Source organism: Rathayibacter sp. VKM Ac-2929 (genome assembly GCF_022815495.1).
In the GTDB taxonomy this organism is placed as follows: domain Bacteria; phylum Actinomycetota; class Actinomycetes; order Actinomycetales; family Microbacteriaceae; genus Rathayibacter; species Rathayibacter festucae.
The window spans coordinates 1-455,321 of the sequence record NZ_JALGRV010000004.1; the positions used below are offsets into that span (position 1 = coordinate 1).

Genomic DNA, 455,321 nt, shown 5'->3' on the forward strand with positions numbered 1-455,321 from the left:
GAATACGGGCTCCATACCGCGGGTCGTGTTCGCAAAGACACGACCTGCACACCGCACCCGACACTGCTCGGGGCGGATAACAGAACACACGCATGACGTGTGACCCAGATTTGACCACCACCACGCCGTAAGGCTGGCGGTTGCGTCTAGAAGGGTTACGGCGGCCATAGCGAGAGGGAAACGCCCGGTCACATTCCGAACCCGGAAGCTAAGACTCTCAGCGCCGATGGTACTGCAGGGGGGACCCTGTGGGAGAGTAGGACACCGCCGGACACCAATTCACGATGGCCACCCAGAAATGGGTGGCCATCGCTGTTTAACCAGAGGTTCTCCAGGAGAGCCGCTAGCCGCTCGACGCGGCGCCGTGAGGAGTGACGATGTCCGAGGACCGCACGTCCGGAAGCGAGAGCGTCGAGCTCGGCGATCGTCTCGACGACATCGAGCAGTCGCCCTTGGCATCGCGAGCAGCCGCCTACGCGGAACTGCAGGAGCAGCTTCGGATCCGGCTCGAGGGTGGTGACTCCGCTCGATGACCGACTCCGAGGACCAGCGGCTCGATACCGCACTCGCCACGCGAGGCATCGCCCGCTCCCGAGTGCATGCTGCGCGCATGATCGCCGACGGCGTCGTCACTGTGGACGGTGCGCCGGCGCTCAAACCGTCGATCCGAGTGCGGCCCGAGCAGGAGGTCGCCGTCGCCTCGCTGGACCACTACGTCAGCCGGGCGGCCCACAAGCTCATCGCCGCCCTGGACGCCTTCCCCACTGTGCGAGTCGACGGCGCGAATGCCCTGGATGTCGGCGCCTCCACGGGCGGGTTCTCCCAGGTCCTCCTGGAGCGTGGAGTCGCGACGGTGATCGCGCTCGATGTCGGACACGGGCAGCTGGCTCCTCGGATCCGCTCCGAGGAGCGAGTGCGCGTCGTCGAGGGCTTCAACGCTCGGGAGATGACGGCGACCTCGCTCGCAGCGGCCTCCGGAACGGATGTCGTGCCGGACCTCGTCGTCGCGGACGTCTCCTTCATCTCCCTGTCGATGGTGCTGCCGGCCGTCGCCGCGTCCGTCACGCCGACCGCCGATTTCGTCGTGCTGGTCAAGCCGCAGTTCGAGGTGGGCCGCCTCGGCATCAAGGAGGGGATCGTCCGCGATCCGGAGCTCCGGCGCGAGGCACTCTCCGACGTGCTCTGGTCCGCCTGGGACGCGGGACTCGGAGTGGGCGGTCTGATCGCCTCGCCGCTCCCGGGTGGCGCTGGGAATCAGGAGTATCTGGTGCACCTCCACCGCGACCGCGGAACGATTCCGACAGAATGGAGGGACGCGGTCACCGCGCTCACCCTCGGGTGACGCGATCGTGTCCGCCGCCGTCGATCGACCCGAAGGACACCCACTCGATGCAGTCCCCTCCTGGCGAGCGCAACATCCTCGTCATCGCCCACACCGGACGGGCGGACTCCCTCGAAGCGGCGATCCTCGTGGTCGGACGCCTCCGCGGGTCCGGAGCCCGGCCCGTGCTCTGCGCCGACGACAAGGGCGACATCGTCCGCACCGCGCCCGAGCTCAGCGACGTGGCCGTCCTCGGTACCGACGTCACGCTGGAAGAGATCGAGCTGGTCTTCGTGCTCGGCGGGGACGGCACCATCCTGCGCGCGGCCGAGATCGTCCGGACCGGCACGGCTCCGCTGCTCGGAGTGAACCTCGGCCATGTCGGCTTCCTCGCCGAGAGCGAGCGCGACGACCTCGACGACGCGGTCGCGCGCGCGCTCGACGGCGACTACGCCGTGGAGGAGCGGATGACGCTGCAGGTGCGCGTCAAGATCGACGACGCCGTCGTCTACGAGACCTGGGCTCTCAACGAGGCGACCGTCGAGAAGGGCAGCCGCGAGCGGATGCTCGAGGTGATGGTCGGGGTCGACGGTCGTCCCCTCTCCAGCTTCGGCTGCGACGGCATCGTCGTCTCGACGCCCACCGGCTCGACCGCCTACGCCTTCTCCGGCGGCGGTCCCGTCGTCTGGCCCACGCTCGAGGCGATGCTGCTCGTGCCGCTCAGCGCGCACGCCCTGTTCGCCCGCCCGCTCGTCGTGGGGCCGGACTCCAGCCTCGCCGTCGAGGTGAAGGAGCGCACCGAAGGCGTCGGCGTGCTCTGGGCCGACGGCCGGCGCACCTACGAGCTGCCGCCCGGGGCGCGGGTGGTCTACCGCCGCTCGCCCGTGCCGGTGCGCTTCGCGCGCCTGCACGACGCCCCGTTCACCGATCGCCTCGTGCAGAAGTTCGGTCTCCCCATCCGCGGATGGCGGGGGTCGGCGGAGACGGAGTAGCCGCATGCTCGAGGAGTTGCAGATCCGCGACCTCGGTGTCATCGCCGAGGCGACCCTCCCGCTCGGACCGGGATTCACCGCCGTCACCGGTGAGACCGGTGCCGGCAAGACCATGGTCGTGACCGCCCTGGGCCTCGTGCTCGGCGCGCGCTCCGACGCGTCCGCCGTCCGCTCCGGCAGCAAGCAGGCCTGGGTGTCGGGTCGCTGGCTGGTGCCCGAGGAGGGTGCGGTCGCGGACCGCGTCCACGACGCAGGTGGCGACCTCGACGGCCCCGAGCTGCTGCTCGCCCGCTCGGTCTCGGCCGAGGGGCGCGGCCGCGCCGTCGTCGGCGGCCGCAGTGCCCCGGTCAGCGTGCTCAGCGAGCTCGCCGATCAGCTCGTCGTGGTGCACGGGCAGTCGGACCAGATCCGGCTCCGCTCGGCGGCCGCGCAGCGCGACGCGCTCGACCGCTTCGGCGGACCCGAGCTGGGGGAGGCCCTGCGCGACTACGCGAGCGCCTTCGAGCGCTGGCGGGCCAACCGCGAGGAGCTCGACGAGCTGACCACGGCGCGCGAGTCGCGGGCACGCGAGGCGGAGCGACTCCGCAGCGCCCTCGCCGAGATCGAGGTGGTCGCCCCCCAGCGCGGCGAGGACGTCGAGCTCTCGACGCAGTCCGAGCGGCTCGGCAGCATCGAGCAGCTGCGCATCGCCGCGGGGGAGGCCCGCGAGGCCGTGTCCTCGGAGGAGCTCGATGGCCGCGACGCCCTCGGTCTCGTCGAGATCGCCCGCCGGGTGCTCGAGCGCGCGGCGGAGCACGACGCGGCGCTCGAGCCGCTGACCCAGACCCTCGGCGAGGCGTCGGTCCTGCTCGGCGACGTCGCGGCCGGCCTCTCCTCCTACCTCGCCGAGCTCGACCTCGACGGCGCGCACGACCTCGAGCTGATCGAGAACCGCCGGGCGGAGCTCTCCGCGCTCGCGCGCACCTACGGACCGACTCTCGACGACGTGCTCGACCTCGTCGACTCCTCCGGGCTGCGGCTGCTCGAGCTCGACGGCGACGACGAGCGGATCGCAGCCCTCGAGGCCGACACCGCCGCCGACGCCGATCTGGTCGAGCGGCTCGCCGACCGGCTGACCGAGCTGCGCACCGCGGCCGCCGCCGAGCTGGGCGCGCGGGTGAGCGACGAGCTGACCGCGCTGGCCATGGCCGACGCGCGCCTGCACGTGCAGGTCGGCAGCGCGAGCGAGCCGACGGTGCACGGGCGCGACACGGTCGAGATGCTGCTGCAGCCGCACACCGGCGCCACTCCGCGCGCGCTCGCGAAGGGCGCCTCCGGGGGAGAGCTCTCGCGGGTGATGCTCGCGATCGAGGTGGTCGTGGCGGCGAACGATCCGGTGCCGACGTTCGTCTTCGACGAGGTCGATGCGGGCGTCGGCGGTGCGGCGGCGATCGAGATCGGGCGCCGGCTGGCGCGCCTGGCAGAGACCTCGCAGGTCATCGTGGTGACGCACCTGGCCCAGGTCGCGGCCTTCGCGACCAACCACCTCCGGGTCGAGAAGGGCTCGGACGGCTCGGTCACCTCGAGTGCGGTGACCCAGCTGGACGCGGAGGAGCGGGTGTCCGAGATGGCGCGCCTGCTGTCCGGGCTGACCGACTCCGAGAACGCGCTGGCGCACGCGCGCGAGCTGCTCGAGTCGAGCCGGCGGCGCTGACGACGCGCGGTGCGCCGCCCCCCGACCGGTGCGAAATCGGCGGGGGCGGCGCCCGGACCCGGTTCTGCTGTTACGGTGGAACCCCGTGGTGGACAATTCGAACTCGGGCCTTTCCTCTTCCTCTTCCGACACTTCTGCGGCCGGGCGCGACACCGCCCCCGCGAAGGTCACGAAGCACATCTTCGTCACGGGCGGGGTCGTCTCCTCGCTCGGCAAGGGCCTGACGGCCGCCAGCCTCGGCAACCTGCTCACCGCGCGCGGACTGCGCGTCGTGATGCAGAAGCTCGACCCGTACCTCAACGTGGATCCCGGGACGATGAACCCGTTCCAGCACGGCGAGGTCTTCGTGACCGACGACGGCGCCGAGACCGACCTCGACATCGGGCACTACGAGCGCTTCCTCGACATCAACCTCAACCAGGCGGCGAACGTCACCACCGGTCAGATCTACTCCCGGGTGATCGCCCGCGAGCGGGCCGGCGAGTACCTCGGCGACACGGTCCAGGTCATCCCGCACATCACCGACGAGATCAAGCGCCGCATGCGCCTGCAGGCCGAGGACGACCCGCAGCCCGACGTGATCATCACCGAGATCGGCGGCACCGTCGGCGACATCGAGTCGCAGCCCTTCATCGAGTCGGCCCGCCAGGTGCGCCACGAGCTCGGCCGCCGCAACGTCTTCTTCGTGCACGTCTCGCTCGTGCCGTTCATGGGCGCCTCCGGCGAGCAGAAGACCAAGCCGACCCAGCACTCCGTCGCCGCGCTGCGCTCGATCGGCATCCAGCCGGACGCGCTCGTGCTGCGCAGCGACCGGCCGGTGTCGGAGTCGAACAAGCGCAAGATCGCGCTGATGTGCGACGTGGACGAGCAGGCCGTCGTCAACGCGAAGGACGTCGCCTCGATCTACGAGATCCCCTCGATGCTCAACGAGCAGGGGCTCGACTCGTACATCATCGACCAGCTCGACCTGTCGGCCGGCGAGGTCGTCTGGGACGGCTGGTCGCAGCTGCTCGAGGCCGTGCACGAGCCCAAGCACGAGGTGACCATCGGCCTGGTCGGCAAGTACATCGACCTGCCGGACGCGTACCTCTCGGTCACCGAGGCGCTGCGCGCCGGCGGCTTCGCGCAGCAGACCAAGGTCGTCCTGCGCTGGATCGCGTCCGACGGACTCGAGGACCCGGAGGCGGCCGCGAAGGCGCTCTCCGAGCTCGACGGCATCTGCGTCCCCGGCGGCTTCGGCATCCGCGGCATCGAGGGCAAGCTCGGCGCGCTGCGCTTCGCCCGCGAGAACGGCATCCCCACCCTGGGCCTGTGCCTGGGGCTCCAGTGCATGGTGATCGAGTACGCACGCAACGAGGCCGGACTCGAGGGCGCGTCGTCCTCCGAGTTCGACCCGGAGACCGAGTTCCCCGTCATCGCGACGATGGCCGAGCAGGTCGAGATCCTCGCCGCCGGCGACATGGGCGGCACGATGCGCCTGGGCCTCTACACGGCGGACCTCGCCGAGGGCTCGATCGTCGCAGAGGTCTACGGAGCGCCGCAGGCGGCGGAGCGCCACCGCCACCGCTACGAGGTGAACAACGGCTACCGCGACCGGATCGCCGAGGCCGGCCTGTGGTTCTCGGGGACGTCCCCGGACGGCAGCCTCGTCGAGTACGTCGAGCTGCCGCGCGAGAAGCACCCGTTCTACGTGGGCACGCAGGCGCACCCCGAGCTGCGCTCGCGGCCGAACAACGCGCACCCGCTCTTCAAGGGGCTCGTGACCGCGGCGCTCGAGCGCCAGGAGGCGTCGCGGCTGTTCCCGGCGTCGGAGGCCGGCTCCGATGACTGACGCGACCGACTCCGTGCCCTCGGACGCGCCGGCCTCCGACTTCCTGCTCTCGGACGAGCTCGTCGAGCCCGAGATCCTCACCAGCGAGCGCGTCTTCGACGGCATGGTCTGGGGCGTCCGCGCCGAGACCTTCCGCTACGGCGACGGCGAGCTGCGCCGCGAGTTCCTCGACCACACCGGCGCCGTCGCGGTGCTCGCGCTGGACGACGAGGACCGCGTCGCGCTGATCAAGCAGTACCGCCACCCCGTGCGCACCCGCGAGTGGGAGATCCCGGCGGGCCTCCTCGACATCGAGGGGGAGGACGCCCTCCTCGCCGCGCAGCGCGAGCTGGGGGAGGAGACCGACCTGCGGGCCGGCCGCTGGGACCTGCTCTCGGAGTTCGCGACCTCGCCCGGCGGCAGCGACGAGGTGATCCGCATCTACCTGGCGCGCGATCTCTCCGCCACCGACGCCGCCTTCGAGCGCGAGGCGGAGGAGGCCGACATGGAGCTGCGCTGGGTCGCGCTCGACGAGGCGGTCGACGCCGTGCTCGCACGGCGGGTGCAGAACCCGTCGCTGTGCCTCGCGGTGCTCGCGGCGCACGCCTTCCGCGCGCGCGGCTGGGCCGGGCTGGGCGACGCCTCCTCGCCGTGGACGCGGCACCCGCGGGTCCGCCGGGGGTGACTCCGCCCGCGATCGCCGACGCCTTCCTCCGGCAGGCGAGCGTCGAGCGCGGACTCTCGGCGCACACGATCGCGGCGTACCGGCGCGATCTGGGGCTGTACCTCGGCTGGCTCGAGGAGCGCGGCGTCACCGATCTCGCAACGCTCCGGCGCTCGGACGTGGGGGACTTCGCCTCCTGGCTCGCGGCGCGGGCCGAGCGGCCGCTTGCGGCGAGCTCGCGGGCGCGCATCCTCTCGAGCGTGCGCGGGCTGCACCGCTTCGCGCTGGAGGAGGGGCACGTCGCCGACGACGTCGCCCACGATGTGCTGCCGCCGAAGCTGCCGATGACGCTGCCCAAGGCGATCACGGTCGAGCAGATGGCGTCGCTGCTCGAGGCGGCCCGGGGTGAGGAGCTGTCGGAGCTGCGCGACCGGGCGCTGCTGGAGCTGCTCTACGCCACCGGGGCGCGCATCTCGGAGGCGGTGGACCTGAGTGTCGACGACGTCTTCGACTCGGAGGTCGTGCGGCTGACCGGCAAGGGCTCGAAGCAGCGGATGGTGCCGCTCGGGAGCTTCGCGCGCGAGGCGGTGCAGGACTACCTGGTGCGGGCGCGGCCCGAGCTGTCGCGGCGCGGGCGGGCGACGCCGGCGCTGTTCCTCGGCGTGCGCGGGAGCCGGCTGTCGCGGCAGAGCGCGTGGCTGGTGATCCGCGCGGTCGCCGAGAAGGCGGGGCTGGATCGCGAGATCTCGCCGCACACGTTCCGGCACTCCTTCGCGACGCACCTGCTCGCGGGCGGGGCGGACGTGCGGGTGGTGCAGGAGCTGCTGGGGCACGCCTCGGTGGCGACGACGCAGATCTACACGCTGGTGACGGCGGACACGCTGCGCGACGTGTACACGACGGCGCACCCGCGGGCGCGGCGCTGAGGGGGCGGGGCGCATCATGCTGATCGAGTAGTCCGCGGAGCGGGCGTATCGAGATCCGGCTGCTCCGGAACGGTGGGGCCGAGGGGCCGGCGTGTTCACGACGGCGGGTCTCGATACGCCGCTTCGCGGCTGCTCGACCAGCACGGGTCGGGAGCGGTCTCCTCGAGATCGGCGGACGCCGGGGCGGCGGCGGGGACGACGACGAGGTCGCCGGTACACTCGACGGAGGCCGCGCGGGAGCGCACGCCGACACGGGAAGCGAGGCGACGCAGGTGACACGCAAGACGGACGACAAGGCCGAGCTCACCGGTCTCGAAGCCCCGACGCTCGGCCCGACCGGCCGGCCCCTGCGCGACTTCCCGCTCCCGGTCGAGCTGACCGGGCACGGGCCCGCGCGCATCATCTCGCTCTGCAACCAGAAGGGCGGCGTCGGCAAGACGACGACGACCATCAACCTGGGCGCGACGCTCGCCGAGTACGGGCGCCGCGTGCTGGCCATCGACTTCGACCCGCAGGGCGCGCTGTCCGCCGGTCTCGGCGTCGCCACCTACGACGCGATCACGATCTACGACCTGCTGCTCGGCACCGTCAAGGACCCGAGCGAGGCGATCCGCCCGACCCGCGTCCCCGGCCTCGACATCATCCCCGCGAACATCGACCTGTCGGCCGCGGAGGTGCACCTCGTCAACGAGGTCGCCCGCGAGACGATCCTCGCCCGCGTGCTGCGCAAGGTCAGCGCCGAGTACGACGTGATCCTGATCGACTGCCAGCCGTCGCTGGGCCTGCTCACCGTGAACGCGCTCACCGCGAGCCACGGCGTGCTCATCCCGCTCGAGTGCGAGTTCTTCGCCCTGCGCGGCGTCGCGCTGCTGATCGAGACGATCGACAAGGTCCGCGACCGGCTGAACCCGGTCATCGAGCTCGACGGCATCCTGCCGACCATGTACGACTCGCGCACGCTGCACTCGCGCGAGGTGCTCGACCGGGTGGTCGACGCCTTCGGCGACAGCGTGCTCGAGACCGTGATCGGGCGCACGGTGAAGTTCCCCGACGCGAGCGTGTCGGGGGTGCCGATCACCACGTTCGCGCCGGAGCACAACGCGGCGAAGGCGTACCGCAAGCTCGCCAGGGAGCTGATCTCGCGTGGCGCGGTCGCCTGAGGCGCTCCTGCTCGACCAGGAGGCGGACACCGCCCCCGTCTCCCGCGGCTTCACCGTCGCGCTGTCGAACTTCGAGGGGCCCTTCGACCTCCTGCTGAGCCTGATCGCGAAGCAGCAGGTCGACATCACCGAGATCGCGCTGAGCGCGGTGACGGACGAGTTCCTCTCCTACCTGCACGGCATCGACACGGCCGAGGGGCTCGACCGCGCCTCCGAGTTCCTGGTCGTCGCGGCGACCCTGCTCGATCTCAAGATCGCCGGGCTCCTGCCGCAGGGCGAGCTGGTCGACGCGGAGGACGCGGCGATGCTCGAGGCGCGCGACCTGCTCTTCGCCCGGCTCCTGCAGTACCGCGCCTTCAAGCAGGTGTCGGCGTGGTTCGCCGAGCGGATCGACGCCGAGACCGGCCGGCACGTGCGCCAGGTGCCGCTCGAGGAGGAGTTCCGCGCGAAGAAGCCGGAGCTGGTCTGGACGCTCTCGCCCGAGGACTTCGCGGCGCTGGCCGACTTCGCGCTCGCGCCGCGCGAGATCCCGACCGTCGGGCTCGACCACCTGCACGCGCCGCTGATCAGCATCCGCGAGCAGGCCGCGTACATCGTGGCCGTGCTGCGCGAGCGGACGACGGCGACCTTCCGCGAGCTCGTCGCCGATGCGGACGAGAAGGGCGTGATCGTGGCGCGCTTCATCGCCGTGCTCGAGCTCTACCGGCACGCCGCGATCGCGTTCGAGCAGCCGGAGCCGCTCGGCGAGCTGACCCTGCAGTGGGTGGCCGAGAACTGGTCGGACGCGAGCCTCGCGCACCTGGGGGCCGACTATGACCAGTGAGCCCACGAGCACCGACTCCGCGGCCGTCGCCGGTCCCGGGACCGTTGCGTTCGAGATCGACCGCGCCGTCGAGGCGATCCTGATGATCGCGGACGAGCCGCAGTCGCTCGCCGCGCTCGCCACGGCGCTCTCGCGGCCGATCCCGGTCGTCCGGCAGTCGGTCGAGCGGCTCGCCGCGGACTTCGACGGCACGGACGGCGGCATCCGCCGCGGCTTCGAGCTGCGCGAGGTCGGCGGGGGCTGGCGGGTCTACGTGCGCCGCGAGTACGACTCCGTCGTCTCGGACTTCGTGCTGACCCAGAACCCGACCAAGCTGTCGCAGGCGGCCCTCGAGACGCTCGCGGTCATCGCCTACAAGCAGCCGATCTCCCGCGGCCAGGTCGCGCAGATCCGCGCGGTCAACGTCGACTCCGTCGCGCGCACCCTCCTCGGCCGCGGCCTGATCGCGGAGGTCGGCAGCGACCCCGAGACCGGCGCGGTCCTCTACGGCACCACCGAGCAGCTGCTCGTCCATCTCGGCCTCGCCTCGCTCGACGAGCTGCCGAAGATCTCCCCCCTACTGAGCGACGGACGGAACGGATTCGATGAGCGCGGCTGACTTGCCCGAGGGCGAACGACTGCAGAAGGTCCTCGCGGCCGCGGGGGTCGCCTCCCGCCGCGTCGTCGAGGAAATGATCGTCGCGCGGCGGATCCGCGTGAACGGCGAGGTGGCGAGCGAGCTCGGCCGCCGCATCGACCCGGAGAACGACCGGATCGAGGTGGACGGCGTCGCCGTGCAGCTGGACACCTCGCGCCGCTACGTGATGCTGAACAAGCCGGTCGGCGTGGTCAGCTCGCTCTCCGACGAGAACGGCCGGCCCGACCTCCGGACCTACACGCAGAACTTCGAGGAGCGGCTGTTCAACGTCGGCCGTCTCGACTCCGAGACCTCGGGGCTCCTGGTGCTGACCAACGACGGCGAGCTGGCGCACGTGCTCGCGCATCCGTCGTTCGGGGTGACGAAGACCTACATCGCGAAGGTGCACGGGCAGGTGCTGCCGCAGACGATCGCGGCGCTGACCGCCGGCGTCGAGCTGGAGGACGGCACGGTCGCGGCCGACAAGGCGCGGCTGCTCGGCCGGCCGGAGGGGCGCTCGAACGCGTCGCTCGTCGAGATCACGCTGCACTCCGGGCGCAACCGCGTCGTCCGGCGGATGATGGCGGCCGTCGGGCACCCGGTGCTCGAGCTGGTGCGCCGGCAGTTCGGCCCGCTGCACCTGGGCTCGCTGCGGTCCGGCGACCTACGCGACCTGACCCGCGACGAGCTGGGTGCGCTGCTGACCATCTCGCGCCAGGGCGGCGAGGCGCCGGTGGCGAAGCCGGAGCCGACACGCCAGGCGAGCGCGGGCGCGCGGCGGCCGCGGCCGCAGACCGCGGACGACCGGGGGACCGAGGGGCGCGGAGAGCGGCGGACCGAGGAGCGCTCGGTGCGGCGCTCGGAGGAGCGGCCCGTGCGGCGGTCCGAGGAGCGGCCGGAGCGCCGGTCGGAGGACCGCCCCGTGCGCCGGTCGAACGAACGGCCCGAGCGCCGTTCGGACGATCGCCCGGTCCGTCGCTCCGAGGAGCGGCCCGAGCGTCGCGCCGACGACCGCGGCGAGCGTCGCTCGGACGAGCGCCGTCGCGACGAGCGGCCGCGCGAGCGCCCCTCCGATGCGCTGCGCGCCGACGACCGCGCGACGCCGCCGCAGGACCGGCGACGCCCCTCCGCGAACGGTGCCGAGCGGCCCGACTCCGGTGTGCGGCGCAGCGGCCAGGACAAGCGGCGTCGGCCTGATCGGTAGGCTGTCGGGGTGAACGAGCTCCTGCACCCCGCCCCGCCCGCGATGCGGACGACGGGGACGGTGCGGGTGGTCGGCTCCGGCCTGCTCGGCGCGTCGATCGGCCTGGGCCTCGCCTCGCGCGGGGTCGACGTCGTCCTCGACGACGCCTCGCCCGCCAGCCTCTCGCTCGCCATCGACTACGGGGCCGGCCGCGCCGCCTCCGCGGGCGACCGGCCCGTGCTGATCGTGGTCTGCGTGCCGCCGGACGTCGTCGCCGGCGTCGTCGAGCGCGAGCTCGCCGCGTTCCCCGAGGCGGTCGTCACCGACGTGGCGAGCGTCAAGATGCAGCCGCTGCGCGAGCTGCGCGCCCGCGGCCTCGACCTCAGCCGCTACATCGGCTCGCACCCGATGGCCGGTCGCGAGCGCGGCGGCCCGGTCGCGGCCCGCGGCGACCTCTTCGTCGGACGGCCCTGGGTGATCTGCCGCGACGGCGAGACGCCCGCGGACGCACTCGCCCGCGTCGAGGCGCTCGCGCTGGACCTCGGCGGCTCGATCATCGAGATGGGCCCGGAGGAGCACGACCGCTCGGTCGGCCTCGTCTCGCACGCGCCCCAGGTGATCTCCTCCCTGCTCGGGCAGCGGCTCGTCGACGCGCCGAACGACGCCCTGCGGCTCGCGGGCCAGGGAGTCCGTGACGTCTCGCGGCTCGCCGCCTCCGCCCCGGAGCTGTGGGTGCAGATCCTCGGCGCGAACCGCGAGCACGTGGTCGCCGTGCTCGACGCCTTCCGTGACGACGTCGCCGCGGTCGCCGACGCCCTGCGCGACCTCGACGCCCCGGGTGCCCGCCGCCTGCTCGCCGAGCACCTCGCCGCGGGCAACGCCGGCGTCGCCCGCCTGCCCGGCAAGCACGGCCAGGACCAGCGCTTCTCCACCCTGATCGTCCTCGTCGACGACACCCCGGGCACTCTCGCCCGGCTGTTCGTCGAGATCGGCGAGGCCGGGGTCAACCTGGAGGACGTGCGCCTCGAGCATGCGGAGGGGCGCCGCGTGGGCCTCGCCGAGATCTCGGTGGTGCCGGAGGCCGTCGGCCCGCTGACCGAGGAACTGACCGCACGCGGCTGGAGGATCGCCGGATGAGCACGGAGCAGAACAGGCAGGAGGGCGGTCTGAACCGGATGACGCCCGCCCGCCGCGCGCAGCAGAGCATCCCGGAGGACGGGGGAGCGGCGCCCGAGCGCGCGAGCGGCTCGCACACCGACGACGTGCCCGACTTCGGCGACGCGGTCGTCGTCGCGATCGACGGACCGGCCGGCAGCGGCAAGTCGAGCGTCTCGCGCGAGGCGGCCCGACGGCTCGACTTCGAGTTCCTCGACACCGGCGCCGCGTACCGCGCGCTCGCCTGGCACGGCCTCGACACCGGGCTCGACTTCGCCGACGAGAACGCGATCGTCGACGCGCTCGACGGCTTCGACTACTCCATCGGCACCGACCCCGAGTCCTACTCGGTCTGGGTCGGCCGGACCGAGGTCACGGCCGCGATCCGGGAGCCCCGGGTGACCGGTCAGGTCTCGGCCGTGGCGAAGGTCCCGGAGGTGCGCCGGCGGATCACGCTGCTGTTCCGCCGCATCATCGGCGAGACCCGGAAGGCCGGCATCATCGTCGAGGGGCGCGACATCACGACGGTCGTGGCGCCGACCGCCGGGGTGCGGATCCTCCTGACGGCGAGCGAAGAGGCTAGGATGGCGAGGCGTTCGCGCGAAGTCACCACGCAATCCGCTGAAGCGACGGGTCAGGCACTGCGGTCCAGGGACCGCGCCGACTCCCAGGTGGTGGACTTCATGAACGCCGCAGACGGAGTCACTCTTCTCGACTCCACTCACCTCGACTTCGAGCAGACCGTCGATGCGGTCATCGCCGAGGTCCGAACTTCGAGAGCAAGGGCCGGTCATGGCACAGGACACGCACGTCGGTGACGACGAGCTGAACTTCGGAGACGACGACCTCGTCGAGCGCCTCGGCGACCTCGACGAGCAGCTCGCCTCCTCGCGCGCCCAGGCGCTGCGCAGCGGACTCGAGGACTACGACCTCGACGAGGAGGACCGCGACCTCCTCGAGTACGCCAGCGAGGACCCCGACGAGATCCGCTACCTCCCGGCGCTGCCGGTCGTGGCGATCGTCGGCCGGCCCAACGTGGGCAAGTCGGCGCTGGTCAACCGCATCCTCGGCCGCCGCGAGGCCGTCGTCGAGGACACCCCCGGCGTCACCCGCGACCGCGTCTCGTACAAGGCCGACTGGCTCGACCGCCAGTTCACCGTCGTCGACACCGGCGGCTGGGAGCCCGACGCCCGCGGCATCGACGCCTCCGTCGCGATGCAGGCTGAGATCGCGATCGACCTTGCCGACGCCGTCATCTTCGTGGTCGACGCGAACGTCGGCGCGACCGCGACCGACGAGCACGTCGTGAAGCTGCTCCGCAAGACCAGGAAGCCCGTGTTCCTCGCGGCCAACAAGGTCGACGACGTGCGCCAGGAGCCGAACGCCGCCTCACTGTGGTCGCTCGGCCTCGGTGAGCCCCACCCCGTCTCGGCCGTGCACGGCCGCGGCGTCGCCGACCTGCTCGAGACGGTGCTGGAGAAGCTGCCGCTCGAGTCGCTCGTCGCCAAGCGCGAGGTCGGCGGCCCGCGCCGCGTCGCCATCCTCGGCCGCCCGAACGTCGGCAAGTCCAGCCTGCTGAACAAGGCCGCGGGGGAGGAGCGGGTCGTCGTCAACGAGCTGGCCGGCACCACCCGTGACCCGGTCGACGAGCAGGTCGAGATCGCCGGCAAGATCTGGCGCTTCGTCGACACGGCGGGCATCCGCCGCCGCGTGCACCTGCAGCAGGGCGCCGACTTCTACGCGTCGCTGCGCACCTCGACCGCGCTCGAGAAGGCGGAGGTCGCGGTCGTCGTGATCGACGTCTCCGAGCCGATCTCGGAGCAGGACGTCCGCATCATCGACCTGGTGCTCGAGTCGGGCCGCGCGCTCGTGCTCGCCTTCAACAAGTGGGACCTCCTCGACGACGAGCGCCGCCGCTACCTCGAGCGCGAGATCGAGAAGGACCTCGCGCACGTGGCGTGGGCTCCGCGCGTGAACATCTCGGCGAAGACCGGGCGTCACCTCGAGAAGCTGGTGCCCGCGCTCGAGCTCGCCCTCGAGTCCTGGGACACCCGCATCCCGACCGGCAAGTTCAACGCGTTCCTCGCCGAGCTCACCGCGGCGCACCCGCACCCCCTGCGCGGCGGCAAGCAGCCCCGCGTGCTGTTCGGCACCCAGGCGTCCTCGCGCCCGCCGACATTCGTGCTGTTCACCACCGGCTTCCTCGACCCGGGCTACCGGCGCTACATCGCGCGCCGCCTGCGCGAGATCTACGGCTTCCAGGGCTCGCCGGTGAACGTCAACATGCGCGTGCGGGAGAAGCGCGCGCGCTGACACGTTCTGTCGCGGCGGCTCCGGCTCGTCGTTCTGCGTGCCGGAGCATGCTGATCGAGTAGTCCGCGGAGCGGGCGTATCGAGATCCACCCCCGCCCGCGCATCCGGCGATCGATCGGTCAGGAACGGTCGTGCTCCGCGCGCCGACCCGACCACTCGTGACGGATCGATGCCCGCGGGCGTCAGTCCTGCGTGGCGAACGGCCACCAGGACGGCAGCAGCCGCCGGTACGCCGCGAGGTAGGTCTCGGGAGTGCGCGGCTCGGGGAGCCGCAGCCACGCCTCCATCAGGCCGGTCGAACCGGCGGCGAGGAAGGAGGCGGTGCCGTCCGCGAGGAACGCGGTGATGTCGTCGCCGTCGGGCAGCTGCAGCGTCCCGGTCTCGAGCGTCGCGAGGACGGCCGCGCGGAAGTGCAGCGCGAGCATCGCCCGGACACCCGAGTCGCCGCCGGGAGCATCGAACGCCCGCAGGTAGAGGTCGCGGCGCGTCTCGAGGTGAGCGAGGATCCGCGCGGTGCCCTGGCGGATGGTCGCGTCGGTCGCCGCGCCGGTGCGGAGGGTGGAGAGATACTCGTCGCGGATCGCGTCGAGCTCGTCGGCGAGTGCCGCACAGAGCAGCTCGGCGGCCGAGGTCGCGTGCGCGTAGAAGGTGGAGCGATTGACGCCGGCACGATCGGTGATCTCGGAGACCGTGAGGCTGGAGACGTCCCTGGCAGTCGCCAGATCGATGATGGCTCGGTGCAGGGCCACCTGCGATCGCTTCTGCCGCGCGTCCACTGCTGCTGCCTCCTGTAGGGCGCGCGCTCCGGTCCGCCCGGCGCGCACCGCCTCAGCGATTCTACGGGCGCCGAGCGTCGGTCGTTTTCACTCTCGGCCCCGCGATCCGCTAAGGTAGTCGAGTTGCCCGGGCCTCGGTCCGGACTGCCACGGGCTGTGGCGCAGCTTGGTAGCGCACTTGACTGGGGGTCAAGGGGTCGCAGGTTCAAATCCTGTCAGCCCGACAGAAAGCCCTGATGGGATGTCCGATCGCGGACAGCACTCGTCAGGGCTTCGTCGTTTCTGGCGCCGCTGTGCGCGCGTGCCGAGCCGCTCAGCGCAGCAGCTCCGCGACCTCCGCGAAGGCCGCCTCGCGGCGAGCCACCCGCGCCGCCCGCTCGATCGGGTCCTTCGTGAAGAGGGCCTGCTGCGAGGGGTGGAACGTGCGCACAACGGCCAGGCCGCGCTCGCGCTCGATGCCCGGGTGCAGCCGGAGCAGGCGGCGCCAGCCGTGGTCGGCGTCGGCGCCCTGCAGCAGGACGACGTCGATGCTCGGTGCGAGGTCGAGCAGGTGCAGGACGGTCGGGATCCCCGCGTCGAGCTGCTCCGCGGTCGGCGCCTTGCCGATGTACCAGGGGTAGGCGTTCCAGGGCAGGAGATCGAACGGCGACAGTCCGACGTCCATGAGGAGGCGCGACATCTGCTCGGCGGAGCCGTCGTCGTTCTCCGTGCAGAGGAACCCGCTGCCCGCGCCGTCCCGAGTGCCGGGGCCCGGGTCGCGGAGGATGCTCAGCACCCGCGCCTCGGTGCCGCCGTGCAGGGTAGCGACGTAGGGGAGCCAGCCGCGGTCGTACGGATTCCGCAGCTCGTCGATCCAGCGGTTGATCGGGGCGACGTGGGGCGCGTAGCGCTGCTCCCACTGCTGCCGGCGGAAGTCGAGGTCGGCCATGGCACGGGGCATGACTGCACCCTAGACCCCGGGTGCGCGTGACGATCGGGCAGGTCTGGCGGACTCGAGGACGGCCCAGGCAAGACCGGAGGAGAGTAGGCAGGAGATCAGCAGTGCGGCGGAGAGAGTCACCAGGACACGGAGTGCGTCGTTCTCCTGGCCGTGGAGCGCAAGGCTGGAGGCGGCGCCGGCCACCGGCAGCATGGTGAGCGCGACCGCCGCGACCACCCGACCGAGAAGCAGATCCGAGAAGGCGCGTGATCCGATCCCCGCGAGCGCAGCGCTCGTGCAGCAGAGCGCGAGAGGAAGGACTGCGAGCAGACCCCAGCCGATCCCGTGCAAGTACACCGAGGCCCAGAGAACGACGGCGGGCAGCGACACGGCCGACGAGAGGAGGGCGTGAAGCCCGACACCGGCGAATCCGGCTCGGGCGATCGAGACGTCGGAGAGCGGAAGGTGCTGGTGGTCGAGGTCCTGCGCGGTCGCCTGAGACGGACCCGGAAGCGCGAGGATCAGCACGAGGAGAAGTCCGCCCAGCGGCATCGGCACGCTGTCCCGCAGCAGGCTGGAGAGCACCGCCACGGCGAGGAGGGCGAGCGCAGTGCGGGGCTCCTGCCAGCGCCGGCGCCGAGTCTGTGCCAGGTGGCACACGAGGACCGCGCCGACCGCGGAGTCGGGCCATCGCGTCCATGAGGGACGGCCGACGGCGTAGCCCCGGCCGGAAAGAGTCCGGTTCGACTCGCCGGAGAGGACTCGGGTGAGCTGGTTCGCGAGGATGCTCTCCTCGACCGCGGGTTCGACGAAGATTCCGGCTCGCCGGACGAGCAGAACGACGGCGATGCTCGACAGCAGGAGGACGCCGATGGTGGCGGAGGCGTGCGCGAGTCCGCTCGCCTCGGGCGCGAGGATCACCTCGAAGAAGAGCCCGGCGGCGCTCATCGCGGCCGACCCGATGGAGTCCTCGCCCACGAGCAGCGACTGCACCCCGAGGGCGATCCAGACCGCGCCTGCGGCGAGGACGCAGGTCAGCGCGTAACGGCGCCGATCAGGCCGGATGATTCTTCCGAGGAGGTGGCTGGTCAGGGACGTCGCCCGAACCAGGAGGAGGACGGCCGTCATCGCGCACCCCGAGAGCACGCCCCACGCGACCGGCTCGCCACGGAGAAGCAGCGCCGTCGCCGACGCCGCGGAGGTACTGGCGAACGCGATCGCCGCGGTCGCGACCGCATGCACCACCACGACGATGCGCGGACCACTCGGGCTCTGCAGCACCCAGGACACGTCCGCGGGCTGCAACCGCAGCGGCGAACCCCGCTGCGCTGTCAGTGACACCACGATCAGAGAGAGACCGAGGACGAATCCCGCGATCCGCGTGGGGGGCGACTCCGTCGGAGAGCCGCCGGCCCCACCCCGAACCAGGAGCCAGACGCCGCTCGACGCAGCGATCACGAGGACGACGATCGCGAGGGGATTCGTCACGAGGGCCGTGGTGCTGCGGATGCGGATGCGCAGGTAGGCCCGGGAGAGAGCGAGCGCTCCTGCAAGGGGAAGACGCCGCGTTCGTTCAGTGGTCGTCATCGCGAAGAGCTCCCACAACACGGAGATAGACGTCCTCCAGAGGCGGCTGCCCCTCGAGATCGTCGCGCCCGAGACGCGCAATGTGCGCGATCCTCCCGGCGTGCAGGATCACCGCTCGATCGGCGATGCGCTCCAGCTCGGTCAACCCGTGCATGGAGAGCAGCACGCCGCAGCCTTCCTCGGCCAGCCGCCGGACCTCGTTCCGGAGCTCGCGCACCGAGACGGCATCGAGGCCGTTGAACGGCTCGTCCAGCAGGAGGAGCCCGGCGCCCTTCAGCAGCGCAAGAACGAGAGCGAGCTTGCGGCGCATCCCCTGCGAGAGCTGATGGGGGAGGAGGTCCTGCTTGTCGCTCAGTCCGTAGCGCTCCAGGAGCGACGGTCCGAGCGACTCGTTCCGGGGTGAGCCGCTCAGCCGCTCGATCAGCCGGACGTGCTCCACAACGCTCAGACCCGGGTACAGGTCCGGCTCCTCCGGCATGAGGCTGAGGGCTCGTCGAGCCCCCGTCGTGCCGATTGCGTGACCGAGGACGAGCGCACTGCCCCGCGAGGGCTCGTACAGTCCGGCGAGGGTGCGCATGAGGGTGGTCTTCCCGGCGCCGTTGGGTCCGACGAGTCCGACCACCTCGCCGGCGTCGATCGTGAAGGAGACGTCGCGGAGCACGTCCACCGCGCCCATCGTCTTGCCGAGCCCCTGGACCTCGAGGATCGTGCGATGTGTGCCGCCGTCAGTCATCAGCGGCCAGCCATTGCCCGAGGTCGCCGCCGGAACGTTCGACCGGCTCACGCAGCGGGTCGAGCCCTCCCTCCGCCAGAATCGACCGGAGCATCGACCGGATGTCCGGCGATCCGCTCGCTGCGGCCTTTTCGACGGCCCGGCGGACAGCGTCGTCGTAGTGCACCCGCCGACGAGGGAGGAGCCGATCGCGGACGGGTCGCCGTACCGCCGCTGCTCCCCAGCCGCGTGCGTTGCCGAAGGCCTGCACCGCGAGGGCGGTGCTGTTTTGGATCCCGGTCGTCGTCGCCGCGGCGAACGCCACGTGCACCACAGACACAGCCACTCCCTCCTGCTGCGCTGCTCCCTCGGCGACAGCCATCACTGCCCGGAACTCTGCGATGCGATCCATTCGCTTCACCTTTCATGATCTGTGGACGGATTCCTGCCGGCGGTCAGCTCTCTATTGGACGTGCGGGGCCACGGCGCAGACGCGGCGAGGACGCGATACATCCGCTCGACCGGGCCGCTCAGACCGCGCCTAGCGAGGACCTGACAGGCGAGGACGAGTGTCCCGTGGGTCACCAGAGCGATGACCATCGACAGGGCGAAAGGCACACGCGAGTAAAGGGCCAGCCCGTACGCCAGCCCCGCGCAGAGGACGCTCGTCGAGAAGTAGATCGAGAGCGAGTATCGGCCCGCGACCGCGAACCACGTCAAGGTACGGATACGCGCCAGCCGGCTTTCGTTGCGCGAGAGGAGAAGGTAGATCACGACGGCGAGAGCAGGAGGCGCGGCGACCTGACAGCAGGCTGCAAGAGCGCTCAGCAGCCCCGTGTCCGTGGGGAGGAAGAGCTGGATGGAGAGCTGAAAGGCGTAGGCCCCCAGGGCGATGGCGCTGCTCAGGCCGAGAGCGGCCCGCGCGAAGCGGCCGTGAAGGCCGTCTTCTCTGCGCAATCGGGCGAGGGCGATGCCCACGAGGAAGAGTCCGGCGAGTTGAACTCCGCCGATCAGCGCGAAATCCTCCGCGTACGTCACCCAATCGACGAGGCGTTGCCCGCTGACGGCGTCGAAGTCCTGCGAGGTGTAGGCCGAGAGGGCTCGGTCGCCCAGAGACTCGTACATCGAGGCGGCGCTGCTCAGCGCATCGGTAATCTCAGGTCGAACGACGCCTCCGCGGGCGAAGGCGTCGGCGACAGTCAGGATGAGTGGAAGCAGCGTGATGGAGATTCCGATCGCCAACTGTGCTCGCGGTGGCCGGTGCCGGAACTGCAGCGCGACCAAGCCGGCCAGCAGGTAGTAGAAGAGCACGTCGCCCCACCAGACGAGCAGGCCGTGCAGGAGACCCAGCATGCCGAGCACGACGAGCCGTCGCGCCGTGCGCCGATGGCCGCCGGGTCTCTGCAGGAGATCCGCCAGGCCCGGTCCCATAGCGAGCACGAACATCCCCATCCCCGTCATCGTCGGCACGGCGAGGAAGACCGCGACGGCGAGATCATCCGTGAGGTCTCCGGTGAAGGGGGTCCGTCCGGCGACGAGCTGGTAGCGGATCGGAGTGAGGATCAGCGGAACGTTCGTGAGGACGACGAGGAGGGTGCCGAATCCACGCAGCAGGTCGGGCGTCAGCAGCCGCTCCGCCTGCTCGCCGCGAGAATCGATTTCCCGGTCAGTCATGATCGCGCTGGACGCTCGCGAGTCGACCCAGTTGGACGATCAGTCTGCGAAGCCCGTGCTTGCTGACGCCGGATTGAGCGCGGCCCGTGAGGTCGGTGGCGGCGACCGGCTCCTCCGACACGAAGACGAAACCGTCTGAATCGAGGAGGGTGACGCACCGCCGAATCGCCGGTCTCGCCAGCATGTCCTCGTTGAGTGCCGGCACGAGACCGACGGGCGCGTTCACGTTCGCGAGTGTGAGCGTCAGCAGAGTTCCGGTGGAGCCATGGGCCAGTGCGCTCAGGGTGTTGGCGGTCGCCGGTGCGACGAGGGCGGCATCGCAGTGCGAAGCGAGCCATCGGTGCGCGGGCTCTCCGCGAGTGAGGGCGAACGTTTCGACGAACACCTCGGCGTGGAGGAGCGATCCGACCGTCGTCGGTGACACCAGGAGGCAAGCCGACGGAGTCATCACCACGCTGTAGCTGCCGACGAGCGAGCCTCGCGCGGCCGCCAGCACAGGCAGGACCGAGAGGACCGCCGGAGAACCTGACACGCCGAGCAGCAGGCGGTCGACGCTAGCCATGGCGACCCTCCCGAAGAAGGAGATGCGGATGATCCGGGTCGAAGCCTCGTCGGGAGAACTCCGAGCGGAGTGCCTCACGCAGCGCGGCCTCGCCGACGTCGGGGTGCGCGTGCAGTGCCGTCGCCGCGCAGGCGGCACGGGATTCGCCTGCGCTGACACCCGCAGCTCCTTCCATCCAGGCGCTCCCACCCGGACCGGCCTCGGCGAAGAGGGACCGTCGACACGATCTGTCGGTGTAACGGTCGAACTCACAGTCCGCGATCATCCGAAGAGCCGGATCTCGATCGCTGTCCGCGAGGAAGATCGTGAACGAGTCCGGCCGCGGGTACTCGCCCCGCTCCGCGAGGACTTTGACGACATAGCCAGAGGAGACCGCTGGTAGTCGAGACGCCAGAATCCTGCCCACGGTGTGCACGTGCTCCTCGGCGATCGCCAGATAGATACGAGTTCCCGTCCTCGGCGGGTCGTTCTCGCTCAGGAGGGCTGCAAATCCAGGGGTGTAACTGTCCCGCACGGCAGGAAGCCTCAGCGAGCCGTCTCGCTGGACCTGCTCGAGTCCGATGGAGAGTTGCAGTCCGTTGCGGACGAAGACCGGTGCCTCGCGCTCCGGAGCGGGGAGGCGAACCCAGCCGGGCTCGCGCCGCGTGACCATTCCAAACACCGCTTCCGAGGCGAAGGTGGGACCGGTGTCCGAGGGGGACTCGAACCGTTGACGTCGCCTGAGGTGCACCAGCTGGTAGATGGACTCCGTCAGGCGGGACTCCTCATGGATCGGGAGATGTGCGCGATTCTGCAGCAGCTCGGACACGAGATGGTCAATCACGGGTCCGCTCCCGATTCCGCTGCCAGAGGTACGACGCGTCCAGACCGAGCGGACGCAGAAGCGTCGACGGGTTCATGAGGATCATGCAGCCGAGAAGGGCGTAGAGGCGGCCCTGACGGGTCTCGCCGTGAAGCAGCTGGGCCAGCGCTCCCGATCGGTGGAGGAGGTGTACGCCCGCATGACTGGCCAGGAGCGAGAGATGCTCCTCCGGGTCTCGTATCGGGCTCCCGGAGAGCCGGGCAGTCGCTCTGTACCCGGCTACGACTGCTTGCACCTGGTCCGAGCAAGAGGAGGCGGCTCTCTCGATGAGCTGCGATGCACGCTCGTCGTCCTCCTGCGGCCGTGCTGAGGCAGCTCGCTCGATCATCGAGCCGACCAGCGTGCCGAGGTCGAAGAGCGGATCGCCGATCCTGGCCAATTCGAAGTCGATCAGCCTGGGCCTGCCTGGCGGGTCGAGTAGGACGTTGTCCAGACGGAGATCCCCGTGGATCAGGCAGCTCGGCGGCGTCGATGCCAATTCTTCCAGGCGCACACCGACCTGTTCGTCCGCCTGGATGAGGCTCATCGTCCGGAGCTGACCGGGCGTCGCTCGAACGAGCTCCCGCGGAGTGATGGGCTCGGCGCTCGGAATCAGATCGCGGTACTCGCCGAGAAGGCGTCCGGCCCAGGCGGGCCAGATGCTCGAGCTGAGATGCAGATGAGCGAGGGTCGAGCCCACTCGAGCCCACTCCTGGGGCTCCTCCGAGACCTGTTGCCACCCCTCGCGGGCGGTCTTCCCCGGCAGGTGTTCGAGGACCAGCACGTCGTGCTCCCGATCATGAAGGATGCACCGGGGAGCGATGTCGGCGACTCCCAGCTCCTTCAGCAGCTGGTAGGTCAGACCTTCGGAGAGGAGCGCGCCGTCTCCTGCCTCCGTTCTCTTCCGTCCCCGCTTGAGAACCAGTTCGCGCCCGCCGGGTACACGGGCGAGAACCAGGTCGTTCCGCTGCTGGGCGAGCGGGGTCGAAGGAGCGCCGTCGGCACCGATACCGGCGAGGTACTCCGCCCACGAGAACGGCGATCCTTCGACCACGGGTCTTCCTCTCTCTGACTGCGCTTCGACTACGGGTGACTTGCGGCGGCGGTCTCGGTGAGGGCCTTCAGCACTTGAGCAGCCACGTCGCGCACTTCAGAACCACGGTGGTGCGGATGATGATTCCGCCCATCTCCGGCGCGATGTAGTCGTCGCCGAGCATCGCCTCGATCCGGGCCTCGAACGCGTCGACATCGTCGCTCAGGGATCGACCGTGCTCCGCGACGGCCACATCGGCGGCACGCCGAATGAAGTCGAGGTAGTCGCGCTCCTCAGGAGCGAGGGAGTCACGGAACTCATGGAACGAGGCGGTGAATCGCGCGAGACGGCTGCTCTCGGGATCACAGAGCACTTGCAGCTCTGCTTCGAGGTCGATCGTGTCGAGTACTGCGGACATGGGCTTCTCCTTCTTCGAGCCGGTACACGTAGCGGTCGGCTACGTCACGGGAAGAGTAGAAGCGCTGCCTCGGCCTGAAAAGAGGTTTGCTCGCCTTGGCGCGTGATGATCGCTTTCCACGCCGGTCGGGCGCGGCACGTCGCGTCGGGTCGGCGCGGAACCCCTTCGAAGAGGAGTCCAGGCCTAGCGCCCGAGCTTCGCGTGGGAGCGGGAGTAGGCGAAGTAGATCGCGAAGCCGATGGCCAGCCAGATCAGGAAGCGCAGCCAGGTCTCGATGGAGAGGTTGAGCATCAGGTAGGTGCAGATCAGGGCGGAGAGGCCGGGGAGCCAGGGGTTGAGCGGGACGCGGAAGCCGCGCTTGAGCTCGGGGCGCTTGCGGCGGAGGACGATGACGCCGACGGAGACCAGGACGAAGGCGGAGAGGGTGCCGATGTTGACCATCTCCTCGAGGACACCGATCGGGGTGAGGCCGGCCAGCAGGGCGACGATGATCGTGACGACGACGGAGGTGACCCACGGGGTGCGCAGGCGCGGGTGCACCTTCGCGAGGCGCTGGGGGAGCAGGCCGTCGCGCGACATCGCGAAGATGATGCGGGTGGCTCCGATGAGCAGGGTCAGCACGACGGTGGTGAGCCCGGCGACGGCGCCGGCGGAGATGACGGTCGCCATCCAGGTCTGGCCGTGGTACGCGAAGGCGTTCGCCAGGGCGGCGGACGGGTCGAGCTCGCGGTAGGGGACCATGCCGGTGACGACGAGGGCGACGGCGCAGTAGAGCACCGTGCAGATGATCAGCGAGGCGATGATGCCGATGGGCATGTCGCGCTGCGGGTTGCGGGTCTCCTCGGCGGTGGTCGCGACGACGTCGAAGCCGATGTAGGCGAAGAAGACCAGCGAGGCGCCGGCGATGATGCCGCCGACTCCGAAGGTCGCCGGCTCGATGCCGGAGAGGAACTGCAGCAGCGGCTGGGCGAGGCCGGACGCGGCCTGCGACGCCTCCGCGGGCGGGATGAACGGCGAGTAGTTGCCGACGTTGATGAACTGCAGCCCGGCGATGATGACGAACAGCACGATGAAGAGCTTCACGGCGACCAGCACCAGATTGACGCGCAGCGACTCCTTGATGCCGAAGGTCATCAGGGCGCCCAGCACGAGCACGAGCAGGATCGCGGGGACGTCGACGACGCCGCCGTAGGAGATCGCCTCCGGCAGGACGATGCCGAGCTGCCCGAGGAAGGAGCCGAGATAGGCGCTCCAGCCCTGGGCGACCACGCTCGCGCCGAGGAACAGCTCGAGGATGAGGTCCCAGCCGATGATCCAGGCGAAGAGCTCGCCGAGCGAGGCGTAGGAGAACGTGTAGGCGGAGCCGGAGACCGGCACCGTGGAGGCGAACTCCGCGTAGCACATGGCCGCGAGCGCGCAGGCGAAGGCGGCGACGACGAAGCTCAGCACGATCGCGGGGCCGGCGATGTCGTGCGCGGCGCGGCCGGTGAGCGTGAAGATGCCGGCGCCGATCACGACGCCGACGCCGAAGACGGTGAGGTCGAGGGCGCTCAGCGACTTCTTGAGGCGGGTCTCGGGCTCGTCGGTGTCGGCGATGGACTGCTCGACGGACTTGGTGCGGAGGAGGCTCACGGTGGTTCTCTCTGGTGAGGTGACGCGGTGTGCAGCGATTCGCGACGCGACGGCACTCCGGGAGGATAGCGGCGCGGCGGACATCGGCGGCGCGGCGTGCCGATCGCTGAGGCCGCGGACCTGGAGGGACGGCCGCCGCGAGGGCTACCCTTCGACGCATGCACCGGATCTTCACGACGAGCGTCGCCTCCGTGTACCCGCACTACGTGGCGAAGGCCGAGCGGAAGGGGCGGACGAGGGCCGAGGTCGACGAGGTGATCGTGTGGCTGACCGGCTTCTCGGACGAGGAGCTGCACCGCCACGTCGAGGCTGGGACGACCTTCGAGGACTTCTTCGCCGCGGCGCCCATGAATCCGAGCGCGGTTCTGATCACAGGGGTCGTCTGCGGCGTGCGCGTCGAGAGCGTCGAGGATCCGCTGATGCAGCGGATCCGCTGGCTGGACAAGCTGGTCGACGAGCTGGCGAAGGGCAAGGCGATGACGAAGGTGCTGCGCGGCTGACGTCGCCGCTGCTCGCGGCGCGGTCACTCTCCGGCGGCCCGGCTCCTGCCACTGCCCGCACTCTCGACCGTGCTTCCGTCGGCGCCCTTGCTCCGATCGGGGCCCGGCCGACCCGACGTCGGCGCGCCGGTGGGCGGCCCGCGACGACGGCGGACGGCCACCACCAGGAGCGCGACCACGGCGACGACGGCGAGCCAGGGCAGGAGGAAGCCGAGGCCGATGAGGGCGCCGTTCGCGGCGACGACCAGACCGTTCCAGCCCGCGAGGAGGCCGTCGAGGAAGCCGGTGGGCTCGGCGGTGACGGGCGACGACCCCGGAAGGACGGTGACCGCGAGGGTCGCCAGCGACACCTGGCCCTCGAGGGCGGCGAGCTGCTCCTGGGAGGACTCGAGCGAGGCCTGGCGATCGGCGAGGGCGGACTCCGCGGCGAGGAGGTCCGCGAGGCTGCCGGCCTGGGCGATCAGCTCGGTCAGCCGGTCGACGGAGGCCTGGGCGGCGTCGACCCGCGCGCGGAGGTCGATCGCCTGGGTGGTCACGTCGCGCCGGTCGATCGACGAGCCGGTCACCGTGCCGAGGGCCGCCAGCGACTCTCGAGCGTCGGCGAGCCGGTCGGCGGGGACCCGGATCGAGACGCTCCCCGCGCCCTCCGGCAGGGGCGCGTACTGCGACGGGTCGAGCGCGGGATCGGTTCCGGCCGCCGATTCGAGGGTGCTGGAGCTGATGCTGGAGCTCTCGACGTAGCCGCCGAGCTCGGCGGCGGTCGCGCTGAGCGCCGCGATCGCATCGGCGACGGAGTCTGCCTCGAGCGTCGCGTTCGCCGTGGACACGACCTCCCGGCCGGTCCCCTCCGCGGACGCGTCGCCGGGCGCTTCCGCCGCGCCCGGTGCCGAGCCGTCGACGAACTGCGGTGCGGACTCCGCTCCCGACTGCCCGAAGTCGAGACCGCCTGCCTCGCTCGAGGACCCTGCCGCGCTCGAAGCGGACCCCACTCCGGCACCGCCTCCAACCAGGGGGCCGACGACGACGGCGATCACGAGGAGGCCCGCGGCGACACTCCCGATCGCGGCGACGCGTCGGCGACGGGTTCCCCGCTCGCGGCGGGCGGCTGCGACGGCGCGGAAGACGCGCGCCTCGAGTGCCGACACGCGGTCGTCGTCGAGATCGTCGAGATCGTCGAGCTCGGGCGCCGGCGGATCGGAGGGTCGGCGCTCGGGGGCCGGGAGCTCGTCGCTGCGCACTTCGGTGGGTTCGGTCATGACGTCTCGGCTCCTCGGAAGTCGTCGACCACGAGTCGGAGGCGTCGACGGACACGCGACAGGCGGTTGCGGACGGTGGCGTGCGAGACGCCCAGGGTGACGGCGGCCTCCTCGTACCCGCGCCCCTCGGTGGCGCAGAGGCGGAAGATCGCGCGGTCGAGCTCGGCGAGCCCGGCCGTCTCGCGGAGGATCGCCTCGGCGAGTGCGGCGGTGACGATCTGCTGCTCGAGGTCGTGCGGCGAGGGCGTCTGGTCGTCGGCCTCGACGGTCCGCTCCCGGTCGCGGAGGCGGGAGCGGAGGCGGTTGGCCGCCTGGAAGCGGCAGATCGTCGCGAGCCAGGGGAGGAGGGAATCGCTCACCAGCTCGAGCCCGCCGAGTCGACTCCAGGCGAGGACGAAGGTCTCCTGCGCGACGTCCTCGGCGTCCCGGGGGTCGCGGAGGATCCCGTGCGCGAGCCAGTAGACCGGGCGGACGTAGGCGCGATAGAGCGAGCGGAAGGCGAGCTCGCTGCCGGCCGCCGCGCGGCGGACGAGTTCCGCGTCGGTCTCCTCCGGCGGCAGCTCCGACGGCGGCTCTCGCGGCGGCTCGGACGGCCTCGCCGACTTCTGCGCGGCCGTCGTTCCCCCGACAGACGTGCTCTCCTGAGTGGGCGTCATTCGCGGACCTCCTCTCCCTCTCACTCTGACAGTGTCGGGCGGGCGCGGATCGTCTCAGAATCCGATCCGGCCGCCGAGGAGAGCGCCGCCGCTACGACAGATCCGGGATCACGATCTGCTGCAGTGCCCAGGTGTTGCCGTCGGGATCGGCGAAGTACACGAACTCGCCCCAGGGCTGCGAGTCGACCTCGGACACCTCCGCGCCACGAGCCAGCAGCTCCTCCCGGGCCTTCGCCGCGTCCGCGACGACCATCTGCAGGCCCTTCTGCGAGCCGGGCACCATCTCGGTGATGCCGATGCCGAGAACGATGGAACAGGCAGACTCGGGAGGCGTCAGCTGCACGAAGCGCAGCCCCTCGTGCACGGTGTGGTCGTGATCGGCGACGAAGCCGATCCGCTCGACGTAGAACCGCTTGGCGCGATCGACGTCGGTCACCGGAACGGCGACGAGCTCGAGCTTCATGTCCATGGTGTCTCTCCTGCTCCGTGTCCTTCGAGCGCCCGGCTGAGCTCTCGGGGTCGACGCTAGAGCGGCATCAGGTCGGTTCACGTCCTGATGGAGGAGCAGGATGTCGGCATGGCCGCGACCACCTCCCGCGCACTCGCTCTGCTCGCCCTGCTGCAGACCCATCGGCAGTGGTCGGGGCCGGTTCTCGCGGCGCGCCTCGGCGTGACGGAGCGGACTCTGCGCCGTGACATCGAGCAGCTGCGCGAGCTGGGCTATGCCGTGGCGGCGACCCGCGGCGCACTCGGCGGCTACCGGCTCGAGCCGGGCAGCCGCGTCCCCCCGCTGCTCCTCAGCGACGACGAGGCCGTGGCCGTGGCGGTCGGGCTCCGGCTCGCGGCCGACGAGGGGCTCGCCGACGGCGAGCGGACGACGCTGAGCGCCCTCGCGAAGTTCGAGCAGGTGCTGCCGAGTGCTGTGCGGGAGCGCGTCAGCGCGGTCGGCGGGGTGCTCCGGTCCGCCAGGCCGCGCGCCGCGTCGATCCCGCCGGAGATCCTCGGCCGGATGGCACTGGCCTGCCGCGACCACGAACGGCTCCGCTTCCACTACGTCGCGGCGGACGGGGCCGAGAGCGACCGCGTCGTCGAGCCGCACGCGGTGGTGTCCACGCATCGCTCCTGGGTGCTGGTCGGCTGGGACCGGCAGCGCGAGGACTGGCGGACGTTCCGGCTCGACCGGGTGAGCCGGCTCCTCGAGACCCGCGTGCACTTCGAGCCGCGGCGGCTCCCCGAGGACGACGCCGCGGCGTTCGTGGCGTCGTCCGGGCGGACGGCGCGGTACGAGCTGGTCGTCGATCTGGCGATGCCGATCGACGAGGTGGTGCGGGTCTTCGGGCGGTGGTCGGCGGGATCCGTCGCGCTCGGCGCTCGGTGGACGCGCTGGCCGGTGGAGGCGGAGACGGTGGCCGGTCTGCTCGCGGCACTGGTCTGGATCCCGGTGGGGGTGGAGCATCGGGTGGACGGAGATCCGGGCACGCTCTCGGCGGTGCGCGCGGCTCTCGAGCGGATGCACGCCGCTGCGTCGAGGTGAGGTGTCCCTCCACAGGGGATGAGGTGCGGCGGCTCTCCACGGATCGGCCGATCGGCTCCCACGGCGGGCGGGGAGACGACGACCGTAGCCGCATGACTCCTACCGATCGCCTCGCCACCGCCCGCCACAGCCCCTCCCGGGAGCCGGAGCTCCTCCGCGTGAGCGGGCTGCCCGACCTGCTCGCCGCCGTCCCCTCGATGATCGGCCTCCATCCGGAGGACGCCCTCGTCGTCGTCCCGTTCCTCGGGAACCGGGCGGGAGGCGGTTTCCGCTTCCCGATCCCTCACCGACTGCGCCGAGCGGAGATCGACCAGCTGGCGGGCCGGTGCGAGCGCTTCACGGCGTCGATCTCCCGGGCGACCGCGGTGCTGGCCATCGTCTACACGCGGCAGAGGTACGAGACCGCGCGCGGTATCCCGCTGCTCGACCTCGGCCGCACCGTCCTCCGGCGGCTCGAACGGACCGACCTCGGGATCGTCGGCGTGGCCTGCGTCGCCGCCGACGGCTGGGGGCGCTACACCTCGATCGAGGAGACGCGCGAGCCGCGCCCGCTCGCCGAGATCGAGGAGAGCCCGACCGGCGTCCTCGCGCGCGCGGCGGCTCCCGAGCCGCTCGACGTGACGGCGCTCGCCGCACTGCCGACGGTCTCGGACTCCGATCGTGCGACGGTCGAGGCGATCGTGCGTCATCCTGCCTCGGGGGCGCACGACGTGATCGGCCTGGTCGAGCGCTGGCTGCACGGCCCGCCGGCACCGAGGCAGGAGGCCACGCTCATCCGGGTGCTGCAGTCCCCGGCGCTGCGCGATCAGGCGACCCTGCAGATCGCGCTCGGCTGCGAGACGGCGATCGAGGAGCGGCGGCGTCAGAAGCGGCTCGAGGGGGAGCAGGCGCGCACCGGCCGCCCGATGGACGAGCTCGTCGAGGGCGACGCCGACGCGGGACTCGAGGACGCGCACGACCTGCTCTCCGCGTCGCTGATGATGGGGACGGGGCCCGGCCCGGACCTCGAGCGGACCGAGCGAGCGACAGGTCGGCTCGCTCGGGCGGCAGCGCTCGCGCCCGCCGAGGCGCGGCCGCCGGTACTGACCGTCCTCGCCTGGTGCTGGTGGGCGCTCGGCGTCTCCTCGATCGCCACCCGGCATCTCGAGGAGGCGCTCCGGATCGACCCGCACTACTCGCTGGCGAGGCTCCACCGGTCGGTGCTCGAGATCCGCGCCGTGCCCGACTGGGTGCTCGACTCCGCGACGCGTTCCCTGGACCGGGCGGCGGCGCACGTGTGACCGGCGCGGAGAGCACGGGGTGACGAGGTGCCGAGGGCGGCTCTTGCCTCCTCGGACGAGCGAGAGTAACGTGCAACCAAATGGTTGTACAAATTGAGGACGAGAGCGACGTCGACCGGCTGTTCCAGGCGCTGGCCGACAAAACGCGGCGCGACATCGTCGCACGGGTGCTGGAAGCGGAGCAGTCCGTGACAGTGCTCGCGGCACGCTACGAGATGTCCTTCGCCGCGGTGCAGAAGCACGTCGCGGTGCTGGAGCGGGCGGAGCTTGTCCGCAAGCGCCGCAGCGGGAGGGAGCAGCTCGTGAGCGGAGAGGTCGCCTCGCTCAGGAGGGCGGCGCGACTGCTCGAGGCCTACGAGCTGCTCTGGCGCGATCGCGTCGACCGCATCGCCGACGTCCTCGCCGAGGACGAGGTGCGACCACCGGAGGAACGAAGGAAGGGACGTGCAGGATGACCGTCGTGGAGTCCGTCAAGGACATCGAGAACCTGACCATGACCATCACCGCCGAGTTCGAGGCGCCCGTCGAGCGGGTGTGGCGGATCTGGGTGGATCCGCGGCGGCTCGAGCGCTGGTGGGGACCGCCGACCTGGCCGGCGACCTTCGAGACGCACGAGGCGGTGGAGGGCTCGCGGAGCCGGTACTTCATGACGGGGCCGGACGGGGAGAAGGCCCGCGGCTACTGGGTGGTGACGAAGGTCGAGGAGCCGACGCGGCTCGAGTTCGACGACGGCTTCGCCGACGAGGAGGGGCACCCGGACGACTCGATGGGGGTCACCCATGCGGTGGTCACCCTCGCCGAGGTGGACGGACGCACCCGGATGACCGTCCGCTCCTCCTTCGAGACCCTCGAGCAGCTCGAGCAGATGGTGCAGATGGGCATGGAGGAGGGGATGAACCAGGCGATGGGTCAGATCGACGCGCTGCTCGCGGAGTAGGCAGGGCCGAGGACCCGCGGCGGTGGGCGCGCCGTCCGGCGACCGGCCGTCTCAGGTCTGCGGCGCCGAGTCGGTGAGGTCGGCGGCGTACGCGGCGACCGATCGGCGATAGCGCGGCAACGTCGGGGCGAGCGCCTCGAGGGCGGTGCGCAGCGCCTCGTCGGTGCGACCGGCGCTGTGCAGAGCGAGCGCGAGGAAGACCTCGCGCGCCGCACCGATCGACGGGTGCTGCTGGGCGGAGGAGAGGAGGACGATCGCCTCGTCGGTCCGGCCGAGGTTCCGGAGGGTCGATGCGTACTGGATGCTCAGCCGGGCGAGCCGCTCGTCGTCGAGGCCTGCGGCGACGGCGCGCTCGTACTCCGCGGCCGCCTCCGCCTCGTGGCCTGCGCTGTCCAGGGCACCGCCGAGCTCGAAGTGCGCGACTCCGTCGCTGCCCGGGTAGCGCGCGGCGAGCACTCGCATCCGCTCGACGACACCGTCCGGATCCTCGAGGCCGTCGAGCCGGTCGACGGCGCGCTGCCAGACGAGGAGCTCGTCGTCCGCGCCGTCCTCGGACGCCGCTTCGAGCTCCTCGAACAGCGTCAGCTGCAGGCCGTCGGGGGAGCGCAGGCGGGAGTTCAGCGAGCGCCACGGCGTCTCCCGCGGGGAGGCGACGAGCGCGGCGCCCGCGGCGGCGAGGGCCGCGGTCGCGGCGGCGGCGTCGTCGACCTCGAAGGCGACGCGGAGGAGGTCGCTCGTGTCGCCGTCCGTCTCGAGGCCGTCGATCATCCGGACCTGCGCGGGGTTCGCCAGCTCGAGGGTGGCGATGCCGGCCTCGAGGATCGCGACGCGCGCGTCGCCGTCGCCCTCGAAGGCGGCGCGCTCGGTCAGACCGAGGGTGTCGCGGTAGAAGCGGAGCGCCGCGTCGAGGTCGTCCACCTGGACGACGAGGCGCAGCTGGCGGACGGCGGGGGGAGTGGAGGCGGTCATGTGCCGACGCTAGCGGGTCTCGTTACGCCGTCCTGCGGACGGCTGCTCGACCAGCAGGGGATCCCTGGCCGAGCCCCGCCGATCGGACGCCGTTCACGCCGCGTATCGGCCCGCTCATGGTGGTCGAGCGGCCCTGCAGTGGCGTATCGAGACCCGGGGCCATGCTGCGGGTCGGCGCGCACATGCTGGTCGAGTAGTCCGCAGGGCGAATCGAGACCCGGCGCCTCCAGAGGGGCGGGTCTGCAGACCACCCTTCGGAGGGCGGTGGATCTCGATACGCCCGCTCCGCGGGCTACTCGATCAGCATGGCCGAGCTCATGCGGAAGCCTCGATCAGCATGGGTCCGCTCAGGACGCGGTGTCGCCCGACGCAGTGGGGGAGTCGGGCGCGGTGAGGGTCTCGCTGCCGGTGCCCTCGACGTCGGCGGCCTTGGCGCGGCGTCCGGCCTCGATCACGGCGGTGGAGGCGGCGGCGCCGGCGACCAGGGCGAAGAGCGCCCAGCCGGCGCCCCACTTCCGCTTCCCGACGAGGCCGTCGAAGGAGAGCGCGCCGGGGCCGTCGGCCACGATCGCGGTCGCGGCGGCCGCGAGCAGGCCGTTGTACTCCCAGCCCCCGCCGCTGTTCCAGAGGCCGTTCGCCCAGTGCACCTTGCGGACGGCCGTGACCATCGTCGCGATCAGCCCGGCCGCGGCGACCGGCGTCGCCAGGCCCAGAGCGAGCGCGGCGCCGCCCGCGGTCTCGGTGACGGCGGCGGCGACCGCGTTCCGGCGCGCCGGGTGCAGCTCCAGGCTCTTCATCATCTGCTCGGTGCCGTCGAGGCCCGGGCCGTCGAACGAGCCGCGGAGCTTCTGCAGTCCGTGTCCGATGAACAGACCGCCGACGGTGAGACGGAGAACGAGCGAGCCGACCTTCATGGTGACCTCCGGGAGGGGTGGGGTGGTGCGGGACGTGTAGAGCGAGCGTCGCGGCTGGACCGGGCCGGGTCAAGGGGTCGCGCCGACCGCTGGAATCGAACAGCCACGGCCTAGGCGGTCAACCGGTTCGCCTCCTATGATCGGAGCAGATCGACTCGAAGGAGAGCACGCATGACCGGACGCCTCACTGGCAAGACCGCCCTCGTCACCGGAGCCGGCTCCGGCATCGGCCGGGCCGTCGCGGAGCGCTTCGCGCGCGAGGGCGCCCGGGTCGCCTTCACCGACCGCGACCTCGCCGCCGCGGAGGACGCAGCGGCCGCCTTCCCGGACTCCGTCGCCGTCCGGCTCGACGTCTCCGAGGAGAGCAGCGTCGAGCAGGCCTTCGCCCGCCTCGCGGCCGACGGCTTCGCGGTCGACGTGGTCGTCGCGAACGCCGGCGTGCAGCTCTTCGGCCAGGACGCGAAGATCGCCGACCTCGACCTCGACGTCTGGCGCCGCACGATCGACATCAACCTCACCGGCACCTTCCTCACCGTCAAGCACGCCGTCCGTGCACTGCGAGGCCGCGGCGGCTCGATCGTCCTCACCGGCAGCCCGACCGGGCTCAACGGCGAGGGCCAGGACTTCACCGCCTACAGCAGCTCGAAGGCCGGCATGCACGGCCTCGCCCGCACCGTCGCCGCCGCGTACGCGGGCGAGGGGATCCGCGTGAACACGGTCGTCCCCGGCTACACGGAGACCCCGCTGGTGACCGCGATCTCGGGCGACGCCGAGGCCCGCGCCGCGATCACCTCGCGCATTCCGCTCGGTCGCCCCGGCTCCGCGGCGGACGTCGAGGGCATCATGGTCTACCTCGCCAGCGACGAGTCGAGCTACGCCACCGGCGCGCTCTTCCGCGTCGACGGCGGCATGACCACCCTCTGATCGTGCCCGCGATCGAGATCCGGCCCGCCGCGCCGACGGTCCCGGCCGGGCTCCTCCAGGACGCCGAGCGCGACGAGCGGGCGGTCCGCTGCGGCCCGTGGTCGCTGCGGATCTCGGACGGCCGGCTCGACGACCTCCGGTTCGGCACGGCGCGGATCCTCCGCGGGGTCCGGTTCGTCGTCCGCGACGAGGACTGGGGGACCTTCGCGACCGTCCGCGCAGCGCTCGAAATCGAGGGCGGCACGCTCGTGGTCGAGGGCGAGAGCGCTCAGGAGGAGGCGCGCGTCACCTGGACCCTGCGCGCCGACTTCTCCGGAAACTCGCTCACGATCGCACTCGAGGCACGCGCGAGCACGCCCTTCCTCCGCAACCGCCTGGGGCTGATCGTGCTGCACGGCACGGAGAGCGCCGGAGCGGCCGTCGAGGCGCGCCACCCGGGCGGCACCGCCGACCGCTTGGCCTTCCCCGAGCGGATCGCGCCCCATCAGCCCGCGCAGGACCTCGCCGGTCTCGCCTGGACCGCCGAGGGCGTCCCGGTCGAGCTGACTCTGGAGGGCGACGTGTTCGAGACGGAGGATCAGCGCAACTGGACCGACGCGTCGTTCAAGACCTACTCGACGCCGCTGAGCCTGCCGTTCCCGGTGCCGGTCGCCGCGGGGGAGATCGTCCGGCAGAGCCTGCGGATCGACTGCGGCGGCGCGCCGCCGACCGTCACGCGGGAATCGCCCGCGTCCCCCTCCGTCCTGCGGACCGGGAGCACCGGGCACCCGCTCCCCGAGATCCGCACCTCCGCCGCGAGCGCGCCGACGGACCTCCGGCCGGACGTGCGACCGGCGCTCGATCTGCTGGTCGAGTGCGACGTGCGCTGGGCGGGCTGGCGTCGCGCGTTGCGGCGCGCGTTCGAGGACGCCGGCGGACGCCCTGTCGATCTGCGCCTCGTCGCGTCCGGGCCGGAGGACGTCCGCGCGGTCCTCGACGAGCTCGGCGACGCGCCGCTCGCCCGCCTCGGCGTCTTCGCCGCCCAGGGTCACCGCAGCACACCCGAGCTGCTCGAGGCGGCGCGACGGGCGGCGGCCGAGCGCGGCGCCGAGGTCGTCGGCGGCGTCCGCTCGCACTTCACCGAGCTCAACCGGGGCGCGGAAGCCCTCGCGAACGGGGAGGCGTCGCTCGCCTTCAGCATCACCCCCTTCATGCACGACCGCTCGGGGCACCAGCTCGTCGAGTCCCTCGCCGTGCAGCGCACGGTGGTCCGCGACGCGGCGGCGATCGCGGACGGCCGTCCTCTGCACGTCGGGCCGATCACCCTCGGCGCGCGGATGAACGCCGTGTCGACCTCGGCGTTCGACCCCGGCACCGCCGACATCGACGGGTCCGGCTACGGCCCGGAGATGGTCCCGGGAGCGACCGACGAGCGCCAGCACGCGCCCGAGCTCGCGGCCTGGGTCGTCGGCAGCCTCGACGCGCTCGCGGTCCCGGGCGTCGCCTCGCTCGCCTACTTCGAGCAGTGGGGACCGCGCGGTGTCGTCACGGCGGCCGGCGTCACGGCCGTCGGCGCGGTGCTGCAGTGGGCGGCGGCCCTCACCGCGTCGCCGCGTCTGGACGCTCATGCAGCGGGACTCGTCGCGCTCGGAGCTGTCGCCGCGGACGGCCGGGTGGTGTTGCTCGGCAACCCGGGCGGCACCGCGGTGACGGTCGATCCGACGGGGATCGAGCGCTGGGAGGCGGCCGGGGGAGCGGACGGCGAGTCGTTCGTGCTCGAACCGGGCGGAGCCGCGCGGGTGCTGCTGACGCCGTAGCCGCGTCCGCGGATCGACGTCCCGCGCCGCAGGAACCGCTCGACGTGGGCGTCCCGCGGCGCGTCGACCGACGTGCGACGCCAGAGCCCGCCCCGACCACACGGTGATGAGGATCCGTCGGTATCGTCGTCGGCGGCGCGCGAGCGCGGGACCCCCGCCCGCGCCGCGCGCCCCTGAACGAGAGGGACCTCCGTGAAGCATCGACGCCGCGCCCACCTGACCATCGCACGCTCCGCACTGGCACTGTCCGCTCTGGCGCTGTCCGGCGTGCTGGCGCTCTCCGGCTGCTCCGCCCCCGCCGAGGACGCGAAGACCGTCGAGCCGACCTCTCCGCTGATCGACTACCTCGGTGCGCTCTACGGCGGGGACCTCTCGCCCGAGGAGCAGGAGGAGAAGTACAGGGAGCAGGACCGCAAGCGCGAGGAGCTCGTCGCGACCTGCATGCAGGAGTCGGGCTTCGACTACACCCCGAGCGTGCAGTCGGCGTCGTTCTCGTCATCCGACGCCGACGCCTACAAGCCGGACGATCGCGAATGGGTCGCGCAGTACGGCTACGGCGTCGTCGACTCTCCCGGTCGCTACGACTCGGCCGAGCCGGAGGACGAGTACGTCGACGCCAACTCCGAGTACTACGACAGCCTCTCGGAGTCCGAGAAGGCGGCCTACTCCGGGGCGCTCCACGGCCCGGCGGAGCCGGAGGACGCCGCTGCCTCCGAGGACGGGTCGTACGAGTACGACTGGACGACGGCGGGCTGCTTCGGCGCCGCCCAGCACGAGCTCGAGGGGGAGGATCCGGCGTCGGCGGAGAAGCACAAGCCGGTGATGGACGCGCTGAACGAGTTCTACACCGATCTGCAGTCGGTCCCCGAGCTGGCGGATCTGGATGCAGCGTGGTCCTCCTGCCTGAGCGACGCGGGCTACCCCGGCTTCACCGCCCCCTACGACGCCGTGAACTCGATCAGCGACAAGTTGACGGCGGTCTACGACGCGGCCGGCGACCAGGTGGTTGAGCCCACCGACCCGAAGCTCGTCGCGGTGAAGGACGAGGAGATCGAGCTCGCCCTCGCCGATCTGGACTGCCGGGAGAAGACCGACTACTCAGCGGTGCACAAGAAGGTCCAGGACGCGCTGGAGCAGCAGTTCATCGACGACCACCGCGCCGAGCTCGACGCGCTGAAGGCCGACGCCGAGCAGGGCGAGTAGATGCGCGTTCCCCGCCGCTCGGGCTCCGGCGATCCGACGCCGTCCGACTCGGAGCCGACCGGTCGGCCGACCTCCGATCCGACACCGACCGATCCGCTCGACCTCCTCGCGGTCATCGAGCCCGCCGACGGTCCCGACGGCGGGTCCGACGCTCCGCGACGTCGCAGCCGCTTCGCCGCACTCGCCGCCGTCGTCTCGCGCAACCGCGTCCTCTGGATCGTGGCCGCCGCCGCGCTGCTGAGCCTCGTCGCGGGCCTGCTCGTCGGGAGGTTCGTGGTGTCGCCCGCCGAGGCGGCCGCCAACGCGGAGCCGCCCGCCCCCGGCCTGATCACCGCGCCGGTCGACTTCGGCGAGCTGAGCAACGACGTGACCCTCCGCGGCGAGGTGCGCTACGCGGACGCCGTCGAGGTGACCATCGACACGACCGGGATCCAGGGCGCGGCGGTGGTGACCGGTCAGGTCCCGGCGGCCGGCACCGAGCTGTCGCCGCTGTCGATCGCGCTGGAGATCGCCGGCCGCCCCGTCATCGTCCTCCCCGGCGATCTGCCGGCCTACCGGACCCTGCGGTTCGGGGTGTCCGGGCCGGACGTGGTGCAGTTCAAGACGGCGCTGCGCGGCCTCGGGATCGATGCCGGCGACCCCGCCGACGACGTCTTCGACGAGACGGCCGCGAACGCGGTCACCGAGCTCTACGCGCAGGCCGGCTACGCGGCGCCCGCGACGCAGGAGGGCGGCGAGGACGTCGTCCGCGCCGCCCAGGAGACGCTGCGCGCGGCCGAGCAGGGGCTCGTCGCCGCGCAGAAGGAGCTCGACGCCGCTCGGGCGGGCTCCTCGCCGGTCGAGGTGCGCGAGGCGGACAACGCGGTCGCGAGTGCGCGACGTGAGCTGGAGGCCGCCCGCGCGGCCGAGCCGCCGGACGGCCTCCGCATCGCGGACCTCGACGACGCGCTCGGCCTCGCCGAGCTCCGGCGGGCCCAGCTGGGTGCGAGCACCGACACCGGCGCCCAGCGCGGCGCCGTCGAGTCGGCGCAGTCCCAGGTGACGCAGGCGCAGGAGGATCTCACCCGGGCCCGCCAGTCCGTCCTGCCGGCGCTCCCCGCAGGCGAGGTGCTGTTCCTCACGTCGCTCCCGCGGCGGGTGGACGCCGTCACCGCCAAGCGCGGCGGCGTCCTGTCCGGGGCGGCGATGACGGTCTCCGGCGCGCAGGTCGAGCTCTCCGGCTCCGCCGCCGAGGCCGACGCGCGGCTGCTCTCGGTCGGGCAGAAGGCCTCGTTCGAGCTCCCGGATCGGTCGTCGCACGGCGCCACCGTGTCGGGTGTCGATCCCGCGAAGGACGGCAAGGGGCGCTGGACGGTGACGCTCACCCCCGATCCGCTCTCGCCCGAGCAGATCGAGCAGCTGCGCGACACCAACGTCAAGGTCAGGGTCGCGGTCGGAGCGACGGAGGGCGCCGTGCTCTCGGTCCCGGTCGCCGCGCTGTCCGCCGGCTCCGGCGGCGAGAGCCGGGTCGAGGTCGTCGACGGCGATCCGCGCGATCCGAGCGCCGCCACCCGGCTCGTCGTCGTGACCACCGGTCTCGCCGCGAAGGGCGCGGTCGAGGTGTCGCCGGTGGACGGGACGCTCGACGAGGGCGACCTGGTCGTGGTCGGCCGGTGACCGCTCCGCTGGTCGAGCTGCGGGACGTCACCCGCTCGTTCCCCGGTCCGCCCGAGGTGCAGGCGCTGAAGGGCGTCAGCCTCCGGATCGACGAGGGCGACTACGTCTCGATCGTCGGCCCCAGCGGCTCGGGCAAGTCGACGATGCTGAACATCCTCGGGCTGCTCGACCGGCCGAGCGTCGGCGAGTACCGGCTCGACGGCGCGCTCACCGGGGCGCTCGACGAGGACACCCGCGCGGCCGTCCGGGCGCAGCGCATCGGCTTCGTGTTCCAGTCCTTCCACCTGCTGCCGCGGCGCACGGTGCTCGAGAACGTGATGCTGCCGATGCTCTACAGCGGGACGCCGCGGGCCGACCGCGAGGCGCGCGCCCGCGACGCCCTGCTCCGGGTCGGCCTCGGGCACCGGCTCGGCTTCCTGCCGACGACGCTCTCGGGAGGCGAGCGCCAGCGCGTCGCCGTGGCACGCGCCGTGGTCGCCCGCCCGAGCCTCCTCCTCGCCGACGAGCCCACCGGCAATCTGGACGGCTCGACGACCGCGGACGTGATGCGGCTCTTCGAGGAGCTGACGGACACCGGACTCACCCTGGTCGTCATCACCCACGATCTCGCCGTCGCCCGGCGGGCGCGCCGGTGCCTCCGCATCGCCGACGGACGGATGCAGGAGGTGACCGCATGAGCCCGGTGCTCGCGACCGTGCGCCGGCGGCTCGGCCGCCGGCGACCGCGCTCGGCCGCCGCGTCCCCGCTGCTGCGGCCCGTCCGCCGAGCGGACCGCTTCACCGCCGCCGACCTGCTCGCCGAGGCCACCTCCGACATCGGCACGCGGCCGGCCCGGCTGGTGATGACCCTGCTCGGCACGGTGCTCGGCATCGGCGCCCTCGTCGCCACGATCGGCTTCGCGCAGACGACCGCCGATCAGCTCGCCCGCCGGTTCGACGCGTTCGCCGCCACCCAGGTCGTCGTGCAGCCGGCCGAGGCGAAGGACTCCACCGGGGACAGCGTCGCCACCGGGCGCCTGCCCTGGGACGCCGTCGACCGGGTGCTCCGGCTCGCCGGCGTCGAGCAGGCGGCCCTCGTCGGCGAGGTGTCCCTCCGCGAGGGCGCGACCGTCACCGCCGTCCCCGTCAACGACCCCTCGGCGCCCGCCGCCGCCCCGCCGCGGGTGTTCGCGGCCTCCGCCGATCTCCTCGGCACCCTCGAGGGCGAGGTGACCGCCGGGCGGATGTTCGACTCCGGGCACGACGCGCGCGCCGACCGCGTCGTCGTCCTCGGCAGCCGCGCGGCGGAGCGGCTCGGTGTCGAGCGCGTCGACTCCCGGCCGTCGATCCTGATCGACGGGGTCGCCTACTCGGTCCTCGGGATCTTCGCCGACGTCCAGGCCCGCGCCGAGCTGCTCGACGCGGTCGTCCTCCCCACCGGCACCGCGCGGGCCGACTTCGCGCTCGCGACTCCGGGAGACCTCCAGGCGCGCATCGACATCGGCGCCGGCCCGCAGGTCGCGGCGCAGGCACCCCTGACCCTCGCCCCGGACGCACCCGACTCCGTCTCCGTCTCGGCGCCCGGCGGTCCGTCCGAGCTGGCCGGCGACGTCCGCGCCGACGTCGACCTCGTGTTCCTGATCCTCTCGGTGGTGGTGCTGCTCGCGGGCGGCGTCGGCATCGCCAACGTCACCACGCTGTCGGTGATGGAGCGCGTCGGCGAGATCGGCCTGCGCCGTGCCCTCGGCGCCGCACGACGCAGGATCGCGCAGCAGTTCGTCGTCGAGTCGGCCGTGATCGGCCTCCTCGGCGGTCTGCTCGGTGCGGCGACCGGCGTCCTCGCGGTGCTCGCGGTCTCGCTCGCGCAGCAGTGGACCCCGGTGCTCGACCCCGGGGTGGCGTTCGGCGGCGCGCTCCTCGGCGCGCTGATCGGACTGCTCGCGGGCAGCGTGCCGGCGCGGCGCGCCTCCCGCATCGAGCCGATCGCGGCCCTCCGCGGGACGTGAGCGCCGCCGCCGGCGCCCGGGTCGCGACCGTGGCGTCGGCCCCGATCCGCTGCCCGGGTGATGCCGCAAGCGGCCCGACGCTCAGGCGTCGAGCGTCCAGCCCGGGCGCACCCAGTGGCAGGTGTAGCCGCCGGGGTGCTTCCGGAGGTAGTCCTGGTGCTCCTCCTCCGCGTCCCAGAACTCGCCGGCCGGCTGGACCTCGGTGACGACCGGGCCCGGCCAGCGGCCGGAGGCGTCGATCTCGGCGATCGTCTCGCGGGCGACGCGCTCCTGCTCGGGCGAGAGGGCGACGATCACGGAGCGGTAGCCCGTGCCGATGTCGTTGCCCTGCCGGTTCCGGGTGGTCGGATCATGCGCCTGGAAGAAGAACTCGAGCAGGTCGCGGTAGGAGGTCTGCTCGGGGTCGAACTCGATCTCCACCGCCTCGGCGTGGTCGCCGTGGTGGCGGTAGGTCGCGTTCGGGGTGGTCCCGCCGGAGTAGCCGGCGCGGGTCTCGAAGACGCCCGGCAGGTCCCGGATCAGCTCCTGCAGGCCCCAGAAGCAGCCGCCGGCGAGGATCGCGCGCTCCTCGGCCATCAGACGGCGACCGTCTCGGACAGCGGCGAGTGACCGCCGGAGCGGGTGGCCGGCGCGGAGGGCAGGCGGGTGGACCGGGCGCGGGCGCCGGTGTCGTTCGGGGGGATGAGCATGGGTTCTCCTTGTCCTCGTCCATTCCATCACCTGGGCGCGGTCCTCGGGGGACCGGCGCAGGACCTAGCCGAGCAGCGTGTAGGTGGAGGCGTCCAGGTACACGGTGCCGTCGGTGCAGACCTCGATCGCGGCGGGCGCGCGGACGGCGGCATCGGCCGCGTCGATCACCTCGGCCACCAGGAACGTCGACGTCGCGGTCGGGCAGCCGAAGGCGCGGGGGGAGTGCCAGGCGACCCGGACATCGGCCTGCGCCGCCGGAGCGAGGGCGAGCAGGCCGTCCGGGTTCGGGCCGTCGGCGGAGGCGACCGCGCCGAGGCGGCTGCCGTCGGCCCCGGCGGCGTAGACACCGGGGATGCCGGCGAGCGTGCAGGTCCGGTCGGTCGTGTTCGTGAAGATCAGGTCGAAGGCGCTGCTGCCCGCGCCGGACGCGTCGGGGTCGGCGCGGTACTCGAGCGAGAGGTCGCTCCCGACGCAGCGGACGGTCGAGGGCTCGGGCGCAGGCTCGGGAGCCGGTGCCGGCGGCTGCGACGAGGTCGGCAGCGGGGCGGGAGTCTCGGATGCCGCCGTCGGCGCGGCGGTCGGCTCCGCGGTCGGGACGATCGAGGCGGGTGCCGACGCCGTCGCCGTGGGCGAGGCGGTGGGCGTCGCCGTGGCCGTCGCGCTCGGCCGCGGCAGCGGCGAGGTGGAGGAGGCGATGTCGGCGCGCCCCGCGCAGCCGGTGACGAGGAGGCCGACCGCGGCGAGGGTCAGGGCCGCCGCGGCACCGCGGCGCAGGAGGTCGCTCATGGGCCGAGTCTGCCACCGCGGGGCGCGATCAGCAGCCCCGGACTCAGGGCCCCGGACCGACGGCCCGCGATCAGCTCCCGGTGTCCGCCAGGCGCCGGGACGCGGTGCTCATGTGCGCCTCCATCGCCCGCGCGGCGGCGGACGGGTCGCGCGCCTCGATCGCCTCGAGCACGGCGCGGTGCTCGGTGAAGGCGTCGAGGGCCTGCTCGGGGCTGCTGAGCGCGCGCTCGACCCAGAGTCGCAGCAGCGAGCGGATGGTCTGCAGCAGATCGCGCAGCACCACGTTCTCGGCGCTGACCGCGATCTGCAGGTGGAAGCGCACGTCGGCCTCGACGAACGCCGCGATGTCGTCGAGATGCGACTCCATCGCCGCCAGATGCGCGCGCAGGCGCTCGAGTCCCTCGTCGTCGATCCGGAGCGCCGCCAGCATCGCGGCCTGCACCTCCAGGGTGCCGCGCACCTCGATCAGCTCGGCCGTGCGCCCCGCGGAGAGCATCAGGCCCCAGCTCAGCGTGGTCGGCAGGAGCTCGGAGGTGCTGTCGCGCAGGTAGGTGCCGGAGCCGGGCCGCACCGTGACGATGCCGAGGATCTCCAGCGCCGCGAGCGCCTCCCGCACCGCCGACCGGCCGACGCCGAGGCTCTCGGCGAGCTGGCGCTCCGGAGGGAGGCGGGAGCCGGGCACGAGATCGCCGCGGGTGAGCAGCGAGGTGAGCTGCTTGGCCACCTCGGCGACGGCGGTGCCGCGGGGGAGGACCTGCAGCTCCAGGCGCACGAGGGAGGGGTCGTCTTCGGGGTACGCCGGCATGCTCCGACCGTAGCAACCGCGCCGACACCCCACCCGCAGCGACTCGACCGGAGAACCGGTTGACAACCGGCGCCCCGGCACGGCATCCTCTAATTGGTCAACCGGTCAGCCAATTCCCCCGAAGGCGGCCCGAGCCCCACCCCGCACCATCCAACACAGTCGTTGACACGGATCAGGAGATCGACGTGGACCTTCCCTCCCGCACAGGCGGAACCGCGACGGCGGACGCCGCCGTCGAGAAGAGCGCCATCAGGAAGGTGTCGATCCGGCTCGTGCCGTTCGTCGCCCTGATGTTCTTCATCAACTATCTCGACCGCACGGCCATCGGCTTCGCCGCGCCGAACGGCATGGAGGCCGACCTCGCCCTCTCGGCGGCCCAGTTCGGCTTCGCCTCGGGCGTCTTCTTCATCGGCTACATCCTGCTGGAGGTGCCGAGCAACCTCGCGCTGCACCGCTTCGGCGCCCGCCGCTGGCTCGCCCGCATCATGGTCAGCTGGGGCATCGTCGCGCTGCTCTTCACCTGGGTGCAGAACTTCGAGCAGCTCGTCGCCCTGCGCTTCCTGCTCGGTGTCGCCGAAGCGGGCTTCTTCCCGGGCGCGATCCTCTTCCTCAGCCTCTGGGTGCCGGCCAAGCACCGCTCGAAGATCCTCGCCCTCTTCTACCTGGCGCAGCCGCTCACCACGGTCATCGGCGCCCCGCTCGCCGGCCTGCTGATCGAGCAGGACGGCATCCTCGGCCTCGAGGGCTGGCGCTTCATGTTCCTCGGCGTCTCGCTGCCGGCGATCGTCATCGGTGTCATCGCCTGGTTCTACCTCAAGGACAAGCCCTCCGACGCGAAGTGGCTGACCCGCGAGGAGCAGGTCTGGCTCACCACCGCGCTGAAGCGCGAGGAGGACGTGAAGACCAAGGGCGTCACCACCCACCCCAAGATGTCGTCCGCTTTCAAGAGCGGCCGCGTCTGGATGCTGAGCTTCGTCTACTTCGGCTTCATCTACGGCCTCTACGCCCTCGCCTTCTTCCTGCCCACGATCATCGAGGGCTTCCAGGAGCAGTACGGCACCACCTTCGGCATCTTCGAGAAGGGCCTGATCACCGCGATCCCCTACGTGCCCGCGGCCATCGCCCTCTACCTCTGGTCGCGCGACGCCACCCGCCGCGGCGTCCGCACCTGGCACATCGTGATCCCCGCGATCGCCGGCGGCCTGTCCATCCCGCTCGCGCTCTTCGCCGGCTCCCCGGCGGCCACGATCGCCGTGATCACTGTCACCGCGATGGCGATCTTCTCGGCGCTGCCCAACTTCTGGACCTTCCCGACCCGGTTCCTCACCGGCGCGGCGGCCGCGGCGGGCATCGCGCTGATCAACACCGTCGGAAACCTGGCCGGCTTCTCGGCCCCGTACATCACGGGCGCCCTGAAGGACGCGACCGGCGGCTACGAGGTCCCGATGTTCATCGTCGGCTTCTTCCTGCTGCTCTCGGCCGTGCTGATGTCCCTGCTGGCGCGCCGCTACAAGGACGCACCGCTCGACGCCCCCAGCGTCGACGTGATCGCGCACTGATCACCTGCACGACCCGCTGACCGCCCGTCGCCCGACGCCCCTCCTCGAACAGGACTCCTGATGACCCGGCTCTACAACGATCCGTCCGACTTCGCCGACGAGATGATCGACGGCTTCGTCGCCGCGAACCGACGCTTCGTGCGGCGGGTGCAGGGCGGCGTGGTGCGCTCGACCGTGAGCGCGCCCGGCTCGGTCGCCCTCGTGGTGGGCGGCGGCTCCGGTCACTACCCGGCGTTCGGCGGACTCGTCGGGCAGGGTCTCGCGCACGGCGCGGCGATGGGCAATCTCTTCGCCTCGCCGTCCGCGCAGCAGGTGCACTCGGTCGCTGCGGCGGCCGAGCACGGCGGCGGCGTGCTGCTGAGCTACGGCAACTACGCGGGCGACGTGCTGAACTTCGACGCGGCCGAGCGGCGCCTGCGCGACGAGGGGATCGACGTCCGCACCGTGACGGTGACGGACGACGTCTCGAGCGCGAGCGTCGCCGAGAAGCACAAGCGCCGCGGGATCGCCGGCGACCTGACGGTCTTCAAGGTCGCGGGCGCCGCCGCGGAGGAGGGCGCGTCGCTGGACGAGGTCGAGCGCATCGCCCGCCTCGCCAACGAGCGCACCCGCTCCTTCGGCGTGGCCTTCTCCGGCTGCTCGCTGCCCGGGGCGTCCGAGCCGCTGTTCACCGTTCCGGAGGGGCGGATGGCGGTCGGCATGGGCATCCACGGCGAGCCCGGCATCCGCGAGGACGACGTGCCGACGGCCGACGGTCTCGCCGAGCTGCTGGTCTCGTCCCTGCTCGCCGAGCTGCCCGACGGCGTCGACGCGGCCGAGGGCTCGCGCCTCGTCGTCGTGCTGAACGGGCTCGGCTCGGTGAAGTACGAGGAGCTGTTCGTCGTCTACGCCGGCGTCGAGCGGCGCCTGCGCGAGCGCGGCCTCGAGGTGCTCGAGCCCGAGGTCGGCGAGCTCGTCACCAGCTTCGACATGGCCGGCGTCTCGCTCACCTTCTTCTGGGTGGACGACGAGCTGGAGCGGCTGTGGGCCGCGCCGGCCGAGGCGCCCGCCTACCGCAAGGGCTCGGTCCGCCCCGCCGAGCAGGCCGCGGTGACCGAGCACGAGACGCCCGCGGTCGTCATCGGCGACGCGAGCGACGACTCCCGCGACGCCGCCCGCACCGTGCTCGCCGCCCTCGAGGCGACGCAGTCCACGATCGACGAGAACGCCGAGGAGCTCGGCCGGATCGACGCTGTCGCCGGCGACGGCGACCACGGCATCGGCATGCAGCGCGGCGTGCACGCGGCGGTCGCCGCCGCCCGGGCCGCGCTCGAGGCCGGCGCCGGGGCGGGGACCGTGCTCGCCCACGCCGGCGACGCGTGGTCCGACCGGGCCGGCGGCACCTCCGGAGCGCTCTGGGGTGCCGCGCTCGCCGCGGTCGGCTCGGCGCTCGGCGACACCGCCGCGCCCACGGCCGCCGCGGTGGTCGAGGGCGTCGACGGCGCCCGCGCCGCGATCCTCCGCTTCGGCGCGACGCCGGGCGACAAGACGATGGTCGACTCCCTCGTGCCCTTCGCCGACGTCCTCGCCGAGGCCGTCGCCGCGGGCGAGGAGCTGCCCGCGGCCTGGACCCGGGCCGCCGAGGCCTGCACCGCCGCCGCCGCCGCGACCGCGCAGCTGCTGCCGAGGATGGGCCGCGCCCGGCCGCACGCCGAGAAGAGCCTCGGCACCCCCGACGCGGGCGCGCACTCGCTCGGGCTGATCGTCACCGCGATCGGCGCGGTGCTGCGCTCCGGTGCCGCCGCCGCCGCCCCCGGCTCTGTCGGCAGCGGCGCGTAGCGTCGACACCGTCCCCGAATCCGCTTCCAGCAAGGAGAGAACACCCATGAGCGCACCCTTCCGCCTCGTCGTCGGCTCCGACGACGCCGGTCTCGACTACAAGGAGATCGTCAAGGCCGACCTCGAGAAGGACTCCCGCGTCGCGTCCGTCGTCGACGTCGGTGTCGACGCGTCGTCGCACACGCCCTACCCGAGCGTCGCCATCGCCGCCGCCGAGATGGTCGCCCGCGGCGAGGCCGACCGCGCGATCCTGATCTGCGGCACCGGGCTCGGCGTCGCGATCGCCGCCAACAAGGTGGCCGGCATCCGCGCCGTCACCGCGCACGACTCGTTCTCGGTCGAGCGCTCGATCCTCTCCAACGACGCGCAGGTGCTCTGCATGGGCCAGCGCGTCGTCGGCATCGAGCTGGCCCGCCGCCTCGCGAAGGAGTGGCTCGGCTACGAGTTCGACACGTCCTCCGCCTCCGCGGAGAAGGTGCGCGTGATCGAGGCGTACGAGGCCGGCAACCCGGTCGCGGACGACGCCGCCACGGTCGGCTCGTGCTGAGCCGCGCCGCCGGGGACGCCCCGGCGTTCACCGTCGGCGTGAGCCTCAAGATGTACTTCGGCCACGCGCGGACGCTCGAGTGGATGCGGCGCATCGCCGAGATCGCGCGGACGCACGAGGCGACCGCCTCCGGAGCCGTCGAGCTGTTCGTGGTGCCGACCTTCCCCGCGCTGGTGCCGGTCGGCGCCCTCGCGGCGGAGTCCGGCGTCGCGCTCGGCGCCCAGGACCTGTTCTGGGAGGACGCGGGAGCGTTCACCGGCGAGGTCAGCGGCGCGGAGCTGCGCGAGATCGGCTGCCGGCTGGTCGAGATCGGCCACGCCGAGCGGCGCGCGCTCTTCGGCGACGACGACGAGCGCGTCCGCGCGAAGGTCGCGGCGGCGTTCCGCAACGATCTCGTCCCGCTGCTCTGCGTCGGCGAGACCGAGCGCGGTTCCGTCGAGGACGCGGTCGAGCTCGTGCTCGCGCAGATCGGCTCCGCCCTCGCGCACGCGGACGAGGCCGGCGCCGTCGGCCCGATCCTCGCCGCCTACGAGCCCGTCTGGGCGATCGGCGCACCCGAGCCCGCCGAGCCGGCCTTCATCGCCGGCGTCGTCACCGCGCTCGAGGCGGCCCTCGCGGAGCTGCCCGGCCGCGCCGGCAGCCGCGTCATCTACGGCGGCAGCGCCGGACCGGGCCTGCTGACCGCGCTCGAGGGCCGCGTGCCCGGGCTGTTCCTCGGCCGCTTCGCGCACGACCCGGAGGCGGTCGGCGCGATCCTCGACGAGGCGCTCGCCCTCGTGCGCGCCGGCTCGGAGACTCGGTCGTGAGCCGCCTCGGCCTGAGCAGCTACGCCTTCTTCTGGCGCTCCTCCGACCGCGTCCCGGAGCCGCTCGGCGTCGAGGACATGGTCCGCGAGACCGCCGCGCTCGGCGTCGACCTGCTGCAGCTCTGCGACGTGCCGGCGCTCGAGGAGTACTCGGACGAGCAGCTCGCGTCATTGCGCGCGGTCGCCGCCGCCGAGGGGGTCGCGCTCGAGCTCGGCACCCGCGGCACCGATCCCGCGCACCTGCGCCGTTGGCTCCGACTCGCCCGCGCGCTCGACGTCGTGCTGCTGCGCAGCATGTGGACGTCGGGGGAGGACCGGCCGGACCGCGCCGAGACGCTGCGGCGCCTGAGCGAGATCGCGCCCGAACTGGAGGAGGCCGGCGTCACGCTGGCCCTGGAGACCTACGAGCAGGTGAGCACCGCCGACCTCGTCGACGTGATCGCGACGCTCGATCACCCGCGGATCCGGATCTGCCTCGACCCGGCGAACACCGTCGCGAACCTCGAGCTGCCGGAGGACGTCACCGCCCGCTGCGCTCCGTACGTCGCGAACTGGCACGTGAAGGACTTCGACTTCAGCCGCAACCCCGGCTGGGTCGGCTTCGTCTACACCGGCACGGCGCTCGGCGACGGCCGCCTCGACTACGACGGCATGCTCGCGCTGCTCCGGCCGGCCGAGCGCGGCATCACCCAGATCATCGAGTTCTGGCTCCCCTGGCAGGACACCGTCCCTGCCGCGGAGCAGGCGCTCGTCACCACCCGGCTCGAAGCCGAGTGGACCCGCACCACCCTCGACCAGCTCAGGAGAAGGAACTCATGACCGACACCACCGCCACCACCGCCCCGGGCACCGCCGCCTCCGCCCTCACCGTCGCCGTCATCGGCGCCGGCGGCAAGATGGGCATGCGGGTCTCGAACAACCTGCAGAAGTCCGAGTACAACGCCCTCTACAGCGAGGCCTCGCCCGCCGGTCAGGAGCGCACCCGCGAGGCCGGCCGCGAGATCACCGCGACCCCGGACGCCGTGAAGGACGCCGACGTCGTCATCCTCGCCGTCCCCGACGTCGTGCTCGGCGCGGTCTCGGAGGACGTGATCCCGCAGATGAAGAGCGGCGCGATCATCCTCACCCTCGACCCGGCCGCAGCGTACGCGGGGCTGCTCGCCAAGCGCGAGGACATCCACTACGCCGTGGCGCACCCGTGCCACCCGTCGGTGTTCCTCGAGCGCACCACTCCGGAGGAGTGGGCCGACACGTTCGGCGGCATCGCCGCGCCCCAGGAGGTCGTCGCGGCGCTCGAGGACGCGGACGACGACGTGCGGGCCATCGCGGAGAAGGTCATCTCGACCATCTACGCGCCCGTCATCGCCGTGCACTGGGTGACCGTCAAGCAGCTCGCCGTGCTCGAGCCGACCCTGGTCGAGACCATCGCCTGCATGGTCGGCGAGTTCCTCAAGGAGGCGCTGGACGAGACCGTCAACGGCGTCGGCGTTCCCTACGAGGCGGCCCGCGCGATGCTCTACGGCCACACCTGGATCGCGCTGACCAACGGCCTGCGCGGCTCGAACCCGTTCTCCGAGGCGTGCCACATCGCCATGGGCTACGGCCGCGAGGCGCTCATCAAGGACGACTGGAAGAAGATCTTCGACGACTCGGAGCTCGACTCGGTCATCGCCAAGATGCTGAAGATCGACGCCGTCAAGCGCTGACCGGCGGACGGGGGCACTGCCTGCTGATCGAGTAGCCCTCGCAGAGGGCGCATCGAGATCCGCCGTCGTCCGGTGGGCGGGTCTCGATACGCCGCTGCGCGGCTACTCGACCAGCAGGGAAGGGGGCGCTGCGCACCTCCTCGACCAGCAGGGAAGGTCCTAGAGGCGGACGATCATCTTGCCGGTGTTGCCGCCGCGCATCATCGAGAGGAAGGCGTCGACCGCGTGGTCGATGCCGTCGACGACGGTCTCGTCGTAGGCGATGCTCCCCTCCTGGAACCAGCCGCCCATCAGGCGGTTGAACTCCGGGGCGTGGTCGAGGTACGCCGCGAGCGTGAAGCCGCGCAGCGTGAGCGCGCGGGTGATGACGTTGGCCATGTTGTCGGGGCCGGCCGGCTTCTCGGTGCTGTTGTAGCCGGCGATCGCACCGCAGAGGGCCGCGCGTCCGCCGTCGTTGAAGGCGTCGAGCGCCGCCTCGAGGTGGTCGCCGCCGACGTTGTCGAAGTAGATGTCGATGCCCTCGGGCGCCGCCGCGGCGAGCTGCTCGCGGACGGGATCGGCGTGGTAGTCGAACGCGGCGTCGTAGCCGTACTTCTCCGTGAGCAGCGCGACCTTCTCGGCCGAGCCGGCGGAGCCGATGACGCGCTTCGCGCCGAGCAGTCGCGCGATCTGGCCGGCGGCCGAGCCGACGGCTCCCGCGGCGCCGGAGACGAAGACGGTGTCGCCCTCCTTCAGCCCCGCGATGGTGGTGAGGCCGACGAAGGCGGTGAGGCCGGTCATGCCGAGGACGCCGAGTCGCAGCGACAGCGGGGCGCCGGGGATCTCGGGGACGACGCGGAAGGCCGAGGTCTCGGCCTGGACGATGTCGCGCCAGCCGAGCTGGTGCAGCACGACGGCGCCGACCGGGAAGTCCGGGTCGCTCGACACGGTGACGCGGCCGATCGCGCCGCCGGTCATCGTCTCGCCGAGTGCGTACGGCGGGGTGTAGCTCTTGACGTCGTTCATCCGGCCGCGCATGTAGGGGTCGACGGAGAGGAAGGCGTTCTCGACGCGGATCTCGCCGGCCGCGGGCTCGTCGTACTCGACCTGCGCGGTGCGGAAGTCCTCGGCGACGGGCCAGCCGACGGGGCGGCGGACGAGCTGGATCTGGGTGCTGGTGACGGTGGTCATGGAGCCTTCCGAGGGGTCGTGGGGGTGGGGATCAGGAGGCGGCGAGGCCGATGCCGAGCGCGAGGACCGCGAGCAGTCCGGGCGCCATCTGCGTGAGCGCCGCGCGCCGCTTGCCGGGGGAGGAGAGCAGCAGCACGAGGGCTGCGGCGACCATCGATCCGGTGCCGGTGAAGACGAGGGCGGCGCCGACGGCCGTGGCTCCCGAGGCGAGCACGATCACGCCAAGGATCGTCACGATCGCGAGGAACAGGTTGTAGAAGCCCTGGTTGAAGGCGAGCTCCTTCGTCGACTCGGCCTCTCCGGCGGTGGTGCCGAAGGTGGAGCGGGCGCGCGGGGTCGTCCAGAGCAGCGACTCGAGCACGAAGATGTAGACGTGCAGCAGCGCCGCGAGGGCGGCGAGAACGAGTCCGATGACGATCACGACGGGACCTCCTGATTGTGTATCGCTCGGTTCACTACCGAACGGCCTCACTCTATACTGGAACGACCGGTTCACAACAGTCCGGTTCTTTCCGGCAGTCAGCAGAGGGAGTCGCCGTGGGACGCACGCAGAGCTTCGACACCGACCAGGTCGTCCGGTCGGCGCGCGCCGTCTTCTGGGACCGCGGCTTCGAGGAGGCGTCGCTGCCCGAGCTCGAGGCGGCGACCGGACTCGGCCGCTCCAGCCTGTACCACGCGTTCGGCAGCAAGCGCGGGCTCTTCGACGCGGCGGTGCAGAGCTACCTCGACGAGATCGTGCGGCCGAGGCTGGAACCGCTGACGCGCGACGAGGTCTCGCCGACGGCCCTCGAGGACTACTTCTCGGGGTTGCGGGACGCGCTCGCCGACCCGCGAACCGTGTCGGCGCAGAGCGGGTGCCTCCTGCTCAATGCGGCGGGGGCGCCGATCGCGCGCGACGACGCGGTGCGCGAGGTGATCGCGGAGTACCGGGCGGAGCTGCAGCGGGCGATGCTCGCGGGGGCGGCGGCGCGGTGGCCGGGGGAGCCCGCCGAGTGGCGGGGGCGGCAGGCGGGGGTGCTGGTGTCGCTGCTGGTGACGGCGCTGGTGCTGGCGCGGGTCGATCCGGGGCAGTCGGTGGCGACGGCGGAGGCGGCGCTGGGGCTGGTGCGGGGGGACTGACGAGGCCGGGTGCTGACTGCTGGCGTGCTCGTCGCTTCGCGACGTCGCGCTCGGTGCGAACGGGGTGGACGCGGTGCCTCGTCGCGGCTCCTTCCCGCGCGCCTGCGGCGCGCCCGCCAGACCCGAGCCAGGAGCCGCGACGAGGCACCGCGACCACCCCTCCGGTCGGAGGAGGTGGCGGTGGTGGGCGTGGGACGCAGAGCGGATGTCCGTGCCCGCGGCGGTATGGGCGGGGTGCCGGGCGGACGTCCGGCTCGTGGAACCGGGGTCGGCTCGCTGGATCGGGCCGTTCCGACGGGCCGAGGGTCGTTTCGCGTGCCGGAGGTGGCGGGCGGGACGGTTCGGCTCGTGGAAGGACGTTCGGCTGGCGGGAGCGGGCCGTTTCGGCGTGCCCGGGAGGGTTTCGAGTGCCGGAGGTGGCGGGGCGGTGGGTTCGGCTCGTGGAAGCGTGTCCGGCTCGCGGAATCCGGGGGTTTCAGCGTGCCCGGGTTGGTTTCGCGTGCCGGAGGTGGGGCATGGGCTGCGGGTACCGAGAAGGGCCGGCGGAGGAGTCTCCGCCGGCCCTCAGGGGTGGTGCGTCAGTCGGTGCCGGCGTCGAAGGCGGCGCCCTCGGAGGCGAGGTCGGTGGCGCGGCCGAGGGCGTCGGCGGCGGCGGAGCCGTTGCCCTCGGTGATCGCCTCGGACTCGCCGATCTCGAGGTGGCCGACCAGCTCGGCGGTCGAGCCGCCGACCAGGCCCGCGGCGGCGTACTGCTCGAGGCGCGAGCGGGAGTCCGCGATGTCGAGGTTGCGCATGGTCAGCTGACCGATGCGGTCCTCGGGGCCGAAGGCGGCGTCGCCGACGCGCTCCATCGAGAGCTTGTCGGGGTGGTAGCTCAGCGCGGGGCCGGTGGTGTCGAGGATCGTGTAGTCGTCGCCGCGGCGCAGGCGCACGGTGACCTCGCCGGAGACGGCGGAGCCGACCCAGCGCTGGATGGACTCGCGCAGCATCAGCGACTGCGGGTCGAGCCAGCGGCCCTCGTACATCAGGCGGCCGAGGCGGCGGCCCTCGGAGTGGTACTGCGCGATCGTGTCCTCGTTGTGGATCGCGTTGAGCAGGCGCTCGTAGGTCAGGTGCAGCAGCGCCATGCCGGGCGCCTCGTAGATGCCGCGGCTCTTGGCCTCGATGATGCGGTTCTCGATCTGGTCGGAGTTGCCCAGGCCGTGGCGTCCGCCGATCGCGTTGGCCTCGAGGACGAGGGCGACCGGGTCGGAGTACTCGACGCCGTTGAGCGCGACCGGGCGGCCGGCCTCGAAGCGCACGCTGACCGTCTCGGCGGCGATCTCGACGTCCTCGCGCCAGGCGGCGACGCCCATGATCGGCTCGACCAGCTCCATGCCGCTGGAGAGCTCCTCGAGGCGCTTGGCCTCGTGGGTGGCGCCCCAGATGTTCGCGTCGGTGCTGTACGCCTTCTCGGTGGCGTCGCGGTACGGGAAGCCGCGGGCGACGAGCCACTCCGACATCTCGGTGCGGCCGCCGAGCTCGTTGACGAACTGCACGTCGAGCCAGGGCTTGTAGATGCGCAGGCGCGGATTGGCCAGCAGGCCGTAGCGGTAGAACCGCTCGATGTCGTTGCCCTTGTAGGTGGAGCCGTCACCCCAGATGTCGACGCCGTCCTCGCGCATAGCGCGGACCAGCAGGGTACCGGTGACGGCGCGGCCCAGGGGGGTGGTGTTGAAGTAGGTCTTGCCGCCGGAGCGGATGTGGAAGGCGCCGCACTGCAGCGCGACGAGCCCCTCCTCGACGAGGGCGCTCTTCGCGTCGACGAGGCGCGAGATCTCGGCGCCGTACTGCGCGGCGCGCGCGGGCACGCTGTCGATGTCGGGCTCGTCGGCCTGGCCGATGTCGGCGGTGTAGGTGCAGGGCACCGCGCCCTTCTCGCGCATCCAGGCGACTGCGACCGATGTGTCGAGCCCTCCCGAGAATGCGATTCCGACGCGCTCGCCCACGGGCAGACTGTTCAAGACCTTCGACATGGCTCCAATTTTAGGAGACTCGCGAGGGTCCTCGTGACGCGGGCGGCCGCACGACATCTGTTGGGTAGTTCTACCCAAAAGGATGGACGGGCGGGGAGGGCGCGTGGGAGGCTCCGCCTGGCCCGCTCGATGACGCGCGGGCCTCCTCTGCATCCGCACTGTGAAAGGCGCTTCATGCCACAGCCCCCCGCCCGCCGCCTCGCAGCACTCACGCTCGCGTGCCTCCTCGCGGCGGGAGGTGCCGCCGCGCTCGCTCCGACCGCGTCCGCGCTCTCGTCCTCGGTGGCGGACCCGACGGACACTCCGACTCCGACGCCCACCCCGACGATCGAGCCGACGCCGACGCAGGAGCCGACTCCGGAGCCGACGACGACGCCGACCGCGACGCCCGAGCCGACGCCCACCGCGACGCCGACTCCGACGGCCACTCCGACCGTCACGCCCACCGCCACTCCCACGGCGACGCCCACCGCCACTCCGACCTCGACCCCGCGCCCGACGCGGACGCCGACGCCGACCCCCACTCCGACGCAGCCCCCGGCCGCGGCGACCGACCGACTCGCCTCCGACTCGACGCTCACCGCCGGTCAGCGGATCGTCTCGCGCAACGGCCAGTTCCGCTTCGTGATGCAGACCGACGGCAACGCGGTCGTCTACGACGCCGCGGGCCGCTCGACCTTCAGCACCGGCACGTCCGGCACCGGCAACCGCATCACGATGCAGGCCGACGGCAACCTCGTCGTCTACACGACGGCGAACCGCGCGCTCTGGCAGTCGGGCACCGGCGGCAACTCCGGCGCGTTCCTGGTGATGCAGAACGACGGCAACCTCGTCGTCTACCGCACCAACGGCACCCCCGCCTGGGCGACCTCCTACCAGGCTGCTCCGCCCGCCGTCGTCGGCGACACCCTCCGCGGTGGCACCGAGCTGCGTGCTGACCAGCAGATCACCTCGACCGACTCGCGCTCGCGCGCCGTCATGCAGGGCGACGGCAACTTCGTCGTCTACAGCAACGGCTCCGCGCGCTGGAGCGCCGGCACCTCGGGCGCGGGCAACCGCCTCGCGATGCAGGGCGACGGCAACGCGGTCGTCTACTCCGCGGGCGGCGGAGTGCGCTGGCAGTCGGGCACCTCGGGCAACCCGGGTGCGCGCATGGTCATCCAGAACGACGGCAACCTCGTCATCTACGCCGCCTCGGGCCGTGCCCTGTGGTCGAGCTACACCCCGCCCGCGCCGCCGGCCCCCGTGATCCGCGACGTGCTGAACGGCGGCGGCGAGATCCGCGCCGGCCAGCAGCTCGTCTCGAGCGACGGAGGCTCGCGCGCCGCGATGCAGGGCGACGGCAACTTCGTCGTCTACCGCGGTGGCGAGGTCCGCTTCTCCACCGGCACGTCCGGCAGCGGCAACCGCCTCGCGATGCAGACCGACGGCAACGCGGTCGTCTACTCCTCCGGTGGCGCTGTGCGCTGGCAGTCGGGCACCTCGGGCAACCCGGGCGCGCGCATGGTCATGCAGAACGACGGCAACCTGGTGATCTACTCGGGCAACCGCGCCGTGTGGTCGAGCTACACGCCCCCGGCCCCGCCCGCGCCCGTCATCAGCGACACGCTGAACTCGGGCAACGAGCTCGGCTCGGGTCGCCTCCTCCGCTCGTCGAACGGCAGCAGCGAGGCGATCATGCAGGGCGACGGCAACTTCGTCGTCTACAGCAACGGCGGACCCCGCTGGAGCGCCGGCACGAGCGGAGCGGGCAACCGCCTCGTCATGCAGGGCGACGGCAACGCCGTCATCTACTCGGGGAGCCGTGCCGTCTGGCAGTCGGGCACCTCGGGCAACGGTGGTGCGCGCATGGTCATGCAGAACGACGGCAACCTGGTCATTTACTCGACCGACGGCCGCGCCCTGTGGCAGAGCAACCAACCGGCGCCCGCGCCGCAGCCGGGACCTGGCACCCGTCCGGTCGGTCCTCAGCGCACCTGCGGATCGTTCTCGACCTGGGCAGAGGCGAACGCCTGGTTCTTGACCTACTCGAACACCGGCAACCTCGACGGGAACGGCGACGGCGTTCCCTGTGAAAGCCTCCCTGGAGCACCCCGCTAGTCGGACTCTGCACTGAGCGAAGGGCCCGTCTTCCCACTTCGGGAGGCGGGCCCTTCGTCGATTCCGGGCCGTCGGAACAGCCGTGGCTCGCCAACTTCCGACGTGCGGCACGCGGCGCTTCCCGCCGTGTCAGGATGCCGTGTCCGCACCAATGCGCTCCCGTTCGAAAGGCCCTCGCCCGTGTCCCTGCCCCCTCGGAGCCGCCTCACGGCCGCCGTCCTCGCCGCCGTCGTCGTCTCCGCCTCCGGGGTCGCCGCGGCGCCCGCCCTCGCCGCGCCCGCCACGTCGTTCTCCGTGGTCCGCCTCGCCGCCGCCGTCACGGTCGGCGACACCCTCGCGCCCGGCACCGCCCTCCACATGGACGAGCAGCTCGCCTCGGCGAACGGGCAGTACCGCCTGGTCATGCAGGGCGACGGCAACGTCGTGCTCTACTCCGCGTCGGGCGGCGTCGAGTGGACGACCGGCACTCGCGGGTCGGGCAACTACTTCACCTTGCAGAACGACGGCAACATCGTCGTCTACACCGAGGACGGCGCGCCGCTGTGGGCCAGCGACTCCAGCGGTCACGAGCAGCCCGACCGGCTCGTGCTGCAGGACGACGGCAATCTCGTCTCCTACGCGCGCTTCGACGGCGGCGGGCCGCTGTGGTCGAGTCGCGGCGTCGACACGCTCGGCTCCGACCGGCGCCTCGAGCGCGGCCAGTCGATCACCTCGCAGAACGGCGCCTACCGGACCGTCTTCCAGCGTGACGGCAACCTGGTCACCTACGGCCCGAACGGCGTGCGCTGGAACGCGGAGACCAGCGGCGGCCTGCGCCTCCTGATGCAGGCCGACGGCAACCTCGTCATCGACGACTTCTACCGACCCCTCTGGTTCACCGGCACGGGCGGCAATGCGGGCGCGCGCCTGGTCATCCAGAACGACGGCAATCTCGTGATCTACTCGACCGCGGGCCGTGCGCTCTGGTCGAGCGATGCCGCCGCGCCGGCTCCGGCGAAGCGCGACACCCTCACCGCGGGCCAGGAGCTCGCGGTCGGCGAGCAGCTGACCAGCGCTGACAAGCGGTTCCGCGCCGTCCTGCAGGGCGACGGGAACTTCGTGCTCTACGACATGGTCGTCAGCACCATCGACGACAGCGGTGTCCGCCGCGACAAGGTGATCTGGAGCAGCGGCACCTCGGGAGCAGGAAACCGCCTCGTGCAGCAGACTGACGGCAATGTCGTGATCTACAGCGCCGGTGGCCGCGCGCTGTGGCAGACCGGGACCTCGGGCAACCCCGGAGCCCGCTTCGTGCTGCAGAACGACGCGAACCTCGTCGTCTACAGTGCGGGCGGTCGGGCTCTGTGGACCTACCAGCAGCCTCGGACGTTCTATTTCACGCCCGTGCGTCCCGGTTCCTAGCCGCGGCTGTCCGTCGCAGCGGCGGCCGGAAGGGCAGGGCGCGACCGCGCGCCTTCATGGTGGTCGAGTAGCCCCGGAGGGGCGTATCGAGACCCGGCAACGTCAGCAGGGTGGGTCTGCAGGCTCGGCTTCTGGCGGGGGTGGATCTCGATACGCCCGCTGCGCGGGCTACTCGATCAGCATGAATGCAGTGCGGCGAGCATGGTGGTCGTGGCCCTCATGGTGGTCGAGTAGCCCCGCAGGGGCGTATCGAGACCCGGCGTGTTCAGCAGGGTGGGTCTGCAGACTCGGCTTCGGCGGCGGGGGCTCCGGCGCGCAGGCCGACTGCGGGGAGGAGCACGTTGTCGACGAGGGAGATGAGGTAGTCGCGGTCGACGGGCTCGCGCATCAGGAGCACGCGGTAGGAGACCATCGAGGGGGTCAGGACGGCGAGCATGTCGACGTCGACGTCGGCCGGGATCTCGCCGCGGTCGATGGCGCGGCGCAGCAGCGTCCGGTTGGCACGGGCGCGCGGCTCGACGATGGCCTGGCGGACGGCGTCGGCGAGCTCGGGGGCCTTGGAGATCATCGCGACGACGCCCGACATGATCCGGAGCTTGCGCTCGGCGTCCTCGATCGCGCGCGGACGGATCAGGGCGACCAGGTCGCCGCGCAGGGTGCCGGTGTCGGGGAGCGCGTCCTGGTCGAGGTCGGCGCCCTTCAGGCAGGCGACGGCCTCGAGCACGAGCTCGGCCTTCGACTCCCAGCGGCGGTAAAGGGTGGCCTTTCCGGCCTTGGCCCGGGCGGCGACCATGTCGATCGTCATGCCGTCGTAGCCGGTCTCGGCGAGCACGTCGAGGGCGGCGGTGAGGATCTCGCCGTCGCGGTTCGGATCGCGGCGGCGGCCGGGGCGTGCCGGGGCGTCGCAAGTGGCGGCGGGGGGAGTTGGCGGCGTCATCGCGGCTTCTCCAATCGGTTCGGGAGGGCCGCGCGAACGGCCCGTGTGAACACCATGCTAATTGAAGAACTCCGCAGTTCCGAAACTAGTGAGTCTCGTATATGGTCTCCTCCATGTCGCAGACCACATCACTGCCGGACTCCGCCGCCCCCGCGGTTCCGGCCCCGTCCTCCCGCCGCTGGTGGACGCTCGTCGCCGTCGGGCTCGCCCAGCTCATGGTCGTGCTCGACTCCACCGTCGTGAACATCGCCCTCCCCGCCGCCCAGGCCGACCTCGGCTTCTCGGACGGCGACCGCCAGTGGGTCGTCACCGCCTACTCGCTCGCCTTCGGCAGCCTCCTGCTGCTCGGCGGGCGCCTCTCCGACCTGATCGGCCGCAAGCGCACCTTCGTCATCGGCCTGATCGGCTTCGCGATCGCCTCCGCGCTCGGCGGAGCCGCCCCCAACTTCGAGCTGCTCATCGCGGCCCGCGCCCTGCAGGGCGTGTTCGGCGCCCTCCTCGCGCCGACCGCCCTCGCCGTGCTCACCACCACCTTCACCGTCCCGAAGGAGCGCGCCCGCGCGTTCGGCGTCTTCGGCGCGATCGCCGGCGCCGGCGGCGCGGTCGGTCTCCTGCTCGGCGGCGTGCTGACCGAGAGCTTCGACTGGCGCTGGAACCTCTACATCAACGTCGTGATCGCGGTCGTCGCGGTCATCGGCGCGATCGTCTTCGTGCCGACGATCGACCGGGTCGGCCCGCGCCCGCGGCTCGACGTGCCCGGGACGATCCTCGTCTCGGCCGCCCTCTTCGGCCTGGTCTTCGGCTTCGCCAACGCGGAGACCGACGGCTGGGACTCGCCGATGACCTGGGTGCCGCTCGCCGCGGCCGTCGTGCTCCTCGTCGGCTTCGTGCTCCGCCAGCGCAGCACCGAGCACCCGCTGCTGCCACTGCAGATCGTGCTGGACCGCGACCGCGGTGCCGCGTACCTCTCGGTGCTGATCGCCGGCGCGGGGATGTTCGGGATCTTCCTCTTCGTCACGTACTACCTGCAGGTCTCGCTCGGCTACTCGCCGATCCAGACGGGGCTGTCGTTCCTGCCGATGATCGGGATGCTCGTGCTCGCCGCGCAGCTCTCGACCAACCTGCTGCTGCCGCGCTTCGGACCGAAGATCATGGTGACCTTCGGCATGCTGCTCGGCGTGGTCGGCATGCTCCTGCTCACCCGCCTCGACCTCGACAGCGGCTACGCGGCCGACGTGCTGCCGGCGCTGATGGTGCTCGGCTTCGCGATGGGCTCGATCATGCCCGGCTCGATGCAGACCGCCACCCGCGGAGTCGACATGCGCTTCGCCGGCGTCGCCTCGGCGATGGTCAACACCAGCCAGCAGGTCGGCGGCTCAATCGGCACCGCGCTGCTGAACACGCTCGCGGCGACGGCGGTCACCGACTACCTCCTCACGCACACCCCGACCACGGCGGCGACCGCGGCGGAGGCCGCCGTGCAGAGCTACGCGGTCGCCTACGGCTGGGGCGCGGGCTTCTTCGCCCTCGGCGCGGTGCTCTCGGTGCTGCTGTTCCGCCGCCGCTCGGCGGGCCTGGCGGTCTCGTCCGGGGCGTCCGCGGAGCCGGTGCTCGCGCACTGATCCGCCGAGTCGCGCGGCCCCTTCCACGACCGTCCGACAGGGCGGGCCGGGGGAGGGGCCGCCTCGTCGTGCGGCCGTGATCGGATCGTGAGAACGCCTTCGGCGGGCCGTCGTGCGCGACTGCCAGGATGAGCGGGCCCGCACTGCCGCGGGCGATCGATTCACCGGGGGAACCACATGATCCTGTCCACTCGAGGCCGCCTCGCGGTCGTCGTCCTCGCCACCACCCTGACCTGCGGCGCCGTCGCCGGTCCCGCGCTCGCAGCTCCGCCGGCGCTGCACGCCGAGACCGCCGCCGCGGCCGTCGCGACCGGCGATCGGCTCGCCGTCGGAGCGACGCTGAAGGCCGGTGAGGAGCTCCGGTCGAACCTCGGCAGCCAGGGCGTCTTCCGCTTCGTGATGCAGACCGACGGCAACGCGGTCGTCTACGACCCGAACGGTGGGGCGTTCTGGGTCAGTGGCACCTCGGGTGCCGGCAACTCGCTCACGCTCCAGCGCGACGGCAACATCGTGATCTACTCCGCGCAGGGCGCGGCGCTGTGGGCCAGCGGCAGCAACGGCCGCGGGGAGCCGTCGTTCCTCGCGATCCAGGCCGACGGCAACCTCGTCTCCTACTCCGCCACGGCGGCACCGCTCTGGGCGAGCCGCGGCGAGACCACCCTCGTCGAGGGTCGGCAGCTCGACCGCGGTCAGGCGCTCGCCTCCGCCGACGGCCGCTACCGCGCCGTCTACCAGAACGACGGCAACCTCGTCGTCATCGGGCAGAGCGGGGTCCGCTGGAGTGCCGGGACGAGCGGCGGCACGCGGCTCGCCCTCGAGGCGGGCGACCTCGTCAGCTATCAGGGCGGAGCGGCGGTGTGGTTCACCGGCACGTCCGGCTTCAACGGTGCCCAGCTGGTGCTCCAGAACGACGGCAACCTGGTGCTCTACTCGAGCTCGTTCCGCGCTCTCTGGTCGAGCGACGGCGGAAGCCCGGCGTACCGCGACTCGCTGGTGCCCGGCGCGCAGCTCTCCGTCGGCCAGTCCCTCCGCTCGCGAGGCGGGGACGTCCGCACGGTGCTGCAGAGCGACGGCAACGTCGTCGTGTACTACGGCAGTCCCTCCGGCGACGTCGCCCTGTGGAGCACGGGAACCTCCGGCGCGGGCAACCGCTTCGTGATGCAGAACGACGGCAACGCGGTCGTCTACAGCGCCTCGGGCCGAGCGCTGTGGTCCTCCGGGACCGGCGGCAATCCGGGATCGGTGCTGACGATGCAGAACGACGGCAACCTCGTAGTGCGCAGCGCCAACGGCCGGGCGCTCTGGGACTGGCAGCCGAACGGGTACGTGGGCATCTCCGGCGCCTGATCCGAGAGGCGTTCGCACGGGACGGCCGGGGCGCTCCGCAGCAGCGGGGACCTCGGCCGTTCGCGTGCGCAGGGGAGATGTCCGCGTGTTGCGCCGTCGGTCGCCCCGGGTCGGGCGCGTGCGTAGCGTCGGGGGATGCCCGAGACGCTCGACATCGTCCACCTGCGCACGCTCGTGGCGATCGCCGACTGCGGCGGGTTCGGCCGGGCGGCCGTCGCCCTGCACATCAGCCAGCCGACGGTCTCGCAGCACGTCCGCACGCTCGAGCGGCGGCTCGAGCGCACCTTCATCGAGAAGGTCGGGCGCCGGGCCCGCTTCACGCCGGCCGGCGAGCGCCTCCTGGTGCAGGCCCGCCGGATCCTGGCCGTGCACGACGACGCGCTGGAGCTGCTCGACGCGGCGAGCGAGAACCCGCTCGCCCTCGGCCTGACCGAGCCGGCCGCGGAGCAGCTGCTGCCGCGCCTCCTCCAGACGCTGCACCGCGCCTTCGACGACCGCCCGCTCACCTTCACGCTCGACCGCTCCACTCATCTGGCGGAGGCGGTGGCCCGCGGCGTCGTCGATCTCGCCGTCATCCTCGGCGTGGGCGGCGACCTGCCGGGCCGCCAGGTCGCGACGCTGCCGCTCGACTGGTACTCGGCACCCGGCTGGCAGCCGCCGGAGGACGCGCCGATCCCGCTCGTCGCCTACTCCGAGCCGTGCGGGATGCGCCAGCGCGCGCTGCAGCAGCTCGGCGCCTTCGGCCACGAGGTGCGGGTGGTCGCCGAGTCGGCGGGGCTGGAGGGCGTGATCGCGGCGGCCCGCGCCGGTGTCGGAGTCGCGGTGCTGCCGACCGCGCACCGCGGCGCGGTCGCCGAGGGACTCGTCGAGCGGCACGACCTGCCGGCGCTCGGCTCGGTCAACCTGCGCCTCGTCTCGCGGCGCGGCCTCGCCCCGGACGTCGAGGACACGGCGCTCGCCGCGCTCGCGGAGGTCTTCGGCACCGTGCGGGCGCGGCCGGTCGCGGTGCCCGCGGGCGCGCGAGTGTGACCTCCGTCGCGGCCGCCGACGCGGGTGTGACGAATCGTTACCAACGATCGGGATCGCCGATCGGAACGCATCCGGAATCATCGTTGGACGCCCGGAGCACCTCGCCCGTAGCGTCGGAGCCATGACGTTCCCGCCCGCCCTCACCGCCGCCGCGCCGCTCGGCGCGACCGGTGCAGCGAGCCGCGGGAGCGTCGGCACTCGAATGTCCTCGGACGGGAACCCCTTCGCGCCGGTGCGCGGATGTTCCTGTCCGGTCTCCCGCTGACGCCTCCGCGTCGCCCGACTCCTCCGCCCGACGGCCTGGCCCTCGCCGCCTGTCCCGGCATGTGCGCGCCGCCGCCCGCCGCGCGTCCCTCTCTCCGCGCCCTCCCGCGCTCCTCCGGCGTGCCCGCGCGCCTCCGGTGCGCCTCCGCACCCTCTCGAAAGGACCTCCCATGACCGTCGAGTTCATCTCCGCGATCAACGTCAACCACTCCAACGAGGTCAACGGCCTGGCCGACCCGGCCATCGACGTCGCCTACCTGCGCCGCTACTCCCGGATCCTCGAGGACGGCGGCTTCGACTACACGCTGGTGCCCTACGGCTCGGCCGGCCACGACCCGTTCACGATCGCCGCCGCGGTCACCCAGTACACCGAGCACCTGAAGCCGATCGTCGCGCTACGGCCCAACACGGTCTACCCGACCGTCGCGGCGAAGGCGCTCGCCACTCTCGACCAGCTCTCGGGCGGCCGGGCCGTCGTGCACTTCATCGCCGGCGGGAACGACCACGAGCAGGCCCGCGAGGGCGACCGGCTGAGCAAGGCCGAGCGCTACGCCCGGCAGGAGGAGTACCTCCGCATCCTCCGGAAGGTCTGGTCGGCGACCGAGCCGTTCGATCACGAGGGCGAGTACTACCGCTTCGAGGACTTCGTCTCGCGGGTGCGGCCGGTGCGCGGCACCATCCCGATCTCGGTCGGCGGCTCGAGCGACGAGGCCTACCGCCAGGGCGGCGCGCTCGCGGATGTCTTCGGCCTCTGGGGCGAGCCGCTGGCCGACACCCAGCAGCAGATCGACCGGATCGCGGACGCGGCGCTCGCCGCCGGCCGCGCGGACACCCCGCGCACCTGGGTCACCTTCCGGCCGATCATCGCGCCGACCGAGGAGCTCGCCTGGGAGAAGGCGCACCGGATCCTCGGCATCCTGCAGAGCCGTGGCGGCACGACGAACCCGCGGAAGGGCGAGAAGGGACTCTGGGTGCAGACGCCGAGCGCCACCGGCCCGGCGAACGTCGGCTCGCAGCGCCTCCTCGACATCGCGCGGCGGAAGGACCTGCACGACCGCGCGCTCTGGACGCCGACCGCGACCGCCACCGGGGCGGCCGGCGCCTCCACCGCGCTCGTCGGCACGCCGGAGACGGTCGCCGCGGCGATCCTCGACTACGTCGACCTCGGCGCCGACCTGATCTCGATCCGCGGCTACGACAACCTGAACGACGCGGTCGACTACGGCCGGTACGTCATCCCGCTGGTCCGCGAGGAGCTCGCGCACCGCGAGGCGACCGGGCGCCGCGGCGAGGTCGTCGCGCAGCCGCCGCTCGAGGTCGAGCTGGCCGGGGCGATCGCGTGACGCTGCTCACGGGACAGGCCGCCACGGTCCGCTCCGCCGCCGCGGTCCTGCCCGCGCCCGATGTCTCCGACCGCGCGCTCGCCCGGATCACGGCCCGCCTGGCCGAGACCGCCGAGCACTACGACCGCACCGCCGAGTTCCCCTGGCAGGGGATCCAGGCGGTGCACGAGGCGGGACTGCTCTCCCTCGGAGTCGGCACCCGCTACGGCGGCACGCCCGCCACCACCGTCGACCTGGTCCGCGTCTTCGGCGCGCTCGGCCAGGGCGACCCGGCGGTGGCGCTGATCTCGGCGATGACCGTGCTGCAGCACGCCGCGCAGGACCGCGCCGCGCTCTGGCCGGAGGAGCTCTACCGCTCGGTGCTCGCCGACTCCGCCGAGCGCCCCGTGCTGCTCAACGCGGTGCGCGCCGAGCCCGAGTGGGGCGCTCCCGCCCGGGGCGGCCTGCCCGCCACGACGATCCGCCGCGACGGCGACGGGTGGCTGCTCGAGGGCCGCAAGGGCTTCGCCACCGGCTCGGAGGGGCTGGCGTACCACCTGGTCTGGGCGGTCGATCACGGCGGGGCGTCGGGCGAGCCCGAGCTCGCGCACGCGATCGTGCCCGGCGACGCCCCCGGGGTCCGGATCGAGCGGACCTGGGACCACCTGGGCCAGCGGGCCTCGAGCACGCACGACGTGGTCTACGAGCAGGTCCGCCTGCCGCTGGAGCACTTCCGCGGGACGCCCCGCTCGCAGCTCGCGCCCGAGTCCGGGGCGGCCGGCGGCTTCGGTCTCGCGGTCGCGGCGCTCTACGTCGGCGTCGGACGGGCGGCGCAGAGCTTCTTCGTGCGCTTCGCGAACGACCGGGTGCCCACCTCGCTCGGCCGGCCGATCGCCACGACGGAGCGGATCCGCTCGGTCGCCGGCGAGATCCAGGCGCAGCTGGTGCAGGCCGAGGAGGTGCTGCTCTCGCTGGCCGCGCGAGTGGATGCGGGCGATCCGCGCGCCGCCGAGCGCCTCGTGGTCGGCAAGCTGCTCGCCACCCGCTCGGCCGTCACCGCGGTCGAGACGGCCGTCGCCGCGCTCGGCAACCCCGGGCTCACCCGGCACCACCCGCTCGAGCGGCACCTCCGCGACGTCCTGGCGTCCCGGGTGCACCCGCCGCAGGACGACGCCGCCCTCCTGATCGCCGGCACGCGCTCGCTCGCGGCCGCCGCGCTCTGACAGCCCGCACTCCGACACCCCGCACTCCGACACCCCGCACTCCGACTTCTCTGCACGGGAGACCACCGCCATGACGTTCCACCGCTCACGCCCCCTCCGACGATCGGGCACCGCCGCCGCCGCGCTCGCCCTCGCCTCCGCGCTGGCCCTCTCCGCCTGCTCGGGCGCCTCGGGCGCGGGCACGGCCGCCGACGACGCGACCCCCGTCGACGGCGGCCGGCTCTCACTCGCCTTCTTCCCCGACAACGCCGCGTTCTCCTGCGTCGACCCGTTCCAGACCTACTGGATCGAGCACCGCACGGTGATCCGCAACGTCGCCGACTCGCTCACCGACCAGGACCCGGAGACCGGCGAGATCCAGCCCTGGCTCGCGACCGACTGGAGCGTCAACGACGCGGGCACCGAGTACACCTTCGACCTGCGCACCGACGTCACCTTCTCGGACGGCACGCCCTTCACCGCGGAGAGCGTGAAGACCTCGTTCGACAACGACAAGGCGACCCTCGCGCAGCTGCCCTCGGCCTACGGAGGCGTCTACCTCGCCGGCTACTCGGGCACGGAGGTCGTGGACGCCGACACCGTGAAGGTCGTCTTCTCCACGCCCAACGCCGCGTTCCTGCAGGGCACCTCGACCACCAACCTGGCGATCCTCGCCGCCTCCTCCTACGAGAAGACGCCCGAGGAGCGCTGCCTCGGCGGGATCGTCGGCTCCGGCCCGTTCACGCTGACCGGCTACACCCCCGGCACCGGCATCACGCTGGACAAGCGCGACGGGTACGCCTGGGGCTCGGCCCTGCGCGAGAACACGGGGGAGGCGCACCTCGACGGGATCGACATCAGCTACGTTGCGGAGGACAGCGTCCGCGTCGGGCAGCTGACCAGCGACGAGATCGACATCGCCTGGCCGCGGAACCCGATCTCGGAGAACGACCAGGCCGTGATCACGGGCTCCGGCGACACGGTCGAGAGCCGCTCGCTGCCGGGCCCCGCGAGCAACTACTACCCGAACGTCGCCGAGGGGAAGATCCTCTCGGACGAGAGGGTGCGGCAGGCCGTGCAGAAGGCGATCGACCGCGACACCTACGCGACGACGGTCTTCGGCTCCGGCTACCCGGCCGCGACCAGCATCTACAACACGACGACTCCGTTCTACGAAGACGAGTCGTCGAAGCTCGCCTTCGACGCCGAGGGCGCGGGCGAGCTGCTGGACGAGGCGGGCTGGAAGCTCGGCGACGACGGCTACCGCTCGAAGGACGGGCGGCGGCTCACGCTCTCGGTGCCGATCGTCACCCAGTTCGGTGCCGGCGATCAGCTGATCCAGGACCAGCTGAAGCAGGTCGGCATCGAGCTCGAGCTGAACGTGATCACCAACGCCCAGCGCGCCGACGTGCTGAACAGCGGCGACTACGACCTGATCTCGACCTACTACACGCGGGCCGACCCGGGAGTGATCCAGTGGATCATCGACTCCCGCTACGCCGGCTCGAAGGCGCAGGCGACGAACGGCCTCGACGCCGAGCAGGCCGCGACCGTGCAGGCCCTGCTCGACGAGGGCGTGCAGACGGTCGACACCGCGGCGCGCGCCGAGGTCTACGGCGAGCTGCAGGACTACCTGATCGACAACGCTTTGGTCTTCCCGTTCGCCGAGCGGGTCCAGCTGGCGGGCGTCTCATCGGCGGTGCACGGCTTCCGCTTCACCTCGGAGGCGTTCGGCGACTTCGCCGACGCCTGGATCCAGCCGTGACCGCGCTCGGCTCGGCACCGGCGGCGGCGGCACCGGGGACCGCTCCGGGGAGACCGGGCGCTCGCTCGGCCCCCTCGGGCCTCGGCCGCTACCTCCTCGGCCGGCTCGGCCAGGCGGTGCTGGTGCTCTGGGCCGCGTACACCGTGACCTTCGCGGTGCTGTGGCTGCTGCCGAGCGACCCGCTGGCGCTCCTGCTCTCGGCCAACAACGTCGAGGTGGACTCGCTCACCCCGCAGCAGCTCGCCGAGGCTCAGGCCCGCTACGGCCTCGACCAGCCGGTCTGGCAGCAGTACGCGACGATGCTCGCGAACGCACTGCGGGGCGACTTCGGCACCTCGATCACCAAGGGGATCCCGGTCACCGACCTGATCGCGGAGAAGCTGCCCGGCACCCTGCAGCTCAGCGCCCTGGCGATCGGCCTCGCGCTGATCGGCGGCACCGTGCTCGCGTACCTGGCGGCGTACGTCCGCTGGGGGCCGCTGAAGACGGTGCTCGGCCGGCTGCCCTCCGCGGGTGTGGCGTTCCCCGGCTTCTGGATCGGCCTGCTGCTCATCCAGTTCTTCGCCTTCTCGCTGCACCTGCTGCCCTCCACCGGCAGCGCGACCCCGGCGAGCCTGATCCTGCCGGCGGTGACCATGGCGATCCCCACCTCCGCGATGCTCGCCCAGGTGCTGATCCGCAGCTTCGCGGACGTCGAGGCGGAGGCGTACATCACCACGGCCCGCGCCAAGGGCCTTTCCCGCGGCGCGGTGCAGTGGCGGCACGCCTTCCGCAACGCCTCGCTGCCGACGCTGACGATCCTCGGCATCCTGGCCGGCAACACCGTCACGGGAGCGATCGTCGCCGAGACGATCTTCGCCCGGCAGGGCATCGGCACGCTCGCCCAGGAGTCGGTGCTCACCCAGGACGTGCCGGTCGTCCAGGCGATCGTCGTGCTGGCGGCCGTCGTGTTCGTCGGCATCAATCTCCTGGTCGACCTGCTCTACCCCCTCCTCGATCCGCGCATCACCTCGACACCGAAGGCGAGCCGACCATGACTCTCGAACTCACCCGGCCCGAGGCGCTCGTCGTCCCCGAGCCGCTCACCCGCGCGGCGCACGGCCGGGGTGCCCGCCGCGTGCGGGTCCTCCGCCTGCTGCTGCGCCGCCCGGGCTTCGTGCTGGCGCTGGTCTTCGTGCTGTTCGTCCTGGCCTCGGCGATCGCTCCGGCGCTGTTCACCGGCGTCGACCCGACGGCGACCGCGCCGGCCGACAAGCTGCAGGCGCCGAGCCTCGCGCACCTCTTCGGCACCGACGAGCTGGGCCGCGACCTGTTCGCGCGGGTCCTGCACGGCGGGGCCTTGACGGTGCAGGCGACGGTGATCGCCCTCGCGATCGCCCTGGTCGGCGGGCTGACGCTCGGCGTGGTCTCCGGCTCCGCGGGCGGAGTGGTGGACGCGGTGATCATGCGGATCGTCGACGTGCTGCTGGCGATCCCGGGGCTGCTGCTCGCCCTGGCGATCGTGACGGCGATCGGCTTCGGCACGCTGCCGGTGGCGCTCGCCGTGGGGATCGGCATCCTGCCCGGCTTCGCGCGCACCACCCGCGCCGAGGTGCTCCGCGTGCGCACGCTGCCCTACGTCGAGGCCGCGCGCACCGGAGGGGCCAGCCGGCTGCGTGTGCTCGTGCGGCACGTGCTGCCCAACTCCTGGGGGCCGGTCGCCGTGCTGGCCGTGCTCGATCTCGGCACCGCGATCATCGCGATCGCCGCGCTGAGCTTCCTCGGCTTCGGCGCGGCGCCGCCCGCAGCGGAGTGGGGGACGCTGATCTCCAGCGGCCGCAACTACCTCGTCACCAGCCCGTGGCTGTCGCTGCTGCCGGGGCTCTTCGTCGGGCTGCTGGTCTTCGCGCTCAACCACGTGGCCAAGAGCCTCGAGGAGGTGCAGCGATGAGCGCCGGCGTGGTCCCCTCCGCAGGGCCCGCCGCTTCCGGCCCGCTCGTGCGGCTCGACCGCCTCAGCGTCGCCTACGGCGAGCGCACGGTCGTGCACGAGGTCTCGCTCGAGATCGCGGCCGGCGAGATCGTCGCCGTGGTCGGCGAGTCCGGCTCGGGCAAGTCGACGACCGCGAACGCCGTGCTCGGCCTGCTGCCCTCCGGCGGCCGGATCACCGGCGGCTCGATCGCGCTCGCCGGCGAGGACGTGACCCGTGCGGCCGAGAAGCGGCTCCGGCATCTGCGCGGCCGGTTCGTCGGCCTCGTGCCGCAGGACCCGATGGTCGGGCTCAACCCGACGCTGCGCATCGGCGCCCAGGTGGCGGAGGCGGTGCGCCTGCGCGGCGTCGACCGCCGCTCCGTCGACGCCGAGGTGCTCGAGGCGCTCCGGCAGTCGGGCATCGACGATCCGGAGCTGCGCGCCCGGCAGTACCCGCACGAGCTGTCCGGCGGGCTGCGCCAGCGGGCGCTGATCGCGATCGCGCTGGCCGGCCGGCCGCGGCTGATCATCGCCGACGAGCCGACCTCGGCCCTGGACGTCACCGTGCAGAAGCGCCTGCTCGATCACCTGCAGTCGCTGGTCCGCGAGCAGGGCATCGCGCTGCTGATCATCACCCACGACCTCGCCGTCGCCGCCGACCGGGCCGACCGCGTCCTCGTGCTGCGCGAGGGCCGGGTGGTGGAGCAGGGCCCGCCCGCGCAGATCCTGGTCGCGCCGCGGGAGGAGTACACCCGCGAGCTGCTCGCGGCGGCGCCGGGCCTGGGCGGCGAGCTCGTGCCGCGCTTCGAGCACGTCGAGCCCGCTCCGGAGATCGTCCGGGTCGAGAACGTCGTGAAGGACTTCGCGCTGCCGGGCCGCCGCCCGCCGTACCGCGCGCTCGACGACGTCTCGTTCTCGATCCGCGCGGGGCAGACCCTCGCGCTGGTGGGGGAGTCGGGCTCGGGCAAGACGACCGCGCTGCGGATCGCCCTCGGTCTCGAGCGGGCGTCGAGCGGCCGGGTGCTCGTGGAGGGGGAGGACCTCACCGCGGCGAGCGACCGGCAGTGGCGGCCGCTGCGCCGGCGGATCCAGCTCGTGCAGCAGAACCCCTTCGCCGCGCTCGACCCGCGCTTCACGGTGCTGGAGTCGGTCGTCGAGCCGCTGGTCTCGTTCCGGATCGGGGACCGCGCCTCGCGGCTGGAGCGGGCCCGCGAGCTGCTCGACCGGGTCGGGCTGCCCGGCTCCTTCCTCTCCCGGCTGCCGGCCGAGCTGTCCGGCGGTCAGCGCCAGCGGGTCGCGATCGCCCGCGCGCTCGCCCTCGGGCCGGATCTCGTGCTCCTCGACGAGCCGGTCTCCGCGCTGGACGTGTCCGTGCAGGCGCAGATCCTCGAGCTCCTGGTCGAGCTGCAGCGCGACCTCGGCGTCGCCTACCTCTTCGTCTCGCACGACCTGGCCGTCGTCGCCGAGGTCTCGCACGAGGTCGTCGTCCTCGACCGCGGGCGGGTGCAGGAGGCTGGGACCACCGCCCGCGTCTTCGGCTCGCCCGCCGCGGAGTACACCCGCACCCTGCTCGCGGCGATCCCCGGCCGAGCGGCGGTGCGCCCGTGAGCGGCCGCTTCCTCGTGATCGGCGGCGGGGCCGTCGGCTCGGTCCTCGCCGCGCAGCTGCACCTGGCAGGGCAGCCGGTCCTGCTCGTGGCGCGCGGGGAGCACCTGCGGCTCCTCCGCGAGAACGGGCTGCGGGTGCGCCGGCCCGCGGGCGACGAGATCGTCCGGCTGCCCGTCGCCGCCGGCCCCGCGGAGGCGGCGCCCGCGCGCGGCGACGTCCTCGTGCTCGCGGTGAAGGCGCAGGACGCGGAGGCGGCGCTCGCCGAGTGGGCCTGGACGCCGCTCGCCCGGGGCGGGGCCGGGGCCGAGCTGCCGGTGCTGACCCTGCAGAACGGACTCGCCACCGAGGACAGCGCGCTGCGCCGCTTCGCCGCGGTCTACGGGGTGTCGATCGGCATCGCCGCCAGCTTCCTGGTGCCCGGCGAGGTCGTCTCGCCCTCCTTCCCGACCGTGGGCGTGCTCTGGATCGGCCGGCACCCCGACGCCGCCGATCCGCGCGCGGAGGAGTACGCCGCGATCCTCCGCGACGCCGGTTTCGCCGCCCGCGCCGTGCCCGACATCGGTGCCTGGAAGGCCCGCAAGCTGCTCGCCAACGCGGCCAACGGCCTCGACCTGTTCGAGGGCCCGGCTGAGCAGCGCGCCGCCGCGCGCGTCCTGCTCGTCGCGGAGGCGCGCGCCGCCCTCGCCGCCAACGGCCTCGCGGTCGCTCCCGACGACGGCACGCGCCTCGCCGTCGATCCCGTGCCCGGCCACACCGCCGGCCGGCTGTCGACCTGGCAGAGCGCCGCCCGCGGCACGAGCAGCGAGATCGACCACCTCACCGGCGAGATCGTCCTGCTCGCCCGCCGCGTCGGCGTGCCCGCCCCACTGAACGAGCGCCTGCAGCTCCTGCTCGGCCTGCGCGGCCGCGCCGCGGCCGCCGCGCCGCTCCCGCTCGCGGACCTGCTCGCCCCCGTCCCCGTGCTCGTCGAGTAGCCCCGTCCTCATGCTGGTCGAGTAGCCCCGTCCTCATGCTGGTCGAGCAGCCCCACCAGGCCAGCCTCATGTTGGTCGAGTGGCCCCGCAGGGGCGTATCGAGACCCACCCCCTCCGCACACTCACCCGCCGGTACGCCCGCCCTACCAAGGAGCCCCCCATGACCCTCACCCACCCGCCCACCACCGCCCCCGCCGCCCGCGCCTTCGACGAGCCCGAGGGCATCGCCCCGCGCGGCACCCTCGTCGTCCTCGGCGGCCGCGGCGAGACCCCCGCCGTCTACGAGCGCTTCGGCAGCCGCATCGCCCGCGACGCCTACCGTGTCCGCGCCTTCGGCGACGCCACGGCCCCCGGCGTCCGCGACGCCGCGCTCGCCCTCCTCCGCGACCCCGCGACCATCGCCCCGCTCGTCCTCGTCGGCTCCGACGCCGGCGCGGCCGTCGCCCTCGAGCTCGCCGCGACGGAGCCGGTCGACGCCGTCGTCCTCGCCGGACTGCCCGTGCGCGCCGAGAGCGGCGGGGGGATCGGCGAGCGGACCGCCTGCCCGAACCACGCCGGCGTCCTCGAGCGCGAGACCGACTCCGCCGCGCGCGACGCCGCACTGCCGCCCGAGCTGCTCGCCGTCGCCGCCAGCGCCGTCACCGTTCCGCTGCTCGCGCTGCACGGCGCGGCCGATGCGATCAGCCCGCTCGCGGAGGCGGCCGCCGTCTACCGCACCGCCCCACGGGCCGAGATCCACGTCCTCGCCGACGGCCGCCACGACGCGCTGAACGACGCGACGCACCGCTCGGCCGCCGCGACGGTGGTCCTCTTCCTCGAGCGGGTGAAGGCGTCGGCCGCCGCCGCGCCGATCATCGAGCGGATCGCGGAGTGAGCGCGCTCGCCCCCGCCGTCGACCCCACCCCTGTCGAGATCACCGCCGACGTCCCCACCGCCGACCGCTCCGGCTGGTCCCCCGGCGGCACCCCGCTCGGCGTCGTGCGCGCCCGCTCGGTCGACGACGTCCGCGCCGCGCTCCGGCACGCCTCCGCCCACGGCATCCCCGTCGTCACCCGCGGCGCCGCCAGCGGACTCGCCGGCGGCGCCAGCGCGGGGGAGGGCGTCCTCGTCCTCGACGTCTCGGGCCTCGACCGCATCCTCGAGATCGACCCCGTCGACGGCGTCGCCCGCGTCGAGCCGGGCGTCATCACCGCCGATCTCGACCGCGCCGCCGCCGTGCACGGCCTCCTCTACGCCCCGGACCCCGGCAGCGTCGAGATCGCGACCATCGGCGGCACCATCGCCACCAACGCCGGCGGCCTGCGCGGCGCGAAGTACGGAGTCACCCGCGACGCCGTCCTCGCCCTCGACGTGGTCCTGGCCGACGGCTCGCTGGTCCGCCTCGGGCGCGACACCGTGAAGGGCGTCGTCGGCCTCGACCTCACCGCGCTCGTCGTCGGCTCCGAGGGCAGCCTCGGCGTGGTCGTCGGCGCGACCCTCCGCCTGCTGCCCCGGCCGCGGGCGACCGCGACCGCCGCCGCCTTCTTCGCCGACGTGGCCGCGGGCGCCGAGGCCGCCGTCGCCCTCGCCCGTGCGGGTCTGCGCCCGAGCGTGCTCGAGCTGGTCGACGACCGCACACTCGAGGCCATCGACGCCCTGCGCGGCTCGACCCTGGCCGGCCGCGGCGGCGCCTTCCTCCTGGTGCAGACCGACGGTTTCGGCGCCGCCGAGGAGATCGCCGAGGTGCGCGCGGTGCTCGCCGCGACCGCGCTCAGCGTCGAGACCACCCTCGACCCGGCCGAGGGCCTCGCCCTCGCGAGCGCCCGCCGCGACGCCCTGCCCGCGATCGAGGCCCGCGGCCGCGTGCTGATCGAGGACATCGCCGTGCCCCGCTCCCGCCTCGCCGAGGCGATCCGCCGCGTGCACGCCATCGCCGCGGACACCGGCGCCGACGTCTACGTCTTCGCCCACGCCGGCGACGGCAATCTGCACCCGATCATCCGCCTGCGCGACGACTCCGAGCGGTCCCGCCGCCAGGCCGACGCCGCGGCCGAGGCCGTCTTCGCCCTCGCCCTCGACCTCGGCGGCACCGTCAGCGGCGAGCACGGCGTCGGCGCCCTCAAGCGCGACTGGGCCCGCCGCGAGCTCGGCCCCGACGTCGTCGCCCTGCAGCGCGCGGTGCAGCGGGTCTTCGATCCGCAGGGCATCCTGAATCCCGGTACCGCGCTGTGAGCGCACCCCTCGAGAGGACCGACATGACCACCACCCTCCGCTCCGACGTGCTCGTCACCCCCGACGAGCTGGAGGCGGCACTCGCCTCGCCCGAGCCGCCGCTCGTCCTCGACGTGCGCTGGCGCCTCGACCGGCCCGACGGCCGCCCCGCGTACCTCGAGGGCCACCTCCCCGGCGCCGTGTACGTCGACCTCGACCACGAGCTCGCCGCGCACGGCGCCCCCGAGGACGGCCGCCACCCCCTGCCTCCGATCGAGGCGCTGCAGGAGTCGGCGCGCCGCTGGGGCCTGCGCCAGGGTCAGGCCGTCGTCGTCTACGACGACCTGAAGAACCTCTCCTCCGCGCGGGCCTGGTGGCTGCTGCGCGCCGCCGGAGTCGCCGACGTGCGCCTCCTCGACGGCTCGCTCCGCGCCTGGACCGCCTCGGGCCGCACCCTGGAGGCCGGCCCCGTGACGCCGGTCGCGGGCGACGTCGAGCTGGCCTACGGCGCCTTGCCGGTGCTCGACATCGACGAGGCCGCCGCGCTGCCGTCCTCCGGCGTCCTCCTCGACGCCCGCGCCCCCGAACGCTACCGCGGCGACGTCGAGCCGATCGACCCCCGCGCCGGCCACATCCCCGGCGCTCTGAACGCCCCCGCGACGGGCAACGTCGACGCCGACGGCCGCTTCCTCGACGCCGCCGCCCTGCGCACCCGCTTCGAGTCCCTCGGCGTCCGCCCCGACGCCCCGGTCGGCGTCTACTGCGGCTCCGGAGTCACGGCCGCCGCCGACGCCGTCGCCCTCACCCTCGCCGGCTTCGCCCCGTCCCTCTACCCCGGCTCCTGGTCTCAGTGGTCGAACACCCCCGCCCGCCCGGTCGTCACCGGCCCGGATGCCTGACCGGCCTCGGCCGCTCACGCGCAGCCCCTCCACGCCGGTCGAGCAGCGCACAGCGCGCCCCGAGCTGGTCGAGCAGTGTGCAGCGCGCCCCGAGCTGGTCGAGCAGCGCGCAGCGCACCCCGAGCTGGTCGAGCAGCGCGCAGCGCCCCCCATGCTGGTCGAGTAGCGCGCAGCGCGTATCGAGACCCACCCTCCGGGGGAGAGCCGACACCCGTGAGGACGTCGACACCGCGACGAGCCGACACGGGATCTCGATACGCGCCCTGCGGGCGCTCCTCGATCAGCATGAACTCCCTGCGCGCCGGCGTCGGCCGCAACGAGCGCGCTGTTACCGGGCGCGGGCCGAGCACGCGGCCGCCCCATGCAGGCGGAGAACGCGGGCGCCCCAAACGGGCGAAGAGCGCGGCCGCCCCATGCGGGCGAAGAAGGCGGGCGCCCCACGCAGGCGAAGTACGCGGCCGCCCCATGCTGGTCGAGTAGCGCGCAGCGCGTATCGAGACCCGCCCGCGACCAGACCATCAGCCGAGAGCCCCGCTCACCGCTCATCGCTCCGCAGAAGTCGTCGTACCGGCCACTCGGGTACGACGACTTCTGCGGACTCGCGGCCGCAGCCGCGGTCGGCGCCGCCGACTCCTCAAGAGTTGCGGTAGTCGAGCGCGACTACCGCAACTTGCGAGGAGTGGGCCGGCCGCCCCCCGGCGTCAGCCCAGGCGGGAGTGCTCGCCGAGGTGGTGCCACGTCCGGTTGTGGTACACCAGCGGCGCCGTGGCGTCGGAGTCGTCGGGGACGTGCGCCTCGAGGGCGTGCACGGCGACGATCGTCGACGAGCCGGCCTCCATGCGGTTGATGACGGTGCCGCGGATCCACGCGGACGCGCCGGGGAAGTACGGCTCGCCGGTGGGCAGCCGCGACCAGATCGAGGTGTCGGCGAAGCGGTCGATGCCGCTGGTCGAGCCGAGGCGGGCGAGGTCGAGCTGCTCGGCGCCGAGCAGGTGCACGACGAGGGTCTCCGACGCCTGGATGGCCGGCGAACTCGACGACGCCGAGGACAGCGAGAACACGAACAGCGGCGGCTCGGCGCTCACCGAGAAGACGGACGTCGCGGTCAGCGCGACCGGTCCGGTGCCCGGGTCGGCGGTGATCAGCGCGACCCCGGCGGCGTGGTTGCGGAACGCGAGCTTGAACTCCGCGGGCGAGAGCCCGGCGAAGGCGGCGTGCGGCCGGCCGTCAGCAGGCGCGGACCCGACGGACGCGGCAGGATCGGACGCGGCGGTGTCGGATGCGGTGGCGAGGTTCTCACGGCTCATCGGAGACTCCAGATCGATCGGGGATGCGGCGCGGAACGGGCCCGTCATCGCGCCGCAGCACGGCCCCTCCAGCCTGTCGCACCGGGCGGAGTCCGTTCGCCTCATTGCGGAGTATGACACTCCCGCCTCCGCCCCCCCCCCGAAGCCCGCACCGCTCGTCCGATCTGCAGGCGACGCGACGGCGAGAGCCCTCCCAGCCGCCCCGGGGGCGGCACACCCCCCGGAACGCCTGCAGATCGAACACCCAGCACCCCCATCCCCGCGTCCGCTCCCCGCGCAACCCGTGGCACCCCCGCCCGCACGCGCGCAGACTCGACACCATGGCCCACCGCCCTCGCGAATCGAGCACCCGCCCCGAGAACAAGACCTGCGCCTCCTGCGGCCGCGAGATCGAGTGGCGCGCGAAGTGGGCGCGCGACTGGGAGAACGTCCGCTACTGCTCCGACGCCTGCCGCCGCCGCGGCGTCGGCCCGGAGGAGGCGCGCCTCGAGGAGGAGATCCGCACCGTCCTCCTCGCCCGCGCCGCGTCCGCCACCGCCTGCCCGTCCGAGGTCGCCCGCCGCGTCGGGGGAGAGGAGTGGCGGCCGCTGATGGAGCCGGTCCGCCGCGCCGCCCGCCGCCTCGTCGACCGCGGCGAGATCGACATCGTCCAGGGCGGGCAGATCGTCGATCCCTCCCGCGCCAAGGGCCCGATCCGCCTGCGCCGCCGACCCGGGGGACCGCTGTCGCCCGACGGCGGCGCCCGCTAGCCTCGCTGACATGCCCAGCAGCGACGCCGTCGTCCTCACCGTCCCCGGACCGCACGGCGACCGGGAGGTGCGCGTCTCCAGCCCTGGCCGCGTGCTGTTCCCGGAGCCGGGCATTACCAAGCGCGAGGTGGCGGAGTACCTGATCGCGGTCGGCGAGGCCTTCGTCGCCGCCAACGGCGACCGGCCGATCTCCCTGCAGCGCTTCTCCTCCGGCATCGACGGCGACCAGTTCTTCTCGAAGAACCCGCCCAAGGGCGCCCCGGAGTACGTCCGCTCCGTCCCCGTCACCTATCCGAGCGGCCGCGTGCACCCGCAGCTCGTGATCGACGAGCCCGCCGTCGCCGTCTGGGCCGCGCAGATGAACACCCTCGTCTTCCACCCGTGGGCGTCCCGTGCCGAGGACTCCGACCGGCCCGATCAGCTCCGCATCGACCTCGACCCGCAGCCGGGCACCGATGTCGCCGACGCGGTCGTCGCGGCGCACGCGCTCCGCGAGGTACTGCGCGAGGCCGGCCTGGAGTCGTTCGTGAAGACCTCCGGCAACCGCGGGCTGCACGTGTTCGCGCCGATCGTGGCCGAGCACGAGTTCCTCGACGTGCGGCACGCGGTGATCGCCGCCGGCCGCGAGCTCGAGCGGCGGATGCCCGAGCAGGTCACGACGGCGTGGTGGAAGGAGGAGCGCGGCGAGCGGATCTTCGTCGACTTCAACCAGGCCAACCGCGACCGCACGATGGCCGGCGCCTACAGTCCGCGTCCGCTCGCGCACGCTCCGGTCTCCTGCCCGGTCGAGTGGGAGGAGCTCGACGGGATCGATCCGACCGCGTTCACGATCCGCACCGTTCCCGAGCGCCTGAGCACGACGGGCGACCCCTGGGCGCGGATGCGTGACGCCCCCGGCCGCCTCGACGCGCTGCTCGGCTGGTGGGAGCGCGACCTCTCCGCGGGCCTCGGCGAACTGCCCTTCCCGCCCGACTTCCCGAAGATGCCGGGCGAGCCGCCCCGCGTCCAGCCCAGCCGCGCGAAGAAGCCGGCGGCGGCGTCCGGGGAGGACGCCGCCGAGTAGCGTCAGCCCAGCACGTCGCCCAGGTCGTACGCCGTCGGCTGCTCCAGCTGCGCGAAGGTGCACGAGCCGGCGTCGCGGTCCGGCCGCCAGCGCTCGAACTGCACGGTGTGCCGGAACCTCGCCCCCTCCATCTGGTCGTAGCGCACCTCGAGCACCGTCTCCGGCCGCAGCCGCACGAACGAGGTGTCGCGGCTCCCGGAGAAGCGGCTGCGCTCGCCGTCACCGCGCACCGCCTCGCCGTCCGCGTCGCGCTCGACGACGTCGGCGAGCTCCTCGATCAGCTCGACCCGCCGGGCGTCGGTGAAGGCGGAGGCACCGCCCACCTGCCGCAGCGTCCCGTCGGTGTCGTACAGGCCGAGCAGCAGCGAGCCGAGCCCGGGCTTCGAGGTGTGCTCGCGGTAGCCGATCGCGATGACGTCGGCCGTCCGGTGGTGCTTGACCTTGAGCATCGTCCGCTTGCCCGGAGCGTAGGGCGCGGCGAGGGGCTTCGCGATCACGCCGTCCAGCCCCGCGCCCTCGAACCGCTCCAGCCAGTCGCGGGCGAGCGCCTCGTCGGCGGTGGTCCGGCCCAGGTGCACGGGCGGAGTGACCCCCTCCAGCAGTGCGGCGAGCGCCTCGCGCCGCGCCGAGTACGGCTCGTCGAGCAGGCTCCGGCCGTCCACGGCGAGCAGATCGAAGGCGACGAGCATCGCCGGGGTCTCGGCCGCGAGCGTCGCGACGCGGCTGGCCGCCGGGTGGATGCGCTGCGAGAGCAGCTCCCAGTCCAGCCGCTGCGCCCCGCCCGGCCCGGTGGCCAGCACGATCTCGCCGTCGAGGACGCAGCCGTCGGGCAGCAGCCGGAGGAACGCCTCGACCAGCTCGGGGAAGTAGCGGGTGAGCGGCTTGGAGCCGCGGCTGCCGATCTCGCAGACCCCGCCGGAGACGGAGACGATCGCCCGGAAGCCGTCCCACTTCGGCTCGTAGGAGTAACCGCCGTCGACCGCGTCCTGCGCGGGCACCGCGGCGACCGCCTTGGCGAGCATCGGGGCGAGGGGGAGGGGGAACGGGAGGTCCATCCTGCGATCATCCTCGCCGCGGCCGCTCCAGCGCACCCCTCCCGCAGAGGCTCCTCCCCAGGGTCGACCGCGTGACGAACAGATCACAAGCGCCACCTCCGGTACCTTTCGCGCCAGCGGATACGGAAGACTGCGCCTCATGAGCATGTGGGGACAGCACTCCGGAACGCGCGCCAGACCAGACCGATCGGCGCGTCCGCTCCGAAGAGGAGCTGTGACCCTCGAATGTCGGAACGACGCCGGACGGAGCCGCCGCTGATGGCGCGCACCGCCGTCTCGGCCGCCCGGCAGCTGTTCTCGCGCTCGCGGCGCAGCGACTCCCCCGGGGAAGGGGAACCCCCGTACGGAGTCGAACCCGACGTGACCGAGTACCTGCCGGCTCCGGCGCGTGACGAGGAGGCTCCCCGCCGGGACGCCCTCCTCGAGCAGCACGCCGCTCCGGCGCACGCGGATGCCGGGTACGTCTTCGACGTGCCCGCGCCCGCGATCGGCGAGTACTGCGAACTCGACGCGGATGCTCTCGAATTCCCCCATCCGGGGGTCGCCTCCTTCGTCCCCGATCTCTCGCGCCCGGTCCGCGGCGGAGGATCGCACAGCGCGTTCCGCAGCCCGCCGCCGCCCGCCCCGGCGCCCGCCGCGCCGTCGCCGATGATCGACCTCCCGCGCGACTTCGCGCCCTCCGAGGAGGTCGAGGAGCCGCACGCGGTGACGATCGCGCCGCCGCCCCCGTCGTCGCGCTTCGAGCCGGAGCCCGTCGACGCGCAGTTCTTCGACGCGCCTCCGGCGCCGCCCGCACCCCCGGCCCCGCCCGTCCTCGCCCCGCCCCTCGCGGAGCAGCCGGTCGAGCCCGCCGCGGAGGAGACCGAGGGGTCCGGGACCGAGGAGCCCGCGGACCTCGAGTTCGACGGCACCCGCCTCGCCGCGCCCCGGCCGCCCGCGGCTCCGCCCGCCGACGCGCAGCCGGTCGACGCGCAGTTCTTCGAGCCGCCGACCTCCGCGCCGTCCGCGGTCCAGCCGCCGGCCCCTGTCGATGCCGCAGCGCCCGTCGCACCTCCGCTCCCGCCGGCACCGACCGTCGACGCCGCGCTCCTCCGCGGCTTCGCCCTCGCGCCGACCGACGCCGAAGGCCCCGCCCTCGCACCCGTCATCGGCGAGGTCTGCGAGCTCGACATCGAGCACCTCGAGTTCCCGCACCCGAACGCCGCCTCCTTCGTGCCGGTCCAGGGCCGCAGCCGCGGCGCCTTCGGGCTGCTCCTGCCCGATCCGGCCCGCCGCTCCGCGCCCGTCCAGCCCGAGCAGCACGTCGAGCCCGAGCCGTACGACGAGCCCGATCAGCACGACGAGCCGCAGCAGTACGACGAGCCGGAGCAGTACGACGAGCCGGAGCAGTACGACGCACCCGAGCAGTACGCGCAGGAATCCTTCGGCGGACCCGAGCAGCACACCGCGCCGCAGCACCGCACCGAGGACCCCGCACAGGACATCTTCAGCGATCGCTTCCTCGCTCCCGCGCCGTTCCCCGGCCGCAGCGACTCCGACGGCGACACCCGCGACGACGACGACGCCCCCGGCTTCCTCGCGCCGCCCGTGCCCGCCACAGCGCACCAGTGGCACGGCGCTCCCGTCTCCGCCGAGGCCGCGGACGACGAGGGCAGCCCCCGCCTCCGCCGGAAGACCGTCCTGATCGTCGCCGGCATCGGCGCCGCCGTGCTGCTCATCGGCGGCGCGCTCGTCGCCGTCCCGCTGATCACGAACGGCGGCGGAGACGCCGGCGGCACCACCGGGCCCGTCGCGGCCGCCGCTCCCGGCACCACCGAGGCCGCCGTCGCCTGGGTCGCGGACACGATCGACCCCGCCTCGGTGCTCCTGGTGCAGGACGATCTCGTCGGCGACGTCACCGACGCCGGCTTCCCCGGCGACACCGTCGTGTCGGAGTCGACGCTCTCCGCGGCGGCACCCGACTCGGCCTGGCGCGCGGCCGACTACATCCTCGTCACGCCGAGCCTGCGGGCGAGCGCGACCGGCGAGACCGAGACGGCGCTCGACAACTCGGAGGCCGTCGCGAGCTTCGGCAGCGGCGACACCGCGGTGGAGGTGCGCCGCGTCCTCGACCAGGGCACCGATCAGGCCGCCGCCGCGGCCACCGTCCTGACCGCCGCGCGCGCCTCGGCCGGCAGCCAGCTGGCGGCCAACCCCGCGCTGACCACGACCGACGCCGCCCGCGCCCTGCTCGAGGGGGGCCGCGTCGACTCGCGGCTCCTCCTCCTGCTCGGCCAGCAGCTCGCCTTCACCCCGCTCTCGGTCGCCGACTTCCCCGTCGGCACCAGCGAGGTCGACGGCGTCCGCCACCGGATGATCCTGTCCGGCTACAACGGCGCCGCGCTCCCTGCCGACGCCGCCGCGCTGCAGAGCGCGACCACCTGGCTCGGCAGCCAGTCGGGCGACTTCGTCCCGACGTCCGTCGAGTCGACCCCCGAGGGTCTCCTCGTCACCCTCGACCTCGATGAGCCGACCGGGCTGCTCCCGGGCGCTCAGTAGCACGACCCACCCGAAGGACCCGCCATGAACCCGATCCGCCCCCTCCGTCTCGCGCGCGCCGCGCTCGCCCTCGCCGCGGTGTCCGCGCTCGCCGCCCTCGGTGCCGCGCCCGCCTCGGCGGCCGAGGCGCCGCCGGCCACCGGCTGGGTGCGAGTCGCGCACCTCTCGCCGGACACCAAGTCGGTCGACGTCACTCTGACCGCCCTCGGCGGCGGCGGGGCGAGCTTCGAGCTCGACGGCGTGGCCTACGGCGCGGTCTCGCCCTACTGGACGCTACAGCCGGGCACCTACGTCGTCGCGATGGTCCCCTCCGACGCCCCCGAGGGCACCGCCCCCGTCATCGAGCAGTCCGTCGACGTCTCGGCCGGCACCCCGCTGACCGTCGCCGCCCTCGGCCGCAACGCCGTACTGCGCACCACGGTCTTCACCGACGACCTCACCCCGCCCGCCGACGGCCAGGCCCGGGTCCGCGTCGTCCAGGCCTCGACCACCGCGAGCCAGGTGGACGTCGCCACGACGACCGGCACGCTGCTCGCGACCGGCGCCGCCCAGGGCACCGCCACCGGCTACACCAGCGTCCCCGCCGGCCCGTGGAGCCTCGACCTCTCGGCCGGTGCCGTGACCGCGACGGCCGACCTCGACCTCGCGCCCGGCTCCGTCGCCTCGCTCTTCGTCCTCGACGACGCCTCGAACGGCCTCGTCGTCTCGCCCGTGCTCGACTCGGCCGCCATCGGCGACCTGCCCACGGGCGGCATCCAGACCGGAGGCGGCGCCACCGCCGTGCACGTCGCCTCCACCACGTCCGCCGCCGCGCCGCTCGTCGACGGACTCCTCGGCGTGCTCTCGGTCCTCGGCGTCTTCGCCGCGGTCGCCGGTGCCCTCGCCCTGATCGCGCGCCGCTCCTCGGTCGGCACCGGCCGAGCGAGCTGATGCGCCGCCTCGCCGGAGCGGGAGCCGCCCTCGCGGCGCTCCTGCTCCTGGCCGGCTGCGCCACCGCGGGGGAGGAGGCCGCCCCCGCGGCGACGTCCGCCTCCTCCTCCTCCTCCTCCGCCCCCGCCACCACGGCGCCGGCCACCCCGTCCCCGGGTGACGCGGGCGCGCTGCAGAACCCGGTCGCCGCCGCCGCTCCCGCGCGCTCGGCGGTCACCCCGGTCCGCGTCGTGATCCCCGCGATCGGCGTCGACTCCACCCTCGAGTCGCTGACCCGCGACGACACCGGCTGGATCCAGCCGCCCGTCCAGGTCGACGAGGCCGGCTGGTACCGGGACGGCGTCGTCCCCGGCGACATCGGCCCCTCCGTCATCGCGGGGCACGTGGACTCGCGGATCGGCCCCGGCGTCTTCCTGGACCTCACGGCCCTCGTCCCCGGCGACACGGTCGACGTGATCCTGTCGGACGGCAGCACGCGCACCTTCTCCGTCACCGGCTCCGTCTCGGTGCCCAAGGAGGACTTCCCGACCGAGGACGTCTACGGCCCGAGCCCGACTCCGCAGCTGCGCCTGATCACCTGCGGGGGAGTGTTCGACGACTCCTACGGCCACTACGTCGACAACGTCGTCGTCTCGGCCGACCGCATCGCCTGACGGTCCGCCGTGACGGCGCCCCACTCGGAGGCGGCGCGCCGATTCGAGGCGTAGCGTCGACGACTATGAGCACCTCTTGGAAGCGCTGGGTCCCCGCCGCCGCCGTCCCCCTGGTCGTCGTCGCCGCGGCCGTCACCCTGCCCCTGTCCGCGAGCGCGGCCGGGGACCTCCCGGAGAAGTCCGCCGCCGACCTCCTGACCTTCGTCGCCGAGAGCGACACCACCGCCTTCTCGGGCGAGGTCCAGCAGACCTCCGCCCTCGGGCTCCCCGACCTCTCCGCTCTCGGCAGCACCGGCTCCGGTGCGCAGGGCTCGGACGACGCCTCGGCGACGAGCGCGCTGATGGAGCTCGCGACCGGCTCTCACCAGGCCCGTGTCTTCGTCGACGCCGAGCACGGCGCGCGCCTGCAGGTCCTCGACCGCCTCGCCGAGCGCGACGTCGTCGCGACGAAGGCCGACGGCGTCTGGATCTACGACTCCGCCGAGAACTCCGCGACCCACCTGCTGCCGCCCGCCGGCGACACGGCCGCTCCGCCGACCGAGGCTCCCGCCGGCGAGATCCCGACCCCGTCCTCGATCGCCGAGCAGCTGCTCGCCGCGATCGACCCGACGACCACCGTCGCCGTCGGCTCCGACGTCCGCGTCGCCGGCCGTGACGCCTACGAGCTCGTGCTCACTCCGCGCGACAGCAGCACCCTCGTCGGCTCGGTCACCGTCTCGATCGACGGCGAGACCGGCCTGCCCCTCGGCGTGGCCGTCACTCCCGTCGGCGGCACCGCGCCCGCCTTCAGCGTCGCCTACACGAGCCTCGACGTCTCGGCGCCCGACGCCGCGATGTTCTCCTTCACGCCGCCCGTCGGCGCGGAGGTCACCGAGAAGGCCGCACCGACGCACGAGCAGGACCCCTCCACCGACGCCACCGACGTCCCGGCCGCGCCCGAGGGGGACTCCGGCGTCACCACCACCGGCACCGGGTGGGGCTCGATCGTCGAGCTGCCGGCCGGTGACGCCGAGTCGCTCGCCCAGCTGAACGCCGTGACCACGGCCGTCGACGGCGGCCGGGTGCTCTCGTCCGCGCTGTTCACGGTCCTCTTCACCGACGACGGACGCGTCCTCGCGGGCGCCGTCCCGGTCGACGCGCTGACCGCCGCCGCCGGTCGGTGACGACCGGCGAGCTCGCGGTCGAGACCCGGGGCCTCACCAAGCGCTTCGGGCGCCAGGAGGCGGTGTCGGGTCTCGACCTCGCCGTCCCGCGCGGCGCCGTCTTCGGCTTCCTCGGGCCCAACGGCTCGGGGAAGACCACGACCATCCGGATGCTCCTCGCCCTGGCCGCGCCGACCGAGGGCGACATCACCGTCCTCGGCACGGCGATGCCGCGCGGCGCCGCCGAGGTGCTGCCGCGGGTCGGCGCGCTCGTCGAGGGGCCCGGCTTCTACCCGTTCCTCTCCGGCCGCGCGAACCTCCGCCGCTTCGACGCGGCCGAGGCCGGCACCTCCGCGCGCAGCCGCGACAGCCGGGCGGAGGAGGCGCTCGCCCGCGTCGGCCTGTCCGCCGCAGCGGGCAAGAAGGTCGGCTCCTACTCGCTCGGGATGAAGCAGCGCCTCGGCATCGCCGTCGCCCTGCTGTCGCCGCGCGACCTGATCGTCCTGGACGAGCCGACCAACGGGCTCGACCCGCAGGGCACCCGCGAGGTCCGCTCGCTCGTGCGCAGTCTCAACGCCGACGGCACGACGGTCCTCGTCTCCAGCCACCTGCTCGCCGAGATCGAGCAGCTCTGCACCCACGCCGCCGTGATGCGCACCGGCCGCCTCGTCGCGCAGGGCGGGCTCGACGAGCTCCGCGGCGACGCGGCCTCCCTCGAGCTGCTCACGCCCGATGTGGTCGACGCCCAGCGCGCCCTCGTCGAACTGGGACTCGCGCCGCGGCTCGTCCCCGCCGAGCACCCGATCGATCCGCCGCTGGTCGTCGCCGCGATGCCGACGACCGCCGCCCCGGAGTCCGTGGTCGCGTCCCTCGTCACCGCGGGAGTCCGCGTGCGCGGCTTCTCCGTCCGCCGCCCCTCGCTCGAGGAGCGCTTCGTCCAGCTCACCGGGGAGGGCTTCGATGTCGAGCGCTGAGACCACTGCGGCCGCCGCTGCCACCAACTCCGCCGCCCCCGCCCGTCCGCGCCGGAGCATCGGCATCGGCTCGCTCCTCGCCTCCGAGCTGGCGCTGCTCTTCCGACGCCGCCGCACCTGGGCGCTGCTCGCCGCCCTCGCGGCCATCCCGATCCTGCTGGCGGTCGCCGTCCGGCTGTCCGGCGGTGACGGCGGCGGGCCCTCCTTCGTCGGCGCGATCGCCGGCAACGGCCTCTTCACCGGCTTCGCGGCGATCACGGTCGCCGTCCCGCTCTTCCTGCCGCTGACCGTCGGCGTCGTCGCGGGGGACGCGATCGCGGGGGAGGCGTCGCTCGGCACCCTGCGCTACCTGCTGGTCAGCCCGGTTGGCCGGATCCGGCTGCTCGCGGTCAAGTTCGCCGCCGCGATCGCGTTCTGCCTCGCCGCGGCGCTGACCGTGATGGTCGTCGGCATCCTGATCGGCCTGGCGCTCTTCCCGGCCGGCCCGGTCACCCTGCTCTCGGGGACGACCGTCCCGCTCGCGGACGCCATCGGCCGCGCGCTCGCGATCGCGGTCTACGCGGCGCTCTCGCTGGTCGGCCTCGCGGCGATCGGCCTGTTCGTCTCGACGCTCACCGACGTCCCGGTCGGCGCGATGGCCGCGACCGTCGTCGTCTCGATCGCGGCGCAGATCGTCGGCTCGCTCTCGCAGCTCGACGCCCTCCACCCGTTCCTGTTCACCGACCGCTGGTTCGACTTCGCCGACCTGCTCCGCGACCCGATCGCCTGGAGCTCGTTCGGCGAGAACGCGCTCCTGCAGCTCGCCTACGTCGCCGTCTTCGGCTCGCTGGCGATCGCGCGCTTCACCACCCGCGACGTCCTGTCCTGAGCCGCCCGGAACGACGGAGGCCGCCCTCCCCGCAGCAGCGGGAGGGCGGCCTCCGTCGTTCGAGCGGCTGAGCGTCAGCCCTGCGGCGTGATGCCGAAGGTGACGGAGCCGCCCTCGTCCACCTGCGCGTCGAGCACCTTGTCGCCGAGGGCCACAGAGGCGGCGACGTCGAGGAAGACCCGCGCGCCGTCCTGCTCCACGACCGCATCGGTGGTCTCCGGGGCCGGCGCGACGGCGACGGCGAAGTTGCGGGCGTCGAGGTCGTCGCCGCTGATGCGGAGTCCGCCCTCGACGGGGGTCTCGGTCTGACCGGTGATGGTCTTGACGACGGTGCTGGCGTTGTCGGTGAGCGTGAGCATCGGGTCGTTCCTTCCGTCCGTGATCGATGAGGGAGCCACGATGCCGAGATCCCCGGCCCGTCTCAACCCGGAGCCGCGGACGTGGAGGGGATGCACACCTCCGCGTCCCTCGCCGCAAGACACGGCAAGGTTTGCCTTGACGCGGAAAGTTACCGCAAGCTACCGTGGCCGTCACGCGCACCCGCGCTCTCGACGACGAGAAGAGGACGACCCCGATGAGCTTCCCCGCCCGCCGCGTCACCCTCAGCGACGTCGCCGCGGCGACCGGCGTCTCGGTCGGCACCGTCTCGAAGGCGCTGAACAACCGCGGCCAGCTGAGCGGCGACACCCGCGGGCGGATCCTCGCCGCCGCCGCCGAGCTCGGCTTCGCGCTGCCGGCCGCCGCGAGCGGGCTGGCGCCCCAGCAGCGGGTGCTCACCATCGGGCTGGTGACCTCCGACGACATCGGCCGCTTCAGCATCCCGGTGATGTGGGGCCTCGAGGACGCCTTCCCCGCCGAGCAGGCCTCGGTGCTGCTCAGCAACTCCCGCGGCGACCGGGTCCGCGAGCGGCACTGCGTCGAGATCCTCGCCGCCCGCGGCGTCGACGCGATCGTCGTGATGACCAACCTCACCGGTCCGCGCCCGGCGCTGCCGGCGACCAGCGTGCCGATCGTCTACGTGATGGGCTCCTCCGACGACCCGGCCGACATGTCGGTCGTCGTCGACCAGACCCAGGGCATCCTGCTCGCCCTCGAGCACGTCGCCGCGCTCGGCCGCCGCGACATCGCCTACGTCGCCGGGCCCCGCCTCGACTACTCCGCCCGGATCCGCGCCGAGGCGGTCCAGGAGCACGCGCCCTCCTTCGGCCTGCGCCTGGTCGGCGACCGCTCGCTCTACGGCAACTGGACCGAGACCTGGGGCCGCCAGGCCGCGCAGATGCTGCGCCAGCGGGTCGAGCCGGTCGACGCGGTGCTCTGCGGCAGCGACGAGATCGCCCGCGGCGTCGCCGACGGCCTCCGCGAGGCCGGCGTGAGCGTCCCGCACGACGTCGCGATCGTCGGCTTCGACAACTGGGCCGCCGCGGCGATGAACTCCCGTCCCGCGCTCACCACGGTCGACATGAACCTCGAGGAGCTCGGCCGGGCGGCCGGCGCCCGCGCGCTCGAGGCCATCGACGGCCGCCCCCGCGCCGGGATCGAGGCGCACCCCTGCCAGCTGATCGTCCGCGACTCCACCTGATCCGGCGCCCACCCGCCGCGCACCCGCCCGCACGCACCCGACCGCCCGCACCGACCGAACGACGAGGGACCGACGATGCACTCTCCTCTCCGCCTGCTCGACCCGCACCTGCCCGACCTGACCCGCCGGCGCGCGCTCGCCCTCGGCGGTGCGGGCCTGGCGGCCGCGCTCGGCCTGACCGGCTGCTCCGCCGTGCTGCCCGAGGCCGACGTCTCCGCGCCCTCGTTCGCCGCCGCCCCGAGCGGCACGATCCGATTCTGGTGCCGCAGCGTCGCCTTCACGCCGGCCCAGCTGATCGTCGAGAAGTACCACGCGGCGCAGAGCGCGGTCCGGGTCGAGCTGACTGTGCTGCCCGAGGGGCAGATGGTCACCAAGCTCGCCACGGCGATCCGCGCGGACGCCGTGCCCGACGTCGTCGCTCCCGACTCGGTCACCACGCCGGTCTTCAGCTCCCGCGAGGCGCTGACCGACCTGACCCCGCTGATCCAGGCGCTGCCCTACGCCGACCGCCTCAACCGGCCGCTGCTCGACGTCGCCTCCTACGACGGCAAGGTCTACGGCCTGCCCGCCCTCTCCAACGTCTCGCAGCTGTTCTGGAACAAGCGCCTCTACGAGCAGGCCGGCCTCGACCCGGAGCAGGGACCGACCGACTTCGACCAGTACCTGACCCACGCCCGGGCGCTCCGGCGGCTCGACGGCGTCTCCGGGGTGACCTTCCCCGGCAACTCCGCCGGCATCCTCGGCTACGTGATCCAGCCGCACTTCTGGGCCGACGAGAGCCCCTTCTACGACGGCGTCGTCGGCCGCCAGAGCGCGACCGTCGCGGGCAACGAGCCGCTGCGGCGCACCCTGGAGCTCTACCGCACCTTCGAGCAGGAGGGCCTCGCCCAGCCCGGCGCCTCGGCCGACAGCGGCACGGCCTGGGGCAAGGACTTCCTCGACGGCACCGTCGGCCTCTTCCCCGGCTCCTACGATCTGATCGTCGGCGGAGCCACCCCCGAGTTCCTCGGTGACCTCGGCGTCAGCGCGTTCCCCGGCCCCGACGGCGGCGTCTCGCAGTTCTCCGGCGGCGCGGTGCTCTCGATCCCGCGCGGCGCGCGGAACCCCGAGGCGGCCTGGGACTTCATGCGCTTCGTCACCGAGCTGGAGCAGCAGTCCGAGCTCGCCGCGCTCGGCTGGTACCCGGTGCGCGACGACGTGCTCGAGACCGGCTTCGTCGACGACTTCCCGCTGATGGTCCCCGGGATGGAGCGGATGAACGAGGGCTTCGCCGCCCCGACCACCCTGTACACCCAGCTCACCAACACCGTGCAGTCCCCGTGGCTCGCGATGTTCCGCGGCGCGGTCTTCGGCGACGACGACCTCGACGCGGTCCTCGACCGCGGCCAGGAGGAGACGGCCCGCGTCCTGGAGGTGAACCAGGCATGAGCGTCGCCCTCGGAGAGAAGGACGCCCGCACCGGGCTCCTGATGATCCTGCCCGCCCTCGTGCTCGTCGTCGTCTTCGTCGTCGTACCGCTGATCTTCGCGGTGGTGATCTCGGTGACGGACTGGCCGCTGGTCGGCACCGTCGGCTTCGTCGGGTTCGACAACTACGCGACCGCCTTCTCGGACACCACGTTCTGGGCGTCCGTGCTCTACACGCTCGGCTTCGCCGTCGTCTCGACGCTGCTCGGCATCGTCGTCGGCTACCTGCTCGCCGTGCTGGTGCGCTCGAACCGTCGCGGGGCGGGGATCATCCGCACCGCCGTCTTCGTGCCCTACGTCATCGGCCTCACCTCGCTGAGCTTCGTCGCCCTGCTCGAGTTCCGCCCCGACAGCGGCGCGCTCGACCAGGTGCTGATGGCCCTGGGCCTCACCGACGCGCCCACCGCCTGGCTGCTCGACGCGACGAGCGCGACGACGCTGATCGTCCTCCTCGGCGCCTACGTCGGCTCCGGCTTCACGATGATCGTCCTGATGTCGGGCATGCAGGGCATCGACGACGCCCTCTACGAGTCCGCGGCGATCGACGGCGCGGGCCGGTGGAAGCAGGAGTTCCTGGTGACGGTGCCGCTGGTGAAGCGCTACCTCGGGCTGCTCAGCGTGCTGGGCTTCGTCGGCGCGATCCTCGCCTTCACCCAGTTCTACGTGATCACCGGCGGCGGGCCGGGCACCGGCACCCTCACCGTGATGCTCTACGTCTACAACAAGGCCTTCGGCGATCTGCAGGTCGGCTACGCGACCGCGCTGTCGTTCGTGGTCGTCGTCATCGCGGCCGCGCTGACGCTGCTCCAGTTCCGCGTGATGAAGGACGACTGATGCCCCCTCGCACTCCGACGCCCACCCGCCCGCCGGCGCCCGCCGCCGCCCCGGTGCCGGCCCGTCGCCGCAGCACCCCCGCCACCCGGCTCCGCACCGTCCTCTACGTCGTGCTCGGTACGCTGGTCTCGGTCGCGTTCGTCGCGCCGGTCGCCTGGTCGATCCTGCGCTCGTTCCAGCCCGGCGCGCAGATCGTCGCGCCCGCCGCCGAGCAGTCCTTCTCGAACCTCACGCTCGACAACTACACCGGCCTGCTCGGCTCGATCGGCGCGGGGACCTACATCGTCAACTCGCTGATCATCGCGCTCGGCACCGCCGTGCTCAGCGTGGTCGTGACCACCCTCGCCGCCTACGCCCTGGTGCTCTTCCCGTTCCGCGGCTCCAACGTCGCCTTCGGCCTGATCCTGCTGACGATGATGGTCCCGTTCCAGGCGGTGCTCACCCCGCTCTTCCTCGAGATGAACGCGCTCGGCCTGACCGACACGCACCTGGGGATCATCCTCTTCTACCTCACCTTCAACCTGCCGTTCGGGGTGTTCCTGATGCGCAACTCCTTCGCGCAGATCCCGCGCGAGGTGACCGAGGCCGCGCGGATCGACGGGGCCGGGCCGTTCCGCATCCTCTTCTCGGTGCTGCGGCCGATGATCGTCCCGGGGGTCGCCACGGTCTTCCTCTTCGCCTTCCTCGGCGCCTGGAGCGACTTCCTCGGCGCGCTGACCTTCCTCACCCGGCAGGACCTCTTCACGCTGCCGGTCGCCATCCAGAACATCTCCTCCGGCGCCTTCGGCCAGACCGACTTCGGCTACGTCATCGCCGGCGCGGTGCTGCTGATGATCCCGTGCCTGCTGCTCTACGCCGCCATCCAGAAGTACTACGTCCGCGGTCTCGTCGCGGGCGCCGTCAAGGGCTGAGAGGTCTCCCGTTGCCCCGCACCGTCCCCGCCGTCCGCCCCGTTCGCCGCTTCCCGCTGCGCTCCGTCCGCCTGCTGCCGAGCGCCTTCGCCGACGCCCAGACCACGGGCCTGCGCTACCTCCTCGCGCTCGACCCCGACCGCCTGCTCGCGCCGTTCCTGCGCGAGGCCGGCCTGCCCGCGGGGGAGGGCTACGGCAACTGGGAGTCGGACGGGCTGGACGGGCACGTGGGCGGTCACGCCCTCTCGGCGAGCGCGCTGATGCTCGCGGCCACAGGCGACGCCGCCGCGCGCGAGCGGATGGAGACCCTGCTCGACGGATTCGAGCGGGCCCAGGACGCGGTCGGCACCGGCTACCTCGGCGGCGTCCCCGGCGGGCGCGCACTGGGGGAGGAGCTCGCCCGCGGCGAGGTCGACGCCGACCTCTTCACCCTCAACGGCCGCTGGGTGCCGCTGTACAACCTGCACAAGACGCTCTCGGGCCTGCTCGACGCCGCGTCCGCCGGCGGCTCGGAGCGGGCGCTCGCGATGGCCGTGCGGTTCGCGGACTGGTGGCTCGGCGTCTCCGCCGGGCTCGACGACGACGCCTTCGAGGCGATGCTGCACGCCGAGTTCGGCGGGATGAACGAGGCGTTCGCCGATCTCGCGGAGCAGGTGGCCGCCGCGGACCCCGGCGACTCCGAGCGCGCCGCCGCGTACCGCGCCGAGGCCGCGCGCTTCTCGCACCGCGCGCTGCTCGACCCGATGCTCGAGCGGCGCGACGCGCTCGACGGGCTGCACGCGAACACCCAGATCCCGAAGGCGGTCGGCTACGCGCGCCTCGGCGGCGAGCAGCTGCCGGCCGCGCGCTTCTTCTGGGAGCGGGTCACCGGCGAGCGCACCGTCGCGATCGGCGGCAACAGCGTGCGCGAGCACTTCCACCGCGCGAGCGACTTCACGTCGATGATCCTCGACCGCGAGGGCCCCGAGACCTGCAACACCGCCAACATGATCGAGCTGAGCGGTGTCCTCTTCGAGGCGGGCGGCGAGGAGCGCTACCTCGACTACGTCGAACGCGCGCAGTACAACCACCTGCTCTCCTCGCAGCACCCCGACGGCGGCTTCGTCTACTTCACGCCGCTGCGCCCCGCGCACTACCGGGTCTACTCGGCGCCGCACGAGGGGATGTGGTGCTGCGTCGGCACCGGGCTCGAGAACCACGCCCGCTACGGCGAGCTGGTCTACGCCCTCGTCGGCGACGAGTCGCGCGACGGTGACCATGCGCAGACCGGCGACGACCTGCTGATCGCCCTCTACCTGCCCTCGACCCTCGACGCCCCGGAGCACGGGCTGCGCGCGCGGATCGACACCGCCTTCCCGCAGGCGGACGACGTGACCATCACCGTGGACCTGGAGCGCGCCGGCGCCGTGCGGCTCCGCCGGCCGTCGTGGGCGGAGTCGATGACCGTGACGGTCGACGGCGCAGCGCTCGACACCGCGGCCGTCGAGGGCTTCGTCCGCACCGCCGTCCTGGAGCCCGGCCGCCACGAGATCCGGATCGTCTTCGCGCTCGGCTTCCGCGCCGAGCCGCTTCCCGACGGCTCCGCCTGGTCGGCGTTCTCCTACGGCCCGGTCGTGCTCGCGGCGCGGACCGACGACGCCGACCTCGACGGCCTGATCGCCGACGGCCGGCGGATGGCGCACGTCGCCTCGGGCCCGCTCCGCGACCTCGCCGCGACCCCGGTCGTCACCGGGGGAGTCGGCGCCGTCGCCCTCCTCGACCGCGCGACCCTGACCGCGGAGCTCCGCACCGACGCCGGTCCGGTCCGCCTCGAGCCCTTCTCCGCACTGCACGACAGCCGCTACACGCTCTACTGGCCCACCGGCTCCGACGCCGCCGCGCGCTGGGCCGAGCTCGCCGCGCTCGACCGCGAGGCCGCCTCCGCAGCCGCGGTGATCGACTCCGTGACCGCGGGCGAGCAGCAGCCCGAGTCGGACCACGCCTTCGTCGGGCACCGCAGCCGTGCGGGCGGCGCCGACGGCGTGCACTGGCGCAGCGCCGAGGGCCCGGACGGCTGGTTCGGCTACACCCTCGTCGATCCGTCGCGGCGCGCCGCCGTGCTCCGCGTCCTGCTGCGCGACCGCGACGGCGGCGGCGAGCACGAGCTCCGGATCGACGGCCGCCCGCTCGGCGAGCCGCTCGCCGTCCGGACGCTCGACGACGCCGTCGAGGTGGAGTACGAGATCACCCCGTCGACGGGTGAGGACGGCGTCGTCGAGGTCACCCTGCACGCCGTCGGACCCGGGCCGACGGGAGCGCTGCTCGCGGTGTCCCTGCTGGCGGGGTCTGCGGTAGCGGGGGAATAGAGCGATCCGGCGCGCCCGCGCCCTGCGAGACTGTCCGGATGCACCCCGCCGACGCCTGCCCGTGCGGAAGCCGCCGCCACTACGCCGACTGCTGCCGCCCCGCCCACCTCGGCGAGACGCCCTCGCCGACCGCGGAGCGCCTGATGCGCAGCCGCTACAGCGCGAACGTCCTCGGCAGCGCCGGCTACCTGCTGTCCAGCTGGCACCCGTCCACCCGCCCGAAGCGCGTCGACCTCGACGACGACGTCCGCTGGCGGCGCCTGCAGATCGTCGACACCTCCTTCGGCGGCGAGGACGACGCGGAGGGGCTCGTCGAGTTCCGCGCCTCCTACCGCTCGTCCGAGGGGCCGGGGCTGGTGCACGAGCGCAGCCGCTTCCTCCGCGAGGACGGCCGCTGGTACTACGTCGACGGCGATCTGCTCGGCGACGGATCCTGACCACCCCGGCCGTGCGGAGCGCGAGCGGCCTACCCTGGGGAGATGGCCAAGGACTTCCGCCGGGCGGACCACGCGTCCCGCTACGAGCTGCACCAGGACGGGGCGCTCGTCGGCGTCCTCGACTTCCACGAGAACGACGAGAGCGTCTCGCTCGTGCGCTCCTTCACCTCGCCGCCGCACCGCGGCCAGGGGCTGGCCGGCGAGCTGGTCGCCTTCGCCGTCGACGACATCGAGGCGACGAGCGGCCGCAGCATCGTGCCGATGTGCTGGTACGTCGGACAGTGGTTCGACCAGCACCCCGAGCGGGCGCACCTGCTCACCCGCGGCGCGCAGGCGTAGGCCGAATCTCTACGTCCTGACGATCGGCTCGACCCCGGCGAGGTCGGGCCCGAGCCCGATGTCCACGAGCCGGATCCGCCCGACGTAGGAGCGCGCCGGCTCGAGGAGCAGCCCCGCCTTGATCGCCCCGAAGGTCACGGTCACGTCGGCGGGCAGGACGGTCTCGTCCGGTACCGCGCCGTCGTCGGGCCCGATGCCGCTCGGTAGATCGACGGCGACCACGACGGGCGCGTCCTCGCGTCGTCCGAGCGCCTCGATCACCGTCGCCACCACCTCGCGCGGCCGCCCGCGCAGCGCCGGCTCCGCCGTGCCGATGCCGAGGATGCCGTCCACGATCACGTCCGCGCGGGCGACGGCGGCCGCGAGGGCGGCCGGGTCGTCGGCCGCGACGCGGCCGCAGCCGTCGTCCAGCGCGACGGCGAGTCCGCGCTGGTGCGCCCGGTCCGCGGTCAGCACGAGCGACACGTCGCTGCCGGAGGAGGATATCTCGGCCGCCGCGTACAGGGCGTCCCCGCCGTTGTTCCCCGGCCCGACCAGCACGAGCACGCTGCCCGCGCCGCGCCGGTCCCGGCGCGTGCTGAGCGCGGCCCGCAGCTCCCGCGCGAGCCCGTCCGCTGCCCGCTGCATCAGCGGCTCTCGACGCGCCAGATGCGGCGCCTCGGCGGCCCGCACCTGCGCGGAGGAGTATCCCTCGGCCATCCCTCCACTGTGCGCCCCGCCGGCCCGCACAGCAACCCGCCCCACCCCATTCGCAGCCCGACCGCCCCCTCCGGTCGAGCACCCGAGTCACGCCGGTCGACCAGCCCGAGCCAGGCTGCTCGAGCAGCCCGACCCCTGCTGGTCGAGTAGCCCGCAGGGCGTATCGAGACCCGCCCCGTCGGGAGCCGCCTGCCCTGCATGCTGGTCGAGTAGCCCGCAGGGCGTATCGAGACCCGCCCGCCACGACCCGCCCTCACCCCGCCTGCACCGCCCGGTCCGCCTCCTCGACGATCGCGCGCATCGCCGCCTCCGCCGCCTCGCCGTCGCCCTCGGCCACCGCGGCGGCGACCGACCGGTGCAGCCCCACCGCCTCCGAGTCCGCCTCGCGCGGCATCAGCGCGTGCCGCGTGCGCCCGGCGAGCACCTCCGCGACGAGGTCGCCGAGCTGCGCGAGCATCGGATTCCCCGACGCCGCCAGCAGCGTCCGGTGGAAGACGACGTCGGCGGCGAGGTAGGCCGCCTGATCGGCCGCCCGAGCGTGCCCGGACATCCCGCCCGCCGCCTCGGCGAGCGCGATCCGCTGCCCGGCCGTCGCGTGCTCCGCCGCGAGCCGCGCCGCCAGCGGCTCCACGCCGAGGCGCAGCTGGCTCAGCCGGTGCAGCTGCGTCTGCCGGTCCGGCCCGTCGAGGCTCCAGCCGATCACCCGCGGATCCAGCGCGTTCCAGCACTCCGGCGGCTGCACCCGCGTCCCCGCCCGCCGCCGCGAGACCACCAGCCCGAGCGACTCCAGCACGCGCACCGCCTCGCGCATCACCGAGCGGGAGACCCCGCGGCGCTCCGCCCGCTCGTCCGCGCTGAAGGCGCTCCCGGGCGCCAGTGCGCCCTGCACGATCTGCGACCCGAGCTCGTCGAGCACCGCCTCGTGCAGCGAGCGCGGTCCGTCCATGCCCCCAGTATTCCGGCGCTCGCCTCGCCCGACCAGCTATTCGTCGGACATAATCGAGGTCATGACCGCATCGGCCAGTCCCTCCGCCACTCCCGTCCGCGCCCTCGTCGTGATGGGCGTCTCCGGCAGCGGCAAGTCCACGATCGCCACCCTGCTGGCCGACCGCCTCGGCTGGACCTTCGTCGAGGGCGACGAGCTCCACCCCGCCGCGAACGTCGCGAAGATGGCCGAGGGCGTCCCGCTCGACGACGAGGACCGCGCCCCCTGGCTGGCGACGATCGCGGCCCGCGTGGACGCCCTCGTGAGCGGGGGCGACTCCGTCGTCGTCACCTGCTCCGCCCTGCGGCGGCGCTACCGCGACGTGCTCCGCCGCGACGACCTCGTCTTCGTGCACCTCGCCGGCACCCGCGAGCTGATCGCCGATCGCCTCGGCGCGCGCACCGGCCACTTCATGCCGCCCGCCCTGCTGGATTCGCAGTTCGAGGCCCTGGAGCCGCTCGGCGACGACGAGCGGCACGTCACCGTCGACCTCGCGGCCGCCCCCGAGGACGAGATCGCGCAGATCGTCGAGACCCTCGGCCTGAGCTGACCGCGGCCGCCTAGCCCAGCAGGTCCTCGAGGCTCGCCGCCGGCAGCCCGAACGCCGCGGCGACCGCCGCGTTCACGACCTGCCCGTCGTGCGTGCTGAGCCCCTTCGCGAGCGCCGGATCCGCCGCGAGCGCCGCCTTCCAGCCGCGGTCCGCCAGCGCGACGACGTAGGGGAGCGTCGCGTTCGTCAGCGCCCGCGTCGACGTCTCCGGCACCGCGCCGGGCATGTTGGCGACGCAGTAGTAGACGCTGTCGTGCACCGCGAAGACCGGGTCGTCGTGCGTCGTCGGCCGCGATCCCTCGAAGCAGCCGCCCTGGTCGATCGCGATGTCCACCAGCACCGAGCCCGGCTTCATCGTCGCCACCATCTCGTCCGTCACGAGCTTCGGCGCCCGCGCACCCGGGATCAGGACCGATCCGATCACCAGGTCGGCCTCCGCCATCTGCGCCGCGATCTCGTACGTCGAGGACGCGCGCGTCTGGATCCGCCCGTCGAAGCGCGCCTCGAGCTCGCGCAGCCGGGGGATCGACAGGTCCACCACGGTCACGTCGGCGCCCATGCCGAGCGCGTTCGCCGCCGCGTGCTCGCCGGCCACGCCGCCGCCGATCACGACGACCTTGGCCTTCGGCGTCCCGGGCACTCCGCCGAGGAGGGTGCCTCGCCCGCCGGCCGCCCGCATCAGGTGGTAGCCGCCGACGGTGATCGAGAGCCGCCCGGCGACCTCGCTCATCGGCGAGAGGAGGGGCAGGTGGCGATCGGGCAGCTGCACGGTCTCGTAGGCGATCGCGGTGGTGCCGGCGGCGAGCAGCGCATCGGTGCACGCGCGGGAGGCGGCGAGGTGCAGGTAGGTGAAGAGGATCTGCCCGGAGCGCATCCGTGGGTACTCCGCCTCGATCGGCTCCTTGACCTTGACCACCAGGTCGGCCTCGCCCCAGACCTCGTCCGGCCCCGCGACGATCCGGGCGCCGGCGGCGGCGAAGTCCTCGTCCGAGACCCGCGAGCCGAGCCCGGCGCCCGCCTCGACCAGCACCTCGTGCCCGCGCCGCACCAGCTCGTGCACTCCGGCGGGCGTCGCCGCCACCCGGTTCTCGTTGTTCTTGATCTCGGTGGGGATGCCGATGCGCATGACTGCTCCTTCGCGGTGGACTGCCCCTATCGTGCGAAGATCATGTTTCGAACGGGAGAACATCCGCAGGATCGTCGAGAATCGGAGTGTTCACCGCAGGATCCGCGATCAGAGGGAGCCGTGCCGCCATGAGACCGCAGGATCTGCACGACCTCGGCGACCTCGATCCGATCGACCGGACCCTCGTCCGCCTGCTCCGCGCCGATGCCCGCACCCCGAACAGCCGCCTCGCCGAGCAGGCGGGCATCGCGCCCTCCACCTGCGTCTCGCGGGTGCGCTCCCTCGTCGAGCGCGGCATCATCACCGGCTTCACCGCCGAGCTCGACCCCGCGGCCCTCGGGCTGACCCTGCAGGCACTGATCAGCGTCAACATCCGCGCCGGTCAGCGGCAGGCGATCACCCGGTTCGCCGAGGAGATCCGCGCGCTGCCCGAGGTCGTGCAGCTGTTCTTCCTCGGCGGCTCGGAGGACTTCCTCCTCCACGTCGCCGTGCGCCACTCGAACGACATCCGCGACTTCGTGGTGTCGAACCTCTCGGCGCACCCGGCGGTCGCCTCGACCCGGACGAGCCTGGTCTTCGACCACCACCGGAAGGGACCGGCGCTGCCGGAGTGACGCGGTGCGCTCAGCGCGCTCCGGGACTCAGTGCGCTCCGGGACTCAGTGCGCGCCGGGGCTCAGGTCGCCGCCGCCGCGCTGCGTCAGCCCGGGGATCCGCCGCGCGAGCCCGGCGATGTGCTCCTCCGCGATCTCGATGCGGGTGTCGCGCAGGCGCTGGCGCAGCAGGGCCTCGACGTCCTCCTCGGGCCGGAGCTCGGCGTCGCCGGCGACCTGCAGCAGGATGCCGCGGAGCTTCTCGTCCAGGGCTGCGTCGTCACTGCCGTGCTGAATCGGGTGGTCCTGCGATGCGTTCGTCATGCCCCCATGCTGCCACCGTCCGCGCGGCCCGCACGGCAGGATGGCCGCATGCCGTTCTCCCGCGCCGAGCTCGCCTCGTACCGCGACCGCACCGTCGAGGACCTGCTCGACGGCGACGTCCGCCTCCTCTTCGTCGGCATCAACCCCGGGCTCTGGACGGCCGCGACCGGCGCGCACTTCGCGCACCCGGGCAACCGCTTCTACCCGGCCCTCGCCGCCGCCGGCATCCTCGACCGCGTGCTCCGCGTCTCCGACGGGATGACCGTCGAGGATCGCCGCGCCCTCGCCGACCGCGGCGTCGGCATCACCAACCTCGCACCCCGCGCCACCGCCCGCGCCGACGAGCTCACGCCGGAGGAGCTGCGCGCCGGCGCCGAGCGCCTGATCCGCACCGTCGAGCGCGTCCGCCCCGCCGCCGTCGCGATGGTCGGCATCACCGCCTACCGCGCCGCCTTCGGGCGGACCAAGGCGCGCCAGGGGCGGCAGGACGAGCCGATCGCCGGCGCCCCGCTCTGGGTGCTGCCCAACCCCAGCGGCCTGAACGCGCACGACACCGTCTCATCGCTGGGGCTGGCCTACCGCGAGCCGGCCGTCGCCGCCGGAATAGTCCCCGACCCTCGGAGGTTGCAAAGTCCATGAGTACGCATGAAATTAAGTTCGGTGTCGACACCTTCGGCGACGTCACGGCCGCGGCCGACGGCACGCTCCTCTCGCACGGCCAGGTCCTGCGCGACGTGGTGGAGGAGGGCGTCCTCGCCGACGAGGTCGGCCTCGACTTCTTCGGCGTCGGCGAGCACCACCGCGCCGACTTCGCCGTCAGCGCCCCGGACGTCGTGCTCGCCGCGATCGCCGCGAGGACCGAGCGCATCCACCTCGGCTCCGCGGTCACCGTCCTCTCCTCCGACGACCCCGTGCGCGTCTACCAGCGCTTCGCCACCCTCGACGGGCTCTCGAACGGCCGCGCCGAGGTCATCCTCGGCCGCGGGTCCTTCACCGAGTCCTTCCCGCTCTTCGGCCTCGACCTCTCCCAGTACGAGGTCCTCTTCGAGGAGAAGCTGGAGCTGTTCCACGAGCTCGTGCAGGGCGGCCCGGTCACCTGGCAGGGCACGGTCCGCCCGGCCCTGACCGAGCAGAGCGTCTACCCGACGATGGAGGGCGACCGCCGCCTGCGCACCTGGATCGGCGTTGGCGGCAGCCCCGAGTCGGTCGTCCGCGCCGCGCGCTTCGGCTTCCCGCTGGTCCTCGCGATCATCGGCGGCGCCCCCGCCCGCTTCCGCCCCTACGTCGACCTCTTCGGCCGCGCCCTCGACCAGCTCGAGCAGCCGCGCCTGCCCGTCGCCGTGCACTCGCCCGGCTTCATCGCCGACACCGACGAGGAGGCGCACGAGCTGTACTTCGGCCACTACAAGGGCATGCTCGACTCGATCGGCCGCGAGCGCGGCTGGGCCCCGCTCACCCGCGAGCGCTTCGCCGAGGAGGCGGGCCCCGAGGGCGCGCTGCACCTCGGCTCTCCCGAGACGGTCGCCCGGAAGATCGCGAACACCGTCGGCGCCCTGGGGATCGACCGCTTCGACCTCAAGTACAGCGCCGGCACCCTGCCGCACGCCGCGATCATGCGGAACATCGAGCTCTACGGCACCCGGGTGATCCCGCGCGTCCGCGAGCTGCTCGCCGACCGCTGACCCGAGTCCGGACGCCGACCCGCACCCGGGCGCCGTGGAGCGTGCGCCCTGCGCGCTCCCACCGGGCGCCCGGGCGGCGTCGATATGCTCGGAGACCGGGCGTTCATCCGCCGCCCCCGACCCTCCGGAAGCACATGCCAGACAGCCACGCCGCCCGCACCCCCTACGAGGTGCTGGGCGTCCCCGCGAGCGCGTCGGAGGACGAGCTCAAGCGCGCCTACCGCCGCCTGCTGCGCGAGACCCACCCGGACACCGGGGGAGACGCCGCCTCGTTCCACGCCGTGCAGGTCGCCTGGGAGCGGATCGGCAGCGCCGGCGCCCGCGTCGACTACGACCGCGGAGCGCCCGCCCCCGGAGCCTCCTCGCACGCGCCGTACACCGGCTCGCCCCGCCAGCAGACGGCGTCCTCTGTGCGCGCCCGTTCCTACGGCCACCCGGGTGGCGCCGCTCGCGAGTACTACCTCCGCCTCGTCCGCGAGTGGGTCGGCCGCGGCGTCGAGATCGACGACCCCTTCGATCCTGCGCTGGTGCGCTCCGCCCCCCGCGAGGTCCGCTCCTGGCTGGCCAAGGCCCACGCGGAGGAGGCGACGGCCTCCCTGGTCGGCGCCCTCGGCATCGCCTTCACGATCTGGAACGACGTCGCGGTCGGCGACGGCGGAGTCAAGATCGACCATCTGGTGCTCGGCCCGTCCGGCCTCCTCGCCCTGACCTCGGCCGACTGGGGCGAGCCCGTCCGCCTGCGCAAGGGCGAGGTCGAGGGTGCCGGCCTGGCCGAGGACGAGAAGCCGCTCGCCTCGCTCTCGAAGGCCGCCCGCCGCCTCGGCCGCGAGCTCGGCGTGCGCTTCTCCGCGAGCGTGATCGTCGTCCCCGACGACGCCCTCGAGCAGCCCTACGAGCAGGTCGAGCGGGGTCGCCACGCGGGAGACGTGCTCCTCCGCCGCTCCCTCCTCCCGCAGCTGCTGCGCTCCGGCACCGACGACCCGCGCCTCGGCGGCTACGGCGAGTCCTTCGAGGTCCGCACCCGCGTCCAGAACCGCGTCCGCTTCGTCTGACGCACGGCGCCGCTAGCCCGCCCCCGCCCGGCGGGCAAGGGGCTGTCGGCGCCACCCGTCCCCGCCCGACGATGGAGCCGAACGATGGACGCCTGCCCTCCGGCACGGCGACGACGACGAGCGGAACGAGGCGGACGATGGTGCGATTCGGCTACACCCTGATGACCGAGCAGAGCGGCCCGAAGCAGCTGGTGAGCTACGCGGTCGATGCCGAGAGGCACGGCTTCGAGTTCGCGGTCTCGAGCGATCACTACTCGCCCTGGCTGACCGAGCAGGGGCACGCCTCCTACGCCTGGACGATGCTCGGTGCGGTCGCGCAGGCGACCTCGACCATCGAGCTCGCCACCTACGTCACGGCGCCGACCATCCGCTACCACCCCGCCGTGATCGCGCAGAAGGCGGCGACCCTCGCGATCCTCTCCGACGACCGCTTCCTCCTCGGCCTCGGCTCGGGCGAGAACCTGAACGAGCACGTGGTCGGCGAGGGCTGGCCCGCCGTCTCCGCGCGCCAGGACATGCTCGAGGAGGCGGTGCACATCATCCGCGCCCTGCACACCGGTGAGCTGGTCACCTGGGAGGGCGACTACTTCCGCGTCGACTCCGCCCGGATCTGGGACCTCCCGGACAAGCCCGTGCCGATCGGCCTCGCCGTCTCGGGCGAGAAGTCGATCGAGCGCTTCGCCCCGCTCGGCGACCACCTGATCACCACCGAGCCCGAGGCCGAGCTGATCTCGCAGTGGACCGCCGTCCGCGGTGCCGACGCCGCTCCGTCGCGCTCGATCGGGCAGATCCCGATCTGCTGGGCGCCGGACAAGGAGCAGGGGATCGCCCTGGCGCACGAGCAGTTCCGCTGGTTCGCGGGCGGCTGGTCCGTCAACGCCGACCTGCCCACCCCGGCCGGCTTCGCGGGTGCCAGCCAGTTCGTGCGCCCGGAGGACGTCGCCGAGTCGATCGCCTGCGGCCCCGACCTCGACGAGCTCGCCCAGAGCGTCGTCCCCTTCATCGAGGCCGGCTTCACCGACGTCGCCTTCGTCCAGGTCGGCGACGCCCTGCAGCAGCGCTTCCTCGACGAGGTCGCCGAGGAGCTCCTCGAGCGGGCACGCGCGCTCGCTCCTTGAGGCGCGGAGCCGGCCGTCAGAAGCCGCGGAGCCGCTCGATCTCGCGCCGATCGCGCTTGGTCGGGCGGCCGGCGCCCCGGTCGCGCTCGATGATCGCGGGGGCCGCCTCGCGCGGCGGCGGCGGGGGAGTGCGGTCCTCGAAGCACTCGGCCGCGACGGGCGCGCCGACCCGCTTCACGATCAGGCCGCGGACCACGAGCTCGCGGTCGAAGCCGCCGATGCGGGCGCGGACCTCGTCGCCGACCTTCACGGTCTGCGCGGCCTTGGCCCGCTCGCCGTTCACCCGGACGTGACCGGCCCGGGCGGCCGTCGTGGCGGCCGAGCGCGTCTTGTACACGCGGACCGCCCACAGCCAGGCGTCCACGCGGACGGAGCCGGTCACCGGGATCTGCATCCGTCCAGTCTACGAAGCCATGATGGGGGTGGTCCCATCGACGAGGGATCCGCGGCCCCACCGGCCGCCGACCGAGGAGGTTCACCATGAGCACGTACCACAGCTACGGCGAGGACACCGGCGAGGGCGTCCCCACCCGCGGAGCGCCCGAGCACAGCGGCTCGCCGTCCGAGCTGCGCGACAGCCCCTTCCCGCACGCCGGACTCGAGTTCACCCTGGTCCCGTCGGGCCACGAGGAGTGGCAGGTCCGCCACCCCGAGGGCCGCGCGGTCGGCGTCCTCGCGATCATCTCGCACAGCGGGGAGGAGGGCGAGGCGGTCTTCGTCACCCGCCGTGTCGGCTCCGACGAGGCCGTCGCCGAGGGCACCGACTGGCGCGGCATCGTCACCGCCGTGATCAACGACGAGGCGGCCGACGAGCGCGTCCAGGGCAGCCCCGACCCCGCCCTGGACTACACCCGCGGCGGTCTCATGCACCACGGCACCGCCGACATCGAGGACCAGGTCTGAGCGGTCGCGCCTGAGCGGGCCGGTCCGAGCGACCGCCCCTAGCGCGCGAGGAGCGCCGCGTTGATCCGGGCCGTGAGCTCGTGGTCGACGCGGCGCTCCTGCACGTCCACCGCGCGGATCGGCGCGGCGTTCCGCGCGCTGGAGACCAGCCAGGCGGCCTCGGCCGCCGCGAGGTCCTCGGCCCGCAGCGGGCGCTCCGCCGTGCCGAGCCCGAGCCCGCCTGCGAGCGCGAAGAGGTCCGCCTGCGTCGTCCCCGGCAGCAGCCCCAGGCTCGGCGGCGGAGTGACCAGCTCGCCGCCCGCGAGCAGCACCAGGTTCGAGGTGGGCCCCTCCAGAAGGAAGCCGTCGCTGGAGACGAACAGCGCGTCGTCCGCCCCGCGCCGCAGCGCCTCTCGCGAGGCCGCCCGGTTGACCGCGTAGGAGAGCGTCTTCGCGCCGGCGAGCAGCCACGGCGACGTGTGCTGCACGTCGGAGCGCAGTCCGCGGTCGAGCAGCACCACCCGCACGCCGTCCCGGCGGGCCGGCCCGAAGTCCGGGCTCGTCTGCACGAAGACGATGCCGGTCGGCCGTCCGTCGCCCTCGACCCCGCGGCTCAGGATCGTCTTCACCATCGCCTCGGGCACCCGCGGGTGGGCGGCGACCGCCTCGTCGATCGCCGTCCGCCAGGCGGCGCGGTCCGGGCGGGGCAGGTCCAGCATCCGCGCCGAGGTCTCCAACCGGTCGAGGTGCGCGTCGAGCGCCTGCAGCCGTCCGTCGACGAGGTTGATCGTCTCGAAGACCCCGTCGCCGCGGGTGAAGCCGAGGTCGGTGACGTCCAGCCCGCCCCGACCGGTCGCATCGAGCACGGATGCGGAGCCTGCGTCGTGCGCCGGAGTGTCGAGCGAGGGGCGGCCGAGGACGACGAGGGTGTCAGCGGGCATGGGCGGTGCGGTCCTTCCGGGGGCGGAGCGGGAGACGGGCGAGCACGACGACCAGCAGCGCCCCGAGGAGCGCGCCGGTGCCGTTCGAGACGAGGTCGCGCACGTCCGCGACGCGCGAGGGCAGTGCGAGCAGCTGGATCGTCTCGATCAGGATCGAGACGCCGAGGCCGATCGGCGCGGCGAGCAGCCGGCGCCGCCGCGGCAGCTGCAGCGCGACCAGCGCGCCGAGCGGCACGAACATCAGCACGTTGGCGACGAACTCGGCGACATCGAAGGTGAACCAGGCGGTCAGCGGCGTGGAGGCGAGGAACGCGATGATCCCGCGGACGAGCGCCGAGGGCTGTCCGGCCGGGTACGGCGCCGGCGTGAGGGTGATCAGCGCGATCACGCCGAGCCAGGCGAGCGTCGCGGGCAGGAGGATCCTCGAGCGGCGCATCCGTCGATTCTGCCAGGTGCTCGATTCGAGCCGGTGAGCGACTCGGTGCTGTGCGGCGGGCGGTCCGGGACGGTCGGCGCGATGTGGAAGGCTGGAGCGCATGACGAGCGACGGCCCGGCCGACGGCGGAGCGCTTCCGCGCCACCCCTTCGACGCCGCGCTCGGCGACGGCTGGGTCGAGATCGGCGACGGGCGCCGCTTCTGGGGTCGCTTCGGCGCCGCCGGGCTGCTGCTGCGCGACCCGGACGGCCGCGTCCTGCTCCAGCACCGCGCCACCTGGAGCCACTTCGGCGACACCTGGGGACTCCCGGGCGGCGCCCGCCACCCCGAGGAGACCGCCTTCGAGGGCGCCCTGCGCGAATCGGTCGAGGAGGCCGGAGTGCCCGACGGGATCGTCGTGCCCGTCCTCTCCCGCGTCGTCACCATCGGCCCCTGGAGCTACACCACCGTCGTCGCCCGGGCCCTCGAGCACTTCACCCCGCGGATCGCCGACGCCGAGAGCCAGGAGCTGCGCTGGGTCCCGCCGGCCGAGGTCGACGCGCTCCCGCTGCACCCGGGGTTCGAGGCCTCCTGGCGCGAGCTGCGCGCCCTCGACACCGAGCCGTGCGTCCTCGTCGTCGACGCGGCCAACGTCGTCGGCTCGCGTCCGGACGGCTGGTGGCGCGACCGCGCCGGCGCGGCGGAGCGCCTCGTCGCGGCGCTCGGGCGCCTCGCGGCACTCGGTGTCCCCGGCTCGCTGTTCGCCGTCGAGGCCGACACGGTCTGGCCGCGGATCGCGGTCGTCCTCGAGGGCGACGCCCGGGCGGCACGCACCGCCGACGCGGTCGACGCGGCTCCGCGCGGACGGCTGAGCGTCGAGAGCGCCGCCGGCTCCGGAGACGACGCGATCGTCGAGCGCGTCGCGGCGATCGGGCCGACCGCCCGCGTGGTGACCGCCGACCGCGGCCTCGTCGCCCGGATCGAGGAGCTCGGCGCCACGGCTCTGGGCCCGCGCACCCTGCTCGACCTGCTGGACTCCGCGGCGCCGACCACCCCGCCCGCCGCCCGGGAATAGCGCGCGGATCGGGTCGGTTGCATCCCTCATGGCCACGACAGCGATGACTCTCGACACCCACGACCAGACCGTCTCCGACGGCATCGTCCTCATCGACTTCTGGGCGGAGTGGTGCGGCCCGTGCCGCCAGTTCGCCCCCGTCTTCGAGGCGACCAGCGAGAAGAACCCGGACGTCACCTTCGCGAAGGTGGACACCGAGGACCAGCAGCAGCTCGCCGGCAGCTACGGCATCTCGTCGATCCCCACCCTCGTCGTCTACCGCGACGGCATCCCGCTGATGGCGCAGCCCGGCGCCCTGCCCGCCCCGGCCCTCGACTCCCTGCTCGAGCAGGTCCGCGGCCTCGACATGGTCGCGGTCCGCAAGCAGTACGAGGAGGCGAAGGCCGCGCAGGAGTCCGGCGCCCCGCAGACGTTCGACCACGGCGCGCAGATCTGATCCGCACCGCTCCACCCGCACGACGACGGAACCCCCGGCAGCCGCTCAGGCCGCCGGGGGTTCCGTCGTTCGCGCGGGAGTCCCGCGGCGAGCTGGATCAGCCCGTGTTCTGGAGGCCGGCGGCCACGCCGTTCACGGCCAGCAGCAGGAGCCGCTGGTTCTGCTCGGTGCCCGAGCCGCCCGGATCCGTGCGCAGCGCCCGGAGCGCGCGCAGCTGCAGCAGCGACAGCGCGTTGACGTAGGGCGTGCGCAGCCGCACAGCCCGCCCGAGCACGCGGTGCCCGGTGAGCAGGCTCTCCTCGCCGGTGATCGAGAGCACCCAGCGGCGGGTGAGCTCCATCTCGTCGAGCACCAGACCGGCGAGGTCGTCGCGGGAGTCGAGCGCCAGGTAGCGTCGGGCGATGCCCTCGTCGGTCTTCGCCAGCGACATCTCCACGTTGTCGATCATCGTGGTGAACAGCGGCCAGGTCTCGTAGGCGGTGCGCAGCTCGTCCAGGTCGCCGACCGCCTCGAGGGCGCTGCCGAGTCCGAACCAGCCGGTCAGGTTGACGCGGGCCTGGGTCCAGGCGAAGACCCACGGGATCGCCCGCAGGTCCTCGAGCGACTCGACCGAGAGGCCGCGGCGGGCCGGCCGCGAGCCGAGCGCGAGCAGGCCGACCTCCTCCTGCGGGGTGACCCGGGCGAACCAGGGCGCGAAGCCGTCGGCCTTGACCAGCTCGAAGAAGCGGCGGCGCGACTCGCGGTCCATCGTCGCGGCGACGTCGCGGAAGCGGTCCGCGGCGCCGGCGTTGCGCTCGCCGATCGAGGGCGAGGAGGCGAGAAGCGTCGCACCGGCGACCTGCTCGATGTGCCGGGTGGCGATGTCCGGGTTGCCGTAGCGGGCGAAGATGACCTCGCCCTGCTCCGTCAGCTTGAAGCGGCCGTCGACCGAGCCGGGCGGCTGCGCGAGCACCGCGCGGTTCGCCGGTCCGCCGCCGCGGCCGAGGGCGCCGCCGCGGCCGTGGAAGAGCGTGAGCACGATGCCCTCGTCCTCGGCCCACTTCGCGATGCGCGCCTGCGCGTCGTAGAGCGCGAGCGTCGCCGAGACGGGGCCGACGTCCTTCGAGGAGTCGGAGTAGCCGAGCATGACCTCGAGCCGGTTCCCGGTCGCGGCGAGGCGCGCGCGCACCTGGGGCAGTTGGATCATCTCGGCCAGGATGTCCGTCGACGCGTCGAGGTCGGCGAACGTCTCGAAGAGCGGGACCGCGTCGATGATCGGCGGGTTCCCGTCGGTCGCCGCCTCGGCCAGGTCGAAGACCGTCTTGAGGTCCTCGGCCGACTGGGTGAACGACACGACGTAGCGGCGGGCCGCGTCGGTGCCGAAGCGCTCCTGGATCGTCGCGATGGCGCGGTAGACCGAGAGCACCTCGATGCTGCGCTCGTCGAGCTCACCGCCGGCGCGGACCGCCGCGAGGGTCTCGCGGTGCACCTTCGAGTGCTGCCGCACCTCGATCTCGGCGAGGTGGAAGCCGAAGGTCTCCACCTGCCAGAGCAGGTCCTGCAGGTCGCCGTAGGCCGAGCGGACGTCGCCCGCCTCGATCAGCGAGTCCTGCAGGGTCCGCAGGTCGGCGAGCAGCTCGGCGGCGGAGCCGTAGGCGAGCGCGCCGCCGGAGCGGGTCGCCGCGAGCCGGTCCGCTGTGAAGAGCAGGACGCGGCGGTGGGTCTCGCTCGGCGAGCGCTCGGCGATGACCGCGGCGAGCTCGGGCGCCTTCTCGACCCCCGCGGCCCAGAGCGCCTCGACGGCCGCCGACGGGGGAGTGGTGCCGGCGTCCAGCGTGAGGGAGCGGCCGACCCGGCGGGCGACGCGCTCGAGCCCGATCAGGACGTGCTCGGCAGCGATGTCGACGGCCTCGAGGGTCGTCTCCGCGGTGACGAACGGGTTGCCGTCGCGGTCGCCGCCGATCCAGGTGCCCAGGCGCACGAACGCGGGGGCGATCGGCTTGCGGGTGCCGGAGGCGTCACCGAGCAGCGCGTCGTCGAGCCGGCGGTAGACCCGCGGCAGGACGGAGAACAGCGACTCGTCGAACACGCTCATCGCGGTCCGGACCTCGTCGAGCGGGCTGGGCTTCGACTCGCGCAGCGGCGCCGTGCGCCAGAGCGTGTCGACTTCGGCGAGCAGGCGCCGGCGGTTCTCGACCAGCACGACGCCGCCCGTGCGCGGGTCGTCCCGCTGCTCGAGCAGGGCGCTGATCCGGCGGATGGTGGAGGAGACCGCGCGGCGGCGCGCCTCCGTCGGGTGCGCGGTGAGGACGGGGCGGAACTCCAGGCGCGAGAGGCGCTCGAACGCCTCCTCCTCGCCCAGCTCGTCGGTGAGGGTCGCCATCGACGCGATGATCGAGTCCTCGGGCCGCTGGGCGCCGGCGTCGGCGTCGCGGCGGCGCAGGACCCGCACGCGGTGGAACTCCTCCGCCACGTTCACGAGGTGGAAGTAGCAGGTGAACGCCCGCGCCACCTCCTCGGCGCGCTCGGCGTTCAGCGACGCGACGAACTCCTCCGCCGCGGCCAGCTCGTCCGGGTGCCCGCTGTCGTAGGCGCCGATCGTCAGGGCGCGGAGCCGCTCGACGTCGGTGTAGAGGCTGTCGTCGCCCGATTCCCGCAGGACCTGGCCGAGGAGCTCGCCGAGCAGATGGACGTCGCCGCGGATGCGGTCGTCCATCGGCGGCGCGACGGTCCCGTCGGCGGAGGAGGCGGAGGAGGCGGGTGCTGCGGTCGCGGCTGGCGCGTCGGAGATCGGAGGCACGGCACGACCTTAGCGGCGGCGCGTGTCCGGCGGATGACGCCACTGTCACGCGGCGGAATGGAATGATCGAGGGGTGACCGTGACCCCTGCACCTCCCGCCCCCGCCGTCCAGACCGAGCAGGCCGCCCCTCACGTCGTCGTCCTCTTCGGGGCCGTGGGCGACCTGTCCCGCCGCAAGCTCATCCCGGGCATGGCGCACCTGGCGCTGTCCTCGCTCGCACCCGATCTGCAGATCGTCGGCACCTCGCTCGAGGAGCACGACGACGAGTCCTTCCGCGCCTTCGCCAAGCTCGCCTACGACGAGTTCGGCAGCCGCTCGCTGACCCCCGCCCAGTGGGACGAGTTCGCCTCCAAGCTCCGCTACGTCCCGCAGTCCGCCGGCCCCGCCGCGCTGGCGAAGGCGGTCACCGACGCCGAGAAGGTGCTCGGCCCGGACGTCAGCCGCCTGCACTACCTCAGCGTCCCGCCGCGCGCCGCCCTCTCGGTCGTCCGCATGCTCGCGGAGGCCGGCCTCGTCGAGCGCTCGCGGATCATCATGGAGAAGCCTTTCGGCGTCGACCTCGAGAGCGCCGTCGTCCTCAACGCCGAGCTGCACGAGACGTTCGACGAGGAGCAGATCTTCCGGATCGACCACTTCCTCGGCAAGGAGCCGGCGCAGAACATCCTCGCCTTCCGCTTCGCCAACGGTCTCTTCGAGCCGATCTGGAACCGCAACTTCATCGACCACGTCCAGATCGACATCCCCGAGAAGCTCACCCTCGACCGCCGCGCCGAGTTCTACGAGTCGACCGGCGCCTACAAGGACATGGTCGTCACCCACCTCTTCCAGGTCCTCGCCTTCATGGCGATGGAGCCGCCGACCGCCCTCGAGCCGAAGGCGATCAGCGAGGAGAAGAACAAGGTCTTCCGCTCGATGCGGCTGCTGAACCCCGAGAACGTCGTCCGCGGCCAGTACATCGGCTACCGCGAGGAGCCGGGCGTCGCGCCCGACTCCGAGACCGACACCTTCGTCGCGCTCAAGTGCGAGATCGACAACTGGCGCTGGGCCGGGGTGCCGTTCTACCTGCGCACCGGCAAGCGGATGGCGGAGGGGCAGCGGATCATCTCCATCGCCTTCCGCGAGCCGCCGAAGAGCATGTTCCCGCAGGGCTCCGGCGTCGGCGCGCACGGCCCCGACCACCTCACCTTCGACCTGGCCGACGCCTCCAAGGTGTCGCTGTCCTTCTACGGCAAGCGCCCCGGCCCGGGCATGCGGCTCGACAAGCTGAGCATGCAGTTCGCGCTGCAGGAGACCGACCGCGCCGGCGACGCCCTCGAGGCCTACGAGCGGCTGATCCTCGACGCGATGCGCGGCGACCACACGCTCTTCACCACCGCCGAGGGCATCGAGCGCCTCTGGGAGGTGTCGGCGCCGCTCCTGCAGGACCCGCCGCCCGTGCGCCTCTACGCACCGGGCTCCTGGGGCCCGAACGCGATCCACCAGCTGATCGCCCCGCACGCCTGGCGGCTCCCCTTCGAGCGGGTCTGGCGCGACAAGCGCTGACGAGGGCTCCCGGCATGGCGCGCGCGGCGGAGGACCGCATCTGGACGGTCCCGAACATCCTCAGCATGGTGCGGCTCGCACTGGTGCCGGTGTTCCTCGTGCTCATCATCGAGGGCGAGGACGCGCTCGCCCTGCTGACGCTCGTCCTCTCCAGCCTCACCGACTACCTCGACGGCTGGATCGCGCGCCGCTTCGACCAGATCACGCGCCTCGGCGCCGTCCTCGATCCGGCCGCCGACCGCCTCTACATCTTCGCGACGGTGATCGGGCTCGCCGTCCGCGAGCTGGTGCCCTGGTGGCTGGTGGCCGTGCTGGTCGCGCGCGATCTGGTGCTCGTCGTGCTCGCGGTCGTCCTCGCGAACCACGGCTACGGACCGCTGCCGGTGCACCACCTGGGCAAGTTCGCCACGTTCTGCCTCTTCTACGCGCTGCCGCTGATCATGCTCGGGCAGGCCTTCCCGGCGCTGGCCCCGGCGTCCCTCCCCGTCGCGTGGGCCTTCGCGCTCTGGGGCGCGTTCCTCTACTGGTGGGCGGGGATCGTCTACGCGGTGCAGACCCGAGGCCTCGTCCTGGGGGTCGACGGACCGTCAGGGGCGACCGGCGGGCCCTCCGATTCCGATACGCTGAGGGGATAGCGAGGAGGTACGTCTTGGTCGAGTCCGTGCGCGGAGCGTCATCCGCAGATCCGTCCGTTCCCGTCGAGCCGTCGACGGAGACGACCCTCACGTTCACCGACGACATCGGCGCCCAGCTGGCGGCGCTCGACAACCGGGCATCCCGCGAGGAGGCCGAGGCCGTCGGCGCTCTGCCCTCCGGCTCCGCCCTGCTCGTCGTCCGTCGGGGTCCCAACACCGGGGCCCGCTTCCTGCTCGACATCGACTCGACGACCGTCGGCCGGCACCCGGACGCGGGCATCTTCCTCGACGACGTCACGGTCTCGCGCCGGCACGCCGAGTTCGTGCGCCGCGGCACCTCGTTCGAGGTCCGCGACCTGGGCTCGCTGAACGGCACCTACTTCGACGGTGTGCGGATCGAGTCCGCGATCCTCACCGACGGCTCCGAGGTGCAGGTCGGCAAGTTCCGCCTCACCTTCTACGCGTCCCGCGCCGACCTCGTCGCCGCTCCGGACGCGTAGCCGTGGGTCGTTCGGCCGCTCGCGCACTCCCGTCCGGCCCGGCCGCTCTCCTGAGCATCGGCCAGGTCCTCTCGCACCTCACCACCGAGTTCCCCGACGTCACGCCGTCGAAGCTGCGGTTCCTCGAGGAGCAGGGGCTCGTCTCGCCCGCTCGCACCGACTCGGGCTACCGCAAGTTCTCCACCGGTGACGTCGAGCGCCTGCGGATGATCCTCGCGCTCCAGCGCGACCACTACCTGCCGCTCAAGGTGATCCGCGGCTACCTCGACGACGTCGACGCCGGACGCGAGCCGTCCCTCCCCGCCGGTGCCGGCGGCGCCGCACCCTCCCTGCTGGCCCCCGCCACCCGGCTCACCCGCGACGGCCTCGCGAGCGAATCCGGGGCGAGCCCGGCGCTGGTACGCGAGGCGATCGCCGCCGGGCTGGTCCGCGGCGGGGACGTCTTCGGCGAGGAGGCGGTCACGACGCTCAAGGCGCTCGTCGACCTCGGCCGCTCGGGCATCGAGCCGCGCCACCTCCGCCCGCTCCGCATCGCCGTGGAGCGCGAGATGTCGCTGATCGAGAGCGTCGTCGCCTCGAGCACCCGCCGCGGCGACGCGTCCGGCACGGCCGGCGCCGCCGAGAACGCGATCGGCCTCGCCGCGCACCTCGGCACCATCCGAGAGGCCATGGTGCGCAGTGCGCTCTCGCGGCTCGCTCGCTCGTGATCTCCGGGTCGGGCCGACGACACGCCCTCCCGGAAGAGCGGATGTCGTTTACTCGGCATCCCCGGGTCGGTAGCTTAGGGAGCGCGTTCGGAGCGACCGGCGTTCGTATCCGGAAGGCACAGGGATGAGAGAAGTCAGCCGCGACGTCAGCGGCCAGCGCGACCTCGTCCTCTTCACCGACGGACTGCCCGACCTCGACGCCGACGCGGGCTACCGCGGCGCCGTCGCAGCGCGGGCCGCGGGCATCACCTACCGCCAGCTCGACTACTGGGCCCGCACCGAGCTCGTCGAGCCCACCGTGCGCGGCGCCTCCGGCTCCGGCACCCAGCGCCTCTACGGCTTCCGCGACATCCTCGTGCTGAAGCTCGTCAAGCGCCTCCTCGACACCGGCATCTCCCTCCAGCAGATCCGCACCGCGGTCAACCAGCTCCGCGAGTCCGGCGTCGACGACCTCGCGCAGACCACGCTGATGAGCGACGGCGCGAGCGTCTACCTCTGCACCTCGAACGACGAGGTCATCGACCTCCTCAGCCGCGGCCAGGGCGTCTTCGGCATCGCCGTCGGCAAGGTCCTCCGCGAGGTCGAGACCAGCCTCGTCGAGCTCGACCACCAGTCCGTCGACCCCTCCGACGAGCTCGCCCGCCGCCGCGCCTCCCGCAAGGTCGGCTGACCCGCCCCTCCTGCCGGTCGATCGCCGCACGCCTGCGACACCTGCTTGCCGAGGAGCCCCGCAGGGCGCGGTCATCATGCTGGGCCGTCCGGGCACGGCGTTCGATCGAGGCTCGCTCCCGCATGTCGGTCGAGTAGCCCCGAAGGGGCGTATCGAGACCCACCGTCCCCAGCACGCCGGCCCTGCAGACCCGCCGTCCGACGCCGGCGTTCCGGCGTGACCCGCTCCCGCACACAGCGACGGCGCCGCAGCCGAGGCTGCGACGCCGTGCGCGGACCTCGCCGGGCTAGCTCGTCGCCGCCGGCACCGCCTGCTCGCCGATGCGCCCCGTGCGGATGACGCGGTCGAGCAGCAGGTCGAAGTTGTGCGCCATCTCCTGCGCGCTCTCGCCCGGCCAGACGTGCACCGGCTTCGCAGCGCCCTGCGCCTGCTGGAGCGAGGTGCGCTCGGGCAGCTGCGGGCTGAGGACCAGAGGGCCGAACATGTCGCGCAGCTCCTTGATCCGGAACTGGTGCTCGAGCGACTGCACGCGCGCGCGGTTGACGATGATGCCGAGCGGCTGCAGGCGCGGGCTGAGACCGCGGCGGATCTCCTCGATCGCGCGCAGCGCGCGGTCGGCGGCGGCCACCGAGAACAGGCCCGGCTCGGTGACCACGGCGACCCGGTCGCTCGCGGCCCAGGCCGTGCGGGTGAGGGCGTTGAGCGAGGGCGCGCAGTCGATCAGGACGAGGTCGTAGTCGGCCTCGACGCTCGCGAGCGCCTCCTCGAGCTTCCAGATGTCGCGGATGCTGGGGTGCGGTCCGTCGAAGTTGATCGCGGACGGGCTGCCGATCAGGACGTCGATCGTGCCCTGGCGCTCCTTCGTCCAGCCGGAGGGCGCGATCGCCGAGCGGACGATCTTCTCCTTGGGCGACGTGAGGACGTCGGCGATGTTGAGGTGACCGGCGACGTTGATGTCCATGCCGGTGGAGACGTCGGACTGCGGGTCGAGGTCGACGACCAGCGTTCGCAGGCCCTTCGAGAACGCCGCGGATGCAAGGCCGAGCGTCACGGTGGTCTTGCCGACGCCGCCCTTGAGGGAGCTCACGCTGAGTACATGCATGGCTGAGTACTTTACTTTCCTCCGGGTGGGAGAACCTAACCGTTCCCTGCACACGGTTCCACTCGGCACCTAGCAGGCGCGAGGACGGGAGCCGAGCCCCCGTGCGCCGCCGGGCCCGTCGGTACACTGGCGGCAAGCGGAAGGAGGCTCGTTCGCATGGATGAGCGCAACGACGACCAGCCCGATCTCGACACCGGCCCGACTCCGCGGACGGCGCTCGACGCGGCGCGGGACTCCGAGCAGTACGCCCCGCGCGCGAGCGACACCGCTCCGACCCGCATCCCCGACGGCATCCGGCTGGACTCGCCCGCTCCGGCGCGCCGTCGGTCGAGCGCTCCGGCACCCGTGGAGGACCCGACGATCGACGTCGGACGCCTCGGCATCCCGGACGCACCGGGCGCCGTCCGGCCCGTCTCGGCCGGCATCGCCTCGCGCGACGAGGTGTCGGTGCTCCCCGAGGACTCGGGCGAGCGGCCGCGCGGTCGCGGCGAGCAGCGTCCTGCCGAGCCCGCCCCGGAGATCGAGCACGAGCCCGACACGGCTGCCGCGGATCCGGCTCCCGGCGTCACCCGGCGCGACCGCCTCCGCGCCGAGTCCGGCACCGGCGGGTCGTCCTCCGCGCCCGAGTCCGCGTCGATGCTGACCCCCGACCGGCTCCTCGAGGTCAACCGCAAGACCCGGCCCGCGCCGACCGGCGGCTGGAACCGCTTCGTCTACGGCCTCACCTTCCACACCGTCAACCTCGGCGACTCCGCGAAGGTCCAGGCCTGGAAGGCGATGGACGAGCGGATCGGCCGCCAGTTCGAGGGCGGCACCCGCTTCGTCCCGGTGATGACCCGCAAGGGCGGCGTCGGCAAGACGACCGTCACGACCCTGCTCGGGATGGCCCTCGCCGACTCGCGCGAGGACCGCATCATCGCGGTCGACGCCAACCCCGACCGCGGCACCCTCGCCGAGCGCGTCCCCAAGCAGACCCGCTCGACCGTCCGCGACGTCGTCAACCGCGCCGCCGGCGTGACCGGCTTCACCGAGTTCTCGACGATGGTCTCGCGCGACGAGACCCGGCTCGACGTGCTCGCCTCGGACACGGACCCGCAGCTCTCCGAGGCCTTCGACGAGGACGACTACAACGTCGTCGCCGATCTCGTCGAGCGCTTCTACTCGATCATGCTCACCGACTGCGGCACCGGCATCGTGCACTCCGTGATGCGCGCGACGCTGCAGCGCGCGGACAGCGTCGTGATCGTCTCCGGCGGCAGCGTCGACGAGGCGCGCCTGGCCTCCGAGACCCTGACCTGGCTCGACGCCAACGGCTACGGCGATCTCGTCCGGAACGCCGTCGTCGCGCTGAACACCGCGACGCAGGGCACCAGCCTTGTGAAGCTCGAGGAGATCGAGTCGCACTTCCGCTCGCGCGTGCGCGACATCGTCCGCATCCCGTACGACCCGGTGCTCGCCGCCGGCTCGGTCGTCAAGTGGGAGCAGCTGCGCCCGGCGACCCAGGAGGCGGCGCGCCTGCTCGCTGCGCTCGTCGTCGAGGGCATCCCGGTCCGTCGTGCCTGACGCGGTTCTGCAGGACGCCGTGGCGGTCGACTCCACGGAGACCCTGACGTTCGATCTGATCGTGCTCGGCGCCGGTTCCGGGAACTCGATCGTCGGCCCGGAGTGGGCCGGCTCCCGCGTCGCGATCCTCGACGACGGCGAGTGGTTCGGCGGCACCTGCCTCAACGCCGGCTGCATCCCGACCAAGATGTTCGTGCACGTCGCCGACATCGTGACCGACGTCGACCAGGGCGACCGGGTCGGCGTGCACGGCCGCGTGGCCCGGCCGGAGTGGGCCGAGGTGCGCGACCGCGTGTTCGGCCGCACCGACGCCATCAGCGCCGGCGGCCTCGACTACCGGGCGAACCGGTCCGAGAACGTCACCGTGCTGCGAGAGAGCTTCGGCTTCGAGTCGCTCGGCGACGGCGACCGGCCGCACGTGCTGGTCAGCGCGAGCGGCGTCCGGATCAGCGCACCGCAGGTGGTCGTCGCCGCGGGCTCGCGTCCGCGTCCGCTCCTCGCGGCCTACGAGCCCGACCCGCGGATCCACGACTCCGACTCGATCATGCGGATCGACGAGCTCCCCGCACGGATGCTCGTGCTCGGCGGCGGTGCGGTGGCGGTCGAGTTCGCCCACATCTTCTCGGCCTTCGGCACCGCGGTGACGGTCGCCGTCCGCGGCGACCGTCTGCTCCGCTCGCTCGACGAGGGCATCGCCCGCGGCTTCACAGCGTTGGCGCGCGAGCGCTGGGACGTCCGCACCGGCGTCTCCGCCGAGAGCGTCGAGGCGACTCCGGGCGGACTCGTCACGACCTTCGACGACGGCTCCCGCGTCGAGACCGACACGATCCTCGTCGCCACCGGGCGCGACCCGAACAGCGACACCATCGCCGCGGCCTCCGTCGGCATCGACCTGCACCCGGACGGCCGTGTCGTCGTCGACGACGAGCAGCGGGTCCTCTCCGGCGGACGCGTCGTGCCAGGGCTCTTCGCGCTCGGCGACGTCTCCTCGGAGTGGCAGCTCAAGCACGTCGCCAACCACGAGGCGCGGCTCGTCGCGCACAACCTCCTGCACCCGGGCGAGATGCTCTCGAACACCCTCGCCCCCGTGCCCGGCGCGATCTTCGCGCACCCGCAGATCGCGCACTTCGGCCTCACCGAGAAGGAGGCGGGGGAGCGCGGCATCGACGTCGTCGCCGTCACCCAGGAGTTCGGCTCCACCGCCTACGGCTGGGCGATGGAGGACGACTCGAGCATCTGCACCCTCGTCGTCGGACTCGACGGCGAGCTGCTCGGCGCGCACCTGATGGGCCCGCAGGCGAGTATCCTCATTCAGCCGCTCGTCCAGGCCGCCAGCGCGGGGGTCGGGATCCGCGGCCTCGCCCGCAGCCAGTACTGGCCGCACCCCGCGGCGAGCGAAGTCGTCGAGAACGCCCTCCTCTCCGCCGAGGAGGCACTGAGGGAGCGCACCGCATGACCGAACGCCAGATCCGGATCTTCGGCGATCCCGTCCTGAAGACGGTGTCCGCCCCGATCGAGACCGTCGACGACGGGATCCGCGGTCTGGTCGAGGACCTCGTCGACAGCGTGCGCACCCCCGGGCGCGCCGGCGTCGCCGCCCCGCAGATCGGCGTCAACCTCCGCGCCTTCAGCTACAACGTCGACGGCGCCGTCGGCTACATCCTCAACCCCGAGATCGTCGAGCTCAGCGGCGAGCCCGAGCCCGTCGACGAGGGCTGCCTCTCCGTCCCCAACCTCTGGTACCCCGCGATCCGCTACCCGCACGCAAAGGTCCGCGGCACCGACCTCGACGGCAACGAGGTCGTCCTCGAGGGCGACGGCCTGATGGCCCAGGCCCTCCAGCACGAGTGCGACCACCTCGACGGCCGCCTCTACCTCGACCGCCTCTCCAAGGACGACCGCCGAGCCGCCATGAAGGAAGTCCGCGAGAGCTCCTGGTTCTGAGCTGATTCCGAGCCGGTCCCTGCCCGGCTCGGCGCGGTCGGCTCTCCGAGGTGGCCGCGTTCCGCAGAGCGTCGTGCGTCCGCCGACGGGAAAGCGCTCGGACGCGCTTTCCCGGATACGGCTCGGCCTTCGGCCATCGCGCTTCGGCCGGCTTGCGCAGCATGCTGATCGAGTAGGCCGCGGAGCGGGCGTATCGAGATCCACCCGCGTCAGAACAAGAATCTGCAGAGCCGCCCTGCTGGCGAGGGCGGGTCTCGATACGCCCCTGCGGGGCTACTCGACCAGCATGAGTGTGCCCATGCTGATCGAGTAGGCCGCGGACCGGGCGTATCGAGATCCACCGTGGTGCAGACGTGGACCAGTCAGCGGAGGCTGATGCCCTCGGTGGCCGGGGCGGCGCTGTAGACGCTGCTGATGGTCGCGGCGAAGTCGTCGAGGATGACGTTCCGCTTGATGCTCATCTTCGGGGTGAGGTGTCCGCTCGCCTCGGTGAACTCGGTGGGCAGGATCACGAACTTGCGGATCGACTCGGCGCGCGAGACGCGGGCGTTCGCGGCGTCGACGGCGCGCTGCACCTCCGCGAGGACGGCCGGGTTCACCGCCGCCTGATCGAGCGAGAGCTTCGCGTCCTGGCCGTTGTTCGCGAGCCAGGTCGGCAGCATCTCGGGGTCGAGGGTCACCAGCGCCGCGATGAACGGGCGCTGGTCGCCGACGACGACGACTTGGCCGACGAGCGGGTTCGCGCGGATCGGGTCCTCGAGCGCGGCCGGCGCGACGTTCTTGCCGCCCGCGGTGACGATGATCTCCTTCTTGCGCCCGGTGACGCGGAGGTAGCCCTCCTCGTCGAGCGAGCCGAGGTCGCCGGTCTTGAACCACTCGCCGTCGAAGGCCTCGGCCGTCGCCTTCTCGTCGTTCCAGTAGCCGCCGAAGACGTCGATCCCGCGCACCTGGATCTCGCCGTCCGCCGCGATCCGGATGGAGCAGCCGGGCATCGCCGGGCCGACCGAGCCGATCTTGAACCGCTCGGTCCGGTTGACCGTCGCGGGCGCCGTCGTCTCGGTGAGCCCGTAGCCCTCGAGGATCTTGATGCCGAGACTGTGGAAGAAGTGGCCCAGCCGGTCGCCGAGCGGCGCCGATCCGGACACCGCGAAGCGGACGTTGCCGCCCATCGCCGTGCGCAGCTTCGAGTAGACGAGCCGGTCGAAGAGCAGGAACTGCAGCTTCAGCGCGAGCGGCACCGAGCCGGCCTCGACGGCGATCGAGTGGGCGACGGCGACATCGGCCGCGCGCCGGAAGATCCTGCCCTTGCCGCCGGCCTCGGCCTTCTGCTCGGCCGAGTTGTAGACCTTCTCGAACACCCGCGGCACGGCCAGCAGGAACGTCGGCTTGAAGGAGCCGAGCGAGGGGAGCAGCTGCTTCGTGTCGGCCTGGTGCCCGACCTTGACCCCGCCGTGGACGCAGAGGATCGCGATGAAGCGGGCGAACACGTGCGCGGTCGTGATGAAGAGGAGCGTCGAGGCGCCCGGCTGGTGGATCAGCTCCGTGAGCGCGACCGCGGAGTTGCGGCTCAGCTCGACGAAGTTGGAGTGCCGGATGATGCAGCCCTTGGGGCGGCCGGTCGAGCCGGAGGTGTAGATGATCGTCGCGATGTCCGCACCGGTGGCGATCGAGCGGCGGCGCTCGATCTCGGCGTCCGGCACGTCCACCCCGCGCGCGGCCAGCTTGTCGAGGTCGCCCAGGCCGATCTGCCAGGCGAGCCGGACGTCCGGGAGATCCGGGCGGACCTCGTCGAAGCGGGCGAAGTGGTCCGCCGTCTCGACGATGACGGCCCGCGCTCCGGAGTCGAACAGGTTCCACTGCACCTGCGCGGGAGAGGAGGTCTCGTACACCGGCACGAGCACGCCGCCCGCGAACCAGACGGCGAAGTCGATCAGCGTCCACTCGTAGCGGGTCTTGCAGATCAGGCCGACCTTGTCGCCGGGCTCGATGCCCGCCGCGACGAGTCCCTTCGCGAGCGCGGTCACCTGGTCGAGGAACTCGCGGGCGGTGACGTCGCGCCAGCCGCCGGCCTCGGGGAGGGCGAAGAGCGCCCGGTCGGGCGTCTCCCGCACGCGGTCGAGCAGCAGCGCCGTCGTGTTGGCCTGCGGATCCGGCGCGACCACGAGGGGGGAATCGAACTGCTCCACGGCAACTCCTTCGGTACCTGAATGATTGTCGGGTCCAGCCTACCGGCGCATCCCGACTGTGTATCCACTCAGGATAACGATCCGCACGTCGGTTCTCGGCGGGTCACTACACTCGATGTGGCCGCCGCTCCAGGGCGGACCCGCGGCGCAGCGGCGTCGGAGGCTAGCGGAAGGCGGTTCGCGTGCACGCGATCGGTATCGACATCGGCGGCACGAAGATCGCGGGAGCGCTGGTCGACGAGTTCGGCGGCATCGTCCGCGAGGACCGCCAGCCGACGCCCGCCGGTCATCCCGAGCTCATCGTCGACGTCGTCGTCGAGATGGTGGCGCGCCTGCGCGAGGGCCTGCCCGCCGGCGACGTCTCCGCTGTCGGCGTCGCCGCGGCCGGCTTCATCGACGCCTCGCAGTCGATCGTCTACTACGCCCCCAACATCAACTGGCGCAACGAGCCCTTCCGCGAGAAGCTCTCGGCGCGGATCGACCTGCCGATCATCATCGAGAACGACGCCAACGCGGCCGGCTGGGCCGAGTTCCGCTACGGCGCCGGCCGACTGGTGAGCGACATGCTGATGCTCACGATCGGCACCGGCGTCGGCGGCGCGATCGTCATCAACGACCGGCTCCTGCGCGGCGGCTTCGGCGCGGCGGCGGAGATCGGCCACATGCGGGTCGTCCCCGGCGGCCTGCCCTGCGGCTGCGGTGCTCGCGGCTGCATCGAGCAGTACGGCTCCGGCCGCGCACTGCAGCGCTTCGCCGCCGAGCTCGCCGACGCCGGCGGGATCGGCCAGGGCATCGCCGACGCGCGTGCGAGGAACGGCGGCGAGCTCGACGGCGGCGTCATCGCCGAGCTGATCAGCGCCGGCGACCTGGGCGCCCTCGCGGCCCTCCGCCAGCTCGGCCACTGGCTCGGCGAGGCGGCGGCGAGCCTGAGCGCGGTCCTCGACCCGCAGATGTTCGTGATCGGCGGGGGAGTGGCGCAGGCCGGCGACCTGCTGCTCGACCCGATCCGCCAGGCCTACCTCGACAACCTGCCCGCCCGGGGGTACCACCCCGAACCCGAGTTCCGCATCGCGGAGCTCGTCAACGACGCGGGGGTCGTCGGCGCCGCCGACCTCGCCCGCCTGCACGCGAGCTCGCTGTGACCCCGGTCGCGGACCGCTGAGGAGCGCCCCTTGTTCTACTGGTTCATGAAGCACATCGTCGCGGGGCCCCTGCTCAAGACGATCTTCCGGCCCTGGGTGGTCGGCGCCGACCGCGTCCCGGCCACCGGCGGCGTCATCCTGGCGAGCAACCACCTCTCCTTCATCGACTCGGTGTTCCTCCCGCTGGTGATCGAGCGCAACATGGTCTTCCTCGCCAAGAGCGACTACTTCACCGGCAAGGGCCTGAAGGGCTGGGCGACGAAGCTCTTCTTCACCGCCACCGGCATGCTGCCGATCGACCGCTCCGGTGGCAAGGCGTCCGAGGCCTCGCTGAACACGGGGCTCCGCGTCCTGGCTGGCGGTGAGGCGCTCGGCATCTATCCCGAGGGCACCCGCAGCCCCGACGGACGGATGTACCGCGGCCGCACCGGCGTCGCGCGGATGGTCCTCGAGGCGCGGGTGCCCGTCGTCCCGGTGGCGATGATCGACACCGCCCGCATCATGCCGATCGGCAAGCGGCTGCCCAAGCTCGGGCGCATCGGCATCGTCTTCGGCGAGCCGCTGGACTTCAGCCGCTTCGAGGGCATGGAGGGCGACCGCTTCATCCTCCGCTCGATCACCGACGAGATCATGTACGAGCTGCTGGCTCTGAGCGGCCAGGAGTACCTCGATGTCTACGCGACCTCGGTCAAGGAGAAGCGCGCGGCCCTGCTGCGCTGAACCCGCCGCGCCGAGCCGGCCGCACAGCGCCGGGTCCGGTGGGCCGACTGCGCGCACCTCCGGAGAACGCTCCGCCGAGCCGATAAGCTCGTCAACCGTCGCCGTCCGACCGGGCGGCGATCACTGCGCGCGCCGCGCGCCCGTCAGAACCAGGAACCCTCGTGGTCATCGATCCGAACGAACCGTACGTCCTCGCCGCCCCCTCCGTGGTCGCCGGCCTGGACTACTGGCGTGAGCTCGAGGTCAAGCAGCAGCCGAACTGGCCGGACGCCGCCGCCGTCGCCGCCGCGTCCGCCGAGGTCGCCGCGCTGCCCCCGCTCGTCTTCGCCGGCGAGGTCGACCAGCTGCGCGAGCGCCTCGGCGCCGCGGCCCGCGGCGAGGCCTTCCTGCTGCAGGGCGGCGACTGCGCCGAGACCTTCACCGGCGCGACCGCGGACCAGATCCGCAACCGCGTGAAGACCGTGCTGCAGATGGCCGTCGTCCTGACCTACGGCGCGAGCATGCCCGTCATCAAGATGGGCCGCATGGCGGGCCAGTTCGCCAAGCCCCGCTCGAGCGACCTCGAGACCCGCGGCGACGTGACGCTGCCCGCCTACCGCGGCGACATCGTCAACGGCTACGACTTCACTCCGGAGTCGCGGACCGCCGACCCGCGCCGCATCGTGCAGGGCTACCACACGGCCGCCTCGACGCTGAACCTCATCCGCGCCTTCACCCAGGGCGGCTTCGCCGACCTGCGCCTCGTGCACTACTGGAACAAGGGCTTCACCGAGAACCCGCAGAACCAGCGCTACGAGCAGCTCGCCCGCGAGATCGACCGCGCGGTGAAGTTCATGGTGGCCTGCGGCGCGGACTTCGAGGGCATGAAGCGCACGGAGTTCTACACCGGCCACGAGGGCCTGCTGATGGACTACGAGCGCCCGATGACGCGGATCGACTCGCGCACCGGCACGCCGTACAACACCTCCAGCCACTTCATCTGGATCGGCGAGCGCACCCGCGAGCTCGACGGCGCGCACGTCGACTTCCTCTCGCGCGTCCGCAACCCGATCGGCGTCAAGCTCGGCCCGTCGACGACGCCCGAGACGATGCTCGAGCTGATCGACAAGCTCGACCCGGACCGCGAGCCCGGCCGCCTCACCTTCATCACGCGGATGGGCGCCGGCAGGATCCGCGACGCCCTGCCGCCGCTGCTCGAGGCGGTCAAGGCGAGCGACGCGCTGCCGCTCTGGGTCACCGACCCGATGCACGGCAACGGCCTGACGACGCCCACCGGCTACAAGACCCGTCGCTTCGACGACGTGGTCGACGAGGTCAAGGGCTTCTTCGAGGCGCACCGCGCCGCGGGCACGCACCCGGGCGGCATCCACGTCGAGCTCACCGGCGACGACGTCACCGAGTGCCTCGGCGGCTCGGAGCACATCGACGAGGCGACCCTCGCGACGCGCTACGAGTCGGTCTGCGACCCCCGCCTCAACCACATGCAGTCCCTCGAGCTGGCCTTCCTCGTCGCCGAGGAGCTGCGCGAGCGCTGAGCCGCCCGCTGCCCGCCAGCGGGCCCTCCCTGCCGATCGAGGAGCCCGCTGGGCGGGCCCGTCCTGCTGATCGAGGAGGCCGCTGAGCGGGCGCTCCCATGCTGATCGAGTAGCCCGCGGAGCGGGCGTATCGAGATCCACCGTTGTCTGGAGGCTGGGTCTCGATACGCCCCTGCGGGGCTACTCGACCAGCATGTTTCTGCTGCCGGTCGTGTGCCGGAGGCGGTTCATGCTGATCGAGGAGCCCGCGGAGCGGGCCCCTCCATGCTGATCGAGTAGCCCGCGGAGCGGGTGTATCGAGATCCACCGTCGTCAGATGGGTGGGTCTCGATACGCCCCCGCGGGGCTACTCGACCAGCATGTTTCCGCCGCTGGTCGTGTGCCCGCGGCAGTCTTCGCTGAGCGAGTAGTCGGCGCGGCGGGTCCTCCATGCTGATCGAGTAGCCCGCGGAGCGGGCGTATCGAGATCCACCGTTGTCAGGTGGGTGGGTCTCGATACGCCCCTGCGGGGCTACTCGACCAGCATGCCGACGCAGCATGCCGACGCAGCATGCCGACGCAGCATGCCGACGCAGCATGCCGACGCGGCATGCCGACGCGGCATGCCGACGCGGCGTGCCGACGCGGCATGCCGACGCGGCGTGCCGCGCTCGGCCGCAGTGCTCCGCGGTCAGATCGTGATCGTGATCGAGAGCTGGACCGTGGTGCCGCGCTGCACGAGGGCGCCCTCCTTGTCGGACTGGTTGGTCACCTTCGTCACCTCGTCCGGCACCTGGTCGATCAGCGGGGTCGTCAGGCCGTAGCTCCACTTCAGGTCGACGGAGCTGAGCGCGGCCTTCGCCTGGTCGCGGGTCATCCCGACGACGTTGGGGACGGCGACAGGCTGCGGGCCCTTGGAGACGACGACGGAGACGGTGTCGCCGGTGGTTGCGGGCGCCTCCGGGTTGATCTGGGTGAGGACGACGCCGGCGGCGACCGTGTCGCTCCAGTCTTCGCGCTCGCGGTCGAGGGCGAGCCCGGCGTCCTTCGCCGCGGCGGTCGCCTCGTCGACGGTGAGACCGACGACGTTGGGGATCGCCCCGAGGCTGACCGTCATCGCGATCGTGCTCGTCTCGGACATCGTCGCGGGCAGCTCGCCGCCGTCGGGCAGCGACGCCGAGACGACGACGCCCGCGGGGACGTCGGCGTCGAAGATCCGCGTCACCTCGCCCACGGTGAACGGCGCGGCCTGGATCGCGGCCGTCGCCTCCTCCTCGGAGACACCGGCCAGTGCAGGCACCTCGATCTGCCGCGGGCCGCTGGAGACGACCAGCGTCACGACCTCGCCCTTGTGCAGCCCCTGGCCGCCTGGCGGATCGGTGCTGAGCACGGTCCCGGCCGGCACGGTCAGGTCGTTCGCCTGCTGCGGCGACACCTCGAAGCCCTGGCTCACCAGCGCGGCCGTCGCGTCGTCCTGCGAGCGGCTCACCACGTCCGGCACGTTCACGATCGCGCCCGGGCCCTCGCCGTACCACCACGCGGTCCCGCCGCCGATGAGGGCGAGCAGCAGCACGATCACCGTCAGCAGCACGCCGCGGCGGCGCCGCGTGCGGCGCTTGGTCGCGAGCCGAGCGACCGCGTCGTCGTCGTCGCGCTGCTCGAGCTCCGCCGGCGAGCCCTCGATCACGGAGGTGTGCCCGGTCACCGCCTCGTCGAACAGCAGCGCGGTGGCGGGCTCCGCCACCGGAAGGGGGGTGACGGCCTGGGTGTCCGCGCCGCGGCGGTCGGTCGGCGTGATGCCCATCAGGCGCTCGGCCTCGAGCAGCTGCGCCAGCATCACGCCGGCGTCGCGCGGACGCATGTCCGGGTCGCGCTCCGTCGCCCAGAGCACGAGCTCGTCGAGCGAGGTCGGCACCGAGGGCACCTTCGCGCTGGGGTAGGGGACCGAGTCGTTCGCGTGCTGGTAGGCGATCTGCATCGGCTGCTCGCCCGTGAAGGGCTGCTCGCCGGTGAGCATCTCGTAGATCATGATGCCGATGGCGTAGATGTCGCTGCGGGTGTCGGCGGTGCCGCGGGTGACCAGCTCGGGGGAGAGGTACGCGATGGTGCCGAGCAGCGCCTGGCCGGAGGCGGTGTTCGCGCTCGCGGCGCGGGCGAGGCCGAAGTCGCCGATCTTGATCCGGCCGTCGTCGGCCAGCAGCACGTTCTCGGGCTTGAGGTCGCGGTGCAGGATCCCCGCCCGGTGCGCGGCCGCGAGGCCGGACAGCACCGAGTGCATGATGTCGACGACCTGCTGGGCCGTGAGCCGTCCGCGCTCCTTGAGCAGGTCGCGCAGGGTGATGCCGGGCAGGTACTCCATCACCAGATAGGCCATGTCGGAGTCCTGGCCCTGGTCGAAGACGCTGACCACGTTCGGGTGGGCCAGGCGGGCGGCGGAGCGCGCCTCCTGGACGAAGCGGTTCTTGAACGTCGCGTCGTCGGAGAGGTGTCCGTGCATCACCTTGATGGCGACCCGGCGCTCGAGGCGCTGGTCGTGCGCCAGGTAGACGGTGGCCATGCCGCCCCGCGCGATGCGGGAGCGCACCTCGTACCGGCCGTCGACGAGACGGCCGAGGAGAGGGTCGAGCTGGCTGGTGGTCACGCGACGAGTCTAGGCAAGACCCTCCGGACAACCGGCGTGCAACGCGGAGGCGGCTCGTGGCACTCTTGACGGGTGACCGACTCGTCCGCTGCCTCCGCCTCCCCGTCCGCTCCCGAGATCGAATGGCTGACCGTGCCCGATCTGGTCGAGCTCACCGGTCTCGGCGTCAGCCGGGTGCGCCGCCTCCTGGAGGAGCGCCACCTGCTCGGCACTCGCCGTGACGGCAAGCTCGTCGTCCCCTCCGTCTTCCTCCGCGACGGCGAGCCGCTCAGCGAGATCCGCGGCACGGCGATCCTGCTGTCGGACCAGGGCTTCTCGGACGACGAGGCGATCGACTGGCTGCTCGCGGACGAGGACAGCCTCGGCACCAGCCCCGTGCAGGCGCTGCTCGCCGGCCGCAAGGCCGAGGTCCGCCGCGTCGCCCAGGCGCTCGCCTGAGCCGAGCCGGCACCAGCGCGCCGGTCCCGGGCTGATCCGCTCTACGCCGTCCGGGCGGTGACCCGGTCGGCGAGCTCGCGGAGTTCCGCGAGGCCCTCCTCGCGCAGGGGCGCGTCCGGCAGCACGGCCAGCGCGGCCTCGACGTCGCGGGCGATCCGCTCCTCGAGCCGATCGAGCGCCCCGGAGCCCGCCACGATCTCCTGAGCGCGGGCGATGTCGTCGGCGCTCGCGTCCGCACGGCCGACCACGGCGTCGAGCTCGTCGCGCTCGCCCGCCGAGGCGGCTGCGCGGGCGAGGCCGAGCAGCACGGTCCGCTTGCCCTCGCGGAGGTCGTCGCCGGCCGGCTTCCCGGTCACGGCCGGATCGCCGAACACGCCGAGCACGTCGTCGCGCAGCTGGAAGGCGATGCCGAGAGGAAGGCCGAAGCGGCGCAGGGCGTCGATCTGGGCGTCGTCGCCGCCGCCGAGCGAGCCGCCGATGGTCAGCGGTGCCTCGATGCTGTACTTCGCGCTCTTGAAGACGACCACGCGCTCCGAGCGCTCGAGGTGCTCGTGCTCGGGGTGCTGCACCCAGGCGCTCTCCTCGAGGATGTCGAGGTACTGGCCCAGGGTCACCTCCGTGCGCATCAGGTTGAACTCCGCCCGGGCCCGCGCCGCGGCGGTGCGGTCCTCGAGCGCCCACTCGGCGTCCGCGAAGATCTCGTCGGACCAGACCAGCAGCAGATCGCCGAGGAGGATCGCGGAGGAGCGGCCGAACTCGTCCGCGTCGCCCGACCAGCCGCCGCCCGCGTGCAGCGACGCGAAGCGGCGGTGCGCCGAGGGGGCGCCCCGGCGGGTGTCGGAGTTGTCGATCACGTCGTCGTGGACCAGTGCCGCGGCGTGGAACAGCTCCAGGCTCGCGCCGACCCGCGCGACCGGATCCGAGGCGCTCCGGTGAGCGTCGCTCGGGACAGCGGAGACCGCCGTCCAGCCCGCCTCGCAGAAGCGCGCCCGGAAGCGCTTGCCCCCGCTGAGAAAGTCCCGCGAAAGGTCGCCGAGGGCGGAGACGTCCTCTCCGATGGAGCGCAGAATTGGCGTGCGCCCGGTGAGGAATTCATCGATTCGGAACTGGACGCGATCGACCAGACGAGTGCTGTGGTTCACCCGACCAGCCTATGCACCGATGGCGCCTGGCGCCTCGGCGGGCCGCGGTCTACACTGAAGCGCCACCAGCCCGGTCGAGCAGACCGCCCGCCCACCCTCGGTGCCGTCCCCGCCGGGTCGACGCCACACCCTGAAGGGGTCCCGATGCCGCTTTCGGAACACGAGCAACGGCTCCTCGACGAGATGGAGCGCAATCTCTATCAGAACGACGCCGACTTCGTCGCGGCGGTCAGCAAGGGCCGGGGCGGCACCAACTACCGCGCGCTCGTGCTCGGCATCCTCCTCGCCATCGTCGGCCTGGGAGTCCTCGTCGCCGGTGTGATCGTCCGTCAGCCCCTCGTGGGCGTCGCCGGCTTCGCGCTGATGCTGGCCGGCGTGGTCGTCGCGATGCGCCCCGCGCCCGGCGGCTCCACCACCTCCGGAATCCCCGAGGCGGGCCGGCCCTCGAAGCCGCGCTCCGCGAGCGGACGCCAGGGGTCCAACTTCATGGACCGTCTGAACGACCGGTGGGACAACCGCGGCGACGGCCGCTCCTAGCGCTCCACGGCGCGGGTCCTCCACCCCGCACCACCCACAGGGTCGATCCTCACGGATCGGCCCTTTTTTCATGCCCGGACGCTCCCCGGGAGTGCGATTCCCCTCCACTGCGCTCCACCGTGCTGGATCCGCAGAACGACGCGGATCGACGGGACCGTCCCGGCGCGCCGTGACGGTTCGGAGGGTTGTGGGTGGGGGGAAGTGGAGTACTGTGGGGCCCACACCAACCTTGGCCGGAGAGAAGTGGGGGCAGTCCGTTGTTCCTCGGCACTCATTCCCCCAAGCTCGACGAGAAGGGCCGCGTCATCCTTCCCGCCAAGTTCCGCGACGAGCTCTCCTCCGGAGTCGTCGTCACGCGCGGCCAGGAGCGGTGCCTCTACGTCTTCAGCCAGCGCGAGTTCGAGGCGATGCACGAGAAGATCCGCCAGGCGCCGGTCACCAGCAAGCAGGCCCGCGACTTCCTCCGCGTGTTCCTCTCCGGCGCCAGCGCCGAGACGCCGGACAAGCAGAACCGCATCACCCTCCCGGCGCCGCTGCGCGCCTACGCCGGTCTCGACCGCGACCTCACCGTCATCGGTGCGGGCAATCGCGCCGAGATCTGGGCCCAGGACGCCTGGGACAGCTACCTCACCGAGCAGGAGTCCGTGTTCTCCGACACCGAGGAGGAGGTGATCCCCGGACTGTTCTAGCTCCTGCCGCGCGACTCCCAGCCACTCGGCGCCCGGACGCACCTTCCCCGGTGTCCGGTCGTGAGCTGGATGGGGATCGGACGGCAGGAACAGGACGGCGGGACCGCCATGACAGAGAGCACCGAGAGCACCCCTGCGCACCGCGCCGACGTGAGCGCGGACGACGCGAGCAGCGCCGACGCACCCCGCGCCGACGTGCGCCCGACCGAGGAGCGGCACCTGCCCGTGCTCCTCGAGCGCTGCGTCGAGCTGCTCGCTCCGGCGCTCGAGCGCGACGGCGCCGTGCTCGTCGACGCGACGCTCGGCATGGGCGGCCACTCGCTCGCGCTGCTGGAGCGCTTCCCGCGCCTCCACCTCGTCGGCCTCGACCGCGACCGGGAGGCCCTCGAGCTGGCGGGCGCCCGGCTCGCCGCGCACTCCGCGCGGATCGACCTCGTGCACGCCGTCTACGACGAGCTGCCCGACGTCCTCGACGAGCTCGGCATCGACACGATCGACGGCGCACTGTTCGACCTCGGCGTCTCCTCGCTGCAGCTCGACGAGACCGAGCGCGGCTTCTCCTACTCCAAGGACGCTCCGCTGGACATGCGGATGGACGCGTCGGCGCCGCTCACCGCGGCGAGCATCCTCGCGGACTACGACGAGGTCGCGCTCCGGCGGATCTTCCACGAGTACGGCGAGGAGCGGCTCGCGGCGCGCTACGCCAAGAAGATCGTCGAGGCCCGCGCGTCGGCGCCGATCGTGCGCTCCGGCCGGCTCGTCGAGATCATCCAGGCGGCGACCCCGGTCGCGATCCAGCGCAACGGGCACCCGGCCAAGCGCGTCTTCCAGGCACTGCGCATCGAGGTCAACCAGGAGCTCTCCGTGCTCGAGCGGGCGATCCCCGCCGCACTCGGCCGCATCGCCGTCGGCGGGCGCCTCGTCGTCGAGGCGTACCAGTCGCTCGAGGACCGCATCGTCAAGCGCGCCCTGCAGGCCGCCTCCTCCTCCACGGCGCCGGTCGGCCTGCCGATGGAGCTGCCCGAGCACCGACCCGAGTTCCGGCTCGTCATCCGCGGCGCAGAGCTCGCCTCGGACGACGAGAAGGCCGCCAACCCCCGAGCAACACCCGTGCGACTGCGCGCGGCCGAGAGGATCAGGAGCACCGCATGAGCGCGACCGCCGTCATCGACCCCGTCATCGACCGCAGCACCGCACGACCGGCGCAGCCCGCCGAGCCGGCCCAGCGACCCCGCATCGAGGCGGTCCCCGCTCCGGCGCGCCAGGCCCGGCCGAAGCTCGTCTACGGGATCGTCGCCGTCGCGGGGCTGTTCGCGATCATCGTGATCCAGCTCCTGGTCAGCGTCGGCCTCTCCGAGGGCGCCTACCAGATCGCGACGCTGCAGGGCGAGCAGAAGACGCTCACCCGCGGCAACGCGGAGAAGCAGGACACGGTCGACACCCTCAGCTCGCCGCAGAACCTCGCGACCGCCGCGCAGGGCCTGGGCATGGTCGCGAACACCGCGCCCGTCTACCTCCGCCTCTCCGACGGTGCCGTGCTGGGCGATCCCGCCACCGCCGCCGCGAGCGAGGTCGGCACCGCCGCGACCGCCTCCGCCGTGCCGAACGCGCTGATCGCACCGCCGGCCGCCGCCGCCGCACCCGGCTCCGCCACGGCGGTCGCACCTCTGCAGGGCGAGCTGCCCGCCCCGATCACGCACTGACTCCGCCCGAGCACGCACTGAGCCGCTCCGACCACGCACCGAAGGGCCCCTAGCGCCGTGAGACATCACCGTTCGAGCAGGCGACGCACCGCCGTCACCTTCCTCGTCATCGCCGCCGTCGTCGGACTGTTCATCGGCAAGCTGGTCGACATCCAGGTCGTCCGCGCCAACGAGCTGACCGACGAGGCGGCGCAGAACCAGTCGAACAGCGTCATCACCTACGGCACCCGCGGCTCGATCGTCGACCGCTCCGGCACGGTGCTCGCCGACGCCACGACCCGGTACCGGCTGACGACCTCGCCGAAGAACGTCGCGGAGTTCCTGCGCGAGATGCCCGACGGCCAGGAGGTGATGGTCAGCGTCGAGCAGGCCGCCTCCGAGATCGGCGCCATCACCGGGCAGACGGTCCCGCAGATCGTCACGGCCGTGAGCGACGCGGTCGCGAAGGACCCGAAGGCGAACTACCTGATCCTCTCCGAGGGCCTCGACCTCGAGGCGTACCAGAAGCTCGTCGCCCTCGACATCCCGTGGACCTACTTCGAGACGCAGCAGGGCCGGACCTACCCGAACGGCGCGGTCGCCGGCAACCTGGTCGGCTACGTGGGCGGCGACGGCGCCGCCCAGGAGGGCATGGAGTACGCCGAGAACGCCTGCCTCGCCGGGGCCAACGGCTCCGAGAGCTACGAGCGCAGCGCCGACTACGTCCGCATCCCCGGCAGCACCGTGGCGGAGACCCCCGCGGTCGACGGCGGGACGCTCGAGCTGACCATCGACGCCGACCTGCAGTACTACTCGCAGCAGGTGCTCGCGCAGCGGGTCGCCGAGGTCGGCGGCAGCTACGGCATCGTCGTGGTGCAGGAGGTCAAGACCGGCAAGCTCCTGACCGTCGCCGAGACCCCGACCGTCGACCCGAACAACGTCTCGGCGAGCGCACCGGCCGACCGCGGCTCGCGCGCCTTCCAGAGCCCGTTCGAGCCCGGCTCGACCTTCAAGCCGATGACGGCGGCGATGCTGATCGACCAGGGCCTCGCGAGCCCGACGAGCCAGGTCGTCGTCCCCGACACCTTCGAGAAGGACGGCGCCTCGTTCAGCGACGACTTCGCGCACACGCCCACGAACTACACGCTGACCGGGATCCTCAAGGACTCCTCGAACGTCGGCATCGCGATGATGGGCTCCAAGCTCTCCGCGTCGCAGCGCTACGACTACCTGAAGAAGTTCGGCCTCGGCGCCTCGACCGCTGTCGACTTCCCCGGCGAGACCGGCGGCCTCCTCGCCGACTCCGAGGACTGGGACAACCAGACCAACTACACGACGATGTTCGGGCAGGGCGTCTCGGCGACCGCGGTCCAGGTCGCGAGCATCTACCAGACCCTCGGCAACGGCGGGGTGCGCCTGCCCGCGCAGCTGGTCGAGGGCTGCACCATGCCCGACGGCTCGGTGATCGACGTGCCCGACACCACCGGCACCCCGGTGGTCTCCGCCGGTGCCGCGAAGGACGTCGTGGACATGCTGCAGACCCACTACAACGAGGGCTGGCTGGCGAACGACATCCACGTCGACGGCTACAACATCGCCACCAAGACCGGCACGGCGCAGCAGCCGGACGGCAACGGCGGCTACTCGAAGAGCTACACCGTCTCGCTGGCCGGCCTCGCGCCCGCGGAGGACCCGGAGTACGTCGTGACGGTCACCATCGCCGATCCGGTTAAGATGAACACGTCCCAGGCGACGGCCCCCGTGTTCCAGCAGGTCATGACGCAGGTGCTCAAGACCAACCGGGTGGAGCCGTCCACGGTCCCGCCGGTGGAGTACCCCACCACGTGGTGACCGCCCTCTCCAGGACACGACCCAGCAGACCAGAACCAGCACGAGCACCAGCACGAGAGAAAGAGCGGGCATTGCACGACACTCGCCCGCAGTCCTCCCTCCGGCCCGAGCACCCGGCGCCCCGAGCGCTCGCGCAGCTCGTCGCCGAGTTCTCGCTCGGGCCCGTCCGCGGGGTCGAGGGCGTCGAGGTCAGCGGGGTCACCCTCGACTCGCGCTGCGTCGAGCCGGGCGACCTCTACGTCGGCGTCGCCGGCCGGGCCGCGCACGGCGCCGCCTTCGCCGCCGGTGCCGCCGCCGCCGGTGCGGTCGCGGTGCTGACCGATCCCGAGGGCGCCGAGCTGGCCGCCGGCAGCGGCCTCCCCGTGCTGGTCACGCCCGACCCCCGCGCCGCCCTCGGCGACGTCGCGGCCTGGATCCACCGCACCCGCGAGGACGCGCCGACGCTGTTCGGCGTGACCGGGACCAACGGCAAGACGAGCGTGGTCTACCTGCTCGACGCGCTGCTGCGCCGCCTCGGCGTCGTCTCCGGTCTCAGCTCGACCGCCGAGCGCCGCATCGGCGACGTGGCGGTCGTCAGCTCGCTGACCACTCCGGAGGCGAGTGAGCTGCACGGTCTGCTCGCCCGGATGCGGGAGTCCGCGGTGCGCGCGGTCTCCATCGAGGTCTCCGCGCAGGCGCTCACCCGCCACCGGATCGACGGCCTCGTCTTCGACGTGGTCGGCTTCACCAACCTGACGCACGACCACCTCGACGACTACACCGACATGGCGCACTACTTCGAGGCGAAGGCCGACCTGTTCGGTCCGGACCGCGCGCGCCGCGGCGTGGTGACCGTCGACAGCAGCTGGGGCCGCGAGCTCGTCGAGCGCAGCCGCATCCCCGTGACGACGCTCGCCAGCTCGCCCGTCGTCGGAGTCGCTCCGAGCACGCCGGCCGACTGGTCGATGACCGTCGTCGAGAGCACCGCCGACGGCACGACCTTCCGCCTCGAGGGGCCCGAGAACCGCTCGGTCGTCGTGAGCATCCCGCTGATCGGCTGGTACATGGCGGCCAACGCGGCGCTCGCGATCGTCATGCTCGTCGAGTCGGGCTTCGACCTCGAGGCCATCGCGCACGCTCTGGGCGAGGGCGCACTCGACGTCTACATCCCCGGTCGCGCCGAGCGCGTCTCCGGGGACCGCGGTCCGCGCGTCTACGTCGACTACGGCCACACCCCGGACGCGTTCTCGAACGCACTCGAGGCGCTGCGGGCGCTGACGCCCGGCCGGCTGATCATGGTCTTCGGCGCCGACGGCGACCGGGACACCACGAAGCGGGCCGACATGGGGCGCATCGCCGCGGAGCTGTCCGACGTCGTGATCGTGACCGACTTCCATCCGCGCTGGGAGGACCCGGCGGCGATCCGCGCCGTCCTCGTCGGCGCGGCGACCGAGGCCGTGCCCGGCCGGGAGATCCACGAGATCCCCGACCCGCGGGCCGCCGTGCGGGCGGCCGTCGCCCTCGCGGACGAGGGCGATGCGATCCTCTACGCCGGACCCGGCCACGAGGACTATCAGGAGATTGCAGGAGTGCACATGCCGTATTCGGCCAGAGACGACGTCCGGCAGGCCCTGCGCGAGGCGGGCTGGCTCTAGATGATCGCCCTGACCCTCACCGAGATCGCCGCGGCCGTCTCCGGCCGGCTGCACCTCGCCGGCTCCTCCGCCAACGCGAGCACCGTCGTCGACGGCGCGACCGAGACCGATTCGCGCGAGATCGCGCCCGGCGGGATCTTCGTCGCCAAGCGCGGCGAGCACACCGACGGCCACCTCTTCGCTCCGGTCGCCGTCGAGCGCGGCGCCGCCCTGCTGATCGTCGAGCGGCCGCTCGACCTCGACGTGCCGCAGGTGCTCGTCGACGACTCCGTCGAGGCGCTCGGCGCCCTGGCGACCGAGGTCGTCCGCCGCGTGCGCGCGCTCGGGAACCTCACCGTCCTCGCGGTCACCGGCTCCAACGGAAAGACGACCACCAAGAACCTCCTCCGCACGATCCTCGAGCGCGAGGGCGAGACCGTCGCCCCGCAGGGCTCGTTCAACAACGAGGTCGGTGCGCCGATCACGATGCTGAAGGTGTCGCCCTCGACGCGCTTCCTGGTGGCCGAGATGGGCGCGAGCGCGGTCGGCGAGATCCGCCGCCTCGTCCGGATGGCGAAGCCCGACGTGGGGATCGTCCTCGCGGTGGGCCTCGCTCACGCCGGCGAGTTCGGCGGCATCGAGCGCACGCTCGAGGCGAAGACCGAGATGGTCGCCGACCTGACGGCCGACGACGTCGCGGTGCTGAACGCCGACGACGGCCGCGTCGCCTCGATGCAGGCGAGGACCGCCGCCCGGGTGCTGTGGTTCGGCCACGGCGAGCAGGCCGACGTCCGCGCCGTCGACATCGAGCCGACGGCCGAGGGCACCCGCTTCACCGTCGAGATCAGCGCCGGGGAGGGCCGCGAGGCCGCCCGCGCCGAGCTCTTCCTCCGCGTCCTCGGCGAGCACCACGTGATGAACGCGCTGGCGGCCACCGCGGCCGCGCTCTCCGTCGGCGTCCCGCTCGACGCGATCGTCGACGCGCTCGGCACCGTCACGCTCGCCGAGCGCTGGCGCATGCAGGTGCTCGGCGGCGCCGACGTCACGGTCGTCAACGACGCGTACAACGCCAGCCCCGACTCCACCGCCGCCGCCCTGCGGACCCTCGCCCAGATCGCGAAGCCGGAGGGGCGCACCGTCGCGGTCCTCGGCGAGATGAGCGAGCTGGGGGAGTGGGCCGACGAGGAGCACGACCGCGTGGGCCTGCTCGCCGTCCGGCTCAACATCGCGCAGATCGTGGTGGTCGGCGCGAAGGCGCGACGGATCCACGTCGCCGCCGAGCGCGAGGGCTCCTGGAGCGGCGAGTCCGTCTTCGTCGAGACCGCCGACGAGGCGTACGACCTGCTCGACGGCTATCTTCGGAGCGGCGACACCGTCCTGGTGAAGTCGTCCAACTCCGCCGGGCTGCGATTCCTGGGCGACCGACTGGGAGAGCGCCACCGATGAGAGCACTCCTTCTGGCCGGAGCCTTCTCCGGCGCCTTCACGCTGCTGCTGACGCCCCTGTTCATCCGGCTGTTCCACCGCCTGCAGTGGGGCCAGTTCATCCGCGAGGACGGACCGAAGTCGCACCACGTCAAGCACGGCACGGCGACGATGGGCGGCATCGTCATCATCATCGCCACCGTGGCGGGCTACTTCCTCGGCTCGCTCTTCGGCAACCGGGCGCTCGCGCCGTCGGCGCTGCTGGTGCTGTTCATGATGGTCGGGCTCGGCTTCGTCGGCTTCATCGACGACTTCCTGAAGACCCGCAACCAGCGCAGCCTCGGGCTCGGCGGCTGGGCCAAGATCGCCGGGCAGATCATCGTCGCGGCGGCCTTCGCGGTCATCGCGATCATGGTGCGCGACTCCAACGGACTGACGCCGGCCTCGACGTCGATCTCGTTCATCCGCGACCTGCCGTTCGACTTCGCCGCGCTCGGCTGGATCGGCATCGGGCTGTTCGTGCTCTGGATCTGCGTGATCGTGACCAGCACGTCCAACGGCGTCAACGTCGCGGACGGCCTCGACGGCCTCGCGACCGGCTCGTCGATCCTCGCGATCGGCTCCTACGTCATCATCGGCTTCTGGCAGTCCAACCAGTGGTGCTTCGACGCACAGCTCAACCCCGAGGTGGCCGACAAGTGCTACCAGGTGAGCGATCCGTTCGACCTCGCGATCATCGCCGCGGCGATCTCCGGCGCGCTCGTGGGCTTCCTCTGGTGGAACACCTCGCCCGCGCAGATCTTCATGGGCGACACGGGCTCGCTCGGCCTCGGTGGCGCGCTCGCGGCCCTCGCGATCCTCACCCGCACCGAGCTGCTCGTCATCCTGATCGGCGGACTGTTCGTCATCGTCACCGGCTCGGTGATCGTGCAGCGGATCTACTTCAAGCTCACCCGGGGCAAGCGCATCTTCCTGATGAGCCCGCTCCACCACCACTTCGAGCTCAAGGGCTGGGCCGAGATCACGGTGGTGGTCCGCTTCTGGATCATCGCCGGCATCTTCGTCGCGGCCGGCGTCGGGCTCTTCTACCTCGAATGGCTCTCCCTGGCATGACCGATCCCGCCTCGTCCGCCCGCCCCGAGTCGCTGACCAGCTGGCACGCCGACTGGCGCGGTCTCCGCGTCGCCGTGCTCGGCCTCGGGGTCACCGGCTTCTCCGTCGCCGACACGCTGACCGAGCTGGGCGCCGAGGTGCTCGTCCTGGCCGATCGCGCCGACGAGGAGCGCGAGCGCCTGCTCGAGGTGATCGGGGCGCGCCTGCACCGGGCCGAGCGGCTCGACCGCGTCCCGGTGGAGCTGGCGTCGTTCGACCCCGAGCTCGTCGTCGTCTCGCCCGGCTTCGCGCCGACGCATCCGCTCGTCGCGTGGGCGGGGGAGTCGGGCATCGCGCTCTGGGGCGACGTCGAGCTCGCCTGGCGCGTGCGCGACAAGGTCGTCCGTGCCGACGGCACCCCGGCCGACTGGGTGCTGGTCACCGGCACGAACGGCAAGACCACGACCGTGCAGCTCACCGCGACGATGCTCGTCGCCGGCGGGCTGCGGGCCGCCCCCTGCGGCAACATCGGCATCCCCGTGCTCGACGCGGTCCGTGACCCGCAGGGCTTCGACGTCCTGGTGGTCGAGCTCTCGAGCTACCAGCTGCACTACCTCGGCCGGATCGAGCCGCTCGCGAGCACCTGCCTGAACATCGCCGACGACCATCTCGACTGGCACGGGACCTTCGAGGCCTATCGCGCCGCGAAGGCGAAGGTCTACGCGAACACCCGGGTCGCCTGCGTCTACAACCGCGCCGACGCCGCCACCGAGCAGATGGTGGTCGACGCCGAAGTGATCGAGGGCGCGCGCGCGATCGGCTTCGGCCTGGGGGTCCCCGGGCCGAGCGACTTCGGCGTCGTCGACGGCATCCTCTGCGACCGCGCCTTCCTCGAGGACCGCGCGACGAGCGCGATCGAGATCGCGACCGTCGACGAGCTCGCCGCTCGCGGACTCGCCGCCCCGCACATCGTGCAGAACGTGCTGGCGGCCGCCGCGCTCTCGCGGGCCTGCGGCATCGAGCCCGCCGCCGTCCGCCGCGCCCTCGCGACCTTCGAGCTCGACGCGCACCGCATCCAGGTGGTCGCGGAGAGCTCCGGCGTGGTCTGGGTGAACGACTCCAAGGCCACCAATCCGCACGCCGCCGACGCCTCGCTCCGGGCCTACCCGTCCGTCGTCTGGCTCGTCGGCGGGCTGCTGAAGGGCGTCGACATCGACGCTCTCGTGGGCGCCCACGTCGGCCGGCTGCGCGGCGCCGTGGTCATCGGCGCGGACCGCGCGGAAGTCCTCGAGGCATTCCGGCGACACGCGCCCGCCCTCCCCGTGACCGAGGTGGTCCCGGATGACACTGGGGCGGTGATGCAGGCGGCCGTCGAGGCCGCCGCGGTGCTCGCCCGCACGGGTGACGTCGTCCTGCTCGCACCTGCTGCGGCGTCGATGGACCAGTTCCGCGACTACGCGGAGCGGGGCCGCTTCTTCGCGGCCGCCGTGGCGACGTATCTGGGAGGGGGAGCCGATGACCGCTCCGACGACGAACCGCAGCCCGGGCCGCTCGCGCACTGACCGCTCGCGCGCCGAGGCGTCCGAGGGCGAGCAGCACAAGGAGCGCGGCGGACTGCGCACCGCGCGGATCGTGCTCGCCCGCGTCCTCGCCTCGGGATCGCCGAACTTCTTCCTGCTCTTCGGCACGACGCTCTTCCTCGTGCTCTTCGGGCTGACGATGGTGCTCTCCTCCTCGTCGGTCACCTCCTACGTCCGGAGCGACGACTCCTTCGGCGGCTTCTTCCGCCAGGGCGGCTTCGCCCTGCTCGGCGTGCCGCTGATGCTCGTGGTGTCGCGCGTGCCGATCCGCTTCTGGAAGAAGGCGACACCCCTCCTGCTCGGGGCCGGCTGCGTCCTGCAGCTGCTCGTGCTCTTCTCGCCGCTCGGCTGGGAGGTCGGCGGCAACCGCAACTGGCTGCGGATCGGCGGCTTCACGATGCAGCCGTCCGAGATCATCAAGCTCGCGCTCGCGCTCTGGCTCGGCCTGCTGCTCGCCCGCCGCTACCGCGGCCCCAAGGACTGGAAGGACGCGCTGATGCCCGTCCTGATCGTCGCGGGCGGCTCGATCGGCCTCGTCCTCGGCGGCGGCGACCTCGGCACCGTCCTGATCCTCGCCGGCATCGTCCTGGCTGCGCTCTTCTACTCGAACGTGCAGATGAAGGTGCTGATCCCGATCGTGCTCGTCGGCGCGGTCGGCGCCGTGCTCTTCGCGGTCTCGAGCGAGAACCGGCTGACCCGGATCATGTCCTTCCTCGGTGACTGCTCGGGCTCGGAGCAGTACGAGACCTCCTGCTGGCAGCCCGTGCACGGCACCTGGGCGATGGCCTCCGGCGGCATCTTCGGCGTCGGCCTCGGCAACTCCAAGGCCAAATGGTCCTGGCTGCCCGCGGCCGACAACGACTACATCTTCGCGATCATCGGCGAGGAGCTCGGCCTGATCGGGGCGATCGTGGTCCTCGCGCTCTTCGTCGTCCTGGCGATCGCGTTCTTCCGCATCATCCACGCGTCCACCGACCCGTTCGTCCGCATCACGACCGGCGCCGTCATGGTCTGGCTGATCGGCCAGGCGTTCGTCAACATCGGGGTGGTGCTCGGGGTGCTCCCGGTGCTCGGAGTGCCGCTGCCGCTGATCTCCTCCGGAGGCACCGCCCTGCTCAGCTCGCTCCTTGCCATCGGCGTCGTGCTCTCCTTCGCACGCCACCAGACCTCGCCGAGCGACGGCGCCGCCGCGCGCGCCGCCAAGAAGGCCGCCGCCCGATGACCCGCTACCTGCTCGCCGGCGGCGGGACCGCCGGCCACGTCAATCCGCTGCTCGCCACGGCCGACGAGATCCGGGCGCGCCACCCGGACGACGAGGTCCTCGTCCTCGGCACGGCCGAGGGACTCGAGGCACGACTGGTGCCGCTGCGCGGCTACGAGCTGTCGGTGATCCCGCGCCTGCCGTTCCCGCGCCGTCCCAACGGCGCCGCCCTGCGCTTCCCCTCCGCCTTCCGCGCGACGATCGACGGCATCGTCCGCACTCTCCGCGAGCGCCGGATCGACGCGGTCGTCGGCTTCGGCGGCTACGCGGCCGCGCCCGCCTACCTCGCCGCCCGGCGCGCCGGGATCCCGTTCGTGGTGCACGAGGCCAACGCCCGGCCCGGTCTCGCCAACCGGCTCGGCGCCCGCTTCACCCCGTTCGTCGGCGTCGCCTTCGAGGGCACGCCGCTGCGCAACGCGCAGGTCGTCGGGATGCCGCTGCGCCGCGAGATCGCGCAGCTGGACCGCGCGGCCGTGCGCGACGAGGCGATGGCCGCCTTCGGTCTCGATCCCGCACGCCGCACCCTGCTCGTGACCGGCGGCTCGCTCGGTGCCCGGCGGATCAACGCGACCGTGCACGCGAGCGCCGCCGCGCTCGTGGCGACCGGCTTCCAGGTGCTGCACATCACCGGCGACCGCGCCGAGATCGCCGACCCCGGCGTCGCGGGGTACCAGCTGCTGGCCTACTGCGACCGGATGGACCTCGCTCTCGCCGCCGCGGACGTCGCGGTCTCCCGCGCCGGAGCGGCCACCGTGAGCGAGCTCAGCGCGCTCGGCCTCCCTACGGTGTACGTGCCCTACCCGGTCGGCAACGGCGAGCAGCGCTTCAACGCCCGCGGTGTCGTCGATGCGGGCGGAGCGCTCCTCGTCGAGGACTCGGCGTTCACCCCGGCCTGGGTCGCGAGCGACCTGGTGCCGCTCCTGCACGACGCTCCGCGCCTCGCCGACATGGGTCGCCGTGCCGCGTCCGTCGGCGTGCGCGACGGCTCCGGCCGGCTGGTCGACCTCATCGGCTCCGGTCTCCGTCCGCACTGATCCCTCCGCGGTTAAACTGATCCCTTCGTCCGGCCTGCGGCACCCCGCACGCCGCGCCGACCACCCGAAAGCGAGAGCCCCGTGATCAAGCCCGACCTCGGCATCACCGTCCCCGACGAGCTCGGCTCGGTCCACTTCATCGGCATCGGCGGCTCGGGGATGAGCGGGATCGCGCGGCTGTTCCACCGCGCCGGTCACCGCGTCACCGGCTCCGACGTGCGCGAGTCGCACCCGATCGAGCAGCTCCGCGAGCTCGGCATCCCGGTCGCCATCGGGCACGACGCGGCGCATCTCGGCGACGCCGAGGCCGTCGTCGTCACGTCGGCGCTCTGGCCGGACAACCCCGAGTACCTGCTGGCGAAGGAGCGCGGCCTGCCCGTCCTGCACCGCTCGCAGGCGCTCGCCTGGCTCGTCCGCGGCAAGCGCCTCGTCGCCGTCGCCGGCGCACACGGGAAGACCACCTCGACCGGCATGATCGTCACCGGTCTGCTCGGTCTCGACGCCGACCCCAGCTTCGTCAACGGCGGCATCATCGAGGGCCTCGGCACGTCCTCGGCGGCCGGCTCCGGCGAGGTCTTCGTCGTCGAGGCGGACGAGTCCGACGGCAGCTTCCTGCTCTACGACACCGCGGTCTCGCTCGTGACCAACGTCGACCCGGACCACCTCGACCACTACGGCTCGCTCGAGGCGTTCGAGGAGGCGTTCGTCACCTTCACCTCGAGCGCGCGCGAACTGGTCGTCATCTCCTCCGACGACCCCGGCGCCGTGAGCGTCACCCGCCGCATCGACGGACCGAAGGTCCTGACCTTCGGCGAGGCGGAGGGCTCGGACGCCCGCGTGGTCGATCTCGAGCTGGTCGGCCCGGTCGGCTTCACCGTCGAGTACGAGGGCCGCCGCTACACGACGCGCCTGCGCATCCCGGGCCGCCACAACGCGATCAACGCGGCGGGCGCCTTCGCCGTGCTCGTCGGCCTCGGCTTCGAACCGGCTCCGGCCCTCGCCGCGATCTCCGAGTTCGGCGGCACCGAGCGCCGCTTCGAGCTGCACGGCGCCGTGCGCGGCGTGAGCGTCTACGACGACTACGCGCACCACCCCACCGAGGTCGCCGCCGCCCTGTCGGCCGCGAGGACCGTCGTCGGCACCGGCCGGATCATCGCCGTGCACCAGCCGCACCTCTACAGCCGCACCAGGCTCTTCGCCCGCGAGTTCGCCGAGGCGCTGGAGACCTACGCCGACGAGACGATCGTGCTCGACGTCTACGGCGCGCGCGAGGACCCCGAGCCCGGCGTCACCGGCGCGCTGGTCAGCGAGAAGTTCGCCGACCCCTCGCACGTCTCGTTCCTCGCCGACTGGCAGGAGGCGTCCCGCCGCACCGCGGAGATCGCGCGCGAGGGCGACTTCGTGATCACCCTCGGCTGCGGTGACGTCTACCGGATCATCCCGCAGCTGCTCGAGTCGCTCGGCGCGAGCGAGGTCGCGCCGGTCGCGCGATGAAGCGGCCGGACGGCGTGCGGCCGCCGAGCGGAGTGCGTTCCGCGCCCGCTCGTCCGGCGAGCCCTCCGCCGGCGCAGTCGCGTCCGTCCGGCGACGACGAGCACCCCACCGAGCCGATCCGGCTGACGACGCCGGCGTCGCTGCGGCTGCCGTCCGCTCCCCGGAGTGCGGCGGGGAAGCTGCAGGCCGAGCGGATGAAGGCGGAGAAGGCGGCGGAGGCCGGGAGACCGGCGAAGGCCGCACCGGCGAAGGTCGCACCCGCGAAGCTCGCACCTGAGAAGGCGACGTCCGAGAAAGCGGTACCCGCGCGTGCCGAGCCCGCCACGGCCGAGTCGGAGAGGACGCCGCCCGGGACGGCGGCCGAGCCGCGGAGGACGCCGCTGTCCCGGCTCCGGGGTCTCCCACTGCCCGGGTCGGAGGGTCACGCGCTCGCGAAGGCGGCCCGGGAGCGCCGGCGCTTCGAGCGCGGCGAGGTCCGCCGCTTCACCAAGCGCGCACGCCGCCGCCGCACCATCGCCCTGGTCACGGCCGGCTCGCTCGTCGTCCTCGCCCTGGTCGTCGCGGTCGCGGCGTACTCGCCGCTGATGGCCGTCAAGACGATCGAGATCACCGGCACCCAGCGCGTCAGCGCCGAGGACATCCAGAACTCGCTCGCCGACCAGGTCGGGGTGCCGCTCACGCTGGTGGACCGCGCCGCCGTCGGGCGGGTGCTCGGCAGCTACCCCCTGGTGCGCAGCTACTCCGTGCAGACGCGACCGCCGAGCACGCTCATCGTCAGCGTCGTCGAGCGGACCCCGGTCGGCGTGATCGCCGACGGCGCCGAGTTCGACCTCGTCGACCCGGCGGGCGTGGTGATCGAGACGGCGCCCGCCGCGCAGGAGGGCTACCCGCTGCTCAGCACGCCGACCGGCTCCGCCTCGGGAGCGGCGTTCCGCGCGACCGCGCGCGTGCTGCTCACCCTGCCCGAGTCGCTCGAGAGCCAGGTCGCCTCGGCGGCCGCGACCACGGGGGACGACGTCTCCCTGACCCTCGCGGACGGCGCGGTCGTCTTCTGGGGCGGGTCGGACGACTCCGCGCTCAAGGCCGTCGTCCTGGAGAAGCTGATGGCGGCGACGGACCCCGCGGCGGTCGCCTCCTACGACGTCTCCTCGCCCGAGGCCGCCGTCGTCGCCCGGCGATGAGCGGCGCGCCGGACGGATCCGCGCGGCTCTTTTCCGATTGCGGGCGTGTCTGTCGCAGGGTGGCGCGCACTCCGCCTACCGTCGAGCCCACACCCCAAATGCATACTCAGCATAACTTTAAGCCTCAACTACAGGTTTAAGGTTCAGCCCGGAGGCCGGACACGTGACTTCAAACCAGAACTACCTCGCCGTGATCAAGGTCGTCGGCATCGGCGGTGGCGGCGTCAACGCCGTCAACCGCATGATCGAGCTCGGCCTCCGCGGCGTCGAGTTCATCGCGATCAACACCGACGCGCAGGCGCTGCTGCTCAGCGACGCGGACGTCAAGCTCGACGTCGGCCGCGAGCTGACCCGCGGACTCGGCGCCGGCGCCGACCCCGAGGTCGGCCGCCGCGCCGCCGAGGACCACGCGGAGGAGATCGAGGAGGTCCTCGCGGGCGCCGACATGGTCTTCGTCACCGCGGGCGAGGGCGGCGGCACCGGCACCGGCGGCGCGCCCGTCGTTGCCCGCATCGCGAAGTCGATCGGCGCGCTCACCATCGGTGTCGTCACGAAGCCCTTCGGCTTCGAGGGCCGCCGCCGCCAGACCCAGGCCGAGGCGGGTGTCGCGACCCTGAAGAACGAGGTCGACACCCTCATCGTCGTCCCGAACGACCGCCTGCTCGAGATCAGCGACCGCGGCATCTCGATGCTCGAGGCGTTCGCCACGGCCGACCAGGTGCTGCTCGCCGGTGTCCAGGGCATCACCGACCTGATCACCACCCCGGGCCTGATCAACCTCGACTTCGCCGACGTCAAGTCGGTCATGCAGGGCGCCGGCTCCGCGCTGATGGGCATCGGCTCGTCGCGCGGGGCGGACCGGGCGATCAAGGCGGCCGAGCTGGCCGTCGCGTCCCCGCTGCTCGAGGCCAGCATCGACGGCGCGCACGGCGTGCTGCTCTCCATCCAGGGCGGATCGAACCTCGGCATCTTCGAGATCAACGACGCGGCGCGCCTGGTCCAGGAGGCCGTGCACCCCGAGGCGAACATCATCTTCGGTGCCGTGATCGACGACACCCTCGGTGACGAGGTGCGCGTCACCGTGATCGCGGCGGGCTTCGACGGCGGTGAGCCCGGCGCGACCGGTCCCGCGGCCGTCGCCGCGCCGCGCCCGCAGCAGAGCCTGCCCGCGGAGGCGTCGTCCGAGCCCGCCCCGGCCCCGGTCGCCGCGCCGTCGGCCGGGTCGATCTGGTCGAGCACCCCCGTCGCCGCGCCGGCTCCCGTCGCCGACCCGTCGTTCGACGACGACGAGAGCGACCTCGACATCCCCGACTTCCTCAAGTAGTCGCCGCTGTGGTGGATCGCGAGCTGGCCGAGCGCTGGGCCTCGGTGACCGAGCAGGTCGCCGACGCCGCCCGCTCGGCCGGTCGCGACCCGTCGGAGCTGACCACGATCGTGGTCACCAAGTACCACCCCGTCTCCCTCCTGCGCGACCTCCTCGAGCTCGGCGTCGCCGACTTCGGCGAGAACCGTCACCAGGAGGCGCAGGAGAAGGCGGCCGAGCTCGCCGGCACGCCCGCGCGCTGGCACTACATCGGCCAGCTGCAGAGCAAGAAGGCGCGCCAGGTCGAGCGCTACGCGAGCTCGATCCACTCGGTCGACCGGCTCGCCCTCGTGCCGCTGCTCGACGCCGGCCCGCCGGAGCCCGGGCAGGCGCCGCTCGACGTGTTCCTGCAGGTCAATCTGACCGACGACCCCGACCGCGGGGGAGCGGCCCCCGGCGAGGTCGAGCCGCTCGCGGAGGCCCTCGCGGCCGCCCCGGGGTTGGTCCTGCGCGGCGTGATGGCCGTCGCTCCGCTCGGCGAGGAGCCCCGCCCGGCCTTCGCGCGGCTGCGCGCGATCTCGGAGCGGGTCCGCTCGATCGCCCCCGGTGCGACCGGCATCTCCGCCGGCATGTCGAACGACTTCGCCGACGCGATCGCCGAGGGTGCGACACACCTGCGAATCGGGTCGGCAATCACCGGCAATCGGCCCGCCCGCCCGTAGCCTCGTCGTGACCCAGCTGTGGGTGCGACGACAACACGGAGGACACTGATGGCCAACCCGCTGAAGAAGACGATGGTGTACCTCGGACTCGCCGACGAAGAGGTCGAGTACGAGCGTGCCGAGACCGTCGAGGCGGCCCCCGCGACAGCGCACCGCGCCCCGGTCTCCCCGGTCCAGCCGGTCCCGCCGGTCGAGCCGACCCCGCAGCAGCCCCGCGCGACGGTCACCCCGCTCCGCAAGCCCACCCCCCAGACCCCGAAGGCGACGGCACACGCTGAGATGAACGAGATCCTCACCGTCCACCCCAAGCAGTACCGCGACGCTCAGGTGATCGCGGAGAACTTCCGCGACGGCATCCCCGTCATCATCAACCTCTCGCAGATGAGCGACGCCGACGCGCGCCGCCTGATCGACTTCGCCAGCGGCCTCTCGCAGGGCCTCTACGGCCGCATCGAGCGCGTCACGAGCAAGGTGTTCCTCCTCTCCCCGTCGCACATCACGGTCGCGGGCGATTCGGCCTCCGCCGAGAGCGACGCCGACGCGTCGTTCTTCGCGAAGTCCTGATCCCGGGAGCCCTGTCGTTCGGTGAGCTCCGTCATCTCGCTCTTCGCGAGCGTCCTCTACTTCGCGCTCCTGCTGTACTTCTTCGCCATGTGGGCGCGGTTCGTCCTGGATCTCGTCCGGGTGATCCGCCGCGAATGGCGCCCTCGCGGCGTGGGACTCGTGGCGGCCGAGACCGTCTACACGGTCACGGATCCGCCGATCTCCTTCTTCCGCCGCGTGATCAAGCCGGTCTCGATCGGTCCGATCGCCCTCGACTTCGGCTGGAGCCTCACCATGCTCTGCGTCATCGTGGGCATGTACATCGCCACCTGGCTCCAGCGCGTCTGATGCCCGGCGGTGCACGGGTCGCCCGCGTCCCCTGTATCGTTGGCGTCGATCGGACGTGCTCCGCTGTGCCCGCACTGCGCCGCGCGCTCCCAGTTGCTAGCTTTAGTCGTTGCTAGCTCCAGCCGAACGTTCTTGAACGTGTACCTACTTGAAATCGAAGGTGGAAAGCCATGGCGCTCACTCCCGAAGATGTTGTCAACAAGCGGTTCCAGCCGACGAAGTTCCGCGAGGGATACGACCAGGACGAGGTCGACGACTTCCTCGACGAGGTCGTCGTGGAGCTCCGCCGCCTGAACCAGGAGAACGAGGAGCTGCGCCAGCGCCTCTCCTCCGGTGACTCGCGGCCGATGGACGCCCCCGTCGCGTCCACGCCGGCCCCCGCTCCCGTGGTCGACGAGACCCCGGCTCCCGAGCCGGAGCCCGAGCCCGAGCCGGAGCCCACCCCGGCTCCCGCCCAGGCCGCTCCCGCCGCCTCGCAGTCGGCTCCGGTCGACGAGGCCGAGAGCTCCAGCGGACTCCTGCAGCTCGCGCGCCGTCTCCACGAGGAGCACGTCCGCGAGGGCGCCGACAAGCGCGACGCTCTCGTCGCCGAGGGCCGTGCCACCGCCGCGCGCATCGTCGCCGAGGCCGAGGCCAAGCAGCGTGCCCAGGTCGCGAAGCTCGAGGAGGAGCGCGCGACGGTCGAGCACCGCATCGACGAGCTCCGCACCTTCGAGCGCGAGTACCGCCAGAAGCTGAAGAGCTACATCGAGGGCCAGCTCCGCGACCTCGACACCCAGCCGGTGTCGGCCGAGTCGTCCTCGTTCCCCGGCTTTGGGGCGTAGCACCACCGCAGCGAACGTCAGGCCGAGGGTGCTCGTCACCCTCGGCCTCGTTGCGCTCGCGGTGTTCGCGATCGACCAGACCGCGAAGCACCTCGTCAGCACCGGGCTCACGCTCGGTGAGGACGTGCACGTCCTCGGCGACGTGCTGATCCTGCACTACGTGAAGAACCCCGGAGCCGCGTTCTCGCTCGCGAGCGGCTCCACCTGGATCTTCTCGATCATCGCCGCGTGCGTGGTCGTCGCCGTGATCTGGTTCTCCCGGCGCATCCGCTCGACGGCGTGGGCGCTGTTCTTCGGGCTGCTGCTCGGCGGCACGCTCGGCAACCTGTTCGACCGGCTCTTCCGCGAGCCGTCGTTCGGTCTCGGCCACGTGGTCGACTTCCTCTACACGCCGTGGCTGCTGCCGGCGATCTACAACGTCGCCGACATCGCGATCTGCACGGCGATGGGGCTCTTCGTGATCCTCAGCCTGCGCGGCGTGAACCTCGACGGCACGCGCTCCTCGCGCAAGGCCGAGCAGGCCGCCGCGGAGGACGGTGCGGACACCGACAGCACCGCGGCGATCGACTCCGAGCCGCGCGGCGGCGCCTGATGGTGCAGTCCCGCGCGCTGCCCGTCCCCGACGGACTCGCCGGCCTCCGCGCCGACGCGGCCGTCGGCAAGCTCCTCGGCTTCTCGCGCACCTTCGCCGCCGAGGTCATCGACGCCGGCGGCGTCACCGCCGACGGCCGGGTCCTCGACAAGAGCGATCGCGTCGCCGCGGGCGCCTGGCTCAGCGTCGAGTGGAGTCCCCGCGAGGAGCCGCGCATCGTCCCGATCGCGGTCCCCGACCTGGGGATCGTCCACGACGACGACGACATCGTGGTGATCGACAAGCCCGTCGGGGTCGCGGCGCACCCGGCCGTCGGCTGGGAGGGCCCGACCGTGCTCGGCGCCCTCGCCGCGGCAGGCTTCACGATCTCGACCTCCGGCGCCGCCGAGCGGGCGGGCATCGTGCACCGGCTCGACGCCGGCACGAGCGGCCTGATGGTCGTCGCGAAGTCCGAGCGCGCGTACACCCACCTCAAGCGCGCCTTCCACGACCGGCTGGTCGAGAAGATCTACCACGCCGTCGTGCAGGGGCACCCCGATCCGCTGACCGGCACGATCGACGCGCCGCTCGGACGCCACCCCTCCTCGGACTGGAAGTTCGCGATCCGCGCCGACGGCAAGCCCTCGGTCACGCACTACGAGACGATCGAGGCGTTCCCCTTCGCCTCGCTCCTCGAGATCCGGCTCGAGACCGGCCGGACGCACCAGATCCGCGTGCACATGGCGGCCCAGCGCCACCCCTGCGTGGGCGACGCGATGTACGGAGCCGACCCCACGCTCTCCAAGCGCCTCGGCCTCACCCGGCAGTGGCTGGACGCCGTGCGGCTGGCCTTCACCCACCCGGGCACGGGGGAGTGGGTGCAGTTCGAGGCGACCTACCCGGACGACCTCGCGCACGCGCTGGACGTCCTCCGCGGGGAGTGACGCGGGTAGACTTTCGGTCTCCCTGCCCGCAGTCCGTCGGAGGCGCATCCTTTGCCGAGTAACGATTCCTTCGTCCACCTGCACGTGCACAGCGAGTACTCGATGCTCGACGGTGCCGCCCGGGTCAAGCCGCTGATCGACGCGGCGGTGGAGGAGGGCATGCCGGCGATCGCCGTCACCGACCACGGCAACGTGTTCGGCGCCTTCGACTTCTGGCGCACCGCGACCGCGGCGGGGATCAAGCCGATCATCGGCACCGAGGCGTACATCACCCCCGGCACGCACCGCTCGGACAAGACCCGGATCCGCTGGGGCGACGGCGGCGGCGACGACGTCTCCGGCTCGGGCGCCTACACGCACATGACGCTGCTGAGCTCGACGACGACCGGCATGCACAACCTCTTCCGGCTCTCCTCGCGCGCCTCGATCGAGGGCTACTACTTCAAGCCCCGGATGGACCGCGAGATCCTCGCCGAGCACTCCGAGGGCCTCATCGCGACCACCGGCTGCCCGAGCGGCGAGGTGCAGACGCGCCTGCGCCTCGGGCAGTACAAGGAGGCGCGCCAGGCGGCCGCGGACTACCGCGACATCTTCGGCAAGGAGAACTACTTCGCCGAGATCATGGACCACGGCCTCGACATCGAGCGCCGCGTCATCGGCGACGTGATCCGGCTGGCGAAGGACCTCGATCTGCCGCTGGTGGCCACGAACGACCTGCACTACACCCACGCGCACGACGCCACCTCGCACGCGGCGCTGCTCTGCGTGCAGTCGGGCACCACGCTCGACGACCCCAAGCGCTTCAAGTTCGACGCGGACGAGTTCTACCTCAAGTCCCCGCGCGAGATGCGCCAGGTCTTCCGCGACCACCCCGAGGCCTGCGACAACACGCTGCTGATCGCCGAGCGCTGCGACGTGCAGTTCGACACCTCCGCGAACTACATGCCGCGCTTCCCTGTCCCCGAGGGCGAGACCGAGGACACCTGGTTCGTGAAGGAGGTCGAGGCCGGGCTCAACGAGCGCTATCCGGACGGGATCTCCCAGGAGGTGCGCGACCGCGCCGACTACGAGACCCGCGTCATCCTTCAGATGGGCTTCCCGGGCTACTTCCTCGTCGTCGCCGACTTCATCAACTGGTCCAAGCGCAACGGCATCCGCGTCGGCCCGGGCCGCGGCTCCGGAGCCGGCTCGATGGCCGCCTACGCGATGAAGATCACCGACCTCGACCCGCTGAAGCACGGCCTGATCTTCGAGCGCTTCCTCAACCCCGACCGCGTCTCGATGCCCGACTTCGACGTCGACTTCGACGACCGTCGCCGCGGCGAGGTCATCCGCTACGTCACCGACAAGTACGGCGACGAGCGCGTCGCGCAGATCGTCACCTACGGCACCATCAAGGCGAAGCAGGCGCTCAAGGACGCGTCGCGCGTGCTCGGCTTCCCGTTCGGGATGGGCGAGAAGCTGACCAAGGCGATGCCGCCCGCGATCATGGGCAAGGACATCCCGCTGACCGGGATCAACGACCCCGAGCACCCGCGCTACAAGGAGGCGCTCGACGTCCGGAACGTCATCGCCGAGGACCCGCAGGCGAAGCTCGTCTTCGAGACGGCCCTGGGCCTGGAGAACCTCAAGCGCCAGTGGGGCGTCCACGCGGCCGGCGTGATCATGTCGAGCGATCCGCTCAAGGACATCATCCCGATCATGAAGCGGGAGCAGGACGGCCAGATCGTCACGCAGTTCGACTACCCCGCGTGCGAGTCGCTCGGCCTGATCAAGATGGACTTCCTGGGGCTGCGGAACCTCACGATCATCGACGACGCCCTCGACAACATCCGCGCCAACCGCGGTCAGGACCTCGTCCTCGAGGACCTCGCGCTCGACGACCCGGCCGCCTACGAGCTGCTGGCCCGCGGCGACACGCTCGGCGTCTTCCAGCTCGACGGGGGGCCGATGCGCGGGCTCCTGCGCCTGATGAAGCCCGACAACTTCGAGGACATCTCCGCGGTCCTCGCGCTCTACCGGCCGGGCCCGATGGGTGCCGACTCGCACACCAACTACGCGCTGCGGAAGAACGGCGTCCAGGAGATCACCCCGATCCACCCGGAGCTCGAGGAGCCGCTCGCCGAGGTGCTCGGCGGCACCTACGGGCTGATCGTCTACCAGGAGCAGGTGATGTCGATCGCGCAGAAGCTCGCGGGCTTCACGCTGGCGCAGGCCGACCTGCTCCGCCGCGCGATGGGCAAGAAGAAGAAGTCCGAGCTGGACAAGCAGTTCGAGGGCTTCTCCGGCGGCATGGCCGACAACGGCTACTCGATGGCCGCGGTGAAGACCCTCTGGGACATCCTGCTGCCCTTCTCCGACTACGCGTTCAACAAGGCGCACTCGGCCGCGTACGGCGTCATCTCCTACTGGACCGCCTACCTCAAGGCGCACTTCCCCGCGGAGTACATGGCCGCGCTGCTCACCAGCGTCGGCGACTCCAAGGACAAGATGGCCGCCTACCTCAACGAGTGCCGACGGATGGGCATCAAGGTGCTGCCGCCGGACGTCAACGAGTCGATCGGCTTCTTCACCGCCGTGGGGCCCGACATCCGCTTCGGCCTCGGTGCCGTCCGCAACGTCGGGACCAACGTCGTCGAGGGCATCCGGGTCGCCCGGGAGGAGAAGGGGCGCTTCGAGTCGTTCCACGACTTCCTCCGCAAGGTGCCGCTCCCGGTCGCGAACAAGCGCACCATCGAGTCGCTGATCAAGGCGGGCGCGTTCGACTCGCTCGGCTCGACCCGGCGCGCGCTCGTCGAGGTGCACGAGGACGCGGTCGAGGCCGCCGTCGGCGAGAAGCGCAACGAGGCCAACGGCCAGGTCGGGTTCGACTTCGACAGCCTCTGGGACGAGCCGCAGGCCGCGATCCAGGTGCCGACCCGGCCGGAGTGGGCCAAGCGGGACAAGCTCGCCTTCGAGCGCGACATGCTCGGCCTCTACGTCTCCGATCACCCGCTCGCCGGGCTCGAGACGGAGCTGGCCAAGCACTACAGCACGACGATCGCCGACCTCCTGGTCTCGGAGTCGATCGGCGACGGCGAGACGGTGGTCGTCGCCGGACTCGTCACGAGCGTGCAGCACCGGATGGCGAAGGCCTCCGGCAACCAGTACGGGATGATCCAGGTCGAGGACTTCGGCGGCGAGATCACCTGCATGTTCATGGGCAAGGCGTACCAGGAGTTCGCTCCGGCGCTGACGAACGACTCCATCGTCGTCGTGCGCGGCCGCGTCAGCATGCGCGACGACGGCATGAACCTGCACGCGTTCAGCCTCTTCGCTCCCGAGATGAGCCAGGACGGCGACTCCGGGCCGCTGACCGTCTCGATGCCGGAGTCGCGTGCGACCACCGACACCGTCTCGCAGCTCAGCGACGTGCTCATCCGCCACTCCGGCCGCACAGAGGTCCGCCTCAAGCTGATCAAGGGCGACACGGCCCGCGTCTTCGAGGTCCCGTTCCCGGTCCGGATCACCCCGGACCTCTTCGGCGAGCTGAAGAGCCTGCTGGGTCCGAACTGCCTGTACTGAGCCGCGCCGACGCGGCGCGCGCTGCACATGCTGGTCGCGTAGCCGCGGAGCGGCGTCTCGAGACCCGGCGACCGGTGCGGGGCGGCGTCTCGAGATCGCGCTTGGACGGCGCGGGAGGCGCCCGCGGGGGAGCGGCGCGAGCGCGGCCGGTAGGCTGGGGCGGCCATGATTCAGACTCTCGATCTGCGGGGGCGACGTCCGTCCGCCGCCGAGCTCCTCGCCCTCGTTCCGCGCAATCCGGGCACCTCCGCCGCCGTCGGGCCCGTCGTCGCCGAGCTGATCGCCGACGTCCGCGCGCGCGGCGCCGAAGCGCTGCTCGAGCAGGCGGAGCGCCTCGACGGCGTCCGCCCGCCGCACCTGCGCGTGCCCGCCGAGGAGATCGCCGCGGCGGTCCGCGACCTCGACCCCGCGATCCGCGCGGCCCTCGAGGAGGCGATCGTCCGCGTCCGCAAGGCCAGCGCCGCGCAGATCCCGCCGGCCCGCACCACGGTGCTCGACGACGGCGCCACCGTCACCCAGCGCTGGCAGCCCGTCGGCCGCGCCGGCCTCTACGTCCCCGGCGGCAAGGCCGTCTACCCCTCCAGCGTGATCATGAACGCCGTGCCCGCCCAGGTCGCCGGCGTCGGCTCCGTCGCGATCGCCTCGCCACCGCAGAAGGCGTTCGGCGGCTCCGTGCACCCGACGATCCTCGCCGCCGCCGGGCTCCTCGGCGTCGACGAGGTCTACGCGATGGGCGGCGCGGGAGCGGTCGCCGCCCTCGCCTACGGTGTCGACTCCCTCGGCCTCGACCCGGTCAGCATCATCACCGGTCCCGGCAACGTCTGGGTCACCACCGCCAAGCGCCAGGTGCTCGGCCAGGTCGGCATCGACTCCGAGGCCGGACCCACCGAGATCCTCGTCATCGCCGACTCCAGCGCCGACCCGCGCCTGATCGCCGCCGACCTGGTCAGCCAGGCCGAGCACGACGAGGCCGCCTCCGCCGTGCTCGTCACCGACGATCCTGCCCTCGCCGAGGCCGTCGGCCGCGAGATCGTCGAGCAGGCCGGGCGCACCCAGCACTCCGAGCGCGTCGGCATCGCCCTCTCCGGTCCGCAGTCGGCCCTCGTGATCGTCGACGACCTCGAGATCGCCTGCGCGTTCAGCGACGCCTACGGCCCCGAGCACCTCGAGCTGCACACCGTCGACCCCGAGGCCACCGCCGAGCGGATCCACGACGCCGGCGCCGTCTTCCTCGGCCCGACCACCCCGGTGAGCCTCGGCGACTACCTGGCCGGTTCCAACCACGTGCTGCCGACCCTCGGGCAGGCGCGCTTCTCCTCCGGTCTCGGCGCGCACACCTTCCTCCGCCCGCAGCAGCTCGTCTCCTACGACCGCGCCGCCCTGCAGCGGGTCGCCCCGCACATCCGCGCGCTGAGCGACGCCGAGGCGCTCCCCGCGCACGGCGACGCCGTCGACGCCCGCTTCGCCTGACCTCGAGAGGCACCCGAGATGTTCTGCCCCTTCTGCCGGCACCCCGACTCCCGCGTGATCGACTCGCGCACCAGCGACGACGGCCTCTCCATCCGCCGCCGCCGCCAGTGCCCGTCCTGCGGCCGCCGCTTCTCCACCACCGAGACGGCGAGCCTCGTCGTGATCAAGCGCAGTGGAGTCGTGGAGCCGTTCAGCCGCGAGAAGATCGTCAGCGGCGTCCGGAAGGCCTGCCAGGGCCGCCCGGTGACCGACACCGACCTCGCCGTGCTCGCCCAGCGGGTCGAGGAGAACCTCCGCTCCACCGGCGCCTCGCAGATCGACGCGAACGACATCGGCCTCGCCATCCTCGTCCCCCTCCGCGAGCTGGACGAGGTCGCCTACCTGCGCTTCGCGAGCGTCTACCAGGCGTTCGACTCCCTCGACGACTTCGAGTCGGCGATCGCCCTGCTGCGCGCCGAGCGCCCCGCCGCCCTGCACACCGCCGACGAGCTGTGAGGGCCGCCGTGTACCCGCTGCTGTTCTCCACCGTGCTCAAGCGCCTCGATCCCGAGCGTGCGCACCACCTCGCCTTCCCGGTGATCCAGGCGCTCGGCCCCGTCGCCCCGCTCGTCCGCCGGCTCACCGTGCCGCGCGCCGACCTCTCGGTCGAGGCGCTCGGCCTGCGCTTCCGGACGCCGTTCGGCGTGGCCGCCGGCTTCGACAAGGACGCGACCGCCGTGCTCGGTCTCGGCGCGCTCGGCTTCGGCCACGTCGAGGTGGGCACGCTGACCGCCCGCGTCCAGCCCGGCAACGACCGCCCGCGTCTCTTCCGGCTGATCGCCGACCGCGCGCTGATCAACCGGATGGGCTTCAACAACCACGGCGCCCGTGCGGCGGCCGGTCGCCTCGCCCGCCTGCGCAGTGCCCGGGGCCGCCCCGTGATCGGCGTCAACATCGGCAAGAGCCGGGTGGTCGACGTCGACGACGCGGTCGAGGACTACCTGGTCAGCGCCCGGATGCTCGCGCCGCTCGCCGACTACCTGGTCGTCAACGTCAGCTCGCCGAACACCCCGGGTCTGCGCGGCCTGCAGGAGATCGACAAGCTCGAGCCGCTGCTCGCCGCGGTCGCCGAGGCGGCGGACACGACTCCGCTGCTGGTCAAGATCGCGCCGGACCTCTCGGACGAGGAGGTCGTCCGCGTCGCCGAGCTCGCGGTGCGCCTCGGCCTCGCCGGCGTCATCGCCACGAACACCACCCTGTCCCGCGAGGGACTGCGCACCGACCGCGCCGTCGTCGAGCGTGCGGGAGCGGGCGGGCTCTCCGGCGCTCCGCTCGCCGCGCGCGCACTCGAGGTGCTGCGGGTCATCCGCGGTGTCGTCCCCGCGGAGTTCTGCGTGATCTCCGTCGGGGGAGTGGACACCGCGGAGGACGTGCAGGAGCGGCTCGACGCCGGCGCGACGCTGGTGCAGGGCTACTCGGCGTTCGTCTTCCGCGGTCCGCTCTGGGGCCGTCAGATCAACCGCGGGCTCGCCAGGCTGCGCGCCGCGTAGTCCGAGGGCGCCGGGACCGGTCCGGCCTCTGCCGGCCCGGTTCGCGCCGCCGGGTCAGGCCGGGAACGCTCCGCGCTTGACCTGAGGCTTGGGCAGGCGCATCACGCGCAGCTGCAGGGCGCGCATCGCGGCGTACCACGGGATGCCCTTCTCGACCTTGTCGGCGCCGCCGAAGCGCTCGGCGAGCTTCTTCTTCAGGCGGCGGCCCAGCAGGATGCAGTCGAGGACGGCGAGCAGGAAGAACGCCCACAGGATGATCAGGGTGAGCGAGGCGAGCTCGGGCTGCGGGAAGAAGCTGATCAGCAGCACGACGACCATCACCGGGATGAGGAACTCGCCGAAGCTGAAGCGCGCGTCGACGTAGTCGCGGACGTACTTGCGCTGCGGGCCCTTGTCGCGCACCGGCAGGTAGCGCTGGTCGCCGGCGGCCATGCCGACGCGCGCCTGCTCGCGCAGCTCCGCGGTCTTCACGCGGGCGTCCCGCGCGGCCTGCTTGCGGTCGGTCACGACCAGCGGACGCTTGCGGGCGAGCTCCTGCTCGCGGCGCGTCGGGGTCGGCCGGCCCTTCCCGATGGCCGTCACGTCGGCGTCGTCGGGGGTGTCGGGTGCGATCGGGTGCTTGGCCACAGGGGAACGTCCTTGGAATCGAGGGTCTCTTAAGATTACCTCCATGGCTCACGACGCTCCGACTCCGTCCTCCACCCTGTCCGCCGCCGAGGAGGAGGTGCTCGCCGCCGTGCGCGACGACCTGCCCCGCTCGCTCGGCGAGCTCGGCCGGCTCGTCCGGATCCCCTCCGTCTCCTGGGACGGCTTCGACGCCACCCGCGTCGCCGCCAGCGCCGAGGCGATCGCCGAGCTCGCCCGGGAGACGGGTGTCTTCGACGAGGTCTCGATCCGCAGCTCCACCCTCGGCGACTCCGACCTCCTCGGTCAGCCCGCCGTCCTCGCGACGCGGGCCGCACGCAACGGCGCACCCACCGTCCTGCTCTACGCCCACCACGATGTCCAGCCGCAGGGGGCGGAGGAGGCGTGGGAGACGCCGCCGTTCGAGCCGACCGTGCGCGGCGACCGTCTCTACGGCCGCGGTGCCGCGGACGACAAGGCGGGCGTGGTCTCGCACCTCGCCGCCGTCCGGGCCCTGCGCCGGGTGGCGGGCGACGACCACGACCTCGGCCTCGTGCTCTTCATCGAGGGCGAGGAGGAGTTCGGTTCCCGCTCGTTCCCGACCTTCCTCCGCGAGCACCACGACGCGCTGCGGGCCGACGTGATCGTGGTCGCCGACAGCGACAACTGGGACATCGACACCCCCTCGCTCACCGTGGGCCTGCGCGGCAACGTCACGCTGACCCTCACCGTCCGCACCCTCGACCACGCCTCGCACTCGGGCATGCTCGGCGGCGCGGTGCCCGACGCGATGCTCGCGACGATCCGCCTCCTCGACACGCTCTGGAACGAGGACGGCTCGGTCGCGGTCGCCGGGCTCACCGAGCACGACGGTGTGGTTCCGGAGACCACCGAGGAGGACCTGCGCCGCGACTCCGGCCTCCTCGACGGGGTCTCGCCGATCGGCTCCGGTCCCCTCCTCTCCCGGATCTGGTCGAAGCCGTCGATCACGGTCACCGGCATCGACGCGCCCAGCGTGGTGGACGCCTCCAACACCCTCAGCCCGTCGGTGCGGGTCAAGATCAGCGCCCGCATCGCTCCCGGCCAGGAGGCGCAGGAGGGCTTCACCGCCCTCGAGCGGCACCTGCGGGCGCACGCCCCGTTCGGCGCCCACCTCGAGATCGCCGACATCGACACGGGGGAGCCCTTCCTGGTCGACACCTCGGGCTGGGCCGTCGGCCTGGTCGAGCAGGCGATGGCCGACGCCTGGGGCCGTGCGCCGCTGGAGACCAGCGTCGGCGGCAGCATCCCCTTCATCGCCGACCTCGTGCGCGAGTTCCCGGACGCGCAGATCCTGGTCACCGGCGTCGAGGACCCGGACTCGCGCGCGCACAGCCCGAACGAGTCCCTCCACCTCGGCGTCTTCCAGCGCGCGGCGCAGACGGAGGCGCTGTTCCTGCTGCGCGCCGCCGAGCACCGGGCCTGAGCGATTCGGAATAGCCCGGCCCGCGCCCGGGTTGCCACCGTAGAATCGTCGGCAGCACGCCGTCCGATCCCGCCAGCGCTGTTCACGCTCGGCTCCGTTCCGACCGATCCCACCGAGGAGTGACATGTCCGACACGACACTGACCGCCAGCACCACCACCGCGGCGCACGGCGTCTCGATGACCCCCGTCGCCGCCGCGAAGGTGAAGAGCCTCCTCGAGCAGGAGGGCCGCGACGACCTGCGCCTGCGCGTCGCCGTCCAGCCCGGCGGCTGCTCCGGCCTGATCTACCAGCTCTACTTCGACGAGCGCACGCTCGACGGCGACGCGGCGGTCGAGTTCGAGGGCGTCGGCCTCGTCGTCGACAAAATGAGCGTCCCCTACCTCGACGGCGCCTCGATCGACTTCGAGGACACCATCCAGAAGCAGGGCTTCACCATCGACAACCCCAACGCCGGCGGCAGCTGCGCCTGCGGCGACAGCTTCCACTGATCACCCGCGGCGACACGCCGCACGGCCCGCTCGAACGGCGCCCGACTCCCCGCTCCGGCGGGCGGCCGGGCGCCGTTCGCCGTTGCAGCACCACTTCGGCGAGAGGTCAAGAGCGGGTGCCGATGCACTCCCTGCCGACGACGGCGGGTAGGCTAGGGCCGGTCTAATACAGTTTCGTGTGAACTGGTCCCCAGTCTTCCGAAAGGTCACCGGTGCGCTTCAATCGCCGTCTCCGCCGATGGGTCGCAGTACCCGTCGCAGGAGCTCTCGCCCTCGTCCTCGCGGGCTGCACGCAGGAGCAGCTGCAGGGCTGGCTCCCCACCGAACCCGGCACGACGAACCACGTCGACCGGGTCATCGGACTCTGGGTCACCTCCTGGATCGTCCTGCTCGCCGTGGGTGTCATCACCTGGGGCCTGACGATCTGGGCGGTCGTCGTCTACCGCCGCCGGAAGGGCCAGACCGGCCTCCCGGTGCAGCTGCGCTACAACATGCCGATCGAGATCTTCTACACGATCGTGCCGCTGATCCTCGTGATCGGCTTCTTCGCCTTCACCGCGCGCGACCAGGCCGCCATCGAGCAGGCCTACGACGACCCGGACGAGACCATCCAGGTGTACGGCAAGCAGTGGGCGTGGGACTTCAACTACGTCGACGAGGACGTCTATTCCGCAGGCATCCAGGGCCAGTACGAGGACAGCGCCGACGGCGCCGGCTCGCTGGTCGAGTCCGAGGTCCCGACGCTCTATCTGCCGGTGAACCAGAAGATCAAGATCCAGCTCGACGCCCGCGACGTCATCCACTCCTTCTGGGTCGTCGACTTCCTCTACAAGAAGGACATGATCCCCGGCAAGACGAACTACATGTACGTCACGCCGCTCAAGGAGGGGACCTACGCCGGCAAGTGCGCCGAGCTCTGCGGCGAGTACCACTCCGCGATGCTCTTCAACGTGAAGGTCGTCTCGCAGGGCGAGTATGACGACTACATCCAGTCGCTGCGCGATGCGGGCCAGACCGGCCAGCTCGGCGCCGAGTACGACCGCAACAGCAACCTGCCCGGCACCGGCGCGCCGGCCCGCACCGAGAACGAGGAGTAGAGGGAGCATGAGCACCGCCACAGCACCCGCCCCGTCCCGCTCATTCGGCACACCGCCGGTCGAGCGCAAGGCGAACGTCCTCGTTCGCTGGATGACGTCCACCGATCACAAGGTCATCGGGTACATGTACCTGATCACCTCGTTCATCTACTTCTGCATCGCGGGCGTGATGGCCCTGGTCATCCGCGCCCAGCTCTTCGAGCCCGGCCTCGCCGTGGTCGAGACCCGCGAGCAGTACAACCAGCTCTTCACGATGCACGGCACGATCATGCTGCTGATGTTCGCGACGCCGCTCTTCGCGGGCTTCGCCAACGTCCTCATGCCGCTGCAGATCGGCGCTCCGGACGTCGCGTTCCCGCGACTCAACGCGTTCGCCTACTGGCTCTACAGCTTCGGCTCGCTGATCGCGGTCGCCGGCTTCATCACCCCGCAGGGCGCCGCGTCCTTCGGCTGGTTCGCCTACGCGCCACTCTCGAGCACGACGTTCTCGCCAGGGCTCGGCGGCAATCTCTGGGTCTTCGGCCTGGCGCTGTCCGGCTTCGGCACGATCCTCGGTGCGGTGAACTTCATCACCACGATCATCACGATGCGCGCCCCCGGCATGACGATGTTCCGCATGCCGATCTTCACCTGGAACATCCTGGTGACGTCGATCCTCGTGCTGCTGGCCTTCCCGGTCCTCGCCGCCGCGATGTTCGCCCTCGGTGCCGACCGCGTGTTCGATGCGCACATCTACGACGCGGCCAACGGCGGCGTGCTGCTCTGGCAGCACCTGTTCTGGTTCTTCGGCCACCCCGAGGTGTACATCATCGCGCTGCCGTTCTTCGGCATCGTCTCCGAGGTCTTCCCGGTCTTCAGCCGCAAGCCGATCTTCGGCTACAAGACGCTGATCTACGCGACCATCGCGATCGCCGCTCTGTCCGTGACCGTGTGGGCGCACCACATGTACGTCACCGGCTCGGTCCTGCTGCCGTTCTTCTCGCTGATGACGATGCTCATCGCGGTCCCGACCGGCGTGAAGATCTTCAACTGGATCGGCACCATGTGGCGCGGATCGGTGACGTTCGAGACCCCGATGATCTGGGCGATCGGCTTCCTGATCACCTTCACCTTCGGTGGCCTTACCGGCGTCATCCTCGCGTCGCCGCCGCTGGACTTCCACGTGTCCGACTCGTACTTCGTCGTCGCGCACTTCCACTACGTGGTGTTCGGCACCGTCGTGTTCGCGATGTTCTCGGGCTTCTACTTCTGGTGGCCCAAGTGGACCGGCAAGATGCTGAACGAGACCCTGGGCAAGTGGCACTTCTGGCTGCTGTTCATCGGCTTCCACACCACCTTCCTCATCCAGCACTGGCTCGGAGTCGTGGGCATGCCCCGCCGCTACGCGAGCTACCTGCCCGAGGACGGCTTCACCTGGATGAACCAGTTGTCGACGATCGGCGCGATGATCCTCGCGGTCTCGCTCATCCCGTTCTTCCTCAACGTGTACATCACGGCCCGCAAGGCGCCGAAGGTCACGGTGAACGACCCATGGGGCTTCTCTCGCTCGCTCGAGTGGGCGACCTCCTGCCCGCCGCCCCGGCACAACTTCACCTCCATCCCGCGCATCCGCAGCGAGGCTCCGGCCTTCGACCTCAACCACCCCGAGGCCGGCATCCCCGTCGGCATCGGTCCGGCGAAGGACGCTCCGGACGCCCCCACGTACGACAAGTCCGAAGGCACGGTGAAGTAGGGCCATGCGCGCCAACGTCAATCTGTTCTGGCTGCTCGCCGGGTTCTTCCTCCTCGCGGACGTCACCTACATCCTCTGGTCGCTGATCGACACCGGCCAGGTCGAGTGGGTCGGCACCGTGGGCATCGCGCTCTCGTCGGTGCTGGGCGGCTTCATCGCCTTCTACGTCGGTCGGGTGCACAAGGCCCAGGGCGCCGAGCTGCCCGAGGACCGCCTCGACGCCGACATCGACGACGGTGATCCCGAGCTGGGCTTCTTCAGCCCGTGGAGCTGGTGGCCGCTGATCCTCGGCGGCTCCGCTGCGCTGGCCTTCCTCGGCCTCGCGGTCGGCTTCTGGATCACCTACATCGCGGTCGGCCTCTTCCTGGTCGCCATCGCCGGCTGGGTGTACGAGTACTACCGCGGGTACTTCGCCCGCTAGGCGGACTGCACGGCTCCGAGGGCCGGGTGCAGGAGGTTTCGATCTCCGGCACCCGGCCCTTTCGCGTGGCGCGAGGGAGCCCGCAGGGCGGGTCTGGGCGTCTGAGGTCTGCCTCCGAGCGTCCAACACACGGACGGGCGCGAAACAGGCTTTGAAGGGCCCCCTGAGGCCGCCCCGACTCCACTCGTGCTGTCACTGGGCCGCGAGCGGACCCGTCACGGGCCTCAGCCGACTGCCTGCATCCGTTCCGGGGAGTCTGGAAGGGCGGAGCACCCTTCATGCTGGTCGAGTAGCTCCGCAGGGGCGTACTGAGACCTGGCTTCCTCAGCAGGACGGGTCTGCAGGCTTGTGTTCTGAGGGTGGTGGATCTCGATACGCCGCGCTTCGCGGGCTACTCGATCAGCATCATCGACTCCGCGCGACAAGGGCGTTCGACAGAGGCACGCCGACGCGATGGTCCAGTAGCCCCCGCGGCGTGCCGAGAGCCGGTTCCTTCCGCAGTGCGGGTCTGCGGACTGGGTCTTCCGGCGTGGTTGGATCTCGATACGCGACCTGCGGTCGCTACTCGATCAGCATGGTTCCGAGCGCTGCCGTGCCGCTTCGCCTCGGGTGGGTGGGGGAGGAGCGTTCCTTGCTGGTCGAGTAGCCCCGCAGGGGCGTATCGAGACCAGCGGTCCTCAGCAGGGCGTGTCTGCAGACTCGTGTTCTGACGGTGGTGGATCTCGATACGCCCGCTGTGCGGGCTACTCGATCAGCATGAGGGCGGCGGTGCTGTCCATGCTGGTCGAGTAGCCCCGTAGGGGCGTATCGAGACCAGGGGTCCTCAGCAGGGCGGGTCTGCAGAGTCGCGTTCTGACGGTGGTGGATCTCGATACGCCTGCTGCGCGGGCTACTCGATCAGCATGAGGGCGGCCGTGCTGTCCATACTGGTCGAGTAGCCCCGCAGGGGCGTATCGAGCCCCGGGGTCCTCAGCAGGGCGGGTCTGCAGACTCGTGTTCTGGCGGTGGTGGATCTCGATACGCCCGCTGCGCGGGCTAGTCGATCAGCATGAGGGCGGCCGTGCTGTCCATGCTGGTCGAACAGCCCCGTAGGGGCGTATCGAGACCAGGGGTCCTCAGCAGGGCGGGTCTGCAGACTCGCGTTCTGACAGTGGTGGATCTCGATGTGCCCGCGGTGCGCGCTACTCAGTCAGCATGAGGGGGCGGACTCTGCCGTGCGGGGGTGCCGCTCGACCGGTGGTGTCCGCGCTCTGTGAGGGGTGGTCGAACAGGGGACGACGAAGGGCCCGGACGCTGTGCGTCCGGGCCCTTCGGGGGAGGAGTCAGTGCTCGCTGTGCGAGCTCTCGAGCTCCTTCTGGGTGACGGGGGTGATCCGGTCCTCGAAGAACCAGCGGGAGAGGCCGGCGCGCACGCGCTCCGGGGCGGTGATGCGGCCGCGGGAGTCCGGGCGGATCATGAGGGGCTCGTACTCCTCCTGGCCGACCAGCTTCCAGCGCTCGTACGCGTCGAGCTGCTGGTGCACCTCGATGAACTCGCCGCCGGGAAGGCGGACGATGCGACCGGACTCGAAGCCGTGCAGGGCGATCTCGCGGTCCTTCTTCTGCAGGGCGAGGCAGATGCGCTTCGTGACGAAGTACGCGATGACCGGACCGGCGAAGAGGAGGAACTGCAGGGCGTGGATGACGCCCTCCATCGTGAGGTGGAAGTGCGTCGCGATGATGTCGGAGGACGCCGCAGCCCAGAGGACGGCGTAGAACGTGACTCCGGCGGCACCGATCGCGGTGCGGGTCGCGGCGTTGCGCGGGCGGTCGAGCAGGTGGTGCTCGCGCTTGTCACCGGTGATCCAGGCCTCGAGGAACGGGTAGAGCAGGACGACGACGATGAACAGCCCGACCACGGAGAGCGGCAGGAGGATGTTGAACGAGATCGTGCCGAGGCCCGGGATCGCCCACTCGAGTCCCGGCGGGACCAGACGCAGGGCACCGTCGGCGAAGCCGATGTACCAGTCTGGCTGGGTGCCGGCGGAGACGGGGGAGGGGTCGTACGGGCCGTAGTTCCAGATCGGGTTGATCGTGAACAGCGAGGCGATGAGGACGACGACACCGAAGACGATGAAGAAGAATCCACCGGCCTTGGCGGCGTAGACCGGGAGCACCGGGTAGCCGACGACGTTCTGCTCGGTCTTGCCCGCACCGGGGAACTGGGTGTGCTTGTGGACGACCACGAACACGAGGTGCAGAGCGATGAACGCGAGCACCAGCGCCGGCAGCAGCAGGATGTGCAGCGTGTAGAGGCGGCCGACGATGTCGGTGCCGGGGAACTCGCCGCCGAAGAGGAGGAACGAGACCCAGGTTCCGACGATCGGGATGCCCTTGACCATGCCGTCGATGATGCGGAGGCCGTTGCCCGAGAGCAGGTCGTCCGGGAGGGAGTAGCCGGTGAAGCCCTCGGCCATCGCGAGGATGAAGAGGACGAAGCCGATGACCCAGTTGATCTCGCGGGGCTTGCGGAACGCGCCGGTGAAGAAGATGCGGAGCATGTGCAGGCCGATCGAGGCCACGAACAGCAGGGCCGCCCAGTGGTGGATCTGGCGCATCAGCAGGCCGCCGCGGATGTCGAACGAGATGTCGAGCGACGAGGCCATCGCCGCGGACATCTCGATGCCCTTGAGCGGCAGGTAGCTGCCCTCGTAGTGCGTCTCGACCATGGAGGCCTGGAAGAAGAAGGTGAGGAAGGTGCCCGACAGCAGGATGATCACGAAGCTGTAGAGCGCGACCTCGCCGAGGAGGAACGACCAGTGGTCCGGGAAGATCTTGCGGCCGAACTCCTTGACGACCGCCGAGATGCTCGTGCGCTCGTCGATGTAGTTCGACGCGGCCCCGACGTAGCCCTTCTGCAGCTTGCCGCTGCCGAGGATGACGCCGTCGCCGGGCTCCGCGGGCGATGCCGCGGGGCGGGAAGGTGTGGTGGTGGACATGTGTGTCATCGCTCCCAGAAGGATGGTCCGACCGGCTCCGTGAAGTCGCTGCGGGCGACCAGGTATCCGTCGGCGTCGATGGTGATGGGGAGCTGCGGAAGCGGGCGCTTCGCAGGACCGAAGATGACCTCGGCCTCGCGCTTGATGTCGAACTGCGACTGGTGGCACGGGCACAGGAGGTGGTGGGTCTGCTGCTCGTACAGCGCCACGGGGCAGCCGACGTGCGTGCAGATCTTGGAGTAGGCGACGATGCCGTCGTAGTTCCAGGTCTCGCGACCCTCGCTGACGGTCAGGTCCTCGGGCTTCAGGCGCATCAGGAGGACGGCGGCCTTGGCCTTCTCCTCCAGCTTGCCCTCGACCTCGTCGAGTCCCTCGGGGATGACGTGGAAGGCGGAGCCCAGCGTGACGTCCGATGCGAGGATCGGCGCTCCGGAGGGGTCCAGGGTGAGCCGCGTGCCCTCGCGCCACATCGTGGTCTTGAGGAGGGCGACGGGGTTCTGGTCCTGCGGTCCGAGGCCTCGGAACAGGATCACGGCGGGCAGGGGGAAGACGATCAGCGAGCCGATGAGGCTGTTGCGGATCAGCGAGCGCCGGCCGAAGCCGGACTCCTTGTCGGACTGGTCGAAGATCTCGAGCGCACGGGCACGGGTGTCCTCCGCGCTGCGGACGGGGTGGCGGATGTCGATGCCCTCGTGGTCGGACATCAGCTGCTTGCCCCAGTGGACGGCGGCGATGCCGATGCCCAGGAGTGCCAGCGACATGCCGAGGCCGATGAACAGCGTGTTCAGCCGGACCGACTCGATGTTCTCCGTGATCGGGAACGCCATGTAGGCGGCCACCGCGAAGATCGAGCCCGCGAAGGAGAGGTAGAAGAGCGTGTAGACCGTGCGCTCGGCCCGCTTCGCGACCTTGGGGTCGACGTCGGTCATCCGGGGGCGGTGCGGCGGGAGGCCCGGGTCCTGGACGCGGTCCCGCGTCACGACCGCGGTGCCGGCCGGAGCACTCCCGTGCCCGGTGGCCGACGAGGTGGCGAGGTCGGTGCCACCCTCATCGTGCTCTGCCATGGTTCTCCTTTTCACGCCGTGTCGACGCCGCTCGGCGTCGTGGGGGTCGAGCGCCCGCCAGGGCGCCGGTGTCTGCTAGTTGGATCGTGCGGTGATCCACACCGTCAGGGCGACGATGGAACCGAGTCCGAAGATCCAGAGGAAGAGGCCTTCGGCGACGGGGCCGAGGGAGCCCAGAGCGAATCCGCCCGGGGAGGGGTTGGCCTCGATGTACTTGAGGTAGGAGATGATGTCGCGCTTGTCTTCCGGCGAGATGTTGAGGTCGTTGAAGACCGGCATGTTCTGCGGGCCGGTGACCATCGCCTCGTAGATGTGCGCCTCGGTGACGCCGCCCAGCGGGGGAGCGAACTTGCCCTCGGTCAGGGCGCCGCCGGCGCCGGCGACGTTGTGGCACATCGCGCAGTTGATCCGGAAGAGCTCGGCGCCGTTGGCCGAGTCGCCCTGGGCGTCGAGGACCTCGCCGCTGGGGATGGCGGGGCCGGGCGCGAGCGAGGCGACGTAGGCCGCCAGCTCGGCGACCTGGTCGTCGGTGAACTGCACCGGCTTCTCGAGGGCCTGCGGGCCGTGCATCTGCATCGGCATGCGGCCGGTGCCGACCTGGAAGTCGACCGAGGCGGCGCCGACGCCGATCAGCGACGGGGCGTTGTCGGTGCCCGCGGCGTCGAGGCCGTGGCAGGTGGCGCAGTTGGCGGCGAAGAGCTTCGAGCCCTCGTCGATCGTCTGCTGGCTGGTGGCCGAGGTCTCCGCGGAGGCGGAGGTCGCGACGCCGACGGCCGCGTAGGTGCCGCCGGTGAGGCCGAGGCCGATCGCGATCAGGGCCAGCGGGGCCAGGGGGTGACGGCGACCCTTCTTGGCGCGGCTCTTCGTCTTCGGGGAGGCCATCGAGGCAACCTTCCTGCGGGGTTCGGGAGTGTGGTGGGGCATGGAGGCGGCTGGCCTCACTTCAGGAAGTAGATGACGACGAAGAGGCCGACCCAGACGACGTCGACGAAGTGCCAGTAGTAGGACACGACGATCGCGCTGGTCGCCTCCTTGTGGCCGAAGTTCTTGACGGCGAAGGCGCGGCCGATGACGAGCAGGAAGGCGATGAGCCCGCCGGTCACGTGCAGGGCGTGGAAGCCGGTGGTGAGGTAGAACGCGGAGCCGTAGGCGTTGCTCGAGAGCGTGACGCCCTCCGAGACGAGGGTCGCGTACTCGAGGACCTGGCCGCAGACGAAGACCGCTCCGAGGGCGTAGGTGAGGAAGAACCACTCGACCATGCCCCACTTGAACGGGCTGAGCCCGGTGGACCGGGGCTGCAGGCGCTCGGCGGCGAAGACGCCGAACTGGCAGGTGAACGACGAGGCGACCAGGATCACCGTGTTGACGCTCGCGTAGGGGACGTTCAGGATGCTGGTCTCGGCCGACCACAGCTCCGGGGAGGTGCTGCGGAGGGTGAAGTAGATCGCGAACAGGCCCGCGAAGAACATGACCTCGCTGCCCAGCCAGACGATCGTTCCGACCGCGACCGGGTTGGGTCGGTTCACTACGGGCACGGTGGCCGTGGGGGAGAGAGAGGTGCTCGTCACACAGACCATTATGGACGATCGCAAGGGGGGGAACTCGCACTTCCCGTGGGGCCTTCGTAGTCGCATAATCTGAGAGCCATGTCGGAAACCCTGTCCTGGCCGCTCATTCTCGGCTCCCTCCTCGACTCCTCCGATCTCTCGGTGTCGGAGGCGACCTGGGCCATGGAGCGGGTGATGCAGGGCGAGGCCACGCCGGCGCAGCTCGCGGGCCTGCTGATCGCGCTGCGCGCCAAGGGCGAGACGGTCGACGAGATCGTCGGCTTCCGCGACGCGATCCTCGAGCACGCGGTGCCGCTGGACGTGGATCCGATGGCCCTCGACATCGTCGGGACCGGCGGGGACCGCTTCGGCACGGTCAACATCTCCTCCACCGCGTCGATCATCGCGGCGGCCGCGGGAACGCCGGTCATCAAGCACGGGAACCGCGCGGCGTCCTCCTCATCGGGCTCCTCCGACGTGCTCGCGGCGCTCGGCGTCGATCTGACGCTCTCCGCCGACCGGGTGGCCGAGGTGTTCCGCCGGACGGGGATCGCCTTCGTCTTCGCCGCGATGTTCCACCCGGGGTTCCGCCACGCCGGGCCCGTGCGGGCCGAGCTGGGCGTGCCGACCGTCTTCAACTTCCTCGGGCCGCTCTGCAACCCGGCGCGGCCGGAGGCGTCCGCCGTCGGGGTCGCGCACCTGGACCGGGTCCCGCTCTTCGTCGGGGTGTTCCAGACCCGCGGTGCGACCGCGCTCGTCTTCCGCGGCGACGACGGTCTCGATGAGCTGACCACCACGGGGCACAGCCACATCTGGGAGGTCTCGCGCGGCTCGGTCGTCGAGCACGACCTCGACCCGCGCGACCTCGGCCTGCGCCGCGCGAGCATCGACCAGCTCCGCGGGCGCGACGCCGGCTACAACGCGCAGGTCGTCCGCTCGGTCCTGGCCGGCGAGGAGGGGCCGGTGCGGGACATCGTGCTGCTGAACGCGGCGGCGGGACTGATCGCGTTCGATCTGGCGCGCGACCCGGGGCTGATCCGGACGGCGATCCTCGACCGCCTCCGCTCGGCGCTCGACCGCGCCGCGCAGGCGGTCGACTCGGGTGCCGCGACGGCGAAGCTGGACCAGTGGGTCGAGGAGACCCGGCGCGGCGCCTGAGCCGCGCGGCCGGGCCTGCGCGAGCCGGGACGGCGGGCGTAACGTGGAGCCGCTGTCCGCGACGGAGCGGAGCGCCCTGGAGGAGACCTCGATGAAGAAGCTCATCAACGACCCGAAGAACGTCGTCGCGGAGTCCGTGGCCGGATTCGGCCTCGCGCACGCCGACCTGGTGCGGGTCGAGCCCGATCCGCTGTTCGTGGTGCGCGTCGACGCTCCTCGGCAGGGGAAGGTCGGCATCGTCAGCGGCGGCGGCAGCGGGCACGAGCCCCTGCACGCCGGCTTCGTCGGCGTCGGCATGCTCGACGCCGCAGTGCCCGGGCCCGTGTTCACCTCGCCCACTCCCGATCCGATCGTCGCCGCCACGAAGGCGGTCGACGGCGGTGCGGGCGTCCTGCACATCGTGAAGAACTACACCGGCGACGTGCTCAACTTCGAGACGGCGGCCGACCTGGCCCTCGCCGACGACGTGGAGGTCCGCTCGGTGATCGTCGACGACGATGTGGCCGTCAAGGACTCCCTCTACACGGCGGGGCGCCGCGGCGTGGCCGGGACCGTGATGGTGGAGAAGATCGCCGGAGCGGCGGCCGAGCGCGGCGACTCGCTGGACGAGGTGGCGGCGATCGCCGAGACGGTGATCGCGAACGTCCGCTCGATGGGCGTCGCGCTGCGGCCCTGCACGGTGCCGCACGCGGGGGAGCCGAGCTTCGAGCTGGCCGAGGACGAGATCGAGATCGGCATCGGCATCCACGGCGAGCCCGGCCGCGAGCGGATCCCGCTCGAGCCGGCCGACCGGATCGTCGACCGCCTGCTCGCGCCGATCCTCGAGGACCTGCCCTTCTCCTCCGGCGACGACGTGCTCCTCTTCGTCAACGGACTGGGCGGCACCCCGCAGGTCGAGCTCTACCTCGTCTACCGGCGAGCCGCGGAGGTGCTGGCCGAGAAGGGCGTGACGGTGCGGCGCAGCCTGGTCGGCAGCTACGTCACCTCGCTGGAGATGCAGGGGGTCTCGATCACGCTGCTGAAGCTGGACGACGCGCTGACGGAGCTCTGGGACGCACCGGTGCAGACCGCGGCGCTGCGCTGGGGGCGCTGAGCGGCCCCGAGCAGAGGGCGGGCGCCCGGCCCGGACAGCGGCGCGCACACGACGACACGACCGCACGACGACACGACGGTCGCAGAGGCGACACAGGGAAAGAGGACGGATCGATGCAGGACGGACAGGGAGCACAGGGGCTCGACGCGGCATGGGCTGTGGCGTGGATCCGGGCCGCGGCGCAGGCGGTCTCGGAGCACCGGGTGGAGCTGATCACGCTCGACCGCGCGATCGGCGACGGCGACCACGGCGAGAACATGGACCGCGGCTTCCAAGCCGTGGTCGCGAAGCTCGACGCGGCTGCCGAGCTCGCGACTCCGGCCGAGGTGCTCAAGCTGGTGGCGACCACGCTGATCTCGACGGTGGGCGGAGCCTCCGGGCCGCTGTTCGGCACCGCGTTCCTCAAGGCGTCCGGCGCGGTCACCGGGCAGGAGTCGCTCGACGGTGCCGCGGTCGCGGCCCTGCTCGCGGCGGCGCGCGACGGGATCGTGCTGCGCGGCAAGGCCGAGGTCGGCGACAAGACGATGGTGGACGCGTGGACGCCGGCGGTCGAGGCCGCGCAGGCCGCCTCGGCCGACGGCTCCTCGGCGGCCACCGTGCTCGCCGCGGCAGCGGACGCGGCACAGGGCGGAGCGGAGTCGACCGACCCGCTCGTCGCACGGAAGGGCCGGGCGAGCTACCTGGGCGAGCGGGCCGTCGGGCACCGCGATCCGGGCAGCGTGTCGAGCGTCCTGCTGCTGCGCGCCGCGGCCGAGGCGGCGGCGTGAGCGTCGGGCTCGTCCTCGTCTCGCACAGCGCGCGACTGGCCGAGGGACTCGTGGATTTGGCGGCGCAGATGGCGCCCGACGTCGCGCTGATCGCCGCGGGCGGCACGGACGACGGCGGGATCGGGACGAGCTTCGAGCGGATCACCGCGGCGCTGGCCGAGGCCGACTCCGGCGAGGGCGCCGTAGTGCTCTGCGACCTCGGCTCGGCGATCATGACCGCGGAGACCGCGGTGGAGTTCCTGGACGACGAGGCGCGGGAGCGGGTCCGGATCGCGGACGCGCCGCTCGTGGAGGGTGCCGTGGCGGCGGCCGTGGCGGCGGGCACCGGTGCCGCGCTGGCGGACGTGCTCGCGGCGGCGGAGTCGGCGCGGGGCGCGCTGCTCGCCGAGTCGCCCGCGGCCCCCGCCGAGTCGGCGAGCGTGCGGCGGACGGTGCGGCTGATCAACCCGAACGGGCTGCACGCCCGGCCGGCCGCCGACTTCGTCACCCTCGCCACCCGCTTCGACGCGCGGATCGACGTGAACGGCAAGGACGCGACGAGCCTGCTCGGCGTGATGTCGCTCGGGCTCGACCGCGGCGACGAGGTCGCGATCTCGGCGACCGGCGCCGAGGCGGAGGAGGCCGTGGGGCGGCTCGCCGACCTGGTCGAGTCGGGCTTCGGCGAGGTCTAGCCGCCCAGGGCTCAGGGAGTCGCGGAAGGCGCCTCCTACCCTGGAGGCATGCCTCTGCGCGGAACCCGACCCCCGTCCGTCCTGCTCCGGCGCGTCCTCGCGGTGCCGCGCGCCGTGCGCCGGGCCGATGCCCGCGCCGCCCGGAAGCTCAACGCGCGCCGTCCGGTGCCGCTCGTGGACGGAGCGCTGGTCGGGCTCTCGCGCGCCGCCGATCACGGGGTGCTCTGGTTCGGGCTCGGGGCGCTGCTGCTCCTGGCCGGCCGGCCCCGCGAGGCGGCGCGGGGAGCGGCGTCGCTGGCGGCGGCGAGCGCCGCGGCGAACCTCGTCGGCAAGCAGCTCTTCGGCGGGGTCCGGCCGCTCGTGGTGGATGTGCCGGTGGGGCGGCGGCTCGCCCGCGTGCCCACCTCGCCGAGCTTCCCCTCCGGCCACGCGGCGAGTGCCGCCGCCTTCGCCGCCGGGGTCGCGCTCGAGAACCCGCGGGTGGGACTCGCCGTCGCGCCGCTCGCCGCGGCCGTCGCCTTCTCGCGCCTGCACGTCGGGGTGCACTGGCTCTCCGACGTGGTCGGCGGAGCGGCGCTCGGCGCGGCCGTCGCGGGCCTCGGGAAGGTGCTGGTGCCGGCGCGCCCGCGGCACGTCCCCGTCTCGGAGCGGACGAGCCGGCCGCCGGTCGACGTGCGTCCGCTCGGCGACGGTGCCGGCCTGCTGGTGGTGCTCAACCCGAGCGCCGGGCGCGACTCGCACCGGCCGGATCCGGAGCCGCTCCTCCTGCAGCGCTTTCCCGCGGCGCGGGTGCACCGGCTGGCCGAGGGCGAGGACCTCGGCGACGTGGTGCGCTCGGCGCGCGCCGGCGACGCTCCGCCCGAGGTGCTGGGCGTCTACGGCGGCGACGGGACGATGGCGGTCGGCGCGGGGCTCGCGCGGGCCGAGGGGATGACGCTCCTGGTGCTGCCGGGCGGGACGATGAACCACTTCGCCAAGGCGCTGGGCCTGGTGACGATCCAGGACGCGCTCGACGCGGCGGCGCACGGCGAGCGCCGCGACGTCGATGTGGCCGAGGTGACGGCCGGGGACGCCGAGCCGGTCACGGTGCTGAACACCGTCTCGATCGGGCTGTACCCGGAGTTCGTGGCCGCGCGGGAGAAGCGCGAGAAGGTGATCGGCAAGCCGCTCGCCGCGGTCCTCGCCGCCTTCGAGGTGGTGCGCTCGACCGACCCGTTCGAGCTGCGGCGCGACGGGCGGACGGAGCTGGTCTGGTCGTACTTCGTCGGAGTGAACCGGGAGCACCCGCGCACCGCGACGCCGCTCGCCCGCCGGCGCCTGGACGACGGGCAGCTCGACATCCGCGTGCTGCACTCGGGACGGACGCCCCGGACCCGCGGCGCGGTGTCGCTGGCGCTCGGGCGGGGCGCGACGCCGGTGGTCGGGCGGGTGCCCGGCTGGCGCGCGCCGGTGGTCGAGTCGGCCAGCACCGCGGGCGTCGTGGTCGGCGCGCGGCGACCGGCCGGCGTGGACCCGGAGTGGGCGCACGACGGCGAGAGCGAGGTGTTCGACGGCGAGCCGGACGGGTTCCACGAGGCGAGGGTCCGGATCGTGCCACTGGCGCTGCGGGTCTACTCGGCGGCCGACGACCGCGGGCACGGCGGGGGCGGTGCCGGGAAGTAAAGCCCCCGGCGGATGTCCGCCGATCCGCCTGCGCGCCGGGGAGCGCGTGCCACCCTGGGGAGGGAGCCGGCCGGGCTCTCCTGCAGCCGGCCGCTCCGCCGACTGAAGGAGTCCGCCGTGCGACGCATCCACTACGCCGAGGGGAGCGTCCTCACCGGGGACGACATCGCGGACGCGGTGCTCGAGTACGCCCGGATGCTCGCCTCGACGGCGACCGCGGCCACGGTGGAGATCCCCGTCCGGCGCGGGGGCGGCGTGCTGACGGCCCGGCTGCTGCTCGGACCGTCGAGCCAGATGCTCGTCGAGGACGAGCCCGAGGACGCCGCGGAGATCGTCGACGAGGCGCTGGTCGCGGAGCTGGCCGACCGCGCCCGCCGACTCGGCCGGCCCGTGCCGATGGCGACCGACGACGACCTGGCGATCCCTTTGGACGTCCTCGACTACTGAGCCGAGTCCTGCGCTCCCGAGCGCTCGGCCGCCGGTCGGTCCGTCGCGGTCAGGGCCCGCTCGAGATCGTCGAGCGCGGGCACCTGCCCGGCGGTGATCTCCTCGCGGGCGCGATCGAGCGGCAGCCACTCCGCACGCTCGATCTCCGGGTAGGCGCGGATCACTCCGGAGCCGCGCGGCCACTCGAGCTCGAAGGTGTTGCTGGCGACGAAGGCGATGTCGGCGGCGCACTCGGCGGCGAAGACGGTGACGGTCTTCCCGGAGCGCTGGCGGTAGGCGCCGAGGAGCGCGTAGTCGAGGTCCGGGGCGGCGACGCCGATCTCCTCCTCGAACTCGCGCCGAGCGGCGTCGAGCGGTGCCTCCTCGGGCGTGTGCAGGCCCTTGGGGATCGACCAGGCCCGCGGGCGGCGGGTCCACAGTGGGCCGCCCATCCGGCCGAGGAACACCTCGCGCTCGCCGCCGCGCAGCCGGTGCAGGAGGATCCCCGCGCTCGTGGGTCCCGTCATCGCCGCGCTCCGCTCATCCGCCCATCCTGCCGCCTGCCCGGGCCGCCGTGGAAGGATCGAGGGGCCGACCCGCGATCCGCCCGGAGTGACCCGCATGAGCAGCACCGAGACCAGCCGTACCGAGACCAGCGCCGCCGAGACCGTTCACACCGGAACCGGTGCCGAGGCCGTCGGCGGTGCGCTCGTCCTCCGGAGGCTGCGCGAGGAGCTCGGCGACGCGGTGACGACCGAGGGGCCGGACTTCGAGTCCGCGCACACCGACAAGTCGGGGTGGACCGCCGGCGGACGCGCGCTCGCGCTGGTCCGCGCGCGCTCGGTCGCCGACGTGCAGGCGACGCTCCGGCTCGCCACCGAGCACCGGGTGCCGGTCGTCCCGCGCGGTGCGGGGACGGGGCTCGCCGCGGGGGCCGTCGGGCGCGACGGCGCGATCGTGCTCTCGACGGCGGCCATGGACCGCATCCTGGAGATCTCGCTCGAGGACGAGCTCGCGGTGGTCGAGCCGGGCGTGCTCAATCAGGCGCTGTCCGACGCGGTCGCCGCGGACGGGCTGATCTTCTCGCCCGACCCGGCGAGCAAGGCGATCTCGAGCATCGGCGGCAACATCGCCACCAACGCGGGCGGGCTGCTCTGCGCGAAGTACGGGGTCACCCGCGAGGCGGTGCTCGGTCTGGCCGTCGTGCTGGCCGACGGGCGCCTGGTGCGGACCGGGCGGCGCAGCGTGAAGGGCGTCGCCGGCTACGACCTCACGGCGCTGCTCACCGGCTCGGAGGGGACACTCGGGGTGATCGTCGAGGCGACGGTGAAGCTCCGGCCGATCCCCGCGGGCCGCGTCGTGACGATCGGCGCGTACTTCCCGAGTGTCGTCGCGGCCGCGGCCGCCTCGGCAGCGATCACGGCGGCCCGGCTGCGACCGGCGGTGATGGAGCTGATGGACGAGGGGGCGCTCGCCGCGATCGGCCGCTACACGGGCGCACAGCTCGACCGCGGCGCCGCCTACCTGCTCGTGCAGACGGACGGCGGGGGAGCGGAGGACGAGGCGCGCCGGATCCTCGCGATCGTCACCGGGGCCGGCGGGGACGCCGAGTCGACGGACGACCCGGTGGCGGGCGAGGCGCTGCTCGCGGTGCGGCGGGCCTTCCATCCCGCGCTCGAGGCCGAGGGCGAGGTGCTGATCGAGGACGTCTGCGTGCCGCGCTCGGCGCTGCCCGCGATGTTCGCCGCGATCCGCGGGATCGAGGAGCGCACCGGGCTGAGCATCCCGACCGTGGCCCACGCGGGCGACGGCAACCTGCACCCGAACTTCGTCGTGCCAGCCGGGTCCGACGGGGTCGGCGAGGAGGTCTGGGCGGCGGCGGGCGAGCTGTTCCGCACGGCGCTCGCGCTCGGCGGCACCCTCACCGGGGAGCACGGGGTGGGGCTGCTGAAGCGCCGCTGGCTCGCGGAGGAGCTCGGCGAGGACTCCATGGCGCTGCAGCGCGGGATCAAGGCGGTGTTCGATCCGCTGGGGATCATGAACCCGGGCGCGGTGTACTAAGAGCTTCCGCCCGGATCAGAGGAGCTCCTCCGCGAGCAGCCAGGCCGTCAGCACGATCGTGGCGGCCGACATCAGCCAGTAGAGGATCGTCTCGCGCCAGGAGCCGGCCGAGCCGAGGACGGGGATCGCGGCGTAGCCGCCGGACGTCCAGAGCCGCCTCAGCACGGGCGTGCGGCGCACCCAGCGCGGGGAGCGGATCCGCAGCGGCCAGAGCCAGTTGATCCCCTCGGTGGTGAGGGCGTCGCCGGCGACGTGCACGAGGTAGCCGAGGGTCGCGGCGACCTGCAGCCAGGCCCAGGTGCCGTCGGCGAGGGTGACCAGGAGCACGGTCACGACGAGCGCACCGGCCCAGGCGATCGGCCAGGAGGGCGCCGCCCTGACCGCCTTCGCGGCGAAGGCGATCGCCGGCAGGGTGAGCACGGCGGCCAGCGAGACCGGGCCGACGAGCGGCACGGGGAAGCGCAGGGCGACCAGGAGCGGGATCAGGTACCAGACGACGGCCACGGCGAGCAGGGAGTGCATCCCGTGCCGGTGGCCGCCGCTGATGCGGCCGGCGGTCGCGGTGAGGAGGGACGCGCCGGGTGCCGAGCGCGAGATCGTCGCCCGGGCGTGATCGGCGTCCGGGACGAGTGCCCAGCCGGCGGCGACGCCGAGACCGACGAGCCGCAGGTCGAGCGGCAGGCCGGCGAGGCCGAGCGGCGCGGCGAGGGCCGGGACGGTCGTGACGACGGACCAGGCGAGCGCGCCGGAGACGGCGTGGGAGCGACCCATCACGAGAGTGCCTCCGCGGTGTGGAGATGCGCGGGTGGTGTGGAGATGCGCGGGTGGAGATGCGGAAGGTGGAGGGAGGAGTGTGGTGGGCGATACCGGACTCGAACCGATGACCTCTTCCGTGTGAAGGAAGCGCGCTACCAACTGCGCCAATCGCCCTGACGGCCGTCTTGTGGACGACCCGAGAAACGATCGTAGCGGATCCGCGGCGCTCCGATGCACCGGGAACGGCGCGCCACGCCCGGGTGAACAGCGGGTTGCGGGCCGGTTTCGCGCGGAACGACGCGGGTCCGGCGTCGCGGTGCATGAATCGGGGCGCCGTCGATTTGGAAGTTCGCGCGGCGTTCGGATACAGTCTTCTAGGTCGAGCCGGGCAGCGAAAGCGCCGGGGAGACAGGCAAGACCAGCAATCGGCAGCAAGACAGGAATCCAACACATCATGCGGATGTGGCGCAGTGGTAGCGCATCACCTTGCCAAGGTGAGGGTCGCGAGTTCGAATCTCGTCATCCGCTCGAAGAACCGGCCCTCGGGCCGGTGTTTCACCTGGTAGGCCCCGGGAGCTCACGCTCCGAGGGGCCGCCGACACCGAATCCCGTACACGGTGGATTGGCCGAGAGGCGAGGCAGCGGCCTGCAAAGCCGTATACACGGGTTCGAATCCCGTATCCACCTCGATCGTTCACCGAGCGAGGCGCTCCTCCGGGGGCAGCGGGCGATTGGCGCAGCGGTAGCGCGCTTCCCTGACACGGAAGAGGTCACTGGTTCGATCCCAGTATCGCCCACCACGACGACACCCCCGGCCCCGGCCGGGGGTTCGTGCGTTAACGGACCGGATCGGTCTAGCCTCGCAGGGTGTCAGCCTCGATCGCCGTCGGTCACGGCACCGTCCTCCGCCTGATCGTCCGCGAGGACGGTCCCGCGCTCGCCGAGGCGTACCGCCGCAACCGGCGCCGCCTCGCGCCCTGGGAGCCGCTGCGGTCGGCGCGGTTCTTCGAGGCCGGCGGGCAGACCGACGCGATCGCCGACGCGCTGCACGGGCACCGGTCCGGTGCACTGCTCCCGCTGGTGCTCGAGCGCGGCGACGAGCTCGTCGGGCGGGTGACGCTCTCGAACGTGGTGCGCGGCGCCTTCGACAGCGCGGACCTCGGCTACTGGGTCGACGGCGAGCTGGAGGGCCGCGGGGTGATGACCCGCGCGGTCGGCGCGACCCTCGGCCTCGCCCGCGACGAGCTGCGGCTGCACCGGGTGCAGGCGGGCACGCTGCTGCACAACGTCGGCTCGCAGACGGTGCTCGAGCGCAACGGCTTCGAGCGGATCGGAGTGGCCCGGCGCTACCTGCGGATCGCGGGGGAGTGGCAGGACCACCTGCTCTTCCAGGTGCTGCTCGAGGACGCCGCGACGCCGCCGCTGCTGCCGCCGCAGCCCTCGCCGATGCGGCTCGTCTAGGGTGAGCGCGCCGACGCTCGCTCGGCGCGGGCAGCCGGAGGGACGACGGACGATGAGGCGCACGATCGGCGGACGCGGGTTCGACTTCGAGCGGGAGGTCGCGGTGATGGCGGTCGTGAACCGCACGCCGGACTCCTTCTACGACAAGGGCTCCACCTTCGCGCTCGACCGGGCCGTCGACGCCGCGGTGCGGGCCGCCGAGCAGGGCGCCGACTGGGTCGACATCGGCGGAGTGCCGTTCGGCCGCGGGCCCGCCGTCTCGCTGCAGGAGGAGCTGGACCGGGTGGTGCCGGTGGTCGCGGCCATCCACGGGCGCAGCGACGTGGTGATCTCCGTCGACACGACCCGCGCCGAGGTGGCCCGGGCGAGCATCGCCGAGGGCGCCTCCGTCGTCAATGACACCAGCGGGCTGCACGATCCCGGGATGCTCGCGGTGCTCGCGGGCTCCTCCGCCCAGCTCGTCGTCACCCACAGCGTCGGTGCGCCGCGCAGCGAGCCCACGGCGCCGCAGTACGACGACGTCGTGGCCGAGGTGATCGAGCACCTGCGCGTCCGGGTGGACCGTGCGCGGGCCGCGGGGATCCCCGACGACCGGCTGATCGTCGATCCGGGGCACGACCTCAACAAGAACACGCTGCACACGCTGGAGCTGACGCGGCGGCTGGGGGAGCTGGCGGTGCTCGGGCTGCCGGTGCTCGCGGCGGTGTCGAACAAGGACTTCATCGGCGAGACCCTGGACCGGCCGCAGGGCGAGCGGCTGGAGGGATCGCTGGCGGCGGCGGTGATCTGCATCCTGAACGGCGCGCGGATCGTGCGGATGCACGACGTGCGGCAGGCGGTGGACGCGGTGCGGCTGACGGAGGCGGTGCTCGGCTGGCGGGCGCCGGCGTATCTGCGGCACAACGTCGCGGCCGGCGAGACGGCGGACCGCGCGTGAGCGCGGCGATCGACCGGCTCCGGCCGGCGCCCGCCCAGGACCTCGACGACGAGCAGCTGCTCGCGGCCTACGCGGACGGCGCCGGTGACGCGTGGCTGCGGGTGAACTTCGTCTCGAGTATCGACGGCGCGGTGACCCGCGAGGGGGTCTCGGGGGCGCTGGGCGGGGAGGCGGATCTGCGGGTCTTCGACCTGCTGCGGCGTCTGGCCGACGTGGTGCTCGTCGCGGCGGGCACAGTGCGGACCGAGGGCTACGGGCCGATGGTGCTCGGCGACGAGGCCGCGGCGGCGCGGACGGCGGCGGGGCTGCCTCCGCACCCGGTGTTCGCGATCGTGTCGGGGTCGCTGGACCTCGATCCCGGGTCGCGGATCTTCACGGAGGCGCCGGTGCGGCCGATCGTCGTGACGACCGGGGCGTCGCCGGAGCGGCGGCGCGCGGAGCTGGCGGAGGTGGCCGACGTGCTGGTCTGCGGCGAGGACGCGCTGGACGCGGGACGGATGCGCGCGGCGCTCGTCGAGCGCGGGCTCGGCCGGATCCACTGCGAGGGCGGTCCGGGCCTCCTCGGCACACTGCTGGCCGCGGACGCCGTCGACGAGCTGTGCCTGACGATCAGCCCGTCCCTCGAGTCGGGCGACGCCGGCCGCATCGCCCGCGGCGCTGCGACTCCGCGCGAGATGCGCCTGGCCCACGTGCTGGCTGCCGGCGACACCCTCCTCCTCCGCTACCTGCGCTGACCCCTCCCGCGAGATGCCACTTGTGCACACGACACGCCGAGGATTGCGTGCACAAGTGGCATCTCGCGGGAGGGTGGGGGCATGAGCGGGCCGGATCTGAGCAGGCAGACGTCGATGGTCGGGGTGCGGGTGCCCGAGGTGGCGATCGCGCTCAACGGGGGAGTCGCGCCGGAGCTGGTGTGGCGGAACCAGCTGGACGGGCTGACCTTCCGGGTGCGGGACGGCTACCTGAAGTGGAACCCGCGGGCGAGCGGCGTCGACCTCGGGCGGGAGGCGGTGCGGCTGGAGTGGCTCGCCGGACGGCATCCGGTGCCGCGGATCCTCGAGCGCGGGGAGGACGCCGAGGCGCAGTGGCTGCTGACGGCGCCGCTCGATGGCGCGAGCGCGGTCGCTCCGGCGTGGATCGCGCGGCCGGAGGAGGCGGTGCGGGCGATCGCGGCGGCACTGCGGGCGGTGCACGCGCTGCCGGTGGCCGACGTACCCGCGGCGCTGCGCGGCGACTCGTGGTTCGATCGGCGCCCCGCGGCGCTCGGTGCGGCTCCGGCGCTGGACGAGCCCGTCGTCGTGCACGGGGACGCCTGCGCGCCGAACACTCTGATCGGCAGCGACGGCCGCTGGTGCGCCTCCGTCGACGTGGGCGATCTCGGCGTGGGCGATCGCTGGGCGGATCTCGCGGTCGCGGCGGTCAGCCTCGGCTGGAACTACGGCGAGGGCTGGGGGCCGCTGCTGCTCCGCGAGTACGGGATCGAGCCGGACGAGGAGCGGGCGCAGTACTACCGGGAGCTGTGGCGGCTCGAGTCCTGAACCGAGTGCGACTCGGGAGCTCGGCCATGCTGATCGGGCAGCCCGCTGAGCGGGCGTATCGAGATCCGCCGGCGTCGGATCAGGAGTCCGCGGAGCTGGTGTGCTGAGTGCGGTGGGTCTCGATACGCCCCTGCGGGGCTGCTCGACCGGCATGAGCTCGTGGCGCCACCTGCTGCGGTTGCTCGACCAGCATGTCCGCGGGTGTCTCAGTCTTTCGCGGCCGCCTTCTCGGAGTCCTTCGCGGCCTCGTCGTCCTGCGAGGGGCCCTTCTGGCCGCGGTTCTCGCTGGAGAGGCGCAGCCAGCGGCCGTCGCGCACGTCCTTCTCGTGGACCGCGGCCTTCTTGTCGCTCGCGGCGGTGTCGCGCGGGGGGAGCTGGATGGTCTCCTCCGCCTCGATGCCGGCCTGGAGCTCGCGGCCGCGCTCGAGCTCGGCGTCGAACTCGGCGCCGAAGAGCAGGGCGATGTTGGTGATCCAGATCCAGAGCAGGAAGACGATCACGCCACCGAGCGAGCCGTAGGTCTTGTTGTAGTTGGAGAAGTTGGCGACGTAGAAGGCGAAGCCGACGGAGGCGAGCAGCCAGATGGCGAGGGCGAGGATCGAGCCGACGCTGATCCAGCGGAACTTCGGCTGGCGGATGTTCGGCGCCCAGTAGTAGAGGATCGCGATGGTCAGCACCGCGATGATCACCAGCACCGGCCACTTGGCGATGTTCCAGACCGACAGCGCGGCGGGGCCGAGACCGACGACGTCGCCGACGGCGGTGGCGACCGGGCCGCTCAGCACCAGGATGAGCGCGGCGACGACGATGAGGATCACGGTGACGACGGTGACGCCGAGCATGGTCGGGCGCAGCTTCCAGAACGGGCGGCCCTCGTCGATCTCGTAGACGCGGTTCATCGCGCGGCCGAAGGCGCCGACGTAGCCGGAGGCGGACCAGAGCGCGCCGACGAGACCGGTGACGAAGGCGACGCCGGCGGCCGGCGAGTTGACCAGCGACTGGATCGGGTCGCGCAGCAGGTCGACGACCTCGGCGGAGGCCAGGTTGCCGACCAGGTCGAGCACGGTCTGCGTGGTCGCCTGCGCCTGGCCGAAGAGGCCGAGGACGGAGACGATGGCGAGCAGCGCCGGGAACAGCGCCAGCACGGCGTAGTAGGTGAGGGCGGCGGCGAGGTCGGTGCACTGGTCGGCGCCGAACTCGCGTCCGGTCTTCTTCAGGACGTAGAACCAGGAGCGCTTGGTGATGTCGGTGACGTCGTCCGGCTTGCGCGCGTCGTCGGGCTCGGGCGCGGTCTTCTCGCGGGTCGTGCTCTTCTCGGCCATGCCGCCACGCTATTGCCCCGCGCGGGAGAACGGTGGCCCCTTGACGCCGCGCCGCCCGATCCGGGAGGGGAGCGCTCTCAGACAGCGCCGTCGACCGGGTGGCCGCGGGCCGTGCTCCCGCGACGGCGCCTCAGCCGGTGCCTCAGACGCTGCGGCCCTGACGGCTCGCGGCGAGGATCCCGAAGGCCAGGAAGGAGCAGGTCGCGGTGAGCACGATCAGCAGCGGGGCGTCCCAGCCGCCGCTGAGGTCGTGCGCGAGGCCGACCACGGTCGGGGCGGTGGCCGCGACGGCGTAGCCGAGGCCCTGCACGGTGGCGGAGAGCCGCGAGGCGTGCCGGTCGGAGCGGGAGAGGCGCACGAGCAGGACGAAGACGACGGTGATGCCGCCGCCCTGCGCCGCGCCGCCGAGCAGGCACCAGAGCGCCCAGAGCTGCGGGGCGAGCAGCAGGCCGAGCGGGACGGTGCACCAGAGCACGCCGATCAGGACGATGCTGCCGAGCGGGCGGAGCCGGCGCACCACCAGCGGGACGCCGATCGCGCCGATGATCGCGGCGATCTGGAAGACGGAGGAGCTCGCTCCGGCCGCCTCGATCGAGAAGCCGTTGCGGTCGACCAGGAGCGAGGGCAGCCAGGCGGTGACGCCGTAGTAGGAGAAGGCCTGGCTGGCGAAGCAGACCGCGAGCGCGAGCACGGTGGCGCTGCGCCAGATCCGGGGCGCCGGCTCCTGCGGTCCGCGCGCGGCCGGCGGGCGCGGGGCGGGGCGGAGGGCCCGGGCGGGTCCGCGGGCGAGCAGCCAGCCGGCGACGGCCAGGACGTTGAGCACCAGCCAGGCGAGCAGGGCACCGCGCCAGCCGAGGACGAGGGCGAGCGGCGCGGTGCCGAGCGAGGTGATGGTCGAGCCGATGTTGAGCGCGGCGGTGTAGACGCCGGTCGTGAGGTCGACGCGCTCGGGTGCGACGTCGCGGCGGATGACGACGGGGACCACGACGTTGCCGATGGTGATGAAGACGCCGATGAGGATCGTGCCGGCGACGACGGAGACCACGTCGCCGGCCGAGCGCAGGATCGTGCCGAGGGCGACGCCGAGCACGGTGACGGTCACCGCGGCGTCCGGCCCGACCCGGCGGATCACGAGCAGGGCCAGCGGCGTGGCCAGGGCGAAGCAGAGCACCGGGATGCTGGTGAGGACGCCCGCCTGGCCGGAGGAGAGCGCGAGGTCGTCGCGGATCGCGTCGATGACGGGAGCCACGGCCACGATCGGGCCGCGGAGGACCAGCGCGACCAGGGCCACGGCGACGACGAAGAGCCAGGGGGCGCTCCGCCTCGTCACGCCTGTCAGCTGGAGAGCCCGGCGGCGCGTGCCAGGAAGGACAGCACTCCGAAGACGACGCCGATGACACCGGTGATCAGGCCCGCGGTGGCGAAGCCGCGGCCGCCGAGCTGCGCGGAGGCGGCCCGGCCGCGGACGCCGAAGACGATCGCGAGGATCGACGGGACGAGCAGCGGGTTGATCAGGATGCTGGCGATGCCGAGGACGAGGCTCGCGATCGCGAGGGAGTTGCGGCGTGCGGGGGCGGCGCCGTAGCCGGCGGCCGGGCCGTAGCCGGGGGCCGGTCCGGAGCCCGGGGCGACCGGGTACTGCGGGGCGGCTCCGTAGCCGGGGGCGGCCCCGTACCCGGGCGCGGCTCCGTAGCCGGGGGTGGCGGGCTGCTCGGGCTCGGGCGTCCCGTAGGCGGGAGCGGGCGGCACGGCGGGGCGCGAGCGATCCGTCCAGGCCGCTCCGTCCCAGTAGAGCTCGGCACCGAGGTCGGCGGGGTGCGGGTACCAGCCGGGCGCGGGAAGAGGGGCGGAGTCGTCGGGCATGCGCTGATTCTAGGACGGCGGCGCGGAGCAGTGCGGCCGGGCGGCGGGACCGGGAGCGCCGTCCCGCCCGGTCGCCGCCGGGTGCGGGACCGCGGCGCAGGGCAGGATGGACCCGTCGAGCGGGCTCGCCGCGCGGTCGCCGGAGGAGGAGCCATGGGCTGGAGCATCGTCGAGGTCGAGTGGGCGGACCCCCGGGCCGAGAGCCTGCGGTCGGCGCAGCGGGTCGAGCTGGACGAGCGCTACGGCTCGGACGACCACGAGCCGGGGACGCCGCCGTCCGCCGAGGACGTGCCGGTGTTCCTCGTCGCCGTCGACGAGGGCGGCGCCGCCATGGCCTGCGGCGGGCTGCGCCCGCTGCCGGACTCGGTGCTCGGGCCGGACGTCGTCGAGGTGAAGCGGATGTTCGTCGACCGGTCCGCCCGCGGCTCCGGAGTCGCCGCGGCCGTGCTCGCCGCGCTGGAGGACAGGGCCCGCGAGCGCGGGGCGGTCCGCCTGGTGCTGGAGACGGGCACGCTGCAGCCGGACGCGATCCGGTTCTACACCCGGCAGGGCTACGCGCCGATCCCGCTGTTCGGCTCCTACCTCGGCTCGGAGCACTCGGTCTGCTTCGGGCGCTCGCTGCGGCCGGCGCGCGTCGAGGCGTCGGCGGACGTCGATCCGCGCGCCGAGGTCGGCGACGGGACGCTGGTCTGGCACCTGGCCCAGGTGCGCGAGCGGGCCCGGGTGGGCCGGGACTGCGTGATCGGCCGGGGCGCCTACCTCGGCCCCGGCGTCGTGGTCGGCGACCGCTGCAAGATCCAGAACCACGCGCTCGTCTACGAGCCGGCCGTGCTCGGCGACGGGGTGTTCGTCGGCCCCGCCGTGGTGTTCACGAACGACCTGCGGCCCCGCGCCGTCACTCCGGACGGGGCGCTGAAGTCGGCGGACGACTGGCACGCCGTCGGGGTCGTGGTGGAGGAGGGCGCGGCGATCGGCGCCCGGGCCGTCTGCGTCGCTCCGGTGCGCATCGGTGCCTGGGCGATGGTCGCGGCCGGCGCCGTGGTGGCAGCCGACGTGCCGCCCTTCGCCCTCGTGGTCGGCGTGCCCGCCCGGCGGGTCGGCTGGGTCGGGCGGGCCGGTGCGCGACTCGAGGCGGCCGGAGACGGTGCGGACGGCGCTCTCTGGCGCTGCCCGGAGACCGGCGAGGAGTACGTCGAGCGCGACGGGGTGCTGAGCCGGGTCTGAGGTCCGCGCCTGCCCCGCACCGGGCCCGGCCCGCACGGCGTCCGGCGCCGCGGCCCGCTCAGCTGCGGTGCGGGGTGAGCCCGCTCCGCTCGGGGACGGGGTCGCGGTGCCGGACCAGGGCGGGCGGGGTGCTGTGCCCGGCGTGCGGGGCGGCGCGGAAGGCGGGCGGGGCGTCGTGCGCGGAGGTCGTCGCGCTCGGCGCGGCGATCGGGAGGCGCGGAGACGGTGCCGCCGCCGTCGAGGTGCCGGCCGCGGCGCCCCGTCGTCCGGCGCGCCGGCCGTCGACGGCGCGGGCGATCGAGATCGCGCCGAAGAGCAGCACCACGCCGCCGACGGCGACCATGATCACCGCACGGAGCCGGTCCGAGATCTGCTCGACGGCCTTGCCGGGCGTCTGCACCTCGAGCGCGGTGAAGAGGTAGCGGTCGTCCGCGCCGTTGATCGTCTGCATGCTGCGCAGCGTGTCGACGAGCCGGTCGCCGAGCGCCGTCGTCGTGGCGAGCGAGCCGTCGGCCGTCGGTGCGTCGGCGGTCACGCTCAGCAGCAGCCCCTGGCCGGCCCAGGCCGAGCGCTCGACCGCGAACTGGGTGCTGAGACCCTGCGCGGCGAGCGCGTCCGCGGTGTCGTCGCTGTTCATCACGGTGACGAGCACCTGGGCGGCGAGCGAGTTGTCCGAGGAGCGCAGGTACGGGTTGTCGGAGTTCAGCGCGGCGAGGGCCGGGTCGGCCTCCAGCTCCGCGGTGGAGGGCAGCTTCGGATTGACCAGCGCGTAGGTCGCGGTCGAGGCGTAGGTGCGCGGTGAGAGGACGAGGACGTAGGCCATCGCGGCGACGGTGAGCACGAGGACGACGCCGGCGAGGAGCCGGTGGCGCCAGAGGGTGCGGAGAACGGAGACGGGGTCCATCAGGACAGCCTTTCTGGGACGTGATCGATCGCGCCGCGGGCGGGGACGGAGGCGTCCGTGCTCAGGGCGGAGGGGAGTCCGAGCTCGGCGCGGACCAGGAGCCAGCAGCTCCCGGACAGGCCGAGCACGAACGGGTACAGCAGGGCGAACACCGGGAAGCCCAGTGAGTCGAAGGTGGCGGAGGCGACCGCGGCGACCGTCGCGGAGGCGGCGACGCTCCCGGTCAGGGCGCGCAGGCGCGGGTCCCGGGCGAACTGGGCGGCGATCAGCCCGAAGAGGGCCGGGACGCCGAAGTAGGCGAGCACCGCGACGGCGCCGAGGAGGCCGAGCGTGATGGCGGCGCCGAGGTACTGGTTGTCGAGGATGAGCAGGGCGCTGTCCGGGAGGTAGGTGCCCGGGCCGGTGCCCAGCAGGGGCTGGTGCGCGACGAGGGCCGCCACGCGCGGGTAGTTGTCGAGGCGGTTGGTGATCGAGGAGTCGCTGGTGCCCGCGCCGATCGAGCCGGTGAGAGTGCCGAGCAGACCCGGCGTGGTCACGAAGAACGCCGCGACGGCGACGGGCGCGATCACGTAGCCCCACCTCCGCGCGTACGCGGGCAGGAAGACCGCGCAGACGACTGCGCCCACCACCAGGGAGAGCACCCCCGACCGCGAGACCGTCAGCGCCAGGGCGACGACCAGCAGCACGCAGGAGGCGGCGCGGAGGAACCGCGGAGACGTCCGGTCGTACAGCAGCCGCCAGACGGCGAGCGGCAGGAGCATCGCCGAGACGACCGCGAGCTCGATCGGGTGGAAGGTGGTGCCCGCCACCCGGGTGAGCCCGTCCCGGTCCTGGAACGGCGTGCTGCCGCCGTTGTCGACGAAGCCGACCATGACGCTCCGGATCCACTCGACCGGGTCGACGTGGGTGGTGAACTGGATGATCGCCACGATCGCGCAGAACGACGCCGCGTTCACGAGCGAGCCGAGCAGCACCCGCGCGTCCTCGAGGGTGCGCACGCTCTGGGTGGTGACCAGGGCGATCCCGGCGGATGCGAGCAGCAGCAGCAGCCAGCGGTCGGCGCTGAGCTGCCCCTCGCCGGTGCGCGGGATGGTGTCGTTGACGGCGTAGCGGACGTAGGACGCGATGCTCACGAGCAGCAGCAGGGTGAGCGCGGCCCGCCCCGGGTGGCGCATCGGGATCGGGTCGTGCAGCCCCAGCAGGGCCGACGCCGCCCACGCGCCGGTGAGCAGCAGCGCGAGCACCATCGCGACCGAGCCGGACGCGCCCAGGGGAGCGAGCACCTGATCCGCGGGGAAGAGGAACAGCGCGTAGGCGACCAGGCGCAGCAGCGTCGGTGGTCCGGTCCGCTCGATCATGACGGCCACGGCTCAGGCCCCCGACTGCGCGGAGGAGGCCCGGCGGGTGGTCTCGTCGCGGGTCCAGCCCGCCGCCTGCCGCTCCGGCAGCCGGCTGGCGAGGGCGAAGCAGAGGTAGACGGCGGCGTCGGCGAGCTCGAGCGGACCCCGGGCGGCCCGCAGCACCTGCACGGCCGTGCGGGACGAGCGGCGCTCGCCGCCGGGGGTCGCCGCCGCCAGCTGCGCGCTGCCGCGCTGGGTGCGGCGCAGGACGCCGAGCAGGCTGGTCGCGCTCCGGGGCACCTGCACCACCGCGGGGGCGGTGGCGACGACGGCGCGCTCGGCGACGGAGAACCGGCCGTCGACGAACTCGTCGTCGGCGATCAGCGCGGGGAATGTCCCGATCCGCTCGTGTCCCGGGCCGCTGACGGCGTAGCCGCCGGCCCCCCAGAGCGCGGTGTGCAGCGAGGCCGTGCGCGAGCGGGCGCGGTAGTAGGCGCGGACCAGCGGGTCGGCTCCGGTCGCGTCGTAGACCGCCGTCGGCCGGGCGGCGAGCAGCCCGCCGCGGGTGACCGCGTCGAAGACGTTCCAGACCGCGTCCGCCGTGACGCCGACGTCCGCGTCGAGGTAGAGGCGCGGCCAGGTGGCGGCCACCGCGTCGCCCGCGTTCAGGGCCGCGGTCTTGGACGCCTCGGCGATCTCGACCACGGTGACGCCGGCGAAGCCGCGCGCGATCTCGGCGGTGGCGTCGGTGCAGGCGTTGCAGACGACGATCACCTCCAGGGCTCCGCTCGCAGCGGCGGCGGCCAGCGGCGCCAGGGTGCGGGCGATCACCGCCTCCTCGTCGTGCGCGGGGACGACGACCGAGCCGCTCGGGTGCGGTGCGGCGAGCGGGCGGGCGAGCGCGCCGGAGGGGAGCGAGGCGAGCCGGGCGCCGACCGCGAGCGCGAGGGCCGCGTGCCGGTGCTCGCGGCCTCGGGCGCCGGGGAGGGCGCTGCGGGCCGACTCCGCCGCCAGCACGACGAGGCGGAAGGTGCTCGAGTACAGCGCGCCGTGGAACTTCTGCACGTAGCGCACCCGGTTCACGGCGAGCAGCGCGGCGAGGGCGGTGGAGGAACCGGAGCCGCCGCCGTCGTGCACGACCTGCGCGGCGGGCTCGAACCAGGCCTCGGCGCCGAGGTCGCGGGCGCGGCGGAAGTAGTCCGTCTCCTCGGAGTAGAGGAAGAACCGCTCGTCCCAGTCGCCGAGGCGGGCGGCGACCAGCGCGTCGATCAGCATCGCGGCGCCGGTGGCCCAGTCGATCCGGTGGGCGTGCCGGTAGCTCTCCGGGTCGCTGTCGGTCTCGCTGGAGAACGCGGGGCGGTCGAGGACCTTGTCGCCGAGCATTGCGTCGCCGAGGGCGCGCAGCCGGGTCGGCTCGCGGCGGAGCGAGCGCGACGGGGCGCCCGCGGCGTCGAGCAGGAGCGGCACCACGATGCCCGCGGAGGAGGAGTCCATCCGCGCCAGCAGCGTCGAGACGGCGCCGGGCAGCACGACCAGATCGGGGTTCAGCACCAGCAGCGCACCCGCGTCGCCCGCGTGCCGCCGGGCGATGTTGATCGCGGCGGCGTAGCCGACGTTGGCCCCCGCGTCGACGGCGACGACGTCGGAGTGCGCCGAGGCGAGGGCGAGCGAGCCGTCGTCGGAGGCGTTGTCGACGACGACCACGCGGATCCGGACGCCGGTCGCGGCCTCCGCGCGCAGGCTCGTCAGCAGGCGCTCCATCGTCGCGGCCGAGCGGTAGCTGACGACGAGGGCGGCGACGTCGGCGCGCTCGCCGGCTCCGACGAAGCGGGCGCTTCCGCCGGGCAGGACCACGGGCAGCACGGGGGACGGCGCGGCGGGCTGCGCGGCCCTGCCGAGCACGGGGCCGCGCTGCGGGGTGGTCGAGCTGTGCCGGCGCAGGCTCGCGTAGGCGAGCGGCCCCTCGACGAGATAGCGGCGCGCGAGGCGGCGCGGCTCGAGGGCGAGGCGCCAGAGCCACTCCACGCCGCGGTCGGCGACCCACTGCGGCGCTCGGCGGACGGAGCCGCCGAGGAAGTCGACGGCCGCGCCGAAGGCCAGCAGCACGTGCGCGCCGGTGCGCGGGCCGTGCTCGTCGATCCAGAGCTCCTGGCGGGGCTTGCCGAGTCCGACGATGAGCAGGTCGACCCGCGCGCCGCGGATCGACTCGACCAGCGCGGCGTTGGCGGCGGGGTCGGCGAGCTCGGCCCGGGAGGGCGACCAGAGCCCGGCCATCACCAGGTCGGGCCGCTCCTCGGACAGGCGGGCGCGCAACCGCGACTGCGCGACCTCGGAGCCGCCGAGCACGCCGACGCGCACGCCGTCGGTCGCGGCGCGGTCCAGCAGCGGCCCGATCAGGTCGCTGCCGGCCAGGCGCGGCCAGGAGACGCCGGTGAGGCGCTCGGCCTGCTTGGCGATCGGGCTGCCGTCGATGAGCGAGAGCCACTCGACCGGGCGGGCCGGGACGTCCAGCGGCGCGTCGGTCCACTCGGTCTCGCCCTCGGCCACGGGGACCAGGACGAGGGTCGGCGCCTCGGCGACCGGCAGGGCGCGACGCTCGAGCACGTGCTGCCAGCGTCCGCCGTGGCCGAAGTGGTTGACGTGGTCGACGTTCACGGAGAGGACGCCCAGCGGCGCGTCGTGCAGGGCGGCGGCGCGGTCCGCGATGGTGCGGACCGCCTCCTCGTGCCGGGCGAGATCGACGGGGCTGCCGCCGAGGACGACCCGGCGGTGGGTTTCGAGGGTCATGGGTCAGCTCTCCGATCGAGCGGGGGCGAGTGAGGGGACGAGTGCGGGGGCGGGGGCAGCGGCCGCGGTGCGTGCCGGGCCGGCGAGGGTCGTCCGGGCGAGCTCGTCGAGGACGACGCGCTCGACGACCTCCTGGGCGACGCCCCAGCCGTGCCGGACGCCGGTGGCGACCTCGCGGCCGGGACGGGCGGCGTCGACCGCGCGGCCGAGCGCCTCCGCGATGCCCGCCGGAGTCGGGCGGGCCCAGCTCGCGCCGGGGTGCGGCAGGTCCGCGCGGGCGTCGACGGCGTCGTTCACCACGGCGACGGCGCCGCAGGCGAGCAGCTCCTCCGCCACCAGCGAGATGTTGGTGAAGGAGAGGGCGATGCCGGCCGAGCAGCGGTTGTAGAGCGCGGCGAGCTCGCTCGGCGCGAGGGTGCCGTGCTCGATCACCGGCACGTCCCACACTCCGGGCGCCGTGCCGTAGACGTGGATCGGCACCTCGGGGTGCTCGGCGTGGAAGAGCGCGAGCGCCCGCCGGCCGAGCAGGTAGCCGCGCCGGTCGGCGGCGGGCTTGGCGTAGAACACCACGCCCGAGCGCTCGCCGTCGGGGTTGTCCAGCGTGTAGGTGGTGGTGTCGCAGCCGAACGGCGCGAGGTCGCTCGTGACGCCGAGCGCGTCGAGGTGCGAGCGCACCATCTCGCCGAGGGCGATCGTGCGGAAGCCGAATCGGTAGCTGTCCTCCGCCAGGGCCGCGAGGGTCCCGCGCGGGTGGAAGAACGGCTCGTAGTCCTGCACGAAGTACAGCCGGGCCATCGGCGCCGTTCCTCGGGTGGCGAGCACGTGCGCGGTCTCCCAGGAGGTCGCGACGGCCGCGTCCACGCCGGTGACGCCGTCGTCGGCGCTGCGGATGTCCACGTCGAGCCACGGCCAGCCGGCGCGGATGATCGCGGCGCGGGTCTCGAAGTCGGCCCCGTGCCGGTCGTAGAGGAAGAGGGTGCAGCGGTGGCCGCGCGCGACCAGGCCCTGCACCATCCGGAACAGGGTGGTGTGGCCGCCGGAGCCGCGGTCGGGCGGGGTGCAGATCCAGCCGATCGACGCGGGGCCCTCGGCGCGGACCGGGGCGCCGGGCAGATCGAGGAGACCGGAGTCGGCGATGTCGCCGGGGAGCAGCGGCATGTCGAGCTCGCGGACGCCGACGCGGTCGCCGAGCGAGCGGACGGCGCGCTGCAGCACATCGCGGCCGCCGGTGCTCCGCAGGCGCCGGACGAGCTCGCGGGGGACGCGGGAGGCGCGCATCAGAAGCTCCCCTCGCGGTGCCAGCGGCGCCAGGACCGGTCGGTGCGCAGGCGCCGCAGCACCCGCTCCAGCAGGAAGCGCGGGGAGAAGCGGTCGCTCGGCGCGCTCAGCAGCCGCGACTGCAGGCGCTCCCACTCGGGCAGCCGGGCCGCGTCGCCGTAGACCTGGTGCGCGAAGCCGAGGTGCTCCTCGAGGTCCGCCGCGGTGGCGCCGCCGCTGTCGAAGCGCTGCGCGCCCTTGACGAGGGCGTCGCGGGCGAGGGCCCGCCGGGCGAGGTGCTCGAGCTCGTCGCGCCGCTCGAGCGGTCCGCCGGGATCGGCGAAGAAGGTCTCGAAGGCGAGCAGGCGCTCGCGCAGGTCGTGCAGCGGCGTCACGGTGTCCGAGCGGCTGCCCGCGTGCTCGCGGTGCCAGGCCTGGTCGACGCCCTGGATGTAGGCGACGTCGGACGCGGCCGAGAGGCGCAGCCAGAGCTCCATGTCGTAGGTGTGCGGCAGCGGCCGGGGCCAGCCGACGCGGTCGAGGACGGACCGGCGCACGAGCACCTCGGGCGAGGTGATCACGTTGAGCCCGGTGCGGCAGCGCTCGTGCAGCCAGTCGCCGCCGGACCAGAGCAGCCACGACGTCGGAGTCGTCCGCGCGGTCGGCAGCACCGACCCGTCCGGGAAGTGCACGGGGTGGCCGTAGACCAGCCCGACCGACGGGTGCGCGCGGGCGACGGCGACCGCGCGGGCCAGGGCGCCCGGAGCGATCACGTCGTCGGCGTCGAGATACCAGGAGAACTCGCCGGTCGCCACGGCCAGCGCGGCGAGCACGCTGCCGACGGGACCGAGGTTCCGCGGGTTCGCCAGCACCAGGACGCGGTCGTCGCCGGCCGCGATCGAGCGGGCCACCGCGAGCGAGTCGTCGGTGGAGCGGTCGTCGACGATCACCAGCTGCACGCGGACGCCCGTCTGGCCGAGGGCGCTCGCCGCGGCGGCGGGCAGGAACTGCGCGTAGTCGTGCAGCGGGATGAGGACCGAGACGGTGGCGTCGGAGGTGTCGACGTCCTCGACCGGCACCGTGCGACCGCGCCGGGTCCCCGCGGCGACGGCGGTCGTCACGACAGCACCCCCGCCGGGCTCGGGGCGGCGGAGGTCGTGCTCCGCAGCGCGGCGATCAGCGACTCCGCCACGTACTCCTGCTGCGCCGCCGTGATGCCGGGGAACAGCGGCAGCGTCAGCAGCTGCCCGGCGAACGCCTCGGCGCGCGGCAGCGGGCGCGGGCGGCCGGAGGCGGGGAGGAACGGGGCCAGCAGGTGCACCGGGGTCGGGTAGTGCACTCCGGTCGCGACGCCGGCCTCCGCGAGCGCGGCGCGCAGGCGCTCCCGCTCCGGGGTGCGCACGACGTAGAGGTGGTGCACGTGCTCGTTGCCCGGCGCGGTGCGGGGGAGGACCAGCCCGTCGACGCCGTCGAGGAGCTCGGCGTAGCGGGCGGCGGCGTCGCGGCGCTGCTGGTTCCACTCGTCCAGGTGCGCGAGCTTCGCGCTCAGCACGACCGCCTGCAGCGAGTCGAGCCGCGAGTTCGTGCCGACCACGTCGTGCCGGTAGGCGCTGAGGCCGCCGTGGTTGCCGAGGCGCCGGACTGCCGCGGCGAGCTCGTCGTCGTCGGTCATCACTCCGCCCGCGTCGCCGTAGGCGCCGAGGTTCTTGCCCGGGTAGAAGCTGGTGCCGGCGATGGCGCCGAGCGAGCCTGCGCGGGCGCCGAAGCGCCGGGCGCCCTGGGCCTGCGCGGCGTCCTCGACGATCCGCACCTCCTCGCCGAGAGCGGCGGACAGCCGCTCCACCGGGGCGCACTGCCCGTAGAGGTGCACGGCCATCACCGCGCGGGTGCGGGGAGCGACGGCCTCCGCGGCCGAGTCGACGTCGATCAGGTAGTCGTCGTCGCAGTCGACGAACACCGGCCGGGCGCCGGCGCGCACGACGGCCTCGGCGGTCGCCACGAAGGTGTTCGCGGGGACGAGCACCTCGTCGCCGGGTGCGAGGTCGAGCGCCAGGAGGGCGAGCTCGAGCGCGTCCGTCCCGTTGCCGACGCCGACGGTGTGCCGCACGTCGCAGTACGCGGCGAACTCCTCCTCGAAGCGGGACACGTCCGGACCGCGGACGAACGACGAGTCCGCGAGCACGCGGTCGAAGCCCTCCCGGATCACGTCGGCGACGACGAGGTGCTGGAGGTGCAGATCGGCGAGCGGGACGATCGGCTCGGTGGTCATGACGGGTTCCTTCGGTCGGAGGTGAGCTCGCGGACCCGGCGCAGCAGCCAGGTCCGCAGGAGGAGGAGGTAGAGGACGCCGCCGGTCGCGCCGCCCCCGAGGAGGGCGAGCCAGTCGGCATCGAGGCCGACGGCGTCGAGGCCGATCGGGACGAGCAGCGCGGCACCGGCCGCGGCCGCCGCGGCGAGCGCCGGCGGCAGCAGGGAGCGGCCCACGGCGCGCAGGTCGACGTCGATCGAGCGCAGCAGCCAGGCGAAGACGGGACCGACCACGAGCGCGGCCACCCCGATCTGCGCCCAGGCCGCGCCGACGAAGCCGCCGCCCAGGACCGCCGGGACGAGCGCGAGCGTGAGCGCCGCGAACCAGACGCCCTGCACGATCGCGACGCGGCCGGAGCCGCCCTTCGCGAGTGCCGCCGAGCTGAAGAGATCGGCCACCACCCGCAGCGCGCCGACGACGCCGAGGAGCCCCAGCGCCGCCGCGGCGGGAGCCCAGCGCTCGCCGTAGACGACGTGCACGAGCGGGGCGGCCAGGGCGGCGAGCAGCGCGCCGAGCGGAGCGGCGAGCGCCCAGGTCAGCCCGGTCGCCGCGGCGACGGGCAGGGGGCGGCCGTCCTCGTGCGCCCGGGAGAACGCGGGCAGAGCGACGGAGCGGACCACCTGGCCCACCGCGGTCATCGGCCAGGTCGAGATGTTGAACGCGAGGACGTAGTAGCCCAGCGCCACCGGTTCGATCAGCCCGGCGATCACCACCTTGTCGGTGCCGAGCACGCCCCAGGAGATCAGGTTGGCGATCGCCACCGGCAGGCCGAAGCGCAGCGCGGAGGGGGCGATCGCGCGGTCCCACCCCAGGCGCGGCCGCTCGCGGGCGGCGACGAAGAGCAGCACCATCGTGCAGGTCTGCGCGACGACGCGGGCGACGGCGAGCGCCAGCACCCCGGTCCCGGCGGCGAGCAGCGCCAGGGTGATCGCGGTGGAGACGACGAAGTCGACGGCGGCGATCAGGAAGAGCGGCCGCTGAGCGAAGCGGCGCTGCAGCGCGGCGTAGGGGACCACTCCTGCCCCGGCCAGCGGCAGGGTGATCGCGAGGACCGCCAGCACGCCGGCCGTCTCGGGCGAGCCCGTCGCCGCGGCGATCATCGGCGCCGAGGCCGCCATCGCCGCGCCGAGAGTCCCGCCGAGGACCAGGCCGAGCACGGCCACGGTCGGCGCGCGCCGCTCGGGCTCGCTCGAGCGGATCAGATCGGTGCTGAGTCCGAAGTCGGACAGCGCCATCAGCACCGACTGCACGGTGAGCGCGAGCGCGTAGACGCCGAACGCCTCGGGCGCGAGCAGCCGGGCCAGCACGACGCCCAGGGCGAGGCTGCCGAGCCGGAGCGCGATCGTGCTGAGCGCGCTCCAGCCCAGGGCCGATGCGATGCGGCTCCGGCCCGCGGAGACCGGAGGGGACTCGACGGCGGTCACGAGAGCGGCTTCCGAGCGCGCTCGCCGGCGCGGACGAACCGCCGCCACTCGGCCGTGTCGACGACCGCCGGCCAGCACTCGGCGGCGATCGAGGCGAAGCGGGCGCCCTCGGCCTGATCCTCGGGGCGTGCCGAGGCGCGGCTGCGCAGCGCCCGGCCCATCGCCTCGTGGGCGAGGGCGCGGCCGGCGTTCGCGCGGCGGTCCCCGCCCTGCGCCCGGCGGCCGGAGGAGTCGTGCCCGGCGCTGGTGAAGAAGTGCTCGATCGTGCCGCGGCGCTCGCGCAGCTCCGCCAGCGGGTCGCTGCTCGGCTGCGGGTGGCAGCGGGTCTGGACGACGCCGCTGATGCGGCCGATCCCGCCGAGCGCCGCGAGCCGCAGCCCGTAGTCGAGGTCGGCGGTGCGGGGGAGGTCCTCGGCGTAGCCGCCGAGAGCGTCGGCGATCGAGCGGCGGACCAGCACGGCGTGGTCGACCAGGAGGTCGGAGCCGTGCCGGCTCGTGCGCTCGATCCAGTCGGCCCCGCTCCACAGCGTCCACTCCACGCGCCCGGTGGCCGCGGTCGCGGGCCGGACCGAGATCTCGGCGTCGCCGTGCACGGCGCCTACCCACGGGTGCGCGGCCAGCAGGGCCGCCGCCCGCTCGAGCGCCCCGGCGGTGAGCGCGTCGGTGCTCGGCAGCACCAGCACGGACTCGCCGCGGACGAGCGCGAGCCCGGCGTTGCGGGCGGCGATCGTGCCGAGGCCGGCGGGCACCTCGAGCACGCGCACGCGCTCGTCGTCGACGACCGGATCCGCGTCCGTCACGACGACGACGTCCAGCCGGACGCCGCGCTGCGCGAGGACGCTCGCCAGCGCGGCGAGGGGAGATGCGCCGTCGACGGCCGCGATCACGACCGAGACGAGCGGCGCCGGGCCGGAGAGGGGGAGCACCGGCGACCGGTGCCCGCGGACGGCGCTCATGCGGACGCTCCTTCGAGGGTGCTGTCCGTGCGCCGGACGGCGTCGGGCTCGATCCGCGGAGCCGCGGGCACGCCCAGCCAGGTCTCGCCGGCCGGCTGATCGCGCAGCAGCACCGCGCCCATGCCGAGCGTCGCCCGGCGGCCGATCCGCGAGCGCTCGCGGACGGAGGCACCCATGCCCAGGTACGCCTCCTCGCCCACCCGCACCCCGCCGCCGAGGGTGACCCCGGCGCAGAGGGTGGCGAACGAGCCGATGCGGTCGCCGTGGGTGAGGGTCACGTTCGGCATCGCCACCACGTGCCGGCCGATCGCCACATCCGCGGTCAGCACGACGCCGGCGAGCAGGATGCTCCCCGCGCCGATCCGGCAGTCGTCGGGCACGTGGATGGCCGGGTGCACGATCCGCGCGTAGCGGTGGTCGTGCACGCCGAGCGCGCGGAGGCGGTCGACGATGCGCGCCCGGCCGCTGCCGTGGCCGACGCAGACGGCGATCTCGGCGCGGGGGTGCTCGGCGATCGCGTCGAGGCCGCCGATCACGGGGACTCCCGAGATCTCGGTGCCCCAGCGCGCGGCGCCGTCGTCGACCACGCCGATGACGCGGTGGCTGCCGCTCACGGAGAGGAGGGCGAGGGTCTCGCGCGCCAGTCCGCTCGCGCCGACCAGGATCAGATCACGCACGGAGGACCGCCGTCTCGTGCTCGCGGGCCAGGCGCGACGGGGCCAGAACGGCCTCGATCACCCGGTCCTGGTCCTGCTCGGTGAGGGCGTGGAAGAGCGGCAGGATCAGCGTCCGGTCGGTCAGGCGCTCGGTGACGGGCAGTCGGTCCGCGTTCGGGTGGGCGCGGTACGGCGGCTGGCGGTGGGCCGCCATGATGCCGCGGCGGGCGGAGACGTCGCGGGAGGCGAGCTCGGCCATCAGGCCGTCGCGCTCGAGCGGGTAGTCGTCGCCGACCTCGATCCAGAACGACTGGAAGTTGCTCGTGCCGTGCTCCGGGTCGGTCACCGTGCGCAGGCCCGGGACGTCGGCGAAGGCCGCCGCGTAGCGGGCCGCGAGCGCCCGGCGGCGCTCGATCAGTGCCGGCAGCCGGCCGAGCTGCACGAGGCCGAGGGCCGCCTGCAGATCGGTCATCCGGAAGTTGAAGCCGACCTCGTCGTAGTGCTCCGGTGCGGCGAGCACGCTGCCGTGCCGGTCCGCCGCGGAGACGGACATCGAGTGCTCGCGCAGGCGGCGGGCGCGGGCCGCGAGGTTCGCGTCGTCCGTCGTGAGCATCCCGCCCTCACCGGTGGTGAGGAGCTTGCGCGGGTGGAACGACCAGGCGGTCAGAGCCGCGCCGGCGCCGACGGAGCGGCCGCGGTAGCGCGAGCCCGCGCCGCAGGCGGCGTCCTCGAGGACGAGGACACCGAGCGGGTCGCAGAGTGCGCGGATCGGCTCGAGGTCGACGGGCACGCCGCCCTGGTCGACCGCGATCACCGCGCGGGTGGCCGGGGTCAGCGCCGCGGCGATCGTCTCCGCGGTGACGTTGCCCGTGACCGGGTCGACGTCGGCGAAGACGGGCCGGCCGCCGGCGTGCACGACCGCGTTGGCGGTCGCGATGAAGGAGAAGGAGGGGACCACGACGTCGTCCCCGGCGCTCACGCCGCCGACCACGAGCCCGAGGTGCAGGGCCGTGGTGCAGCTGGACAGCGCGACCGCGTGGCCGACGCCCATCGCCTCGGCGAAGGCCGCCTCGAAGCGCGCGACCCGGGGGCCCTGCGCGATCCAGCCGGAAGCGATCACCTCGGCGAGCGCGTCGCTCTCCTCGGTGCCCAGCCAGGGGCGCATCACGTCGATGCGCCCGGTGCTCGCCGCGCCGGTGCTCGCCGCGCCGGTGCTCGCCGCGCTCATCGGGTCGCTCCGCTCAGGACGGGGGCGTCCAGCCGCTCGGCGCGCCACCACTCGACCAGGGAGCGCAGACCGCTCTCCAGGTCGTACGCGGTGACGAAGCCGAGCTCGTCGCGCGCCGCCCGGGTGTCGGCCAGGCGGCGGGTGACGCCGTTGACCGAGCGCGCCGGTGCGAAGACGACGTCGAGGTCGGACTCCATGACGTGCAGCAGCGTGCGGGCGAGCTCCAGCAGGCTGGTCTCGACCCCCGTGCCGATGTTGAAGGCGCCGTCGCGGCCCGCCGTCGCCGCGACCACGTTGGCCCGCGCGACGTCGTCCACGTGCACGAAGTCCATCGTCTGCGCGCCGTCGCCCATGATCAGCGGCGGGACGCCCGCCTCGATCCGCTCCATCCAGCGCACGAGCACCTCGGTGTAGAGGCCGTGCACGTCCATCCGCGGTCCGTAGACGTTGAAGTAGCGCAGCGCCGTCGAGCGCAGGCCGTTCATCGCGCCGAAGCTGGTGAGCATGCCCTCCGAGAAGGCCTTCGCCGCGCCGTAGATCGTGTCGTTGGCGTAGGGGTTGTTGCTCTCGGGAGTGGGGAACTGCGTCGCGAGTCCGTAGACGGAGGCGCTGGACGCGGCCACCACCCGGCCCACGCCGTGCGCCGCCGCCGCCTCGAAGACGGTGAAGGAGCCCTGGGCGAGGACGTCGAAGGCCAGGCGCGGGTCCTCCGCGCACTGGGTGATCCGGATCGCCGCCTGGTGGAAGACGACGTCCTTGCCGCGGACGACCGAGTCGACCATCGCGCGGTCGCGGATGTCGCCCTCGATCAGCCTGACCCGGCCGTCCGCGAGCGCGTGCTCGAGGTTCTGCCGGCGCCCGCGGACGAGGTTGTCGAGGACGTCGACCCGGCTGACGCCGGTGTCGAGGAGGCGGTCGACGATCGTCGAGCCGATGGTGCCGGCACCGCCGGTCACCAGGACCTCGGCGCCCTCGAGCGAGACGGGGGAGGGGGTCAGCTCAGCCACGACGCCTCCTCCAGGCGGACCGCCGGAGCGGTGGTGCGGCTGACCTGGCCGGCGTCGAGCAGCCGGTCGCTGACCTGCTCCAGGACGCTGAGGACGCGCAGGGCGGCGCGGCCGTCGGTGCGGGGCGCGCGGCGCTCCGAGATCGAGGTCGCGAACTCAGTGACCATGTCGGCGAGCGGCTCGCGCTCGGGCAGGGCGGGCGACCAGGTGTCGCCGAGGCGGTAGGAGATCGCCGCGTCGTGGCGGGAGGTCCCGCCGCGGAGCGAGGTGCCGAGGTCGACGCCGCGGTCGAAGACGCTGAGGCGCTGCTGCGGATTCACGTCGTCCCAGACCAGCGTGCGCCGCGAGCCGCCGATCACCATCCGGCGGATCTTGGTCGGGCTGAGCCAGTTCACGTGAACGTTGGCGATGGCGCCCTGGCCGAGCGGGACGGTCAGGTAGCCGACGCAGGCGCGCCCGGAGCCGAGCGGGTCGGAGCCCTGGGCGGCCACGTTCCCGGGGCGCAGGCCGCCGGGGATGATGAAGTCGAGGATCGACAGGTCGTGCGGGGCGAGGTCCCAGAACACGTCGACGTCGGGCTGGATCAGACCGAGGTTGATCCGCACCGCGTCGACGAAGAGCACGTCGCCGAGCGAGCCGGCGGCGATCAGCTCCTTCATCTTCAGCACGGCGGGCGTGTAGCAGTAGGTGTGGTCGGCCATCAGCACGACACCGGCGCGCTCGGCGGCGTTCACCATGTCGATCCCGAGCACGCTCGAGTCGGCGAGCGGCTTCTCGACCAGCACGTGCAGTCCCGCGGCGATCGCCGCCATGGCGATCGCGTGGTGGGTGCGCGCCGGCGTGGCGATGGCGATGGCGTCGAGTCCCGGCAGGTCGAGGACGTCCGAGAGCGAGCGCAGCACCGGCACGGAGCCGTTGGCGCGGGAGACGGCCTCCGCGCGGACCGGGTCGAGGTCGCAGATCGCGACCAGGTCCCAGTCGGCGCTGGCGGAGAAGTTCCGGGCGAGGTTCGGGCCCCAGTAGCCGGCGCCGACGAGCGCGACGCGGAGCCTCCGGGAGGGGATGGTGGTGGTCATGGCGGGTTCCTTCGGGTGAGGAGGGCGGCATGCGGGCACGCCGAGGGGACCGGGCGCTCCGACCAGGGAGAAGGAGCGCGCGGACGGGTGGGGACGGCGCGTCAGGGCGCGCCGAGGGAGGGGACGGCGGGGAGAGCGCCGGAGGAGGAGAGGGAGAGGAGAGGAGGGGAGCGGTCGTGCGTCAGTACGCGCCGACCGGGCGGAGCATCACGCGCAGGGTCCGCCAGAGGATGAGCAGGTCGCCGGCCAGCGACCAGTTCTCGACGTAGTAGAGGTCGAGTCGGATCCCGTCCTCCCAATCGAGCTCGGAGCGGCCGCCGGTCTGCCAGAGCCCGGTGATGCCGGGCTTGATGTAGAGGCGGCGGTTCACGACGTCGTCGTAGCGCTCCACCTCGCTCAGCAGCGGCGGGCGCGGGCCGACCAGGCTCATGCTGCCGCGCAGCACGTTCCAGAACTGGGGCAGCTCGTCGAGCGAGTACCGCCGCAGCACGCGGCCGAGCGGGGTCACCCGTGGATCGTCGCGCAGCTTGAACAGCAGGCCGGAGCCCTCGTTCGCCGCGCTCAGCTCCGCCAGCCGCGACTCCGCGTCGATGCTCATCGAGCGGAACTTGAGCATGGTGAAGAGGTGACCGGCGCGGCCGACCCGCTGCTGCCGGAAGAGTGCGGGCCCGGTGCTGTCGCGGCGGATCATCACCGCGAGCACGGCCAGCAGCGGCGAGAGCACCAGCAGGGCGAGGGCCGAGACGCTCACGTCGAGCACCCGCTTGAGCGCGTGGCGCGGACCGGAGTAGCGCGGCGGCTCGACCCGCATCAGCGGGAGACCGTCCACCGGGCGCCAGTGGATGCGCGGTCCGGCGACACTGCTGAGCCCCGGTGCGAGCACCAGCTCGACCGCGAACGGCTCGAGCGCCCAGCAGAGCCGGCGGAGGTAGGCGTCGCCGCCGTCCACCTGACCGGCCACGACGACCGCGTCGGCGCGCTGCTCGACGACCGCCTGGGCGATCGTGTCGATCGCTCCGACGACCGGGATCGAGCGGCCGCGCACGGTGATCGAGCGCCGCGGGTCGGCGAGGAGCGTGCGCTCACCGCCGGTCGAGAGCGCGACGCCGACGACGTCGTACTCGACGCGGCCGCGCCGGCGGTCGATCTGCGTGACGATGTGCGTCACGTCGCCGGCGCTGCCGACGACGATCACCCGGGACAGGGCACGGCCGGCCCGTCGCTCCCGGGCCAGGTGCCCGCGGCTGAGGGCGTGCGCCGCCAGCATCCCGCCGAGCCCGACGGGCAGGGCGATCAGCACGTGCACCCGCGGCAGGTCGACGTGGGTGAGGACCGAGGCGACGGAGGCGAGGCCGAACGTCGCGACCGTCGCCGAGAGCAGACGGCGGAACTCGTCCGCTCCCGCTCCGATGCGGTGCGCGAGGCGCCGCTGGGCGAGGAGGACGGAGCAGACCCAGAGGGTGCCGAGGACGCCGGCGACCACGAGGTCGGCCGAGCGCGCCTCGGCGGATCGCGCTTCGACGGTCGAGCGCAGGCCGGCGGCCAGCGACACGGACCCGAGCACGACCAAGACGTCCGCGGCCAGGACCCTCCGCGAGAATCGGCGTCGCCAGCTCGAGGCCTCCGCCGGCGGTGCCGGAACGAGGACGAGGGCGCGCGGATCGCGCTGAGGAGTCGGGGCCGCGGTGGAGACGGCGGTCACCGCGGTCTCCTGCTCTCACCGCCGCTCGTATGCCGGGTCGCCGGGGGGAGGCGACGGGGTCTCGAGGAGGGAGGGAGCCGTGTGGGCGCGCTGGAGGCGCGCACCAGTGGTGCATACAAAGGATCAACCTGCATTTCGGGTTTACAGGGAAGGGGGGTACTGCAGGGCGGGCTCAGAGGACGTCGCGGTTTCGGGGCCGCGATGCATCGTCGCCACGTCGGCACCGCTGTGACCGTCGTACTCCCAGGATGAGCAGATCGGTCGAGGTGGGGCCTCGCGTCGGGGCGGCGCGGCACGACAGGGTTCGTGCGCTCCGGTCCCGGTGGTCGGGTGGTTCTCAGCCGAACATAGCGCTCCTGGCAACCCGGTGCGTGGCCCCAGTAAGAGGGTCGTAGAAGGGGTGACATCCTCGACCGACTCCCGGGCGCTCCTCAGCGATCCTCCTAGAATCGTCCCGGTGCCGGGAGTGCGATCGGGTCGCGCCCCGGCGCCAGGGGAGCACTGCCGCCCCCGATCGCCAGGAATCGAGACGGGGCGCGGGAATCCCTGCGCGGCCCGGGAGGTCACCTCCCGGGCCGCGTCGACGCGTCGAGGCGGCCGCGCCGACGACTAAAGTCGAGGGGTCCCCCAGCCCCAGAGGAGCACCCGCGCGTGTCGAACGCAACGTCGAACGTCCCCGAATCGTCCCGTCCCACCGCCGACGCCGCCGTCGTCACCGAGGCCGGCACGGGGTTCACGCACTTCACCGACCGGGCGGTCGTCGCGATCCGCGTCAACGGCGAGCTGAAGGACCTGGCCGCCGACGTCGTCCCCGGCGACAGCATCGAGCCCGTCCTGATCTCCTCGCCCGACGGCTTGAGCATCCTCCGCCACTCCGCCGCGCACGTGCTCGCGCAGGCCGTGCAGCAGAGCAACCCGGAGGCGAAGCTCGGCATCGGCCCGCCCGTCACCGACGGCTTTTACTACGACTTCGACGTCACCGAGCCCTTCACGCCCGAGGCGATGAAGGCGCTCGAGAAGGCGATGGACCGCATCATCCGCCAGGGCCAGCGCTTCGTGCGCCGCGTCGTCACCGAGGACGAGGCGCGCGCCGAGCTGGCCGCCGAGCCGTACAAGCTCGAGCTGATCGGCCTCAAGGGCGCGGGCGCCGACGGCGAGTCGGTCGAGGTGGGCGGCGCTGAGCTCACCATCTACGACAACGTCGACCCCCGCACCGGCGAGACGGTCTGGAAGGACCTCTGCCGCGGCCCGCACCTGCCCAACACCCGGATGATCGGCAGCGGCTACGCGCTGACCCGCAACGCCGCGGCCTACTGGCGCGGCTCGGAGAAGAACCCGCAGCTGCAGCGCGTCTACGGCACCGCTTGGCCCACGAAGGACGAGCTGCGCGCGCACCAGGCCCGCCTCGAGGAGGCCGCCCGCCGCGACCACCGCAAGCTCGGCCACGAGCTCGACCTCTTCTCGTTCCCGGACGAGATCGGCTCCGGCCTCGCGGTCTTCCACCCCAAGGGCGGCATCATCCGCTACGAGATCGAGCAGTACATGCGCGAGCAGCTGCTCGCCCACGACTACGAGCTCGTCTACACGCCGCACATCACCAAGGGCGACCTCTTCATGACCAGCGGCCACCTGCAGTGGTACGCCGAGGGCATGTTCCCCCCGATGCACCTCGACGAGCTGCAGGACGAGGACGGCACCGTCACCCGCCAGGGCCAGGACTACTACCTGAAGCCCATGAACTGCCCGTTCCACAACCTGATCTTCCGCTCGCGCGGGCGCAGCTACCGCGAGCTGCCGCTGCGCCTGGCCGAGTTCGGCACCGTGTACCGCTACGAGAAGAGCGGCACCCTGCAGGGCCTCACCCGCGTCCGCGGGCTGACCCAGGACGACGCGCACATCTACGTCACGCAGGAGGACGTGTCGGCCGAGCTGACCCGCAACCTCGAGTTCGTGCTCCAGGTCCTGCGCGACTACGGCCTCGACGACTTCTACCTCGAGCTCTCCACCAACGAGGAGGGCAACCCGAAGTTCGTCGGCGACCCCGAGCAGTGGGAGTCGGCGATCGAGTCGCTGCGCGCCGTCGCCGTCGAGTCCGGCCTCGAGCTGGTCCCCGACCCGGGTGGAGCCGCGTTCTACGGCCCGAAGATCTCGGTCCAGGCCCGCGATGCCATCGGCCGGACCTGGCAGATGTCGACGATCCAGCTCGACTTCAACCAGCCCGAGCGCTTCGAGCTCGAGTACACCGCCTCCGACGGCTCGAAGAAGCGCCCGGTGATGATCCACCGCGCCCTCTTCGGCTCGATCGAGCGCTTCTTCGCCATCCTCACCGAGCACTACGCCGGAGCGTTCCCGGTCTGGCTCTCGCCGGTGCAGGTCGTCGGCATCCCGATCGCCGACGAGTACCTGCCCTACCTCGAGGACGTGGTCGGTCAGCTGAAGAAGGCCGGCGTCCGCGCCGAGATCGACTACTCCAGCGACCGGATGCAGAAGAAGATCCGCAACGCGACCCTGCAGAAGGTCCCGTTCCAGCTGATCGTCGGCGAGAAGGACCGCGACGCCGGTGCGGTCAGCTTCCGCTTCCGCGACGGCACCCAGGAGAACGGCATCCCCGTCGCCGACGCCGTCGCCCGGATCCGCGAGGCCATCGCGACCAAGGCCCAGGTCTAGCGGTGGGGGAGCCGTTCGACGACGCCGTCCCCGAGGGCGCCGAGTCTTCCGCGCACCTCGCCGGCGTCCCCGACGAGTTCCAGCGCCTGTGGACCCCGCACCGGATGGTGTACATCCGGAAGGGCCAGCCGGGCGACGACGACTGCCCGTTCTGCGTCGCGCCGACGCTGAGCGACGAGGAGGCGCTGATCGTCGCGCGCGGCGAGCACGCGTTCGTCCTGCTGAACCTCTTCCCGTACAACTCCGGCCACCTCCTGGTCTGCCCGTACCGGCACATCCCGCTCTACGACGAGGCCACTCCCGAGGAAGTGGCCGAGATCGGCGCGCTCACCCAGACGGCGATGCGCGTCCTCCGCGAGGTCTCGAACAACGACGGCTTCAACCTCGGCATGAACCAGGGCGCCGTCGCCGGCGCCGGCATCGCCGCCCACCTGCACCAGCACGTCGTGCCGCGCTGGGCGACCGACGCCAACTTCTTCCCGATCATCGCCCGCACCAAGGCCCTGCCCCAGCTCCTCGGCGACGTCCGCGCGAGCCTCGCCGCGGCCTGGCCCCGCCCCTAGCCCGCCGCCTCTCGAGTAGTCGCGCAGCGGCCACCTATGGTGGTCGAGTAGCCCCGCAGGGGCGTATCGAGACCCACCGTCGTCAGCAGGCCGAGTCTGCAGACTCCAGTCCCGGTGCCGGTGGATCTCGATACGCCCGCTCGGCGGGCTACTCGATCAGCATGGTGGGCCCCCTGCTGGTCGTGTGGGCCCGCACCGGCGCCCGATGCCTGTCGGGCAGCGGCGTGGCGGCGCCTCATGCTCGTCGACCAGCCCCACTGCCGCGTCTCGAGACCCGCCCCGCCCGCCTTGTCCAGCGCCGATGTCGGTCAGCCCCGTCTCGTAGACTGGACGCTGCCGTCGGCGGAAGTCGCCGCACAGAACAGGACTCGCGAACATGACCGACACCACCCCCACGTCCTCCTCCGCCTCGGAGCAGTTCGGCTCGAGCCGCGTCAAGCGCGGGCTCGCCGAGATGCTCAAGGGCGGCGTCATCATGGACGTCGTCAACGCGGAGCAGGCGCGCATCGCCGAGGACGCCGGAGCCGTCGCCGTGATGGCGCTCGAGCGCGTCCCCGCGGACATCCGCTCGCAGGGCGGCGTCGCGCGGATGAGCGACCCCGACCTCATCGACGGGATCGTCGCCGCCGTCTCCATCCCCGTGATGGCCAAGGCCCGCATCGGCCACTTCGTCGAGGCGCAGATCCTCCAGGAGCTCGGCGTCGACTACATCGACGAGTCCGAGGTCCTCTCGCCGGCCGACTATGTGAACCACATCGACAAGTGGAACTTCACCGTTCCCTTCGTCTGCGGCGCCACCAACCTCGGCGAGGCCCTGCGCCGCATCACCGAGGGTGCAGCGATGATCCGCTCGAAGGGCGAGGCCGGCACGGGCGACGTCTCCGAGGCCACCAAGCACATCCGCACCATCTCGGCCGAGGTGAACCGCCTCAAGTCCCTGACGAAGGACGAGCTCTACGTCGCCGCGAAGGAGCTGCAGGCTCCCTACGAGCTGGTCGCCGAGATCGCGCAGACCGGCAAGCTCCCCGTCGTGCTCTTCACCGCCGGCGGCGTCGCCACCCCGGCCGATGCTGCGCTGATGATGCAGCTCGGCGCCGACGGCGTCTTCGTCGGCTCCGGCGTGTTCAAGTCGGGCGAGCCCGCGAAGCGCGCCGCCGCGATCGTCAAGGCGACGACGTTCTTCGACGACGCCAAGGTGGTCGCCGAGGCGTCCCGCGGTCTCGGCGAGGCGATGGTCGGCATCAACGTGGCCGACGTGCCCGCGCCGCACCGCCTCTCCGAGCGTGGCTGGTAGCGAGAGCGCGCCCGTCGCGGGCGAGGACGAGACCCGGGGGTCCCTCGCAGGGCTCCGTGTCGGCGTCCTCGCCCTGCAGGGCGACTTCCGCGAGCACGCGCACGTGCTGCGCGAGCTCGGCGCCGAGGTGGTGCTGGTGCGCCGTCCGTCCGAGCTCGCGTCGGTCGCGGGTCTCGTGATCCCCGGCGGCGAGTCCACGGTGATGGACAAGCTCTCGCGCCTGTTCGGCCTCGCCGAGCCGGTGAAGGAGGCGATCGCCGCGGGTCTGCCGGTCTACGGCACCTGCGCCGGACTGATCATGCTCGCCGACCGCGTGCTCGACCGCATCGACGGCCAGAGCAGCTTCGGTGGCCTGGACGTGACCGTCCGTCGGAACGCCTTCGGCAACCAGCTGGACTCCTTCGAGACCGACCTCGACATCGACGGCATCGGCGACCCGCCGATGCATGCGGTCTTCATCCGCGCCCCCGTCGTCGAGGAGCTGGGGGAGCGCGCGCACGCCCTCGCGGCCCTGGCCGACGGCCGGGTCGTCGCCGTCGAGCAGGGCGCCCTGCTGGGCACCTCGTTCCACCCCGAGATCACCGGCGACTACCGCTTCCACGAGCTGTTCCTGCGCAAGGTCGCGGCCACCCGCTTCGGCGCGGCACAGTAGGGGCATGCCCGAACTCCCCGAAGTGCACGCGCTCGCCCGCGACCTCGACGAGCGCCTCGGCGGCCGCGTGCTGGAGCGACTCGACGTGTTCGCGATCTCCGCGCTGAAGACCGTCGCGATCCCGCCGTCCTCGCTCGCGGGGGAGACGGTGCACGGTGTGAGCCGGCACGGCAAGTTCCTCGATCTCGCGATCGGCGACGTGCACGTGCTGCTGCACCTGGCCCGCGCGGGCTGGGTGCGCTGGCGCCCCGAGCGGCCGACCGCGCCGGTGAAGCCGGGCCGCGGCCCGCTCGCCGCGCGCCTGATCCTCGACGACGGCTCCGGCTTCGACATCACCGAGGCCGGCACGAAGAAGAGCCTGGCGATCTCGATCGTGAGAGACCCGCGGGACGTCCCGGGCGTCGAGCGGCTCGGTCCGGATCCTCTCGACCCCGAGTTCACCCGCGAGATCCTCGGGGCGATCCTGGCCACCGCGGGCCGCGCCCAGCTCAAGGGCGTCCTCCGCGACCAGTCCCGGATCGCGGGCATCGGCAACGCCTACTCCGACGAGATCCTGCACGTCGCGAAGATGTCGCCGTTCAAGCCGGCGACGCTCACGCCGGAGGAGCTCGACCGCCTGTACACCGCGCTGCACTACACGCTCGAGGAGGCGCTCGGCCGGGCCGAGGGGCTGCACGCCGCCGATCTCAAGCGCGAGAAGAAGCTCGGGATGCGGGTGCACGGCCGCACCGGCGAGGCCTGCCCGGTCTGCGGCGACACGATCCGCCAGGTGATCTACTCCGACTCGACGCTGCAGTACTGCCCCACCTGCCAGACCGGCGGCAAGCCGCTGGCCGACCGCGTGCTGTCCCGACTGCTGAAGTAGCGCGCCCGTCAGTTCTGCACCGTCTCCGTCGAGGACGTCGCTCCGAACAGCCGGACGGCGGCGGGATCGGGCCCGAAGTGGACGGGGCCGCGGGTCACGGTGGCCGTCGCGGCGACCACCAGCGCCGTCTCGGCGGCCGTGGCGGCGGTCCGCCGCGCGACTCCCGCACGATCGGACGGACGGGGATCGCCGGCATCCGGGTGTCTCTGATCAGGTGTCATCGGTGTCCTCGTTCTCGTTCGCGTCGATGGGACGGCGGGGACTGCCCGGCTCGCCCGACACCCTGTCGACGAGGAGCGGCGAGTGACGAATCGCTGGCGGAGACGGTGCCGGTGGCGCGATCGGAGAACCCGAGCGCGCGGATCCGACTCGTCAGATCGTCATCGTGCCCACGGCCGACGAGCTCCCGTACTGAGCCTTCACGGCGGGGTCCGACCCCTGATAAAGAGGCCCTCGGATCACCGTGGCCGAGACGGTGATGCTGCCTTTGGGGGAGGCGGTGATTCCGCAGAAGCAGAGCCTCGTGAGTTCCGCAGCGTGTCTCCCCTCGGTCTCGTAGCTGTTCGTGACCGGGTGCGAGCCGGCCGGGATCACGAGATGCCCGCTGCGCGGACCGTCGGCGACGACCCCCTCGCCCCAGGGCGCGACGTCATGCTCAGCGGCGATGTCCACCCGGACGTCCTCTCCGAAGACGACGTCCGTCGTGGTCGTCGTCGCAGTCGTGTTGAGGAGGACGAGGACGAAGAAGCGGCCTTCTCCGAGGCTGGAGCTGATCGACACACCGGCGAAGATCCCAGCTCCGACGGGGGACGCGGAGGCGCCGGGCGCGGCGACCGCGGCGGCGATCACCGGCGTCGTCCACGCGGCGGCGATCGCGGTACGGCGCGCGACTCCCGGCGGGATCGATGTGGGGCGATCGTCGCTCGGTGAGTGGTGCTGATCGGGTGTCATCGGTGTCCTCGTTCTCGGTCGCGTCGACTGGACTCAGGGGGGCTGCCTCGCCTCGGACACTCTGTCGACCGGGCGTGAAGCGTGCCGAATCTCTGGCGGGAACGGTGCCGGATGGCTCGATTCCGCGCGGACTCCGCCCCGCCGAACCGGTGACGGTTCTCTGCGACTCGGAGGCCTCTCAGAACTCCAGGACGACGACCGCGGACGGGCGGCCGTAGATGCCGACCGCGTACGGGTCGGGGCCACGATAGGTGGGCCCGCGAGTCACCTTCGCCTCCACCGCGAACCGTCCCCGCGGCTCGGCGGCGAGCTCGCACACGGTCTGCGGCCCCGGGTACGGGGCGGTGACCACCACGCTCCTGTCGCCGATCGTGTACTCCCCGACCGTCGGGTAGACCCCGGCGGGGATCGTGATCGAGCCGGCCCGCGGCCCCTCGGGAACGATCCCGTCCGCCCAGACGGCGACGTCGTGGTTCGAGCAGGTGACGCGCACCACCGCGTCCTGGGGGAGGACGACCGGGGTGCCCGGGGTCCCGGTCCCGTCGAGGTACACCTCGACGCGGAAGGCCCGCGAGGACTCCAGGCCGTCGGAGACGAGCCAGACACCGAGGAACGTGCCGTCCTCCTTCGGCGGCGTGGAGGCGGAGGCCGCGGGGGCCGCCGCGGCTCCCGCGATCACCGGGACCGTCCAGGCGACCGCGAGCGCCGATCGGCGCCCGATCCCCGGAGGACGAGCCCCGTCCTGCCCGGTCGTGCCGTCCCTCTGCGGGTCGTTCATCATCGCGGTCCTCGTTCTCGTCTCGGCTGCGCGGCGGCCTGGTCCGCCCCGCGGCAACCCTTCCGCAGACCCGACTGCACATGGTCATTCCTGGCAGCGGACGCAGGCCTGGCCGGATTCGTGCAGTTCAGCCGCTCTTGCGGCGGACGGCGCCCAGGGCGAGGAGCACCACGGCATCCCGCCCTCGGGCGCGGCTCGGGCCGCCCCGCCCGGTGCTCGATTACACTGGACCAGCCATCAGCGGCGCCCGAGGGAGTCGCACGAACGAGATTTCCGAGGGAGCACCGTGTCCGGGCATTCCAAGTGGGCCACGACCAAGCACCAGAAGGCGATCAAGGACTCGCGCCGCGCGAAGTCCTTCGCCAAGCTGATCAAGAACATCGAGGTGGCCGCCAAGATCGGCGGCGCCGACATGTCCGGCAATCCGACGCTCGTCGACGCCGTGCAGAAGGCGAAGAAGACCTCGGTCCCGAACGACAACATCGACCGCGCGATTAAGCGCGGCGCGGGCCTCACCGGCGAGGTCATCGACTACACGACGATCATGTACGAGGCCTACGGCCCGAACGGCATCGCGCTGCTCGTCGAGTGCCTCACCGACAACAAGAACCGCGCCGCGGCGGACGTCCGCACCGCGATGACCCGCAACGGCGGCACCATGGCCGACCCGGGCAGCGTCGCCTACAACTTCGCGCGCAAGGGCGTCATCACCGTCCCGCACGGTGACGGCGTCACCGAGGACGACGTGCTCGGCGCGGTCCTCGACTTCGGCGTCGACGACGTCATCGACCACGGCGAGTCCTTCGAGGTCCGCACCGAGGCCGCCGAGCTGGTCCCGGCGCGCACGGCGCTGCAGGAGGCCGGCATCGACTACGACGCCGCCGACGTCGAGTTCGTCGCCTCGCTGCAGGTCGAGGCCGACGCCGAGACGGCGCGCAAGGTCTTCCGCCTGATCGACGCGCTCGAGGACTCGGACGACGTGCAGAACGTCTACACGAACCTCGACATCACGCCCGAGGTCCGGGCCGAGCTCGAGAACGACGAGGAGTGACCCGGTGACCCCGGCTCGTCCCGAGCGGGCGCGCTGATGCGCGTCCTCGGGATCGACCCGGGGCTCACCCGGTGCGGCGTCGGCATCGTCGACGTCGGCCGCGACCGGCGCGCGACGCTCGTGCACGTGAGCGTCCTCCGGACCCCCACCGATGCTCCACTGGAACGCCGGCTGCTCGCCCTCGGCGACGGGATCGAGGCGCTGCTCGACGAGCACCGGCCCGAGGCCGTGGCGATCGAGCGCGTCTTCGCGCAGAACAACGTCAGCACGGTGATGGGCATCGCCCAGATCAGCGGCGTCGCCCTGGTCGCGGCCGCCCGCCGCGACCTCGTCGTCGGCATGCACACGCCCAGCGAGGTCAAGGCCGCGGTCACCGGCTACGGAGCGGCCGACAAGCGCCAGGTCACCACGATGATCCAGCGCATCCTCCGGCTCGATGCCCCGCCGAAGCCGGCCGATGCGGCCGACGCCCTCGCCCTCGCCGTCTGCCACGCCTGGCGCGGTCCCCTCGCCGCGGGCCCCGCCGCCGCCGAGGGGGAGAGCGCGGCCCAGCGGGCCTGGCGCGCCGCGGAGGCCGCCGCTCGAACGCCTGTTCGAGCCTCTAGACTGACGCGGTGATCTCCTCCCTCCGCGGCACCGTCCTCTCCGCTCGCGGGAGCCTCGCCGTCGTCGACGTCCACGGCGTCGGCTACGCGGTCAACGTCACGCCGCAGCACGCGCTCGAGCTGCGGGTCGGCGACGAGACCGTGCTGACGACGACGCTGATCGTGCGCGAGGACTCGCTGACCCTCTACGGCTTCCCGGACGAGGAGCAGCTCGAGATCTTCGAGCTGCTGATCGGCGTCACCGGCGTCGGTCCCAAGTCCGCGCTCGGCGTGCTCGGCTCGGTGGAGCCCGAGCGCATCGCCCAGGCCGTCGCCGACGAGGACGACGCCGTCTTCCGCAAGGTCTCCGGCATCGGCCCCAAGACCGCGAAGCTCATCATCCTGTCGCTCGCGGGCAAGCTCGCCGTCCGCCCGCGCGCCGCCCGCGGCTCCGGGCCGGGTGCGACGGCCGCGCAGAGCGTGCTCTCGGCCCTCGTCGGCCTCGGCTGGCCCGAGCGCGTCGCCGCCGAGGTCGTCGACGAGATCCTGCTCGACGCCCAGGCCTCCGACGCCGCGAGCGTGCAGTCGCTGCTCCGCCTCGCCCTCGCCCGGCTCGGTCCGGCGGCGCGCTCGTGAGCGGCGACGACGTGATGGGCCCCGAGGTCGCGTCCGAGGCCGAGATCGCCTTCGAGGGGGCGCTCCGCCCGAAGAACCTCGGCGAGTTCGTCGGCCAGCGCAAGGTCCGCGGCCAGCTCGAGCTGCTGCTCAAGGCGGCGGCGATGCAGGGCCGCACGCCCGACCACATCCTGCTGGCCGGCCCGCCCGGCCTCGGCAAGACCACCCTCGCGATGATCGTGGCGGAGGAGAGCTCCTCGCCGCTGCGGATGTCCAGCGGCCCCGCGATCCAGCACGCCGGCGACCTGGCCGCCGTGCTCTCCTCGCTGCTGCCCGGCGAGATCCTCTTCATCGACGAGATCCACCGGATGGCGCGCTCCGCGGAGGAGATGCTCTACCTCGCGATGGAGGACTTCCGGATCGACATCATGGTCGGCAAGGGCGCCGGCGCGACCTCCGTCCCCCTGGACCTCGCGCCGTTCACCCTCGTCGGCGCGACCACGCGCTCGGGCCTCCTGCCGAATCCGCTGCGCGACCGCTTCGGCTTCACCGCCCACCTCGAGTTCTACGCCGAGGACGAGCTGCGCCAGGTGCTCACCCGCGCCGCGCGGCTGCTCGACCTCGACATCGACGGCGAGGCGGTCGCCGAGATCGCGGGCCGCTGCCGGGGCACCCCGCGCATCGCGAACCGCCTGCTGCGCCGGGTCCGCGACTTCGCGCTCGTGCACGGCGGCCGTGCCGACGTCACCGCGGTCCGCGCCGCACTCGACCTCTACGACGTCGACGAGCTCGGCCTCGACCGCCTCGACCGCGCCGTGATGGACATCGTGCTCACCCGCTTCGACGGCGGACCGGTCGGCCTCAACACGCTCGCGGTCTCCGTCGGCGAGGAGGCGGAGACGGTCGAGGCGGTCGTCGAGCCGTTCCTCGTCCGGATCGGGCTGCTCACCCGCACGCCGCGCGGCCGCGTCGCGACCCCGGCCGCGTACCGGCACTTCGGCGTGGATCCGCGCGGGGGAGCCGCCTCGGCCTCCCAGCGGCCCCTGTTCGGAGATGACCTATAATCTTCAAGGCCCGACGGGCCGCTCGATCCGCATGCGCCACCCCTTGTGTGCGCGGCGGATCACCCTCAACTCCGGAAGGCTCACCCATGGATCCGACGATCATCCTGCTCGTCCTGCTTCTCGCCGTGATGATCATCTTCATGTTCCGCAACAACAAGAAGCGGCAGCGCGACGCGGAGAAGATGAAGTCCGGGCTGGTCCCCGGTGTCGAGCTGATGACCGGCTCCGGCCTGTTCGGCACCGTCGTCTCGATCGACGACGACGAGAACAAGATCGTCATCGAGTCGACCCCCGGGACGCTCCTGACGATCCACCGTCAGGCCATCGCCCGCCTCATCGACCCGACCGAGAACGCGGTCGTCGCCGACGAGGACGAGGCCGAGTCCGTGGCGGCCGTCGAGTCGCCCGCGTTCGGCGAGCGCGACGCCGCGCACACGTCCGACCCGCTGGTCGACCCGGTCGAGCGCGACCGCAGGCCCGACGCGCAGTAGTCTCCAGGGCGGGCAGGGTGCATCGGCACCCCGCCCGCCCTTCCACGTCCGGGGTGCGCCCCGGACCGAAGACCGTCGATCGGACGACAGGCGCGGCCCCCGGGGTCGGCGCCTGCGCGAGGATCGACGTCGACCGCAGAGCCAGCGTCGGCCGGAGAGCCGGCGCCGACCGAAGAAGAAGGTGAGCCCTGGGTGGCCGCATCAACCCCCGTCCGGAAGGCCCGGCGCTCGCTGAGCTGGCTCGGCGTCCTGATCCTCGCGCTCGTCGGCCTCAACGCCGCCGCCGTCGCCTTCGGTGGCGGCTCCTGGACGCCGAAGCTCGCGCTCGACCTCGAGGGCGGCACCCAGATCGTGCTCCAGCCCCAGCTCTCGGACGGCCAGACCGTCTCGTCCGAGCAGCTGACGCAGGCCGTCTCGATCATCCGCCAGCGGATCGACGCCGCGGGCGTCTCCGAGTCCGAGATCACGACCCAGGGCTCGAGCAACATCGTCGTCTCGATCCCGGGCACGCCGGACGACGCGACGCTGCAGCGCATCGAGGCCTCGGCGAAGCTCGACTTCCGCCCGGTGCTCGTCGCCAGCCAGGCGACCAACAGCTCGGTCGGCGGCGATTCGTCCGCCTCGCCCACGCCGACCCCGGTCGACCCCTCGCTCGCCACCGAGCCGACGGCCGCGCCGACCAGCGCGAGCGACCTCGCCTACATCACGCCGGCGCTCGAAGCGCAGTACACCTCGTTCGACTGCGCGTTCCTCAACGACCAGGACCCGAACCTCGCGCCGGCCGATCAGCCCCTGATCACCTGCGACGACAACGACACGGCGAAGTACATCCTCGGCCCGGTCGAGATCACCGGTGAGGACATCTCCGACGCCTCGAACGGCCTGATGACGACGTCCTCCGGCGCCAGCACCGGCACCTGGGCCGTCAACCTCTCCTTCGACGACCAGGGCACCCAGGCCTTCGGCGACGTCACCTCGCGCCTCGTCGGCCTGCAGGGCGCGCAGAACCAGTTCGCGATCGTCCTCGACGGCCGCGTCATCTCGGCGCCGTCCACCAACGCGGCGATCACCGACGGCAACGCGCAGATCTCCGGCTCCTTCACCCAGGAGTCGTCGAAGACCCTCGCCGACCAGCTGAAGTACGGCGCCCTGCCGATCGGCTTCCAGGTGCAGAGCTCGGACAGCATCTCCGCGACGCTCGGCTCGACCCAGCTCGCCAGCGGCCTGCTCGCGGGCCTGATCGGGCTCATCCTCGTCGTCGTCTACTCGATCGCGCAGTACCGCGTGCTCGGCGCGGTGACCATCGCGTCGCTGATGGTGGCGGCGATCGTCACCTACCTCGTCGTCACCCTGCTCTCCTGGCGGGAGGGACTCCGCCTCTCGCTCGCGGGAGTCGCGGGTCTGATCGTGGCGATCGGCATCACGGCGGACTCGTTCATCGTCTACTTCGAGCGGATCCGCGACGAGCTGCGCGACGGCCGCGGACTCGAGTCCTCGGTCGAGGCCGGCTGGCGGCGCGCGCTGCGCACGATCTTCGCCTCCGACATGGTGAACCTGCTCGCCGCCGTCGTGCTCTTCGCCCTCGCGGTCGGCAGCGTCCGCGGCTTCGCGCTCACCCTCGGCATCACGACGCTGATCGACCTCGTGGTGGTGATCCTCTTCACCCACCCGATGCTGCAGCTGCTCGCGACGACCAAGTTCTTCTCCGAGGGGCACAAGGCCTCCGGACTGGATCCGCGCGCACTCGGCGCGGTCTACCGCGGCCGAGCGGCGTTCCGTCCGCAGGACGCCGTGCTCGCCGGCAAGGGGGCCTCGGGCAAGGGCTCCTCCGCCGCCCGCGAGGCCGCCCGCCGCCAGACCATCGCCGAGCGCAAGGCCGCCGAGGCGGCCGCCGCGCGCAGCTCCTCGAACGACTCGAACGGGAAGGACGCGTGATGGCCAGCTTCTCGCAGTTCGGAAACGACCTCTACACCGGCAAGCGCTCGGTCGACTTCGTCGGCCGCCGCCGCACCTGGTACCTCATCTCGATCGCGATCATCCTGCTCACCGTGCTCGGCACGGCGGCGCGCGGTGGCTTCAACTTCAGCATCGAGTTCACCGGCGGCTCCGAGTTCACGGTCACCGCGCCGGAGAGTCTGGACCAGACCGCCGCGACGGACGCCGTCACCTCGGTCTCGCCCGACGCGGTCCCGCGCGTCTCGATCGTCGGCGACGACTCGATCCGGGTGCAGACCAGCCAGCTGTCGACCGATGAGTCGACCCAGGTCCGCAACGCCCTGTCCGAGGCCTACTCCGTCCCGACGGAGCAGGTCGCGTCGTCCTTCATCGGCGCCGCCTGGGGCTCGGACGTCACGCAGCAGGCGGTCCGCGGCCTGATCATCTTCGTGATCCTGGCCGCCCTGGCGATGTGGGCGTACTTCCGGACCTGGAAGATGTCCCTCGCCGCGATCGTCGCGCTCCTGCACGACCTCGTGATCGTGGCCGGCGTCTACGGAATCACCGGGACGGAGGTGTCGCCGGCGGCGGTCATCGGACTGCTGACGATCCTCGGCTACTCGCTCTACGACACCGTCGTGGTCTTCGACAAGATCCGCGAGAACACCGCGGAGGCGCTCGGCAGCACCACCAAGACCTTCTCCGAGACGGTCAACCTCGCCGAGAACCAGACGCTGGTGCGCTCGATCAACACCTCGATCGTCGCGGCCCTGCCGGTCGCCGCGATCCTCGTGATCGGCGCCTTCGTCCTCGGTGCCGGCACGCTGCGCGACATCTCGCTCGCGCTGCTGATCGGCATCATCGTCGGCACCTACTCGACGATCTTCGTCGCCGCCCCGCTCTACGCCCAGCTGCGCAGCGGCGAGGCCGAGATCGGCAAGCACGACACGCGGGTCGTGTCGGCCCGCGAGCGCGCCGCGACCCCCGTCGTGCAGGGCTGATCGTGGCCGACTACGCGCAGGTCACCGCCGCGGACGCGATCGGCCTCGTCGAGCGCGACGAGGTCTGGCTGCTCGACGTGCGCGAGCCGCACGAGTGGGCGCTCGGGCACGCCGCAGCGGCGCACCACATCCCGATGGGCAGCATCGGCGAGCGGCAGGACGAGCTCCCACGGGACGCGGCGATCCTCGTCGTCTGCCACTCCGGCGTCCGCTCGGCCATGGTCGTCCAGGCGCTCGACGGCGCCGGCTACGAGACGGCGAACATCGAGGCCGGGATGACGGCCTGGGCCGCCGCCGGCGGCGATGTCGTCGACGACGAGGGACGTCCGGGCCGGATCGACTGATCGCGGGCCTGTCCGCTCCCGGCGGACCGGTCACGCGGCGCCCGCGCGACGGGCGATAATGAGGCGATGGAGATCTCCGCGTGAGCGACACCACGACCACGTCCTCGACCGCCGCCCTGCGCCGGCTGGTCCCGCGGATCTTCTCGCGCGCACAGCCCTCCGGGGCGGTCGACACGCTCGTCCGGACGGTGCGCACGCACCACCCCAAGAGTGACATCGCGCTGATCGAGCGGGCCTACTCGGTCGCCGAGCGCGCGCACGCGAACCAGAAGCGCCGCAGCGGCGAGCCGTACATCACGCATCCGCTGGCCGTCGCGCAGATCCTCGCCGACCTCGGCATCGGCTCGAAGACCATCGCCGCCGCGCTGCTGCACGACACGGTGGAGGACACCGACTACAAGCTCGACGAGCTCCGAGCCGACTTCGGCGACGAGGTCGCGATGCTGGTGGACGGCGTCACCAAGCTCGACAAGGTCAAGTACGGCGACAGCGCGCAGGCCGAGACCGTCCGCAAGATGATCGTGGCGATGTCGAAGGACATCCGCGTTCTGATCATCAAGCTGGCCGACCGCCTGCACAACGCGCGCACCTGGGGCTTCGTTCCCGCCGAGTCCGCGGCCCGCAAGGCGACCGAGACCCTCGAGATCTACGCGCCGCTGGCGAACCGCCTCGGCATCCAGGCGATCAAGTGGGAGCTCGAGGACCTGTCGTTCGCGGTGCTCTACCCGAAGATCTACAACGAGATCGAGAGCCTCGTGAAGGTGCGGACCCCGCAGCGCGAGGAGTTCGTCCAGAGCATCATCGACCTCATCGGCGAGGACCTGCGGGCGGGAAAGATCCGCGGCCGCGTCGTGGGCCGGCCGAAGCAGTACTACTCGATCTACCAGAAGATGGTCGTCCGCGGCCGCGACTTCGACGAGATCTACGACCTGGTCGGCATCCGCGTGCTGGTCAACTCCGTGCGCGACTGCTACGCCGTGCTCGGCTCGATCCACGCGCGCTGGAGCCCGATGCCCGGTCGCTTCAAGGACTACATCGCCACCCCCAAGTTCAACCTGTACCAGTCGCTGCACACCACGGTGATCGGGCCGAAGGGCCGCGCGGTCGAGATCCAGATCCGCACCAACGAGATGCACCAGCACGCCGAGTTCGGCATCGCGGCGCACTGGAAGTACAAGGAGCAGATGGCGACGGGCAAGGTCGCCTCCGGTTCGAACGACACCGACCTCGCGTGGCTCGCGCACCTCTCCGACTGGCAGTCCGAGACGACCGACCCGAACGAGTTCCTCGACTCCCTCCGTTTCGAGATCGGGGCGAAGGAGGTCTACGTCTTCACGCCCAAGGGGCGCGTCATCGGCCTGCCGACGGGCGCGACCCCGGTCGACTTCGCCTACGCCGTGCACACCGAGGTCGGCCACCGCACCATGGGCGCCAAGGTCAACGGGCGTCTCGTGCCGCTCGAGTCCTCGCTGACCACCGGCGACGTCGTCGAGGTCTTCACCTCGAAGAACCCGGACTCCGGCCCCAGCCAGGACTGGCTGAACTTCGTGCAGAGCCCGCGGGCTCGCAACAAGATCCGCCAGTGGTTCACCAAGGAGCGCCGCGACGAGGCGATCGAGCAGGGCAAGGACTCCATCGCGCGGGCCATGCGCAAGCAGAACCTGCCGCTGCAGAAGCTGATGAGCCAGGACACCTTCACCGAGGTGGCCAGCCAGCTGCGCTACAACGACGTCGAGGCGCTCTACGCCGCGGTCGGCGAGGGGCACGTCTCCACGCAGTCGGTGCTGGAGAAGGTCGTCGCGACCATCCAGGGCGACCCGGAGTCGGACGAGCACGAGGTCACCCTCCCGCGCTCCCCGCGTCCGCGCAGCCGCAGCAGCGAGTCCGGGGTCCTGGTCAAGGGCGCGCCGGACATCCTGGTCAAGCTGGCGAAGTGCTGCACCCCGGTTCCGGGCGATCAGATCGTCGGCTTCGTCACCCGTGGCGCCGGCGTCTCGGTGCACCAGGCCAACTGCCACAACGTGCAGGAGCTGCTCAAGGAGCCGGAGCGGATCGTCGACGTCGAGTGGGCGCCGTCCTCGAAGAGCATCTTCCTGGTGCAGATCCAGGTCGAGGCGCTCGACCGGTCCGGCCTGCTCAGCGACGTCACGCGCGTGCTCTCCGAGCACCACGTGAACATCCTGTCGGCCACGGTCTCCACCTCCAGCGACCGACTGGCGATCAGCCGGTTCGTGTTCGAGATGGGCGACACGACGCACCTCGACCGGGTGCTCAACGCCGTCCGCAGGATCGACGCCGTCTACGACGTCTACCGGGTGAACGCGGGCTGATCGCCCGGCGCGGCCGGCGCAGTGCCCGGGCGCAGTGCGAGGTCAGCCGATGGCCGCGGTCAGGCGGAGCAGGGCGATCCGGCGGCTCGAGACCGGAGGACCGCTGTCCAGTCGCTCGAGCACCCGCTCGAGCGAGACACCGGTGACGGCCGCCAGGCTGCGCAGGAGGTCGTCGTCGCAGGTGCTGCGGGTGCGCGCCAGATCGATCAGGGTCCGCTCGGGGGTCGTGACGGAGCAGCCGCCGAGGAGCACGACGTCCTCGTCGGTGAGCCGCACCTCGTGGAAGCGCACCCGCGCGAGCATCGGCGGGTGCAGCCGGTTCCGTCGGTCGATGGAGGCGCTGTGCACCGGGGGAGCGGCGGGCATCGCGCCGTGCACCCAGGCCGCCGACAGCCGGTCGGCCACCGCCTTCGCCGGGACGACCGCCCGCAGCGCCTCGCCGCGCTCGGCCGGGCCCACCGGCAGATCGGCGAGGAGGAAGCCCTCGTCGAGCGCGACGACCTCGCCGTCGAGACGGGCGGCGCAGAGCTCCGCGAGCGGCAGCTGCCCCGGGAGCAGCACGGAGGGGAGGAGGCGCGTCATCCGCCCATGCTGTCCGAGCCGTCGTCCCCGCGGGACAGCCGCAGCACATCTGTGGACGGATCCGCGAGAACCATCGCCGTGCGGTTCCCGCCGGCGACAGGCGGGTCTCGATACGCCGCCTCCGGTGGCTACTCGACCAGCATGCTGGTCACGGACGCGTGCTCATGCTGATCGAGTAGCCCGCGCAGCGGGCGTATCGAGATCCACGTCGTCCGAGGGGCGGTTCTCGACACCCCGCTTCCGGCGGCTACTCGACCAGCATGCCGGTCACGGACGCGTGCTCATGCTGATCGAGTAGCCCGCGCAGCGGGCGTATCGAGATCCACATCGTCCGAGGAGTGGGTCTCCACACCCCGCCGCCGGCGGCCGCTCGACCAGCACGCGAGCAGGCCGGGATCAGCCCAGGGCGTCCAGCCACACCTTGCGGGCGTCGAGGGCCTCCTGCGCCTGGGCGATGGCGGCGCGGTCACCGCGGGCCTTCGCCTCGTCGAGCTCGTCCTGCAGCTTCTGGATCGCGGCGGTCAGCTGCGAGGCGAGGCCCTCCGAGCGCGCCTTGCGCTCGGGGTTGCTGCGGTTCCAGTGCTCCTCGTCGAGCTTGCGCACGTGCGCCTCGACCTTGCGGAGGCGGTCCTCGACGGTGCGCACCTGCTCGCGCGGCACGCGTCCGACGGCGTCCCAGCGCTCCTGCACGGAGAGCAGCACGCGCTTGGCCTTCTCGCGGTCCTGCTCCTGCAGGAGCGGCTCCGCCTCCTCGAGGAGGGCGAGCTTGAGGTCGAGGTTCTCGGTGTACTCGACGCTCTCCTGCGCGACGACCTCGGCCTTCGCGCCGTAGATCGCGTCGCCGGCGGCCTTGAAGCGCGCCCAGAGGGCGTCGTCGAACCGCTTGCCCGCGCGACCGGCCACCCGCCAGCGCTCGAGGAGGGCCCGGTACTCCGGGATCGCCTCGGCACCGCGTGAGACCAGGGCGTCGGCCTGATCGATCAGCGACTGCTTGGCCTGCTTGGCCTCGCGGTGCGCCGAGTCGAGGTCGGCGAAGAACGCCTTGCGGTTCTGCTCGATCGTCGTGCGCGCTCCGCGGAAGCGGCGCCACAGCTCGTTGGCGTCGTTCTTGGGGAGGCGCGGACCCTGCTGCTGGTGGCTCTGCCAGCGGGCAAAGAGGTCGTCGATCGCGGCGCTGGCCTGCTTCCACTGCGTCTTCGCCGGGTCGACGGCGGCCAGCGCCTCGGCCTCGGCGACGATCGCCTCGCGGTGAGCGATCGCGTCGCTGAGGGCGGCCTTCGTCTCGGCGGCCTGCTGCTCGGTCAGATCCTCGACGGAACCGCTGAGCGCGCTGACGCGGGCCTGCAGGGCGTCGAGGTCGCCGACGGCGTGCGCCTGCGAGATGGCCGCGGTGAGCGTCTGCACTCCGCGCGACACGTCGTTCGCCGGAGCGCCGCGCTTGGCCCGCTGCTCGAGCAGGGAGACCTGCCCGGCGAGCTCGGTGTACTTGCGCTCGTAGTAGGCGAGGGCCTCCTCGGGAGTCGCGTCGGGGTACTGGCCCACCTCGCGCTCCTCGTCGCCGACGCGGACGTAGACCGTGCCGTCGTCGGCCACGCGGCCCCACGGCTGCCGGGCGCCCGCCTGCGGGCGGGGAGCCGTCGGGACGACGGGAGGCGCCGCGTCCTCGGGAGCCGTCGTCTCATCGGCGGTCGCTGCCTCGCCGGAGGTCGCCGTCTCGTCCGAGGTCGTTGTCTCGCCCTCGGAGGGCGCCGTCTCGTCCGAGGCCGCTGCCTCCTCGGGGGCCGCCACCTCGTCGGGCGTCGCCGTCTCGGATCCGGGCGTCGCCGTCTCGGGGGAGCCCTCTCCCGTCTCGGGAGCGTCCGTCTCGGCCGGGGCGTCGGCGCCCTCGGGGGCGCCGGTGCTCTCGGGAGCGTCCGTCGTCTCGGAGGACGCGCTGTCGTCGGGTGACACGGTGCCGGGGGTGGACACGGTGTCGATGTCGCCGTCTGGAGTCAGCATCGGGTGCCGCCTTTCGCTGTCGTCCCGCCCCTCGGCCTCGGTGCTCGACAGCCGGAGGCCGACGACCGCGCTCAGCCGCGAACGGGCAGTGACGACAAGCCTATTGCACTCCCCGCGCCCCCGTTCGTCCGCGGTCCCGCGGGTCGCGCGCGCCGCTCGTCGGCGGCGCGCGCGAGGGCTACTGCAGCGAGATGCCGCCGATCGCGACCGGCTCGGCGGGAGCGCCGTCGCCGGAGCCGTCCGCCGTGCCCTTCGCGACCACGTCGGCGACCAGCGCATCGAGACCCGAGGTCACCTGGCCGACCACCGTGTAGCCGCCCGCGGCGTCCTCGGGGAGCTGGGTGTCCTGATAGACGACGAAGAACTGGCTGCCCTGGCTGTAGCCGTTGCCGCCCTGGCGGGCCATCGCGATCGTGCCGGCCGGGTAGACGCCGTCCGCGGGCGCGTTCTCGACGGGTCCGTAGCTGTAGCCGGGGCCGCCGGTGCCGTCGCCGTTCGGGTCGCCGCACTGCAGGACGTAGAGGCCCTCGGTGGTGAGCCGGTGGCAGGAGACGCCGTCGTAGAAGCCGGACTGCGACAGGGAGAGGAAGGAGGAGACGGCCTGCGGTGCTGCGGCCCCGGCCAGGGTGATGCCCAGCTCGTCGCTGTTGATCGACATCGTGCCGGTCCAGTCGCGGCCCTCGGCGAGGTCGGCGGAGGGGACGTCACCGGTGTTCTGGCCGGTCGCCTCGGGTGTCGGCGTGGGCGTCGCGCTCTCGGAGGACGTCGGCTCGGCGACCGGGGTGCCCGGGCCGCCGGAGAAGTAGAGGAGCTGCGCGACGACCGCGAGGGCGATCACGACGACGCCCGCGACGGCCGCGATCACGTTGTCGCGGACCCGGCGCTTGGCGCGCGTGCGGTGCAGGGTCTGCCGCGCCTGGTAGGCCCTCAGTCGGGTGCGCGCCTCGCGATCGTTCGTCCTGCCCTGGGCCACGTGTTCCTCCGCCGTCGTGCGTCGCGCCTGCGTCCGGCGCGGCCCCGCGCGAGCGCGGAGCGCGTCGAGCCTACGAGAATCGCCGCGCCCTCGCCGGACGCCGCGACGCCGGGTGCCGGGCGGGCGCCGGGGCCGACTGTCGGAGGCCGTCGTTACGCTGGTGCGATGACCATGCAGCAGGCCGGACTCCGCTCCGGGGCGACGCCGCTCGCCGTGCGCATGCGTCCCCGCAGCCTTGAGGAGGTCGCGGGGCAGCGGCACCTGCTGACGCCCGGTTCGCCGCTGGTGGCCCTCGCGGCCGACACCACGGGTGAGCGCGGAGCCGTCTCCGTCATCCTCTGGGGCCCGCCCGGCACCGGCAAGACGACGCTCGCCCAGGCCGTCGCGCACTCCAGTGGCCGGCGCTTCGTCGAGCTCTCCGCCGTCACGGCCGGCGTGAAGGACGTCCGCCAGGTGATGGAGGAGGCGCTCTCCACCCGCGACCTCTACGGCACGTCGACCGTCCTCTTCCTCGACGAGATCCACCGCTTCACCAAGGCGCAGCAGGACGCGCTGCTGCCCGGCGTCGAGAACGGCTGGGTGATCCTCATCGCGGCGACGACCGAGAACCCGTCCTTCTCGGTGATCGCCCCGCTGCTCTCGCGCTCCCTGCTGCTCACGCTGAACACCCTCGACGACGAGGACCTCGGGCTGCTCGTCGACCGCGCGCTGCACGACGAGCGCGGGCTCCGCGACTCGGTGCGGCTCGACGACGAGGCCCGCGCGAGCATCGTCCGGCTGGCCTCCGGGGACGCCCGACGCGCGCTCACGGCGCTCGAGGCCGCCGCCACCTCCGCGAGGTCGGAGGCGCGCGAGGCGGATCGCGTCGCGCGGGCGACCGCGGGCGAGAGCGAGGAGGAGGAGGACGAGGACGAGGGCGTCTCCGCCGAGCCCGCCGTCGTCGAGGAGCCCGAGCTCCCGCTGATCACAGTGGAGGTGGTCGCCCGCGCCGTCGACCGCGCGCTGCTGCGCTACGACCGCAACGGCGACGAGCACTACGACGTCATCAGCGCGTTCATCAAGTCGATCCGCGGCTCGGACGTCGACGCGGCGCTGCACTACCTGGCCCGGATGATCGAGGCGGGGGAGGACCCGCGCTTCATCGCCCGCCGGATCATCGTCTCGGCCTCCGAGGACATCGGGATGGCCGACCCGCAGGCGCTCGTCGTCGCGATCGCCGCCGCCGACGCCGTCCAGTTCATCGGCATGCCGGAGGGGCGCATCCCGCTCGCGCAGGCCGTCGTCCACCTCGCCACCGCCCCGAAGTCGAACGCCTCCTACACGGCCATCGACAGGGCGATCGCCGATGTCCGCGCGGGCAAGGCCGGCCGGGTGCCGCCGCACCTGCGCGACGCGCACTACCCGGGCGCCAAGCGGCTCGGCCACGGCAAGGGCTACCGCTACCCGCACGACGCCGAGCTCGGCGTCCTCGAGCAGCAGTACCTGCCGGACGAGCTCCGCGGCGCGCGCTACTACGCGCCGACCGAGCACGGCAACGAGCGCGACGTGTCGGCCCGGCTGGCGAAGCTTCTCCGGATCATCCGAGGCCACGGCTGACGGTCGGGGACGGCGGACCCGGAACCGCGCGTGACGCGGGCTCCCGCGCCTGGTAGTCTTGCGAGGTTGCCCACCGCTCTGTAGCCGAGCGGAGCAGCGCATCCCTCTGAATCGCGCAGTCCGCCACCGCGGTCACCCTGCCTCCCGCACCCGCGGGGGGACACGACCTCGGCGCCCGCCCTCCTCCCGGAGCCGGCGGACGAGGACTGCGACCGAACCTCTCAGACCCTGGAAGGACCACAGTGTCGACCACCTCACGGACCCGTTCGAAGACGCGCCTCTCGCGCGCCCTTGGCATCCCCCTGACCCCGAAGGCCGCCCGCTACCTCGAGAAGCGTCCCTACGCTCCCGGTGAGCACGGCCGCTCGAAGCGCAAGGCCGACTCCGACTACGCGGTCCGCCTGCGAGAGAAGCAGCGTCTGCGAGCCCAGTACGGCATCCGCGAGAAGCAGCTGCGCATCGCCTTCCAGGAGGCGCGCCGCACCCAGGGCCTGACCGGTGAGAACCTGGTCGAGCTCCTCGAGATGCGCCTCGACGCCCTCGTCCTGCGCTCGGGCTTCGCCCGCACCACGGCGCAGGCCCGCCAGTTCGTCACCCACCGCCACATCATGGTGGACGGCCAGACGGTCGACCGTCCCTCCTTCCGCGTGAAGCCGGGCCAGGTCATCCACGTCAAGACCCGCTCCGAGGGCACCGAGCCCTTCCAGGTCGCGGCCGCCGGCGGACACGTCGACGTCCTCCCCAAGACCCCGGGCTACCTCGAGGTCGAGATCGACAAGCTCCAGGCGACGCTCCTGCGCCGCCCGAAGCGCGCCGAGGTCCCCGTGACCTGCGAAGTCCAGCTCGTCGTCGAGTACTACGCGGCTCGCTAGTCAGCGCACCCCCGTTGGAAAGGCCCCGGCTCCTGCCGGGGCCTTTCCTCGTTCCCGGGCCTCCTCGGCGCGCAGCCGCCGCCGTGCAGCCAGGTCGGTCCGGCTCGCGATCCGAGCTCCGGCTCGCGGATTCCGGGTGTTCCGGCGTGCCGGGGCCGTTCTCACGTGCCGAAGGCGTGCCGGTGCCGCCTCCGGCCGGACCAGGGCCGCCGTGCGCCGTCGGTAGGCTGGGGTGCCGCATCCGGCGGCGCCGAAACGGAGGTCATCGTGTCCGGTGGAGACATCGCAGGGCTCATCGCCGCGGGGGTGTTCGCGATCCTCGTCGCCGTCGCCGCGATCCCGCTCTGGAAGCTCGGTCGGGTCTTCGACAGCACGAGCGAGGCCATCAAGCAGGCCAGCGACGGCCTGACCCCGATCCTCGACGAATCGGCGTCGACGCTGCGCGAGGCGAACCAGCAGCTGGCTCGCGTCGACACCATCACGAAGGACGTGGCCGAGGTCACCGGCAACGTCAACGCGCTCGTCGCCCTGACCGCCGCGACGATCGGCGGACCGCTGATCAAGCTCGCCGGCTTCACCGCAGGAGTCCGCGCCGTCCTCGTCGCCGGCCGCACCGCCGACAAGGCGGGTGCCGCGGTCGGACGCGGCGCCGCGCGCCGCTCTCGGCGCACCCGCAGGTCGTCCTCCAGGTAGCCCCCTGCCCGCGCCCTACAATCGAGGGGGTCGCCGCGCCCTCGGGCCGGCTGCCGTGAGCAGGAAACGCTGTGGGAGGAATCGCTGTGAAGAACATCGTGCTGATCGTCATCGGGATCGGTCTCGGATTCGCGGTCGCGCACCAGGTCGCGCGCACCGAGGCGGGTGCTCGTCTTTTCGAGGACCTCAACCGCGCGGCGAAGGAGCTCGGCGACGCCGTCTCCGAGGGCTACCACCAGCGCGAGGCCGAGCTCAAGGCCGCCATCGGCGAGGGCTGACGCCCTGCCCGTCCCGGCGCACCCGACAGACCCGCACCACCCGCTGGAACCGCACCACCCGACAGACACCCGCGTCGACCAGGTCGACCGAAACGTAACGGAACCCATGCAGACCGCAGACATCCGCAACCGCTGGCTCGACTTCTTCGGAAGCCGCGGGCACACCGTGGTCCCCTCCGCCTCCCTGGTCAGCGACGACCCGAGCCTCCTCTTCACCGTCGCCGGCATGGTGCCCTTCGTGCCCTACCTCACCGGGGTCGTCCCCGCGCCGTTCGACCGCGCGACGAGCGTGCAGAAGTGCATCCGCACGAACGACATCGAGGAGGTCGGCAAGACCCCTCGCCACGGCACGTTCTTCCAGATGAACGGCAACTTCTCCTTCGGCGACTACTTCAAGGAGGGGGCGATCGGCTACGCCTGGGAGCTCCTCACCGGCAGTGAGAGCGACGGCAACCTCGGCTTCGACGAGAAGGACCTCTGGGTCACCGTCTACAAGGACGACGATGAGGCCATCGCGCTCTGGAAGAAGATCGCCGGACTGCCCGACGAGCGGATCCAGCGCCTCGACAAGGACACCAACTACTGGTCGACCGGCCAGCCCGGCCCCGCCGGGCCCTGCTCGGAGATCTTCTTCGACCGCGGGCCCGCCTACGGCATCGAGGGCGGCCCGGCCACCGACGACGACCGCTACGTCGAGATCTGGAACCTCGTCTTCATGCAGTACCTGCGCGGGCAAGGCACGAGCAAGGTCGACTTCGACATCCTCGGCGAGCTGCCGAGCAAGAACATCGACACCGGCATGGGTCTCGAGCGCGTCGCGTTCCTCAAGCAGGGCGTCGAGAACATGTACGAGATCGACCAGGTGCGCCCGGTGCTCGACCGCGCCGCCGAGCTCTCGGGCCGCCGCTACGGCGCCGTGCACGAGGACGACGTGCGGATGCGCGTCATCGCCGACCACGTCCGCTCCTCGCTGATGCTGCTCTCCGACGGCGTGACGCCGTCCAACGAGGGCCGCGGCTACATCCTGCGCCGCCTGATGCGCCGCACCGTGCGCGCGATGCGCCTGCTCGGAGTCGACACCGCGACGTTCCCCGAGCTGTTCACCGCCTCGCGCGACGCGATGGCCTCGGCCTACCCCGAGGTCTCCACCGAGTTCGAGCGCCTGTCGACCAGTGCCTACGGCGAGGAGGAGGCGTTCCTGCGCACGCTCGCGGCCGGCACCGAGATCCTCGACCTCGCGGTGCTGAAGACCAAGAAGGCCGAGGCGGCGACCCTGCCCGGCGACACCGCCTTCCTCCTGCACGACACCTTCGGCTTCCCGATCGACCTCACCCTCGAGATCGCCGAGGAGTCGGGCCTCAGCGTCGACCGCGAGGCGTTCGACTCCCTGATGACGGCGCAGCGCACCCGCGCGAAGGCCGACGCGAAGTCGAAGAAGAACGCCCTGGCCGACCTCTCGGTCTACGCCGACTTCCGCGCCAAGGGCGAGACGCTCTTCACGGGCTACGACGTCCTCGACACGGAGTCCCGGATCCTCGGCCTCATCGTCGGCGGCCACGCGGTCCAGAAGGCGGTCGCCGGCGACATCGCCGAGGTGATCCTCGAGGCGACCTCGCTGTACGCGGAGTCGGGCGGGCAGGAGGCCGACGCCGGCCGCATTGTCGGCAACGGCTTCGACCTCGAGGTCCTCGACGTGCAGAAGCCCGTCAAGGGCCTGATCAGCCACAAGATCCAGGTCGCCAGCGGCGAGGTCGGGGTCGGCGACGCCGCCACCTCCGTCGTCGACCGCGACTGGCGCCGCGGTGCGCGTCAGGCGCACTCCGGCACCCACCTCATCCACGCGGCGCTCCGCCAGGTCCTCGGCTCGCAGGCGCACCAGTCCGGCTCGTTCAACAAGGCCGGCTACCTGCGCCTCGACTTCTCCTGGAACCAGGCGCTCTCGCTCGAGACCCGCAGCGAGATCGAGGACATCGCCAACGGCGCGATCCGCGACAACCTCGAGGTCGTCACCCGCGAGCTCCCGCTCGACGAGGCCAAGGCGCTCGGCGCGATGGCGCTCTTCGGCGAGAAGTACGGCGAGGTCGTCCGCGTCGTCGACATCGGCGGCCCCTGGTCGCGCGAGCTGTGCGCCGGCACCCACGTCGGCACCTCCGCGGAGATCGGGCTGATCAGCCTGATCAGCGAGTCCTCGGTCGGCTCGACCAACCGCCGCGTCGAGTCGCTCGTCGGCCGCGAGGCGCTGAGGGAGCTCGTCGCCGAGCGCGCCCTGGTCAGCACCATCTCGTCCTCGCTCAAGACCCCGCGCGAGCAGCTGCCCGACCGGATCGCCGAGCTCGTTGCGAGCCTCAAGGCCGCCGAGAAGCGGATCGCGACCTTCGAGGCCCGCGCCCTCGCCGAGCGGGTCCCCGCGATCGCCGCGACGAAGCGCTCGATCAACGGCGTGACGATCGTCGCCGAGAACGTCGGCACGGCCGGCTCGGGCGACGAGCTCCGCTCGCTCGTCATCTCGGTGCGCGAGCGCCTCGGCCAGGACGCGGCGGTCGTCGCCCTCGCGGCCGACGTCGCCGGCAAGCCCGCCGTGATCGTGGCGACCACCCCCGCCGCCCGCGAGCTCGGCCGGAAGGCGGGCGTTCTCGCCCGTCGCGCGGCCGGTGTCCTCGGCGGCGGCGGAGGCGGCAAGGACGACCTCGCCCAGGGCGGCGGCTCGGACGTGTCCGCCATCGGCGCGGCGCTCGACGCCGTCGTCGAGGAGGCGACGCGCTAGATGGAGAGGTTCGGCGTCCGGCTCGGCATCGATGTGGGCCGTTCCCGCATCGGTGTCGCGCGCTGCGACGCCGACGGCCTCCTCGCCGTGCCGGTGGAGACCGTCGCGCGCGTCGCGGAGGCGCCGGACGGCGCCGACGTCGCCCGGATCGCGGCCCTCGCCGCCGAGTTCGGCGCGTCGGCGATCGTCGTCGGCCTCCCGCTGTCGCTGTCGGGCGCCGAGACGGCCTCGACGGACGACGCCCGCGCCTTCGCGGCGCGCCTCGCCTCCGCCGTCCCGACCGCCCCGGTGCGGCTCGTGGACGAGCGGCTCTCGACGGTGAGCGCCCAGAGCGCGCTGCACCGCTCGGGACGCAGCACCCGCGGCTCCCGCGCCGTGATCGACCAGGTCGCCGCCGTGGTGATCCTGCAGCACGCCATCGATTCCGAGCGCTCGTCCGGTACCCCCGCCGGATCCGCGCTCGAACCGAACGAAGGACGACCCAGCCGTGACCGACGTCCCCCCGAGCCGCCGCGCCGCCCGCGCCGCGGAGGCCGATCAGCAGAGTCAGCTCCCGCACGACCCGGAGCAGCACCCCGCCTCTGAGACGGAGCCGACGGCGGCCGACTCGATCGACCACCTGTTCGCCGGCCCCGAGGTCGGCGCCCCGCGCGACCGCGGAGAAGCCGTCGCCGCCGCGCACCCCGACGCCGCCCCCTCCACCCGCCGCCGCCGCGCGAAGCGCGAGAACAGGCCCCGACGCAGCCGTCGCGGGCTGATCGGCGGGCTCCTCGCCTTCGGCGTCTTCGTGGCCCTGGTCGCGATCGCGGTGACGATCTTCGTCGAGCCCGTCCGCGCGCTGTTCGCGGAGCCGGAGCCGACCGACTTCACCGGCACCGGCACGAGCGAGGTGGTCTTCACCATCCACCAGGGCGACGGCGGCAGCACCATCGCCGAGAACCTCGTCGCGGACGGCGTCATCAAGTCGTATACGCCGTTCTACGAGCTGCTCCTCGCGGAGAACCCCGAGCCCGTCTTCCAGCCCGGTGCCTACTCGCTGAAGGCGGAGATGAGCGCGAAGGCGGCGCTCTCCGCGTTGCTCGACTCGGACTCGACCCGGCTCGCCAACACCTTCGTCATCCCGGAGGGCACCTCGCTCAAGGGCGCGCTGCCGCTGATCGCGGACGGCTCGGGCGTCGCCCTCGCCGACCTCGAGGCGGCCGCGGCCGACTGGGGCTCCTACGGTCTCCCCGCCGAGGCGACGAGCCTCGAGGGCTTCCTCTTCCCGGCGACCTACGACATCGACCCGGGCACCTCGGCGCACGACATCCTGCAGACGCTCGTGAACCGGATGTACCAGTCGCTCGACGCGGCGGGCGTGCCGGTCGAGAACCGCTATCGCACCGTCGTGTTCGCCTCGCTCGTGCAGCGCGAGGCCCGCGTCGCCGAGGACTTCCCGAAGGTCGCGCGCGTCTTCCAGAACCGCCTCGACCAGGGCTGGCGCCTGCAGTCGGATGCGACCGTCGCCTACGGCACCGGAGCCACCGACCGGGTGACCACGACCGACGCGGAGCGCAATGACGCGAGCAACGTCTACAACACCTACCAGCGCGACGGCCTGCCGCCCGCGCCGATCTCGAACCCGGGCGACGTCGCCATCCAGGCGGTGCTGCAGCCCGCGGACGGCACCTGGCTCTACTTCGTCACGGTCAACCTCGAGACCGGCGAGACGGTGTACTCGACCACCGATGCGGAGCACAACGCCGCGGTGGCGCAGTGGCAGGCGTGGATGCGGGACCACCCGGAGTACCAGTGATCGCGGAGCCGGCGCCGGGCGGGCGCCGGCTGGCGGTCCTCGGCTCGCCGATCGAGCACTCGCGCTCGCCCCAGCTGCACGCGGCGGCCTACCGGGTGCTCGGGCTCGACTGGAGCTACACGGCGGTCGAGGCGACGGAGGCGACGCTCGCCGCCGTCGTCGCCGATCCGGTCGCGCTCTGGCACGGCCTGTCGCTGACGATGCCGCTCAAGCACGCGGTGCGGCCGCTGCTCGACGAGGAGGACCTGGTCGCGCGGGCGACCGGCGCCGTCAACACGGTGCTGCTCGACCGCTCCGCCGACGCACCCCGCCTGCGCGGCTTCAACACCGACGTGGCCGGGATCGTCCGGGCGCTCGGCGAGGCCGGCGTGCACTCGGCCGAGCGCGTCGAGATCCTCGGGGGAGGGGCGACCGCCGCCTCCGCCCTCGCCGCGGCGGCCGAGCTGGGCGCGGCGCGGGTCACCGTCACACTCCGCTCGCCGGAGAAGGCCGCGCCGCTGGCCGCGATCGCCGCCGCCGTCGGCGTCGCCCTCGACGTCCGCCCGTTCTCGGACTGGGACGGTGCGGACGCGGCGCCGCTGCTCGTCTCGACGCTGCCGGGCGGCGCGTCGGCCGAGCTGGCCGTGCCGGATGCGGTGGTCGCGGCCTCGACGCTCTTCGACGTGGCCTACTCGCCCTGGCCGAGTCCGCTCGCGCTGCGCTGGGGCGCGGCCGGCTCGCCCGTCGTGTCGGGGCTGGGGATGCTCCTGCACCAGGCGCTGCTGCAGGTGCGGGTGTTCGCCGGCGGCGACCCGGCCGTGCCGCTGCCGGACGAGGACGCGGTGCTCGCGGCGATGCGCGCGACGCTGCCGGCCGACTCCACCGCCTGAGCCCGCGGGGCGCGAGTCCGGTCGGGCGCGTGTGCGAGAATCGGAGGATGCTCCGTTGGCTCACGGCCGGGGAATCCCACGGCCCCGAACTCGTCGCCGTCCTCGAAGGACTGCCGGCGGGTGTCCCCGTCTCCCTCGACGACGTCCGCGCCGACCTCGCCCGGCGCAAGCTCGGCTACGGTCGCGGCGCCCGGATGAAGTTCGAGCAGGACGAGCTGAACGTCTCGTCCGGCATCCGCCACGGCGGCACGACGGGCGGCCCGATCGCGCTGCGCATCGGCAACACCGAGTGGGCGCGCTGGGTCGACGTGATGGCGGCCGAGCCGCGCGATCCCGAGACGCTGCCCAAGGGGCGCGGCGCCGCGCTCACCCGCCCGCGCCCGGGTCACGCCGACCTGGTCGGCATGCAGAAGTACGGCTTCGAGGAGTCGCGCAACGTCCTCGAGCGCGCGTCGGCCCGTGAGACGGCCGCTCGTGTCGCGCTCGGCGCCGTCGCCCGCCGCTTCCTCGGCGAGCTCGGCATCACCCTCGTGAGCCACACCCTCGCCATCGGCCCGGTCCGCGTGCCGGAGGGTTCGGCCCTGCCGACCCCCGCCGACGTCGACGCGCTGGACGCCGATCCGCTGCGCTGCCACGACGCGGCGACCAGCGCCCTGATGGTGGCCGAGGTCGACCGCGCGCACGAGGACGGCGACACCCTCGGCGGCGTCGTCGAGGTCCTCGCCTACGACCTCCCGCCGGGACTCGGCTCCTACGTGCACTGGGACCGCCGGCTCGACGCGCAGCTGGCTGCCGCGCTGATGGGCATCCAGGCGATCAAGGGCGTCGAGGTCGGCGACGGCTTCCTGACCACCACCCGCCGCGGCTCCGAGGCCCACGACGAGCTGTTCGTCGCCGAGGGCGGCATCGGCCGCTCGAGCGATCGCGCCGGCGGCACCGAGGGCGGCATGAGCACGGGCACCGTCCTGCGGGTCCGCGCCGGCATGAAGCCGATCGCCACCGTCCCGCACGCGCTGCGCACGGTCGACGTCGCGACCGGCGAGGCTGCGGGCGCGCACCACCAGCGCTCGGACGTCTGCGCGGTGCCCGCCTCGGGCGTCGTCGCGGAGGCGATGGTCGCGCTGGTGCTCGCGAACGCCGTGCTGGAGAAGTTCGGCGGCGACAGCGTCACCGAGACCCGCCGCAATCTGCAGGGCTACCTCGACGCGATCCCGGAGGAGCTGCGCACGCTCGCCGCCAGCGATCCGGCGCTCGGTCTCGTCTGATGCCCGAGCACCTACCTGGGCGGGCCCGCTGATGGCGGGTCACGATACCGGCGCGGCCCGCGCCCGCGTCGTCCTGATCGGCCCGATGGGGGCCGGCAAGACGACGATCGGCAAGCGGGTCGCGAAGGCCCTCGCGGCCGAGTTCGTCGACTCCGACGCGGAGTTCGTGCGCCGGCACGGTCCGATCGCCGCGTACTTCGACCTCCACGGCGAGGCCTCCTTCCGCGTGGAGGAGCGCCGCGTCGTCGAGCAGGCCGTCCGCCGCGGCGTCGTGCTGAGTCTGGGCGGGGGAGCGGTGCTCGACGAGGGCACGCGCGCCGACCTGGCCGGCGTCCCCGTCGTACTGCTGACCACGACCGCCGAGGCCGTGCGCGACCGGCTCGGCTCCGGCCGCCCGCTGGTGCGCGGCGGCGTCGCGGACTGGACGCGCATCTTCGAGTCGCGACGCGCCGTCTACGAGTCGCTCGCCGACACCGTCGTCGACTCCTCGCGCCGCCCGATCACGACCCTGGCAGCCGAGGTGACCGCCTGGGTGCGCGAGCGCGAGGCGGCCGTCGGCGCGCCCGCTGCCGGCACCACCGAGTCCACCGGCACCACCGAAGCCACCAGCACCACAGAACCGGCGGCCCCCACCGGCCGCCCGACCGGAAGAAGAGCATGAACGACGGCGCCACCGCCCTCACCGTCACCGGAGAGAACGGCTACGACATCACGGTCGGCCGCGGCCTCCTCGACGGCCTCGCCGACGCGATCGGCCCGCGAGCGGCCAAGGTGCTGATCGTGCACCCGCCGACCCTCGCGGTCCTCGCCGCCGAGATCCGGGAGAGCCTCCTCGACCGCTACGAGGTGCTGCTCGCCGAGGTGCCCGACGCCGAGGCCGCCAAGCGCGTCGAGGTCGCCGCCTTCTGCTGGCAGGTGATGGGTCAGTCCGACTTCACCCGGACCGACGCGGTCGTCGGCTTCGGCGGCGGCGCGATCACCGACCTGGCCGGCTTCGTCGCCGCGACCTGGCTCCGCGGGGTCGACCTCGTGCAGGTGCCGACCACGGTGCTCGGCATGGTCGACGCGGCCGTCGGCGGCAAGACCGGCATCAACACGGCCGAGGGCAAGAACCTCGTCGGCGCCTTCCACGCGCCCCGCGCCGTCGTCGCCGACCTCGACGTGCTGACGAGCCTGCCGCGCAACGAGATCCTGGCCGGCTTCGGCGAGATCGTGAAGTACGGCATGATCGCCGAGCCGCGGATCCTCGACATCATCGAGTCGGACGTGGACCTCGCGACCGACCCGACGTCGGAGGAGTTCCGCAGCCTGGTCGAGCTGTCGATCGGCATCAAGGCGCGTGTGGTGAGCGAGGACTTCACCGAGAAAGGTCTGCGCGAGATCCTCAACTACGGGCACACCCTCGGCCACGCGGTCGAGCACGCCGAGCGCTACCAGTGGCGGCACGGCGCGGCGGTCTCGGTCGGCATGATGTTCGCGGCGGAGCTGTCCCGGCTCACCGGCTCGCTCAGCGACGCCGTCGTCGATCGCCAGCGCAGCGTCCTCGAGTCGCTGACGCTGCCGACGAGCTACCCGCTCGGCCGCTGGGAGACGCTGCTCGCCGCGATGCAGCGCGACAAGAAGTCGCGCGCGGGCATGCTCCGCTTCGTGGTGCTCGACGACCTCGCTCGCCCGAGCATCCTGCAGGGACCGGAGACGTCGCTGCTGTTCGCGGCGTACCAGGAGATCGGCGCGTAGCGGCAACTGGCGGGGTCAGCCCTGCCGGTCGTCCGGCCCGCGGTCGCCGGTGAGCGCGGCCTCGCGGGCACGGGCGTGCTCCTCCGCGCTGATCGTTCCGGCGGCGCGCAGCCGGTCGAGCTCGGCCAGGCGATCGGTGAGCGAGGAGCCCGCCGGGCCGATGCCGTGGCGGAGGTAGCGGGCGGCCATGTCCGTCTGCATCGTGGTCGGGTCGACGCCGAGCCGGCGGCCGCGACGCACATTGCGGACGATCAGCACGATGATCAGGACGATCACCGCGACGATGACGATCGGCACGATCGCGAAGACGACCGCGAACCACGGCGGAACGATGTTCTGGCCCGGGAGCGTCGGTGCGAAGAAGTCCGAGCGGGCCGCCGCGGAGATGATCCCGGAGTGAGCGGTGCTGAGGGTCATGCGACCTCCTCGGTCGTGGGCGTCCCTCCAGTCTGCTCCGGGTGCTCCGACGACGCATCGCCCGGCCGGGGGAGGCGGCCCGGCCGCTCGCGGGCCGGACCGACTACACTCGATGGGTTGGCCGGATCGGCCGATCAGCAGACTTCCACGAAACGGATCCCCCTTCGCATGGCCTCTACCACCGACATCAAGAACGGCACCGTCCTCAGCATCGACGGTCAGCTCTGGAACGTCATCGACTTCCAGCACGTGAAGCCGGGCAAGGGCGGCGCGTTCGTGCGCACCAAGATGAAGAACGTGCTGACGGGCAAGGTCGTCGACAAGACCTTCAACGCCGGCGCCAAGATCGACACGGCCAACGTCGACCGTCGCGACTTCCAGTACCTCTACCGCGACGGCGCGGACTTCGTCTTCATGGACACCTCGGACTACGACCAGATCACCGTCCCCGAGGCCGTCGTCGGCGAGGCCGCGAACTTCATGCTCGAGAACCAGAACCTCACCCTCGCCCTGCACGACGGCGACCCGCTCTACGTCGAGCTCCCCGCCTCCGTCGTGCTGGAGATCACCTACACCGAGCCGGGCCTGCAGGGCGACCGCTCGACCGGCGGCACCAAGCCCGCGACCGTCGAGACCGGCTACCAGATCCAGGTCCCGCTCTTCCTCGAGCAGGGCACCAAGGTCAAGGTCGACACCCGCACGGGCGACTACCTCGGCCGCGTCAGCTGAGCCGGGCCTTCTGTGAGCGCTCGGACGAAGGCGCGCAAGCGCGCCCTCGACATCATCTACAACGCCGACGTGCGGCAGATCTCCTTCTCGGAATCGCTGCGCTCCGAGGCGGAGCGCGCGGCCAACGAGCCGGCGCGTGAGGCCTCCTGGCTCTACGCCCGCGAGATCGTCGACGGCGTCATCGACAACGCCGACGAGATCGACGCGCTGATCGCGCAGCTCGCCAAGGGCTGGACGCTCTCGCGCATGCCGCTCGTCGACCGCGCGATCCTCCGCATCGGCGTGTGGGAGATCCTGCACAACGACGCGGTCCCGGACGGCGTCGCGATCTCCGAGGCCGTCGAGGCGGCGACCCTGCTCTCGACCGACGACTCGGCCGGCTTCATCAACGGCCTGCTCGCCTCCGTCGCCGAGTCGCACGCGACGGCCTGACGCCCGCGGGTCTCGATACGCGCCTGCGGCGCTACTCGACCAGCATGGAGGTCGCCGCCACGGCGGCCCCTTTGCATGCTGATCGAGTAGCCCGCGGAGCGGGCGTATCGAGATCCACCACCGTCAGGACGTGAGTCTGCGGATCGGCCCCCCCTGAGGACGGTGGGTCTCGATACGCCCTTGCGGGGCTACTCGACCAGCATGAAGGGCCGCCGCCGCGTTCTTCGCCTCACCGCTCGATCAGCATGATCGGGGAAGGGCGCGGCGCCTGCGCCGCTCCACGTCCGCGGCAGGCGGACCCCTATACTCGGGGAGGCATTTCCTTTAAGGCCGTCCAGAGAGACGGGGAAGGAGGTCGGTGTGACGGCACGAATCGTGCTCAGCAGCGCTGACATCACGCGCGCTCTGACGCGCATCGCTCACGAGATCCTCGAGTCGAATCGCGGCGCGGAGTCGCTGGTGATCCTCGGGATCCCGACCCGCGGAGTCGCGCTCGCGCGGCGGATCGCCGAGACGATCGCCAGGATCGAGCCCGGGGCCGACCCGGTGTTCTCCGGCTCGCTCGACGTGACGATGTACCGCGACGACCTCGCCCACCACCCGACGCGGATGCCCGCGCGCACCGCGGTCCCGGCGAGCATCGACGGCCGCACCGTCGTCCTGGTCGACGACGTGCTCTTCTCCGGCCGCACCATCCGCGCGGCCCTCGACGCGCTGAGCGACATCGGCCGCCCCCGGGCCGTCCGTCTCGCCGCCCTGGTCGACCGCGGACACCGCGAGCTGCCGATCCGCGCGGACTTCGTCGGCAAGAACCTCCCCAGCAGCCTCAGCGAGCGGATCAACGTCCGCCTGGTCGAGACCGACGGCGAGGACCTCGTCGCGATCGAGTCCGCACCGGACGGAGGCACCCGATGAGGCACCTGCTCTCCACCCGCGACCTCGACCGCGCCACCGCGATCGGCCTCCTCGACATCGCCGAGGACATGTCGGACGTGCAGAACCGCGAGGTCAAGAAGCTGCCGACCCTGCGCGGGAAGACCGTGGTCAACCTCTTCTTCGAGGACTCCACCCGCACCCGCATCTCGTTCGAGGCCGCGGCGAAGCGGCTCTCGGCCGATGTCATCAACTTCAGCGCCAAGGGCTCCAGCGTCTCGAAGGGCGAGAGCCTCAAGGACACCGCGCAGACCCTCGCGGCGATGGGCGCGGACGGCGTCGTCATCCGCCACCACGCGTCCGGCGCCCCGGCCGTGCTCGCGGCCAGCGGCTGGATCGACGCCGCCATCCTCAACGCCGGCGACGGCACGCACGAGCACCCCACCCAGGCGCTGCTCGACGCCTTCACCATCCGCCGCCGGCTGCACGGCGCCGCCGCCTCCCGCGGCAAGAGCCTCGACGGCGTCGCCGTCACGATCGTCGGCGACATCCTGCACTCGCGGGTCGCCCGCTCGAACGTCTGGCTGCTGACCGCGCTCGGCGCGGAGGTCACCCTCGTCGCCCCGCCCACGCTCGTCCCCGTCGACACGCTCGACTGGCCGGCGACGATCCGCTTCGACCTCGACGACGCGATCGACTCCGGACTGCCCGACGTGGTGATGCTGCTGCGCATCCAGCTCGAGCGGATGTCGAGCGGGTTCTTCCCCAACGGCCGCGAGTACGCGCGGATCTGGGGCCTGGACGACGAGCGGCTCGCCCGCCTCGGCCCGGATACCATCGTGATGCACCCCGGACCCATGAACAGGGGCGTCGAGATCTCCTCGGCCGCCGCCGATTCGAGCCGCTCCACGGTGCTCGAGCAGGTCGCGAACGGGGTGTCCGTGCGGATGGCGGCGCTGTACCTGCTGCTGTCCGGTGAAAGGGAGGTCCTGTGATGACCGGTACGAGGATCCTCCTCTCGGGAGCGACGCTCGCCGACGAGACGACGGCCGACGTCCTGATCGACGGCGGGACGATCGTCGAGATCGGCACCGACGTCGACTCGAGCGGCGCGCGCGTGATCGACGCCGACGGGCTCCTGGCGCTGCCGGGTCTCGTCGACCTGCACACCCACCTCCGCGAGCCCGGCTTCGAGCAGAGCGAGACCGTGCTGACCGGCACGCGCGCCGCGGCGGCGGGCGGCTTCACCGCGGTCTTCGCGATGGCGAACACGTCGCCGGTGCAGGACACGGCCGGCGTCGTCGAGCAGGTGCAGAGCCTCGGCGAGGACGCGGGCTACGCCACCGTCCGCCCGATCGGCGCCGTCACCGTCGGCCTCGCGGGGGAGTCGCTCGCCGAGCTCGGTGCGATGGCCCGCAGCCGTGCCGCGGTGCGCGTCTTCTCGGACGACGGCAAGTGCGTCTCGGACGCGCTGCTGATGCGCCGCGCGCTCGAGTACGTGAAGGCCTTCGACGGGGTCGTCGCCCAGCACGCGCAGGAGCCGCGGCTCACCGTCGGCGCGCAGATGAACGAGGGCGCCGTCTCCAGCGCCCTCGGGCTGCAGGGCTGGCCGGCCGTGGCGGAGGAGGCGATCATCGCGCGTGACGTCCTGCTGGCCGAGCACGTCGGCTCGCGGCTGCACGTCTGCCACGTCTCGACCGCCGGCTCCGTCGACGTGATCCGCTGGGCCAAGGCCCGCGGCATCGACGTGACGGCCGAGGTCACCCCGCACCACCTGCTGCTCTCCGAGCAGCTGATCGCGGGGGTCGACGGCGCCCCGGGCTACGACGCCCGCTACAAGGTCAACCCGCCGCTGCGCCGCGACGAGGACGTGCTCGCCCTCCGCGAGGCCCTCGCCGACGGCACCATCGACATCGTCGCCACCGACCACGCCCCGCACCCGGTCGAGGCGAAGGACTGCGAGTGGGACGCCGCCGCCTTCGGCATGGTCGGCCTCGAGAGCGCTCTGAGCGTCGTGCACGCCGCGGTCGTCGAGGACGGCCGGCTGAGCTGGTCGGACGTCGCCCGCGTGCTCTCCTCCGCCCCCGCGCGGATCGGCCGGCTCGACGGCTACCAGCACGGCCTCGCCGTCGGCGCCGCGGCCAACGTCGTCCTCTACGACCCCGAGGTCCGCCGCCGCTTCTCCACCGGCGACCTGCGCGGGCGCAGCACCAACTCGCCGTACCTCGGCCGGGAGCTGCCGGGCCGCGTCGTCGCGACGCTGCACCGCGGCGTCCCGACCGTCCTCGACGGCGAGCTCGTCGACGCGGCGACCGTCGCCGCGGCAGCGAGGGGCGCCCGTGGATAGGACCGCCATCGCGATCGTCATCGCCGCGGCCGTCACCCTCGTCTTCATCGGCATGGCGCTGTCCTGGCGCGCGCGCCGGCGCCGCTCCGCCGCGCTCGCCCCCGAGGCCGTGCCCGCCGCGTCGCTCGGCGCCGAGCGCGAGGCGGTCGAGCTGCCCTACGTCGCGACCACCCGCTTCGAGCAGCCGCTCGAGCGCGTGGTGCTGCCGGGCCTCGGCTTCCGCGGCCGGGCGACGCTCCGCCTGCACGCGCGCGGCGTGGTGATCGCCCCGGTCGGCGAGCGCGAGACCGTGATCCCCGCGGCGCTCCTCCGCGGTGCCGGAGAGGGCTCCTACGCCATCGACCGCGCGGTCGAGGAGGGCGGGCTGCTCGTGCTCTCCTGGTCGCCGCGCGGCGAGGAGATCGTGGACAGCTACCTCCGCGTGGCCGATCCGGCGCTCCGACGACGACTGGTCGACGAGCTCCAGCGGCTCGCCGGCCCCGATTCCTCCCCCTCCCACCCCGGGACCGCCGACGGCGGCTCCGACTCGATCCAGAAGGGCTCCTAGTCCGTGCCAACCACACGCCTCAGCACCGAACCCACCGCCGTCCTCGTCCTCGAGGACGGGCGACGATTCTCGGGTCAGGCCTACGGCGCACGCGGCCGCACGCTCGGTGAGATCGTCTTCGCGACCGGCATGACCGGCTACCAGGAGACGCTGACCGACCCGTCCTACGCGGGTCAGATCGTCGTGCAGACCGCCCCGCACATCGGCAACACCGGGATGAACGACGAGGACGAGGAGTCGCGCCGCATCTGGGTCGCCGGCTACGTCGTCCGCGACCCCTCCCGTGTGGTCTCGAACTTCCGCTCGCAGCGCTCGCTCGACGACGACCTGGAGAAGGACGGCATCGTCGGCATCTCCGGGGTCGACACCCGCGCGATCACCCGGCACATCCGCTCGCTCGGCTCGATGCGCTCCGGCGTCTTCTCCGGCGAGGACCTCGCCCTCCCCGAGGAGGAGCAGCTCGCCCTGGTGCTCGGCGGCGCGCAGATGGCGGGCCTGAACCTGTCGTCCTCCGTCTCCACCGAGGAGCGCTACACCGTGCCCGCGCAGGGCGAGCGCGTCGGCTCGGTCGCCGTGATCGACCTGGGCGTGAAGACCTCGACGGTCAACTACCTCTCCGAGCGCGGCTTCGACGTGCACGTCCTGCCCGAGTCGACGACCGCCGAGCAGGTGCTCGCGCTCGACCCCTCCGCGCTGTTCTTCTCGAACGGGCCCGGCGACCCGGAGGCCTCCGACCGCCACGTCGACCTGCTGCGCACCACGCTCCGCGCCGACCTGCCGTTCTTCGGCATCTGCTTCGGCAACCAGCTGCTCGGCCGCGCGCTCGGCTTCGGCACCTACAAGCTGCCGTTCGGCCACCGCGGGATCAACCAGCCGGTCCTCGACAAGCTGACCGGCCGGGTGGAGATCACCTCGCAGAACCACGGCTTCGCGGTCGACGCGCCGATCGACGGCGAGCTCGACTCGCCCGAGGGCTTCGGCCGGGTCGAGGTCAGCCACTACAGCCTCAACGACTCGGTCGTCGAGGGCCTGCGCTGCCTCGACATCCCCGCGTTCTCGGTCCAGTACCACCCGGAGGCGGCGGCCGGCCCGCACGACTCGAACCACCTCTTCGACCGCTTCCGCGCCATGGTCGTGCAGCGCACGGCCGAGCAGGGCGGCGCCGAGCCCGCCACCGCAGACTCCACCACCTCGACCACCACCGGAGAGCAGAAGTAATGCCCCGCAGGGAAGACATCAGAAGCGTCCTCGTCATCGGCTCCGGCCCGATCGTGATCGGCCAGGCGGTCGAGTTCGACTACTCGGGCACTCAGGCCTGCCGCGTGCTGCGCGAGGAGGGCGTCCGCGTCATCCTCGTCAACTCCAACCCGGCGACGATCATGACCGACCCGGACTTCGCCGACGCGACGTACGTCGAGCCGATCACCCCGAAGGCGATCGAGGCGATCATCGCCAAGGAGCGCCCCGACGCGATCCTGCCGACCCTCGGCGGCCAGACCGCGCTCAACGCCGCGATCCAGCTGCACGACCTCGGGATCCTGGAGAAGTACGACGTCGAGCTGATCGGCGCGAGCTTCGAGGCGATCAACCGCGGCGAGGACCGCCAGATCTTCAAGCAGCTCGTGCTGGACGCGGGTGCCGACGTCGCCAAGTCGTACATCGCGCACACCGTCGAGGAGGCGATCGGCTTCGCCGAGGACCTCGGCTACCCGCTGGTCATCCGCCCCTCCTTCACCATGGGCGGCCTCGGCTCCGGCTTCGCGCACTCGGTCGACGAGCTCGTGCGGATGGTCGGCGACGGCCTGCACCAGAGCCCGACCACCGAGGTGCTCCTCGAGGAGTCGATCCTCGGCTGGAAGGAGTACGAGCTCGAGCTGATGCGCGACACGGCCGACAACACGGTCGTCGTCTGCTCGATCGAGAACGTCGACCCGGTCGGCGTGCACACCGGCGACTCGATCACGGTCGCTCCGGCGCTGACCCTGACCGACCGCGAGTACCAGAAGCTGCGCGACATCGGCATCCGGATCATCCGCGACGTGGGCGTGGACACCGGCGGCTGCAACATCCAGTTCGCGATCGACCCCGCCGACGGCCGGATCATCGTGATCGAGATGAACCCGCGCGTCTCGCGCTCGTCGGCGCTGGCCTCGAAGGCGACCGGCTTCCCGATCGCCAAGATCGCCGCGAAGCTCGCGATCGGCTACCGCCTCGACGAGATCCCGAACGACATCACCAAGGTGACCCCGGCGAGCTTCGAGCCGACCCTCGACTACGTCGTGGTCAAGGTGCCGCGCTTCGCCTTCGAGAAGTTCCCGGCCGCCGACAAGACGCTGACCACGACCATGAAGTCGGTCGGCGAGGCGATGGCGATCGGCCGCAACTACGCGCAGGCGCTGCAGAAGGCGCTCCGCTCGCTGGAGAAGCGCGGCTCCTCCTTCCACTGGGGCGAGCAGTCGCGCTCGGTCGAGGAGCTGCTCGAGATCGCGAAGACCCCGACCGACGGCCGCATCGTCACGGTGCAGCAGGCACTGCGCCTGGGCGCGAGCGTCGAGCAGGCCTTCGACGCCACCAAGATCGACCCGTGGTTCCTCGACCAGATCGTGCTGATCAACGAGATCGCCGAGCTGGTGCGCGAGCACGACGGCCTCGACGCCGGCGTCCTGCGCCTGGCGAAGGACCACGGCTTCTCCGACGTGCAGATCGCCCAGCTGCGCGGTCTCGACGAGGCCGAGGTGCGCCGCATCCGCTACGACCTCGCCGTCCGCCCGGTCTACAAGACGGTCGACACCTGCGCCGGCGAGTTCCCCGCGCTGACGCCGTACCACTACTCCTCTTACGACGAGGAGACCGAGGTCGTCGCGGCCGACCGCCGCAAGGTCGTCATCCTCGGCTCCGGCCCGAACCGCATCGGTCAGGGCGTCGAGTTCGACTACTCCTGCGTGCACGCGTCGTTCGCGCTCTCGGCCGCCGGGTTCGAGACGATCATGATCAACTGCAACCCGGAGACGGTCTCGACCGACTACGACACCTCCGACCGCCTGTACTTCGAGCCGCTGACGCTCGAGGACGTGCTCGAGGTCATCCACGCGGAGTCGCAGTCCGGCGAGCTCGTCGGTGTCGTCGTGCAGCTGGGCGGCCAGACCGCGCTCGGCCTCGCCGCCGGCCTCGAGGCCGAGGGCGTGCCGATCCTCGGCACCACCCCCGCCAACATCGACCTCGCGGAGGAGCGCGGCGCGTTCTCCCGGATCCTCGACGAGGCCGGCCTGCTCGCCCCGCGCAACGGCACGGCGACCGACCTCGGGGGCGCCCTCGAGGTCGCGGTCGAGATCGGCTACCCCGTCCTCGTCCGCCCGTCGTTCGTCCTCGGCGGCCGCGGCATGGAGATCGTCTACGGCTCCCCGCAACTCGAGGACTACTTCGCTCGGATGGCCGACGAGGGGATCATCGACGCGACGCACCCGCTGCTCGTCGACCGCTTCCTCGACGACGCGATCGAGATCGACGTCGACGCGCTCTACGACGGCGAGCAGCTCTACATCGGCGGCGTGATGGAGCACATCGAGGAGGCCGGCATCCACTCCGGCGACTCGGCCTGCACGCTGCCGCCGGTCACCCTGGGCCGCCAGCAGATCGACAAGGTCCGCGAGGCGACCCTCGCCATCGCCGAGGGCGTCGGCGTCCGCGGCCTGCTCAACGTGCAGTTCGCGATCGGCCAGGGCGTGCTCTACGTCCTCGAGGCGAACCCGCGCGCCTCGCGCACCGTGCCGTTCGTCTCGAAGGCGCTCGGCATCCCGCTCGCGAAGGCCGCCTCGCGCCTGATGGTCGGCGAGACCATCGCCGAGCTCAAGGCCGAGGGCCTGCTGCCCGAGCGCGACGGCTCCGACGTGCCGATGGACTCGCCGATCGCGGTGAAGGAGGCGGTCCTGCCGTTCAAGCGCTTCCGCACCAAGGAGGGCAAGATCGTCGACTCGCTGCTCGGCCCCGAGATGCGCTCGACCGGCGAGGTCATGGGCATCGACCGCGACTTCCCCCGGGCGTTCGCGAAGAGCCAGGAGGCGGCCTACGGCGGGATGCCCGCCAGCGGCACCGTGTTCATCTCGGTCGCCGATCGCGACAAGCGCTCGATCGTGCTGCCTGCGTTGCGCCTGCGCCAGCTCGGCTTCGAGATCCTCGCCACCGAGGGCACGGCCGAGGTGCTCAACCGCAACGGCATCCAGGCCCGGGTCGTCCGCAAGTACAGCGAGGAGGCCGTCGACGACGCGCCCTCGATCGTGGAGCTGGTCAACCGCGACCAGGTCGACGTCGTGATCAACACGCCGAGCGGCGGGGCCTCCCGTGCCGACGGCTACGAGATCCGCGCCGCCGCGGTCGCCGCGGACAAGCCGCTGTTCACCACCATCGCCCAGCTCGCCGCGGCCGTCGCCTCGCTCGACGCCGCCGCCGAGCCGTTCGAGGTGACGAGCCTGCAGGACTACGCGGTCCGCCGGGCGGAGCGCACCGCGTGACGGACGCCGTCGCGCAGCCGGGCGCCGAGTCCTTCGGCGCCCGGCTCGAGGCCGCGTTCGACGCGTTCGGGCAGCTCTGCGTCGGGATCGATCCGCACGCGTTCCTGCTCGACTCCTGGGGCCTGGACGACAGCGCGGCGGGCCTGGAGTCCTTCGGCCGGCGGGTCGTCGAGGCCTCGGCCGGCCGGGTCGGCCTGGTCAAGCCGCAGGTCGCGTTCTTCGAGCGGCACGGCTCCGCGGGCTACGCGGCGCTCGAGCGCGTCCTCGCCGACGCGCGCGCCGCGGGCCTGCTGGTCATCGCGGACGCGAAGCGCGGCGACATCGGCACGAGCGTCACGGCCTACGCCGAGGCCTGGCTCCGGCCGGGCTCGCCGCTCGAGGCCGACGCGATGACGGCCGCCGCCTACCAGGGCGTCGGCTCGCTCGAGGGCATGCTCGCGCTGGCCGAGGAGTCGGGCAAGGGCGTCTTCGTCCTCGCCGCTACCTCCAACGCCGAGGCGCGGCCGGTGCAGCGCGCGCTGCTGCAGGACGGGCCCGCCGCCGGCTCGACCGTGGCGCGCGCGGTGCTGGCCGACGTGGCATCCTGGAACGCGGGACACGCGCGCTCGTCGATCGGCTCGGTCGGCGTCGTGCTCGGGGCCACGGTCGCGCTCGGCGACTACGGCATCGGCACGGGCACTCCGCTCCGCCCCGCACTGCCGGTGCTGGCGCCCGGCTTCGGCCACCAGGGCGCCGACACCGCGGACGCGTCGCGGCTGTTCGGAGCGCTGGCCGCCTCGACGATCGTGAGCGAATCGCGCAGTGTCCTCGGCGCCGGCCCGGACGGGATCGCCGCCGAGATCGACCGCCGAGCCGCACACCTCCAGGAGACCCTTGTCCGCTGAAGCCGTCAGCCCGATCGACCCCGCCGCCGAGGCGCCGTCCGGCGCGCGCCGTCCTGCACCGCCCGCCGTCGACCGCCGCGCCGCCTCGGAGGCCGCGATCGCCGCGCGCCGCGCCCGCGCCCAGGTGAAGAAGGGCGTCGCCGCCGGCGACCGGCTCGCGACGGCCGTGCTCGCCGCCGCGCAGGAGGACCCGACCGGCGTCGAGGGGCGGATGCGCGTCAGCGAGCTGCTGCGCGCCGTCCCCGCCCTCGGCGTAGTGAAGACGCCCCGGGTGATGGAGCAGCTCGGCATCGCGCCGTCCAAGCGCCTGGGCGGCCTCGGCCGTCGTCAGGTCGAGGGCCTCGGCGCGTTCCTGGAGGAGCGCGAGTCGCGCCAGCGCCGCGGCGAGCGCAACCGGCTCGTCGTGCTGGCCGGTCCGACCGCGGTCGGCAAGGGCACCGTCTCCGGCTACATCCGCGAGAACTACCCCGACGTCCTGCTGTCCGTCTCGGCGACCACGCGTGCCCCGCGCCCCGGCGAGATCGAGGGCGTCAGCTACTACTTCGTCGACGACGCCGAGTTCGACCGCATGGTCGAGGCGGGGGAGTTCCTCGAGTACGCGACGGTGCACAACGCCTACCGCTACGGCACGCCCCGCGGCCCGATCGACGCGGCCCTCGCCGCCGGTCGCCAGGTCATGCTCGAGATCGACATCCAGGGCGCGCGGCAGGTCCGCGAGCGGATGGGCGACGCCCGGCTCGTCTTCCTGCTGCCTCCGAGCTGGGAGGAGCTGGTGCGCCGCCTGGTCGGCCGCGGCACCGAGAGCGCGGAGGAGCAGGAGCGCCGACTGGCCACCGCAAAGGTCGAGCTGGCCGCGCAGGACGAGTTCGATTTCTGCGTCGTCAACAGCACCGTGCCCGAAGCGGCCCGCGAGGTCGTAGAATTGATGTCGCCTCGCTCCGACAGCACGACCGCCGATCCGGGTCGCTGAGACCGAGACCACCGACCACCTCCGGGCCTTGCCCCGATCGCCCTCCCCGGTGATCGCGCGCCGTGCCGCTCCGGAGCCGCAGATCGGCGCTTCGCGCCACGCTAGGAGACACCATGGCCAACAACCTCGGCATCATCGACCCGCCCATCGACGAGCTGCTCTCGAAGGTCGACTCGAAGTACGCGCTCGTCATCTTCGCCTCCAAGCGCGCGCGCCAGATCAACGACTACTACGCCGACCTGCACGAGGGCAGCCTGTTCGACAACGTCGGCCCGCTGGTCGACTCCACCATCGACGACAAGCCGCTCTCCGTCGCGCTGCACGAGATCAACGAGGACAAGCTCGTCGCCCGTCCGGTCGCCGAGCCCCTCGACGAGTAGTCCCGACCGGGGGCGCTCCGCGACATGCGGTCATCGAGACGGGCCGCACGGCTGAACGTCGTCGTCGGGATCACCGGCGGCATCGCCGCCTACAAGGCGGTCGGAGTCGTCCGCGCGCTGGTCCTCGAGGGCCACGACGTCCACGTCGTGGCCACCGAGGCGGCGCTGCGCTTCGTCGGGAAGCCGACGCTCGAGGCGATCTCGCGGAACGCGGTGCACACCGAGCTCTACGAGGGCGTCGCCGAGGTGCGGCACGTGGCGATCGGCCAGGCGGCCGACCTGATCGTGATCGCTCCGGCGACAGCGCACACCCTGGCCAAGCTGGCGACCGGCCTCGCCGACGACCTGCTCGGCAACACCGTGCTCGCCAGCACCGCTCCGGTCGTGGTCGCTCCGGCGATGCACACCGAGATGTGGGCGAACGCGGCGACGGTCGCGAACGTCGCGACGCTCCGCTCCCGCGGCGTCCACCTCGTCGGCCCGGCCGTCGGCCAGCTCACCGGCGCCGACTCTGGCCCGGGCCGGATGGAGGAGCCCGCGACGATCGTCGCCGAGGCCCTCGCCGTCCACGCGCGGGCCACCGCCGCCCGGCGCGACCTCGAGGGCCTGCGCGTCCTCGTCACCGCCGGCGGCACCCGCGAGCCGCTCGACCCGGTCCGCTTCGTCGGCAACCGCTCCAGCGGCCGGCAGGGCGTCGCGCTCGCGCTCGCCGCGGCCGCGCGCGGAGCGAGGGTCACCCTCCTCGCCGCGAACCTCGACATCGAGGCGCCGCAGGGCGTCACGGTGGTCCCCGTCGGGACCGCCCAGGAGCTGCGCGAGGCCGCGCTCGCCGCCGCCCGCGACGCCGACATCGTGATCATGGCCGCGGCCGTCGCCGACTACCGTCCGGCCGACGTCTCCGAGGCCAAGATCAAGAAGGAGCAGCAGGGCGACCGCCTCGTCCTCGAGCTCGTGAAGAACCCCGACATCCTCGCCGAGATCTCCGCCGCGAAGACCGACGGGCAGCTGATCGTCGGCTTCGCCGCCGAGACCGAGCCCGACCGGGACGCGATGCTCGCGCTCGGCCGCGCCAAGATCGTCCGCAAGGGCTGCGACCTGCTCGTCCTCAACAGGGTCGGCTGGGCCGAGGGCTTCCAGAGCGACAGCAACACCGTGGTGGTCCTCGATCCGGCCGGAGATATAGTGATCGAGGCTTCCGGCAGCAAGGCGTCGGTCGCCGATCGCGTCCTCGACGTGGTCGCGCGCTAGGGCGTCACCCTGGCCCGGTCCGCCCCCGGTGAGAGGGCGAGCCCGGTGCGGGACTGCACCGGATCGAGACAGCTCCGGCTGCCGCGCCCTACGGAATGAGACGCTCGACATGACCTCCGGCCCCCTCCGCCTGTTCACCTCCGAGTCCGTGACCGAGGGTCACCCGGACAAGATCTGCGATCAGATCTCGGACCGCATCCTCGATGCGCTCCTCCGCGAGGACCCGCGCAGCCGGGTCGCCGTCGAGACGCTCGTCACCACGGGGCTCGTGCACGTCGCCGGCGAGGTCTCCACCTCCGGCTACGTCGAGATCCCCGCGATCGTCCGCGACACCATCGTCGAGATCGGCTACGACTCCTCGCTCAAGGGCTTCGACGGCCGCTCCTGCGGCGTCTCCGTCTCGATCGGGCAGCAGTCGCCCGAGATCGCCGCGGGCGTCGACACCGCCCTCGAGGTGCGCGGCGACGCCTCCGACGAGGACGCGTTCGACCGCCAGGGCGCGGGCGACCAGGGCCTGATGTTCGGCTTCGCCACCGACGAGACCCCCGAGTACATGCCGCTGCCGAGCTGGCTCTCGCACCGCCTCGCGGAGCGCCTCGCCGAGGTCCGCAAGACCGGCGAGCTGGACTACCTCCGGCCCGACGGCAAGACGCAGGTCACCATCGGCTACGACGGCACGACGCCGGCGACGATCGACACGGTCGTGCTCTCCACCCAGCACGCCGAGCACGTGAGCACCGCCACGATCCACGCGGACATCGAGGAGCACGTGATCCGCCCCGTGCTCGAGCGCGTCGACCTCGACTCCTCCGGCGTGCGCCTGCTGATCAACCCCTCCGGCCGCTTCGAGATCGGCGGCCCGCAGGGCGACGCCGGGCTCACCGGCCGCAAGATCATCGTCGACACCTACGGCGGAGCCGCGCGCCACGGCGGCGGCGCCTTCTCGGGCAAGGACCCGTCGAAGGTCGACCGCTCGGCCGCCTACGCCATGCGCTGGGTCGCGAAGAACGCGGTCGCCGCGGGTCTCGCCCGCCGGATGGAGGTGCAGGTCGCCTACGCGATCGGCAAGGCCGCCCCGGTCGGCCTCTACGTCGAGACGTTCGGCACCGGCACGCTGCCCGACGAGCAGATCACCGAGGCGATCCGCTCGGTCTTCGACCTCCGTCCCGCCGCGATCATCCACGCGCTCGACCTTCTCCGCCCGATCTACTCGCAGACCTCGGTCTACGGGCACTTCGGCCGCGAGCTGCCCGACTTCACCTGGGAGCGCCTCGACCGCGTCGACGACCTCCGCTCCGCCGCGGGTCTCTCGTAGGCGCCGACGCGGCGGGGGAGGCGGTGACCGGTCCCGAGGGGCGCGTCGCGCGCGTGCTCCTCGACTCGCCGCTCCCGCAGCTCGACCGGCTGCTCGACTACGCCGTCCCCGAGGCGCTCCGCGACGGCGTGCGGCCGGGTGTCCGGGTCCGCGTCCCGCTGCGCACCGGCGGGCGGATCGCGGACGCGTTCGTCGTCGAGGTCGGCGAGGGCTCCGAGCACGCGGGCGCGCTGAGCGAGCTCGAGGAGCTCGTCTCGCCGCTCGTCGTGCTGACCCCGGAGGTCTGGACCCTCGCCCGGCGGGTCGCCGACCGCGCCGCCGGGGGAGCGAGCGACGTGCTGCGCCTCGCCGTGCCGCGGCGCCACGTGCGTGTCGAGCGGGCGCACCTCGCGGCCCTCGCCGAGGCGGACGCGGACGCCGGCCCGGCCGAGCCGGTCGCGGACCCCACCCCGGCCGAGCCGGACGCGAACGGCACCGGGCCCGGCGCGGTGACCGGCTATCCCGCGGAGACCTTCGACGGCCTCCTCGACGGCGGGCGTCTCGCGGTGAACGCCGTGCCTGCGCCGGTGCAGCTCGCCTCCGGTGCCTGGGTCGGCGGCTGGGCGGTGACGCTCGCCGAGCTCGCCCGCACCGCGCTGGCGGCCGGGCGCGACGCGATCCTGGCGGTGCCGGACTACCGCGATCAGGAGCAGCTCGAGCAGGCCCTCGCCGAGCACGTCCCCGAGGACGCGGTCGTCCGCCTCGACGCCCGGCAGAAGGGCGCCGGCCGCTACGCCGCGTTCCTGCGCTGCCTCACTCCCGGGCCGCGGGTCATCGTCGGCAACCGCTCCGTGCTCTACGCGCCCTCGTCGGCGCTCGGCCTGATCGCGCTCTGGGACGACGGCGATCCGCTCTTCGCCGAGCCGCTCGCGCCCTACGCGCACGCCCGCGACGTCGCGCTGGTCCGGCAGGAGCAGAGCGGCGCCGGGCTGGTCCTGCTCGGCAACACCCGCACGGTCGAGGTGGAGCGGCTGGTCGGCCTGGGCTTCGCCGCCCCGGTGCAGCCGCGGCCCTCCCGCCGCCCGCACGTCGTGCCGACCGCGCAGCAGACGGCCGCCGACGAGCACGACCAGGCCGCGCGCATCCCGTCGACCGCCTGGCGGCAGGCGCGGATCGCCCTCGACTCGGGTCCCGTGCTCGTCCAGGTCGCCCGTCCCGGCTACGCGCCGGTCGTCGCCTGCGCGCGCTGCCGCACCGTGGCGCGCTGCAACCGCTGCCAGGGTCCGCTCGCCGTGCACGCGGCGGGGGCGCGGCCGAGCTGCGGCTGGTGCGGCCTGATCGCCGCCGACTGGCACTGCTCGGTCTGCGAGGCGACGGCGCTGCGCCTGGTGAGCCTCGGCGCGGGACGGACGGCGGAGGAGCTCGGCCGCGCGTTCCCGGGCGTCAAGGTCGTCGTCGCGGACGGCGCCCACCCGATCCTCACCGTGCCCGGGACGCCCGCGCTCGTCGTCGCCACCCGCGGCGGCGAGCCCCGGGCCGACGGCGGCTACCACGCCGTGCTGCTGCTCGACGGCGAGCGGATGCTCGCGCGGGAGAGCCTGCGCGTCGCCGACGACGCCCTGCGCACCTGGTCGAACGCGGCCGCGCTGGCCCGCCCCGGCGCTCCCGTGCTGCTGGTCGGCGTCGCCGGGCGCCTCGCGACGGCCCTCGCGACCTGGCGCCAGGACGAGTACCTCCGCGCCGAGCTGATCGAGCGGCGCGAGCTGCGCTTCCCGCCCGCCGTCCGGCTCGCGACCGTCAGCGGCGACGCGCACGCGGTGACGGAGGCGCTCGACGCGCTCGACGAGGCCGACCGGCACGAGGTGCTCGGCCCGGTCGGGCTCGAGGACGGCTCCGTCCGGGCGATCGTGCGCTTCGACTACGCTCGCGGGGCGGAGGTCGCCGCCCGCCTCCGGTCCGCCGTGATCCGCAACGCGACCCGCCGCCGCCGGCCGCCCACCACGCCCGGCCGCTTCCGGCCGGCGCCGAAGCTGCGCGTCCGGCTGGACGACCCCGACATCCTCTAGACCCGTCCCTCCCGGACCCGTTCTCCGCTCGACCCCCACGCTCAGGAGCTCCTCGTGCGCCTCGTCTTCGCCGGCACGCCGGCCGCCGCCGTCCCCACCCTGCGCGCCCTGGCCGCATCCGAGCACGAGATCGTCGCGGTGGTCACCCGGGCGGACGCGCCCGTCGGCCGGAAGCGCGTGCTCACGCCCTCGCCGGTCGCCGCGGTCGCCGAGGAGCTCGGCCTGCCGGTGCTCAAGGCGAACCGCCTCGACGAGGAGGTCACCGACCGGATCGCGGCCCTCGAGCCCGACCTCGGCGTGATCGTGGCCTACGGCGGCCTGGTCCGCGCGCGGCTGCTGGCGGTGCCGCGCCTCGGCTGGATCAACCTGCACTTCTCGCTGCTGCCGCGCTGGCGCGGGGCGGCGCCCGTCCAGCGCGCGCTGATGGCGGGGGAGCAGCGGATCGGCGCGGCCGTCTTCCAGCTGGTCGCCGAGCTCGACGCGGGCGACGTCTTCGCCGAGATCCAGGAGGAGGTCGCCGGGCGCTCGGCCGGCGAGCTGCTCGAGGTGCTCGCCGAGCGCGGGGCCGCCCTGACCGGCGAGGTCGTCGACGGGCTCGCCGCCGGGACCGCGGTCGCCGTGCCGCAGTCGGGCGAGGTCACGCTCGCCCCCAAGCTCGACGTGACCGACGGCCGGATCGACTGGTCCCTGCCGACCGCGCGGATCCTCGCGCTCGTCCGCGGGGTCACTCCCGAGCCCGGAGCGTCGACGGCGGTCGGCGATGCGCGATTGAAGGTGCTCGCCGTCCACGAGGCGCGCACGGACGCTCCCCTCGCGCCCGGTGCCGTGCTCCTCGACGCAGGCCGCGCCCTGGTCGGCACGGGCGACGGCGCCGTCGAGCTCGGCTCGGTGCAGCCCGCCGGCAAGACCGCGATGTCCGGCGCCGCCTGGGCCCGGGGCCTGCGCGAGAGCACGGTGCTCGCGTGAGCGCCCGGACCACGGTCGCTCCGGCCCGCCAGGTCGCCTACGACGTCCTGCTCGCGGTCAGCGGCGGCGACGCCTACGCCAACCTCGTGCTGCCCGCCCGGATCCGCGCCGCCGAGCTCTCGCCGGCCGACGCGGGCCTGGCCACCGAGCTCTGCTACGGCACGCTCCGCCTCTCCGGCTACTACGACCGGGTGATCGCCCTCGCCGCCGGCCGCGCCGTCGAGACCATCGACGCCCCGGTGCTCGACGCGCTCCGGCTCGGCGTGCACCAGCTGCTCGGCACCCGCGTCGCCGCGCACGCCGCCGTCAACGAGAGCGTCGCGCTCGTTGCGGGCGGTTCCTCCCGCGGCGCCGTCGCCTTCGCGAACGCGGTGCTGCGCTCGGTGACCCGCTCGAGCGCCGAGGAGTGGCAGCAGCGCGTCGCGGACGCGGCGACCTCGGGTGACGACCGCATTGCCGCGGCGACCTCGCACCCGGTCTGGATCGTCAAGGCCCTGCGCCGCGCCCTCACCGCGGAGGGCGCCGCCGACGAGCTCGAGGCCCTGCTCGCCGCCGACAACGCGGCGCCGCGGGTGAACCTCGTCGCCCTGCCCGGCCTCGCGGAGCCCGCCGAGCTGCCCGACGCCGCGCCCGACCGCTACTCGCCCGTCGGTCTCGTCAGCACCGGAGGTGACCCCGAGGCGATCGTGCCCGTGCACGAGGGCCGGGTGCGCGTCCAGGACGAGGGCTCGCAGCTGGCCGCGCTGGCGCTCTCCCGCGCCGAGCCAGTCCGCGCGGGCGAGCGCTGGCTCGACCTCTGCGCCGGCCCCGGCGGCAAGGCGGCGCTGCTCGCCGCCGAGGCGCGCGCGGGCGGCGCGACGCTGCTGGCCAACGAGGTCGTCCCCGCACGGGCGGGGCTCGTCCGCCAGGCCCTCGCCGCGGTCGACCCGACCGTCGAGGTCCGCACCGGTGACGGCCGCACCCTCGGCGAGGAGCAGCCGGACACCTTCGACCGCGTCCTCCTCGACGCCCCGTGCACCGGACTCGGCGCCCTCCGCCGCCGCCCGGAGGCGCGCTGGCGGAAGACCGCCGACGACGTCGCCCCGCTCGCCGCCCTGCAGGGCGAGCTGCTCGACTCCGCCCTCGCCGCGCTCGCGCCCGGCGGACTGCTCGCCTACGTCACCTGCTCGCCGCACCTCGGCGAGACCAAGCGCGTGCTCGCCCTCGCCGCGGAGCGCCACCCCGGCGGCTTCGAGCTCGTCGACACCCCGGCGGTCCTCCGCGGCATCACCCGCGAGCCGCTGCCGCTGGCCGAGGGCGCGCTGCACGTGCAGCTCTGGCCGCACCGGCACGGGACGGACGCGATGTTCATCCAGCTGCTGCGCCGCAGCCCGGCCTGACGGCCCGGCCGCCCGGCCTAGGCTGGGGAGCATGCCCGCACGGATCAACCCCAGCATCCTGTCCGCCGACTTCGTCAACTTCGAGGCCGAGCTGCAGCGGATCGCCGGGGCCGATCTCGTGCACGTCGACGTGATGGACAACCACTTCGTGCCGAACCTCACCTTCGGCCTGCCGATGGTGCAGCGCCTCCAGGAGGTGTCGCCGCGCCCCCTCGACGTGCACCTGATGATCGACGACCCCGACCGCTGGGCGCCGGGCTACGCCGAGACGGGCGCCTACTCCGTCACCTTCCACGCCGAGGCCGCGCGCGACGCCGTCGCGCTGGCGCGCCGCCTCCGTGAGATCGGCGCGCGCGCCGGCATCGCGCTCAAGCCCGGCACGCCGGTCGACGACTACCTCGACCTGCTGCCCGAGTTCGACCAGGTGCTCGTGATGACGGTCGAGCCCGGCTTCGGCGGCCAGTCCTTCATGGCGGAGACGATGCCGAAGCTGCACGCGCTGCGCGAGGTCGTCGACCGCATCGGCCTCGACGTCTGGCTCCAGGTCGACGGCGGCATCGCCCCCGGCACGATCGAGATCGCCGCCGAGGCGGGTGCCGACACCTTCGTCGCCGGCTCCGCCGTGTTCGGCGCCGACGACCCGGAGGCGGCCATCGCCGCGCTCCGCGACACCGCGTCCTCCCTCCTGCACCGCCACTGACCCGGCCGCCCTCGCCGGTCCGCCGCCGCGTATAGACTTCCCCGGTGAAAACTTTCGACGACCTCTTCGCTGAGCTGGGCGAGAAGGCCGCCGCGCGTCCCGAGGGTTCGGGCACGGTCCGCGAGCTCGACGCCGGTGTGCACTTCATCGGCAAGAAGATCGTCGAGGAGGCCGCCGAGGTGTGGATGGCCGCCGAGTACGAGGGCGACGAGCGCACGGCCGAGGAGATCTCGCAGCTGCTCTACCACCTGCAGGTGCTGATGCTCGCGAAGGGCCTGACGACGGCCGACGTCTACCGACATCTGTGAGCGTCCCCCCGATCGCCGGAGTGCGCCGCCGCCACGTGGCCGCGCGCTCCCACGCTCTCCGAGGCGCCGTCGCGCCTCCGCTCACCGAATCACCCTCGACCTCCAGAGGACGTCCCGTCGTGACCACGACCACCCCCACCACTCCTGACACCACCGGCACCACCGCCCCGCCCGCGCTCCTGCGCGTCGCCGTCCCGAACAAGGGCTCGCTCTCCGAGACCGCCGGCCAGATGCTGGCCGAGGCCGGCTACACCGGCCGCCGCGATCCCAAGGAGCTGCACGTCGTCGACGAGCGCAACGGCGTCGAGTTCTTCTACCTCCGCCCGCGCGACATCGCCACCTACGTCGGCTCCGGCGCGCTGGACGTCGGCGTCACCGGCCGCGACCTGCTGATCGACTCCGGCTCCGAGGCGCGCGAGATCGCCAGCCTCGGCTTCGCCGACTCGACCTTCCGCTTCGCCGGTCCGGCCGGCCGCTACACCGAGCTGCAGCAGATCGACGGCCTCCGCGTCGCGACCAGCTACCCCGGTCTCGTCGGCCGATTCCTGCGCGAGCACGGCGTCGAGGTCACCCTCATCCGCTTGGACGGCGCGGTCGAGTCGGCCATCCAGCTCGGCGTCGCCGACGTGATCGCCGACGTCGTCGAGACCGGCACCACGCTGCGGAAGGCGGGCCTGGAGATCTTCGGCCCCGTCATCCTGAAGTCCACGGCCGTCCTCGTCTCCGGCGCGGGCGAGCCCGAGGGCATCCCGGTCCTGCTGCGCCGCCTGCAGGGCGTCCTCGTGGCGCGCGAGTACGTGCTGCTCGACTACGACTGCCCCGTCGCGCTGCTCGAGACCGCCACCGCGCTCGCGCCCGGCTTCGAGTCGCCCACCGTCTCGCCGCTGCACGACCCCGAGTGGGTCGCCGTACGGGTCATGGTGCCGCGCGCCGACATGAACCAGGTGATGGACCGCCTGTACGACCTCGGCGCCCGCGCGATCCTGGTCACCTCGATCCACGCCGCACGCCTCTAGGAGGGGGAGCGATGAGTCTCGCCGTCCGCGTCATCCCGTGCCTCGACGTGGCCGCCGGCCGCGTCGTCAAGGGCGTCAACTTCCAGAACCTCCGCGACGCCGGCGACCCGGTCGAGCTCGCCCGCCTCTACTTCGAGCAGGGCGCCGACGAGCTGACCTTCCTCGACGTCACGGCCACCGTCGACGACCGCTCCACCACCTACGAGGTCGTCCGCGCGACCGCCGAGCAGGTCTTCATCCCGCTCACCGTCGGCGGGGGAGTGCGCTCCGTCGAGGACGTCTCGCGCCTGCTCGCGCACGGCGCGGACAAGGTCGGCGTCAACTCCGCTGCGATCGCCCGCCCCGAGCTGATCGGCGAGATCGCCGACGTCTTCGGCGCGCAGGTGCTCGTGCTCTCGCTCGACGTCAAGCGGAGCGACGCCACGCCCTCCGGCTTCGTCGTCACCACCCACGGCGGTCGCCGCGAGACGACGCTCGACGCCCTCGCCTGGGCGGCCGACGCCGTTGAGCGCGGGGCCGGCGAGCTGCTGGTCAACTCCATCGACGCCGACGGCACCAAGCAGGGCTTCGACCTGCCGCTGATCACGGCGATGCGCGAGCTGAGCACCGTGCCGGTGATCGCCTCGGGCGGCGCCGGCGCCGTCGAGCACTTCGCCCCCGCCATCGAGGCGGGCGCCGACGCGGTGCTCGCCGCCTCCGTCTTCCACAATCGCGAGCTGACGATCGGCGACGTGAAGCGCGCCCTCGACGACTCCGGGATCGAGATCCGCCGATGAGCACCGAGACGACGACCGATGGCGCGACGAGCACCGACGACCTCAGCGCGGTCCTCGACCGCGCGACCTTCGACGCGAGCGGCCTCCTGCCCGCCGTCATCCAGGAGCACGACACGCGCGAGGTGCTGATGCTCGGCTGGATGGACCGCGAGGCGCTGCGCCGCACGCTGACCGAGGGCCGGGTGACCTTCTGGTCGCGCTCCCGCCGGGAGTACTGGCGGAAGGGCGACACCTCCGGGCACGCCCAGTACGTCCGCGGGGCCGCGCTGGACTGCGACGCCGACACGCTGCTCGTGCAGGTCGAGCAGATCGGCGCCGCCTGCCACACCGGCGAGCACTCCTGCTTCGACGTCGATCCGCTCGCCCCGGTGACGGACCTCGGACCCCAGGCGTGAGCGGCCGGCGCCTCAAGTACTCCGCGATCCTCGGGATCGTGCTGCTCGCCGCGCTCGAGCTCACCGCCTCCACCCAGCCCTGGGCGACGCTCTTGCTCACCCCGGGCGTCGGCGACGGCCGGGCGCTCTCCGTCGTCGGCACCGTGGCCGCGCCGGCCCTGTCGGCCCTGGCCCTCGCCGGGCTCGCTCTCGCGGCCGCGCTCGCCATCGCCGGGCCGGCCTTCCGGATCGTCCTCGGGCTGCTGCAGATCGTCCTCGGCGGCTCGGTCGTCCTGGCCGCCTCGACCGCGCTCGCCGATCCCGTGCGCGCCGGCTCGTCGCTGGTCACCGATGCGACCGCGATCGCGGGCCGGGAGTCGGTCGCCGCGCTCGTCGCCTCGTCCTCCGTCACCGCCTGGCCGGTCGTCGCGCTGGTGGCCGGCGTGCTGACCGCGGTCATCGGCGTGCTCGTGCTCGTCACGGTCCGGCGCTGGCCCGGCGCGAAGAAGAAGCGCGCCTCCCGGTTCGAGCCCGCCGACGGCTACGGCCACGGCGCGACGACCGTGCAGACCGACGACGGCGACATCGATCCCGTCGTCTCCTGGGACGAGCTGTCCCGCGGCGACGACCCCACATCGGCCCGCTGAGCACGCCCTCCGCAGACCCCGCCCGGCGGCGGAGCCCTTCGGCCCCGAGCCGCTAGACTGCTCTGGTTCCCACGCACGTCCAGGAGGAGAGCCATGAGCACCGAGCACGACGACGACAACCACGGCCACTCGCCCGCAGCGTGGACGGCCGTCGTCATCATGCTGGTCGGCTTCACGGTCGGCACGATCGCCTTCTGGTTCGACCTGCCCCTCGTCGTCTGGCTGTCCGCCGGACTCGTCGTGGTCGGCCTCCTCGTCGGCGTGATCCTGGCCCGCCTGGGCTACGGCGTCGACGGCGCGAAGGCCAACCCGAAGGCGCGCGCGTAGAGTGCTCGGCGATCTGACCGCCGGCGCCCTGGCCGACGCGGCCCGGCGTCGCGAGACCGTCCCGCTCGCCGCCCTCGAGCGGCGTGCCGCCGAGCGCCCGCCCGCCCTCGACGCCCTCGCCGCGCTGGCTCCGGTCGAGCGCGTCAGGATCATCGCCGAGGTCAAGCGGTCCAGCCCGTCCCGCGGCGCCCTCGCCGAGATCCCCGACCCCGCGCTGCTCGCCGGGCAGTACGAGCTCGGGGGAGCGAGCGCGATCAGCGTCCTCACCGAGGAGCGCCGCTTCAAGGGCTCCCTCGCCGACCTCGAGGCCGTCCGCGCGAAGGTGTCGATCCCGGTCCTGCGCAAGGACTTCATCGCGGAGCCCTACCAGGTGCTCGAGGCGCGCGCCTCCGGAGCGGACCTCGTCCTGCTCATCGTCGCCGCGCTCGAGCAGCCCGTGCTGGCCGAGCTGCACGCCCTCGTCCTCGAGCTCGGGATGACCCCGCTGGTCGAGACCCACTCGGGCGACGAGCTCGAGCGGGCTGCCGACCTCGGCGCGCGCCTGATCGGCGTCAACGCCCGTGACCTCTCCACCTTCGAGCTCGACCGCGACCTCTTCGGACGGCTCTCCGAGCGCTTCCCGGCCGGCGCCGTCAAGGTCGCGGAGTCGGCGGTCCTCTCGGCCGACGACGTCGCGCACTACCGCCGCTCCGGCGCGGACGTCGTCCTCGTCGGCGAGGCCCTCGTCACCGGCGGCGACCCCGTCTCCACCCTCGCCGGCTTCCTGGCGCACTGATCACGATCCACCGATAGGCGGCACTGCCATGGCACTCCGAGACGAACTCGGTCCCTACTTCGGCGACTTCGGCGGACGCTACGTCCCCGAGTCGCTCGTGAAGGCGCTCGACGAGCTGAGCGCCGAGTACGAGCGCACCAAGGTCGACCCGGCGTTCCGCGCCGAGCTGACCGAGCTGCACCGCAGCTACACCGGCCGGCCCTCGATCATCACCGAGGTGCCGCGCTTCGCCGAGCACGCGGGCGGTGCGCGGATCATCCTCAAGCGCGAGGACCTCAACCACACCGGCTCGCACAAGATCAACAACGTGCTCGGCCAGGCGCTGCTGACCAAGCGCATCGGCAAGACCCGCGTGATCGCCGAGACCGGCGCCGGCCAGCACGGCGTGGCCACCGCCACCGCCGCCGCGCTCTTCGGCCTCGACTGCGTCGTCTACATGGGCGAGGTCGACACCGAGCGCCAGGCGCTCAACGTCGCCCGGATGCGCCTGCTCGGCGCCGAGGTCGTCTCGGTGACCACCGGCTCGCGCACCCTCAAGGACGCGATCAACGACGCGATGCGCGACTGGGTCACCAACGTCGAGACGACGAACTACGTCTTCGGCACCGTGGCCGGCCCGCACCCCTTCCCGGCGATGGTGCGCGACTTCCAGAAGATCATCGGCGAGGAGGCGCGCGAGCAGGTCCTCGCGCTCACCGGCGCCCTGCCCACCGCGGTCACCGCCTGCGTCGGCGGCGGCTCCAACGCGATGGGCATCTTCCACGCGTTCCTCGACGACCCCGAGGTCAGGCTGGTCGGCTTCGAGGCCGGCGGCGACGGCATCGAGACCCCGCGCCACGCGGCGACCATCAGCAAGGGCCGCCCCGGCGTCCTGCACGGCGCCCGCAGCTTCCTGCTCCAGGACGAGGACGGCCAGACCGTCGAGTCGCACTCGATCTCGGCCGGTCTCGACTACCCGGGCGTCGGCCCCGAGCACGCCTGGCTCTCCAGCATCGGCCGCGCCGACTACCGCGCGGTCACCGACTCCGCCGCGATGGACGCCCTGATGCTGCTCAGCCGCACCGAGGGCATCATCCCCGCGATCGAGTCGGCGCACGCCCTCGCGGGCACGCTCGAGCTCGGCCGCGAGCTCGGCCCCGACGCGACCATCCTGGTCAACCTCTCCGGCCGCGGCGACAAGGACATGACCACCGCCGCGCGCTACTTCGGACTCGTCGACCAGGGCGCGGTGCAGTCGTGAGCGGCGTCGGCCCGAGCGTCGCCGAGACTGTCCGCCGCCGCAACCAGGAGGCCGCGGGCGCCCTGATCGGCTACCTGCCCGCCGGCTTCCCGGACCTCGCGACGAGCATCGACGCCGCAGTGGCCCTCGCCGAGAACGGCGTGGACGCGATCGAGCTCGGCCTGCCCTACTCCGACCCGGTCATGGACGGCCCCGTCATCCAGGAGGCGACCCAGGCCGCCCTCGCCGGCGGCTTCCGCCTGCGCCACGGCTTCGACGCGGTCCGCGAGATCCGCGCCCGCGTGGACGTGCCGGTGCTGGTGATGACGTACTACAACCCCGTGCTGCAGTACGGGGTCGAGCGCTTCGCCACCGACCTCGCCGAGGCCGGCGGCTCCGGCCTGATCACGCCCGACCTCATCCCCGACGAGGGCGCGGAGTGGATGGCCGTGTCCGAGCGCCTCGGCCTCGACCGGGTCTTCCTCGCCGCCCCCTCCTCGAGCGACGAGCGCCTGCGAGCGACCGTCGAGGCGAGCCGCGGCTTCGTCTACGCGGTCTCGACGATGGGCATCACCGGAGCGCGCGCGGACGTCGACCGTGCCGCCCGCACGCTCGTCGAGCGCCTGCGCACCGCCGGCTCGGACAGCGCCTGCGTCGGCGTGGGCGTCTCGACCGGCGACCAGGTCGCCGAGATCCTCGCCTACGCCGACGGCGCGATCGTCGGCTCGGCCCTCGTGCGCGCGCTCGCCTCCGGGGGAGTCGCCGCGGTGGCGGAGACGGCTCGCGGTCTGGCAGAGGGCACGCGTCCGCGCGCCTGACGCCTCCCAGTACACTCGGGATGCCCGTCGGGGCGCGGCGCCGCCGCGACCGCGGGATCCCTCCTTCGAAAGGTCGACGTACCGGTGTCCGTACCGCTGAGCATCCCGAGTCCGCCCGAGGCGTGGAGTCAGTACGACTTCACGCTCTTCGATCGCGCGTTCTCGATCCACACCTATGCCGTCTGCATCCTGGTCGGCATCGTGGTCGCCACGATCATGACGAACGCCCGCCTCAAGCGCCGCGGGGCCGAGCCGTGGGTCGTCCTCGACATCATCATCTGGGCCGTGCCGCTCGGCATCATCGGCGCGCGGCTCTACCACGTGCTCACGCACCCCGGCGACTACTTCTACGCCGGCGCGGACCCGTGGGAGATCATCCGGATCTGGAACGGCGGCAACGCGATCTTCGGCGGCCTGATCGGCGGCGCCGTCGGCGCCTGGATCGGCTGCCGCTGGACCGGCGTCCGCTTCTGGACCTTCGCCGACGCCCTCGCGCCCGGCATGCTCGCCGCGCAGGCCATCGGCCGCCTCGGCAACTGGTTCAACCACGAGCTGTTCGGCCTCCCGACGACCCTGCCCTGGGGCCTCGAGATCGAGAGCAGCAACCCGGCCTTCCCCGTCGGCCTGCCCGCCGGCACGCTCTTCCACCCGACCTTCCTCTACGAGATCCTCTGGAACGTCGTCGGCATCGCGGTCATCCTGCTGCTCGAGCGCCGCCTCAAGCTGCAGTGGGGCACCGTCTTCGCCGCCTACCTGATCTGGTACGGCATCGGCCGCGTCTGGTTCGAGTCCATCCGGATCGACCCGAGCGAGTTCTTCTGGGGCATCCGCACCAACGTCTGGGCGGCGCTGGCCGCCGTCGTCGTCGGTCTGGTCCTCGTCGTGATCCAGCGGCGCGAGCACCCGGGTCGCGAGACCTCGGCCTATCGGCCCGGCCGCGAGTGGACGCCCGCCCCGGCTGCGGTAGAATTCGAGGACGTCGAGTCCGACTCCGACGCCACCACTCCTTCTTCCGGCACCGACGCCGAGAAGTCGACGGTCTCCCGCAGCTGACGCGGTCCGCGGCACCCCCGCGGCCCCGCATCCAGCTCACCTCTCCGTCCGTCCGCCCCACCGCGGCTCAGCCACAAGCGCTGCCGCGGGGGAGCGAGCGCACGACCCCGACGACGGCGCCAGACCTCCGCTCCGCGACCACCGAATGCACGGCCCTCCCGATCGGGGAGCCGCTCCTCCACCACCACACCGCGGGCCAGCGACGTCCCGATCCGCTACGACTCTCGTGAGGACGGTCCCCATGGCTCCCGTTCAGCCCTCGCCCCGCGTCCCCGCCGTGCCGTTCCTCGGCACCCCGTCCGCGCAGGGGATGTACGACCCGGCGGCCGAGAAGGACGCCTGCGGTCTCGCCATGGTCGCCACCATGCGCGGGACGGCCGGGCACGACATCATCGACGCCGCGCTGAACGCGCTGCGCAACCTCGAGCACCGCGGCGCGGTCGGCTCCGACGCCGGCACCGGCGACGGCGCGGGGATCATCACCCAGATCCCCGACGACTTCCTGCGGGCCGTCGCGGCCGTCGAGCTGCCCCCCGCCGGGCAGTACGCGGTCGGCAACGCCTTCCTCCCGGTCGACGTCTTCGAGCGCGAGCGGGTCAAGTCGACCATCGCCGAGATGGCCCGCGAGGAGAACCTCACCGTCCTCGGCTGGCGCTCGATCCCGGTGCAGCCGGACGAGATCGGCACGCTCGCCCGCGCCGCCATGCCGGCGATCGAGCAGCTCTACGTCTCGAGCGAGCTCACCGACGCGGCCGGCGTGCCGCTGGCCGGGCTCCGCCTCGACCGCCTCACCTTCCGCCTGCGCAAGCGCGTCGAGCGCGAGCTCGAGGTGTACTTCATGTCGCTCTCGAGCCGCACGCTCGTCTACAAGGGCATGGTCACCACGCTCCAGCTCGAGCCGTTCTACCCCGACCTCTCGGACGAGCGCTTCACCTCGAAGCTCGCGCTGGTGCACTCGCGCTACTCGACCAACACCTTCCCGTCCTGGCCGCTCGCGCAGCCGTTCCGGATGATCGCGCACAACGGCGAGATCAACACCGTGCAGGGCAACCGCAACTGGATGCGCGCGCGCCAGTCGCAGCTGAAGAGCGCCGAGCTCGGCGACCTCTCGCCGCTGTTCCCGATCGTCTCGACCGGCCGCAGCGACTCCGCCTCGTTCGACGAGACCGTCGAGCTGCTCACGCTCGCGGGCCGCTCGCTGCCGCACGCGATCATGATGATGGTCCCGGAGGCGTGGGAGAACCAGGCCGCCGCGATCGACCAGAAGCGCCGCGCGTTCTACGAGTACCACTCGATGCTCATGGAGCCGTGGGACGGCCCGGCCGCGATCGTCTTCACCGACGGCGACCTCGTCGGCGCCACGCTGGACCGCAACGGCCTGCGTCCCGGCCGCTACGTCGTCACCGACGACGGCCTCGTCGTGCTCGCCAGCGAGATCGGCGTCCTCGACATCGACCCCGCGAAGATCGTCCGCAAGGGCCGCCTCCAGCCGGGCCGGATGTTCCTGGTCGACACCGAGCAGGGCCGCATCGTCGAGGACGAGGAGATCAAGGCGCAGCTCGCGGACTCCGGTCCCTTCGACGAGTGGCTCGACAAGGGCCGCATCAACCTCAAGGACCTGCCGGAGCGCGAGCACATCGTGCACACGCCCGCGTCGGTCAACCGCCGCCAGCGCACCTTCGGCTACACCGAGGAGGAGGTGCGGCTGCTGCTGCTGCCGATGGCGAAGGCCGGCGCCGAGCCGCTCGGCGCCATGGGCTCCGACACGCCCGTCGCGGTGCTCTCGAAGCGCCCGCGGCTGCTCTTCGACTACTTCACCCAGGCGTTCGCGCAGGTGACCAACCCGCCGCTCGACTCCATCCGCGAGGAGGTCGTCACCTCGCTGCGCCTCGGCCTCGGCCCGGAGCGCAACCTGCTCTCGGCCGGCGCCGAGCACGCCCGCCAGGTCGTCCTCGACTTCCCGGTGATCGACAACGACGAGCTCGCCAAGATCCAGCACATCGCGCCGCGCCCGCTCAGCCACATCACCACGACGATCCGCGGTCTCTACCGCGTCGACGCCGGTCCCCGCGCCATGCAGGACCGTCTCGACGCGATGTGCGCCGAGGCCGACGAGGCGATCGCCGCCGGAGCGCAGTTCCTGGTGCTCTCGGACCGCGACTCCACCAAGGACCTCGCGCCGATCCCCTCGCTGCTGATGCTCGCCGCCGTGCACCACCACCTGATCCGCACCGAGAACCGGATGCGCGTCGGGCTGGTCGTCGAGGCCGGCGACGTCCGCGAGGTGCACCACGTCGCGACGCTGATCGGCTACGGCGCCTCCGCGGTGAACCCGTACCTCGCGATGGAGACCTGCGAGCAGCTGGTCCGCAGCGGCATGATCTCGGACCTCTCGCCCGAGAAGGCCGTCAAGAACGTGATCAAGGCGCTCGGCAAGGGCGTCCTCAAGATCATGTCCAAGATGGGCATCTCGACCGTGTCCAGCTACGCCGGCGCGCAGACCTTCGAGGCCGTGGGCCTCAGCCAGGTCTTCGTCGACCAGTACTTCACCGGCACCGCCTCCAAGCTCGGCGGCATCGGGATCGAGGTCGTCGCCGAGGAGAACGCCGCGCGCCACCGCGCCGCGTACCCCGAGGACGGCGCGGTCGTCGCGCACGAGCGCCTCGCGGTCGGCGGCGAGTACCAGTGGCGCCGCGACGGCGCGCCGCACCTCTTCAACCCGGACACCGTCTTCCGGCTGCAGCACTCCACGCGCAACCGCCGCTACGACGTCTTCCGCGAGTACACGAAGATGGTCGACGACCAGGCGCTCTCGCTGATGACCCTCCGCGGCATGTTCACCCTCGACACGGAGGGCCGCACGCCCGTCCCGATCGACGAGGTCGAGTCGGTCGAGTCCATCGTCAAGCGCTTCTCCACCGGGGCGATGAGCTACGGCTCCATCTCGCCGGAGGCGCACGAGACGCTCGCCATCGCGATGAACCGCCTCGGCGCCAAGTCGAACACCGGCGAGGGCGGCGAGGACACCGAGCGGCTGCTCGACCCCGAGCGCCGCTCCGCGATCAAGCAGGTCGCCTCGGGCCGCTTCGGCGTCACGAGCATGTACCTGACCCACGCCGACGACATCCAGATCAAGCTCGCCCAGGGCGCCAAGCCCGGCGAGGGCGGCCAGCTGCCGCCGACCAAGGTCTACCCGTGGATCGCGCGCACCCGGCACGCGACCGCGGGAGTCGGCCTGATCTCGCCGCCGCCGCACCACGACATCTACTCGATCGAGGACCTCAAGCAGCTGATCTTCGACCTCAAGCGGGCGAACCCGAAGGCGCGCATCCACGCGAAGCTCGTCAGCCAGTCGGGCATCGGCGCGGTCGCGGCCGGCACGGCGAAGGCCCTCGCCGACGTGATCCTCGTCTCGGGCCACGACGGCGGCACCGGCGCGAGCCCCGTCAACTCGCTCAAGCACGCGGGCACGCCGTGGGAGCTCGGCCTCGCCGAGACCCAGCAGACGCTGATGCTCAACGGCATGCGCGACCGCGTCGTGGTGCAGGTCGACGGCCAGATGAAGACCGGCCGCGACGTCGTCATCGGGGCCCTGCTCGGCGCCGAGGAGTTCGGCTTCGCCACCGCCCCGCTGATCGTCGAGGGCTGCATCATGATGCGCGTCTGCCACCTCGACACCTGCCCGGTGGGCGTCGCGACGCAGAACCCCGAGCTGCGCAAGCGCTTCAACGGCAAGCCCGAGTTCGTCGTCAACTTCTTCGAGTTCATCGCCCAGGAGGTGCGCGAGTACCTCGCCCAGCTCGGCTTCCGCTCGATCGACGAGATCGTCGGCCACCGCGAGCTTCTCGACGTCAACCGCGCCATCGAGCACTGGAAGGCGAGCGGGCTCGACCTGACGCCGATCCTGGTCGGCCCGGTCTTCCGCGCCGAGGAGCCGCGCCGCCACGGCCGCGCGCAGGAGCACGAGCTGGAGAAGCACTTCGACAACGAGCTGATCCGCCTCGCCGCGAACGTGCTCGACCACCGCGGCACCGTGGTGATCGACCGCGAGATCAAGAACACCGAGCGCGCGGTCGGCACCATGCTCGGCCACGAGGTGACCGTCCGCTACGGCGAGAACGGGCTGCCGGCCGACTCCATCACGGTGAACCTGCGCGGCTCGGCCGGGCAGTCGCTCGGCGCGTTCCTGCCCGCGGGCATCACGCTGCGCCTCGAGGGCGACTCGAACGACTACGTCGGCAAGGGCCTCTCCGGCGGTCAGATCGTGGTGCGGCCCGACCGCCGCAGCACCTTCGACGCGTCGGCGAACGTCATCGCCGGCAACGTGATCGGCTACGGCGCGACCCAGGGCACGATGTTCATCCGCGGGATGGTCGGCGAGCGCTTCCTGGTCCGCAACTCCGGTGCCACGGCGGTCGTCGAGGGCGTGGGCGACCACGCGCTCGAGTACATGACCGGCGGGCTCGCCGTCATCCTCGGCGCGACCGGCCGCAATCTCGGCGCGGGCATGTCCGGCGGCACCGCCTACATCCACGACCTGAGCCGCGAGCTCGTCAACCGCGACGCGATCGCCTCCGGGGAGCTGACGCTCTCCGAGCTCGGCAGCGCCGACGTGGAGATCCTGCGCGACCTGCTCGAGCGGCACGTGGCCGAGACCGAGTCGACCCTGGCCCAGGGGATGCTCGACGATTTCGACGGAACCGTCTCGCGTTTCGTCAAGGTACTGCCCCGCGACTTCGCCGCGGTGCTCGCGACGCGAGCATCCGCCGTCGAAGAGGGGCTCGACCCCGACGGCGACGTCGTCTGGGGACGGATTCTGGAGGTGACCGGTGGCTGATCCCAAGGGATTCCTGAAGGTGCAGGACCGGGAGCTGCCTAAGCGGCGCCCGGTGTCCGTGCGGCTGATGGACTGGAAAGAGGTGTACGAGCAGGGCGACACCGCCGTGCTGCGCCGGCAGGCCGGCCGCTGCATGGACTGCGGCATCCCGTTCTGCCACAAGGGCTGCCCGCTCGGGAACCTGATCCCCGAGTGGAACGACCTGATGTGGCGCGGCGAGGGCCGCCAGGCGATCGAGCGCCTGCACGCGACCAACAACTTCCCGGAGTTCACCGGCCGCCTGTGCCCGGCGCCCTGCGAGTCGTCCTGCGTGCTCGGCATCAACCAGCCCGCGGTCACGATCAAGCAGATCGAGGTCTCGATCATCGATCAGGCCTTCGGCAACGACTGGGTGCAGCCGCACCCGCCGGAGCGCCTGACCGGCAAGACGGTCGCCGTCGTCGGCTCCGGCCCCGCCGGCCTCGCCGCGGCGCAGCAGCTCACCCGCGCCGGGCACACCGTCGCGGTCTACGAGCGCGACGACCGCATCGGCGGCCTCCTGCGCTACGGCATCCCCGACTTCAAGATGGAGAAGAAGCACCTCGAGCTGCGCCTGAACCAGATGAAGGCCGAGGGCACCCGCTTCCGCGCCGGCGTCGACATCGGCACGGACATCACCTGGGACGACCTGCGCGCGCGCTACGACGCCGTCGTGGTCGCCACCGGCGCGATGGTCCCGCGCGATCTGCCGATCCCCGGCCGCGACCTGGCCGGCGTGCACTTCGCGATGGAGTACCTGGTGCAGTCGAACCACGCCATCGCGGGCGACCGCGTGTTCGAGCAGATCTCGGCCGAGGGCAAGCACGTGGTCGTCCTCGGCGGCGGCGACACCGGAGCGGACTGCATCGGCACCGCGCACCGCCAGAAGGCGGCCTCGGTCACCAACCTCGCGATCGGCACGCAGCCCCCGTCGCAGCGTCCGGACAGCCAGCCCTGGCCGATGGACCCGACCGTCTTCGAGGTCGCCAGCGCCCACGAGGAGGGCGGGGAGCGCGTCTACCTCGCCTCCACCGTCGAGTTCCTCGCGAACGAGGTCGGCGAGGTCCGCGCCGTGCGCGTGGCCGAGACCGAGTACCTCGACGGACGCCGCGTGCCCAAGGCGGGCACCGAGCGCGAGATCCCGGCCGACCTGGTCCTCCTGGCCCTGGGCTTCACCGGCCCCGAGTCGGAGCACCTCGCCGGCCAGCTCGAGGTGCCGTTCACGGACCGCGGCAACGTGGTCCGCGGCGACCGATTCGAGACCAGCGTCCCGGGCGTCTTCGTCGCCGGGGACGCCGGCCGCGGCCAGTCGCTGATCGTCTGGGCCATCGCCGAGGGCCGCTCCGTCGCGGCCGAGATCGACCGCTACCTCGAAGGCACCACCCAGCTGCCCGCGCCCGTCGGGCCCAACGACCGGGGCTTCACGCTCTAGTCCCACGGACGCGATAGTCTTCGCGCGCCAGCTTCACAGCTCACCCTCCCCGCTATCGACGCGCCCTCGGGCGCAGAACAACGGAGCACCCCCTCAATGAGACGAGCGAAAATCGTCGCCACCCTCGGCCCGGCAACGTCGTCGTACGAGACCATTCGTGCGATCATCGACGCCGGCGTGGACGTGGCCCGCATGAACCTCAGCCACGGCAGCTACGACGTGCACGAGGGCATCTACCGCCTCGTGCGGAAGGCCGCCGAGGACTCCGGTCGCGCCGTCGCGATCATGGTCGACCTGCAGGGTCCCAAGATCCGCCTCGGCAAGTTCGAGGGCGGTCCGTACCCCCTCGTCGAGGGCGACGTCTTCACCATCACCACCGAGGACGTCCTCGGCACCAAGGAGCTCTCGGGCACCACGTTCAAGGGCCTGCCCGACGACGTGAACCCCGGCGACATGCTCCTGATCGACGACGGCAAGGTCGCGGTCCGCGTCACCGCCGTCGAGGGCCCCCGCGTCATCACCGAGTGCGTCGTCCCCGGCAACATCTCGAACAACAAGGGCATCAACCTGCCCGGCGTCGCGGTCAACGTGCCCGCGCTGTCGCAGAAGGACGAGGACGACCTCCGCTGGGCCATCCGCCTGGGCGCGGACATCATCGCGCTCTCCTTCGTGCGCAACGCCAGCGACATCGTCCGCGTGCACGAGATCATGGCGGAGGAGGGCCGCAAGGCTCCCGTCATCGCCAAGATCGAGAAGCCGCAGGCGGTCGACAACCTGCAGGAGATCATCGACGTCTTCGACGGCATCATGGTCGCCCGCGGCGACCTCGGCGTCGAGCTGCCCCTCGAGGCCGTGCCGATCGTGCAGAAGCACGCCGTCGAGCTCGCCCGCCGCTGGGCCAAGCCCGTCATCGTCGCCACCCAGATGCTCGAGTCGATGATCGAGAGCCCGCGCCCCACCCGCGCCGAGGCCTCCGACGTCGCCAACGCCATCCTCGACGGAGCCGACGCGGTCATGCTCTCCGGCGAGACCAGCGTCGGCGCCTGGCCGGTCGTCACCGTTCAGACGATGGCCCGCATCGTCGAGTCCACCGAGGAGCACGGCCTCGAGCGGATCCCCCCGCTCGGCAGCAAGCCGCGCACCCAGGGCGGCTCCGTCACCCTCGCCGCCGCCGAGGTCGCCGAGTTCGTCGAGGCCAAGTTCCTCTGCGTCTTCACCGAGTCCGGCGACTCCGTCCGCCGCATGACCCGCCTGCGCCACGGCATCCCGATCATCGGCTTCACCCCCGAGCCCTCGGTCCGCCGCCGCATGGCGCTCAACTGGGGCGTCCAGTCCTACGTCACGCCCCGCGTGAACCACACGGACGCCATGTTCGCCCAGGTCGACGCCGTCCTCCTCCGCGAGAACCTCGCGAAGGCCGGCGACACCGTCGTCGTCGTCTCCGGATCGCCCCCCGGACGCGCCGGCACCACCAACGACATGCGCGTGCACGTCGTCGGCTCCTCCAGCTCCTCCGAGCCGGTGGAGAACTGGGACCACTGAGTCTCTGCAGAAGGGCCCGGTCGCCAGCGCGACCGGGCCCTTCTGCGACGGACTCCGCGTTCCTCGTCGTCCGTCGGCGGTCGGCTTCGCGACGGGGTGCGCTGGTGGGAGCCGGTCGCGTTCCGGGTACGACGATCCGCTGGCACGCGGATCGCCGGTGGCCCTGCGGAGCGGCGGCCGGTCTGCAGGGGTGGCGACCCCTTCGGGGCGCCACGCTCCCGAGCGGGGGTGGGTGCTCCCGCTCCTGCTGATCGAGCAGCCGCGCGTCCATGCTGGTCGAGTAGCCGCGCAGCGGCGTATCGAGACCCACGCCCGCCAGCGCGTCGGGTGCAAGGGCCGCGGCCCCTTCGGGGCGCGAGCCGCTCCTCGCCGCATGAGCAGCTGCCGACCCCGGCCGAGCGTGCACAGCGGCTCCTTCAGAGGGGCGTGCCTTCCATGCTGGTCGAGTAGCCGCGTGGCGGCGTATCGAGACCCGGCGTCTTCGGCAGGGCGGGTCTGCTGACTCGTTCGGGCGCGGGTGGATCTCGATGCGCCCGTTCCGCGGGCTGCTCGATCGGCATGCTCGTGCCCGACGATGCGGTGCGATCCTCGCGGGCGTCGCCGCCGGTCCGGGGGCGGCTGCGGGCCGCGCTAGCGTGGGGGCATGCGACTCGGCGTGCTCGACATCGGCTCCAACACGGTCCATCTGCTGCTCGTCGATGCGCACCCGGGGGCGCGTCCCGTGCCGTACCGGTCGCACAAGCGCAGCCTCGCGCTGGTCGCCTTCCTGGACGCCGCCGGCGACATCACGGAGGAGGGGCAGCGCGAGCTGATCTCCTTCGTCGCCGAGGCGCACGAGGTCGCCCGCCGCCACCGCGCGGAGGACCTGCTCGCCTTCGCCACCTCCGCGATCCGCGAGGCCGGCAACGGCGCCGCGGTGCTCGAGCGCGTCCGCACCGAGACCGGCGTGCACCTCCAGGAGCTCGGCGGCGAGGCCGAGGCGTCCGCGACCTTCCTCGCCGTGCGCCGCTGGTTCGGCTGGGGCGCCGGCTCGATCCTCGACCTCGACATCGGCGGCGGCTCCTTCGAGCTGTCGATGGGCGTCGACGAGGTGCCCGAGCTCGCCGTCTCGGTGCCGCTCGGAGCCGGCCGCGTCACCCGCGACCTCCTCGACGGCGACCCCGCCTCCGCCACGAGCGTCAAGGCCGCCCGCCGGCACGCCCGCGAGGTGCTCGCCGAACCCGTCCGCGCCTTCCTCGCCCTCGGCACCCCCGACCTCGTGGCCGGCACCTCGAAGACCTTCCGCTCCCTGGCCCGGATCGCCGGCGCCGCTCCCAGCGCCGCGGGCCCGCTCGCCCGCCGCGAGCTGCACCTCGTCGACCTGCGGCTCTGGTCCTCCCGCCTCGCCGCGATCAGCGCGGCCGACCGCTCGGCGCTGCCCGGTGTCTCCACGCTCCGCGCCCCGCAGCTGCTGGCCGGCGCGCTCGTCGCCGAGGCGGCCATGGAGGCGCTGCACGTCGAGACGCTCGTGATCTGCCCGTGGGCGACCCGCGAAGGCCTGATCATCCGCCGCTTCGAGCTCCTCGACGCGCAGCTGCAGCGCGAGGAGCCTCAGCTGAGCGTGATGCTGTAGGAGAAGGCGCGCTGCTCGCCCGGGGCGAGCACGAACTGCCGCGGCTTGTCGACGATGTCGCCGTCCCAGCCCTCCGGCGTCGGCACGCTCCGCCACGGCTCGATGCAGACGAACGGCGCGCCGACCGGCTTCCAGACGCCGACGACGTCGAAGTCGCCGCTGTCGACCGCGATCGAGCGCGCGCCGTCGGCCTCGAGCGTCAGCGTGCGGCGGCGGGGCTCGTCGAAGATCAGCACGCCCTCCTCGAAGTGCGCGTCGTCCACCGTGAGCACGCCGTCCTCCAGCGGCGCCGGGTGGCGCTCGGCGACGAGCAGGTTCTCGGGAGCCCGGCGGAAGCCCTCCGGCTCGGGCTGCGCGAAGCGGATCCGGTGATCACCGGTCGCGCCGGGCAGCGGCAGGGCGAACGCCGGGTGGTTGCCGACCGAGGCGCCGAGCGGCTCCGTGCCGCGGTTCTCGACGGTCTGCGTGATCCGCAGCGTCGATCCGGTCACCGCGTAGGCGATCAGCAGCGACCAGTCGAAGGGGAACACCGCGCGGGTCGCGTCGTCGCTGCGCAGCCGGAAGACGGCCTCGTCGCCGCCGACGCCGGCCAGCTCGAAGACGCGGTCGCGCGCGAAGCCGTGCTGGCCCATCGGGTGGTCGCGGCCGTCGTGGTGAAGGGTGTCGCCCGGCAGCCGCCCGATGATCGGGAAGAGCACGGGCGCGTGCCGGCGCCACTCGGGTCCGGCCTGCCAGAGGTACTCGCGGTTCTCGGTGTCGCGGAGGGAGGTCATCTCGGCGCCCGCGGTCGTCAGCGCCACGCGCAGCTCGTCGCTGCCGATCGCGAGGACGGTGGGGGCGGGGGAGTCGTTGCTGCTCATCCTCCGATTCTGCCGCTGACCCGGGCCGGCGCGGGGACCGGCGCCGCACCGACCGAGGATCGGTGTCGGACCGGCGTGACAGCATGGGGCGATGCCTCCCGAGAAGTCCGCCGCCTCCTGGCGCGCCCGTGTGGGCGAGCTCAGCGGCGGCGAGCCCGGAGAGCCGACTCCGACGCTCACGCCGATCGGCCTGCAGTTCGAGTTGCGCCGCCTCGTCCGGCGCGTGGACGACCCGTGGCGCGCGCCGACGAGCGAGCGCGTCACCGCGGCGACCTACGACCCCGCCGAGCGTGACGACCACCGCCTCGCCACCCGCCCGGTCGTGCCGGGCCGCGGCGGCGCCTGGAACCGGACGACCCTCACCTGGAAGTCGCTCAACTTCCAGACCCACCGGCTCTCGCTGGATCCGGCGCATCAGCGCTGGTTCGCCGAGTTCGCCGCGCTGCACCGGGCCACCCGCACCGTGCACCTCGGCCAGGACCCGGACTGGATCCACCTCGACGACTACGAGAGCCCGCTGCTCTGGCGCCTGCTCGAGCAGGCGGAGGGCCTGCGCATCCTGCTGCTCACCACCGGCGCGGGTGCTCTCGCGCGCTCCGCCTCGGCGCATGTCGCCCTGGTCGCCTCCGAGCTGGCGGGCGCCCTGGAGCTCACCCCCGTCCTCCGGCTCGACGCCGGCGAGCGCCCGCTCGAGGCCGCGAGGCCCATCTCCCGGCACGGCGTCTACCTGGTGGAGTCCGGCGACCCGACCGCGCTGCTGCTCGCGCCGACCCCGCAGCCGCTCGACGACGAGGAGCTGCGGCTGCTCCGCCATCCCGAGCCGACGGGTATCCCGGCGGAGGACGTCGCCGAGTTCCTGGCGGAGCACCTGCCGACCCTGCGCGGCCGAGTCGCTGTGCGGGGCGCGGACGCCGGCGTGGAGCTGGACGAGCCAGAGCCGCCCCGGCTGGTCTGCACCGTCTCGTTCGAGCCGCGCCGCGTCGTCCGCGTCGGCTTCCACTGGCGGCGCAGCCCCGACCGTGCGCGCGAGCTCGACGATGCCGACGACGACGCGCTCGAGGACTCGATCCTCCGCCGCGCCCGGACCGTCCTGGCCGCCGCGCAGTCGGACGTCGTCCCCGACGTCGACCGGCCGGCGGTCCTGCGCGGCGCGGCGGCGGCGGTCTTCGTCGTCGAGCAGCTGCCGCTCCTCGAGAACGTCGGCGGCGTGCGGATCGAGCGCGAGGGGAAGCAGCCCGACTACCGGCTGCTCAACGGACCGCTCACCCTCACGCTCACCGCGGCCGACACCGAGAGCGCCGACTGGTTCGACCTCGGCGTCGTCGTCACGATCGGCGACGCGAGCGTCCCCTTCGGCCCGCTGTTCCGCGCGCTCGCGAACGGCGGCGACCGGATCCGGCTCGTGGACCACTCCTACCTCTCGCTCGCGCATCCCGGCCTCGACCGGCTCCGCGAGCTGCTGCAGCGCGCCGACGAGCTGGAGGAGTGGGAGACCGGCCCGCGGATCGGCCGGCACCAGACCGCGCTCTGGGAGGAGCTGGACGAGCTCGCCGACGCGAGCACCGCCTCCGATGCCTGGAAGGTCGTGCTCGACAACGCTCTGGCCGCGGGTGCGCCGGTCGACGTCGAGCCGCCGGCCGGCCTCACCGGCGAGCTGCGCTCGTACCAGCGCGAGGGCTATTCCTGGCTCGTGCACCGCCGCCGCCATGGGCTCGGCGGGATCCTCGCCGACGACATGGGGCTGGGCAAGACGCTGCAGACCCTCGCGATGATGCTGCAGGCGGTGGAGGAGGCGCGCGCCGCCGGAGTCCGCGCCGCGCCGTTCCTCGTGGTCGCGCCGACCTCCGTGCTGCCCGGCTGGCTCTCGGAGGCGGCCCGCTTCGCCCCGTCGCTCCGGGTCGCGGCGGTGACCAGCACTCGGGACGGGCGCGGCGACACGCTCGCCGCCCTGCCGGCCGACCTCGACGTCGTGGTCACCAGCTACGCGGTGCTCCGCCTGGCCGGTGAGCAGTGGGCCGAGCGGCAGTGGTCGGCCCTCGTCCTCGACGAGGCGCAGTTCGTGAAGAACCCGTCCTCGCAGGCGCACCGGGCCGCTCGCGGCGTCGGCGCGCCGATCACCCTCGCGCTCACCGGCACGCCGCTCGAGAACTCGCTCGACGAGCTGTGGGCGGTCCTCGCGCTGACCGCGCCCGGCCTCCTGCCGTCGCTGCGGCGCTTCCGGGAGGAGTTCACCCGCCCGATCGTGCACGCGGACGAGCCGGTCGGCATCGTCTCGCCGGACCTGTCGGCGGGGCGCACGGTCTCGCACTCCGAGGGAGCGCGGCGGCGCCTCGACCGGCTGCGCCGCCGGATCCGCCCGTTCCTGCTGCGCCGGACGAAGGAGGCGGTGGCGCCCGAGCTGCCCGAGAAGCAGGAGCAGACCCTCGAGGTCACCCTCGCTCCGAGCCACCGGGTGCTCTACGACGGCTATCTGCAGCGCGAGCGGCGGAAGCTCCTCGGGCTGGTCGACGACCTCGACCGCCAGCGCTTCACCGTGTTCCGCTCGCTCACGCTGCTCCGCCTGCTCGCCCTGGACGCCTCGCTGGTCGATCCCGCGTACCGGCACGTGCCCTCGGCCAAGCTCGACGCGCTGATCGAGCAGCTCGACGACGTGCTGGCGGAGGGGCGCCGGGCGCTCGTCTTCAGCACCTTCACCTCGTACCTGGAGCGCGCGGCCGAGCGGCTGCGGCGGCGGGGGATCCCGTTCGTGCAGCTCGACGGCTCCACCCGCGACCGGGGTGCGGTGATCGACGAGTTCCGCTCCGGAGCCGCGCCGGTGTTCCTGATCAGCCTGAAGGCGGGCGGAACCGGGCTCACGCTGACCGAGGCCGACCACGTCTTCATCCTCGACCCCTGGTGGAACCCCGCCGCCGAGGCCCAGGCGGTGGACCGCGCGCACCGGATCGGCCAGGAGCGCCGGGTCAACGTCTACCGGCTGGTGGCGAAGGACACGATCGAGGAGAAGATCGTCCGGCTGAAGGAGCGCAAGGCGCGCCTGAGCACGGCCGTCCTCGACGAGGGCGAGCTGTTCGCCCAGGCGCTCACCGCCGACGACCTGCGCGAGCTGCTGGGGGAGTGAGGCGGGCCCGGCACCCCCGGCGTGATCCGAGGACCTCGGACGAGCCCGGCGGCCCGGGAACCTCCTGCCCTGTAGCACCCCTGGCGGAGTGAGGGAAGAGACGGTCGCACCCAGGATCCGAGCGCAGACTCGATGGATGAGTCGACGCCGTCCCCGCCCCCGCCCCGACTGGGTCGCCGCCCTCGAGACGGGCGACGACGCGGGCCTCTTCGGCCCCGGCAGCGCCGTCTGGGCCGTCAACGGCGCGATGCCGACGATGGTCGCCGGCGTCCGCGCCCTGCTGATGCAGACGCTGCACGCGGGCGCGATGGCCGGCGTGCACGACCACTCCCGCTACCGCGAGGACCCGATGGGCCGCCTCGACAACACCGTGCGCTGGGTGCTCACCACCAGCTTCGGCGACACCGCCACCGCCTCCGGAGCCGCCCGCTGGGTGACCGGCGTGCACGAGCGGATCGTCGGCACCTACCAGGACGCGACCGACGTCGAGCGGCACTACTCGGCGCAGGATCCGCGGCTGCTGCTCTGGGTGCACGACGCCTTCACCGACGCGTTCCTCGGCGCGCACCAGCTGTGGGGCGGCCCGATCCCGGGCGGTGCCGACGCCTACGTCCGCGAGTGGGCCGCGTCCGGCCGCCTGCTCGGGGTGGAGAACCCGCCCGAGAGCGTCACCGAGCTGCGCGAGCAGCTGGCCGGGTTCGCGGGCGAGCTGCGTCCCGACGAGCGCGTGCACGAGGCGGTCGAGTTCCTCCGGACGGTGAAGCTCCCCGGGGAGGCCGGGCTGATCTACCCGCTGCTCTTCGCCGGCGCCACCGCCTCGCTGTCGCCCGAGGTGCGCCGCCTCCTCGGCCTCCGCCGCCCGTGGTGGCCTGCGATCACCGCGACCCGCCTGCTGATGCGCTCCCTCGAGCTGTACCTCGGCCGCGTCTCGCCCAGCGAGCGCGCCGCCCGCACCCGCCTCGGCCGCCTCGCCGCGACCCGCACCGCCGCGAGCTGACCCGGGCTCGGACTCCGCCGTTCTGCCGCGGCCCATTCCACGCACTTCCGGCTCACGGAATCGCTCCCGGCACGCCGGAACCGCTCGTTCCCGCGTGCCGAACCCGCTTCCACGAGCCGGAGGTGGCGCGTGGAGCAGCCGACTGCCCGGTCGGCTCGCAGAATCACGTCCGGCACGTCGGATCGGCGCGTTCCCGCGCGCCGAAGCCGGTTTCGCGAGCCGGAGGTGGTGCGGGGAGTGGCCGCGTACCCGTTCGGCTCGCGGATTCACGTCCGGCACGTCGGATCGGCTCGTTCCCGCGTGCCGAAGGCGGTCTCGCGAGCCGGAGGTGGTGGGGGAGTAGCCGCGGGCAGGTTCGGCTCGCGGAATGACGCTCGGCTCGCCGTACCTGCTGGTCTCCGCGTGCCGAGGCCGGTTCCGCGTGCCACAGGTGATGGCGCGAGCAGCCGCGCACGCCTCCGGCTCGCTGAAACGCGTCGGGCACGACGGATCCACCGGATCCCGCGTGCCGAACCGCTTCTCGCGAGCCGGAGTCGACCGGCACACCAGTTCTCCGGGTTTTCCGAACACCTGTCCGGGAAGTGGTAGACTGTCGGAGATGTCTTCCGCTCGAGCCGCCTCTCCGCACGGAGTGGAGGCACCCGTCACCCCGGGGCCCGCGTCGGCCGATCCGCGCACGCGCCGCACCCGGCGCCGGGTCTTCGACGCGGTCGAGCGGCTCGTCATGCAGACCGACGGCGGCCGTGCCGAGGGCATCGCGGTCAGCGACATCGTCCGCGAGGCCGGCATCAGCCGCAGCTCGTTCTACTCGCACTTCGAGGACGCGGCCGCTGTCGCCTCCGCCCTCCTCCGCGAGGACCTCGTCGTCGCGGACGTCGCCGCTCCCGACCCCGCGGACCGCACCGGCGCCCGCGCGCTCCGCCGCGGCTACGTCCGCCTCGTCGACCGGCTGGTCGACCGGCACGCCTTCCACGCCCGGCTCCGCGCCCGCGCCTCGGCCCGGGTCGCCTCGGACGACGCCGTCCTCGACACCGTGCTCGCCCTCCACCGCGAGGTGCTCGCCCGCGTCGACGCCCCGGCCGGCGTCGACCCCGAGCTGACGGCGACCTTCGCGGCCGGCGGCGTGCTCGCCGTGGTCGGCGCCTGGCTCGCGGGCGGACTCGACGGCACCGACGAGGAGCTCGTCGAGCAGCTCGTCGCGCTCCTCCCGCCCTGGCTGGCCGACGCGCCGCTGCGGGCCCCGGACTCCTCCTCCCTCCCACCACGCCCCACGATGAAAGGCACGACATGATGACATTCGAGGTCGGCGAGACCCTGGTCTACCCGCACCACGGAGCGGTGACGATCACCGGGCTCGAGAAGCGCTCGGTCAAGGGCGTCGAGAAGACGTTCATGACGATGAACGTGCACACCAGCGAGCTCACGATCACCCTGCCCGTCGAGAACGCCGAGCTCGTGGGGGTCCGCGAGATCATCGACGACGCCGGCGTGCAGGCCGTCTACGACGTGCTCCGCAGCGACGTGGCCGAGGAGGCCAGCAACTGGTCGCGCCGGTTCAAGGCCAACCAGGAGAAGATGGCGAGCGGCAGCGTCTACCGCGTCAGCGAGGTCGTCCGCGACCTGTGGCGCCGCGAGCAGGCCGGCGGAGTCTCGGCCGGCGAGAAGCGCATGCTGCTGAAGGCCCGCCAGATCCTGGTCTCGGAGCTCTCGCTCGCGCTGAAGGCCACGGACGAGGAGGCCTCCGCGAAGCTCGACGAGGTCCTCGCCTCGGCGATCTGATCCGCCCGACGGCGCGTCCACCCTCCGGGGCGGGCGCGCCGTCGGCGTCTCCGGGCCCCGGCTCGCGGCCGCCGTCAGCCGTCCTAGGCTGGTGGAGCCGGCCGGACGCGGTCGCGCGCAGGGGAGCGGACGGGAGCGCGGTCGATGACGGCATCGGACGAGGCGACGAGAGCCGCCGCCGCGCTGCAGGAGCTGCTCGCGCAGACCGTCGTCGAGCTCGAGCTCCGCGGTGTGCCCGATCAGGCCCTCGCCGAGCTCCGCCGGCCGCGCGCGATCCTCGGCTTCCGCCGCGCGCCCGTGATGGCCCCGGTCACCCGGGCCTGGCGACTCGGCGTCCTGCTGCTCGGGCACGACGGCGACGTCTTCGCGACCGGCTCGGTGACCCGCTCCGTGGCCCCGCTGCACGCCAACAACCAGTCGGAGTCGCAGGAGGCGCGCCGGGAGATCCGGAAGGCCGCCTTCGACGGACCCTTCCAGGAGGGCGAGATCGTCAACCACGGCTGGCGCCGCCTGGCGATCGACGCCGAGAGCCTCGCCGCCGGTCAGGAGCCGCTGTCGCTCCGCGGCGCACGGGTGGTGGTCCGCTGGGCACCCGGCCTCGGCGAGCAGGGACTCATGCCGCTCGAGCGCTACCTCGCCGACCGGCTCGACCTGCTCGAGGGGGCGTAGGAGCCGACCGCTCCGGCCGGCTCCGCCGCGTCACTCCGCAGCGTCACTCCGCTGCGTCACTCCTCTTCGGCGACCGGGTGGAACCAGGGCGGGTAGACCGCGACGCGGGGAGAGGCCCCGCTGTTCTCGAACATCGCCTTGACCTTGTTCTTCATCGTGACGGACGGCACGCCGACGACGGCGATCTCCTCGATCGGGAAGCGGTCCGGCACGAGCGCCTCGGCGCTGCGCAGGGCGGGCTCGTCGACGAGGAGCCGCGCGAAGGTGCGCACGAGCGCGTCGCCCTCGGTGAAGCGGGTGAGCACGTGCGACGCGTCGCCGTCGCTCAGCACGGGCGCGGAGGACAGCGAGCCGACCAGGACGACGAACTGCGACGCGGTGGTGGTGTGCGCGCGGGGCGACCAGTGCGGGAGCACGCGGTCGCCGCGGAGGTCGGCCCAGAGCGCGGCGTCGGGGGAGAGGAAGAACGGGACGTAGCCGGCGACGCTGACGCCGTCCTTGACCTGGACGGCGCGGCGGTGCTCGCGGGTCGTCTCGGCGCTGACGTCGACCGCGGGGCGGCCTTCGAGGTTCTGGTCGGCCAGGACGGCGCCGGCGGCGACGATCGCCTCGAGGTTGTCGAGGTGGGTCACGTGGTAGATGCGCTGCGCGGTGATGTCCACCTGCGGGAGCGGCTTCTCGCGGGCGGTGCCGCGGGCGGCGGCGCGAGCGGTGGCCGCGCGGGACGTGCCGGGCACGCGCACCGGAGCCCGGGTGCGGCCCTGCGGCTCGGGGAGCTTGGCGGGGGAGCAGACGTCGCAGAGAGCGATGTCCAGACCGTGGATGCATTCTTCGGGCACGCGTGTAATCCTTCTGCGCGCGGTCTCGGGATTCCGGCGCAAGGTCGACGTTACGCGACCGCGGCGACCCCGTGCCGTCCCGGCGGTGATCCGCGGACCTCCGACGTGCCCGGCCGCGCATCGCCTGGGAGCGGGCGAGGCGCTGGGGCGGGCCCGCGTAGCGTGGGCCGGATGAAGCGCACACCCCCCGCCGAGGGACAGGAATCCGTCTGGGACTACCCGCGACCGCCCAGGGTCGAGCCGACCGCCGAGCACGTCGTGGTCCGGCTCGGCGGCGTCGTCGTCGCCGACACCCGGGAGGCGTTCCGCGTCCTCGAGACCAGCCACCCGCCCGTCTACTACCTGCCGCGCAGCGCGTTCGCCGACGGCGCGCTCGAGCCCGCCCCCGGTCGCAGCATCTGCGAGTTCAAGGGCGCGGCCTCCTACCTGACGGTGCGCGGCGGCGAGGCCGTCGCCGAGGCGGCCGGCTGGATCTACCCCGAGCCGATGCCGGGCTTCGAGCAGCTCGTCGACACGGTCGCGCTCTACCCGGGGCGGATGGACTCCTGCACCGTCGACGGCGAGACCGTGCAGCCGCAGCCGGGGGACTTCTACGGCGGCTGGATCACCTCCCGCGTGGTCGGACCGTTCAAGGGCGCGCCGGGGACGATGTTCTGGTGACGCTCCGGCGGCTCCGTCGTAACGCCGGGTAACCGCCCGACGCGCCGCCCTCCTCCTCTGCCACGGTGGTGCCCACTGCCGGAGGGCGGGCACGAGGGAGGCGGATCATGGCACGGCACGGGCACGCGAGCGAGGACGGCTGGGGCTTCTCGACCCGGCAGCTGCACGCCGGAGCGGTCGAGGACGCGCTGCACGCGCGGCGCACCCCGATCTACCTCACGGCCGGCTTCAGCTTCGACTCCTTCGACGAGGCGCGCGACCGCTTCGCCGGCGCGGACGGCTACACCTACACGCGGGTCGGCAACCCGACCACCGACGCCGTCGAGCGCCGCCTCGCCGCCCTCGAGGGCGGCGTCGAGGCGCTCCTGGTCGGCAGCGGTCAGGCGGCCGTCTCGGTCGCCCTGCTCGCGCTCGCCTCGGCCGGAGACCACGTGGTCGCCGCCGCGAGCCTCTACGAGGGCACCCGCAACCTCCTGCTGGAGAACCTCGCCCGCCTCGGCGTCGGCGCCACGTTCGTCGAGGACGCCGACGACCCGCTCGCCTGGGCCGCCGCGATCACCCCGCGCACCCGCGCCGTCCTGATCGAGTCGATCCCGAATCCGCGCAACGACGTGGTGGACGTCCGGCTCGTCGCCGAGGTCGCGCACCGCGCCGGTGTCCCCGTCGTCGTCGACAACACCTTCGCGACCCCGTACCTCCTCCGCCCGCTCGAGCACGGGGCCGACATCGTCGTGCACTCGGCGAGCAAGTTCCTGGCCGGGCACGGCGCCGTCATCGCCGGCGTGATCGTGGACGGCGGCCGCTTCGACTGGCGCACGCCGCACTATCCGCACCTCGCCGCCGCGATCGAGCGCGGTGGCGACCCCGAGCGCGCCTTCGCCGACTACGCCCGCCACGTCGTCGCCGGTCGGATGGGGCCGACCGTCTCGCCGCTCACCGCTTTCCTGCTCGAGCAGGGCCTCGAGACGCTGTCGCTGCGGGTCCGCCACCAGTCGCGCAGCGCCCTCGCCGTCGCGCGCTGGCTGGAGGAGCGGCCCGAGGTCGCGAGCGTCGACTACAGCGGACTCGCCTCCAGCCCCTCGCACGCGCTCGCCCGCCGCCTGCTGCCGCGCGGGCAGGGCTCGGTCTTCTCCTTCACGCTGCACGGCGGCGAGGAGGCGGCGCGCCGCTTCTCCGACGCCCTCGGCCTCTTCACCCGGATGACCCACCTCGGCGACGTCCGCTCGCTCGTGCTGCACCCGGCCTCGACCACGCACGTCGGCCGCACCGCCGAGCAGCTCGAGGCCGCGGGGATCGGCCCCGGTCTGCTGCGGCTCTCCATCGGCATCGAGGACGTCGAGGACCTCCTCGCCGACCTCGAGCTCGGGCTGCGCGCCGCGGCCGTCCGGCCGCTCGTGCTGGCGGAGGCGTCGTGAGCCGGCCGCAGCACTTCGCCTGGTTCCTCTCCCGCGGCTTCGGGCCGCAGGCCTGGGGGCAGCCCGGCTGGGAGTGGGACCACTCCTGGACGACGGCGGAGGTCTACCGGCGCAGCGCTCGCGAGCTCGAGCAGGCCGGCTTCGACCTGGTCATCATCGAGGACGCGCTCTCGCTCGGGAACGCCGGCACCCTCGACCTCCGCATCCGCCGCGCCTACGGCGGGCCCAAGCACGACCCGCTGCTGCTCGCGCCGTCGCTCTTCGAGGCGACGCAGCACCTCGGCGTCGCGCCGACCGTCAATCCGATGGCCTACAGCCCGTACCAGGCGGCCCGCCAGTTCGCCACGCTCCAGCACCTCAGCGGCGGGCGCCTCGGCCTGAACGTGGTGACCGACGTCGGCAGCAGCCGGCACTTCGGCCTCGAGCCGCTGCCGCACGACGGCGCCTACGACCGCGCGCACGAGTGGCTCGACTCGCTGCGCGAGCTCTGGCGCAGCTGGGACGACGGCGCGCTGATCCAGGACGAGGCGACCGGCCGTTTCGCCGACGGCGACCGGCTGCACGCCCTGCACCACCGCGGGACGCACTACTCCTTCGACGGCCCGCTGAACGCGCTGCCGTTCGGCACCGGGTCTTCGGCGGGGGCCGCCGCCGGCCCGGGCGAGCCGGTCATCGTCTCGCCCGGCGGCTCGCCGCGCGGCATCGACTTCGCCGGCGCGCAGTCCGAGATCCAGCTGGCCCTCGCCTCGCTCGACACCGCGACGGTCCGCGCCTACCGCGAGCGGGCTCGCGCCGCGGCCGCCGCGCACGGCCGGAACCCCGACGACCTCACGATCCTGTTCGTCTTCAAGCCGATCATCGTCTCGAGCCGGGAGGAGGCGCAGCGCCTCGTCGACGCCTCCGCGCACCCCGACGACGCGGCGCTGCTCACCGCGGCGGCCGCCTGGTCGAGCGACCTCGAGACCGACCTGACCGCGCTGGACCTCGACCGCCCGGTCGACCCGTCGGTCTTCGGCGAGCACGTCTCGCGCGGCAGCATCGCCGGCCTCTACGGCGGTGCCGATGCCGACGCCCCGCTGCGCGCCCTGCTCACCGCCAAGGCGCGGCTCGGGCTGATCGCCGATCGCAGCGGCGTGGTGGGCACCGCGGAGGAGGTCGCCGACTTCGTCCAGGAGCTCGGCGACGACGCGGACAACGACGGCTTCGCGTTCTCCGGTGACTTCCACCCGGTGACGCTGCACCGGATGCTCGACGAGCTGGTGCCGATCCTGCGCCGCCGCGGGATCCTGCGGCGGGAGTACCCCGGGGGCGGTCTGCGCGGGAGCCTCGCGGAGTTCTGAGCGGCTCGGCCCGGTCGGTGTCTCGCTAGGAGTCCGCCGCCGGCTCGGCGATCAGGAGCGCACGGGCCGCCTCGAGACCGGACACCTCGAGCTCCCACTCCGGGCGGCGGAAGGTGTCGGGCGTGACGCGGAACCGGATCTCCTCGACCGCCACTCCGTCGGCGCCGACCGTGCGCTGGGTGCCGTTGGGCTCGTAGCCGAGCCCGGTCGACACCCGGATCGACGCCGTGTTCCACGCCAGCGCGCTGCTCTCTGCCACCTCCGCACCGAGGTGGTCGAAGGCGAGCAGGAGGGCCGCCGCCCGCATCTCCCGGCCGAGACCGCGCCCCTGCGCCGCGCGCGTGAGCCACGAGCCGGAGGAGACGGTGCGCCGCGCCGCGAACTCGTCGGCGAGCAGGTCCTGGCAGCCGATCACCGCGCCGTCCTCGACGATCGCGAAGGCCACGCGCCAGGAGTCCGGCCGCGTCGCTGCACGGAGCGACCACTGGTAGCGGGCGAGATCGGCGGGCAGCTGCTCGGCAGGCACTTCGGCCCAGGCCGCGGGGAACGGCGAGCGGCCGGGCTCGTGGATCCCGGCGACGGCGGCCGCGGCGAGGGCCGGCAGATCGGCGTCGCGGACCGGGTGCAGCTCGAGGCGCGGCGTGCGCAGCACGAGGGAGAAGAGCGGCCAGGCCGCCGAGGAATGGTCCATCCGACGACGCTAGCGAAGCGGCGACGCGCGCGGGGCGCCTGCGGTACCGGTGGTGGGACTCGAACCCACAAGCCCTCTCGGACAGAGCATTTTGAGTGCCCCGCGTCTGCCATTCCGCCACACCGGCTCATCACGAGCCTGTCGAGAATACCGTAGGCTCTTCGGCGTGACAGACCAGGAAACTCCGCAGACCGCACCCCGTCGGGTCGTCGTCGCAGAGGACGAATCGCTCATCCGCATGGACATCGTGGAGATCCTCCGCGACAACGGCTTCGAGGTCGTCGGTGAGGCGGGCGACGGCGAGACGGCCGTGGCCCTCGCCACCGAGCTGCGTCCAGATCTGGTGATCATGGACGTGAAGATGCCCCAGCTCGACGGCATCTCCGCCGCCGAGCGCCTCTCGAAGGCGCACATCGCTCCGGTCGTCCTGCTGACCGCGTTCAGCCAGAAGGAGCTGGTCGAGCGCGCGAGCGAGGCCGGCGCGCTGGCCTACGTGGTCAAGCCGTTCACGCCGAACGACCTGCTGCCGGCGATCGAGATCGCCCTCTCCCGCTACGCCCAGATCCTCACCCTCGAGGCCGAGGTCGCCGACATGGTCGAGCGCTTCGAGACCCGCAAGCTCGTCGACCGCGCCAAGGGCCTGCTCAACGAGAAGATGGGCCTCTCCGAGCCCGAGGCGTTCCGCTGGATCCAGAAGGCGTCGATGGACCGCCGCCTCACCATGCACGACGTCGCCCAGGCGATCATCGAGCAGCTCAGCCCCAAGAAGTAGGGCGGCGGCGGTCCGAGGGCCGCGCCGTCACGGCCAGAGGCGGGTGCGCTCCCACGGGGAGCCGCCCGCCTGCGTCGTTCCCGCGTCCGTCGCCCCCGCAGCGCCCGTCGCGCTGTACAGCAGGCGGGTGTGGTCCTGCTCCGCCCTGGTCGAGCCCTGCCAGAACTCGATCCGCTCGGGCACGACGCGATAGACGGCCCAGTCGCGGTCGAGCGTCGCGGGGGAGCAGGCGACGGCGACGCCGGTCTGCAGCGTCACCAGGTCGAAGTCCTCGGCGCGCTTCATCGGCTCGCTCTGCCGGCCGACCAGCAGTGCCGTGCGCGCGGCCTCCGAGCGCCGCTGGAAGTCCTTCTTCGACTCCTCGGCGGACGCGCGCTCGACGCGGCCCTCCACCCGGACCTGCCGGCCCTGCACCGGCCAGAAGAAGGTCAGCGCGGCGTGCGGGTTCGCCGCCATCGCGCGCCCCTTGGGGCTGGAGGCGTGGGTCGAGAACGCCCAGCCGGCGTCGTCGATGTCGCGCAGCACGAGCACCCGCGCCGAGACGGTCCCGTCGGCGTCGGCGGTCGAGAGCGTCGCGCCGTGGGGGAGGAGCTGGCCGGCGTCCTTCGCCGCCTCCAGCCACTGCCCGAACAGCTCGACGGGATCGGCGGGCGCCGCCTCCACCTCGAAGTCGGGCAGCTCGGACGGCATGGACGGCAGGGAGCGCAGCAGATCGCGGAAGGTCACGCCCCGAGCCTAGGTCGCCCGTCCCGCGGCGGCGGGGGCTTGCGGACCCGTCGCGGCCTCCTCGTCCGGAGCAGCCGGAGCAGCGAACTGCTCCGGCTCTGTCGCGTGACGACCGGCACAGGGCGACAGCGGTTGCACCCGGTCGGATCTCATTGCTATCAATGCCATACCCGAATGGTATTCGAGTGTCGCAGAGGTAACCCGCCTTCTCCGACGAAGACGCCGAGGCATCCGGGTGGAGAGATCATCGTTCGAGTTCGACGAGGCCCAGCGACCGCAGGTGCAAGCTTTCTCGTGCGATGTCGACGCAATGGAGCGCACGATGAAAACACTGACAAGGCCTTCCTCCGTTCTTCTCACCGCTCTCGTCTTCGCGGCCGCTGCGCTCGGGAGCGCCCCTGCGGAGGCGAGTCCACGATCGCTGTCGGAGTCGTCGGCGGCGAGTACCGCCGAGAACGGCAGGGACGCGCTGGACGCCCTGGACGAGCGTGACCTCCTGGCTTCCGGAGCGACGGGACCCGAAGCGGACTTCGTCGCGGACGAGTCCGTGCCCTCGCACGAGGGGATCCACTCGGAAGGAGGGCGTGACCTCGCCTCCGAGGAACTCGACGATGTCGATGGTCTGACGGTGTCCACTCCGCAGGGGTCCCTGTCGCTGGCACCGGTGACGGAATCGACCGGAGAGGAGGTGCAGCCCGGTGTCCTCCTCTACGAGGGCGAGCACGCCGACTACGTGCTCACCAGCTCTGAGAGGGCCGCGGCCGCCGCCGGCTACGTGGTCGTCAAGGGAGCGGAGGCGCCGGAGGAGTACCGCTTCGCGGTCACCGCTGCGGGCGCTGATGCGCACCTCGAGCTCACGAGCGGTGGCAGCATCACCGTCTCCGACTCGCTCGGGAACGTCGTCAACACGATCGCGGAACCGTGGGCGGTCGACGCCGACGGTGCTCCTGTCGACACCTGGTACGAGGTCGACGGCGCCGTCGTCGTCCAGCACGTGCAGCACGCGGGAGCCACCTATCCCGTCGTCGCCGATCCGAGTCTGGAATGCGATGCGGCCTTCTGCACCCTTCTGCTGAGCCGTTCCGACACTCACCGTCTGGCTAGCGAGTCCGGTGCCGTGACGGTCGTGTTGGCCCTCATCTGCGGTGGCGCCAGCTGGGCGTGCGAGCTGGGGGCGGCGGTCGCGATCGATGCCGCCAATCGTGCCGAGGACGAGGGCAAGTGCGTCGGCATCCGTCATCTGCACTATGTGGCGGTGGCTTCGTTCCCCGTCAGCGAGCCCTGCAAGGAGTGATTCCATGAGAAAGACGTCGACGACACCCGAGACACGATGGGGTGCACCTCGATCGAGGCTCGGCTTGATCGTCTTCACGGTGTGCCTGGTGTCGTTCTTCATCATCGGGGCGGTATTCCCCGAGGTACGGCACTCCTCTCCCCTGGTGACGCTTCTCGTCATGGTCCCGCTGCTGGCATTCGTTCCCCGAGCGATTCCGCTGGTCGAGAGATCGTGGCTTCTCGAGCGGACGACGCCCCGAGCGACATCTGCTTCGTACTACTCCCAGGGTGCTGTCGGGCTCGTGGGGGCGACGCTGGCACCCCTCGTCGATTCTCAGGCGCCGATCCTGGTCGCGGCGGGGCTGATGCTCGTCATCGGGTCGGTCGTCGTCGTGACCGTTCCCACCGCGCCCTGAACGGAACGGCCAGCGTGTGAGGTCGCCCGCAAGCGCCCGGGTCGCCCGTCGCGCTTGCGCGGCCGGGGTCGGCGGTGCGGGCACGCCCTAGCGGAGCCCGTCGTCCGCCGGCCCGCGGGCGGCCCGCGCCATTCAGCTCACGTCCGACGACAGGGCTGTACGGCCGAGGCGGGCCGCCGCGAGAACGGACGAGGCACGGGTGCAGGACCCGTCCTCAGACGGGGGAGTCTTTCGTTGCGCCCTGCGAACCGATCACGGGAGTCGACCCGGCGCGCGTCCCGGTCCAGGCTCGGACTGCTGCTCGTCACGGCGACCGTCGTGCTCGAGCTCATGCTGGGCGCCTGCCTGCCGGAGCTGGGGCGGACACCGCCGCTGGTGGTCCTCCCGGTCGTCGTCTCCCTCCTCGCGCTCCTGCCCCGAGCCTTCCCGGCCGTCGAGGACTCGTGGCTGCTGGAGCGCACGGCGGCGCGACCGATGGTCGTCGCGTGCTCGGCGGAGGTGACGGTCGCTCTCGCGGGGGCGCTCCTGGCGGTCGCCGTGGACTCGCCGAAGCCCCTCGTCGCGACGGCGGGCACGGTCCTCGTGCTCGGCTCCGTCGTCGTCGCCGTCGTCCCCGGTGCGGACTGAGCGGAGCGGTCAGCGCGCGTCGCGGAGGATGTTCGTGATGCGGACGGTGCTGAGGCGGCGGCCCTGCTCGTCGCGGACGACGATCTCATGGGTGGTGAGGGTGGAGCCGAGGTGGATGGCGTCGCAGGTGGCGATCACGTGGCCGTGGGTGATCGAGCGGCTGTGGCTCGCGTTCAGCTCGATGCCCATCGCGAGGCGTCCCGCGCCGGCGTGCACGTTCGCGGCGATCGAGCCCATCGACTCGGCGAGGACGACGTGCGCGCCGCCGTGCAGGATGCCGACCGGCTGGCGGTTGCCCTCGACGGGCATCGACGCGACCGAGTGCTCGGGGGTGAGCTCGTGCCAGACGATGCCCATCCGCTCGGCGAGCTCGCCCATGCCGCGCCCGATGTGCGCCTCGAGGTCGAGGGCGGGCGGGCGGACCCAGGGGGCGGCGGTCGCGGCGGCGGGGGCGGATTCGGTCACGGTGCTCCTCGTGCTGGGCCTCCCGGAGGCCCTCCGCCGACGGGCGGGACCGGGCCCGAACCGGTGTCGGAGGCGCTGTGTAGTCTTGCCCTGTGTCAGATCCGGAACAGCCTACCCTCCTGCTCATCGACGGTCATTCGCTCGCGTTCCGGGCGTTCTACGCCCTCCCGGTCGACAGCTTCCAGACCCGCGACGGGCAGCACACGAACGCCATCCACGGCTTCCTGTCGATGCTGATCCTGCTGCTGAAGAACGAGAAGCCGACGCATCTCGGCGTCGCCTTCGACATCTCCCGCTACTCGTTCCGCACCCGCGAGTACCCGGAGTACAAGGGCACCCGCGGCGAGACCCCGCCCGAGTTCAAGGGCCAGGTCCCCCTCCTCGAGGAGGCGCTGCACGCGATGAACATCCGCACCGTCTCGAAGGAGGACTTCGAGGCCGACGACATCCTCGCCACGCTCGCCCGCCAGGGCGCCGAGGCGGGCTTCCGCGTGCTGGTGGTCTCGGGAGACCGCGACACCATCCAGCTGGTCACTCCCGACGTCACCCTGCTCTACCCGTCGACCCAGGGCGTCTCGCAGCTCACCCGCTACGACCGCGACAAGGTCTTCGAGAAGTACGGCGTCGAGCCGCACCAGTACCCCGAGATCGCGGCGCTCGTCGGCGAGACGAGCGACAATCTGCCCGGCGTCGACAAGGTCGGCCCGAAGACGGCCGCCAAGTGGGTCAACCAGTACGGCACCGTCGCCGACATCATCGCCCACGCCGACGAGATCAAGGGCGTCGTCGGCGAGAAGCTGCGTGAGCAGAAGGAGAACGCGCTCCGCAACCGCCGGCTCAACCGCCTGATCACCGACGTCGAGCTGCCGCTCGGCCCGAACGACCTCGACCGCCGTCCGATCGACCCGGACGCGGTCCGCGAGATCTTCAGCCGGCTCGAGTTCAGGACGCTGCAGGAGCGCGTGCTCACGATCGCCGCCGACGAGGGCGTCGAGGGCGCGGCGGAGGCGCTCGCCGGCGACACCGTCGTCACCGCGGCTCCGGCCGTGCGGAACCTGGTCGACGAGGAGCTCGCGCACTGGCTCGCCCGCGTCTCTGCGAACGGCACCGTGCCCGTCGCCGTGCAGGTGCAGCTCGGCGAGGGCGGCCTCGAGGGCATCGGCCTGTCGGTCGAGGCGGAGTCGGCCTTCGTGCCCTGGGCGGCCGGCCGGCCCGACTACACCGCGCTCGAGGAGTGGCTCGCGAGCGACGCCCCCAAGTACTTCGCCGACGCCAAGCCGCAGGTCAAGGCGCTGCGCCGGGCCGGGCTCCCGGTGGCCGGACTCGCCTTCGACACCCGTATCGCGGCATGGCTCCTGCAGCCCACCGGTCACGCGGCGACGCTGCCGGCCCAGGTCCAGCAGTACCTCGACGAGGCGATGATCCAGGGCGACCCGAACCAGCTCGTCCCGACCGCCCCGCCGATCGGCCCCGCGACCGAGGCCTGGTACGCGCACCGCCTGGTCGGCGTGCAGACCGAGCTGCTCGGCGAGGGCATGCTCTCGGTGCTCGTCGACATCGAGCTGCCGATCGTGCAGGTCCTCGCGACGATGGAGCTCACCGGCGTCGCGATCGACGCCGAGGTGCTCGCGCGCCTCCGCGGCGAGCTCACCGCCACCTCCGTCGACCTCGCGAACCGCGCCTTCGCCGAGATCGGGCACGAGATGAACCTCGGCTCGCCCAAGCAGCTGCAGCAGGTCCTCTTCGAGGAGCTGGCGATGCCGCGCACCCGCGCGACGAAGACCGGCTACACGACCGACGCGTCCGCCCTGGCGGACCTGCAGGAGTCGCACCCGCACCCGTTCCTCGGTCTCCTGCTCGAGCACCGCGACGCGACCAAGCTCAAGCAGATCATCGAGACGCTGGAGAAGTCGGTCACCGCCGACGGCAGGATCCACACCAGCTACGACCAGACCGGCACCGCGACCGGGCGGATCTCGTCGAACGACCCGAACCTGCAGAACATCCCGGTCCGCAGCGAGGTCGGCCGCCGCATCCGCACCGCGTTCGTGCACGGCGAGCAGGCGAGCACCCTGATCACCGCCGACTACTCGCAGATCGAGATGCGGATCATGGCGCACCTCTCCGGCGACGCCGGCCTGATCGAGGCCTTCCACAGCGGCGAGGACCTGCACCGCTTCGTCGGCGCGCGGATCTTCGGCGTCGAGCCGTCGGACGTCACCTCGGCGATGCGCAACAAGGTCAAGGCGATGTCCTACGGGCTCGCCTACGGACTGAGCGCCTTCGGCCTCTCCAAGCAGCTGCGCATCTCCAGCAACGAGGCGAAGCAGCTGATGACCGACTACTTCGTTCGCTTCGGCGCGGTCCGCGACTACCTCCGCACGGTCGTCGAGCAGGCGCGGGAGACCGGCTACACCGAGACGATCTTCGGTCGCCGCCGTCCCTTCCCCGACCTCCAGAGCGGCAACCGCGTCCTCCGCGACAACGCGGAGCGCGCCGCGCTGAACTCCCCGATCCAGGGCTCGGCCGCCGACATCATGAAGATCGCGATGATCGGGGTCCAGGCCGACATCGGCGAGAAGGGCCTGGAGTCGCGGATGCTGCTGCAGGTGCACGACGAGCTCATCTTCGACGTGGTCCCCGGCGAGGAGGACGTGCTCGAGGAGGTCGTCCGCGCGCGGATGGCCGGCGCGGTCGATCTCTCCGTCCCGCTCGAGGTGCAGGTCGGCCACGGCTCCGACTGGGACGTCGCGGCGCACTGACGTCGCGCGGCGCCCGCCCGATCGGGACGTTCCGGGCCGCTGGCTAGGCTCGAAGGCATGACCTCCGACATCTCCCGCGCGCCCACCGCCGTCGACCTCGTCGCCGAGCGGTGGGTCGACACCCTCGTCGAGCTCGAGCCCACCCTCGGCACCTCGATCGGCCGCGCCGAGGCGAACCGCCGACTCGGCGACCTGTCGCCGGAGGGCGTGGAGCGGGCGCGGACGGCGACGGCCGCCGCGCTGGCCGAGCTCGAGTCCGCCGTGCCGGTCGACGCCGTCGACGCCGTCACGGTCGCCGACCTCGGCGCCGACCTGCGGCTGTCGCTCGAGGCGCACGCGGCGCAGCTGCCGCTGCGCGATCTGAACGTGATCGCCTCGCCCGCGCAGGAGCTGCGCGACGTCTTCGACCTGATGCCGACCGACTCCGTGAGCGACTGGGAGGACGTGGCGGCGCGGCTCCTCGCGGTCCCGGCCGCGCTCGCCGGCTACGCGGAGACCCTCCGCGCGGGCATCGGCGCGGGAGTGACGCCGGCGCGCCGCCAGGTCGGCCTCGTCGCCGAGCAGGCCGAGACGATCGCCGGCCCACGGGGGTTCTTCGCCGCCCTGGCCGCCGACGCGGCTCCGGCCACCGGATCGCTGCCCGCATCCCTCTCGCTGCGGCTCGAGGAGGGCGCCCGTCGCGCCTCCGCGGCCTACGGCGGCCTGGCCCGGTTCCTCCGCACCGAGCTCGCCCCGGCCGCGACGGAGCAGGACGCGGTGGGCCGCGAGCACTACGCGCTGCAGTCGCGCCGCTTCCTCGGCGCGGTGGTCGACCTCGACGAGACCTACGAGTGGGGGATCGAGGAGCTCGCGCGGATGACCGCCGAGCAGGAGGCGATCGCCCGCGAGATCCTGCCCGGCGCGAGTGTCGCCGAGGCGATCGCGCACCTCGACACCGATCCCGCCCGCACCCTGCACGGCGTCGACGCGCTGCAGCGCTGGATGCAGGAGACCAGCGACCGGGCCGTGAGCGAGCTCGCGGGCACCGCCTTCGACATCCCGGACGAGCTCCGCCGCCTCGAGTGCCGCATCGCGCCGACCCAGGAGGGCGGCATCTACTACACCGGCCCGAGCGACGACTTCTCCCGCCCGGGCCGGATGTGGTGGTCCGTCCCGCCGGGCGTCACCGAGTTCGCCACCTGGCGCGAGCTGACGACCGTCTACCACGAGGGCGTCCCCGGTCACCACCTGCAGGTGGGTCAGGCCGTCTACAACCGCGCGAGCCTCAACACCTGGCGCCGCCAGCTCGCCGGCAGCTCCGGGCACGCCGAGGGTTGGGCCCTCTACGCCGAGCGGCTGATGGAGCGCTTCGGCTACCTGGACGACCCGGCCGACCGCCTCGGGATGCTCGACGGGCAGCGGATGCGCGCCGCCCGCGTCGTCATCGACATCGGCGTGCACCTGCAGAAGCGGATGCCCGGCTCGTCCGACGTCTGGACGGCCGAGTCCGCCCTCGCCTTCCTGCGCGCGAACGTCAACATGGACGACGCCTTCGTCCGCTTCGAGGTCAACCGCTACCTCGGCTGGCCCGGCCAGGCGCCCTCCTACAAGATCGGCCAGCGGATCTGGGAGGAGCTGCGGGACGAGGCGAGCGCGCGCGACGGGGCGGACTTCTCGCTCGCGTCGTTCCACCGTCGCGCTCTCGATCTCGGCGGTGTCGGGCTCGACACCCTCCGCGCGAGCCTCAGCGCCGGGGCCTGACCTCCGCGGGGCGGAGGCCGACCGATGGAATCCGCCAGGACACGCGGAACGGGGCCCTTCGAGATTGCTCTCACCCCGGTCGGTTCGATAGTCTGGAACGTCACCTTCGTGGCGCCGCCGTGCCCACGGTGCGCTGGAGATCCGGGACCACGGTCCGGGCTCTCGAGCTCCTCCCGGTCACGGCATCCCCATCACCTCCGCAGTGGTCACCACCGCGTCACGCCCTCGGGCGTGTCGGTGCCCGCCGCCCGATACCCATCCATCCTGGAGCATCCCTTAATGACAACCGCAACGACCGAAAAGGCAACCAAGCAGGTCGCGATCAACGACATCGGGTCTGCTGAAGACTTTCTTGCCGCGGTCGAAAAGACTCTGAAGTTCTTCAACGACGGAGACCTCATCGAAGGCACCGTCGTGAAGATCGACCGCGACGAGGTCCTCCTCGACGTCGGTTACAAGACCGAGGGCGTCATCCCCTCGCGTGAGCTCTCCATCAAGCACGACGTCGACCCCTCCGAGGTCGTCAACGTGGGCGACAGCGTCGAAGCCCTCGTCCTGCAGAAGGAGGACAAGGAGGGTCGCCTGATCCTCTCCAAGAAGCGCGCGCAGTACGAGCGTGCGTGGGGCGACGTCGAGAAGATCAAGGAGTCCGACGGTGTCGTCACCGGTTCGGTGATCGAGGTCGTCAAGGGCGGGCTCATCGTCGACATCGGCCTCCGCGGCTTCCTCCCGGCCTCGCTCATCGAGCTGCGCCGCGTCCGCGACCTCACGCCGTACCTCGGCCAGGAGATCGAGGCGAAGATCCTCGAGCTCGACAAGAACCGCAACAACGTGGTCCTGTCGCGTCGCGCGCTCCTCGAGCAGACGCAGTCCGAGAGCCGCACCACGTTCCTGAACAACCTGCACAAGGGTCAGGTCCGCAAGGGCGTCGTGTCCTCGATCGTCAACTTCGGTGCGTTCGTCGACCTCGGCGGCGTCGACGGTCTCGTCCACGTCTCCGAGCTCTCCTGGAAGCACATCGAGCACGCCTCCGAGGTCGTCGAGGTGGGCCAGGAGGTCACCGTCGAGATCCTCGAGGTCGACCTCGACCGCGAGCGCGTGTCGCTCTCGCTCAAGGCGACGCAGGAGGACCCGTGGCAGGTCTTCGCCCGCACCCACGCGATCGGTCAGGTCGCCCCGGGCAAGGTCACGAAGCTGGTCCCGTTCGGTGCCTTCGTCCGCGTCGCGGACGGCATCGAGGGCCTCGTCCACATCTCCGAGCTCTCGGGCAAGCACGTCGAGCTCGCCGAGCAGGTCGTGTCGGTCGGTGAAGAGGTCTTCGTCAAGGTCATCGACATCGACCTCGACCGCCGTCGCATCTCGCTCTCGCTCAAGCAGGCGAACGAGAACGTCGACCCCGAGGGCACCGAGTTCGACCCGGCGCTCTACGGCATGGCCACCGAGTACGACGACCAGGGGAACTACAAGTACCCCGACGGCTTCGACCCGGAGACCAACGAGTGGCGCGAGGGCTTCGAGTCCCAGCGCGAGGCCTGGGAGCAGGAGTACGCCGCTGCTCAGGCTCGCTGGGAGGCCCACAAGGCCCAGGTCGCCAAGTCGCAGGAGGAGGCCGCCACGGTCTCCGAGGGCGTCTCGGTCGGCGGCGGCTTCACGAACACCGAGTCGGCTGCCGGCGGCGGAACCCTCGCCGACGACGAGTCGCTCGCCGCACTGCGCGAGAAGCTGTCCTCGAACAACTGATCGCATCACCACCACGACGAACGGCCGGTCCCCTCGGGGGCCGGCCGTTCGGCGTTGCAGCCGGAGCGAGGTCTCCCTGCATGCTGATCGAGCAGGCCGCGGAGCGGGCGTATCGAGATCCGCCCCCGCCCGGTGTGCAGCGCCGCTCGTTAGGCTTGACGGGTGCATCTCGCAGCCCTCACCGGAGGCATCGCCTCGGGCAAGTCCACCGTCGCCCGCCGTCTCGCCGAGCTCGGAGCCGTCGTCGTCGACGCCGATAGGCTCGCCCGCGAGGTGGTCGAGCCGGGGGAGCCCGCGCTGGCCGCGATCGTCGAGCGGTTCGGCCCGGAGACCCTGCGCGCCGACGGCTCGCTCGACCGAGCGGCGCTCGGCGCGATCGTCTTCGCCGACTCCGCCGCCCGCCAGGACCTCAACGCGATCACCCACCCGGCGGTGTCGCTCCGCTCGCAGGAGCTGTTCGCCGCGGCGGCCGCCGCCGACCCCGCGGCGATCGTCGTCTACGACGTCCCGCTTCTGGCCGAGTCGCGCGGCGCGGGGGAGTTCGACGAGGTGATCGTCGTCCACGCCCCGCAGGAGACGCGCATCGAGCGCCTCATCGACCTGCGCGGCATGACCGAGGCCGACGCCCGCGCTCGCGTCGGCGCGCAGGCGAGCGACGAGGACCGCCTGGCCCTCGCGGACGCCGTGATCGACGCCTCCGGAACGCTGGAGGAGACCCTGAGCCAGGTCGACGCGCTCTGGGAGCGGCTGCGCCGCCCCTCAGTCTGAGCGCATCCGGCGGCGGGAGACGGTCAGGCCCTGCTCCTACAGTGGGAGGGCCGCAGCACGGGGGACGGCCCCAGCACGATCGCCGAGCGGAGGGGTACGACGCATGAGCGCTTCCGGAGCACGCCCGCCCGCCTCCGACTCCCGGCGCCTCCTGCTCGCCTCCGGGGCGGGCGTCCTGCTCGGTGCGGGCGCGGGAGCGGCCGCGGGGGCGCTCACCGGCCGGACCGGACCGGCTCCGGTCCAAGTGATCAGCCGTCCCGCCGGGACGTCCCGCATCGTCGACGTGCACGACCACCTCGACGAGTCGCTCCCCGCGGGTGCCGCTCGCGACACCGCTGCCTGGCAGGCGGCGCTGGCCGCCGCCGCCGTGCCGGAGGACGGGGTCGACCCGGCCGAGCACCACGCCGTCGTCACCGCACCCGGCGGGAGCTTCGTCGTCGACGAGACGCTCGACTGGGACGCCCGGGTCAGCATCGACGGCCACTGCGAGATCCGCTACACCGGCTCCGGCCCCGCCCTGCAGACCGTCGGACCCGTGCTGCAGTCCTCCGCCGCCGGCTACACCCGCCAGCACCAGACCGTGCTGAGCGATCTGCACCTGATCGGCGACGGCTCGAACACGGGCATCGCCGTGAGCGCACCGTCCCACCTGCGCGAACCCGGGCCGAAGCCCGCCTACCTCTCGTTCGCGAACGTCGTCGCGCGCAGCTTCGACACGGCGGTCGAGCTCGGGTCGCACGCCTATCTGCTCGAGTTCCGCTCGTGCTCGTTCCAGGGGAACCGCGTGGGAGTCGTGGCGGTCGAGGACGCCGTCGATTCGGGCGAGCGCATCGCGTTCCAGGGCTGCGACCTGACCAGCAACACCGAGAGCGCGCTCCAGATCCACGGCGACCAGGAGTTCTTCGTCGACCAGTGCTCGTTCGACACCTTCTCGACGAACCAGGGCCGGGCGGTCACGATCTCGCGTGGACAGGCCCACTTCTCGCACTGCCACTTCGAGATGCAGATCCCCGACAACCACGGCTGGTTCGAGCTGGACGGCTGGGGCGCCCTGCTCTCGCTCACCGACTGCCGCTTCCTCGTCAGGGCTCGGAAGGAGGTCGACGGTGACGCCGAGCGCGGACTGATCCAGTTCTCCGGGGCAGGAGGCCAGCGGGCCGTCGTCCGGGGCGGGCAGTTCCAGGGCGGCAACTCGCGGCTGCCCTTCCTGGCGCGCGGCGACGGCGTCCTGACGATCTCGGACACCTCGGCGCTGCCCTCGACCGCGCTGCGGTTCCACGCGGCCGAGCGGATCCGCGGTGTGCTCGATCCGCACGGCTCGCGCTCGGTGCTCGCCGACGACTGGACGGCCGAGGGCGGGGCGTCCGTCGCGCCGGGGGACTCCCCGGTCGCGGGGCTCCGTGCGCTCGCAGTCGAGGACGGGTCGGGCTCCGGCGCGGTCCACCTCTTCGTGCCGATCGCCGCCGGAGCGCGGGTGCTCGCGTCGCTGGACGCGCTCTACGAGGGCTCCGGATCCGTCGCGATCGATCTGGGCTTCTCGACCGCGCGACGGGCCGACGGCCTGGGTCGGGACTGGTACTCGGCGACCGACGTCTCGGCCCGGGACTCCTTCGCCGGCGTCCGCCTCGACGACGCCTACTCCCTCCCCGCGCCGGAGTGGGCGGTCTGCGCGGTGCTCCGCGTGCGCACCGACGGCATGGCCGCGGGCGACCGCCTCCACCTGCGCGACCTGCGCGTCTCCCGCCTCTGATCGGGCGCCCTCCTGATGGTCTGTCTGCAGACTCGGCTTCCGGCGCCGGTGGATCTCGGTACGCGCGCTGCGCGCGCTACTCGATCAGCATGCAAGTGGCAGGTCCATGCTGGTCGAGCAGCCCCGCAGGGGCGTATCGAGACCCGGCGGCCCCCGCAGGGCAGTCTGCGGCCGGGGTCGGCGCGAGCCCCGTTCGCCGTCGGCGCAGGGCCGCCCCGATGTCGGTGGTCGCGGTTACGCTTCGAGCATGGAGCCAACCCGTGCCGTGCACCCCTTCGAGGTCATCAGCGAATACCAGCCGAGCGGTGACCAGCCCGGAGCCATCGCCGATCTGAGCGCCCGGATCAACGCCGGCGAGACCGACGTCGTCCTGCTCGGCGCCACCGGTACCGGCAAGTCGGCGACCACCGCCTGGCTCGTCGAGGCCGTCCAGCGGCCGACCCTCGTCCTCGCGCACAACAAGACGCTCGCCGCGCAGCTCGCCAACGAGTTCCGCGAGCTCTTCCCCAACAACGCGGTCGAGTACTTCGTCTCCTACTACGACTACTACCAGCCCGAGGCCTACGTCCCGCAGACGGACACCTTCATCGAGAAGGACAGCTCGGTCAACGCCGAGGTCGAGCGCCTGCGGCACTCGACGACCAACTCGCTGCTCAGCCGGCGCGACGTCATCGTCGTCTCGACCGTCTCCTGCATCTACGGCCTCGGCCAGCCGGAGCAGTACCTCGAGGCGATGGTCGCGCTCCAGGTCGGCCAGCGGGTCGACCGCGACCGCCTGATCCGCAAGTTCGTCTCGATGCAGTACGCCCGCAACGACGTGGACTTCGCCCGCGGCACCTTCCGGGTCCGCGGCGACACGATCGAGATCATCCCGATGTACGAGGAGCTCGCGATCCGCATCGAGATGTTCGGCGACGAGATCGAGGCGCTCTACACGCTGCACCCGCTCACCGGGAACGTCGTGAAGAAGCTCGAGTCCGTCTCCGTCTTCCCCGGCTCGCACTACGTCGCCAGCCAGGACGTCATGCACCGCGCCATCGACACGATCCAGCAGGAGCTCGAGGTCCGCCTCGCCGACCTCGAGAAGCAGAACAAGCTCCTCGAGGCGCAGCGCCTCCGGATGCGGACCACCTTCGACCTCGAGATGATGCAGCAGATCGGCTTCTGCTCCGGCATCGAGAACTACTCGCGCCACATCGACGGACGCGAGTCCGGCGAGGCGCCGCATTGCCTGCTCGACTACTTCCCCGACGACTTCCTCGTCGTCATCGACGAGTCGCACGTCACCGTGCCGCAGATCGGCGCGATGTACGAGGGCGACGCCTCGCGCAAGCGCACCCTGGTCGAGCACGGCTTCCGGCTGCCCTCGGCGATGGACAACCGCCCGCTGAAGTGGGAGGAGTTCAAGGGCCGCGTCGGCCAGACCGTCTACCTCTCGGCGACCCCCGGCCGCTACGAGATGGGGATCGCCGACGGCATCGTCGAGCAGATCATCCGCCCGACCGGCCTGATCGACCCCGAGATCGTCGTCAAGCCGACCAAGGGCCAGATCGACGACCTGCTCGAGGAGATCAAGCTCCGCACCGAGCGCGACGAGCGCGTGCTGGTCACCACCCTCACGAAGCGGATGGCGGAGGAGCTCACGGACTTCCTCACCGAGGCCGGAGTCCGGGTGCGCTACCTGCACTCCGACGTCGACACGCTGCGACGGGTCGAGCTGCTCTCCGAGCTGCGCGCGGGCGTCTACGACGTCCTCGTCGGCATCAACCTCCTCCGCGAGGGCCTCGACCTGCCCGAGGTGTCGCTCGTCGCGATCCTCGACGCCGACAAGGAGGGCTTCCTCCGCTCGTCGACCTCGCTCATCCAGACCATCGGCCGCGCCGCGCGCAACGTCTCGGGCGAGGTGCACATGTACGCGGACAAGATGACCGACTCGATGAAGCTCGCGATCGACGAGACCGACCGCCGGCGCGAGAAGCAGGTCGCCTACAACCTCGACCACGGCATCGACCCGACGCCGCTGCGCAAGAAGATCGCCGACATCACCGACGCGCTCGCCCGCGAGGGAGCCGACACCGCGAAGCTCCTGGCCGGCCGCGACGCCAAGAAGAAGAGCCCGACGCCGAACCTGCGCCGCCAGGGTCTCGCCGCGAACGGCGGCAACGACCTCGAGGCGATCATCGCCGACCTCAACGGCCAGATGCTGCAGGCCGCCGGCGAGCTGAAGTTCGAGCTCGCCGCGCGCCTGCGCGACGAGGTCTCCGAGCTCAAGCGCGAGCTGCGGCAGATGGAGAAGGCCGGGCACCTGTCCTGACCGATCCGGGCCGGCCCACGCGGGCCGGCCCACCGGTGCGGGCGGCGTCGACGAGCGCAAGTCGCGGGGTGCGGGATCAGCGGCCAGCGAACGCCCCGGGCGATGTCGGTGGCTCCGCATACACTTTCGAGGTGTCGATCCTGAACGCCGTTACGGACCCTTCCACCACCCCCTCACCCTCCTTCCACCGCTTCGTCTCCTCGCTGGACGAATCGGTGTCGAAGCTGGTGGTGAGCGGGGCCAGAGTGCACAACCTGCGCGATGTCGACCTCGAGATCCCCCGTGACTCGATGGTCGTCTTCACCGGACTGTCCGGGTCGGGCAAGTCGTCGCTCGCCTTCGACACGATCTTCGCCGAGGGCCAGCGCCGCTACGTCGAGTCGCTCTCCGCCTACGCGCGGCAGTTCCTCGGCCAGGTCGACCGGCCGGACGTCGACTTCATCGAGGGCCTCAGCCCGGCGGTGTCGATCGACCAGAAGTCGACCAACCGCAACCCGCGCTCCACCGTCGGCACGATCACCGAGATCTTCGACTACATGCGCCTGCTCTGGGCCCGCATCGGGATCCCGCACTGCCCCGTCTGCAGCGAGCCGATCTCGGCGCAGACAGTGCAGCAGATCGCCGATCAGCTGATGGAGCTGGAGGAGGGCACCCGCTACCAGATCCTCAGCCCGGTCGTCTCGCAGAAGAAGGGCGAGTTCGTCGACCTCTTCAAGGAGCTGACCGCGGGCGGCTACTCCCGCGCCATGGTCGACGGCAAGCTCATCCAGCTGAGCGAGCCGCCGGTGCTGAAGAAGCAGTACAAGCACGACATCTCCGTCGTCGTCGACCGCCTCGTCGCCGGCCCGGACATCCTCGGCCGCCTGACCGACTCGCTCGAGACGGCGCTGCGCCTCACCGACGGCATCGTGCAGATCAACTTCGTCGACGGCGAGGGCGACGGCGCGTGGACGACGTACTCCGAGAAGCTGTCCTGCCCCAACAACCACCCGATCTCGCTCACCGAGATCGAGCCGCGCACCTTCTCCTTCAACGCCCCTTTCGGCGCCTGCCCCGAGTGCTCCGGCCTCGGCACGCGGATGTCGGTCGACGACGAGCTGCTGCTCGGCGACCCCGACCTCAGCATCGCCGAGGGCGTCATCATCCCGTGGACCACCCAGGGCAAGGGCCTCTTCCAGTACTACGAGAAGCTGCTCGACGGCCTCTCCCGCGACCTCGGCTTCAAGCTGACCACCCCCTGGAAGCGCCTCAGCTCGGAGGTGCAGCAGGCCGTGCTGCACGGCGACAACTTCGAGGTCAAGGTCAAGTGGAAGAACCGCTACGGCCGGGAGATGAGCTACACCTCCGGCTTCGAGGGCGTCGTGCCCTACATCGAGCGGCAGTACGTGCAGGCCGAGACCGACGTGCAGCGCTCGCGCTGGGCCGAGTTCCTCCGCGAGGTCGCCTGCCCCGTCTGCAAGGGCTCGCGCCTCAAGCCCGAGGTGCTCGCCGTGCTCGTGCACGGCGCGAGCATCGCCGACGTCGCCGACCTCAGCCTCGGCGACGCCCAGTCGTTCATGAGCGAGCTGCAGCTCACCCCGCGCGAGGCCACCATCGCCGCGCAGGTGCTCCGCGAGATCCGCGCGCGCCTCGACTTCCTGATCGAGGTCGGGCTCAACTACCTCAACCTCTCCCGTGCGGCCGGCTCGCTCTCCGGCGGCGAGGCCCAGCGCATCCGGCTCGCGACCCAGATCGGCTCCGGTCTCACCGGCGTGCTCTACGTCCTCGACGAGCCGAGCATCGGTCTGCACCAGCGCGACAACCGCCGGCTGATCGACACCCTGATCAAGCTGCGCGACCTCGGCAACACCCTGATCGTCGTCGAGCACGACGAGGACACCATCCGCACCGCCGACTGGATCGTCGACATCGGCCCCGGCGCCGGCGTCAACGGCGGCCGGGTCGTGCACTCCGGCTCCTACGAGTCCCTGCTCGAGAACACCCACTCGCTCACCGGCGACTACATCGCCGGCCGCCGCTCGATCGAGCTGCCGAAGAAGCGCCGCAAGATCGACCGCAAGCGTGTGATCAAGGTCGTCGGAGCCAACGCGAACAACCTGCAGAAGGTCGACGTCGAGTTCCCGCTCGGCACCTTCGTCGCGGTCACCGGAGTCTCCGGCTCGGGCAAGTCGACGCTCGTGAACGACATCCTCTACCGGGTGCTCGCCAACCAGCTCAACGGCGCCCGCAAGGTGCCGGGCAAGCACACCCGCGTCACCGGACTCGAGAACCTCGACAAGGTCGTGCACGTCGACCAGAACCCGATCGGGCGCACCCCGCGCTCCAACCCGGCGACCTACACCGGCGTGTTCGACCGCATCCGCAACCTCTTCGCCGAGACCACCGAGGCGAAGGCCCGCGGCTACCTGCCCGGCCGGTTCAGCTTCAACGTCAAGGGCGGGCGCTGCGAGGCCTGCTCGGGCGACGGCACGATCAAGATCGAGATGAACTTCCTGCCCGACGTCTACGTCGCGTGCGAGGTCTGCGGGGGAGCGCGCTACAACCGCGACACCCTGACCGTGCACTACAAGGGCAAGAACATCGCCGAGGTGCTCGACATGCCGATCGCCGAGGCGGCCGAGTTCTTCGAGCCGATCACCTCGATCCACCGGTTCCTCAAGACCCTGGTCGAGGTCGGCCTCGGCTACGTCCGGCTCGGGCAGAGCGCGACCACGCTCTCCGGCGGCGAGGCGCAGCGCGTGAAGCTCGCCACCGAGCTGCAGCGCCGCTCGAACGGGCGCAGCGTCTACGTGCTCGACGAGCCGACCACCGGTCTGCACTTCGAGGACGTCCGCAAGCTCCTGCTGGTGCTCAACGGCCTCGTCGACAAGGGCAACACCGTCATCACGATCGAGCACAACCTCGACGTCATCAAGTCGGCCGACTGGCTGATCGACATGGGTCCCGAGGGCGGCGCGGGCGGCGGCCAGGTCGTCGCCATCGGCACCCCCGAGCACGTCGCGAAGGTCAAGGAGAGCCACACCGGCACCTTCCTCGCCGAGATCCTGCCGTGACGCGGCTCCGCCTCGCCGGTCGTCCCCGGAGGGCCGGGGGAGCGGGGGCGCGGGCATGACGCAGACCGTCGACTTCCGGCCGAAGCCGGGCGAGATCCCGACCCTCCCGGGCGTCTACCGCTTCAAGGACGCTCGGGGCCGGGTCCTCTACGTGGGCAAGGCGAAGAACCTCCGCGCCCGGCTCAGCAACTACTTCGCTCCGCTGCCGAGCCTGCACGAGCGCACCCGGCGGATGGTCACCTCGGCGTCCGGCGTCGAGTGGACCGTGGTCGGCACCGACGTCGAGGCGCTGCAGCTCGAGTTCACCTGGATCAACGAGTTCGATCCCCCCTTCAACGTCAAGTTCCGCGACGACAAGTCGTACCCGTACATGGCGGTGACCCTCGGCGACGAGGCGCCGCGGGTGATGGTGACCCGCAATTCGAAGATCCGCGGGGCGCGGTACTTCGGCCCGTACCCGAAGATCTGGGCGATCCACGAGACGATCGAGCTGATGATCAAGGCGTTCCCGATCAGGACCTGCAACGACTCCAACTACAAGCGGGCGATGCAGAGCGGGAAGCCCTGCTTCGCCTCGCAGATCGGCCGCTGCGGCGGTCCGTGCTCGCACCGGGTCACCTTCGCGGAGCACCGGGCGATCGTCGACCGCTTCGTCGCGTTCATGGGCAGCCACGACCGCAAGATGATCGGCGAGCTCGAGCGCGAGATGCGCGAGGCCGCCGAGGCGATGCAGTACGAGCGCGCCGGCAAGCTGCGCGACCAGGCCGCGGCGCTCGACGCCGTGCTCGCCAAGAGCGCGGTCGTGCTGAAGGACAACGTCGACGTCGACCTGTACGCGATCGTGCACGACGAGCTGGCCGCCTCGGTGCAGCAGTTCCGCGTGCGCGGCGGCCGGATCCGCGGTGAGCGCGGCTGGGTCGTCGACAAGGAGCTCGACATGAGCACCGCCGAGCTCGTCGACACGGCCCTGCAGGCGGCCTACGAGGGCGGCGACATCCCGCCGCGCGAGGTCGTCGTGCCCGAGCTGCCCGACGACTCCGAGGCGCTCGAGGAGTGGCTGGGCTCCCTCCGCGGTGCCAACGTCCGTCTGCGCGCCGCGCAGCGGGGCGACAAGGCGGCCCTCCTCGAGACCGCGACGCAGAACGCCAAGCACTCGCTGATGCTCTACAAGACCCGGCGCTCCGCCGACTTCACCGCGCGCACACAGGCCCTGGAGGACATCCGCGACGCGCTCGGCATGGCCGAGGCCCCGCTGCGGATGGAGTGCTACGACGTCTCGCACCTCAGCGGCACGAACATCGTCGCGTCGATGGTCGTCTTCGAGGACGGCCTGGTGCGCAAGGACCAGTACCGACGCTTCAGCATCGCGGAGTCCACGGACGACACCGAGTCCCTCCACCAGGTGCTCACCCGGCGCCTCGCCTACCTCAAGGAGCCGACCGAGCCCGCCGAGGTCGATCCCGAGACGGGGGAGGCCAAGCGGCGCAAGTTCTCCTACCCGCCGAACCTGCTGATCGTCGACGGCGGGCAGCCGCAGGTCGCCGCGGCCCAGCGCGCGCTGGACGAGTCCGGCGTCACCGGGATCACGCTCTGCGGGATCGCCAAGCGGCTGGAGGAGATCTGGCTGCCCGACTCCGACTTCCCGGTGATCCTGCCGCGCAACAGCGACGCGCTCTTCCTGTTCCAGCGGATCCGTGACGAGGCGCACCGCTTCGCGATCACCCACCAGCGTCAGCGGCGCAAGCGCGACATCTCGTCGCAGCTGGCGGAGATCCCGGGGCTGGGCGGGACGCGGGTGCGCGATCTGCTGAAGCACTTCGGCTCGGTCACCAGGCTGCGCGAGGCGAGCGACGCCGAGATCGCGGAGGTCAAGGGCATCGGGCCGACGCTCGCCGCCGCGATCCACGGGCACCTGCATCCCTGAGGCACCACGGTCCTGCGGTGGGCGGGTCTCGATACGGCCCTGCGGGCCTACTCGACCAGTATGAAGTGCTCGCTCGACCGGCAGGGGTGCTCGCGTGGAGGGCACGCGGCCGCTCCATGCTGATCGAGCAGCCCGCGCAGCGGGCGCATCGAGATCCCCCCTCCGCCGGGTGCTCCGCTCAGGGCCACACCCTAGGCTGGAGGCCCGCCCTCCCCGAAGGAGGGTCCGCGACCACCCCACACGAGCACGGAGACCCCATGAGCACCGAGAGCGAGCAGCAGAACGTGCTGATCGTCACCGGGATGTCCGGAGCCGGACGATCCACCGCTGCCAACGCGCTGGAGGACCTCGGCTGGTACGTGGTCGACAACCTCCCGCCGCAGATGCTGCGCCCGCTGGTGGACCTCGCCCAGCGCGCGGGTGACACCGTGCCCAAGGTCGCGGCCGTCGTCGACGTCCGCGGGCGGGACTTCTTCGCCGACCTCGGCGAGATCGTGCGCGAGCTGCGCGTCGGCGTCGATCTGCGCGTCGTCTTCCTCGAGGCCGCCGACGCCGCTCTCGTCCGCCGCTTCGAGCAGGTCCGCCGCCCGCACCCGCTGCAGGGGCGCGGCACGCTCCTCGACGGCATCTCCGCCGAGCGGACCCGCCTGGCGCAGCTGCGCGAGTCGGCCGACATCGTGATCGACACCTCCGACCTCAATCCGCATCAGCTCGCGACCACGATCACCACGCGGTTCGCCGAAGCCGGCCGCGCGGGGCTGCAGATCACCGTGATGAGCTTCGGCTTCAAGTACGGCCTGCCGACCGACGCCGACATGGTCGCGGATGCGCGCTTCCTGCCCAACCCGTACTGGATCCCGGAGCTCCGCCCGCACACCGGTCTCGACGAAGAGGTGAGAGACTACGTGCTGGCCCAGCAGGGCGCGGAGGAGTTCATCGACTCCTACTCGCGCGCCCTCCGGCCGGTGCTCGACGGCTACCAGCGCGAGAACAAGCGCCACGCGACCATCGCCATCGGCTGCACCGGCGGCAAGCACCGCTCGGTCGCCGTCGCCGGCCGCGTCGCGGCCCGACTGGCCGAGCTGCCGGGTGTCGCCGTCAACGTGGCGCACCGCGACCTCGGCCGAGAATGATCCCCGCGCGCTCCGCCGCGCACCCGACGTAAGGAAAGAAGACTCCGTGGCCCTCACTGCAGATGTCAAGGGCGAACTGGTCGCGATCGTCTCGCGCAAGAACACCGTCCGTGCCGCTGAACTGGCGACCATCCTCCGCTTCTCCGGAGGACTGCACATCATCTCGAACCGCCTCGCGGTCGAGGTCGAGCTCGACTCCGCCCCCCTGGCCACCCGCGTCCGCCGCGACCTCGCCGAGCTCTACGGCGTCCGCAGCGAGGGCAGCATCGTGTCCGCCGGCGGCTCGCGCCGCACCACCAGCTGGCTCGTCCGGGTCGTCGAGGGCGGCGACACCCTCGCCCGCCAGACCGGTCTGCTCGATCAGCGCGGCCGTCCCGTCCGCGGACTGCCGAACCGGCTGACCACCGGCACCCGCGAGGAGCTCGCCGCCGTCTGGCGCGGGGCCTTCCTCGCGCAGGGCTCGCTCACCGATCCCGGCCGCTCGGCCGCCCTCGAGGTGATCTGCCCCGGCAACGAGGCGGCGATGGCGATCGTCGGAGCGGCGGGCCGCCTCGGCGTCCAGGCCAAGTCACGCGAGGTGCGCGGCGTGCACCGCGTGGTCGTCCGCGACGGCGAGAGCATCAGCGCGATGCTCACCCTGATGGGCGCGACCTCCACCGTCGCGAGCTGGGAGGAGCTGCGCCAGCGCCGCGAGGTGCGGGCGACCGCCAACCGCCTGGTCAACTTCGACGACGCGAACCTCCGCCGCTCCGCCCAGGCCGCCGTCGCCGCCTGCTCCCGGGTCGAGCGCGCGATGGAGATCCTCGGCGAGGACATCCCCGAGCACCTCCGCTACGCCGGCCGGCTCCGGCTCGCCCACCGCGACGCCAGCCTCGACGAGCTCGGCCACCACGCCGACCCGCCGATGACGAAGGACGCGGTCGCCGGCCGCATCCGCCGCCTGCTCGCGATGGCCGACAAGCGCGCCACCGACCTCGACATCCCCGGCACCGACGCGAACCTCCCCGCCGAGCTCCAGGACCTCTGAGCCCCGCGCGATCCGAAGGGCCGTCAGACGCGCGAACGCTGAGTGTCTCCTGGTTGAACGGAGGAAACGCTCCGAGTGCGGAGGGCGGCTCTCACTAGACTGGAAAGGTCGCTCAGGACACCCCGGCACACCCTCCCGCACAGCGGTGAGGGGCCGTGAGACCCGGCGGATCACTGAGGTCGACGACCACGAACAGGAGATCGCACATGGCTGACTACACGCTCGCCGAACTGCCCTACGACTACTCGGCTCTCGAGCCGCACATCAGTGGACGGATCATGGAGCTCCACCACGACAAGCACCACGCGACGTACGTGACCGGGGCGAACACCGCCCTCGCCGCGCTGCAGGAGGCTCGCGACAGCGAGAACCTCGCGAACGTCAACAAGCTCCAGAAGGACCTGGCGTTCAACCTCGCCGGTCACGTGAACCACACCGTGTTCTGGAACAACCTCTCGCCCGACGGCGGCGACAAGCCGACCGGCGAGCTCGCCGCGGCGATCGACGAGAACTTCGGCTCCTTCGACAAGTTCAAGGCGCACTTCACCGCCTCGGCCCTCGGCATCCAGGGCTCCGGCTGGTCGATCCTGGCCTGGGACTCCCTCGGCCAGAAGCTGCTCATCGAGCAGCTCTACGACCACCAGAGCAACCACGCCGCCGCGACCGTGCCGGTCCTGCTGCTGGACATGTGGGAGCACGCCTTCTACCTCGACTACGTCAACGTGAAGGCCGACTACGTCAAGGCGTTCTGGAACATCGTGAACTGGGCGGACGTCTCCGCGCGCTTCGAGAAGGCCCGCCAGAACACTTCCGGCCTCCTGCTACTGTCGTAGCGATTCCGGCGTCCCGGGTCCCGATCCGGGACGCCGCTCTCGCAGCGATCCACACCCTCCACTGCACCGTCGAGGTGCCCTTCCTCTCCAGGAGATATCTGTGTCCGTCAAGATCGGCATCAACGGCTTCGGCCGTATCGGCCGTAACTTCCTCCGTGCGGCCCTCGCCAAGGGCAGCGACCTCGAGATCGTCGCGGTCAACGACCTCACCGACAACAAGGCGCTCGCGCACCTCCTGAAGTACGACTCCATCACCGGCCGCCTCGACGCGACCGTGGAGCTGGACGGCGACAAGATCGTCGTCAACGGCAAGCCGATCATCGTGCTCGAGGAGCGCGACCCCGCGAACCTCCCCTGGGGCGAGCTGGGCGTCGACGTCGTCATCGAGTCGACCGGTCGCTTCACCAAGTCGGAGGATGCGCGCAAGCACATCACCGCCGGCGCCAAGAAGGTCATCGTCTCGGCTCCCGCCACCGGCGACGACGTCGCGACCATCGTCCTCGGCGTCAACGAGGGCACCTACGACCCCCAGGTCCACGACATCGTCTCGAACGCGTCGTGCACCACGAACTGCCTCGCGCCGCTCGCCAAGGTCCTGCTCGACAACTTCGGCATCGAGCGCGGTCTGATGACCACGGTCCACGCCTACACCGCCGACCAGAACCTGCAGGACGGCCCGCACAGCGACCTGCGTCGCGCGCGCGCCGCCGCGGTCAACATCATCCCGACGTCGACCGGTGCCGCCAAGGCCCTCGGCCTCGTCATCCCCGAGCTCGTCGGCAAGCTCGACGGCTACGCGCTGCGCGTCCCGGTCCCGACCGGCTCGATCACCGACCTCACGGTCGAGCTGTCGAAGTCGGCCACGGTCGAGGAGATCAACGCGGCCTACAAGGCCGCCGCCGAGGGCGACCTCAAGGGCATCCTCAAGTACACCGAGGACCCGATCGTCTCGAGCGACATCGTCACCGACCCGCACTCCTCGATCTTCGACGCCGGCCTGACCAAGGTCATCGGCAACCAGGTCAAGGTCGCCTCCTGGTACGACAACGAGTGGGGCTACTCCAACCGCCTCGTCGACGTCGCCGAGCTCGTCGCCGGCAAGCTCTGAGTCACGACTCCGTGACGAGTGACACCGTGACGCTCCGCACTCTGGACTCACTGGGCTCCCTCGCCGGCACGCGCGTCGTCGTCCGCTGCGATCTGAACGTCCCCCTGAAGGACGGAACGATCACGGACGACGGCCGCGTGCGCGCGTCGGTGCCCACGCTCCAGCGGCTCGTCGCCGAGGGCGCCCGAGTCGTGGTCGTGAGCCACCTCGGCCGCCCCGACGGCGCCCCCGACTCGAAGTACAGCCTCGCGCCGGTGGCGGAGCGCCTCGGCGAGCTGCTCGACGCCCCCGTCTCGTTCGCCGAGGACACCGTCGGCGAGGCGGCCTCCGCCGCGGTCGACGCCCTCGAGGACGGCCAGGTCGTCGTGCTCGAGAACCTCCGCTTCAACCCGGGGGAGACCAGCAAGGACGCGGACGAGCGCCGCGCCTTCGCCGAGAAGCTCGCCGCCTTCGGCGACGCGTTCGTCTCGGACGGCTTCGGCGTCGTGCACCGCAAGCAGGCGAGCGTCTACGAGCTCGCCCAGCTGCTGCCCAGCGCCGCCGGAACCCTGATCGCGGCCGAGCTCGAGGTCCTGGACCGCCTGACCGAGAAGCCGGAGCGCCCCTACACGGTCGTCCTCGGCGGCTCGAAGGTCTCGGACAAGCTCGGCGTCATCGACCACCTGCTCCCGCGGGTCGACTCGATCCTCATCGGCGGCGGCATGCTCTTCACCTTCCTCAAGGCCCAGGGCCACGAGGTCGGCAAGAGCCTGCTCGAGGCCGACCAGATCGACACCGTCCTCGGCTACCTCGCGAAGGCGAAGGAGCTCGGGGTGGAGATCGTCGTCCCCACGGACGTCGTCGTCGCCTCGAAGTTCGGAGCCGACGCCGAGTACGTGACGGCCCCCGCCGACGCGATCGAGGACACCGCCTTCGGCGCGGACGGCCTCGGTCTCGACATCGGGCCCGACACCGCGAAGCGGTTCGCCGAGGTCGTCGCGGCCTCGAAGACCGTGTTCTGGAACGGCCCGATGGGCGTCTTCGAGCTCGAGCCGTTCGCGGCCGGCACGAAGGCCGTCGCCCAGGCCCTCACCGAGGTCGACGGACTCAGCGTCGTCGGCGGTGGAGACTCGGCCGCCGCGGTGCGCGCCCTCGGCTTCGAGGACGGGCAGTTCGGCCACATCTCGACGGGAGGCGGAGCCAGCCTCGAATTCCTCGAGGGGAAGCGCCTCCCCGGACTGGAGGTCCTCGGATGGCAGTGACATCCCGCATCCCGCTCATCGCCGGCAACTGGAAGATGAACCTGGACCACCTCCAGGCCATCGCCTTCGTGCAGAAGCTCGCGTGGAGCCTCAAGGACGCCGACCACGACTTCGACGGCGTCGAGGTCGCGGTGTTCCCGCCGTTCACCGATCTGCGTCCCGTGCAGATCCTCGTCGACTCCGACAAGCTGCCGCTCAAGTACGGCGCGCAGGATCTGTCGAAGTTCGACAGCGGGGCCTACACCGGTGAGATCTCCGGCCAGTTCCTCAAGCAGCTCGACTGCGACTACGTCATCGTCGGCCACTCGGAGCGTCGCACGCTCCACGGCGAGACCGACGCGGACATCGCTGCGAAGACGGCCGCGGCCGTCAAGCACGGTGTCCCGCCGATCGTCTGCGTCGGCGAGACCGCCGAGGACCTCGAGAAGCACGGCCCGTCCGCGGTGCCGGTCGCGCAGCTGAAGGAGGCCCTCACCGGCCTCCCCGCGGACGCCGACCTCGTCGTCGCGTACGAGCCGGTCTGGGCCATCGGCTCCGGCCAGGCCGCCACGCCCGAGCAGGCCCAGCAGGTCTGCAAGGCCCTCCGCGACGTCGTCGCCGACATCCTCGGCGCCGACACCGCGGCGAAGACGCGCATCCTCTACGGCGGCTCCGTCAAGTCCGGCAACATCGCCGGCTTCATGCGCGAGCCCGACGTCGACGGCGCCCTCGTCGGAGGCGCCAGCCTCCAGGTCGAGGAATTCGCTGCGATCGCGCGCTATCGGAACCACGTAGGCGTCTGACGCTCTGCATCTGAAGGGGTGGGCCCAAGGGCCCACCCCTTCAGTCGTTCCGGCGGCAGACGTCCGGGAGCGGTTCCGACAGCACGTGATCGTCCACGCCGCTCCCTGCGCGGCGTGGCGCAGTCGGCTCTTCGAAGTGGTCGCGTCCCGTAGAGCGTCCTGCGTCCAGCCACGACGATTCGCTGGTACGCGAATCGCCGGTTGCCCTCGTCGCCGCACGGCTGGTCGTCTACTGGACTTCCGACCCGGCGGTACTTCTCACCCAAGGGCTGGTGGGGGGCCTCGCGCTGTCGCGGGCGGAGGGGATGGCCTCGTCGCGGCGACAGGCGCGGGTCTGGCGGGCGCTCCGCAGGAGCGCGGGAAGGCGCCGCGACGAGGCCATCCCCTCCGCCCCTCACCAGAAGCCCTCGCGTATACAGCGGACGGAACACAGGGCGTCGCGATTCCCCGGGGGTTCGCAGGCGCCGTTATACTCGTCGAGGCGTGCAACGCGCCAGAACTTCGAAAGGTACCGCGTGGACATCCTCCAGGTCGTGCTCCAGGTCGTCCTGGGCATCACGAGCCTCCTGCTCACCATGCTGATCCTGCTCCACAAGGGGCGCGGCGGCGGACTGTCCGACATGTTCGGCGGTGGAGTCACCTCGAACCTCGGTGCCTCGGGCGTCGCAGAGCGCAACCTGAACCGCATCACCGTGATCCTCGGCCTCGTCTGGCTGGCCTGCATCGTGGTGCTCGGTCTCATCACCAAGTTCGACACCGGAGCATAGGGGTAAACGGAATGGCATCAGGCGGCAGTGCAATCCGCGGTTCGCGCGTCGGCGCGGGACCCATGGGCGAGCAGGACCGGGGCTACCACGCGGAGCGCGTCGCGGTCTCCTACTGGGACGCCCTCGGCAACGAGACGGTGCGCCACTTCTCGGCGGCCCTCCCCGAGGACGAGATCCCCGAGGTGATCGACTCCCCGCAGTCCGGTCTCCCCGCCGGGCGCGACCGGGCGAACCCGCCCCAGGTCGCGAAGTCGGAGCCCTACAAGACGCACCTCGCGTACGTGAAGGAGCGCCGCACCGAGGCCGAGGCCGCTCAGCTCCTCGAAGAGGCGCTGCAGCAGCTGCGCGCCCGCCGGGGCACCGCGACCCCCTCCTGAGCACCGCCGGCCGCAGGGCCGGTGCAACGACGAAGGGCCCGTCCTCCAGAGGAGGCGGGCCCTTCGTCGTTCCCGGACGAGCCGGGGGAGAGCTCAGTAGCTCGGCGCGATCAGCGACTCGGGCACCTCGGCCGCGGCCTCCTGGTCGACGAAGAACACCGTGCGCTTGCGGCCGAACGCGCCGGCTGCCGGCACCTCGTTCGTGCTCGCGCCCGCGAGGGCCAGCCCGAGGGCGGACGCCTTGTCGGCGCCGGCGAGGACCATCCAGATCCGGTCGGACTGGTTGATCAGCGGCAGGGTGAGCGTGAGGCGCTCGGGCGGCGGCTTGGGGGAGTTGCGGACCGCCAGCACTCCCGGCTGCGGGTGGCGGATGGCCGAGCGCTCCGGGAAGAGCGAGGCGATGTGGCCGTCGGGGCCGACCCCGAGGAAGGTGATGTCGAAGCGCGGATAGTCGCGGCCCTCGGTCGCGTGCGCGCGGAGCTCGGCGTCGTAGGCCGCGGCCGCGCCGTCGAGGTCGAGGCCCTCGTCGGACGCAGGGTAGGAGTGCACGTTCTCGGCCGGCACCTCGAGGCGCTCGAAGAGGTCGCCCGCCTGGACGTCGTTGCGGTCCTCGTGGCCGCGGGGCACCCAGCGCTCGTCGCCCCACCAGAAGTGCACGCGCGTCCAGTCGACGTTGCCCGCGGCGGAGGAGCCGCCGATCTCCTTGAGAGTCGCCGCCCCCATCGTCCCGCCGGTGAGGACCACGTTCGCCGTGCCCAGGTCGTCGAGGATGTCGATCGTCTTCGTCAGGAAGCGCGCGGCGACCGAGCCTGCGAGGGTCTGCTTGTCTCGGTGGACGAGCACACGGCGGTCAGTGGTCATCGGGGTCTCCTTCGGGTCGGTCGCCATCGGCGGATGGCCGTCTCCCCGGCCGCCGCGCCTGACGTGCAGGGTGCGGCGGCCGGGGAGTGCGGCGGTGTCAGGACGCGCTGCGAGCGTCGTTCTTCTCGGTGAGCATGTCCACACCGCGCGAGATGACTTCACCGTACAGGTCATCCGGGTCGAGCCTGCGCAGCTCCTCCGCCAGGCAGTCGCGGAGGCTCCGGCGCGGCAGGGAGATGTCGTGGACGGGCTGGTCCGGCTGCGTCAGCGTCGCGACGTTCGGGATCGAGCGCTCGAGCTCGATCACGCCGGACTCGCGGAAGAGGCGCACCCCGTGGATCCCGCTGGACCCGGTCGCGCTGATGGTGAGCTCGTGGTCGACGGGGATGTCGAGCTCGAGCTGCAGCCAGGCCGCGAGCAGGATCGTCGAGGGGGAGTCCGGCGCGCCGGAGACCTCGACGGCCGTGATCGGCTCGTACGGCGGCTGGTCGAGCACCGCGGCGAGCTGGGCGCGCCAGAGAGTGAGGCGGGTCCAGGCGAAGTCGGTGTCGCCGGGGGCGTAGGTCGAGGCGAGATGGTGCAGAGCCTCGGCCGGGTTGGACTGCGCGGAGGCGTCGGTGATCCGGCGCGTGGCGATGCGGCCGATCGGCGACTTCGAGGCGCTGTCTGGCGCGCTGTTCGGCCACCAGGCGACCACGGGGGCATCCGGGAGCAGGAGCCCGGTGACCAGGCTCTCCTCGTCGGTCGCCGCGTCGCCGAACGGGCGCAGCACGACGACCTCGCTCGCGCCGGCGTCGCCGCCCACGCGGATCTGCGCGTCGACGCGCGGGGTGGCGTCGACGGGGACCGTGGTCAGCCCGTCGTCCTTCGAGACGACGATGACGCGCATCGGGTGCTCGCGGGAGGCGTCGTTGGCAGCGTCGATCGCCTCCTCCTCCTGGCCTCGCGAGGTCGCGATGATGAGGGTGAGCACGCGGCCGAGGGCGACGGCGCCGCCCTCCTCGCGGATCTTGACGAGGGTCTTCGAGACCTCGCTCGTCGTGGTGTCGGGCAGATCGACGATCACGGGCGCCTCCAGGTGCGGCCGTCGCGAGCGAGGAGCTCGTCGGCGGAATCGGGGCCCCAGGTTCCGGGGCGGTACTGCTCGGGCTGGCCCTGCGTGGCCCAGTACTCCTCGATCGGGTCGAGGATCTTCCAGGACAGCTCGACCTCCTCGTGCCGCGGGAAGAGCGGCGGCTCGCCGAGGAGGACGTCGAGGATGAGGCGCTCGTAGGCCTCGGGGCTCGCCTCGGTGAAGGCGTGGCCGTAGCCGAAGTCCATCGTGACGTCGCGGACCTGCATCCCCGCGCCGGGGACCTTCGAGCCGAAGCGCATGGTGACGCCCTCGTCGGGCTGGACGCGGATGACCAGGGCGTTCTGGCCGAGCGAGGTGGTCTGGCTCTCGGCGAAGAGCTGCTGCGGCGCGCGCTTGAAGACCACGGCGATCTCGGTGACGCGGCGGCCCAGGCGCTTGCCCGCGCGCAGGTAGAACGGCACTCCGGCCCAGCGGCGGGTGCCGATGTCCAGGCGCATCGCGGCGAAGGTCTCGGTCGTCGAGGTGGGGCTCATGCCGTCCTCCTCGAGGAAGCCGAGCACCTTCTCGCCGCCCTGCCAGCCGCCGGAGTACTGCCCGCGGGCGGTGACGGTCGACAGGTCCTTCGGCAGGCGGACGGCCGCGAGGACCTTCTCCTTCTCGGCGCGGAGGTCCGCGGCGTCGAACGAGATCGGCTCCTCCATCGCCGTGAGGGCGAGCAGCTGGAGCAGGTGGTTCTGGATGACGTCGCGCGCGGCGCCGATGCCGTCGTAGTAGCCGGCCCGGCCGCCCACTCCGATGTCCTCGGCCATGGTGATCTGCACGTGGTCGACGTAGTTCGAGTTCCAGAGGGGCTCGTACATCATGTTGGCGAAGCGCAGCGCCAGGATGTTCTGGACCGTCTCCTTGCCGAGGTAGTGGTCGATGCGGAAGACGGAGTCCGGCGGGAAGACCGACTCGACGACGGCGTTGAGCTCGCGGGCGGTCTTCAGGTCGCTGCCGAAGGGCTTCTCGATGACGACGCGGCGCCACTGGCCGTCCTTCTGCTCCGCGAGGCCCGAGTTGCGGAGCTGCTCGGTGACCTGGGGGAAGGACTTCGGCGGGATCGAGAGGTAGAAGGCGAAGTTGCCGTTCGTGCCGCGCTCGCGGTCGAGCTCGTCGACGGTCGTCTTCAGGCGGCTGAAGGCCTCGGGGTCGTCGAACTCGCCCTGCACGAAGCGGATGCCCTGCGCGAGCTGCGTCCAGACCTCCTCGTGGAACTCGGTGCGGGCGTGCTTCTTGACCGAGTCGTGCACGACCTTCTCGAAGTCCTGGTCGTCCCAGTCGCGGCGGGCGAAGCCGACGAGCGCGAAGCCGGGAGGAAGCAGGCCGCGGTTGGCGAGGTCGTAGACCGCCGGCATGAGCTTCTTGCGGGAGAGATCGCCGGTGACGCCGAAGATGACGAGGCCGCTCGGCCCCGCGATCCGGTTCAGCCGGCGGTCGAAGCTCAACCGCAGCGGATTGAACTCGGGAGTGATGTCCACAGACATGTGCAGTGTCCTTCTGTGTGCCGCGGGCCGGCGGAGCCGGCGCCTCGGCGCACTGCTATCGGTGACGGAGGGGGAGTGGTGACGCCTGCCCGCTCCGCTGAGGGCTTGCGAGCGCGGCCGGGGCGGACCGCGCGGACGACCGCGGGCGCGGCGCCCCGCCTCCGCGAGGAGGACGGGACGCCGCGCCCGGCGGATCAGGTGTTGAGCGCCTCGAAGAGGGCCTCGAGGTCGGCCTCGGGGTCCGTCAGCGTCAGCGTCAGGACCGGGCGGCCGTGCTCGGCGAGCACGCTCGCGTCGCCCGCGGCCTGGGCCTGGATCAGCTGGCCGAAGGTGAACGGGCTCTCGGGGATCTCGAGATCCGTGCTCGCGCGCTCGGCGATCTGGAGGAAGACGCCGGTCGGCGCTCCGCCCTTGTGGTACTGACCGGTCGAGTGCAGGAAGCGCGGGCCCCAGCCGAAGGTCACCGGACGCTTCGACTGCGCGGCGAGGAGGTCGCGGACGCCCTCCAGCTGCGGCAGCGCGAGGCGGTCGACGTAGGCCTGGATCGACACGTAGCCGCCCTCGCCCAGCTGGGCGAGGAGGCGGTCGACGGCGGCCGCGACGGTCGAGACGCCCTCGGTCACCTCCGACGTGCCGGTGACCTCGATGCCCGCGTCGGTGAACGCCGGTGCGGCGGGCTCGGGACGCTTCTCGAGCAGGGCCCGGGTCGCGACCTTCGCCGACTCGACATCGGGCTGGTCGAACGGGTTGATCCCGAGCAGGCGCCCGGCGACCGCGACCGCGTACTCCCAGGTCAGCATCTGCGCGCCGAGCGAGCCGGACAGGAGGATCTCGCCCTCGTGCCGGTCGCGCGGGAACAGGTGCAGCGCGCTCGCGTCCTCGACCAGGCGGACGACCTGCACGTCGGCGAGGTCCTCCGACAGCTCGGGGGCGAGGGTGCCGAGGACGACGGGGAGGATGCCCGTGCCGTCCTTGCCGGTGGACTCGGCTATGAGCTGCTCGGCCCAGTCGGCGAAGCCCACGATGTGCGTGCCGTCGGCCACGATCGCGAGCTTGTCGCGACGGGGGCTGGTGGCGGCGATCGCGGCGCCGAGGAGCAGACCCGGGTTCTCCGGGGTGTCCACGGCCAGGCCGAGGGAGGCCTCCGCCGCCTCGTCGAGGAGGGCCTCGATGTCGGCGCCGGCGAGTCCGGACGGCACGAGGCCGAACGCGGAGAGCGCCGAGAAGCGGCCGCCGATGTTCGGGTCAGCGTTGAAGACCCGGTAGCCGGCCTCGCGCGAGGACGAGTCGAGCGGCGAGCCGGGGTCGGTCACGATGACGATGCGGTCGAGCGGGTCGATGCCCGCCTCGGTGAACGCCTTCTCGTAGGCCTTCTTCTGGCTGGCGGTCTCGACCGTCGAGCCGGACTTGGACGAGATGACGACCGCGGTCGACGCGAGGCGGTCGTTCAGGGCGGCGAGGACCTGCCCGGGCGCGGTGGAGTCGAGCACGGTGAGCTCGACGCCGGCGGTCCGGGTGATGACCTCGGGCGCGAGCGAGGAGCCGCCCATGCCGCCGAGCACGATGTGATCGATGCCCTTGGCCTGGAACTCCTCGCGGAGCGCCAGGATCTCGGGGATCAGCGGGCGGGAGACCGTGGTCGACTCGGTCCAGCCGAGGCGCTTCGCGGACTCCTCCTCGGCCGCCGCACCCCAGAGGGTGGGGACCTGGGCGGTGATGCCCGAGGCGACCTCGTCGGCGACGAGCTCGGGCACGACGCGGTCGGCGGCCTTCTCGGCGTCACCGCTGAGGTGGATCTGGATCGCCATGATCAGGCCTTCGCCTTCGCGCCCTCGAGCGCGGCGGTGACGGTGTCGAGCAGCTCGTTCCAGGAGACGACGAACTTCTCGACGCCCTCCTTCTCGAGCAGCTCGGTGACCTCGGCGTAGGAGACGCCCTGCGCGGCGACGGCGTCGAGGACGGCGTTGGCGTCGGCGTAGGAGCCGGTCACCGTGTCGCCGGCGATGACGCCGTGGTCGAAGGTCGCCTCGAGGGTCTTCTCGGGCATGGTGTTGACGACGCCCGCGGCGACCAGCTCGGTCACGTAGAGGGTGTCGGGCAGATCGGTCGACTTGACGCCGGTCGAGGCCCACAGCGGCCGCTGGCGGTTGGCGCCGGACTCCTGCAGGAGCAGCGCGCGCTCGGTGGCGAACGCCTCGACGAAGACCTCGTAGGCGAGCTGCGCGTTGGCGACGCCGGCCTTGCTCTTCAGCGCGAGGGCCTCGTCGGTGCCGACGGCCTCGAGGCGCTTGTCGATCTCGGTGTCGACGCGCGACACGAAGAACGAGGCGACGGAGTGGATCGTCGACAGGTCGATGCCGGCGTCCTTGGCCTTCTCGAGGCCGGCGAGGTACGCGTTGATGACGGCGCGGTAGCGGGCGAGCGAGAAGATCAGCGTGACGTTGACCGAGATGCCGGAGCCGATGGCCTCGGTGATGGCCTCGAGGCCCTCGACGGTCGCGGGGATCTTGATCATCGCGTTCGGGCGGTCGACCTTGGCCCAGAGGGCCTTGGCCTGCTCGATGGTGCCCTGCGCGTCGTGCGCGAGGCCCGGCTCGACCTCGATCGAGACGCGGCCGTCGTAGCCGTTGGTCGCGTCGTAGATCGGGCGGAAGACGTCGGAGGCGGCGGCGACGTCGTCGGTGGTGATCGCGAAGACCGCGTCGGTCACCGAGGTGTCGGCGGCGGCGAGCTCCTCGACCTGCTCGTCGTAGGACTCGCCCTTGGCGAGGGCCGCGGCGAAGATCGTGGGGTTGGTCGTGACTCCGACGACGTTCTTCTCGTCGATGAGCTTCTGCAGCCCGCCGCTCGAGATGCGCGAGCGCGACAGGTCGTCGAGCCAGATGCTGACGCCGGCGGCGGAGAGGTCTGCGGTGGGGGTGTTCTCGGTCATGTCTCTTCTTCTCGCTAGATGGTGCGGGTCGGTGGGGAGTCGTGGGGCCGACGGCGAAGGCCGCGCCCGGGTGGACGCGGCCTTCGTGGTCAGGACGCCGCGAGCGACTCCTTGGCGGCGGTGATGGCCGCCTCGGTGGTGATCCCGAACTCGCGGAACAGGGTCTTGTAGTCGGCGGAGGCGCCGAAGTGCTCGATGGAGACCGAGCGGCCGGCGTCGCCGACGTACTTCTGCCAGCCGAGGCTGAGGCCGGCCTCGATCGAGACGCGCGCCTTCACGGCGGAGGGCAGCACCTTCTCGCGGTACTCGGCGTCCTGCTCCTCGAACCACTCGAGCGACGGGGCCGAGACGACGCGGGCGTTGACGCCCTCGCCCTTGAGCAGCTCGCGCGCCTCGACGGCGATCTGCACCTCGGAGCCGGTGGCGATGAGGATCACGTCCGGGGTGCCGTTCGGCGCCTCGGCGAGGATGTACGCGCCGCGGGCGACGTTCGACGCGTGGGCGAAGGTCTCGCCGGTGGCGTCGCCCTCTCCGCGCTCGAAGACGGGGATGTTCTGGCGGGTCAGCGCGAGGCCGGCCGGGCCCTCGCGGCGCTCCAGGATCGTCTTCCAGGCGTAGGCGACCTCGTTGGCGTCGCCGGGGCGGACGATGTCCAGTCCCGGGATCGCGCGGAGGGCCGCCAGCTGCTCGACCGGCTGGTGCGTCGGGCCGTCCTCGCCGAGCGCCACGGAGTCGTGGGTCCAGACATAGATGGCCGGCGCCTTCATGAGCGCGGCGAGACGGACCGCCGGGCGCATGTAGTCGGAGAAGATCAGGAAGGTGCCGCCGAAGGGGCGGGTGTTGCCGTGCAGGACGATGCCGTTGAGGATCGCGCCCATGGCGTGCTCGCGGATGCCGAAGTGCAGCACGCGGCCGCCCTTCTTGCCGGTCCACTCGTGGGTCGAGAACTCGCTCGGCACGAAGGAGCCGGCGCCCTCGATGGTCGTGTTGTTCGACTCGGCGAGGTCGGCGGAGCCGCCCCAGAGCTCGGGCACGACGCCGGCGAGGGCGTTGATGACCTTGCCGGACGCGGCGCGGGTCGACACCTCCTTGCCGGGCTCGAAGACCGGGAGGGCCTCCTGGACGCCCTCGGGGAGGTCGCCGCTCAGGACGCGGTCGAGCAGGACCTTCTTCTCGGGGTTCGCGGTCGCCCACGCCTCGAGCTGCTCGTTCCACTCGGCGTGCTGCGCCTGGCCGCGCTCGACGGCCTTGCGGGTGTGCTCGATGACCTCGTCGGCGACGTCGAAGGTCTTCTCGGGGTCGAAGCCGAGCACCTCCTTGAGGCCGCGGAGCTCGTCGGCGCCGAGGGCGGAGCCGTGGATCTTGCCGGTGTTCTGCTTCTTCGGCGAGGGCCAGCCGATGATCGTGCGCAGGATGATGAGCGACGGCTTGTCGGTCTGGCCCTTGGCGGCCTCGATCGCGGCGTGCAGCTCGGCGACGTCCTCGTGGTACTCGCCGGTCTTCTTCCAGTCGACGACCTGGACCTGCCAGTCGTAGGCCTCGTAGCGCGCCTTGACGTCCTCGGTGAAGGCGATGTTGGTGTCGTCCTCGATCGAGATCTGGTTGGAGTCGTAGATGACGACGAGGTTGCCGAGCTGCTGGTGGCCGGCGAGCGAGGAGGCCTCGCTGGTGATGCCCTCCTGCAGGTCGCCGTCGCCGGCGATGACGTAGACGAAGTGGTCGAACGGCGAGGTGCCCGCGGCGGCCTCGGGGTCGAACAGGTCGCGCTCGAAGCGCGCCGCGTAGGCGAAGCCGACGGCCGAGGCGAGACCCTGGCCGAGCGGGCCGGTGGTGATCTCGACGCCGTCGGTGTGGCCGTACTCGGGGTGGCCCGGGGTCTTCGAGCCCCAGGTGCGCAGCGCCTTGAGGTCGTCGAGCTCGAGGCCGTAGCCGCCCAGGTAGAACTGGACGTACTGCGTCAGCGAGGAGTGGCCGACCGACAGGATGAAGCGGTCGCGGCCGATCCAGGTGGCGTCGGACGGATCGCGGCGCATGACCTTCTGGAACAGGAGGTACGCGGCCGGCGCGAGGCTCATGGCGGTGCCGGGGTGGCCGTTGCCGACCTTCTCGACCGCGTCCGCGGCGAGAACCCTCGCCGTGTCGACTGCCTTCTCGTCAATGGAATCCCATTGCAGTTCTGACACTAGGTACTGACCCTTCTCGAGACGTGGGGCAGACGGGGACCGTCCGCCCTCTCGCATGGTGGAGCGCGCATGACGACTTCGACACGATGCTTCCGACGACGCCCCGTTCGGCCTCGCGCGACTGATCAGTCGGGCGGAACTCGGGTGCGGGCCGGGCGCTCTGGCGAGCAGTTCCGAGTATACGGAGGGGGGTGCGCCGGGGATCGGGGGTTGCGCCTCGCATATGTCGGCGTCCGATTGGACAAGCGTGCACTCCGGGCCCGACCCCGTCCGGCGCGCATTACACTCGTTCGGGATCATCGATCGTTAGAGGAGCAATGGACGTAGTCGCAGAGACCACCGCGATCGAGCGGGGAGGGCCCGTCCGGTCGCCCCTGTCGCGCAAGGTGAGGGCGTACGTCGCGCTGACGAAGCCGCGGGTGATCGAGCTGCTGCTCGTGGTCACCGCGCCCACGATGATCCTGGCGCAGAACGGGATCCCGAACCTGCTGCTGGTCCTCAACGTCCTCATCGGCGGGGCGCTCAGCGCCGGGTCGGCCGGCGCGTTCAACTGCTACATCGACCGCGACATCGACCGCGTGATGAAGCGGACCCGCAACCGCCCGCTCGTCACCGGCGAGGTCTCCGACCGGGAGGCGCTGGTCTTCGCGACCACGATCGGCGTGCTGTCGATCGTCTGGCTCGGCCTGACCGCCAACTGGCTGGCCGCGTCGCTCTCGCTCGCCGCGATCCTCATCTACGTGCTCTTCTACACGCTGTTCCTCAAGCGCCGCACGCCGCAGAACATCGTCTGGGGCGGCATCGCGGGCTGCATGCCCGTGCTGATCGGCTGGGCCGCGGTCACGAACTCGCTCGACTGGGCGCCGATCATCCTGTTCTCGGTCATCTTCCTCTGGACGCCGCCGCACTACTGGCCGCTCTCGATGAAGTACCGCGAGGACTACCGCGCCGCCGGCGTGCCGATGCTCGCCGTCGTCCGCGGGCGCAGCATCGTCGGTCTCCAGGTCATCCTCTACGCGTGGGCCACCGTCGCGTGCTCCCTGCTGCTCATCCCCGTCGCCGGCATGGGCGTCGTCTACACGGTCGTCGCCCTCGCCAGCGGTGTCTGGTTCATCGCCGAGACGCACCGCCTCTACAGCCTCGCGATCCGTCACGAGCACGTCTCGCCGATGCGCGTCTTCCACGGCTCGATCGGATACCTCACGCTGCTGTTCCTCGCCGTCGGCATCGACCCGCTGCTGCCGTTCTGATGGTGACGCCGTTCTCGTTCCTCGCCGAGCGGGTCACCCTGAGTCCCCGCGCCCTGCGCTGGGGGACGACGGCCGCCCTCGTCGCGAGCATCCTGATCATCTTCTTCGGCGGCGTCGTGCGCCTGACCGGCTCGGGCCTCGGCTGCCCGACCTGGCCCGCCTGCGACGCGGGCTCGCTGACCTCGACGCCCGAGCTCGGGATCCACGGCTTCATCGAGTTCACCAACCGCGCCTTCACCGGCGTGCTGATCGTCGCGGTCGGCTGGGCCATCACTGCGGCCCGGCTGCAGAAGCCGCGCGACCGCACGATGACCCGCCTGGCCTGGTCGCAGTTCTGGCTCGTGGTGGCGAACGCGCTCGCGGGCGGAGCGACCGTGCACTCGGGCCTCAACCCCTACATCGTCGCTGGTCACTTCATGCTCGCGATCGCCCTGCTGACGACCACGGCGCTGACCTGGCACCGCGCGCACCGCTCGCAGTCCGTCGCGTTCGAGCCGGACGCGCTGACGCGCGGCGTGAGCATCGCGCTCGTCGCGGTGACGCTGGCCGTGATCGCCGTCGGCACCCTGGTGACCGGCACCGGTCCGCACGCGGGCGACTCGGCCGAGGTTCCGCGGATGCGGTTCCACTGGGAGAGCGTCACCGTCGTGCACGGGGTCCTCGGGACGGGCACGCTCGTGCTCGGCCTCGTGCTGCTGGTGCTGCTGGCGCGCGTGCCGGGCTCCGAGCTGGCACGGCGCCGCGTGATCACCTTCCTCGTCGTGGTGGGGCTGCAGGCGCTGGTGGGCGTCGCCCAGTCGCTCCTCGCCCTGCCGGAGGCGCTCGTCGCCGTCCACCTCCTCGGCTCCGCGTTCGTGTGGGTCGGTGCGCTGCGGGTCCTGCTCGACGTGAATCCGCAGCTCTTCACGGTGCGCGCTCAGCGTCGGCAGGCCGTCGAGGAGCTCGCGCCCGCGCTCTGACTCGGACGGTGGTCGGCTCGGGGGCCCTTCCCGCCCGACCGCAGGTGCCGGCGCAGCCGGACCAGTGCGAGCGCGAGCCGCGGCAGCGGGAGGCACCGCGCGAGCGGCTCGGCCAGCGAGCCGAAGTCGCGGGCGAGCCTCGGCTCCAGGCCGGTGCGCGCGAGCGCGAGGAGGAGGCGGGGGAGGGTCGGGATGCTGTCGTCGTTCGTCATGCGGACACTCCAGCACGGACCACCGACACGGGTGTGGTCATGCGGGTCTGGCGGCGCGGGCTCCGGTGCCCGGGCGACACCCAGGTGCAGAGGTTCCACTGGGAGCACGGCTTCCGTAGGATGAGTAGTTGGTTCAGGTTCGACGCGGGACGCGTCGGTCGCCGTGACGGCGAGACCCGGACCTCGGCCCGATGGAGCGCCACCGCAAGCCTCAGGACTTCCCGGGACGCACCGCTCCGCTCCGCCCATCGACTCGATGGCGTGATCGGCCCGGATGCGCTCCTCGGATCCCCCTCGGGGAATGACTCCGGAACCCGACCGGTTACCAGTGGGTAGGAAACGAGGTACTTATGTCAGACATCCTGATCGACCGCCCCGAGCTCGCGAGCCTGGGCGTCTACGAGTTCGGCTGGTCCGACTCGGACTCCGCCGGCGCCTCAGCGCGCCGCGGCATCTCGCCCGAGGTCGTCTCCGACATCTCCGCGCTCAAGAACGAGCCGGCCTGGATGCGCGAGCGGCGCATGAAGGCGCTCGCCCTCTTCGAGCGCAAGCCGATGCCCACCTGGGGCGCCGACCTGTCGGACATCGACTTCGACAACATCAAGTACTTCGTCCGCTCCACCGAGAAGCAGGCGCAGACCTGGGAGGACCTCCCGGACGACATCAAGAACACGTACGAGAAGCTCGGCATCCCCGAGGCGGAGCGCCAGCGCCTCGTCGGCGGCGTGGCCGCGCAGTACGAGTCCGAGGTCGTCTACCACCAGATCCGCGAGGACCTGGAGGAGCAGGGCGTCATCTTCATGGACACCGACACCGCCCTCCGCGAGCACCCCGAGATCTTCGAGGAGTACTTCGGCACGGTCATCCCGGCCGGCGACAACAAGTTCGCCGCGCTGAACACGGCGGTCTGGTCCGGCGGCTCGTTCGTGTACGTCCCCAAGGGCGTGCGCGTCGACATCCCGCTGCAGGCCTACTTCCGGATCAACACCGAGAACATGGGCCAGTTCGAGCGGACGCTGATCATCGCGGACGAGGGCAGCTACGTCCACTACATCGAGGGCTGCACGGCGCCGATCTACAAGTCGGACTCGCTGCACTCGGCCGTCGTCGAGATCATCGTGAAGAAGAACGCCCGCGTGCGCTACACGACGATCCAGAACTGGTCGAACAACGTCTACAACCTCGTCACCAAGCGCGCGATCGCTCACGAGGGCGCGACGATGGAGTGGATCGACGGCAACATCGGCTCCAAGGTCACCATGAAGTACCCGTCGATCTTCCTGGTCGGCGAGCACGCCAAGGGCGAGACCCTCTCCGTCGCGTTCGCGGGCCCCGGCCAGCACCAGGACGCCGGCGCGAAGATGATCCACATGGCTCCGTACACGCAGTCGTCGATCGTCTCCAAGTCGATCGCCCGCGGCGGTGGCCGAGCCGGCTACCGCGGCGAGGTCCGGGTGGACGCCAACGCGCACCACTCCGCGAACACGGTGCGCTGCGACGCGCTCCTGGTCGACACGATCTCGCGCTCGGACACCTACCCGGCGATCGACATCCGCGTGGACGACGTCCAGCTCGGCCACGAGGCCACGGTCTCGAAGGTCAGCGAGGAGCAGCTCTTCTACCTGATGTCCCGCGGCATGCCGGAGGACGAGGCCATGGCCATGATCGTCCGCGGCTTCATCGAGCCGATCGCGCGCGAGCTGCCGATGGAGTACGCCCTCGAGCTCAACAAGCTCATCGAGATGGGGATGGAGGGCAGCGTCGGCTGACGCTCGCCCCACCGGCCCCGAGGCCGCCCGAGTCGGGCGGCCAGCACCCTTCGAAAGGAACCACCGCCTGATGACGGTCCCCACGAGCGCCCCGACGTCCCCTGCGATCGACGGCGCGGACGCCGCCGCGCGCCTGGGCATCGCCGCGCACTCCGACGGGGCGTTCACGCCCGTGCAGACCCGCTCCGAGCGCTTCGCGTCCACCGACGTCGACGCCTTCGAGACGGTCACCGGTCGCGAGATCGCCTGGAAGCTGACCCCGGTCGCCCGCCTCGGCGACCTGATCGACGGCCCCCTCAACGGCTCGCCGACTCCACTGGAGTCGACGGCGGTCGAGGGCGTCGACGTCTCCTGGGTCGGTCGCGACGACGCGCGGATCGGCACCGCCGGCCTCCCCGAGGACCGCGCCGCCGCGAACGCCTGGTCGCAGTTCGAGCAGGCGCTCTCGATCCGGGTGACCGGCGAGGACGAGAAGGTCGCGACGCTCGTGCGCACCGGTCTCGGCTCCGCTCCCCGTGCCGCGCACACGATCATCGAGGCCGCGCCGTACGCGCGCGGCGTCGTCGTGCTGCAGAACGAGGGCGAGGCGACTCTCGCCGAGAACGTCGAGGTCCTCGTCGGCGAGGGCGCGCAGCTGACCATCGTGACGCTGCAGGAGTGGGCCGACGACGCCCGCCACCTCGCGAACCACTTCCTCCGCGTCGGCCGCGACGCGAAGGTCAAGCACATCGTCGTCACCCTCGGCGGCTCGATCGTCCGGGTGAACCCCTCGGCGCACCTCGTCGAGCGCGGCGCCGACGGCGAGCTCCTCGGCCTGTACTTCGCCGACGGCGGCCAGCACCTCGAGCAGCAGGTCTACGTCGACCACGACGCCCCCGACACCCGCAGCCGCGTCACCTACAAGGGCGCGCTGCAGGGTCAGGGCGCGCGGACGGTCTGGATCGGCGACGTGCTGATCCGCCAGAGCGCGAACGGCACCGACAGCTACGAGCAGAACCGCAACCTGGTCCTCTCGGACGGCACGCGGGCCGACTCGATCCCGAACCTCGAGATCGAGACCGGCGACATCGCCGGAGCGGGCCACGCCTCGGCGACCGGCCGCTTCGACGACGAGCAGCTCTTCTACCTGCAGTCGCGCGGCATCCGCGAGGATGAGGCGCGCCGCCTGGTCGTTCGCGGCTTCCTCAGCGAGATCGTGCAGCAGATCGGCGTGACCGAGCTCGAGGACCGCCTCCAGCTCGCGATCGAGGCCGAGCTGGCCGGCAGCGCCGGGCAGACCGGCGCGTACACGCCGGAGGTGTCCGCATGAGCGACGCCGCGAAGATCTGCGCCGCCTCGGAGCTGATCCCCAATCAGGCCGTCCGCTACGTCGTCGACGGCATCGCCATCGCGATCGTGCAGGACACGGCCGGCGAGATCCACGCCATCGGCGACACCTGCACGCACGGCGAGGTCTCCCTCGCCGAGGGCTTCGTCGAGGACGACACCCTCGAGTGCTGGGCCCACGGCTCGGCGTTCTCGCTGCGCACCGGCGCCCCCCTGAACCTGCCGGCCTTCGAGCCGGTTCCCGTCTTCGTCGTCGAGGTCATCGACGGCGACGTCTACATCGACCCGACCGTCACGAAGGAAGTCTGAATGTCCGTTCTCCAGATCAGCGATCTCCACGTCAGTGTCGAGACCGAGCAGGGGACCAAGCAGATCCTCCGCGGTGTCGACCTCACCATCAACCAGGGTGAGATCCACGCCGTGATGGGCCCGAACGGGTCCGGCAAGTCCACCCTCGCGTACACGATCGCGGGCCACCCGAAGTACCACGTCGACGGCGGCTCGATCACCCTCGACGGCGTCGAGGTCCTCGACATGACCGTCGACGAGCGCGCTCGCGCCGGCCTCTTCCTCGCCATGCAGTACCCGGTCGAGATCCCCGGCGTGACCAACACCAACTTCCTCCGCACGGCCAAGACCGCGATCGCGGGCGAGGCGCCGGCGATCCGCACCTGGACCAAGGACGTCAAGAAGGCCATGGCCGACCTGCGGATGGACCCGTCCTTCGCGGCGCGCAACGTCAACGAGGGCTTCTCCGGCGGCGAGAAGAAGCGCAACGAGATCCTGCAGCTCGAGCTGCTCGCCCCGCAGTTCGCCGTCCTCGACGAGACCGACTCCGGCCTCGACGTCGACGCGCTCAAGATCGTCTCGGAGGGCGTCAACCGCGCCCACGCCTCGACCGGTCTCGGCGTCCTGCTGATCACGCACTACACGCGGATCCTGCGCTACATCCAGCCCGACTTCGTGCACGTCTTCGTCGCCGGCCGGATCGCCGAGCAGGGCGGCAAGGAGCTCGCGACCCGTCTCGAGGACGAGGGCTACGACCGCTTCCTCGCCCCGGCGACGGCCTGATCATGGCGGTCACCACGCTCGACCCGAAGCTCTTCGACCAGGTCGAGGAGGCGCTCAAGGACGTCATGGACCCCGAGCTCGGCGTCAACGTCGTTGACCTCGGTCTCATCTACGACCTGGGCTGGGACGACGAGAACGACGCCCTGGTCATCCACATGACGCTGACGTCGGCGGGCTGCCCGCTGACGGACGTGCTCGAGGAGCAGACCGCGGAGTCGCTCGACGGCGTCGTGGAGGCGTTCCGGATCAACTGGGTCTGGATGCCGCCGTGGGGTCCGGACCGGATCACCGAGGACGGCCGCGACATGATGCGCGCCCTCGGCTTCTCGATCTAGAGCCGCGCCGCTCGATCGGCGTCAGGTACGGGGAAGGGCCCGGAGGATCATCCTCCGGGCCCTTCGTCGTGCGTGCGGGGCGGGTCAGCCCTTGCGGCGGCCGAGCAGCGCCCACGTGGTGGGCAGGAGCGCGGCGGCGAGCAGGATCTTGAGGGTGTCGCCGACGAGGAAGGGCACGAGGCCGGCGGTCAGCACCGAGCCGAGGTCGGCCGGGTAGCCCATCGAGCCGAGCGCGGTGGCGAGCCAGGGGAGTCCGACCAGGTAGATCGTGGCGGTGCCCGCGAGGAAGGTCACGGCGGTGCCGACGACGCGGCGGTCCCACTGGCGCTGCGCGAGCCAGCCGGTGACGATCGAGGCGAGGACGAAGCCGACGATGTAGCCGCCGGTCGGGCCGGCCAGGACGGCCCAGCCGCTCGAGCCCTCGGTGAAGATCGGGGCGCCGAGGGCGCCGACGAGCGCGTAGACGCCCATCGAGAGCGCGCCGCGGAGGGCGCCGAGCGTGGTGCCGACGAGCAGGACGGCGAAGGTCTGGCCCGTGATCGGGACCGGCCACATCGGGATGTACAGCTGCGCCATGCCGGCCGTGAACGCGGCGGCGGCGAGGACGAGCACCAGATCGGTGACCAGCGAGCGGGTGAGCAGCCGGTCCGCCAGGACCGGTCGCGACGGGGCGAGAGAGTAGCTGGACATGTCTGTTCTCCAAAGACCGTGTCGCCCGAGAGCGAGGAGCGAGCGCGTCCGCGGTGAGCGGACGTGGATCCGCCCCGCGGCTCAGGAAATATACTAGGGGGCTGCCGCTCCGCGGCCTCTTGCCCCACACCTCCCGAACCGAACGCCATTTCTTGGCGGGAACGGACAGCACAGTGCTCAGCGTGCACGACCTCGAACTCCGAGTCGGCGCCCGACTCCTGATGGAGAACGTGTCCTTCAGAGTCGGCGACGGCGACAAGGTCGGCCTCGTCGGCCGCAACGGCGCGGGCAAGACGACGCTGACCAAGGTCCTCGCCGGCGACCTCATCGCCGCGAAGGGATCGGTCGACCGCGGCGGCGAGATCGGCTACCTGCCGCAGGACCCGCGCTCCGGCGATCCCGAGGAGCTGGCGCGCACGCGCATCCTCGACGCCCGCGGCCTCGGCCAGCTGGTGCTGGGCATGCAGGAGGCCACCGTCGCGATGTCGAGCAGCGACACGGCCGTCAGCGAGGCCGGGATGAAGAAGTACGGCAACCTGACCGACCGCTTCCTCTCGCTCGGCGGCTACGCGGCGGAGGCCGAGGCGGCGTCGATCGCGAGCAACCTGAACCTGCCGGACCGGATCCTCGACCAGCCGCTGAAGACGCTCTCGGGTGGTCAGCGCCGCCGCATCGAGCTCGCCCGCATCCTCTTCTCCGACGCGCAGACGCTCATCCTCGACGAGCCGACCAACCACCTCGACGCCGACTCCGTGGTCTGGCTCCGCGAGTTCCTGAAGAACTACCGCGGCGGCTTCATCGTGATCAGCCACGACATCGAGCTGGTCGGCGAGACCGTGAACCGCGTCTTCTACCTGGACGCCAACCGCCAGGTCATCGACGTCTACAACATGAACTGGAAGAACTACCTCCGCCAGCGCGCGGCCGACGAGGAGCGCCGCAAGAAGGAGCGCGTCAACGTCGAGAAGAAGGCCGGGGCACTGCAGCTGCAGGCCGCGCGCTTCGGCGCGAAGGCGTCGAAGGCCGCGGCCGCGCACCAGATGGTCGCGCGCGCCGAGCGGATGCTCAGCGGCCTCGAGGAGGTCCGCGCCGTGGACCGGGTCGCGAAGCTCCGCTTCCCGACCCCGTCCGCCTGCGGCCGGACCCCGCTGCAGGCGCAGAACCTCTCGAAGAGCTACGGCTCGCTCGAGATCTTCACCTCCGTCGACCTCGCGATCGACCGCGGCTCGAAGGTGGTCATCCTCGGGCTGAACGGTGCGGGGAAGACGACGCTGCTGCGCATTCTGGGCGGTGTGGACGCGCCGGACACCGGCGTGATCGAGGCCGGCCACGGCCTGCGCATCGGCTACTACGCCCAGGAGCACGAGACGATCGACGTCAAGCGCTCGGTGCTGGAGAACATGGTCTCCTCGAGCCCGAACCTCACCGAGACCGAGGCCCGCCGCGTGCTGGGCTCGTTCCTCTTCACCGGCGACGACTCGCACAAGCAGGCCGGAGTCCTCTCCGGCGGCGAGAAGACCCGCCTCGCCCTGGCGATGATCGTCGTCTCGGGCGCCAACGTGCTGCTGCTCGACGAGCCCACCAACAACCTCGACCCGGCCAGCCGCGAGGAGATCCTCGACGCGCTCGCGCACTACGAGGGCGCGGTCGTCCTGGTCAGCCACGACGAGGGGGCGGTGGAGGCGCTCAACCCCGAGCGCGTGCTGATCATGCCCGAGGGCACCGAGGACCACTGGACCGCGGACTACCTCGACCTGATCATGCTGGCCTGATCCGCGGCCTTCGAGGTCTCGGGACTGCGCTCATGCTGATCGAGTAGCCCGCGAAGCGGGCGTATCGAGATCCACCGTCATCAGAGCTCGAGTCGGCAGACCCGCCCTGCTGGTGACGGCGGGTCTCGATACGCCCCTGCGGGGCTACTCGACCAGCATGTGTGCGGGCGTGTCCTCCCAGTGGATCCCGCTCGGTCAGCGGGCGTCGAGCAGCTCGTCCTCGATCTCGGCGTCGGTGCGGCCGCGGCGGAGGCGGCGCTGCTCGCGGCGCTCCTCGGCGGCGATGACCTCGGGGTCGTCGGCGTTGCGGATCCGGTACTCGTGCCGGATCGCCCAGGCGAGACCGCCGAAGCCCATGATCGCGAAGAGCACCCACTGGATCGCGTAGCTGATGTGCAGGCCCTCGTCGGCGACCGGCTTGATCGCGGCGAGCGGCCGCTCCTCGATCGGAGCCGGGTCCTCCTGGACCAGCAGCCCGTAGCCGGCGGTGCGCAGCGGCTCGTCGAGCTGGGCGGAGAGGTCGTCGAGCTGGATCGTGGCGATCTGGCCGGCGGGGGCGCCGCGGCCCTCGATGCGGCCCTCGCCGGGCTTGAGCCGCACCGTCACCGTGACCTCGCCCTCGGGCGGGGCCGGGACGACGTCGGGGGAGTCCTGGGTGGAGCCGACCGGGACCCAGCCGCGATCGACGACGAAGACGCTGCCGTCCGCGAGGCGCAGCGGGGTGAGGATCTCGAAGCCGGGATTGCCGTTGTACGGCCGGTTGCGGACGAGCGTCTCGCCGTCGGTCTCGTAGACGCCGCTGACCTTGACGGGCCGGTACTCGAGCGCGTCGTCCCAGCTCGCTCCCTCGGGGAGCAGCCCGTCGAGTGCGACGGGGTCCGCGTTCCAGTTGGCGGTGACGAGCCGGTTGGTGCTCGCCGCCTCGTCGAGCCGCGCGACCTGCCAGCGCGAGAGCAGCACGCAGGCGACGGCGAAGACGATCGTGAGGGCCAGGTAGCCGAACCAGCGGCGCGAGAAGGCGAAGCGCCAGGACGGCCGCGTCGCCGTCGCGCTCACAGAGCGGCTCCGCGGTCCACCGTCAGCAGCGGCTTCACCTCGAGCGGGAACTCCCGCGCCGCGAGGAACTCGCGCAGGTAGTCGAGGTGCTCCCCGCAGGCGAGCCAGGTCTTCCGACGGTCCGCCGTGTGGATGCGCGGATTCCGCCATTCGATCGCCCAGGTCGCGGTCAGCGCGCAGCCGGCGCGCGAGCAGGCGTGCTGATCGGGCACGCCGCCGAGCGGGATCACCGTCGTCCCTCGGTCGGGTCGCCGCCCTCGGGCGCGTCGGCGGAGGGCGCCGCGTCGTCCGCCGTGGGCGGCAGGTAGGGCGGCACCGGCCGGGACAGCACGATCGCACCGGGACGCTCGACCGTTCCGCTCTCACCGGCGCTGCCGACGTTGGCGAGCACGACGGCGAAGTAGGGGAGCACGATCGCGCCGAGGGCGAAGAAGAGCAGCCACCAGCCCTGGGCGAAGATCAGGCAGATCACGCAGACCATCCTGATGCCCATGGCGATGGAGTACTTGATCGCGCGGGAGCGACGCGCGGCACTGGGCGACGGCGGGAGGGAGGTGAGCGATTCGCGTGATTTCACAGCCCCATCAGACTACGTCGTGCGCGCTGACCGAAGGCTCGGACTGCCCTATCCGCGGATGTGTTGCGCCGAGCGCCTCTAAGATGTACGGGTCGTCCGGAGCCGCCCGCGCGCCGGCGGAGAGGGACACCATGACCACGCCGCGCACCGTCCTCGTCACGGGGGGCAACCGGGGGATCGGCTTCGCCATCGCCGAGGAGTTCGTGGCGGCCGGTCACCGGGTCGCGGTCACCGCGCGCTCCGGCTCGGGTCCCGAGGGCTCCTTCACCGTCGTCGCCGACGTGACCGACTCCGCCTCGATCGACGCGGCCTTCTCGCAGATCGAGGCCGAGCTCGGGCCGGTCGAGGTCGTCGTCGCGAACGCCGGCATCACCCGCGACATGCTGCTGCTGCGCATGTCGGAGGAGGACTTCACCTCCGTCATCGACACCAACCTCACCGGCGCCTTCCGGGTCGTCAAGCGGGCGTCGAAGGCGATGCTGAAGCAGAGGTTCGGCCGCATCGTCCTGATCTCGAGCGTCGTCGGCCTCTACGGCGGACCGGGCCAGATCAACTACTCCTCGTCCAAGGCCGCGCTGGTCGGCTTCGCCCGGTCGCTGACCCGCGAGCTCGGTGCCCGCAACATCACGGCGAACGTCGTCGCACCCGGGTTCATCGAGACCGACATGACGGCGGAGCTCCCGGCGGAGCAGCAGGCGGAGTACCGCAAGAGCATCCCGCTGGCCCGCTACGGCACGGCCGCCGAGGTCGCGAAGGTCACCCGCTGGCTGGCGAGCGACGAGGCGGACTACATCTCCGGCGCCGTCATCCCCGTCGACGGCGGCCTCGGGATGGGTCACTGACCGTATCAGCTGGGAGCTTATATCCGATGGATATCAGCTGTAGGCTTATGCGATGACCGAACCCCCCGTCGTCGCGGTGCTGCTCGACCTGGTCGACTCCCGGGAGATCACCGCGCGGTCCTCCGTGCAGCGCGAGATCGAGCGCGGCTTCGCGGCGGTCGACGCGGCGGTCCCGGCACTCGAACCGCTGCACCCGACGGTCGGGGACGAGTTCCAGGCGGTCTACGCCTCCGTCTCCGCGGCCCTCGGGGCGACGCTCCAGGCGCGCCTGGCGCTGCCGCCCGGGGTGGACTGCCGGGTCGGTCTCGGACGCGGCGAGGTCCGGGTGGTCGGCTCCGGAGTCGCCGGCGACCTGCAGGACGGGCCCGGCTGGTGGCGCGCGCGAGCGGCCATCGAGCGGGCGCACGCCCTCGAGGACGGAGCCGTGCCGACCGCCCGGGGCTGGTTCATCGCCTCGGACGCCCCGGACGCGCAGGAGGCCGCGGTGAACGCCTACCTCCTCGCCCGCGACGCCCTCGTCGGCGAGATGAGCGACCGCGACCGGCGGCTCGTGCTCGGCACCGCGCGCGGGCTGCCGCAGAAGGTCCTGGCCGAGCAGGAGTCGATCACGCAGTCGGCGGTGTCGCAGGCGCTGAAGCGCGCGGGCGCGGGCGCCCTGCTCACCGGCGCGCGGCTGCTGGCGGACGCGTGCTGACCGCGCTGCTGCTCGCGCTCGTCGGGCTGGCCGACCTCGCTCGGACGCACCTCGGCAGGCCGGTCGCTGCCGGGGCTATCGTCGTGCTCTGGGTGGGAGCGGTGCTCTCCGCAGTGCTGGGCCTCGGGGCTCCGCCGCTCGGGGTCGCGATCGTCGCGGTCCTCTCCGGAGCCTGGCTGCTGCTCACGACGACCGCGGCGGGCACTCGACCGCCCGGTGGGCTCCGACCCGCCGTCGGCCTCGTCGTCGCGGTCCTCCTGCTCTCGGTGCTGGATCGTGCGGCCGGGCCCGCCGCCGGCCTCCTGGTCGACGCCTACGCGGAGCTCGGGCGATCCGGGCCGGTGCCGCCGATCGCCCAGGTGCTGCTCGCCGGGGGCGCCGCGCTCTTCCTCCTCGAGAGCGCCAACGTCGTCGTGCGCGCCGCGCTCTACCGCGAGCTGCCGCAGCCGGTCGCCGCCCGCAGCCGCTTCTCGCTCCGTGCTCGATTCGCCCGGCCGGCACCCCAGGAGGTGCGCGTTCCGGATCTCCGCGGCGGTCGCGCCATCGGGCCGCTCGAGCGCCTGCTCGTGACCGGGCTCACCCTCGCCGGAGCGATCGGGCTGGCCGGCGCCGTCTTCGCGGCGAAGGGCATCGTGCGCTTCCCGGAGATCTCCCGCGACGGCGAGGGCGGCTCGAAGGCCGAGTACTTCCTGGTCGGCTCGCTGGTCAGCTGGGCGCTGGCCCTGAGCGCGGCGGCGCTGATCGCGACGGCGGGCGGCTGAGGCGCCGCCCCACCGGCGTCAGCCGCGCAGGCCGAGGACCGGCAGCAGCTGGCTGAGATCGAGGCCGTCGATGACGAGGTCGGCGCGCTCGCGGACCACGGGCTTCGCGTTGAAGGCGACCGAGAGGCCGGCCACCCGCATCATCTCGAGGTCGTTCGCGCCGTCGCCGACCGCGATCGCGCGCCGGAGCGGGACGCCGGACTCCGCCGCCCACTCGCAGAGGGCCGCGGCCTTCGCAGCGGCGTCGATGACCGGGCCCTCGACCGCGCCGGTCAGGCGGCCGTCGCGGCTGCCGAGCCGGTTGGCGCGGACGAAGTCGAGGCCGAGCGCCCCGGCGACCGGATCGAGCACCTCGTGGAAGCCGCCCGAGACGACGCCGATCCGGCCACCGGCGGCGTGGATGCCGGCGATCAGCTCCTCCACTCCCGGGGTGACCCTGACGCGGCCGCTCACTCCGGCGCAGACGTCGTCGAGCACGCCGGCGAGGGTGGCGACGCGCTCGCGCAGGCTCTCGCCGAAGTCGATCTCGCCGTGCATCGCGCGCTCGGTGATCGCGGCGACGCGCTCCTCGGAGCCCGCGTGCGCGGCGAGCAGCTCGATCACCTCGTCCTGCAGCAGCGTGGAGTCGGCGTCGACGACGACCAGGAAGCGGGCGGGTGTGCGCAGAGGCTCACTCAAGGACGGGCCAATCGGTCGGGTCCGCGCGCCGGCAGGGCCGGCGCGCGGGGGGGCCCGCCCCGCGGAAGCGCAGTGCTCTCGACCCGCGGGGGTGCTACGGGCGGACGACGACGCCCTTGCCGACGACGGTGATGCCCGACTCGGTGACGGTGAACCCGCGCTCGCGGTCGTGGTCGTGGTCCACGCCGACACGGGCGCCGGGCTCGACGACGACGTCCTTGTCGAGGATAGCGCGGGCGACCACGGCGTCCGGGCCGATCCGGACCTTGTCGAAGACGACCGAGTCGGAGACCGTGGCGTTCGACTCGATGATCGCCCAGGGCCCGACGACGCTGCGCTCGATGTGGGCTCCGGAGATGACCGTGCCGAGCGAGACCACCGAGTCGACGGTGGTGCCGAGGTTGCCCTTGCCGTCGCGCACGATCTTCGCGGGCGGCGAGTTGAGCTGCGACGAGAAGATCGGCCACTGCTGGTTGTAGAGGTTGAAGACGGGCAGCGCCGAGATGAGGTCCTGGTGCGCCTCGAAGAACGAGTCGATCGTCCCCACGTCGCGCCAGTAGTAGCGGTCGCGATCGGTGGAGCCGGGGACCTCGTTGAGCTTGAGGTCGTAGACCCCCGCCTCGCCGCGCGCGACGAAGTCGGGGATGATGTCGCCGCCCATGTCGTGGTCGGAGGTGGAGAGCTCGCCGTCGCGGATGACCGCGTCGATCAGCGCGTCGGCGTCGAAGACGTAGTTGCCCATCGAGGCGAGGACCTCGTGCGGGGAGTCGGCGAGGCCGACCGCGTCCTTGGGCTTCTCGAGGAACTCGGCGATCTTGGTCGGGACGACGCCGTCGCCGGCCTCGTCGCCCGCGAGCTGGATGACGCCGAACTGGTCGGCGAGCTCGATCGGCTGGCGGATCGCCGCGACGGTCGCCTTGGCTCCCGACTTGATGTGCGCCTCGATCATCTGCGAGAAGTCCATGCGGTAGACGTGGTCCGCGCCGACCACGACGACGATGTCGGGCTTCTCGTCGCGGATCAGGTTGAGGCTCTGCAGGATCGCGTCGGCCGAGCCGCTGAACCAGCGCTTGCCGAGCCGCTGCTGCGCCGGGACGGACGCGACGTACGAGTTGAGCAGCCCCGAGAGCGTCCAGGTCTGCGAGACGTGGCGGTCGAGCGAGTGCGACTTGTACTGCGTCAGCACCACGATCTGGGTCAGACCCGAGTTGATGAGGTTGGACAGCGCGAAGTCGATCAGACGGTACTGCCCGCCGAACGGCACCGCGGGCTTGGCCCGGTCCGCCGTGAGGGGCATGAGCCGCTTGCCTTCGCCACCCGCGAGGACGATGCCGAAAATCTTCTTTGACTGCATGGCTCCACAGTAGGGGTTGGCGATGGTCCGCGAACCCGCGCGGATGCGTCTGTCGCCGGGGGATCGCGCTGTACTACGGTTCGGGGTGTGCGAGTCGATCTGCTGACCAAGGAATATCCGCCCGAGGTGTACGGGGGAGCCGGCGTGCACGTGGCCGAGCTCACCAAGGCCCTCCGCCACGACATCGAGGTCGTGGTGCGCTGCTTCGGCGCGCCGAGGGACGAGGAGGGGGCGTTCGCGTACCCGGTGCCGGCCGAGCTGGCGCAGGCCAACGGCGCGCTGCAGACCCTGGGCGTCGATCTCCAGATCGCCCAGGACGCGGCCGGAGCCGATCTCGTGCACTCGCACACCTGGTACGCCAACGCGGCCGGGCGCCTCGCGCAGCTGCTGCACGGCATCCCGCACGTCGTCTCGGCGCACAGCCTCGAGCCGCTGCGCCCGTGGAAGGCCGAGCAGCTCGGCGGCGGCTACCGCGTCTCGAGCTGGATCGAGCGCGAGGCGTACGAGAGCGCCGATGCGGTGATCGCGGTCTCCGGCGGGATGCGGAACGACATCCTCCGCTCGTACCCCGCCCTGGACCCGGCGAAGGTGCACGTGGTCTACAACGGCATCGACCTCGACGCGTGGCACCCGGTGGAGGACGAGGCGGTCCTCGCCGAGCTGGGCATCGACCCGTCGCGTCCGTCCGTCGTCTTCGTGGGCCGGATCACCCGGCAGAAGGGGCTGCCCTATCTGCTGCGCGCTGCCGCGATGCTGCCGCCGGAGGTGCAGCTCGTGCTCTGCGCCGGCGCCCCGGACACCCCCGAGATCATGGCCGAGGTCACCGCGCTGGTGCGGGGGCTCCAGCAGGAGCGCACCGGCGTCGTCTGGATCGACCGCCACCTGCCGCGCCACCAGCTCTCCGCGGTGCTGACCGCCGCGACCACGTTCGTCTGCCCGTCGATCTACGAGCCGCTGGGCATCGTGAACCTCGAGGCGATGGCGTGCGGCGCCGCGGTCGTCGGGACCGCGACCGGCGGCATCCCGGAGGTCGTCGTCGACGGCGTCACCGGGCGCCTGGTGCCGATCGAGCAGGTGACGGACGGCACCGGCACGCCGGTGGATCCGGAGCGCTACATCGCGGATCTCGCGGCCGCGATGGCCGAGGTCGTCGCCGATCCGGCCGCCGCGAAGCGGATGGGCGAGGCCGGCCGCCTCCGGGCGCAGAGCGACTTCAGCTGGACGCAGATCGCCCGGGACACCCGTGCGATCTACGACTCGCTCGTCTGAGCCCGCCGCCCGCTCCCTTTAGACTGGTCCGCATGCCCAGCGTTGTCTCGTTCGTCGATGTGTCCTTCGTCCGGAACGGCAAGCGGATCCTCGACCACGTCGACTGGACCGTGTCCGAGGAGGAGCGCTGGGTGATCCTCGGCTCCAACGGAGCCGGGAAGACCTCGATCCTGCAGATCGCCGCGGCGCAGAACTATCCGTCGACCGGCTCGGCGCACCTGCTCGAGGAGACGCTCGGCCGCGTCGACGTCTTCGAGCTGCGCCCCCGGATCGGCTACGCCTCGACCGCGATGGCGCGCCGCCTGCCCGCGGGCGAGACGGTGCTCGACGTCGTGATGACCGCCGCCTACGCGGTGACCGGCCGCTGGAACGAGGGCTACGACGAGATCGACGAGCGCCGCGCGCGCCGCGTCCTGGTGGAGTGGAAGCTCGACCACCTCGCCGACCGCACCTTCGGCACGCTCTCCGACGGTGAGCAGAAGCGCGTCCAGATCGCCCGCGCGATCATGACCGACCCCGAGCTGCTGCTGCTCGACGAGCCGGCCGGCAGCCTCGACCTCGGCGCCCGCGAGGAGCTCGTGCAGCTGCTCGGCGGCTTCGCGCAGGACCCGGCCTCGCCCGCGATCGTGATGGTGACCCACCACGTCGAGGAGATCCCGGCCGGGTTCACGCACGCGCTGCTGCTGCGCGACGGCGCCGTCGTCGCCGCCGGCCCGCTGGCCGAGGCGCTCACCGAGGCGACCCTCGCGGACGCCTTCGGGCTCGACATCGCGCTGACGCACGAGAACGGGCGCTACTCGGCCCGCGCCCGCTGAGCGCGGGCTCGCGCGACCGCGTGCCGCACCTCCCCGTGGCGGCGGCGGTCTGCTATTCTCGGTAGCTGGTTCGGGCCCGTTCGCGGTGCGCCCGCCACTCATCCACCCGCACCCGTCGACGACAGGCGCGGTTCAGGACCACAAGCGACAGGACACGATCATGCAGACCGACATCCACCCCAAGTACGAGGCCATCGTGTTCCGCGACCTCGCCTCCGGTGAGACCTTCCTCACCCGCTCGACGGCGACCAGCAGCAAGACGATCGAGCTCGACGGCGTCACGTACCCCGTCATCGACGTCGAGATCTCGTCCGCCTCGCACCCGTTCTACACGGGCAAGCAGCGCATCATGGACTCGGCCGGCCGCGTCGAGAAGTTCAACTCGCGCTACAAGAACTTCGGCAAGTAGGCTCCGGTCTCCCGCCTCCGAAGGGCCCTCGACCTCGCGGTCGGGGGCCCTTCGTCGTTCCCCCCCTGCTGATCGAGTAGCCCGCGGAACGGGCGTCTCGAGATCCGCTGTCGTCAGAAGTCGAGTCTGCAGTCCCGGCCTGCTGACGACGGCGGGTCTCGATACGCCGCTGCGCGGCTACTCGACCAGCATGTGCAGCGCGCTCGTCTCGCTTGCGCGGCCCGCCTTTCCCTGCTGATCGAGTAGCCCGCGAAGCGGGAGTATCGAGATCGACCGCGCCCGCAGATCGGTCGCCGCGCGGATCAGTAGCGGTAGAAGCCCTCGCCGGTGGCGGTGCCGAGCCTGCCCTGGTCGAGGTACTCGGTCTTGAGGTGGGCGGCGAAGGCCTGCGAGGCCTCGTCGGGGGCGGCGACGGCGACGTGGTAGGCGGTGTTGAGGCCGATGACGTCGAAGATCTGGAAGGGGCCGAGCGGGGCACCGGTGCCGATCCGCCAGGTCTTGTCGATGGTCTCGGGGTCGGCGTAGCCGCCCATCAGGAGGCCGCTCGCGGCGTTCAGGAGCGGCACCAGCAGCGAGTTGAGCAGGTAGCCGGCCTTCTCCTTCTGCAGGCGGATCGGCTCGAGTCCGCTCTCGACGGCGAAGGCGACGACGGCGTCGACGACGGCCGGGGCGGTGTCGGCCGTGCCCATGATCTCGGCGGTGTTCTGCACCCAGACGTGGTTGGCGTAGTGCAGGGCGAGGAAGCGGTCGGGGCGGCCGGTCGACTCCTTCAGATCGCTGGGGAGCAGCGTCGAGGAGTTGGTCGCGAAGATCGTCCGCTCGGGGGCGAGCGCGCCGAGGCGGCCGTAGAGCTCCTGCTTGAGCGCGAGGTCCTCGGGGACGGCCTCGATCACGAGGTCGGCGTCGGCGACGGCCTCGGCGAGGTCGGAGGTGAGGCGCAGCGACTCGAGGGCCGCGGCGGCGCCGCCGGGCATCCCTCCGGAGACCTGCGCCGACTCGTAGACGCCGGCGAGCCCGCGGAAGCGCTCGCGCGCGGCGTCGAGCACCTCGTCGGTGACGTCGTAGCTGGTGACGGCGAAGCCGTGGAAGGCGGCCTGGAACGCGATCTGGGAGCCGAGGACTCCGCTGCCGAGGACGGTGACCGTGCGGATGGTGGGCATGACTGCTCCTCGCCGGGGACCCGGGTGGTCCCGCTGTCCTCCGATCCCAGCGCAGCGCGGGGCAGCGGTCGAGCGGTTGCGCGCGGGGGCCGCCGCATGTCCTCGTGACGGCATCACCGGTTCCGGGCCCGTGACGCGGCGGGCCGAGAGGCGGTAGCGTCCGGGGATGGTGTCCTTCGCCGACAAGCCGATCCTGCCGCTCACGACGCCCGAGGAGTGGGACGCCTACCTCCGCGGTGAGCCGGACCCGGGCGGTGTGCGGTTGAAGCTGCGGAAGAAGGCGGCCGTCGACCCGGGCATCACCTACGCGGAGGCGCTCGACGTCGCGCTCTGCCACGGCTGGATCGACGGGCAGGCGGGCGCGTTCGACGAGCAGTTCAAGCTGCAGGCGTTCACACCGCGGCGCCGGGCGAGCCCCTGGTCGAAGGTGAACCGCGACCACGTGGCGCGGCTGCTCGAGGAGGGCCGGATGCTGCCGGCCGGACTCGCCGAGGTGGAGCGGGCGCGGGCGGACGGGCGCTGGGAGGCCGCCTACCGGCAGCGCGACGCGGTGGTGCCGGACGACTTCACGGCGGCACTGGCCGCGGATCCGGCGGCCGCCGCCTTCTTCGCGACGGTCGGCGGGCAGAAGCGCTTCGCGTTCCTCTTCCGGCTGTCGCAGCTGAAGCGGCCGGAGACGCGGGAGCGGCGGATCGCGCAGTACGTGGCGCTGCTCGCGGAGGGTCGCACGCTCACCTGAGCCGCGACATCAGTGCCGAGAGGTCGCTACCGGACGCTCAGTGCCGGACGGGCCAGGCGCCGTCGGCGACGAAGCTCTCGTCGCGGACGCGGCGCATGTACTCCTGGAACGACTCGGCCTGGGTGCGGCACCAGTCGATCTGCAGGGCGTGCAGCGCGTCGGCACCGCCGCCGAGCTCCTCGGTGAAGGCGCGGCCGAGGGCCTGGGCGACGCGGCCCGCGGCGATCGCGTCGGCGCCGGCGTCGTGCGCCTCGGTCAGCGGGACGCCGTAGTGCAGCGCGGCTTGGACCAGTGTGCGCTTGCCCTTGCGGTAGCGGTCGACCGCCTTGTCGATGACGAGCGGGTCGATGACGGGACTCGGGTCGATCAGCACCGGGACGCCCCAGCGGCGCGCCTCGAAGGCGAGCAGCGAGAGGTCGTAGGGGGCGTTGTAGATGACGACGGGGATGCCGCGGGCCAGGAGCGAGCGGAGCGCTTCCGACACCTCGGCGACGACCTCGCCAGCGGGGCGGCCGTGCTCGCGGGCGTGCTCGGTGCTGATGCCGTGCACGGCGCTGGCGCCGGCCGGGATCTCGACGCCGGGATCGGCGAGCCAGGTCGTGCCCTCGACCGGGGTGCCGTCGGCGTCGATCACGCCGACGTGCGCGGTGACGATGCGGCTGGTGCGGACGTCGATGCCGGTGGTCTCGAGGTCGAAGACGGCGAGACGGTCGTACCAGCGGGCGCCGTCGGAGCCTTCCGACCTCTCCGACGCACCTACGGACCCGCCGGTGGACCCGGCTTCGTCGAGGAGGGTCTCGTCGAAGAGCGTCGGTGCCTGGTTCGTCTCGGTGGTGCTCACGCCGACAGCCTAGGCGGGGCCTCCGACATCGTCGGGAGGCCCCGCGGCGTGCTGCGCGGTCGGGCGGGCGAAGGCCGGATCAGCGGGTGAGACCCTCGCGGGCCTGGCCGGCCTTCGCGACGTGCAGCCAGAAGAAGCCCTGGGTGCCGAGCGTCATCGTCAGCGAGCCGTCCTCGGAGAAGCCGGGGAAGCGGCCGCCGCCGAAGAGATCGGTCAGCGTCGAGCCGGGGTTCTCGGGGTCGGTGATCGTCACCGAGACCGGGTTGTGGTTGAAGCTGAAGACGCAGAGCACCTCCTCCGGCTGGTCGCCCATTGCGGTACCGGAGCCGGCGTAGTCGCGGACGAAGGCGAGCACCGACTCGTGGTCGGTCTCGAGGACGCGCATCGAGCCGAGGCCGAAGGCGGGGTGGCCGCGGCGCACGTGCAGGACGTTCCGCATCCAGTGCAGCAGCGAGCGCGACTGGGCGAGCTGCGCCTCCACGTTGACCTGGTTGTAGTGGTAGACGAGCGACTGCACGATCGGCTGGACGAGCTTGCCCGGGTCGGCGGCCGAGAAGCCGGCGTTGCGGTCCGGGGTCCACTGCATCGGGGTGCGCGAGGCGTCGCGGTCGTTCAGCCAGATGTTGTCGCCCATGCCGATCTCGTCCCCGTAGTAGAGGAACGGGCTGCCGGCGAGCGAGAAGAGCAGGGCGTTGATCAGCTCGAGCTCGGCGCGCGAGTTGTCGAGCAGCGGCGCCAGCCGGCGGCGGATGCCGATGTTGGAGCGCATCCGCGGGTCGTAGGCGTACCAGCCGTACATCGCCTGGCGGTACTCCTCCGAGACCATCTCGAGGGTGAGCTCGTCGTGGTTGCGGAGGAAGACGCCCCAGGCCGCGCCGGAGGGGATGTCGAAGGTCTCGGAGAGCACCTTCTTCAGCTCGTTCGCGGTCTGCGCGCGGAGGGAGTAGAAGATGCGCGGCATGACCGGGAAGTCGAAGGCCATGTGGCACTCCGGCTCCTCCTCGGTGCCGAAGAACGCCGCGACCTCGCGCGGCCACTGGTTCGCCTCGGCGATCAGGATGCGGCCGGGGTAGTCGCGGTCGACCATCGTCCGCAGGTTCTTGATGAAGTCGTGCGTGGGCGGCTCGCCCTCGCCGTTGCCCTCGTCGGACTCGTAGAGGTAGGGGATCGCGTCGAGCCGGATGCCGTCGACACCGAGGTCGAGCCAGAACTTGACGACGTCGTGGATGGCCTCGTGCACGGCCGGGTTCTCGAAGTTGAGGTCGGGCTGGTGCGAGAAGAAGCGGTGGAAGTAGAACTGGCGGCGCTCGGCGTCGAAGGCCCAGTTCGAGTCCTCGGTGTCGACGAAGATGATCCGGATGTCCGGGTACTTGTCGTCGGTGTCGTTCCAGACGTAGAAGTCGCCGTAGGGACCCTCGGGGTCGGAGCGCGACTGCTGGAACCACTCGTGCTGGTCGCTGGTGTGGTTGAGCGGGAAGTCCATCACGATGCGCATGTTGCGCTCGTGGGCCTTGCGGACCAGCTCGCGGAAGTCCTCCATGGTGCCGAACTCGGGGAGGATCGCCTTGAAGTCGGAGACGTCGTAGCCGCCGTCGCGCAGCGGCGACATGTAGAAGGGCGGCAGCCAGAGCGCATCGATGCCGAGCCACTGCAGGTAGTCGAGCTTGGACGCCAGGCCGTTGATGTCGCCGGCGCCGTCTCCGTTCGAGTCGTAGTACGACCGGATCATGACCTCGTAGAACACGGCCCTGCGGTACCACTGCGGATCGAGGGCGAGCCCGGGGAGTTGGATCGGGGACGTGAAGCTCACGGTGCTCCTTCTGCTGCTGCCTGAGCGGATGACCGGCGCCGCACCGGGATCGGAGCGGAGGACGGGGGACGGGCGGTGCGTCGCGTGCGAACGCGCCTTCATGCTTGCGGCTCGGATCGAGGGCCCGCAAGGCGTTGCGGCGGGAAGTTCGACGGGCTTTCCCTACGATGGGGACCGTCATGACCATAGCCTCCCCCTACGCCGCCGACCTCGGGCGACTCGCCATCAGCGAGAGCGCCGTCGACGTCGCCGGGGCCACCACCGCCTACTGGAGCTACGGCGACCCCGACGCCGGGACCGTGCTGGTCCTGGTGCACGGATTCCGCGGCGAGCACCACGGGCTGGAGCCGGTGATCGCGCGGTTGCTCGCGGGCGGCGCGGACGCCCGCGTGATCGCGCCCGACCTGCCCGGCTTCGGCGCGTCGCCGCCGATGACGGCGCACGCGCACGACGTCGAGGGCTATGCGGCCTGGCTCGGCGAGTTCCTGGACGCGCTCGGGCTGCGGGGGAGCGCGGTCGTGCTCGGGCACTCCTTCGGCTCGATCGTCTCCGCGGCGGCCGTCGCGGGCGGGCTGGAGACGCCGCTGCTCGTGCTCGTCAATCCGATCGCCGCGCCGGCCCTGGCCGGCCCGCGCGGGGTGCTGACCCGGCTCGCGGTGCTCTACTACCGCCTCGGGGCGGTGCTGCCGCGCCCGCTCGGGCTGCGCCTGCTCGGCGATCCGCTGATCGTGCGGGTGATGAGCCTCGCGATGGTGAAGACCAAGGACGGGCCGCTGCGCCGCTTCGTGCACGACCAGCACGACCGCTACTTCAGCGCCTTCGCCTCGCGCGACACGGTGCTGGAGGCGTTCCGCGCCTCGGTCTCGCACGACGTCAGCCAGTACGCCGCGCGGATCGCGGTGCCGACGCTGCTGATCGCCGCGGCGCAGGACGACATCACCCCGCTCTCCGCGCAGTACCGACTGCTCGAGGCGCTGCCGCACGCCCGCCTGCACGTGATCGACGGGGTCGGGCACCTCATCCACTACGAGACGCCGGACGAGGCGGCCGCCGTCCTCCGCGCGGCCCTGGACGAGGGGATCGACCGATGAGGATCGTCGTCGACTGCCGGTACACCCGGCTCGAGCGCCACGACGGCATCAGCCGCTACACCGCGGAGATCGTGGCCGAGCTGGCGAAGCTGCACGACGTGACGATGCTGATCAGCGACCGCCGGCAGCGGACGATGCTGCCGGATCTGCCGTGGGAGAAGGTCACCTCGCCGACCGGGCCGTTCGAGCCGTTCGTGGCGCTGCTGGTGAACCGGCTGCGGCCCGACGTGGTGTTCTCGCCGATGCAGACGATGGGCTCGCTCGGCCGGCGCTACAAGCTCGTGCTGACCGTGCACGACCTGATCTACTACCGCCACCGCACACCGCCGCGCGACCTTCCGCTGCCGGTGCGCGGGCTCTGGCGGCTCTACCACCTGGCGTGGTGGCCGCAGCGGCGCCTGCTGCAGCGCGCCGACGCGATCGTGACGGTGTCCGAGACGACCCGCGGGCTGCTCCGCACGCACCGGCTGACGACCCGGCCGGTCGTCGTGGTGCCGAACGCGGCGACGGCGCCGGACGAGGCGAGCGCAGCCCTCGCGGCGGCGCTGCCGGACCGCTCGGACGCGCGCTCGCTCGTCTACATGGGCTCGTTCATGCCCTACAAGAACGTGGAGTCGCTGGCGCGGGCGATGCGGCTGCTGCCCGACTACGAGCTGCACCTGATGAGCCGGGCGAGCGACGAGACGGTGGAGACCCTCCGCTCGCTCGCGCCGACGGCGAAGCTGGTCTTCCACCAGGGGGCGGACGACGCCTCCTACCGCGAGGCGCTCGCGCGCGCGACGGCGCTGGTGACCGCGAGCCGGGACGAGGGCTTCGGCATCCCGCTGGTCGAGGCGATGGCGCTCGGCACCCCGGTCGTCGTCAGCGACATCCCGATCTTCCGCGAGATCGGCGGCGACGCGGCGGTCTACGTGGATCCGTCGAGCGCGAAGGGCATCGCCGAGGGCGTGCGCTCGCTCGAGGACGCGGAGCGCTGGCGGAAGCTGTCGGCGAAGGCGCGGAAGCGGGCGGCGGCGTACTCGTGGCGCGACTCCGCGCGGGTGCTGCTGGAGCTGCTGACGAGCGTCGGGCGCTGAGCGGCGCCCGGGCCGGGCGTCAGGCGGGTGCGCTCGGGCTGAGCACGTCGTCCAGGTCGGACTGCAGGTCGGCGTCGACGACGACCACGTCGCCGGAGTCGTCGACCGCGACGATCTGCAGGGCGCCGTCGACGATCGCGAAGTCGTGCCGCGAGCCGTTGCCGACGGTCGTGCCCTGGGCCGGCAGCTCGTCCTCGCTGAGGGCGCGGAGCAGGCTGCCGATGACGGCGCCGTGCGTCGCGACGATCACGCGCTGCTCCGGGAAGCGCTCGGCGATCTCGAGCAGCGCGGCCGTGGCGCGCTCGACGACCTGGGCGCGGGTCTCGCAGCCGGGGATGCGGGCGCCCTCGATGCCGCCGGGGAAGAGCTCGCGGAGCTCGTCGCCGGTCATGCCCTCCGCCTCGCCGTAGGCGCGCTCGGCGACGCCCTCGACGACCTCGGGCTCGGGCAGGCCGAGACCGCGGGCGATGATCGCCCCGGTCTCGTGCGCGCGCTGGAGCGGGCTGGCGACGACGACGTCCCAGTCGCGCTCGCGCAGCAGCCGGGCGGCGGCCCGGGCCTGCGAGCGGCCGGTGTCGTTGAGCGGGATGTCGCTCGCGCCCTGGATGCGGCGGGCGGCGTTCCAGTCGGTCTGGCCGTGCCGGACGAGGGTGAGCTGGGTCACGAGGGCCTCTCGGGTGGTGGGGGAGCGGTGGGTCAGCGCGACGGGAGGCGCTCGGCGAGGGCGCGGAGGACCTCGCTCGTGCCGCCGTCGATCTTGATGCCGGCCCGCGAGTCGCCCTTGGTGGTGCCGCGGTTGACGATGACGATCGGCATCTTCGCGCGCCGGGCGATCTCGAGGAAGCGGATGCCGGAGTTGACGACGAGCGACGAGCCCGCCACGAGCAGCGCGTCGGCGCCCGCGACGATGGCGCGCGCCTCCTCGAACCGCTCGGTCGGGATGAACTCGCCGAAGAAGACGATGTCGGGCTTGAGGATCCCGCCGCAGACCGTGCACTCGGGGACGGTCATCGCCGAGACGTCGTGCACCTCGGCGTCGCCGTCGGGGTTGAGCGAGGAGATGTCGGGGTCGTCGAGCCAGGGGTTGAGCGCCTCGATGCGCTCCGCGATCGCGTCGCGGGCGAAGTACTGGCCGCAGGTCATGCAGCGGACCCGGTCGGCGGAGCCGTGCAGGTCGACGACGCGCTGCGAGCCGGCGCGCACGTGCAGGCCGTCGACGTTCTGGGTGACGACGCCGGTGAGCAGGCCGCGCTCCTCGAGCCGGGCGAGGGCGCGGTGGCCGTCGTTGGGCAGCGTGGCGGTGAAGCGGCGCCAGCCGAGCTGGCTGCCGGCCCAGTAGCGGCGGCGGTAGTCGGGGTCCGCGACGAACTGGGAGTAGGTCATCGGGCTGCGGACGGGGGCTCCCGCGCCGCGGTAGTCGGGGATGCCGGAGTCGGTGCTCACGCCCGCGCCGGTGACGGCGGCGATGCGGCGGCCGGCCAGGAGCTCGACGGTGCGATCGAGGGCGGCGGAGCGCTGCTCGTCGGCCCGCTGCAGATCGGCCTGCTGCTCGTCGGCCTGATCGGCACTGCTGCCGTCGGCGATCGGTGTCGGACCCGACTCCATCCACGCCTCCCTCGGACACCCGCGCACGCGGGCACTCCATCGGCCAGTTTAGACCGCGCCGTGCCCTAGGGTTCCGGGATGCCGATCGTGCACATCGAGGACCTCGACCACCCGCTCCTGGCCGACTACCACCGCCTGACCGACGTGGCGCTGCGCCGGGTGCTCGAGCCCGAGGGCGGCCTCTACATCGCGGAGTCGTCGAAGGTGATCGTCCGCGCGCTCGACGCCGGGCACGTGCCGAAGTCGGTGCTGGTGCAGGAGAAGCGGCTGCCGGATGCGGCGGAGGTGCTCGAGCGCTTCCCGGACGTGCCGGTGTTCGTCGGGCCGGACGCGATGATCGAGGAGCTGACCGGGTTCCATCTGCACCGCGGGGCGCTCGCGTCGATGCGGCGTCCGGAGCTGCCGTCGATGGCGTCGCTGCTCGAGGACGCGCGGCTCGTCGTCATCCTCGAGGACCTCGTCGACCACACCAACGTCGGCGCCGTCTTCCGCGCGGCTGCCGGGATGGGGGCCGATGCGGTGCTGGTGAGCCCGCGCTGCGCGGACCCGCTCTACCGGCGGAGCGTGCGGGTGAGCATGGGCACGGTGATGCAGGTGCCGTGGACGCGGATCCCGGAGTGGGGGCCGGCGCGGACCGAGCTGCTCGCCGCGGGGTTCTCGGTCGCCGCGCTGGCACTCGCGCCGGACGCGGTGCCGCTGGACGAGTACGCGGCCGACCGGCCCGAGCGCGTGGCGATCGTGCTGGGGGCCGAGGGTGACGGGCTGAGCCGGGCGGCACTGGACGCGGCCGACACCGTGGTGACCATCCCGATGCTGCACGGCGTGGACTCGCTGAACGTGGCCTCGGCGAGCGCCGTCGCACTGTGGGCGCTGACGCGGGGGCGCTGAGTCGACTGGGCGGAGCCGTCTGCTCCGAACAGGCGGTGCGGAACGGCGGGCGGCAGCCCCGCGCCGCCTCCGCGGTGTCCGGCGGGGGTCCGCCTACGATGACCGGGTGACTTCTCCGACGCGCCCCGACCGCTCGCCGATCGACGTCGTGGGCAGCGTCACGGCTGCGCCCGCGCCGGAGGCACCCCGGCGGCGCCGCCCGCGTCCGCTCGCCGTGATCGGCGTCGTCCTCGCGGCGGTGCTCGTCAGCGCGAGCGGCGCGTACGCCGCGAACGCGGCCGGAGCCGAGCTGCCCGTCGCGACGGCGGTCGTGCAGGAGACGCCGCCCACGGTGATCGACGCGCCCGCGGTCGCGTGGCCGTCCTACGGCGCCGGGGCGATCTCGGCGGTGGGCGTGCAGGGGCCGGCGGACGGCGGGATGCTCTCCACCTACGGCTCGACCGGGCAGCTGCCGATCGGCAGCATCGCGAAGGTGGTGACGGCGCTGGTGGTGCTGTCGGCGAAGCCGATCGCGGAGGGGACGGACGGCGAGACGATCGCGTTCACGAGCACGGACGTCGGCTACTACAACGACTCCGTGGCCGAGAACGGCTCGGTCGCGCCGGTCTCGGCCGGGCTGGAGCTCACGGAGCGCGAGGCGCTGACCGTGCTGATGCTGCCCTCGGCCAACAACTACGCGAAGTCGCTCGCCGTCTGGGCCTTCGGCTCGGAGGAGGGCTACCTCGCCGCCGCCCGCACCTGGCTGGACGAGCGCGGGCTCACCGGCACGGTGGTCGCCGACACGAGCGGGCTGTCGCCGGCGACGGTGAGCACCACGCTCGAGATGGTGGTGCTCGGCGAGCTGCTGATCGGGGATCCGGTGCTCGCGCCGATCGTGGCGATGCCCTCCGCGGTGATCCCGGGCGTGGGGACGGTGGAGAACACCAACAAGCTCCTCGGGCAGGCCGGCGTGGACGGGATCAAGACCGGCACGACCGACGAGGCCGGCGCGTGCCTGCTGTTCTCGCTCGACACCACGGTCGAGGGACGGCCGGTGACGCTCGTCGGCGTCGTGGTCGGTGCTCGGACGCATCCGCAGCTCGCGGCGGACGTCCTGACGCTGATCCCGACCGTCGAGGCGGGCTTCCGGACGGTGACGCTGACCGAGGAGGGGCAGGACTTCGGCAGCTACACCAGCGCCTGGGGCGAGTCGGCGGTGGCGGAGAGCAGCGAGGCGCAGTCGCTCCTGGTCTGGGGTGCGACGACCGTCACCACGAGCGTGTCCCTCGATCCGGTGGAGGTCGTCGCGGACGGGCAGGAGGTCGGGACCGTGAACGTGGCCGTCAACGGGCAGGCGTACCCGGTGCCGCTCGTCGCGGACGGGACCATCGAGGACCCGGGGTTCGGCTGGCGCGTGACGAATCCGGGCGAGCTCTTCGGCTAGGCGGGTCGCGCGACGCCGCTTCCTTGCTGATCGAGTAGCCCGCGCAGAGGGCGTATCGAGATCCACGTTGCTCAGCAGGGTGGGTCTCGATACGCCGCTGCGCGGCTACTCGACCAGCATGCAACGGCGCCGCTGCGCGGCTCCGCGACCAGCATGCAACGGCGCCGTTGCGCGGCTCCGCGACCAGCAGGGGCCGCCTACGAGTCGGTGTCGTCGACGACGATGCGGACGCCGGCCGTCGCGATGTCGGCGGCGACCTCCTCGGGGGTCGCGTTGCCGGGGACGGGGGTGCCGGGGATCGACTCGGGCGGGCGCTGCAGGTAGGGGCCGGCGTCCGGCCGCTTGGCGGTGATGAAGTCGCCGGAGGACTGGTGGCGCACCCGGCGCAGCACCCACGGGACGAGGTACTCGCGGGCCCACTTCGCGTCCTCGCGGCGGGCGGCCCGCCAGGTCGGCGTCGGCGCCGGCTCCGGAGCGAACGGGCGGAGGGTGTTCTCGACGTTGAGGGCCTTCAGCACCATCCGCGCCACCTCGTGGTGGCCGTGCGGGTTGAGGTGCAGGCGGTCCGGCGCCCACATCCGCACGTCCTGGATCTCCTGCAGCGACCACTGGTCGGCGACGATGCAGTCGTAGCGCTCGGCGAGCGCGCGGAGGTTCTCGTTGAAGATGGCCACCTTGCCGCGGATCCGCGCGAAGACGGGGGAGAAGCTGACGTCGACGCCGGTGAAGAGCACCACCGTCGCGCCGTCGGAGCGCAGCCGCGCCAGTCCCTCCTCGAAGCGGCGGGCGATGTCGTCCGGGTCGGTGCCGGGACGGATGACGTCGTTGCCGCCCGCGGAGATGGTGATCAGGTCCGGGCGCAGCGCGAGAGCGGGCTCGATCTGCTCGTCGACGATCTGCTGCAGCAGCCGCCCGCGCACGGCCAGGTTCGCGTAGGCGAAGTCGTCGTTCTGACTGCCGAGCACCTCCGCGACGCGGTCGGCCCAGCCGCGGTGACCGCCGGGGCTGGAGGGCTCGGGATCGCCGATCCCCTCGGTGAAGGAGTCGCCCAGGGCGACGTAGCGGGACCACGGATGACGCTGCTCGACCATCCCTCCATTCTGCGCTCCGAGCGGGCGGAGGGGGTCCGTCGCCCGGACGATCCCGACACGCCGGGCCCTGCCCCGCGGGTGCGCGGACCGGCGCCCGGCGTCGGAGGTGTCGGCTAGCCTCGGTCCACGTGAACAGTCCCTCGAACTTCGGTCATCAGGTCGGCACCTCCGCCGCGGAGCACCTGTCCCCGTCGTTCCCCGGCAGGGCGCCGTGGGGCACCGCGAACAAGCTGCGGGCCTGGCAGGCGGAGGCCCTCGAGGCCTACTTCCAGCACGAGCCGCGGGACTTCCTCGCGGCCGCGACGCCCGGCGCCGGCAAGACGACGTTCGCCCTCCGCCTGGCCGCCGAGCTGCTGCACAACCGCACCGTCGACCGCATCACCGTCGTCGCCCCGACAGAGCACCTCAAGCGCCAGTGGGCCGAGGCGGCGCACCGCGTCGGCATCCGGCTCGACCCCACCTTCACCAACCGGATGGGCCGGCACGCCAAGCACTACCACGGCGTCGCCATCACCTATGCGCAGGTCGCCGTGCGGCCCGAGCTGCACCGCGAGCTGACCCTCTCCGGCCGCTCGCTGGTCATCCTCGACGAGGTGCACCACGGCGGCGACGCGCTGAGCTGGGGCGACGCGATCCGCGAGGCCTTCGAGCCGGCCGCCCGCCGGCTCTCGCTCACCGGGACCCCGTTCCGCTCCGACACCGCGCCCATCCCGTTCGTCAGCTACCTGCCCGACCAGGAGGGCATCCGCACCTCGCTGACCGACTACGCCTACGGCTACGGCCGCGCGCTCGCCGACGGCGTCGTCCGGCCGGTGCTCTTCATGGTCTACGCCGGCCAGATGCGCTGGAAGTCGAAGGCCGGCGACGAGATGGAGGCGCGGCTCGGCGAGGGCAACACCAAGGACATCACCTCGCAGGCCTGGCGGACGGCGCTCGACCCCAAGGGGGAGTGGATCCCCTCGGTCCTGCGCGCGGCGAACACCCGGCTGACCGAGGTGCGCCGCGGGATCCCCGACGCCGGCGGCCTCGTCATCGCGACCGACCACTACGCGGCGCGCGCCTACGCGGCGATGCTCCGCGAGATCAGCGGCCAGCCCGTCACCGTCGTCCTCTCCGACGAGAAGGAGGCGAGCGACCGGATCGAGGAGTTCTCCAAGGGCGACAGCCGGTGGATGGTCGCCGTGCGGATGGTGTCGGAGGGCGTGGACGTGCCGCGCCTGGCCGTCGGCGTCTACGCCACCTCCGCCTCGACCCCGCTGTTCTTCGCGCAGGCGATCGGGCGCTTCGTCCGTGCCCGGCGCCGCGGCGAGACCGCCTCGATCTTCCTGCCCAACGTGCCGGGGCTGCTCGCGCTCGCGGGCTCGATGGAGCAGCAGCGCGACCACGCCCTCGACCGCCGCGTCTCGGACGACGAGGAGTACCCCGAGGCCGACCTGATGGCCGACGCGGAGCGCGAGGCCAAGGCCTCCTCCGACCTGCTCGAGGAGGGCCGCTTCGAGTCGCTCGGCTCGGCCGCCACCTTCGACCGCGTGATGTACGAGGGCGCGGAGTTCGGCATGGAGGTGGAGGTCGAGAGCGAGGAGGAGCTCGACTTCATCGGCCTTCCCGGTCTGCTCGAGCCGGAGCAGGTGCGCGAGCTGCTGCAGCACCGCCAGCAGCGGCAGGCGAAGCGCGCGGGCGGGCGCGCCGGCGCTCACGGGGCGCAGGCTCCGGTGGAGGCGAAGGAGAGCGAGATCCCCGCGCCGCTCTACCGCACGCTCAAGGAGCAGCGCAGCCTGCTGAACTCGCTGGTCGGGCTCTGGGCGCGCAACACGGGGGAGACCCACGGCCAGGTGCACACCGAGCTGCGCCGGCTCTGCGGCGGGCCCGCGGTCGCGCAGGCGAGCGTGACCCAGCTGCAGGCGCGGATCGACCTGCTGCGGAAGCGGATCGGCTCGCACTGAGCCCCGAGAACGGCGGATCTCTACTGGATGCGCGGCGACCGGTCCAGCCCTCGCCGCGGATCGGCGGGGTCCGTACTGTCTGAGCGTGGCCTCCCCGGAAGCGCGGGAGGAGCCTCTCGCTAAGCTGGGCAGTCGGTCCGTCGCGAAGGTGACGGACCATCACCCCCGACGTCGGGCATCCGCAGACCGCCCGTCGGCCTCCCCCGGATCGCCCGAGACCAGAACTCAGAGGAGTCTCGTGGAGACCTGGCCCGGAACCGCCTACCCCTTGGGCGCCACCTTCGATGGAAGCGGCACGAACTTCGCTCTCTTCAGCGAGGCCGCCGAGCGCGTCGAGCTGTGCCTCTTCGAGGAGGACGGCACCGAGACGCGCGTCGAGGTGCTCGAGTCGGACGCCTACGTCTGGCACTGCTACCTCCCGCAGGTCCAGCCCGGCCAGCGCTACGGCTACCGCGTCCACGGCGCGTACGACCCGGCCGGCGGACACCGCTGCAACCCGAACAAGCTGCTGCTGGACCCGTACGCGAAGGCCGTCTCGGGCGAGATCGACTGGGACCAGTCGCTCTTCTCGTACACCTTCGGCGACCCGGACTCGACCAACGACGAGGACTCGGCGCCGCACATGATGATGGGCGTCGTCATCAACCCGTTCTTCGACTGGGCCGGCGACCGCCGTCCGCGCACCTCGTACGACAGCACCGTGATCTACGAGGCGCACGTGAAGGGGCTCACCAAGAGCCACCCCGACGTGCCGGAGGAGCTGCGCGGCACCTACGCCGGCGTCGCCCACCCCGCCGTGATCGCGCACCTCAAGCACCTCGGCATCACCGCCCTCGAGCTGATGCCGGTGCACCAGTTCGTCAACGACTCGACGCTGATCGAGAAGGGCCTCTCGAACTACTGGGGCTACAACACGATCGGCTTCTTCGCGCCGCAGAACACCTACACCGCCACCGGCGACCTGGGCCAGCAGGTCCAGGAGTTCAAGAGCATGGTGAAGGCCCTGCACGCGGCCGGCATCGAGGTCATCCTCGACGTGGTCTACAACCACACCGCGGAGGGCAACCACCTCGGCCCGACGCTGTCGTTCCGCGGCATCGACAACGAGGCGTACTACCGCCTGGTCGACGACGACAAGCGCTACTACATGGACTACACCGGCACCGGGAACACCCTCAACGTGCGCCACCCGCACTCGCTGCAGCTGATCATGGACTCGCTGCGCTACTGGGTGACCGAGATGCGCGTCGACGGCTTCCGCTTCGACCTCGCCTCGGCGCTGGCCCGCGAGTTCTACGACGTCGACCGGCTCTCCACCTTCTTCGAGCTCGTCCAGCAGGACCCGGTGGTCTCGCAGGTCAAGCTGATCGCCGAGCCGTGGGACGTCGGCCCCGGCGGCTACCAGGTCGGCAACTTCCCGCCGCAGTGGACGGAGTGGAACGGGAAGTACCGCGACACCGTCCGCGACTTCTGGCGCGGCGAGCCCTCGACCCTGGGCGAGTTCGCCTCGCGGCTCACCGGCTCGGCCGACCTCTACGCGCGCTCCGGCCGCTACCCGGTCGCCTCGATCAACTTCGTCACCGCGCACGACGGCTTCACCCTGCGCGACCTCGTCTCCTACAACGAGAAGCACAACGACGCCAACGGCGAGGACGGCAACGACGGCGAGTCGCACAACCGCTCCTGGAACCACGGCGCCGAGGGCCCCACCGACGACCCGAAGGTCCTCGGCCTGCGCGCCCGCCAGCAGCGCAACTTCCTCGCGACGATGCTGATCTCGCAGGGCGTGCCGATGATCCTGCACGGCGACGAGCTCGGCCGCACCCAGAACGGCAACAACAACACCTACGCCCAGGACAGCGAGCTGACCTGGATCGACTGGGAGAAGGCGGACCGGCCGCTGGTGGAGTTCACCGCGGCGCTGATCCGGCTCCGCGCCGAGCACCCGACGTTCCGCCGCGGCCGCTTCTTCGACGGGCGCCCGGTCCTCCGCGGCACCGGCGAGCCGCTGCCGGACATCGTCTGGTTCAAGGCGGACGGCACCGAGATGACGCCGTCGGACTGGGACTCGGGCCTGGACCGCTCGGTCGGCATCTACCTCAACGGCAACGGCATCCGCGAGCGCGATGAGCGCGGCCAGCCGGTCGTCGACGACAGCTTCCTGCTCTACTTCAACGCCGACGACGTGGACGTGGAGTTCACCATCCCGAGCGACGAGTACGCAGTGGAGTGGGCCGTCCTGGTCGACACCGCCGGTGCCGAGGCCGACTCGGTCCCGCGTCCCGCCGGCGCGCTCCTCACCGTGCAGGCGAAGTCGCTCGTGATCCTCCAGGAGCACAGCGCCCCCGAGCCCGAGGTCGACCACTCGGTCGCGGCCTCGCTGGCCTCGCTCGCCGCCACCTCGGCCATCCCGACCATCACCACCACGGGCCACACCAGCCCTCACGAGGAGTCGACCGACTCCGCGACCGCACCCTCGACAGGAGCCTGACGTTGCGACTGCCCGCCTCCACCTACCGACTCCAGATCCGCTCCGGCTTCGATCTCGACGAGGCCGCGACGGTGGCCGATTACGTGCGCTCCCTCGGCGCCGACTGGCTGTACTTCTCGCCGCTGCTGACCGCCGAGCCCGGCTCGGACCACGGCTACGACGTCGTCGACCACTCGCAGGTCGACCCGGCCCGCGGCGGCGGCGAGGGCCTCGCCCACGCCTCCGCGGCGGCGAGGAAGGAGGGCCTCGGCGTCCTCATCGACATCGTGCCGAACCACATGGGCGTCGCGACGCCGGTGGAGAACGCCTGGTGGTGGGACCTGCTGAAGCACGGCCGCGACTCCCGCTACGCCGAGGCCTTCGACATCGACTGGGCGGCGGGCGCCGGCAAGCTGCGCGTGCCGATCCTCGGCGACGGGGCCTCGGAGGGCGACAGTGACAGCGAGCTCGATGCGCTCGAGGTCGTCGGCGACGAGCTGCACTACTACGAGAACCGTCTGCCGATCGCGCCCGGCACCGCCGAGCCCGGCGACTCCGGCCGCACCGTGCACGCCCGCCAGAGCTACGAGCTGGTCAACTGGCGCCGTGCCGACGCCGAGCTGAACTACCGCCGCTTCTTCGCGGTGAACACCCTCGCCGCGATCACGGTCGAGCGGCCCGAGGTCTTCGAGGCCTCGCACCGCGAGATCGTCCGCTGGTTCACCGAGGGCCTCGCCGACGGCCTGCGCGTGGATCACCCGGACGGCCTGGCCGACCCGGGCGGCTACCTGGACGACCTCGCCCGCGCCATCGACGGCGCGCCCGTCTGGGTCGAGAAGATCCTCGAGGGCGACGAGCAGCTGCCCGCGCACTGGGCGACCGTGGGCACCACCGGCTACGACGCGCTCGCCGACATCGACCGCATCCTCGTCGACCCCGACGCCCGTCCGGTGCTCGAGGGCCTGGACGCGGAGCTGGGCGACGGCGGCGAGCCGGTGGACTGGGCCGACCTGATCCACGACACCAAGCGCGGCATCGCCGACGGCATCCTCCGCTCCGAGGTGCTCCGCCTGGCCCGCCTGATCCCGCAGGTCGACGGCGCGGACGACGCGATCGCCGAGCTGCTCGCGACCTTCCCGGTCTACCGCAGCTACCTGCCCTACGGCGCCGAGCACCTCGAGCACGCGCGGCTCGACGCGCGGCACCGCCGCCCCGAGATCGCCGCGACGATCGACGAGGTCGCCGCGCTGCTCGAGGAGACCGGCACCCCCGTGTCGGTCCGCTTCCAGCAGACCTCCGGCATGGTGATGGCGAAGGGCGTCGAGGACACGGCGTTCTACCGCTACAGCCGCCTCACCTCGCTCAACGAGGTCGGCGCCGACCCGGACGAGTTCGCGATCGACCTGGAGGAGTTCCACCGCCGCCAGGGCGTCCGCCAGGCGTCCTTCCCGGCCTCGCTCACCACGCTGTCGACGCACGACACCAAGCGCGGCGAGGACACCCGCGCCCGCATCACCGCCCTCGCGGAGGACGCCGAGGCCTGGGCCGAGACGCTCCGCTCGCTGCACGAGCACGCCGGCTTCGGCGACGGACCGGTCGAGCACCTTCTCTGGGAGGCGATCGTCGGCACCTGGCCCGCGTCCCGCGAGCGCCTGCACGCCTACGCCGAGAAGGCGTCGCGCGAGGCCGGCAGCTCGACGATGTGGACCGCTCCGGACGAGGCGTTCGAGAAGCGGATGCACGCGGCGGTCGACGCCGCCTTCGACGACGCGGCCGTGCGCCGCCTGATCGAGGACACCGTGGCGCGCGTCTCGGCCGACGGCTGGTCGAACAGCCTCTCGGCCAAGCTCGTCCAGCTGACGGCGCCGGGCATCCCGGATGTCTACCAGGGCAGCGAGCTGTGGGAGACGTCGCTCGTCGACCCCGACAACCGCCGCCCGGTCGACTTCGCCGAGCGCCGGGCGCTGCTCGAGCGGATCGACGGCGGCTGGCTGCCGGAGATCGACGCGGAGGGCGCGGCCAAGCTGCTCGTCACCTCGCGGGCCCTGCGCCTGCGCCGCGACCGGCCGGAGCTGTTCACGCGCTACGCCGCCGTCCCCGCCATCGGGCCGGCCGCCGAGCACGCGATCGCCTTCGACCGCGGCGGTGCGCTGACGGTCGCCACCCGCTTGCCCGCGCGGCTCGCGGCCGAGGGCGGCTGGGGCGAGACCCTGATCGTCCTGCCCGGGCACCCGGTCGTGGACGTCCTCACCGGGCGCACCTTCGCCGGCGGGCCGACCGCCGTGTCGGAGATCCTCGGCGGCGGCTACCCGGTCGCCCTGCTCGCGCCGGTCGCCTGACCCGGCGAGTCCCTTCCTGCCGACCCCGTTCGAACGACCCTGGAGAACCCCGTGATCAGCACGACGCCCTACCGCTACGCCCTGCCCGCCTCCGGACCCGAGCGCTTCGACGTGTGGGCGCCCGACGCGTCCTCCGTCGAGCTCGCCCTGGGTGCGGGCGGGACGGTCGCGATGGCCCGCTTCGGCGACGAGGGCTGGTGGCGGGTCTCCGGGTCGGTCGCTGCGACCGGCGAGATCGACTACGGCTACCTGGTGGACGGCAAGGGGCCGTTCCCGGACCCGCGCTCGCGCCGCCAGCCCGGGGGAGTCCACGAGCTCTCCCGCAGCTACGACCCGAGCGCGTTCGAGTGGGCCGACCAGGCCTGGACGGGCCGCCAGCTGGCGGGGGCCGTGATCTACGAGCTGCACATCGGCACCTTCACCCCCGAGGGCACGCTCGACTCGGCCGCCGGCCGGCTGGAGCACCTGCGCTCGATCGGCGTCGACTTCATCGAGATCCTCCCGGTCAACGCGGTGAACGGCACGCACAACTGGGGCTACGACGGCGTCCTCTGGTACGCCGTCTCGGAGGCGTACGGCGGACCGGAGGCCTACCAGCGCTTCGTCGACGCGGCGCACCGCGCGGGACTGGGCATCGTGCAGGACGTGGTCTACAACCACCTCGGCCCGAGCGGCAACTACCTGCCCGAGTTCGGCCCGTACCTGAAGAACGAGAAGGCCAACACCTGGGGCAGCTCGATCAACCTCGACGGGGAGGGCTCGGACGTCGTCCGCGGCTACATCCTCGACAACGCGCTGATGTGGCTGCGCGACTACCACGTCGACGCCCTGCGCCTCGACGCGGTGCACGCCCTCTCGGACGAGCGCGCCGTGCACGTGCTGGAGGAGATGGCCGCCGAGGTCGCGGTGCTCTCGGCCGACGTCGGGCGCCCGCTGACCCTGATCGCGGAGTCGGACCTCAACGACCCGAAGCTGATCACCCCGCGCGAGGCGGGCGGCTACGGGCTCGACGCGCAGTGGAGCGACGACTTCCACCACGCCGTGCACGTCGCCCTCACCGGCGAGACGACCGGCTACTACGAGGACTTCGCGCCGCTCGGCGCGCTCGGCAAGGTCCTCACCCGCGGCTTCTTCCACGACGGCACCCTCTCCACGTTCCGCGGCCGGCATCACGGCCGCCCGATCGACACCGAGCGGATGCCGACCTGGCGCCTCGTGGTCTGCAGCCAGAACCACGATCAGATCGGCAACCGGGCGATCGGCGACCGGCTGACCGCGACCCTCGACGAGGGCCGGCTGGCGATCGCCGCCGCGCTGACGCTGCTCGGCCCGTTCACCCCGATGCTCTTCATGGGCGAGGAGTGGGCGGCGTCCACCCCGTGGCAGTTCTTCACCTCGCACCCGGAGAAGGATCTGGGCGAGGCGACGGCGAAGGGCCGCATCGAGGAGTTCGCGAAGATGGGCTGGGACCCGGAGGTCGTGCCCGACCCGCAGGACCCCGAGACCTTCGAGCGCTCCAAGCTCGACTGGTCCGAGGCGGAGGAGGGGCGCGGTGCGCGCATCCTCGCCGTCTACCGCGAGCTGGCGGCGCTGCGCCGCCGCTTCCCCGAGCTGACCGACCCGCGCTTCGGCTCGGTGCGCGTCGAGCTCGACGAGGACGAGCGCTGGCTCACCCTCGGCCGCGGCCGGGTGACGATCGCGATCAACGTCGGCGAGTCGTCGGCGCGGGTCCCGCTGCCCGAGGTGGCGGAGTCGCTCCTCGCCGTGGGCGAGTACGCGGTCCAGCCCGGCGACACCGAGGTCGACCTCGCCGCGTCCTCGCTGCTGATCACGCTCAGCGACGCCGAGTAGGGGTCCGCCGCGCCGGTCCGAGCCGACTCGGGCCGGCGCGCGTGTCGTTCCTCTCACCCATCGCGCCCGAGCCCGTGAACGCCTCCGCCCGCCGGAGACCTGTCAGCGGGCCGGCACGGAGTGCTCGGCGTCGGCGATGATCCGCACGCCGTCGTCGTGCACGAGCAGCAGGGCACGCAGCGGCATGGCCCGCCGGTGGCAGGCGGCGCTCAGCTGGCGGGCGAGCACCCGGTCGGTCTCGCCGAGGAACGCCCGGCCCGGGCGCTCGAGCGCGAAGGCGAGCGAGCCCACGTCGTGATGCGCGACCGCTTTCGCGAGGGTCGCGACGATGCGCTCGGTCTTCTCCTCGTCGGGGTGTACGGGGAGTCCGTCCACGGGGTAGAGGATGGGCAGCTGGTAGCCGGCCCGGTCGAGCAGGATCGGCCAGAGTGCACGCCGGTAGGCGGGCCCGATGAGGGACGAGACGCGCTCGCGCAGGTCCCGGTCGTCGCGCAGCGGCACATCGAGCGCCGAGGGGTGGAGGGCGTGGTCCGTGTTCGTCATGGTGTCGCTTTCTCGCGGGTGATGCGGGCGCGGAAGCGCTCGCGGTGCTGGGGCGGTCGTGGTCCGACGGGCGGTCATCGGAAGTTGCGGGCGGTGGTCCGGGCGGTGACCGACAGCGCCTCGAAGCGGTCGGCGAGGAGGTTGGTCACCCCCTCGTCGGAGCGCTCGAGGATCCCGCGGATGAGGAGTGCGGGAGCCTCGCGCGCGGTGCGCCGGTAGCGGTTCCATACTCCGACGGAGCAGATGACGTTGAGGATCCCGTGCTCGTCCTCGAGGTTCATGAAGGTCACTCCGGCGGCTGTGGAGGGACGTTGACGGTGGATCACGACACCGCCGACCTCGATCCGGGTGCCCGAGGGCGTGCCGGGCAGGTCGGCCGTGGACCGCGCTCCCCGGCGGGTGAGGCTCTCCCTCAAATGCCGGAGCGGATGGTCGTCGGGCGAGATGCCGGTGGCCCAGAAGTCGAAGACGACCCGCTCCTGCGCCGAGAGCATCGGCAGCAGCGGCGGCTGGACGGCGACGATCGAGTCGGGCAGGAACTCCTGGCGGTCGGCGGCGGCGGAGCCCGCCTCCCAGAGCGCCTGGCGGCGCTGGAGCCCGAGCGAGTCGAAGGATCCCGCGGCGCCGAGCGCCTCGAGCTGGGTCGCGTTCAGCCCGACCCGGCGCGAGAGGTCGGCCATGCTCGCGTAGGGCCCGCCGCGCTCCCGCTCGGCGACGATGTGCTCGGCCAGCGCGGTGCCGATGCCCTTCACCCCGGCGAGGCCCAGGCGGATGACGAAGCCGGCGTCGCGGCGGTGGTCGTCGGTGTCGAAGTGCTGCGACCGGTCGAAGAGGCCCGTCGGCGCCTGCTCGGCGGAGAGGCAGGAGTCCTGCCCGTGCGGCGCCCCGCCCCGCCGCGGGGCCGGCGGCCCGTCGAGCGCCTCGAGCCCGGGGTGCGACAGGGAGCGGTTGACGTCGGGGGACTCGACGCGGACACCGTGCCGGCGGGCGTCGGCGACCAGGGTGTGCGGGGCGTAGAAGCCCATCGGCTGAGCCCGGAGCAGGGCCGCGGTGAAGGCGGCGGGGTAGTGCAGGCGCAGCCAGGCACTGGCGTAGACCAGCAGCGCGAAGCTGATCGCGTGGCTCTCGGCGAAGCCGAAGTTGGCGAAGGCCTGGATCCGTCGGTAGATGTCGTCGGCGACCTCGTCGGTGATCCCGTTGCGAGCCATGCCCTCGTAGAGCCGCTCCCGGAGCGACTCGATCTTCTCGGTGCCGCGCTTGGAGCCCATCGCGCGGCGCAGCAGATCCGCGTCCTCCGCGTTGCAGTCGCCGACCGCCACCGCGACCTGCATCAGCTGCTCCTGGAACAGCGGAACGCCGAGGGTGCGCTTGAGCGGCGTGACCAGCAGGGGGTGCTGGTAGGTGATCGGCTCCTCGCCGAGCTTCCGCCGGATGTAGGGGTGCACCGCGCCGCCCTGGATCGGACCGGGGCGGATCAGCGCCACCTCGATCACGAGGTCGTAGAAGCGCCGCGGCTGGAGCCGGGGGAGGGTGCCCATCTGCGCGCGGCTCTCGACCTGGAACACCCCGATGGAGTCGGCCCGGCAGAGCTGGTCGTAGACGCCCTTCTCCTCGCGCGGGATCGTCGAGAGGTCCCACTTCTCGCCGACGTGCTCGGCCACGAGGTCGAAGGTGTACTGCAGGGCGGCGAGCATCCCCAGCCCGAGCAGGTCGAACTTGACCAGGCCCATCCAGGCGCAGTCGTCCTTGTCCCACTGCAGGACGGTGCGCTTCTCCATCCGGGCGGGCTCGATCGGGCAGACCTCGCCGACCGGCCGGTCGGTGAGCACCATGCCGCCGGAGTGGATGCCCAGGTGCCGGGGCGTGCCGAGCACCTTCTTTGTCAGCGCGACGACGTCGTCCGGGATGTCGTGCTCGGGGCTCTCGGTGATCGAGCCCCAGTGCTCGATCTGCTTCGACCAGCCGTCCTGCTGCCCGGCGCTGTAGCCCAGCGCCTTCGCCATGTCCCGGACGGCGAACTTGGGGCGGTAGGTGATGACGTTGGCCACCTGCGCCGCGTTCAGCCGCCCGTACTTCTCGTAGACGTGCTGGATGACCTCCTCGCGCCGCTCGGAGTCGAAGTCGACGTCGATGTCGGGCTCCTCGTCGCGGATGCTGGAGAGGAAGCGCTCGAAGGGCAGCCCGTAGAAGATCGAGTCCACCGCGGTGATCCCCAGGACGTAGCAGACCGCCGAGTTGGCGGCCGAGCCGCGGCCCTGGCAGAGGATCCCCCTGCCCTTGGCGAAGTGCACGATGTCGTGGACGATGAGGAAGTAGCCGGGGAAGTCCTTGGCCTCGATCACGGCGAGCTCCTTCTCGAGGCGCTCGTGCACGTCGGAGTCGGCGCCCGGGTACTTCGACGGCACCGCGAGCTGCACCAGGTGGCGCAGCCAGCTCATCGGGGTGTGCCCCTCTGGCACGTCCTGACGGGGCAGCCGGGGGCGGACCCGCCCGAGCTCGAAGGCGATCTCGTCGGCGATCAGCACGGTGTTCTCGACGGAACCGGGGTAGCGGGAGAAGCGCTCGGCCATCTCGGCACCCGAGCGCAGGTGCGCACCGCCGGAGGCGGGCAGCCAGCCGTCCATCTCGTCGAGGCTCCTCCGGGCGCGGACCGCGGCCAGCGCCGTCTGCAGGGGGCGGTCCTCGGGCCGGGCGTAGTGCACGTTGCCGGTGGCGACGAGCCGCAGCTGCAGCCGCTCGGCGATGCCGGCGAGCTGGTCGTTGTGCAGGGAGGCGAGCGGGTCGCCGTGGTCGAAGAGCTCGACGAGGACGTTGCGGGCGCCGAAGAGGGCTACGAGCTCGCGCACCTCCTCCTCGGCCGCCGCCTCGCCGCTCGCGACCAGTGCCTGACGGACGGCGCCCTTCCGGCAGCCGGTCAGCACGATCCAGTGGCCGTCGGCGGCCCGGGCGAGCTCGTCGAGGTCGTAGCTCGGCTTGCCCTTCTCGGCGCCGGCGAGCTGGGCGGTGGTGATCGCGCGGGCGAGCCGGTGGTAGCCCTCCTCGCGGCGGGCGAGGACGAGCAGGTGCGTGCCCTCGGGATCGGCGACGCCGTTCTGCGGGGCGCGGAGCCCCAGCGAGAGCTCGGCGCCGAAGGCGGTGCGGACCCCGTGGTCCTGCGCGGCCTCCGCCATCCGGACGATCCCGTAGAGCCCGTCGTGGTCGGTGAGGGCGAGGGTGTCGATGCCGAGCCGGACGGCCTCCTCGATCAGCTCCTCCGGCTTGCTGGCGCCGTCGAGGAAGCTGAAGTGCGAGTGCGCGTGCAGCTCGGCATAGGGCACCTTCTCGTCCGGCGGCCGGACGTCGGCGCCGGGCGTATAGGCGGGGCGCTTGTGCGACCAGGCGGGGCTGTCGCCGCCGTCGCCGCGGACGGTCGTGCCGTCGCTCCTGGTCGTGCTGGAGAGGCGGCGCTCGAACTCCGACCAGGGGATCGGGGGGTTGTTCCAGCCCATCGGGGGCTCCTTCGGTCGTCGTGCTCGGGAGGATCGGATCGCGGCCGTCAGCAGCCGGGGGAGTCAGTCGTAGCGGGCCTCGGCCGCCCACTCGCCGTCGAGGCAGAGCAGCAGCCAGGCGACGCCGTCGGAGTCGACGACCTGGAAGCGGTCGTAGCGGACTGCTGTTCGCGCGTCCCACCAGCGCTCGTCGATCGGCCAAGGACCGGCCCACCCCGTCACCGGCTGCAGGCGGGCCTGTGAGGAGCCGGGCGCGAAGTAGGCGGGGACGGAGGTGAGGGAGCCGCGGTCGTCGACCGAGACCGTCTCCCCGCGGGGACCGCGCACCAGGACGGCCGTCGGCTCCGCGAAGACCGTGGGCGGCAGGGGCGGCGGCAGCGCCCCCGGCCACGGCAGCCCGCGCGGCCGGGCGTCGCCCGGCTCCCTGTCCCCCCAGGGGATCAGGTGCTGGCGGTCGCCGAGCGACCGGCCCCCGCCCACCGACGCCGTGACGACGGCCTCGTGGCCGAGCATGCTCTGCACGCGGCTGAGACCGTGGTGCACCCGCTCCTCCGGAGCCGTGCCCCAGAGTCCCTGCTCGTGGTTCCCGATCGCGTCGACCGCCTCGGGCTCGACCGACAGCCGGGCGATCGGGGAGCCGAGCCCCGTGTCGATCGCGCCGTTGCCCTGGAGCTGCCAGCGGACGCGGTCGACGACGTCGCCCGGGGTGAACCAGCGCGGGTGCAGCCAGCTGCGGGAGGACACCTCGCCGCGGTCGCTGACGACCTCGATCCTGATCGCGGTCGCCACCAGCTGCGCCCGGGTGAGCCCGGCGACGAACTCCTCCGCCGGGACGCGGAAGGCGAAGGCCGCCTGGTCGATCCGGTCCAGCGGCGGCTCGAACTCGAGCACGCGGTCGAGCCGCTCGGGCGGGAGCCGCGGGACGACCGTCTCGGTCTCGGCGCCCGAGGCCAGCACGTGCGCGCGCGCCCCCTCGGGGCCGAAGCGCGCGGAGACGTCGTCGCGCGGCAGCTGCGCGAAGGCGCCGAGGGTCCGGACACCCAGCCGGCGCAGCAGGGCGATGAGGTCCTCGCCCTTGCCGGTCGTGCGGGTGCGGGCGCCGACGGCCTCGGTCTCGAGGGCGTCGAGCGGCAGTGGCGCGAGGAACGCCGCGCTCTCGCCGGCCGGCACGATCGCCACCGCGGTGCCGGAGTGCTTGGCCGCGAGCTCGGAGGCGAAGAGGCCGTCGGCTATTCCGGCGCGCGCGAGCGGCACGCCCAGCTCGGCGAGCCGCTGGAGCACGGCCTCGGCCGCCGACTGCTCGGTGCCGTAGTAGCGGCGCGGCCCGCGGGCGCGGATCGCGCAGAGCCCGGGCCGGATCAGCTGCACGCCCGGGGTGATCTCCTCCAGCGCCTGGACGAGCGGCTCGAAGGCGCGGTGGTCGAGCACGGGGTCGTAGGGGAGCACGGCCAGCCCGGTGCAGCGCGACTGGGCCTCGCGGATCCGCATGCCGCGGCGCACACCCTCGGCCCGCGCCCCGGGGGAGCAGGCGAAGACGAGGCTCTTCTCGGTGAGCGCGAGCGGGGTCTCCGCATCGAGCCCGGCGTCCGCTGCGGCGGCGAGCAGGGGCCAGTCGGGGCACCAGACCAGGATCGTGCGGCGCAGCTCGAGAGCGCTTGCGGAACGGGTCATCTCACACCGCCCGCTCGTGCAGGGTGCGCTCCTGCAGACGCGAGGGCCCGCCCAGCACGCCGAAGGGGCGCCCGGTGCCGGGCATGCTCATCCGCACGGTGCGCACCCGCGTCCCGGCGCGGCCGACGACGTCGACGAGCGCCTCGCGGGTGCGCAGGTAGCCGTGGCCGGCGCCGAGCCCCTCCCAGCGGCTGCTGCGGATGCTGAGCCGCGCCTCGGCCTGGGGCCACTCGCCGAGGACGACGAGCGCCGCCCCGCGCTGACGCAGCCGTGCGCCCAGCCGGGAGACGTCGGCCGAGGAGACGGAGGCGGGAGGCCGGGTCAGCACGACGGTGAGGACGTCGACCAGGGCCGCGGTGACGGTGAGCCAGTGCTCGGCGGGGGAGGGCACGAGCACGAGCCGCTCGAGGTCGATCCCCAGGCCGGCCGCCGCCTCCGCGCCGAACTCGGGGACGCCGACGACGCCGCACCAGGCGCCCTCGGACGACGGCCCGGCCAGCAGCCCCATGGCCAGGCTCATCGAGCCCTCGACCGAGTAGGCGGCGCCCTGCTTGAGCGAGCCGCCCGGCAGCACCGAGGCGAAGGCCGGCAGAGTCGCGAGGCTCTTCGACTCGAGCGTCGTCGCCTGCATGTCGCGGATCCGCGACTGCAGCTCCTTCACCGACGCGAGCTGCCGCAGCAGCGGTTCCGCGGTGTCGGCGACCCCCGGCGAGGGGTGCTGTGAAGGGGGGCTCATCAACCCATGTTCGAACATGTGTTCGAGTATGTCAATCGCCACCGACATCCGCCGCGCCGGGTGCCGGAGCAGGTGGAGAAGGCCCCGGATCGCCCCCTGTGGAGGAGCCCGGGGCCCGCCGCGCTACCCCTCCGCGGACCCCGTCACGCGCAGTCCGTGACCGAAGCGGAACAGCGGATCCTCGGTGTCGAACGGCACGTCCGGCCTGCGGGCCGCCGCGGCGGCCATCGAGCGCGGAAGGTCCATCGGCAGTGTTCCACGGGCCTCCGACACTCCGAACACCACGTCGAGCACCGCGGCCCCCGACGCGCCGAAGTCACCGAGCAGCGCCGCCGCGGAGTCGACCAGCGGAGTGAGGATCGCCGGCCGGTCCAGGAACACGTCGACGACCGTCGGCACCTGTGCCGCCACGGCCTGGACGTGCTCCACGACCTCGTCCGGGAAGTCGAGCGAGCCGGCGTGGAAGTGGTTCTCGAACGCCGTCGCGCGCTGCTCGAAGGGCGCCTGCAACCGGATCACCGCGAGCTCCGCCTCCTCCGGAGACCCGACGACGGTGCCGTACCCCGCGGCGACCGCCGGATCGATCCCCTCGACGTAGAGCCGCAGCCCCTGCCGCGCCGGCAGGACGCCGTCCTGCGCGAGGACCGTGATCGCCGCGCGCTGGGCGGCCTCGCCCGCCGCGCGGAACTCCGCCGAGCCGACGACCGCCTCGGCGGCGGCCGGATCGACCGCGCGCGAGTCGAACAGCCCGAGCACGAACTTCTCCCGCAGCAGCCGCCGCGCGGACACATCGAGCCGTTCCTCGGCGACCGTCCCGTCCCGGACCAGGGCGACCAGCGCCTCGGGGATCGACTCGCCGCCGAACTGGTCGACACCGGCCTCGAGGGCCTTCGCCATCCGCTCCGGCACCGACAGGTGCTCGACGCCCCAGGCGCGCGCCACGTGGTGGTCGCCCATGATGTCGGAGTCCGAGAGCAGCCCCCAGTCGGTGCAGACGATGCCGTCGAAGCCGAACCGCTCGCGCAGCAGCCCCGTGATCACCGAGCGGTTGAAGCCGAAGCCGACCTCCTCGTGCTCGGTCCCGACCGGCATCCCGTAGTACGGCATGATCTGGCTCGTGCCCGCCTCGAAGGCCTTCACGAAGGGCTGCAGGTGGTACTCGGCGTTGCCGCCCGGGTAGACCTGCTCCCGCCCGTACGGGAAGTGCGGGTCCTCGCCGTCCTTCTGCGGTCCGCCGCCGGGGAAGTGCTTGGTCATCGTCGCGACCGACTGCGCCCCGAGCGCCTCGCCCTGGAAGCCGCGGATGTACGCGGCGCCGAGCCGCCCGGTGAGCTCGGCGTCCTCGCCGAACGTGCCGACCTGCCGCGCCCAGCGCGACTCGGTCGCCAGGTCGATCTGCGGGTGCAGCGCGACCCGCAGGCCCACGGCGAGGTACTCCCGGCGGGCGATGTCGCCGAAGCGCTCGACCAGGTCCTCGTCGCCGATCGCGGCGAGGCCGAGCGGCTCCGGCCACTGCGAGAACGCCTCCGCCTGCGCCCCCGTGCCGGGGTTGTCGGTGAAGGAGTGGCGCGGATCGGTGGAGAGGGTCACGGGGATCCCGAGTCGGCTCGACGACGCCAGCTCCTGGACCCGGTTGTGCCACTCGGCGAGCTCGCGCGCGGTGGCGGTGCCGCCGCCGAGCAGGTTGAAGTGCGACATCCGCTTCTCGAGCACCATCGTCGCGGTCGAGGGCAGGCCGAACGCACCGTCCTCGGCGAGCGCTCCGCCCTCGCCCATCACGACCATGGTCTGGAAGAAGAGCCCGGCCTTCTCCTCGAGGGTCATCTGACCGAGCAGGATCTCGACCCGCTCGGCCAGGGGGCGCAGCGGGTCGAGGTAGCGGCGGTCGACCTGCTCGTCGAGCGGCTCACCGGCGGGGGATGACGTCGATGTCATGGGGGCGTCCTTCCGAAGGGGAGCCCTCGTCGGCCCCGCGAGAAGGATACGCCGAAAACCGACCAGCACTAGGGAAATGCGGCGGGCCCGTCGTGAGTGCGCCCCTACCATGGGAGCCATGTCCGACGCCCTGCCCGAAGCCGCCCCCGAGAACCCCTCCTCCCTCCCGGCACGGCGGCGGACCCTCGTGGTCAAGATGGGCTCGAGCTCGGTGACCAAGCAGTCCGGACCGGACCCCGTGCTCCTCGCCAGCGCCCTCGAGAGCGCGTTCGGCGCGCGCGCGCTCGGCTGGGACGTCGTCCTCGTCTCCTCCGGCGCCGTCTCCTCCGGCCGCGCGCTCTTCGCCCGCTCGCAGGACGCGCCGATCAGCCCGCGCCTCGCCGCCGCCGTCGGCCAGACCGTCCTGATGGGCTTCTACCGCTCGGTGGCCGAGCTCTCCGGCTCGCTCGTCGCGCAGATCCTGATCGGCGAGTCCGACCTCGCATCGCCGCGGCAGATGGCGCACGTCGCGGAGGCGATCCGGCACGCGCTCGACGCGGGCGTCGTGCCGATCGTCAACGGCAACGACACCATCGACTCCGCCGGCTCCGACAACGACGGCGTCGCCGGCGGCCTGGCGATGCTCCTCGGCGCGGATCTGCTGCTGCTGCTCACCGACGTCCCCGGCGTCTTCGCCGGCAGCATCGCCGAGGGCGTGCACCTCGAGGAGCTGGGGATCACCGAGCTGCGCGGCATCGGGGTGCAGAAGGGCGGGACGGGCCGCGGCGGCATCCGCTCGAAGCTCAAGGCGGCCGAGCTCGCCGCGCACAACGGCGTCTCGACGCGCATCGCCGGCGCTCGCACGCCCGAGGTCATCCTCGGCGCCATCGACGGCCCCGGCCCCGGCACCCTCGTCCGCGCCGTCCACGCGCACCCCGCGGTGGAGCAGCGCTGGATCTCCGGCGTCGCGACCTCGCGCGGCCGGGTCGAGATCAACCTCGAGGCCGAGCGCAGCATCGCCTCCGGCTCGAGCCTGTTCGCGTCCGGCATCAAGCGGGTCTCCGGCGACTTCGTCGGCGGCGACGTGATCGAGGTCCGCGCCCTCAGCGGCGAGCTGCTGGCGCGCGGGGTGTCGCGGGTGTCCTCGCGCCTGCTCACGCTGGTCCGGGCTCTGCGGGTGGACGAGATCGCCCGGGTGTTCGTCGCCGTCCTCGCACACGCCGCCGACGCCGATCCCGCCGCGATCACCTCCGAGGGTGACCGCCCGCAGCTGACCCGCGCTCTGGAGTACGCGCGCGCCCTCTCCTTCGAGCACGGCAGGGCGGTCGCGATGGAGATCGTCTCGCTCTTCCCCGCCGAGAGCATCGCCGCGCTGGTCGGCCAGGGTGCCGCGGTCGAGGAGCTCGTCGAACGGTATACCCGCCTCGTCCGGACCCTCGCGATCGTCGGCAACGAGCAGCTGGCCGTCTTCCGCGACTGACGGCGCCCGAGGGGCCGCGGTGGCCCGAATGGACGAATCGCGCCACGGAAAACGAATCGTGCCAGATAGCGGCACGATTCGTGCCAGCACTGTGCGCATCACGTCATCGATCGTGGCGAGCGTCGCCTCCCGTGCTGATCTGTCTCCCACACGAACGGCGCCCACTACGCGCCCCGACGGATCGGATCAGCATGAGTGCAGCAGCAATCGCCACCGCGACCCTCACGACCCCCACCACCCGCCACCCCTTCGACGGCCCCATCTCGCGGGAGCACTACCAGTCGGACCGGCTGGCCCGTCGCCTCGAGCTGATCGAGAAGACGATCGCCGACTGCGAGCGCGCCCTGCGCGGCGGCACCGACCCGCGCACCGGAGCCGTCGTCCCGCCCGCGCGCGGCGCCCACCGCGACCAGCTCCTCAGCAACCTCGCGATCGAGCTCTCGCTCGCCGACCGCCTCCGCGGCGCTCTGGGCATGCACCGCTGACCTCCCGGTCCGCAGCTCCGATCCCCGGGTCCGCACCCCCGCCGCAGCCCGATGGGGCACGATGAGGCCATGGTCACCATCACCGTCGCCGGGATCGCCCAGCACTTCCACCCCGCCGAGCGCGGCACCGTCCGCCTCGAGATCCGCCGCGAGTCGCGCTCGCGCTCTCAGGCGCTGAACGAGGTGACCGCCCTCCACGCTCGCGTGCGCGAGGAGGCCCGCGCCGAGCAGGCCTCCGGCGCGGCGACCTGGTGGTCGGCCGACCAGGTCTCGGTCTCGACCATCCAGCGGTACCTCAAGGACTCCGACGTCACCGAGCCGTTCCACGTCGCCGCCGCGAGCGTCCGGGTGAAGTACCGCGACTTCGACGCCCTCGGGCGCTGGGTCGCCTCCGTCTCGGAGGCCCCCGGCATCACCGTCGCCGGGGTCGACTGGGACGTCACCGCCGCCCGGCGCGCGAGCGCCGAGCGCGAGGTGCGGGTGGCCGCGGTCCGCGACGCCCGCGAGCGCGCCGCCGCCTACGCCTCCGCCCTCGGCCTGGGCGAGCCCCGGGTGCTCACCCTCTTCGAGCCCGGGCTCCGCCCGCACACCCGGATCGAGGGCGGCTCGGCCGTGATGAGCCGCGCGATGGCCTTCAAGGGCCAGGAGGAGCTCGCGCTGAAGCCCGAGGACATCGAGGTCTCGGCCTCGGTCTCCGCCGACTTCGAGGCGAGTTGAGCGGAGCGGTCGGCGCTCGGCGCTCGCCGCCGGGAATAGCCGGGACGCGTCCGACGCTGGAGCAGGCATGGTCTCGCGCATCGGCTTCCTCTCCTTCGGCCACTACCAGTCCGTCGAGGGGTCGCTGACGCACACCGCGCGCGACGTCCTCCTGCAGACCATCGAGCTCGCGGAGGCGGCCGAGGAGATCGGCATCGACGGCGCGTACGTCCGCGTCCACCACTTCGCGCCGCAGCTCGCTTCGCCGTTCCCGCTCCTGGCCGCGATCGCCGCCCGCACCCGCCGGATCGAGATCGGCACCGGCGTCATCGACATGCGCTACGAGAACCCGCTCTACATGGCGGAGGAGGCGGCCGCGACCGACCTCATCTCCGGCGGCAGGCTCGAGCTCGGCGTGAGCCGGGGATCGCCGGAGACGGCGCTCCGCGGCTCCGAGGCGTTCGGCTACGTCCCCTCGGAGGGCACCTCCGACGCGGACCTCGCCCGCCGCAAGGTGCAGCTCTTCCGCGAGGCGCTATCGGGCGCCGCCGTGGCCGAGACCGACCCCGCGCGCACCGGGATGTCGAGCCCGCTCGCGATCGAGCCGCGCTCGCCGGGCCTCGAGGACCGCATCTGGTGGGGTGCGGGCAGCTTCGCGACGGCGCGCTGGGCGGCCGAGCAGGGCATGAACCTGCAGTCCTCCACGCTCCTGCTCGAGGAGGAGGGCATCCCCTTCGACGAGCTGCAGGCGCGGCAGATCCGCGAGTACCGCTCGGCGTGGGCGGAGGCCGGCTGGGAGCGGACCCCGCGCGTCTCCGTGTCGCGCAGCGTCCTCCCGATCACGACCGACCTCGACCGTCTCTATTTCGGTGGCCGCGGCGAGCGCGATCAGGTCGCCTCCCTCGAGGGCGTCCGCGCCCGCTTCGGCCGCAGCTACACCGGCGAGCCCGACCGCCTCGCCGAGGAGCTCGCCGCCGACGTCGCCGTCCAGGAGGCGGACACCCTCCTGCTCACCGTCCCCAACCAGCTCGGCGTCGAGTACAACGCGCGCCTCCTGCAGACCGTCGCCGACTCGATCGCCCCGGCCCTCGGCTGGTCGCCCGCCGGAGTCGTCGCCGCCTGACGCGCCCCTGCTGGTCGAGTGGCCCCGCAGGGGCGCATCGAGACCCACGCTCTGCAGAACGGTGGGTCTGCAGACTCCGCTTCCGGTGAGGGCGGATCTCGATACGCCCGCTGCGCGGGCTACTCGATCAGCATGGGGCGTGTCCCCCTGTGTGCGGAGAGCTGAACGCGCTCCCGGTCTGGCTGCACCCCCATGCTGGTCGAGTAGCCCCGGAGGGGCGTATCGAGACCTACCGCTGTCAGCACGGTGGGTCTGCAGACTCGGCCTCGATCGCAGGTGGATCTCGATACGCCCGCTGCGCGGGCTACTCGATCAGCAAGAGATGCGCCGCCCGCGGAAGGGGAGAGGCTGTGCTGTCGATCGTCAGCTCGCGGAGAGCTCGATGCGGACGTCGTCGAGTCCGTCGGACGAGACGAGCACCGTGATCGCCCCCGGGCCGGTCGGACGGACGACGGCGAGCGCGCGGCCGTCGAACGTCGTCCGCGAGGCGGCGTCGAAGCGCTCGGTGGTCGCCGGCGCCCCGCTCCCGAAGCCCGCGAGCACGCCCGCGCCCTCGACGGCGACGGAGACGAGGCGGTCAGCCCCGGTGACCAGCACTCCCGCCGCGTCGCGCAGCTCGATCGCCACGTATGCGAGGTCGGTGTCGTCAGCGCGCAGCGACGTCCGGTCCGCCGCCGCGGTGAGAACCGCGGGTCCGGACGCCGACACGAGCGAGCTGCGCCCCGTCTCGCTCCCGGACCGGTAGGCCACCGCCGTCAGCGTGCCCGGCCGGTGCACCGTCTCGATCGACGCCAGCATCGGCCGCACCGCCCCGACGGCCGCGCGCCCGACCTCGACCCCGTCGAGCAGCAGCGCCACCTCGTCCGCGTCCGCGGCCACCTCGACGGTGACGGGAGAGCCCTCGAAGCCGGGCCAGGTCCAGGAGTCGACCGAGTCGCTCCACGCCCACGGCGACTGCATCGTCACCGTCTGCCCGTGCCGCTCCGGCCGGACGACCGCGATCGCCGGCTCCGAGCGCAGTCCGAAGACGATCTCGCGGTAGTAGGAGGCGGGCCGCCGCCAGCCGGTGATGTCGAGGTCGCCGCACCACGCCGTCAGGTACGGGTACTCGCGCTCCAGCGCGCCGTTCGCCGCCGGGTCCTCCGCGTAGGAGGTGGCTCCGATGCCGACCTCGCCGAGGTAGTCCCAGCCGGTCCAGGTGAAGTCGCCGATCACGTTCGGGTTCGCCAGCACCTTCGGCCACAGCTCGCCGATCTGCGAGGGGAACGTCTCGGACCCGACGATCACGCGCTGCGGGAACAGCTCCGCATCGCTCGCGTAGCGCCCGTCGGCGTAGTTCAGCCCGAGCACGTCGACCGCCGCGCTCGACTCCGCCGTGCGGCGGGTGACGGCGTCGGAGGAGCCGATCGCCGCCATCATCCCGGCGCCGGCCTCGCCCATCAGCTCGTTCAGCCCCTGCTCCGAGGCGAGGATGCTGTCGAGCTCGTCGAGGACGGCCAGAGTCGGGTTGACGCCGTTGGTCACGGGCCGCGTGGGGTCGAGCGAGCGCACGTGCTCCGCGAGATCGCGGGCCAGCACCGCGCCGTGCGGGGTGCCGACCTCGACGATCTCGTTGCCGATCGAGTAGAGGATCACGCTGGGGTGGTTGTAGTCCTTCGCCACCAGCGACTCCAGGTCGGCTCGCCACCACTGCGCGAAGTCGAGCGAGTAGTCGTGGTGCGTCTTGCCGCGCACCCACATGTCGAAGGCCTCGTCCATCACGAGCATGCCGAGGCGGTCGCAGGCGTCGAGCATCGACGGCGAGGCGGGGTTGTGCGCCATCCGGATCGCGTTGAAGCCGGCCTCCTTGAGCAGCTGGATCCGGCGCTCCTCCGCCCGGGCGATCGAGGCAGCGCCCAGGACGCCGTTGTCGCTGTGGATGCAGGCGCCGCGCAGCAGCACGCTCTCGCCGTTGATCCGCAGCCCCTTGCGCGGGTCGACGGTGACGGTGCGGATGCCGTGCACGGTGACGACGTCGTCGCCGACGCCGATGCTCGTGCGGGCGCTGTGCAGGGCGGGGGAGTCGACGCTCCAGAGGGCGGGCTCCTGCACGTAGAGGCGCTGGCGCACGAGGGCGGTGCGGCCGGGGGCGACGGTGACCGGTGTCGTCGCGCTCTCGACGACGTCGCCGGCCGGCCCGGTGAGCTCGGTCGCCACCGTGAGCGACGACGTCGTGAGCCCGCGGTTGACGATGCTCGTCGCGACCTCGACGACGGCCTGGTCGTCCTCGACGCGCACGGTCGTGATCCGCACGCCGTCCGGCTCGATGTGCACGGGCTCGTCGACGTGCAGCAGCACCGGCCGGTGCAGCCCGGCGCCGGCGTACCAGCGCGAGTCCTGCCCCGCGCGCACCTCGATCCTCAGCGTGTTCGTCTCGCCGAAGCGGAGGAACGGGGTCAGCTCCACGAAGAAGCGCGCGAAGCCGTCGGCGCGGTTCCCCGCGAACTCGTCGTTGAGGAAGACCATCGCGTGCCGGTAGGCACCCTGCACCTCGAGCCGCACCACCTTGCCCGCCCACTCCGCCGGCACCTCGAACGTCGTGACGTAGCTGGAGGCACCGCCCGGGTAGTAGGCCGCGCCGCCCTTCGACACCGCGTCCGGGGAGCGCTCGGCGTCGCGGAGCGCGTCGTGCGGCAGCGTCACCGCGACGGAGTCGTCGACCCCGCCCTGCACGGCGGCGAACGGCCCGCGCGGCGCCCGGACGATCCAGCCGGAGGTGAAGGAGGTGGTCGTCATGTCGCGTCCGTTCGATCGAGGTCGTCCGGCACGTCGCCGGGCGAGGGATGAGACCCGTGCTCCCCATGAGGAAACTGTTTCATTCGGTTTCTCACCCGGCGAGAGCCTAGGAGCGGCGCGGCCGACCGTCAAGGAGGGGGCACCGTCCTCTCGATCGTCGAGCGTCGATGCTGCGCAGGGCACCGACCTACCGAGGTGGACCGCCTTGGGCTGCCGGGATGAACGGCCCTGATGCGCTCTCCCTGGCGAGCTCCCTCTGCGATCCCGCCCGGAGTGCCCCGTGACTCCGGACGTCATCGTCCTGAACGGCGGATCGAGCTCCGGCAAGACGACGATCGCCCGGAGTCTCCAGGCGCTCCTGCCCGATCCGTGGTTGAGCGTCTCGATCGACACCCTGGTGGACGCGCTGCCGCCCGACCTCGACGGAGGTGGAGAGGGCGTCTCCTACGGCGACGACGGCGCGGTGGAGCTCGGCGACGCCTTCCGTCGACTCGAGTCGGCCTGGATGGCCGGCGTCGTCGCGACCGCCAGTGCCGGCGCACGCATCGTCTTCGACGACGTGTTCCTCGATGCGTCGGAGTCGCAGGAGCGCCTGCGCAGCCACCTCCGCGGACTCGACGTCGTCTGGGTGGGCATCCGCTGCGCCCCCGAGGTCGCGACCGCCCGTGAGCGAGCCCGAGGCGACCGCACCACCGGGATGGCGGCACACCAGGCGGAGTCCGTCCATCGCGGCGTCGCCTACGACCTCGAGATCGACTCCGGACGGACTTCAGCAGTGGAGTGCACGCGTCGGATCGTCGAGCACATCACCGCTCTGTCGCTCCGCTGGAAGACCGCGACGCCGGGAGGGCTCGACCACCTCTGAGATCGAACCGCCGCCGCCAACGAGAAGAACCCCCCGATCTCCATGAGATCGAGGGGTTCTGCCGGTGTCCGAGGGGGGACTTGAACCCCCACGCCCTATACGGGCACTAGCACCTCAAGCTAGCGCGTCTGCCATTTCCGCCACCCGGACGAGTGTTGTTTCCGGCCTGCGTTTCCGCGGCCGAAGAAGACATTAGCACGGTTCGAACGCCTCGGATGACACCGGGGGAGAGGGGTGCCGGGAGCCCGCCCGCTAGCGTGGGGGCATGACGTCCTCCGACAGCGCCGCCGCCCCCTCCGAGTCGGATCTCGACGAGACCGCGATCATCGCGCGGGACCTCATCCGCTTCGACACCAGCAACTACGGCGACGGGAAGGCCGAGCCCGAGCGCGAGGCCGCCGAGTACGTGGCCGCCCGTCTGCGCGATCTCGGCCTCGAGCCCGAGCTGATCGACTCCGATCCCGGCCGCACCAGTGTCGTCGCCCGGGTCGCGGGCGAGGACCGCGAGCGCGGCGCCCTCGTCGTGCACGGGCACCTCGACGTCGTCCCGGCCATCGCGGACAACTGGAGCGTCGACCCGTTCGGCGGCGTCATCAAGGACGGCATGCTCTGGGGCCGCGGCGCGGTCGACATGAAGAACATGGATGCGATGATCCTCGCCTCCCTCGGCGACATCCTCGGCAGTGGCCGGAAGCCCTCCCGCGACCTCGTCATCGCCTTCTTCGCCGACGAGGAGGCCGGCGGCGTCCGCGGCTCCGGCCACCTCGTCAAGACCCGCCCCGAGCTGTTCGCCGGCGCGACCGAGGCGATCAGCGAGGTCGGCGGCTACTCGATCGAGCTCGGCGGCAAGCGCGCCTACCTCGTGCAGACCGGCGAGAAGGCGCTGCTCTGGCTCACCCTGCGCGCGCGCGGCACGGCCGGCCACGGCTCGCAGATCAACGGCGAGAACGCGGTCACCCGCCTCGCCCAGGCGATCGCGCGCATCGGCAGCGAGGAGTGGCCCACCCGCCTCACCGACACCACCCGTGAGCTGCTCGGCGAGGTCGCCCGCATCCTCGGCCACGACCCGCAGCGCAGCACCCCGGAGGAGCTCGCGCTCGCCACCGGCACCGCTTCGCGCTTCATCGCGGCGACGCTGCGCACCACGGCGAACCCGTCGATGCTCTCCGCCGGCTACAAGGCCAACGTCATCCCGGACACCGCGGAGGCGACCATCGACGTCCGCGTGCTCCCCGGCGAGGAGGACGCCGTCCTCGAGCGCCTGAAGGTCCTCGCGGGCGAGCACGTCGAGATCCTGGTCCAGCACCGCGACATCGGACTCGAGGTTCCCTTCGCCGGTCCGCTCGTGGAGAGCATGGCGGCCTCCCTCCGCCGCTTCGACCCGGAGGCGGAGGTGCTGCCGTACCTCCTGTCCGGGGGCACCGACAACAAGGCTCTCTCGACGATCGGGATCACCGGCTACGGCTTCGCGCCGCTGCAGCTGCCGGGCTCGCTCGACTTCCCGGCGCTGTTCCACGGGGTCGATGAGCGGGTTCCGCTCGACGCACTAGTGTTTGGCAGGAAGGTCCTGACCGATCTCCTCCTGCGATCCTGATGGTCAGATCGACGACCACCACCGACCGCCTGCTGGCCGACGACGCCCCAGCCCTCCTCGAAAGTGACGCATGGGCCTGCTCGAAGCGCTGATCCTGGGACTCGTCCAGGGTCTGACCGAATTCCTCCCCATCTCCTCCAGCGCCCACCTCCGGATCGTGAGCGAGCTGCTCCCCGGACTGGACGGCAAGGACACCGGAGCGGCGTTCACCGCCATCACGCAGCTGGGCACCGAGACCGCGGTCATCATCTACTTCTGGCGCGACATCGTGAAGATCGTGTCGAGCTGGTGCCGGTCGCTGGTCGGCAAGGTCCCGCGCACCGATGCGAACGCCCGGATGGGCTGGCTGATCATCATCGGCAGCCTCCCGATCATCGTGCTCGGCCTGCTCTTCCAGGACCAGATCGAGACCACGCTCCGCTCGCTCTGGGTCGTCGCCACCACGCTCATCGTCTTCGGCATCCTGCTCGGCGTCGCCGACGCCGTGGGCGCGAAGAAGCGCCGACTGCGCGACCTGAACGGCCGCGACGGCCTGATCTTCGGTGGCGCGCAGGCGCTCGCCCTCGTCCCCGGCGTCTCGCGCTCCGGCGGCACGATCACTGCCGGCCTCTTCATGGGCTACGAGCGCAAGGCCGCCGCGCGCTACTCCTTCCTGCTCGCGATCCCCGCGGTGTTCGGCAGCGGGCTCTACCAGCTGTACAAGAGCATCAGCGACCCCGAGATCCTGCCCAACCAGATCCAGGTCGGCGGGCTCGCGACCCTCGTCGCGACGATCGTGGCCTTCGTCGTCGGCTTCGTCGTGATCGCCTTCTTCATGAGCTACATCTCGCGACGCAGCTTCCTGCCGTTCGTGATCTACCGCATCGTCCTCGGCGTCGTCCTCATGGTCGCGCTGAGCACGGGCCTCCTCGCCGCGTAGATGCGCACCTGGAACGCGCCGGTCGTCCCGGCCCTGCCCGGTCGCGGACCCGTGCCGGCCGTGCACGACACCGCCACGGGTGCGCCCGTCGAGCTCGTCGCCGCGGACGGCACCGCGCGCCTCTACGTCTGCGGCATCACGCCGTACGACGCGACGCACCTCGGCCACGCCTCGACCTACCTCGCCTTCGACACGGTGCAGCGGCTCTGGCGCGACGCGGGGTACTCGGTGCTCTACGCGCAGAACGTGACCGACGTCGACGACCCGCTGCTCGAGCGGGCGACGCGCGACGGTGTGGACTGGCGCGACCTCGCCGAGGAGCAGGTCGAGCTGTTCCGCGGCGACATGACGGCGCTGCGGATCCTGCCGCCGGACCACTACGACGGGGTCACCGAGACCATCGCGCCGATCGCGGAGGCGGTCGCCCGCCTCGAGAGCGCCGGGATCGCCTACCGCGTCGCCACTCCCGAGGCCGCCGTCGACGGTGGCGAGGACCTCTACTACGACATCGCCGCCGGCGAGAGCGACGTCTGGCGCCTGGGCAGCGAGAGCAAACTCGACGCCGCGACGATGGCCGACCTCTTCGCGCAGCGCGGGGGAGACCCCGACCGCGCCGGCAAGCGCGACCCGCTCGACCCGCTGCTCTGGCGCGCCGAGCGCGCGGGCGAGCCCGCCTGGGACGCGGCCGTCGGCCGGGGCCGGCCGGGCTGGCACATCGAGTGCTCGGTGATCGCGCTCGACCGCCTCGGTCCGGAGTTCACCCTGCAGGGCGGCGGGAGCGACCTGGTCTTCCCGCACCACGAGTTCAGCGCCGCGCACGCCGCGTCGCTGTCCGGCCGGCCGCTCGCCCGCGCCTACGCGCACGCCGGCATGGTCGCGTACCAGGGCGAGAAGATGAGCAAGTCGCTCGGCAACCTCGTCCTCGTGTCGCGGCTGCGGGCGCAGGGGACGGATCCGCGCGCGATCCGCCTGGCGCTGCTGGCGCACCACTACCGCTCCGACTGGGAGTGGCTGCCTGAGGACCTGCCCGCCGCCGAGGAGCGTCTCGCGCGGTGGGAGGCGTCGCTCGCCACGAGCGGGCCGGCGTCGGCCGCGGACGTGCTCGAGCGCCTGCGCGCCGTGCTCGCGGTGGACCTCGACACCCCGGGCGGCCTCGCGGTGCTCGACGCGGCGACGGCCGGCGGCGTCGACGACCCCGCGCTCCTGAGCGACGCGATCGACGCGCTGCTCGGCGTCCGCCTGGGCTGAGCCTGCTCCCCGCCCGCGGGTGACGGGGGATCTCGATACGCCCGCTCCGCGGGCTACTCGATCAGCATGAAGTGGATCCGTGCCACCCGTGCTGGTCGAGAAGCCGCCGCAGGCGGCGTATCGAGACCCGCGCCGCGGGCTACGGGCGCCAGGGCTCCTCGCCGGAGCGGCCGTCGCCGCGGCGGCGGAGGTAGCGCTCGAACTCCTGGGCGATGGCCTCGCCGCTGGCCTCGGGGGAGTCGACGGTGTCGCGCGCCTGCTCGAGCTGGGCGATGTAGGCGGCCATCTCCTCGTCGTCGAGGGCGAGGGCGTCGATGCCGCGCTCCCACTCGCCGGCCTCCTCGACCAGGTCGCCGCGGGGGATCGCCAGTCCGACGACCTCCTCGAGCTTCTCGAGGAGCGCGAGCATCGCCTTGGGCGACGGCGCGTTGTGCACGTAGTGCGGCACGGAGGCCCAGAGCGAGACGGCCGGGATGCCGACCTTCTGCGCGGCCTCGCCGATGACGCTGAGGATGCCGACCGGCCCCTCGTAGGTGGAGCGCTCGAGCTCGAACTGGGCGCGCATCTCCGCGTTCTCGCTCGAGGCGAAGAGCGAGATCGGCCGGGTGTGCGGCACGTCGGCGAGCATCGCGCCCAGGAAGACGACGGCCGAGATGTCGATCGCGAGCATGGCGTCGACGACCTCCGACGCGAAGCTCTTCCAGCTGCGCGAGGGCTCGGTGCCGATCATCACGTAGAGGGCGCTCTCCGCGTCCACCGAGGTGTCGGCCGGGCCGAAGATCTGGGTGCCGGGCCAGGAGAGGCTGCGGCGCCCGTCCTCGCCGATCGAGAGCATCGGGCGGGTGTACTGGAAGTCGTAGTACTGCTCGGCGTCGACGGAGAAGAGGGGCACGAACTCGCCCGCGTCCTTCACCAGGCGCACCGCTCCGCTGGCCGCGTCGCCCGCGTCGTTCCAGCCCTCGAAGGCGACGACGAGGACGTTCCCCTTGATCACGTTCATAGGCGAGGTCTCCGTGTTCGGCTCGATGTCCGGGGAGCGCTGCGTGCGCTGAACCCGTTCGTCAAGGATAGGACCCGGCCCCGGACCCCTCCGTCCGGCCCGCGTCTTTCCGCTGTGCGCGTACGGTCGGCCCGATCAGGGCTGCCGGTACGATGGTCGCTCGTGACTTCCGACACCTCCCTCCCCGTGTCCCGGCCGCAGCCCCCGCTTCCGGAGGGCGCCCCCGCCGCGGTCCTCTGGGACATGGACGGCACGCTCGTCGACACGGAGCCCTACTGGATGGCGTCCGAGCACGCGCTGGTCGCCTCCTTCGGCGGCGTCTGGACGCACGAGGACGCGATGAGCCTGGTCGGCTCCGGCCTCCCCGCCTCCGCCCGCATCCTCCAGGGCAAGGGCGTCGACCTCTCCATCGAGGCGATCATCGACCGGATGACCGACGAGGTCGTCGCGCAGCTCGCCGAGAGCATCCCGTGGCGCCCCGGCGCGCTCGAGCTGCTCGCCGCCGTCCGCGCCGCGGGGGTGCCCCAGGCGCTGGTCACGATGTCGATCGGCCGGATGGCGCACGCCGTCGTCGACCGCCTCCCGTTCCCCGCCTTCGCCACCGTCGTCAGCGGCGACATGGTCGAGCGGAGCAAGCCGCACCCCGAGGCCTACCTTCTCGCCGCGCGCACCCTCGGCGTGGAGGTGGACGCCTGCGTCGCCATCGAGGACTCGCACGCGGGCCTCGCCTCCGCGGTCGCCTCGGGCGCCGCCGCGATCGGCGTGCCGCACCAGCTCGAGCTCGACGCCGACGCCCCCTATTCCCTCTGGCCCACCCTCGCGGGCCGAACCGTCGCGGACCTCGCGCTGGTGTCCTCCGAGCACCGCTCCCGCGCGCTCACGACCGAGACGGAGGCCCGCCGATGACCGGTGAGGCACTGCAGCATTCCGGACCCTTCCGCGCGGGCGACCGCGTGCAGCTGACCGGGCCGAAGGGGCGGATGAACACCATCACCCTCGTTCCGGGCAAGGTCTTCCACACCCACCGCGGCGGAATCGAGCACGACACGGTGATCGGGCTGCCCGACGGCTCCGTCGTCGTCAACACCGTCGGCGTCGAGCACCTCGCCCTGCGTCCGCTGCTCGCCGACTTCGTGATGTCGATGCCGCGCGGAGCGGCGATCGTCTACCCGAAGGACGCCGCGCAGATCCTCGCGCTCGCGGACGTCTTCCCCGGCGCCCGCGTCGTCGAGGCGGGCGTCGGCTCCGGAGCGCTCTCGCTCTGGCTGCTGCGCTCGATCGGCCCGGGCGGCCGGCTCTCCTCCTTCGAGCGCCGCGAGGAGTTCGCGGACGTCGCCCGCGCCAACATCGAGACGTTCCTCGGCTACACGCCCGACAACTGGAGCGTCACCGTCGGCGACCTCGTCGAGGAGCTGCCCGGCGCCGTCGCCCCCGGCGAGGCCGACCGCGTCGTCCTCGACATGCTCGCGCCCTGGGAGTGCCTCGACGTCGCCGCCGACGCGCTCACGCCCGGCGGCGTCCTGCTCTGCTACGTCGCGACCGTCACCCAGCTCTCGCGCGTCGCCGAGGCGATCCGGGCCTCGGGCCTGTTCACCAACCCGGCGTCGAACGAGACCATGGTCCGCGGCTGGCACGTCGAGGGTCTCGCCGTCCGCCCCGACCACCGGATGATCGGCCACACCGGCTTCCTCATCACCGCCCGCCGCCTGGCGCCGGGTGCTGTCCTGCCCGAGCTCAAGCGCCGCCCGTCCAAGACGGACTTCAGCGACGAGGACGTCGAGGCCTGGACCCCCGGCGCGCTCGGGGAGCGGGCCGTCAGCCCGAAGAGCCTGCGCAAGCGGGTGCGGGAGTCGGCCACCAGCGCCGAGCTCTCGCGGGCGCGGGGCTTCGGCGAGGCCGACGCGGACGGTGACGGCGGTCCTGCGACCGGCTCCGGTGACGACGAGGGCATCGTCTAAGCTGATCCCGGCTTTCCGGTCCCCGGACCGAGCCGCCGTCCCGATCGTCTCGCACTCGGGCCCCACCACTCCCACTTCGTGAAACGAGGACCCGTGCGCAGGACCACCGCGCTCATTGCCGGCATCGGCATCGTCGCCGCCCTGACCGGATGCTCCGCGTCCTCGTCGAAGGCCGACTGCGACGCCCCCTACTCGTCCGGCGCCTCGTCGTCGGCCGTGAAGGCGACCGGCGACTTCGGCGAGCAGCCCGACGTGACGGTGCCCTCGCCGCTGAAGGCGGACGGCACCCAGGTCAGCACGCTGATCGAGGGCTCCGGCGACCCGCTCGAGAAGGGCCAGCTCGTCACGATCGACTACACGCTGGTCAACGGCGCCGACGGCTCGGTCCTCGAGGCCTCGCCCTACGACGGCGCGAGCACCGCCACCTTCACGGTGGGCGGCGCCGGGCTCGTCGGCCTCAACCAGGGTCTGCTCTGCAGCCAGGTCGGCTCGCGCGTCGCGATCGCGATCGCCCCGGAGGACGGCTTCGGCGACTCCTCCGCCCAGCTCGGCATCTCGGCCGACGACACCCTCGTGCTCGTCGCGGACATCGAGAAGGCGTCGCTGGCCCGCGCGAACGGCGAGGCCCAGCCCGTCCCGAACGGCTTCCCCGCCGTGACGCTGGACCCGGACGGTGTCCCCGGTCTGGCCAAGCCCTCGGGCGACGCGCCCACGAAGCTCGAGATCGCCCAGCTCAAGAAGGGCGACGGCGCGGTCGTCGAGGACGGCGACACCGTCGTCGTGCAGTACACCGGCTGGCTCTGGGCCGACGGCAAGATCTTCGACTCCAGCTGGCAGAAGGGCGCCCCGGCGACCTTCGTCGCGACCGAGGGCCAGGGCGGCGTCATCGCCGGCTTCGCCAAGGCCCTGATCGGCCAGCCGGTCGGCTCCCAGGTCATCGCGATCATCCCGCCCGACGAGGGCTACGGGGACAACCCGCCGAAGGAAGGCCCGATCGCCGCCGACTCCACGCTCGTCTTCGTGGCCGACGTCCTCGCGATCGACTGAGTCCGCTCCCGGAATATCGCGGCCAGGGCAGTTCTGCTGTTCGAAGTGGGTGACACTCGCCTGGCTGCAGAGCGTCCCCAAGACGGCTGACGCCACAGGGCGGTGTGTTCCGCGCCACAGCACAGGACAAGCACTCATGGGACCTACTCTCGACGCGACAACGTTGTCCAGAGAGAGGGTCAGAAAGTGCACGTCATCAAGAAGAAAATCCTCACTACGGTGCTTGCTGCAGCGGCCGCTCTTTCAGGAGCGGTGGTCGTCAGCGGTCCTGCGCATGCCGACGCGACACCACGACCGTCCATCGCCTGCGGGTCACGAAGCTCGTACGATTATGAGACCGGCTTCGGCTTGGGCCAATTCTTCAAAGCGGGATCCTTCTGTCTGACAGAAGGACCATTCAAGGCGGTCTTCCAAGGCGACGGCAACCTTGTGGTCTACAAGAACGATCAAGTGCTGTGGTCGTCTAATACCGCGTCCCCGCGAGAAAGAAGTCTCGCCATGCGGGGCAATGGTGATGTAGTGATCCAAGACGGTTCCCCTTACTGCTGCGGGTTCGCATGGTCGACAGGAACATCTGGCACGGTCGGCTTTTACAGATTGGCCATGCAATCAGATGGCAACTTCGTCCTTTACAACAAGTCGCACGTTTCTCTTCCATTCCGAGCACTGTGGTCCTCCGGCACTGCCGGACGATGACGCGGAGGCACGTCGGGGGCGGCGGGGCCCGGCCCTAGACTGGAGGGCGTGCCCGCCGACGCTTCGACCTCGAGCCGCATCCCGGCCGAGGAGCGTCTGTTCAACCTGGTGCTGGCGCTCGTGGCTGCCGAGAACGGACTGACGAAGGCCGACGTGCTCTCCACGGTGCAGGGCTATCGGCAGCGCTCCGATCCCGGCGACCGCGCCTCGCTCGAGCGGCAGTTCGAGCGCGACAAGGACGATCTGCGCGAGCTCGGCATCCCGATCGAGACGGTCGACGCGCCCGGCGACCCGGGCAACACCCAGACGGTCCGCTACCGGATCGCCAAGCGCAGCTACGACCTCCCCGCCGACCTCTCCTTCGACCAGGAGGAGATGGCGCTGCTGCGCCTCGCCGGCGCGGTCTGGCGCGAGGGCACGCTCTCCGCGGAGTCGCGCCGCGCCCTGATCAAGCTGCGCTCGCTCGGCGTCGACTCGGTCGACCCGGTGATCGGCATCAGCCCCTCGATCCGGGTGCGCGAGGCCTCCTTCGAGCCGCTCAACGCGGCGCTCGACCGCGGCCAGGTCGTCCGCTTCCCTTACCTCAAGCCCGGTGGCGACGAGCCGCGGACGCGCACCGTCCGTCCGCGCGCGCTCGTCAACCACCAGGGCCGCTGGCACCTGCACGGCTGGGACGAGACCGCCGAGGGCACCCGCACCTTCCTCCTCTCCCGCATCGTCGGACCCGTCGCGACCACCGGTCGCACCGCCCCGGCCGAGCCGGGCGACCACGCCGCCACCGCCCTCGCCCAGCTCGACGAGATCCTCGCCCGCAGCACCGCCCTCCTGCAGGTCGCGCCCGACTCCGACGCGGCACTCCGGCTCGGCGTGCGCGCCGAGGCGGCGGGGGAGGGCACAGATCTGCTGCGCCTGCACTTCACCGACGCCGACGTCCTCGCGGACGAGCTCGCCGGCTACGGCCCCGAGGTCGTCGTCCTCGAGCCGGAGGAGCTGCGCCGCAAGGTCGTCGACCGCCTGCGCCGCTCCCTCAGCGACCACTCCTCCGGCGACCACTCCGTCACCGAGCACGGGGGAGCCGCCCGTGGCTAGGCCCCGCTCGCTCCAGGCGCGGGACCGCCTCGCCGTCCTGCTCTCGCTCGTCCCGTACCTCCTCGATCGCGGCCGGGTGAGCGTGGCCGAGGTCGCCGCGCACTTCGAGATCGCCGAGGAGGAGGTCCGCCGCGCCGTCCGGCTGATCGCCGTCTCCGGCATCCCCGGCGAGACCTCGCAGTACCAGTCCAACGACCTCTTCGACATCAGCTGGGACGACTTCGAGGAGAACGACCACATCGTCCTCACCCAGCAGGTCGCCATCGACGACTCGCCGCGCTTCTCGGCGCGCGAGGCCGCGGCGCTCATCGCCGGGATGCAGTACCTGGCCGCCCTGCCCGAGAACCAGGGCAACGATCGCATCGCCTCGCTGATGGGCAAGCTCGCCCGCGGCGCCTCCTCGGCTCCGACCGCCGTCGCGGTCGCCCGGGGCGTCGGCGCGGACGCCTCGCTCGCCATCCTCCGCACCTCGCTCGCGGCCGGGACGCAGCTCGCCTTCGACTACCGCAGCGCCCGCGGCGAGACGGAGTCGCGGCTCGTCGACCCGTTCCTGCTGGAGTCGGTCGACCGCGACTGGTACCTGCGCGGCTGGGACCACCTGCGCGAGGGCGTCCGCACCTTCCGCGTGGACCGGATGCGCGCGCTCACCGACACCGGGACCCCGATCGTCCGCCGCCGCAACGAGGTCACGCTGCCCGACCGGCTGTTCGAGGCGTCCGCCTCCGACCTCCTGATCGACCTCCGGGTCGCCCCGGGCTCGGTCGCGCTGCTGGGCGACTACGCCGCGGACGCCGAGTTCCCGTCGGTTCCCGCCGGAGACGAGGGTGCGGGAGTGCTCGTCCGGATCCGCGTCGCGCACCTCGCCGGTCTCACCCGCCTGGTCGCCTCGCTGCCCGGGCTCGTGACCGTCGTCGCCCCCGAGGCGGCGCGGACCGCCGTCGCCGAGTGGACCCGCGCCGCGCTGACGGCCAACGGAGAGGAGACCCCGTGACCTGGTGGTCCTGGATCCTGATCTGGCTCGCCCTCGCGATCGCCGCTCTGGCGGTGCTCGTGCTGTTCGGGCTGTCCTACTGGCGGAAGGGCCGGCTGCTGCTCGGCCAGCTGGAGGAGATCACCGCGAAGCTCGACGCCCTGCAGGTGCCGGAGCCCGCCGAGGCGTCGACCCGGCCGCCGTCCTCGCTCTTCGCCGATCGCGACGAGGTCCGCCGCGGTCACGAGTCCCGCCGGGACGCCCGCCGGGAGAGGACCGAGGATCGCCGGTCACTCCGGGTCGAACGGGGTAGGCTCCTGGTACACCGCAACCGACAAGTGAAGTGAGACTGCAATGTTCGCTGGCCTCCAGGGGTGGCACCTCCTCATCATCCTCGCCGTCATCCTCCTCCTCTTCGGTGCGCCCAAGCTTCCTCAGCTCGCGCGCAGCGTCGGGCAGTCGATGCGCATCTTCAAGAGCGAGGTCAAGACCATGAAGGACGAGGACGGGACCGAGCGCAAGGACGCGACGGACTCGACCACGGCTTCGGGCTCGACCACCGCCACGGGTACGACCACCGGCACCGGCACGACGCTGCCGCCCGAGTCCCCGCTCAAGTAATGACCTCCGTGGCAGCGAAGAAGCCACGGACGAAGCGAGCGGGGAAGAACCCCGAGGGACGCATGTCCCTCGGGTCCCACCTGATCGAGCTTCGCAACCGGCTCTTCATCGCGGCGATCGCGATCGCGGTCTGCTGCGTCGCCGGCTGGTTCCTCTCGGACTGGGTGCTCGAGGCCCTCAAGGCCCCGATCGCCGAAGTAGCCCGCGATCAGAACAAGACCGCGGTCCTCAACTTCGAGACGATCACCGGCGCGTTCGACCTCAAGCTCCAGATCGCGATGACCATCGGCATCGTGATCGCGAGCCCGGTCTGGCTGTTCCAGATCTGGGCGTTCCTCGTCCCCGGTCTGACCGGCAAGGAGGTCCGCTACGGCCTCGGCTTCATCCTCACCGCGATCCCGCTGTTCTTCGCGGGCTGCGCCTCGGGCTGGTTCGTCTTCCCGCACATCGTCGAGCTGCTGACGAGCTTCACCGGCTCGGACGCGGCGAGCGTGCTCAGCGCGAAGACGTACTACGACTTCGTGCTCAAGCTCGTGCTGGTCGTCGGCATCGCCTTCGTGCTGCCGGTCTTCCTGGTGCTGCTGAACTTCGTCGGCATCCTGCCCGGCTCGCTGATGATCAAGTCGTGGCGCGTCGCCATCATGGTGATCGTGCTCTTCACGGCCATCGCCACCCCGGCGGCGGATCCGATCTCGATGTTCCTGCTGGCGATCCCGATCACGATCCTGTTCTTCGCCGCCTGCGGCATCGCGATCCTGCACGACAGGCGCGTCGCCAAGCGGCAGATCGTCTTCGACGGCAGTCCCTCCGACCTGCCGGCGTGACCGGCGCCACTCCCGCCGAGCGCTTCGCGGCGTTCCGCACACGACAGGGCCACGCGAGGGTCGAGGCGTTCCGCTCGACCCTCGCGTTCGACCTCGACCCCTTCCAGTACGAGGCCTGCAGCGCGCTCGACGACGGGCGGAGCGTCCTCGTCGCCGCACCGACCGGCGCCGGCAAGACGGCGGTCGCCGAGTTCGCCATCCACCTGGCGATGCAGGATCCGAACGCCAAGGTCTTCTACACGACGCCGATGAAGGCGCTCAGCAACCAGAAGTTCCAGGAGTTCGTCGAGGACTACGGAGCGTCCGAGGTCGGCCTGCTCACCGGCGACTCGAACGTCAACGCGCGCGCCCGGATCGTCGTGATGACGACCGAGGTGCTCCGCAACATGCTCTACGCGGACTCCGACCTGCTCCGCGACCTCGCCTACGTCGTGATGGACGAGGTGCACTACCTCGCCGACCGCTTCCGCGGCGCGGTCTGGGAGGAGGTCATCATCCACCTCCCGCAGTCGGTCCGGCTGGTGTCGCTCAGCGCGACCGTGTCGAACGCCGAGGAGTTCGGCGACTGGCTGCAGACCGTCCGCGGCGAGACCGAGGTCATCGTCTCGGAGGAGCGGCCGGTGCCGCTCGACCAGCACGTCCTCGTCGGCGGCAAGCTGCTCGATCTCTTCGACTCGTCCGGGCGCGCGGCGACCAACCGCGTGAATCCCGAGCTGGCGCGCCTCGCGCAGGGCGGCACCCGCGTCGAGCGCGGCGGTCGCGGCTCCGGTCGCGGCCGGGGTGGCGGCGGCGGTCGCTTCCACGAGACCCGCGCCGAGGACCTCGTCCCGCGCTCCGAGGTGGTCGAGATCCTGCGCGGCAAGAACCTGCTGCCGGCCATCTTCTTCGTCTTCAGCCGCAACGGCTGCGACCAGGCCGTCCGCCAGGTGCTGCGCTCGGGCGTCCGGCTCACCGAGCGGCATGAGCGCGACGAGATCCGCGCGATCGTCGAGGAGCGCTGCCGGACGATCCGCGACGAGGACCTCGCGGTCCTCGGCTACTGGGAGTGGCTCGACGGGCTGCAGCGCGGCGTCGCCGCGCACCACGCCGGCATGCTGCCCGCGTTCAAGGAGGTCGTCGAGGAGCTGTTCCTCCGCCGCCTGGTCCGCGTGGTCTTCGCCACCGAGACGCTCGCGCTCGGCATCAACATGCCCGCCCGCACGGTCGTGCTCGAGAAGCTCGAGAAGTTCAACGGCGAGTCCCGGGTGCCGATCACCCCGGGCGAGTACACCCAGCTGACCGGTCGCGCCGGCCGCCGCGGGATCGACGTCGAGGGCCACTCGGTGATCCAGTGGCGCGGCGGGATGAACCCCCAGGCCGTCGCCTCGCTCGCCTCGCGCCGCACCTACCCGCTCAACTCGTCCTTCCGGCCCAGCTACAACATGGCGGCCAACCTGATCGACCAGTTCGGCCGGGCCCGCACGCGCGAGATCCTCGAGTCCTCGTTCGCGCAGTTCCAGGCGGACCGCTCCGTCGTCGACCTGGCGCGCCGGGTCCGGCAGCAGGAGACCTCGCTCGAGGGCTACGTCACCGCGATGCAGTGCCACCTCGGCGACTTCGAGCAGTACGCCGCGATCCGCCGCGAGATCGGCGAGCTGGAGCGCCGCGGCGCCGTGCGCGGCGAGTCCGCATCGCACAGCGAGCGCGAGAAGCGGCAGGGGCAGCTCAGCGATTTGCGCCGCCGGATGAAGGCGCACCCCTGTCACGCCTGCTCGGATCGCGAGCAGCACGCCCGCTGGGCGGAGCGCTGGTGGAAGCTGCGCAAGGAGACCGACGAGATCGAGCGTCAGATCCGCTCGCGCACCGGCGCGGTCGCCCGCATCTTCGACCGGATCACGGACGTGCTGAGGGAGCTCGGCTACTTCCGGCTCGACGAGGCCGGCGAGCTGTCCCTCACCCCGAACGGCCGGACGCTCAAGCGCATCTACGGCGACCGCGACCTGCTCGTGGCGGAGTGCCTGCGCAAGCAGGCCTGGACCGAGCTCGACCCGGCCGGTCTCGCCGCGATGGCGTGCTGCCTGGTCTTCGAGCCCCGCCGCGAGGAGGGCACCCTCGGTGAGAAGCATCTCCCGCGCGGCACCTTCCCCGAGGCGCTCGAGAAGACGCAGCTGCTGTGGGCGAAGCTCGACGACGTCGAGCGCGACCACCGGCTCCCGGGCAGCAACCCGATCTCCACCAGCCTGGCGCTGCCGATGAACATGTGGGCGCGCGGGATGCCGCTCGACGCGGTCCTCCGCGAGTCCGACATGGCCGCCGGCGACTTCGTCCGCTGGGCGAAGCAGACGATCGACCTGCTCGACCAGCTCTCGCTGGTGGCCGAGGGCAAGGTCGGGCGCGCCGCCCGTGCCGCGCTCGAGCTCGTCCGGCACGGCATCGTCGCCTACTCGACGGTCGCATGAGGGCGGTGATCTCGGCGCCCACCGGGCGCACGGCACCGCTGTGGCTGGCGATCCCGCTCGCGGCCCTCGGCGGGGCGACCCTCGACCGCGGCTTCCCCGACTCCGACGTCTGGCCGCTCGCGATCGTCGGCACCGCCGCGATCCTGTTCGCGCTGGCCGGCCGCGGCTTCTGGAGCGGTGCGCTGGTCGGCCTGGTCGGCGGCGCGGTCTTCTGGGGTGTGCACATCCAGTGGCTGACGCTCTACCTCGGCCTCGTGCCGTGGGCGGCGCTGGCCGGGCTGCAGGCGATCTTCTTCGCGCTCTCCTCCGGCCTGACGGCGATGCTGCTGACGCGGGGGCAGCGGGTCTGGACGGGGCCGCTCGGCCGGATGATCGGGCTGCCCGCGCTGGTCGCTGCGCTCTGGGTGGGCCGCGAGACGATCACGATCCAGTGGCCGTACGGCGGGTTCGCCTGGGGGCGGCTCGCGCTCTCGCAGTCGACGGGGCCGCTCGCGGACCTCGCCGCCTGGGTCGGCTTCTCCGGCCTGAGCTTCGTGGTCGCGTTCCTCGCGGCGACGCTGGCGCAGGCGGTTCGGACGACGTCGGTTCCGGCCTCGGGCCGCGCGGCCGTCGTCGCCGGCTTCTCCATCGTGGCGCTCGTCTTCCCGGCCTGGCCCGCGCCGACCGAGGGGACGACGCGGATCGCCGCGGTGCAGGGCGACTCCGACGCGGGTCTGTTCTCGCAGAGCTATCGCGGGCAGATCCTCGAGGACCACACCTCCGCGACGCTGCCGATCATCGACGAGGACGTCGACATGGTGGTCTGGCCGGAGAACGGCGTCGACGTCGATCCGACGCGGAACGCTCAGTCGGCCGCCGTCCTCGACTACCTCAGCAGCCGGATGGACGCGCCCTTCATCGTCGGGACGATCACGAACCCCTCCGACGACGTCTTCTACAACAGCTCGCTGCTCTGGAAGGCGGGGGAGGGCGCGACCCAGATCTACGACAAGGTGCACCCGGTGCCGTTCGCCGAGTACATGCCGGACCGCGCCTTCTGGCGGATGTTCGCACCCGACCTCGTGGACCTGGTCAGCCGCGACTACTCGATCGGCACCCGCTCGAACGTCTTCGACATCAACGGGATCCTGGCGGGCATCGCGATCTGCTTCGACATCTCGGACGACTCGCTGACGAACGCCATGGTCGACGGCGGGGCGCAGCTGGTGCTCGCGCAGACCAACAACGCCGACTTCGGGCGGACGGACGAGAGCGTCCAGCAGCTGGCGATCGGGCGGCTGCGGGCGATCGAGACGGGCCGCAGCGTGGTCAACATCTCGACGGTCGGCACGAGCGCCATCATCGCGCCGGACGGCTCGACGATCGACTCGCTGGAGTGGTTCGAGCCGGGTGCGATGGTGGACGAGGTACCGCTCGCCTCGGTCACGACCCCGGCGCTGGTCTGGGCGCGGAACCTCGGCTGGTACTTCCTCGCCGCGAGTCTCATCGGGCTGGTGTCGTTCGTGCTGCGGACGCGCACGCCGCGGCGTCGGCGCTAGCGCGCGAAGCGCGTCCGGGCACGAAGAAGGGTCCGCCGGCCGGCGAGGACGCCGGCCGAGCAGGACCCTGGGGCGCTATGCGCCGATCTTGTGCTCTCCGCGACGGGCGCGGAGGTAGGCGAGGCGCTCCTCGAGCAGCTCCTCGAGTTCCGCACGGGTGCGGCGCTCCAGCAGCATGTCCCAGTGGGTGCGCGGTGCCTTCTGCTCGCCCCGGTCGACGACGACGGGCTTCGAATCCACCAGCAGCACGGCCTCGTGGCCGCAGTTGCGGCACTCCCAGGTCTCGGGCGCTTCGGCGTCGGCCGAGAACACCATGTCGGTGTCGTGGCCGCAATCCGAGCAGTGGTACGTGAACGTCGATCGCGGTGAGAAGACGACGCCTTCTTCGCTCTGCAGGCTCTGTGAGCCGAGCCTCATCCCGCGCAAGCTTCGATCTGCCATTGTGTGGTCTCCTCTCGCTGTGCTCCGACAAGTGTCGACCGCGGACCTGGGGGTGGTCGGGGGAGGCCTCCGTTTGCCAGAGGATCGTCAGGTGAACCGGCCTTCTCCGGCGTGATCGGAGGGGCCGTCGTCGCGGCCTGAAGCACCGTCCACGGCGGTGCGGGCGAGGTCGGTCCGGTCGGTCACGAGGCCGTCGACGCCGAGGTCGAGGAGGGCGCGCATCCGCCGCGGATCGTTGATCGTCCAGAGGTGGATCTCGGCTCCGGTGATCCGCAGTCGCGCGAGGATCCGGGGTGCGGTGACCCGCAGTCCGGCCGCGCGCTCGGGGACCTGGAGGGCGTCGATGCCGCGGAGCGCCCGCCGGACGAGGGACGGGGACCCGAGGTGCGCGCCGACGAGGGCGGCGACGAAGCGGGGCGCGGAGGCGGAGGTCGCGACCCCCGGGAGCCGTCGCACGGCCGCGCGGCGCCGCGACTCCGAGAAGGAGGTGATCAGCACGCGGTCCCGCGCAGCTGCTGCCCGGACCGCCTCGACCACCGGGACGACGGCCGTCCTCGCCTTGACGTCGATGTTGAAGCGGGCGTGCGGGAGCAGGCGGAGCGCCTCGACGAGGGGGAGCAGCCCCTCCCCGGAGGGCAGGACGAGATCGGCCAGCTCCTCCCAGCGGGTGGTCTCGATCCGATGGCGGACACCGCGCTCGTCCGCGACCTCCTCGTCGTGCATGAGCACCGCGACGCCGTCGAGCGAGGCGCGGACGTCGGTCTCGAGCAGGTCCGCGCCCGCGGCGAGGGCGCGCTCGAAGGACTCCAGCGTGTTCCCCTCACCGCCCGGCGCGAAGCCGCGGTGGGCGATGACGCGCGGCCGCCGTCCCGAGAGGAACGGCGGCCGCGTGGTCGTCATGGCAGAGGAGCCCTAGAAGGACGGGGCCGGGGGAGTCATCGCCGAGCCGTCCTGCTCGCGGTCCGGCCGGGTCGGCGAGTTCTTGCCGAACGCCTGACCCATGCCCTTGAGCGCCTCCGTGAGCTCGCTCGGCACGATCCAGAGCTTGTTGGCGCTTCCCTCGGCGATCTTGGGCAGCATCTGCAGGTACTCGTAGGCGAGCAGCTCGTTGTCCGGGCGGCCCTCGTGGATGGCGGAGAAGACGGTGGTGATCGCCTTCGCCTCACCCTCGGCGCGGAGGACCGCGGCCTTCGCGTCACCCTCGGCCGCGAGGATCGCCGCTTGGCGGTGTCCCTCCGCGTTCAGGATCTGCGACTGCTTCGTGCCCTCGGCGGTGAGGATCACCGCACGGCGGTCGCGCTCGGCGCGCATCTGCTTCTCCATCGAGTCCTGGATGGAGATCGGCGGGTCGATCGCCTTGAGCTCGACGCGTCCGACGCGGATGCCCCACTTGCCGGTGGCCTCGTCGAGGACGATGCGCAGCTGGCCGTTGATGTTGTCGCGGGAGGTCAGCGCCTCCTCCAGGTTCAACCCGCCGACCACATTGCGGAGCGTGGTGGTGGTGAGCTGCTCGACGGCGCCGAGGTAGTTGGCGATCTCGTAGGTCGCGGCCCGGGCGTCGGTCACCTGGAAGTAGACGACCGTGTCGATCGAGACGACCAGGTTGTCCTCGGTGATGACGGGCTGCGGCGGGAAGGAGACGACCTGCTCGCGCAGATCGACGGACGGGCGGACCCGGTCGATGAAGGGGATCACCAGGTTGAGGCCCGGGAGGAGGGTGCGGTGGTACTTGCCCAGGCGCTCGACGACCCCGGCCGTGGCCTGCGGGACGATGCGGATGGCCTTGAACAGCACCACCAGGGCGAAGAGCACGATGACCGCGATGATCACCGTGGTCACGACTGCTGCGGTGTTCACGAGGAGCTCCTTTCGGCGGGGACGACGACCGCGGTCGCGCCCTCGATGGCGGTGACGACGACACGTTCGCCGAGACCGAGCGGACGGGATTCGACGAGCGGGGACAGCTTGAGCGTCCACGTCTCGCCGTTGACGAGCTTCACCTGGCCCGGGCCGGGCCCCGCGATGACGACGCTGCCGGCGAGGCCGAGCAGCGCGTCGGCTCCGGTCGGCGTGGGGTCGCCGCCGCGCTTGAGCAGCCGCAGCAGCGGGGGCCTGACCAGGAAGAGCAGCAGCACGGCGACGACCGCGGCGACCGGGACCTGCACCCAGAACGGGGCGCCGGCGAGGCCGGTCGCGAGGCCGCCGATGCTGCCGACCGCGAGCATCAGGAAGGTGAACTCGAGAGTGATCATCTCGACGATCACGAAGATCAGGATGAGGGCGATCCAGAGGATCCAGGCGTACTGAGTCACTGCGTCCATGCGGTGCTCCTTCCCCTTACGAGCACGGGAGTCAACGGTAGCAAGGGGGGCTGGGAGGGGAGTGGGCGGCGCGGGACCGGCGCCGGCGGCGGCGGCTTGGTAGGCTCCTGCGTCGGGCCGTGGGCCCGTCACCCGTGCCCGATCCGGCTCCTGCGCCGGCGTCCTGGAGGATCTCCTCGTGTCCAACCCCCTCGCTCCCGGCTCGCTCGACGGCAAGCGCGTCCTCGTCACCGGCTCCTCGCGCGGCATCGGCGCCGACACCGTCCGCTACTTCGCCGAGGCCGGCGCGAGCGTCGTCGTCAACTACCGCTCGAAGGCGCCGCGCGCGACGAAGCTCGTCGACCAGATCACCGCCGCGGGCGGCTCGGCCTTCGCCGTGGGCGCCGACCTCACCGACGCGGAGTCGCGGACCGCGCTCTTCGCGGAGATCGAGGAGAGGCTCGGCGGGCTCGACGTGCTCGTGCTGAACGCCTCCGGCGGCATGGAGAGCAACATGGGCGAGGACTACGCGATGGTCCTCAACCGCGACTCCCAGGTCGCCACGCTCGAGGCGGCGCTGCCGCTGCTCGGCGAAGGCTCGCGCATCGTCTTCGTCACCAGCCACCAGGCGCACTTCATCCGGACCACGCCGACCATGCCGGAGTACGAGCCGGTCGCGCTGTCCAAGCGCGCGGGCGAGGACGCCCTCCGCGAGCGGATCCCGGCGCTGACCGAGCGCGGTGTCGAGTTCGTGATCGTCTCCGGCGACATGATCGAGGGCACCATCACTGCGACGCTGCTCGAGCGCTCGAACCCCGGCGCGATCAGCTCGCGTCGCGAATCGGCGGGGAAGCTCTACAACGTCGGCGAGTTCGCGGCCGAGGTCGCCCTCGCGGCGGTCGAGCCGATCCCCGCCGAGAACACCCGCCTCGTCGGCGACACGGCCGACTTCGCCTGACTCCGGCGCCTGAGGGGCGCGTCCGGCGTTGCAGGGCGGAGCCTCATCGGGTTCGGCACCGCCCTGCGGGACCAGGACGTCCTGATGCTGTTCGCAGCGGCGGCCGCGGCGGATTGGTCGGGATCCCCGTGCGGTCAGCGGGTCGCGGCCGTCCTCGGGTCGGTCACGAACCTGATCGCGGGGAGGCCGGCCAGCTCCGGCGACACGCAGGCGATGACCTCGGCGCAGTGGTCGACGGACCGCCGGCGCAGGAACGACCAGCACTTCAGCGAGGCGGGGCGGCGCTCCAGCGGCAGGTGCGCGGCCTCGACGAGGATCGCAGTGGGCGAGCGGTGCAGGATCCGGACCGGGACGTGGATGCTGCGGCCGTCGAGCATCCACTCCGAGACGGCCCGCAGCCGGCCGCGCTGCTGATCGACGCCGATGGTGAGGACGCTCCGGAAGTCCTCTGAGGCGGCTCCCATGCCGATCTGGAAGTCACCGTCGGTGCCGTCGAGGAGGAAGGCGACGTCGAGTCCGCTCCGGTGACGGACGGCGAAGGTCGTGAGCGGGCGCGCGCTCTCGGGGGTCGACGCCGGGGCGCCGGTCTCGCGGGAGCGCTGCTGCGCGACGTCCAGGTCCATGGGGGCACTCGTTCCGTCGGTGCGCGTCATCCTCGACACGCCCTGCTGCGAGTGTAGAGGCGGGCGCTCAGCCGTGTCCTCCTCCGCACACTCCGGCCGAGGGGACCGCCGCTGCAGACCGCCCCGGTCCCCTGCGGACGGCCGGGCTTCCGGCCGTGCCCGCTCCCGCGATCAGGGCGAGGGGCAGGAGGATCGAGACGCCGGGGCCCCAGCCGGTGAGCTCGAGGGTCCAGTCGCCGAGGGCGGTGCCGAGCGCGAAGGTGACGAGGACGGTGAGCCAGTAGAGCGCCTCGCGAAGCTCTCGCCGACGGTGGTGCAGAGGATCTTGATGATCCAGAACCAGATCGTGTCCTCGGGGACCTTGCTGAGCAGCCGGTGCACCGGGAAGCGGGTCGTCGTCGTTGACGTGTCCATGCCCGCGGAGTCCCAGCCGGGACGGGGGCGGCGGCTCGGGATGCGCCCTGCTGCGTTGTGTTCGCTCACAACGACCAGAAGCTCCCGAACGCGATCGGGTCGGCACCGAGCCGAGGAGCCGAGGCTCTGTGGTTTCACAACGGATGCGGGGGAATCCTCCGCCACCACAGGCCGCGCGTTCGTAGCGTGTATTTCCTTCGGCGCGCTCCGCGTCGAGAGACGAGGACGACACTGATGCCGAACCGGGAACCCGCGACAGACGGTGCGATCGCCTATCGGGCGGCGCGGCGCTGGCCGCTGATCTCGGCGGGCCTCGCGGTGCTGCTCACCGGACTCCTGGCCGCGCTGATCTTCTACCGCGAGCACGACAAGCCGTTCGGGTTCGACACCGCGTGGATGAACGAGGTCGTCGAGCACCGGTCCACGTTCTGGCTGGTGCCGTCGCTGGTGATGAACAGCCTCGGCGGCGGGATCGTCGGCACGATCGTGGTCCCGCTCGTCGTGTTCGCGGCGCTGCTGGTCTGGCGGGGTCGGTGGGCGGCGACGTACTTCGCGATCGCCGCGCCGCTGAGTGGGCTGCTGGTGCAGATCCTCAAGAACGCGGTGGGGCGTCCGCGGCCGCTGGAGATCCTCGTGAACGCCGACTTCGGCTCGTTCCCCTCCGGCCACAGCGCGAACGCCGCCACGACCGCGGTGGTCCTCGCGATCGTCTTCCCGCTGTGGTGGGTCCGGATCGCCGGTGCCTTCTACACGGTGGCGATGATGCTCAGCCGCACGTACCTCGGTGCGCACTGGATCTCCGACACCGTCGGCGGGCTGCTCCTGGGCGCCGGCGTAGCGCTGATCGTCTGGGCGCCGCTCGCGGTCCGGCTGCACACCGAGCGCGTGTCGTCACCGCCGCCCCTCTGGCGGCGGGTCGACCAGCGACGCTCACTCGGCTGATGCCCCGTCAGGGCCGAGGCTTCACCAGATCGCCGCGAAGGACTACGAGAAGGACGACGGCTACGACCGACCCGGACGCGACCAGGCCGGCGAGCACGACGATCTGGAAGACGCCCGCCGCCACCGGCGAGAGTCCGCCGAAGACGGCGCCGATGAACGCACCGGGCAGGACGACGAGACCCGTGGTCCTCGTCTGGTCGGTCAGCGGCACGAGCCCGGTCCAGGCCGCCTCCCGCGCCAGGCCGAGCGTGGCCTGCCGCGGCCGCGCGCCGAGAGCCAGCCAGCCCTCGACCTGATCCCAGCGGTCGGCGAGCGTCGCGGCCAGCGCTCGACCGGTGACGGTCGCGACGGTCATCGCGCCGCCGAGGAGGATCCCGCCGACCGCGAGGACGTAGCGGCCGGTGAACGGGACGGCCCCGAGCCCGAAGACGATCCCGGCGCTCACCGCGACCCCGGCCGCCATCGCCGCGGTGACGGCGAGGACCGTGCGCCGGGTGCGGCCGAGGCGACCGGCCGCGGTGAGCACCGCGGCACCGAACATGACGGCCAGGAAGAGCAGGACCCAGTGGAGGTCCGCGATGACTCCCGAGAGGATCACCGCGAGCACCCCGAGCTGAACAGCCCCACGGAGGATCGCCAGCGCCGGCCGCGCGAACGAGACGACTCCGAACGTGCGGAGTGCGGCGATCGAGACCGCCCCGCACACGGCGACGGCGAGGATCACGGCAGCAGCGTCCACGGCGCCGGTCATCCGTCGGCTCCTTCCGGCTCGGCCGATCCGCTGGCAACGGCGCTGACAGCGCGCCGGTCCGGGGGCGGGTGGGCGCTGTACACATCTTCAACGACGACGGCCGAGGGCACAGCGGGCACGCCGCCGCGGTCGTCGAGCATGGCGGGATGACGCACCTCGCCGCCCCGCGCCTCCGGTCCCGTCCCGACCCGCGCCGCCTCCTCGCCGGGCGGTACGGCGCCTCCACGGTGCCCGAGGCGACGGCGCTGTTCTGGATCCTGAAGGTGCTGACCACCGGGATGGGCGAGACGGCGTCGGACTTCCTCGCGACCGCGTTCGACCCCGTGATAGTGGTCGTCGCGACCGGGCTCGCGTTCCTCGCGGCCCTCGGGCTGCAGTTCGCGGTCCGCCGGTACCTCCCCCTGGGTGTACTGGCTGGCCGTGCTGATGGTGAGCGTCTTCGGCACGATGGCCGCCGACGTGCTGCACGTCGTCGCCGGCGTCCCCTACCTCGTCTCCACCCTCGGGTTCGCGGTGGCTCTCGCCGCAGTCTTCGCCGTGTGGTGGCGGATGGAGCGGACGCTGTCGATCCACTCGATCACGACGCCGCGCCGGGCCCTGTTCTACTGGCTCGCCGTCTCCGGGACGTTCGCGCTCGGCACCGCAGCAGGCGACCTGACCGCGTCGACCCTCGGGTTCGGCTACCTGCCCTCCGCGGTCCTGTTCGCGCTGATCATCGCGGTGCCGGCCGTCGCGCACCGGTTCGCGGGGATGACTGCGGTCCTCGCGTTCTGGTCCGCCTACGTCGTCACCCGGCCGCTCGGTGCGTCGGTGTGCGACTGGCTCGCGGACCCGGTGAGCCGCAGCGGGCTCGGCCTGGGGACGGGCCCGGTCACGCTCGCCGCTCTGGCGGTGTTCCTGCTGCTGGTCGCCGTGATCGCGGTCGGCCGTCGGCCACGCGCGGCCGCACCGGCGCCGACCGTCTGACGACCGCGGTCAGGCGGCGTCGCGGCGGGCGCGGTTCTTCTGCCGCCAGTAGGTGAGCGCGATCCCGGCGAGGCTGATCACGACGATGCCGACGAGGACGATGTCGATGTACTTCCCCACGAAGTCCGCGACGCCGGGGATCCGCCCGAGGAAGAAGCCGAGCAGGATGACGCCGGTGGACCAGACGGCCGCGCCGAGGGCGTTGAAGCCGACGAAGTGGGCGTAGTGCATCTTCCCGACTCCGGCGGCGACGGGGGCGAAGGTGCGGACGACCGGGACGAAGCGGGCGATGGTGACCGCCCAGCCGCCGAAGCGGTCGAAGAACTTCTGGGTGCGGGCGACGCTCGAGCGGCTGAACAGGCCGCTGTCCTTGCGCTCGAAGATCCGCGGGCCGGTCTCGCGGCCGATGACGAACCCGAGCTGATCGCCCAGGAACGCGGACGCGGCGACCATCAGGATCACCAGCGGCACCGGGAGGGAGATCACGCCGGTCGCGACGAAGACTCCGGTGAAGAAGAGGAGGGTGTCGCCGGGGAGGAAGAACCCGATCAGCAGGCCCGTCTCGACGAAGGCGATCAGGCAGACCAGGGCGATCGCCCAGGGGCCGGCACCGTCGAGGAGGGATTGGGGGTCGATCATCGGTTCTCCTTGGGAGGGGTGTGGTCGGGATGCGTCGTGGGGAGTCGGATCTCGACACCGAGGCCGTGGGGGGCGAGGTTGCTGATCGTGAACTGTCCGCCGGCGGCCCGGCTGAGCCCGGCGACGATGGCGAGGCCCAGGCCGGCGCCGCCCTCCCGGGAGCGGGCGGCGTCCGGGCGGGTGAAGCGGTCGGTCGCGACGGCGAGGAACGCGTCGGGGACGCCCGGGCCGTCGTCGTCGACGGAGAGGACGATCTCGTCGGCGCGCTCGACGAGGGTCGCGGTGACGCTGCCGCCGTCGGGCGTCGCGGTGACGGCGTTCGCGAGCAGGTTGTCCAGGATGCGGCCGAAGTCGGTCGGGGAGACCGGGTAGCGGGCTGCGGTGATCGAGGCGGGGGCGACGAAGTCGATCGCGAGATCCCGGTCGCGGGCGAGCATCCGGGCGCGGTCGACGCTGTCAGCGACCTCCTCGCGCAGGGCCGCCGAGGAGGCGACGCCGGCGACGGTGCCGGCGTCGATCCTCGAGAGGATCAGCAGCCCGTCGGTCAGGGACTGGAGGCGGTCGATCGAGCGGCGCGCGTCGACGACGTCGGCGTAGAGCGCCGCCGGATCGTCGCGGACGCGCTCGGCGAGCTCGAGGCGGGTGCGCAGGGCAGCGAGGGGGGTCCGCAGTTCGTGGCTCGCGTCGGCGACGAGCCGCCGCTCCCGGTCCGCCGACTCCCGCAGATCCGCGATCAGCGCATTCAGCGTCGCGGCGAGGTCGGAGAGCTCGTCGCGGGCGGGCCCGACAGGGAGGAGCTCGGTGGAGCGGCCGTGGCGCAGCCGGTCGGCGATCGCGCGCATCCGGCCGACGGGGCGCAGCGCGAGGCCGACGAGGAGCCAGGAGGTGGCGGCGAACGCGACGAACAGGATCGCCAGGGCGATCAGCAGGGTGGTGCTGACACCGCCCACCACCGCCTCGGCGGTGTCGCGGCTCTCCTCGATCAGCGCCTGCGACGCTCCCGAGCGGACGAGCTCGATCGTGGAGGCGTCGAGGATGTGATCGAGCTGCTCGCGGACGATGACAGCGACGACGCCGAAGAACAGCATCGCGACCAGCAGGCTCGACACCGTGATCCGCACGCGGATCGACAGCGACCGCCAGCTCACGGCTTCACTTCGAGGCGGTAGCCCGCACCGCGCCGGGTGGTGATCTCGACCGACGCCCCGCCGGCAGCGAGCTTGCGGCGGAGGTAGCTGATGTACTGCTCCGCGATGTTGTGGTCGACGAACTCCGCGGAGCGCCAGACCTCGAGCAGGATCTCCTCCCGCGGCACGAACTCGCCGGCCCGCGCCGCGAGCGCGCGGAGCACCCCGAACTCCTTCGGGCTCAACGGCAGCACGGACCCGTCGACGGAGGCGGTGTGCGTGTAGGGGTCCACCCGGAGATCGCCGAGCACGACCGGGGCGCGGTTCGTCAGGCGCTCGCGGCGGATCATCGCCCGCAGGCGGGCGGAGAGCTCCTCGAAGTGGAACGGCTTCGCGAGGTAGTCGTCGGCGCCGGCATCGAGGCCGAAGACCCGGTCCTGCAGCGCGTCGCGGGCGGTGAGCATGATCACCGGGAGCGTGGCGCCGGTCGCGCGCAGGTGCCGGCAGATCTCGAAGCCGCTCATGCCGGGAAGCATCACGTCCAGGACGGCCGCCGCGTACTCGGTGCCGCGCGCCGCGTTCAGCGCACCGATGCCGTCGGGGAACAGGTCGACGTCGTAGCCGTCGCCGGTGAGACCTCGCACGAGGAGCTCCCCCATCTCGACGTCGTCCTCCACGACCAGCACCGCGTCACGCATCAGGGCCTCCCACGGTCATGGTCGCACCGGCGACGGGTGGGAGTCGGCCGGATCTGCGGAGATATGGACGTTCTCAGCGCCGGACGCAGGATGTGCAGGAAGCCCCGGGCTCGGGTGGGTGAGGCGGGTGTGCTGCGGCCCAGGTCCTTGCCGGGGTGGATCTCGATACGCCCGCTTCGCGGGCTACTCGATCAGCATGGGAATGCGCGCGCCGGCCGGTCCTGGTCCGCACGGGTGGTCAGCAGCAGGTGCAGGAGGCGGTGCTCTCGGCGGTGAGGGGGGCGACCGGCTGCGTGCAGGCGTCGCCTCGCCACGCCTCGAGGCCCTCGCGGACGGCGAAGGCGGCGATGACGAGACCGGCGACCGGGTCGGCCCAGGTCCAGCCGAGGGTGCTGTTCAGCAGCAGGCCGACGAGGACGGCGGCGGAGAGGTAGGAGCAGAGCAGGGTCTGCTTCGAGTCGGCCACGGCGGAGGCGGAGCCGAGCTCCTGGCCGGTGTGGCGCTCGACCAGGGAGAAGGCCGGCATCACGAGCAGGCTGACGGCCGCGAGCACGATGCCGACAGGGGAGTGCTGCGCCTCCGAGAAGCCGAGCAGGGCGCGGACGGAGTCGACCGCGACGAAGGCGGCCAGGCCGAGGAAGGACAGGGCGATCACGCGCAGGGCCGTGCGCTCGCGGGCGTGCGGATCGCGGCCGGAGAACTGCCAGGCCACGGCGGCCGCCGAGAGCACCTCGACGACGGAGTCGAGGCCGAATCCGACGAGCGCGCTGGAGGACGCGACCGTTCCGGCCGCGAGGGCGACGACCGCCTCGACGACGTTGTAGCCGATGGTCGCCGCGACGATCCAGCGGATGCGCCGCTGCAGGACGCGGCGGCGGGCCGGGGCGAGCGGGGCGCGGAGCGGGAGGGCGCTCATGCGCAGTGGCAGTCCGTGCCGGAGCAGCAGTCCGGGTCGACCACGAGGACCAGGCGCAGCAGGTCGTCGAGCGCGCCGGCCAGGCGGGTCTCGGCCAGGCGGTACCAGGTGTAGCGGCCGTCCTTGACGGCCTCGACGAGTCCGCAGCCGCGCAGGCAGGCGAGCTGGTTGGACATCACCTGCCGGGACACGCCGAGCGCGTCCGCCAGATCGGAGGGGACGGCCGGCGCCTCGCGCAGTGCGAGCAGGATCCGCGCCCGGGTCTCGTCCGCGAGAGCGGAGCCCAGGCGCGCGAGGGCGGCGGAGTGGGTCACGGTCACGGTCACGGTCGCGGTGTCGGTCACGCGGCCACAGTACACGGAGTGCTGTATCGATGGCGAGAGCCGAAGTGCGACGGCGCCGCGCGTGCTCAGCCGGAGTCCGGGCCGTCGCCGGGGACGAAGCGGTAGCCCATCCCCGACTCGGTGAGCAGGTAGCGGGGGCGGGCCGGCTCGGGCTCGAGCTTCTTCCTCAGCTGGGCGAGGTAGAGGCGGAGGTAGCCGGTGTCCGTGCTGTGGCTCGGTCCCCAGATCTCGTGCAGCAGGGTCTGCCGGGTGACGAGCCGGCCGGGGTTCCGGACGAGCAGCTCCAGCACGCGCCACTCGGTGGGGGTGAGCCGGACCGCGGTCGGGCCGTCGCCGGTGCGCCGGGTGACGGCCCGCGCGGTGAGGTCGACGACGTGGTCGCCGAGGACGACCAGCGAGCCGGTCTCCTGCGTCCCGAGCCGGCGGGTGAGGGCGCGGAGGCGGGCGAGCAGCTCGTCCATCGCGAAGGGCTTGGTGACGTAGTCGTCGGCGCCGGCGTCGAGGGCGTCGATCGTGTCGGCGGCGCCGGTGCGGCCGGAGACGACGAGGATCGGCGCGGTGCTCCAGCCGCGCAGTCCGCGGATCACGTCGAGGCCGTCGAGCCCGGGCAGGCCGAGGTCGAGCACGACGAGGTCGGGACGCCGCTCGGCGGCGAGCGCGAGGGCGCTGGTGCCGTCCTCGGCCGTGACGACGTGGTAGCCGCGGGCGCCGAGGGTGATCCGGAGGGCGCGCAGCAGCTGCGCGTCGTCGTCGGCGAGGAGGACCCTCATCGGCCTCCCTCCCGGGGCGTCGGTGCGGGCGCGGAAGCGGTCGGCGGCGGCGCGAGCGGGAGGGTGACGACCATGGTCAGCCCGCCGCCGGGGGTGTCTTCGGTGTCGAGCGTGCCGCCCATCCCCTCGGTGAAGCCCTTGGACAGGGCGAGGCCGAGGCCGAGGCCGGTGGTGTTGTCGGTGTCGCCGAGGCGCTGGAACGGGACGAAGACGTCGGCCCGGCGCTCGGGGGCGATGCCCGGTCCGTGGTCGGCGACCCGGATCTGGAGCGTGCCGGCGAAGCCGCTGGTCGAGATCCGCACGCGCCGGTCGGCCGGGGAGTGCCGGACGGCGTTGGCGAGCAGGTTCACCACCACGCGCTGGAGCAACCCCGCGTCAGCGAGCGCCGGCGGCAGGTCGAGGTCGAGGTCGAGGTCGAGCTCCGCCGGTCCGAGGCCGAGCTCGTCGATCGCGGGGAGGACGACGTCCGAGGGGTCGACGGGGGCGAGGGAGACGGCGAGCACCCCGGCCTGCAGCCGGGTGACGTCGAGGAGGTTCGTGACGAGGTCCGCGAGGGTGCCGAGGCTCTCGTCGGCGGTGGCGAGCAGCTCCGCGCGGTCCGCGGCGCTCCAGGCGATGTCGGTGGAGCGCAGTCCGCTGATCGCGGCGGTCGCGGCGGCGAGCGGCCGGCGCAGGTCGTGGCTCACGGCCGAGAGCAGGGCGCTGCGCACCCGGTCGGTCTCGGCGAGAGGAGCGAGGCCGCTCGCCGTCTCGCTGAGGTCCTCGTGCTCGAGGGCGGCGTCGAGCTGGGCGACGACGACGGAGAGCAGGCGCCGCTCGCCCGCGCCGACGGGGCGGCCGTGCAGCTCGAGGACGGCGGTGCGGCCGACCGGGACGGTCTCGTGCTCGCCGCCGGGCTCGCCGTCGGCGCCGACGAGCTCGGAGCCGCGGAGCAGGCGGACACCGGTCAGACCGAAGGCCTCGCGGGCGCGCTCGAGGATCGCCTGCAGGGCGTCCTGGCCGCGGATGACGCCGCCGGCGATGGTGGCGAGCAGCTCGGCCTCGGCGCCGGCCCGGCGGGCGGTGCGGGCGCGGCGGGCGGCGCGGTCCACGACGGCGCTGACCAGGATCGCGTTGGCGATGTAGAGCAGGAGGGCGAGGGCGTGCAGCGGCTCGTCGACCGTGACGGTGTAGAGCGGGTCGACGAAGAAGAAGTCGAGGGTGAGCCCGGACAGCACGGCGGCGAACAGTGCCGGCCCGAGGCCGCCGGCGAGGGCGACCAGGACGACGAGGACCTGGTAGGCGAGGACGTCGCTGGTGATCGACTCGTCGCTCCGGAAGGCGGCGAGCAGCCAGGTGAGCAGCGGCCCGCCGACGAGGGCGAGCAGCAGGCCGAGGACGCGCCGCTTCAGCGTCAGCGCTCCGCCGAGCCGGGGCAGCGCGGGGGAGCGGCCCGCCGAGGCGTGGGTGACGATGTGGACGTCGATCGTCCCGGACTCGCGGATGACCGTCGCGCCGATGCCGGGGCCGGTGAGCGCGGCGGCGAGCCGGCTCCTGCGGCTGACGCCGAGGACGAGCTGGGTGGCGTTGACGGAGCGGGCGAACTCGACGAGGGCGCGGGGCACGTCCTCGCCGACGATCTGGTGGTAGCTGCCGCCGAGGGTGTCGACGAGGGCGCGCTGCTCGGCGAGCACCTCCGGGCGGGCGGCGCGCAGGCCGTCCTGGCTGGTGACGTGCACGGCGAGCAGCTCGCCGCCGGAGGAGCGGGCGGCGATGCGGGCGCCGCGGCGCAGCAGGGTCTCGCCCTCGGGTCCGCCGGTGAGGGTGACGACGACGCGCTCGCGCGCCTCCCAGGTGCTGTCGATGCCGTGCTCGACGCGGTAGCCGTTCAGCGCCGAGTCGACCTCGTCGGCCAGCCAGAGCAGCGCGAGCTCGCGCAGCGCCGTGAGGTTGCCGAGGCGGAAGTAGTTCGACAGGGCGGCGTCGATCCGCTCGGACGGGTAGACGCGGCCGGCCGCGAGCCGGTCGCGGAGGGCCTGCGGGGCGAGGTCGACGACCTCGATCTGGTCGGCGCCGCGCAGGATCGCGTCGGGGATCGTCTCGCGCTGCGGGACTCCGGTGATCTGCTGGACGACGTCGTTGAGCGACTCGATGTGCTGGATGTTGACGGTGGAGACGACGTCGATCCCGGCGTCCAGGAGGGTCCGGACGTCCTGCCAGCGCTTCTCGTGGGCCGAGCCGGGCGCGTTGGTGTGCGCGAGCTCGTCGACGAGGGCGATCCCGGGGCGCCGGGCGAGGACGGCGTCGAGGTCCAGCTCGTCGAGCCGCACGCCGCGGTGCTCGAGGGTGGTCCGCGGGACGACCTCGAGCCCGGTGACCATCGCGGCGGTCGCGGCGCGGCCGTGGGTCTCGACGAAGGCGACGACGACGTCGCGGCCCTCGCTGCGGAGGCGCCGGCCCTCCTCGAGCATCTCGTAGGTCTTGCCGACGCCCGGGGCGGCGCCCAGCAGCACCCGGAGCCGCCCCGTCCTCATCGCCGTCTCAGCTCGCCTGCGCCGCGAGGGCGAGGTTGAGCTCGAGGACGTTCACGGTCTCGTCGCCGAGGAACCCGAGATCGCGTGCCCGGGTGTGCTCGGCGACGAGAGCGCGGACGTCCTCCTCGGTGAGCCCGCGGGCGGCGGCGACGCGGGCCACCTGGATCGCGGCGTAGGCGGGGCTGATCTGCGGGTCCAGACCCGAGGCGGAGGCGGTGAGGGCGTCGGCGGGGACGGCGGCCGGGTCGACGCCGTCGAACGCGGCGATCGCGGCGCGGCGCTCCTGGATCGCGGCGATGAGGTCCTCGTTCTCGGGGCCGAGGTTGGAGCCGCTGGAGGCGCTCGCGTCGTAGCCGTCGCCCGCGGCGGAGGGCCGGGACTGGAACCACTCGGGCAGCGGGTTCCCGTCGGCGTCGGTGAAGGACTGGCCGATGAGGCTCGAGCCGACGGTCTCGCCGTTCTCGGTGAGCAGGGAGCCGTTCGCCTGGCGGGCGAAGGCGACCTGGCCGATTCCGGTGATCGCGAGGGGGTAGAGGACGCCGAGGGCGACGGTGAGCACGAGGAGGGCGCGGAGGGCGACTCCGTACTGCCGGAGCCCGGTGCGGGGGGTGGTCATGGGATGGTCTGCTTCCTGCTGAGGAGTGCTGGGAGTGCTGGGAGTGCTGGGAGTGCTGGGAGTGCGGGGACTGCGGGGTCCGGCTAGAAGCCGGGGAGGAGGGAGACGACGAGGTCGATCAGCTTGATGCCGACGAACGGCGCGATCACTCCGCCGAGCCCGTAGACGAGGAGGTTGCGGCTGAGGACCTTGGAGGCGCTGAGCGCGCGGTAGGCCACGCCGCGGAGGGCGAGCGGGATCAGGGCGATGATGACGAGCGCGTTGAAGACGATCGCCGAGAGGATCGCCGAGGACGGCGAGTGCAGCTGCATCACGTTCAGCACCGCGAGGCCGGGGAAGACCCCGGTGAACATCGCGGGGATGATCGCGAAGTACTTCGCGATGTCGTTGGCGATCGAGAAGGTGGTGAGCGCTCCGCGGGTGATCAGCAGCTGCTTGCCGATCCGGACGATGTCGATCAGCTTGGTCGGGTCGGAGTCGAGGTCGACCATGTTGCCGGCCTCCTTCGCCGCCGACGTGCCGGTGTTCATCGCGACCCCGACGTCGGCCTGCGCGAGCGCCGGGGCGTCGTTGGTGCCGTCGCCGGTCATCGCGACGAGGTTGCCGCCCTCCTGCTCCCGGCGGATGTACTCGAGCTTCTGCTCGGGGGTGGCCTCGGCGAGGTAGTCGTCGACGCCGGCCTCCGCGGCGATCGCCTTCGCGGTGAGCGGGTTGTCGCCGGTGATCATCACGGTGCGGATGCCCATCGCGCGCAGGTCGGCGAAGCGCTCCTTGAGCCCCTCCTTGACGACGTCCTTGAGGTGGACGACGCCGAGGATCCTGCCGGTGCCGCTCGCGTCCTTCACGGCGACGACCAGCGGGGTGCCGCCGCTCTCCGAGATGCGGTGCACCTGCGCCTCGAGCTCGGCGGCGGCGGCGAGCGGGCCGCCGTCTGCGAGCCAGGCGGTGACGGCCGAGCCGGCGCCCTTGCGGATCATCGCGCCGTCGGGGAGGTCGAGGCCGCTCATCCGGGTCTGCGCGGTGAAGGGCACGATCTCGGCGGAGAGGACCTCGCTCGAGAGCGCCTCCTCGCGGATCCCGCGGGCGGCGGCGAGGTCGACGATCGACTTCCCCTCGGGCGTCGGGTCGCTGAGGGAGGAGGACGCGGCGGCGCGGATCAGCTCGTCCTCGCCGGTCGCGCCGACGGGGACGAACTCGGTGGCGCGGCGGTTGCCGTAGGTGATGGTGCCGGTCTTGTCGAGCAGCAGCGTGGTGACGTCGCCGGCGGCCTCGACCGCGCGGCCGGACATCGCGAGCACGTTGCGCTGCACGAGCCGGTCCATGCCGGCGATGCCGATCGCGGAGAGCAGGGCGCCGATGGTGGTCGGGATGAGGCAGACCAGCAGGGCGACCAGCACCGGGACGCTGACGGGCGCGGCGGCGTACGAGGCGATCGGATTCAGGGTGAGGGTGACGACGAGGAAGACGATCGAGAGGCTCGCGAGGAGGATGTTCAGCGCGATCTCGTTCGGCGTCTTCTGGCGCGAGGCGCCCTCGACCAGGCCGATCATCCGGTCGACGAAGGTCTCGCCGGGCTTCGAGGTGATCCTCACCACGATGCGGTCGGAGAGCACCCGGGTGCCGCCGGTGACGGCGCTGCGGTCGCCGCCGGACTCGCGGACCACGGGGGCCGACTCGCCGGTGATCGCGGACTCGTCGACCGAGGCGATGCCCCAGACGATGTCGCCGTCGCCGGGGACCAGGTCGCCCGCCTCGACGACGACGTGGTCGCCCAGCTGCAGGTCCGCCGAGGAGACCTCGCGCACCTGGCCGTGGGCCGCGGCGCCGTCGCCGGCGCGGTACTCCAGCAGGCGGCGGGCCATCGTGCTGGTGCGGGTCTGCCGGAGGCTGTCGGCCTGCGCCTTGCCGCGGCCCTCGGCGACCGACTCGGCGAGGTTCGCGAAGACGACGGTCGCCCAGAGCCAGAGCGCGATGCCCCAGGTGAAGGAGCCGGGGACGGGGGAGCCGCCGGACTCCTGCGCGCCGCCGAGGAACGGCTCGGCGATCGCGAGGACCGTGGTCAGCGCGGCGCCGACCTCGACCAGGAACATCACCGGGTTCCGCACCATCAGGCGCGGGTCGAGCTTGCGGAGCGCGCCGGGCACGGCGGCGAGGATCTGCTCGGGGCTGAACGCGGAGGCGCCGCGCCGCGGGGTCTTCTCTGGGGTGGGGGAGGCGGCGGGTCGGTCGAGAGTGGCGGTCATGACTGCAGTCCTTCTGCGAGGGGTCCGAGTGCGAGGACGGGGAAGTAGGTGAGGGCGGTCACGATGGCGGTGACGCCCACGAGGAGGCCGACGAACTGCGGCCGGTGGGTGGGGAGCGTCCCCGCGGTCGCCGGTGCGGCGCCCTGCCGGGCCAGCGAGCCGGCGAGGGCGAGCACCATCACGATCGGCAGGAACCGGCCGAGCAGCATCGCGACTCCGAGGGCCGCGTTGAACCACGGCGTGTTCGCGGTGAGCCCGGCGAACGCCGAGCCGTTGTTGTTGGCCGCGGAGGTGAAGGCGTAGAGCACCTCGGAGAGGCCGTGCAGGCCGGGGTTCCAGATCGACGTGCTCTCGACGTCGGCCCGCACCGCGGGGATCGCGAAGCTGAGCGCGGTGCCGGCGAGCACGAGGGTCGGCGTGATGAGGATGTAGATGCTGGCGAGCTTGATCTCGAGCGGGCCGAGCTTCTTGCCCAGGTACTCCGGCGTCCGGCCGACGAGCAGCCCGCCGATGAAGACCGCGAGGACCGCGAGCACGAGCATCCCGTAGAGGCCGGAGCCGACGCCGCCGGGGGCGACCTCGCCGAGCATCATGTTCAGCATCGGCAGCATCCCGCCGAGGGCGGTGTAGGAGTCGTGCATCGAGTTGACCGCGCCGGTGGAGGTGAGGGTGCTGGTGGCGCCGAAGAGCGTCGAGCCGGCGATCCCGAACCGGGTCTCCTTGCCCTCCATCGCGCCGCCGGCGGCCTGCGGGGCGCCGCCGCTCCCGCCGAGCTCCAGGAGCGTGAGCGCGGTGAGGGAGACGAGGAAGATCGTCGCCATCGCCGCGAGGATCGCGGAGCCCTGCTTCGCGTCGCCGACCATCCGCCCGAAGGTGCGGGGGAGGGAGAACGGGATCGCCAGCATGAGGACCACCTGCAGCAGGCTGGTCCAGGCGGTGGGGTTCTCGAACGGGTGCGCCGAGTTGGCGTTGAAGAAGCCGCCGCCGTTGGTGCCGAGCATCTTGATCGCCTCCTGCGAGGCGACCGGGCCGCCCGGGATGCTCTGCGTGGCGCCGGTGACCGTGCTGACGTCGGTGAAGCCGGTGACGTTCTGGATCACGCCGCCGGCCAGGAGCAGGACCGCGCTCAGCACGGCCAGGGGCAGGAGCAGCCGGAGGAGGCCGCGGGTGAGGTCGACCCAGAAGTTGCCGATCGTGCCGCTGCCGCGCCGGGCGAAGCCGCGGACGAGCGCGATGGCGACGGCGATGCCGACCGCGGCCGAGACGAAGTTCTGCACGGCGAGGCCGATCAGCTGGACGGAGTAGCCCATCGTCACGTCGGGGGAGTACGACTGCCAGTTCGTGTTGGTCACGAACGAGATCGCCGTGTTGAACGAGAGCCCCTCCGGGATCGCCGGGAAGCCGAGCGAGTACGGCAGCACGGCCTGCGCCCGCTGGATCGCGTAGAGCATCAGCACGCTGACGAGCGAGAACGCGAGGACGCCGCGCAGGTAGGCCTGCCAGCTCTGCTCGGCGCGGGCGTCCACGCCGATGAGGCGGTAGAAGCCGCGCTCGACGGCGAGGTCCTTCGGCGAGGAGTACAGGTGCGCCATGTAGTCGCCCAGCGGGCGGTGCAGCAGCACGAGGATCAGGGCGGCGGAGGCGACCTGCAGGATCGCGAGGAAGGCGTCCATCAGAAGCGCTCCGGCTTCACGAGGGCGACGACGAGGTAGCCGATCGCGGCGATCGCGAGGACCGCGGCGAGGGTGTCGAGGACGATCACGCCCGGTCCCCTCCCTTCCGCGCGTCGCGGGGGTCGGCGACGCCGGCCCGGGGGCTCAGCTTCTCGACCCCCTTGGCGAGGACGCCGAGGAGAGTGAAGACGGCGAGGACGCCGATCACGGAAACGAGGTCGAGCACGGGAGGACTCCATCCGGAGGCGGATCGTGACCGCGGATCCGCGGGCACGTGCCAGAGCTGGCACGAGCACTCACTAGACACCTCCGCGGCCCGCCGTCCGGCGGTGCTCACGGTTCCCATACGGCTTGACGGCGGAACCTCACGGGTTCCCTACGACAGCGGCCGAGCGCCTGCCGTCGGGAGCTCCCGACGCCGCGTCACTCCGGGACGGCGGCGGCCCTCCTCGCCTTCCGCTCGCGGCGGTCGCTGCGAGCGACGCTGACCACGAGCGCGATCGAGAGGCCGATGAGGACGTACTCGACGAGCGCGGCGACGACGTCGCCGCCGAAGCCCGGAGTGGTGGACTGGTCGTCGCCGCCCTGCTGGAGGAAGCGGGCGAAGTCGCCGAGCCCGTGCAGCAGGATCGGCACCCACAGCGTCCCCGTCGCGCGGAGGGCGCCGTAGAAGATCGCGCCGTCCATCGCCAGGAACGCCACGGCGAGCGCCGTCGCGGGCAGCGGGACGCCGTTGATCAGATAGCCGGCGGTGTGCGCGAGGCCGAACGTGATCGAGGTGATCAGCAGCGCGGCCAGCTCGCCGTGGTGCCCGCGGACCGCCACGCGGAAGAGACCGCGGAAGTAGAGCTCCTCGCCGAAGCCGATCAGCAGGCAGCCGACCAGGTAGACGAGGACCATCGGCAGCGCCCGCTCCGCCCAGGGCACGGCGAGCAGCAGCAGCACGGTCTGCACGACGAGGACGACCGGGATCGCCAGCAGCCACCGACGCCGCCGCTCGGTGGACGGCGACGGCGCCGTCCACGCCTCGCGCAGCCAGCCCGCGCGCCGCGCGAACAGCAGGCCGATCACGATCAGGACGCCGACGGGCAGCCAGGTCCCGATCACGAAGTCGAGGGTGTCGTCGCCGCCCGCGAGCGGATCGAGCAGCGTGCCGACGCCGGCCGCGATCAGCACGTAGAGGACGGCGGCCGCGATCCCGACCGGGATCGTGCGGGGGACCGGGCGGTGATCGGTGCTCGCGGTCATGCGAGTGCTCCTTCCGAGACGGCGTTCCGGGTCCGACGGCGCTCGCCGAGGACCAGCACGAGCAGCAGGATCAGCCCCGTCGCGATGACGAGGAGGGTGCTGAGGGCGGGCAGGATCCCGGCGATCGTGCCGGCGGGGTGCGCGCCGTGCAGGAAGAGCGTGGGATCGGTGGACGCGTGCAGCAGGATCGGCCCGAGCAGCGTGCCGGTCACCCGGAGCGCCAGGTACATCACGACGCCGAAGCCGAAGGTGTAGACCACCTGGAGCGCGGTGACGGCGACGCCCTGGTCGCTGGTGAAGACGTTGCCGATGTGCAGGGCGGCGAAGATCCCGGCCGAGACCAGGGCGACCCGGGTCTCGCCGTGGCCGCGCTTGCGCATCAGGTTCACGACGAAGCCGCGGGTGAGCGTCTCCTCGGCGAAGCCGACGAACAGGCCGGTCAGCAGCCAGGAGGCGATGAGCGCGCCGCCCGCGCCGGCGTAGTCGAGATCGAGCAGGGCGGACACGTTGATCGCGAGGACGACGGCGACCCCGATCCACATCCAGCCGCGGCCGCGGATCCGCTGCGGCGCGAACAGCTCGCGCAGCCAGCCGAGCGAGAGTGCGAAGAGCACCAGCAGCACGCTCGCGAGCAGGATCGGCAGCCCGACCGAGAAGAAGACGTCCGTCGCGGATCCCTCCTCGCCGCGGAGGGGACTGCCGGTGTCGCCGACCACGAAGCCGATCAGCTCGTAGAGGCCGTAGTAGACGGCCGCCAGCAGCAGCGCCCGCCGGCCCCCGCCGCGCTCCCAGAACCGCCGCCACGCCGATGCCGTCCGCTGATCGTCCACGAGTACCCCCCTCGTGCCGGCCCGGTGCGGAGCCGACGGCCCCACGCTAGCGGCGGGGGAGGCGCCGGCGTCGGTCGTGCTCCCCCTCGGGGGTCAGGCGGGGGCCGGTCGCCCCGGGAGCGCTCTCAGCCCTTCCGGTCCCGCCGCAGGAGGCGGCTCAGCTCGTCGTCGATCGTGGCCAGCGGGGAGCAGCGGGCGATCGACGCCGCCATCTCGACGGCTCGGGCGCGGTAGGCGGGGTCGCGCAGCACGGCGCGGATCGCCGTGCCGAGCGCCTCGGCGGAGGGACGCCCGGTCCGCAGGTCGAGGCCGACGCCGAAGTGCGCGACGCGGGCGGCGACCTCGGGCTTGTCCTCGGCGGCGCCGGCGACCACGAGTGGGACGCCGTGACGGAGGGCGAGCAGGGTGCCGCCGAAGCCGCCGTTGGTGACCATCACGGAGGTCAGCGGCAGCAGCTGCTCGTAGGGCAGGAACTCCGCGGCGCGGGCGTTCGCCGGCAGCGGGCCGAGGGAGGCGAGCGGTGCGCGGCCGGTGCTGACGACGACGAGCACGTCCTCGTGCGCGAGCGCCTCGAGGGTGGGGCGGACGACCTTCCCGAAGTCGTGGTTGTCGAGCGTGCCCTGGGTGACGTGCACCACCGGGCGGCCGTCGTGCAGGTCGGCCCACCAGTCGGGCAGGGCGGCCGGCGAGGGGGTGCTCGGGATCGGTCCGGCGAACACCACGTTCGGGCTGAGGTCCGAGCGGGGGTACTCGAACTCCGCCGGGCCCAGCTGCACGAAGCGGTCGAACGCCGCGGTGAAGTCCAGGACGAAGGTGCGGAGGGGCACGCCCGCGGTGTCCAGGGTCAGCCGCTCCGCGAGCCGTTGGGTCTTCGCGAAGAGCAGGCGGGCCACGAGGAGGTTCAGCGCGCGGTTCCGCAGCCGCCCGAGCGGCGTCGCGGAGGGCGGCAGTGCCGTGTTGAACGGGGCGACGTCGCGGCTGACCTGCACGAGCGGGCCGATGCCGACGCCGAGGATCGGCGGGCGCGAGGATGGGTCCGCCTCGAGCAGCGGCAGGATCCCGGCGAAGAAGGAGTCGGTCACGACGGCGTCGATCCGCTCCCGGTCGAGGATCGCCCGGACGGCGCGGTGCTGCTCCGGCAGGGTCGCGACGAACGTCTGCTCGACCTGGTACCGCGAGAGCGCGAGGCCGCGGTGCCGGTGCAGGTCGGGCAGGAAGCTCGCCTCGTCGCGCTCGTCGAAGTCGGCTCGACCGGTGAGGGCCTCGTGGTGCAGGCCGGCGTCGTGCACGCGCTCCTCGAAGGCGGAGCCGGTCAGCACGATGACGTGGTGCCCCCACTCGGCCAGATGCCTGCCGATGGCGAGCAGCGGTGCCAGGTGACCGTAGAGGGGAGTGCTGCAGAGCAGGATGGTGGCCACGACGGCTCCTCGATCAGGTCGGTTCGGGGTGGTGCTCGGAGTCTTCGGGGTGGTTCGCGGGGCTCTCGGCGTGCGGCGGGAGGAGCAGGCGGGTGAGCGCGTCCCCGAGGAACCGCTCGAGCTGCTCGGCGCTCCAGCCGCGGTCGAGGGCGAGCAGGTTCCAGAGCTGCGGGCTGGCGAGGGCGTAGAGGATGTCGCCCGCCTGCTCCGGGGTCATGTCGTCGCGCAGCGGACCGCGCACGAGCCGGGCGAACGCCTGCTGGTCGGCGAGGCGGCCGGCGCTCTGCCGGGCGAGGTCCTCGCCGAGGTCGGGGTCGTCCTGCGCGGCGGCGGCCATCACGTTCCAGAGCGGCGCGGCCCGCTGCGCCAGGGCGACGGAGTGGTGGGCGAGCTGCCGCAGCTGCCGCTCGGGATCGGACTCCGCCGCGACCGCCGCGACCCAGTCCTGGTCGGTGACGCCCGCCTCGGAGTCCTCCCCGGTCGTCATCGCCGCCGTGAGCGCGCGGAGCACGTCGGCCTTGCCGCCGATCGCGAGGTAGATGGTCTGCACGGAGGTCCCCGCCGCGCGGGCCAGCTGCGAGATCGTCGTCCCCGCGTAGCCCTGGCTGAGGAACAGTCCCGCGGCGGCGTCGAGGATCCGCGCCCGGGTCTGCGCCCGATCGGTGTCGCCGCGCTCACGCCGCCGCCGGGCGTCGTAGGGGCGGGAGGCCGCCCTCTGCTCGTCGCCGCCGCTCATCCCGACGGGCTCACGGCGGCGGGCGCCGGGGAAGTCGCGGCGCGGATGGGTGCGGCGGTCACGGAGGTGTCTCCAGGAGTCAAGAGGTGGTGGGTGCGGAGGGAGGCGGATCGCTCGTGGCGATATCGTGCGACTTCGCGTTTCTCACTATAACGACACTCCAGCGAGATGTGCGGACCTTGTGGTCAGGGGGAGTCGATCGCGTCCACAGCGTCCTCGGCAGGTGCCGCCCGGTCGTCGATCACCCGCAGCCTTGCGACCGCGCTCGCGAAACCGCGGCGGTCCCGGGTGGCGAGCACCCCGACGAGCGCCGCCAGGACGAGCAGCGTCGCGCCGGTCCCGGAGCCGGGCAGCGGGGAGGCGAGCGCGGCCGCCCATCCGCCGGACCCCAGCGCCCAACGGACCAGCCGCTGCCACAGCACCGGCGTCGTCGAGGGCGTCAGCCGGACGACGGCCTCGCCGATCGTCCGCCCGGTGCGCAGCACCAGCACGAGCTGGAGTGCCGGCGCCACGAAGGCGAGGACGCCCAGCACCAGCGGGCTGAGCCCCGGCGGCACACCCGGCTCGAGGAGCGCGAGGCCGAGCGCGGTCACCGACGCCAGCGCCCCCGACACCAGGGTCAGCACGAGGGCGTCGCAGAGCATCCCGAACAGCCGGCGCCGCAGGGTGACCGGCCGCGGCTGCCCCGCGTCGCGCTCGCTGCGCCGCCCGGTGAGCAGGACGAGCACGGGAGCGAGCACCGTGCCGAGCAGGGCGCCCGCGGTGTTCGCCAGGATGGTGGTGGCGTCCGCGTCGGCGATGTCGTCGACGTAGCTGGCGATCGCGGCGAGGACGAGCGACTTCTGGTCGGCGGAGAGCGAGGAGACCTGGAGGCCTTCCTTGGTCGGGGGGAACGCCCAGTCGTCGCCGGGGCCGGGCACGAGGTCGGAGTTGACGTCGCTGAGCTTCGCGGTCGCCTGCTGCTCGCTCGTGAGGGAGGAGAACGCGGCGGTGAAAGCGGCTTCCTTCTCGGCCATCGGGTGGTTCGTCGCGCCGTCCCATTCGAAGTCGCCGTTGGGCTCGATGCCGCGGAAGGAGGGGGTCGCGCCGGCGAGGGAGCCGTCGATGTAGGTGTTCGCGACAGCGAGGTGGTGGCCGCCGAACTGGAACTCCCAGGTGCCGGTGTCCTGAGGGACTCCGAGGAAGGCGACGAAGAACTGGGAGCGGCCGTAGTCGTCGCCGCCCCCGTTGTCCGCGAGGTAGTCGTCCGCGTTGAGGTGCTGCTGGACCTCGTCATAGCCGAGGCCGGTGGCCGTGCCGATGGTCGCCTTCAACAGCGACTCGAACAGAGCGAACTGCGCGTCGGAGAGGTCTCGGATGCTCAGCCCCAGCCGCGGCGGCTGCGCGACCCGCGGGACCGGGCATGGGAACGCAAGCGTGTCCGACAGCCGATCGGCGACCGGGACACGTCCGAGCCGCACGCAGAGCGCGACTGAGCAGAAGAGCGGTGCGCGTGGGCCGGACGCCCCCGCACCGCTCCTCCGGCTCGGCGGCGTCAGCCTCGGTCCCCGGCCGTGACGTGGCTCCCCGTGCGGGTGGGTAGTCCTACTCATCGACAGGTCGGGGCGGAATGCCTACAGTGAGCGGCACGCGGCCTCGGGCTCCTTCGATGCGGCCGCGGCGTCCGGAACCACTCCTCACTGCCGAGAAAGGCGACCGATGTCGTCCTACGCCGCTCCTCGTCCGCTCGCCCGTCCACTGCTCGCAGTGCTCGTCCTGCTGCTCCTGTTCGCGACGCTGATCGCAGCGCCACCCGCGCGGGCGGCGGAGGCGTTGGAGGTTGAGCCGAACGGGTCGACGGCGACTGCTCAACCGCTGGCGCTCGGAACGGGCGTCGCCGCCGTCTTCGGGCCGTCCGGAGACTGCGACAACAATTTCTACGACTGCGACGTCTACCGGATCGCGGCGCCGAGCGCGGGGCGGCTCGTCCTCGACCTGCGGTTCTCGGACTCCCTGGGCACCGCCTCGTCGTTCGAGCTGGTGGTCCAGGACGCCCGAGGCGACTACATCTACACCGAGACGATCTCTTCAGCCGACTACGACGGAAGCCGACTGCGAGGCCTCGGGATGTACGTGGACTCGGGCACGTCCTATGTCCAGCTGAAGACCCGCGTGGCCGGATTCAGCAGCGGGTACATCTGGTCCGGTCAGGCCTACTCCCTCAGCGCGAGCCTCACTCCGGGCGTCGTCGAGACGGAGAAGAACGGCACGACCGCGACGGCCGACGTCATCACCCTCGGACAGACCATCGAGGGATCCATCTTCGACGGTGGCTGCAACAGCTCCGACTGCGACTACTTCCGCCTCCAGCTCCCCTCTCCCGCACGGTTGAGCATCGACTTCCGGTTCGCGTGCGACCTCGGGACGGGGAAGGTCTACTCGGTCTCTTCCTACGACAACGCCGGGAACCGGCTGACGACAGCCGACCTCCAGGGTTCGGATTGCGAAGGGGAGACGTTGCGGGCCATGACCGTCGCCGCTCCCGCAGGGAACGTGTACTTCCTCGTTTCCGCTCGCACAGGAGGAGTCACGGCAGGCCTGCCGTATCGGCTCACCGTCACCCGCACCGACACTCCCGCACCCGACGTCGATGTGACGCGCCTTGCGGGGAGCGATCGTCAGGGGACCGCCGTCGAGATATCGAAGGCGACCTTCGCGCCGGGAGTGCCCGTCACTTACGTCGCTACGGGCGGCAAGTTCCCCGACGCGCTCGCCGCCGCCCCGGCCGCTGCGACGCAGGGAGGCCCGCTGCTCCTCGTCGACCGCGACACCATGAGCCAGAGCGTCCGAGACGAGCTGAGCCGCCTCCGGCCGGCGAAGATCGTCGTCGTGGGCTCCGCGCTCAGCGTCGGCGACGGACTCCTGAACGAGCTGCGAGGCTACGCGGGCTCGGGCGGGATCCAGCGCATCGGAGGCGTCGACCGCTACGACACGGCCGACAGGATCGTCCGCTACGCGTTCCCCTCCGGCGCGAGCAGGGCCTGGATCGCCACGGGTGAGAAGTTCCCCGACGCCCTCGGCGCCAGCGCCGCGGCGGGATCCGTCGACGCCCCCGTGCTCCTCGTGAACGGCGGACAGGCATCGGCTGCACCCGCGACCCGGCAGCTCCTGACCGACCTGGGCACGAGCTCGCTCACCATCGCCGGCAGCAGCCTCTCGGTGAGCGAGGGCATCCGCAGCTCACTCGGCGTCCCCTCGACGAGAATCGGCGGGACCGACCGCTACGACACCTCCGAGCAGCTCAACCGGGCCGCGTTCACAGCGGCCGAGACCGTCTACTTCGCCACCGGCGAGAACTTCCCCGACGCCCTCGCCGGCGCTACCGCCGCCGGCTACACGAGCAGTCCCCTGTTCGCGGTCCGCCCCGACTGCGTCCCCCGCAAGGTCCTCGACGACATCACCGCCCTCGGCGCCGACAGAGTCATCCTCCTCGGAGGACCCGGCACACTCTCCGACGACGTCGCACGACTGAAGGCCTGCTGACCGGAGGACCGCGTGCAGAAGGGCCTCCCCGCCGATCCGTCCGGCGGGGAGGCCCCGTGCGTCTCTTCAGATGCCGCGTTGAGCCATCCAAGGGGCTCTGACGTCACGGGCGTGCGCGCATTCTCTTAGTCGGCCGCAGCTCGATCGGGGGTGCTGCGCGCTTCCGGTCGGATCCTCTTGTCAAGCACGATCGATGTCCCGTATGGGGATCGTTCAACGGGACACTGAGCGCGCGTCTCGGGCGGGCCTTCCGCCGACCAGGTCGCCGCCCTCGAGCGCATCGCCAGGGGATCACGGAGCCCCGACGGTGTCTCCGCCCGTTCGTCGTCAGTCGCCCTGGAGCGGGAAGACGTCCCCGTTGAACGGGGAGAGGTCGAGCCACAGGTATCGGTAGCTGCGCTCAGCGAAGAGCCAGCGGCCGTCGCGGCGGACGAGGCGGTCGGTCCAGATGCCGTTGGTGCGGTAGTAGCGTTCGGGTGCGGGGTCGGTCATGGGGTGCTCCTCGATCGGTCGTGGCAGCGGCCTCGTCGAGGCGCCCGGGTGCGGGGCCGGTCCGCGGTCCGGCCGGCGGGAGAGCTTCCGGACTCGGAGAACAGCGATCGCGGACGCCCGGCAAGAGCGGATCGGATGCTTGACAGCGAGCGCTCCGACTCGACGGGGTACTCCACGAGGGCGATTCACCACCGTTCCGAGGGCTCTCACGCTAGGAAGGGACCATGCCGTCCACTCCCGATCGTCTCCGTCCCCTCCGCCGCAGCACGCGGGTCCGCTGATGACCTCGGACTCCAGCGGTTTCGACGCGGCGGTCGTCGCGTTCTCGGCTGCCCTCGAAGGGCGGATCGATCCAGAGGTCAGGACCTTCCCCGACCTCTTCTGCGAGGACGGGACGATCGAGGTGCCGTTCGACGGCGACGGCGACAGCGCGCCGATCGTCGGCCGGCCCGCGATCGAGCGCATGGTCGCCGGTCTCGCGGGCTTCCTGCGCTTCGAGCGGGTCGACTTCACCAGCGTCCTGCCGACCGATCGACCCGATGTCCTGGTCTGCGAGTACGTCGGCGTCCTCGTCCGCGCCGACATGCCGGGAGCGCAGCGCCGACGGTACATCTCCGTTCTCACCCTCCGCGACGGGAGGATCGCGCACATCCGCGAGTACGGAGGGCCGTTCCTGCCCGCTGACCGGTGACCGGGTCCGCTGTCCACGGGTGCGGAGCTGCCGGTGAACGCTGCGGCTGGTCGAGCGGGGTGGCGGCCACGTCCTACTCTCGGAGGACTCGTGGTCGCGACAGAAGGGCATCGCCGTGCGGATTCTCATCATCGGAGCGGGCGCGACCGGTGGTGCGTTCGGGAGCCGCCTGCAGGAAGCCGGCCGCGACGTCACCTACCTGGTGCGTGCCGGCAGGGCCGAATCGCTGCGGAGAGACGGACTCCGCTTCGTCTCGCCTTCGGAGGACCGCACCCTCGACGTGACGACACTGGTCGTGGGGGAGGAGGCGCCCGCCTTCGATCTGGTGCTCGTGACGGTCAAGGCGTCGGCGCTGGAGGACGCCGTGGCCGATGTCCGTGCCTGGGTCGACGCGAAGACGCTCGTGCTGCCGATCCTCAACGGCACGGCGCACATCGACCTGCTGCAGACCGAGTTCCCCGGGCGAGTGCTCGGCGGCTCGGCCAAGATCGTCGCGACTCTCGACGGCGGCGCGGTCCGCCAGATGACCGGGCTCTCGGTGCTCACGATCGGCTCGCTGACGGACGCACCGGTGCCGGCCCACGTGGCCGAGGCGCTCGACGTCCCCGGCATCGACCTGCGGGTGTCCGATGACGTGCTCTCCGCGCTGTGGGAGAAGTGGGTCTTCATCGCCGCAGCGGGCGTCGTCACCTGCCTCTTCCGCAGCGCGATCGGCCCGGCCCTCGAGGCGGGGGCCCTCCCGTGGATCCTCGACGCGATCGAGGAGGCGGAGACCGTCGCCGACGCGGCAGGCCTGCCGGTGTCCGCCGCGGCGCACGAGCAGTCCCTCGCGATCCTCACCGAGGAGGGGTCCGCCTTCACGACCTCGCTCTACCGCGACCTCGTCGCCGGCCTGCCCACCGAGGCCGAGCACCTGCTCGGCGACCTCGCTCGTCGAGCGCGGGAGCTGAGCGTCCCGACGCCGCTCCTCGACCTCACCCTCGTGCAGATCCGAGCAGGAGCTCCGGCTCAGGCGCCCGCCATCGCTGGTGAAGCCTCCCGCTAGAGGATGGTCCAGCGGGCGTCCGGCAGGGCGTCTCCATGCCGACGACGAGCGGCCCGCTCGCAGGGGGGCGAGGGTAGCGACGCGCGGATAGTGTGCACTGCGTAGTTGACGTCGCTCGGAAGGGACACCTGAGTTCGGTGATCGCCGCGATCGCCATCCTCGGGATGATCGTCGCACCCGTCGTGCTGACCTACCTCTCCATCAGTGAGAGAGGAATCGGCATGGGATTGATGCCCACCGACGAGGAGGCTGCAGCAGGGAAAGCCTTCCTCCTCGCGGCTGGCATCGTCGCCCTCATCAGCGCTATCAGCGTCTGGGTCCTCACCGTCGTTCGCGCGACAAGCGGGGCCCATGCTCACCACGGGTGGGAAATCGTCTGGTGCATCCTGGCGTTGCCGACCGCACTCGTCGGCTTCGCCCTCGCGGCCATCGCCTCCCACATGCCGTAAGGCCGTCCCTCGACTCCCGAGCGATGATCACGGCGGCGCAATGCCAGGCCGACCGTCGCGCGCGGATGATGATCTGGCGGGCCTCCGGTAGGGGGTGGGGCTACGTACGCGCAGGGCTCGTGCGACCAACCGGCCCACGGCTGATGTTCTCGGCGCCGGCCGCTGGTTCGATGGCTTCGTGATCGAATCCGCGAAGCAGAAGTGGTCCAACCCTGAGCCGAAGATCCACCGAGCGCTGGCACGCTGGGCGGCCGACTGTGCAGAACGAGCGTTGCCCGTATTCGAGGAATGGGACCCGGCCGACACTCGCCCGCGACGGGCGCTCAACGTCCTCCGGGCTTGGGAGCGAGGAGAGGTCCCGATGACGGATTGCCGCTCCGCTGCGTTCGCGGCTCACGCCGCCGCACGCTCCGCCACTCAGGCCGGCGCTGCCGGAGCGACCGCAGCCGCGAGAGCGGCCGGCCAAGCCGCCGCCGTCGCCCATATGTTCGACCACTCTCCCCACGCTGCGACCTACGCAGCGAAAGCGATCGCGCTACACGGGATGGAGGAGGGCGGTGTCGAGGCTGAGCGGCGGCGCCAATGGGAGATGCTCGACCCAGACCTTCGGCCGATCGGCTTCCCAAAGGGGCTCTAGGCGTCCCGTGTCGTGCGGGCGTCCGTTAGGGGATCGCTGAACGGACGCGCATGCCCTGGGAGCTGCTCTCTCAGTGCTCGGCTCTCCGAGAGCGCCCTCGAGGTCTGTGCAGCGCTGGGGGGACCGAATCGGGTCTCCCACTCTCGCCGTGCATCGTCGTTCTATGAACGTGTGGGGTCGCGAGGACGCCCATCGTTCGCAACGGCATCACGGATGCCGAGAGCAAGGAGGAAACCCATGCGTGGAGTGGTCATGCACACCGCCGGCGATGTTCGAGTGGAGGAGCGGGAGGACCCGACGATCGTCCACCCGACCGATGCCATCGTGAAGCTCACCGCCACGTGCATCTGCGGATCGGACCTGTGGCCCTACCGCGGTGTGGAACCGGCGGATCATCAGGCGATGGGTCACGAGTACGTCGGCATCGTCGAGGAGGTCGGCGCGGACGTGAAGACAGTGAAGCCGGGCGACTTCGTCGTCGGCTCGTTCGTCATCTCCGACAACACCTGCGAGATCTGCCAGGCAGGCTTCCAGTCCAAGTGCGTTCACGCCGAGTTCGTGGCGGCGACCATCGGCACGCAGGCCGAGAAAGCTCGGATCCCCTACGCCGACGGGACCCTCGTCGCCACCCCGGGCCAGCCGGACGCGGACCTCATCCCGTCGCTGCTGGCCGCTTCCGACGTCCTCGGAACCGGCTGGTACGCCGCGGTCGCGGCCGAGGCCGGACCCGGTAAGACGGTGGCCGTCGTCGGCGACGGAGCAGTGGGACTGATGGCGATCCTCGCCGCGAAGCAGCTCGGTGCAGAGCGCATCATCGCCATGTCGCGGCACAAGGACCGGCAGGAGCTCGCCCGGTTCTACGGAGCGACCGACATCGTCGAGGAGCGCGGCGACGAGGGAGTGGCACGGATCAAGGAGCTCACCGACGGCCTCGGAGCCCACTCGGTCGTGGAAGCGGTCGGCACGCAGGAGTCCTTCATGCAGGCCGTCGGCGCCACTCGCGGAGGCGGCCACCTCGGCTTCGTCGGCGTGAACTACGGCGTGCAGCTCCCCGGCATCGACCTCTTCATGGCCGGCATCCACACCCAGGGCGGGCCGGCTCCTGTCCGCCGGTTCCTGCCGGACCTGATTCAGCTGATCTGGGATCGCGCGATCGACCCGGGCAAGGTCTTCGACCTCACCCTTCCGCTCGAGCAGGCGTCTGAGGGCTACAAGGCCATGGACGAGCGCCGCGCGACGAAGGTCCTCCTCACCCTCTAGCCGCCACCGTCCCGAGGCGCCGAGGTGCCCCCCTGCAGACCTCGGCGTCCTAGCTTGGAGCGATCATGAATCGGAAGAGCGACATCCGGGAGTTCCTCATCTCCCGCCGCGGCAACCTGACGCCGGCCGACGCCGGGATCCCTGTCCTCGGCGGTGAACGCCGCGTTCCTGGTCTGCGTCGCGAGGAAGTGGCGATGCTCGCGGGAATCAGCGCGGACTACTACACCCGGCTCGAGCGCGGCGGACTGGAAGGCGCCTCGGACAGCATCCTGAACGCGATCGCGCGTGCCTTGCACCTCGATGACGTCGAACGGGAGCACCTGTTCGATCTCGCTCGGACAGCCCCACTCGCCCTCGCGGCTCAGCACGGCGACGCCTCCTCGCCCCCCGCTGTTCGCGAGTCGGTCCAGCGCGTCCTCGACAACATGGCAGTGCCTGCCGTCGTCATCGACGCCGCCCAGTCGCTCATCGCGTCCAACCTCGCCGGCCGCGCCCTCTTCGCCCCGCACTTCGAAGCGGAGCACCCCAACCTGGCGCGCTTCATCTTCCTCGACTCCCGAGCACGAGACTTCTACGAGGACTGGTCCCTCGCCTGCAGCCTCACTGCCGCGATGCTCCGGTTCGAAGCAGGTCGAGATCCCCTGAACGCCGAACTGACAGCACTCATCGGAGAGCTAGCCACGCGAAGCCCGCAGTTCCGGATCGATTGGACCGACCGCGACGTCCACGAGCACCGCACCGGACGGAAGATCTACCGGCATCCCGCTGTCGGCGACCTCGACCTCACCTACGACGTGTTCGAGATGCCTGGCGAGAACGGGCTGTCGATCACCACCTACACCGCCGATGACGGCTCCGACACCGCGGACAGACTCACCCTCCTCAGCAGCTGGGCGGCAACAGGCGCACTCGACTGAAACCCACCTCCGGCGAGAGCAGTCGCACTCCTGCTGAACCCTTCCTCTGCCTCGGCACAGGTGCGGAAGAACCCGAGGCGCTCACGAGCAGGTGAATCCCCAGCCCCACCCCTGCTCGCGAGTTCCCGCGACGAGCAAGCGCCATGGCTGCTTCGTCTCGGCGCACCCCGCCGAGACGAAGCGACCCGCGCCACCCATGGCACGACGTGACGAGACGACACGATGGACGACCTCACCCTTGCGATCGCCGCCGCTCGCCATCTCGCCGACCTCACAGCGCAAATGCACATCGACGCTCTCTGGCGCGCGAAGACGAATCCCGATGAAGCGCGTTGGATGCTCAACCGTCTCGCCGCCGGCCTCCGTCGCACCCGGGCCGCCCTCACTGCCACCCACGATCCCACTTGGTGGGACACGGCCACGCCGGACGACATCGCTCACACCTACCAGCTCGCACATCTCTGGAGTCGGGACCATCCCGACATCGCCGTAATGCAACGGCAGCTGCAGGCCACCATTGAGGCCCGGCACGCTCTCCGGTGACGCTATGCGCGTCCCGTATAGGGATCGTATACTGCATCAGTTCGTCGAGCGGTATGCGCCGCGCTTCGGCGTGGGCGGCAGTGTCTGTGGATCGCGGCGCTCGATGGCGGTCTTCCCGCGGCGTTCGGTGCCGCGTGTGGATGTCTTTAGGGACTAGGGCTTTTGTTCTCGTGGGGTAACGAAAGAGCCGGCCGCAGCGGCGAGGACGAGGACGGCGGCGGCGATCAGCATGCTGGTCCGCATGCCGTCGACGAAGTCGGACCCGGCGAGGAGGGCGCCGAAGACGGCGATGGCGACGGCGCCGCCGATCTGGCGGAAGGTGTTGAAGACGGCGCTGGCCGTGCTCGCCCGGTGCGGCGGGACACTGGCGAGGACCACGGCGGTCGCGGGCGGCATGGCGACGGAGCCGCCGGCGCCGGTGAGCACGAGCAACCCGCTGACGAGGAGCGGCGCGCCGAGCGGTGCGGCGGCGAGGAGTCCGAGGAGCCCCACGGCCATCGTGGCGAGCCCGCCGACGATCGGCAGGCGCGGTCCGAAGCGGTTGGCGAGCCGGCCGCTGACGATGTTGCCGACGACGGCGAAGGCGGCGGAGGGCAGGAAGGCGAGCCCGGCGAGCAGCGGGGTGAGGCCGAGGTGCTGCTGGAGGTAGAGGCTGACGACGAACACGGAGCCGAAGTTGCCGACCATGAACGCGAAGCCGACGAGGAGGGCGAGGCGCATGTTCCGGCTGCGGAAGAGGTCGGGCGGCATCATCGGATGGCGGGCGCGCTGCTGCACGACCAGGAAGCCGGACAGCGCGAGGACGGCGAGGGCGAGGCAGCCGAGGACGAGCGGGTCGTCGAAGCCGATCGCGCCGCCCTCGATCAGCCCGTACATCAGCGCGCCGAGCCCGGCGAGGGAGAGGGCCTGGCCGGCCAAGTCGAACGGCGGCGAGGTGGTGGGCGAGGGGGCGACCCAGCGCAGCAGGACGAGCATGACCGCGCAGACCGGGATGTTGATGAGGAAGACGAGCCGCCAGTCGATCGTGGTCAGCAGGCCGCCGAGGAGCGGGCCGACGGCGCCGGCGACCGCCCCGCCGACGGCCCAGACGCCGAGGGCGCGGGCGCGCTCGCGGGCGTCGGGGAACGCCTCGCGGATCAGCGCCATCGAGGAGGGCAGCATCGCGGCGGCCGCAGCGCCCTGCACGAACCGGGCGGCGATCAGCGCTCCGACGGTGGGGGCGAGGGCGCAGGCGATCGACGACAGCAGGAACAGGGCGATCCCGGTGCCGAGGGCGCGCTTCGCGCCGATCCGGTCGGCGAGGTTCCCGGCGAAGAGCAGCAGCGAGGCGAACAGGAGCGTGTAGCCGTCGATGATCCACTGCTGGCCGGTGGTGCCGCCGCCGAGGTCGTCGCTGATGCGGGTGAGGGCGACGTTGACGATGAGGATGTCGAGGGTGATCAGGAAGAAGCCGAGCGACGCGAGGAACAGGGTCCGTTTCGGGGAGCTGTGGCCGGTGTCGGTGGTGCGTGCGGGTGCGGGCGCTGTCATCGGTGCTGGTCGGTGGCGCTGCGCTCCGCGGGGCGGTCGGCGGTGGGGGCGATCCAGCTGGAGAGGAGGGTCATGGCCTGCGCGGTGGGGGAGTCTGGTTCGACGGTGTAGACGAGGAGGACGAGGCCGGGGTCGGTGGGCACGTCGAAGGTCTGGTAGCCGAATTCGAGTTCGCCGACGGTGGGGTGCTGGAAGTGCTTCGCGCCGCCGCGGTAGCGGACGACGTCGTGTGCTGCCCAGAGGGTGCGGAAGTGCTCGCTCTGGGTGGAGAGGGTTCCAACGAGGGCGATGAGGTCGTCGTCGTAGGGGTTCCGGCCGGCGGCGCCGCGCAGGAGGGCGACGGTGGTGCGGGCGGTGGAGTCCCAGTCGGTGATGAGGTCGCTGGCGCGCGGGTCGAGGAACGTGAATCGTGGGTGGCTGAAGGGTGCGGGTGCGGCTTCCGCGGCGGCCGGGTAGAGGGCCCAGCCGAGAGTGTTCGCGGCGACGAGGTCGATGCGCTCGTTCTGCAGGAACGCCGGTCCCGTGATGGAGTCCAGGACCGCCTGCAGCGCCGAGGTGACGCGGCTGCGCGCCGTGCGCTTCTTCGGCGCGGTGGTGCGGGTGCGGGTGGTGTGGACGAGGTCGAACAGGTGCTGGCGTTCGGTGTCGTCGAGCTGGAGGGCGCGGGCGATCGCGTCGAGGACTTCGCGCGAGGCGCCCTGCGTCTTCCCGCGTTCCAGCCGGTTGTAGTAGTCGACGCTGACGCCCGCGAGGTGGGCGACCTCCTCGCGGCGCAGTCCGGGCACGCGGCGGGTGCCGAGGAACATCGGGACGCCGGCCTGCTCGGGGCTGATCCGGGCGCGCCTGGTCGTCAAGAAGTCCTTGATCTCGTCTTCCAGCTTCACGCTCCGAGGCTATGCCGGACCGTTCCCGCGAAGGGTGTCCTGCCGGTACCTGGGTGCGGCGCACCCAGTGTTCACGGCGGCCTTCCCCGCCTTGCCGGGACAGCGTTCTCTGGAAGAAGCACGACGCGCGATCCCACCGCCCCCGGGCGGAGGGTCGTCGCCGGCCGGTGTCCCCGCCACGACGCGCACCGAGAAGCTCACTACCTCTGAACGGAGCACGACCATGAAGTACGTCCCCCTCGCTCGCACCGGCACCAGCGTCTCGAACCGGGCCCTGGGCACGATGGGCTTCGGCACCGAGACCCCCGAGGACGACGCGTTCGCTGTCCTCGACGCGTTCGTCGAAGCCGGCGGCAACCTCGTCGACACCTCCAACGTCTACGGCGGCGGCGTCTCGGAGGAGACCATCGGCCGCTGGTTCACCAGCCGCCCCGACGACGTCACCGACCGGGTCGTCCTCACCACCAAGGGCCGCTTCGGCACTGGACCCGACGCCAACGACACCGGCCTCTCCCGCCGGCACCTGAACCGCGCGCTCACCGCGTCCCTGCGTCGTCTGGGCCGGGAGAACGTCGACCTGTACCAGCTGCACGGCTGGGATCCGCTCACCCCGATCGAGGAGACGCTGAGCTTCCTCGACGACGCCGTGCACGCCGGGAAGATCACCTACATCGGCCTGTCCAACTTCACCGCCTGGCAGCTGCAGCTCACCCTCGACACCGCGAAGGCGATGGGCGTGCAGATCCCCGTCACCCTCCAGGCGCAGTACAGCCTCGCGTCGCGGGAGATCGAGTACGAGATCATCCCCGCCGCCCTTCACAACCAGGTCGGAATCCTGCCCTGGTCCCCGCTCGCCAGCGGCTTCCTCACCGGCAAGTACGACCGCGACCGGAAAGCCGGCAGCGACACCCGCGGCGGACAGGGGAACCCCCTGTTCGGCCACGTCCTCGGCGACCTCGCCGCGAAGGATCAGAACTGGGCCGTCGTCGACGCCGTCCGCACCGCGGCCACCGAGCTCGACGTCACGCCCAGCCAGGTCGCGCTGAGCTGGATCGCGAACCGCCCCGGCGTCACCGCGCCGATCATCGGAGCGAAGACCGTCCGCCAGCTCGAGCAGAACCTCGTCGCCGCCGACCTCGTCCTCGACGAGGACACCACCCGGCGCCTCGACCAGGTCAGCGCCCCCACCCCGAACGACTACCCCTACGGACCCTTCGGGCAGAAGCAGCGCGACCGCTACCGCGGATCCAGCGACCAGGTCCTTGGCGAACTGTTCAACTGACCTGGACGGCTGAGCATGGTCCTACGACCTCCTTGAAGTCCGCTGGAGCATGCTCAGCCCGTCCCGTAAGGGGATCGTTCACCGGTACGAAGTGGCGAAGCGGTTCTCGGGTCAGCGATCGAGGTCGACCGCCGTGAGCTGGAACACCGCGCAGCGCGGGGCCGCCGCGGCGAAGTCGTCGGGGCCCGCGTTCTCGCCGGCTTCGAAGATGCGGGCGGCGACTTTTCGTCCCTGGCTGTGCTGATGCCAGTAGGCGCGGAGGACGGGGCCGCGCTGCTCCTCGGGGAGCTCGGTGAAAGTGACTCTCTCGCGTCGCCGACCGCGCTGGATCTCGCCCTCGCCCGCCGCGCGGACGTTCTTCACCCACTCCATCCGCCGCCCGGCGACGACGTATCGGGCGCCCTCGAGAGTGACGATCGAGACGGGCGTGGAACGGGGTTGTCCGCTGACGCGTCCGCGGACGGTGAGGATCCTCGGCGGCCCGGCCGGGACGCCGAGTCGGTTCAGGAGCTTCACCGCAGCGTTGCCGTACTTGAGCAGGGGCGGGAGGTCCGGTCGGTCGTTCATTCTGGGTCCTTCGGGCGGGAGTCGGTGTCGTGGGCCTGGACCGCGGTGCCGATCGCGTGGAGCACGCGTCGAGCGGTGTCGACGTCGGCCGGATCGAGTCCCGCGGCGGCGTTCCCCGCCCAGGGCGCGGCGCGGGCGGCGGCGGCGGCGAGCACGGCGTCACCCTCCGGCGTCAGGGTGACGAGCTGCGCGCGCCGGTGGTGCGGGTTGGGCTGGAAGGCGACGAAGCCGTCGCGTTCGAGGTCGTTCACGATCCGCTGGACGTTCTGCCGGGAGAGGTCCAGGTCGCGGGCGAGCCACGCGACCGGCCGCGGCGCACCCGCGGCGAGGGCTCCGAGGATCTGCCAGCGCGCCGAGGTCAACCCGAGATCCGCAACGAGGCGGTCCCCGGACGCGGACAGCACGTTGCTGAGGTGGAAGACGCTGAGCACCAGATCCTGGAAGGGCGGGTCGTGCTCGGCGAGCTGCGGAGGGTGCATGCGACGAATATACGTCACCATACTGTCAAAATGTCACGCTAGTGACGGCAGGGGAGGCGACGCGCCCGTCCCGTAAGGGGGTCGTCGTCCGGCCGCCGAAGATGGCGTCTCGACGTGCCGAGATCTCGCGGCTCTCATTGTCTGTGGATCTCGGCTCTTCGTGGCGGTGTTTTCACGGGGCTTCGTGTCGTGACGCTTCTCCCGTCGGTGGTGATGGTCAGCGGGTGGCGCGGACGCGGTCGAGGTCCGCGCGGACGGGCGCGGGTTCCTGCTCGAGCGGCAGGTTCGCTTGGTCGAGCACTCCATCGACGGATCTGGCGGGGTCCGTGTCGAGGGCGGCGAACAGGGGGCTGAGGTCGTCCTGCTCGGGGCCGCGCTCGTCGAAGAGCTCGAAGGTGCGGCCCTCGGCGGCGGGGTCGGTGAGGGCGGCGACGAGGACGCGGGCGAGCTGGTCGCGGGCGATGGCGCCGTCGGCGGGGGAGCCGCTGCGGCGGGTGTCGCCCTGCAGCATCAGGATCTTCCGCTCGTTCGCGTCGTTGTAGTCGAACCAGCCGGGCCGGACGATCGTGTACCGGTTGCCGCTGGCGCGGACGAGGCGTTCTCCGCGGCGCTTCCACTCGGAGCTGGGGTGGCGGACTGTGACGCCGATGGTCGTCATCAGCGCGATGCGCACCGGGCGGCCGTTCAGGGCGCGGAGGACGTTGCGGACGGCGCCGTAGTTCACGGCCTCGGCGTGAGCGTTGTCGCCGTGGGTGAAGATCACCGCGTCGATCCCCTCGACCGCGTCGGCGAGGGTCGCCGCGTCGGTGAGGTCCCCGACGACGGTCTCCGCGCGGGGATCCACGTCGCTCGCGCGGGACGGGGTGCGCACGAGCGCGCGGGTGCGGTGTCCGGCGGTGAGGGAGGCGGTGACGACGTGGCGGCCGACGCTGCCGGTGGCGCCGACGAGGAGGACGGTGAGGGAGGGGTCGGTCATGAGGGTGCCTTTCAGGCCAGGCCGGAGGCACTGAGCCACTGGTCGACGTCGGTCGCCACGTCGGGGACGCCTTCGGCGACGTCTTCGCCGCGGACGGCGAGTCCGTCGCCGAGCTGCGCGCCGGTGCTGAGGTCTCGGTAGAAGGAGTCGGTGGAGCCCAGGCCGCTGACGGCGTAGGTGACGAAGGGGAGCAGTGTCTTCCCGGTGAGGTCGACTCCTTCGGTGAAGGTCGCGAGGACCATCGGCGGCTGCACGTTCCAGATCGGGCTGCCCAGCAGCACCGTGTCGTAGCCCGTGAGGTCGGGGAGGGGGTTCGCGATCGCGGGGCGTGCGTTGGTGTCCTGCTCCTGCACGTTGCGCGCCACGGTGGGGTCGTAGCGGTCGGAGTAGGGGTCGGCGGCCTCGATGCGGTAGACGTCGCAGTCGATACGGTCGCTGAGCAGGCCGGCGAGGACTTCGGTGTTGCCGACGTCGAGGGTTCGGCGGCCGCCGTTCCAGTAGTTCTCGCCCGGGCGGGAGAAGTAGGCGAGCAGGATCCGGCTGCTGGGGGTGGGAGTCACGAAGGTTCCTGTCGAGCTCGAAGGGGTCGGCGCGGGCGCGGCGGCGTCAGGCGTGGACGGGGAGGGAGGAGGCGCCGGGGTGGTGCAGGCGGCCAGCAGCCCGGCCGCGGCGGCGCTGATCGCGCCGGCCGCGGCGCTCCGCAGGAGCTGCCTGCGGGTGGGCTGGTGGACGGGCATGCTTACGCTTCGGCGCGGCCGGTGAGCCAGCGGACCATGTCGGGGTCGACGTGGGAGAAGAACTGCGATTCGCCCGCCTCGAGCTCGGCGATCTTCGCCATCTGCTCGTCGGTGAGCTCGAAGTCGAGGACGTCGAGGTTCTGCTGCATGCGCTCGGGCTTGACGGACTTGGACACGACCACGACGCCGCGCTGGACGAGCCAGCGGAGCACGACCTGTGCGACGGACTTGCCGTGCGCGTCACCGATCTCGGTCAGGACGGGGTTCGTGAACAGGTCGTTCTTGCCCTCGGCGAACGGCGCCCACGCCTCGAGCTGCACTCCCTCGGCGTGCAGCAGCTCCTGGTAGTCGACCTGCTGGTGGAAGGGGTTCGTCTCCATCTGGTTCACCGCGGGCACGACGTCGGCGAACGCGATGAGGTCCACGAGGCGGTCGGAGGCGAAGTTGGACACGCCGATCGCGCGGAGCCGGCCGTCCTTGTGGGCCTGCTCGAGCGCACGCCACTCGCCGTGGTAGTCACCGAAGGGCTGGTGGATCAGGTACAGGTCGAGGTAGTCCAGGCCGAGCTTCTGCAGGGACGTGGTGATCGCGTCGCGGGCGCCCTCCTCGCCGCGGCGCTGGATCCACAGCTTCGAGGTGATGAACAGCTCCTCGCGGGGCACACCGCTGGCGGCAATGCCGCGGCCGACAGCCTCCTCGTTGGCATAGGAGGCGGCGGTGTCGATGAGGCGGTAGCCGGCCTTGATCGCGTCGATGACGGCCTGCTCGGTGTCCTCGGCGGGGATCTGGAACACGCCGAAGCCGAGCTGCGGCATCTCAGCGCCGGTGTTCAGGGTGACGGTGGGGATGGTGCTCACGAGCATTCCTTCCAAGAAGCGGACCGGCTGCGGTTCCGCCGGTGATCCCATCCAACAGCGGCCCCTCCTTACGGAACAGGCAGCAGCGTTTGGTGTACTGGCAGTGTCTGTTTCACCCGGACGGGTCCGGCCTACGCTGACCCACATGGACACCGGAACCGAAGCGAGCGACTTCCTCCGCACCCGTCGCGACCGCATCACCCCCGAAGCGGCCGGCCTCACCGCCTCCGCGACGGGCCGGCGCGTGAAGGGCCTGCGCCGCGAGGAAGTCGCGACCCTCGCCGGGGTCAGCGCGGAGTACTACAACCGGATGGAGCGCGGGAAGCTCGCCGGCGTCTCCGAGTCCGTCCTCTACGCCGTCGCGAGGGCGTTGCAGCTCGATGACTCCGAGGAGCAGCACCTGTTCGACCTCGCCCGGGCCGCGAACGCCGAGCATGCCCTGACCCGTCCCACGCCCCAGCGCACCCCCGCGAAGTTCCGTGCCAGCAACCGGGTGCAGCGCATCCTCGACGGGATGAGCGGACTGCCCGCGTACGCCCGGAACGGCCGCACCGACATCATCGCGATGAACCAGCTCGGCGCCGCCCTCATGCCGGGCCTGGTTCCGAACGGGAACGAGCCGGCGAACCTCGCCCGGTACCTCTTCCTCGACCCGTCCTCGCAGGAGTTCTACGGCGACTGGGAGCGCGTCGCCCGCGACATGGTCTCCGCGTTCCGCATCGAAGCCGGCCGCACCCCCTTCGACCGGTCCCTGACCGACCTCATCGGTGAACTGAGCACCCGCAGCGACCCGTTCCGCACCTGGTGGGCCTCCCACAACGTGCGCCTGCACACCAGCGCCACGAAGACCCTGCACAACCCCACGGTCGGCGAGGTCGAGGTCACCGGCGAAGCGCTCACCCTCGCCAGCGAACCCGACATCACGATCATCACCTACGTCACCGAACCCGCCTCCGTGTCGGAAGAACGTCTCCGCGTCCTCGCCAGTTGGACCGCCAGCCCCACCCCGACCACGGCACCCACCAGAACCCAGTGACAGCGGCGGGCTCACCCCGCCCGCGTCACTGCACCCGCTCGACACCCCAGCCGCCCCGGCTATCGTCGTCGCGCCCATCGAAAGGATTCACGCCATGAAGTACACCCGCCTCGGCAACTCTGGCCTGAGAATCAGCAGCATCGCGCTCGGCTGCATGAGCTTCGGCGACCCCGCCAGCGGCCACCTCCCGTGGTCACTCCCCAAGGACGACGCCCTGCCGTACTTCCGGCAGGCCCTCGACCTCGGCATCACCTTCTGGGACACCGCGAACGTGTACTCCTACGGCGATTCCGAGCGCATCGTCGGCGAAGCGCTGCGCCAGTTCACCAACCGCGATGAGATCGTCCTCGCGACCAAGGCCCACTTCGGCGACACCGCTGGCAGTGGTCCGGGGCTGCGCGTCGCCGGCCTGTCGCGGAAGGCGATCATGCAGCAGATCGACGCGTCGCTCACCCGCCTCGGCACCGACTACGTCGACCTGTACCAGATCCACCGCTTCGATCCGGAGACCCCGATCGAGGAGACGATGGAAGCCCTCCACGACGTCGTCAAGGCCGGCAAGGCCCGCTACATCGGCGCGTCCGCGATGTGGACGTGGCAGTTCGCCACCATGCAGCACGCCGCGGACCTGCACGGCTGGACCCGGTTCGTCTCGATGCAGGACCAGTACTCGCTCCTCTACCGCGAGGAGGAGCGCGAGATGTTCGGCCTACTCGCCGACCAGGGCGTCGGCAGCATCCCCTACAGCCCCCTCGCGAAGGGCCGCGTCGCCCGCCCCGCCGGCGAGCAGACCCAGCGCTCCTCCGACGACCCGGTGGGCAACAGCTTCTTCGCCGACACCGAACGCGACCGCCCCGTCATCGACGCCGTGCAGCGCATCGCCGAGGCCCGCGGTGTGCCGATGGCGCAGATCGCGATGGCATGGGTGCTCAGCAACCCCGTCGTCGCCGCCCCCATCATCGGCGCGACAAAGCCCCACCACCTGGATGATGCGGCCGCAGCCGTCGACATCGAGCTCACCCCGGACGAGCACACCGCGCTCACCGAGCACTACACCGTGCGCGCCGCCGGCGGCTTCTGACAGCCACGCGACGCCCCTGCTGGCCACTGACGGCACTCAACGGTGGTGCTGCTTGTGGCTCAGTTGAACGCTGATCCGTTCAATGCCGGGTCGACAGGCTGAGCGCTCCAGCTACGAAGGAGGTCGAGGGCGTCGGCGGAGGGCGTTCCCGGTTCGGCGAGGTAGGTCGCGACGACGATCCCCGCGTTGGAGGGGACGACGATCGACTCGTAGGAGAGGGTCATCTCTCCGACGACGGGGTGCTTGATGCGCTTGGTTCCGGAGTTGTGGACGCGGACGGTGTGTCCGCCCCACCAGGTGCGGAAGTCGGAGCTTCGGGTGGCGAGTTCGCCGACGAGCGCCATGAGGGCCTTGTCGCTGGGGTCCTGGCCGGCGAGCAGACGCAGCGCGGAGACGGCTTCGCGGGCGCTGGTCTCCCAGTCGAGGTAGAAGTCCTTCGCACGGTCATCGAGGAAGAGGTACCGGGCGCCGCTCACGGGGGCTCCGTCGGCGGGGAACAGGTCGGGGAACACGGCGCGGCCGAGTGCGTTGGAGCCGGCGATGGTCGTGACGCGGTTCGTCGCGATCGCGGGGACGTCGCGCATGGTGTCCAGGAGCTGGGCGACGAGAGGGGACACGGCCGATTCCGGTTTCGCGCGCGGCTGCCGGCGAGCACCGGTGGCGGCGCGGGCGAGGTCGAACAGGTGCGCGGATTCCGCGTCGCCCAGCTGAAGGGCGCGCACGAGTGCGTAGAGGACGCTCTCGGAGACGCCGGAGAGGTCACCGCGCTCCATCCGCGTGTAGTACGCGGTGCTGACGCCGGTGAGCTGGGCGACTTCCGCACGGCGAAGGCCCGGGACGCGGCGCTCTCCGCCGAAGACGGTCAGTCCTGCCTTCTCCGGGGTGATGCGACCGCGCAGGGCAGTGAGGAACTGCTGCACGTCGTTCGGGGTGTCCATGCCGCTGACGGTAGCTCAGAGCCGTCGGCGGCTGGGAGTCACTGCTGGTCGCCCCCACCAGCGTGCTGGGGGCGAATGCTGGTGACTCTCACCCCGGGAGCATCCGCTCGTAGCGTCGAAGCATGACGAACACGAACATCACCCTGAACAACGGCGTCGAGCTTCCGGCCATCGGCCTCGGCGTCTTCCAGACTCCCCCCGAGGAGACCGTCTCCGCGGTCGCTGAGGCGCTGCGGGTGGGCTACCGCCACATCGACACCGCCGCCGCGTACGGCAACGAGGCGCAGGTCGGCGAGGGCATCCGCACCTCCGGCGTGCCCCGCGAGGAGGTCTTCATCGAGACGAAGATCTGGATCAGCGACTACGGCTACGACGCCACGCTGCACGCGTTCGAGAAGAGCGCCGCGAAGCTCGGCGTCGACACGATCGACCTCGTGATCCTGCACCAGCCGCTCCCGTCCGAGTTCGACCTGACCCTCGACGCCTACCGCGCTCTCGAGGAGCTGCACGCCGACGGCAAGATCCGCGCGATCGGCGTCAGCAACTTCACCACCGACCTGCTCCAGCAGCTCCTGGACGCGACCACGATCGTGCCGGCGGTCAACCAGATCGAGCTGCACCCCTACTTCCAGCAGAAGGACCTCCAGGCGCTCCACGCCCAGCACGGCATCCTCACCCAGGCGTGGTCGCCCATCGGCGGCGTCACGACCTACATCCCGGGACAGAACAGCGCCCTCGACAACCCCACCCTGGGCGAGATCGCGGCCGAGCACGGCAAGTCCCCGGCGCAGGTCATGCTCGCCTGGCACGTCCAGGAGGGCCGCTCCGCCATCCCCAAGTCGACCAAGGCCGCCCGGATCGCGGAGAACTTCGACGTCTTCGACTTCGAGCTCACCGCCGACCAGCTCGCCGCGATCGACGCCCTCGACGCCGGAGTCCGCAGCGGCCCCCCGGTCGAGTCGATCACCCGCGAGGCCTACGCCTTCGAGATCCCCGAGGCGTAACCCCTCCTCCACGGGTGGGCGGCCTCGCGCCGCCCGCCCATGACCTCCCCACCCCACTTCTTCTCCTGACAGGACACTCGCAATGGACTACACCCGCCTCGGCACCTCCGGGCTGAAGATCAGCCGGATCACTCTCGGCTGCATGAGCTTCAGCGACCCCGGCCCGATGGCCGACTGGTCGCTCGGTGAAGAAGGGGCCGCCCCACTGTTCCGCACAGCGGTAGAGCTCGGCATCACCACCTGGGACACCGCCAACGTGTACGGGATGGGGACCTCCGAAGAGATCGTCGGCCGCGCGATCCGGGAGTACTCCAGCCGCGAGGAGATCGTCCTCGCGACGAAGATCTACTGGCCGATGAGCCAGAACGCCGGCGGCGGCGGGCTCAGCCGCAAGGCCATCTTCGAGCAGGTCGACGCGTCCCTCACCCGTCTCGGCACCGACTACGTCGACCTGATGCAGATCCACCGCTTCGACCCCGAGGTCCCCGTCGAGGAGACGATGGAGGCGCTGCACGACGTCGTCAAGGCCGGGAAGGCGCGCTACTTGGGCGCGTCGAGCATGTGGGCGTGGCAGTTCGCCAAGATGCAGACGGCAGCCGAGCTGAACGGGTGGACGACCTTCATCTCCATGCAGGACCAGTACAACCTCGTTCAGCGCGAAGAAGAGCGCGAGATGCAGGGCCTGCTCGCCGACCAGGGCATCGGCAGCCTGACGTGGAGCCCTCTCGGAGGCGGCATCGTCGCGCGCCCGTGGGGCGATAAGAGCACCACTCGCGCGAAGTCCTACCCGAGCGTCGACCAGTTCGGTCGGCCTCTGTTCCTGAACTCCGACAAGGCCATCGTCGACGCCGTCGAGGCCATCGCCGCCGACCGTGGCGTGGCCATGGCGACCGTCGCGCTGGCCTGGGTACTGAAGAACCCCGTGATCAGCTCCCCAATCATCGGCGCCACGAAGGACAAGCACCTCACGGACGCCGTCGCCGCCCTCGCACTCACGCTCACCGACGACGAGATCGCCGCCCTCGAGGGCCCCTACACGCCCCGCGAACCCACGTTCTTCTAGGCCACCAGCGAGGTGGGCTGGCGGCCCTGCCGCCGGCCCACCTCGCAGAACAGGAACACACCATGACCCAGCAGCACCTGACCGTCCTCGTCGTCGGATCGACGGGAAGTATCGGCACCCTCGTCGTCGAGCAGGCCGTCGCCGCGGGTCACACCACCCGCGCCCTCGTGCGGAAGACGCGCCGCGCCAAGAACCTCAACCCGCGCGCCCAGATCATCGTGGGTGACGCCACCAAGATCGACACTCTCCGCTCCGCCCTCGAAGACGTCGACGCGGTGATCTTCACCCACGGCAGCTCCGACGGGGAAGCGCCAACTACGGGGCCGTGAGAAACGTCCTCGAAGCGCTCGACGGCACGCCGATCCGCATCTCGTTGATGACCTCGATCGGCGCCACCGCGAGACACGACATGAGCGACTGGAAGCGTCGAGGCGAACGCCTCGTCCGCGCCAGCGGCAACCAATACACCATCATCCGACCCGGGTGGTTCGACTACAACGGCCCCGGCGAGGACCGCATCCTGATGCGCCAGGGAGACGATCGCTGGACCGGATCCCCCGCGGACGGCGCCATCGCCAGACGCCAGATCGCCCGCGTCCTCGTCGCCGCTCTCACCGACCCGAACGCCGCCCACCGCACCCTCGAACTTGTCTCCGAGCACGGACCCGAGCAGGACGACCTCAGCCCCGCCTTCGCCGCCCTCGACCCCGACGCCGCGGACTCCATCGACGGCATCCGGGACCAAGTGAACATGCCCCTCGCCAACGAGCCCGCCTCCGTGCGCCGGGACCTCGACGCCCTCACGAGCGGCACATGAACGCCGCGGCCCGCGCAGAAGCACGACCGTCCACGGCGATCGTCGTCGGCGGGTCCCTCGCCGGCCTGATGACGGCGCTGACGCTCTCGCGAGTCGGAATCACCGTCACCGTCCTCGAACGCAGCGGCCCCGTCCGCAGCCGCGGCGGCGGCCTCTTCATCCCCGACGGCCTCGTCGAACAGGTCACCGGTTGGGGCAGCCGCACCGACCAGCCCACGGCGCCGACATCACTGATTGCTGGAATGCACTCCTGGCACACCGTCTACACGGCACTCCTGCACGCCGCCGAGCACGACCCCGCAGTCACCCTCGTCCACAACACCCGCGCCGTCACCGTCGGCCAGGACGAGACCACTGCCTGGGTGACCGCCGACTCCGGCACGTTCCACGCCGATCTCGTCGTCGGCGCCGACGGCCACCGGAGCGTCGTTCGACGCGCAGTCGCTCCCGACCACGAAGACGCGACATTCGCTGGCTACCTGGTCTGGCTCGCCAGCATCAACGAGCAAGACCTGCCCGTCAGCGTGCAGGGCGACCGCCGCTTCGATGACGGCGTCTTCCTCGGCTCAGACGCGCTACTCGCCGCCGGATCCTTCCCCGGAGCCGACGGAACGGCGACCCCAGGTCACCGCATCATCGGGTGGGCGATGTACGACAGCACCCACAACGACTTCCTGATCCGGAACGGTCACGTTCGCAACGACACGGTCCACCACTCCGTGAGCCCACAGGACATCACCCCTCCGCTCCGCCGCGAGCTGACAGCCATGGTCGAGTCGCGCTGGCCCTCACCCTGGCGCGAAGCCATGATCACCAGCCTGCGAGAGAACATCGTCCTTGGCACGCCCATCACCGAGTACGTCCCGACCCGTCTCGTGGATGGACGACTTGCGATCATCGGAGACGCCGCGCACGTTGCCACACCCATGACCGGCCGCGGCTTCACGGAGGCTCTCAACGACGCCGAAGCTCTTGCCGACGCCCTCGACCACGCACGCCGCACGCACTCCAATACCGCGAGCACCACGACCGCTCTGCTCCGCTACGAGAAGAAGCGCCTCCGCCGCGCGCGCAGCACGGTCGAATCTGGTCAGCACTTCAGTCGGCGCTTCCGTCCCGCCGCGTGACCGCGAGGCGCTTAAGGGCGTCCCGTATGGGGATTGCTCGGTGCGACACTCTTGGCAGACCGGGCGACTAGGCCCGCCCGCCCCGATCTAGGGTGGGCAGATGAGTCGTCGTTCTGTTGCACTCACTCTTCTTCTGGCTGTCGTGGGCACCATGACCGCCTGCGCGCCGGACCCAGTGGATCGCGCGCAACTCGATCAGTGGCGCTCGGATCGTCAGGCCGACATCGACGCGGACGGTCCTTTTCTCGCGGTGCTGTCGTCCGAATCGACCGCTGGGCAGGAAGGCGATCGGGTGGAGGCCGTCTTCGACCGACCAGAGTTGCCAGGCGCCATCACCTTTGAATGCTTTGGAGACGGCACGGTCGAGTTGCAGCTCGATTCCGCTTCTACAACAGGTGCGGCCAACACGACGACGACGACGACTGTCGAGGCAGTGGACTGCGCAAAGGGTCCGCACGCGATCGACCCGGCCTCTCTCGGCACCGACCCGATCGGCCTGGTCGGCGTGGCCACAACGAACGCCGATCACGACACGTCATGGTTCCTAACAGTGCGCGCGGCGCAGAGCACTCCCTAACGGCTCACCGCTCAAGTCAGCTCCTGCGAAGCCAGCTAGGTCATCCCGTAAGGGGATCGGTGACCGGTACACGTGCTGACAGCTTGATGAGCCGTATGGGTTTTGCCGCTTCGTGGCCGTCTTTTCTACGTGCTTCGTGTCGCTCGCTCGCGCCGGAAGCGGTGATCGTCTGACAGTTCGCGTCGACCATCTCGGTGCTGGCGTGTGGCACTTGCGTTGATAGTGCCGGAAGCCGTCAGTAGCTGGAGGCTGCCGTCGCTGCGTCGAGTGCCGTGGCCGTGCCGAGCGCGATCAGCGACTTGTCGGTCGCGACGGCGACCCGCGGGAAGCCGAGGGCGCGTAGCTGTCGCGCGCGCTCCGGGTCGCCGGCGTACGCGCCGGCGCTCTTCCCGGCGCGTCGGGCGGCGGCGGCGATCCTCGGCAACGGGTCCTCGGGTCCGTCCGCGGCGAGCAGGTCGGGCAGCTCCTGACCGAGTCCGATCGAGAGATCGAACGGACCGACGAAGACGCCGGTGACTCCCGGTAGCGCGAGAATCTCCTCGACGGCGTCGAGGCCGGCCTGCGTCTCGATCATCAGCCACAGGGCCGGCCGCGCCTCGGCGGCCGACGGGGGTACGGTGCCCCAGAGGTCGCTCATCGGGCCCCAGCTGCGCCGGCCGAGCGGCGGGTAGTGCGCGGCGCGGGCCGCCGCGGCCGCGTCCTCGACCGACTCGATCATCGGGACGACGACGATGTCCGCTCCCGCGTCGAGGGCACGGCCGATCAGGGGATCGGAGAGTCCTGCGACCCGGACGGCGACGGGAGGCCGCTTCCTCACTGTTGCCAGCGCGAGCATGGTGGCGATCACGGCGGTGTCGTCGAAGGCTCCGTGCTGAGCATCCAGCGCCAGCCAGGCGGGCCCGCCGCGCGCGATCTGCGCGACGGTCCGCGGCTCGCCGAGCCAGCACCACACTCCGTCGGCTCGACCGTCACCGAGAATCTGTTCCGCGTTCACGGCGTCGATCTTTGCGTGGTCATGAGCTCGAGTCCAGGCCGGTCCGGGTCGCCGTCGATTCACGAGGGACGAGTTGCGCGCGGGGAACGTGCCCGGTCGGAGGGGCCTCTCCGAGCGCGGCGCTGAGCGCCAGTTGTGCCACGTGTCTTCCGAGGCCCTCGTCGTCGATGAAGACGCTCGAGAGCGAAGGGACGAAGAGTCGTGCGAGCGGGGCGTCGTCGTGGCCGACGACGGAGAGCTGCTCCGGTACGGAGATCCCCAGGCGCAGGGCTGCTCCGACGACGATCGCGGCGATCTCATCGTTGTAGGCGACGACGCCGTCCACGCCGTTCGCGCGCCATGCGGACACCACGTCACGCGCGGTCTCCGCATCGATGCGCACGCTGTCGAGAGCGTCCATTCCGAGAGCGTCGCAGGCTGCCGACGCGATGCGGTGTCGGGCTGTGGAGATCTCGGAGAGCCGGACATCCGTCGGGGCGGCGAACGCCAGTCGTTGTCGCCCCTGCTCAACCAGGTGGTTCACCTGGAGGCGCGGGCCGTCTCCCCAGGAGAAGCTTTCGTCGCTCAGCGGCTGATCCGGACCCTGGATCACCGCTGTCACTCCTGCAGCGCGGATCATGTCGGCCTGCTCGCGGGTGAAGGGGACCATGCCCAGGACGACATCAGGTTGCAAGGTCTCCCAGAGGGGCCGTGCTCTGCCACCGGCGTGAGGCGTCATGGTGACGAGGGAGTAGCCGGCTTCGTCCAAAGCTGTCGATGCCTGGTCGATGTGCCGGCTCATGGAGTACTCCATCGGCCAATCGGGCAGCACCAGGAGGACGATCTTGCTTCGTCCGCTGGCGAGGGCTTTGGCTGCCAGGTGGGGCCGGTATCCGAGGCGCTGCGCGGCGGCGATGACCTTGCTCTTCGTCATCTCGGAGATCGTCTGCCCGGGTGTCGAGTTCAGCACGAACCCGACAGTGGCTCGCGAGACACCGACCTCGCGCGCGATGTCGGCAGCGGTGACTCGTCGGTCTGCCGTCGTCTGGGTCATGGGTCCCTCCGATCGGAGCCTATCGCTTGACCGCGCTAGTCGTTCGGCGGGACGGACCGAAAAATCACTTGCACGCGCTAGCCGGGGAGCGCTAACCTCGCGCTACTAGCTCGCTCTAGTTTCCGATCTGCCTCTGACAATGGAGTCCTACATGGCCACGCCCGCACGCGACGTCCCACCCACCGGAGCTCCCGCTCCGTTCCCGATCCCCTCGGCACCTGCCGCCCAGGAGGAGACGACCGCGGCGGAGCAGACTCCGCCTGCCGAGCAAAAGGTCAGCGCTCTCTACATCTGGCTCCAGGTTCTCGGGCAGTTCGGCGTCTTCATCGCCTTCATCACGCCGCTCGCGATCTCGCTCTCCATCCGCCTCGCCGAGCTCGCTCCTGGCCGGGAGGAGTACCTCGGCTACATCACCGGTTCGGGCGCCCTCGTCGTGATGCTGACGGGGCCGCTGCTCGGAACGCTCAGCGACCGGACCCGGACTCGTCTCGGTCGTCGTCGCCCGTTCCTGATCGTGGGCACTCTGCTGGGAGTCGTGTCCCTGATCGTCATGGCGCTCGCGCCGAACCCTCTCGTGCTCGGCGCCGGATGGATCCTCGCTCAGCTGGGCTGGGGTCAGGTCTTGGGAAATCTGCAGATCTCGATGGCCGACAGGCTCCCGGAGAGCCAGCGCGGGAAGGTCGCAGGCCTCACCGGCTTCGCCACCCAGGTCGCGCCGGTGTTCGGTGTCGTCATCGCCGGAGGGTTCGCGAGCAACTCACTGCTGCTCTTCCTGCTTCCCGGTGCGGTCGGAGTGTTCTTCGTCGCGCTGTTCGTCCTGTTCATCAAGGAGCAGGACAGCCGCGGCAACGTCTTCGACGAGCGCCTCTCACCCAAGACGATCTTCAGAAAGTACATCTACAACCCGCGTCAGTACCCGGACTTCTCCTGGGTCTGGCTCGGCCGCTTCCTCTTCTACTTCGGTCTCACCCTCAACACGACCTTCACCGCGTTCTTCTTCGCTTCTCGCCTGGGCGTGGAAGTGGTGGACGTCGCACCGATCATCGCGACCATGGGCCTGTTCGGCATTCTGGCGACGACCGTAGGCGCGCTCGGCGGCGGATTCCTCTCGGACCGCCTGCGTCGCCGCCGCACCTTCGTCCTCCTCGGTTCTGTGCTCTTCGCTGTAGGCGCGGCAGTCGCCGCCTTCGCGACCGACGTTCCCCAGCTGTACATCGGCTCGCTGCTCACCTCGGTCGGCATCGGCGTGTTCGCCGCCGTCGATCAGGCCCTGATGCTCGACGTGCTCCCCGAGAAGGAGACCAGCGCCGGCCGCTACCTGGGCATCATCGGCTTCGCCGTCTCGATCCCGCAGGCCGCGGCACCCTTCATCGCCCCGGTGTTCCTCGCCGTCGGCGCCAGCGCCGCAGGCGACAAGAACTACACCCTGCTCTACCTCATCGCCGGCGCTTTCACGATCATCGGCGGTCTGGTCGTCATGCGGGTCAAGTCTGTCCGCTAGCAACCGACCGCTTCTCGGATCCCTCGTTCCTCTCGACTTCTGGAGCTCTTCGCAATGCCCGCAGCCTGGACCGCCCCGTTCATCACCCCCGTCGCCTCGCGCGGCGCCACCGACGAGCCCGCCTCCTACCTCCGACGCGAGTTCGCGATCGAGCAGGCGCCGGTCCGCGCGACACTGCGGGTCTCGGCGATCGGTCTGATCGAGCCCCACCTCAACGGCGAGGTCATCGGAGACGAGGTGCTCGCGCCGGGGTGGACCTCCTACCGTCATCGGCTCGTCGTGAGCAGCCACGACGTCACCGACCGCGTCACCGTTGGCGCGAACACGATCGGGCTCGTCCTCGGAGAGGGCTGGGCGCTCGGACGCCTGGGCTGGGAGGGCAAGCGCAACCACTACTCGGACCGCCCCGCCGCATGGGTGCAGCTCGAGCTCGAGAACACCGACGGATCCGTCCACGTGATCGATGGCAGCGACGGCTTCCGAGCCGGCCGCGGGGGCGTGCTCGCGAACAGCATCTACGACGGCGAGGTCTTCGACGCTCGACTCGAACCCGCCGGATGGGACCGTCCCGGCTTCGACGCCTCCGGCTGGGGAGAGGTCGAGACGTTCGACTGGCCACTGGATGCACTGGTCGAACCGATCGCTCCGCCCATCCGGCGCACTGAGGAACTCGCCCCGGTCCAGATCCTGACCACCCCCGCCGGCAAGACGGTCGTGGACTTCGGCCAGAACCTCTCAGGCTGGGTCCGACTGACCGTGTCCGGGGAGCCAGGGGCGACCATCACCCTCCGGCACGCAGAGGTGATGACCGGGGGAGAGATCGACCTCGAAACCCTCCGCACCGCAGCGGGAACCGACCGGTACACCCTCCGCGGAGGAGACGTGGAGACGTGGGAGCCGCGCTTCACGTTCCACGGCTTCCGCTACGTCGAGATCGACGGATGGCCTGGACAGCTGACCCCGGGCGCGGTCCGCGCGATCGTCGTCCACTCGGACATGCCGCGCACCGGCTGGCTCGAGACTTCGGAGCCGCTGCTGAACCAGCTGCACTCCAACGCGGTCTGGTCGATGCGCGACAACTTCGTCGGGGTCCCCACCGACTGCCCCCAGCGCGACGAGCGCCTGGGCTGGACCGGCGACATCAACGCCTTCGCTCCCACCGCAGCGTTCCTCTTCGACGTGCGCGGAGTGCTCGGCTCCTGGCTGCGCGACCTCGCCGCCGAGCAGAAGGAGAAGGGCTTCGTGCCGTGGGTCGTGCCGGACGTGCTCTCCACTCCGTCCTCACCGACCGCGCTCTGGAGCGACGTGGCCGTCAGCCTCCCCTGGGCGCTCTACCGCGAATACGGCGACACCGGCATCCTCGCCGACGCCTACGACTCGATGACCGCGTTCATCCGCCAGGTCGCCGAGCTCCTCGACGAGCGCGGGCTCTGGAGCACCGGCTTCCAGTACGGAGACTGGCTCGACCCCGACGCTCCTGACGACAACCCCGCCGGCGGCAAGACCGATCGGCACCTCGTCGCGGCCGCCTACCTCTGCCGCACCACCCGCGAGATGGCCGACACGGCCCGCCTTCTGGGCCGCGGCGACGACAGCGCCGAGTTCGACGCCCTCGCGCGGCGCGTGAGAGCCGCCTTCCTCGACGAGTACGTCACCCCCCGCGGACGAGTGGTCAACGAGACAGCGACCGCCTACGCCCTGGCGATCACCTTCGACATCCTCGATGAGGCTCAGAAGCAGCACGCCGGCGACCGGCTCGCCGCGATCGTCGCGAAGGCCGGCTTCCACATCTCCACCGGATTCGCCGGCACACCGCTCGTGACCGATGCACTCTCCTCCACCGGGCACCTCGACGAGGCGTACCTGCTGCTCCTCGAGACCGGCTGCCCGTCCTTCCTTTATCCCGTCACGATGGGAGCCACGACCATCTGGGAACGGTGGGACTCCGTCCGACCCGATGGGAGCATCAACCCCTCCGGGATGACCTCGCTCAACCACTACGCGCTCGGCGCGGTTGTCGACTGGATGCACCGCACGATCGGCGGACTCACCGCCCTCGACGCCGGCTACCGCTCCATGCGCATCGCCCCCCAGCCCGGGAGGAAGCTCACCAGCGCGTCCCTGCGGCACGCGACCGTCTACGGAGACGTGCACGTGCGCTGGAGCATCACCGGATCGCAGGTCGACGTCTCGGTCAGCATCCCGGAGGGAACGACCGCCGAGGTCGTCCTGCCGAAGCACCCCGACGCGCTGACGATCCCTGTCGACGCAGGCGAGCACGACTGGAGCTACGAGATCGACGTGTCCACGAGCACCGCGGTCTACGATCTTGGCTCCACTCTCGGAACCCTGGCCGCCGATCCGAACGCGTGGCGCCTGTTCACCGACGTGTTCGGCAGCTACTACCCCGGAGTGCCGCTGGACGGCGCCGCCCCCGAGGCCGCCGCGATGTCCGTCGCCACGATGCTCGAGTACATCCCCGGAGTGGCGGACGAGTTCCGCACCGACCTCGTCAACGCCCTCACCGCCGCATCCACCGGAGCCCCCGCATGAACATCGACATCAGCACCCTGACCCTCGATCAGAAGGCTTCGCTCCTCTCCGGCCACGACTTCTGGTCGACGACCGCGATCGAGGACGCCGGCATCCCCTCGCTCGTCCTCACCGACGGCCCGCACGGCATCCGCCGTCAAGCAGGAGATGCCGACCACCTTGGCATCAACGATGCTCTGCCATCGACGTGCTTCCCGCCGGCCGTCGCCGTCGGCTCCAGCTGGGACCCGGAGATCGCGGCGCAGGTGGGTGCCGCCGTCGGCCGCGAGGCGCTCGCTCTGGGTGTCGCCGTCGTGCTCGGTCCCGGGGTGAACATCAAGCGCTCACCGCTGTGCGGGCGCAACTTCGAGTACTACTCCGAGGACCCCCTGCTCTCCGGCGTCCTCGGCGCAGCTCATGTGAAGGCCATGCAGGACGTCGGACCCGGCGCCTCCGTGAAGCACTTCGCCGCGAACAACCAGGAGCACGAGCGGATGCGCATCAGCGCCGACGTCGACGAGCGCACCCTCCGCGAGATCTACCTCCCCGCGTTCGAACGAGTCGTCACCGAAGCCGCGCCCGCCACCGTGATGTGCTCCTACAACAAGATCAACGGGGTCTACGCCTCCCACGACCGGTGGCTCCTCACTGACGTGCTCCGCGACGAATGGGGATACCAGGGCGCCGTCGTCTCCGACTGGGGCGCGGTCAGCGACCGCGTCGCCGGCGTCGAGGCCGGAATGGATCTCGAGATGCCCGGCAGCGGCGGAGGCACCGACCAGCAGATCATCGACGCCGTCCACAGCGGCGAACTCGACGAGAGCCTCGTCGACGCTTCCGTCGCCCGAGTGCTCGCCCTCACCGACCTCCCGCATACCGCCATCGGCGATATCGACGTCGACGCGCACCACGCGCTCGCGCGCACCCTCGCCGCGGACTCGGTCGTCCTCCTCAAGAACGACGGCGACGTGCTCCCGCTGGCAGGCCCGTCCCGGCTCGCGGTCATCGGCTCCTTCGCCACCACGCCGCGCTTCCAGGGCGGCGGCAGCTCCCACATCAACCCCACCCGCACCGACGCGGCGCTCCACAGCATCCGCGACCTCGCCCTCGAGCGCGGTGTCACCGTCGAACACGCTGACGGCTTCCTGCTGACGGAGGACCCCGACGCCGAAGCCCGGCGCTCACTCGCCGTCGACGTCGCCGGTCGCTGCGACACCGCGATCGTCTTCGTCGGGCTCGGCGATCGTGAGGAGTCCGAGGGCTTCGATCGCGACACGCTCTCCCTCCCCGAACCGCAACTCGCGGTGATCAGAGCGGTCGCCGAGGTCGCGCCCCGAACGGTCGTCGTCCTCTCCAACGGCGGAGTCGTCTCGCTCGAGGGCTGGCACGACGACGTCGATGCGATCCTCGAGGGCTGGCTGCTCGGGCAAGCCGGAGGATCTGCTCTGGCGGACATCCTCTTCGGGATCGTCAACCCGTCCGGCCACCTCGCCGAGACCATCCCGCTGCGGCTGCAGGACAACCCGAGCTGGAACAACTTCCCGGGCGAGCAGGGACACGTCCGCTACGGCGAAGGTGTCATGGTCGGCTACCGCCACTACGAGACCGCCGGCACCCCCGTCCGCTATCCCTTCGGCCACGGACTCAGCTACACCAGCTTCGCTGCCTCCGACCTGCAGGTCACAGCGACCGGCACCGACACCGCCTCGGTGCGCCTGACCGTGACGAACACGGGAGGGATCTTCGGGAAGCATGTCGTCCAGCTCTACGTCGCCACCGTCGCCGGCCCCGTCCGCCGACCCTCCCGCGAACTGCGCGCCTTCACGAAGATCGCACTCGAGCCGGGGGAGTCGCAGACCGTCCAGTTCACGCTCGAACGTCGCGCCTTCGCCTACTGGGACATCGAGCTCTCCCAGTGGGTCGTTCCGGCCGGCGACTACACCGTGCAGATCGGCGACTCCGTCGCGAGCATCAGCACCGAAGCGACCATCGCTCTCACCGGCGACGTCCTCCTCCGCCCGCTCACGATGGACTCGACCGTCGGCGACTGGTTCGGCCACCCGATCGTCGGACCGGCACTGATGGAGGGCCTCTCGGCCGGCATGAGCGAGGAGCAGCGTCAGCACGCGCAGGAGAACCCGAACGATCTGAAGATGGTCGAATCGATGCCCATGCAGCAGTTCCTCGCCTTCACCGGCGGCGCGTTCCCCCAGGACGCCCTCGAGCAGCTGATGGCGCTGAGCGCCGTCGAGCCCGCAGCGGCGTAAAAGAGGACGAGTCCTTCTCCTCGCTGACCGGTCCTGCGCCGGACACCGTCCAGCTGCCTCCGTCGTCCGCTTCAGTCGGCGGCCCCTCATCCTCGAGCGAACGGAGCTCCGGCATGTTCACAGGTGACCACTCGCACAACTCGAATCGAATCCGCTCGCCTCTCCTCCCACGGAAAGCAGCCGCACCGCGCACGTGTGACCACACGCGCTCGTCGCGCCTACAGTCCAGGCGCCCGCTCAGAGTACGACGCAGGGCGTCGCGGCAAGCGTCCCGTATGGGGATCGCCTAGCGGTCGCCCTCCGCGCAGACTGAGCCCGTGACGTCGGTAGAACTACTTAATGCGCGCCCCCGAGACGACGCGCAGATGGAGTCACTCTTCAGTTCGGGGTGGCCGGCGTTCATCTCCGCCGACCGCCTCGCGGAGGAGCACCTGCCGCACGTCCGCGAGCGATTCACCCGGTTCGAGCTCGTGGTCCTCGATGAAAACGTGCCGGTCGCCGCGGGCTGGGCGGTGCCGATCCGGTGGGACGGCACCCGCGAGGGTTTGCCCACCGGGTACGGAGACTCCCTCCGCCAGGCGCTCGAGGATGAGGACGAGGCGACGACTCTCGTCGTCTGCGCCGCCCAGGTGCATCCGGATCGCACCGGCGCCGGGCTCGTCGGGACGCTGCTCGGCGCGTTCCGCGACCTCAGCGTCACGAGCGGGTTCGAGCACGTGATCGTGCCGCTGCGCCCGACGATGAAGCCGCGCTACCCGCTGACCCCGATCGACGTCTACGCGGGCTGGACCCGTGAGGACGGGCTGCCGCTGGATCCGTGGCTGCGCACGCACGTGCGGATGGGCGCGAGCGTCCTCGACGTCGCCCCGCGATCGCAGGTGATGACCGGCACCGTCGCCCAGTGGGAGGAGTGGACCGGGATGGTGCTGCCGTCGTCGGGGGAGTACGTGATCCCCGGCGGCCTCTCGACGCTGCGCCTCGACCGCGACGCGGACGAGGGGACCTACGTAGAGCCGAATATCTGGGTGCAGCACCGTTGATCCGGCGCCGTCCCGTTGGGGGATGGATCACCGAGACGGCGTCTGGTCGGTCAGCTCCGTGCGCCACCAAGCCGACAGGTGATCGAGCGCGGCAGTGCTCGCCTTCGTCAAACGCGTGCGGGTTGCTTCCCGATCAGCACCGGTGAGGACCGCGTCGCCGATGGCTTCGGTGGTCTGCTGCACGACCGCGACGAGTGCGGCTGCTTGAGCACGCCGAGTCATCGAGTCCATCCCCGTGCCAGCCAATTCCGCTGCAACCGCGGTCGTGGCGTCGCTGTAGAACTCCAGAGCCCGGCGCCGGAGCACTGTGCTGAGTCTGCACTGAGCGGGGAACTCCCCTCGTGCCAGGGTCGGATCCTCCTCGACGTACCGATCGATGTCCTCGAGGACGACGGCGCGCATCGCGTCGGCCGGGGACTGCTGGGCGCCTCGCTCGGCGACCGCGGCTCGGATCCTCTCGAGCACCTCGTCCGCTCGATCGAAGACGAGATCGGGCTTGGTCGGGAAGTAGTTGTAGACCGTCTGATCCGAGACGGCAGCGGCACGCGCGACGTCCGAGATGGACACCTCGTCGTACCCGCGCTCAGCGAAGAGCCGTGCCGCGACGTCGCCCAGGCGCGCGCGGGTCTCTCGCTTCCTGCGCTCTCGAAGTCCCGACGCGACCACCGTGCCTGCTTCCCCCATCACGCCAGTCTGCCACGAAGAGTTGAGTGACTCAAAGTTTCTGTTACGGTGACGAAGTTCGAGTCACTACACATTCGGCGGGAGCCGGGGAACGAGGATGTCCGATGAACGCGCACAGGCAGAGGCGAGTGCTCATCTCGGGAGCGAGCTTCGCGGGGCTCGCGACGGCGCTCTGGATGCGCCGGCTCGGCTACGAGGTCACGATCGTTGAGATCGGGTCCGGCCTGAAGCGAGGAGGCACCCCGGTCGACATCCGCGATGACACCATCGCGATCATCGAGCGGATGGGCCTGCTCGAGCAGATCTCGGCGAAAGCACTTGCTCCTCGCGTGACGGAGTTCACTACGCCGGCGGGGGACCTCATCGCACGGATCGACCCCGAGCCGCCCACAGCGGACACGGTGGGCGACGGCTACGAGATCCACCGTGATGATCTGCTCGACATCCTCGCCGCGGCAACGGAGGGCGAGGTGGAGATGCTGTGGAGCAACTCCATCGCGTCGCTGCACGAGCTCGACGAGGAGAGCCTCCGCGTCACCTTCCGTGACGGCACCGAGAGGAACTTCTCCCTGGTGTTCGGCTGCGACGGCAATCACTCCACGGTGCGCCGACTGCACTTCGGTCAGGAAGCGCTCTACAGCCACTTCCTCCAGACGTACTTCTCCATCGCGACCCTCGACAGCCTGATCATCGCCCCTCAGACGACTCGGATCACGAGCTCTCCGGGCGTGACGATGCTGGTGAACTCGTACGACTCCACCACCGAACTCGTTCTCGGCTTCCGCTCCGAGAAGGAGATCCCGTACGACCACCACGACGAGGAGGAGCAGAAGAGCATCCTCCGCGAACACCTGCTGCACGCCGGCCCGCCGTTCTCTGATCACCTCGAACAGGCGATCGACGTCGAGACCTTCTATTTCGACAAGCTCAGCCAGATCAAGATGCCGGCGTGGACGTCAGGACGCGTCGCGCTCGTCGGCGACGCCGGCTACTGCGCATCGCCTGCCGCGGGCATGGGAGGGTCGCTCGCCGTCATTGGCGCCACAGCGCTTTTCGACGCCTTCCAGGCGGCGGATGGCGATGTCGAGCAGGCGTTCGCCCACTACGAGCACGCACTCCGCCCGGTCGTCGACGAGATCCAGCACGACGCCGAGCACATCGGCGTCAGCAGCTACTTCCCCGCGACCGAAGAGCAGATCCGGGCCCGCAACAACATGCTGCTCGGGCACTGAGCAACCCGACTCACGAAGGGGAAGCCCCTGCTCGCCATTCCCACCCAGCCCGACGAGCTGTGGGCCTCACTCGAGCGTTACGTCGCTGTGCAGAACGCCGATCCGACCGGCACACCGGTGTCTTGCTCGGTCAGCCTCAGAGGACGATGACGTTGATGAACCAGGCTGCACCGAGGCTGTCGGGGAGCATGCCTTAGGCACCTATCGTCCCGGGCCCTCGACGCCGGACTCGCCCTTGCGCGCCGTGAAGCCGCGATGCAGAGGGGGATCAGTTGGCGAAGCGGGCGTCCGATAGCCGGTCGTTCACCGCGTCAGGTCGACGAGCGGGGTTCACCCCGTAGGGGCGGGGGCGGCAGCGTCCCGTTAGACCCGCCCGATGAGATGCCCGATGACGGGGCGGCTATCGGGACACAAGGATGGTGGATTTCAAGACGAGGCCGCGCACTCGAGCCGTGGTGTTCGGCGACGTCGAGCGGCAGCTGCGTTCCGATCCCCGTTTCACGGAGGAGCGGATCGTGTGGACGGAGAACGCAGACGGCAGCCGACCAGCCGCACCGCCCGCTCGGACGCGCGCTTGAGTTCATCGTGTCGGAGTTTAGGATCGAGCGGTCGCTCCCTCCCGGATGTCGCCGCCGAGCAGCCGGCCTGCACCGGACCGACCGTCGTGCGGCACCGCTGCAGCACCCCGGCGGAAGGGGCACCGCGCACGCTCGACGTCGACGAGTCCCACACCGCCTTCGGAGAGCCGTCGATCGACACGGCCTCCCGCAGGAACGACCGACCATCGCCCGCAGCATCCTCACGGCGGAGTTCCGCAAGCGGGCGGTACGACGATCGCGGGGACCCGGCTGCTGACCTCGGACTCGGTTCAGCGTCCGCTCACACCCGCGCCTCAGTGCCGCACGGCCTGCACGTAGCCGAGCACGTCCCGTCCGAGCGCTGACGTGTGCGGCCAGGAGTCCGAGATGCGGCGGGCGAGAGGGGCGAGCAGCGCGGCCTCGGCCTCGCGGTCGCCCCGGACGTGCGCTTCCAGCGCCGCCGTCAGCGTGCGGCGCGCGTCGGCCAGCACGCCCGGGGAGAGGCCGTCGTCCGCGGCGTCGGCGGTCCGCTGGATTAGCCGCTCGAGAGTCGTCGTCATCGTCGCATTCTTCGGAGGCTCAGTATCCGGAGCCGTCCGCCACCGCGCCGAGCGCCGCCGCCGTGCCGAGCGCGATCAGCGACTGGTCGGTCGCGACGGCGACCCGCGGGAAGCCGAGCGCGCGCAGCTGCCGAGCGCGGTCCGGGTCGCCCGCGTAGGCACCGGCGCCCCTGCCCGCGTTCCTGGCGGCCGCGGCGATCCTCGGCAGCGGGTCCCCGGGTCCGTCCGCGGCGAGCAGGTCGGGCAGCGCCCGGCCGAGTCCGATCGCGAGGTCGAACGGGCCGACGAAGACGCCGGCGACCCCCGGCACCGCGAGGACCTGCTCGACGGCGTCGAGGCCGGCCTGCGTCTCGATCATCAGCCACAGGGCCGGCCGCGCCTCGGCGGCCGACTGGGGCGCGACGTCCCAGAGGTCGGTCATCGGTCCCCAGCTGCGTCGGCCGAGCGGCGGGTAGTGCGCGGCGCGGACCGCCGCGGCCGCGTCCTCGACCGACTCGATCATCGGGACGACGACGATGTCGGCTCCGGCGTCCAGAGCCCGCCCGATCAGCGGGTCCGAGAGCCCGGCGACCCGGACGGCGACCGGCGGCCGCGAGGTCACCGTCGCCAGCGCGCGCATGGTCGCGAGCACCGCGGCGTCGTCGAAGGCGCCGTGCTGCGCGTCCAGGCAGAGCCAGGCGGGTCCGCCGCGCGCGATCTGCGCCACCGTCAGCGGCTCGCCGAGCCGGCACCACACCCCGTCGGCACGACCGTCTCCGAGAACCCGCTCCGCATCCACGGGTCCGATCCTCGCGCATCGGGGGCGGCCACGAGCGAGGTCCCTCCCGTGCCGATGTCGGTGGGGTCGACCTACACTCGGACATGTTCGAACACATGTTCGATCCCGTGAGGAGGGCCGAGAATGAGCGTGACCGTGGTGGACCGCATCGCGACCCCGGCCCGGGACGCCGTGGCCGTCTCCCTCCTCGTCCCCGCCGACGCGGTGGCGGCGGGCTTCCCGTCGCCCGCGCAGGACTACTTCGACGGCTCCCTCGACCTCAACGACCACCTGATCCGGGACAAGACCTCGACGTTCATCGTCCGCGTCTCGGGCGAGAGCATGACCGGCGCCGGCATCAGCGACGGCGACGAGCTGGTGGTCGACCGCTCGCTGACCCCGACGCACGGCAGCGTCGTGATCGCGATCCTCGACGGCGAGCTGACCGTCAAGCGGCTCGAGCTGAGCCCCGGGGGAGTGGTGCTGCGCGCGGAGAACCCGGACTACCCGCCGATCCTCGTCGCCGAGCTGAGCGACCTCCAGATCTGGGGCGTCGTCACCGTCTGCCTGCACCGGCTGCACCGTGCGCTCTGAGCGGCGGATCGGCCTGGTCGACGTGAACAGCTTCTACGTCTCTTGCGAGCGGCTGTTCGACCCGAAGCTGCAGGGGCGGCCGGTGGTCGTCCTCTCGAACAACGACGGCTGCGTGGTCGCCCGCTCGGACGAGGTGAAGAAGCTCGGCATCGAGAACGGGACGCCCTGGTTCAAGGTCCTGCCCCTGATCCGCTCGGGACGCCTCCCGGAGGTGATCGCCCGCTCCAGCAACTACGAGCTGTACGGCGAGCTGTCCGCGCGGGTGATGGAGCTGCTGGGCCGCTACTCGGCCTGGCAGGAGGTGTACTCGATCGACGAGAGCTTCCTCGGCGTCGACGGCGACGTGGCGGAGCGGGCGAGGATCGGCCGGGCGATGCGGGCGGCCGTCGCGAAGAACGTCGGCCTGCCCGTGTGCGTCGGGTTCGGGCCGAGCAAGACGCTCGCGAAGTTCGTCAACAAGGGCGGTGCGAAGAAGCACCCGCGCCTGGGAGGCGTCTGCGACACCGACTGGTACACCCCCGAGCAGCTCGACGCGCTGATGGCGTCGCAGCACGTCACCGAGCTGTGGGGCGTCGCGGGCCGCACCGGGAAGCGCCTCGCGGAGCTGTCCATCCACACGATCCGGGACCTGCGCGATGCCGACCCGGCGCTGATCCGGAAGAAGTTCTCGGTGGTGCTGCAGCGCTCCGTCTACGAGCTGCGCGGGGTCGACTGCATCCCGCTCGAGGCGGCGCGGACCGTCCGGGACCAGCTGATCTTCTCGCGCTCGTTCGCCACTCCGGTGACGACGATCGCGGACATGGAGCAGGTGCTCTCCGTCTACGCGCAGCGCGCGGCCCACCGCCTCCGCGCGCAGGGGTCGGTGACGAAGACGATGAGCGTCTTCGCGTCGACGTCGCCGTTCGCGGACGCGCCGTACGAGTCCGCGGGTGGGCTGGCCGGCTTTCCCGTGCCCACGGACGACCCGGTGGCGATCGTGAAGGCGGCGATCGGGACGCTGCGGCCTCGGCTGCGCGAGGGCGCCCGCTACGTGCGGGCCGGCGTGATCCTGACGAACCTGTCGCCGCGCGACTCGCACGCCCTCCTCGAGGTGTTCGACACCGCGTTCGACAGCAAGGGTCTCGGCGCGACGATCGACGCCGTGACCAAGCGCCACGGCCGCTCCGCCGTCGGCCTCGGGCTCGCCGGGATCCGCAAGGGACCGGTCTGGACGATGAAGCGCGCCGCGCTGTCGCTGCGCGCCACGACGCACTGGGGGGAGCTGGCGACGGCGCACGCGCGCTGATCCGCTTCGTCCCGCTCGACCGGTTGTCCATGAAGGCGCGCGGGCAGGTGAGCGACGGCGGACGACGACCTCCTCCCCGCCCTGGCAGACCGTCGTCGAGGTCGCCGGCAGCGGCATCGCGGAGAGCCTCAGCATCGGAGCGCTGCGGCGCCGGCCCGGGCGCGGGCCGACTCCGATGCAGGCCATGGCGGGTTCATCGGGAGTGCATAGCGTCGTCGCCGATCCTGATCTCCCGGCGGGGACCCCGCAAAGGGTGATGCTCAGGGAAGGTCGATGCGATGAGCACGGTGCTGCGAACAGTTCGACCGGCGCCCGCAGCGGCGGACGGCCCGGGGGTGGACGTCTCTTCGGGTGAGCGCCGCCGCCGGGCCCTCCGGCGGCGGAGACGCTCGGCCGATGCGCTGGTGACCGCGTGCGTCGTGTCGGTCGCTGTCGCGATCGCGCTGTTCCTCGCCTCCGGTGGTCCCGAGGCCGTGACCGACCTGCCGACTGCGCTGTCGGCGGCGGGGATCGTCGCCGGGCTGGTGGGGACCGATCTGCTCCTGCTGATGCTGGTCCTCGCCGCGCGCATCCCGTGGATCGATCGCACCTTCGGTCAGGACGTCGCGACGGCGCTGCACCGGCGGCTCGGCAAGCCCGCCCTCCTGCTGATCCTCGGTCACGGCCTGCTCCTCACGGTCGGCTACGCGATGACGGACGGTCTCGACCTCGTGCAGGAGAGCCTCGCCCTCTACTCCGGCAGCGACCTGCTGCTCGCCCTGCTCGCGACCGCGCTGCTGCTGCTCGTCGTGGTCACCTCGCTGGTCGCGGTGCGCCGCCGGTTCGCCTACGAGGCGTGGCACGCGATCCACCTCCTCAGCTACGCGGCCGTGCTCGTCGCGGTGCCGCATCAGCTCTCCGCCGGTCAGGTCCTCGCCGAGGGGTCCGCGCAGCGCGCCTACTGGATCGCCCTCTACGTCGCGGCGTTCGGCTCCGTCGCGTGGTTCCGGTTCGCCGTGCCCGTCGTGCGCACCCTCCGCCACCGCATCCGGGTCGAGGCGGTCGAGACGATCGCACCCGGGGTGTTCTCGCTGCACTTGACGGGGCGACGGATGCGCTCCCTCGGCGTCGTCGGCGGTCAGTACGCGATCTGGCGGTTCTGGAGCGCCGGCACCTGGTGGCACGCCCACCCCGTCTCCTTCTCCGCGGTCCCCACCGACCGCACCGCCCGGATCACCGTCCGCGTGCTGGGCGCCGGCACCGCACGCCTCGCTCGACTGCGGCCGGGCACGGCCGTGTCGATCGAGGGCCCCTACGGGATCTTCACCGACACGGCGCGCACCGCTCCACTCCTCGCCGTCGTCGCCGCGGGCATCGGCATCACCCCCGCGCGCGCACTCCTCGAGCACAGTGCCCTGCAGTCGGGCGAGGCCACCGTCCTCCTGCGCGGGGCGGACCACGCGCAGGACCGCCTCTGGGACGAGACGGGCGAGCTCGTGCGCCGCGGAGGCGGCACGCTCTACTGGATGCAGGGGCATCGCCCGTCCGGCAGCGACACCTGGCTGTCCGCCGAGGCTCTCTCGCGAGGCGTCACGCTGACCTCGGTGTTCCCGCGGCTGCTCGACTCCGACCTCTACGTCTGCGGACCGGACGCCTGGAGCGAGGTCGTCCTCCGCGACGCCCGCAGCGCGGGCCTCCCCGAGCACCGGATCCACGTCGAGAGGTTCAGCTGGTGAGGACGCGCGCCGCCCTCGTGAGCGTCCTCGCGTCCACGGCCGTCCTCGTCATCGGCTGGGACCTCGGCGCCGCGGGGAGCACTCCCGCCGCACCGGCCCCGGAGGCCGCAGCGCCGGCCGTCTCGACTCCGACTCCGGTTCCGACCTCTTCGAGCGGCTCGAGCGGCTCCGGCACGTTCGAGGTTCCGACGCCGAGCTCCACTCCGTCGACGCCCTCGGCGCCCGCCGGCACCGGCGGAACCGACAGCAGCGGCGACACCGACAGCACCGGCGGAACGGACGGCACCTACACGGGGACCGCCGTCGCGACCCGCTACGGCGACGTGCAGGTCGCGATCACCGTCGCCGGTGGCGCGATCACGGACGTGACCGCGCTGCAGCTGACGGACAAGGAGAACCGGTCGGTCTCGATCTCGAACCGTGCCGCGCCGATCCTGCGCAGCGAAGTCCTCGCCGCGCAGAGCGCCGACGTCGCCTCGGTCAGCGGCGCGACCTACACCAGCGACGCCTACCTCGACTCGCTGCAGTCCGCGATCGACCAGGCCGGCCTGTGATCTCCAGCTTCGCCACGATGGGAACGGTCGCGAGCCTCCGGGCCGAGGCCGACGCGCCGCTGGCGGCGATCCGGGCGGTCTTCCGGTCCGCGGACGAGCGGTTCAGCCTGTACCGGCCGGAGTCGGAGGCGAGCAGGATCGCCGACGGCCGCCTCCGCCTCGCCGACGCGAGCGCGGAGATGCGCGACGCCTACGCCGAGGCCCTCGAGTGGCGGACCGCCACCGACGGCGCCTTCACCCCGCACCGCCCGGACGGCGTGCTCGACCTCGCCGGCACGGTCAAGGCCCGCGCGATCGCGGCGGCGGGGAGGCTGCTGGAGCGCGGCGGCGACGCGCCGTGGCTCCTGACCGTCGGGGGCGACGTCCTCGGATCCCGCGCCGTCGACGCCCACGACGCACCGGTCCGAATCGGGATCGTCGACCCCGACGACCGCCGTTCGCTCCTGTGCGCCGTCCAGCTCACCGGCGACCGGCGCGCCGTCGCGACGTCGGGCACCGCGGAGCGCGGGGAGCACGTCTGGCGGCGCCCGCACGACGCGAACGGGGTGCGCTTCCGCCAGGTCACCGTCCTCGCGGGCGACATCCTCACCGCCGACGTTCTCGCCACCGCGGTCCTCGCCGGCGGCGAGCCGACCCTCGACCGCGTCCTCTCCCGCTGGGACGTGGACGTCCTCGCCTGCGGCACCGGGGGAGACCTGCTGGTCTCCGACCGGCTCCGCGCGGCGATCAGCGCTCGCCCGACAATGCAGGCGAGCGTCATAGACGGGTCATAGGAAGCGCAAAGGACGCGGCGGCTGAATGGGGACACCTCGCTCGCCGACCTCGGGTCGGCCCGTCTTCAGGAGTTCTCGTGCTCGCATTCGCCACCGTCGCCATCGACCTCGTCGCCATCGCTCTGCTGACGTTCGGCATCTACTTCCCCCGCCACCGGCGTCGGGACCTCGTCGCCGCCTTCCTCGGCGTGAACGTCGGCGTCCTCGCCGTCTCGCTGGTCCTGGCCTCCAGCACGGTCGGAGCCGGTCTCGGGCTGGGCCTCTTCGGGGTCCTCTCGATCATCCGTCTGCGCTCGGACGAGATCGAGCAGCACGAGGTCGCCTACTACTTCTCCGCTCTGGCCATCGGCCTCATCAGCGGCCTGGGCACCGCGCCGTCCGCGCTGACGGTCGGTCTGATCGCGCTGATCATCGCGGTCCTGTTCATCGCCGACCACCCGCGGCTGTTCCCGCGCACCCGTCAGCAGACGATCACTCTCGACAGCGCCTTCACCGACGAGGGCGCCCTGACCGCTCACCTGGCCGCGCTGCTCGGCGGCCGCATCCGGTCGGTGCAGGTCCGTCAGCTCGATCTCGTCAACGACACCACGCAGGTCGACGTCCGCTTCGACGTCGCGGAGCGCCGCGCCCGCGGCGGGCAGCACGACGAGCTCGCCCCGGCCACCTCCGCCGTCGGCGTCCCGGTCTCGCGATGACCGCCGTGACGGCGTCGCGCCTGCAGTCGTTCGCCCCGATCAGCCTCCCCGAGCTCGTCGACCAGGCGTCGCTGCAGACCCGCATCGACCGCAAGTACCTGATTCCCGCGGGCAGCCTGGACGCCGTGCTCGCCCGACTCGACGACAGCACGCGCGTGCTCGAGATCGGCGGGCGCCGCGACTGCGACTACGAATCGGTCTACTTCGATACCCCGCAGCTGGACAGCTACCACCTCGCCGTGCGCGGCCGCCGGCGGCGCTTCAAGATCCGCACCCGCACCTATCTGGACTCCGCGACGAGCTACCTCGAGGTGAAGACGCGCGGATCCCGCAGCAGCACCGTCAAGGAGCGGATCGACCACCCGGCCGGACGGCGCGACGAGCTCACCGCGGAGGGTCTCACCTACATCGACGAGACCCTCGCCGCGACCGGCATCGCCCTGGACTCCCGAGAACTCGCCCCGGTGCTGTCCACCGAGTACGCCCGGACGACGCTCTTCCTCCCCGGATCCGCCACCCGCGCCACGATCGACACCCGCCTCGTCTGGCGGCTGCGCAGCGCACCGGCCCGAGTGCTGGATCGACCGGCCGTGGTCGTCGTCGAGACCAAGTCGGCCTCCCGCCCGTCCGAGGTCGACCGGGCGCTCTGGGCCGAAGGCCACCGCCCCGTCTCGCTCTCGAAGTACGGGACCGGGATGGCCGCGTTCCGCTCCGAGCTCCCCGCCAACAAGTGGACCCGCACCCTCGACCGTCATTTCGACCGGGCCCCCGCCCGAGTCGTCTCTCCCCGATAGGACCACCATGCACAACCGCTCCCGCCCGCTGTCCGTCCTCGCCGTCCTGGGTCTCACCGGCGCTCTCCTCACCGGCTGCAGCGCCGCCGCGGTCGCCGGCTCCGCCTTCGGCACCACCACCGACTCGAGCTCCACCGCCCCCACCGGCACGAGCACCGACGACACGGAGGCGGGCACCACCGTCGAGGCCGTCGGCACCTCCCTCGACTCCACCGCCACGCAGATCCTCGCGGCGAACACCGCCGTGCACGCCACCGACCAGGCCGCCGACGCCGCCTCGACGAGCATCACCCTCTCCGGCGACAGCGCCGCGGCAGACGGGGACGCCGTGCGCGTCGACGGCTCGACCGTCACCATCACCGACGCCGGCACCTACGTCCTCAGCGGCACCCTCACCGACGGCCAGGTCGTGGTGGACACCACCGCCGAAGGAACCGTGCGACTCGTGCTCGACGGCGTCGACATCACGAGCTCCACCGGTTCCGCGATCACGGTCACCGCCGCCTCCGACGTCGTCGTCGAACTCGCCACCGGATCGACGAACACCCTCAGCGACACCGCCTCCTACGCCGAGGACGCGGAGTCGAACGCCGCGCTGTACAGCGCCGCCGACCTCACCGTCACGGGCGAGGGCTCGCTCGAGGTGCACGGCAACGGCAACGACGGCATCACCGGCAAGGACGGCCTCGTCATCCTCTCCGGCACCATCACCGTCGATGCGGTCGACGACGGCATCCGCGGCAAGGACTACCTCGTCGTCCGGGGCGGCACCCTCGCCGTCACCGCCGGCGGCGACGGACTCACCTCCGACAACGAGGAGGACGCCACCGCGGGCTTCGTCTCGATCCCCGGAGGCGACATCACCGTCGACGCGCAGGGCGACGCCGTCGTCGCCGTCACGGACATCGTCGTCACCGGAGGAAACCTGGACCTCACCGCGGGAGGAGGCAGCGGCGCGCAGCTCGCGACCGACGCCTCCGCCAAGGGTCTCAAGGCCGGGATCATCGTCGACCTCGAGGGCGGCGACGTGACCATCGACTCCGCTGACGACGCCGTGCACTCCGACACCTGGGTGCACACCACCGCCGGAACCCTGACGCTCGCCACCGGCGACGACGGCGTCCACGCCGATTCGGCCCTGCTCCTCGATGGAGCCGACATCGCCGTGACCGACTCGGTCGAGGGGATCGAGAGCGCCGACATCCGGATCACCGACGGCGACGTCTCCGTGGTCTCCAGCGACGACGGCCTGAACGCCTCCGGCGGAACCGGCACGGACTCCGACGGAGACGCGACCGGCACCACCGGCGGCCCCGGCGGAGGCATGGGCGGCGAGGGCGACGACGGCTCCGTGATCACCCTCAGCGGCGGCACGGTCACCATCGATGCCGAGGGCGACGGCTTCGACTCGAACGGCAGTGCGACGATCAGCGGCGGCAGCCTCGTCGTGAACGGCCCCGAGCAGAGCGGCAACGGCGCACTCGACGTCAACGGCACCCTCGTCGTCACCGGCGGAGAGGTGCTCGCCACCGGAAGCGCCGGGATGATGGTCTCGCCCGACGCGTCCTCGACCCAGGGCTGGATCTCCTCCGCCCTCAGCAGCACCCTCCCCGCGGGCACCGATGTGACGATCACCGACGCGGACGGCACCACCGTCACGACGTTCACGACGTCGAAGACGATCGCGGGCGTCGTCTACGCCGGCCCGGAGATCACCTCCGGCGAGAGCTACACCCTCACCGCCGACGGCACGACCCTCGCCACCGTCACCGCGGGCACGGCTGCCGCCGGAGGTGGCGGCATGCGCGGCGGCCGCTGACCCTCGAGAATCGACACCACTGAAGTGCCGGCCGGACTTTCTTCGGGCCGGGTGTCGATCCGGGATCGCGCCGTTCGACCTCGAGGTGAGAAGGTCGCGAGACGCTC

The 455,321-nt window shown here is 72.2% G+C and carries 418 protein-coding genes, 7 tRNA genes, 1 rRNA gene and 3 pseudogenes; 290 read left to right on the forward strand and 139 right to left on the reverse strand.

The genetic code is table 11. The annotated features are described in order from the left end of the window. Positions 1-156 precede the first annotated feature (156 nt). From rrf to der, 15 genes and pseudogenes are all read left to right on the forward strand, one after another. Positions 157-273, forward strand: a 5S ribosomal RNA gene (rrf, locus tag MT355_RS12545). Between the two features lie 104 nt (positions 274-377). After that, entirely contained in the window at positions 378-533 is a 156-nt protein-coding gene (locus MT355_RS12550; RefSeq protein WP_165909240.1) for a hypothetical protein, read from the forward strand. After that, positions 530-1,342 carry a TlyA family RNA methyltransferase gene (locus tag MT355_RS12555; protein ID WP_243599802.1) on the forward strand — a complete coding sequence of 271 codons (813 nt, stop codon included), beginning with the start codon at positions 530-532 and terminating at the stop codon, positions 1,340-1,342. Before MT355_RS12550 ends, MT355_RS12555 begins: the two co-directional genes overlap by 4 nt. A 47-nt stretch (positions 1,343-1,389) precedes the next feature. After that, entirely contained in the window at positions 1,390-2,313 is a 924-nt protein-coding gene (locus MT355_RS12560) for an NAD kinase (protein ID WP_243599803.1), read from the forward strand. A gap of 4 nt (positions 2,314-2,317) precedes the next feature. Then, positions 2,318-4,006 (forward strand): DNA repair protein RecN, encoded by a 1,689-nt coding sequence (gene recN, locus MT355_RS12565; protein ID WP_123446036.1) that lies wholly within the window; start codon positions 2,318-2,320, stop codon positions 4,004-4,006. A 67-nt stretch (positions 4,007-4,073) separates the two neighbouring features. Next, the gene (locus MT355_RS12570) at positions 4,074-5,837 is read left to right on the forward strand and encodes a CTP synthase (RefSeq protein WP_185019975.1); all 1,764 of its coding nucleotides are present in this window, start codon (positions 4,074-4,076) and stop codon (positions 5,835-5,837) included. Beyond that, positions 5,830-6,501 carry an NUDIX hydrolase gene (locus MT355_RS12575; RefSeq protein WP_243599804.1) on the forward strand — a complete coding sequence of 224 codons (672 nt, stop codon included), beginning with the start codon at positions 5,830-5,832 and terminating at the stop codon, positions 6,499-6,501. Before MT355_RS12570 ends, MT355_RS12575 begins: the two co-directional genes overlap by 8 nt. Next, positions 6,498-7,406 carry a site-specific tyrosine recombinase XerD gene (xerD, locus tag MT355_RS12580; protein ID WP_159422428.1) on the forward strand — a complete coding sequence of 303 codons (909 nt, stop codon included), beginning with the start codon at positions 6,498-6,500 and terminating at the stop codon, positions 7,404-7,406. Before MT355_RS12575 ends, xerD begins: the two co-directional genes overlap by 4 nt. Before the next feature lie 272 nt (positions 7,407-7,678). Further along, the gene (locus tag MT355_RS12585) at positions 7,679-8,566 is read left to right on the forward strand and encodes a ParA family protein (RefSeq protein ID WP_243599805.1); all 888 of its coding nucleotides are present in this window, start codon (positions 7,679-7,681) and stop codon (positions 8,564-8,566) included. Then, positions 8,550-9,389 carry a ScpA family protein gene (locus MT355_RS12590; RefSeq protein ID WP_243599806.1) on the forward strand — a complete coding sequence of 280 codons (840 nt, stop codon included), beginning with the start codon at positions 8,550-8,552 and terminating at the stop codon, positions 9,387-9,389. The genes MT355_RS12585 and MT355_RS12590 overlap by 17 nt, the downstream gene beginning before the upstream one ends. Continuing rightward, the gene (gene scpB, locus MT355_RS12595) at positions 9,379-9,987 is read left to right on the forward strand and encodes an SMC-Scp complex subunit ScpB (RefSeq protein WP_243599807.1); all 609 of its coding nucleotides are present in this window, start codon (positions 9,379-9,381) and stop codon (positions 9,985-9,987) included. The genes MT355_RS12590 and scpB overlap by 11 nt, the downstream gene beginning before the upstream one ends. Next, positions 9,974-10,750, forward strand: a pseudogene (locus tag MT355_RS12600) (pseudouridine synthase); the annotation flags it as partial. The gene scpB and the pseudogene MT355_RS12600, both read left to right, overlap by 14 nt. Positions 10,751-11,251: 501 nt before the next feature. Then, a complete protein-coding gene (locus tag MT355_RS12605; protein WP_243600272.1) occupies positions 11,252-12,325 on the forward strand; it encodes a prephenate dehydrogenase in 1,074 nt (357 codons plus the stop codon). Next, entirely contained in the window at positions 12,322-13,161 is an 840-nt protein-coding gene (gene cmk, locus MT355_RS12610; protein ID WP_243599808.1) for a (d)CMP kinase, read from the forward strand. The genes MT355_RS12605 and cmk overlap by 4 nt, the downstream gene beginning before the upstream one ends. Further along, the gene (der, locus tag MT355_RS12615; protein ID WP_123735983.1) at positions 13,136-14,656 is read left to right on the forward strand and encodes a ribosome biogenesis GTPase Der; all 1,521 of its coding nucleotides are present in this window, start codon (positions 13,136-13,138) and stop codon (positions 14,654-14,656) included. Before cmk ends, der begins: the two co-directional genes overlap by 26 nt. Positions 14,657-14,838: 182 nt before the next feature. Here the strand turns inward: der and MT355_RS12620 are convergent, their stop codons facing one another. After that, positions 14,839-15,405 (reverse strand): TetR family transcriptional regulator, encoded by a 567-nt coding sequence (locus tag MT355_RS12620; RefSeq protein ID WP_243599809.1) that lies wholly within the window; start codon positions 15,403-15,405, stop codon positions 14,839-14,841. A gap of 177 nt (positions 15,406-15,582) precedes the next feature. Here MT355_RS12620 and MT355_RS12625 point away from each other — a divergent pair. Next, positions 15,583-15,656: transfer RNA gene (locus MT355_RS12625), tRNA-Pro, on the forward strand. Positions 15,657-15,745: 89 nt separating this feature from the next. On the opposite strand, the gene MT355_RS12630 is transcribed toward MT355_RS12625, so the two are convergent. From MT355_RS12630 to MT355_RS12675, 10 genes are all read right to left on the reverse strand, one after another. Beyond that, entirely contained in the window at positions 15,746-16,372 is a 627-nt protein-coding gene (locus MT355_RS12630) for a uracil-DNA glycosylase (RefSeq protein WP_243599810.1), read from the reverse strand. Positions 16,373-16,381: 9 nt separating this feature from the next. Continuing rightward, the gene (locus MT355_RS12635) at positions 16,382-17,938 is read right to left on the reverse strand and encodes a hypothetical protein (RefSeq protein WP_243599811.1); all 1,557 of its coding nucleotides are present in this window, start codon (positions 17,936-17,938) and stop codon (positions 16,382-16,384) included. Then, the gene (locus MT355_RS12640; protein WP_243599812.1) at positions 17,925-18,671 is read right to left on the reverse strand and encodes an ABC transporter ATP-binding protein; all 747 of its coding nucleotides are present in this window, start codon (positions 18,669-18,671) and stop codon (positions 17,925-17,927) included. The genes MT355_RS12635 and MT355_RS12640 overlap by 14 nt, the downstream gene beginning before the upstream one ends. Continuing rightward, positions 18,664-19,062 carry a hypothetical protein gene (locus MT355_RS12645; RefSeq protein ID WP_243599813.1) on the reverse strand — a complete coding sequence of 133 codons (399 nt, stop codon included), beginning with the start codon at positions 19,060-19,062 and terminating at the stop codon, positions 18,664-18,666. Before MT355_RS12645 ends, MT355_RS12640 begins: the two co-directional genes overlap by 8 nt. A gap of 5 nt (positions 19,063-19,067) precedes the next feature. Then, positions 19,068-20,324 carry a DUF418 domain-containing protein gene (locus MT355_RS12650; RefSeq protein ID WP_243599814.1) on the reverse strand — a complete coding sequence of 419 codons (1,257 nt, stop codon included), beginning with the start codon at positions 20,322-20,324 and terminating at the stop codon, positions 19,068-19,070. After that, positions 20,317-20,886: a flavoprotein gene (locus MT355_RS12655; protein ID WP_243599815.1), complete on the reverse strand. Its 570-nt coding sequence runs from the start codon at positions 20,884-20,886 to the stop codon at positions 20,317-20,319. Before MT355_RS12655 ends, MT355_RS12650 begins: the two co-directional genes overlap by 8 nt. Continuing rightward, the gene (locus MT355_RS12660; protein ID WP_243599816.1) at positions 20,879-21,709 is read right to left on the reverse strand and encodes a T3SS effector HopA1 family protein; all 831 of its coding nucleotides are present in this window, start codon (positions 21,707-21,709) and stop codon (positions 20,879-20,881) included. The genes MT355_RS12655 and MT355_RS12660 overlap by 8 nt, the downstream gene beginning before the upstream one ends. Then, positions 21,702-22,781 carry an aminoglycoside phosphotransferase family protein gene (locus tag MT355_RS12665; RefSeq protein WP_243599817.1) on the reverse strand — a complete coding sequence of 360 codons (1,080 nt, stop codon included), beginning with the start codon at positions 22,779-22,781 and terminating at the stop codon, positions 21,702-21,704. The genes MT355_RS12660 and MT355_RS12665 overlap by 8 nt, the downstream gene beginning before the upstream one ends. A 67-nt stretch (positions 22,782-22,848) precedes the next feature. Then, positions 22,849-23,178 carry a hypothetical protein gene (locus MT355_RS12670; protein WP_243599818.1) on the reverse strand — a complete coding sequence of 110 codons (330 nt, stop codon included), beginning with the start codon at positions 23,176-23,178 and terminating at the stop codon, positions 22,849-22,851. Between the two features lie 183 nt (positions 23,179-23,361). Continuing rightward, a complete protein-coding gene (locus MT355_RS12675; protein WP_243599819.1) occupies positions 23,362-24,810 on the reverse strand; it encodes an amino acid permease in 1,449 nt (482 codons plus the stop codon). Between the two features lie 158 nt (positions 24,811-24,968). On the opposite strand from MT355_RS12675, the gene MT355_RS12680 reads away from it, so the two are divergent. Next, complete coding sequence (locus MT355_RS12680; RefSeq protein ID WP_243599820.1) at positions 24,969-25,310, forward strand: DUF2200 domain-containing protein; 342 nt, start codon at positions 24,969-24,971, stop codon at positions 25,308-25,310. Positions 25,311-25,333: 23 nt separating this feature from the next. Here the strand turns inward: MT355_RS12680 and MT355_RS12685 are convergent, their stop codons facing one another. The 3 genes from MT355_RS12685 to MT355_RS12695 form a co-directional block, all read right to left on the reverse strand. Next, positions 25,334-26,566 (reverse strand): DUF4349 domain-containing protein, encoded by a 1,233-nt coding sequence (locus MT355_RS12685; protein WP_243599821.1) that lies wholly within the window; start codon positions 26,564-26,566, stop codon positions 25,334-25,336. Then, positions 26,563-27,222 (reverse strand): RNA polymerase sigma factor, encoded by a 660-nt coding sequence (locus tag MT355_RS12690; RefSeq protein ID WP_243599822.1) that lies wholly within the window; start codon positions 27,220-27,222, stop codon positions 26,563-26,565. Before MT355_RS12690 ends, MT355_RS12685 begins: the two co-directional genes overlap by 4 nt. A 91-nt stretch (positions 27,223-27,313) precedes the next feature. Then, positions 27,314-27,691, reverse strand: a complete 378-nt coding sequence (locus MT355_RS12695; protein ID WP_243599823.1) for a VOC family protein — start codon at positions 27,689-27,691, stop codon at positions 27,314-27,316. A 108-nt stretch (positions 27,692-27,799) separates the two neighbouring features. Between MT355_RS12695 and MT355_RS12700 the strand changes: the two genes are divergently transcribed. From MT355_RS12700 to MT355_RS12715, 4 genes are all read left to right on the forward strand, one after another. Further along, entirely contained in the window at positions 27,800-28,756 is a 957-nt protein-coding gene (locus tag MT355_RS12700) for a YafY family protein (protein WP_243599824.1), read from the forward strand. A gap of 92 nt (positions 28,757-28,848) precedes the next feature. Then, on the forward strand, positions 28,849-30,036 hold the full coding sequence (locus tag MT355_RS12705) for a DUF4192 family protein (protein WP_243599825.1): 1,188 nt from the start codon (positions 28,849-28,851) through the stop codon (positions 30,034-30,036). An 80-nt stretch (positions 30,037-30,116) separates the two neighbouring features. Next, positions 30,117-30,491: a helix-turn-helix domain-containing protein gene (locus tag MT355_RS12710; protein ID WP_243599826.1), complete on the forward strand. Its 375-nt coding sequence runs from the start codon at positions 30,117-30,119 to the stop codon at positions 30,489-30,491. Continuing rightward, entirely contained in the window at positions 30,488-30,973 is a 486-nt protein-coding gene (locus MT355_RS12715) for an SRPBCC domain-containing protein (RefSeq protein ID WP_243599827.1), read from the forward strand. The genes MT355_RS12710 and MT355_RS12715 overlap by 4 nt, the downstream gene beginning before the upstream one ends. Positions 30,974-31,024: 51 nt before the next feature. On the opposite strand, the gene MT355_RS12720 is transcribed toward MT355_RS12715, so the two are convergent. Next, a complete protein-coding gene (locus tag MT355_RS12720; RefSeq protein WP_243599828.1) occupies positions 31,025-31,942 on the reverse strand; it encodes a tetratricopeptide repeat protein in 918 nt (305 codons plus the stop codon). Between the two features lie 347 nt (positions 31,943-32,289). Continuing rightward, positions 32,290-32,856, reverse strand: coding sequence for a DoxX family protein (locus MT355_RS12725; protein ID WP_243599829.1), 567 nt, complete (start codon positions 32,854-32,856; stop codon positions 32,290-32,292). A 171-nt stretch (positions 32,857-33,027) separates the two neighbouring features. Here MT355_RS12725 and MT355_RS12730 point away from each other — a divergent pair, with 171 nt between their 5' ends. From MT355_RS12730 to MT355_RS12755, 6 genes are all read left to right on the forward strand, one after another. Next, positions 33,028-33,780 (forward strand): SDR family NAD(P)-dependent oxidoreductase, encoded by a 753-nt coding sequence (locus MT355_RS12730; protein WP_243599830.1) that lies wholly within the window; start codon positions 33,028-33,030, stop codon positions 33,778-33,780. 2 nt (positions 33,781-33,782) lie between these two features. Further along, positions 33,783-35,576, forward strand: coding sequence for a hypothetical protein (locus MT355_RS12735; RefSeq protein ID WP_243599831.1), 1,794 nt, complete (start codon positions 33,783-33,785; stop codon positions 35,574-35,576). Positions 35,577-35,768: 192 nt separating this feature from the next. Continuing rightward, positions 35,769-36,779: a hypothetical protein gene (locus tag MT355_RS12740; protein WP_243599832.1), complete on the forward strand. Its 1,011-nt coding sequence runs from the start codon at positions 35,769-35,771 to the stop codon at positions 36,777-36,779. Continuing rightward, positions 36,780-38,435, forward strand: coding sequence for a hypothetical protein (locus MT355_RS12745; RefSeq protein WP_243599833.1), 1,656 nt, complete (start codon positions 36,780-36,782; stop codon positions 38,433-38,435). It begins immediately after the preceding gene. Beyond that, on the forward strand, positions 38,432-39,112 hold the full coding sequence (locus MT355_RS12750) for an ABC transporter ATP-binding protein (RefSeq protein WP_123732934.1): 681 nt from the start codon (positions 38,432-38,434) through the stop codon (positions 39,110-39,112). Before MT355_RS12745 ends, MT355_RS12750 begins: the two co-directional genes overlap by 4 nt. After that, positions 39,109-40,419 carry an ABC transporter permease gene (locus MT355_RS12755; protein WP_243599834.1) on the forward strand — a complete coding sequence of 437 codons (1,311 nt, stop codon included), beginning with the start codon at positions 39,109-39,111 and terminating at the stop codon, positions 40,417-40,419. Before MT355_RS12750 ends, MT355_RS12755 begins: the two co-directional genes overlap by 4 nt. Positions 40,420-40,500: 81 nt before the next feature. On the opposite strand, the gene msrA is transcribed toward MT355_RS12755, so the two are convergent. The 3 genes from msrA to MT355_RS12770 all read right to left on the reverse strand — a co-directional run bounded on the left by msrA (position 40,501) and on the right by MT355_RS12770 (position 42,700). Further along, positions 40,501-40,995 (reverse strand): peptide-methionine (S)-S-oxide reductase MsrA, encoded by a 495-nt coding sequence (msrA, locus tag MT355_RS12760; protein ID WP_123446063.1) that lies wholly within the window; start codon positions 40,993-40,995, stop codon positions 40,501-40,503. 177 nt (positions 40,996-41,172) lie between these two features. After that, entirely contained in the window at positions 41,173-41,895 is a 723-nt protein-coding gene (locus MT355_RS12765) for a DUF4232 domain-containing protein (protein WP_243599835.1), read from the reverse strand. A 70-nt stretch (positions 41,896-41,965) separates the two neighbouring features. Then, on the reverse strand, positions 41,966-42,700 hold the full coding sequence (locus MT355_RS12770; RefSeq protein WP_123735949.1) for a FadR/GntR family transcriptional regulator: 735 nt from the start codon (positions 42,698-42,700) through the stop codon (positions 41,966-41,968). Positions 42,701-42,990: 290 nt separating this feature from the next. On the opposite strand from MT355_RS12770, the gene MT355_RS12775 reads away from it, so the two are divergent. Genes MT355_RS12775 through MT355_RS12800 form a run of 6 tightly spaced genes read left to right on the forward strand, consistent with a single transcriptional unit; the run spans position 42,991 to position 49,135 of the window. After that, on the forward strand, positions 42,991-44,259 hold the full coding sequence (locus tag MT355_RS12775; RefSeq protein WP_221181106.1) for an MFS transporter: 1,269 nt from the start codon (positions 42,991-42,993) through the stop codon (positions 44,257-44,259). Positions 44,260-44,319: 60 nt separating this feature from the next. Further along, complete coding sequence (locus tag MT355_RS12780) at positions 44,320-46,077, forward strand: dihydroxyacetone kinase family protein (protein ID WP_243599836.1); 1,758 nt, start codon at positions 44,320-44,322, stop codon at positions 46,075-46,077. Positions 46,078-46,123: 46 nt separating this feature from the next. Then, on the forward strand, positions 46,124-46,624 hold the full coding sequence (locus tag MT355_RS12785) for a ribose-5-phosphate isomerase (protein WP_127887006.1): 501 nt from the start codon (positions 46,124-46,126) through the stop codon (positions 46,622-46,624). After that, positions 46,618-47,430: a triose-phosphate isomerase family protein gene (locus MT355_RS12790; RefSeq protein ID WP_243599837.1), complete on the forward strand. Its 813-nt coding sequence runs from the start codon at positions 46,618-46,620 to the stop codon at positions 47,428-47,430. Before MT355_RS12785 ends, MT355_RS12790 begins: the two co-directional genes overlap by 7 nt. Further along, positions 47,427-48,248 (forward strand): sugar phosphate isomerase/epimerase, encoded by an 822-nt coding sequence (locus tag MT355_RS12795; protein ID WP_243599838.1) that lies wholly within the window; start codon positions 47,427-47,429, stop codon positions 48,246-48,248. Before MT355_RS12790 ends, MT355_RS12795 begins: the two co-directional genes overlap by 4 nt. Continuing rightward, complete coding sequence (locus MT355_RS12800) at positions 48,245-49,135, forward strand: phosphogluconate dehydrogenase C-terminal domain-containing protein (protein ID WP_123732941.1); 891 nt, start codon at positions 48,245-48,247, stop codon at positions 49,133-49,135. The genes MT355_RS12795 and MT355_RS12800 overlap by 4 nt, the downstream gene beginning before the upstream one ends. Positions 49,136-49,294: 159 nt before the next feature. On the opposite strand, the gene MT355_RS12805 is transcribed toward MT355_RS12800, so the two are convergent. After that, positions 49,295-50,305: an NADP-dependent oxidoreductase gene (locus tag MT355_RS12805; protein WP_243599839.1), complete on the reverse strand. Its 1,011-nt coding sequence runs from the start codon at positions 50,303-50,305 to the stop codon at positions 49,295-49,297. A gap of 31 nt (positions 50,306-50,336) precedes the next feature. Further along, the gene (locus MT355_RS12810) at positions 50,337-50,726 is read right to left on the reverse strand and encodes a DUF1304 domain-containing protein (RefSeq protein WP_127887003.1); all 390 of its coding nucleotides are present in this window, start codon (positions 50,724-50,726) and stop codon (positions 50,337-50,339) included. Between the two features lie 116 nt (positions 50,727-50,842). Here MT355_RS12810 and MT355_RS12815 point away from each other — a divergent pair, with 116 nt between their 5' ends. Beyond that, positions 50,843-51,424 carry a TetR/AcrR family transcriptional regulator gene (locus MT355_RS12815; RefSeq protein WP_243599840.1) on the forward strand — a complete coding sequence of 194 codons (582 nt, stop codon included), beginning with the start codon at positions 50,843-50,845 and terminating at the stop codon, positions 51,422-51,424. Between the two features lie 578 nt (positions 51,425-52,002). On the opposite strand, the gene argG is transcribed toward MT355_RS12815, so the two are convergent. Further along, positions 52,003-53,439 (reverse strand): argininosuccinate synthase, encoded by a 1,437-nt coding sequence (gene argG, locus MT355_RS12820; RefSeq protein WP_123446074.1) that lies wholly within the window; start codon positions 53,437-53,439, stop codon positions 52,003-52,005. 174 nt (positions 53,440-53,613) lie between these two features. Between argG and MT355_RS12825 the strand changes: the two genes are divergently transcribed. Together MT355_RS12825 and MT355_RS12830 are read left to right on the forward strand one after the other, a co-directional pair. Further along, on the forward strand, positions 53,614-55,539 hold the full coding sequence (locus MT355_RS12825) for a hypothetical protein (RefSeq protein WP_243599841.1): 1,926 nt from the start codon (positions 53,614-53,616) through the stop codon (positions 55,537-55,539). A gap of 180 nt (positions 55,540-55,719) precedes the next feature. After that, complete coding sequence (locus tag MT355_RS12830) at positions 55,720-56,940, forward strand: hypothetical protein (RefSeq protein ID WP_243599842.1); 1,221 nt, start codon at positions 55,720-55,722, stop codon at positions 56,938-56,940. Between the two features lie 265 nt (positions 56,941-57,205). On the opposite strand, the gene MT355_RS12835 is transcribed toward MT355_RS12830, so the two are convergent. Beyond that, complete coding sequence (locus MT355_RS12835; protein WP_243599843.1) at positions 57,206-57,877, reverse strand: TetR/AcrR family transcriptional regulator; 672 nt, start codon at positions 57,875-57,877, stop codon at positions 57,206-57,208. A gap of 113 nt (positions 57,878-57,990) precedes the next feature. Here MT355_RS12835 and MT355_RS12840 point away from each other — a divergent pair, with 113 nt between their 5' ends. The 13 genes from MT355_RS12840 (at position 57,991) to MT355_RS12900 (ending at position 74,049) form a co-directional block, all read left to right on the forward strand. Next, the gene (locus MT355_RS12840) at positions 57,991-59,499 is read left to right on the forward strand and encodes an MFS transporter (protein ID WP_243599844.1); all 1,509 of its coding nucleotides are present in this window, start codon (positions 57,991-57,993) and stop codon (positions 59,497-59,499) included. Between the two features lie 177 nt (positions 59,500-59,676). Next, positions 59,677-60,846 carry a hypothetical protein gene (locus MT355_RS12845; protein ID WP_243599845.1) on the forward strand — a complete coding sequence of 390 codons (1,170 nt, stop codon included), beginning with the start codon at positions 59,677-59,679 and terminating at the stop codon, positions 60,844-60,846. A gap of 135 nt (positions 60,847-60,981) precedes the next feature. After that, on the forward strand, positions 60,982-61,875 hold the full coding sequence (locus tag MT355_RS12850) for a LysR family transcriptional regulator (protein WP_243599846.1): 894 nt from the start codon (positions 60,982-60,984) through the stop codon (positions 61,873-61,875). A 434-nt stretch (positions 61,876-62,309) separates the two neighbouring features. After that, complete coding sequence (locus MT355_RS12855) at positions 62,310-63,482, forward strand: LLM class flavin-dependent oxidoreductase (protein ID WP_243599847.1); 1,173 nt, start codon at positions 62,310-62,312, stop codon at positions 63,480-63,482. Further along, positions 63,479-64,684: an acyl-CoA dehydrogenase family protein gene (locus tag MT355_RS12860; RefSeq protein ID WP_243599848.1), complete on the forward strand. Its 1,206-nt coding sequence runs from the start codon at positions 63,479-63,481 to the stop codon at positions 64,682-64,684. The genes MT355_RS12855 and MT355_RS12860 overlap by 4 nt, the downstream gene beginning before the upstream one ends. A gap of 70 nt (positions 64,685-64,754) precedes the next feature. Next, a complete protein-coding gene (locus MT355_RS12865) occupies positions 64,755-66,428 on the forward strand; it encodes an ABC transporter substrate-binding protein (RefSeq protein ID WP_243599849.1) in 1,674 nt (557 codons plus the stop codon). Further along, a complete protein-coding gene (locus tag MT355_RS12870; RefSeq protein ID WP_243599850.1) occupies positions 66,425-67,465 on the forward strand; it encodes an ABC transporter permease in 1,041 nt (346 codons plus the stop codon). Before MT355_RS12865 ends, MT355_RS12870 begins: the two co-directional genes overlap by 4 nt. After that, on the forward strand, positions 67,462-68,358 hold the full coding sequence (locus tag MT355_RS12875) for an ABC transporter permease (protein WP_243599851.1): 897 nt from the start codon (positions 67,462-67,464) through the stop codon (positions 68,356-68,358). Before MT355_RS12870 ends, MT355_RS12875 begins: the two co-directional genes overlap by 4 nt. Continuing rightward, positions 68,355-69,986: an ABC transporter ATP-binding protein gene (locus MT355_RS12880; RefSeq protein ID WP_243599852.1), complete on the forward strand. Its 1,632-nt coding sequence runs from the start codon at positions 68,355-68,357 to the stop codon at positions 69,984-69,986. Before MT355_RS12875 ends, MT355_RS12880 begins: the two co-directional genes overlap by 4 nt. After that, a complete protein-coding gene (locus tag MT355_RS21620) occupies positions 69,983-70,960 on the forward strand; it encodes a ketopantoate reductase family protein (RefSeq protein ID WP_243599853.1) in 978 nt (325 codons plus the stop codon). The genes MT355_RS12880 and MT355_RS21620 overlap by 4 nt, the downstream gene beginning before the upstream one ends. Before the next feature lie 160 nt (positions 70,961-71,120). Continuing rightward, positions 71,121-71,834, forward strand: coding sequence for an alpha/beta hydrolase (locus MT355_RS12890; protein WP_243599854.1), 714 nt, complete (start codon positions 71,121-71,123; stop codon positions 71,832-71,834). Continuing rightward, entirely contained in the window at positions 71,831-73,171 is a 1,341-nt protein-coding gene (locus MT355_RS21625; RefSeq protein WP_243599855.1) for an FAD-binding oxidoreductase, read from the forward strand. The genes MT355_RS12890 and MT355_RS21625 overlap by 4 nt, the downstream gene beginning before the upstream one ends. A gap of 23 nt (positions 73,172-73,194) precedes the next feature. After that, positions 73,195-74,049: a sulfurtransferase gene (locus MT355_RS12900; RefSeq protein WP_243599856.1), complete on the forward strand. Its 855-nt coding sequence runs from the start codon at positions 73,195-73,197 to the stop codon at positions 74,047-74,049. A 701-nt stretch (positions 74,050-74,750) separates the two neighbouring features. Here MT355_RS12900 and MT355_RS12905 read toward each other — a convergent pair. Then, positions 74,751-75,356 (reverse strand): flavin reductase family protein, encoded by a 606-nt coding sequence (locus tag MT355_RS12905; protein ID WP_243599857.1) that lies wholly within the window; start codon positions 75,354-75,356, stop codon positions 74,751-74,753. A gap of 320 nt (positions 75,357-75,676) precedes the next feature. Here MT355_RS12905 and MT355_RS12910 point away from each other — a divergent pair, with 320 nt between their 5' ends. Then, positions 75,677-76,105 carry a DUF2256 and DUF3253 domain-containing protein gene (locus MT355_RS12910; protein ID WP_123732960.1) on the forward strand — a complete coding sequence of 143 codons (429 nt, stop codon included), beginning with the start codon at positions 75,677-75,679 and terminating at the stop codon, positions 76,103-76,105. Between the two features lie 10 nt (positions 76,106-76,115). Next, on the forward strand, positions 76,116-77,168 hold the full coding sequence (gene ligD / locus MT355_RS12915; RefSeq protein WP_243599858.1) for a non-homologous end-joining DNA ligase: 1,053 nt from the start codon (positions 76,116-76,118) through the stop codon (positions 77,166-77,168). 2 nt (positions 77,169-77,170) lie between these two features. Here ligD and MT355_RS12920 read toward each other — a convergent pair whose 3' ends face one another. Then, positions 77,171-78,223: an ATP-dependent DNA ligase gene (locus tag MT355_RS12920; RefSeq protein ID WP_243599859.1), complete on the reverse strand. Its 1,053-nt coding sequence runs from the start codon at positions 78,221-78,223 to the stop codon at positions 77,171-77,173. 225 nt (positions 78,224-78,448) lie between these two features. Between MT355_RS12920 and MT355_RS12925 the strand changes: the two genes are divergently transcribed. The 6 genes from MT355_RS12925 to MT355_RS12950 all read left to right on the forward strand — a co-directional run bounded on the left by MT355_RS12925 (position 78,449) and on the right by MT355_RS12950 (position 85,328). Further along, a complete protein-coding gene (locus MT355_RS12925) occupies positions 78,449-80,761 on the forward strand; it encodes a hypothetical protein (RefSeq protein WP_243599860.1) in 2,313 nt (770 codons plus the stop codon). Positions 80,762-80,785: 24 nt separating this feature from the next. Beyond that, on the forward strand, positions 80,786-81,691 hold the full coding sequence (locus MT355_RS12930) for a DUF4397 domain-containing protein (protein ID WP_243599861.1): 906 nt from the start codon (positions 80,786-80,788) through the stop codon (positions 81,689-81,691). Beyond that, positions 81,691-82,344, forward strand: a complete 654-nt coding sequence (locus MT355_RS12935) for a class F sortase (protein ID WP_243599862.1) — start codon at positions 81,691-81,693, stop codon at positions 82,342-82,344. The genes MT355_RS12930 and MT355_RS12935 overlap by 1 nt, the downstream gene beginning before the upstream one ends. Before the next feature lie 65 nt (positions 82,345-82,409). Further along, positions 82,410-83,507 (forward strand): hypothetical protein, encoded by a 1,098-nt coding sequence (locus MT355_RS12940; protein WP_243600291.1) that lies wholly within the window; start codon positions 82,410-82,412, stop codon positions 83,505-83,507. Further along, positions 83,504-84,460: an ABC transporter ATP-binding protein gene (locus MT355_RS12945; protein WP_123446094.1), complete on the forward strand. Its 957-nt coding sequence runs from the start codon at positions 83,504-83,506 to the stop codon at positions 84,458-84,460. The genes MT355_RS12940 and MT355_RS12945 overlap by 4 nt, the downstream gene beginning before the upstream one ends. Continuing rightward, positions 84,447-85,328 carry an ABC transporter permease gene (locus MT355_RS12950; RefSeq protein WP_243599863.1) on the forward strand — a complete coding sequence of 294 codons (882 nt, stop codon included), beginning with the start codon at positions 84,447-84,449 and terminating at the stop codon, positions 85,326-85,328. Before MT355_RS12945 ends, MT355_RS12950 begins: the two co-directional genes overlap by 14 nt. 74 nt (positions 85,329-85,402) lie before the next feature. Here MT355_RS12950 and MT355_RS12955 read toward each other — a convergent pair whose 3' ends face one another. Beyond that, positions 85,403-85,687, reverse strand: a complete 285-nt coding sequence (locus MT355_RS12955; protein WP_123446096.1) for a hypothetical protein — start codon at positions 85,685-85,687, stop codon at positions 85,403-85,405. Between the two features lie 215 nt (positions 85,688-85,902). On the opposite strand from MT355_RS12955, the gene MT355_RS12960 reads away from it, so the two are divergent. The 7 genes from MT355_RS12960 to MT355_RS12990 all read left to right on the forward strand — a co-directional run bounded on the left by MT355_RS12960 (position 85,903) and on the right by MT355_RS12990 (position 93,239). After that, positions 85,903-86,907 carry a LacI family DNA-binding transcriptional regulator gene (locus tag MT355_RS12960; protein ID WP_243599864.1) on the forward strand — a complete coding sequence of 335 codons (1,005 nt, stop codon included), beginning with the start codon at positions 85,903-85,905 and terminating at the stop codon, positions 86,905-86,907. A gap of 75 nt (positions 86,908-86,982) precedes the next feature. Next, the gene (locus tag MT355_RS12965; protein ID WP_243599865.1) at positions 86,983-88,335 is read left to right on the forward strand and encodes an ABC transporter substrate-binding protein; all 1,353 of its coding nucleotides are present in this window, start codon (positions 86,983-86,985) and stop codon (positions 88,333-88,335) included. Further along, positions 88,332-89,207: a carbohydrate ABC transporter permease gene (locus tag MT355_RS12970; protein WP_243599866.1), complete on the forward strand. Its 876-nt coding sequence runs from the start codon at positions 88,332-88,334 to the stop codon at positions 89,205-89,207. The genes MT355_RS12965 and MT355_RS12970 overlap by 4 nt, the downstream gene beginning before the upstream one ends. Continuing rightward, positions 89,207-90,118 (forward strand): carbohydrate ABC transporter permease, encoded by a 912-nt coding sequence (locus MT355_RS12975; protein WP_243599867.1) that lies wholly within the window; start codon positions 89,207-89,209, stop codon positions 90,116-90,118. Before MT355_RS12970 ends, MT355_RS12975 begins: the two co-directional genes overlap by 1 nt. 11 nt (positions 90,119-90,129) lie before the next feature. Further along, entirely contained in the window at positions 90,130-92,463 is a 2,334-nt protein-coding gene (locus MT355_RS12980) for a beta-L-arabinofuranosidase domain-containing protein (RefSeq protein WP_243599868.1), read from the forward strand. A gap of 38 nt (positions 92,464-92,501) precedes the next feature. Beyond that, the gene (locus tag MT355_RS12985; RefSeq protein WP_123446101.1) at positions 92,502-92,900 is read left to right on the forward strand and encodes a YchJ family protein; all 399 of its coding nucleotides are present in this window, start codon (positions 92,502-92,504) and stop codon (positions 92,898-92,900) included. A 42-nt stretch (positions 92,901-92,942) separates the two neighbouring features. After that, positions 92,943-93,239 carry a GNAT family N-acetyltransferase gene (locus MT355_RS12990; protein WP_123706542.1) on the forward strand — a complete coding sequence of 99 codons (297 nt, stop codon included), beginning with the start codon at positions 92,943-92,945 and terminating at the stop codon, positions 93,237-93,239. 9 nt (positions 93,240-93,248) lie between these two features. Here the strand turns inward: MT355_RS12990 and MT355_RS12995 are convergent, their stop codons facing one another. Together MT355_RS12995 and MT355_RS13000 are read right to left on the reverse strand one after the other, a co-directional pair. Beyond that, entirely contained in the window at positions 93,249-93,938 is a 690-nt protein-coding gene (locus MT355_RS12995; RefSeq protein WP_123735915.1) for an NAD(P)H-hydrate epimerase, read from the reverse strand. Positions 93,939-94,191: 253 nt separating this feature from the next. Further along, on the reverse strand, positions 94,192-94,884 hold the full coding sequence (locus tag MT355_RS13000) for a FadR/GntR family transcriptional regulator (protein ID WP_243599869.1): 693 nt from the start codon (positions 94,882-94,884) through the stop codon (positions 94,192-94,194). A gap of 61 nt (positions 94,885-94,945) precedes the next feature. Here MT355_RS13000 and MT355_RS13005 point away from each other — a divergent pair, with 61 nt between their 5' ends. Continuing rightward, a complete protein-coding gene (locus MT355_RS13005; RefSeq protein ID WP_243599870.1) occupies positions 94,946-95,473 on the forward strand; it encodes a gluconokinase in 528 nt (175 codons plus the stop codon). Between the two features lie 10 nt (positions 95,474-95,483). Here MT355_RS13005 and ald read toward each other — a convergent pair whose 3' ends face one another. Continuing rightward, positions 95,484-96,599, reverse strand: a complete 1,116-nt coding sequence (ald, locus tag MT355_RS13010; protein WP_243599871.1) for an alanine dehydrogenase — start codon at positions 96,597-96,599, stop codon at positions 95,484-95,486. A 128-nt stretch (positions 96,600-96,727) separates the two neighbouring features. On the opposite strand from ald, the gene MT355_RS13015 reads away from it, so the two are divergent. Then, positions 96,728-97,213: an Lrp/AsnC family transcriptional regulator gene (locus tag MT355_RS13015; protein ID WP_243599872.1), complete on the forward strand. Its 486-nt coding sequence runs from the start codon at positions 96,728-96,730 to the stop codon at positions 97,211-97,213. Between the two features lie 44 nt (positions 97,214-97,257). Here MT355_RS13015 and MT355_RS13020 read toward each other — a convergent pair whose 3' ends face one another. Next, positions 97,258-97,515, reverse strand: a complete 258-nt coding sequence (locus tag MT355_RS13020) for a hypothetical protein (protein ID WP_243599873.1) — start codon at positions 97,513-97,515, stop codon at positions 97,258-97,260. A gap of 48 nt (positions 97,516-97,563) precedes the next feature. On the opposite strand from MT355_RS13020, the gene MT355_RS13025 reads away from it, so the two are divergent. From MT355_RS13025 to MT355_RS13040, 4 genes are all read left to right on the forward strand, one after another. Further along, positions 97,564-98,154 (forward strand): mismatch-specific DNA-glycosylase, encoded by a 591-nt coding sequence (locus MT355_RS13025; RefSeq protein ID WP_243599874.1) that lies wholly within the window; start codon positions 97,564-97,566, stop codon positions 98,152-98,154. Further along, the gene (locus MT355_RS13030) at positions 98,151-99,197 is read left to right on the forward strand and encodes an LLM class flavin-dependent oxidoreductase (protein ID WP_243599875.1); all 1,047 of its coding nucleotides are present in this window, start codon (positions 98,151-98,153) and stop codon (positions 99,195-99,197) included. Before MT355_RS13025 ends, MT355_RS13030 begins: the two co-directional genes overlap by 4 nt. A gap of 134 nt (positions 99,198-99,331) precedes the next feature. Continuing rightward, positions 99,332-100,249: a J domain-containing protein gene (locus tag MT355_RS13035; protein WP_123735909.1), complete on the forward strand. Its 918-nt coding sequence runs from the start codon at positions 99,332-99,334 to the stop codon at positions 100,247-100,249. A gap of 137 nt (positions 100,250-100,386) precedes the next feature. After that, complete coding sequence (locus MT355_RS13040; protein WP_243599876.1) at positions 100,387-101,367, forward strand: TIGR03557 family F420-dependent LLM class oxidoreductase; 981 nt, start codon at positions 100,387-100,389, stop codon at positions 101,365-101,367. Positions 101,368-101,383: 16 nt separating this feature from the next. Here MT355_RS13040 and MT355_RS13045 read toward each other — a convergent pair whose 3' ends face one another. Beyond that, a complete protein-coding gene (locus MT355_RS13045) occupies positions 101,384-101,761 on the reverse strand; it encodes an RNA-binding S4 domain-containing protein (RefSeq protein WP_123446113.1) in 378 nt (125 codons plus the stop codon). Between the two features lie 86 nt (positions 101,762-101,847). On the opposite strand from MT355_RS13045, the gene MT355_RS13050 reads away from it, so the two are divergent. After that, a complete protein-coding gene (locus MT355_RS13050; protein WP_243599877.1) occupies positions 101,848-102,270 on the forward strand; it encodes a hypothetical protein in 423 nt (140 codons plus the stop codon). Positions 102,271-102,308: 38 nt separating this feature from the next. Here the strand turns inward: MT355_RS13050 and MT355_RS13055 are convergent, their stop codons facing one another. Together MT355_RS13055 and MT355_RS13060 are read right to left on the reverse strand one after the other, a co-directional pair. After that, positions 102,309-103,190, reverse strand: coding sequence for an aminotransferase class IV (locus MT355_RS13055; RefSeq protein ID WP_243599878.1), 882 nt, complete (start codon positions 103,188-103,190; stop codon positions 102,309-102,311). After that, positions 103,180-103,626, reverse strand: a complete 447-nt coding sequence (locus MT355_RS13060; RefSeq protein WP_243599879.1) for a VanZ family protein — start codon at positions 103,624-103,626, stop codon at positions 103,180-103,182. Before MT355_RS13060 ends, MT355_RS13055 begins: the two co-directional genes overlap by 11 nt. A gap of 100 nt (positions 103,627-103,726) precedes the next feature. Between MT355_RS13060 and MT355_RS13065 the strand changes: the two genes are divergently transcribed. Beyond that, positions 103,727-104,680, forward strand: coding sequence for an NUDIX hydrolase (locus MT355_RS13065; RefSeq protein WP_243599880.1), 954 nt, complete (start codon positions 103,727-103,729; stop codon positions 104,678-104,680). A gap of 28 nt (positions 104,681-104,708) precedes the next feature. Next, positions 104,709-105,116 (forward strand): thioredoxin, encoded by a 408-nt coding sequence (gene trxA / locus MT355_RS13070; RefSeq protein ID WP_123735903.1) that lies wholly within the window; start codon positions 104,709-104,711, stop codon positions 105,114-105,116. 97 nt (positions 105,117-105,213) lie between these two features. On the opposite strand, the gene MT355_RS13075 is transcribed toward trxA, so the two are convergent. Further along, the gene (locus MT355_RS13075) at positions 105,214-107,811 is read right to left on the reverse strand and encodes a phosphoenolpyruvate carboxylase (protein ID WP_243600273.1); all 2,598 of its coding nucleotides are present in this window, start codon (positions 107,809-107,811) and stop codon (positions 105,214-105,216) included. A gap of 163 nt (positions 107,812-107,974) precedes the next feature. On the opposite strand from MT355_RS13075, the gene zwf (MT355_RS13080) reads away from it, so the two are divergent. The 5 genes from zwf (MT355_RS13080) to MT355_RS13100 all read left to right on the forward strand — a co-directional run bounded on the left by zwf (MT355_RS13080) (position 107,975) and on the right by MT355_RS13100 (position 111,950). Further along, positions 107,975-109,438 carry a glucose-6-phosphate dehydrogenase gene (zwf, locus tag MT355_RS13080; RefSeq protein WP_123704898.1) on the forward strand — a complete coding sequence of 488 codons (1,464 nt, stop codon included), beginning with the start codon at positions 107,975-107,977 and terminating at the stop codon, positions 109,436-109,438. Between the two features lie 14 nt (positions 109,439-109,452). Beyond that, positions 109,453-110,073, forward strand: a complete 621-nt coding sequence (locus tag MT355_RS13085; protein ID WP_243599881.1) for a CDP-alcohol phosphatidyltransferase family protein — start codon at positions 109,453-109,455, stop codon at positions 110,071-110,073. 14 nt (positions 110,074-110,087) lie between these two features. Further along, entirely contained in the window at positions 110,088-110,573 is a 486-nt protein-coding gene (locus tag MT355_RS13090; protein ID WP_279392406.1) for an FHA domain-containing protein, read from the forward strand. A gap of 2 nt (positions 110,574-110,575) precedes the next feature. Beyond that, entirely contained in the window at positions 110,576-111,280 is a 705-nt protein-coding gene (locus MT355_RS13095) for a MerR family transcriptional regulator (RefSeq protein ID WP_243599882.1), read from the forward strand. 124 nt (positions 111,281-111,404) lie between these two features. Beyond that, the gene (locus MT355_RS13100; RefSeq protein WP_123446121.1) at positions 111,405-111,950 is read left to right on the forward strand and encodes a MerR family transcriptional regulator; all 546 of its coding nucleotides are present in this window, start codon (positions 111,405-111,407) and stop codon (positions 111,948-111,950) included. 286 nt (positions 111,951-112,236) lie between these two features. On the opposite strand, the gene MT355_RS13105 is transcribed toward MT355_RS13100, so the two are convergent. Next, positions 112,237-113,052, reverse strand: a complete 816-nt coding sequence (locus MT355_RS13105; RefSeq protein ID WP_123446122.1) for a ParA family protein — start codon at positions 113,050-113,052, stop codon at positions 112,237-112,239. Between the two features lie 156 nt (positions 113,053-113,208). Here MT355_RS13105 and MT355_RS13110 point away from each other — a divergent pair, with 156 nt between their 5' ends. The 3 genes from MT355_RS13110 to def are packed head-to-tail and all read left to right on the forward strand — an operon-like array spanning position 113,209 to position 116,559. Further along, positions 113,209-114,615, forward strand: coding sequence for a MinD/ParA family protein (locus MT355_RS13110; RefSeq protein ID WP_243599883.1), 1,407 nt, complete (start codon positions 113,209-113,211; stop codon positions 114,613-114,615). After that, a complete protein-coding gene (locus MT355_RS13115; protein ID WP_243599884.1) occupies positions 114,608-116,071 on the forward strand; it encodes a mycothione reductase in 1,464 nt (487 codons plus the stop codon). The genes MT355_RS13110 and MT355_RS13115 overlap by 8 nt, the downstream gene beginning before the upstream one ends. Further along, on the forward strand, positions 116,068-116,559 hold the full coding sequence (def, locus tag MT355_RS13120) for a peptide deformylase (protein ID WP_243599885.1): 492 nt from the start codon (positions 116,068-116,070) through the stop codon (positions 116,557-116,559). The genes MT355_RS13115 and def overlap by 4 nt, the downstream gene beginning before the upstream one ends. A 362-nt stretch (positions 116,560-116,921) precedes the next feature. On the opposite strand, the gene MT355_RS13125 is transcribed toward def, so the two are convergent. Next, positions 116,922-118,745, reverse strand: a complete 1,824-nt coding sequence (locus MT355_RS13125) for a long-chain fatty acid--CoA ligase (protein WP_123735899.1) — start codon at positions 118,743-118,745, stop codon at positions 116,922-116,924. Positions 118,746-118,927: 182 nt separating this feature from the next. On the opposite strand from MT355_RS13125, the gene MT355_RS13130 reads away from it, so the two are divergent. The 3 genes from MT355_RS13130 (at position 118,928) to MT355_RS13140 (ending at position 122,142) form a co-directional block, all read left to right on the forward strand. Continuing rightward, on the forward strand, positions 118,928-119,887 hold the full coding sequence (locus MT355_RS13130; protein WP_123446125.1) for an ROK family glucokinase: 960 nt from the start codon (positions 118,928-118,930) through the stop codon (positions 119,885-119,887). Between the two features lie 30 nt (positions 119,888-119,917). Further along, entirely contained in the window at positions 119,918-120,607 is a 690-nt protein-coding gene (locus MT355_RS13135; protein ID WP_123735898.1) for a 1-acyl-sn-glycerol-3-phosphate acyltransferase, read from the forward strand. Between the two features lie 206 nt (positions 120,608-120,813). Beyond that, the gene (locus tag MT355_RS13140; protein WP_243600274.1) at positions 120,814-122,142 is read left to right on the forward strand and encodes a class II 3-deoxy-7-phosphoheptulonate synthase; all 1,329 of its coding nucleotides are present in this window, start codon (positions 120,814-120,816) and stop codon (positions 122,140-122,142) included. Positions 122,143-122,812: 670 nt separating this feature from the next. On the opposite strand, the gene pknB is transcribed toward MT355_RS13140, so the two are convergent. Beyond that, complete coding sequence (gene pknB, locus MT355_RS13145; RefSeq protein ID WP_243599886.1) at positions 122,813-124,762, reverse strand: Stk1 family PASTA domain-containing Ser/Thr kinase; 1,950 nt, start codon at positions 124,760-124,762, stop codon at positions 122,813-122,815. 72 nt (positions 124,763-124,834) lie between these two features. On the opposite strand from pknB, the gene MT355_RS13150 reads away from it, so the two are divergent. Further along, positions 124,835-125,200: an Rv2175c family DNA-binding protein gene (locus tag MT355_RS13150; protein WP_243599887.1), complete on the forward strand. Its 366-nt coding sequence runs from the start codon at positions 124,835-124,837 to the stop codon at positions 125,198-125,200. Between the two features lie 41 nt (positions 125,201-125,241). Here the strand turns inward: MT355_RS13150 and MT355_RS13155 are convergent, their stop codons facing one another. Further along, on the reverse strand, positions 125,242-126,342 hold the full coding sequence (locus MT355_RS13155; RefSeq protein WP_243599888.1) for a polyprenyl synthetase family protein: 1,101 nt from the start codon (positions 126,340-126,342) through the stop codon (positions 125,242-125,244). A 144-nt stretch (positions 126,343-126,486) separates the two neighbouring features. On the opposite strand from MT355_RS13155, the gene MT355_RS13160 reads away from it, so the two are divergent. From MT355_RS13160 to MT355_RS13275, 24 genes are all read left to right on the forward strand, one after another. Then, positions 126,487-126,879: a DUF3040 domain-containing protein gene (locus tag MT355_RS13160; RefSeq protein WP_123704544.1), complete on the forward strand. Its 393-nt coding sequence runs from the start codon at positions 126,487-126,489 to the stop codon at positions 126,877-126,879. 257 nt (positions 126,880-127,136) lie between these two features. Continuing rightward, positions 127,137-127,568, forward strand: coding sequence for a division/cell wall cluster transcriptional repressor MraZ (gene mraZ, locus MT355_RS13165; protein WP_123446130.1), 432 nt, complete (start codon positions 127,137-127,139; stop codon positions 127,566-127,568). Positions 127,569-127,676: 108 nt separating this feature from the next. Continuing rightward, on the forward strand, positions 127,677-128,720 hold the full coding sequence (gene rsmH / locus MT355_RS13170; RefSeq protein WP_243599889.1) for a 16S rRNA (cytosine(1402)-N(4))-methyltransferase RsmH: 1,044 nt from the start codon (positions 127,677-127,679) through the stop codon (positions 128,718-128,720). Continuing rightward, entirely contained in the window at positions 128,717-129,271 is a 555-nt protein-coding gene (locus MT355_RS13175; protein ID WP_243599890.1) for a hypothetical protein, read from the forward strand. The genes rsmH and MT355_RS13175 overlap by 4 nt, the downstream gene beginning before the upstream one ends. A gap of 57 nt (positions 129,272-129,328) precedes the next feature. Continuing rightward, entirely contained in the window at positions 129,329-131,101 is a 1,773-nt protein-coding gene (locus tag MT355_RS13180; protein ID WP_243599891.1) for a penicillin-binding protein 2, read from the forward strand. Between the two features lie 71 nt (positions 131,102-131,172). Beyond that, positions 131,173-132,735, forward strand: coding sequence for a Mur ligase family protein (locus MT355_RS13185; protein ID WP_243599892.1), 1,563 nt, complete (start codon positions 131,173-131,175; stop codon positions 132,733-132,735). Next, positions 132,736-134,160: a UDP-N-acetylmuramoyl-tripeptide--D-alanyl-D-alanine ligase gene (gene murF, locus MT355_RS13190; RefSeq protein WP_123446134.1), complete on the forward strand. Its 1,425-nt coding sequence runs from the start codon at positions 132,736-132,738 to the stop codon at positions 134,158-134,160. It begins immediately after the preceding gene. Next, the gene (mraY, locus tag MT355_RS13195) at positions 134,157-135,251 is read left to right on the forward strand and encodes a phospho-N-acetylmuramoyl-pentapeptide-transferase (protein ID WP_123446135.1); all 1,095 of its coding nucleotides are present in this window, start codon (positions 134,157-134,159) and stop codon (positions 135,249-135,251) included. Before murF ends, mraY begins: the two co-directional genes overlap by 4 nt. Beyond that, positions 135,248-136,792 carry a UDP-N-acetylmuramoyl-L-alanine--D-glutamate ligase gene (gene murD / locus MT355_RS13200; protein ID WP_243599893.1) on the forward strand — a complete coding sequence of 515 codons (1,545 nt, stop codon included), beginning with the start codon at positions 135,248-135,250 and terminating at the stop codon, positions 136,790-136,792. The genes mraY and murD overlap by 4 nt, the downstream gene beginning before the upstream one ends. Next, a complete protein-coding gene (ftsW, locus tag MT355_RS13205) occupies positions 136,746-138,032 on the forward strand; it encodes a putative lipid II flippase FtsW (protein WP_243599894.1) in 1,287 nt (428 codons plus the stop codon). The genes murD and ftsW overlap by 47 nt, the downstream gene beginning before the upstream one ends. Continuing rightward, positions 138,029-139,105, forward strand: coding sequence for a glycosyltransferase (locus tag MT355_RS13210; RefSeq protein WP_243599895.1), 1,077 nt, complete (start codon positions 138,029-138,031; stop codon positions 139,103-139,105). The genes ftsW and MT355_RS13210 overlap by 4 nt, the downstream gene beginning before the upstream one ends. Before the next feature lie 81 nt (positions 139,106-139,186). Next, entirely contained in the window at positions 139,187-140,599 is a 1,413-nt protein-coding gene (gene murC, locus MT355_RS13215) for a UDP-N-acetylmuramate--L-alanine ligase (protein WP_243599896.1), read from the forward strand. Then, positions 140,596-141,780: an FtsQ-type POTRA domain-containing protein gene (locus tag MT355_RS13220; protein ID WP_243599897.1), complete on the forward strand. Its 1,185-nt coding sequence runs from the start codon at positions 140,596-140,598 to the stop codon at positions 141,778-141,780. Before murC ends, MT355_RS13220 begins: the two co-directional genes overlap by 4 nt. A 163-nt stretch (positions 141,781-141,943) precedes the next feature. Beyond that, complete coding sequence (gene ftsZ / locus MT355_RS13225) at positions 141,944-143,104, forward strand: cell division protein FtsZ (protein WP_123704523.1); 1,161 nt, start codon at positions 141,944-141,946, stop codon at positions 143,102-143,104. A gap of 8 nt (positions 143,105-143,112) precedes the next feature. Then, positions 143,113-143,805 (forward strand): YggS family pyridoxal phosphate-dependent enzyme, encoded by a 693-nt coding sequence (locus tag MT355_RS13230; RefSeq protein WP_243599898.1) that lies wholly within the window; start codon positions 143,113-143,115, stop codon positions 143,803-143,805. Between the two features lie 48 nt (positions 143,806-143,853). After that, on the forward strand, positions 143,854-144,369 hold the full coding sequence (locus MT355_RS13235) for a cell division protein SepF (RefSeq protein WP_123446142.1): 516 nt from the start codon (positions 143,854-143,856) through the stop codon (positions 144,367-144,369). 21 nt (positions 144,370-144,390) lie between these two features. Further along, positions 144,391-144,696, forward strand: coding sequence for a YggT family protein (locus MT355_RS13240; protein WP_260300677.1), 306 nt, complete (start codon positions 144,391-144,393; stop codon positions 144,694-144,696). Between the two features lie 170 nt (positions 144,697-144,866). Beyond that, positions 144,867-145,520, forward strand: a complete 654-nt coding sequence (locus MT355_RS13245) for a DivIVA domain-containing protein (protein WP_123446143.1) — start codon at positions 144,867-144,869, stop codon at positions 145,518-145,520. A gap of 28 nt (positions 145,521-145,548) precedes the next feature. Further along, complete coding sequence (lspA, locus tag MT355_RS13250) at positions 145,549-146,112, forward strand: signal peptidase II (RefSeq protein ID WP_123735886.1); 564 nt, start codon at positions 145,549-145,551, stop codon at positions 146,110-146,112. 2 nt (positions 146,113-146,114) lie between these two features. Further along, on the forward strand, positions 146,115-147,035 hold the full coding sequence (locus MT355_RS13255; RefSeq protein ID WP_123733325.1) for an RluA family pseudouridine synthase: 921 nt from the start codon (positions 146,115-146,117) through the stop codon (positions 147,033-147,035). 102 nt (positions 147,036-147,137) lie between these two features. After that, positions 147,138-150,599, forward strand: coding sequence for a DNA polymerase III subunit alpha (gene dnaE / locus MT355_RS13260; protein ID WP_243600275.1), 3,462 nt, complete (start codon positions 147,138-147,140; stop codon positions 150,597-150,599). A 165-nt stretch (positions 150,600-150,764) separates the two neighbouring features. After that, a complete protein-coding gene (gene hisD / locus MT355_RS13265; protein ID WP_243599899.1) occupies positions 150,765-152,069 on the forward strand; it encodes a histidinol dehydrogenase in 1,305 nt (434 codons plus the stop codon). Positions 152,070-152,087: 18 nt separating this feature from the next. After that, positions 152,088-152,564: a transcriptional regulator NrdR gene (gene nrdR, locus MT355_RS13270; protein WP_123446147.1), complete on the forward strand. Its 477-nt coding sequence runs from the start codon at positions 152,088-152,090 to the stop codon at positions 152,562-152,564. 8 nt (positions 152,565-152,572) lie between these two features. Continuing rightward, positions 152,573-153,598: a quinone-dependent dihydroorotate dehydrogenase gene (locus tag MT355_RS13275; RefSeq protein WP_243600276.1), complete on the forward strand. Its 1,026-nt coding sequence runs from the start codon at positions 152,573-152,575 to the stop codon at positions 153,596-153,598. Between the two features lie 54 nt (positions 153,599-153,652). Here the strand turns inward: MT355_RS13275 and MT355_RS13280 are convergent, their stop codons facing one another. Next, positions 153,653-154,225 carry a DUF3043 domain-containing protein gene (locus tag MT355_RS13280; protein ID WP_243587142.1) on the reverse strand — a complete coding sequence of 191 codons (573 nt, stop codon included), beginning with the start codon at positions 154,223-154,225 and terminating at the stop codon, positions 153,653-153,655. Between the two features lie 43 nt (positions 154,226-154,268). Here MT355_RS13280 and MT355_RS13285 point away from each other — a divergent pair, with 43 nt between their 5' ends. From MT355_RS13285 to MT355_RS13305, 5 genes are all read left to right on the forward strand, one after another. After that, a complete protein-coding gene (locus MT355_RS13285; RefSeq protein WP_243599900.1) occupies positions 154,269-155,687 on the forward strand; it encodes a dipeptidase in 1,419 nt (472 codons plus the stop codon). A 124-nt stretch (positions 155,688-155,811) separates the two neighbouring features. Next, positions 155,812-156,177: an iron-sulfur cluster insertion protein ErpA gene (gene erpA / locus MT355_RS13290; protein WP_123446151.1), complete on the forward strand. Its 366-nt coding sequence runs from the start codon at positions 155,812-155,814 to the stop codon at positions 156,175-156,177. 212 nt (positions 156,178-156,389) lie between these two features. Next, a complete protein-coding gene (coxB, locus tag MT355_RS13295; RefSeq protein WP_123446152.1) occupies positions 156,390-157,274 on the forward strand; it encodes a cytochrome c oxidase subunit II in 885 nt (294 codons plus the stop codon). Positions 157,275-157,281: 7 nt separating this feature from the next. Continuing rightward, a complete protein-coding gene (gene ctaD / locus MT355_RS13300; protein ID WP_123446153.1) occupies positions 157,282-159,006 on the forward strand; it encodes a cytochrome c oxidase subunit I in 1,725 nt (574 codons plus the stop codon). Between the two features lie 4 nt (positions 159,007-159,010). Continuing rightward, the gene (locus tag MT355_RS13305; RefSeq protein ID WP_123446154.1) at positions 159,011-159,427 is read left to right on the forward strand and encodes a cytochrome c oxidase subunit 4; all 417 of its coding nucleotides are present in this window, start codon (positions 159,011-159,013) and stop codon (positions 159,425-159,427) included. Between the two features lie 1,322 nt (positions 159,428-160,749). Here MT355_RS13305 and MT355_RS13310 read toward each other — a convergent pair. From MT355_RS13310 to MT355_RS13325, 4 genes are all read right to left on the reverse strand, one after another. Continuing rightward, entirely contained in the window at positions 160,750-162,405 is a 1,656-nt protein-coding gene (locus tag MT355_RS13310; protein ID WP_132436337.1) for a ubiquinol-cytochrome c reductase cytochrome b subunit, read from the reverse strand. A 5-nt stretch (positions 162,406-162,410) separates the two neighbouring features. Continuing rightward, entirely contained in the window at positions 162,411-163,469 is a 1,059-nt protein-coding gene (locus MT355_RS13315) for a ubiquinol-cytochrome c reductase iron-sulfur subunit (RefSeq protein WP_123735879.1), read from the reverse strand. A gap of 75 nt (positions 163,470-163,544) precedes the next feature. Beyond that, positions 163,545-164,351: a c-type cytochrome gene (locus MT355_RS13320; protein WP_243599901.1), complete on the reverse strand. Its 807-nt coding sequence runs from the start codon at positions 164,349-164,351 to the stop codon at positions 163,545-163,547. A 56-nt stretch (positions 164,352-164,407) separates the two neighbouring features. Then, positions 164,408-165,046 (reverse strand): heme-copper oxidase subunit III, encoded by a 639-nt coding sequence (locus tag MT355_RS13325; protein ID WP_243599902.1) that lies wholly within the window; start codon positions 165,044-165,046, stop codon positions 164,408-164,410. A gap of 69 nt (positions 165,047-165,115) precedes the next feature. On the opposite strand from MT355_RS13325, the gene trpD reads away from it, so the two are divergent. From trpD to MT355_RS13355, 6 genes are all read left to right on the forward strand, one after another. Next, positions 165,116-166,174, forward strand: coding sequence for an anthranilate phosphoribosyltransferase (trpD, locus tag MT355_RS13330; RefSeq protein ID WP_243599903.1), 1,059 nt, complete (start codon positions 165,116-165,118; stop codon positions 166,172-166,174). 91 nt (positions 166,175-166,265) lie between these two features. Then, on the forward strand, positions 166,266-167,267 hold the full coding sequence (gene dhaK, locus MT355_RS13335; protein WP_243599904.1) for a dihydroxyacetone kinase subunit DhaK: 1,002 nt from the start codon (positions 166,266-166,268) through the stop codon (positions 167,265-167,267). A 113-nt stretch (positions 167,268-167,380) separates the two neighbouring features. Further along, positions 167,381-168,034 (forward strand): dihydroxyacetone kinase subunit DhaL, encoded by a 654-nt coding sequence (dhaL, locus tag MT355_RS13340; protein WP_243599905.1) that lies wholly within the window; start codon positions 167,381-167,383, stop codon positions 168,032-168,034. After that, complete coding sequence (gene dhaM / locus MT355_RS13345; RefSeq protein WP_243599906.1) at positions 168,031-168,705, forward strand: dihydroxyacetone kinase phosphoryl donor subunit DhaM; 675 nt, start codon at positions 168,031-168,033, stop codon at positions 168,703-168,705. Before dhaL ends, dhaM begins: the two co-directional genes overlap by 4 nt. A gap of 48 nt (positions 168,706-168,753) precedes the next feature. Further along, positions 168,754-170,367, forward strand: coding sequence for a bifunctional phosphatase PAP2/diacylglycerol kinase family protein (locus tag MT355_RS13350; RefSeq protein ID WP_243599907.1), 1,614 nt, complete (start codon positions 168,754-168,756; stop codon positions 170,365-170,367). A 117-nt stretch (positions 170,368-170,484) separates the two neighbouring features. Next, positions 170,485-170,814: a hypothetical protein gene (locus MT355_RS13355; RefSeq protein WP_123735875.1), complete on the forward strand. Its 330-nt coding sequence runs from the start codon at positions 170,485-170,487 to the stop codon at positions 170,812-170,814. Here the strand turns inward: MT355_RS13355 and MT355_RS13360 are convergent. Further along, complete coding sequence (locus MT355_RS13360) at positions 170,808-171,320, reverse strand: NUDIX domain-containing protein (RefSeq protein WP_243599908.1); 513 nt, start codon at positions 171,318-171,320, stop codon at positions 170,808-170,810. The genes MT355_RS13355 and MT355_RS13360 overlap by 7 nt on opposite strands. A 94-nt stretch (positions 171,321-171,414) precedes the next feature. On the opposite strand from MT355_RS13360, the gene MT355_RS13365 reads away from it, so the two are divergent. Further along, positions 171,415-172,854: an FAD-binding oxidoreductase gene (locus MT355_RS13365; protein ID WP_243599909.1), complete on the forward strand. Its 1,440-nt coding sequence runs from the start codon at positions 171,415-171,417 to the stop codon at positions 172,852-172,854. Positions 172,855-172,869: 15 nt separating this feature from the next. Here the strand turns inward: MT355_RS13365 and MT355_RS13370 are convergent, their stop codons facing one another. Then, entirely contained in the window at positions 172,870-173,625 is a 756-nt protein-coding gene (locus tag MT355_RS13370) for a metal-dependent hydrolase (RefSeq protein ID WP_127886939.1), read from the reverse strand. An 83-nt stretch (positions 173,626-173,708) separates the two neighbouring features. Then, positions 173,709-173,784, reverse strand: a tRNA-Val gene (locus MT355_RS13375). 282 nt (positions 173,785-174,066) lie between these two features. Between MT355_RS13375 and MT355_RS13380 the strand changes: the two genes are divergently transcribed. The 7 genes from MT355_RS13380 (at position 174,067) to MT355_RS13410 (ending at position 177,546) form a co-directional block, all read left to right on the forward strand. Then, a tRNA-Gly gene (locus MT355_RS13380) sits at positions 174,067-174,138 on the forward strand. An 88-nt stretch (positions 174,139-174,226) separates the two neighbouring features. Next, a tRNA-Cys gene (locus tag MT355_RS13385) sits at positions 174,227-174,297 on the forward strand. Positions 174,298-174,335: 38 nt separating this feature from the next. Continuing rightward, a tRNA-Val gene (locus tag MT355_RS13390) sits at positions 174,336-174,410 on the forward strand. A gap of 67 nt (positions 174,411-174,477) precedes the next feature. After that, a complete protein-coding gene (locus MT355_RS13395) occupies positions 174,478-175,071 on the forward strand; it encodes a GNAT family N-acetyltransferase (protein WP_243599910.1) in 594 nt (197 codons plus the stop codon). Between the two features lie 52 nt (positions 175,072-175,123). Further along, complete coding sequence (gene folP, locus MT355_RS13400; RefSeq protein WP_243599911.1) at positions 175,124-176,008, forward strand: dihydropteroate synthase; 885 nt, start codon at positions 175,124-175,126, stop codon at positions 176,006-176,008. Beyond that, complete coding sequence (locus MT355_RS13405) at positions 176,005-176,742, forward strand: pyrimidine reductase family protein (RefSeq protein WP_243599912.1); 738 nt, start codon at positions 176,005-176,007, stop codon at positions 176,740-176,742. Before folP ends, MT355_RS13405 begins: the two co-directional genes overlap by 4 nt. 81 nt (positions 176,743-176,823) lie before the next feature. Continuing rightward, complete coding sequence (locus MT355_RS13410; RefSeq protein ID WP_243599913.1) at positions 176,824-177,546, forward strand: phosphotransferase; 723 nt, start codon at positions 176,824-176,826, stop codon at positions 177,544-177,546. A gap of 206 nt (positions 177,547-177,752) precedes the next feature. Here the strand turns inward: MT355_RS13410 and MT355_RS13415 are convergent, their stop codons facing one another. The 3 genes from MT355_RS13415 to MT355_RS13425 form a co-directional block, all read right to left on the reverse strand. Next, positions 177,753-178,868 (reverse strand): YihY/virulence factor BrkB family protein, encoded by a 1,116-nt coding sequence (locus tag MT355_RS13415; RefSeq protein WP_123735867.1) that lies wholly within the window; start codon positions 178,866-178,868, stop codon positions 177,753-177,755. A 142-nt stretch (positions 178,869-179,010) separates the two neighbouring features. Further along, positions 179,011-180,198, reverse strand: a complete 1,188-nt coding sequence (locus MT355_RS13420) for a CynX/NimT family MFS transporter (protein WP_243599914.1) — start codon at positions 180,196-180,198, stop codon at positions 179,011-179,013. A 5-nt stretch (positions 180,199-180,203) separates the two neighbouring features. Further along, positions 180,204-180,731 (reverse strand): DUF4190 domain-containing protein, encoded by a 528-nt coding sequence (locus tag MT355_RS13425; RefSeq protein ID WP_127886932.1) that lies wholly within the window; start codon positions 180,729-180,731, stop codon positions 180,204-180,206. 153 nt (positions 180,732-180,884) lie between these two features. Between MT355_RS13425 and MT355_RS21315 the strand changes: the two are divergent. Further along, positions 180,885-181,277: pseudogene (locus MT355_RS21315) on the forward strand (GNAT family N-acetyltransferase); the annotation flags it as partial. A 72-nt stretch (positions 181,278-181,349) separates the two neighbouring features. After that, positions 181,350-181,955 (forward strand): acyltransferase, encoded by a 606-nt coding sequence (locus MT355_RS13435; protein WP_243600277.1) that lies wholly within the window; start codon positions 181,350-181,352, stop codon positions 181,953-181,955. Positions 181,956-182,013: 58 nt separating this feature from the next. Here the strand turns inward: MT355_RS13435 and MT355_RS13440 are convergent, their stop codons facing one another. From MT355_RS13440 to MT355_RS13500, 13 genes are all read right to left on the reverse strand, one after another. After that, complete coding sequence (locus tag MT355_RS13440) at positions 182,014-182,859, reverse strand: chain-length determining protein (protein ID WP_243599915.1); 846 nt, start codon at positions 182,857-182,859, stop codon at positions 182,014-182,016. Then, the gene (locus MT355_RS13445; protein ID WP_243599916.1) at positions 182,859-184,217 is read right to left on the reverse strand and encodes an O-antigen ligase; all 1,359 of its coding nucleotides are present in this window, start codon (positions 184,215-184,217) and stop codon (positions 182,859-182,861) included. Before MT355_RS13445 ends, MT355_RS13440 begins: the two co-directional genes overlap by 1 nt. A gap of 12 nt (positions 184,218-184,229) precedes the next feature. Continuing rightward, positions 184,230-186,986, reverse strand: a complete 2,757-nt coding sequence (locus tag MT355_RS13450) for a WecB/TagA/CpsF family glycosyltransferase (RefSeq protein ID WP_243599917.1) — start codon at positions 186,984-186,986, stop codon at positions 184,230-184,232. 3 nt (positions 186,987-186,989) lie between these two features. Continuing rightward, positions 186,990-188,264, reverse strand: coding sequence for a glycosyltransferase family 1 protein (locus tag MT355_RS13455; protein WP_243599918.1), 1,275 nt, complete (start codon positions 188,262-188,264; stop codon positions 186,990-186,992). After that, a complete protein-coding gene (locus tag MT355_RS13460) occupies positions 188,264-189,364 on the reverse strand; it encodes a glycosyltransferase family A protein (RefSeq protein ID WP_243599919.1) in 1,101 nt (366 codons plus the stop codon). Before MT355_RS13460 ends, MT355_RS13455 begins: the two co-directional genes overlap by 1 nt. After that, on the reverse strand, positions 189,361-190,512 hold the full coding sequence (locus MT355_RS13465) for a DegT/DnrJ/EryC1/StrS aminotransferase family protein (protein ID WP_243599920.1): 1,152 nt from the start codon (positions 190,510-190,512) through the stop codon (positions 189,361-189,363). Before MT355_RS13465 ends, MT355_RS13460 begins: the two co-directional genes overlap by 4 nt. After that, positions 190,509-191,975, reverse strand: coding sequence for an oligosaccharide flippase family protein (locus MT355_RS13470; RefSeq protein ID WP_243599921.1), 1,467 nt, complete (start codon positions 191,973-191,975; stop codon positions 190,509-190,511). Before MT355_RS13470 ends, MT355_RS13465 begins: the two co-directional genes overlap by 4 nt. Beyond that, the gene (locus tag MT355_RS13475) at positions 191,972-192,931 is read right to left on the reverse strand and encodes a glycosyltransferase family 2 protein (RefSeq protein ID WP_243599922.1); all 960 of its coding nucleotides are present in this window, start codon (positions 192,929-192,931) and stop codon (positions 191,972-191,974) included. Before MT355_RS13475 ends, MT355_RS13470 begins: the two co-directional genes overlap by 4 nt. After that, complete coding sequence (locus tag MT355_RS13480) at positions 192,928-193,608, reverse strand: NeuD/PglB/VioB family sugar acetyltransferase (protein ID WP_243599923.1); 681 nt, start codon at positions 193,606-193,608, stop codon at positions 192,928-192,930. Before MT355_RS13480 ends, MT355_RS13475 begins: the two co-directional genes overlap by 4 nt. After that, positions 193,601-194,815, reverse strand: coding sequence for a DegT/DnrJ/EryC1/StrS aminotransferase family protein (locus tag MT355_RS13485; protein WP_243599924.1), 1,215 nt, complete (start codon positions 194,813-194,815; stop codon positions 193,601-193,603). Before MT355_RS13485 ends, MT355_RS13480 begins: the two co-directional genes overlap by 8 nt. Beyond that, positions 194,812-195,822 carry an NAD-dependent epimerase/dehydratase family protein gene (locus MT355_RS13490; protein ID WP_243599925.1) on the reverse strand — a complete coding sequence of 337 codons (1,011 nt, stop codon included), beginning with the start codon at positions 195,820-195,822 and terminating at the stop codon, positions 194,812-194,814. The genes MT355_RS13485 and MT355_RS13490 overlap by 4 nt, the downstream gene beginning before the upstream one ends. After that, positions 195,810-196,898 carry a Gfo/Idh/MocA family protein gene (locus tag MT355_RS13495; RefSeq protein WP_123733029.1) on the reverse strand — a complete coding sequence of 363 codons (1,089 nt, stop codon included), beginning with the start codon at positions 196,896-196,898 and terminating at the stop codon, positions 195,810-195,812. Before MT355_RS13495 ends, MT355_RS13490 begins: the two co-directional genes overlap by 13 nt. A 181-nt stretch (positions 196,899-197,079) precedes the next feature. Then, positions 197,080-198,600, reverse strand: coding sequence for a sugar transferase (locus MT355_RS13500; RefSeq protein WP_243599926.1), 1,521 nt, complete (start codon positions 198,598-198,600; stop codon positions 197,080-197,082). A 651-nt stretch (positions 198,601-199,251) separates the two neighbouring features. On the opposite strand from MT355_RS13500, the gene thrS reads away from it, so the two are divergent. From thrS to MT355_RS13525, 5 genes are all read left to right on the forward strand, one after another. Then, positions 199,252-201,267 (forward strand): threonine--tRNA ligase, encoded by a 2,016-nt coding sequence (gene thrS, locus MT355_RS13505; protein WP_374204656.1) that lies wholly within the window; start codon positions 199,252-199,254, stop codon positions 201,265-201,267. A 2-nt stretch (positions 201,268-201,269) separates the two neighbouring features. Beyond that, on the forward strand, positions 201,270-201,830 hold the full coding sequence (locus MT355_RS13510; protein WP_243599927.1) for an HIT domain-containing protein: 561 nt from the start codon (positions 201,270-201,272) through the stop codon (positions 201,828-201,830). 376 nt (positions 201,831-202,206) lie between these two features. Continuing rightward, positions 202,207-203,124: a pyridoxal 5'-phosphate synthase lyase subunit PdxS gene (pdxS, locus tag MT355_RS13515; RefSeq protein WP_159984516.1), complete on the forward strand. Its 918-nt coding sequence runs from the start codon at positions 202,207-202,209 to the stop codon at positions 203,122-203,124. After that, positions 203,114-203,776, forward strand: a complete 663-nt coding sequence (gene pdxT / locus MT355_RS13520; protein WP_308197380.1) for a pyridoxal 5'-phosphate synthase glutaminase subunit PdxT — start codon at positions 203,114-203,116, stop codon at positions 203,774-203,776. The genes pdxS and pdxT overlap by 11 nt, the downstream gene beginning before the upstream one ends. Before the next feature lie 4 nt (positions 203,777-203,780). Further along, positions 203,781-204,641: an Fpg/Nei family DNA glycosylase gene (locus MT355_RS13525; protein WP_243599928.1), complete on the forward strand. Its 861-nt coding sequence runs from the start codon at positions 203,781-203,783 to the stop codon at positions 204,639-204,641. Positions 204,642-204,649: 8 nt separating this feature from the next. Here MT355_RS13525 and MT355_RS13530 read toward each other — a convergent pair whose 3' ends face one another. The 3 genes from MT355_RS13530 to MT355_RS13540 form a co-directional block, all read right to left on the reverse strand. Next, the gene (locus tag MT355_RS13530; protein ID WP_243599929.1) at positions 204,650-204,862 is read right to left on the reverse strand and encodes a hypothetical protein; all 213 of its coding nucleotides are present in this window, start codon (positions 204,860-204,862) and stop codon (positions 204,650-204,652) included. A gap of 151 nt (positions 204,863-205,013) precedes the next feature. Further along, positions 205,014-205,592 carry a hypothetical protein gene (locus MT355_RS13535; RefSeq protein ID WP_243599930.1) on the reverse strand — a complete coding sequence of 193 codons (579 nt, stop codon included), beginning with the start codon at positions 205,590-205,592 and terminating at the stop codon, positions 205,014-205,016. 178 nt (positions 205,593-205,770) lie between these two features. Next, positions 205,771-206,370: a hypothetical protein gene (locus MT355_RS13540; RefSeq protein WP_243599931.1), complete on the reverse strand. Its 600-nt coding sequence runs from the start codon at positions 206,368-206,370 to the stop codon at positions 205,771-205,773. Positions 206,371-206,656: 286 nt separating this feature from the next. On the opposite strand from MT355_RS13540, the gene MT355_RS13545 reads away from it, so the two are divergent. The 9 genes from MT355_RS13545 to MT355_RS13585 all read left to right on the forward strand — a co-directional run bounded on the left by MT355_RS13545 (position 206,657) and on the right by MT355_RS13585 (position 215,785). After that, a complete protein-coding gene (locus tag MT355_RS13545; protein WP_123446193.1) occupies positions 206,657-207,421 on the forward strand; it encodes a YebC/PmpR family DNA-binding transcriptional regulator in 765 nt (254 codons plus the stop codon). A 36-nt stretch (positions 207,422-207,457) separates the two neighbouring features. Then, positions 207,458-208,039, forward strand: a complete 582-nt coding sequence (gene ruvC, locus MT355_RS13550) for a crossover junction endodeoxyribonuclease RuvC (RefSeq protein WP_243599932.1) — start codon at positions 207,458-207,460, stop codon at positions 208,037-208,039. Beyond that, positions 208,036-208,641: a Holliday junction branch migration protein RuvA gene (ruvA, locus tag MT355_RS13555; RefSeq protein WP_123446195.1), complete on the forward strand. Its 606-nt coding sequence runs from the start codon at positions 208,036-208,038 to the stop codon at positions 208,639-208,641. Before ruvC ends, ruvA begins: the two co-directional genes overlap by 4 nt. A 14-nt stretch (positions 208,642-208,655) precedes the next feature. Beyond that, positions 208,656-209,684 (forward strand): Holliday junction branch migration DNA helicase RuvB, encoded by a 1,029-nt coding sequence (gene ruvB, locus MT355_RS13560; RefSeq protein ID WP_123446196.1) that lies wholly within the window; start codon positions 208,656-208,658, stop codon positions 209,682-209,684. Positions 209,685-209,770: 86 nt separating this feature from the next. Beyond that, positions 209,771-210,175, forward strand: coding sequence for a preprotein translocase subunit YajC (gene yajC / locus MT355_RS13565; protein ID WP_123704427.1), 405 nt, complete (start codon positions 209,771-209,773; stop codon positions 210,173-210,175). Positions 210,176-210,367: 192 nt separating this feature from the next. Continuing rightward, a complete protein-coding gene (secD, locus tag MT355_RS13570) occupies positions 210,368-212,110 on the forward strand; it encodes a protein translocase subunit SecD (RefSeq protein ID WP_243599933.1) in 1,743 nt (580 codons plus the stop codon). After that, a complete protein-coding gene (gene secF / locus MT355_RS13575; protein ID WP_243599934.1) occupies positions 212,110-213,111 on the forward strand; it encodes a protein translocase subunit SecF in 1,002 nt (333 codons plus the stop codon). Before secD ends, secF begins: the two co-directional genes overlap by 1 nt. 2 nt (positions 213,112-213,113) lie before the next feature. Further along, complete coding sequence (locus MT355_RS13580; RefSeq protein ID WP_132436284.1) at positions 213,114-213,455, forward strand: rhodanese-like domain-containing protein; 342 nt, start codon at positions 213,114-213,116, stop codon at positions 213,453-213,455. Positions 213,456-213,535: 80 nt separating this feature from the next. Beyond that, the gene (locus tag MT355_RS13585; RefSeq protein ID WP_123446201.1) at positions 213,536-215,785 is read left to right on the forward strand and encodes a bifunctional (p)ppGpp synthetase/guanosine-3',5'-bis(diphosphate) 3'-pyrophosphohydrolase; all 2,250 of its coding nucleotides are present in this window, start codon (positions 213,536-213,538) and stop codon (positions 215,783-215,785) included. Positions 215,786-215,827: 42 nt separating this feature from the next. On the opposite strand, the gene MT355_RS13590 is transcribed toward MT355_RS13585, so the two are convergent. The 3 genes from MT355_RS13590 to MT355_RS13600 form a co-directional block, all read right to left on the reverse strand. Further along, a complete protein-coding gene (locus tag MT355_RS13590) occupies positions 215,828-216,367 on the reverse strand; it encodes a type IV toxin-antitoxin system AbiEi family antitoxin (RefSeq protein WP_243599935.1) in 540 nt (179 codons plus the stop codon). A 396-nt stretch (positions 216,368-216,763) separates the two neighbouring features. Beyond that, positions 216,764-218,365, reverse strand: coding sequence for a DUF349 domain-containing protein (locus MT355_RS13595; protein WP_308197381.1), 1,602 nt, complete (start codon positions 218,363-218,365; stop codon positions 216,764-216,766). A gap of 178 nt (positions 218,366-218,543) precedes the next feature. Continuing rightward, complete coding sequence (locus tag MT355_RS13600) at positions 218,544-219,338, reverse strand: peptidylprolyl isomerase (RefSeq protein WP_243599936.1); 795 nt, start codon at positions 219,336-219,338, stop codon at positions 218,544-218,546. Positions 219,339-219,503: 165 nt separating this feature from the next. Here MT355_RS13600 and MT355_RS13605 point away from each other — a divergent pair, with 165 nt between their 5' ends. The 11 genes from MT355_RS13605 to aroB all read left to right on the forward strand — a co-directional run bounded on the left by MT355_RS13605 (position 219,504) and on the right by aroB (position 231,207). Then, the gene (locus MT355_RS13605; protein ID WP_243599937.1) at positions 219,504-220,934 is read left to right on the forward strand and encodes a replication-associated recombination protein A; all 1,431 of its coding nucleotides are present in this window, start codon (positions 219,504-219,506) and stop codon (positions 220,932-220,934) included. Positions 220,935-221,176: 242 nt separating this feature from the next. Beyond that, positions 221,177-221,806, forward strand: coding sequence for a 30S ribosomal protein S4 (rpsD, locus tag MT355_RS13610; protein ID WP_123446206.1), 630 nt, complete (start codon positions 221,177-221,179; stop codon positions 221,804-221,806). Positions 221,807-222,073: 267 nt separating this feature from the next. Beyond that, positions 222,074-222,499, forward strand: a complete 426-nt coding sequence (locus MT355_RS13615; protein ID WP_123446207.1) for a DUF948 domain-containing protein — start codon at positions 222,074-222,076, stop codon at positions 222,497-222,499. Positions 222,500-222,585: 86 nt separating this feature from the next. Further along, the gene (locus tag MT355_RS13620) at positions 222,586-222,777 is read left to right on the forward strand and encodes a hypothetical protein (protein WP_243599938.1); all 192 of its coding nucleotides are present in this window, start codon (positions 222,586-222,588) and stop codon (positions 222,775-222,777) included. A gap of 106 nt (positions 222,778-222,883) precedes the next feature. After that, positions 222,884-225,541, forward strand: coding sequence for an alanine--tRNA ligase (gene alaS / locus MT355_RS13625; protein ID WP_243599939.1), 2,658 nt, complete (start codon positions 222,884-222,886; stop codon positions 225,539-225,541). Continuing rightward, positions 225,542-226,126: a Holliday junction resolvase RuvX gene (ruvX, locus tag MT355_RS13630; RefSeq protein ID WP_123446210.1), complete on the forward strand. Its 585-nt coding sequence runs from the start codon at positions 225,542-225,544 to the stop codon at positions 226,124-226,126. Next, on the forward strand, positions 226,029-227,336 hold the full coding sequence (mltG, locus tag MT355_RS13635; RefSeq protein ID WP_243599940.1) for an endolytic transglycosylase MltG: 1,308 nt from the start codon (positions 226,029-226,031) through the stop codon (positions 227,334-227,336). Before ruvX ends, mltG begins: the two co-directional genes overlap by 98 nt. Next, on the forward strand, positions 227,333-228,205 hold the full coding sequence (locus tag MT355_RS13640) for a shikimate dehydrogenase (protein ID WP_243599941.1): 873 nt from the start codon (positions 227,333-227,335) through the stop codon (positions 228,203-228,205). The genes mltG and MT355_RS13640 overlap by 4 nt, the downstream gene beginning before the upstream one ends. Positions 228,206-228,252: 47 nt before the next feature. Beyond that, on the forward strand, positions 228,253-229,470 hold the full coding sequence (aroC, locus tag MT355_RS13645) for a chorismate synthase (protein WP_123735836.1): 1,218 nt from the start codon (positions 228,253-228,255) through the stop codon (positions 229,468-229,470). Between the two features lie 31 nt (positions 229,471-229,501). Continuing rightward, the gene (locus MT355_RS13650) at positions 229,502-230,131 is read left to right on the forward strand and encodes a shikimate kinase (RefSeq protein WP_243599942.1); all 630 of its coding nucleotides are present in this window, start codon (positions 229,502-229,504) and stop codon (positions 230,129-230,131) included. Beyond that, the gene (aroB, locus tag MT355_RS13655) at positions 230,128-231,207 is read left to right on the forward strand and encodes a 3-dehydroquinate synthase (RefSeq protein WP_123446214.1); all 1,080 of its coding nucleotides are present in this window, start codon (positions 230,128-230,130) and stop codon (positions 231,205-231,207) included. Before MT355_RS13650 ends, aroB begins: the two co-directional genes overlap by 4 nt. Positions 231,208-231,222: 15 nt before the next feature. Here the strand turns inward: aroB and MT355_RS13660 are convergent, their stop codons facing one another. Next, positions 231,223-231,624 carry a hypothetical protein gene (locus MT355_RS13660; protein ID WP_243599943.1) on the reverse strand — a complete coding sequence of 134 codons (402 nt, stop codon included), beginning with the start codon at positions 231,622-231,624 and terminating at the stop codon, positions 231,223-231,225. 168 nt (positions 231,625-231,792) lie between these two features. Here MT355_RS13660 and efp point away from each other — a divergent pair, with 168 nt between their 5' ends. The 31 genes from efp to MT355_RS13815 all read left to right on the forward strand — a co-directional run bounded on the left by efp (position 231,793) and on the right by MT355_RS13815 (position 267,701). Then, entirely contained in the window at positions 231,793-232,353 is a 561-nt protein-coding gene (efp, locus tag MT355_RS13665; protein ID WP_243599944.1) for an elongation factor P, read from the forward strand. 12 nt (positions 232,354-232,365) lie between these two features. Next, positions 232,366-232,785: a transcription antitermination factor NusB gene (gene nusB, locus MT355_RS13670; protein ID WP_123446217.1), complete on the forward strand. Its 420-nt coding sequence runs from the start codon at positions 232,366-232,368 to the stop codon at positions 232,783-232,785. Positions 232,786-233,145: 360 nt separating this feature from the next. Next, entirely contained in the window at positions 233,146-233,700 is a 555-nt protein-coding gene (pyrR, locus tag MT355_RS13675; RefSeq protein ID WP_243599945.1) for a bifunctional pyr operon transcriptional regulator/uracil phosphoribosyltransferase PyrR, read from the forward strand. Beyond that, a complete protein-coding gene (locus MT355_RS13680) occupies positions 233,697-234,653 on the forward strand; it encodes an aspartate carbamoyltransferase catalytic subunit (RefSeq protein WP_123704396.1) in 957 nt (318 codons plus the stop codon). Before pyrR ends, MT355_RS13680 begins: the two co-directional genes overlap by 4 nt. Further along, a complete protein-coding gene (locus tag MT355_RS13685; RefSeq protein ID WP_132436275.1) occupies positions 234,653-236,005 on the forward strand; it encodes a dihydroorotase in 1,353 nt (450 codons plus the stop codon). The genes MT355_RS13680 and MT355_RS13685 overlap by 1 nt, the downstream gene beginning before the upstream one ends. Beyond that, positions 235,998-236,552, forward strand: coding sequence for a hypothetical protein (locus tag MT355_RS13690; protein ID WP_243599946.1), 555 nt, complete (start codon positions 235,998-236,000; stop codon positions 236,550-236,552). Before MT355_RS13685 ends, MT355_RS13690 begins: the two co-directional genes overlap by 8 nt. A 3-nt stretch (positions 236,553-236,555) precedes the next feature. Beyond that, positions 236,556-237,770 carry a glutamine-hydrolyzing carbamoyl-phosphate synthase small subunit gene (gene carA, locus MT355_RS13695; RefSeq protein ID WP_159422545.1) on the forward strand — a complete coding sequence of 405 codons (1,215 nt, stop codon included), beginning with the start codon at positions 236,556-236,558 and terminating at the stop codon, positions 237,768-237,770. Then, a complete protein-coding gene (gene carB, locus MT355_RS13700; RefSeq protein WP_243599947.1) occupies positions 237,770-241,060 on the forward strand; it encodes a carbamoyl-phosphate synthase large subunit in 3,291 nt (1,096 codons plus the stop codon). The genes carA and carB overlap by 1 nt, the downstream gene beginning before the upstream one ends. Next, positions 241,057-241,944 carry an orotidine-5'-phosphate decarboxylase gene (pyrF, locus tag MT355_RS13705; RefSeq protein ID WP_243599948.1) on the forward strand — a complete coding sequence of 296 codons (888 nt, stop codon included), beginning with the start codon at positions 241,057-241,059 and terminating at the stop codon, positions 241,942-241,944. Before carB ends, pyrF begins: the two co-directional genes overlap by 4 nt. Before the next feature lie 13 nt (positions 241,945-241,957). Then, positions 241,958-242,914 carry a guanylate kinase gene (gene gmk / locus MT355_RS13710; RefSeq protein WP_243600281.1) on the forward strand — a complete coding sequence of 319 codons (957 nt, stop codon included), beginning with the start codon at positions 241,958-241,960 and terminating at the stop codon, positions 242,912-242,914. Positions 242,915-243,027: 113 nt separating this feature from the next. Then, positions 243,028-243,294 (forward strand): DNA-directed RNA polymerase subunit omega, encoded by a 267-nt coding sequence (gene rpoZ, locus MT355_RS13715; RefSeq protein WP_123446225.1) that lies wholly within the window; start codon positions 243,028-243,030, stop codon positions 243,292-243,294. Positions 243,295-243,345: 51 nt separating this feature from the next. Next, on the forward strand, positions 243,346-244,542 hold the full coding sequence (gene coaBC / locus MT355_RS13720; RefSeq protein ID WP_243600282.1) for a bifunctional phosphopantothenoylcysteine decarboxylase/phosphopantothenate--cysteine ligase CoaBC: 1,197 nt from the start codon (positions 243,346-243,348) through the stop codon (positions 244,540-244,542). 109 nt (positions 244,543-244,651) lie between these two features. Then, complete coding sequence (gene metK / locus MT355_RS13725; RefSeq protein ID WP_127886900.1) at positions 244,652-245,857, forward strand: methionine adenosyltransferase; 1,206 nt, start codon at positions 244,652-244,654, stop codon at positions 245,855-245,857. 23 nt (positions 245,858-245,880) lie between these two features. Continuing rightward, the gene (locus MT355_RS13730) at positions 245,881-247,902 is read left to right on the forward strand and encodes a primosomal protein N' (protein ID WP_243599949.1); all 2,022 of its coding nucleotides are present in this window, start codon (positions 245,881-245,883) and stop codon (positions 247,900-247,902) included. Between the two features lie 54 nt (positions 247,903-247,956). Next, on the forward strand, positions 247,957-248,868 hold the full coding sequence (fmt, locus tag MT355_RS13735) for a methionyl-tRNA formyltransferase (RefSeq protein ID WP_243599950.1): 912 nt from the start codon (positions 247,957-247,959) through the stop codon (positions 248,866-248,868). Next, complete coding sequence (locus MT355_RS13740; protein ID WP_243599951.1) at positions 248,865-250,247, forward strand: RsmB/NOP family class I SAM-dependent RNA methyltransferase; 1,383 nt, start codon at positions 248,865-248,867, stop codon at positions 250,245-250,247. Before fmt ends, MT355_RS13740 begins: the two co-directional genes overlap by 4 nt. Positions 250,248-250,278: 31 nt before the next feature. Beyond that, positions 250,279-250,947: a ribulose-phosphate 3-epimerase gene (gene rpe / locus MT355_RS13745; RefSeq protein WP_243599952.1), complete on the forward strand. Its 669-nt coding sequence runs from the start codon at positions 250,279-250,281 to the stop codon at positions 250,945-250,947. Positions 250,948-250,991: 44 nt separating this feature from the next. After that, complete coding sequence (locus tag MT355_RS13750) at positions 250,992-251,255, forward strand: phosphoribosyl-ATP diphosphatase (protein WP_055791842.1); 264 nt, start codon at positions 250,992-250,994, stop codon at positions 251,253-251,255. A 119-nt stretch (positions 251,256-251,374) separates the two neighbouring features. Continuing rightward, positions 251,375-252,271: an ATP phosphoribosyltransferase gene (gene hisG, locus MT355_RS13755; protein ID WP_132436266.1), complete on the forward strand. Its 897-nt coding sequence runs from the start codon at positions 251,375-251,377 to the stop codon at positions 252,269-252,271. Between the two features lie 11 nt (positions 252,272-252,282). Beyond that, on the forward strand, positions 252,283-253,047 hold the full coding sequence (gene hisF, locus MT355_RS13760) for an imidazole glycerol phosphate synthase subunit HisF (RefSeq protein WP_159422551.1): 765 nt from the start codon (positions 252,283-252,285) through the stop codon (positions 253,045-253,047). Then, positions 253,044-253,442, forward strand: coding sequence for a phosphoribosyl-AMP cyclohydrolase (hisI, locus tag MT355_RS13765; protein WP_243599953.1), 399 nt, complete (start codon positions 253,044-253,046; stop codon positions 253,440-253,442). Before hisF ends, hisI begins: the two co-directional genes overlap by 4 nt. Continuing rightward, a complete protein-coding gene (locus MT355_RS13770) occupies positions 253,439-254,068 on the forward strand; it encodes a Trp biosynthesis-associated membrane protein (RefSeq protein ID WP_243599954.1) in 630 nt (209 codons plus the stop codon). The genes hisI and MT355_RS13770 overlap by 4 nt, the downstream gene beginning before the upstream one ends. A 93-nt stretch (positions 254,069-254,161) precedes the next feature. After that, positions 254,162-254,395 carry a DUF6704 family protein gene (locus tag MT355_RS13775; protein ID WP_123446235.1) on the forward strand — a complete coding sequence of 78 codons (234 nt, stop codon included), beginning with the start codon at positions 254,162-254,164 and terminating at the stop codon, positions 254,393-254,395. A 1-nt stretch (position 254,396) separates the two neighbouring features. Beyond that, complete coding sequence (gene trpC / locus MT355_RS13780; RefSeq protein WP_243599955.1) at positions 254,397-255,170, forward strand: indole-3-glycerol phosphate synthase TrpC; 774 nt, start codon at positions 254,397-254,399, stop codon at positions 255,168-255,170. Positions 255,171-255,198: 28 nt separating this feature from the next. Then, complete coding sequence (trpB, locus tag MT355_RS13785) at positions 255,199-256,410, forward strand: tryptophan synthase subunit beta (RefSeq protein ID WP_123446237.1); 1,212 nt, start codon at positions 255,199-255,201, stop codon at positions 256,408-256,410. Further along, complete coding sequence (gene trpA, locus MT355_RS13790; RefSeq protein WP_123446238.1) at positions 256,407-257,207, forward strand: tryptophan synthase subunit alpha; 801 nt, start codon at positions 256,407-256,409, stop codon at positions 257,205-257,207. Before trpB ends, trpA begins: the two co-directional genes overlap by 4 nt. Positions 257,208-257,291: 84 nt before the next feature. After that, the gene (gene lgt / locus MT355_RS13795; RefSeq protein ID WP_372487855.1) at positions 257,292-258,260 is read left to right on the forward strand and encodes a prolipoprotein diacylglyceryl transferase; all 969 of its coding nucleotides are present in this window, start codon (positions 257,292-257,294) and stop codon (positions 258,258-258,260) included. Positions 258,261-258,501: 241 nt separating this feature from the next. Next, positions 258,502-263,097, forward strand: a complete 4,596-nt coding sequence (gltB, locus tag MT355_RS13800) for a glutamate synthase large subunit (protein ID WP_374204657.1) — start codon at positions 258,502-258,504, stop codon at positions 263,095-263,097. After that, positions 263,090-264,547: a glutamate synthase subunit beta gene (locus tag MT355_RS13805; protein ID WP_123446240.1), complete on the forward strand. Its 1,458-nt coding sequence runs from the start codon at positions 263,090-263,092 to the stop codon at positions 264,545-264,547. Before gltB ends, MT355_RS13805 begins: the two co-directional genes overlap by 8 nt. A 96-nt stretch (positions 264,548-264,643) precedes the next feature. Next, positions 264,644-266,089, forward strand: coding sequence for a pyruvate kinase (gene pyk / locus MT355_RS13810; protein WP_243599956.1), 1,446 nt, complete (start codon positions 264,644-264,646; stop codon positions 266,087-266,089). Positions 266,090-266,732: 643 nt separating this feature from the next. Next, the gene (locus MT355_RS13815; RefSeq protein ID WP_243599957.1) at positions 266,733-267,701 is read left to right on the forward strand and encodes a Ppx/GppA phosphatase family protein; all 969 of its coding nucleotides are present in this window, start codon (positions 266,733-266,735) and stop codon (positions 267,699-267,701) included. On the opposite strand, the gene MT355_RS13820 is transcribed toward MT355_RS13815, so the two are convergent. Next, a complete protein-coding gene (locus tag MT355_RS13820) occupies positions 267,680-268,561 on the reverse strand; it encodes an aldose 1-epimerase family protein (protein ID WP_243599958.1) in 882 nt (293 codons plus the stop codon). The two genes, MT355_RS13815 and MT355_RS13820, sit on opposite strands and share 22 nt — an antisense overlap. 91 nt (positions 268,562-268,652) lie before the next feature. On the opposite strand from MT355_RS13820, the gene MT355_RS13825 reads away from it, so the two are divergent. The 5 genes from MT355_RS13825 (at position 268,653) to MT355_RS13845 (ending at position 275,124) form a co-directional block, all read left to right on the forward strand. Next, on the forward strand, positions 268,653-271,679 hold the full coding sequence (locus tag MT355_RS13825) for a DEAD/DEAH box helicase (RefSeq protein WP_243599959.1): 3,027 nt from the start codon (positions 268,653-268,655) through the stop codon (positions 271,677-271,679). A gap of 136 nt (positions 271,680-271,815) precedes the next feature. After that, on the forward strand, positions 271,816-272,676 hold the full coding sequence (locus tag MT355_RS13830) for an oxygenase MpaB family protein (RefSeq protein ID WP_243599960.1): 861 nt from the start codon (positions 271,816-271,818) through the stop codon (positions 272,674-272,676). A gap of 598 nt (positions 272,677-273,274) precedes the next feature. After that, positions 273,275-273,967 carry a TetR/AcrR family transcriptional regulator gene (locus MT355_RS13835; protein WP_123446246.1) on the forward strand — a complete coding sequence of 231 codons (693 nt, stop codon included), beginning with the start codon at positions 273,275-273,277 and terminating at the stop codon, positions 273,965-273,967. Then, positions 273,967-274,455: a CarD family transcriptional regulator gene (locus MT355_RS13840; protein ID WP_123446565.1), complete on the forward strand. Its 489-nt coding sequence runs from the start codon at positions 273,967-273,969 to the stop codon at positions 274,453-274,455. Before MT355_RS13835 ends, MT355_RS13840 begins: the two co-directional genes overlap by 1 nt. A gap of 144 nt (positions 274,456-274,599) precedes the next feature. Next, on the forward strand, positions 274,600-275,124 hold the full coding sequence (locus MT355_RS13845; protein WP_243599961.1) for a hypothetical protein: 525 nt from the start codon (positions 274,600-274,602) through the stop codon (positions 275,122-275,124). A gap of 56 nt (positions 275,125-275,180) precedes the next feature. Here MT355_RS13845 and MT355_RS13850 read toward each other — a convergent pair whose 3' ends face one another. Then, positions 275,181-275,963 (reverse strand): DarT ssDNA thymidine ADP-ribosyltransferase family protein, encoded by a 783-nt coding sequence (locus tag MT355_RS13850; protein ID WP_159422559.1) that lies wholly within the window; start codon positions 275,961-275,963, stop codon positions 275,181-275,183. A gap of 171 nt (positions 275,964-276,134) precedes the next feature. Here MT355_RS13850 and MT355_RS13855 point away from each other — a divergent pair, with 171 nt between their 5' ends. From MT355_RS13855 to MT355_RS13865, 3 genes are all read left to right on the forward strand, one after another. Beyond that, on the forward strand, positions 276,135-276,623 hold the full coding sequence (locus MT355_RS13855) for a DUF427 domain-containing protein (RefSeq protein WP_243599962.1): 489 nt from the start codon (positions 276,135-276,137) through the stop codon (positions 276,621-276,623). Between the two features lie 107 nt (positions 276,624-276,730). Next, positions 276,731-278,038: an O-acetylhomoserine aminocarboxypropyltransferase/cysteine synthase family protein gene (locus MT355_RS13860; protein WP_243599963.1), complete on the forward strand. Its 1,308-nt coding sequence runs from the start codon at positions 276,731-276,733 to the stop codon at positions 278,036-278,038. After that, on the forward strand, positions 278,035-279,378 hold the full coding sequence (locus tag MT355_RS13865; RefSeq protein ID WP_243599964.1) for an NtaA/DmoA family FMN-dependent monooxygenase: 1,344 nt from the start codon (positions 278,035-278,037) through the stop codon (positions 279,376-279,378). Before MT355_RS13860 ends, MT355_RS13865 begins: the two co-directional genes overlap by 4 nt. A gap of 25 nt (positions 279,379-279,403) precedes the next feature. On the opposite strand, the gene MT355_RS13870 is transcribed toward MT355_RS13865, so the two are convergent. Continuing rightward, positions 279,404-280,069 carry a GNAT family N-acetyltransferase gene (locus MT355_RS13870; RefSeq protein ID WP_243599965.1) on the reverse strand — a complete coding sequence of 222 codons (666 nt, stop codon included), beginning with the start codon at positions 280,067-280,069 and terminating at the stop codon, positions 279,404-279,406. 44 nt (positions 280,070-280,113) lie between these two features. Further along, positions 280,114-280,196: transfer RNA gene (locus MT355_RS13875), tRNA-Leu, on the reverse strand. 39 nt (positions 280,197-280,235) lie between these two features. Here MT355_RS13875 and MT355_RS13880 point away from each other — a divergent pair. Then, a complete protein-coding gene (locus tag MT355_RS13880) occupies positions 280,236-280,841 on the forward strand; it encodes an ANTAR domain-containing response regulator (protein ID WP_123446252.1) in 606 nt (201 codons plus the stop codon). Positions 280,842-280,868: 27 nt separating this feature from the next. Here the strand turns inward: MT355_RS13880 and MT355_RS13885 are convergent, their stop codons facing one another. Continuing rightward, positions 280,869-281,567 (reverse strand): pyridoxal 5'-phosphate synthase, encoded by a 699-nt coding sequence (locus MT355_RS13885; protein ID WP_243599966.1) that lies wholly within the window; start codon positions 281,565-281,567, stop codon positions 280,869-280,871. 235 nt (positions 281,568-281,802) lie between these two features. On the opposite strand from MT355_RS13885, the gene MT355_RS13890 reads away from it, so the two are divergent. The 3 genes from MT355_RS13890 (at position 281,803) to MT355_RS13900 (ending at position 283,885) form a co-directional block, all read left to right on the forward strand. Continuing rightward, positions 281,803-282,861 (forward strand): hypothetical protein, encoded by a 1,059-nt coding sequence (locus MT355_RS13890; protein WP_243599967.1) that lies wholly within the window; start codon positions 281,803-281,805, stop codon positions 282,859-282,861. A 4-nt stretch (positions 282,862-282,865) separates the two neighbouring features. Continuing rightward, a complete protein-coding gene (locus tag MT355_RS13895) occupies positions 282,866-283,258 on the forward strand; it encodes a hypothetical protein (RefSeq protein ID WP_243599968.1) in 393 nt (130 codons plus the stop codon). A gap of 318 nt (positions 283,259-283,576) precedes the next feature. Next, positions 283,577-283,885, forward strand: a complete 309-nt coding sequence (locus MT355_RS13900) for a hypothetical protein (protein ID WP_243599969.1) — start codon at positions 283,577-283,579, stop codon at positions 283,883-283,885. A 9-nt stretch (positions 283,886-283,894) separates the two neighbouring features. Here the strand turns inward: MT355_RS13900 and MT355_RS13905 are convergent, their stop codons facing one another. Continuing rightward, positions 283,895-284,350, reverse strand: coding sequence for a PaaI family thioesterase (locus tag MT355_RS13905; RefSeq protein ID WP_374204658.1), 456 nt, complete (start codon positions 284,348-284,350; stop codon positions 283,895-283,897). A gap of 92 nt (positions 284,351-284,442) precedes the next feature. Between MT355_RS13905 and polA the strand changes: the two genes are divergently transcribed. The 16 genes from polA to MT355_RS13985 all read left to right on the forward strand — a co-directional run bounded on the left by polA (position 284,443) and on the right by MT355_RS13985 (position 307,669). Further along, positions 284,443-287,112 (forward strand): DNA polymerase I, encoded by a 2,670-nt coding sequence (polA, locus tag MT355_RS13910; RefSeq protein WP_243599970.1) that lies wholly within the window; start codon positions 284,443-284,445, stop codon positions 287,110-287,112. Between the two features lie 57 nt (positions 287,113-287,169). Next, the gene (locus tag MT355_RS13915; RefSeq protein ID WP_243599971.1) at positions 287,170-288,852 is read left to right on the forward strand and encodes a DUF885 domain-containing protein; all 1,683 of its coding nucleotides are present in this window, start codon (positions 287,170-287,172) and stop codon (positions 288,850-288,852) included. A 279-nt stretch (positions 288,853-289,131) separates the two neighbouring features. Next, positions 289,132-290,592, forward strand: a complete 1,461-nt coding sequence (rpsA, locus tag MT355_RS13920; RefSeq protein ID WP_123446259.1) for a 30S ribosomal protein S1 — start codon at positions 289,132-289,134, stop codon at positions 290,590-290,592. Positions 290,593-290,754: 162 nt separating this feature from the next. Further along, positions 290,755-291,360: a dephospho-CoA kinase gene (gene coaE / locus MT355_RS13925; protein ID WP_243599972.1), complete on the forward strand. Its 606-nt coding sequence runs from the start codon at positions 290,755-290,757 to the stop codon at positions 291,358-291,360. Positions 291,361-291,463: 103 nt separating this feature from the next. Further along, positions 291,464-293,110 (forward strand): hypothetical protein, encoded by a 1,647-nt coding sequence (locus MT355_RS13930; protein WP_243599973.1) that lies wholly within the window; start codon positions 291,464-291,466, stop codon positions 293,108-293,110. Between the two features lie 247 nt (positions 293,111-293,357). Continuing rightward, positions 293,358-295,424 carry an excinuclease ABC subunit UvrB gene (uvrB, locus tag MT355_RS13935; protein WP_123446262.1) on the forward strand — a complete coding sequence of 689 codons (2,067 nt, stop codon included), beginning with the start codon at positions 293,358-293,360 and terminating at the stop codon, positions 295,422-295,424. Between the two features lie 203 nt (positions 295,425-295,627). After that, positions 295,628-298,477 carry an excinuclease ABC subunit UvrA gene (uvrA, locus tag MT355_RS13940; protein WP_160091347.1) on the forward strand — a complete coding sequence of 950 codons (2,850 nt, stop codon included), beginning with the start codon at positions 295,628-295,630 and terminating at the stop codon, positions 298,475-298,477. 55 nt (positions 298,478-298,532) lie between these two features. Next, positions 298,533-300,401, forward strand: a complete 1,869-nt coding sequence (uvrC, locus tag MT355_RS13945; RefSeq protein WP_243599974.1) for an excinuclease ABC subunit UvrC — start codon at positions 298,533-298,535, stop codon at positions 300,399-300,401. Positions 300,402-300,658: 257 nt separating this feature from the next. Further along, positions 300,659-301,534 (forward strand): RNase adapter RapZ, encoded by an 876-nt coding sequence (gene rapZ / locus MT355_RS13950; protein ID WP_123446264.1) that lies wholly within the window; start codon positions 300,659-300,661, stop codon positions 301,532-301,534. A gap of 46 nt (positions 301,535-301,580) precedes the next feature. Continuing rightward, positions 301,581-302,561 carry a DNA-binding protein WhiA gene (whiA, locus tag MT355_RS13955; protein ID WP_123446265.1) on the forward strand — a complete coding sequence of 327 codons (981 nt, stop codon included), beginning with the start codon at positions 301,581-301,583 and terminating at the stop codon, positions 302,559-302,561. A gap of 206 nt (positions 302,562-302,767) precedes the next feature. Then, positions 302,768-303,394, forward strand: coding sequence for a superoxide dismutase (locus tag MT355_RS13960; RefSeq protein WP_123446266.1), 627 nt, complete (start codon positions 302,768-302,770; stop codon positions 303,392-303,394). 100 nt (positions 303,395-303,494) lie between these two features. Beyond that, the gene (gap, locus tag MT355_RS13965; RefSeq protein WP_123446267.1) at positions 303,495-304,502 is read left to right on the forward strand and encodes a type I glyceraldehyde-3-phosphate dehydrogenase; all 1,008 of its coding nucleotides are present in this window, start codon (positions 303,495-303,497) and stop codon (positions 304,500-304,502) included. 26 nt (positions 304,503-304,528) lie between these two features. After that, positions 304,529-305,743, forward strand: coding sequence for a phosphoglycerate kinase (gene pgk / locus MT355_RS13970; protein ID WP_133962530.1), 1,215 nt, complete (start codon positions 304,529-304,531; stop codon positions 305,741-305,743). Continuing rightward, complete coding sequence (gene tpiA / locus MT355_RS13975) at positions 305,734-306,525, forward strand: triose-phosphate isomerase (RefSeq protein ID WP_243599975.1); 792 nt, start codon at positions 305,734-305,736, stop codon at positions 306,523-306,525. The genes pgk and tpiA overlap by 10 nt, the downstream gene beginning before the upstream one ends. Positions 306,526-307,040: 515 nt before the next feature. Beyond that, complete coding sequence (gene secG / locus MT355_RS13980; protein WP_123733087.1) at positions 307,041-307,292, forward strand: preprotein translocase subunit SecG; 252 nt, start codon at positions 307,041-307,043, stop codon at positions 307,290-307,292. 11 nt (positions 307,293-307,303) lie between these two features. Next, positions 307,304-307,669: an RNA polymerase-binding protein RbpA gene (locus MT355_RS13985; RefSeq protein ID WP_123446271.1), complete on the forward strand. Its 366-nt coding sequence runs from the start codon at positions 307,304-307,306 to the stop codon at positions 307,667-307,669. A gap of 93 nt (positions 307,670-307,762) precedes the next feature. Here the strand turns inward: MT355_RS13985 and pgl are convergent, their stop codons facing one another. The 6 genes from pgl to tkt all read right to left on the reverse strand — a co-directional run bounded on the left by pgl (position 307,763) and on the right by tkt (position 316,246). Further along, positions 307,763-308,530 (reverse strand): 6-phosphogluconolactonase, encoded by a 768-nt coding sequence (gene pgl, locus MT355_RS13990; RefSeq protein WP_123735998.1) that lies wholly within the window; start codon positions 308,528-308,530, stop codon positions 307,763-307,765. Positions 308,531-308,627: 97 nt separating this feature from the next. Continuing rightward, on the reverse strand, positions 308,628-309,596 hold the full coding sequence (locus MT355_RS13995) for a glucose-6-phosphate dehydrogenase assembly protein OpcA (RefSeq protein WP_123735792.1): 969 nt from the start codon (positions 309,594-309,596) through the stop codon (positions 308,628-308,630). After that, the gene (zwf, locus tag MT355_RS14000; RefSeq protein ID WP_123704307.1) at positions 309,593-311,131 is read right to left on the reverse strand and encodes a glucose-6-phosphate dehydrogenase; all 1,539 of its coding nucleotides are present in this window, start codon (positions 311,129-311,131) and stop codon (positions 309,593-309,595) included. Before zwf (MT355_RS14000) ends, MT355_RS13995 begins: the two co-directional genes overlap by 4 nt. Positions 311,132-311,325: 194 nt before the next feature. Next, positions 311,326-312,939 carry a glucose-6-phosphate isomerase gene (locus tag MT355_RS14005; protein ID WP_123446274.1) on the reverse strand — a complete coding sequence of 538 codons (1,614 nt, stop codon included), beginning with the start codon at positions 312,937-312,939 and terminating at the stop codon, positions 311,326-311,328. Between the two features lie 2 nt (positions 312,940-312,941). Further along, positions 312,942-314,063 carry a transaldolase gene (gene tal, locus MT355_RS14010; protein ID WP_123446275.1) on the reverse strand — a complete coding sequence of 374 codons (1,122 nt, stop codon included), beginning with the start codon at positions 314,061-314,063 and terminating at the stop codon, positions 312,942-312,944. Positions 314,064-314,152: 89 nt separating this feature from the next. After that, positions 314,153-316,246 carry a transketolase gene (tkt, locus tag MT355_RS14015; protein WP_243599976.1) on the reverse strand — a complete coding sequence of 698 codons (2,094 nt, stop codon included), beginning with the start codon at positions 316,244-316,246 and terminating at the stop codon, positions 314,153-314,155. A gap of 317 nt (positions 316,247-316,563) precedes the next feature. Here tkt and MT355_RS14020 point away from each other — a divergent pair, with 317 nt between their 5' ends. Continuing rightward, entirely contained in the window at positions 316,564-317,496 is a 933-nt protein-coding gene (locus tag MT355_RS14020) for a heme o synthase (protein WP_123735788.1), read from the forward strand. After that, positions 317,496-318,455, forward strand: a complete 960-nt coding sequence (locus MT355_RS14025) for a heme A synthase (RefSeq protein WP_243599977.1) — start codon at positions 317,496-317,498, stop codon at positions 318,453-318,455. Before MT355_RS14020 ends, MT355_RS14025 begins: the two co-directional genes overlap by 1 nt. On the opposite strand, the gene MT355_RS14030 is transcribed toward MT355_RS14025, so the two are convergent. Then, the gene (locus MT355_RS14030) at positions 318,413-318,667 is read right to left on the reverse strand and encodes a hypothetical protein (RefSeq protein ID WP_243599978.1); all 255 of its coding nucleotides are present in this window, start codon (positions 318,665-318,667) and stop codon (positions 318,413-318,415) included. The two genes, MT355_RS14025 and MT355_RS14030, sit on opposite strands and share 43 nt — an antisense overlap. A 350-nt stretch (positions 318,668-319,017) precedes the next feature. Here MT355_RS14030 and sufB point away from each other — a divergent pair, with 350 nt between their 5' ends. The 5 genes from sufB to MT355_RS14055 all read left to right on the forward strand — a co-directional run bounded on the left by sufB (position 319,018) and on the right by MT355_RS14055 (position 323,168). Further along, positions 319,018-320,436, forward strand: coding sequence for a Fe-S cluster assembly protein SufB (gene sufB, locus MT355_RS14035; protein ID WP_123446280.1), 1,419 nt, complete (start codon positions 319,018-319,020; stop codon positions 320,434-320,436). 70 nt (positions 320,437-320,506) lie between these two features. Further along, on the forward strand, positions 320,507-321,745 hold the full coding sequence (sufD, locus tag MT355_RS14040; RefSeq protein ID WP_243599979.1) for a Fe-S cluster assembly protein SufD: 1,239 nt from the start codon (positions 320,507-320,509) through the stop codon (positions 321,743-321,745). Continuing rightward, positions 321,742-322,071, forward strand: a complete 330-nt coding sequence (locus MT355_RS14045) for a non-heme iron oxygenase ferredoxin subunit (RefSeq protein WP_123735785.1) — start codon at positions 321,742-321,744, stop codon at positions 322,069-322,071. The genes sufD and MT355_RS14045 overlap by 4 nt, the downstream gene beginning before the upstream one ends. Next, positions 322,072-322,833: a Fe-S cluster assembly ATPase SufC gene (gene sufC / locus MT355_RS14050; protein ID WP_123446283.1), complete on the forward strand. Its 762-nt coding sequence runs from the start codon at positions 322,072-322,074 to the stop codon at positions 322,831-322,833. Between the two features lie 2 nt (positions 322,834-322,835). Continuing rightward, complete coding sequence (locus MT355_RS14055; protein ID WP_123446284.1) at positions 322,836-323,168, forward strand: metal-sulfur cluster assembly factor; 333 nt, start codon at positions 322,836-322,838, stop codon at positions 323,166-323,168. A gap of 84 nt (positions 323,169-323,252) precedes the next feature. On the opposite strand, the gene MT355_RS14060 is transcribed toward MT355_RS14055, so the two are convergent. Next, complete coding sequence (locus MT355_RS14060) at positions 323,253-323,858, reverse strand: biotin transporter BioY (protein WP_243599980.1); 606 nt, start codon at positions 323,856-323,858, stop codon at positions 323,253-323,255. Positions 323,859-324,031: 173 nt separating this feature from the next. On the opposite strand from MT355_RS14060, the gene MT355_RS14065 reads away from it, so the two are divergent. Next, positions 324,032-325,630: an ABC-F family ATP-binding cassette domain-containing protein gene (locus MT355_RS14065; RefSeq protein WP_243599981.1), complete on the forward strand. Its 1,599-nt coding sequence runs from the start codon at positions 324,032-324,034 to the stop codon at positions 325,628-325,630. 195 nt (positions 325,631-325,825) lie between these two features. Here the strand turns inward: MT355_RS14065 and MT355_RS14070 are convergent, their stop codons facing one another. Genes MT355_RS14070 through MT355_RS14080 form a run of 3 tightly spaced genes read right to left on the reverse strand, consistent with a single transcriptional unit; the run spans position 325,826 to position 327,263 of the window. Further along, positions 325,826-326,686, reverse strand: coding sequence for an SURF1 family protein (locus MT355_RS14070; protein ID WP_243599982.1), 861 nt, complete (start codon positions 326,684-326,686; stop codon positions 325,826-325,828). Beyond that, positions 326,683-326,916 (reverse strand): hypothetical protein, encoded by a 234-nt coding sequence (locus tag MT355_RS14075; RefSeq protein WP_243582970.1) that lies wholly within the window; start codon positions 326,914-326,916, stop codon positions 326,683-326,685. Before MT355_RS14075 ends, MT355_RS14070 begins: the two co-directional genes overlap by 4 nt. Continuing rightward, the gene (locus MT355_RS14080; protein ID WP_243599983.1) at positions 326,913-327,263 is read right to left on the reverse strand and encodes a DUF3099 domain-containing protein; all 351 of its coding nucleotides are present in this window, start codon (positions 327,261-327,263) and stop codon (positions 326,913-326,915) included. The genes MT355_RS14075 and MT355_RS14080 overlap by 4 nt, the downstream gene beginning before the upstream one ends. Before the next feature lie 131 nt (positions 327,264-327,394). Here MT355_RS14080 and MT355_RS14085 point away from each other — a divergent pair, with 131 nt between their 5' ends. The 3 genes from MT355_RS14085 to MT355_RS14095 are packed head-to-tail and all read left to right on the forward strand — an operon-like array spanning position 327,395 to position 329,560. After that, on the forward strand, positions 327,395-328,105 hold the full coding sequence (locus MT355_RS14085) for a beta-ketoacyl-ACP reductase (protein WP_243599984.1): 711 nt from the start codon (positions 327,395-327,397) through the stop codon (positions 328,103-328,105). A gap of 52 nt (positions 328,106-328,157) precedes the next feature. After that, positions 328,158-328,799 (forward strand): SatD family protein, encoded by a 642-nt coding sequence (locus tag MT355_RS14090; RefSeq protein WP_243599985.1) that lies wholly within the window; start codon positions 328,158-328,160, stop codon positions 328,797-328,799. Continuing rightward, positions 328,793-329,560, forward strand: a complete 768-nt coding sequence (locus MT355_RS14095; RefSeq protein ID WP_243599986.1) for a hypothetical protein — start codon at positions 328,793-328,795, stop codon at positions 329,558-329,560. Before MT355_RS14090 ends, MT355_RS14095 begins: the two co-directional genes overlap by 7 nt. An 18-nt stretch (positions 329,561-329,578) precedes the next feature. Here MT355_RS14095 and serB read toward each other — a convergent pair whose 3' ends face one another. Further along, positions 329,579-330,238 (reverse strand): phosphoserine phosphatase SerB, encoded by a 660-nt coding sequence (gene serB, locus MT355_RS14100; RefSeq protein ID WP_243599987.1) that lies wholly within the window; start codon positions 330,236-330,238, stop codon positions 329,579-329,581. A 94-nt stretch (positions 330,239-330,332) separates the two neighbouring features. Beyond that, the gene (locus MT355_RS14105; RefSeq protein WP_243599988.1) at positions 330,333-331,592 is read right to left on the reverse strand and encodes a glucose-1-phosphate adenylyltransferase; all 1,260 of its coding nucleotides are present in this window, start codon (positions 331,590-331,592) and stop codon (positions 330,333-330,335) included. Between the two features lie 87 nt (positions 331,593-331,679). Here MT355_RS14105 and glgA point away from each other — a divergent pair, with 87 nt between their 5' ends. From glgA to MT355_RS14120, 3 genes are all read left to right on the forward strand, one after another. Then, entirely contained in the window at positions 331,680-332,861 is a 1,182-nt protein-coding gene (glgA, locus tag MT355_RS14110; protein ID WP_243599989.1) for a glycogen synthase, read from the forward strand. A 32-nt stretch (positions 332,862-332,893) separates the two neighbouring features. Next, positions 332,894-333,676, forward strand: a complete 783-nt coding sequence (locus MT355_RS14115) for an ABC transporter ATP-binding protein (protein ID WP_123446295.1) — start codon at positions 332,894-332,896, stop codon at positions 333,674-333,676. 160 nt (positions 333,677-333,836) lie between these two features. After that, on the forward strand, positions 333,837-334,085 hold the full coding sequence (locus MT355_RS14120) for a type B 50S ribosomal protein L31 (RefSeq protein WP_123446296.1): 249 nt from the start codon (positions 333,837-333,839) through the stop codon (positions 334,083-334,085). 302 nt (positions 334,086-334,387) lie between these two features. Here the strand turns inward: MT355_RS14120 and MT355_RS14125 are convergent, their stop codons facing one another. Next, the gene (locus tag MT355_RS14125) at positions 334,388-335,245 is read right to left on the reverse strand and encodes a 3-hydroxyacyl-CoA dehydrogenase (protein WP_243599990.1); all 858 of its coding nucleotides are present in this window, start codon (positions 335,243-335,245) and stop codon (positions 334,388-334,390) included. Between the two features lie 166 nt (positions 335,246-335,411). Between MT355_RS14125 and MT355_RS14130 the strand changes: the two genes are divergently transcribed. Next, positions 335,412-335,984, forward strand: a complete 573-nt coding sequence (locus MT355_RS14130; protein WP_243599991.1) for a YdeI family protein — start codon at positions 335,412-335,414, stop codon at positions 335,982-335,984. Positions 335,985-336,021: 37 nt separating this feature from the next. Here MT355_RS14130 and MT355_RS14135 read toward each other — a convergent pair whose 3' ends face one another. Together MT355_RS14135 and treS are read right to left on the reverse strand one after the other, a co-directional pair. Beyond that, the gene (locus MT355_RS14135) at positions 336,022-336,825 is read right to left on the reverse strand and encodes a 3'-5' exonuclease (protein ID WP_308197389.1); all 804 of its coding nucleotides are present in this window, start codon (positions 336,823-336,825) and stop codon (positions 336,022-336,024) included. A gap of 79 nt (positions 336,826-336,904) precedes the next feature. Then, positions 336,905-338,635 carry a maltose alpha-D-glucosyltransferase gene (gene treS, locus MT355_RS14140; protein ID WP_243599992.1) on the reverse strand — a complete coding sequence of 577 codons (1,731 nt, stop codon included), beginning with the start codon at positions 338,633-338,635 and terminating at the stop codon, positions 336,905-336,907. Between the two features lie 179 nt (positions 338,636-338,814). Here treS and MT355_RS14145 point away from each other — a divergent pair, with 179 nt between their 5' ends. Both MT355_RS14145 and MT355_RS14150 read left to right on the forward strand, forming a co-directional pair. After that, positions 338,815-339,726, forward strand: coding sequence for an alpha/beta fold hydrolase (locus tag MT355_RS14145; RefSeq protein ID WP_243599993.1), 912 nt, complete (start codon positions 338,815-338,817; stop codon positions 339,724-339,726). Then, complete coding sequence (locus MT355_RS14150) at positions 339,723-340,802, forward strand: glycosyltransferase family 1 protein (protein ID WP_243599994.1); 1,080 nt, start codon at positions 339,723-339,725, stop codon at positions 340,800-340,802. Before MT355_RS14145 ends, MT355_RS14150 begins: the two co-directional genes overlap by 4 nt. Positions 340,803-340,821: 19 nt before the next feature. On the opposite strand, the gene MT355_RS14155 is transcribed toward MT355_RS14150, so the two are convergent. Both MT355_RS14155 and MT355_RS14160 read right to left on the reverse strand, forming a co-directional pair. Then, the gene (locus MT355_RS14155) at positions 340,822-341,466 is read right to left on the reverse strand and encodes a histidine phosphatase family protein (RefSeq protein ID WP_164874486.1); all 645 of its coding nucleotides are present in this window, start codon (positions 341,464-341,466) and stop codon (positions 340,822-340,824) included. A 32-nt stretch (positions 341,467-341,498) separates the two neighbouring features. Then, positions 341,499-342,407, reverse strand: a complete 909-nt coding sequence (locus tag MT355_RS14160) for a Sir2 family NAD-dependent protein deacetylase (RefSeq protein WP_243599995.1) — start codon at positions 342,405-342,407, stop codon at positions 341,499-341,501. A 78-nt stretch (positions 342,408-342,485) separates the two neighbouring features. Here MT355_RS14160 and MT355_RS14165 point away from each other — a divergent pair, with 78 nt between their 5' ends. Next, on the forward strand, positions 342,486-343,295 hold the full coding sequence (locus MT355_RS14165; RefSeq protein ID WP_243599996.1) for an RNA methyltransferase: 810 nt from the start codon (positions 342,486-342,488) through the stop codon (positions 343,293-343,295). Positions 343,296-343,401: 106 nt separating this feature from the next. Further along, the gene (locus MT355_RS14170) at positions 343,402-344,718 is read left to right on the forward strand and encodes a D-alanyl-D-alanine carboxypeptidase family protein (RefSeq protein ID WP_243599997.1); all 1,317 of its coding nucleotides are present in this window, start codon (positions 343,402-343,404) and stop codon (positions 344,716-344,718) included. A 197-nt stretch (positions 344,719-344,915) separates the two neighbouring features. Here the strand turns inward: MT355_RS14170 and MT355_RS14175 are convergent, their stop codons facing one another. Then, positions 344,916-345,809, reverse strand: coding sequence for an SGNH/GDSL hydrolase family protein (locus tag MT355_RS14175; RefSeq protein WP_123735767.1), 894 nt, complete (start codon positions 345,807-345,809; stop codon positions 344,916-344,918). A 128-nt stretch (positions 345,810-345,937) separates the two neighbouring features. Here MT355_RS14175 and MT355_RS14180 point away from each other — a divergent pair, with 128 nt between their 5' ends. The 4 genes from MT355_RS14180 to treZ all read left to right on the forward strand — a co-directional run bounded on the left by MT355_RS14180 (position 345,938) and on the right by treZ (position 354,412). Further along, positions 345,938-347,752, forward strand: a complete 1,815-nt coding sequence (locus MT355_RS14180; RefSeq protein ID WP_243599998.1) for a DEAD/DEAH box helicase — start codon at positions 345,938-345,940, stop codon at positions 347,750-347,752. A 238-nt stretch (positions 347,753-347,990) separates the two neighbouring features. After that, positions 347,991-350,243 carry a glycogen debranching protein GlgX gene (gene glgX / locus MT355_RS14185; RefSeq protein WP_243599999.1) on the forward strand — a complete coding sequence of 751 codons (2,253 nt, stop codon included), beginning with the start codon at positions 347,991-347,993 and terminating at the stop codon, positions 350,241-350,243. Positions 350,244-350,245: 2 nt separating this feature from the next. After that, positions 350,246-352,561, forward strand: coding sequence for a malto-oligosyltrehalose synthase (gene treY, locus MT355_RS14190; RefSeq protein WP_243600000.1), 2,316 nt, complete (start codon positions 350,246-350,248; stop codon positions 352,559-352,561). A 51-nt stretch (positions 352,562-352,612) separates the two neighbouring features. Further along, a complete protein-coding gene (treZ, locus tag MT355_RS14195; RefSeq protein ID WP_243600001.1) occupies positions 352,613-354,412 on the forward strand; it encodes a malto-oligosyltrehalose trehalohydrolase in 1,800 nt (599 codons plus the stop codon). A 102-nt stretch (positions 354,413-354,514) separates the two neighbouring features. Here the strand turns inward: treZ and MT355_RS14200 are convergent, their stop codons facing one another. From MT355_RS14200 to MT355_RS14220, 5 genes are all read right to left on the reverse strand, one after another. Beyond that, positions 354,515-354,955, reverse strand: a complete 441-nt coding sequence (locus tag MT355_RS14200; RefSeq protein ID WP_123704248.1) for a hypothetical protein — start codon at positions 354,953-354,955, stop codon at positions 354,515-354,517. A 74-nt stretch (positions 354,956-355,029) separates the two neighbouring features. Next, positions 355,030-358,443, reverse strand: a complete 3,414-nt coding sequence (locus MT355_RS14205) for an error-prone DNA polymerase (RefSeq protein ID WP_243600002.1) — start codon at positions 358,441-358,443, stop codon at positions 355,030-355,032. 63 nt (positions 358,444-358,506) lie between these two features. Beyond that, on the reverse strand, positions 358,507-360,114 hold the full coding sequence (locus MT355_RS14210; protein WP_243600003.1) for a DNA polymerase Y family protein: 1,608 nt from the start codon (positions 360,112-360,114) through the stop codon (positions 358,507-358,509). Position 360,115: 1 nt separating this feature from the next. After that, a complete protein-coding gene (locus tag MT355_RS14215; RefSeq protein ID WP_123446314.1) occupies positions 360,116-360,850 on the reverse strand; it encodes a hypothetical protein in 735 nt (244 codons plus the stop codon). A gap of 123 nt (positions 360,851-360,973) precedes the next feature. Next, on the reverse strand, positions 360,974-362,785 hold the full coding sequence (locus MT355_RS14220; protein ID WP_243600004.1) for a glycoside hydrolase family 3 protein: 1,812 nt from the start codon (positions 362,783-362,785) through the stop codon (positions 360,974-360,976). 118 nt (positions 362,786-362,903) lie between these two features. Between MT355_RS14220 and proB the strand changes: the two genes are divergently transcribed. The 4 genes from proB (at position 362,904) to MT355_RS14240 (ending at position 366,548) form a co-directional block, all read left to right on the forward strand. Continuing rightward, positions 362,904-364,244, forward strand: coding sequence for a glutamate 5-kinase (proB, locus tag MT355_RS14225; protein ID WP_243600005.1), 1,341 nt, complete (start codon positions 362,904-362,906; stop codon positions 364,242-364,244). 191 nt (positions 364,245-364,435) lie between these two features. Next, complete coding sequence (locus MT355_RS14230; protein ID WP_243600006.1) at positions 364,436-364,729, forward strand: hypothetical protein; 294 nt, start codon at positions 364,436-364,438, stop codon at positions 364,727-364,729. A 69-nt stretch (positions 364,730-364,798) separates the two neighbouring features. Then, on the forward strand, positions 364,799-365,446 hold the full coding sequence (locus MT355_RS14235; protein ID WP_243600007.1) for an SIMPL domain-containing protein: 648 nt from the start codon (positions 364,799-364,801) through the stop codon (positions 365,444-365,446). A gap of 67 nt (positions 365,447-365,513) precedes the next feature. Next, positions 365,514-366,548, forward strand: coding sequence for an LLM class flavin-dependent oxidoreductase (locus MT355_RS14240; RefSeq protein ID WP_123735758.1), 1,035 nt, complete (start codon positions 365,514-365,516; stop codon positions 366,546-366,548). A 363-nt stretch (positions 366,549-366,911) separates the two neighbouring features. On the opposite strand, the gene MT355_RS14245 is transcribed toward MT355_RS14240, so the two are convergent. Next, positions 366,912-369,323 carry a glycoside hydrolase family 2 TIM barrel-domain containing protein gene (locus MT355_RS14245; protein ID WP_243600008.1) on the reverse strand — a complete coding sequence of 804 codons (2,412 nt, stop codon included), beginning with the start codon at positions 369,321-369,323 and terminating at the stop codon, positions 366,912-366,914. A gap of 280 nt (positions 369,324-369,603) precedes the next feature. Between MT355_RS14245 and MT355_RS14250 the strand changes: the two genes are divergently transcribed. After that, positions 369,604-370,188 (forward strand): AAA family ATPase, encoded by a 585-nt coding sequence (locus tag MT355_RS14250; RefSeq protein ID WP_243600009.1) that lies wholly within the window; start codon positions 369,604-369,606, stop codon positions 370,186-370,188. Between the two features lie 65 nt (positions 370,189-370,253). Here MT355_RS14250 and MT355_RS14255 read toward each other — a convergent pair. Further along, positions 370,254-370,338 (reverse strand) — tRNA-Leu (locus MT355_RS14255). 115 nt (positions 370,339-370,453) lie between these two features. Between MT355_RS14255 and MT355_RS14260 the strand changes: the two genes are divergently transcribed. The 3 genes from MT355_RS14260 to mshC all read left to right on the forward strand — a co-directional run bounded on the left by MT355_RS14260 (position 370,454) and on the right by mshC (position 373,949). After that, positions 370,454-371,782 carry a M20/M25/M40 family metallo-hydrolase gene (locus MT355_RS14260; protein WP_123735753.1) on the forward strand — a complete coding sequence of 443 codons (1,329 nt, stop codon included), beginning with the start codon at positions 370,454-370,456 and terminating at the stop codon, positions 371,780-371,782. 70 nt (positions 371,783-371,852) lie between these two features. Beyond that, positions 371,853-372,701 (forward strand): undecaprenyl-diphosphate phosphatase, encoded by an 849-nt coding sequence (locus tag MT355_RS14265; RefSeq protein ID WP_243600010.1) that lies wholly within the window; start codon positions 371,853-371,855, stop codon positions 372,699-372,701. Continuing rightward, positions 372,702-373,949, forward strand: a complete 1,248-nt coding sequence (mshC, locus tag MT355_RS14270) for a cysteine--1-D-myo-inosityl 2-amino-2-deoxy-alpha-D-glucopyranoside ligase (protein WP_243600011.1) — start codon at positions 372,702-372,704, stop codon at positions 373,947-373,949. 139 nt (positions 373,950-374,088) lie between these two features. Here mshC and MT355_RS14275 read toward each other — a convergent pair whose 3' ends face one another. Beyond that, complete coding sequence (locus MT355_RS14275) at positions 374,089-374,949, reverse strand: proteasome assembly chaperone family protein (RefSeq protein ID WP_123704219.1); 861 nt, start codon at positions 374,947-374,949, stop codon at positions 374,089-374,091. 162 nt (positions 374,950-375,111) lie between these two features. On the opposite strand from MT355_RS14275, the gene MT355_RS14280 reads away from it, so the two are divergent. The 11 genes from MT355_RS14280 to lnt all read left to right on the forward strand — a co-directional run bounded on the left by MT355_RS14280 (position 375,112) and on the right by lnt (position 386,130). Next, positions 375,112-375,855, forward strand: coding sequence for an HAD family phosphatase (locus MT355_RS14280; RefSeq protein WP_308197392.1), 744 nt, complete (start codon positions 375,112-375,114; stop codon positions 375,853-375,855). Beyond that, positions 375,852-376,907: a tRNA (adenine-N1)-methyltransferase gene (locus tag MT355_RS14285; protein ID WP_243600012.1), complete on the forward strand. Its 1,056-nt coding sequence runs from the start codon at positions 375,852-375,854 to the stop codon at positions 376,905-376,907. Before MT355_RS14280 ends, MT355_RS14285 begins: the two co-directional genes overlap by 4 nt. A gap of 93 nt (positions 376,908-377,000) precedes the next feature. Then, positions 377,001-377,954 carry an FKBP-type peptidyl-prolyl cis-trans isomerase gene (locus MT355_RS14290; protein WP_243600013.1) on the forward strand — a complete coding sequence of 318 codons (954 nt, stop codon included), beginning with the start codon at positions 377,001-377,003 and terminating at the stop codon, positions 377,952-377,954. Between the two features lie 186 nt (positions 377,955-378,140). After that, complete coding sequence (locus MT355_RS14295; RefSeq protein ID WP_243600014.1) at positions 378,141-378,650, forward strand: hypothetical protein; 510 nt, start codon at positions 378,141-378,143, stop codon at positions 378,648-378,650. A 48-nt stretch (positions 378,651-378,698) separates the two neighbouring features. Next, positions 378,699-379,739 carry a YafY family protein gene (locus tag MT355_RS14300; RefSeq protein ID WP_243600015.1) on the forward strand — a complete coding sequence of 347 codons (1,041 nt, stop codon included), beginning with the start codon at positions 378,699-378,701 and terminating at the stop codon, positions 379,737-379,739. Further along, positions 379,732-380,730 carry a YafY family protein gene (locus tag MT355_RS21630; protein ID WP_243600016.1) on the forward strand — a complete coding sequence of 333 codons (999 nt, stop codon included), beginning with the start codon at positions 379,732-379,734 and terminating at the stop codon, positions 380,728-380,730. The genes MT355_RS14300 and MT355_RS21630 overlap by 8 nt, the downstream gene beginning before the upstream one ends. Next, on the forward strand, positions 380,727-381,056 hold the full coding sequence (locus MT355_RS14310; protein ID WP_123446331.1) for a hypothetical protein: 330 nt from the start codon (positions 380,727-380,729) through the stop codon (positions 381,054-381,056). The genes MT355_RS21630 and MT355_RS14310 overlap by 4 nt, the downstream gene beginning before the upstream one ends. Before the next feature lie 7 nt (positions 381,057-381,063). Further along, positions 381,064-381,330: a Sec-independent protein translocase subunit TatA gene (gene tatA / locus MT355_RS14315; protein WP_123446332.1), complete on the forward strand. Its 267-nt coding sequence runs from the start codon at positions 381,064-381,066 to the stop codon at positions 381,328-381,330. 62 nt (positions 381,331-381,392) lie between these two features. After that, a complete protein-coding gene (gene tatC / locus MT355_RS14320; RefSeq protein ID WP_123704207.1) occupies positions 381,393-382,154 on the forward strand; it encodes a twin-arginine translocase subunit TatC in 762 nt (253 codons plus the stop codon). After that, a complete protein-coding gene (locus tag MT355_RS14325) occupies positions 382,151-384,592 on the forward strand; it encodes an RNA helicase (protein ID WP_243600017.1) in 2,442 nt (813 codons plus the stop codon). Before tatC ends, MT355_RS14325 begins: the two co-directional genes overlap by 4 nt. Beyond that, complete coding sequence (gene lnt, locus MT355_RS14330; protein ID WP_279392411.1) at positions 384,589-386,130, forward strand: apolipoprotein N-acyltransferase; 1,542 nt, start codon at positions 384,589-384,591, stop codon at positions 386,128-386,130. The genes MT355_RS14325 and lnt overlap by 4 nt, the downstream gene beginning before the upstream one ends. Positions 386,131-386,205: 75 nt before the next feature. On the opposite strand, the gene MT355_RS14335 is transcribed toward lnt, so the two are convergent. The 4 genes from MT355_RS14335 to MT355_RS14350 all read right to left on the reverse strand — a co-directional run bounded on the left by MT355_RS14335 (position 386,206) and on the right by MT355_RS14350 (position 388,892). After that, on the reverse strand, positions 386,206-386,571 hold the full coding sequence (locus MT355_RS14335) for an RNA polymerase-binding protein RbpA (protein WP_123446336.1): 366 nt from the start codon (positions 386,569-386,571) through the stop codon (positions 386,206-386,208). A gap of 87 nt (positions 386,572-386,658) precedes the next feature. Continuing rightward, positions 386,659-387,471, reverse strand: a complete 813-nt coding sequence (locus MT355_RS14340) for a glycerophosphodiester phosphodiesterase family protein (protein ID WP_243600019.1) — start codon at positions 387,469-387,471, stop codon at positions 386,659-386,661. Positions 387,472-387,483: 12 nt separating this feature from the next. Beyond that, a complete protein-coding gene (locus tag MT355_RS14345; protein WP_374204662.1) occupies positions 387,484-388,401 on the reverse strand; it encodes an SPFH domain-containing protein in 918 nt (305 codons plus the stop codon). Between the two features lie 23 nt (positions 388,402-388,424). Beyond that, positions 388,425-388,892, reverse strand: a complete 468-nt coding sequence (locus MT355_RS14350) for an NfeD family protein (protein ID WP_243600021.1) — start codon at positions 388,890-388,892, stop codon at positions 388,425-388,427. A gap of 178 nt (positions 388,893-389,070) precedes the next feature. On the opposite strand from MT355_RS14350, the gene MT355_RS14355 reads away from it, so the two are divergent. Beyond that, positions 389,071-389,829 (forward strand): SDR family oxidoreductase, encoded by a 759-nt coding sequence (locus MT355_RS14355; RefSeq protein WP_243600022.1) that lies wholly within the window; start codon positions 389,071-389,073, stop codon positions 389,827-389,829. A 134-nt stretch (positions 389,830-389,963) separates the two neighbouring features. On the opposite strand, the gene MT355_RS14360 is transcribed toward MT355_RS14355, so the two are convergent. After that, entirely contained in the window at positions 389,964-390,452 is a 489-nt protein-coding gene (locus MT355_RS14360; RefSeq protein WP_127886831.1) for a hypothetical protein, read from the reverse strand. Positions 390,453-391,100: 648 nt separating this feature from the next. On the opposite strand from MT355_RS14360, the gene MT355_RS14365 reads away from it, so the two are divergent. Continuing rightward, positions 391,101-391,808, forward strand: a complete 708-nt coding sequence (locus MT355_RS14365; protein ID WP_243600023.1) for a phosphatase PAP2 family protein — start codon at positions 391,101-391,103, stop codon at positions 391,806-391,808. 7 nt (positions 391,809-391,815) lie between these two features. Here the strand turns inward: MT355_RS14365 and MT355_RS14370 are convergent, their stop codons facing one another. Next, positions 391,816-392,559 (reverse strand): ABC transporter permease, encoded by a 744-nt coding sequence (locus MT355_RS14370; protein ID WP_243600024.1) that lies wholly within the window; start codon positions 392,557-392,559, stop codon positions 391,816-391,818. Between the two features lie 278 nt (positions 392,560-392,837). On the opposite strand from MT355_RS14370, the pseudogene MT355_RS14375 reads away from it, so the two are divergent. After that, positions 392,838-392,894 (forward strand): annotated as a pseudogene (locus MT355_RS14375) (hypothetical protein); the annotation flags it as partial. 91 nt (positions 392,895-392,985) lie between these two features. Beyond that, positions 392,986-393,525, forward strand: coding sequence for a hypothetical protein (locus MT355_RS14380; protein ID WP_243600286.1), 540 nt, complete (start codon positions 392,986-392,988; stop codon positions 393,523-393,525). 9 nt (positions 393,526-393,534) lie between these two features. Here MT355_RS14380 and MT355_RS14385 read toward each other — a convergent pair whose 3' ends face one another. The 17 genes from MT355_RS14385 to MT355_RS14465 all read right to left on the reverse strand — a co-directional run bounded on the left by MT355_RS14385 (position 393,535) and on the right by MT355_RS14465 (position 410,888). Next, positions 393,535-394,164: a DedA family protein gene (locus MT355_RS14385; RefSeq protein ID WP_243600025.1), complete on the reverse strand. Its 630-nt coding sequence runs from the start codon at positions 394,162-394,164 to the stop codon at positions 393,535-393,537. Further along, the gene (locus MT355_RS14390) at positions 394,161-395,312 is read right to left on the reverse strand and encodes a HAMP domain-containing sensor histidine kinase (RefSeq protein ID WP_243600026.1); all 1,152 of its coding nucleotides are present in this window, start codon (positions 395,310-395,312) and stop codon (positions 394,161-394,163) included. Before MT355_RS14390 ends, MT355_RS14385 begins: the two co-directional genes overlap by 4 nt. Continuing rightward, a complete protein-coding gene (locus MT355_RS14395) occupies positions 395,309-395,989 on the reverse strand; it encodes a response regulator transcription factor (protein WP_243600027.1) in 681 nt (226 codons plus the stop codon). The genes MT355_RS14390 and MT355_RS14395 overlap by 4 nt, the downstream gene beginning before the upstream one ends. Positions 395,990-396,227: 238 nt before the next feature. Next, complete coding sequence (locus MT355_RS14400; protein ID WP_243600028.1) at positions 396,228-396,905, reverse strand: cation diffusion facilitator family transporter; 678 nt, start codon at positions 396,903-396,905, stop codon at positions 396,228-396,230. Further along, the gene (locus MT355_RS14405; protein WP_243600029.1) at positions 396,902-397,249 is read right to left on the reverse strand and encodes a helix-turn-helix transcriptional regulator; all 348 of its coding nucleotides are present in this window, start codon (positions 397,247-397,249) and stop codon (positions 396,902-396,904) included. Before MT355_RS14405 ends, MT355_RS14400 begins: the two co-directional genes overlap by 4 nt. A gap of 65 nt (positions 397,250-397,314) precedes the next feature. Then, the gene (locus MT355_RS14410) at positions 397,315-398,019 is read right to left on the reverse strand and encodes a response regulator (RefSeq protein ID WP_243600030.1); all 705 of its coding nucleotides are present in this window, start codon (positions 398,017-398,019) and stop codon (positions 397,315-397,317) included. Beyond that, entirely contained in the window at positions 398,016-400,532 is a 2,517-nt protein-coding gene (locus MT355_RS14415) for an ATP-binding protein (protein ID WP_243600031.1), read from the reverse strand. Before MT355_RS14415 ends, MT355_RS14410 begins: the two co-directional genes overlap by 4 nt. Positions 400,533-400,539: 7 nt before the next feature. Continuing rightward, a complete protein-coding gene (kdpC, locus tag MT355_RS14420) occupies positions 400,540-401,148 on the reverse strand; it encodes a potassium-transporting ATPase subunit KdpC (protein ID WP_243600032.1) in 609 nt (202 codons plus the stop codon). An 83-nt stretch (positions 401,149-401,231) separates the two neighbouring features. After that, the gene (gene kdpB, locus MT355_RS14425; protein ID WP_243600033.1) at positions 401,232-403,391 is read right to left on the reverse strand and encodes a potassium-transporting ATPase subunit KdpB; all 2,160 of its coding nucleotides are present in this window, start codon (positions 403,389-403,391) and stop codon (positions 401,232-401,234) included. Beyond that, on the reverse strand, positions 403,388-405,064 hold the full coding sequence (gene kdpA, locus MT355_RS14430) for a potassium-transporting ATPase subunit KdpA (protein ID WP_243600034.1): 1,677 nt from the start codon (positions 405,062-405,064) through the stop codon (positions 403,388-403,390). The genes kdpB and kdpA overlap by 4 nt, the downstream gene beginning before the upstream one ends. Continuing rightward, positions 405,064-405,153 (reverse strand): potassium-transporting ATPase subunit F, encoded by a 90-nt coding sequence (locus MT355_RS14435; RefSeq protein WP_123446358.1) that lies wholly within the window; start codon positions 405,151-405,153, stop codon positions 405,064-405,066. The genes kdpA and MT355_RS14435 overlap by 1 nt, the downstream gene beginning before the upstream one ends. Next, positions 405,150-405,290 carry a hypothetical protein gene (locus tag MT355_RS14440; RefSeq protein WP_159422630.1) on the reverse strand — a complete coding sequence of 47 codons (141 nt, stop codon included), beginning with the start codon at positions 405,288-405,290 and terminating at the stop codon, positions 405,150-405,152. Before MT355_RS14440 ends, MT355_RS14435 begins: the two co-directional genes overlap by 4 nt. Positions 405,291-405,487: 197 nt before the next feature. Beyond that, the gene (locus tag MT355_RS14445; protein WP_243600035.1) at positions 405,488-406,312 is read right to left on the reverse strand and encodes a CPBP family intramembrane glutamic endopeptidase; all 825 of its coding nucleotides are present in this window, start codon (positions 406,310-406,312) and stop codon (positions 405,488-405,490) included. Next, positions 406,309-407,142: a CPBP family intramembrane glutamic endopeptidase gene (locus tag MT355_RS14450; protein ID WP_243600036.1), complete on the reverse strand. Its 834-nt coding sequence runs from the start codon at positions 407,140-407,142 to the stop codon at positions 406,309-406,311. Before MT355_RS14450 ends, MT355_RS14445 begins: the two co-directional genes overlap by 4 nt. A 125-nt stretch (positions 407,143-407,267) precedes the next feature. Then, the gene (locus tag MT355_RS14455; RefSeq protein WP_243600037.1) at positions 407,268-408,560 is read right to left on the reverse strand and encodes a glycosyltransferase; all 1,293 of its coding nucleotides are present in this window, start codon (positions 408,558-408,560) and stop codon (positions 407,268-407,270) included. 13 nt (positions 408,561-408,573) lie between these two features. Then, entirely contained in the window at positions 408,574-409,296 is a 723-nt protein-coding gene (locus MT355_RS14460) for a TetR/AcrR family transcriptional regulator (protein ID WP_243600038.1), read from the reverse strand. 185 nt (positions 409,297-409,481) lie between these two features. Further along, positions 409,482-410,888, reverse strand: a complete 1,407-nt coding sequence (locus tag MT355_RS14465) for a DUF3500 domain-containing protein (protein ID WP_279392412.1) — start codon at positions 410,886-410,888, stop codon at positions 409,482-409,484. A 106-nt stretch (positions 410,889-410,994) separates the two neighbouring features. Here MT355_RS14465 and MT355_RS14470 point away from each other — a divergent pair, with 106 nt between their 5' ends. Next, entirely contained in the window at positions 410,995-412,818 is a 1,824-nt protein-coding gene (locus MT355_RS14470; protein WP_243600040.1) for a cell wall-binding repeat-containing protein, read from the forward strand. Between the two features lie 327 nt (positions 412,819-413,145). On the opposite strand, the gene MT355_RS14475 is transcribed toward MT355_RS14470, so the two are convergent. Then, positions 413,146-413,310: a hypothetical protein gene (locus MT355_RS14475; RefSeq protein ID WP_243600041.1), complete on the reverse strand. Its 165-nt coding sequence runs from the start codon at positions 413,308-413,310 to the stop codon at positions 413,146-413,148. A gap of 280 nt (positions 413,311-413,590) precedes the next feature. Here MT355_RS14475 and MT355_RS14480 point away from each other — a divergent pair, with 280 nt between their 5' ends. The 7 genes from MT355_RS14480 to MT355_RS14505 all read left to right on the forward strand — a co-directional run bounded on the left by MT355_RS14480 (position 413,591) and on the right by MT355_RS14505 (position 418,852). Then, the gene (locus tag MT355_RS14480) at positions 413,591-414,001 is read left to right on the forward strand and encodes a nuclear transport factor 2 family protein (protein ID WP_123735699.1); all 411 of its coding nucleotides are present in this window, start codon (positions 413,591-413,593) and stop codon (positions 413,999-414,001) included. A gap of 115 nt (positions 414,002-414,116) precedes the next feature. Continuing rightward, on the forward strand, positions 414,117-415,046 hold the full coding sequence (locus tag MT355_RS14485) for a 2-dehydropantoate 2-reductase (protein ID WP_243600042.1): 930 nt from the start codon (positions 414,117-414,119) through the stop codon (positions 415,044-415,046). A 137-nt stretch (positions 415,047-415,183) separates the two neighbouring features. Next, positions 415,184-415,495, forward strand: coding sequence for a hypothetical protein (locus tag MT355_RS14490; protein WP_243600043.1), 312 nt, complete (start codon positions 415,184-415,186; stop codon positions 415,493-415,495). A gap of 178 nt (positions 415,496-415,673) precedes the next feature. After that, positions 415,674-416,132, forward strand: a complete 459-nt coding sequence (locus tag MT355_RS21755; protein WP_374204659.1) for a putative immunity protein — start codon at positions 415,674-415,676, stop codon at positions 416,130-416,132. Positions 416,133-416,369: 237 nt separating this feature from the next. Beyond that, the gene (locus MT355_RS14495; RefSeq protein WP_243600044.1) at positions 416,370-417,392 is read left to right on the forward strand and encodes a zinc-dependent alcohol dehydrogenase family protein; all 1,023 of its coding nucleotides are present in this window, start codon (positions 416,370-416,372) and stop codon (positions 417,390-417,392) included. A gap of 65 nt (positions 417,393-417,457) precedes the next feature. Further along, complete coding sequence (locus MT355_RS14500) at positions 417,458-418,309, forward strand: helix-turn-helix transcriptional regulator (RefSeq protein WP_243600045.1); 852 nt, start codon at positions 417,458-417,460, stop codon at positions 418,307-418,309. Between the two features lie 222 nt (positions 418,310-418,531). Beyond that, positions 418,532-418,852, forward strand: a complete 321-nt coding sequence (locus MT355_RS14505; protein ID WP_243600046.1) for a hypothetical protein — start codon at positions 418,532-418,534, stop codon at positions 418,850-418,852. 153 nt (positions 418,853-419,005) lie between these two features. On the opposite strand, the gene MT355_RS14510 is transcribed toward MT355_RS14505, so the two are convergent. Together MT355_RS14510 and MT355_RS14515 are read right to left on the reverse strand one after the other, a co-directional pair. Beyond that, on the reverse strand, positions 419,006-420,382 hold the full coding sequence (locus tag MT355_RS14510) for an MFS transporter (RefSeq protein WP_243600047.1): 1,377 nt from the start codon (positions 420,380-420,382) through the stop codon (positions 419,006-419,008). Next, the gene (locus MT355_RS14515) at positions 420,379-421,266 is read right to left on the reverse strand and encodes a helix-turn-helix transcriptional regulator (protein ID WP_243600048.1); all 888 of its coding nucleotides are present in this window, start codon (positions 421,264-421,266) and stop codon (positions 420,379-420,381) included. The genes MT355_RS14510 and MT355_RS14515 overlap by 4 nt, the downstream gene beginning before the upstream one ends. A gap of 223 nt (positions 421,267-421,489) precedes the next feature. On the opposite strand from MT355_RS14515, the gene MT355_RS14520 reads away from it, so the two are divergent. Further along, a complete protein-coding gene (locus MT355_RS14520) occupies positions 421,490-422,548 on the forward strand; it encodes an aldo/keto reductase (protein ID WP_243600049.1) in 1,059 nt (352 codons plus the stop codon). A gap of 111 nt (positions 422,549-422,659) precedes the next feature. Here the strand turns inward: MT355_RS14520 and MT355_RS14525 are convergent, their stop codons facing one another. The 5 genes from MT355_RS14525 to MT355_RS14545 all read right to left on the reverse strand — a co-directional run bounded on the left by MT355_RS14525 (position 422,660) and on the right by MT355_RS14545 (position 426,155). Further along, positions 422,660-423,115 carry a nitroreductase family deazaflavin-dependent oxidoreductase gene (locus tag MT355_RS14525; RefSeq protein WP_243600050.1) on the reverse strand — a complete coding sequence of 152 codons (456 nt, stop codon included), beginning with the start codon at positions 423,113-423,115 and terminating at the stop codon, positions 422,660-422,662. Then, positions 423,112-423,594 (reverse strand): MarR family winged helix-turn-helix transcriptional regulator, encoded by a 483-nt coding sequence (locus MT355_RS14530; protein ID WP_243600051.1) that lies wholly within the window; start codon positions 423,592-423,594, stop codon positions 423,112-423,114. Before MT355_RS14530 ends, MT355_RS14525 begins: the two co-directional genes overlap by 4 nt. A gap of 217 nt (positions 423,595-423,811) precedes the next feature. Beyond that, a complete protein-coding gene (locus MT355_RS14535; RefSeq protein WP_243600052.1) occupies positions 423,812-424,570 on the reverse strand; it encodes an SDR family oxidoreductase in 759 nt (252 codons plus the stop codon). Positions 424,571-424,581: 11 nt separating this feature from the next. After that, a complete protein-coding gene (locus MT355_RS14540; protein WP_243600053.1) occupies positions 424,582-425,130 on the reverse strand; it encodes a flavodoxin in 549 nt (182 codons plus the stop codon). Between the two features lie 179 nt (positions 425,131-425,309). Next, a complete protein-coding gene (locus tag MT355_RS14545) occupies positions 425,310-426,155 on the reverse strand; it encodes an aldo/keto reductase (protein ID WP_374204663.1) in 846 nt (281 codons plus the stop codon). Positions 426,156-426,309: 154 nt separating this feature from the next. Between MT355_RS14545 and MT355_RS14550 the strand changes: the two genes are divergently transcribed. Further along, positions 426,310-427,200 (forward strand): helix-turn-helix domain-containing protein, encoded by an 891-nt coding sequence (locus tag MT355_RS14550; RefSeq protein WP_243600055.1) that lies wholly within the window; start codon positions 426,310-426,312, stop codon positions 427,198-427,200. Positions 427,201-427,294: 94 nt separating this feature from the next. Beyond that, positions 427,295-428,281 (forward strand): aldo/keto reductase, encoded by a 987-nt coding sequence (locus MT355_RS14555; RefSeq protein WP_243600056.1) that lies wholly within the window; start codon positions 427,295-427,297, stop codon positions 428,279-428,281. A 59-nt stretch (positions 428,282-428,340) separates the two neighbouring features. On the opposite strand, the gene MT355_RS14560 is transcribed toward MT355_RS14555, so the two are convergent. After that, complete coding sequence (locus MT355_RS14560) at positions 428,341-429,219, reverse strand: helix-turn-helix transcriptional regulator (protein WP_243600057.1); 879 nt, start codon at positions 429,217-429,219, stop codon at positions 428,341-428,343. A gap of 122 nt (positions 429,220-429,341) precedes the next feature. Here MT355_RS14560 and MT355_RS14565 point away from each other — a divergent pair, with 122 nt between their 5' ends. The 6 genes from MT355_RS14565 (at position 429,342) to MT355_RS14585 (ending at position 433,807) form a co-directional block, all read left to right on the forward strand. After that, positions 429,342-430,223: an aldo/keto reductase gene (locus MT355_RS14565; protein WP_243600058.1), complete on the forward strand. Its 882-nt coding sequence runs from the start codon at positions 429,342-429,344 to the stop codon at positions 430,221-430,223. An 82-nt stretch (positions 430,224-430,305) separates the two neighbouring features. Next, a complete protein-coding gene (locus tag MT355_RS14570; RefSeq protein ID WP_243600059.1) occupies positions 430,306-431,286 on the forward strand; it encodes an aldo/keto reductase in 981 nt (326 codons plus the stop codon). 62 nt (positions 431,287-431,348) lie between these two features. Beyond that, complete coding sequence (locus MT355_RS21330; RefSeq protein WP_279392413.1) at positions 431,349-431,615, forward strand: NAD(P)H-binding protein; 267 nt, start codon at positions 431,349-431,351, stop codon at positions 431,613-431,615. After that, positions 431,612-432,103, forward strand: coding sequence for an NAD(P)H-binding protein (locus MT355_RS21335; protein WP_308197397.1), 492 nt, complete (start codon positions 431,612-431,614; stop codon positions 432,101-432,103). Before MT355_RS21330 ends, MT355_RS21335 begins: the two co-directional genes overlap by 4 nt. Continuing rightward, positions 432,100-433,230 (forward strand): FAD-dependent monooxygenase, encoded by a 1,131-nt coding sequence (locus MT355_RS14580; RefSeq protein WP_374204661.1) that lies wholly within the window; start codon positions 432,100-432,102, stop codon positions 433,228-433,230. Before MT355_RS21335 ends, MT355_RS14580 begins: the two co-directional genes overlap by 4 nt. A gap of 142 nt (positions 433,231-433,372) precedes the next feature. Beyond that, positions 433,373-433,807 carry a hypothetical protein gene (locus MT355_RS14585; RefSeq protein ID WP_243600061.1) on the forward strand — a complete coding sequence of 145 codons (435 nt, stop codon included), beginning with the start codon at positions 433,373-433,375 and terminating at the stop codon, positions 433,805-433,807. Between the two features lie 235 nt (positions 433,808-434,042). Here the strand turns inward: MT355_RS14585 and MT355_RS14590 are convergent, their stop codons facing one another. Both MT355_RS14590 and MT355_RS14595 read right to left on the reverse strand, forming a co-directional pair. Beyond that, entirely contained in the window at positions 434,043-434,801 is a 759-nt protein-coding gene (locus tag MT355_RS14590; protein ID WP_243600062.1) for an HpcH/HpaI aldolase/citrate lyase family protein, read from the reverse strand. A 19-nt stretch (positions 434,802-434,820) separates the two neighbouring features. After that, positions 434,821-435,834 (reverse strand): LacI family DNA-binding transcriptional regulator, encoded by a 1,014-nt coding sequence (locus tag MT355_RS14595; protein ID WP_243600063.1) that lies wholly within the window; start codon positions 435,832-435,834, stop codon positions 434,821-434,823. A gap of 151 nt (positions 435,835-435,985) precedes the next feature. Between MT355_RS14595 and MT355_RS14600 the strand changes: the two genes are divergently transcribed. The 4 genes from MT355_RS14600 (at position 435,986) to MT355_RS14615 (ending at position 443,174) form a co-directional block, all read left to right on the forward strand. Then, positions 435,986-437,335: an MFS transporter gene (locus tag MT355_RS14600; protein ID WP_243600064.1), complete on the forward strand. Its 1,350-nt coding sequence runs from the start codon at positions 435,986-435,988 to the stop codon at positions 437,333-437,335. 54 nt (positions 437,336-437,389) lie between these two features. Continuing rightward, entirely contained in the window at positions 437,390-439,888 is a 2,499-nt protein-coding gene (locus MT355_RS14605; RefSeq protein WP_243600065.1) for an alpha-L-rhamnosidase, read from the forward strand. Then, positions 439,885-442,134, forward strand: coding sequence for a glycoside hydrolase family 3 C-terminal domain-containing protein (locus tag MT355_RS14610; RefSeq protein WP_243600066.1), 2,250 nt, complete (start codon positions 439,885-439,887; stop codon positions 442,132-442,134). The genes MT355_RS14605 and MT355_RS14610 overlap by 4 nt, the downstream gene beginning before the upstream one ends. 365 nt (positions 442,135-442,499) lie before the next feature. After that, positions 442,500-443,174, forward strand: a complete 675-nt coding sequence (locus MT355_RS14615; RefSeq protein WP_243600067.1) for a hypothetical protein — start codon at positions 442,500-442,502, stop codon at positions 443,172-443,174. A gap of 27 nt (positions 443,175-443,201) precedes the next feature. On the opposite strand, the gene MT355_RS14620 is transcribed toward MT355_RS14615, so the two are convergent. After that, the gene (locus tag MT355_RS14620) at positions 443,202-443,858 is read right to left on the reverse strand and encodes a TetR/AcrR family transcriptional regulator (RefSeq protein ID WP_243600068.1); all 657 of its coding nucleotides are present in this window, start codon (positions 443,856-443,858) and stop codon (positions 443,202-443,204) included. 104 nt (positions 443,859-443,962) lie between these two features. Here MT355_RS14620 and MT355_RS14625 point away from each other — a divergent pair, with 104 nt between their 5' ends. Then, the gene (locus MT355_RS14625) at positions 443,963-445,090 is read left to right on the forward strand and encodes an FAD-dependent monooxygenase (protein WP_243600069.1); all 1,128 of its coding nucleotides are present in this window, start codon (positions 443,963-443,965) and stop codon (positions 445,088-445,090) included. Between the two features lie 892 nt (positions 445,091-445,982). Here MT355_RS14625 and MT355_RS14630 read toward each other — a convergent pair. Continuing rightward, positions 445,983-446,228 (reverse strand): hypothetical protein, encoded by a 246-nt coding sequence (locus MT355_RS14630; RefSeq protein ID WP_243600070.1) that lies wholly within the window; start codon positions 446,226-446,228, stop codon positions 445,983-445,985. A gap of 19 nt (positions 446,229-446,247) precedes the next feature. Further along, positions 446,248-447,006: an aldolase/citrate lyase family protein gene (locus MT355_RS14635; RefSeq protein ID WP_243600071.1), complete on the reverse strand. Its 759-nt coding sequence runs from the start codon at positions 447,004-447,006 to the stop codon at positions 446,248-446,250. A 123-nt stretch (positions 447,007-447,129) separates the two neighbouring features. On the opposite strand from MT355_RS14635, the gene MT355_RS14640 reads away from it, so the two are divergent. The 8 genes from MT355_RS14640 (at position 447,130) to MT355_RS14675 (ending at position 455,214) form a co-directional block, all read left to right on the forward strand. Further along, a complete protein-coding gene (locus tag MT355_RS14640) occupies positions 447,130-447,579 on the forward strand; it encodes a LexA family transcriptional regulator (protein WP_123446383.1) in 450 nt (149 codons plus the stop codon). After that, the gene (locus MT355_RS14645; protein ID WP_243600072.1) at positions 447,569-448,864 is read left to right on the forward strand and encodes a Y-family DNA polymerase; all 1,296 of its coding nucleotides are present in this window, start codon (positions 447,569-447,571) and stop codon (positions 448,862-448,864) included. Before MT355_RS14640 ends, MT355_RS14645 begins: the two co-directional genes overlap by 11 nt. Before the next feature lie 404 nt (positions 448,865-449,268). Then, the gene (locus MT355_RS14650) at positions 449,269-450,579 is read left to right on the forward strand and encodes a ferric reductase-like transmembrane domain-containing protein (RefSeq protein WP_243600073.1); all 1,311 of its coding nucleotides are present in this window, start codon (positions 449,269-449,271) and stop codon (positions 450,577-450,579) included. Further along, a complete protein-coding gene (locus MT355_RS14655) occupies positions 450,576-451,133 on the forward strand; it encodes an FMN-binding protein (protein ID WP_243600074.1) in 558 nt (185 codons plus the stop codon). Before MT355_RS14650 ends, MT355_RS14655 begins: the two co-directional genes overlap by 4 nt. After that, on the forward strand, positions 451,130-451,906 hold the full coding sequence (locus MT355_RS14660) for an FAD:protein FMN transferase (protein ID WP_243600075.1): 777 nt from the start codon (positions 451,130-451,132) through the stop codon (positions 451,904-451,906). The genes MT355_RS14655 and MT355_RS14660 overlap by 4 nt, the downstream gene beginning before the upstream one ends. Before the next feature lie 77 nt (positions 451,907-451,983). Then, positions 451,984-452,601 carry a DUF4956 domain-containing protein gene (locus MT355_RS14665; RefSeq protein ID WP_123733210.1) on the forward strand — a complete coding sequence of 206 codons (618 nt, stop codon included), beginning with the start codon at positions 451,984-451,986 and terminating at the stop codon, positions 452,599-452,601. Continuing rightward, entirely contained in the window at positions 452,598-453,395 is a 798-nt protein-coding gene (locus MT355_RS14670; protein WP_243600076.1) for a polyphosphate polymerase domain-containing protein, read from the forward strand. The genes MT355_RS14665 and MT355_RS14670 overlap by 4 nt, the downstream gene beginning before the upstream one ends. 7 nt (positions 453,396-453,402) lie before the next feature. After that, a complete protein-coding gene (locus MT355_RS14675; RefSeq protein WP_243600077.1) occupies positions 453,403-455,214 on the forward strand; it encodes a carbohydrate-binding domain-containing protein in 1,812 nt (603 codons plus the stop codon). The last annotated feature ends 107 nt before the right edge of the window (positions 455,215-455,321 follow it).

What these genes read in the sequence shown, in the direction of transcription:
- MT355_RS14620 (WP_243600068.1), bottom strand. Translation starts at nt 443,858, where the DNA reads ATGGGGGAAGCAGGCACGGTGGTCGCGTCGGGACTTCGAGAGCGCAGG.
- MT355_RS13325 (WP_243599902.1), bottom strand. Translation starts at nt 165,046, where the DNA reads ATGGTCTGTGTGACGAGCACCTCTCTCTCCCCCACGGCCACCGTGCCC.
- MT355_RS13915 (WP_243599971.1), top strand. Translation starts at nt 287,170, where the DNA reads ATGACCTCCGACATCTCCCGCGCGCCCACCGCCGTCGACCTCGTCGCC.
- MT355_RS14465 (WP_279392412.1), bottom strand. Translation starts at nt 410,888, where the DNA reads ATGAGTAGGACTACCCACCCGCACGGGGAGCCACGTCACGGCCGGGGA.
- trxA (WP_123735903.1), top strand. Translation starts at nt 104,709, where the DNA reads ATGGCCACGACAGCGATGACTCTCGACACCCACGACCAGACCGTCTCC.
- hisF (WP_159422551.1), top strand. Translation starts at nt 252,283, where the DNA reads ATGAGTCTCGCCGTCCGCGTCATCCCGTGCCTCGACGTGGCCGCCGGC.
- MT355_RS12975 (WP_243599867.1), top strand. Translation starts at nt 89,207, where the DNA reads ATGCCCCCTCGCACTCCGACGCCCACCCGCCCGCCGGCGCCCGCCGCC.
- MT355_RS13175 (WP_243599890.1), top strand. Translation starts at nt 128,717, where the DNA reads ATGAGCGCGACCGCCGTCATCGACCCCGTCATCGACCGCAGCACCGCA.
- pdxS (WP_159984516.1), top strand. Translation starts at nt 202,207, where the DNA reads ATGACCGACACCACCCCCACGTCCTCCTCCGCCTCGGAGCAGTTCGGC.
- secF (WP_243599934.1), top strand. Translation starts at nt 212,110, where the DNA reads ATGGCCAGCTTCTCGCAGTTCGGAAACGACCTCTACACCGGCAAGCGC.
- MT355_RS12825 (WP_243599841.1), top strand. Translation starts at nt 53,614, where the DNA reads ATGCCACAGCCCCCCGCCCGCCGCCTCGCAGCACTCACGCTCGCGTGC.
- MT355_RS13650 (WP_243599942.1), top strand. Translation starts at nt 229,502, where the DNA reads ATGGCGGGTCACGATACCGGCGCGGCCCGCGCCCGCGTCGTCCTGATC.
- MT355_RS14460 (WP_243600038.1), bottom strand. Translation starts at nt 409,296, where the DNA reads ATGAGCGGCGGCGACGAGCAGAGGGCGGCCTCCCGCCCCTACGACGCC.
- MT355_RS13060 (WP_243599879.1), bottom strand. Translation starts at nt 103,626, where the DNA reads ATGCGCCGCTCGAGGATCCTCCTGCCCGCGACGCTCGCCTGGCTCGGC.
- MT355_RS14105 (WP_243599988.1), bottom strand. Translation starts at nt 331,592, where the DNA reads ATGCAGTCAAAGAAGATTTTCGGCATCGTCCTCGCGGGTGGCGAAGGC.
- MT355_RS14275 (WP_123704219.1), bottom strand. Translation starts at nt 374,949, where the DNA reads ATGAACGTGATCAAGGGGAACGTCCTCGTCGTCGCCTTCGAGGGCTGG.
- MT355_RS13835 (WP_123446246.1), top strand. Translation starts at nt 273,275, where the DNA reads ATGTCTTCCGCTCGAGCCGCCTCTCCGCACGGAGTGGAGGCACCCGTC.
- MT355_RS13845 (WP_243599961.1), top strand. Translation starts at nt 274,600, where the DNA reads ATGACGGCATCGGACGAGGCGACGAGAGCCGCCGCCGCGCTGCAGGAG.
- ligD (WP_243599858.1), top strand. Translation starts at nt 76,116, where the DNA reads ATGCCCAGCAGCGACGCCGTCGTCCTCACCGTCCCCGGACCGCACGGC.
- MT355_RS13455 (WP_243599918.1), bottom strand. Translation starts at nt 188,264, where the DNA reads ATGCGCGCCTCCCGCGTCCCCCGCGAGCTCGTCCGGCGCCTGCGGAGC.
- MT355_RS14410 (WP_243600030.1), bottom strand. Translation starts at nt 398,019, where the DNA reads ATGAGGGTCCTCCTCGCCGACGACGACGCGCAGCTGCTGCGCGCCCTC.
- MT355_RS13855 (WP_243599962.1), top strand. Translation starts at nt 276,135, where the DNA reads ATGAAGCGCACACCCCCCGCCGAGGGACAGGAATCCGTCTGGGACTAC.
- MT355_RS13245 (WP_123446143.1), top strand. Translation starts at nt 144,867, where the DNA reads ATGGCGCTCACTCCCGAAGATGTTGTCAACAAGCGGTTCCAGCCGACG.
- MT355_RS13050 (WP_243599877.1), top strand. Translation starts at nt 101,848, where the DNA reads ATGAGCACGTACCACAGCTACGGCGAGGACACCGGCGAGGGCGTCCCC.
- trpB (WP_123446237.1), top strand. Translation starts at nt 255,199, where the DNA reads ATGGCACTCCGAGACGAACTCGGTCCCTACTTCGGCGACTTCGGCGGA.
- MT355_RS13830 (WP_243599960.1), top strand. Translation starts at nt 271,816, where the DNA reads ATGAGTCGACGCCGTCCCCGCCCCCGCCCCGACTGGGTCGCCGCCCTC.
- aroC (WP_123735836.1), top strand. Translation starts at nt 228,253, where the DNA reads ATGCTCCGTTGGCTCACGGCCGGGGAATCCCACGGCCCCGAACTCGTC.
- MT355_RS12550 (WP_165909240.1), top strand. Translation starts at nt 378, where the DNA reads ATGTCCGAGGACCGCACGTCCGGAAGCGAGAGCGTCGAGCTCGGCGAT.
- hisD (WP_243599899.1), top strand. Translation starts at nt 150,765, where the DNA reads ATGATTCAGACTCTCGATCTGCGGGGGCGACGTCCGTCCGCCGCCGAG.
- MT355_RS13775 (WP_123446235.1), top strand. Translation starts at nt 254,162, where the DNA reads ATGAGCACCGAGCACGACGACGACAACCACGGCCACTCGCCCGCAGCG.
- MT355_RS12730 (WP_243599830.1), top strand. Translation starts at nt 33,028, where the DNA reads ATGACCGGACGCCTCACTGGCAAGACCGCCCTCGTCACCGGAGCCGGC.
- rapZ (WP_123446264.1), top strand. Translation starts at nt 300,659, where the DNA reads ATGAGCACCGAGAGCGAGCAGCAGAACGTGCTGATCGTCACCGGGATG.
- kdpC (WP_243600032.1), bottom strand. Translation starts at nt 401,148, where the DNA reads ATGACCACCCCCCGCACCGGGCTCCGGCAGTACGGAGTCGCCCTCCGC.
- MT355_RS12950 (WP_243599863.1), top strand. Translation starts at nt 84,447, where the DNA reads ATGTCGAGCGCTGAGACCACTGCGGCCGCCGCTGCCACCAACTCCGCC.
- MT355_RS14215 (WP_123446314.1), bottom strand. Translation starts at nt 360,850, where the DNA reads ATGAGCCCCCCTTCACAGCACCCCTCGCCGGGGGTCGCCGACACCGCG.
- MT355_RS13930 (WP_243599973.1), top strand. Translation starts at nt 291,464, where the DNA reads ATGAGCGCTTCCGGAGCACGCCCGCCCGCCTCCGACTCCCGGCGCCTC.
- efp (WP_243599944.1), top strand. Translation starts at nt 231,793, where the DNA reads ATGGCCTCTACCACCGACATCAAGAACGGCACCGTCCTCAGCATCGAC.
- MT355_RS12560 (WP_243599803.1), top strand. Translation starts at nt 1,390, where the DNA reads ATGCAGTCCCCTCCTGGCGAGCGCAACATCCTCGTCATCGCCCACACC.
- MT355_RS14495 (WP_243600044.1), top strand. Translation starts at nt 416,370, where the DNA reads ATGCGTGGAGTGGTCATGCACACCGCCGGCGATGTTCGAGTGGAGGAG.
- carB (WP_243599947.1), top strand. Translation starts at nt 237,770, where the DNA reads ATGCCCCGCAGGGAAGACATCAGAAGCGTCCTCGTCATCGGCTCCGGC.
- MT355_RS14505 (WP_243600046.1), top strand. Translation starts at nt 418,532, where the DNA reads ATGGACGACCTCACCCTTGCGATCGCCGCCGCTCGCCATCTCGCCGAC.
- MT355_RS12640 (WP_243599812.1), bottom strand. Translation starts at nt 18,671, where the DNA reads ATGACTGACGGCGGCACACATCGCACGATCCTCGAGGTCCAGGGGCTC.
- rpsA (WP_123446259.1), top strand. Translation starts at nt 289,132, where the DNA reads ATGACAACCGCAACGACCGAAAAGGCAACCAAGCAGGTCGCGATCAAC.
- MT355_RS12940 (WP_243600291.1), top strand. Translation starts at nt 82,410, where the DNA reads ATGAGCACCTCTTGGAAGCGCTGGGTCCCCGCCGCCGCCGTCCCCCTG.
- MT355_RS14625 (WP_243600069.1), top strand. Translation starts at nt 443,963, where the DNA reads ATGAACGCGCACAGGCAGAGGCGAGTGCTCATCTCGGGAGCGAGCTTC.
- proB (WP_243600005.1), top strand. Translation starts at nt 362,904, where the DNA reads ATGTCCGACGCCCTGCCCGAAGCCGCCCCCGAGAACCCCTCCTCCCTC.
- MT355_RS13820 (WP_243599958.1), bottom strand. Translation starts at nt 268,561, where the DNA reads ATGAGCAGCAACGACTCCCCCGCCCCCACCGTCCTCGCGATCGGCAGC.
- MT355_RS14385 (WP_243600025.1), bottom strand. Translation starts at nt 394,164, where the DNA reads ATGATCGACCCCCAATCCCTCCTCGACGGTGCCGGCCCCTGGGCGATC.
- MT355_RS13315 (WP_123735879.1), bottom strand. Translation starts at nt 163,469, where the DNA reads ATGGCAGAGCACGATGAGGGTGGCACCGACCTCGCCACCTCGTCGGCC.
- ald (WP_243599871.1), bottom strand. Translation starts at nt 96,599, where the DNA reads ATGCGCATCGGCATCCCCACCGAGATCAAGAACAACGAGAACCGGGTG.
- MT355_RS14165 (WP_243599996.1), top strand. Translation starts at nt 342,486, where the DNA reads ATGCCGATCGTGCACATCGAGGACCTCGACCACCCGCTCCTGGCCGAC.
- MT355_RS12875 (WP_243599851.1), top strand. Translation starts at nt 67,462, where the DNA reads ATGACTCTCGAACTCACCCGGCCCGAGGCGCTCGTCGTCCCCGAGCCG.
- metK (WP_127886900.1), top strand. Translation starts at nt 244,652, where the DNA reads ATGACCTCCGGCCCCCTCCGCCTGTTCACCTCCGAGTCCGTGACCGAG.
- uvrB (WP_123446262.1), top strand. Translation starts at nt 293,358, where the DNA reads ATGGAGCCAACCCGTGCCGTGCACCCCTTCGAGGTCATCAGCGAATAC.
- rsmH (WP_243599889.1), top strand. Translation starts at nt 127,677, where the DNA reads ATGACAGAGAGCACCGAGAGCACCCCTGCGCACCGCGCCGACGTGAGC.
- MT355_RS14445 (WP_243600035.1), bottom strand. Translation starts at nt 406,312, where the DNA reads ATGACCGCGAGCACCGATCACCGCCCGGTCCCCCGCACGATCCCGGTC.
- MT355_RS13685 (WP_132436275.1), top strand. Translation starts at nt 234,653, where the DNA reads ATGACCGGTACGAGGATCCTCCTCTCGGGAGCGACGCTCGCCGACGAG.
- MT355_RS13660 (WP_243599943.1), bottom strand. Translation starts at nt 231,624, where the DNA reads ATGACCCTCAGCACCGCTCACTCCGGGATCATCTCCGCGGCGGCCCGC.
- cmk (WP_243599808.1), top strand. Translation starts at nt 12,322, where the DNA reads ATGAGCACGGAGCAGAACAGGCAGGAGGGCGGTCTGAACCGGATGACG.
- MT355_RS12900 (WP_243599856.1), top strand. Translation starts at nt 73,195, where the DNA reads ATGACCACCACCCTCCGCTCCGACGTGCTCGTCACCCCCGACGAGCTG.
- MT355_RS14245 (WP_243600008.1), bottom strand. Translation starts at nt 369,323, where the DNA reads ATGACGACCACCTCCTTCACCTCCGGCTGGATCGTCCGGGCGCCGCGC.
- MT355_RS12630 (WP_243599810.1), bottom strand. Translation starts at nt 16,372, where the DNA reads ATGCCCCGTGCCATGGCCGACCTCGACTTCCGCCGGCAGCAGTGGGAG.
- MT355_RS13045 (WP_123446113.1), bottom strand. Translation starts at nt 101,761, where the DNA reads ATGCAGATCCCGGTGACCGGCTCCGTCCGCGTGGACGCCTGGCTGTGG.
- MT355_RS14400 (WP_243600028.1), bottom strand. Translation starts at nt 396,905, where the DNA reads ATGAGCGCCCTCCCGCTCCGCGCCCCGCTCGCCCCGGCCCGCCGCCGC.
- MT355_RS14235 (WP_243600007.1), top strand. Translation starts at nt 364,799, where the DNA reads ATGGTCACCATCACCGTCGCCGGGATCGCCCAGCACTTCCACCCCGCC.
- sufD (WP_243599979.1), top strand. Translation starts at nt 320,507, where the DNA reads ATGACGGTCCCCACGAGCGCCCCGACGTCCCCTGCGATCGACGGCGCG.
- MT355_RS12670 (WP_243599818.1), bottom strand. Translation starts at nt 23,178, where the DNA reads ATGTCCGCAGTACTCGACACGATCGACCTCGAAGCAGAGCTGCAAGTG.
- MT355_RS13065 (WP_243599880.1), top strand. Translation starts at nt 103,727, where the DNA reads ATGACGAGCGACGGCCCGGCCGACGGCGGAGCGCTTCCGCGCCACCCC.
- MT355_RS12705 (WP_243599825.1), top strand. Translation starts at nt 28,849, where the DNA reads ATGACTCCTACCGATCGCCTCGCCACCGCCCGCCACAGCCCCTCCCGG.
- MT355_RS14335 (WP_123446336.1), bottom strand. Translation starts at nt 386,571, where the DNA reads ATGGCAGATCGAAGCTTGCGCGGGATGAGGCTCGGCTCACAGAGCCTG.
- MT355_RS13680 (WP_123704396.1), top strand. Translation starts at nt 233,697, where the DNA reads ATGAGGCACCTGCTCTCCACCCGCGACCTCGACCGCGCCACCGCGATC.
- MT355_RS13530 (WP_243599929.1), bottom strand. Translation starts at nt 204,862, where the DNA reads ATGACACCTGATCAGAGACACCCGGATGCCGGCGATCCCCGTCCGTCC.
- MT355_RS12710 (WP_243599826.1), top strand. Translation starts at nt 30,117, where the DNA reads ATGGTTGTACAAATTGAGGACGAGAGCGACGTCGACCGGCTGTTCCAG.
- MT355_RS14125 (WP_243599990.1), bottom strand. Translation starts at nt 335,245, where the DNA reads ATGCCCACCATCCGCACGGTCACCGTCCTCGGCAGCGGAGTCCTCGGC.
- MT355_RS13860 (WP_243599963.1), top strand. Translation starts at nt 276,731, where the DNA reads ATGGCACGGCACGGGCACGCGAGCGAGGACGGCTGGGGCTTCTCGACC.
- trpD (WP_243599903.1), top strand. Translation starts at nt 165,116, where the DNA reads ATGTCGGAAACCCTGTCCTGGCCGCTCATTCTCGGCTCCCTCCTCGAC.
- MT355_RS13365 (WP_243599909.1), top strand. Translation starts at nt 171,415, where the DNA reads ATGAGCAGCACCGAGACCAGCCGTACCGAGACCAGCGCCGCCGAGACC.
- MT355_RS12780 (WP_243599836.1), top strand. Translation starts at nt 44,320, where the DNA reads ATGACCCGGCTCTACAACGATCCGTCCGACTTCGCCGACGAGATGATC.
- MT355_RS14470 (WP_243600040.1), top strand. Translation starts at nt 410,995, where the DNA reads ATGTCGTCCTACGCCGCTCCTCGTCCGCTCGCCCGTCCACTGCTCGCA.
- alaS (WP_243599939.1), top strand. Translation starts at nt 222,884, where the DNA reads ATGCAGACCGCAGACATCCGCAACCGCTGGCTCGACTTCTTCGGAAGC.
- MT355_RS14060 (WP_243599980.1), bottom strand. Translation starts at nt 323,858, where the DNA reads ATGTCCAGCTACTCTCTCGCCCCGTCGCGACCGGTCCTGGCGGACCGG.
- msrA (WP_123446063.1), bottom strand. Translation starts at nt 40,995, where the DNA reads ATGGCCGAGGAGCGCGCGATCCTCGCCGGCGGCTGCTTCTGGGGCCTG.
- MT355_RS13035 (WP_123735909.1), top strand. Translation starts at nt 99,332, where the DNA reads ATGCCAGACAGCCACGCCGCCCGCACCCCCTACGAGGTGCTGGGCGTC.
- MT355_RS13210 (WP_243599895.1), top strand. Translation starts at nt 138,029, where the DNA reads ATGACCCGCTACCTGCTCGCCGGCGGCGGGACCGCCGGCCACGTCAAT.
- MT355_RS13320 (WP_243599901.1), bottom strand. Translation starts at nt 164,351, where the DNA reads ATGGCCTCCCCGAAGACGAAGAGCCGCGCCAAGAAGGGTCGCCGTCAC.
- erpA (WP_123446151.1), top strand. Translation starts at nt 155,812, where the DNA reads ATGTCCGACACGACACTGACCGCCAGCACCACCACCGCGGCGCACGGC.
- MT355_RS14200 (WP_123704248.1), bottom strand. Translation starts at nt 354,955, where the DNA reads ATGACGAACACGGACCACGCCCTCCACCCCTCGGCGCTCGATGTGCCG.
- MT355_RS13440 (WP_243599915.1), bottom strand. Translation starts at nt 182,859, where the DNA reads ATGGACCCCGTCTCCGTTCTCCGCACCCTCTGGCGCCACCGGCTCCTC.
- MT355_RS14370 (WP_243600024.1), bottom strand. Translation starts at nt 392,559, where the DNA reads ATGACCGGCGCCGTGGACGCTGCTGCCGTGATCCTCGCCGTCGCCGTG.
- MT355_RS13085 (WP_243599881.1), top strand. Translation starts at nt 109,453, where the DNA reads ATGGCGCGCGCGGCGGAGGACCGCATCTGGACGGTCCCGAACATCCTC.
- MT355_RS12850 (WP_243599846.1), top strand. Translation starts at nt 60,982, where the DNA reads ATGCCCGAGACGCTCGACATCGTCCACCTGCGCACGCTCGTGGCGATC.
- murD (WP_243599893.1), top strand. Translation starts at nt 135,248, where the DNA reads ATGACCGATCCCGCCTCGTCCGCCCGCCCCGAGTCGCTGACCAGCTGG.
- MT355_RS14120 (WP_123446296.1), top strand. Translation starts at nt 333,837, where the DNA reads ATGCAGACCGACATCCACCCCAAGTACGAGGCCATCGTGTTCCGCGAC.
- MT355_RS13000 (WP_243599869.1), bottom strand. Translation starts at nt 94,884, where the DNA reads ATGGACGGACCGCGCTCGCTGCACGAGGCGGTGCTCGACGAGCTCGGG.
- MT355_RS13465 (WP_243599920.1), bottom strand. Translation starts at nt 190,512, where the DNA reads ATGACCACCGAGCCGATCGTCCCGCTCGCCGATCTGCACCTCCAGCAC.
- MT355_RS12770 (WP_123735949.1), bottom strand. Translation starts at nt 42,700, where the DNA reads ATGCCGGCGTACCCCGAAGACGACCCCTCCCTCGTGCGCCTGGAGCTG.
- MT355_RS13415 (WP_123735867.1), bottom strand. Translation starts at nt 178,868, where the DNA reads ATGGCCGAGAAGAGCACGACCCGCGAGAAGACCGCGCCCGAGCCCGAC.
- MT355_RS12695 (WP_243599823.1), bottom strand. Translation starts at nt 27,691, where the DNA reads ATGGACATGAAGCTCGAGCTCGTCGCCGTTCCGGTGACCGACGTCGAT.
- MT355_RS14570 (WP_243600059.1), top strand. Translation starts at nt 430,306, where the DNA reads ATGGACTACACCCGCCTCGGCACCTCCGGGCTGAAGATCAGCCGGATC.
- MT355_RS13495 (WP_123733029.1), bottom strand. Translation starts at nt 196,898, where the DNA reads ATGACCACCACCATCCCCTCCCGGAGGCTCCGCGTCGCGCTCGTCGGC.
- MT355_RS14615 (WP_243600067.1), top strand. Translation starts at nt 442,500, where the DNA reads ATGGAGTCACTCTTCAGTTCGGGGTGGCCGGCGTTCATCTCCGCCGAC.
- MT355_RS14395 (WP_243600027.1), bottom strand. Translation starts at nt 395,989, where the DNA reads ATGCGTGACGCGGTGCTGGTCGTGGAGGACGACGTCGAGATGGGGGAG.
- pgl (WP_123735998.1), bottom strand. Translation starts at nt 308,530, where the DNA reads ATGACCACTGACCGCCGTGTGCTCGTCCACCGAGACAAGCAGACCCTC.
- MT355_RS12700 (WP_243599824.1), top strand. Translation starts at nt 27,800, where the DNA reads ATGGCCGCGACCACCTCCCGCGCACTCGCTCTGCTCGCCCTGCTGCAG.
- MT355_RS12935 (WP_243599862.1), top strand. Translation starts at nt 81,691, where the DNA reads ATGCGCCGCCTCGCCGGAGCGGGAGCCGCCCTCGCGGCGCTCCTGCTC.
- ruvB (WP_123446196.1), top strand. Translation starts at nt 208,656, where the DNA reads ATGGGCCCCGAGGTCGCGTCCGAGGCCGAGATCGCCTTCGAGGGGGCG.
- dhaL (WP_243599905.1), top strand. Translation starts at nt 167,381, where the DNA reads ATGCAGGACGGACAGGGAGCACAGGGGCTCGACGCGGCATGGGCTGTG.
- MT355_RS14145 (WP_243599993.1), top strand. Translation starts at nt 338,815, where the DNA reads ATGACCATAGCCTCCCCCTACGCCGCCGACCTCGGGCGACTCGCCATC.
- MT355_RS14580 (WP_374204661.1), top strand. Translation starts at nt 432,100, where the DNA reads ATGAACGCCGCGGCCCGCGCAGAAGCACGACCGTCCACGGCGATCGTC.
- MT355_RS14365 (WP_243600023.1), top strand. Translation starts at nt 391,101, where the DNA reads ATGCCGAACCGGGAACCCGCGACAGACGGTGCGATCGCCTATCGGGCG.
- MT355_RS13030 (WP_243599875.1), top strand. Translation starts at nt 98,151, where the DNA reads ATGAGTACGCATGAAATTAAGTTCGGTGTCGACACCTTCGGCGACGTC.
- MT355_RS12645 (WP_243599813.1), bottom strand. Translation starts at nt 19,062, where the DNA reads ATGGATCGCATCGCAGAGTTCCGGGCAGTGATGGCTGTCGCCGAGGGA.
- MT355_RS13985 (WP_123446271.1), top strand. Translation starts at nt 307,304, where the DNA reads ATGGCATCAGGCGGCAGTGCAATCCGCGGTTCGCGCGTCGGCGCGGGA.
- MT355_RS13540 (WP_243599931.1), bottom strand. Translation starts at nt 206,370, where the DNA reads ATGAACGACCCGCAGAGGGACGGCACGACCGGGCAGGACGGGGCTCGT.
- MT355_RS13595 (WP_308197381.1), bottom strand. Translation starts at nt 218,365, where the DNA reads ATGCTGACTCCAGACGGCGACATCGACACCGTGTCCACCCCCGGCACC.
- MT355_RS12855 (WP_243599847.1), top strand. Translation starts at nt 62,310, where the DNA reads ATGACCGTCGAGTTCATCTCCGCGATCAACGTCAACCACTCCAACGAG.
- MT355_RS12920 (WP_243599859.1), bottom strand. Translation starts at nt 78,223, where the DNA reads ATGGACCTCCCGTTCCCCCTCCCCCTCGCCCCGATGCTCGCCAAGGCG.
- MT355_RS13605 (WP_243599937.1), top strand. Translation starts at nt 219,504, where the DNA reads ATGACCATGCAGCAGGCCGGACTCCGCTCCGGGGCGACGCCGCTCGCC.
- MT355_RS13015 (WP_243599872.1), top strand. Translation starts at nt 96,728, where the DNA reads ATGAGACCGCAGGATCTGCACGACCTCGGCGACCTCGATCCGATCGAC.
- MT355_RS12840 (WP_243599844.1), top strand. Translation starts at nt 57,991, where the DNA reads ATGTCGCAGACCACATCACTGCCGGACTCCGCCGCCCCCGCGGTTCCG.
- MT355_RS13360 (WP_243599908.1), bottom strand. Translation starts at nt 171,320, where the DNA reads ATGACGGGACCCACGAGCGCGGGGATCCTCCTGCACCGGCTGCGCGGC.
- MT355_RS12930 (WP_243599861.1), top strand. Translation starts at nt 80,786, where the DNA reads ATGAACCCGATCCGCCCCCTCCGTCTCGCGCGCGCCGCGCTCGCCCTC.
- rpoZ (WP_123446225.1), top strand. Translation starts at nt 243,028, where the DNA reads ATGGCCAACAACCTCGGCATCATCGACCCGCCCATCGACGAGCTGCTC.
- MT355_RS12775 (WP_221181106.1), top strand. Translation starts at nt 42,991, where the DNA reads ATGTTCTTCATCAACTATCTCGACCGCACGGCCATCGGCTTCGCCGCG.
- MT355_RS13055 (WP_243599878.1), bottom strand. Translation starts at nt 103,190, where the DNA reads ATGCCCGCTGACACCCTCGTCGTCCTCGGCCGCCCCTCGCTCGACACT.
- MT355_RS14525 (WP_243600050.1), bottom strand. Translation starts at nt 423,115, where the DNA reads ATGAACGACCGACCGGACCTCCCGCCCCTGCTCAAGTACGGCAACGCT.
- MT355_RS14415 (WP_243600031.1), bottom strand. Translation starts at nt 400,532, where the DNA reads ATGAGGACGGGGCGGCTCCGGGTGCTGCTGGGCGCCGCCCCGGGCGTC.
- MT355_RS21330 (WP_279392413.1), top strand. Translation starts at nt 431,349, where the DNA reads ATGACCCAGCAGCACCTGACCGTCCTCGTCGTCGGATCGACGGGAAGT.
- MT355_RS14130 (WP_243599991.1), top strand. Translation starts at nt 335,412, where the DNA reads ATGGTGTCCTTCGCCGACAAGCCGATCCTGCCGCTCACGACGCCCGAG.
- MT355_RS13025 (WP_243599874.1), top strand. Translation starts at nt 97,564, where the DNA reads ATGCCGTTCTCCCGCGCCGAGCTCGCCTCGTACCGCGACCGCACCGTC.
- MT355_RS14605 (WP_243600065.1), top strand. Translation starts at nt 437,390, where the DNA reads ATGCCCGCAGCCTGGACCGCCCCGTTCATCACCCCCGTCGCCTCGCGC.
- MT355_RS13110 (WP_243599883.1), top strand. Translation starts at nt 113,209, where the DNA reads ATGGATGAGCGCAACGACGACCAGCCCGATCTCGACACCGGCCCGACT.
- MT355_RS14560 (WP_243600057.1), bottom strand. Translation starts at nt 429,219, where the DNA reads ATGGACACCCCGAACGACGTGCAGCAGTTCCTCACTGCCCTGCGCGGT.
- MT355_RS14340 (WP_243600019.1), bottom strand. Translation starts at nt 387,471, where the DNA reads ATGACGACCACGCGGCCGCCGTTCCTCTCGGGACGGCGGCCGCGCGTC.
- MT355_RS12635 (WP_243599811.1), bottom strand. Translation starts at nt 17,938, where the DNA reads ATGACGACCACTGAACGAACGCGGCGTCTTCCCCTTGCAGGAGCGCTC.
- MT355_RS14020 (WP_123735788.1), top strand. Translation starts at nt 316,564, where the DNA reads ATGGACGTAGTCGCAGAGACCACCGCGATCGAGCGGGGAGGGCCCGTC.
- MT355_RS12835 (WP_243599843.1), bottom strand. Translation starts at nt 57,877, where the DNA reads ATGACGCCGCCAACTCCCCCCGCCGCCACTTGCGACGCCCCGGCACGC.
- MT355_RS14240 (WP_123735758.1), top strand. Translation starts at nt 365,514, where the DNA reads ATGGTCTCGCGCATCGGCTTCCTCTCCTTCGGCCACTACCAGTCCGTC.
- MT355_RS13310 (WP_132436337.1), bottom strand. Translation starts at nt 162,405, where the DNA reads ATGTCCACCACCACACCTTCCCGCCCCGCGGCATCGCCCGCGGAGCCC.
- MT355_RS14350 (WP_243600021.1), bottom strand. Translation starts at nt 388,892, where the DNA reads ATGGACGCAGTGACTCAGTACGCCTGGATCCTCTGGATCGCCCTCATC.
- recN (WP_123446036.1), top strand. Translation starts at nt 2,318, where the DNA reads ATGCTCGAGGAGTTGCAGATCCGCGACCTCGGTGTCATCGCCGAGGCG.
- MT355_RS14220 (WP_243600004.1), bottom strand. Translation starts at nt 362,785, where the DNA reads ATGACATCGACGTCATCCCCCGCCGGTGAGCCGCTCGACGAGCAGGTC.
- rpe (WP_243599952.1), top strand. Translation starts at nt 250,279, where the DNA reads ATGCCCGCACGGATCAACCCCAGCATCCTGTCCGCCGACTTCGTCAAC.
- MT355_RS13220 (WP_243599897.1), top strand. Translation starts at nt 140,596, where the DNA reads ATGAAGCGGCCGGACGGCGTGCGGCCGCCGAGCGGAGTGCGTTCCGCG.
- scpB (WP_243599807.1), top strand. Translation starts at nt 9,379, where the DNA reads ATGACCAGTGAGCCCACGAGCACCGACTCCGCGGCCGTCGCCGGTCCC.
- MT355_RS14210 (WP_243600003.1), bottom strand. Translation starts at nt 360,114, where the DNA reads ATGACCCGTTCCGCAAGCGCTCTCGAGCTGCGCCGCACGATCCTGGTC.
- ctaD (WP_123446153.1), top strand. Translation starts at nt 157,282, where the DNA reads ATGAGCACCGCCACAGCACCCGCCCCGTCCCGCTCATTCGGCACACCG.
- MT355_RS12910 (WP_123732960.1), top strand. Translation starts at nt 75,677, where the DNA reads ATGGCCCACCGCCCTCGCGAATCGAGCACCCGCCCCGAGAACAAGACC.
- MT355_RS12995 (WP_123735915.1), bottom strand. Translation starts at nt 93,938, where the DNA reads ATGGCCGAGGGATACTCCTCCGCGCAGGTGCGGGCCGCCGAGGCGCCG.
- dnaE (WP_243600275.1), top strand. Translation starts at nt 147,138, where the DNA reads ATGCTCGACGGTGCCGCCCGGGTCAAGCCGCTGATCGACGCGGCGGTG.
- MT355_RS12785 (WP_127887006.1), top strand. Translation starts at nt 46,124, where the DNA reads ATGAGCGCACCCTTCCGCCTCGTCGTCGGCTCCGACGACGCCGGTCTC.
- MT355_RS14535 (WP_243600052.1), bottom strand. Translation starts at nt 424,570, where the DNA reads ATGACCGACCCCTCCCTCACCGTCCTCCTCGTCGGCGCCACCGGCAGC.
- MT355_RS14610 (WP_243600066.1), top strand. Translation starts at nt 439,885, where the DNA reads ATGAACATCGACATCAGCACCCTGACCCTCGATCAGAAGGCTTCGCTC.
- MT355_RS13100 (WP_123446121.1), top strand. Translation starts at nt 111,405, where the DNA reads ATGAGAGAAGTCAGCCGCGACGTCAGCGGCCAGCGCGACCTCGTCCTC.
- MT355_RS12575 (WP_243599804.1), top strand. Translation starts at nt 5,830, where the DNA reads ATGACTGACGCGACCGACTCCGTGCCCTCGGACGCGCCGGCCTCCGAC.
- MT355_RS12880 (WP_243599852.1), top strand. Translation starts at nt 68,355, where the DNA reads ATGAGCGCCGGCGTGGTCCCCTCCGCAGGGCCCGCCGCTTCCGGCCCG.
- MT355_RS12955 (WP_123446096.1), bottom strand. Translation starts at nt 85,687, where the DNA reads ATGCTCACGCTCACCGACAACGCCAGCACCGTCGTCAAGACCATCACC.
- tatA (WP_123446332.1), top strand. Translation starts at nt 381,064, where the DNA reads ATGTTCGCTGGCCTCCAGGGGTGGCACCTCCTCATCATCCTCGCCGTC.
- MT355_RS13445 (WP_243599916.1), bottom strand. Translation starts at nt 184,217, where the DNA reads ATGATCGAGCGGACCGGACCACCGACGCTGCTGCGCCTGGTCGCCTAC.
- MT355_RS13005 (WP_243599870.1), top strand. Translation starts at nt 94,946, where the DNA reads ATGACCGCATCGGCCAGTCCCTCCGCCACTCCCGTCCGCGCCCTCGTC.
- MT355_RS14115 (WP_123446295.1), top strand. Translation starts at nt 332,894, where the DNA reads ATGCCCAGCGTTGTCTCGTTCGTCGATGTGTCCTTCGTCCGGAACGGC.
- folP (WP_243599911.1), top strand. Translation starts at nt 175,124, where the DNA reads ATGAGGCGCACGATCGGCGGACGCGGGTTCGACTTCGAGCGGGAGGTC.
- MT355_RS14595 (WP_243600063.1), bottom strand. Translation starts at nt 435,834, where the DNA reads ATGACCCAGACGACGGCAGACCGACGAGTCACCGCTGCCGACATCGCG.
- MT355_RS12925 (WP_243599860.1), top strand. Translation starts at nt 78,449, where the DNA reads ATGTCGGAACGACGCCGGACGGAGCCGCCGCTGATGGCGCGCACCGCC.
- MT355_RS14025 (WP_243599977.1), top strand. Translation starts at nt 317,496, where the DNA reads ATGGTGACGCCGTTCTCGTTCCTCGCCGAGCGGGTCACCCTGAGTCCC.
- yajC (WP_123704427.1), top strand. Translation starts at nt 209,771, where the DNA reads ATGGATCCGACGATCATCCTGCTCGTCCTGCTTCTCGCCGTGATGATC.
- MT355_RS13840 (WP_123446565.1), top strand. Translation starts at nt 273,967, where the DNA reads ATGACATTCGAGGTCGGCGAGACCCTGGTCTACCCGCACCACGGAGCG.
- MT355_RS13370 (WP_127886939.1), bottom strand. Translation starts at nt 173,625, where the DNA reads ATGGGTCGCTCCCACGCCGTCTCCGGCGCGCTCGCCTGGTCCGTCGTC.
- MT355_RS12905 (WP_243599857.1), bottom strand. Translation starts at nt 75,356, where the DNA reads ATGAGCCGTGAGAACCTCGCCACCGCATCCGACACCGCCGCGTCCGAT.
- MT355_RS13815 (WP_243599957.1), top strand. Translation starts at nt 266,733, where the DNA reads ATGCGACTCGGCGTGCTCGACATCGGCTCCAACACGGTCCATCTGCTG.
- MT355_RS13590 (WP_243599935.1), bottom strand. Translation starts at nt 216,367, where the DNA reads ATGACGCGCCTCCTCCCCTCCGTGCTGCTCCCGGGGCAGCTGCCGCTC.
- pyk (WP_243599956.1), top strand. Translation starts at nt 264,644, where the DNA reads ATGAGACGAGCGAAAATCGTCGCCACCCTCGGCCCGGCAACGTCGTCG.
- MT355_RS12765 (WP_243599835.1), bottom strand. Translation starts at nt 41,895, where the DNA reads ATGAGCGACCTCCTGCGCCGCGGTGCCGCGGCGGCCCTGACCCTCGCC.
- sufB (WP_123446280.1), top strand. Translation starts at nt 319,018, where the DNA reads ATGTCAGACATCCTGATCGACCGCCCCGAGCTCGCGAGCCTGGGCGTC.
- MT355_RS13525 (WP_243599928.1), top strand. Translation starts at nt 203,781, where the DNA reads ATGCCCGAACTCCCCGAAGTGCACGCGCTCGCCCGCGACCTCGACGAG.
- MT355_RS12890 (WP_243599854.1), top strand. Translation starts at nt 71,121, where the DNA reads ATGACCCTCACCCACCCGCCCACCACCGCCCCCGCCGCCCGCGCCTTC.
- MT355_RS14565 (WP_243600058.1), top strand. Translation starts at nt 429,342, where the DNA reads ATGACGAACACGAACATCACCCTGAACAACGGCGTCGAGCTTCCGGCC.
- MT355_RS14670 (WP_243600076.1), top strand. Translation starts at nt 452,598, where the DNA reads ATGACCGCCGTGACGGCGTCGCGCCTGCAGTCGTTCGCCCCGATCAGC.
- MT355_RS14550 (WP_243600055.1), top strand. Translation starts at nt 426,310, where the DNA reads ATGGACACCGGAACCGAAGCGAGCGACTTCCTCCGCACCCGTCGCGAC.
- MT355_RS12605 (WP_243600272.1), top strand. Translation starts at nt 11,252, where the DNA reads ATGCGGACGACGGGGACGGTGCGGGTGGTCGGCTCCGGCCTGCTCGGC.
- zwf (WP_123704307.1), bottom strand. Translation starts at nt 311,131, where the DNA reads ATGTCTGTGGACATCACTCCCGAGTTCAATCCGCTGCGGTTGAGCTTC.
- MT355_RS13305 (WP_123446154.1), top strand. Translation starts at nt 159,011, where the DNA reads ATGCGCGCCAACGTCAATCTGTTCTGGCTGCTCGCCGGGTTCTTCCTC.
- MT355_RS12805 (WP_243599839.1), bottom strand. Translation starts at nt 50,305, where the DNA reads ATGACCACCGTCACCAGCACCCAGATCCAGCTCGTCCGCCGCCCCGTC.
- gltB (WP_374204657.1), top strand. Translation starts at nt 258,502, where the DNA reads ATGGCTCCCGTTCAGCCCTCGCCCCGCGTCCCCGCCGTGCCGTTCCTC.
- MT355_RS13350 (WP_243599907.1), top strand. Translation starts at nt 168,754, where the DNA reads ATGCCTCTGCGCGGAACCCGACCCCCGTCCGTCCTGCTCCGGCGCGTC.
- MT355_RS12690 (WP_243599822.1), bottom strand. Translation starts at nt 27,222, where the DNA reads ATGACGCCCACTCAGGAGAGCACGTCTGTCGGGGGAACGACGGCCGCG.
- MT355_RS14160 (WP_243599995.1), bottom strand. Translation starts at nt 342,407, where the DNA reads ATGGAGTCGGGTCCGACACCGATCGCCGACGGCAGCAGTGCCGATCAG.
- ftsW (WP_243599894.1), top strand. Translation starts at nt 136,746, where the DNA reads ATGACCGCTCCGACGACGAACCGCAGCCCGGGCCGCTCGCGCACTGAC.
- MT355_RS13895 (WP_243599968.1), top strand. Translation starts at nt 282,866, where the DNA reads ATGAGAAAGACGTCGACGACACCCGAGACACGATGGGGTGCACCTCGA.
- MT355_RS14360 (WP_127886831.1), bottom strand. Translation starts at nt 390,452, where the DNA reads ATGGACCTGGACGTCGCGCAGCAGCGCTCCCGCGAGACCGGCGCCCCG.
- MT355_RS14630 (WP_243600070.1), bottom strand. Translation starts at nt 446,228, where the DNA reads ATGACGACGACTCTCGAGCGGCTAATCCAGCGGACCGCCGACGCCGCG.
- MT355_RS14480 (WP_123735699.1), top strand. Translation starts at nt 413,591, where the DNA reads ATGACCTCGGACTCCAGCGGTTTCGACGCGGCGGTCGTCGCGTTCTCG.
- MT355_RS14030 (WP_243599978.1), bottom strand. Translation starts at nt 318,667, where the DNA reads ATGACGAACGACGACAGCATCCCGACCCTCCCCCGCCTCCTCCTCGCG.
- MT355_RS13870 (WP_243599965.1), bottom strand. Translation starts at nt 280,069, where the DNA reads ATGGACCATTCCTCGGCGGCCTGGCCGCTCTTCTCCCTCGTGCTGCGC.
- MT355_RS14510 (WP_243600047.1), bottom strand. Translation starts at nt 420,382, where the DNA reads ATGACAGCGCCCGCACCCGCACGCACCACCGACACCGGCCACAGCTCC.
- MT355_RS13425 (WP_127886932.1), bottom strand. Translation starts at nt 180,731, where the DNA reads ATGCCCGACGACTCCGCCCCTCTTCCCGCGCCCGGCTGGTACCCGCAC.
- MT355_RS12680 (WP_243599820.1), top strand. Translation starts at nt 24,969, where the DNA reads ATGCACCGGATCTTCACGACGAGCGTCGCCTCCGTGTACCCGCACTAC.
- MT355_RS14055 (WP_123446284.1), top strand. Translation starts at nt 322,836, where the DNA reads ATGGCGGTCACCACGCTCGACCCGAAGCTCTTCGACCAGGTCGAGGAG.
- MT355_RS14090 (WP_243599985.1), top strand. Translation starts at nt 328,158, where the DNA reads ATGACCGAACCCCCCGTCGTCGCGGTGCTGCTCGACCTGGTCGACTCC.
- MT355_RS13235 (WP_123446142.1), top strand. Translation starts at nt 143,854, where the DNA reads ATGGCCAACCCGCTGAAGAAGACGATGGTGTACCTCGGACTCGCCGAC.
- def (WP_243599885.1), top strand. Translation starts at nt 116,068, where the DNA reads ATGACCGAACGCCAGATCCGGATCTTCGGCGATCCCGTCCTGAAGACG.
- MT355_RS12715 (WP_243599827.1), top strand. Translation starts at nt 30,488, where the DNA reads ATGACCGTCGTGGAGTCCGTCAAGGACATCGAGAACCTGACCATGACC.
- mraY (WP_123446135.1), top strand. Translation starts at nt 134,157, where the DNA reads ATGAGAGCACTCCTTCTGGCCGGAGCCTTCTCCGGCGCCTTCACGCTG.
- sufC (WP_123446283.1), top strand. Translation starts at nt 322,072, where the DNA reads ATGTCCGTTCTCCAGATCAGCGATCTCCACGTCAGTGTCGAGACCGAG.
- MT355_RS14530 (WP_243600051.1), bottom strand. Translation starts at nt 423,594, where the DNA reads ATGCACCCTCCGCAGCTCGCCGAGCACGACCCGCCCTTCCAGGATCTG.
- tpiA (WP_243599975.1), top strand. Translation starts at nt 305,734, where the DNA reads ATGGCAGTGACATCCCGCATCCCGCTCATCGCCGGCAACTGGAAGATG.
- MT355_RS14285 (WP_243600012.1), top strand. Translation starts at nt 375,852, where the DNA reads ATGACCGGTGAGGCACTGCAGCATTCCGGACCCTTCCGCGCGGGCGAC.
- mshC (WP_243600011.1), top strand. Translation starts at nt 372,702, where the DNA reads ATGCGCACCTGGAACGCGCCGGTCGTCCCGGCCCTGCCCGGTCGCGGA.
- MT355_RS14380 (WP_243600286.1), top strand. Translation starts at nt 392,986, where the DNA reads ATGGTGAGCGTCTTCGGCACGATGGCCGCCGACGTGCTGCACGTCGTC.
- MT355_RS12865 (WP_243599849.1), top strand. Translation starts at nt 64,755, where the DNA reads ATGACGTTCCACCGCTCACGCCCCCTCCGACGATCGGGCACCGCCGCC.
- MT355_RS14005 (WP_123446274.1), bottom strand. Translation starts at nt 312,939, where the DNA reads ATGGCGATCCAGATCCACCTCAGCGGTGACGCCGAGAAGGCCGCCGAC.
- MT355_RS14260 (WP_123735753.1), top strand. Translation starts at nt 370,454, where the DNA reads ATGACGTCCTCCGACAGCGCCGCCGCCCCCTCCGAGTCGGATCTCGAC.
- uvrC (WP_243599974.1), top strand. Translation starts at nt 298,533, where the DNA reads ATGACGCAGACCGTCGACTTCCGGCCGAAGCCGGGCGAGATCCCGACC.
- MT355_RS14520 (WP_243600049.1), top strand. Translation starts at nt 421,490, where the DNA reads ATGAAGTACGTCCCCCTCGCTCGCACCGGCACCAGCGTCTCGAACCGG.
- MT355_RS13105 (WP_123446122.1), bottom strand. Translation starts at nt 113,052, where the DNA reads ATGCATGTACTCAGCGTGAGCTCCCTCAAGGGCGGCGTCGGCAAGACC.
- MT355_RS14640 (WP_123446383.1), top strand. Translation starts at nt 447,130, where the DNA reads ATGAGCGTGACCGTGGTGGACCGCATCGCGACCCCGGCCCGGGACGCC.
- MT355_RS14230 (WP_243600006.1), top strand. Translation starts at nt 364,436, where the DNA reads ATGAGTGCAGCAGCAATCGCCACCGCGACCCTCACGACCCCCACCACC.
- MT355_RS12655 (WP_243599815.1), bottom strand. Translation starts at nt 20,886, where the DNA reads ATGGCTAGCGTCGACCGCCTGCTGCTCGGCGTGTCAGGTTCTCCGGCG.
- MT355_RS13160 (WP_123704544.1), top strand. Translation starts at nt 126,487, where the DNA reads ATGCCGCTTTCGGAACACGAGCAACGGCTCCTCGACGAGATGGAGCGC.
- MT355_RS14675 (WP_243600077.1), top strand. Translation starts at nt 453,403, where the DNA reads ATGCACAACCGCTCCCGCCCGCTGTCCGTCCTCGCCGTCCTGGGTCTC.
- MT355_RS14600 (WP_243600064.1), top strand. Translation starts at nt 435,986, where the DNA reads ATGGCCACGCCCGCACGCGACGTCCCACCCACCGGAGCTCCCGCTCCG.
- MT355_RS12985 (WP_123446101.1), top strand. Translation starts at nt 92,502, where the DNA reads ATGCACCCCGCCGACGCCTGCCCGTGCGGAAGCCGCCGCCACTACGCC.
- MT355_RS13450 (WP_243599917.1), bottom strand. Translation starts at nt 186,986, where the DNA reads ATGACCCTCGAAACCCACCGCCGGGTCGTCCTCGGCGGCAGCCCCGTC.
- MT355_RS12755 (WP_243599834.1), top strand. Translation starts at nt 39,109, where the DNA reads ATGAGCCCGGTGCTCGCGACCGTGCGCCGGCGGCTCGGCCGCCGGCGA.
- MT355_RS14205 (WP_243600002.1), bottom strand. Translation starts at nt 358,443, where the DNA reads ATGGGCTGGAACAACCCCCCGATCCCCTGGTCGGAGTTCGAGCGCCGC.
- ruvX (WP_123446210.1), top strand. Translation starts at nt 225,542, where the DNA reads ATGGAGAGGTTCGGCGTCCGGCTCGGCATCGATGTGGGCCGTTCCCGC.
- MT355_RS12970 (WP_243599866.1), top strand. Translation starts at nt 88,332, where the DNA reads ATGAGCGTCGCCCTCGGAGAGAAGGACGCCCGCACCGGGCTCCTGATG.
- MT355_RS13475 (WP_243599922.1), bottom strand. Translation starts at nt 192,931, where the DNA reads ATGAGCGCCGTCCGCGGGCACCGGTCGCCGGTGCTCCCCCTCTCCGGC.
- dhaK (WP_243599904.1), top strand. Translation starts at nt 166,266, where the DNA reads ATGAAGAAGCTCATCAACGACCCGAAGAACGTCGTCGCGGAGTCCGTG.
- MT355_RS12990 (WP_123706542.1), top strand. Translation starts at nt 92,943, where the DNA reads ATGGCCAAGGACTTCCGCCGGGCGGACCACGCGTCCCGCTACGAGCTG.
- aroB (WP_123446214.1), top strand. Translation starts at nt 230,128, where the DNA reads ATGAACGACGGCGCCACCGCCCTCACCGTCACCGGAGAGAACGGCTAC.
- murF (WP_123446134.1), top strand. Translation starts at nt 132,736, where the DNA reads ATGATCGCCCTGACCCTCACCGAGATCGCCGCGGCCGTCTCCGGCCGG.
- MT355_RS13960 (WP_123446266.1), top strand. Translation starts at nt 302,768, where the DNA reads ATGGCTGACTACACGCTCGCCGAACTGCCCTACGACTACTCGGCTCTC.
- MT355_RS12650 (WP_243599814.1), bottom strand. Translation starts at nt 20,324, where the DNA reads ATGACTGACCGGGAAATCGATTCTCGCGGCGAGCAGGCGGAGCGGCTG.
- tatC (WP_123704207.1), top strand. Translation starts at nt 381,393, where the DNA reads ATGTCCCTCGGGTCCCACCTGATCGAGCTTCGCAACCGGCTCTTCATC.
- MT355_RS14265 (WP_243600010.1), top strand. Translation starts at nt 371,853, where the DNA reads ATGGGCCTGCTCGAAGCGCTGATCCTGGGACTCGTCCAGGGTCTGACC.
- MT355_RS13075 (WP_243600273.1), bottom strand. Translation starts at nt 107,811, where the DNA reads ATGGACGACCGCATCCGCGGCGACGTCCATCTGCTCGGCGAGCTCCTC.
- MT355_RS14085 (WP_243599984.1), top strand. Translation starts at nt 327,395, where the DNA reads ATGACCACGCCGCGCACCGTCCTCGTCACGGGGGGCAACCGGGGGATC.
- lnt (WP_279392411.1), top strand. Translation starts at nt 384,589, where the DNA reads ATGAGGGCGGTGATCTCGGCGCCCACCGGGCGCACGGCACCGCTGTGG.
- MT355_RS13535 (WP_243599930.1), bottom strand. Translation starts at nt 205,592, where the DNA reads ATGACACCCGATCAGCACCACTCACCGAGCGACGATCGCCCCACATCG.
- tal (WP_123446275.1), bottom strand. Translation starts at nt 314,063, where the DNA reads ATGACCGAGAACACCCCCACCGCAGACCTCTCCGCCGCCGGCGTCAGC.
- kdpB (WP_243600033.1), bottom strand. Translation starts at nt 403,391, where the DNA reads ATGACCGCCACTCTCGACCGACCCGCCGCCTCCCCCACCCCAGAGAAG.
- MT355_RS13285 (WP_243599900.1), top strand. Translation starts at nt 154,269, where the DNA reads ATGGCTCACGACGCTCCGACTCCGTCCTCCACCCTGTCCGCCGCCGAG.
- MT355_RS12685 (WP_243599821.1), bottom strand. Translation starts at nt 26,566, where the DNA reads ATGACCGAACCCACCGAAGTGCGCAGCGACGAGCTCCCGGCCCCCGAG.
- MT355_RS12960 (WP_243599864.1), top strand. Translation starts at nt 85,903, where the DNA reads ATGAGCTTCCCCGCCCGCCGCGTCACCCTCAGCGACGTCGCCGCGGCG.
- MT355_RS14150 (WP_243599994.1), top strand. Translation starts at nt 339,723, where the DNA reads ATGAGGATCGTCGTCGACTGCCGGTACACCCGGCTCGAGCGCCACGAC.
- MT355_RS12745 (WP_243599833.1), top strand. Translation starts at nt 36,780, where the DNA reads ATGCGCGTTCCCCGCCGCTCGGGCTCCGGCGATCCGACGCCGTCCGAC.
- MT355_RS13020 (WP_243599873.1), bottom strand. Translation starts at nt 97,515, where the DNA reads ATGACGAACGCATCGCAGGACCACCCGATTCAGCACGGCAGTGACGAC.
- MT355_RS13825 (WP_243599959.1), top strand. Translation starts at nt 268,653, where the DNA reads ATGCCTCCCGAGAAGTCCGCCGCCTCCTGGCGCGCCCGTGTGGGCGAG.
- MT355_RS12845 (WP_243599845.1), top strand. Translation starts at nt 59,677, where the DNA reads ATGATCCTGTCCACTCGAGGCCGCCTCGCGGTCGTCGTCCTCGCCACC.
- MT355_RS14045 (WP_123735785.1), top strand. Translation starts at nt 321,742, where the DNA reads ATGAGCGACGCCGCGAAGATCTGCGCCGCCTCGGAGCTGATCCCCAAT.
- ruvC (WP_243599932.1), top strand. Translation starts at nt 207,458, where the DNA reads ATGCGCGTCCTCGGGATCGACCCGGGGCTCACCCGGTGCGGCGTCGGC.
- nrdR (WP_123446147.1), top strand. Translation starts at nt 152,088, where the DNA reads ATGTTCTGCCCCTTCTGCCGGCACCCCGACTCCCGCGTGATCGACTCG.
- MT355_RS13410 (WP_243599913.1), top strand. Translation starts at nt 176,824, where the DNA reads ATGAGCGGGCCGGATCTGAGCAGGCAGACGTCGATGGTCGGGGTGCGG.
- MT355_RS12555 (WP_243599802.1), top strand. Translation starts at nt 530, where the DNA reads ATGACCGACTCCGAGGACCAGCGGCTCGATACCGCACTCGCCACGCGA.
- MT355_RS14555 (WP_243600056.1), top strand. Translation starts at nt 427,295, where the DNA reads ATGAAGTACACCCGCCTCGGCAACTCTGGCCTGAGAATCAGCAGCATC.
- MT355_RS13040 (WP_243599876.1), top strand. Translation starts at nt 100,387, where the DNA reads ATGGTGCGATTCGGCTACACCCTGATGACCGAGCAGAGCGGCCCGAAG.
- MT355_RS12720 (WP_243599828.1), bottom strand. Translation starts at nt 31,942, where the DNA reads ATGACCGCCTCCACTCCCCCCGCCGTCCGCCAGCTGCGCCTCGTCGTC.
- argG (WP_123446074.1), bottom strand. Translation starts at nt 53,439, where the DNA reads ATGTCGAAGGTCTTGAACAGTCTGCCCGTGGGCGAGCGCGTCGGAATC.
- MT355_RS12965 (WP_243599865.1), top strand. Translation starts at nt 86,983, where the DNA reads ATGCACTCTCCTCTCCGCCTGCTCGACCCGCACCTGCCCGACCTGACC.
- kdpA (WP_243600034.1), bottom strand. Translation starts at nt 405,064, where the DNA reads ATGGACGCCTTCCTCGCGATCCTGCAGGTCGCCTCCGCCGCCCTGATC.
- der (WP_123735983.1), top strand. Translation starts at nt 13,136, where the DNA reads ATGGCACAGGACACGCACGTCGGTGACGACGAGCTGAACTTCGGAGAC.
- MT355_RS12725 (WP_243599829.1), bottom strand. Translation starts at nt 32,856, where the DNA reads ATGAAGGTCGGCTCGCTCGTTCTCCGTCTCACCGTCGGCGGTCTGTTC.
- MT355_RS14175 (WP_123735767.1), bottom strand. Translation starts at nt 345,809, where the DNA reads ATGGTCGAGCAGCGTCATCCGTGGTCCCGCTACGTCGCCCTGGGCGAC.
- MT355_RS14475 (WP_243600041.1), bottom strand. Translation starts at nt 413,310, where the DNA reads ATGACCGACCCCGCACCCGAACGCTACTACCGCACCAACGGCATCTGG.
- MT355_RS12800 (WP_123732941.1), top strand. Translation starts at nt 48,245, where the DNA reads ATGACCGACACCACCGCCACCACCGCCCCGGGCACCGCCGCCTCCGCC.
- MT355_RS13485 (WP_243599924.1), bottom strand. Translation starts at nt 194,815, where the DNA reads ATGAGCGCGGCGAGCACCGGCGCGGCGAGCACCGGCGCGGCGAGCACC.
- hisI (WP_243599953.1), top strand. Translation starts at nt 253,044, where the DNA reads ATGAGCACCGAGACGACGACCGATGGCGCGACGAGCACCGACGACCTC.
- MT355_RS14500 (WP_243600045.1), top strand. Translation starts at nt 417,458, where the DNA reads ATGAATCGGAAGAGCGACATCCGGGAGTTCCTCATCTCCCGCCGCGGC.